Consider the following 455,536-nt stretch of genomic DNA (forward strand, 5'->3'; position numbering starts at 1 on the left):
CGGCGTCGCGCTGGCCCACCAGACGCTGGCCGATGACCTCCTCCATGTGCAGCAGCTTCTCGGTCTCCCCCTCCAGCAGCTTGCCGGTGGGGATCCCGGTCCAGGCCGCGACCACCTCGGCGATCTCCTGGGGACCCACCCGCTCGGCGATCATCGGGGCCTGCTCGGTGGTGCCGGCCTCTTCGGCCTCGGCCTCGGCGATCTCGCGTTCCACGCCCGGGATCTCCCCGTAACGCAGCCGGGAGGCGGTCTCCAGGTCTCCCTCGCGCTCGGCGCGGGCCGCCTCGGTGCGCAGCGTGTCCAGCCGCTCGCGCAGATCACCGGCCCGGTTACGGCCGGCCTTCTCCGCCTCCCACCGGGTGGTCAGGGCCACCAGTTCCTCCCGCCGGTCGGCCAGATCGGCGCGCAACTGCGCGAGTCGCTCGGCGGAGGCCTCGTCGTTGTCGGCGTCGGAGAGGTAGGACTCCTCCATCTCCAGGCGGGTCACGGCCCGCTGGAGTTCATCGATCTCCATCGGGGAGGAGTCCAGTTCCATCCGGAGTTGGGAGGCGGCCTCATCGACCAGGTCGATGGCCTTGTCCGGCAGCTGCCGTCCGGTGATGTACCGGTGCGAGAGCGACGCCGCAGCCACCAGGGCACCATCGGCGATCTCCACCTTGTGGTGGGCTTCGTACTTGGGCGCGATGCCGCGCAGGATCGCCACCGTGTCCGGCACCGAGGGCTCATCGACGAACACCTGCTGGAACCGGCGCTCCAGGGCGGCGTCCTTCTCGATGGACTCGCGGTACTCATCCAGCGTGGTGGCCCCGACCATGCGCAACTCTCCGCGGGCGAGCATCGGCTTGAGCATGTTGCCCGCGTCCAGGGTGGAGTCTCCACCCGTGGCGCCGGCACCGACCACGGTGTGCAGTTCGTCGATGAACGTGATGATCTCGCCGTCGGAGTCCTTGATCTCATCGAGCACCGCCTTGAGGCGCTCCTCGAACTCCCCGCGGTACTTCGCCCCGGCCACCATCGCTCCCAGGTCCAGGGAGATCAGTCGCTTGCCCTGCAGGGAGGCGGGCACGTCGCCGTCGACCATCCGCTGGGCCAGGCCCTCCACCACGGCGGTCTTCCCGACGCCGGCCTCCCCGATGAGGACGGGGTTGTTCTTCGTGCGCCGGCTGAGCACCTGCACCACCCGGCGGATCTCGGTGTCGCGCCCGATGATCGGGTCAATCCGCCCCTCCTGAGCGGCGGCGGTCAGGTCGGTGCCGTACTTCTCCAGGGCTTGGAAGGTGCCCTCGGGGTCCGCTGTGGTGACCCGTGCCGAACCCCGCACGTTCGGCAGCGTGGCCGCCAGCGCGTCGCGGTTGGCACCCATGGAACGCAGCACCTCACCGGCGTTGCCGGAGTCGGTCGCCAGGGCCATGAGCAGGTGCTCGGTGGAGACGAACTCATCCCCCAGCGCCTTGGCCTCCTCGCCGGCGGTCTTCATCACCGTGGCCAGGCCGCGAGACACCTGGGGCTGGTTGACCGAAGATCCCGAGGCCGCGGGCATGCCCGTGAGCACACCTTCGGTGCGCCCGGCGACCATGGCCGGAGCGACCCCCAGGGCGTTCAACAGCGCGACGGCGATCCCGTCCTCCTGGGCGAGCAGGGCGGCCAGCACGTGGGCGGGCTCGACCTGGGCGTGACCGGCGGCCGAGGCGTTGCGGACGGCTGCCGACAGCGCCTCCTGGGACTTGGTGGTGAGTTGAGTGTCCAAAGTTCGCTTCCTCCGCGAGCAGTATCAGGGTCCATAAGGGACAACTCCAGCGAAGTTGAGTCTATTCCGCTCAGGGTGGCCGGCAGGCATCCTCCTGAAGCCGCCTGCGCAAGTGGCGCCGGCAGGTGCGGGCACCTAACGTGAAAGTCATGGATGAGGCCGCCGCGCGGGAGTACCGCACCTGGTCCGGCTCTGTCCGGTTCACCCCCGGCCGGCACCTCGAACCCGCGGACGAGGGTGAACTCGCCCGCATCATCGGCCGGGCCCGCGAACACGGTCACACCGTCCGGCCCCGCGGGAGCGGGCACTCCTCCACACCGCTGATCGCCTCCGAGGACGTCCTGGTGTCCCTGGACGGCCTATCCGGACTCATCGATCACGACACCGAGGCCGGCCTGGCCCGACTCGGCGCGGGCACCACCCTGGACCAGGCGGGTGCGGAGTTGGCGCAGGTGGGCCTGGCGATGGAGAACTTCGGCGACGTGTCCTACCAGACCCTGGCCGGGGCGATCGGCACCGGCACCCACGGCACCGGGCTCCAGTTCGGCAACCTGTCCACCCTGTTGGCCGGCGGGCGGATGGTCACCGGGACCGGGGAGGTGCTCGACTTCGGGTTCGACGACGACGCGTCCCCGGCCACCGCGCCGCCGCCGGGCAGCCGCCCGGTCGGCGGTGACGACGGCATCGCCAGGGCAGGGGCCGGCGCGGGTCGCACCGAGGATGCGCTGCTGCGGGCGATCGGGGTGTCGCTGGGCACGATCGGGGTAATGACGGCGGTGACCATCCGCGCCACCCCCGAGTACGACCTGCGCCGCCTGGAGTGGAGCGCGGGCGCGGAGTGGGCCATCGACCACTTCCTGGAGTTGTCCCTGACCAACCGCAACGCCGACATCTACTGGTACCCCCGCAGGGACGAGGTCAAGGTGCGCACGCTGAACCTGCCCGAGCACACCGCCTCCGTGATGCCGGCAGACGCCCACGTGGTGACCGAGCAGACCGGCCCCAGCCACGAGATCATCCCGACCGTGCCCCCGTTGCGCTTCGATGAGATGGAGTACCTGTTCCCGTTGGAGGTCGGCATGGACGTGTTCCAGGCGGTGCGGGAACGCATCAAGTCCCGCCACCGTCACCACGTGGCCTGGCGGGTTCTGGTACGCACCATCGCGGCCGATGACCTGATGCTGTCCAATGCCACCGGGCACGATTCGATGAGCATCGCCCTGCTGCACAACGCCGACCTGCCCGAGGACCCCTACTTCGCGGACATGGAACCGTTGCTGCTGGATTACGGCGGTCGCCCGCACTGGGGCAAGAAGCACTCCCGCACGGCCACCCACCTGGCACCGATGTACCCGCAGTGGCAACACTTCCAGCAGATCCGGCGCCGGCACGACCCGGACGGGGTGCTGATGAACGACTACCTGCGTTCGTTGCTGGAGCAGGACCAGGACGGCGCGAACGGGGGCCAGTCATGACCGAGCAGTTGGGGCATCGCATCTGGGTCTTCCCGGCCGGGTGCATCCCGGCCACCGGCACCGGGGCGGAGCCGGAGTTCACCAGCCGTGAGGAGTTGTGCCTGCTCAACCCCGGGCCGCAGGACGCCACCGCCGAGATCGAGGTGCTGCGGGCCGATGAGGACCCATTGGGGCCGTTCACCCTGGCGGTCGGTGCGCGGCGGGTGCGGCATGTGCGGATCAACGACCTGTTCGACCCGGTGCCGGTTCCGCTGGGGGTCCCCTACGGGTTGATCGTGCGCACCGAGCACCCGGTGGTAGCCCAGGTGGTGCGCACCGACACCCGTCGCGACGGCCTGACGGTGTCGGCGATGCAGGGGTACGGAACCGGCTAGGGCCAAGTGGTCGCTCCCGGCATCCCCACGGTCCGGTGTTCCTCCGCCCCCTGGCGTCGCAAGGCGCTGCAAGGGCCCCGGGTACTGCCGCCCCCTGGCGCGTCCGCGCGCCACGGTGCACGCTGGGCAGATGGGTACCACTGCTGAGACCTCGCGACCTCCTGCCGCTCCGGCCTGGCCCCGCAGCACCACGGAGGTGAACGAGGACAGTCTGAACACCCTGCACCGGTGGTGGCGGGCCGCGAACTACCTGTCGGTCGGACAGATCTACCTGATGGCCAACCCGCTCCTGGACGAGCCGTTGCAACCCGAGCACATCAAGCCGCGGCTGCTCGGCCACTGGGGCACCACCCCGGGCCTGACGTTCACCTACGCGCACATGAACCGCGCCATCATCGACCGGGCCCTGGACGCCATCTACGTCACCGGTCCCGGTCACGGCGGGCCTGCCCTGGTCTCCGCCTCCTACCTGGAGGGCACCTGGACCGAGGCCTACTCCGACGTCACCCAGGACACCGAGGGCATGCGCCGGTTGTTCAAGCAGTTCTCCTTCCCCGGCGGGGTGCCCAGTCACGTCGCTGCCGATGTTCCCGGGTCGATCAACGAGGGCGGCGAGTTGGGCTATTCGCTCTCCCATGCCTACGGCGCCGCATTCGACAATCCCGATCTGCTGGTGGTCACCGTCGTCGGCGACGGTGAGGCCGAGACCGGACCACTGGCCACCAGTTGGCACGGCAACAAGTTCCTCAACCCGCGCACCGACGGGGTGGTGCTGCCGATCCTGCATCTCAACGGTTTCAAGATCGCCAACCCGACCGTGCTGGACCGCATCGGGGAGACCGAGTTGTTGGAACTGATGCGCGGATACGGACACAACCCGCACCTGTTCACCGCCGGGTTCGATGACGAACCGGTCGCCGACACGCACCGCCGCTACGCCGAACTACTCGACGGCGTGCTGGATGAGATCGCCGACATCAAGGCCCGCGCCGCCGAGGGCGATGAGGCCCGCCCCGCGTGGCCGATGATCATCCTGCGCACGCCCAAGGGATGGACCGGACCGGTCACGGTCGACGGCAACGTGGTCGAGGGATCCTGGCGTTCCCACCAGGTGCCCCTGGCGAAGGCCCGCGACGACGACGAGCACCTGCGCCTGCTCGAAGAATGGTTGCGTTCGTACCACCCGGGCGACCTGTTCGACGACGACGGTGCTCCGTCGTCGGACATCACCGGCCTCTGCCCGCAGGGGCGACAACGGATGAGCGGCAACCCCCATGCCAACGGCGGGCTCCTGCTGCGCGACCTGCGCCTGCCCGATCACCGCGATTTCGCCGTCGACGTTCCCGCCCCCGGCGCGCGCATCGACGAGCCCACCAAGGTGCTGGGACGGTGGCTGACCGAGGTGATCCGGGCCAACCCGGACAACTTCCGCATCTTCGGCCCGGACGAGACGGCCTCGAACCGGCTATCGGGGGTCTACGACGTCACCGCGAAGCAGTGGAACGCCGAGTACCGCGACATCGATGAGGACGATGATCTGGCACCCAGCGGCCGGGTGGTGGAGATGCTGTCGGAGCACATGTGCCAGGGATGGCTGGAGGGCTACCTGCTGAGCGGCCGGCACGGGATGCTGAACTCCTACGAGGCGTTCATCCACATCGTCGACTCGATGTTCAACCAACACGCCAAGTGGCTCAAGGTCACCCAGGAGATCCCCTGGCGGGCACCGATACCGTCGCTGAACTACCTGCTGTCCTCGCACGTGTGGCGCCAGGACCACAACGGCTTCTCCCACCAGGACCCCGGCTTCATCGACCATGTGATGAACAAGAAGGCGGAGGTGGTACGGGTGTACCTGCCACCGGACGCGAACACGTTGCTGAGCGTCTACGACCAGATCCTGGGCACCCGGGACTTCGTCAACGTGGTGGTGGCCGGCAAGCAACCCGGTCCGCAGTGGCTGGACATGGAGGCCGCGATCGCCCACTGCGCCCGCGGCGTGGGGGTGTGGGACTGGGCCGGCTCCGAGGTGGAAGGGCAGGACCCGGACGTGGTGCTGGCCTGCGCCGGGGACATTCCCACCATCGAGACCCTGGCTGCGGCCGGCCTGCTGCGCGAGTACCTGCCGGACCTGAAGGTGCGGGTGGTGAACGTGGTGGACCTGATGCGCCTGCAGGATGACCGGGAGCACTCGCACGGGATGTCCGATCGCGACTTCGACACGGTGTTCACCAAGGACAAGCCGATCCTCTTCGCCTACCACGGCTACCCGTGGCTGATCCATCGACTGACCTACCGGCGCACGAACCACCCGAACCTGCACGTGCGCGGATACAAGGAGGAGGGCACCACCACCACACCGTTCGACATGGTGATGCTGAACGACTTGGACCGCTACCACCTGGTGATGGACGTGATCGACCGGGTGCCGCAGTTGGGCAGCCGGTACGCCGGATTGCGCCAGGAGATGGGCGATGCCCGCCTGAAGGCCCGGCAGTACACCCGCGACCACGGTGTGGACATCCCCGAGGTAGCCGACTGGGTGTGGCCGGACGCGGCCGACTCGGGCACCGTCTCCGGCTCGAACGCCCAAGCGGCTGCGACCGATACCGGCGCGGACCACGGCTGAGCCGTCGCCGCACGATGGCACACTCGAGGAATGACTTCGTGGATCTGGCGCCCGGTAGGCGCAGTCCTGCTCGCGCTCGTGGTGCTCACCGGCTGCGTGCGGCTGGACGGCGGGGTGACCATCAGCACCGATGACACCCTCTCCGGTGACGTTGTGGTCGCCGTCAGCCAGGCCTGGGCCGAGGCCAATGGTCAGGATCCCTACGCGCTGCAGCGCATCCTGGACGAGGAGATCGCCGCGGCCCCGGATGCCGGCATCGCCGCGGAGCCGTTCGAGGACGGCGAGTACATCGGGGCCACGTTAACGCTGACGGACGTGCCGATCGAGCGGATCGAGGAGTCCACCTCCGGCGCACTGATCGTCGCCGCCGAGGAGGACGGACACATCGTGGCCGGCCGGTTCGGTGACCTCGACCTCACCGCACCGGACGGCGCCGAGGAGGACGATCAGGTCGCCACGCCGTGGATGATCGACTTGTCGGTGACCTTCCCGGAGGCTGTCACCGACCACGACGGCACCCTGGTGGGCCGCACCGTCTCCTGGGACCTGGAGCCCGGTGATGACACCCTCTTCGCCACCACCGCAGGCAGCGGCTTCTCCCTACCGGTTCCGGTTCCGGTGCTGCTGTTCGGGCTGCTGCTGGTGGGGACCGGCCTCTGGCTCGTCATCAGCCGACGACGGCGGCAGGCAGCGGGCGAGCAGCACTGACTTGCCGTAGGTGACCGACCCGGGCGGGCAGCCGACCCGTGCAGCGAACGGTACTCGGTGTGCTGTGAGGATGGAGGAAGGCCCGGCCTCTCGGGGGACCGGGGCCTTGTGGCCCGAGTGGCTACCTCAACCCTCCTCGACTGGGTGCACGCGTCCTGTCCGGCGTCGGTGGCCGAGCCCGATGACGAGAGCCCTGAGGCGGGGGTCGGCGACCTCCCGGTCTCTCACCCGAGCGGTCAACTGCACAGTTATCCCCAGGCCGGGCGTACCCGCGTAGCTATCCACAGCGCCAAAACGATTCGAACGTTTGTCGGAGGTGGGTTGTAGGTTCGACTCATGTCCATCACCCAGGTCCCACCGATGATCCAGGCACCGGCCGCGTTGGCTCAGGTCGCCTCGGTCGTTGGCGAGATTGCTGCCGGTGGGTGGTGGCGGGTGGGTGAGTCAGACCTGGGCGAGGCGCTGGCGCAGGCGGGTCGGATTCGTCACGAGGTGGCCCGGCTGGAGGCACACGCCGCGGCCGAAGCGATCTCTCGCGGGTTGCCCGCAGGCCAGGGAATGACGGCGGTGGACTACCTGGTCAAGGTGGCCAGCCAGTACGCCCCGGCGCCACCGCGGGGGCAAGCGATCCACACCGCGCGCATCGCCGAAACGATCAACAACCCCTCCCCCGGTGTGGAGAACACCCTGACCGGGTTCGATGCCGGGCTGATCAGCACCTCCAAGGCCTCAGCGATCATTCAGTTCCACCACGAGGTGGAACCGATCTCCGAGGCCGAGGCGCTTGCCACCACGATGAAGACGATCAACGAAGGCGCGACCGACCAGGTCGAACATTCGGACCCGAAGAACGACAAGAACGACGAAAACCACGCCGGGGGCGACGACGGGGATGCCGCCGAAGGCGGGGCACCGGTGCGCCGATGCGGGTGGACCGACCGGCAGCTGGCGCTCCTGCTGCGCCGGGCACGGCGAACCATCAAACCACCCAAGGACTTGGAAGCCGAAGAGAACGGGCAACGAACTCGCCGAGCCCTCTACACCCTGCCCGCAGCCGGCGGGATGACCGAGTACCGGGTCCTCCTCGACCCCGAAGGGGCGGCCATCATCGACGCCACCTTGTCAGCGCTGTCCAAACCGCAGCCGGCCGAGGACGGCACCCCCGATCCGCGCAGCGCACCACGCCGCCGGGCCGACGCCCTGGTCACCATCATCCAACGGGGCGTAGCCGCCCCCGAGGGAACCCCCCAGACCACCAAGGCCCAAGTATTCATCACCATCCCCCTCAGTGACCTACAGTCCAAGACCAACGGCGCCGGAATCACGATGACCGGGCAGGTGCTCTCCCCGGAAACCGTGCGGCGCATGGCCTGCGATGCCTCGATCATCCCCGCAGTGCTGGGCACCGAGGGCGAAATCCTCGACCAGGGCCGTGATGAGCGCCTGTTCACCCGCGCCCAACAACGAGCCCTCTGGCATCGCGACAAGGGATGCTCATTCCCAGGCTGCACCATCCCTGCTCAGTGGTGCCAAGCCCACCACGTCCAGTTCTGGGCCCACGGCGGACACACCAACCTGGACAACGCAGCCCTGCTATGCCAACGCCACCACACCCACGTCCACAGCAATGACCTAACCGCCACCGTCACACCCACCGGAGTCACCTGGCACACCTGAACACCCCGCCCCACACCCGGCCACCACCGCCGGGCCCATGGCATGCGCAGAGACCGGAACGCGGGCCGGGTGGAACAGGGCAGGAGCAGAACAGCAGCAGAGCAACAGCAGAGCAGGAGCAGGAGCAGGAGCGATGCTCACACTCCGGCGCCCACACGGAGCGAATCACGACGCACCCTTGCGCCAGACATCAATGACCCTCCACACCGCAACGACAGGGCGCCCCAAGAGCGGCGCAAACCGGGCAGCGTCACTGGAGTACGGCTCGGCGGTGCGCCCAGGGGGCGGCGCGCTCCAGGTCCGCGGCCAGGGACAGCAGCACGTCCTCACCCCCGGGTGCCACCGAGGCCAGCGTGACGCCGAAGGGCAATGCCGGCTCGCCGTCGTCGGGTTCGGCGTGGTGCAGCGGGAGGGAGATCGCGGCCTTGCCTATGATGTTCAGGCTGGAGGTCCACGGAGTGAACTCCATCTGGGCCTGGAAGTCCGCGGCCGGGTCCTCATCGTTGCGGATCGCGCCGATCGCCGGTGGTGGGGTAGCCAGCGACGGGGTGAGGATCACGTCGAAGTCGGCCCACCGGCGTGCGGCCTGGCGGGTGAGGCGCTGCCCGCCGAACACGGCTTCGGCGTAAGTCGGCCCGGTGACATCCTTGCCGGCCTCGCGCAGCCACCGGGTGAGCGGGCGCAGGGCGCTCTCACCCCCGGGCGGCAGCGGGATGGAGGTGGCCAGGACGGCCCACATCGGACGGAACGGGGCCCACTCCTCGGCATTGAAGGGAACCGGGGCGGTATCGAGGTGGTGGCCCATGCCGGTGAGCAGGCGCGCCGCCTGGTCCACGGCGGCCAGGGCCTGGGGATGGATCCCCGCATCGGCGATGATCGGTTCGGTGAGCACCCCGATCCGGAGCGGCGCGGCGGAGCGGGCGGCGGCCTCGGCGAAACTGGTCGCGACGGGCGGGGCGCTGTAGGTATCGCCGGGCCAGGCGTGGGCCAGGACGTCCAGCGCGATCGCGGTGTCGGCAACGGTGCGGGTGAGGACGCCGTTGGTGGACAGGCCGGGGCCATCCAGGCCGTGCGGGCCGGGGCTGATGCGCCCGCGTGCGGGCTTCAAGCCCACCAAGCCACAAGCCCCGGCGGGGATGCGGATCGAACCGCCTCCGTCTGAGCCGTGGGCGATCGGGGTGATGCCTGCTGCCACTGCGGCCGCCGCGCCACCGGATGAGCCGCCTGCGGTCCGGGAGAGGTCCCATGGATTGCGGGCCGGCGGGGCGACGTCGGGCTCGGTGTAACAGGGGAACCCGAACTCGGGGGTATTGGTCTTGCCGATCATGGTGGTCCCGGCCCGGCGCAGCAGGGTCACCACGCCGTCGTCGACCTCGGGCACGTAGCCCTGCAGCGCCGCGCTACCGGCGGTCATCGGGACCCCGGCGACCTGGTTCAGGTCCTTGATCGGCAGCGGCACGCCGGCCAGCGGCGGCAGGTCAGCCTCGTCGTCGGCCGCGTCGATGGCGCGCTGGACCGCCCTGGCTTGTTCCAGGGCCAGTTCGGGGGTGACGGTGATGAACGCGCCGATCCGGTCATTGAGTTCTGCTGCACGGTCCAGCGCGTGCTGGGTTACCTCGACCGCACCGAGTTCGCCCTTGGCGATGGTGGCGGCCAGTTCAACGGCAGTGAGATCATCCAGGTCAGACATACCGCGAGCCTACTCTCGGGGAGGTCTGCACCCGGCTCACCGAGTCAACCAGCGCGGACGTCCCTGTTGACCGATGCCTGCTCCTGCGCTGCCAGTCCGTCAGACCCCACCACGATCCCGGAGCCGGGCCTCCAGGTACCCTGTACGGCGCCACCCCTCAATGGCCGCAAGCCCGCACCATCCACTCGTGAAGCACCGTCGCCCGAAACCGAAAGGCCCTCCCCGTTGCGCGCCCTCTATAAGCCCGGCCCGCGTGCTGGTCTAGAACTTGTCGAACGTCCCGAGCCTGAGCCTGGTCGGGCCGAGGTGAAGATCCGGGTGTTGACTACCGGGATCTGCGGTACCGATCTGCATATTCGTAACTGGGACTCCTGGGCGGCCTCGATGGTGAGGGCTCCCTATATTCCCGGGCATGAGTTCTATGGCGAGGTGGTGGCCGTGGGGGACTTGGTGCAGGACGTCAAGGTCGGTGACAAGGTCTCCGGTGAGGGTCATATCGTGTGCGGGACCTGCCGTAACTGCCGCGCCGGGCAACGCCAGCTGTGCATCCGCACCATCTCGGTGGGGGTGCAGCGCGATGGTGCTTTCGCGGAGTTCGTGGTGATCCCGGAGGAGAACGTGTGGGTGCACAACTTCCGGGAGGGGCAACAGCCCATCACTGCCGAACTGGGTGCGATCTTCGACCCCTTCGGCAATGCGGTGCACACCGCGTTGAAGTTCTCGGTGGTGGGTGAGGACGTGTTGATCACCGGCGCCGGGCCGATCGGGTTGATGGCCGCGGCCGTGGTGCGCCATGTGGGTGCCCGGTATATCGCGATCACCGATGTGTCCGCGCCCCGGTTGGCTCTGGCCGAGCGGATGGGGGTGGACCTGACGGTGGATGTGTCCAGGACCAGCATCGAGTGGGCTTTCGGGGAGCTGGGTCTGAAGGAGGGGTTCGATGTGGGCCTGGAGATGTCCGGTCACCCCGATGCGCTGCCGGAGATGATCCGGGATATGAACCACGGGGGCCGTATCGCGCTGCTGGGGCTGCCTACCGAGTCCATCGACATCGACTGGTCGGTGGTGGTGACCCACATGCTCACGTTGCAGGGGATCTACGGACGGGAGATGTTCGAGACCTGGAACGCCATGGCCGCGATGCTGAGTTCGTCCACCTGGCTGCACCACACCATCTCCTCGGTGATCACCGACGTGCTGCCCGCCACCCAGTGGGAGCGCGGCTTCGAGATCGCCGCCAACGGCACCAGCGGCAAGGTCGTCCTGGACTGGTCCACCCTCTCCTGAGCCTGGACTGGTCCGTCCTCTCCTGAACCTGGACTGGTCCACCCTCTCCTGAGCAGGTTCCGTAGGCTGGGCGCCGAGACCGGTCGAGTGCGGCGAGACCGGCCTCGGCAACGACCGGTCTGACGCCCGTTCGACCGGTCTCAGCGATTCCACGCCCCGCAGCCCGAAAGGACGCCCCCGATGGTCACCACGATGCGCACCGAACTACAGCATGAGTTGGAGGAGTTGCGCGAGTCCGGGCTGTACAAGGCCGAACGGGCCATCACCACCCCCCAGTCGGCGCAGATCCGGGCCGGAGCCCTGGGCGCGGAGCCGGCTTCGGTGCTGAACTTCTGCGCCAACAACTACCTCGGCCTGGCCGACGACCCGCGCATCATCGCCGCGGCCAAGAGCGCCCTGGACCAACGCGGCTTCGGGATGGCCTCGGTGCGGTTCATCTGCGGCACCCAGGACCGGCACCTGGAACTGGAGCAGCGGGTCAGCCAGTTCCTGGGCACCGAGGACACGATCCTGTTCTCGTCCTGTTTCGACGCCAACACCGGACTGTTCGAGATCCTCCTCGACGCCCGCGACGCCGTCATCTCCGACCAGTTGAACCACGCCTCGATCATCGACGGCATCCGGCTGTGCAAGGCCTCCCGGTTCCGCTACGCCAACCGCGACATGGGCGACCTGCGCGCGCAGCTTCAAGCAGCGGCCGACGGCGGGGCTCGCCGGATCCTGGTCGTCACCGACGGCGTGTTCTCGATGGATGGCTACCTGGCACCGCTACGCCAGATCTGCGATCTGGCCGAGGAGTTCGGCGCACTGGTGATGGTTGACGACTCCCACGCCACCGGTTTCATGGGAGCAACCGGCGCCGGGACTCCCGAGCACGCGGGCGTGAGCGACCGGGTGGACATCTACACCGGTACCTTCGGCAAGGCCCTTGGTGGCGCCTCGGGCGGGTACGTCTCCGGGCGGGCGGAGATCGTCGCGATCCTGCGCCAGCGGGCCCGGCCCTATCTGTTCTCCAACTCCCTGGCCCCCTCGATCGTGGCAGCCACCTTCACCGCCCTGGACCTGGTGGCGGACGCCGGGGAGTTGCGCGAGCAACTGTTCGCCAACGCCGCCCACTTCCGCCGCCGGATGTCCGAGGAAGGCTTCGACCTGCTGGAGGGGGAGCATCCGATCATCCCGGTGATGTTCGGCGATGCGGTGCTGGCCTCCAAGGTCGCCGAGCAGATGCTGGCCCGCGGGGTGTTCGTGACCGCGTTCTCCTTCCCGGTGGTGCCCCGGGGAGCGGCGCGGATCCGGGTGCAGCTCTCCGCCGCGCACACCGCCGAGCACATCGAGGAATGCGTCGCGGCGTTCGTCGCCTCCCGGGAGGCCGCCGCGGCCGAGGGCTAGGGTTCGGGCCCACCGGGCGCCTGGTGGAAGGATGGCCGGGTGCTGTACGTGCTGGTGATCCTCGCTGTGTTCATCGGCGCCCTGGCCCAACGGGCCACCGGTCTGGGCTTCGCGATGATCTCTGCGCCGGTGCTGGTGTTGCTACTCGGCGCGTTCGACGGCGTACTGCTGGTGAACCTGTGCGGCGCGGTCGCAGCGCTGCTCATCATCACCCGGGTGTGGCACCTGATCGACTGGCGGCAGTTCTGGTTGCTCACCGTCCCGGCCCTCGTCGCGGTGGTGCCCGGCACGATCATCTCGGTGCTGTTCACCGGCCCGGGCCTGCAGATCATCGTGGGGGTGATCCTCATCGTGGCGCTCACCGCCTCGCTCATCGTGCGGCGCAGTTTCCGTCCCGTGGCGATCACGCCGAGTGCGCTCCTGAGTGGAGCGGTCTCCGGATTCACCAACACCACCGCCGGAGTGGGCGGACCGGCGCTGAGCGTGCATGCGGTGCTGACCCGGTGGGACCATCGGGCATTCGCCGCCACCATCCAGCCCTACTTCGTCGTCAGCGGCATGGTCGCCTTCATCGCCAAGGTCGCCGCCGCCCCTGAAGGTCTACCGGCCTATGCCTGGTGGTTGTGGCTGATGATCGTCGGGGCGATCTTGACCGGGCTTGCAGCCGGGGAGTGGGTCAGCACCCGGATCAGCGCCAGGGCGGCGCGCATCGCCGTCATCCTGCTCGCCTACGGCGGCGGGGTCGTGGCCGTCATCGATGGCGCGCTGGCTGCCGGATGATGACGCGCGGCGATCAACGGCCTTGCTCGCCCTCGGTGCCGTCCTCGGATGTTCGGGCCGGGTCCGTTCCGTCGGCGTACTCACCCGTCTCATAGTCGTACTCGACGGGGTTACCCTCATCATCGGTGCGCTGGTACCACGCGGTGAACTCCTCATCCGAGGTGTCCATGGCCTCGCCGGTGGCGTACTCATCGGGCGGGGTCACCGGTTCGACACTGAGGACCCAGTGGTCCCCGTACTCCTCCACTCCGCGCTCGACGGCCTTCTCGAGCGCCCAGTTCTCATACGTGTAGCGGATCACCTGCGGGTCGTTGCGCAACTCCCGCACCAAGGCCACTGCCATAGCGATGATGATGAGGGAGAACGGTAAGGCCGTCACGGTGACCAGGTTCTGCAGTCCGGTGAGGGCGTCCTCGTCACCGACCAGCAGGATGACCACGGCGATACCGGCCATGCACATCGCCCAGAAGACCGTGATGGGCCGCTTGGGTTCGGGGTTTCCTTTCTGCGACATCTGCGAGTTGACCAGCGAGGCGGAGTCGGCGGTGGTGATGAAGAAGACCGCCAGGATCACGATCACCAGCGGGGCCAGGACCGCGCCGCCCGGCAGTTGGTCGATGACGACGTAGAAGATCTCCTCCGGTGCCGGCAGTGACTGCGCTGTACCGTCGGGTGCGACCTCCCCGTGCTCGCGTTGCAGCCAGATCGAGGTGCCGCCCAGGAGGGTGAACGCCCCGACGATGATGGACGAGGGAATGAGCAGGACCCCGAGGACGAATTGGCGGATCGTTCGTCCGCGGCTGATCTTGGCGACGAAAACCCCCACGAACGGGGCCCAGCTCACCCACCAGGCCCAGTAGAAGGTGGTCCACGCGGTGAGGAACTCCTGGGTCGGCTCCCCGTCGGACATGGTGGCTCCGAGCATCTCGGGCATCGAGCCGAAGTACTCCACGACGACGCCCGGGATGACGTTGAGGAGGAACGCCGTCGGGCCGACCACGAAGAAGAACACCGCGAGCCCGACCGACAGGACCAGGTTGACGTTGGACAGCCGGCGAATGCCCCGCTAGATGCCAGAGACCGCCGAGACGATCGTCCCGGCGGTCAGGGTCACGATGATGACGATCGCGATGGTGTTCCCGGTTGTGCCGATACCACTGACGATCTCCACTCCCCGAGCGATCTGCAGCGCACCGATCCCAGGCTCGCAGCCGTTCCGAACAGAGTGGCGAAGATGGCCAGGCCGTCGATGATCCGAGCGCCGGCACCGCTTGCTCTACCGTTCCACAAGGGCGTCAGCACCGAGCTCATCAACGGCACCCGACCGCGGCGGTAGGAGACGTAGGCGACGCAGAGTCCCACGATCGCGTAGATCGCCCATGCGTTGATTCCCCAGTGCAATGCGGCTTGAGCCATCGCACCCCGGACGGCCTCTGCGGTGGCGGGCTCGTAGAGTCCGGGGAGGGTCGCTCCTGCCGTTCGAGGGCGAACGTCCGGACTACCCGGACGCCTGAGGAATTTCGCCCTCAACCTAGCGAATAGGTGCCCCGAAAGCGCGTCCAGACACGAACAGACGCCGGCAGGGCTCGTCCATTCACCTCCCGCGTCGGACTCCGCTGCCGCCAGACCAGCCTGAACCACGACCAGGCCTCCGGTGCGCCGCCCGGCCTCCGGAGCGCCGGCCCCCGGTCCGCCGGCCCCCCGTTGGTCTGCTGTCCCGGCAGCCATTGCTGTGCCATGTCATATGCCGCAGCGGTTAGGCTGTCCCGGACATCGAAGTTCATACGGAGAGGACCGTCGTGACCGACACTCGCATCTGGCTCGAGGACGTCGCAGGCAGTGAGGCCCTGGACTGGGTTCGCGCCCGCAACGCGGAGAAGGCCGCGGACCTGGCCGCCACCCCGGAATTCGCCCGCGCCAAGGACCGCATCACCGCGATCCTGGACTCCGACGACAAGATCCCCGAGGTCTCCAAGATCGGTGCGCACTACTACAACTTCTGGAAGGACGCCCAGCACGAGCGCGGCATCTGGCGACGTACCACTCTGGAGTCCTACCGCACCGAGAACCCGGACTGGGAGACGGTCCTGGATGTGGACGCCCTCAACGAGGCCGAGCAAGAGAACTGGGTCTGGCACGGGGTCAGCGTGCTGCCGGGCGCCGACCAGGAGTACCGGCTCGCGATGATCCACCTGTCCCGTGGTGGCGCCGACGCCGACGTCTCCCGGGAGTTCGACCTGCACACCCGCCGGTTCGTCGAGGGCGGCTTCTATCGCCCCGAGGCCAAGGGCGGCACCTCCTGGATCGATGAGGACACCCTGTTCGTCCACACCGACACCGGTGCGGGCAGCATGACCTCCTCCGGCTACCCGCGGATCACCCGCCGTTGGCGCCGCGGCACCCCGCTCGAACAGGCTGAGGCCGTCTTCGAGGGTGAGCACGACGACATGTCGGTCGCCGCGATGCACGATTCCACTCCGGGTTTCGAGCGCGACTTCGTGGTGCGGGCGCTGGCCTTCTACAACGCCGAGATCCACCTGCTGGACGGAACGGAACTACGCCGGATCGAGGTGCCCAGCTCCGCAGAGATCATGGTGCACCGCGAGTGGCTGGCGATCGAGTTGCGGAAGGACTGGACCCCGGCCGGGACCACCTACTCCGGCGGCTCCCTGCTGGTAACCGACTTCGATGACTTCATGGCCGGCTCTCGTGAGTTCCAGGTGCTCTACTCCCCCACTCCGTCCACCTCGTTGATCGGTGCCACCTGGACCCGACACCACCTGGTACTGAACATCCTGGATGACGTCAAGCACCGGCTCGAGGTGCACACCCCGGGACCGGATGGCACCTTCACCTCCGAACCCTTCACCGGTGCCGAGGACGGCGCTGTCGGCACGGTCCGCGTCGGCGCGGTCGATCCCAAACGCAGCGACGACCTGTGGCTGGTCACCACCGACTTTCTCAGCCCGACCACGCTCTGGCTCGCCCGGGCGGACGGAGAGCCGGAGAAGCTCAAGTCGATGCCGGCGTTCTTCGACGCCGCCGGCCTGGTCGCCGAGCAGTACTTCACCACCTCCGACGACGGAACCCGGGTGCCGTACTTCCTGGTGCGCCGCGAGGACCTCACCTTCGACGGCACCGCGCCGACCCTGATGTACGGCTACGGCGGCTACGAGATCCCGATGCTGCCGAACTACAACGCCGCCCTGGGCGCCGCCTGGTTGGAGGAGGGCGGGGTGTATGTCCTGACCAACATTCGCGGCGGCGGAGAGTACGGCCCGGCCTGGCACCAGGCGGCGATGCGGGAGAACCGACACCTGGCCTACCAGGACATGGCCGCTATCGCCCGGGACGTGGTCGAGCGCGGTGTCACCTCGCACGACCGGATCGGCGTGCAGGGCGGATCCAACGGTGGTCTGCTCACCGGGAACATGCTGGTGCACTACCCCGAGCTCTTCGGTGCGATCGTCATCCAGGTGCCGCTGCTGGACATGGAGCGCTACCACCTGCTGCTTGCCGGTGCGTCCTGGATCGCGGAGTTCGGCGACCCGGACGTCCCCGGCGACCGGGAGTTCCTGCGCACGTTCTCCCCGTACCACCTGTTCGAGCCCGATGCGGAGTACCCGCCGGTGCTGTTCACCACCTCCACCCGCGATGACCGGGTGCACCCCGGGCACGCCCGCAAGATGGCGGACCTGATGATCGAGGCGGGCAAGGACGTGACCTACTACGAGAACATCGAAGGTGGTCACGGCGGGGCGGCCACGAACGCCCAGGCCGCCCACATGCAAGCGCTGGTCTACCGATTCCTGGCCGAGCGCCTCGACCGGAACTGAGTCCGGCCGCCGGCCGAGGGTCTGCGAGCGGGTCGAGTCCGGTCGCCGGTCCGAGCGGTCCGAGCGGTCCGGACGGTCCGGACGGTCCGGGCGGCTCAGCGCCGCCCGGTGCCGGCGGCCGGCCCGCTCGGCGGACCACTACGCGCCGTTGACCTCGTCGCGCCACGCGATCCACCGGTCGAAGCCGGTCATGTCGTAGTCCGGGCCGGAGGTGCCCAGGGTGAACAGGCGCACGCCCTGGGCGCGCAGCGCTTCCCCTGACTCAGCCGGTTCGGGCAGCGTGTTCCCGTCCCGGCCGCGGGGGCCGGCGCCCGCAGAGACCTCGATCTCACCCACGTCCCGGCCCACGGCGTCGCAGTGCGCCCGCAGCACCGAGAGCTTGTGGTCCAGTTCCGCACCCGTGGCGAAGGAGTGCCAGATGTCGGCGTGCTCGGCCACCATGCGCAGCGTCTTCTTCTCCCCGGCGCCACCGATCAGCAGCGGCATCGGCCCGGCAGGGGCGGGATTGAGCACGTCCAGCCGGTGCCGGATCCGGGGTAGCGCCTCGCCCAGTGCATCCAAGCGGGTGCCGGGGGTGCCGAACTCGTACCCGTAGGCCTCGTAGTCCTTCGCGAACCAACCGGCACCCAGACCCAGGATCAACCGACCACCGCTGATGTGGTCGACCGTGCGGGCCATGTCCGCAAGCAGGTCCGGGTTCCGGTAGGAGTTGCACGCGACCAGGGCACCCAGCTGGATGCTGGAGGTCTGCTCCGCCCACGCACCGAGCATGGTCCAGCACTCGAAGTGCTTGCCATCGGGGTCACCGTTGAGGGGGAAGAAGTGGTCCCAGTTGAACGCGACGTCGACTCCAATGTCCTCGGCGCGGCGTACCGCGTCGCGGATCGCGGCGTAGTCGGCGTGCTGGGGCTGGATCTGCACGGCGATGCGCACCGGACGCTGCTGTGCCGTCGTCGGGCTCTGTGCGGGCGTCGGGTTCTGGGCGGTGCCAGGGCTCTGTTCGGTCATGAAAAGCATTGTGGCAGTCAGGCCGACCGGCCTATTCTGCATCCATGCGGTCGAAAACCAGGGCGAACGGGCGACAACGGTCCTTCATCGAGCAGGCACGCCGGGCCCAGATCGTCAGGGCCGCGATCGAAACCGTGGCCGAGACCGGGTACTCCGGGGCCTCGCTGTCCCGGATCGCGCGGCGCGCCGGCATCAGCAAGAGCGTGATCTCCTATCACTTCGCCGGCAAGGACGACCTGCTCACCCAGGTGGTGACCGACTTCTTCGCTGACACCGAGGCTCACATGCGCGCCGAGCTCGCGGCGGCGAGGACTGCCACCGACCTGATCCGCACCTGGGTCAGCGCTCAGATCGACTACTTCGCCCGGCATCGCGCTCAGTTCCTGGCCATGACCGAGATCGTGATGAACCATCGCGACGCCGCGGGCGCGCGGCCGTTCCTGGAGGTGATCGCCGGGGAGGTCGAGGCGATCAGCCGCATCCTCACCGACGGTCAGCGGGCCGGGGAGTTCCGCGACTTCGTCGTCACCGACGTCGCCGTCATCATCATCCGCGCCACCGAGGGTGTGCTCGGGGCCTGGATGGCCGACGAGCACACCGACCTCGATGCCCAGACCGCAGCCCTGATCGACTTCATCGACCACGCCATCCGGAACCAGCCACCGCCGAACCCACCACCTCACCACGCCACCCAGGGGGCCTGACATGACCGGTACACCGGACCCGAACGAGCCGGACGCCAATACCAACGCCGCCGCCAGTACTCCTGGCACCACCGGCGACGACCCCGACGAACGCCCGGTCCCGCGCCAGTTGCGCCCACCGCAGCACCGGCTTGAACGCTCGGTCACCACGTTGTGGATCCTGCAGGCGCTGGTCTTCCCCGGCCTGCTGCTGGCCGGTTCGATCGTGGCTTACGTGCTGTGGGAAGCGGCCCGGCCGTGGCTGATCGCCGCGATCATCATCTCCGCACTGGGGACGTTGGTGAGCGTCGCCGTGGAGCCCTGGTGGCGCTTCGCGGTGCACCGCTGGGAGGTCACCGACGAAGCCGTCTACGCCCGCAGCGGGTGGGTCGTGAAGGAGTGGCGGGTCGCGCCGATCTCCCGCATCCAGACCGTGGACTCCGTCCGTGGACCCTTCGAGCAGCTGCTGGGGCTGGCCACGGTGCGTGTCACCACCGCATCATCCTCGGGGGCCATCGAGATCAACGGCCTGGACGCCGACGTGGCGGCCGACGTCGCCGAGCGCCTGACCCTGATCACCGAGCGTACCCCGGGGGATGCCACGTGAGCGGCGAGGAGATCCGCGCGGACGACACGACGCGGGCCGACATCTCCGGCGACGTGGCCACCAGCACCGCGCCACTGGTGCAGACCGACGCACCCTGGCAGCGTCTGCACTCCCGGATGATCTGGGTGGACGCGCTGCAAACGGTCATCTCCCTGGCGCCGGGCATCGTGGCGATCACGGTGTTCGACGTCGAGGCCGACATGAGCAGCATGTGGCCGTTCGTGGCGATCGCGGTCTTCGGCGTCCTCGGGGCCATCAGCGACGCGCTGCGCTGGGTCTTCACCCGCTACCGGGTCAGCGAGGACTACGTCGAACGGCGCACCGGTGTGCTGGTGCGCCGGTACCGTTCGGTACGCCGGGACCGGATCCGATCGGTCGACGTCGAGGCCCGGCTGCGACACCGGCTGTCCGGGCTGCGCATCGTGCGGATCGGCGCCGGGCAGCAGAGCGCCGCCGGGGAGGCCGCCTTCGACCTGGACGCCGTGCTGGCAGCAGACGCCGAGCAACTACAGCGCATCCTGCTGCGGGACCGCCGTCGGCCCTCGAGCGGCACCGTCGCGGCGGGGCGGACCCCGCAGTCACCAGACGACGGCGACCACCAGGTGGAGGCCGAGTCCACAGACGCCGGCAGCCAGGGCAGCGACGATCCCATGCCAGAGCGGGCACCGCAGATCCTCAGCCGGCTGCAGCCGCGATGGGTGCTCTACAACCTGTTCAACATCTGGGCCCTGGTGCTGGCCGCCGGAGTGCTCTGGGGCGGTTTCTGGCTCGCGGCGACGTTCAACCTCGACGTACTCAGTTACGGCCGGAACCTGGTGGCATGGGACGATCTGGATTGGGCCGGCCGGACCGCGATCGCGGTGGGCGTGGTGGCGATGGTCGGTGTGCTGGGCATGGCGATCACGTTCTTCACCTCGCACTGGAGGTTCGAACTCTCCCGGGTGTTCGGTGCCGAGACCACCATGCTGCGCACCCGCCAAGGCCTGTTCCACACCAAGGAGGTGAACCGGGACGAGGGCCGGATCCGGGGCGTGGCGATCGCCGAACCGTTGCTGTGGCGCTGGCTCGGTGTCACCGATACCACCGTGATCACCACCGGGTTGGACGCATGGTCCTCCTCCGATCCGACCACGATTCTGCCGCGGGGTCCGCGCGCGGTGGCCTGCCGGGTCGGCGGCGAGGTGCTGCAGACCGACGTCAATCCGATCACCGCCCCGTTGCAGCCGCACCCGGGTGCGGCGTTGCGGCGCCGGTTGTGGTGGGCGCTGGCGACCGCGGCGATCGTGACCGGTGTGCTGTGGTGGCTGGCGCGGACCGACGTCATCGGATTCGGATGGATCTGGACAGGAGCGGTGCTGCTGCCCTTCGCCGTCGGCGCGGCGCTGGTCGCCTACCGCGCCCTCGGACACACGATCGCGGGCGCGTATGTGGTGATGCGTTCGGGGCTGCTCAGCCGGTACACCACCGCGCTGCAGCGCGATGCGGTGAGCACCGTCGCAGTGAGCGAATCGTTGTTGCAGCGCCGCCTCGGGCTGCGCTCCGTATCCGCGATGACCGCTGCGGGCGATGGTGCCTACGACGCACCGGACGTGCCGGCGGACTCGGCTGCGGAGTTGGCGAACCTCGCCTCCGACGGTCTGCTCGAACCGTTCCTGGTGCACCCGGGCCGGCCTGCGGACTGACGGGTCAGGGCCAGCGAAGACCGCTGGTCCAGGCTCCGTCCGCCGCGGTGTAGCGCAGCCGGACCTGGCCGCGGTCAGTGGTGGCCTGCCAGAACTCCACCCACTCCGGACGAATAGCGTAGGCGGCCCAGTGCGGGGCCACCAGGTCCGGGTCGGCCTCGACCTCGGCCAGTGATTGCGCATAGGCGTCCCAGTACTCCTGCCGCGAACCCAGAGGCTGGCTCTGCGCACCGGTGCGGCATGCGGCCCGCGAACCGGGTGGCCGCGCCAGGAAGTCCGCGGCACCGGCCTCGGCGAACAGTCGCCCCACCCCACCCTGTACCCGCACCTGACGGCCCACGGCGGGCCAGAAGAAGGTCAGTGCGGCGTAGGGGTTGGCCGCCATGTCCTGACCCTTGGGGCTGGTGCACTGGGTGGCGAAGACCCAGCCGCTCGCGTGCAGGTCCTTGAGGATCAGGGTGCGTCCGCTCACCCGGCCGTGCTCATCGGCAGTGGACAGCACCGCCGCGTGCGGGATCGCCACCCCGGCCCCGGCGGCCTCGCGCAGCCACGTGGTGAACAGGGTGACCGGGTCGGTTGGGGCGCTGCCGGGGTCGAACTCCGGCAGCGGGCCGGGAAACGTCGGCAGCGCCCGCAACCATTGGCGCATCAGAGACGTTGCAGCAGTTGCTCAGTGTTCTTGGCGGCCTGCACCGCCGCCACGATCGCCTCCAGCGAGACCCGGATCAGGATCAGATAGAGCAGCGCCAGCAGCCCACCCAGGATCATTGTGGCGAATCCGGCGCCGACGCTGGCCGAGAAACTCGCGATGACCGCGAACAGGTATCCGATCCCGAAGGCGACCAGGAGCAGGATGAACAGCACCTTCACCACGGATTCGGCGATGTAGCGCTTGAAGGTGAAGTCGAAGAGATTGGCGAAGAAGTTCCCGCTCTGCTGCTGCTCATAGCCCTGGACCCACCCAGGGGCGCCCGGGCCGCCAGGTGCGCCGGGACCTGCAGGACCTCCCGGGCCGGCGCCGTATCCGGCGGCCGGGGGCTGGTAGCTCTGCCCCGGAGGCGGGCCCTGGTAGCCACCACCCTGGGGCTGCTGTGCCCCCGGCTGCGGCGGGACTGACTGGTGACCGCCGGGCGGGGGCGGCGGCATGTTCGGGTTCTGCGGCTGGCTGGCGTTGCCGTAGTTGTCAGTCACAAGGACTCCTAGTTTCTTGGTGGTCGGCGGCGCGTGCCCAACTCGCAGGTCGCACACGCCTTGTCGTTCCGAAGCGTAGTAGAGCGACCGGCCGCCTGACTGCGGATCGCGATGGGCAGGGGTGCCCATCGACCGGTCCGCGACCCACGGCGAGGATGCCCGCCAAGGTGGAGTCGCCGAAGCAGGACCGGTACCCCGGGGCCGGGATGGCACCGGAAGGACGCCGCCGGCCATCTCAGCGCAGTGGTCGCCACAGCACCAACGCGCGCCGGGAATCCTCACCGGCGCGTTGGCGGGCACGCTGTCCCAGCGGAAGGGCGACGACGTCCCCGGTGGCGCTCGCGGTGAACACCCGGCGATGACCGGTGCTGACCCCGAGCAGGCGCTGGACCTCGGCGACCAGGCGCTCGTTCCGCTCGGTCAGTTCCAGGATGCGTTTGATCCCGGCCAGGTTGACGCCCTCGTCCTGGGAGAGTCGCTGGACCTCCCGGAGCATGTCGACGTCACGTTCGGAGTAGCGCCGCCCCCGACCTGGGGTGCGGCGGGGGACCACGATCCCCAGGCGGTCATACTGGCGCAGCGTCTGCGGGTGCATGCCCGCCAGTTCCGCGGCTGCGGAGATCGCCAGCCGTGGAGTGGTGTAGTGAGCGCCTGGCATCTCATGCCCTTGCCGCATCCGCCAGGCCGGCGCGCGGGTCGGTGTCATCGCTTGCGGCGACGAACGTGTCCAACGCCGACTTGGCCTGCTTGGACAGGTTCCTCGGGACGGCGACCTGCACCGTGACGATCAGGTCACCGGTGCCCCTCGCCGTCTTCACACCCTTGCCCTTGACCCGCAACCGGGCCCCGGACTGGGTGCCGGCCGGGACCTTCAGCCGCACGCTGTCCCCGGACAGGGTCGGCACCGAGATCGTGGCACCCTCCACCGCCTCCGGGAAGGTGATCGGCACGGTGATGGTGAGATTGTTCCCACTGATCCCGAACACCGGGTGCGGGTCCACGTGCACGGTGACCACGAGGTCGCCGGGTGCGCCCCCGCCGATACCGGGCTGGCCCCTTCCGGCCAGGCGGATCTTCTGCCCGTCCCGCACCCCGGCGGGGATGCGGACGTTCATCGAGCGTCCGCCCTCCATGGTCAGAGTGACCGTGGAGCCCTCCACCGCGGTCCGGAAGGGTAGGTGCGCGGACGTGGTGATGTCGCCACCTTTCTGGCCACCGAACCCGAAACCGGATCGCCCGCCGCCGGCCTGCGGCCCCGCACCACCACCGAACAGTCCCCCGAGCAGGTCGTCCAGGTCCGGACCACCGGCACCGCCGGCGCCCCCGGGTCCACCGCTGGAGTAGCGCACCCGTGGCCCTGCGCCCCCGCCACCGGCGAACATGCCGTTGAACAGGTCCTCGAAACCAGTGGCACCGGCGCCGCCGGGGCCGGAGGCGAACCGCGGGCCGCCCCCGGCCATGGCGCGTAGCGCGTCGTACTGCTTGCGCTGCTCGGTATCGGAGAGCACCGCGTAGGCCTCGCCGATCTCCTTGAACTTCCGCTCCGCGGCCGCGTCACCCGGGTTCTGGTCGGGGTGCCACTTGCGGGCCAGTTTGCGGTAGGCCTTCTTGACCGCAGCCGCATCGGCATCCTTGGACACTCCGAGGGTGCGGTAGAAGTCCTTCTCCAGCCAGTCCTGTCCGCTCATGGCACCTCACCTCCCTGGTTCATTGTCGCGTGCAATCTCATGCGCCGTTTGGTCTCGTGCGAGCGGTCGAGTTCACTGCGGCCCGGACACCGCCACCCGCGCCGGCCGGACCACCCGATCGCCCACGCGGTACCCGGGCTGCAACACGGTGGCGATCGTATTCTCGGTCGCCTCCTCGCTGTGCTCGTGCATCAAGGCCTCGTGCACCTCCGGATCGAACGGCTCACCGACGGCACCGAAGCGTGCCACTCCGTACTTGCCGGCGAGACTGGACTCCAGCTTCTCGGCGATCGCACCGAACGGGCCGGACAGTTCCTCGTGCTCACGTGCCGCGGCGATGTCGTCCAGCACCGGGATCAGGGTCTCGACCACATCGGCCACGCCCAGGCTCTGTGCCGATTCCACCTCCGCACGGGAGCGACGCACGTAGTTGTTGAACCGCTGGTCCAGGTTGTACAGGTCCGCCTTCGCGCGTTGCAGCTGGTCGAACAGATCCGCCGCCTCCGCCTTGGCTTCGGCCACCGGGTCGGGCTCGGCTGGGGACTCGTCGTCGGACGCTTCCGGGGTGCCCCCGGCCGGGGCGCCGTCTGGGGAGACGGCGCCCGGCTCGGTGGCTTCCGGCATCTCCTCGCGGCGCTGACCGGTCTCGGGGTCGATGCGCCGCTTGTCGCGAATCACCGGCTTACCCTCGAACTCGGACTCGCTCACTTGGATTCCTCGTCCTCGTCCACGATCTCGGCGTCGACGATGTCCTCATCCTCGCCGGCGCCCGCGTCCGGAGCCTGGCCCTCCGTGGGGCCCGTGTCGCCACCGGCCCCGCCGGCCGCACCCGACTCCGACTGCTGCTGGGCGTAGAGGGCCTCACCGATCTTCTGGCTGGCGGTGGACAGTTCGGTCTGGGCGGTCTTGATCGCCTCGATGTCCTCGCCCTCCAGGGCCTTCTTCAGTTCCTCGACCTTGCCCTTGACCTCGCTGGAAACGTCCTCGGGGAGCTTCTCGGCGTTGTCGGTGAGCAGCCGCTCGGTGGAGTAGGCCAGTTGCTCGGCACTGTTGCGGGTGTCGGCCTCCTCACGGCGCTTGGCGTCCTCGGCCGCGTGGGCCTCGGCCTCCTTGACCATCCGGTCGATCTCCTCCTCCGGCAGCGCCGAGCCACCGGTGATGGTCATCGACTGCTCGGTGCCGGTACCCCGGTCCTTGGCCGAGACATGCACGATGCCGTTGGCGTCGATGTCGAAGGTGACCTCGATCTGCGGCATACCCCGGGGAGCCGGGGCGATACCGGTCAGTTCAAAGGTGCCCAGCGGCTTGTTGTCGCTGGTGAACTCACGCTCACCCTGGAACACCTGGATCGCCACCGAGGGCTGGTTGTCCTCGGCGGTGGAGAACACCTCGCTGCGCTTGGTCGGGATCGCGGTGTTGCGCTCGATCAACTTGGTCATCACCCCGCCCTTGGTCTCGATGCCCAGGGACAGTGGGGTGACGTCGATCAGCAGCACGTCGGTACGGTCCCCCTTGATGACGCCGGCCTGCAGGGCGGCGCCCACAGCCACGACCTCATCGGGGTTCACGCCCTTGTTGGGCTCGCGGCCACCGGTGAGTTGCTTGACCACCTCGGTCACGGCCGGCATCCGGGTGGAACCACCCACGAGCACCACGTGGTCGATCTCGGAGAGGTCGATCCCGGCATCCTTGATGACGTTGTGGAAGGGGGTCTTGGTCCGGTCGAGCAGGTCGGAGGTCATGTCCTCGAACTGCGCGCGGGTCAGGCGCTCGTCCAGGTGGATCGGGCCGTTCTCGCTCATCGACAGGTACTGCAGCGAGATGTTCGTCGAGGTGGCGCTGGACAGTTCCTTCTTGGCCTGTTCGGCGGCCTCACGCAGACGCTGCAGGGCGATCTTGTCCTTGGACAGGTCCACCCCGGAGGAACTCTTGACCTGGTTCACCAACCAGTCGACGATCCGCTGGTCCCAGTCGTCACCGCCGAGTCGGTTGTCGCCGTTGGTGGCGCGCACCTGGATGGTGGAGAAGTCGTCCTCGTCCTTGCCGACTTCCAGCAGGGAGACGTCGAAGGTTCCGCCACCGAGGTCGAAGACGAGGATGAGCTCGTCCTCCTTGCCCTTCTCCAGCCCGTAGGCCAGGGCGGCGGCGGTGGGCTCGTTGACGATCCGCAGCACGTTCAGGCCTGCGACCTGTCCGGCGTCCTTGGTCGCCTGCCGCTCGGCGTCGTTGAAGTAGGCGGGCACGGTGATGACCGCGTCGGTGACCGGCTCACCCAGGTAGGACTCGGCGTCCTTCTTCAACTTGCCCAGCACCCGCGCGGAGATCTCCTGCGCGGTGTAGGTCTTGTCGTCGATGTCGATCGACCAGTCGGTGCCCATGCTGCGCTTGACCGAGGTGACCGTGCGGTCGACGTTGGTGACGGCTTGGCGCTTGGCGATCTCGCCGACCAGCACCTCACCGGTCTTGGAGAACGCGACCACCGAGGGGGTGGTCCGGGCGCCCTCTGCGTTGGCGATGACGGTGGGTTCGCCACCCTCGAGAACCGACACCACCGAGTTCGTGGTGCCCAGGTCGATACCGACCGCTCGTGCCATGGTGATTGCTCCTTCCCGGCCTGTGGGCCGGCGATTGATTCGGGGATGTTCGTGGCGCTGGTGAGCCTCGAAAGGTTCACGGTTGAGTCGTGCGCACTCAAGATTCACCTGCCCGGATTCCGTTGTCAAACCCAGATCGAAGAACTTGAGTCTATTAGGCTCAACTATGCGCGCGGACGGTCTATTCCCAGGTTTCGCGGTACCGCGCCACCACGGCCCTAGCCTTGCCCTGTGCAGCCACTACACACTCACCGATACGGCCGCAGCGGGGCCAGGCCCGTGGTGCTCCTACATGGAGTCACCGACGCCGGCACCGCGTGGCCGGACCTGGTCTCACACTGGCAGGAGCGGTGGGACATCCACTCTCCGGACCTACGCGGCCACGGCCGCTCCCCTCGGTTTGCCGAGGATCAGCTCGACGCCGCCCCGGACGTCATGCTCGACGACGTGCTGGCTGTGCTCGAGCACATCGGTGAACCGGTGGCACTCATCGGGCACTCGCTCGGGGGGTTTCTCGCACTGCGTGCCGCGCTGGCACGCCCCCGGTACATCGCCGCCCTCGTCCTGGAGGACCCGGCCAGGCCGAGCGGCTCAACTCCCGATCCGCAGTTCGTGGCAGCGAACGAGGCGCTGCTGGACAGCATGGTCGATCCGGGGACCCAGATCGAACGGATGCTGCGCGAGACCCCCTGGACGCGGACCGAGGTGGAAGCCTGGGCCGCCTGCAAACCGCTCGTGGATCGCCGGTACATCGCTCGTGGCCTGTTCCTGGGTGAAGCGCTCTGGGAGGAGCGTTTCGAGGCGCTGAGCGTCCCCACCCTGCTCATCCTCCCGCCGGAGGCGCCGATGGCTCCGCGTCCGGTGCGCAACGACTCGGTCCGCACGGTCGTGATCCCCGAGTCCGGTCACTGCGTCCGACGGGACCAGCCCGGCCGTTACCACGAGGCCGTCGACGCGTTCCTCGCCGACCACCTGGACGCGTGATCAGTCGGGATTTGCGGGGCCGCCGCGCATAGGTGCACCGCGCAGCACACGCCGCTCGTTGTCGCGCAGGCGTGGCTCATAGTGGGAGAAGAAGACCTTGCCCACCAGGTCCCGCCTGCTGCGCACGCCGGTCTTGGCGAAGATGTTCCCCAGATGGTTCTGGACCGTCAGCCGGGAGATGAACAACGCCGTGGCGATCTCGCTGGTGGAGGATCCGGTGAGCACGAGTTCCACGACCTCACGCTCCCGGGCCGTCAGGCCGTAGGCCGACATCAGCAGCGGGTATATCCGTGCAGGGTGGGCCGGTTCGATGATCACCGCGACCCTGCGTCCGCCCTCACCGCTGAGCGGGGCGCCATGGAGCAGGATCCAGGTGCCATCCGGTGCCAGCACCCGGGAGAAGGCGACCGTGGCGGGCTCGTGCCGGCTGAGGCTCTGCAGACCCTGCGCAGCCACCGCGACGACCGAGGGTGGGAGCCCCTCGGCGGTGGTCTGCGCGTCGCGGAGACGGTCCAGCCAGTGGGCGGCGCCCGGAGTGGCCGATCGCACGCTCCAGGTGTCGTCGATCACCACCAGCCCGGGACCGTCGGCAGCCTCGGGGTCCTTCGCTTCTCCGATCGTCATGGCTCGTCGCACTCCGGCCGCCAGGTGTGGTCCTATTACCTGGAGGAACCTCTTGTCCTGCTCGTCGAACATCGGCGCACCCGGCTTCCGGTACAGGCCGAGCGCACCCCAGGTCTCGCCCTCCCTCGTGCGGAGCCGGGCGAGCATCTCCTGGTCCCCGCCCATCGTCATGTTGAACCGCCACCGCGCACTTGCGCTCGGGTCACCCCCCGTCGCCTCGTGGAGGGTGGAGACGCCGCTGGGCGACAGGGCGATGTCGATGAGCCTGTTGACGTCGTCGCCGTAGTACTCCTGCGCGAGCGCCTCGGCGGGGAAGGCGTCCAGCCCTTCGTGGAAGTGGCTGGTGACTAGCAGCGATGCGGGGTCGAGGGTGAAGTAGCACGGGGTCCAGTAGTGCGGGATCACAGGTGCGAGGACCTCGGTGCAGGATCTCCAGAACGAGACCAGGTCCATCGGTGTCGCGGCGAGAGCGGCGACCTTCTCGATCGCCCGCTCCGTCCGGTCGACGCTCACCGCCCCAGTCTAGGCCCGAGGTGCACTTCAGGAGAATGGCAGATTTCTGGCATACCCTCGGCGCCGCCCCCTCCCTACCGTGGCCCCACCGGAAAGGAGCAGGCCATGAGGATGACGGTATTCGGGGCTAGTGGTTTGGCCGGCAGCGCACTGGTGGAGTTGGCCGTCCGTGAAGGACACACCGTGCGAAGTTTCGTTCGGCCCTCGACCGCGGCACCACCGGCCCTTGCACGGTGCGAGGTCGTTCGTGGTGATGCGCTCGACCCGGACGCCGTGGCATGCGCGATCGCCGGGGCGGATGTCGTCGTGTCGACCTTGGGCGGCTTCCGGGGACCGGCCAGCATGGCGGTCGGAACCGCCAACATCGTGGCCGCGATGCAGCGGGACGGACCGGCCCGCCTGGTGGTCCTCCAGGGTTTCCACATCGACTTTCCCGGCGACCCAAACAACGCGGGCCGCAGCGTCATGCGGGCACTGCTCGCCCTGCGGTGTCGTCCGCTCCTGGGCCACAGCGCGGCGCTGGGTGACCTGCTCCGGGGAACCGACGATCTCGCATGGACACTGGTCCGGGTGCCGCGCATCGTCAAGGGACCCGCCTCGGGCCGGGGGCAGACCGGCCGGTTCGCCCTGGGGCCCACCAGTTCGGTGCGACTCGGAGACGTTGCGGCCACCCTCCTCGAACTCACGGACAACTCGGCGCATGTGCACGCCGCCCCCATGCTCATCACGACCCGTCGCTTCCGTCCGCAGTCACCGACCCGCTCGGCGCGCGGACCACATGCCGATGCGACCGGCGAGGTGCCGACCGCCTGAGTGAACAGGAACGAGACCATGCCCGAAGGTGACGACGTCTATGTCACGATCGCCAGTGCCATCCCCTACGTGAACTATGTGGTCACGGCCTACAAGATCGTCGAGGGGATCTACAACTTCGGCCGGGAGAGCGACACGGACGAGGCGATCCGCCTGCTCGACGAACGGGTCGGACTGCTCGAGCGGGACGTCGCCGCTCTCGACGACAGGCTCAGCGATCTGGAGGTCCGGGTCGCTCAGGGCGAGAACCGGGCCCGGATCAGGACGATCCGGGAGCACCACCTGTCCTTCGCCGGGTGGGCACGCGACCTCCGCGGCCATCCCGAGCAAACGGGGAGCATTGCCGGCAAATCCCTCGACCGGCTCCGGGCGATGTATGGCGACGAGGATCTCTGGCTCTGGAGCGACATCCAACGGAAACCGGAGGACGCCCCCGACACCTGGCGACCGGCGGAGCCGGAGTTCAAGGGCGTCCCGCTCCCGACGTTCGCCGTCGGCGCGATGCTTTGGGCTCTGTCGACCCATGTCCGCCTCGCCGCGGGAGAACCGGCGGCTTCGGCACGAGCGGGCGCCGATGAGGTCCTCGGGTGGGTCGCCACCCGCCGGGATTGGATCCCCCACCAGACCCCTGCCCGGTCACTCGCCGAACGGTTCCGCACCGCGATCAACGTCGAGGTGGTGGTCAGCACGAAGTACGTCACCGCCTCGGGCCACTGCGAGTACGCCTTCGTCGCCGTCAATCGAATCGATCGAACCCGAAGGGGCATCCGCAACGTGCGTCTTTACGTCGGGCCCGCCACGAACACGATGTGCACGGTGGACCCGCGGATCGCCGACCAGGACGAGGCGCTACTGGAGGACGGCTTCGCACAACTGAAGACCCAGCGCGTGATCGAGGAGGCAGCGACCCGCCTCCGGGACCGCGGCACGCTCGCAGATCCCTACGTCGGACGGTTCCCGGACTGGACGGCACACCGGCTCGTGCTCTACGGAATCGAGCCCAGCGGGGTTCTGCGCCGCTACCAGTTCGACACCACCACAGCGCTGGACGAGGCACCGGTCGTGACGCCGGTGGGAGAGGTGGTCGGCACCGGGTGGCAGCACTTCACGGATGTACTCGGCACGCACACCAACGTGGTCTACGCCTTCTCCGGCGACGGGGCGATCGACTGGTACCGGCACGACGACCTCGACCGCGGGCCAGCGGGCTGGACCGGGCCGCGCCGGCTACTGGAGCCCTGCGGGAGCACCCTCTTCCAGCACCATTCAACCGCCAACGCCGGCGGGGGGCGGTTCTTCATCACCACCACCTACGTCGATGACGTGCGGATCAAGCGCTCGCTGGAACTGCTCGTCCACACCGACCCGGCCAACGGCACGAAAGGCCTGCGCACCGACCGGATCGTCCGCAACTGGCGCCGCTACCCCACCACCTTCGGTGGAGGCAGTGGGGTGCTGTACGGCATCGACGACGACGGCGACCTCTACTGGCACCGCCACCAGACCGGGGCGCAGCAGGGCAGGCAATGGGAGGGCCCGGTCAAGATCGGGCATGGCTGGAACGTGTTCACGCGCGTCTTCGCCTTCGGCCACGGCTTCATCGCGGGCCTCTATCCGTCCGGTGAGATGTTGCTCTACCACTTCCGGCAGTGGCAGCACGGTCCCCGCGGAAGTCGCCCGCTCTGGAACGGCCCCATCACTGTTCCGGGCACCCACTGGCGTGGTTTCAAGACGATGGTGCCGATGGCCGGCGACGCGCCGCCGGCGGTGCAGTGAGCAGTGCGTCGAGTGCATGACACTCACCCGGCGCGGCGCAATGCCTCCTCGGCGAAGTCGACCAGCGATACCTGGTCGATCAACAGGGTCCGTGCGGACCCAACGCTGCCGGGCTGAACATCGTAGGCGCGGCAGAAGTCGGCCAGGATGGCCTCGAACGCCTCGTCGTCGTAGTCCCAGTCCTCGAAGGTGACCCACTCGCGCCTGCCGTCGCGGTTGACCGGCGCGCCCTGGCGAGTCACCGGCGAGGTGCCGGCGCGGGCCTCGGCCAGATGAAGACTGGTGCAGTTGGTGGTGCCGAGCAGCAGCGTCCGGCCACCCAGTTCGTAGACCCGCGCCAGCGGTGAGTTCTCGCCGAGGGACCAGGCAAGTTGATGCCCCGCGGTCACCCTCTCGGCCTGCGCGCCCCACGCGGCGAAGGAGACGTGCGGGTGGTTGCTGCGGTGCACCCCGGGCCAGGTTCGTAACGTCTCGGCGATGAGGCCCATGTGCTCACTGGGCGTACGGCGCCGGTCGAATGCCGGCATCTCGCCGCGGATCACCGGCCACCAATGCTCCGGTACCGCGGGTGCTGCCCAGCCTGCGGGGTCGGTCAGGCCGGAGGTATGCGTGGGCACCACCAGCGTGCCGGCATCGGTGAGCACGTCCTGCAGCGCCTGCAGCACGGCGAACGTGCCACCGGCCACCCAGCCGATCGAGCGCAGACTGCTGTGCACCAGCACGACATCACCGGGGCGAAGTCCCAGACCGCGCAGATCCGCGGCCAGGTCTGCTCTGGTCACCGGCCGACCATTCGGGTCGATCAGGTTCCTGACGTCGTTCACCGGCCTCATCCTGCCGGATCGGGCGAGGGACGCCCAGGGAAAATCGACGTGTCGGGCGGGCCGAGATCGCTCGCGTCGGCGCACTGTCGGCCTATTTCGTTGGCGTCCAGAACAAATCCGCTAGGATTACTCTCGTGCCCTGCTCCCGACGGTGAAGAGCGACCCCATGACTGACCCCCGAACTCTGCCGGACTTCGACAGCAGCCGCGCCCGCCACGCCCTGGTGGTCCGCGGCGGTTGGGACGGACACCAGCCCATCGAGGCCACCGAGGAATTCATCCCGTTCCTGCGCGAGCACGGCTTCGAGGTGCAGGTTCACGAGTCGCCCGAGCCTTATGCCGACGCCGACCTGATGGCCGGCATCGATCTGATCATGCAGTGCAACACGATGAACACCATCACCGATGGGCAGTTCACCGGCCTGCGCGCCGCGATCGAGGCCGGCACCGGCTTCGGCGGCTGGCACGGCGGCATCGCCGACTCCTACCGGAACAACTCCGACTACCTGCACCTGGTGGGCGGGCAGTTCGCTACCCACCCGGGCAAGGCCCCGGAGGAACGCCGCGGTCACATGGACGACAACTACGTCCCGCACACCATCGAGATCACCGGCGCCGGCCGAAACCACCCCATCACCGCCGGCATCTCCGACTTCGACCTGGTCACCGAGCAGTACTGGGTCCTGGCCGATGACTACAACGACGTGCTGGCCACCACCACCCAGAAGGTACGCCCCTGGGACCCCTGGCACCGGGAGGTCACCTCACCCGCGGTGTGGACCAGGCTGTGGGGTGCCGGGCGCATCTTCGTGTGCACCCCCGGTCACCGCGTGGACATCCTGCGGGACGACAACGTGGGCACCATCGTGCGCAGAGGGCTGTTGTGGGCCAGCCGCTGAACGTCGGGATCATCGGCTGCGGCAACATCTCCCGCCAGTACCTGGACAACCTGCGCCGGCTGGGCAACCTGAACCTGACCGCCGTCAGCGACGTCCACGAGCCCGCCGCCCGCGCGGTGGCCGACGCCGAAGGAGTTCCCGCGCTGCAGGTGACCGACCTGCTGCAGGCGGACACCGTCGATGTGGTGCTGAACCTGACCACGCCCACCGCGCACGCCCCGCTCGCGCTGGCCGCCTTCGAGGCGGGTAAGCACGTCTACCTGGAGAAGCCCTTCGCCACCACACCCACCGAGGCGGAGGAACTCATGAGCGCGACCACCGACACCGGCCTGCGCCTGGGCAGCGCTCCGGACACCGTGCTGGGCACCGGCATCCAGACCGCCCGGGCACTGGTCGATGAGGGCCGGATCGGAGCGCCGGTCGGCGCCACGGCGTTCATGCTGGCCCCCGGGCACGAGTTCTGGCACCCCAACCCCGCCTACTACTACGCCGCGGGCGGTGGCCCGCTGCTGGACATGGGCGTGTACTACCTGACCGCCCTGGTCACCATGCTCGGCCCGGTGCGCACCGTCGCGGCGATGGCCGGTCGCGCCCGTACCGAGCGGATCGTTCCCGAGGGCGCACCGCGCGCCGGTGAGGTACTTCCGGTGAGCGTGGACACCTTCACCTCGGCGCTGTTGCAGCACGCCGGTGGCGCCATCTCCACCCTGGTGGTCAGTTTCGACGTGGTCGCCACCGAGGTACCCCGGATCGAGGTCTACGGGGCCGAGGGCAGCATCGCCGTGCCCGACCCGAACCAGTTCGACGGCGACGTGCGGCTGGGCCGGGTCGGCTCGGAGTTCACCCCGGTGGCTCCCCTGGCCGGTTACCGGGACGCCGGGCGGGGTTACGGCCTCGCTGACATGGCCCGGGCGGTCGACGACGGCGGACCGCACCGGCAGAGCGCCGAACTCGGCTTCCACGTCCACGAGGTGATGGACCGGATCGCCCAAGCAGCCGAGCAGCAGGCGGTGTTGACGGTGCACAGCACCTGCGAGCGCCCGGCACCGGTCCCGCTCAGCGATGACCCAGCCCTGAACTGAGAACCCCGACGAAAGGAAACCGGCGATGACCGCGACGGTGCGGGTGGCAATGATCGGGCACGCCTTCATGGGTGCCGCCCACTCCCAGGCCTGGCGGGCGGTGCACCGCTTCTTCGATCTCGACGTGCATCCCCAGATGGCGGTGCTGGTGGGCCGGGACCCGGCGCGAGCCGCGGAGGCGGCCGCCACCCTGGGATGGCAGGAGTCGGCCACCGACTGGCGCGAGGTGGTGCGCCGTGACGATGTGGACCTGGTGGACATCTGCACCCCCGGTGATACCCACGCCGAGATCGCCCTGGCCGCCCTCGAGGCGGGCAAGCACGTGCTGTGCGAGAAACCGCTGGCCAACACCCTGGCCGAGGCCACCCGGATGACCACCGCCGCCCGCTCGGCGGCAGGCAACGGGGTGCGCTCGATGGTTGGGTTCACCTACCGGCGGGTGCCCGCGGTGGCGCTGATGCGCAGGATGGTCGCCGACGGCGCGATCGGCACCATCCGCCACATCCGCGGCCAGTACCTGCAGGACTGGATCGTGGACCCCGACTTCCCGCTCGTGTGGCGTCTGCAGCAGGAGCGGGCCGGCTCCGGTGCGCTCGGTGACATCGGGGCGCACATCCTGGACCTCGCCCAGTTCGTCTCCGGCCAGCGCATCACCGGGGTGGCCGCGCAGACCGAGACCTTCGTTCGTCGTCGGCCGCTCGCGCACGGGGGCGGCGCCCTGGGCGCCGCGACGGCACAGGCGGACGCACCGATGGGAGAGGTGACCGTCGACGACGCCGCGGTGCTGCTCGCCCGCACCGACGGTGGGGCGCTCGGCACCTTCGAGGCCACCCGGTTCGCCACCGGGCGCAAGAACCGGATCATGCTGGAGATCAACGGCTCTGACGGCACCCTGGCGTTCAACTTCGAGAACATGAACGCCCTGGAGTACTACGACGCTTCCCGAGGGGATCTGTCCGGTTTCACCACCATTCCGGTGACCGAACCGACCCACCCCTACGTGGAGGCTTGGTGGCCGCCCGGGCACGGGCTGGGCTATGAGCACGCGTTCATCCACCAGGCCCGGGACTTCCTGGAGGCGATCGCCACCGGAACCGACCCGGAACCCTCATTCGCCGAGGGCACCGGGGTGCAGCACCTGCTGGAGGCGGTGCTGGCCAGCGCCGCGGACCACGCCCGCTGGACCGACGTGGGCATCTGAAGCACCGCGGCCCTGCTCTCAAATCGGTAACGGTCCCCCGCCGCCGCAACAGTGGTCGCGATGGTGACACAGAGCAGTCATCACACACCGACCACGTACAAGGGGATAGCCGATGAGACACGCGGGACTGATCGCCGCCGCAACCATGGTCGCGGGACTGGGCCTCGCCGGGTGCGGGAGCACCGGTACGGACTCGGGGGGCGCACCGGAGACGGTGGAAGCCACCCGGGAGTACCGCGAGCCCGCGATGGACGCCGACGCCGGCTACGACGAGGCCGGGGGCTACGCCGACGCCGCCGATGACGGCCACGTCCCCAGCCAGCCCTCCGGTGACATCTCCGTCCGGGAGGTCATCACCACCGCCGAGGTGAGCATCGTGGTGTCCGACCCCGCTGCGAGCGCCAACGAGGTGGTACGCCTGGCCGAGACCGCCGGCGGCCGGGTGGACCAGCGTTCGGTGCACGCGGCGGACAACGACGGTGACGACGACTACCCGGCCAGCGGGTGGTTGACGGTGCGTATTCCCGCCGCCGATCTGGATGACTTCCTCGACGACCTGGACGAAGTGGGCGAGATCCGCCAGATCAGCCAGAGTTCCGACGACGTCACCCAGGTCGCCCAGGACCTCGACGCCCGGATCGAGGCGCTGGAGACATCGACCGACCGGTTGCTGGACATCATGGCCGAGGCCGAGGACAGCGCGGACCTGATCGCGGCCGAGGAGGCCCTGAGCCGGCGGCAGGGCGAACTGGAGTCGCTGCGCTCACAGCGGGCGTACCTGTCCGACCAGGTCGCCATGTCCACCGTGCACGTGGACCTCACGGCAGAGCGGGCGCCGGCGATCGAGTCCGACGGCTTCACCGGTGGGCTACAGACCGGATGGCACGCCATGATCTCCTTCGTCTCGGCCCTGCTGGTCCTCGCCGGCGTGCTGGCGCCGTGGCTGGCGATCGTCGGGGTGCCCCTGCTGGCGCTCATCCTGGTGCTGCGCCGGCGCCGCCGGTCCCGGGTGGCCGGAGCGACGTCGGGGTCCACCCCGGGAACCGAGGCGACGGTAGCGGCTTCGGCCGCTCCGGACGGGACGTCGCAGACCCCTCAGAAGTAGCCGGTGACGGCGCCGGGTGCGGGGATCCGCTGTCAGCGAATCGTGGAATTGAGCCGACCCCGCTCAAGTTGAACTGGGTGGCACGTGTTCGTGCGTGAACTGTCAATCTTCTGGAGGAATACGATGAGCACTCTTTCCCTGTGGTCCCGCCGCAACCCCGCCGCCGAGTTCGACGCCCTGGTTCGCAACGCCTTCGGCACCCACGCCCTGGCCACGACCGGGTACACCCCGGCCGCCGAGGTGGTGCGCGAGGGTGAGGACGCCCTGGTGCGGTTGGAACTGCCCGGCGTGAACATCGACTCCGACGTGACCGTGGAGGTGACCGACGGACGGCTCGTGATCCGCGGTGAGCGCCACGCGACGAAGGAGTCGGCCGAGAACGCCACCGTTCGGGAGATCCGCTATGGCTCCTTCGAGCGCACCTTCCGGCTGCCGGGTTCGGTCGGTGCCGACCAGATCAGCGCCGACTACGACGCCGGGATCCTCACCGTGCGCGTGGCCGGTGCCTACGCCGGCGCCACACCGCGCCAGATCGCCATCAACACGGGTGCCCCGGCGCGGGCCGGGGGCGAGCAGGCCGAGTAAGCCGTGATCACCCGCACTTGAGGACCCCCGGACACACCAACCGGCCGGGCCGGCCCGCACGGGTCGCGCCCGGCCGGCGTACGTCCGCCCCCGGCTACCCAGCCGGCGGGGTGCGGTCGCCGACGGCGATCCCGGCCGGGCCGACGGCGAAACTCGCCCGGTCCAGTCCGCTGGCCCCGGCGTGGGCTTGCCCGAGCAGGGACAAGCCGTGGCTGCCACCCACCCCCAGCACCGCACACCCGGCGGCCAGGCCCGCGGTGACCCCGGCCGGGGCGTCCTCGATCACCAGGCACCGACCCGGATCCACACCGAGCGCCTGAGCACCCAGGCGGAACGGATCAGGATATGGCTTGCCGCGCTCGACGTCGTCGGCCGTGATCACCACCTCGGGTGGTTCCAGCCCGGAACCGTTGATACGCGCCCACGCTTGCGCATGGGTGCAGGAGGTGACGATCGCTGCCTGATCCGGGCCCAGTGAGCCCAGTGCGAACTCGGCGCCGGGCAGCACGGGGATTCCGGTCGCATCGGCGATCTCCAGTTCCAGGATCCGGGCGACGCCGGCCTGCACCTGCGCGGCGGGCAGCAGAGTCGGGACCACCTGGGAGGCCGGGATCCCATGCTGCACCTCGAACGTCTCGGCGTCGGGCAGGCCGAACTCACGGGCCCACCGGCGCCAGCAACGCTGCGCCGAGGCAGCCGAGTCGATCAGGGTGCCGTCCATGTCGAACAGCACGGCGTCGAAGGTGCGGTCGGCGAACGCGCGGCCCGGCGTCGGCAGGCCGACGCCTCCGGCCTCCGGGGTGCGGCCGTGCACTCAGGACAGGCGGGCGGGCGGGGACTGGGTCAGCGAGGCGTCGGTCTCCACGACTTTGCCGAGGGCCTTGTCGATCCTCTTCAGCACCGACTTGTCCAGTTTCACCCCGGCCGCGCCGACGTTGTCGCGCACCTGCTCCGGCCGGGAGGCTCCGATGATCGCCGAGGCCACGTTGGGGTTCTGCAGCACCCAGGCCACCGCGAGTTGGGCCATGGTCAGGTCCAGTTCATCGGCGATCGGCTTGAGTTTGGCGACCGCCTTCAGGGTCTTGTTGTTGAGGAACTTGGCGATCATGTCAGCCCCGCCCTTGGTGTCGGTGGCGCGCGAGCCCTCCGGGAAGTCCTTGCCGGGGCTGTACTTGCCGGTCAGCACACCCTGGGCGATCGGGGAGAACACCACCTGGGAGATGCCCACCTTCTCCGAGGCCGGGACCACCTCGCTCTCGATGACCCGCCACAGCATCGAGTACTGCGGTTGGTTGGAGATCAGTTGCACGCCGAGGGCGTCGGCGAGCGCGTGGCCCTCCTTGAGCTGGTCGGCGGTCCACTCGCTCACCCCGATGTACAGGGCCTTGCCGGCCCGGACCACGTCGGCGAAGGCCTGCATGGTCTCTTCCAGGGGTGTCTCGTAATCGAACCGGTGCGCCTGGTACAGGTCCACGTAGTCGGTGCCCAGGCGCTTGAGGGAGGCGTCGATGGACTCCCGGATGTGCTTGCGGGACAGCCCGGTGTCGTTGTGGCCCATCGGACCGGTGGGGAAGTAGACCTTGGTGAAGATCTCCAGCGACTCGCGCCGCTCACCCTTCAGGGCCTTCCCTAGCACCTCCTCGGCCACCGTGTTGGCGTAGGTGTCGGCGGTGTCGAAGGTGCTGATGCCCTCATCCAGGGCCGCCTGGACACATCGCGTGGCGACCTCGTTCTCCACCTGGGAGCCGTGGGTGAGCCAGTTGCCGTAGGTGATCTCGGAGACTTTGAGACCACTGTTGCCGAGGTATCGGAATTCCATACCGCCACCCTAGAGGGCTTCCGGTGAGCGTGCTACGGGTGGCACCCTCCCTATCGTTCCACCGCCGCCCCGGGGTCGGGGCAGGGGGTGGGCAGAAGTGTGCGAGGAGTGCGCGCGAAGAAGCCGCGGGGGTCCGGACCCCCGGGGTGTCCGGACCCCCGATTGCGCCGGTCGGCACATGCGGTCCTGCGCGGTGCTGTGCGGCGGGCAGAGCCCGCGGGGTCAGGCGGTCTGACCGGCGTGCTTACCTTCGCCGATCTCCTCCACGATCTTGTCGTTGAAGGCGGGCAGATCATCCGGGGTACGGCTGGACACCAGACCCTGGTCCACCACGACCTCCTCATCCACCCAGGTCGCCCCGGCGTTGCGCAGGTCGGTCTTGAGGCTGGGGAAAGAGGTGATCGTGCGACCCTTCAGCACATCGGCATCGGCCAGGATCCAGGGGCCGTGGCAGATCACCCCGACCGGCTTGTGCTGGTTGAAGAAGTCCCGGGTGAAGTCGACCGCGTCGGTGTCCATCCGGAGGTGATCGGCGTTGGAGGTGCCGCCGGGCAGCACCAGGCCGTCGAAGTCGGCGGCCTTGGCCTGGCTCACGTGCATGTCCACGTCCTGGGTGTGGCCCTTCTTGCCCTCGACGCGCTCCCGCTCGGGCGACACGAGCACCGCCTGGGCGCCGGCGTCGGTGACCGCCTGCCAGGGGCTGGTCAACTCGCTGTCCTCGAAGTTGTCCGTGAGCAGGAACGCGATCTTCTTTCCACTCAGGTCAGCCATCATGCTCTCCCTTCGTCGCTGTCATCAGGTCCGCTCACCACGCTAACCGGGGCGGCCGTGATGTGCCCGCCGGGCGGGGTACGGCCGCCCGAACCGGCTTCCGGGCGTTGCCTAACGCCGAAGCGGTCCTACTGACCGCCCATGCCGGTGGTGGCCACCCCGCGCACGATCTGGCGCTGGAACAACATGAACACCACCAGCAGCGGCAGGGCCGCCAGCAGCGCCGCGGCCATGGTGCGGGCGTACTGCAGGCCGTAGGTCTCGGTCACCGTGGCCAGGCCCACCGGGATGGTCATCAGCGCCGAGTCCGTGGTGACGATGAAGGGCCAGAGGAAGTTGTTCCACGCACTGATGAACACGAAGATCCCCACCGCCCCGAGGATCGCGCGGGACAACGGCAGTACTACGGTCCAGAAGGTGCGCCAGGTGCCGGCGCCGTCCACACGGGCGGCGTCGATGAGTTCGCGCGGAATGCCGTCGAAGAACTTCTTCAGGATGAACACCATGATCGGTGCCACGACCTGGGGAAGGATGATTCCGGCGAAGGTGTCCACCATGCGGAAGACCAGCATCTGCTGGAACAGCGGCACGATCAGGATCTGGGCGGGCACCATGATCGAGGCGATCGTGACCGCGAACATCCAGCCACGGCCTCGGAACACCAACTGGGAGAAGGCATAGGCCGCCATTGCCGAGATGATCAGGGTGATAGCGGTGACCAGCACGGCCACCAGCAAGGAGTTGAACATCCACAGGGGAAGGGCGCCGCGCGTGATGACGCCGATGTAGGCGCCGAGGGTCCACCCGCCCTCGGGCACGAGCTCCCCGGGGTTGGCCGCGTCGACTTCGGACTTGAACGAGGTGATCACGGCCCAGGCGAACGGCAGCAGCCAGATCACGGTCATCAGGATGAGCGCCGCCACGGAGAGGACTCTGCCGCCGGTGCTGGAGCCGAGCAGCAGGTTGGTCGCGCGCCGGCTCTCCGCGCGGCGCACGATCGCCCGCCGGCGGGCCACCTCGGGTAGGACGAGGGACTGCGTCGCCATCTCAGGGCTCCCTTCGGGCTGCGAGCAACCGGGTCAGTGACACCGCGACGATCAGGGCGAAGAAGATGAAGGAGATCGCTGCCGAGTAGCCCAGCCGGTAGTTCACGAAGCCGGTGTCATAGATGTAGACCAGCACCGAACGGGTCGAGCCGGCGGGGCCACCACCGGTGAGGAGGTAGATCTGGTCGAACACCTTGAGCGAGGCCAGGATCTGCAACACCAGCACCACCCCGGTGATCCGACGTACCTGCGGCAGCGTGATCGACCACAGCCGCCGCCAGGCCCCCGCCCCGTCGATCGCCGCGGCCTCGTAATGATGCTCGGGGATGGCCTGCAACGCCGAGAGGTAGAGCAGGAAGTTGAAACCCACCGTCCACCACACGGTCACCAGCGCGATGGACCACATGGCCACGCGTTCGTCGGTGAGCCAACCCACCGGGTCGAGTCCGACGGCGGTCAGCCAGGTGTTGAGCAGACCCAGCTCGGGGTTGAACAACCATGACCACACATCGGTGACCACGACGACCGGCAACAGGAAGGAGGCGAAGAACGCGAACCGCCACAACCACTGCCCTGGCAGCCCGGTGTACACCAGCAAAGCCATCACCAGTGCCACGATCACCAGCGGAATCGTGGTGATGATCGTGAAGAAGACGGTCTGCCACAGCGTCTGCCAGACCTGCGGATCGGAGAACGCCTCGGCGTAGTTGGACAAGCCGATCACCGAGGGTTCCAGGCCGATCAGGGATCGGTCGGTCAGACTCATCCACATGCCGTAGATGATCGGCCAGACCAGGAAGAGGAGGAACGCCAGGGCAAAGGGGGCCAGGAACCAGTAACCGCTTCCCCCCGAGTGCAGGCGTTGGGCGCGGCGCTCGGCCTCACGTCGGGCCCGGCGTACGTCGCGGGGGACGGACATCGGGGCTGAAGTCGTTGTGGAAACCATCGATCCCTCCGGGTCAGGCCGGTGCCGGTGAGGACAGCAGGACGTTCATCTCATCGAGCATGCTCTGCACGCCCTCCTCCGCCGAGATCAGGCCGAGCAGCGCGCGTTGCATCTCCTGACACATTCGGTTCTGGAAGTCCGAACCCGATCCGGTGAACCAGACCGGGGGGTCCAGGAAAATCCACTCGCCGGCCTCGGCGTAGTTGGCCTGCGGGGTCATCTCCTGGTACTCCTGGGACTCCACCACCTCGGTGAGCGTGGGGATGTGCCCGGCGCCGGCCCAGGCCTTGCCCTCGCGCAGGATCGCGGCCAGGACCTCATACGTAGCCCGCCGACGCTCAGGGTCCGGGCTGATCTGGCGCGGCAGCACGTACGCGTGGGAGTCGCCGAAGGCCGCAGGCTGGTCGTAGATGATGGGCAGCGGCACCGCGGAGACATCGGGAACCGCACCGCGCAGGCTGTTCAACTCCCAGTCGCCGGAGATGATGGCGCCGGCCCGCCCGGTGTTGAAGTTGGCGATCGCGCTTCCGTAGTCGCTGTTCGGGGCGGTCACGGTGCCGTCCAACATCGACTGCATGAACTCCAGGATCTCCGTGGCTGCGTCGACATCCAGTTCGGCCGGGCGCCCGGGCGTGAGGTCGTACTCGGCGCCCTTCTGCCCGTACAGTCCCCAGAACAGCCGCCAGGCTTGCGCCCCATCGTTGAGGTAGCCATAGGCGATGCCGGTGTCCCCGGTGACCTCGGCGAGTGCGCGGCCGGCGTCGAGGAACTCCTCGGGGCTGGTGATCTCGGTCAGCAGCCCGTCGTCGCCGATCAGTCCGGCCTGCTCGGCAACCGCCGGGTCGTAGAACAGGATCACCGGGTGGGTGTCCAGGGGCAGGGCGTACAACTCCCCCTCGTACAGGGCCCGCTCCCACAGGGCCGGCGGGAAGTCGGCTTCGGTGATGCCCACCTCGGCGAGCATGTCCAGGTCGAACGGTTCCAGCAGCCCGCCGGGGGCGTAGCCGATGAGCCGGGACAAGTGCACGATGGCCGCTTCCGGCGCCCGGCCTCCGGCGGCAGCCATGGCGAGTTTGGTGTAGTAGGGAGGTCCCCAGGCAAGCGTGGTGCGGTCGATCACCGCGTCGGTGACCTCGCCGCGCACGTCATCGAGGATGTGGTCCATCAGTTCCCCGTCGGAGCCGCCGAGCAGGTCCCACACCCGCACCAGCGGGCCTCCGGCCGTGGCGGTGCGCACATTCCCCGAGCAGCCGGCCAAGGTTCCCGCGGCGGCCAGGGCACCGAAACCGAGCGCACCCTGGAGGACCCCGCGCCGCGAGAGTCCCGTGAGTCCGCGACCCGCCGCGGACGGGCGCGGTGGCAACGGTGCGCCGTTGTGCGGCATGGATCTGGTCATCGACGACCTCCTTGAGGCCCGCATCATCACGGGTCACTACAACGTTGCAAGTAGGGTGGCGAGGTTCCCCCGCCGTGTCAAGACCCCGGGGCGCCCGGTGCACCCACGGCCGGGTGCGGCACACTGTGGTGATGTCTCGTGCCGATTCCGCCACGCCCGGGCAGGGGCGCTCCCGCTCCCGTCCCGGGATCAAGGATGTGGCGGCACTGGCGAACGTCTCATGGAAGACGGTCTCCAACGTGGTCAACGAAAGCGCACCAGTGCGTCCGCAGACCCGGGCGCGGGTGGAGGCCGCGATCGCCGAACTGGGCTACCGCCCCACGCTCTCCGGGCGGTACCTGCGCCAGGGACGCAGCCGGATCCTCGGGCTGGCCGTGGCGGACCTGCGCCTGCCCTACTTCTCCGACCTCGCCCACGCCGTGATCGAAGCCGCCGGGAAGCGTGATTACACCGTCCTGATCGAGGAGACCCTCGCCGAGGTCGAACAGGAACGCCACGCTGCCGACGGCTTCGGGGTGCACCTGTTGGACGGCCTGATCTACTCCCCCCAGTCACTGGACCCCGAGGAGATCCGCCGTGCGGGCACCACGCTGCCCACTGTGGTCCTCGGCGAACACGGCCTGGCCGAACTGACCAGGGACCTGGCCCTGGACCGCGTCCTGATCGACAACGTCGCTGCGGCGCGGGAGGCGACCCAGCACCTCCTGGATACCGGTCGGCGAGCGATCGTGTTCCTGGGCGCTGACCCCCACCCCGATCCGGATCCACCCCATGACCAGCGGCGGGGCAGCGCCAGCGGCGCGGGCAGCCTGCGGCGCGATGGCTACCTGGAGGCGATCGGGAACGCCATGACGCCCACGATCCTCCCGACGACGGTCTACTCACGCGCCACCGGCTACGACGGCATCTCGACGTTCTTGGCGAAGTCCGGGACCGACCACCTGGACGCGATCTTCTGCGCCAACGACCAACTGGCGATCGGTGTGATGGCAGCACTGCGCGAGGCCGGGCTGCGCGTGCCCGAGGATGTGGCCGTGCTGGGTTGGGACGGGTCGGAGGAGGGCCGGTTCGCCAACCCGAGCCTGACCAGCGTCACTCCCGATCTCCAGGCACTGTCCGAACTCGCCGTGGACCTCCTGCTCGACCGCATCGAGGGCAGTGCCGGTCCCGGCAAAGTCCACGTGCTGCCGCATCAGATCCACGTCCGGGACAGCACCGCGCCGGCACGCTGACCGCGCACCCCGGCGGCCATGGCTGCGCGTTCCCGTGGGCACGAGTATGCTTTCCGTGCAGCCCTACAACGTTGTACTGCAGTCGTTGTACTGAAGTCGTACCGAAAGGTGCATGCGATGCCCGAGCACACGCCCGACCAGACCCACGACCACACGTCCGCCGTCCCCCGCCCCGAGTACCCCCGCCCGCAGATGGTGCGCTCGGACTGGCTGAACCTGAACGGCACCTGGCAGTTCGAGGTCGATCCCGGCGATTCCGGCCTGGAGCGCGGGCTCGTCGATGCCGAACTCTCCGGCGCGATCACCGTCCCGTTCGCGCCGGAATCCGAACTTTCCGGCGTCGCCAACACCGACTTCATGGAAGCCGTCTGGTACCGGCGCACCGTGACCATCCCGGCGGGCTGGAGCGGGCAGCGGGTGTTGCTGCACTTCGGGGCGGTGGACCACGACGCCACCGTCTGGGTGAACGGCACCCAGGTAGCCCGCCACCGCGGCGGGTTCTCCTCCTTCACCGCCGACCTGCACGGGGTCGCCGAGCCCGGGCAGGAGGCCACCATCGTGGTGCGCGCCCGGGACCGGCGCCATATCCCCCAGGCGCGCGGCAAGCAGGCCACCAAGTACGCCAACTCCGAGTGCCACTACACCCGCACCACCGGGATCTGGCAGACCGTCTGGCTCGAGCCGGTCCCCCAGGTGCACCTGCGCCGTCCGCGGATCACCCCGGATGTGGCCGCATCGGCCTTCCGCGTCGTGGCACCGCTCAGCGCCAACCGGCGCGGAATGACCGTGCGCGCCGTCGTCTCCGACGCCGACGGCGAGGTCGTCGCCACTCAGGTACGCGCCGACCTGGACCTGGCCCCCGCCCTGCACCTGCCCGTCCCGCCCGACCGCGTCCGGTTGTGGCAGGTGGGGGAGGGCTTCTGTTACGACGTGCGCCTGGAACTACTGGACGAAGCCGGCACGGTGCTCGATGCCATCGACTCCTACGCGGGCCTGCGTTCGGTCAGCATCGACGGCAACCAGGTTCGGCTCAATGGTGAGGTCGTCTTCCAGCGGCTCGTACTGGACCAGGGCTACTACCCCGACGGGCTGATGACCGCACCCAGCGATGCCGCCCTGGTCGAGGACATCGAGTTGTCCCTGGCGGCCGGCTTCAACGGGGCCCGCCTGCACCAGAAGGTCTTCGAGGAGCGGTTCCTGTACCACGCCGACCGGCGCGGCTACCTGCTCTGGGGCGAGTTCGCCGACTGGGGCTGCTCCGCCCAGGGTCACCGCAGCGACCATCAGCGCCCCGACGCCTCCTACATCACCCAGTGGACCGAGGTGCTCAAGCGCGACTACAACCACCCGGCGATCATCGGGTGGTGCCCGCTGAACGAGACCTGGCAGGTGCTGCACGACGAGATCACCGTGCTCGATGACGTCACTCGCGGGATGTTCCTGGCCACCAAGGCAACCGATCCGACCCGCCCGGTCATCGACGCTTCCGGCTACTCCCACCGGGTGGCCGAGACCGACGTCTACGACTCCCACTCCTACGAGCAGGATCCGGCGGCGTTCGCCGAACAGCAGGCCGGCCTGGCAACCGGCGATCCGTTCGTCAACACCCATGACGGACAAACCATCTCCCTGCCCTACGCCGGCCAGCCCTACTTCGTCAGCGAGTACGGCGGCATCTGGTGGAACCCCGACGAAGCGGCCGAGGCCGACGGCACCGACCGCACCGAGTCCTGGGGGTACGGACAGCGGGTCGCCGATGAGGAGGAGTTCCACGTCCGGTTCGCCGGCCTCACCGATGTGCTGCTGGATGACCCGAACATGTTCGGGTACTGCTACACCCAGCTCACCGACGTGTTCCAGGAGCAGAACGGGATCTACCGATTCGACCGCAGCGTCAAACTAGACGTGGATCGGGTTCGTCGAGTCCAGCAGCGGGTGGCCGCTGCCGAACGAGTCGACGACGACTCCGCCGGCGCGTAGGAGGGCGCCCTACCGCCGGGCCAGCGGGTCGTGGCCCACGCGCAGCCACAGATGCCTGGGGATCAGTTGGATGATGCCCAGGAGCAGATTGAGGTAGAAGTCGATCCGTTCCACCTCCTGGCGGCCACGGACGTACAACAGGATGTCCTGGCCCTCCACCGTGATGTTGTGCCCGACCGCGTCGGGTTGCATGAGGCGGTCCATCATCCGCGGGTGGATGAAGTCGAACGGGAACTGCCCCTCCGGGCCCTGCACCCGCCAGGTGTCGTTGAAGGCCTTGGACTCGAACCGGATGTCCTGCCCGCCGAAGAGCTTGCTGATGGCCGAGCCGAACCCCTCCGGGTTGAGTCGCAACCAGGGCAGGGCCGCAGGAAGGTGCAGGGCCACCACGTGGAAGTGGTGGGTGCTCCTGTTCTTGCCATTGCCGGTGACGTATCGGTAACTGAAGGAGACGGCCTGCTCACCGTGGAACGTCCCGGTGAGCACCTCGTTCGCCTGCCGGGCGCGGCCGGCGTCGAACGGAGGGCTGGTCCAACGGTTCGCCACCTCCCGCGAATGCGGCTGGTATGTCCAGCCGCGGTGCCGGGCGTAGGCCCGGATCCGCTCCTGGCGCTTACGGTTGAGGACATGGGTGACGATCGCGGCGCCGACCGCGACCACGACGACGAACAGAATCGGAGCAACCTCCACTGTCCCCACACCCTTCGCTCCAAGGACCGAGCGGCCGCGCCGCCAGCACGCCGGTAGAGCATCGATCATCCCGTTCTCGTGCCGCACAATAGCAAGGCCCGGCACCTGGACCCGGTTCTACGAATTCGCTTGGCACCCGCACCGGCTCAGGAGGATGCTGCGGTGCATGCGCAGGTTCGTGATCACTCCTGCACCGCTGCCGGCCGACGACGGCGCTTCCCCCGAGGGGGCCACCGGTGCCGAATCAGGCGCCGGCGCGGCCGGTGTCCGGGCCGAGCCGCCCTGGCAGATCCGCGGGATCGCCGAACTGGACCGGGACTATCTCGTGGCGGTGCTGGGCAATGACGATCTCGCCGAGGATGGCGAACAGGTGGCGGTGCGCCTGGGTAACCAGCGCGACACCCGCAAGGAGGTGCTGCTAGCCCTGGACCCCGACCTCGGGCAGGATCCGGCCGCGGTGCTCGGAACCGCCTGGCTCGACTATCCGATGACGGACAACACCCACCTGGCCCGTGTCTCGGTCATCGTGCGCACGACCCACCGGCGCCGCGGCATCGGCTCGGCACTGTGGGCCCGGGCGCTGCACCGCATCCGGGGGTCCGGTCGCGCCGTGGTCACCGCCGAGACCTGCCAGGGCACCGAACCTGAAGCCGACTCCCCCGATGCGCTGGTGGCGCCGACCGGGAGCGGCCGGGTGGACGCCCGGGAAGGCGGGGTGCGATTCGCCCGGGAACGGGGCTTCACCCTGGCGCAGGTGGACCGGCACTCCGTGCAGCACCTGCCGTTGCCCGATGGCCTGCTCGCCGGGTTGAACACCGCCGCGAGGGCCGGCGCGGGGGAGGACTACGAACTCGTCTCCTGGACCGGCCCGGTGCCACAGCGCTGGCTGGCGGGGATGGCGGTCCTGCTGCGGGCGATGAGCACGGACGCACCCACCGGTGAGTTGGACTACCAGGAGGAGACCTGGGACGGCGACCGGATCCGGCACGCCGAGCAGGTGCTGTCCGCCTCCGGGATGCGCTCGATCACCACCGCCGCAATGCATGCGCGCACCGGGGAGTTGGCCGGCTACACCGAGATCCATCTCGATGCGCGCAAGCCCCAGGTGGCCTACCAGGAGAACACCGTGGTGCTCACGCCGCACCGCGGACACAGGCTCGGCATGCTGTTGAAGACGGCGAACCTGGACCTGCTCGCCCGCGAAGCCCCGCGGGTGCGCCGGGTGCACACCTGGAACGCCCAGGAGAACGAGCACATGCTCGCCATCAACGTCGCCCTCGGCTACCGCGTCACCTCGATCTGGGGTGCGTGGCAACTGGGAACCAACTGAGCCCGCGCCTGCTTGAGCGGGGCGGGGCGCGGCGCAGATATCAATCTGATCAATTGTCATCTGATGCTCGTCCGGTTGTGGTTGACTTTGCGCGATGCCAAGGAAGGAGTGTGCCGTGCAGCGACGCATCGCCCCCTTGCTGGCGACCCTGTTCCTGTTCCTGGTCATGACTCCCGCGGCCGCGACCGCCGTCGCCCTTCCCGGCGGCGGTCCGGCCCCGATGAGCACCGATGACGGCGATGCCCAGGTGCTCTTCGGCACCATCAACGACCCCGACGGCGACCCGGTCGAGGGTGCGGGCCTGACCCTGGAACAGGCCGGCGAGGAACTGGGCGAGTCGGTCACCGACGGCGAGGGCGCCTGGGAACTGGAGGTGCCCGGCCCGGGCACCTTCGACGTCGTCCTGGACGTGGACACGCTGCCCGCGGACCTGCAGCCCCAGCAGGAGGCCGGTGAGCGCCGCGAGGACATCCTGGTGCGCCCGGGCCGGCTGCAGACCAGGGTGCCGTTCCCGCTGATCGGCGCCGATGAGACCCAGCAGCCGGCGCCGGGCACCGAACCCACCGAGACCGAAACCGACGACGACGCTGCCGTCGATGACGCCGCCACCCCGGAGGAGGACGAGGGCGCGATCGCCACCGAGCAGCCCCGCGGCGCCTCCTTCTCCGCCCGGTTCGCGCAACTGACCGTGGAAGGGATCAAACTCGGCGCGATCATCGCCATCACCGCTGTGGGTCTGTCCCTGGTCTTCGGCACCACGCGCCTGATCAACTTCGCCCACGGCGAGTTCGTCACGCTCGGTGCGGTCACCGCCTTCTTCCTGTCCACCTCCCCGGGGAACGTGCCACTGATCCTGGCTGCGGCGCTGGCGATGGTGGTCGGTGCGCTCCTGGCCGGGGCCCTGGAGAAGACCGTGTGGCTGCCGATGCGACGACGCGGCACCGGACTGATCCAACTCTTCATCATCTCCATCGGCCTGTCCCTACTGCTGCGCTACCTGTTGCTGGTGGTGTTCGGCTCCAGGCGCGGGCAGTACGACACCTACACCGTGCAGACCGCCCTCGAAATCGGGATGGTGCGCATCACCCCACGGGACCTGATCGTGACGTTGCTGGCGTTCGCGATCATGGTCGGGATCGGGATCATGCTGTCCAAGACCCGGATCGGCAAGGCTATGCGTGCGGTCTCGGACAACAAGGACCTGGCCGAGGCCTCCGGGATCAACGTCAGCCGGGTGATCCTGATGGTGTGGGTGCTCGGCGGTGGCCTGGCCGCCTTGGGCGGGGTCTTCTACGGCCTGACCTCGGCGGTGTACTGGGACATGGGCTTCTATCTGTTGCTGCTGATGTTCGCCGGGGTGATCCTCGGTGGCATCGGCAGCGCCTACGGGGCGATGGTCGGAAGCCTGATCATCGGGCTGGTCTCGCAGTGGTCCACGCTCTGGTTCCCGCCGGCGCTGCAGAACTTCTGGGCGCTGCTCGTGCTGATCCTGGTGCTGTTACTGCGCCCGCAGGGGATCTTCGGCAGAGCGGAGCGCGCCGGCTAGGCGCGGGAGGTCGCATATGGAGTTCATGGACATTCTTGCCAACGCACTGCGCGGGGCGATCGGGCCGGAGGCGGCGATCTACGCGCTCGCCGCGGTGGGGCTGAACCTGCACTTCGGCTACACCGGGTTGCTGAACTTCGGCCAGGTCGGGTTCATGCTGGTGGGCGCCTACGGCGTGGCGGTCAGCGTGGCTACTTGGGACCTGCCGCTGTGGGTCGGCATCCTGATCGGCATCGGGTGCGCGGTGGTCCTGGCCCTGATCCTGGGCATCCCCACCCTGCGATTACGCGGGGACTATCTGGCCATCACCACGATCGCGGCCGCGGAGGTGCTGCGCTATCTGTACCGCTCATCCTGGGCCGAACCGCTGACCGGCGGGGTGTACGGGCTGAGTCAATTCGCGGGAGACTTCTTCGCGCTGAACCCCTACACCCAGTCGCTGGTGCTGGGCCCGTTCTCCTTCTCCGCGCGCAATCTGTGGGTGATGACGGTGACCTGGGGTCTGGTCGCCTTCTTCTCCCTCCTGGTGTTCCTGCTGATGCGCAGCCCGTGGGGCCGGGTGCTGAAGTCGGTCCGTGAGGACGAGCTCGCCGCCCGCAGCCTGGGCAAGAACGTCTACGCCTACAAGATGCAGAGCCTGGTCCTCGGCGGTGTGCTCGGCGCTCTGGCCGGGGCGATGATGGCGATGCACGGCCAGACCGTGAACCCCGACATCTACATGCCGGCGGTGACCTTCTACCTGTGGGCCATCGTGATCCTGGGCGGTGCCAGCCGCATCATGGGACCGGTCGTGGGCAGCGTCATCTTCTGGTTCCTGCTGACCTTCCTCGACGCGCTGCTGCGCCAGGCAACCACCCAGGGCATCATCCCGTCCTCGATCTTGGCCTCCAGTGACGTCAGCGCGATGAGATTCGTGTTCGTCGGGCTGCTGCTGGTGCTGTTGATGGCCTTCCGGCCGGCCGGGATACTCGGCAACGCAGAGGAGATCCGTCTCAGTGTCCGATAAGCCACGCCCCGAGTCCTCCCCGGTCCCGGACCGGACCGAGGAGGACGTCACCGCGGCGCGCGATCAGATCCTGGACGAGCGGGAGGATCTGGTCGAGCACGAGGAGGCACGGGAGAAGGCCGGGCCCTCCTCCGGGGCCGTAATCGCGGCAAAGGCCCTGGCCGACGTCGCGCCCGAGCCCGGGGTGGCCAAGCCCGACCCGATCCTGGTCGCCACCGGGATGACACGTCACTTCGGCGGCCTCAGAGCCGTCGACGTGGACCACCTCGAGGTGCAGCGCGGCACCATCACCGCCCTGATCGGACCGAACGGTGCCGGTAAGTCCACCTTCTTCAACCTGGTCTCCGGCTTCGACAGACCCTCCGCCGGAAGCTGGACCTTCAACGGACAGTCGCTGCGTGGGCTGCCCGCCTACAAGATCGCCCGCCGCGGCATGGTGCGCACCTTCCAGCTCACCAAGGCCCTGATGCGCCTGACCACGCTGGAGAACGTGATGCTGGGCGCCACCGGCCAGCGTGGCGAGAACATCCTGGCCGCGCAGTTACCGTTCCTGTGGCGCAGTCAGGAGCGGCAGATCGAGGCCCGCGCCGACGAGCTGCTGGAGCGCTTCCGGCTCAGCCACATGCGCGATGAGTTCGCCGGCACCATGTCCGGCGGGCAGCGCAAACTGCTGGAGATGGCCCGGGCTCTGATGGTGGATCCGGACCTGATCATGCTCGATGAGCCGATGGCCGGGGTGAACCCGGCACTGACCCAGTCCCTGCTGGGGCACATCCAGAATCTGCGCGATGAGGGCAAGACGATCGTGCTGGTCGAGCACGACATGGACGTCATCATGAGCATCAGCGACTGGATCATCTGTTTCGCCCAGGGCGCGGTGATCGCCGAGGGACGCCCGGCCGACATCAGCACCAACCCTGCGGTGATCGAGGCCTACCTGGGCACCCGCGCCGAGCCGGCCGAGTCCGGCGGGCAGGAGGAGCGATGAGTCAGGAGCGAGACGGCGACGCCGACCCGGCGGGCACGGACCACGGGGCCACCTCGACCGAGCGGAACAGCCCGCCGGACGGCGCCATCCTGCTGGAGAGCCGCAGCCTCGTGGCGGGTTACATCCCGGAGGTGGACATCCTCAACGGCTGCAATGTCCACGTGCGCGAGGGCGAGCTGGTGGGCATCATCGGCCCGAACGGGGCCGGCAAGTCCACCCTGATCAAGGCGATGTTCGGGATCGTGCCGGTGCGCAGCGGCGAGGTCCTGCTGCGCGGCGGGAACATCGTGGGGGTCCCCACTTACCGGCTCGTCGATCGGGGCGTGGGGTACGTGCCCCAGAACAACAACGTGTTCCCCTCCCTGACCATCGAGGAGAACCTCCAGATGGGGCTGTACCTGCGGCCCCGGGAGTACGAGGAGCGGTACCAGGTGGTGACGGACCTGTTCCCGGTGCTGCACGAGCGTCGCCGCCAGCGTGGTGGCTCGCTGTCCGGGGGTGAGCGGCAGGTGGTCGCCATGGGACGGGCCCTGATGACCGACCCGCAGGTACTCCTCCTGGACGAGCCCTCGGCCGGGTTGTCCCCGATCATGCAGGACACTGTCTTCGAGGCTGTGCAGCGGATCAACGCCGCCGGTGTCTCCATCCTGATGGTGGAGCAGAATGCTCAGCGGTGCCTGCAGTTGAGCGACCGGGCCTACGTGCTGGATCAGGGCAGGGACGCCTACACCGGCACCGGACAGCAACTGATGCACGACCCCAAGGTGATCGAGCTGTATCTGGGAACCCTGGGCCGCACCGGCGACTGAGACGGCCCGGACCCACCCACGAGGTCCCTGCAGCCGTCCGGCGGCCCTCGGCGTGCCCGGCCCGGCACACCGGTGGCCCGGACCCACCGCCGTGGGCGGGTCCGGGCCACCGGTACCGGCGCCTGTTACTCCGTCGGAGCGGACTCGACCACCTCGATGGTGGACAGGGTGCCCTCGGAGTCGTAACCGTAGACCTCGATCGAGGCGATGCCGGGCTCACCGGATTCGGTGAAGTCCAGCGGACCGGAGACACCGTTGTAGTTGATCTCCTCCCCGTCTGCGAGCAGGTCGCGGCACTCGGCGAAGGACGAGCAGTCCGTACCGTCGCGGGTGACGTCGATCAGGTGGGGCTGGAAGTCAGCCGGGTTGGTCGAACCGGCGGCCTCGGCGGCCAGCGCGATCACGGTGACGCAGTCGAAGACCTGCGGTGCGAACTGGGTCTCGTCCAGGTCGGCGAATTCCTGCAGGTTGTTCAGGAAGTCGGCGTCCTCCGACGAAGCCGGAGCGGTACCCTTCATCCCGTCCAGGATGCCCGGGTCGTTGGAGTCCACCAGGTTCGGCAACTCGTTGCTGCGCATCCCGTCGGCACCGTAGAACCCGATGTCCTGCGGGGTCAGCCCGCCCTCGATGATGCCCTGGGCGATCTGGGCGCCCTGCTCGAAGGCGATGATCACCACGGCGTCCGGCTCGGCCGAGACCACCGACTGCACCACACCGGTGAACTCGGTGGCGTTGCCGTCGAAGCCCTCGCTGGAGATGACGTTGGCGCCGCCGGCCTCCAGGGCTTCCTGGGTAGCGTTGGCCAGGCCGACGCCGTAGTCATCCTCCAGGTGCACGATCACCACGTCGGTGTGGCCGTCATTGATGACCGTCTCGGCCAGCACCGGGCCCTGCAGGGCGTCGGAGGGCGCGGTCCGGATGTAGAAGCCGCCGTGGTCGTAGTCGGTGAACGTCGGTGCGGTGTTCGACCCGGAGCACTGCACCACCTCGTCGCTGGTGATCCGGTCGATGATCGCCAAGGACATACCCGAGGCCGCGGCACCGATGACCGCGTGCGCACCGTCGGCGAGGACGCGGTCCGCGGACTGGCTGGCGATGGCCTGGTCCCCGCCCTCGTCACCGGCGATCGCGTCGGGCAGTTCCGTGCCGAGGACGCCGCCGGCGTCGTTGATCTCCTGGATCGCGAACCCGGTCGCGGCGATCTGCGGTGGTCCGAGGAACGCCAACGGCCCGGTCTCGGGCAGCACGTAGCCGAACTGCAGCGGTTCGCCATCGGCCCCATCGCCGTTACCGGCGTCCCCGTTTCCGTTCCCATTCCCGTTACAGGCCGCGGCCAGCAGCAGCACGGCCGCGACCGGTGCGAGTGCCCTCTTCGTGGAGCGCTTCATAGTTTCTCCCGAACATGTCAGGGCGCGACCCTCGCACCCGAGTGCATCATGGTGACACAGTGACGTGGAGCACATGGGGCTAATCCGTGCGATGAGACCAACCTGTGACGTGATTGAGACGATTCTGATCGCTTTGCGGTCCCGGCCGGGTCGATCGGTGGCGGGGCGGGCGTGGTCTCGGCCGCGTACTCAGAACCGGATGATGCCGCCGGGGTCCACCCACACGGTGACCGGCACCCCCGGTTCGAGGGGCACGATGCCCTCGGCGACGGCCCGCTGCGGGCCCCAGTCAGGTATCTGCACCACAGCGGTGGTGCGACCGCGGGCGAAGCCCACGCTGACCACCTCGCCGCGGAGGCGGACATCGTCGGCATCGCGCAGGCTCGTCCCGGGTCCGGGCCCGGACCTGGTACCGGTGCCGCCGGTCTCCTCCGCAGTCTCCCCGTCCTCGCCCGACTCCAGGCGCAGCGCCTGGGGCGAGAGGCCGAACCTGGCGCCGTCGGCGGCGGTGACGAGCCGGTACCCCAGGAACTCCGCGACCTGCGCACCGGCCGGAGCCGCCCACAACTCCTCGGGGGTACCGACCTGCACGATCCGCCCCTCCATCATCACCGCCACCCGGTCGGCCACGGTGAACGCCTCGTCGTGGTCGTGGGTGACGTACAGGGCGGTCGTACCGGCCCGGCGGAGGATGTGGTGCAGGTCCGCGGCGAGCCGTTCCCGCAGCGCCCGGTCCAGCGCCGAGAGCGGTTCATCGAGCAGCAGCAACCGGGGCTTCGGGGCCAGGGAGCGGGCCAACGAGACCCGCTGGGCCTGCCCGCCGGACAGGCTCGCCACCGCCCGGTCCTGGTAACCCGGTAGGCCGACCAGGTCGAGCAGGTCGCGTACCCGCTGCGCCCGTTGCGTCCGCGGCATCCGCTCCATCTGCAGACCGAAGGCGATGTTGCCGGCCACGTCCCGGTGGGCGAAGAGCTGTCCGTCCTGGAACATCAACCCGAACCCGCGCCGATGCACCGGCACGTCGCTCAGGTCCGCCCCCTCCCAGCACACCCGGCCGCGATCGAGTGGCTCCAGGCCGGCCACCGCACGCAACAGCGAGGACTTGCCACAGCCGGAGGGCCCCAGCAGGGCGACCACCTCCGCCGGCGCCACCTGCAGGCTCACCCGGTCCACCGCCGTCGTCCGCGGTTCCCGGACGCCGTAGCGGACCACGGCGTCATCGATGGTCAGGGACATCTAGAACTCACCCGTCCGTTCCGACCGCAACCGTTCGGCCACTCCCATGATGGTGGCGGTCAGCAACGCCAGCAGGACCGACGCGGCCAGGGCCATCCCGTAGTTCTCCGCACCGGGGCGCCCGATCAGCCGGAAGATGACCACCGGCAGGGTGGGTGCGTCGGGGCGGGCCAGGAAGGCGGTGGCGCCGAACTCCCCGAGGGAGACGGCGAACGCGAATCCGATCGCCAGCCCGAGCGACCGCACCAGGAAGGGCCCGTCGACGTGGGCGAGCACCCGGCCCGGAGAGGCGCCCAGCACCGCGGCGCTCTCGCGCTGTCGCGGGTCGATCGCCCGCAGCACCGGCAGCACCGTGCGCACCACCAGCGGAATCGCTACCACCGCCTGGGCGATCGGAATCAGGATCATCGACGTGCGCAGGTCCAGCGGCGGCCGGTTCAAGGTAATCAGGAACCCGAACCCGACCGTCACCGCCGACACCCCCAGGGGGAGCATGAAGAGGGTGTCCAGTCCCCAGACCGCACGGCGAGCGTGCACGTTGCGCGGCCGGCGCGAGACCACCAGCGCCACCAGTGCGCCCACCACCACCGCGATCACGGTGGCATCCACAGCCACCCGCAGGGAGTTCGCGGCCGCGTCCCACACCGTCACGGTGAGCGCGTTCGGTCCGCCGGTGCTGCCCAGGGCCACGTAGTTGTCCAGCCCCCACGTACCCGACGGCGTGCGCAGCGAGCGCACCACCAGCGCAGCCAGGGGCAGCGCGAGCAGGCCCACGATCACCACGGCGGTCACCGCGGCCACCGGCAGATCCGGCCCCGGGCGGCCCCAGCGGGCGGCGAACCGGCCTCGACTTCGAGCCGTTTGGCCGAGACCGACGGTGCGGACACTCGACTTCGCCCGTAACCCTCGCTCTCGACGCCGCGGCACGGGCTGCCACAACCGCAGCCGGCGTGCCTGGTGCTGGGCGCCGTGTAGTTTCAGGGCCGCCTCCCGCCGGGCCCGGGCACGGGAGAAGGTGATGAGCGCGGCGGTCACCACCGAGAGTTGCAGCACCGAGAGCACCGCGGCGGTGCGCAGGTCGAGGAACTGGGTGGTCTGGATCCAGATCTCGGTCTCGATGGTGCCGAACCGGATCCCGCCCAGCACCAGCACCACACCGAACGCAGTGGAACAGAACAGGAACACCACCGAGGCGGCGGAGGTGATTGCCGGGGTCAGCGCCGACATTGTCACAGACCAGAAGGCGCGCGCAGGGGAGGCGCCCAGCGCCCGGGCGCTCTGCTCGGTGCGCGGGTCCAGACGCTCCCAGAACCCGCCCACGGTCCGCACCACGATCGCGTAGTTGAAGAACACCAGCGCCAGCACGATCGCGGTGAAGGTGCGATCCAGGCCCAGGAATCCCAGCGGCCCGTCAGCGGCCAGCAAGGCCCGGAACGCCACCCCCACCACCACGGTGGGTAGCACGAACGGGATCGTGATCAATGCCCGCAGGATCCGCTGGCCGCGGAACGTGCGCCGGTACAGCACATAGGCACCGGGAACGCCCAGCAGCACCGAGAAGACGGTGCCGAGCACCCCCAGCGCGATCGTGAGGAAGAGGATCCGCCAGGTGCGCGGGCGGGCGAACACCTCGGTGAAGCCGCTGAGGTCCCACGCCCCGTCCGGCACGAAACCGCGCAACACCAAGGTGGTCACCGGCCAGGCGAAGAAGATGGCCAGGAACACCAGCGGCACGGCGGCCGCGAGCACCCAGACCCAACCTCGCAGCCACCGTGCCATGCTCAGGACCCGTCCTGCCCGGCGGCCCGCGACCGACAGGTTGACGTGGTGCGCAGACCCGCCCGGGCGGCAGCGCAACGCCCGGCCACGCAGACCCGGACAGGACCGGGCCGTGCCGGGCTGGGCCGGGTCAGGCTGGGCCGTCCCGGGCTGGGCCGGGCGGTGCTGGCTCCCATCCTCAGCCGATCACGATGTCGGTCCAAGCCTGGATCCAGTCCTGACGGTTCTCATCGATCTCGGCCGGGTCCACCGTCAACGGTTCCTCGGCGAGGGGGGCCCATCGGGTCCACTCCTGCGGGAGTTCCAGGTCGTGGTTGACCGGGTACATGTACATCTGGCCGGGAATGTCGGCCTGGACGGCGTCGCTGAGCAGGAAGTCGATGAACGCCTCGGCGCCCTCGGGGTTGTCCGCCCCGGCCAGCACCCCGGCGTACTCCACCTGACGGAAGCATGAGGTGAGCATCGCCGTCGTCGTCGGGTCCTCCCCGTCCGGTCCGACCTCGAAGGCCGGCGACGTGGAGTAGGACAACGCCACCGGGCGCGGGCCCTGCCCGACCGAGCCGGAGAACTCCTCGGAGTAGGCGGTGGACCAGGAGTCGACGACGAGCAGGCCGTTGTCGGCCAGGTCCTGCCAGTACTGCGTCCAGCCGTCCCCGAACTCGGCGACCGTTGCCAACAGGAACGCCAGGCCGGGTGAGGACGTGGCCGGGTTGGTCACCACCACGTGGTCGGCGTAGTCGGGCCCGGTCAGGTCGGCCAGGTCGGACGGCTCGGCGACTCCGGCCTCGGAGTACCAGGCGGTGTCGATGTTCAGACACACATCGCCCACGTCGATCGGTGTGAGTTCGTCTCCGCCGTCGATCAGGTAGTCCTCGGCGGCCGGGGGCAGCGCAGCGGAGGTGTAGGGGCTGAAGACGTCCTCGGCGATGCCGCGGGAGGCGAAGGAGTTGTCGATGCCGTAGGCGACGTCGCCCAGGGGCGCGTCCTTGGTCAGGATCAGCTGGTTCACCAGGGCTCCCCCGTCACCGGGTGCGCTGAAGGACAGCGTGTAGCCGGAGTCGGACTCGAACTGGCTGATCAGATCCTCCGAGACGTGGAACGAGTCGTGCGTGACCACCTGGACCGTGCCTTCGCCGCCGGTGGTCTCGCCCTCCCCTACTGCGGTGGAGTCCGCGTCGTCGTCAGTGGGGGTGTCGGGGTTGTCGTTCCCGGCGCCCACCGTGCAGCCGGCCACGGCCAGTGCCAGGGCGGTGAACGCGGCAAGGTGTCCGATCCGCCCGGGGTCCGGGCCGACCCGCCCGGGCCGGCGGCGAGACATGGTGTGGTGATTCATTCTTCCTCCTCAGCGTGATGTGAGAAGGGGTCCGCGGCGCGACGCCACGGGAGAGATGCTCGACTCCCTTCGCCGGTGCTAACCGGAGCAGGTTCGAGGGTCTGCGGGTGGCCGCACTCTCAGCGCCGCACCTGACTCGGCCGACGCTCCCCTGTCGCACCCACGAGGCTACACCCCGTCGGCCGGTGCGGCCGACGGGCGCGCGAGGATCGTGGACGGCTACGCTGGGTGCAGTCGTCGTAAAGGAGATCTGCCATGGAGCGAGTCGTCACCGCCGTTGCCACCATCGTCGCCGGCCTCGTCGCGAACAAGGTCCTCGGGACCGCCTGGAAGAGCGTCACCGGTCATGAGCCACCAACCGACGACAAGGACGGAAGCATGCCCATCGCTGAGATCGTGCTCTTCGCGGCGATCTCCAGCGCGCTGGTGGCGTTGGTCCGCGCCTACGCCAGCCGCGGCGCCCACAAGTGGCTGTCCAGCGGCGACGTCGCTCGTTGACCAGCGCGAGGCCGGCACCGGCACGTTCAGGCCTGGGTGTCCTCGATCTCGGCGCGCGCGGCCTCCAGGTCCTCGGTGAGTTCATCGACTCCGAGCAGGTCTGAACGCACCTTGTCGGTGCGGTACCCTGCGCGGCCCACCATGTGCGCGGCGATCGGAGCGGTCACCAGTTGGAAGATGATCACCGGGAGCACCTTCCAACCCACTTGCCAGGATCCCAGCGTCAGGGCCAGCCCGTTCATCATCAGGATGATGCCGAGCACCTGAGGTTTGGTGGCTGCGTGCAACCGTGACAGCAGGTCCGGGAACCGGACCATCCCGATCGCTGCGACCATCACGAGCGCGCTGCCGGTGATGAAGAAGGCAGAGGCGACGATCTCGCGCAGCAGTTCCGAGTTCATCGCTCGTCCTCCTCGGCATCGTCATCCAGCGCATGCCTTGCCTCGAGCCGTTGGAGTTCCTCTTCGCTGAGGATCCGGCCCTCATCCTCCGGCTCTGCGGCCGCGAACCGCGCCAGGGTCACCGCCGCCACGAACCCGACGATTGCCATCACCGTCAGCAACGGCACCAGGTCCACCCGTCCGGTCGTGGCCGACCACAGGGCCACGGTGCCGATCAGGGCCGCGATCACCACATCAAGGCCCACGATCCGGTCCAGCATGCTCGGGCCGCGCTCCACGCGGAAGAGCGCCACCAGGACCGCTCCGACGACCAGGATCCCGCAGATCCACAACACCGGCGCACTCATCGGTCCACCTCCCCAGCGTTGCCATCGGAGGCCCCCGCAGCGCGCCCGGCAGGGCCGGGATCCAGCGCTGCCCGGTCCGGCCCACCCCACCAGCGCCGGCGCGGCAATCCGGCACGGGCCAGGTCTTCCTGGTTGGCCAGGGCGTACAACAGGCGCCGCTCCTGGAGGAGTACCTGCCGGCGGAAGGTCTCGACACCCCCGCTGGTGGGCAGATCGAGCACGTGCACGTAGAGGGTGCCGGTGAGCCGATGCGCCTCCACGATGATCGAACCGGGAACCAGTGAGGTGAAGACCCCGGTCAGGGTGAGGATCAGGTCGGACTCCGAACGCAGCCGGATGCGGATGACGCCGCCCTCGGGGCCCCGGCGCGGGTGCAGCGCCATCTTCGACACCTCCACCGAGGCGAGCAGCACATCGACGATGAAGCGGGCGATCAGCCACACCGCCCCGGGAATACTCACCCGGCCGGCGTATCCGACCGCGGGCATCGGTGTCAACAGCACCAGCAGCACCGCGACGCCGAACCCGGCCAGCACGTTGGCCAGGGTCGGGTCACCCCACAACAGCACCCACAGCGCGGTCATCCACAGCAGCATCGGCCATCGGTTCAGCCAAGCGCTCAGGCCGGTCGGAGCGGACGGGTGGGCAGGCTGGGTTCTCATTCGGGCTCCACCTGGTGGGAGATGCCCTCGCCACGTTCGCCGTCGGGCAGCACCGCCGAGACGTAGGGCGACTGGGCACGCAGGTCCCGCGCGGCCGCGTCGGTGTAGGCGTACAACGGACCGGCGACGACGGCGAGCAGCACTCCGATCGAGGCGATGACCGCTGCGGGGGCGAACATGCTGCGAGGTACGTCGGTCTCTGGCAGAGGCTGGGGGGCCGTCTGCCAGAACGCCTTGTTCCACGCCTTCACCACCGCGTACAGGGTGAGCAGTGACGTCACGAGGCTCGCGCCCACCGCGACATACGCCAGGGACGAATCGTGCTGGATGCCGGCCTGCACCAGACCCACTTTGCCCAGGAACCCTGACATGGGCGGGATTCCACCGAGGTTCATCGCTGGGATGAAGAACAAGATCGCCAGCGCCGGTGCGGCCTTGGTCAGGCTGCCGAGGCGCTCCAACGAGGTGCTGCCACCCCTGCGCTCGATCAGCCCTGCCACGAGGAACAATGCCGTCTGCACGGTGATGTGGTGGGTCACGTAGAAGATCGATGCGGACAGGCCGAGTTGATTCGCGAGGGCGATTCCGAACACCATGTAGCCGATGTGGCTGACCAGGGTGAAGGACAGCAGTCGCTTGATGTCGTCCTGGGCCACGGCGCCGAGGATGGCCACCACCATGGTGACGATCGCGGCCACGATCAGGATCGTGTCCATCCGCCCGTCGGTGAACAGCAGCGTCTGGGTACGGATGATGGCATACACGCCGACCTTGGTGAGCAGCCCGGCGAAGACCGCGGTGACCGGTGCCGGGGCTGTGGGATAGGAGTCGGGTAGCCACATCGACAGCGGGAAGACCGCCGCCTTGATGCCGAAGGCCAGTAACAACAGGATCTGCAGCACCAGGGAGACATTCGGATCGATCTCCGCCAGGCGCACGTTCAACTGCGCCAGGTTCAACGTGCCGGTGGCCGCGTAGATCATCGCGATGGCGATGAGGAACAGCATCGAGGACAGCAGCGACACGATCACGTAGATCGACCCGGCCCGCATCCGCGAGCCCGTGCCACCCAGGGTGAGCAGCACGTAACTCGCCGCGAGCAACATCTCGAACCCGACGAACAGGTTGAACAGGTCCCCGGTGAGGAAGGCGTTGGACACACCGGCGGCCAGCACCAGGTAGGTGGGGTGATAGATCGCCACCGGGGCGCCCTCATCGCCGTCGGCGAGACCCTGGGCCACGGAGTACAGCAACACCCCTAGCAGCACTACTGCGGAGACCACCAGCATCAGCGCGGAGAGCCGGTCGGCCACCAGCACGATGCCCACCGGGGCGCTCCAGTTGCCGAGGTTGACCACCTGGGGTCCCTGGGCGTGGGTGATCGCCACCAACGCGATCGCGATCCCCAGGACCACGGTCAAGGTGGTGACCGAGGCCGCCAACTGTGCTTTGGGACGGCGTGCCATGGCCAGGGCGAAGCCGGCAGCGAACAGGGGCAGGATCACCGGCATCGGTAATAGCCAGTTCATGTGGCGCCCCCCTTCGAGTCGGGGGCGCCGGGGACTGCTCCACCCGGGCCCTCGGCTGACGAGTCGTCGGCGCTCACGTTCGGGGTGGACGGGGACGGCTGTTCCTCGATCCCCGGTTCCTCGGTCTCGTCACGGGCCTCGGCGGCCTCGACAGCCAGGCTCACCCCGAGGTCGTCGTCGCGGGTGTCCAGTTCACCGCGTTCCAGGCGCTGAGCCAGTCGGCGGTCCTCCAGGTCGTCCTGCACCTCGTCGTGGCCGTGCAACTGCCACGTGCGATAGGCCATGGCCAGCACGAACGCGGTCAGCCCCAGGTTGATCACGATCGCGGTCAGCACCATCGCCTGCGGCAGCGGATCGGCCATCTCCTCCTGTGGCCCGGACCCGAGCAGCGGAGGGCTCGCGGCGGCACCGCCGGCGAGCAAGAACATCAGGTTCACTCCGTTGCCGATGAGGTAGATGCCGACCAGCACCCTGGTCAGGCTCCGCTCGAGCAGCAGGTACACCCCGGCACCGAACTGCACGCCGACCGCGATCACCAGGGCCAGGCTCGGACTCGCTTCGATCATCCGCCCGCACCCCCTACGCCGGCTCTCAGGTCGTCCAGCACGTCGGCGTCACCGACCGCAGACCGGGGGGAGTCGTGCGCGACGTCGGGGGCGGCCCGCCCTTCGGCCTCACCCTGACGGTCCACTTCGGCACCCAGGGTCCGCAGGATGTCCAGGACGAGTCCGATGACGATCAGGTAGACCCCGATATCGAACGCCAGGGTGGTGAGCAGGTGGATCTCGCCGAGGATGCCGAGGTCGAGGTCCAGCCGGAAGGACTGCAGCGCCTGACCGCCGAAGAACAGCGGGGCGATGCCGGTGCCGGTGGCCACCAATAGCCCGCCGCCGAGCAGCCCACCCGGCTGCAGCGGCAGCGCCTCACCCAGTTCGTAGCGGCCCCCGGCCAGGTACCGCACGATCAGCGCCACCCCGGCGATCATCCCGGCGATGAACCCGCCGCCCGGGGCGTTGTGTCCCGCGAACAGCAGCCACACCGACAGCACCAACATGGTGTGGAACAGCATCCGAGTGATCACTTCGAACATCACCGAGCGTCGATACGGTGCCAGGGTGACACCACCGGGCAGCCACGGCTGACCCCGCCGGCCGGCGATCGGTGTGCCGGGTTCTCCCAGTCGTTGCATCGCCGGGTCCGGGGTCAGGCCCCTGCTCCAGGTGCGGGGACGCTCGGGGTCGTAGTCGCTGACGCGCTCCACACTGCGCTGCCGGTGCCGCAGGAACACCAGGGAGGCCACCCCGGTGGCGGCGACCAGCAGCACCGCGACCTCACCCATGGTGTCCCAAGCGCGCATGTCCACCAGGGTCACGTTGACGATGTTGCTGCCCCAACCGAACTGGTAACCCTCGGTGAGGAGGTCCTGGGAGATCTGCTCGTGGATCCGGGTGCCGGGGATGGTCAGCGCGAGCATGGACATCAGCACACCGGCACCGATGGCGATAACGGCTCGCCACCATCGGCTGGCCACGAGGGGCCGGTTGGAGAAGTAGGCCGGCAGACGGCGCAGCACGAGCAGGAACACCACGATCGTGACGGTCTCCACCAGCGCCTGGGTCAGCGCCAGGTCCGGGGAGCCGTGCAGGGCGAAGAGCAGCACCACACCGTAACCGGCCACCCCCATCAGCACCACGGCCTTGATCCGGCGCCGGGCGCGGGTGACCAGCAGCGCCGAGATCACGATCACCGCAGCGATCGCGCCGGAGACCGGGGAGTCCCACAACCTGACCTCCCCCGGGGTGACCCCGCCGGTGAACATCGCCGTGGTCACCAACGCCATCCCGACCAGCAGGATCACGCCCAGGTAGACCGGCAGTGCACCGCTCTGGGTGTAGGAGGTCAGCGAGGCCGAGAACCGGTCCAGCAAGCGCATCGAGTCGCGGTAGGTACGGTCGGCATCGACCGGCGGGCTGATCGCCTCCTGGAACCGCTCCACCATCGGGCGGCCCAGGGCGAGCAGCGACCCGAACACGATGATGAGCCCCGTCAGTCCCAGTGGGATACCGAATCCGGCCCACAGGGTCAGGTGCCCGGGCTGCCCCACCGGGTAACTCAGGGCGTACGGGGCGAGCAGGTACTCCCCCAGCGCGGGCAGCAATCCGGCGATCAGTCCGCCGGCGGCCAGCAGGTTCGGGGAGATGAACAGCCCGACGTGCTCGCGATCGAGCGGGGTCTCGGGCACTCCCGCCTTGCGGGCGTAGGCGCCCCAGAGGAACCGCACACCGTAGGCGAAGGTGAGAACGGAACCGACCACCACCACGACCATCAGCACCCAGTGGCGCGCTTCTCCGCCGTCGTTGAGCGCCTCCAGGACTGCTTCCTTGCCCACGTAACCGGCCGCCGGCGGCAGCCCGACCATGGAGATCACCGCGAGCAGCCCGGGAACGAACGCGCCCTTGAGATTGCGGGCCAGACCGGACAGTTCGCGTAGGTCCCGGGTGCCGGCGGCGGCGTCGATGACGCCGACGGTGAGGAAGAGCGCCGCCTTGAACATCGCGTGCGCCCCGAGCAGGGCCAGACCGGCCAGCGCGATACCGCGGTCGGGCTGGCCCACGAGCAGGATGAGGAAGCCGAGTTGGGAGACGGTGCCGAAGGCGAGCAGGAGTTTCAGGTCGTGCTGGCGCATCGCCCGGTATCCGCCCAGCAGCATCGTGGCCGAGCCGCTGATCAGCACCATCCAGTACCACACCGGGTTCTCGGCGAAGCCGGGCGCGAGACGAGCGACCAGGTACACACCGGCCTTGACCATGGCGGCGGCGTGCAAGTAGGCACTGACCGGCGTGGGCGCGGCCATCGCACCGGGCAGCCAGAAGTGGAACGGCACCAGGGCGGACTTGCTCAGCGCACCCAACAGCACCAGTACCAGGGCGGCGGCCAGCAGCGCAGAGTGCTCCGGGGGCGCGGCCACCAGTTCGGAGAACCGATAGGACCCGCCGGGCATCTCTCCCAGGATGACGGCACCACCGAGCATCGCCAGGCCGCCGCTCACGGTCACCACCAGGGCTTCCATCGCCGAACGGCGCGAGCCCTTCCGCTCGAAGTAGTGTCCGATCAGCAGGTAGGAGGTGATCGAGGTCAGTTCCCAGAACACGAACAGCACCAGCGTGTTGTCCGTGGCGACCAGACCGAGCATGGACCCGGCGAAGGCGACGAAGGTGGCGGCGAACCGGTTCAGGTACTTGGCGCCGCTGGCGAAGTACCACGCGCAGTAGAACAGCACCATCGACCCGATTCCGCCGACCAGCAGCATCATCAGCCAGGTGAGACCGTCGACGCGGAAGTCCAGCGTGGCATCGAGCGTGGGGATCCAATTGACCTGGACATGGACAGGGCTGCCGTCCATGATCTGGCGGGTATGCGCCAGCGCCCACACCGCCACCGAGAGGGGAACCAGTGCCAGCACGATGAAGCCGCGCCGGCCGAACACACGCATCAGCGTGGGGGCAGCCAGAGCCGCTACCAGGTGTAGCGCCAGCAGCTGCAGCACGTCCGCTCCTCGGGGGTGGTGGGCGTGGTCAAGTTGTGCCCATCATGCACCGATCAACCCCGGGCATGGCCGTGTCTTCGCCCCGGGGAGATGTGGGCATGTGGGCGGTGCGATCCGTCGGTCATGTTATCAACGCGCGCCGGTACCCCGACCCGGGCCCAGGATCCGGGACCGGTTCCCGGCGCTGACCCACCCTCGCGGTGGGCAGCCTCACACCCTGTTCGCCCTCAGTCGCTCTCGCTCGGGTCCACATCCAGTCCCAGGTCCACCAGGAAACCGTCATCGTCGGCCACCACCCCACCCACGGCGGCCAGCAACGCCGCCGCGCTGTCCTCGATCAGGGCGCGTACCTGCTCCGGGACGGCCGGCTCCTCCTCGCCGGCCTCTACCGCTACCGGGTACCAACGCAGGTAGTAACTGAGCAGACCCTGCCCGGCCCACTCCACCCCCGACAGCACCGGGGGCGCCACGTCGGTGGCTTCGACCTGCACCGAGATCACGCCGTCGTCCCCGAAGTGCCACAGGGCGCCGTAACTCTCGTGCACCTGCTCGGCGGCAAGGGCCGCGGCGTCGAAGGCATCGGCGCGGGCGTGCAGTTCGGACCGCTCGGCGCGTTCGGCCTCGCTCAACTCCTCCGGCGCGGTGGGGGGCATCGGCAGAGGAGCCCAACCGGTGCTGGTGAGGATCTCCAGTCCCGGAAGCACCTCACCGAGCACCACCTGCAGTGCCTCGGGTTCCAGCCAGACGGCGCTGTGCACGATCAGGTCCACGAACGGGGCGGGATCGGGCACCAGCACCATGCCGGAGCCCCCGGTGCGCAGCGCACCACCCAGTCGGCGGGCGACGGCGAAGAGAAACTCGACCACATCGGCCTCGTCCCCCTCCGGGGTGCCCTCGGCGAAGGCGTCCAGGAGACCGCCCAGGCCGCGCAACTCCTGCGGCACCGGTCCGGCGCGGAGCACCGGGGCGCGGGCCAGGTAGGCCTCCTGGGCTTCCTCCGGCACGTCCAGCGCGGCGCGAGAGTCGTCGTCCAGCAGCCACGGGCCGGTCAGCCAGGCGCCGGGGATCAGGTCGATGGTGTGCTCGTCGCGGCGGGAGGCGCCCGGGAAGCGGCTCAGCGCCAGAGCCTCCACGTCACCCGGGTCGATCCCGGGGCCGACCAGGAGCAGGTGATGGCCCCAGGCCAGATCGGGGTCGAGGTGAGCCCGGGCGGGATCCTGCGCGGCCCGGTCGGTGCCGTGGCCGGTGGCGCCGTGCTGCTGGGGGGCGGACATGCTCACGGCTGGATCCGGGTGCGGTGGAAGTTCAGGTAGGAGCGCGAGGCCGTCGGGCCCCGCTGGTCCTGGTAGCGCGAGCCCTGGGCGCCGGAGCCGTAGGGATGCTCGGCCGGGCTGGAGAGGCGGAAGTAGCAGAGCTGGCCGATCTTCATCCCGGGCCACAGCAGGATCGGCAGGGTGGCGGTGTTGGACAGTTCCAGGGTGACGTGGCCGGAGAAACCCGGGTCGATGAAGCCGGCGGTGGAGTGGGTGAGCAGGCCCAGCCGGCCCAGACTTGACTTGCCCTCCAACCGGGCGGCGATGTCATCGGGCACGGTGATCAGTTCGTACGTGGAACCGAGCACGAACTCCCCCGGGTGCAGCACGAACGGCTCATCCGGCTCGGCCTCCAGGAGCCGGGTCAGGTCGGGCTGATCGGCGGCGGGGTCGATCACCCGGTACTTGTGGTTGTCGAACAACCGGAAGAACCGGTCCAGGCGCACGTCGACGCTGGAGGGTTGGACCATCGAGGCCTCGAACGGGTCCAGGCCGAGGCGGCCGGCGTCGAGCTCGGCGCGGATATCACGGTCGGAGAGGAGCACGGGGCCACGGTACCGCTCCGGACGGCCCGCGCGCGGCCGGGAACCGGCCGAGCCAGGACCTGGCGACCACCTGGAGCGGGTGACGGGAATCGAACCCGCGCTATCAGCTTGGGAAGCTGAAGTTCTACCATTGAACTACACCCGCGAGCGCAGCGATGAGACTGCGACCGGATCCAATATACCTGCAATCCTGCCGCGGCCGTCACAGCACGGCCGACCGCCGTCGACCCGGCGCCGTGCCCCTCGCCGGGGCATCCGGTTGTCACCAGGGACCGGCTGCTCTACGCTCGATCACCGGTGTGCCGGGAAGTCTGGTCGGCGACGATATCCCGACGTCCTGAAGGGACCGGAATGGACGGCAACGGCAGGTCCGACATCAAGCGTGCTCGGGCGATCGCCCGCCGCCGACGCCGCAAGTTCGCCGCCGCCCTGCTACTCACCGGACTGGCACTGGTGGGCGGGTCCAGCGTGCTGTTCCAGGTCCTGATGGCCACCGAGGGCCAATCCCACTCCTGGACCACCGCGATCTACTGGACCCTTACCACGATGTCCACGCTCGGCTACGGGGACGTGACCTTCACGTCCGACCTCGGCCGGATCTTCTCGATGGTGGTGCTGCTCAGCGGAGCGGTGTTCATCCTGGCACTGCTGCCGTACTTCGTGATCCAGCACGTCCTGACCCCGTGGCTGGACCGGCGTGACGCGGCACGGGCTCCGCGCCGCGCCCCGCCGCAGATCCGCAACCATCTCATCCTCGTGGGCGCGGACACCGTCGTCGAGACGCTGGTCGCGCGCGCCAAGCGCTCCCGTGTCCCCTGCGTCCTGGTGGTGGATCACCCCAAACAGGCCGGGCTGCTGCACGACCGCGGCTACATCGTGGTGCTGGGGCCGTTGGACTCGGTCGACACCTACCGCAAGGCGGGTGTGGAGCGGGCGAAGATGGTGGTCTCGATGCTGCCGGACACCACCACCACGAACGTGGTGTTCACCGTGCGCCAGATCGCCAAGGACGTGATCGTGGCGGTGACGGCGGACAAGGCCGCCTCGGTCGACGTCCTGGAACTCGCCGGCGCCGACCACGTCCTGGAGCTCGCCACACAACTGGGCCGGGCGATGGCGGGCCGCGTGCTCGGCACGACCGGGCGTGCGCACCACATCGGGGCCTTCGGCCGGACCGTCATCGCTGAGGCGGCGGCCCGGCACACCGAGTTGGTGGGCATGACGCTGGAACAGGCCCGCGCGGAAGTGAGTTGCCGGATCCTTGCGGTCATGCGTAAGGGCAGGCTGCGGCCGACGAAGCCGGACCCTGGCATCGACGCGGACACCGTGCTGGTGCTGGCGGGCACGGCCGACGAGGTGAAGGAGTACGACGCGCGGTTCCAGGTCCCGCAGAACCACGATGACCCGGTGCTGATCATCGGCGGCGGGCGGGTGGGCCGCGCGGCTGCCAAGGCCCTGACCGAGACCGGCGTTCCGTCCACGATCGTGGAGCAGGTTCCCGATCGAGCCGGGTCGGTCACCCGCGTCGTCGAGGGTGACGCCGCGGACCTGGAGGTGCTGCGCTCAGCCGGATTCGACACCGCACCGGCGGTTCTGGTCACAACGCACGACGACGACCTGAACGTCTACCTGAGCCTGTACTGCCGGCGGCTGCGCGATGAGGTCCAGGTGGTCTCGAGGGCTACCCACGAACGCAACGTGGCCACGCTCTACCGGGCCGGGGCCGACGGGGTGCTCTCCTACGCCACGATCGGTGCCACTGAACTGTGGAACCGCGCGACGCTGCCGCACCGGATGGTCATCGCCGAGGGCAACGAGTTGTTCCTCGTTCCCCGCCCGGCGGCACTGGCCCGGCTGCCGGTGCGCAACCCGGAGGTGTTTCAGCAGACCGGCTGCCAGATCGTCGCCGTGACCGACGCGGACGGGACGCTGCTGCGTGACTCCGAACGGATCCCGACCGGCGATGGGCAGCAGTTGCTGCTCCTGGGCGACCGGCACGCCGAGGAGCGGTTCCGCGCCAAGTACCCCGGCTAGCCCCCGCCGGCGTAGGGTGCTGCGCCCCGCTCAGTGCCTGGCGTCCCGGTAGTACCGGATCAGCGCCTGGGTGGAGGCGTCCTGGGCCGCGAGCGCCTCCTCATCCCCGGTGACCGCCGGGGCGATCTGGCTGGCCAGTTCCTTGCCCAGCTCCACCCCCCACTGGTCGAAGGAGTCGATGCCCCAGACGATGCCCTGAGTGAAGGTGATGTGCTCGTACAGTGCGATCAACTGACCCAGCACCGACGGGCTCAGCGCCGGAGCCATGATCGAGGTGGTGGGCCGGTTGCCGGGGAAGGTGCGGGCGGGCACCACCGCCTCGTCGGTGCCTTCGGCCCGCACCTCATCGGCGGTCTTGCCGAACGCCAGCGCGCGGGTCTGGGCGAAGAAGTTGGCCAGGAACAGGCTGTGCACGTCCACGTGCCCGTCCTTGCGGGGGTCGGCGGGGTTGGCCACGGCGATGAAGTCGGCGGGGATCAGCCGGGTGCCCTGGTGGAGGAGTTGGTAGAAGGCGTGCTGGCCGTTGGTGCCCGGCTCACCCCAGAACACCTCACCGGTGTCGGTGGGCACGGGTGAGCCGTCCCAGCGCACCCCCTTGCCGTTGGACTCCATCGTCAGTTGCTGCAGGTAGGCCGGGAAGCGGTGCAGGTCCTGGGCATAGGGCAGCACCGCGTGGGTGTGCGCGCCCAGGAAGTTGACGTACCAGATGTTCAGCAGCCCCATCAGGGCCGGCACGTTGTGCGCAATCTCGCTGGTGCGGAAGTGCTCGTCCACGGCGTGGAAGCCGCCGAGGAACTCGGTGAACCGCTGCGGTCCGATCGCGATCACCAACGACAGCCCGACGGCCGAGGGCACCGAGTAGCGCCCGCCCACCCAGTCCCAGAAGCCGAACGTGTTGTCGGTGTCGATGCCGAAGTCGGCCACCCTGTCCAGTGCGGTGGAGACCGCCACGAAGTGGCGGGCGACGGCGTTGGTGCGCTCGGCCTGCTCGGTCCCGATCACCCCCCGCCGGGCAAGTTGCTCCCACAACCAGGTGCGGGCCATCCGGGCGTTGGTGAGGGTCTCGATCGTGCCGAAGGTCTTGGAGGCCACGATGAACAGGGTGGTCTCGGGGTCTACGCCGGCCAGGGTGGCGGCGATGTCTGCGGGGTCGATGTTGGAGATGAATCGCACCTCGATGTCCTCGGCCACGTAGGACCGCAACGCCTCGTAGGCCATCACCGGGCCCAGGTCGGAACCGCCGATGCCGATGTTGACCACGGTGCGCACGCGCTTGCCGCTCAGCCCGGTCCACGCCCCCGAGCGCACCTGGTCGGCGAAGGTATACATCCGCTCCAGCACCTCGTGCACGTCGGCGTCGACGTCCTGGCCGTCCACGACCAGCGCCGGACTCCGATCCTTGGGCCGGCGCAGCGCGGTGTGCAGCACTGCCCGGTCCTCGGTGGCGTTGATGCGCTCCCCGGCGAACATCGCGGCGATCCGCCCGGGCAGGTCGACCTCTTCGGCGACCTTGGTCAGCAGCCTGAGGGTCTCGTCGGTGATGAGGTTCTTGGACAGGTCCACGTAGAGGTCCCCCACGGTGTGGCTGTACCGTTCGGCGCGGCCGGGGTCCCGGGCGAACCAGCCGCGCAGGTCCGGCTCGAACGACTCGGCGTCGGCCCGCAGGGAACGCCAGGCGTCGGTGGTGGTGACATCGATCGGGGTATTCACGGGTGAGCTCCTTCGAAACTGGTACCTACCCTCACCGTATTGCCCGGGCCGCTGCGGCGCTCCCCGCCCTGGCCTCGCATGTTCGGCACCGGACCGGGCCCGGCGCGGCCTGGGCGGCAGAACCGCCCGGCCTTCTACTGCGGGGCGATGCGCTCCGACACCGGCCACCCCGACCGACCCACGCCCCTGCACTCGGGTGATGAACCCGAGGCGCTGGTGCGACAGTTCCACCGCACCTGCGGGCTACCGATCGCCCAGGACGGACCGTCGGTGGATCGTGAGCGTGTGCACATGCGCATGGCGCTGATCGCGGAGGAATTCGCCGAGCTGGTCGGCGCGGTGTACGGTCCGCGGGCGGAGACCTTCGTGACCGAGGCGTTCACCCGCGCGGTCGACGCCGACGACGGCACCCGGGACACGGTCGGTGCCGCCGATGCGCTGGCTGACCTGGTCTACGTGATCTACGGGATGGCGCTGGAGTGCGGACTCCCGCTGGCCCGGGTCCTGACCGAGGTGCAGGCCTCGAACATGTCGAAACTGGGCTCCGACGGCCGGCCGATCTACCGCCCCGACGGCAAGGTGCTCAAGGGCCCGGACTACTTCCGGCCGGACGTGGCGGGTGCGCTCGGGCTGGGTTCACAGCAGTAGCCGCTGGGCCTCGGTCACCACCAGGGCGGTGGCCGCGGCCAGCACCAGCGCGAACGTCAGCAACCACACCACCCGGGGCAGCGGCGTCAGGCGCGCCAGCACCGCCGGATCCGAGCCGCGATCCCGGCCCCGCCAGACCGAACCCAGGTGCCGCCAAGCCCCGATCAGCAGCAGCAGGCCGGTGGCCACCAGCACCTGCATCTGCAGCACCACCGACCCCGCCCACCACAGCCACAGCGCGCCGGCGCTGACGGCCAGCATCACCAGGGCGGTCAGCACCGATCGCACCCGCACCCAGGAGATCAGCAGGATCACCAGCACCGCCGTCAGCACCGGTGGCCCCAGCCCCCGCGTGGCGGTCCACACCAGCAGCGCGCCCAGGATCGCCGGAGCCGGATAGCCGGCCCAGGTGGTCGCCACCAGGGCGGCCCCGCGCGGTTTACCCCGGGTGACGGCGTGCCCGGACATGTCCGCCCGGAGGACGAAGCCGGTGAACGTGCGCCCGGTCGCCAGGCCCACCAGAGCATGCCCGAGTTCGTGCACCAGCGTCACCGCCAACCGGACGATCCGCCACAGCGGACCCACGGCCACCAACGCCAGCGCGATACCCGCGCTGATCAGCAGGTGCTCGGGTTCGACCTGACCGGCCTGGCTCGCCGGAACCGGGACGATGCGCTCGGAGATCTGGGACCAGGACGGGACATCCACGCAGTCACCCTAACCGCGCCCGGGGGCGGAGCCGCGCAGACCTACCGCACCGGCACCCGGCCGACCGCACATCCCCGGCCGGGTGCGCCCACGCCATGCCGGCACACCCGCCACGCCGGCACCTGCCCGCGTGCCCTGGACCCACCCAAGCGCCCAAGCACCGATTGACATACGATGTGCGCTGCATCGCGCGTGCGTCCCAGGGGCGTTCGTGCACCCACCGGAGGAGAGGCGCGAGCGAGTGAGTGACCTGCTCGATTCCTATCGCGCGCCCGGACCGGGCCGGGATGAGATGGTGCACGCCACCGGCACCGCCCGGGCCGCCTGGGACCAGATGGCCGATCTTGCTGAATTGCACACCTGGCACCAGATCGAGGACGCCCGGGCGGAGATCTCCACGATGCTGTCCGACCAGTGGGTCCGCCACGGCAGCGACACCGAGGAGGCGCCCTGGGAACTCGATCCGCTCCCGGTGATCCTCGATGAGGTGGAGTGGGCCGGGGTGGAGACCGCCCTGGGCCAGCGCGCCGAACTGCTCGATGAGATCCTCACCGACCTCTACGGGCCCCGCCGGCTGATCACCGAGGGCCTGATCCCGGCCGACCTGGTCCTGCCCCACCCCGGATTCCTGCGCGCCGTGGACGGGATCGCCATCCCGGGCCCCCGCCAGTTGTTCCTGCACGCCGCCGATGTGGCCCGGGAGGACGACGGCGGCTGGCGGGTGCTGGCCGACCGCACCCAGGCCCCCTCCGGGCTGGGTTTCGCGATGGCCGACCGGCGGGCGGTGGCCCAGGTGATGGCCGGGTTGTACCGCCAGGCCCGGATCCGGCGGATCGGCCCGTTCTTCCACGCCCTGGCCACCGCGCTACGGGAGGTGGCTCCGCCGTCTGCCGGTGATGCCCCACGGATCGCGATGCTCACGCCCGGGCCCTACTCCGAGACCGCGTTCGACCAGGGGTACCTGGCCTCGATGCTGGGGCTGGCGTTGGTGCAGGGGGAGGACCTGGAGGTACACGGGGGCCGGTTGTGGATGCGTTCCCTCCACGGCGCCGAGCCGGTGGACGTCCTGCTGCGCCGGGTGGACGCGGAGTACTGCGACCCGTTGGACCTGCGCGGCGATTCCCGTCTCGGCGCTGCCGGCCTGGTCCAGACCGCACGGGAGGGCAACCTGACCGTGGTGAACACCCTGGGCAGCGGAGTGCTGGAGAATCCGGCGCTGCTGGCCTACCTGCCGCAACTGTGCCGGGTGCTGCGCGATGAGGACCTGGCGCTGCCCTCCACCGTGACCTACTGGTGCGGGGACCGGGCCATGTGCTCCCACGTGATCGCCAACCTGGGCCACCTGGTGATCCGGCACACCGCCCCGGGTGCCCCACCGATCCACGGCTGGGAGCTGGGGGCCGACGCGCGCGCGAGCCTGTCCGCGGTGATCGCCGCCCAGCCGCGCCAGTGGGTTGGCCAGGAGCCGGTTGGAGCCTCCACCACCCCCACCGCCGGGCCCGGTGCGCTGGTGGCCCGCCCCACCACGCTGCGCACCTTCGCGCTGGCCCGGCCCGGTGGCTACCAGGTGATGTCCGGCGGGCTCGCGCAGGTGAGCGGCCCGCAGATCGGGGACGCCGAGGTTCCCAGCGTCTTCGCCAACGACACCGCCGCGGGCGGTGCCGCCGCCGGTGCCACCGCCAAGGACCTGTGGGTGCTGTCCACCGAACCGCAGCCGGTCCTGGAGCCCTGGGAGCCGGGCAGGGCCGACGACGACGCACCGGCGGGTGCAACAGGTGCCGCAGCGGAGGGGGCCGGCCAGGGTGGGACCGACACCATCTCCGCTGGTGCCGCCGAGAACCTGTTCTGGTTCGGCCGCTACGCCGAACGCGCCGAGGCCACGGTCCGCCTGCTGCAGGTGGTCGCCGACCTCTGGGCCGACCACCACACCAGCCCGACCTCCCCGGGCGGACGCAGCCTGGACGTGCTGGAACGCGTCCTGGCCGGTACCACCGCCGGCGGCACCCCGCAGCAGGTCCTGATCGGGGAGGAACCGGGCACGGTGGCCTTCGCCGTGGACCGCATCCTGCGCGCCGCCACGGCGGTGCGCGACCAACTCTCCTCCGACACCTGGCAGGCGCTGGCCACGGTGAACCGCGCGCTGGATCGGGCCCGCGCCCAGCACCGAGGAGGCGGCGTGGTGGACCTGTCCCGGGCCGTCTCCCGAGTCACCGAGGGGATGCTCGCGCTGGCCGGGATCAGCGCCGAGTCGATGATGCGTGACGTGGGGTGGTCGCTGATGGAGATCGGGCGCCGGATCGAACGCGCCCAGCACCTGGTGATGACGCTGCGGGCATGCCTGCCGAACCAGCAGCCCCCCGCGGTGGAAGCCGGAGTGCTGGAGGCGCTGCTGATCGCCCACGAGTCCGCCATCACCTACCGGCGCCGCTTCCAGCGGCACGCCCGGGTGGAGACCTTCCTGGACCTGCTGCTGTTGGACCGGCGGAACCCGCGGGCACTGGCCTACCAGGTGGAGGCGATCGCCACGCTGCTCGTGCAGGTGCCCACCCCGGTACGGGACGCCGGTTCCAGGGACCAGTTACTGGCGGATCTGCGGGACCTGCTCGCCGAGGGGGAGACGACGGTGCTGTCCGACGCCGACGACGACGGTCACCGCGCCCACCTGGCGGGCTTTCTGGAGTCCCTGCACTGGCGGTTGGCCGAACTGGCCAACGAGATCGCCCGGGTGCACTTCATCCACCCGGTGCCGAGCCAGTGGCTGGACGCGGTGGGCATCCGGGTACCCGGTGCGGACGAGGCCACCGAGCCCCCGGTCTGGGCCTGGGGGAACGGGGGTGGCGTGCGATGAACACATCCGAGTCGTCCGTGCGCCACTACCGGCTCACCCACGCCACCACCTACACCTACCCGGCCGACGTCACCTCCTCCTACGGGCGGGCGATCCTGCTGCCCCGGACCGGATCCGGCCAGCAGGTGCACATCGCCGGGCTGAGCGTGGATCCCGGCGCCGACCACAGCGGACAGCACAGCGACTTCGCCGGGAACGGCTCCACCTACTTCCACGTCACCCGGCCGCACCGGCGCCTGGAGGTCACCGCCCGCTCGGTGGTCACCACCAAACGGCGCCGGGTCGAACCCGACTCCCTGCCCGCGGTGGCGTGGGAGGAGGTCAGCCGCGCCGTCGACGCGGTGTGCCGCACCGGTGAACACCCGAGCGTGGGCGGCGCCACCACCGCGCTGGCCATCGCCGAGGCGCGCGCCGCGTCCCCGATGATCGACGTGATCGAGGAGGTGCGGGCCTACGCCGCGCCCTCCTTCGTCCCGGGGCGCCCCATGGTGGATGTGGTGGCGGACCTGAGCAACCGGATCTTCACCGACTTCGACTTCGTCTCCGGGGCCACCCGGGTGGACACCCGGCTCTCGGAGGTACTCAAGCGGCGCGTCGGGGTCTGCCAGCACTTCGCCCACCTGCTCATCGGGTGCGCGCGCGCGATGGGGCTGGCGGCCCGGTACGTCTCGGGGTACATCGAGACCCAACCGCCCCCGGGCCGGCCGAAGTTGCGGGGCGTGGACGCCTCCCACGCCTGGGCCGCGCTGTGGCTTCCCGGCGGCGGGTGGTTGCACATCGACCCGACCAACGACCAGTTCATCGACAGCCGCTACGTCCAACTCGGCTGGGGCCGCGACTACGGAGACGTCTCCCCGCTGCGGGGGATCGTGTTCACCGAGGGGTCCGGCTCCACCCTGGAGGTGGCGGTGGACCTGTGGCCGATCGAGGCCGATCAGGTGGAGGCGACCGTGGCCCAGGTCCGCCAGGAGCTGGGCGAGGATGGTTGATTCAGCCGGTGGTCATCGGACGGGGCCCGCGCTCCCGGCGGGGTAGGTCTGCAGCGGAACCGTGCCGGCGGCCCAGGCGGCCAGTACCGGCTCCACCACCCGCCAGCACTGCTCCACCACGTCACCGCGTACCGACAACAGCGGGTCCCCCTCCAGTACTCCGGAGAGCACTTCCCCGTAGGCGGGCAGCTCCCCCGTGGCAAAGGCGGTGGACATCACCACCCGGTCCAGTTCCCACGGGTCACCGGAGCCGTTGACGTCCAGTTCCAGGTCGAGGCACTCCGGGCCGAGGCCGAGCCGCAACCGCGCCGGCTGGGAGGTGCCGAGCAAACCGGTGGGCAGGTGCGGGACCGGTTTGAAGGTGATCAGTGCCTCCTTGCGGGTGGCACCCAGCGCCTTGCCGGACCGGAGCCGGAACGGGACTCCCTTCCAGCGCCAGTTGTCGATGAAACAGGTGACCTCGGCCAGGGTCTCGGTGCCGGCCCCGGGATCCACGCCGGGTTCATCGGCGTAGGCGATCACGTCCCGCTCCCCGATCCGTCCGGCGCCGTAGCGTGCTCGCACGCTGTGCCTGGTGGGGTCCCCGGCCCGGGTGGCACGCAGCACCTCGGCGATGCGGTCGCGCACGTCGCGTTCGCCCATCGTGGCGGGCGGGGCCATCGCGATCAGGGCCAGCACCTGGAGCAGGTGGCTCTGGATCATGTCCCGCAGCGCACCGGCGGAGTCGTAGTAGCGGGCCCGGTCCTCCAGGGCCAGGTCCTCGTCGTAGACGATGTCCACCGAGTCGATGTGCGCCGCGCTCCAGAGCGGTTCGAAGATCCGGTTGGCGAACCGGAATCCCAGGATGTTCAGCACGGTGGACTTGCCCAGGAAGTGATCGACCCGGTGGATCTGCTCCTCCGGCACCAGGGCGCGCACGGTCCGGTTCAGCGACCGGGCCGACGCCGCGTCGGACCCGAACGGCTTCTCCATGATCAACCGGGTGCCCTCGGGCACGCCGATCTCACCCAGCGCCCGGCAGGCCTGCTCGGTCGCCGCCGGTGGGAGTGCGAAGTAGATGGCCACCGGGCCGGCGCACACCTGCAGGGCGCGGCGCAGGTCATCGGGGCTGGCGGCGTCGGTGCGCACGTAGACCGACTCGCGCTCCAACCGGCGCAGGGCTCCCGCACCGGGATCGGACAGGGTGGGCGCGGCCATCTCCTCCCAGGGCGCGACCTCGATGCTGGGCGTGGCCGCGAACGCCTCGCGCAGCCGGTTCCGCCACCGGGTGTCATCCCAGTCCTCCGCCCCCGCCCCCACCAGGTTCAGGTACGGGGCCCCGCCGCCGGCGAGGAGGCGCCCCACGCCCGGCAGCAGGAGCCGGCCGGCCAGGTCACCGCTGGCACCGAGCACCAGCAGGGTGCGCACGTGTGCCGCCGCGCCGGCCTCGACGTCGGTCATTGCGCCACCTCCATCACCGCCCGCACCTGATTCATGGTGGAGCACGTAGGAGCGATCCTACGAGGCGGTCACCTTCGGCGCGGGGGTGTACGCACGGGACTCGAAGGACCGCAGCCGCAGGCTGTTGCCCACCACGAACACGCTGGAGAAGGCCATCGCGGCGCCGGCGAGCATCGGGTTGAGCAGGCCGAAGGCGGCCAGGGGGATCGCGGCGGTGTTGTAGGCGAAGGCCCAGAACAGGTTCCCCTTGATGGTGCCCAGCGTCCTGCGGGACAGCCGGATCGCATCGGCCGCGCTGCGCAGGTCCCCACGGACCAGGGTGATGTCGGCGGCCTGGATGGCCGCGTCGGTGCCGGTGCCCATGGCCAGGCCGAGATCGGCCTGGGCCAGCGCTGCGGCGTCGTTCACGCCATCGCCGACCATCGCGACCACCTTGCCCTCGCTCTGCAAGCGGGCCACCACGTCCACCTTCTCCTTCGGCAGCACCTCGGCGATGACCGTCTCGGTACCCACCTCGGCGGCGATCTGCTCCGCGACGGCCTTGTTGTCACCGGTGAGCAGCACCGGCGTCAGACCGAGACCCCGCAACTGCCGGATCGCCTCGGCACTGGTGGGCTTGACCGTGTCGGCCACCGTCAGCACGCCCCGGGCAGCGCCGTCCCACGCAACGACGACGGCGGTCGTGCCCTGCGATTCGGCGGCGGCCTTGGCCGTGGCCAGACCCGCGGGCAGGTCCTGGGAGATCTCTTCCAGCAGGCTCTCGCGGCCGACGATGACGGTGCGGCCCTCCACCACGCCGCGCACGCCCCTTCCCTCGAGATTGGTGAAGTCGTGGGCCTGCGGCAATTCGGCCACCTCATCGGCGGCACCGGTGGCGATGGCCCGGGCGACGGGGTGCTCGGAGGAGTTCTCCAGCGCTCCGGCCAGGCGGAGCAGTTCGGAGCGGTCCACACCCTCAGCGGGGTGGACCCCGGTCAGGGTCATGGTCCCGGTGGTGACCGTGCCGGTCTTGTCCAGCACCACGGTGTCGGACTTGCGGGTGGACTCCAGCACCTCCGGGCCCTTGATCAGGATGCCCATCTGGGCGCCGCGACCGGTGCCCACCAGCAACGCGGTGGGGGTGGCCAGTCCGAGCGCGCACGGGCAGGCGATGATCAGCACCGCGACCGCGGCGGTGAAGGCGGCGCTGAGCGGGAAGCCGGCACCGATCCAGGCGCCCAGGGCCGCCACTGCGATCGCGATGGCGGTCGGGACGAAGATCCCCGAGACCCTGTCCGCCAGGCGCTGGATCTCGGCCTTGCCGGACTGGGCGTCCTCGACCATCTTGGCCATCTGCGCCAGTTGGGTGTCGCCGCCCACGCGCGTGGCGCGCACCACCAGTCGCCCGCCGGCGTTCACGGTGGCCCCGGTGACGGCATCGCCATCTGACACCTCCACCGGCACCGATTCGCCGGTGAGCATCGAGGCGTCCACCGCCGAGGTGCCGGAGACGATGACGCCGTCGGTGGCGATCTTCTCCCCCGGGCGCACGATGAACTCATCGCCCACCGCGAGTTCGGCGCTGGGGATCCTGGTCTCCACCCCGCCGCGCAGGACTGCCACGTCCTTGGCGCCCATCTCCATCAGTGCGCGCAGCGCGGCACCGGCCCGGCGCTTGGAGCGCTTCTCGAAGTAGCGGCCCAGCAGGATGAACATCGTCACCCCGGCGGCCACCTCGAGGTAGATGTTCGCGGCGCCGTCGGTGGGGGCGATGCTCAGTTCGAAGGCGTGAGTCATCCCCGGTACGCCGGCGGTGCCGAGGAACAGCGCGTACAGCGACCACACGAACGCCGCGCTGGTGCCCAGGGATACCAGGGTGTCCATCGTGGCGGCACCGTGACGCAGGTTCGTCCACGCCGCCTTGTGGAAGGGCCAGCCGCCCCACACGATCACCGGTGCGGTCAGGGCCAGGGAGGCCCACTGCCAGTACGTGAACTGCAGCGCGGGGATCATCGACATGGCGATCACCGGCACCGACAGCAGCACCGATCCGATCAGACGCTGGCGCAGGGTGACCAGCTCGGGATCGACCTCATCGTCGGTCTCGGACTCGTCCGCCGCGGTCCGTGGCGGTTCGGGGAGCGTGGCGGTGTAGCCGGTGCGGGCCACGACGTCGATCAGGGTGTCGATCCGGACGCCGTCGGCGAGGGTCACGCGGGCCTTCTCGGTGGCGTAGTTCACCGAGGCCTCGACGCCGTCGAGTTTGTTGAGTTTCTTCTCCACCCGCATGGCACACGAGGCACAGGTCATCCCGCCGATCGCCAGTTCCACGGCGCTGCCGGCGCCCTGCTGCTGGGCGGGGGATGTGGACATCGGTGCCTCTCCTTCGTACTGCTGGCTGGTGCGTCACCGGCTCAGTGGTCGGCGGGCTCCTCGGCGGGGTCCGCCTCCGTGCTCTCGTCGTCGCCGGAACCGGTGCCCGGCTGGCCGGGTTCCTCGTGACGGATCTCCTCCACGGTTCGGACCCAGTCCTGCACGGTCTCCTCCGGCACCACGACGTTGCCCATCGCGGCCGCCACCACGAAGACCACCACGAGACCGGCCCCGTAGAGGCCGAGCCGGAGGGGGACCTTCATCAGGCGCGCACCGCCTCGTATCCGGCCTCGTCCACCGCTGCCACGACGGTGGCGTCATCGACCGGCCCGTTCACGCTGAGCACGAGGGTGCCCGTCTGCGCACTGACCTCGACCGCTTCCACGCCGGAGATCTGCCCGACCTCCTCGCGTACGGCGTTCTCGCAGTGCGAGCAGGTCATGCCAGTCACTTGGTACTCGTGCCGGTCCATGCGTCCTCCTTTAATGGATGCGGTACCCGTAGGGGGTATAGGATTCGTCCGATCGTATACCCAGGGCGGGTATCGGTGTCAATCGATGCGATTGGGCCGAGGCCTCGTATATCGTGGGTCATCCTGATACCCTACGGGGGTATATCGCGAATGGGAGATCGTCGTTATGAGCATCTCAGGACCTCACCACCACAGCGACCCGGGCATCCAGCAGGCTCAGGACCCTCGCGGGCACGACCCTGACAGCGAGCACGCCCAGCACGACGAGCACAGCGAGCACGCCCAGCACAACGAGCACAGCGAGCACGCTCATCACGGTCACGGTGGCCATGGTCATCATGGCCACGGCGGCCACGACCACGGCGACCACGTGGGCCAGTTCCGCCGGTTGTTCTGGATCATGCTCCTCCTCGGCCTGCCGACGGTGCTGCTGAGCCCGATGTTCGCGCACATCATCGGCTACGACCTGCCCGAGGCCGGCTGGCTCACCTGGGTCGCGCCGGTGCTGGGCACGATCATCTACCTCTGGGGTGGCCGGCCCTTCCTCACCGGCGCCGTCAGTGAACTCAAGGCGCGCAAGCCCGGGATGATGCTGCTGATCGCGATGGCCATCACCGTCGCCTTCATCTCCTCGTGGGGCGCCAGCCTGGGCCTGCTGTCCCACGAGTTGGAGTTCTGGTGGGAACTGGCGCTGCTGGTGGTGATCATGCTGCTGGGGCACTGGATCGAGATGCGCTCCCTGGAACAGACCTCCTCGGCACTGGACTCCCTGGCCGCCTTGCTCCCCGACGAGGCCGAGCGGGTCGACGGCGACCAGGTCACCACGGTCGCGCCCTCGGACCTGGTCGTGGGCGATGTCGTCATCGTGCGCCCGGGTGGGCGCGTCCCAGCCGACGGTGACGTGGTCGAGGGCAGTGCCGATGTGAACGAGTCGATGATCACCGGGGAGTCCAGACCGGTGCCCCGTTCCGCAGGGGACCGGGTCGTGGCCGGCACCGTGGCCACCGACAATGCGCTGCGGGTGCGGATAGCCGCCGTCGGCGAGGACACCGCACTGGCCGGCATCCAGCGCCTGGTCGCCCAGGCGCAGTCCTCGGCCACCCGGGCTCAGCGGCTGGCGGACAAGGCAGCCGGCTGGCTGTTCTGGTTCGCGCTCGGCGCCGCAGCGGTCACCCTGGTGGCCTGGATGCTGCTCGGCACCCCCGACCAGGCCTTGATGCGAGTCATCACCGTGCTCGTGATCGCCTGCCCGCACGCCCTGGGTCTGGCGATCCCGCTGGTGGTCTCCATCGCCACCGAACGTGCCGCCAAGGGCGGGGTGCTGGTCAAGGACCGGATGGCGCTGGAGCAGATGCGCACCGTGGACGCGGTGCTGTTCGACAAGACCGGCACCCTGACCGCCGGCGAACCGGTGGTCACCGACCTCACCACCGCCGGCGACACGACCGAGGAGGACCTGCTGTCCCTGGCTGCCAGTGCCGAGGGTGACAGTGAGCACCCGCTCGCCCGGGCCATTCGCGAGGCGGCCGCGCAGAAGGGGCTGACCGTCCCGGTGGCCAGCGACTTCTCCTCGGCCACCGGCGTCGGTGTCCGGGCCACCGTGCAGGGCCGCACCGTCGCCGTCGGGGGTCCTGCCCTCCTGGCGACGTCGGACCGCTCTGCGCTGTCCGCCACCGAGGCGTGGTCCGGCCGCGGTGCCACCGTGCTGCACGTGCTCCTCGACGGCGAGGTCGCGGGTGCACTCGCCCTGGCCGATGAGATCCGCCCCGAGTCGCGCGAGGCGGTCCGCGCCCTGCACGACCTCGGCATCCACGTGGTGATGATCACCGGCGACGCCGAGCCGGTCGCCACCGCGGTGGCCGAGGAACTCGGAATCGATCAACTCTTCGCCGAGGTGCGGCCCGAGGACAAGAGCAGCAAGGTCGCCGAGTTGCAGGAGCAGGGGCGGGTGGTGGCGATGGTCGGCGACGGCGTCAACGACGCCCCGGCCCTGGCCCAGGCAGACGTCGGCATCGCGATCGGCGCCGGCACCGACGTCGCGATCGCCTCGGCCGGGGTGATCCTGGCCTCCGACGATCCCAGGTCGGTGCTGTCGGTGATCCAGCTCTCCCGTGCGGCGTACCGCAAGATGAAGCAGAACCTGTGGTGGGCCGCCGGCTACAACCTCGCAGCGGTGCCGTTGGCCGCTGGTGCGCTCGCCCCGATCGGATTCGTGATGCCGATGGCGGTCGGTGCGCTGCTGATGTCGCTGTCCACCGTGGTGGTGGCCATGAACGCCCAGTTCCTGCGACGCCTGGACCTGCGTCCCGAGGCCAGCGTGCGGGCCACCCGGGGCGCCGCACCGGTACGCGCGGAGCGACTGAGTCAGGAAGACCCGGTGCCCAGCCACCATTAACCACGGGCGGGCGGCCCGCCGGGCCTCAGTCGCGTGCGGTCAGCACCACCGGGCCATCGGGGGTGATCGCCACGGTGTGCTCGCTGTGCGCGCCCCGGGAACCGTCCGCGGAGCGGATGGTCCACCCGTCGGGGTCGGTGTAGATCTCATCGGTACCGGCCATGAACCACGGCTCGATGGCGATCACCAGGCCGGGGCGCAGCGGCATCCCGCGACGGGCCCGGCCGTCGTTGGGCACGTGGGGCTCTCCATGCATGCTGCGGCCCACCCCGTGCCCACCGAACTGGGTGTTCACCTGGTAGCCGTGGTCGGACGCCACGGCGCCGATAGCGGCTGAGATGTCCCCGATCCGGTTGCCCACCACGGCGACCTCGATCGCGGCCTGCAGCGCGGTCTCGGTGGCCTCGATCAGCCGCTGGTCCGCCGGATCGGGGGTGCCGACGATCATGCTGGTGGCGGCGTCCCCGACCCAGCCGTCCACGGACACCGCGAAGTCCACCGAGAGCAGGTCGCCGTCGGCCAGTGCGTAGTCGTGCGGCAGGCCGTGCAGCACCGCGTCGTTGACCGAGGTGCACAACACCTTGCCGAACGGGCTCGCCCCGAATGAGGGGTGGTAGTCGATGTAACAGGACTCCGCTCCGGCGTCGCGGATCATCTGGTGCGCCATGGCGTCCAGGTCCAGCAGGTTCACCCCCACGGCGGCGTGCTCGCGTATCGCAGCGAGCACCTTGGCCACGAGCCGGCCGGCGGGCCGCATCTGGTCAATCTCAGCGGGCGTCTTCAGTTCGATCACGCGTCCAGCCTACCCGCGGCCGCTGCGGCCGCTGCGGCCGCCGCTCGGCCGATTCGGCGGTGCGGGCGTGTCGCTGCCAGGATGGGCCGGTGTGCCCGGCAAGGATTACGGGCACAAAGCAAAGGCCCCTCGAACTAGGGATTCGAGGGGCCTTGCTTCGTCGTCGAGGGTTGCCGATGCGATGACCATCCGCCGACTCCGGCCGCCGGAGCGACCGAGTCACCTCGTCGACGATCCCATGCGGTCCGTTCAGCGGTGCGGTCCCATCGAAGACCATCCGAGCCGCGAACCCGGGGGCTCTGGCTCGGCCACTGCCGTTTTCCACATGGCGTCGTCAACAACGTCGTCCTGTGCACCTTCACCGGGTAACCCCGGCGGTTGGGTCACAGACCTGATCGATCCGGAGAACCGGACCGGTCTGGCTGACCATCGTCCGGGTCTCCCCGGCCGATGGCCCCGCAGGTTCGGTATACCAAACCCTTGGTTGACGCTTTCCCCTCCGTTGGGCGATCCGTTAGGATCTCCTTCCTTCGGGGAATCTCTATGCTGTTGTCGATAAGCAATGTCTAGTACCCGAACAAGGGATTAACAAGGGGTTTCGTCCACGACTTTTCTATCCCCAACTCGTGCACAGGTGCGTCCACAGCACGACCTGGGAGAACGCTGTTCATGCACAGCCCTGTGCACAGAATTTGTGGATGACGCCGGCCGGCGGGCCCTCAGACCTCGACCGGAACCTTATCGGCGGCTACCGCCTGCTCGGGCACACCGACCGCCCGCATCACGAACGCCTCGGTGGCGATGATGGCCCGCTCCCGCTCCGGCCCGGACTCGGGCACCGCGCGAGCGGAGAGGCAGGAGTTGATCAGCGGCACCACCGAGTCCAGGTCCTGCGCGGGCAGCCGCCCGGAGTCGATGCCGGCCGCGAGGATCTCGTGCAGCATGCCCTCCACCAGCACCACGTGGTCGCGCAGCCGGGTGAGCGTGTGCCGGGAGACCACGGCACGCAGCGCCGCGGGGGCCAGGTGGTAGGAGCGGCGCAGGCTGATCTGCTCCCGGACATAGACCCGCAACTGTTCCTGCGGGTCCTGCACCTGCACCAGAGCCTGGCGCAGATCGTCGAGGAACGTCTCGGTCTCGTGCTCGATGAATCCGATCAGCAACGATTCCTTGTCCGGGAAGTGGTTGTACACCGAGGTCCGTCCCACCCCGGCCTGCTGGGCGATCTCCGCCAGGCTGACAGCGTCGAAGCCGGACCGTTCCATCAGGTCCGACAGCGCGGCGAACAACTTGCCGCGCACCTTCTCGCGATGCTCCGCCAGGGAGGCTCCGATGATCTTGGGCACCCCGGCATCATGTCACATGCTGACGGCGTGGCCTATTCTGTCGCAAAACGGTGCAGAGTCGACCCACCCTCGCCGGCGATGCCGAGCCGCGACTGGATGGCCCGCACGATCGGCAGATCGGGTTCGAGCCATGCCACCGTGTGCAGCTCCCCCAGGGGGAGCCAGCGCAGATCGTCGTGATCGGCCAGCGGCGCCGGATCGCCGGTGGCGATCTGGGCGAACCACACCCGCATCCGGTGACCGTGCAGGATCGGCCAGTCGGTCCCCGCCGGGCCGGCGATCTGCTCACCCAGGTGGATCCGGATGCCGAGTTCCTCGTGCAGTTCCCGATGCACGGCGTCGTGGTCGGCCTCCCCGGGCTCGACCTTCCCCCCAGGGAACTCCCAGCGCCCGGCGAGGGTCTTGGGCGCGCTGCGCCGCGCCGCCAGCAATCGGGTGGGGTGGCGCAGATCGTCCAGAATCGCCGCTGCGGCGACCAGGGCTCGGGGAGCGGTCATCCAAGCGATAGTATCGATAAGACTTTATCCACAGCCCTGATCCACAGCTGTGTGCACAGGATGTGAGTTGGCACGTCATGGCTGTGGACGGCGGCCCGGGAGGCCATCGCTCCTGACCATGGCGGGCGCGGGGCCGTAGGTCACCTACGCCGAGGCGACGCCCGCCACCGCGTTGCGAGACCGTCGCTACCGCGCGGCCAGCGGTCTACCCGTGTCGGACGACGAGTCGGGGCACCGCCCGGAGTCCGCTCACCACCGTTGTGGTGGCGTGCTGCAGGTCCTGCATCCGAAACCGCACCCCGTGGCGACGCCTGGTCGCCTCGATGCGGTCGGGCAGTCCGGTATCGGCGGCCACGGCGCGCGAGCCCACCGAGTGCACGACCAACTCGATGCGGTGTTCGGTCGCCCCTGCCCCACCCCCGTCGGGCCCGGCCGGCCCGGACGCCGCACGCAGTGCCTCGGTGATGTCGATCCGGTAGGGCGGTGCCCACAGGTGCCCGACCGACGAGCCGTCGATGATCACCTCGGCGACCTCACCTACCGGGGTGTCGACCTCGGCGCGGAAGGACTGCGGCGGCAACCCCCGCTCGGCCAGCGCGTCGGGGTCGATGGGCTGCGTGGGTCCCAGGTCCAGTAACACCTGCGCCGTCGAAGCCGGCTCGCCGGTCCGGACATTCTCGGGGATGGTGACCACCGCCTCATAACGCAGGCTGTCCAGGTGGGCCGGTACCTCGTCGTCGCTCTCCCACACGTGCGGCAGCCGCACCGGCCGCAGCGGGCCCTCCGCGGGTCCGGCTGACCAGCCGCTGATCTCCAGCTCCTCCTCCCGGGGACGCACGCCCTGCTCACCGGGCGCCGGCCACGGTTCGTCGGCGACGCCGGTGATGAGCACCTGGGCGCCATAGGGCGCCAGTTCCACCTCGATCCAGGGCGGGGCCGCATCGGTTCGCTCGAGCGTCCGTGCGTCCAGCACGGTGCCGTGGGCCGGATCGGCCAGGGCCCAACGGGAGTAGCCGACGCGCGGCCGCAGTCCGGTGCGAAACTGGTCGGCGCCGGTGTTGACGACCAGGTAGACCTGTACCGGGCCGAGGTCGCGGTGCACCACGCCGACCACGTCGGCACCGGTGCGCACCGCACAGTCCGCCCCGATCCGCCCGACGAGCACCTCCGCCAACCGGTCGGCCGGGACCACCTCGCCGAGTTCGGCGCCGTCGGGCACGGCATGGTTCGGCACCGCGTCCCCGGTCACGGAATCTCCGCGCAGGTCCACACCGCGCGGGCTGACCCAGCGTTCAGGTGCCGGCTGCACCTGCCCGGGATCGTCGTCGATCGTCAGCACGGCCACCCCGGCGTCCCGGGCAGCCCGCAGGAACGCCCGTGCCCGCGATCCCAGGGGGCCGAGCCAGGGGACGACGACGGCGCGGAAGGTGTGCGGGTCCAGTCCCGCCAGGGCGTCGTCGTCGAGCAGGTCGAAGTCCAGCCCCGCGGTGCGGATCCGGGCCGGGATGTCACCCAGCGCACGCGCGGTGCCGCGCCACAGGTTGCACCCGTACGGCCCGCCGGTGCCCATCTCGGCGTAGATCGCCGCGGATGGGACCAGGACCGCGACGTCCGCCACCGCGCGGCCCTGGCGCAGCAGCCAACCCAGTCGGGTCAGGTACCGGCTCAGTTCCGGCATGACCGGCCACCAAGGGTTGCGATCATCGAGCGCCCCGGCGGCGTAGAACAGATTCCCCACACCGGGCGCATCCTCGGCGGAGTAGGGCCATCCGTGCATGAAGAACTGGTTCACCCCGGACAGGAAGTGCTCATGTGCCTCTCCCTTCAGATCCAGTGGGGTGGCGCGCAGCGACGGGGAGTGGATCCAGGTGAACGCCTCGGCCGAGACCACCGGGCGCGCGTACCGGTGCGCGGCGGCCGCGGCCCACCGGGTCTCGGGCAGGCCCAGCCAGCCCCAGCCCTCCCCTTCGAAGGCCCGGGCGTGGCGGTAGGAACTGATGGTGGCCGGCGGTTCCCCGTAGTTCTGGATCCGCAGGTCGACTCCGGCGTCCTGGGACCAGCGTCCCAGCACCGCGACGAAGTTCTCCTCGTACAGTTCCGACAGGGTGCGGTAGTAGTCGGCGCGGAAGGTCGCGTGGCCCGGGCCCTCGACCCGGAGCAAGTACAGGTGCGGCAACGGATCGTACCCACGGCGTCGGGTGAACTCCTCGGGCAGGTGCACGGTGAAGTCGGAGCCGTAGACCTCCAGTGAATCGCAGAACACCGCGCCGATCCGGTCCGGGCGTGCCGCCGCCAGGAGTGGGTCGGCTACGGCGCTCAGGTGTGCGCGGGTGGCTGCGGCGCTGTAGTGGTCCAGCACCGGGCCCTCGGCGCCGTTGGCTGCGCGCTTGACCTGCTGGCCGGTCAAGACCGACCAGACCAGCAGCACCGTCCTGGGCCCGGCTCCGGGTGGGATGGTTGCCGCGGCAGGCCCGATCGGTACCGGTTCGTAACCCCCCGGTGCCGCCTCCCCGGGGGCGCCGGGGGCGAGGAAGACGGCGAGCAGTTCATCTCCGGGCCACGAGGCGCTGCGGGCGACCTGTTGGGTCGCCGGGCCGATCTCGCGTACCTCCCAGCGCAAGCCACGGGCGGCGTGTTCGGAGCCGATGTGCCCGCCTCCGTATGACCACCCGCTGCCCAGCGTGAGGTCCAGGCGCAGCCCCAGTTCGGCGGCCGTGGCGGCGGCGTAGTCCAGGTGGTCCAGGAACGCCTGGGATCCGAACTCCTCCGACTCCTCGGTGAGGGGGTAGACGAAGGAGAGTTCGGCACCGCCCAGTCCGGCCGCACGCATGGCGTGCAGTTGGCGGGCGATCCCGGACCGGTCCACCTGCGGGCCGAACCACCACCAACGCACCATCGGGCGGGCGTCATCGCAGGGTTCGGCCATACCGTCCAGCACGGATCTCAGACTTGCCATGCCCTTCACCCTGCCAGTGCTGCCGCTCTCGGCTCGCCCAGCCGCGCCGGAGCCGGAGCCGACGCGACGGCGCGCATCGCGCGGACAGGGCAGACTTGGGCACATGAGCACTGATGTCGAGCTGTTCGAGGTCCCCACCTCCGCCGGCGCGATGCCGGCCTACCGATGGTTGCCCGCGCAGGGGCAGGGCCCGGGTGTGGTGGTGGTGCAGGAGATCTTCGGTGTGAGCACCTACATCCGGCGCCGTGCCGCGGACCTGGCCGAGGCCGGTTTCGTGGTGCTGGTGCCGCAGTTGTACTGGCGGCTGCCGCGGAACGATCTGGATGAGTCCGACCCGGCGGTCCTGGAGCAGGCGATGTCGCTGGCCGGACAGCTGGAGTGGGCCGACGCTACTTCTGACACGCGTGCGGCGCTGTCGGCGCTGCGTGCCGATCCGGCGGTGAACGGCAGGGTCGGACTGCTGGGCTTCTGCTACGGCGGCGGGGTGGCCTTCCAGGTGGCGGCCGAGGACTCACCGGACGCGCTGGTCAGTTACTACGGCTCGGCGTTGCCCGGGTTGCTCGATCTGGCCGAGTCCATCACCTGCCCCAGCCTGCACCACTTCGGCACCGCTGACGCCTACATCCCGATGGAGCAGGTGGCCCTGATCCGCCGGGTCGTTACCGCCGCCCCGGTGCCGGCGCAGTTCGAGACCTATGACGGCGCCGGGCACGCCTTCGACAACCCCGCACCGGCGTTCCACCACCCTGAGGCCAGTGCGCTGGCGTGGCCGCGCACCCTGGAGTTCCTCTCCGGGCACCTGCACGCCACCTGACCGGGTTCGCCGTGAAGGACACCTATTCACGATCCGACGCCGCCTGCGCGCCCGGTGCACCAGGCCCTGCCACCCCGCGTTGCGGGCCCACGCCGCCCCCTCGAAAGCCACACTCGTGAGCGCGAGGAAGAACCCCCATCGGCCACGTGGCCCGCGCAGCGTGGTTGCGCTGCTGCTGGCCCTGGCACTGGTCGCCGCAGTGCTGTACGGCGCCGATCACCTACTACGGGCAAGGGCGGAGTCGCACCTGGCATCAGAACTTCGCCAGGCGCTGCCGGAAGTCTCCGACGATCTGCAGGTGCAGATCGACGGTGCGCTCTTCTTACCGCAGCTGATCACCGGGAGGGTCGGGTCGGCGCAGGTGAGCGCCTCCGAAATCCAGATCGACGCGTTCTCGGCCCACGACACCCACGTGTACCTGCGTGGGATACACCTGCGTGAGCCCTACCGGGTGGAGCACCTGCAGGTTGATGCCCTCGCCCCGGCCCAGACGCTGCAGGCGCTGCTCGCGGCGGCGGGAGTGCCCGACGGGGTCCGCATCGACCTGGAGGGCACCGATCTGACCGCCCGGTCGCAGTTGCTCGGGGTACCGCTCGCCGCGGTCCTCGTTCCGGAGGCCCGCGGTCGGTCCATCGCCATCACGGTGGGCACGATCGAACTGGGTGGTACCCGCATCGAGGCCGCCGACCTGCCCGACGCCATGACGGGATGGCTCAGCGACCTGGAGGTGGAACTGAGCGACCTACCCGAACCGCTGCTGCTGGACCACCTCGAGGTTCGCCCCGGCGGGGTGGCCCTGCGGGTGACCGGCACCGATGTGGCCATCGAGGATCTGTGACCGGGGCCGCGGACTTCGCAGCGTGGTTCGGCCCGGACGCCTTCGATGCCACCTATGGCTATGATCTCGCCGCGCTTCGCGGTGTGCGCCCCTGTCCGACTCCGCCGGGGTTCGCCGAGCACTGGCGCGCACGGTACCAGCGGGCCCGTGCGGTGCACGGCACGATGCGAAGGGCCGCGCTCGGCCCTGTCGGCGCCCATGAGTTGTACCGCATCGACTTTCCCGGCGCCGATGACCGGCGGCTGGGTGGCTGGCTCGCCCTGCCGCGCGACGGGCGGGTGCACCGCGGTGTGGTGCAATCGCACGGGTACGGTGGCCGGAGCGGACCCGAGCCGGGCATTCTGAGCCCGGGCACAGCGGTGTTGTGGCCGGTGGCCCGGGGGCTGCCGACGGCGAGCCTGATGCCGGACCTGCCGGCCCTGGCTGCCGAGCATGTGCTGGTCGGCATCGACTCGGTCGACTCCTACATCCTGGGAGGGTGCGCCGAGGACATCTGGTGCGCCGCCACGGCGCTGCGCGACGCCGTCGGGCAGGTGCCGTTGCACTTCGTCGGGGAGAGTTTCGGTGGTGGGATCGGGGCGTTGGCGCTGCCCTGGGATGACCGGTTCGTCTCCGGGGTGCTCCGGGTACCCAGTTTCGGTCAGTACGACCTGCGCCTGCAGATGCCGTGTACTGGCAGTGGGGAGGCGGTGCGCTCCCATGTGGCCGCACATCCCGGGGCGCGTGCGGTGCTGGCGTTCTTCGACGCCTCCACCGCGGCAACGTTCCTGGACGTGCCGATGTTGCTCGGCTGCGCGCTGTGGGACCCGGCGGTGCCGCCCCCCGGGCAGTTCGGCGTGCGCAACGCGATCGACGGCGCTGAGGAGTTCGTCTTCGACGCCGGGCACACCGAGTACCCCGGGGAAGCCGAGCAGTTGGCAGCCTGGCAGCGGCGCGTGCACGGGTTCATCGACGAGGTCGACCGGATCGCTGCGCCCTGAGCCACCAGCTCGGACCGCACCCGGCACCGTGCCCGAGCGGAGACACTTCACCGCCGGCCGCGGTCACGTCGGGCGAGCATCCGGGCGTAGGCGCGGGCCTCGGCATCGTCGAGTTCGTCATCGGGTGCCGGCACCTCCGGGCGGACCGCAGCCGGCGGAACTGCCCGCGGGCCGGCACCTCCGTCGTCGCGCGCGACGAGGGGCGGCAGCTCCTGGGAGCCGGCCCGCTGGGCCCGGGCCGCCACGGCGATGAGTGCCAGCATCGGGATCCCGCCCAGAACCCCCAGCACCAGCGCCCCAGCGCGTTGGTCGGCCAGCGCGTCCACACCCCAGGGCAGACCGAGCGCGCCGAAGTAGTCGGCGGCCAGCAACCGGTCCATCCGCGCCAGCACCACCACCCCGACCGCGAGCAGTGCTGCCGCCACCAGTCCCAGTGCCACCACGTGCACCGGGGTGGGCCGCCCGCCGACGGCCTGCCGCAACGCCGGGTCGGTGGGGAGGAAGATGGTCACGAAGAGGTAGCCCAGCACGCTGAAGTGGACCAGCATGAGCACCAGCCCGATCCGGGTGGTCAGCGCGAGGTGGAACAGCCCGGTGGCGTGCAGGACCACCCACGACAGCGCCACGGTGGCGGTGGTCACCACCGGACGCGCCCAGAATCGGCCCGCACGTGAGCCGGTCAGCGCCAGCAGGTACTCGCGCGGGCCGCGGGAGTCATCCGGTCGTGGCGGCAGTGCCTGCAACGCCAGGCTCACCGGCGCACCCATCGCCCACAAGGCCGGGACCACGAAAGTGATCGTCACCAGTACCACCAGATGCGCCGAGAACATCACCTGGCCATACACGGCCGGACCTCCCATGATCACCCAACCCAGCACTGCCACCCCGGTCAGGAAGGCGCCGGTGCGTCGGCGCGGCCACGGCTGATCCGGTGCTTGCCGGGCCACCCGGCGCGCCCCGGCCAGGTACACCACCGCGAGCGCGACGACGCCGGTGGCGAGTAGCACGTCGGGGTCCGCCTGCGTCAGCCACGTTCCGATCTGCGGTGGCGGGGGCACGGGCCGCCCGGAGAGTTCCTCCGCCGGAACGGGGACGTAGGGCAGGATGTCGGGCACCGGGGTGGGGGTGACCGCCAGTGCCGCGGACACCCCGATCACCGTCCCCATCAGCAAGACCTCACCGCCGGCCAGGCGCCAGAACGCCCCGACCCGGGAAGCACCGTTGGACAGTGCAGTGACGGTGCGGCGCCGGTGCCACCAGCCCAGCGCCCCCAGGCCGGTGAACATCACGGCCTTGGCCACCAGCAAACCCCCGTAGCGGCCGGTCAGGTCGCCGGGATCGTTCAGCCGCAACCACCCGCTGGCCAACCCGGAGACACCCACCAGTACGAAGCACCACAGCGCCACCGTGGAGTATCGGCGCACCACGTCGGCGGTGTGCTCCCCGAGAGTCCGGGCGAGCAGGCACAGCACCACCAGGCCGCCCACCCACACCGACACCGACACCAGGTGCAACCACATCGCCGAGATCGCCGTCTCGTGGTCGGCGGCCGAACCGGCGTGCCCACGCACCGACCACGGCACCAGCACCGCGAAGGCCGGGACGGCGGCTACCGCCACCCCGCGGTAGGAGGTGATGCCCACCGAGACCACCGCCGCCAAGGCAATCAGCACGGTGGCCACCAGCGAGGCGCGGCCGGCAGACAGTTCAGTGAGGTAATAGGCCAGTTCCTGCCCGAACTCCGCTCCGCCTACCGGGCGCCCGGCAGCGCGGGCGTACCGCAGCAGCACATCGGCCAGGTTCAGCACCGCCCACACCGGGGCAGCCCACGCAAGCATCGTCATCGCCCGGCGCCACGCAGGGGCCTCGCCACCCCGGTAGGGCAGCACCCCCAACAGCAGCACCAGCGTGCCCAGCACCACCGCCGCAGCGAGGTGATGAGCCGCTCCCAGGACCGGCCCACCCCAACGCACCCAGGCCCCGGGGTCCCCGAGAAGTTCCGCCTGCGCCGACCCGGACAGCGATAGCGCCGCCAGGGCGGCCAGGGCCGCGACCGGGACCACCGCCAGCACGAGGCGGGCCCCGGACGCCAGGGGAGTGCTCACACACCGAGCCTAATCGGCGGGCACGGACGCAGGAGCGGCCCGGTCGTGGCTGCCGTGGCCGCGGTGATGCGCACGTGGGTGACCCGCATGGCGCACCACCGCTGGTGCCATGGCAACCGGCCCGAGGCGGGCCATTCCCGTCCCCTGACCTCATTGTTGCGTCGTGCCCGGGCCGGGGTCGATGGGCAGTGCTGCCCATCACGGTCCCGCGTCACTACAGGATTCGGCTGGCATAATCGCCGTGGCGGCACCGATCGTTACCCGACCGATTTTCCGAACCGAGATCCTGTCTCGCCCCGCCGATGAGCAGCCCCGATACGTGAGTGGAGACCATGTCCAGCACCGCTGCGTCGCACCTGGCGCCGAGAACCTCCCCGATCTCCTACGACGAGACGGCGAGGGCCACCGAACTGCTCGGCCGGATCACCCGCGTGTTCGATCAGCGGATCGTGGGTCAGCAGGCGCTGCGGACCGCGCTGGTCTCGTCCTTGCTGGCCGGGGGGCACGTGCTGCTGGAGTCGGTGCCGGGCCTGGCCAAGACCACCGCGGCGCACACACTGGCGCAGGCTGTCGGGGGGTCCTTCCACCGGATCCAGTGCACCCCGGACCTGATGCCCAACGACATCGTCGGGACCCAGATCTACAACTACGCCACGGGCGAGTTCTCCACCCAGCTCGGTCCGGTGCACGCCAACCTGGTGCTGCTCGATGAGATCAACCGTTCCAGCGCCAAGACACAGTCGGCGATGCTGGAGGCCATGCAGGAGAAGCAGACCTCCATCGGCGGTGAGATCTTCCCGCTGCCCAAGCCCTTCATGGTGCTGGCCACGCAGAACCCGATCGAGGAGGAGGGCACGTACGTCCTGCCCGAGGCGCAGATGGACCGGTTCCTGATGAAGGAGGTGCTGACCTACCCGGGCCCGGATGAGGAGGTGGACATCCTGGTGCGCATCAACGACGGCTCGATGGCGGCGCCGATCACCGCCGAGCCGGTGTCGTTGGCCGACGTGGAGTTCATGCAGGCCCTGGCCGCGAAGGTGTACGTGGACACCTCGATCAAGCAGTACATCGTGGCGCTGATCAACACCACTCGCGGCGGCGGCCCGCGGCCACTGCCGAACCTGAACCAGCACGTGCGGGTGGGGGCCAGCCCTCGCGGGGGGATCGCACTCATGCGCATCGCCCAGGCCCTGGCCATCCAAGCCGGCCGCGCCTACGTGGTACCCGATGACGTCAAGGCACTGCGGCACTCCATCCTGCGGCACCGGATCGTGCGCACCTACGACGCGCTGGCGAACAACGTGGCCCCGGAGTCGCTGATCGACGCGGTGTTCGCGGCGGTGCCCAGCCCGTGACCACCCCGGCGTCCCGGACCACGTCCCGGCTGGCCAAGATCCGGGCACGCCTCGACCTGCCCACCGTCCGGCGGGCCTCGGGGCTGCTGGAGGGGCGGCACCGGTCGATCTACTCCGGGCACGGCCAGGACTTCGACGAGATGGCGTTGTACCAGTTCGGTGACGACGTCGGGGACATCGACTGGAAGGCCTCGGCATCCAACGCGATCCCGGTGATCCGCCGGTTCGTGCGCGACTCGAACCTGGCGATGGTGCTGGCCCTGGACACCGGCCGGAACATGGCAGCCACCGCGCCATCGGGCGGGCCGAAGTCGGACGTGGCGATGTTCGCGGCCGAGGTGGTCTGTTTCCTGGCCCGTGCCCGCGGCGACACCGTGGCGATGGTGGCCGGGGACTCCGAACGCATCCAGCAGATCCCGGCCCGCGGCGGCAACCTGCACATGGAGATGCTGCTGCGTCGCTACGAGGCGATGCTGGACCTGGCCTCCCCGCCCTCGGACCTGCAGCGGGTGCTGGACCGGGTGCTCACCTGGTTCCCGCGCCGGTCGCTGGTGGTGGTGATCACCGATGAGGCCCGGCCCGAACCGGACCATGAACTGTCGATCAAACGACTGCGCACCCGGCACGAGGTGATGGTCTTCCGGGTGGGGGACGCGCTGCCCACCGACGAGGTGGATCAACCCGTGCAGGACGTGGACGTGCCGCTGGAGATCCCGGAGTTCCTGCGCTCGCGGAGCGACCTGGCGGCCGAGGCGGCCCAGGCCGCGGCGCAGCGGCGCCTGGACGTGGAGGCGATGCTGCGCCGGCAGGGCGTGGAAGGGGTGACCGCGAACAGCGAGGACGAGTTGGTGGACCGGATGATCGAGTTGTTGCGGAGGCAGAAGCGTGTCCGCCGCTGACGTGATCGCCGCCGAGATCACCGCGGTGTCCATCCACGACCCGGTGGACCCGTTCGCGTTCGCACCCTGGGTGCTGATCATCGGAATCGCGCTACTGGTGCTGATCGCGGCCTGGTACGTGTTCGTGTTCCGGTACACCCGCGAGCGTCCGGCCACCACGGAACGCCGTGGCCGCCGCGATCAGTGGGCCTCGCTGCGCAGCACCACGCTGGAGGAGGTCGACGCCGCCGAGGAACGCTACCGCGAGGGTGAGACGGACCTGCGCAGCCTGCACCTGGACCTGAACCACATCCTGCGCACTTTCGCCAACGGCCGGCTGCGGATGGACACCAGTTCCCTGACCGTGAGCGAACTGGCCCGGCTGGAGGGCACCGACCGGCTCACCGACCTGCTCAGTGACTACGAGGAGCCGGCCTTCGCGATCGACTCCGACGCCGAGGCGCTGTCCGCCACGAACGACGCGCGGGCGGTGATCTCCGAGTGGTGACGATGCACCCGTGGGCGATCGCAGCCGTTGTGCTCGCCGTGGTGATCCTGGGGATCCTGGGCTGGTTCGCCCGGCGTCGCCCCACCGAGCACCAGGACGTGCGCTGGGTGGCCAACGCCGGTTACCTGACCACGTTGCGCTCCTACCGGTCCCGGCTCAGCCGCTACCGCACCGCGCTGGGGTTCATGGGGGTGCTGCTGCTGGGCGCCACGGTGCTGACCGGGGTCCTGGCCGCGCGCCCGGTCGAACGGGACCTGCGCGCGGAGGAGATGGCCTACCGCGACATCGTGCTGTGCCTGGACGTGTCCGGTTCGATGATCGAGTACGACACCGAGATCGCCGAGAAGTTCCTGACCATGCTGCCGGAGTTCGATGGGGAGCGGATCGCGCTGTCGATCTGGAACTCCACCTCCCGCACCGTGTTCCCCCTCACCGATGACTACGACCTGGTCGAGGCCGAACTGACCGAGGCCGCCGAGGCGCTGGACTTCGACATCTACTCCCCCGTGGACAACCTGAACTCCGCCAAGGTGGACCGGCTGATCCGGTTCATCACCGGCACCGAGGGCGGCAGCGGAGATGCCTCCTCCCTGATCGGTGACGGCCTGGCCAGTTGCGCCCTGAACTTCGATGAGGCCGACACCGAGCGTTCCCGCACCATCATCCTCGCCGGGGACAACGAGGTGTTCGGTGAGGGCGTGTTCAGCCTGGACGAGGCCGTGGACATGGTGAACGAACGCGACATCAGCCTGCACGGGATCTACGCCCCCACCAACAATCCACGGCAGGCCGAGGAGGAGGCCGAGTACCGCGATGCGGTCGAACGCCACGGCGGGTTGTTCCACCACGTCGACGACCCGGATGCGGTGCCGCAGATCATCGATGAGATCTCCGCCCAGCAGGCGGTGGACCTGGACGCGACCCCCGAGGTGATCGTCACCGACACCCCGGAGCGCTACTTCAGCATCCTGGTGGTCCTGTTGGTGCTCTACCAACTGGGCGTGTGGAGGTTGCGCTCATGACGCTGCGGATGATGTGGCCGCTGTGGGTCACCGCGATCGTATTCGCCCCGCTGCTGGCGCTGACGATCTGGCAGTCGGTGCGTGGCCGCGGGCAGCGCCGGTTGCACTGGCTGCGCCGGTGCGGGATGGTCCTGGCCCTGATCGCGATCGCACTGACCCCTGCGGTACCCAGCAGCCAGAGCACCCAGGTGAGTTCGAACGCCGAGTTGTTCTTCGTCGTGGACCGCACCGGCTCTATGGCTGCGGAGGACTACAACGGCACCCAGCCCCGCCTGGAGGGTGTGCGCCACGACCTGGTGGCCCTGACCGAGGCGATGCCCGGTGCGCGTTACACGATCATCGGGTTCGACTCCCAGGCCACCCGGCAGTTGCCGCTGACCACCGACTCCCGGGCGGTGCGGTCCTGGGCGGACACAGTGAATCAGGAGATCACGACATACTCGGCAGGCTCGGCGATCGACCGGCCGCTGGAGGCGCTCGGGGAGTCCCTGAGTGCCGCGGCAGAACGCAACCCGGCGAACGTGCGGCTGGTGTTCTTCTTCTCCGACGGCGAGAACACCAACGAGGCCGAGGGCGGTGAGGTCGACTCCTACGCCCCACTGGCGGAGTTGGTCGACGGCGGTGCGGTGCTGGGATACGGCACTCCGCAGGGCGGAAACATGCGCTCCTACGACGGTACCGCCAACTCCGGGCCGGGCACCGATGCGCCCTACATCATGGACCCGGCCACCGGGGAGCCCGCGGTCTCGGTGATCGATGAGGGCCAGTTGCGCACCGTGGCTGCGGACCTGGGATTGGCCTACGACCACCGGATCAGCCCGGACGGTGTGGACCACCTGGTCTCGGGCATCGATGTGGACGAGATCGCCGAGGACGGGCGGCGCGACGTACGCCACTACGCCGACGTCTACTGGCCCGCGGCCGCGGTGCTGGCCCTGCTGCTGGCCTGGGAGGCGTGGGAGCTGACCCGGGAGATGCCCAGGAACCGGCGCGGTCACGACGGGGCGGAGCGGGACCGGCGTCGCTCCGGCTCGGGCTCGGGTCCGGGATCCGGCTCGGGTTCCGGTGCGGATACTGGTTCGAGTGCCGGCGACGGCGCCAGGAAGGTGGGCGCACTATGAGTACGCAGATCCTGCCACCCCCCGGTGAGTTCAAGACCACCGAGGAGATCCGGGACGCGCGCTTCGCCGAGACGTTGCGTCGCCGGCGGCGCCTGCTGCTCTGGTGGTCCGCACCGGTGGTGATGCTGGCGTTCCTGGTGGCGTTGAAGTTCCTCTCCGCGGTGGTCATCAACACCGCCGGGATCAGCGCTTACGACAACGAGAACCACAACACCGCAGCCACCCGGTTCGGCCATCTGGAGTTCTTCAACGTGGTGGAGCCGTGGAAGCCCTACTTCAACGCCGGCACCGCGGTGTACTCCGCCGGGGACTTCTTCGGCGCCACCGTGCCGCTGGGCATGGCCCTGGATCTGGTGCCCAAGGCGCCCGAGGAGGAATCACGCGGGGAACTGGAGTGCGCGGTGCGCACCAACTACTCGCTGTCCTTGGAGGGCCTGGGCGATGAGGCCCTGCTGGCTGAGGACCCCGGCACCGCGCTGGACTACTACGAGCAGGCGCAGGAGATGCTGGCCGATTGCGTCGACGGCGGCGGCGGGGGTGAGGAGGCCGAGGAGGCCGACGAGCGTCAACAGGAGAGCCAGGACCAGGCCGAGGAGCAGCAGGAGCAACAGCAGCAGGACCAGCAGGACAGCGGTCAGGGGGAGCAGGAACAGGAAACCCCCGAGGGCGGTGAGGACGAGGATCCCACCGAGACCGACGAGGGTGAGAACGGGGACCCGACGGAAACCGAGACCGACAACGGAGACAACGGGGACCCGACCGAGACCGAGGCGGAGGAGCCGGGCGACCCGCGCGAGGAGGAACTGGAGGAGCGCAACCGCCAGGCGCAGCGGGACCGTGAGGAGCAGGAGCAGCAGGAAAGCGGCGGCGACGGCTCCGGCCAGAACTGGTGAGGGAACCGGATTCGCCTACCCGGCGGTGAGCCGGCGGCGAGACAGCGTGAGGAAACCGGCCCCCGCCAGGATCGCGGTGATCAGTGACGCCACCAGCCGCACCCAGTGCCCGAGCACGAACTCCTGGGCGATCTGCTCCAGGTAGGACACCGAGTGCACCTGCGCACCTTCCTCGAACATGATGACGTTGCGCGGCCAGGCGAACAGTACCGAGAACAGGGCGTTGCCCAGGCCGAAGGCGGCCAGGCTGGAAGCGAGCAAGTACCGCACCGCCCTGGTGCGCCAGACCAGGACCAGGGCAATGAGGCCGACGAGGATGGTCGCCGCCCCGAACGGGGGGAAGAGCAGCCCGGGATCGGTGACCTGCATGAACTCCATCGTGGCCTCGAACGAACGCGGGATGTCGGCGAACACGTTCGGGTAGACAAGGAGAGTCTCGGCCACCAGGCCACCGAAGAGCATGATCTGCAGCCAGGTATAGGTCAGGACTGCGACGAAGGAGACACTCCGGCGTTTCATCGCCGCACCCCCATCCGACGCAGACCCAGCGCGATGCCCCCGGCGATCGCCCCCCAGAGGGCATTGGTGATCAGCATCGGTCCGATCGCCAGCGGATTGGCCAGCGGGCCCTGGAACTCACCGAGCAGGATCGGGGAGAGGATGGCGGACAGGATCATGCTCATCAGTGCGTAACTGAGGGCCGCGAGAATCACCGTCACGAAGGGACGCTCGACACCGGCGAGGAGTACCGCGGCGACCCACACCGCCGTAATCGCGGCCGTGACGGCCAGCACCGGTAGCGGCCCGGACGGAACAGGACCACCGATCACACCGGTGATGTGCAGCAGCGGCCGGGTCAGGGCGACCGCGCCCAGGAGCAGGATCAGGGGCCAGTGCAGCCGCTGCGCCCGGGACGGTGATGCCGTGGCTTGGTTCTCGGGGGGCGAAGGCGAGTCGATGTGTCTCATATCCGCAACGCTAGGAACCTCCTTCCCGGGGCCGCATCCGCCCAGCGTCGCGGTTCGATGTCGCAGGGCGGCGACTGCCGGCGTCGCCCGGCGGCGACTTCACCGCCGACGTCCTGCCTGCCTACACTAAAGCGATGTTCCCGACGCGCGCTGCGCAGGTGGACGCCCGCTATTCGGCGGTGCAGGGCTGGCTGCTCGATACGGTGCTGGCCATCTCCTTGTTCGCCACCCTGGCCGCCATGATCAGCGCGAACCTGGGCAGCGACCGCGGTCCCCAGGTGGTGCCCTACCTGTGGGCGCTGATGCTCGGCTCGTTGATGCTAGTGCGCCGGCGCCGGCCGCTGGTGGTCCTGGGCATCACGGTCCTCAGCCTGTTCATCTACTACGCCGCCGGCTACCCGGTCGTCGGCCTCAGTGTTCCGGCGGTCGCAGCGCTGTTCTCGGCCGCCGAGTTCGGCAGGGGGTGGTGGGCCATCGGCGCGGCCGGCCTGCTGCTCGTGGTCGGCTACGGTGTGCGGCTGGCCGAAGGGCAGGACGTGGCGTTGCTGGTCGGCTATGAACTCGCCAACGATGTGCTGCTGATGGCCGCAGCGATCGCACTGGGCACCGGTCTACGGCTGCGCAACCAGTTGCGGGAGAACTCCGCCCGGCTGCTGTGGGCCACCGAGGAGCGTGAGCGCGCCCTGGCGCAGGCCGCCATCACCACCGAGCGCGCGGATATCGCACGGGAACTGCACGACTCCCTGGGTCACCAGGGCACGGTGATCTCGATGCACACCAACATCGCGCGGGAGTCCATGGTCACGCACCCGGAGACCGCCCGCGACGCTCTGGAGGTGGTGCAGAAGACCAACGGGGCGATGATGAGCGAACTGCGCCGTACGGTGCGCACCTTGCAGCGGCGGGAACCGAGCCCCGCGCCGGCGACACTCGTCGATCTGCAGCGCTCGCTGCTGGCTCACCTGCCGATCGACGTCGACACTGAGATCACCCTGCCCGGCGAGCTCCCGCGGCACCTGGAGGCCACCGCCTACCGGATCATCCAGGAATCCCTGACGAACGTGGTCAAGCACTCGGAGGCCGATGCCGCCCGGATAGCGGTCACCACCGGAGACGGGCAGGTACGGATCGTCATCTGCGACTCCGGGCCGTCGCGTCGGGCCGACACCGGCGCGGGCGGGCCCGGCTACGGAATCCGGGGTATGCGGGAACGGGCCGTGAACGTCGGCGGGCACCTCACGGCACAGCAGGAGGACAACGGGTTCGTGGTCCGGGCTCACCTGCCGCTCGACTACCCTCCCACCCGGCCGGACCCGGACGGCCGGGTCGGAGGGACCCGATGATCTCTGTACTGCTGGCTGATGACCAGGAACTGGTCCGCACGGGTCTGCGCACCCTCCTGAGCCTCGACCCGCGGATCGAGGTGGTGGCCGAGACCGGCGACGGGCACAGCGCGATCCGGGCGGTCCATCGCCACCGACCCGACGTGGTCCTGATGGACCTGCAGATGCCGGCGATGAACGGCATCGAGGCCACCCGCACCATCTGCGCCGACCCGGAACTGAGCAGCACCCGGGTGCTCATCCTGACCACTTTCGATGACGACGAGGACATTCTCGCCGCCGTCCGCGTCGGGGCCGCCGGGTACCTGCTCAAGGACACATCCTCCGCAGACCTGCGCCGCGCGGTGCACGCGGTCGCCCAGGGGGAGAACCTGCTCTCCCCGCAGGTCACCCGCAAGGTGATGGCGCACATCGCGGCCACGCCGGGCCCCGCCGCCGACCAGGTGGACCTGTCCAGCCTGACCGAGCGGGAGGTCGAGGTACTCACCAAGATCGCCCACGGCCGGACCAACCGCGAGATCGCCGCTGACCTCTACCTCAGTCACGCCACCGCCCGGACCTACGTCAGCCGGATCCTGACCAAGTTGGATGCCCGCGACCGTACCGAACTGGCGATCCTCGCTCACCGAGCCGGGCTCTACGACGACTGAGATCGGCACCGATGAGCACGCAGCCGCTCCTCGTCGGTCCGCTCAGCCCCAGACGAGACCCTGCGTCGGGTCCGCCATCACCCGGGCAACATCGGCCAGGACGCGCGAACCCAGTTCACCGTCCACCAGGCGGTGGTCGAACGACAACGCCAACTGCGTCACCCAGCGGGCCTTGAGCTTGCCCTTGTGCACCCAGGGGCGCTGACCGATCGCGCCGAAGGCCAGGATCGCCGACTCCCCCGGGTTCAGGATCGGGGTTCCGGTGTCGATGCCGAAGACACCCACGTTGGTGATGGTCACCGTGCCGTCGCTCATCGCCTGCGGGGTGGTCTTCCCGGCCCGGGCGGTGCCGGTGAGGTCACCGATCGCCACCGCCAGCTCGTGCAGGTTCATCCGGTGGGCGTCCTTGATGTTGGGCACCACCAGCCCGCGCGGTGTGGCCGCGGCGATGCCGAGGTTGATGTAGTGCTTGTAGACGATCTCCTGGGCCTGCTCGTCCCAGGCGGCGCTGATCGCGGGGTTGCGCTGGATCGCCAGGATCAGTGCCTTGGCAGCGATGAGCAGCGGTGTTACCCGGACGCCGTCGAACTCTGCGTCGGCGCGCAGCCGTTCCACGAGTTTCATCGTCTTGGTCACGTCCACGGTGGTGAACACCGTCACGTGCGGGGCGGTGAACGCTGAGGTCACCATCGCCTCGGCGGTGCGCCGGCGCACGCTGCGTACCGGCACGCGGGACTGGCGGCCGTCCTCGGAGACAGTGCTCCCATCCAGCCAGGGCTGGTCATCGCCGGGATAGGTGGCCAGGCTCCGTGCCTCCTCCTGAGCCTGGGCGGCCACGACGTCCTCGCGCGTGATGATTCCGCCCGGGCCGGTGCCCGGGACCCGGGCCAGGTCGATCCCCAAGTCCTTGGCGAGTTTGCGCACCGGCGGTTTCGCCAGCACGTGGCCGGTCTGCTCACCGCCCGCGGCGCTCGGTCCCGGGAGACCGGCGCCGGCCCCCGTGAAGCCGGACGAACGCCCCTGAGACCGGTCCGGCGCGCGGCTGGCCTGGTCGCGCTTGACCGGTCTCGCGGGAGTGGGAGTGGAGGCGGGGGGAGTGGTGGGAGTGGAGGTGGGGGTCGCGCGGCGGCGACGGCGGGTGCGCACGCCTTTGGTGCCGTAACCCACCAGGACGTCGCCGCTGGGCTCCTCGGTGCCGCTGGCGTCCGGTCCGCCGGAGTCCGTGTCCTGGCCGGCCCCCTGGCCGGAGGCCGCGTCCTCGCCGGCCCCAGCGTTCGTGCCGGTGTCCTCGCCGGGCGCAGCGGCTGCGTCGGTAGCCTCGCCGACCCCCCGGCTCGAGCGAGCGTCGTCACCAGACGCGGCGCCTTCTTGCTGGGCACCGCCGTCGTCGGAAGCCGCCTCCCCGTCCGGGTCGGTGTCGATCACGATGATCGCGGCGCCGACCTCCACGGTCTGCCCCACCTCCACCAGCAACTCGCTGACCACGCCGGTGTAGGGGCAGGGCAGATCGACCAGCGACTTGGCGGTCTCGATCTCCACGATGTCCTGGTTGACCTGAACACGGTCACCGGCGGCGACCTTCCACTCCACGATGTCGGCCTCGGTCAGGCCTTCACCGACGTCGGGGAGGGCGAATGTCACGTACTGGGGCATCGGGGCTCCTGGTTCGGTGTGCAGGTTCAGCGTTCAGGTTCAGTGGCTCAGGGAGTCGTCGATGGCGTGCATGACGCGGTCGAGGTCGGGCAGGTAGTCCTCCTCGAGGTTGGCCACCGGGTAGGGGGTGTGGAAACCACCGACCCGCAGCACCGGCGCCTGCAGGTGGTAGAAGCACTCGGCCGAGATGCTCGCGGCCAGTTCGGCCCCTGCCCCGAAGTAGGTCGGGGCCTCGTGGACCACCACCAGGCGCCCGGTCTTGCGCACACTTGTGGCCACGGTGTCGATGTCCAGTGGGGAGACCGAGCGCAGATCGATCACCTCGGCGCTGGTGCCCTCCTCCTGCGCCGCCTGGGCGGCGGCCACGATGGTGCGCATCGTCGGCCCGTACCCGGCCAGGGTGATGTCGGTGCCCTCGCGTACCACGGTGGCGTTCTGGATGGCGCCCGGGTCGAAGACCGACGGCGGCTGCTCGTCCTGCGCGGAGTGCGCACCCGGGCCGGACTGCTCGGTGCCGAGGTCCTGGCCGCCCGGGCCGGACTGCTCGGTGCCGACGTCCTGGCCGCCCGGGCCGGTCCGGCCCGGTGGACGCACGCGCACCGGGCCCTTCTCCCAGTACCGTGCCTTGGGTTCGAAGAAGATCACCGGGTCGGGGCAGGCGATCGCGTCCTGGATCATGGCGTAGGCGTCCCCGGCCGTTGCCGGGCTGATCACCCGCAGCCCGGGAGTGTGGGCGAACAGTGCCTCCGGCGATTCGCTGTGGTGTTCCACCGCCCCGATCCCGCCGCCATAGGGGATCCGGATCACCACCGGCACCTGCACGGCGCCACGGGAGCGGTAGGACATCTTGGCCAACTGGGTGGTGATCTGGTCGAAGGCGGGGAAGACGAACCCGTCGAACTGGATCTCGACCACCGGTCGGTAGCCGGCCATCGCCATCCCGATCGCGGTCCCCACGATGCCGGACTCGGCCAACGGGGTATCGACCACCCGGCTGGCGCCGAAGTCCTTCAACAACCCGTCGGTCACCCGGAACACCCCGCCCAGGGCGCCGATGTCCTCCCCCATCAGCAGCACCTTCGGGTCGCGCTCCAAGGCATGACGCAGGCCGAGGTTGATCGCCCTGGCCAGCGGGAGCTGCTCGGTGCCCGCAGCCGGCGGGGACGTGGGTCCGGTACTCATTGACCCTCCTCGAATCCGGCCTGGTAGGTGTCGAACCACTCCCGGTCGGCGGTGACCAGGTGGTGCTCGGTCGCGTAGACGTGCTCGAACATCGCGCTGGGCGGCGGTGGAGCGAGGGATCGGCAGTAGTCCCGCAACCGCTCTCCCAGTTCCTCGGCCTCCCGGTCCAGTTCGGTGAAGAAGTCCGAACCGATGCCCTCAGCCTCCAGCAGGAGGCGGAGCCGGTCGATCGGGTCGCGGCTGCGCCACAGGTCCTCCTCGGCGCGGCTGCGGTAGCGCGTGGGATCGTCGGAGGTGGTGTGGGCGCCCATCCGGTAGGTGACCGCCTCAATCATCGTGGGCCCGCCACCTGCTCTGGCCCGGCGCAGCGCCTCGAGGGTGACGGCGTGGCATGCCAGCACATCGTTACCGTCCACGCGCACCGAGGGGATGCCCACGCCGGTGGCCCGCTGGGCCAGTGGCACCGTGGACTGGCGGGTGGCCGGCTCGGAGATCGCCCACTGGTTGTTCTGGCAGAAGAACACCACCGGGGCATCGTTGACGGCGGCGAAGACCATCGCCTCGTACACATCGCCCTGGGAGGTCGCGCCGTCGCCGAAGTAGGCGACCGCGGCCCGGTCGCGGTCCGGATCCCCGGTGCCCACGTCCCCGTCGCGCTGCATCGCCATCGCATAGCCGGTGGCGTGCAGGGTGTGCGAGCCGATCACCAGCGTGTAGAGGTGGAAGTTGTGCCGGGCCGGATCCCAGCCGCCGTGGTCCTGGCCCCGGAACAGGTGCAGCAGCTCGGTCAGATCCAGTCCGCGGGTGTAGGCCACCCCGTGCTCGCGGTAGGAGGGGAAGGCGTAATCGCGTGGGTTCATCGCCCGACCGGACCCGATCTGCGCGGCCTCCTGGCCGAGCGAGGGCGGCCACAGGCCGAGTTCGCCCTGTCGCTGCAGCGAGGTGGCCTCGGCATCGAAGCGCCGCGCCAGCACCATGTCCCGGTACAGGCCGGCGAGCGCGTCGGTGTCGAGGTGCTCCACCAGGGGGTCGTAGCGGTGGTCGGACACGCGCTCCCCGGTTGGGGTGAGCAGTTGCACGGTGTGCGCGGAGGCATCGAGGTTGCCGGCGCCGCCGAAGGCGTCCTCGGTGTGATGGGGTACCGGTGCCGGAGAGGTCTCACTGCTGGCGACCACAGGTTCTCCTTGATCGAGGACTAACTGTTGTACACACACCCCGGGGCGCCTGGGTGTGGCGCATCCGGGGTGTGAGTGGTGTACATCAGCCGGGGGTTGGTGGGTCACACCAGGCATCCGGCCTCAGCAACCTACGCAAGCGTAGGCTACGCAACCGTAGGTTGCTGCTGTGCGATCCTCCCCAATCAAGTAGCAGCGTTTTGTAGGTTTCCTCCAGCAGCCGGAGTGTCTGTGTGGCGTCAGCGCCGGACTGCCGCAGAGACCCAGCGCGATGCCACGGACAGCGCGATGTCGTTGGCCTCGGCCTCTGCCACGGTGACCCGGACCCCGTGGCCGGCGAAGGGGCGCACCATCACGCCCGACGCGGCGGCGTCCTCAGCCAGTGCCAGCGCCCGGTCCCCCACCGGCAACCAGTAGAAGTTCCCCTGGGGTTCAGGGATCTGCCAGCCCTGCTCCCGCAGCGCCGAGACGACCCGGTCCCGCTCGGAGACGATCTCGTCCACCGCGGCCGAGACGGCCTCGCGCTGGTTCAGCGCGGCCACCGCGGCGACCTGAGCCAGACTGTTCACCCCGAACGGGGTGGACGCGGTGCGCAGGGCGCGCACGAGCCGGCGCCGGGCCAGGGCGTACCCGACGCGCAAGCCGGCGAGCCCGTAGGCTTTCGAGAACGTACGGAGCACGACGAGGTTCTTGTACCTCTGCAGCAGCGGGACGGAGTCGATCGGGTCGGGACTGCGTACGAAGTCGACGTAGGCCTCATCCAGGATCACCATGATGTTCCTGGGGACCCGGTCCAGGAAGGCGACCAGGTCGGCGTGTGACATCGCCGCGGAGGTGGGGTTGTTCGGGCTGCACAGCAGCACCACCCGGGTACGCCCGGTGATGGCCTCCGCCATCGCGGCCAGGTCATGACCGCCGTCGGCCCGCAGCGGCACCTGCACCCCGTCGGCCCCGGTGACCTGCACCAGGATCGGGTAGGCCTCGAAGGATCGCCAGGGATAGACCACCTGATCGCCGTCGGCGCACATTGATCGCAGCAGGAGTTCGATCAGCGCCACCGAGCCGTTCCCCACCAGCACCTGATCGACCATCAGGTCGTGTCGGTCCGCGATCGCCTCGGTGAGCCGGTCGGCGTACATCTGCGGGTACCGGTTCGCGTCCTCGGCGGCATCGATCACCGCTGCGGTCACCGCCGGCAGCATGTGCCCCGGGAGTTCGTTGGAGGAGAGCTTGAAGACCGAGGCGTTGGATCCGCCGGCCCCGGGCACGTAGTGCGGCAGATCCTCCAGCGCGGCACGCAGCCGCACCCCGCCGATCTCCGAAGTCACGGGACTGGGTGGTTTCTCCGGCATGGGCCCAGCATGCCAGGCCGGCACGAGCTGCGGGACGGCTCGCCGTGTATTCGCCCAGGTGCTGTGCTCACGGCAACACGCAGTGCCACAATGGGCCCATGCGTTTCATCCTGCGACTGATCATCTCCGGTTTCGCCATCTGGGTGGCCTCCCTGTGGATCAACGGGATCGAGGTGGAAAGCGACGGCTCCTGGCAGCACACCCTGTTCGTGGTCGCCGTGGTCGCGCTGATCTTCACGGTGGTGAACACCCTGGTCAAGCCCTTGGTGAAGATCATCTCGCTGCCGCTGTACATCCTCACGCTGGGGTTGTTCTTCCTGGTGGTCAACGCGCTGATGCTGATGCTGACCAGCTGGCTCAGCGGACTGGTCGGGGTGGGCCTGGACGTGGACGGGTTCGGTACGGCCGTGTTGGGCGCGCTCCTGATCGCGGTGATCACCCTGATCCTGAGCCTGGTGATCCCGGGGTCGAGAAACTCCAACGGGCGTCGCTGAGGCCGGTGCGGTTCGTGGGCGCACCCGCGCAGACAGGCAGGCAGCCGGGTTGACTCAGGGCACCCGCACGGACTGGACGTAGGTCGAGGTGACCTCGGTGCGGGGATCGAGCATGCCGGAACTGGCGGCCCGCCAGTTCCGCACCGCCGGGTCGGTGCTCGCATCGACCAGGTGCGCCGTCTCGGCATAGGCCGGGATGTCGTGGCTCTGCGTGACACCCCCTACCCGGTACCACGGCGATGCGGCGGTGACGTCCCGGGTCACGGTGGTTCGCTCGGGCGTGATGGGAGCGGGCCTACCGTCCGGCCCCGTGACGAGATCGTCGGTGTGTTCCAGTTGCAGGACGGCGACACCCTCGGGGATCTCGATGTGGTTCACCGGGGCGCCGATGGTCAGGACCGAGGAGATCGCGAACTCTCCGCGCACCTCCTCGCGGGCCGCCAGGTCCGCCGCCACCAGACCACCCTGGGAGTGACCGGCGATCAGCACCTCCTCACCTGCCCCGACCCCGGCGGCGCGCATCGCGGCGATCACCGCCGCGCTCGCCGCAGAGTCCTGCCGCGCGAAGACCTGCACGTTGGAGGCCCAGTCGTTGGGAAAGGGCCCGTTCCAGAAACTGTGCCGGGACTGGGTGCCCGGAACGAGCACCTGCCAGCTCACGGTGCCATCGGGGGCAACCAGCCGGTCCACGCGCACGGTGCCCGGCTCAGCGCCGCGCTCGGGGTAGAGGGCACCGATGTTGCGGACCAAGCCGGTGACGGTAGTGGTCGGCGGTGGATGCTCCCCGGCCCGTGGTGCCGAACCCTGGTTCGGGGACGCCCCGGCCCGGATCGGCGGAGGCGCAACCTTGCGACTCGCCACCCGAGTGCTCACCCCGGCGGTGGTGACGTGGTTCACCACCGAGGCGAAGACCTGGATCGAACTTCCCCCCTGCAGTGCACCGCCGACGTCGTAGATGGAGGTCAGTTCGCGCAACAGGTACCCGGTCTGGGCGCCCGACGGCGACCAACGTCGGTTCACCGCCGACTCCACCACGGTGCCCTGGATCGCCCCCAGCACCCGACCCGGGTAGGCGAACAGGTCCCCGAAGGCGCCCCGGACGCTGAGGGGACGCGGTGACCGGCACATCGGACCCCGGTGCGGCACCTGGTAGGTGCTGATGTAGTGGCGCACCCGCTGCTCACGGTCCAGGTACTCCCGGGCAGCGGTACGCAGATCCCCGGCCAGGCTGGTCAGCGCCGAACTGAGCGCGGGGCGCCGGGCCAGCGCCGTCCACACCGCCTCCGCCGCGCGCTTCCCACTCACCGGCGCGTACGGGATCGTGGACTCCAGGGTCGCCCCCGCCCTCCGTGCGTGGTTCAGGGCCTGGTCGAGTTCGGCCTGCGCGCGGCTGATCTGGTGTGCCAGGGCGCGCAGTTCGCCCGGATCCACCTGCACCCGAACCCCGTGCACCGTCAGTTGCTCGCTGGCATGCGCGGCCGTGGAATCCCACAACGGCACATCGGCCACCGGCTCGATCCTCACGCGGCACCACCGGTGCCGACAGACACGATGGTCATCGTGCCTGCCCGTACTGCGCCTGGACGACGCGCAACTCATTCTCGTGCGCGCCGGCCGACCACCCCGCAGTGGCGAGTTCATCAGCCAGGGCCGTCACCGCTCGCGCCAGCGAGGACAACCGGTAGGCGTAGGCGGTGGCGGCATGGCCGCGCCAGTCACCGGTGCCGGCGAGCGTCAGCAACAGCCTCGCCTGCTCGGCATGGTGCCCGGCCGCGCCCAGCAACCATGTCGCCGACGGTAACGGCTGCAGACCTCCCACGGCTGCCCCCTCGGTGTTCGCTGCTCCGGTGCCGGCAGGCTAGAACGCCGGACCATCTGAACGTGCTTGCCCGCCGTGCCCTGTGGATACCGGCTCGCCCCATGCGGGCCTGCGGATGCCGGGCGCAGGACACGCAGAGCCACCCGGGGCGTCGACATCGGCGCCCCGAGGAGCACAATGGGGGTATGTCCAAGCCCTACACCGTGACCGTCGTCTGCACGGGAAACATCTGCCGCTCCCCGATCGCGGAGGTCCTCCTGCGCGAAGCCTTCTCCGAAGCCGGGTTGGATGATCGCGTCCAGGTGGGCTCCGCCGGGACCGGCGACTGGCACCTGGGGCATGACATGGATCACCGTGCCCGCGCAGTCCTGGAGGGTGCCGGGCACTCCTTCCCGGTGCACTCCGCCCGCCAGTTCCTGGCCGAGGCGTTCACCGACTCCGATCTGATCCTGGCCGCGGACGTGGGCCACTACCGGGACCTGGTCGCGATGGCCCCCGATGAGCAGGCCGCGGAGCGGGTGCACCTGTTCCGTAGCTTCGATGAGCAGGCCCGCGTCGATGCGGACCTGAACCTGGCCGACCCCTACTACGGCGACGAGCGGGACTTCACCCTGACCTACCAGGCGGTCACCGCCGCTGTGCCCGGTGTGGTGGAGTACGTGCGCGGCCAGCTACCGTGACCTGGACCAAGACCCGCTTCCCCGCCCCGCACGCGGCCTGTTTCGAGGCCGACGGGCTCCGGTGGCTGGGCCGGGCCGAGGACGGGGTACGGGTGGCGCAGGTGGTCTCGGTGGGCCCGGGCCGGCTGGAGTTGGAACGGATCGACTCCGGGCCGGCCGCGCCGGAGGCCGCGGCCGACTTCGGCGCGAACCTGGCTCGCACCCATGCCGCGGGTGCGCCGTACTTCGGGTTCATCCCCGGCGACACCCCCGGTTACATGGGTCAGGCCCCGCTACCGCCGGCGCCCGGGCCGGCCGAGGCCACCGGGTGGGGTGAGTTCTACGCCCACCACCGGGTGCTGCCCTTCCTGCGCAGAGCCGTGGAGCAGGGCAGGATCGGTTCGGACGGTGCGGCGGTGATCGAGCGGGTCGTCGAGCGGCTGGTCGCCGGTGACCTCGACCATGACCAGCCCGACCTCGTACAGGGTGCCGCCCGCCTGCACGGGGACCTGTGGAACGGCAACGTGCTCTGGGATGCCCGCGACGGGTCGGCGGTGCTGATCGATCCCACCGCCCACGGTGGGCACGCCGAGACCGACCTGGCGATGCTGGACCTGTTCGGGCTCGCTCACCTGGAGCGGGTCCTCACCGGCTACCAGGAGGTCTCGGCCCTGGCCCCGGGGTGGCAGGAGCGCGTGTCGCTGCACCAGTTGAACCCGCTGCTGGTGCACACGGTGCTGTTCGGTGGTGGGTACGCCGAAGCCGCGGTCTCCGCGGCGCAGCCCTACGCCTGAGGCGCACCGAGCACCGTTCCTCCACCCGGGGCGTGCACCCTCGACGGCACGCCCCGACCACCGGCGCCAGCCGCCCGCGCCCCCGGACATGCTCCCGGCCGGCCGACCATGTGGTCGGCCTCGCCACGCCGGTCCACCGCCGTGCACCGCCTCTGGGAAGATGTGTCCCATGGACTTCTCCGTGCGACTGGCCGACCTGGAACCCTCGATCGCCCTCGGACCCCTGGACGGACGCTACCGTGCCGCCGCCGCCCCGTTGGTGGACCACCTGTCCGAAGCCGCACTGAACCGGGCCAGGGTGCACGTGGAGGTGGAGTGGTTGATCCACCTGAGCAGCGTCGGGGCCCTACCGGGGGCACCGCGCCTGAGCACGGCCGAAGTGGACTACCTGCGTGCCATCCCGGCCGGCTTCGGCGCTGCGGAGATCGCCGAGCTGGCCGGCATCGAGGCCGAGACCCGTCACGATGTCAAGGCGGTGGAGTACTTCCTCAAGCGGCGCCTGGCCGCCTCCCCGGAGCACCTGGGACCGGAGACGGTTCTCCCGGACACCAGCGAGATCGTGCACATCTTCTGCACCAGCGAGGACATCAACAACCTCGCCTATGCCCTCACCGTGCGCAGCGCGATCAGGGCGGTGTGGCTGCCCGCCGCGCGCCAGGTGACCGACGACCTTGCGCAGATGGCCCGTGAGCACGCCGAGGTGCCGATGCTGGCCCGCACCCATGGACAGGCCGCCACCCCGGTGACCCTCGGGAAGGAGCTGGCCGTGCTGGCCCACCGGTTGCGCCGCCAACTGCGCCGCGTGGACTCCGCGCAGTACCTGGGCAAGATCAACGGCGCCACCGGCACCTACGGCGCCCACGTCATCTCGGTGCCTCAGACCGACTGGGAGCAGGTGGCTAAGACGTTCGTGGAGCACCTGGGCCTGACCTGGAACCCGCTGACGACACAGATCGAAAGCCACGACTGGCAGGCCGAACTCTATGGCGACATCGCCCGGTTCAACCGGGTCCTGCACAACCTGGCCACCGACGTCTGGACGTACATCTCGCTGGGCTACTTCACCCAGCGCCTCTCCGCCCAGGGCTCCACCGGATCCTCCACGATGCCGCACAAGGTGAACCCGATCCGGTTCGAGAACGCCGAAGCGAACCTGGAAGTCTCTTGCGCGCTGTTGGACACCCTGTCTGCGACCCTGGTCACCTCCCGGCTGCAGCGGGACCTGACCGATTCCACTACCCAGCGCAACATCGGGGTGGGGCTGGGGCACTCGGTGCTCGCGCTGGACAACGTGCGCCGCGGCCTGGCCGGGTTGGACGTATCGGCCGAGGCCATGGCGCAGGACCTGGACGGCAACTGGGAGGTGCTTGGCGAGGCGGTGCAGTCGGCGATGCGGGCCGCCTCGGTGGCCGGTGCCCAGGGCATGGCCGACCCGTACGAGCGCCTGAAGGAACTGACGCGGGGTCGGCGGGTGGACGGTGGGGCGATGCGGGCCTTCATCGCCGACCTCGGTCTGCCCGAGGAGGTCCGGTCCCGGTTGCTGGACCTCACCCCCGCCACCTACACCGGTCTGGCCGCGCAACTGGTCGCGCACCTGGAATGAGTGCGCAGTTGTCGCACACCTGGAGCGGGCGCTCAGTTGCTCCGCACGGGCCCAGCAGGGCCAGGCGGACCCAGCAGGACCGGACGGGGCCGCCGGTCAGGTCTCGACGGGGGCGGGGGTCTCGGTAGGGCAGGTCGATGCCCGCTGCGGGACGGGGCTGGCGGAGCGTCGTCGCCACCACACCAGGCCCAAGCCCCCCACAACCAGCACGAACAGCCCGGCACCGAGGGCGAGTGGCCCGGCGGGCAGCCCGGCGATGAGCAGCAGCCGCTCCTCGACCACCACCTCCCGGTGGTCGCCCCCGTTGCTGGAGCGCTCGAACACGAAGTCGGAGACCACCTGCGCGCCCGGGGAGTAGAACGACTGGTCCACCACGGTCAGGTACGGTCCGGCCTCGAGCAGTTCGGACAGGGTGCCGTTGGTCACGGCGGCCGGGTCCGGGGAGCCGGCGAAGCGCAGGTTCACGGTGGTGCTCTGGGCGCTGGCGTCGGCGCGTGTCATGCGCTGGTCGGCGAAGACGTAGGTGCGCACGTGCTGGGGGGTGGTTGCTGCGGCGGACATCCGCATCGGATAGACCACCGAGGAGGAGTCGAAGGTGATGTCCAGCGGAGGCAGTTGCCCGGAGAGGCTCTGATCCGCCGTCATCCGCACCGCCACGTAGTACCAGCCCTCACTCACGTACGGTGCCACCGCGGCGGCGAGAGCGTCGTCCATGACGTACTCGTGCTCGGCCAGCCACCGGGCCAGTTCGTCGGGATCGGAGGCACTGAGCACGCTGGCCTCCACCGGGCCCAGATCCACCTGCTCCAGCACCGCCACGTCGGAGCCGGACGTCGGACTGCCATCGCCCTCATCCGAGCGCGGCCACCAGTAGTAACTCACCTCCACCTCCGGGGCGATGACCTCCTCCAGCGCCTCGAAGAGCCCTTCCTCGGCCAGTGCCACCTGCGCGGGGGCCGGGGTTGGCACCAGCAGCGCGGCCTCACCCGAGTTCGACAGCGCCGACAGCGACATCACGATCCGTTCGGTCTGGCCGTCCCAACTGATCGCGGCGACCTCGCGCTGCACCTGCACCTCGGCGTCCTCGGCGCTCACGAACGCCCCGCACGCACATGCCCGCGCCGCACCCGGCACCAGGACCAGCAGCGCCGCCAGCAGCATCGTGACGAGGGTCGTCACGACCACTCGTCGTAGCGGCGTCAGCGGTGGGCACATGCACGGTACGTTAAGCGCATTCCGCGAGGACGGAGCGGCCTGATACCGGATTGAGACCGCCGGTGGACCGATCGTGACCTTTCCGTAGCCGGAGGCGTGGCGAGGATCACGCGTGGTACCCTGTGGGGGTATACGCATTGCGCTGACCTGGAGGGATGTGCGTTATGACTCACACTGTCGAGACCTCGAACGCAGGCGCCGCAGCCGAACCCACGGCCCCGCACGGGTATGACGCGGAGAAGGACGCCTACCTCAGGCGGTTGCGCCGGGTCGAGGGCCAGGTCCGCGGGATCGCCCGGATGGTGGAGTCCGACACGTACTGCATCGACGTGCTGACCCAGATCTCCGCGGTGACCAGGGCGCTGCAGGCGGTGGGTCTTGGCCTGCTGGAGGACCACATGGAGCACTGCGTGGTCGACGCCGCGCGCTCATCCCCCGAAGAGGGCAAGGAGAAGGTGGCTGAGGCCACCGCCGCGATCGCCCGCATGGTGCGGTCCTGAGGGACCCGTCCGTACGGTATCGCCGGAGGTTCACTCGTTGATCAGATCGCCGGCCTCCGCCAGCATCTCCGGCACGTCGGCACCATCACCCGGTTCCTCCTCGGAGTAGGCGCCCAGGTACTCATCCGGGTCCACCAGGTACACGTCCCTGTCCTGCTGGCTCATCAGGCGCCGGAGCACCTCCCGGACGATCCGGCGTGCGACGTCGTCGAACCCCCCGGCCCGGGACACGTCGATCATCACCCGGGACGTCTGCGGCGGATTGTCGATGAACTCCCGCGCGATCAGTTCCGCCCCGGCAAAGCGGATGTCGCCCTGGATCTCATACACGCTCACCTGGCCCGCCCCATCGGCGAGGTCGGCCACGTAGGCCTCCGACATCACCCCCGAGGTGGCCTTGGGTCCGGACATGATGTGCAGTCCCATGTCCGCGGAGAGTCGTTCGAAGGTGACCACGCCGCGCACGCTGTTCCCGTGCTTGTCCAGCGGCGGGGAGTACACCGCGATGCCCACCTGGCCCGGTAGCACGCCCAGGATCGCCCCCGAGACCCCGCTCTTGGCCGGGATGCCCACCGAGGTGACCCAGTCGCCGGCGGAGTCGTACATGCCGCAGGTGAGCATCACGCTCAGCGTCTGGCGCGCCGCCCCGGGCTCGACCACGTGTGCGTGCGTCACGGGGTTCACCCCTCCGTTGGCCAGGGTCGCGGCCATCACCGCCAGATCGTCCACGGTCACCGAGACCGAGCACTGGGCGCTGTAGCCGTCGACCACCTCACCGGGGTCGCCACCGATGATCTCGGCATTGCGCAGCAGGTAGGCGATGGCCCGGTTGCGGAAGGCGGTCTTCAGTTCGGAGTCCAGCACGTCCCCGTTCAGTTCCAGGTCCCGCCCGGCCACGGCGCTGTAGAAGTCCAGGACCCGCTGCCGGCGGTGCGCAGCATCGGAGCCGTGCACCAGCGCGTAGGTGGCCAGCGCTCCGGCATTGATCATCGGGTTGCGGGGGCGGCCGGAGTCCGGCTCCAGGGAGATCTCGTTGTAGGCCTCCCCGCTCGGCTCCACGTCCACCTTCTCCAGGACCCCCTCCAAGCCCTGGTCGTGCAACGCCAACGCATAGGTGAACGGCTTGGCGATCGACTGCATCGTGAACTCCGTCCCGGCATCGCCCACGTGGTAGAGATGCCCGTCCACCGTGCACACCGCCAACGCATACAGCGACGGATCCACTTCCGACAGTTGCGGGATGTAGTCGGCCACGTGCCCGACGGCGATATCGGCACACTCGTTCAGTACCTCGTCCAAGTAATCTGATACCGGCGATTTCATCCCGCCATCGTCGCACGCACCGGCACCACCGGCAGGTCCGGGCATCGAGCACCCGCACCCGAAGCCCGGGCACCCCCGCTCTGCGATCACGGCGGAGCCGCCGCTCGCGCACGGGCCCCTCTCATCGATGCGCTATAACGACCCCATGAGCACACCAGTCACCCAGCGGCGCCGGCTCGGCCTCGAGGTGTGGATCGTGATGGGACTGTCGCTGGGACGCTCGGCGGTGTACGCGGTGGTCAACATCATCGACCGGGTGAGCCGTGGGCCGCTGGGGGAGCAGACCGCCACGCTGAACCCCTCCCAGTCGGTGCGGCCTTATCTGGACCTGACCTACCAGATGCTCTCCCTGACCTTCGCCCTGGTACCCGTCGCGCTGGCGCTGTACCTCCTCAGCGCCCACGGGCGTAGCGCGGTGCGCCGCATCGGACTCGACCTGCGTGAACCGGGTAAGGACGTGGCCTGGGGCCTGGGCCTGGGCGCACTCATCGGCATCCCCGGCCTGGGCCTGTACGTTGCCGGGCGTGCGCTGGGTGTCACAGTGGCCGTACAGGCCTCGGCCCTGGCGGAGTACTGGTGGACCATCCCGGTGCTCATCCTCGCCGCGCTCAAGAACGGACTGCTGGAGGAGGTGCTGGTGGTGGGTTACCTCGTGGAACGGCTGGAGGAACTGGGCTGGCGGGTCTGGGCGGTGCTGGTCACCTCGGCGTTGATCCGGGCCGGATACCACCTGTATCAGGGCTGGGGCCCGTTCGTGGGCAACGCGATCATGGGCCTGATCTTCACCTGGTTCTACCTGCGCAGGCGGCGGGTGATGCCGCTGGTGATCGCCCACACGCTGCTGGATGTGGTGGCCTTCGTGGGGTATGCCTACCTACCCGCACAATGGCTGGACACCCTGGGTGTGGGCTGAGCAGCCACAATGCGATAGACCCACCTCCTACTATCGACACCATGAGTTCACCCCGCCGGCCCGGGCCTGTCGAAGCCCGGGAGGGCTTTCGCCCCGCGAGGGCGGCGCAGGCCGATGGCACCGACGCGCCCGGTGGCCCGGAGGATGACGACGAGTGGCACCGGTCGGCAGGGCCCTCCGCCGGCCTCGGGGCCGCAGACGCCGCGGACCACGGATCCGGTGCGGCGGACTCAGCCGCCTCGGCCGGTGTGGCGGCGAGCCTGACGGCGGAGGGTGCCTCGACGGAACCGGATGAACAGACCGAGCACCGCGAGGTCGCCGGTGAGCCCGGCGAGCAGCCACCCGGCCAGGGCCCGCGTACCGTGCAGGTACTGGACCTGCCCAGCGAGCGGGTGCGCCGACCGGCCGACCTGCTGCACCTGATCGCCTCCGCGATCGGCATCGCCGTGGTCCTCATCCTGTCGGTCTACGCCCACTCCACCACCGCCGGAGTCACCCAGGACGTCCAGTCCGCCCTGGCCCAGACGGTCCGTAGCCTGTTACTGGTCCCGGTCACGGTGATCGAGGGTTTCCTGATCCTGGTGCTGCCAGTGATGGTGATCGTCACCCAGGTGCTGCGCCGCAACCTGCGGGGCGTCGGTGAGGCCGTCGTGGCCTCGGCGGCCGCCTACCTGCTGGCGATCGCGGCGATGTGGGCGGTCAACGAGTTCGCCGCCGGCACCGATGCTGCCCGGGCGCTACTGCGCTGGCGTGGCGGGGAGTGGATCATCACCATCACGCCCACGGTGACCGCCCTGGCCGGGCTGCTCACCGCCGTCGGGCGCCGCGGGCGGTTGCCCGTGGTCGGCCTCTCGTGGAACCTGCTGTGGATCGCCCTGGGTATCTCGGTGATCACCGGTGACACCACCCTGGTCGGGGCGATCGTCACGGTTCTGCTGGGCCGGATCGCCGGCATGGCCATGCGGTACGGATCCGGGGTACGCAGCGACCGCGCCCACGGCGCCGACCTGGTGCAGGGAGTCCGGCGCACCGGGATCGAGCCGCTGGCGCTGGTACGGCTCGGGGACAACGCGCAGCATCCCGACCTGCAGCCTCAGACGGTCATGATCGACGACAGGGGCCGGTCGGTCGCCAGCCCGGTGCGCGCGCAGGCTTCCGTCCGCGCGGACCCCGCCACGCCCGGGGAGGTGCCACCGGGCCGCAGTCAGCGCGCCCGCATGCTGTCCCGGTTCCGTGCCGGACAGCCGGTTCCGGCGGCGGCGACGGTGGCCACCGAACGGGATGGGCGCAACCGGGTTTACGCCGTCATCGCGGTGGACGGCACCCGATGGGACGTGGTGGTGCTCGACGACGACCGCCAGGTGATCGGCATGCTCGCCTCGGTCTGGACCGCCCTGCGCCTGCGCGGGCTGGCGCGGCGTACCGCGGTCTCGCTGCGCCAGGCCACCGAGCGCGCCGCGTTGATGCACTACGCCGCGACCGCCGCCGGCGTGCGGAGTCCGAAACTGCGCGGTATCGCCAAGGCCGCGGAGTCCACGCTGCTGGTGGGTGAGCACATCAGTGGTGCCCGCAGCGCCCACGACCTGTCCCCCGGCTCCCTCACCCGGGAGGAGATGGCGCGCGCCTGGGAGCAGCTGGCCACCGCCCACCATGCCGGGATCGCCCACCGCAACCTCTCGGTGGAGACCGTGCTGATCGGGACCAGCGAGGATGATGCGGGTCAGGTGTGGCTGACCGAGTGGGAGCAGGGCGAGATCGCTGCCTCTGCACTGGCCCAGCGAGTGGACCGGGCCCAGTTGCTCACCGCGTTCGCCCTGCACACCGACGTCACCACCGCCATCGAGGGTGCGCGACAGGTGCTGAGCGCCGAGGAACTGGCCGAACTGGCCCCGTTGCTGCAGCCGGTGGCCTTCCCGCCGATCACCCGCACCGCTGCGCGTTCGGACAAGCCCACCATGGACGCCCTACGCGCTGCGCTGCTGTCCTACCTGCCCGAGGGGGCGGGGGCCGAACCGATCCGGCTGAACCGCTTCTCGGCCCGCACCGTGGTGACGCTCACCGTCCTGGTGGTGGCGCTGTGGATCCTGGTGACCACCCTGAACTTCGACCAGGTCCGCGAGGTGGTGGCCGGGGCCAACCCGGCGTGGATGCTCATCGCGTTCGGCCTGGGCCTGGTCAGTTACCTGGGTGGCGCGCTGGCGCTGGTGGCGTTCTGCCCGGAGCGCCTGGGCCTGTGGCGCACCATTTTGGTCCAGGTGGCCGCCTCGGTGCTGACCTTGGTCACGCCGGCCGGTCTGGGTCCGGCTGCGCTGAGCGTGAGGTTCATGCAGCGCCGCGGGGTTCGTACCTCGTTGGCCCTGGCCACGGTGGGGCTGGTGCAGCTGGCCCAGTTCGTCACCACAGTGCTGCTGCTGGTGGTCCTGGCTCTGGCCCTGGGCACCGCTGGGCCGCTGCGGCAACTGCCCTCCCTGGTGGTGGTGATCACCCTGGCCGTGGTGGCCGCAGTGGCCGGGACCGTGCTGCTGGTGCCGCGGGTCAGGGCATGGTTGGCACGCCGGGTGCTCCCCACCTGGCGGCAGATCTGGCCCCGGCTGGTGTGGGTGATCGGGCAGCCGCAGCGGCTGGTGCTGGGCTTGGCGGGCGGACTCCTGGTCACCGCAGGCTTCCTGGCTGCGTTCGTGGCCACCCTGATCGCGCTGGGCCAGTCGGTTCCGATCACCACCTTGACGATCGTGTACCTGACCGGGAACACGATCGGTTCGGCCGCCCCCACCCCGGGCGGGATGGGAACGGTGGAGTTGGCCCTGTCCGCCGGTCTGCGCACGGTGGGCCTGGCCACGGCGGCGGCCGCTTCGGCCGCGGTGCTGTTCCGGGTGCTCACCTTCTGGCTGCGGGTTCCGCTGGGCTGGGCGGCCTGGCGGTACCTGCAGCGCAAGGAGGATCTGTAAGCGTGAGTGACCTGCGCTGCACCTACCGGGCCCGCGGCAACGATAGGGTGGTCACAGAATGGCGACCCGCCGGCGAAGGCGGACCGACACGACCGGCGAGGCGGTGCACATGACGGTGAGGTTCCGTGCTGCGGCCGGCACTCACCTGGGCACCGTGCGGATGAACAACGAGGACTCCGCCGTCGTCTCCGACCAGTTGCTGATCCTCGCCGACGGCATGGGCGGGCACGCCGCCGGGGAGATCGCCTCGGTGCTGGCGGTGCGCGTGTTCAGTGAGGTGGACCACGGCCCGCGAGCGGACCTGGACACCGCGGTGCTCGAGGCCGGCCGCCGGGCTCGCCGGGCACTGGTGGCGATGTCCGACGCAGACCCGATGCTGGAGTCGCTGGGGACCACCCTGATCGCGGTGGTCACCGATGGATCCAGGGTGCTGATCGGCCACATCGGCGACTCGCGGGTGTACGTGCTCCGCGATGGCTCGATGTACCAGATCACCACCGATCACACCCACGTGCAGCGACTGGTCGAGCAGGGTCAGCTGAGCCCGGACAAGGCCCGCACCCACCCCTACCGGGCGATGCTGTTGAAGTCGCTCGACGACCACTCCCCCGGTCCGGACCTGGACCTGATCGAGGTGAGCCTGGAACCCGGGGACCGGCTGCTGCTGTGCAGCGACGGGCTCTCGGACTATCTCTCCGCCGAACAGATCGGCCGGGCCCTGGCCACCGAGGCGCGCAGCGAGGCGGTGGAGGCGCTCATCGACGCCGCGCTGCGCGCCTCCACCCGGGACAATGTCACCGTGGTGGTGGCCGACGTGGACTCCGGGGCGGAACCCGGCCGCACCGGCGATCGCGGGGACGAGGACGCCAACGCCGGCGTGGTCGCGGTGCCGCTGACCGAGCCCGGCCACTTCGGTGCGGTGGTGGACGGGATCCGCCTGTCCCAGGAGGCTGCCGACGCCCTCGCCGCGGCACTACCCGGCTTCGAACTGGACCCCCACGAGCCGTGGCGCGGATCGGCTCTGCTGCGCGAATCCGCTCCGGTGGGAACTGCTCGCGGCACCGACGGTCCGGCCGTGGGTAGCGCCGACAGCCCCGGTGCCGTCGGTACACCCGACGATGACGCTCCCGACCCGGCCGGGAGCGCGCCGGCCGCTGTCGGCGCTACCGGGGACAGCGAATCCAGTGCCGAGCAACCCGGCATCGCTGCCTCCAACAGCGCTGCGGGGCGGGGCAGCAGTGAGACCGCGAGCGACGACGACACCACCGCCGGCGACACCGCCCCCCGAGAGGCTGATTCCCCGCAGGACGCTGCGCCGGCGAAGCCGTCGGTGCTGCCCGGGGTTCTGTCCGGGATATTCAGCCTGGCGGTTCTGGTGCTGCTGGCCTACTTCCTGTTCGGTTGAGCCGGCTCGGGTGCGCCTCAGCCCCCTCAGGCACCTCTCGACATCCCGGAGCTCAGTTGCCGCTCGGACCGGCCGAAGCAGCCCGCACCCGGGCATAGGCACGGGTCAACTCCCCCAGCACGCCGTCGTCGGGCATCGCTGTTCCGTGCAGATGGGAACCGCGTAGTTCGTCCATGAAGCGCCCCCACATCGGGGGACCGCCCTCGGCGAGCAACTGCGCGCGGATGGACAACTCCGGGGTGGTGGGCAGCCAGCGCGCGCTCCAGGCCCCCATGTGGGCGATCAGCGGGACCAATTGGATCGCGGCCTCGGTGAGGCGGTAGTCCACCTTCTGCCGATGGCTCGGGTCGTCGTGCCGGGTGAGCAGGCCGGCCTCGGTGAGTTTGCTCAGGCGCGCGGCCAGGATGTTCGAGGCGATGCCCTCCACCGAGTTGGTCAGCAACTCCCGGAACCGGCGGTTGCCGCTGAAGATGATGTCGCGAAGCACCACCATCGACCACTTGTCGCCCAGCAGTTCTGTGGTCATGTTGATCGGGCAGCCGGAGCGGCCGGCGGGCACGGGAAGCACGTCGCCGGTTCCGGTCCCGATTTCCGATTGCGTCACGCAGTCAGATTACGATAGATTCTCACCGGTTGCATATCGCAATCAGAGCGCACAGGGAGGACCTCCGATGGCACAACTGATCTACTCGATGATCACCTCCCTGGACGGCTACGTCGCCGACGCCGACGGTGACTTCGGTTCGTGGGCCCAGCCCGATGAGGAGGTGCTGGCCGCCCTCAACGACGACATCGCCCGGGTCGGCACGTACCTGTACGGACGGCGCATGTACGAGTTGATGGCGGTCTGGGAGAATGACCCCTCCCTCACCGCAGACTCGCCGGCGTCGGAGGACTTCGCCCGCCTCTGGCAGCAGGCGGACAAGGTCGTCTACTCCACCTCGCTGACCCAGCCGGTCACTGAACGAACCCGGGTGCACGGCGTCTTCGACCCGGAGCAGGTCCGGACACTGAAGGAGTCCAGTTCGGCGGATCTGACCATCGACGGCCCCACCCTGGCTTCGGCCGGGCTGGAGCACGGCCTGGTTGATGAGATCAGCATGTACATCTGCCCGGTCAGCCTCGGCGGTGGCCTGGCCTTCCTGCCCCGCCAGCGACTGGATCTGCGGCTCCTGGAGCAGCGCCGGTTCGGCAACGGGGTGGTCCGGTTGCGCTACGCCGTCGGCAACGGTTCGCGCTGACGCGGGCGCTCAGGTGAGCGCGGGTTCACCTTGCTTGCGCCGCGAACCCAGGGTGTAGACCCGGGCGGTGCTGCCGGACAGAGTGATCAGCACCAGGATCTCCACGGCATTACCGAACAGGTTCAGCGCGAGCGCCTGCTCGGGCGCACCGGTCAGCCACAGCGTGGCCCACCCGATCACGCTGGCCGCGCTCATCACCAGCACCACGATGCGCGCCCAGTTGTGCCGCAGCGCCACGAGGACTCCCAGCACCAGGTAGGCCAGCAGGAAGGCTCCCACCAGCCAGAGCACGTTACGGGTCGTCCAGTCCCACGGCAGCAGCGGGGCGAGGACGTCCTGGTAGATCACCTCGGCCTCGCCGGTCCGCATCGCCTGCACCAGTGACCACACCCCGACCGCCACCCGCGCCGCGATCGTGGCCAGGACGAACGCGACCGTCAGCGGCACCGCGCGCGGAGACATCGCCTCCTTCTGCTCGGCGGCGATACGAGCCCGCATCTGCGGGCTCGGGTCCGCGCTGTCGCGCAGGTCCACGATCGGCAGGTCCCCGTCGGTGCGGATCCGGTCCCCACCCCCGTTGCGGTGGTGGTACCCGGAGGAGAAGTTGCGCAGCCAGCGCACGCCGACCCCGGCGTTCCCCGCCTCCGGGGCGGTCAGGGTGGCCAGGATGTGGTCGCGTTCGGCGTCCACCTCGGCGTCGATGCGGTGGGTGACCTGCAGGGTGAACCAATTCAGGCCGACCGCGGTGTCATAGGTGCCGGCGGCCAGCCAGTCCACCTTGCGTCCGCCGGGCAGGCGCCATCCCGGCGGGCAGGGCCAGAACCGAACGTGGTGACGCTTCTTCGGGTTGCCCTCCACCTCCTGCTGGTAGGTGAAGGCCATCCGGCGCCCGAACAGGTACAGCGGGCTCACCGGTGCGTCGGGGTAGGAGCGGCGCAGCAGCGTCGCGGTGACGATGCCCAGGCCGCTGCGCAGGTTCAACTCATCCGCGCGGTGCCAGCCGGCGTTGATCATCGCCTGGTGGATCTGCTCCTCGGTGCCGCGCAGACCGACGTTGATCGGGTCCCCCAGCAGGCCCTCCCGGGTGCGGGAGCGGCCGATGAAATAGTCCGGCACGTACAACCGGGTCAGCAGCCGGTGCACCCGGGGCAACAGGAAGTAGGTGATGAGCAGCCAGAACGGGATGAACGTCCACAGGTGGCGCCACCCGTCGGTGATGAACTGGTGCAGGAGCAGGAACGCCAGCCACGCCGCCGCGACGGCCGCCAGGAAGAAGAAGAACCCGTCCAGGGCGCGGACCGGATTCCGCTGGACCTCGGCGACCACATCGTGGGCCGCTTCGGTCAGGGTCCTGGGCATGTGGTCACGCTACCCGGCCGGGCGTGGGGCCACCCGCCCGGACGCGGCGACGGGCCGCCGGTCCGGTCACCACCGGCGGCGGAGCACCGGTGCGGCACTCCACCGCGATCCCCTGGATGGGTGCCACCCGGCTGATCTAGCCTCAACGCTGTGCCCGCAGCCTCACCCACACCCCCGATCCAGGGCCCACGCCTGCAGTTGCGGGATTGGCGGCCCGCAGATCTGCCCCGGCTGGCGGATCTGCTCGATCCCGCCCGGCCCTGGCACGCCACGAACGGCCCCTACTTCGGCACACCGACGAGGGCACAGACCCAGGAGGAGTTACGCCGGTTCTCCGCCCTGGCCGCAACCCCGCGCACCGGCCTGCCCACCCCACGCACCATGTTGGCCATCGAGGCCGGCGGGGTGCTCATCGGAGCGGTGACCTGGTACTGGGAGTCACAGGAGACCGACTGGCGCCGGATGGGCATCGTCATCCAGGACGAGGAGTTCTGGGGCCGGGGTCTGGGCACCGAGGCGATGGCGCTGTGGACCTCCTACCTGTTCGACAGCACCGACGCGCTCCGGTTGGACTTCGCCACCTACTCGGGCAACCCCGGCATGATCGCCATCGGCCTCACCCTGGGTTTCGTCGAGGAGGCACGGTTGCGCCAGGCCCGCCGGTGGGCCGGTGGCGTGCACGATTCGGTGGTCATGGGACTCCTGCGCGAGGAGTGGGAGCAGCGGCGCCGCACCTGGCCTACCGCCACCGGGACCTGACGGCGCTCGCTGTGCCAGGCTGGAGCGGTGAACCTCCTCGGCATGACTGTCCTCGGGATCGATGCCACAACTTTCGGCGTCTTCGTGATGGTCCTGGCCACTGCGTTGCTCGCGGGCTCCACCTTGTGGCTCACCAGGGCCAACCCGAACGATGAGTTGCCCTCCGGGTGGGGCAGGCCGCCGGTGTCGCCGATCGGGGCGATGGTCATGCGTGGCGCCGGGGCGGGGCTGGCGATCCTCGGAGTGGTCCTGGTGGCGCCCGGTATCGGGTGGACCGTGGTACTGGTCCTGGTGATGTTCCTGCCGTTGGGGATCATCAACGTGCGGCACAACTCCAAGGTGCGCGCCTCCGATCCGACACGATGAGTTGATTCGCGGTGAATTGGTTCGCACCGGGTACCCCTGGCGGATCTCACCCGGAGCCCACCGCGGTCGAGATGGCCAGGAGGATGATCACGGCGAGAACGAGGAGCAGGCTGAACGCCACGGTGTGGCGCCGGGACCAGGGCAGCATGGCGGCGTAACGGGGACGCAGATCCGCGACCCGCGTCGGCTCCTCGATCACCGTGCGGGCAACGCCGGCCCCCACCAACGGGGCCAGCACCGATTCCAGGTGGGCCGGTGGCCACATCGGGGTGGCCATGGTGAGCAGCCGCCGACCGTCCCGGCCGGCCAGCACGGTCCTCCACTCGGTGGCTTTGCTCCCGGGTAGGCGAAGGTTGAGTTGGACCACCTCGGCGACGTTCGCGGGGCCGAACCGTCGCATCCGGCCCAGTGCTGGGTGGTAGTGCACCTCCTGGCCGTGGACCTCGAACCGGGCCCGCCGCCAGGACAGCACCAACAGGACCAGCGCCACAGCCGCGAGGACCCCGAGCCCTCCGGTCGTCACGATGCCCCAGCCAGTCACGTGAAAGAACACGATCATCGCCACCGCACCGACCCAGGAGAGCAGGCCGGTCAGCAGGTGCCCCCGGTGCGGGCGCAGCACACCACCGAACGGAGCCGGCCGCGCCGGGTCCACGTGGCCAGGGCCGGTGTAGGCGGGGATCCCCGGTACCGGAGCCGGTGGACGGTCAGGGCCGGGCAGGCTGTACGCGTCCGGCGGGCGCCCCGTGTCGGGCAGTCGGTACGGGTCCGGTGAGCGGTGCCGGTCAGGCACGATCGGCCTGGAACACCGCCGGTAGTTCCCGGGTCACCCGCGGGCGCGCCCAGACCACCCCGTTGGCGATGATCCGGCGGATCTCGTCCTGGTAGTACACCGGGTACTCCTGATCGCCGGAGCGGAAGTAGAACACCCGGCCGTGCCCGCGACGCCAGCAGCATCCGGACCGGAACACCTCGCCGCCGGAGAAGTTGGAGATGAACACCAACTCATCCGGGGTGGGCACATCGAAGTACTCCCCGTACATCTCATCGGCGGGTACCCGCACCGGCTGGGGCAGGCCCGCGGCGATCGGGTGGGTGGGGTCGACGGTCCAGATCAGTTCCTGGTCGTCGGCACTGCGCCAGCGCAGGTTGGCGGTGGTGCCCATGAGCTTGCGGAAGATCTTGGCGTGGTGGGCCGAGTGCAGCGCCACCAGGCCCATCCCGGAGAGCACGTGCTGGTACACCCGCTCGACCACGTCATCGGCGACCTCCTCGTGGGCGGCGTGGCCCCACCAGGTGAGCACGTCGGTGGCGGCCAGTACCTCCTCGCTCAAGCCGTGCTCGGGTTCATCCAGGGTGGCGGTGCGCACCTGTGCGCCCGCACCCACGTGCTCGGTGACGGCTTGGGCCACGACGGTGTGCATGCCGTCGGGGTAGATCTTCGCCACCGAGGCGTCGGTGCGTTCGTGCCGGTTCTCCCCCCAGACGGTGACGCGAAGGGGTCGGGTGGGTGTGCTCATCAGGTCTCCTGGATAGGCGATGTCCTCGAGGCCGCGGCGGTTGCCGGCACGGCGCTACCCAGCCCCACTTCGGTGCCGGTACCGGCCGAGGCGTAGCAGGCATCGAGCACCCGGGCCCGGTGTAGTGCGTCCCGGCCGGTGTACTGCCGGTGCGCCCCGGAACGGACCTTGGCCAGGAAGCCGGTCACCGCCGCCGCGTGGCGCCCATGCGGGCCCACGTGCGGGGCGAGTTCGGCCGGCACCCCGGACACCTCGGTCCACACGTTCAACCGCTCGTAGGGATCGCGCCCAGTGCCACCCCACTCGATGCTGGCCCCGCCTTCGGAGCCGTAGAGCATCACGTAGCACTGGTCATACGGGATCCACTGCGCCCAGCTGGATTCCAGCAGTAACGTGGCCCCTCCGTCCAGGCGCAGGAACGCCGTGGCCAAGTCCTCCACCTCGAACGGGCTGCCCTCCTCCAGTTCGCTCACCCCGAAGCCGGAACCGCCCCGCCCCAGCGGCCCGAACTCGGCGTGCGTGGCCGCCGAGGCCGTGATCACCTCCGGTTCACCCATCAGGTGCAACGTCATGTCCAGCATGTGTACGCCGATGTCCATCAACGCCCCACCACCGGCCCGTTCGTTCTTGGTGAACCAGGTGCCCAGTCCCGGGATCCCGGCGCGCCGCAACCACCCCGTCTTGGCGTAGTAGATGCGCCCGAGCACCCCGGAGTCGATCACCTGTTTCAGCGCCTGCACCTCACCGCGCTGGCGGTGGTTGAACGCTACGTCCAGCACCCGCCCGGCCTGCTCGGCGGCCCGCACCATCCGCTCGGCCGCCTCGGCGTGCTCGGCCATCGGCTTCTCGCACAGCACGTGGATCCCGGACTGCAACGCGCTGATGGTCATCGGGGCGTGCAGGAAGGTGGGCGTGGCGATGCTGAGCACGTCCAGGTCGGCGTCGAGGAGTTCCCGCCAGTCGGTGGTGCGGATCGGCACCTGGTGCGCTTCACCGTACTCGGCGAGCAGGTGCTCCTCCTGCGCGGCCAGGGCCACCAGATTCACACCGGGGGTCTCGGCGTAGGCGGCCACGTGCTGCTGCCCCGCCCAGCCCAGGCCGATCACACCTGCCCGCAGCGGTGGTACCCGGGCGTCGTCGTCAGTCGTCATGATCCGATCCTGCCATCGATCAGCGATCGTACCGCGCCGGGAGACGCCGGCTCACGGCGCCACCGGTTCACCCCACCGGACCGGCGATGAGCGCCTCGTAGGCCACCTCGAACCGGGCCTTGCGCCGGGCGTAGTAGTCCGCCCGGGCCGGGTCGGGCCGGTAGTGGGAACCGGTCTGGGCGCGGCTGCGCTCCACCCCCGGGGCCAGGTGCTCCAGCGCGAGGAGCGCGGTGCCGCGCAGGGTGGACCGCTTGTGCCGCACGTGCACCACTTCGGTGCCCAGTACGTCGGCCAGGATCTGCAGCCAACCGGGCAGCCCCTTGGCCATCCCACCGCCCACAGCGATCCGGTCCGGCGGGCCGGTGACCGTGCGCAACTGCTCGGCGATCCGGCCCAGCGATAGCGCGGTGGCCTCCATCGCGCCGCGGTAGATCTGATCGGCGGTGGTGGCCGCGCCCAGGTCCAGGATGTGCGCCCGGGCCCCGGTGGCCCACCCGGTGGAGCGCTCCCCGCTGAGGAACGGCAGCATCAGTGGTGTGCCCTCACCGGGTTCGGCGGACAGCACCGCATCCAGGACGGCACCGTCAGCGCGTCCACCGGCATTCGCCGTCGGACCTCCGACCCGCAGGATGCTCTCGGCCCAGCTGGACACCCGGCCCACGTCGCTCACCGCACCGCCGAGCAGGGTGTGCTCGGTGCTGATGCGGTAGGACCACAGTCCGCTCGGTAACCGCCCGGCCGCGGTGGGCACGATGGTGCGCATCGCCCCCGAGGTCGCCGCCGATACCCCCACCACACCGGGTGTGGCCGCATCGGCTCCGAGGTTGGCGGCCAGCCCGTCCCCGATCACCGGGTACCAGTCCGCCTCCGCCAGCGCCGGCCAGCGCCGGGCCAGAGCGGTCGCGGCGGCGCTTCCCGGCAGCGGCCGGATCGGCTCGTCCGGCTCGTGCACCGGGCTGAGTTGATCGGCGGTGATCCGGGCCGCCGCCAGGATCTCCTCGTCCCAGGTGCCGGCTACGCGGTCCAGCATCCCGGACCACGACGCCGCCGCACTGCCCACCGCCGTGGTCCCCAGCAGGTGCAGGTAGACGTACTCCCCCAGCGTCAGCCACCGGGTGGCGGCGGTGAACATCTGCGGGTGGTCCTGTGCCAGCCACCGCAGCCGCGCCGGCGTGTAGGAGGTGTGCAACCGGGTGCCGGTGCGCTGGTGAACCTGTTCCTCGTCCAACTCCCGGCGCAGGTCCAGCACCTGCTCATGGCAACGGGTGTCGGCGTAGGTGAAGCACGGGGTGACCGCCGCGCCGGCAGCATCCACTCCCACCAGGGAGGAGGAGAAGGTGTCGATCGCGACCCCGGCGACGCTCTGGCCCGCGGGCAGTTCGGCGAGGATGTCATCGGTGATCCCGGCGATCTCGGCCACCACCTCATCGGCATCGATCACCGCGGTCCCGGAGGCGTCGGTGATGAAGGCGTGGCCGGACTTGCCACGCAGGCCGGCAACTTCGGTGCCGGTGGCATCGAACACACCCCCGCGGGTGCCGGAAGAGCCGACGTCGAACGCCAGGACCAGAGGCGCAACCACCTCGACGGTGTCCTCCGCCACACTCGTATCCACGATCACTCCTTATCCGGTGATGTACCTCGGCGCAAGCAACGATAGAGTCTGATGCTGTGAGTTCACACTATGACGTCGTTGTTCTGGGAGCCGGTCCCGGTGGGTACGTCGCGGCGATCCGCGCGGCGCAACTGGGCAAGAAGGTTGCCGTGGTCGAGAAGCAGTACTGGGGCGGTGTGTGCCTGAACGTGGGCTGCATCCCCTCCAAGGCACTGTTGCGCAATGCCGAACTCTCCCACGTGCTGACCAAGGAGAAGAAGAAGTTCGGCATCGAAGGCGACGCCACGATGTCCTACGAACCCACGCACAAGCGCTCCCGGCAGGTCTCCGACGGGATCGTCAAGGGCGTGCACTTCCTGATGAAGAAGAACAAGATCACCGAGGTGGACGGCTGGGGCACCCTGACGTCGGCGACCTCGATGACCGTGGAGGGTGAGGACGGCAAGACCGACCTGACCTTCGACAACCTCATCATCGCCACCGGCGCGACCAGCAAGCTGGTCCCCGGCATCGAGCTCAGCGAGAACGTGGTCACCTACGAGGAGCAGATCCTCGACGCCGAGTTGCCCGAGTCGATCGTGATCGCCGGTTCCGGCGCGATCGGCGTGGAGTTCGCCTACATCATGACCAACTTCGGGGTGGACGTGACCATCGTGGAGTTCCTGGACCGGATGGTGCCCACCGAGGACGCCGAGGTCTCCAAGGAACTGCTCAAGCACTACAAGCGACTCGGCGTGAAGGTGATGCTGTCCACCAAGGTGGAGTCGGTCACCGACACCGGCGACGGCGTGCAGGTCACCGTCTCCCCCGCCGACGGCGGAGACGCCCAGGTACTGGAGGCCGACCGATTGCTCTCGGCGACCGGGTTCGCCCCCCGCCTGGAGGGTTACGGCCTGGAGAACATCGACGTGGCCACCGAGCGTGGCGCGATCGTGGTGGACTCCCGCGGCCGCACGAACGTGGAGAACGTCTACGCCGTGGGCGACGTGACCGGCAAGCTGATGCTGGCCCACACCGCCTCGGCGATGGGAATCGTGGCCGCGGAGACGATCGCGGATGCCGAGACGATGGAGGTCGACTTCGACTTCATCCCCCGGGCCACCTACTCCCAGCCCCAGATCGCCTCCTTCGGTTACTCCGAGGAGCAGGCCAAGGAGAAGGGGTACGAGGTCAAGACCTCCAAGTTCCCGTTCTCCGCCAACGGCAAGGCCGCCGGCCTGGGTGACACCTCCGGGTTCATCAAGGTGGTCGCCGATGCCAAGTACAACGAGATCATCGGCGCGCACATGATCGGACCGGACGTGACCGAGTTGCTCCCGGCCCTGACCCTGGCGCAGCGGTGGGACCTGACTGCCGACGAGGTGGCGCGCAACGTGTTCGCCCACCCGACCCTGAGTGAGGCGATCCACGAGGTGATGCACGGCATCTCCGAGGGGAACATGATCCACCTGTAGGTATCCGCTGCGAGCCCGTCCGCGCGTACCACTAGCATGCGGGGGTGAGTTCCGAGGATTCCTCCGTGCCCGACGGCGCGACCCGGGTGGGCGGGCTGGGGCCGGCTGACCGCTGGCTCACCGTGCTGCTCCTCGGTGCCCTCGGGTTAAGCGTGGGCCTGCTGGTTCCGTTGCTGGCGAACTGGGCAGCCGAGGTGCCGTGGATGCCGTTCCAGGGTCCGCTGCAGTTGATCGGCTCCTTCGACCACGACTGGCTCACCTGGGGCCGGCCCGCTATCGGAGCCATGCTGGGCCTTCTGGTGGCGCTGTTCGTGCTCCGGGTGTCACCGGTGCTCACCCTCACCGATGAGCGCATCGAGATCCGCTCCGGTGACGAGGTGACCGTGATCGAGCGGGAGAAGGTGGACGGCGTGCGCCGCAAGGGGAGCAACATCGTGATCCTCAGCGCCACCGGCCGTGAACTCTTCCACGGCGAGGTCGAGGGCTCCAAGGACGCACTGCGCGAGGCGTTCCTGCGCCACGACTACCCCTGGGAATCGGCCTGACCCGCACCCGCTGGCCCGCCTGTCCTTGAGGTCGGGTGAGATCATGGGGGCATGGCCACCGCCGTTCCCCGGCTGCAGGACGAGCAGCGACGCCGCGTTCGAGCTTTCACGCTCTCGACGATCGGCGTGGTGATCCTGTTCGTGGTCGCGATCATCACCTACGCCCTGGTGGTCGGCTTCGCCGTGCCCGGCACGGGCACGATCGTCTCGGTGGCGCCCACACAGGAGAACGGTCGGGACCTGATGGTGCGCGCCGAGGTGACCGAATGCGACGAACTGACCGGGATCGAGGTACGTGAGTCCCGCAACACCGTGACCCTGACCGCCCGCACCACCACCCCGAACGCCACCCGGTGGGGCGGGCTGAACTGCCCCGATGTGATCACCGCCATGTTCTACACCGTGCGCCTGGACGCGCCCCTGGGTGAGCGCGTCGTGGCCGACTCATCCAGGCCCGATGCCGAGGTGCCCGTCCTCGCCGACCTCGCCGACCTCCTCGAGCCTCGGCATGGCTGAGGCACCGCACGACCGGCAACCTCACATCCACGCCTCCGGGTGCGTCTACCGGGTATGACGACTGTTCCGTTCGAGCAGGTGGTGACTCGCCACGGGGCCACCGTGCTGCGCGTGTGCACCGCGCTGCTCGGCCCCGATCACGCCCAGGACGCCTGGTCCGAGACGTTCCTGGCCGCGTTGGGTGCCTACCCCGACCTGGACGAGGGGGCCAACCTCGAGGCGTGGCTGGTCACGATCGCTCGCCGCAAGGCGATCGACCACATCCGGCGCACGTCCCGCCAGGCCCGTCCCACCGCCGTCATCCCCGAACGCCCCGGTGCCCACTACCGGCCCGGCGGGTGGGAGCGCGACCTGTGGGAGGCGCTGGGGGACCTCCCGGACAAGCAGCGCCACGCCGTCGTCTATCACCACATCGCCGGGCTGCCCCATGCCGAGGTCGCCGCGATCCTCGGCGGCAGCCCGGCCGCGGCGCGACGCGCCTGCGCCGACGGAGTCGCCGCGCTGCGCAGGCACTACCTCGAGGAGGCACGATGACCACCCACCACATCAACAGTGGTGCCCGGCCCGCCGGTCCCGACAGCCCTCCGGAGCGCACCGGCGTTCGCGCTCTGGATGAGGCGATCCGCGGAACCGTGGAACCGGCCACACTGGCACGGCTGCTCGACGACCTGGCCGAGCGCGCCGATCACGACGGATCGCTGGACGTGGGCTACGACGTGGTGGACACCCCGATCGGGGGCCTGCTGCTGGCTGCCACACCACGGGGTCTGGTGCGCGTGGCGTTCGAGACCGAGGGGTACGACGCGGTGCTGACGAACCTGGCCGAACGGATCAGCCCCCGGATCCTGCGCGCACCCGGGCGGCTGGCACCGGTGCGGGCACAGGTCGCCGAGTACTTCGAGGGCCGGCGGCGGCAGTTCAGCGTCGAGGTGGACCTGTCCCTGACCAAGGGATTCCGCCGGGAGGTGCTCGATGAACTGCGGGCGGTGGAGTTCGGGGAGCGCGTCACCTACACCACCCTGGCTGCGCGGTCCGGACGGGCACGGGCGGTGCGTGCAACCGCGAGCGCCTGCGCGACCAACCCGTTGCCGGTGGTGGTGCCCTGCCACCGGGTGGTGCGCTCCGACGGCTCCCTGGGTGGCTACCGCGGTGGATTGCCGGCGAAGGAGAGGCTGCTGGCGCTGGAGTCGGTGGCGGCCTGAGCGGAAGGAGGTGCTCAGCCGACTCAGGTCAGGAGATCGAGCGCTGCTCGTCCAGGAACTGCGCGAACGCGTCGACGAACTCGCTGATCACGTGCCGCACATCATCGTCATGGATGGTGCCGTCCTCGTCGATCGTTCCCTCGGTGTACTGGAAGTACATCTCCGGGGCTTGCAGTTGCGGGGAGTCGGAGTAGGTGAGCATCGAGCGCAGGTCCTGCTGTGCCACCGCGGTGCCGACGGCGCCCGGGGAGGCACCACAGACGGCGGTGGGCTTGCCGGTCAGGGAGTTCTCCCCGAAGGGACGGGACGCCCACTCGATCGCGTTGGTCAGCGCCGCGGGCACCGACCGGTTGTACTCCGGGGTGATGAACAGCACCGCGTCGGCGCCCTCGATCTGATCCTTCAGCCGCTTCGCGGGGCCGGGCAGGTCGTCATCGAGGTCGCGGTTGTACACGGGCAGGTCACCGATCTCGATCTCGGTCAATCTCATCCGATCACCGGCGAGGTGCCCGATGGCGGCGGCCAGCCTCCGGTTGATCGATTCCTCGGACAGGCTTCCCACGATGAATCCAACGTCATACATGGTCGCCATTGTGTGCACGGGTGCCGCCGGAGCGCATCTTCCGGCGCTCGGGCACCGGGCCCGTGACGGTGGCGTACCGTTCGGGTGTGGCCACCAGTTCAGCCCCGCGCCCGGACGCGCTGATCCGCCCGCTCGTGCCGGCCGAGGCCGGCGATCGCGGTCTCGTGCAGGCCGTCACCACCCTGACCAACCAGGTCTACACCGAGGCCGAGGCAGGGTTCTGGCGGGAGGGTGCCACCCGCACCGACGCGGGGCAGGTCACCGCCGCGATAGCCGCCGGCTCGCTCGTCGTGGCCCAGCCGGTCGACGGCGGGCGCATCGTCGCCGCCGTGCACTCCAGCAGCCAGGGTGAGGTCGCCTCATTCGGCATGCTCGCGGTGGCACCGACGGCCCGCGGCGTGGGGCTGGGCCGCCGGCTCGTGCAGACGGTGGAGGACCTGGCGCGGGAGTCGGGCGCCACCTCGATGCAGATCGAGGTGCTCACCCCCACCGACCGGCCGCACGCCGGCAAGGCCGAACTGGGCCGCTGGTACGAGCGCCTGGGCTATGCCCGTTCCGGCGAGGTCGAGGTGACCGCCCGCTATCCCGGGCTGGGCGAACTGCTCGCGATGCCCTGCCGGCTGCTCCTGTACCGCAAGGCGCTGTCGTCCAGCACGTGAGCACCGCCGCCCCCACGTTCCCGGGGCAGCGGCGTGGATGAGAGGATCGGTGCAGACCCCGTCCATTCCAGGAGGCACCCATGACTCTGCCCTTTGACGACAACCCCAAGTTCGCCGCCTACGCCCGCCCCGAGAAGCTGGTGTCGACCCAGTGGCTCGCCGACAATCTGGGCCGGCCCGGCCTGGCGGTGGTGGAGAGCGACGAGGACGTGCTCCTCTACGACACCGGTCACATTCCCGGCGCGGTCAAGATCGACTGGCACACCGACCTGAACGACCCGGTGACCCGTGACTACGTGGACGGGCGGGGCTTCGCCGACCTGCTCGGCCGCAACGGGATCAGCCGCGAGGACACCGTGGTGATCTACGGCGACAAGAACAACTGGTGGGCGGCCTACGCCCTGTGGGTGTTCACCCTGTTCGGTCATCAGGACGTGCGCCTGCTCGACGGCGGACGGGCCGCATGGGTGGCGCAGGAGCGGGAGTTCACCACCGAGGTGCCCAGTCCCGAACCCGTGGACTACCCGGTGATCGAGCGCGACGACTCGGCGATCCGGGCCTACAAGGACGACGTGCTGGACTTCCTCGGTGGGCAACTGGTCGATGTGCGCTCGCTGCCGGAGTACACCGGGGAGAAGACCCACATGCCCGACTACCCGCAGGAGGGCAGCCTGCGCGGTGGGCACATCCCGGGGGCGGAGTCGGTCCCGTGGGCACGCGCGGCCAATGAGGACGGCACCTTCCGCACCCGCTCCGAACTCGAGGAGATCTACCGGGGCGAGAAGGGCCTGAACCCACAGCAGCCGGTGATCGCCTACTGCCGCATCGGGGAGCGTTCGGCGCACACCTGGTTCGTGCTGCAGTACCTGCTCGGGTTCCCCGACGTGCGCAACTACGACGGGTCCTGGACCGAGTGGGGCAATGCCGTGCGGGTGCCGATCGCGGTCGGGTCCGAACCGGGGCAGGTCCCCGGGCGCTGAGCCGGCCCGCGAGCGCACCAGCCCGCGAGCGCCCCGGGGCGCACAGGTGAGATGATCGGACGTGGCCACCTTTCCCGTCTGATCGAAGGAACGCCCGTGTCATTGCCTCCCGCCATGGCCCAGATCGTGGACGACTTCAACGCGCTCACCGTCCCGGACCGGCTGCAACTGCTGCTGGAGTTCTCCGGCGGTTTGCCGCCGCTGCCCGAGCGCTACAGCGACCATCCGGAACTGCTCGAACCGGTTCCGGAGTGTCAGTCGCCGCTGTTCCTGGTCGCCGAGGTGGACGGAACCGGGGACGACGGCGTGGTCCGGTTGTTCTTCTCCGCGCCTCCCGAAGCACCCACCACGCGCGGCTTCGCCGGGATCTTGCAGGAAGGTCTGGACGGGCTGACTGTGGCCGAGGTCCTGGACGTGCCGGCCGACGTCTCGGACCAGTTGGGCCTGGGAGAGGCGGTCAGTCCGCTGCGCCTGCGCGGCATGGCCGGTATGTTGTGGCGGATCAAGCGGCAGGTGCAGGCCAAGGCCGCGCTCTGACCCCACCTCAGGCTTGCTGGGCGTCCCGGGCGGGCCCGGAGGGCGCATCGAGCGCACCGGCGATGCGCTGGCGGACCGCGTCGTCGGTGGCATCGGGGATCGCGATCAGACCCAGCAGCTCGTGCTGGGTGCGCCGGTAGGCCTGCTGCCGTTCGGCACTGGTGGCCGCGGAGTCCTCGGCCAGGGCCAGGAACTGCTTCGCCCGTTCCAGGGTGCGCCGTTCCTCGGGGGAGAAGTCGGTGGACCGGCGCCGTTTGGCCTCCCGCTCTGCGATCTCGAAACTGATGGCGTACTCCCGCACGGCCTCCCGGTAGTCGGCCAGGGCTTGCTCCTCGCCCAATCGGGCCGGATCCTCGGGCCGCAGGCCGTCGGCGGTGCGTTTGGCCCGGTGGAACTCCACGGTCACCGGTTCGCGCATGTCACTCATCACCGGGAAGTCGATCAGCTTGGCCAGGTCGAGCTCGTAGGACAGCCAGCGCTGGTCGATCTCCTGATGCTCGGCGATCAGCCGCTGGGCCTCGCTGCGCCGGGCGGCGGTTTGCTCCGCCCTGGCCGCGCGGTCCGGGCCACGTCCGCGGCCCTGTGCCCCGTCGGCGACGGGCGGCCGGTTCCCGTACTTGATCCTGGCGAGCTCCAGCTTGTGCTTGCGCCGGCGTTCATCCCAACGGCGCACGGCCCGGGCCCAGCCCCCCGCCACCCCGGTGAGGATCCCGCCGAGCGGGAAGACCAGCCACCAGTACGAGCCGATGAACTCCCAGACATTCACTCCCCCAGCGTAACGAGCGGGCCCCAGCCTGCGCCATGACTACTGTCATCCAGCCGATTCCGAGCATCCTCGCGCCCGGCCGTGGGACAGTAACCGAGTGAGCAACGGCAACCGCCTGACGATCGCCGATCTGGCCCGCCGTCTGGGCCTGTCGCCGGCAGCGGTCTCCTACGCCTTGAACAACCGGCCGGGAGTGAGCCAGGAGACGCGTGACCGGGTGCAGGCCCTGGCCCGGGACCTCGGGTGGTACCCGAGCTCATCGGCGCGAGCGCTGTCCAAGGCGCGCACCGGTTCGATCGGGATGGTGCTCTCCCGTGACCCGGAGATGATCGGCACCGAGCCCTACTACATGCAGATCATCGCCGGGGTCGAGCATGTGCTGATCGAGGCGGACATGTCCCTGACACTGCGGATGGTCAGCCCGCAGTCCGGTGCGGACCTGGCCATCTACTCGCGTTGGGCGGCCGAACGCCGGGTGGACGGGGTGATCCTCTTCGATGAGCACGTGGACGATCCCAGGTTGCCGCTGCTGACCCGCCTCGGCCTGCCGGCGGTGCTGCAGGGTGGTCCGGCGACCAGTTCGACAATCCGCAGCATCGAGACCGATGACCGGGCGGTCGCGGAACTCATCGTGGACGCGTTCGCCGCTCTGGGACACCGATACCTGACCTACCTCACCGGACCGTTGCGCATGATGCACGAGCGGCACCGTCTGGCCCAGGTTGGTGCGCAGGCGGAGCGGCGGGGGATGAGCATCAAGGTGATCGAGGGTGACTACACGATGGCCGGGGCGCATTCCCTGATCTCGGAACAGTTGCGCACCGGGCCGGTGCCGAGCGCGATCACCTGCTCCAACGATCTGATGTCCGTCGGCACGCTCCAGGCGGCCGAGGAGGCGCGGGTCAGCGTGCCCGGGGACCTGTCCCTGATCAGTTGGGACGACTCGCTGCTGTGCTCGGTCTCGCGTCCGGCGATTACCGCGGTGGACCGGCACCCGGTGGAGTACGGGATCCGCACGGCGCAGGCCCTGCTGCACCTGATTCGCGGTGGTACCGACACCACCGAGGAACTCACACCCAGCCAGATGGTGTTGCGCGGGACCACCGGGCCGGCACCGGGTTGGGTGCCGGCACACAACCTGGGCGGTTAGCGCCGGGACGGTCCTGCTGCGCCCCGCCCCGACGCCCTCTCCGGCTTCCCTGCCGGCCCGGCCGATCAGCGAGCCGGGGCCAGTTCCTCGATGTCGTTTGCCGCGCGCAGCACCGGGCGGGTCATCAGTGCCTCGGCGTGCTCGGGGCCGGCGCCGAGGATGCGGATTCGGGTGGCCTCTCCGGGTAGCAGCGTGATGAGCGCGCGGGAGGCCACCGCCGACGCCGGCAGCGGGTCGCCGTCGGCATCGAGCAGCCGGTCGGGAAAGACGGTCAGGTCCCGCACCAGCGTTTCGGCGGTCACCACCAGGTCGACCCCGTCCTCCGCCTGGTGCACCTGGGTGTCCCAGCCGGCGCGCGGGTAGGCCAGTTCGGTGTCACGGGCCCAGAACCACGTGGTGCGCTCCGCACCCGGGGCCTCGATCACCAGCAGTTCGGCGCGCTCGTCCCCGGGTGTGGCGACCTGGGCCGGCAGGGCCACCTGCGCCGTACCGGCGACGGGAACCTCGAGGGAAACCTCGGTGCTGGCGTGTTCGGTGCCGTCGAAGGCCACCCGGCGCACCGTCGCAGTGACGCTCCAGGCCTGCCCGGAATCGTTCACAGCAGCCAGGACCAGAGCCCCATCGCGTGGCTGCACGCTCAGGCGTTGCGGCGCGAAGGCCGAACGGAGGGCGTACCACAGCGGCTTGAGCCGCTCCTCCGAGTCCACCGCGGCCCAGGAGATCACCGGCCAGCAGTCGTTGAGCTGCCACACCAACGCCCCGGTGCACCGCGGCAACGAACGTAGGTGGTCCACGCCCAGGATCAGCGCGCGGGCCTGGTGCAGCTGGGCGATCCACAACCAGTCGTCGTCGGTAGCCACGGCAGGGAAGTGCTCACCGATGCGGCTGTTCAGCTTGTGCACCCCGTTCTCCGCGCGCAGGTGGTGGCGCACCACCGGGTTGTCCAGTGTCAGCTCCCCCTCGGGGACGGCTGCGCGCAGGGTGGCGTGGGTGGGCGGTCCGCAGAACCCGAACTCCGCGGCGAAGGGCGGTGTGCGGTCCCGGTAGGCCACCATGTCCAACTCGTTCCACACGTCCCACAGGTGCGAGGGGCCGCGTTCGTCGGCGTTCGGGGAGGTGGTCAGGTCCCCCGAGTTCGGACTGCCGGGGATGTAGGGCCGGGAGGGGTCCAGTTCGGCCACCAGCGACGGCAGCAGTTCGCCGTAGTAGTGCGCGCCCCAGGGCCGCCCGTCCAGGATCTCCTTCCAGCCCCACTCGTCGTACCCCATCAGGCACTCGTTGTTGGCGTTCCACAGGATCAGCGAGGGGTGGTGGGACAGGTCGGTGATGGCCTGGCGGGCCTCGGCCTCGATCTCCTCGCGGAACCACGGGGTCTCGGGGTAGGCGGCGCAACTGAACAGGAAGTCCTGCCACACCATCAGACCGCGCTCGTCGCACGCGTCGTAGAACTCCGCCGGCTCGAAGATCCCCCCACCCCACACCCGCAGTGTGTTCGCGTTGGCTGCGAGCGCCTGGTCCAGCCGCCGGCGGTACCGCTCGGCGCCGATGGCCGACGGGAAGGGCAGGTCCGGGATCCAGTTGAAGCCGCGCGCGTTGACGGGCCGGCCGTTGATCACGGTCTGGAAACCCACGCCGTGGGCGTCCGGCTCCTGCACCAGTTCCACGGTGCGGAAGCCCACCCGGCGTTCGACCCGGTCCAGGACCTGACCGTCGGCCGTGCACACCTCGATGGTGACCGGGTAGCGGGTCGCCTCCCCCATCCCCACCGGCCACCAGGGACGCACCTGGGGCACCCGCACCTCGGTCTCCACGCGGTCCCCCCGGACCTCCGCGGTGGTGCGATGTGCACCCGGGTGGTCACCGCCGTCGTGCCCCCCGGCCCCGTCCCCCGGAAGGTCCCCGCCCCCGCTGTGCGGGTGGGCATCGACCCGGACCCGCACCTGCAGATCTTCCTCGGCTCCGGTGCTCCGCACGGTGGCGGCCACCCGGAGCACCCCGTCGTCGCCGTCGAGGGTGGCCAGCGGCACCGGATCGTCCAGTGCGGCCACCGACCAGGTGTCCAGCAGCACCGGTCGCCAGATCCCGGCGGTGATGAACACCGGGCCCCAGTCCCAGCCGAAGTTGCAGGCCATCTTGCGCACGTACGGGTAGTGGGTGGCCTCCACCGCCGGCATGATCCCGACGTCCTCGCGGACCCGGTCCACCTCGGCCATGATCGGGTGGAAGACCACCTCCAGGCGGTGTTCGGCGTGGATGAGCAGCCCGGTCACATCGAACCGGAACCGGCGGTGCATGTTCTTGGTCTCCCCCAGGCGCACCCCGTCCAGGAACACCTCGGCGTGGGTGTCCAGGCCCTCGAACACCAGCTCGGTGCGCTCACCCGGCTCGGCCGGGGCCGCGACGGTGGTCGCGTAGGACCAGGTCGAGGCCCCGATCCAGTGCTGCTCGTCCTCTCGGGTGCCCACGTTCGGGTCCGCCAGGTGGCCGGCGGCGATGAGGTCGGTGTGCACGGTCCCCGGCACGACGGCATCGATCGCCTGGTGCTGCAGGTCCGCCGGGGCGCCCGGGGCGCCGTGGAGCAGGTGCAACTGCCAGCCGCAGTGCAACGGGGTACGACGGCGGGCGGGGTCTGGATGGGTCACGGGTATTCCTCCGATGTGCTCCGGCGACCGCACCGACGTGCAGGCCGGGACGCGCCGGCGGCGTCCACGTCGGTCCGTGCGGGGGATGGTGGGCAGTGGGTGGTGGCTCGGTGATCAGGTGTCGGCGTGGTGGGCGCGGTGGGCGGTGGTCAGATCGCGGTACCAGTGGCCGCTGTCCTTGATGGTGCGGGCCTGGGTGGCGTAGTCCACGTGCACGATGCCGAACCGTTTGTCGTAGCCGAAGGCCCACTCGTAGTTGTCCAGCAGCGACCAGGCGAAGTAACCGCGCACGTCCACCCCCGCTTCGACCGCCTCGGCCACCGCCTCGATGTGCGAGGACAGGTAGTCGCGCCGGTCGTGATCGTGCACGGCACCGTCGATGAGTTCGTCATCGAAGGCGGCCCCGTTCTCGGTGATCATGATCGGGGGCACCGGCCACTCCCGCTTCAGCCGGATCAGGAGGTCCCGCAGACCGTGGGGCTCGATACTCCAGCCCATCGCGGTACGCGGGTGCGGTGGCGGCAACTGCTCCACGTGCTCCTGGCCCGCCTGTTCCGGCTCGGTGGCCGGCACCGGTTCGGTGCCGATCACGTGGTGTTGGCTGTAGTAGTTCACCCCGAGGACGTCCAGTGGCTGTGCGATCACCTCCAGGTCGCCGTGGTGCACCGCGTCCGCGGCACCGAAGCGCTCCTGCAGGGCCGCCACCTCCTCGGGGTAGGTCCCGAGCAGGGTGGCATCGAGCCAGAGCCGGTTCTGCAGCACATCGGCGGTGTCCGCCGCGCGCCGGTCCGCCTCGGGATCCCCGGAGTCACCGGTGACCACCCCGTACAGGTTCGGCACGATCCCGTACCGGTGGGCCTGGTCCTGGGCACGCATGGTCTGCACCGCCCGGCCGTGGGCCAGCAGCAGATGGTGCGCGGCACGCAGGGCGGCCCGCGGGTCGGTCAGGCCGGGCGCGTGTACGCCGTAGCCGTAGCCGAGGAAGGCGGCGCACCACGGTTCGTTGATGGTCATCCAGGTGTCCACCAGGTCACCCAACTCGCCATGGGCCACCTCGGCGTAGCGGGTGAAGGCGGCCACGGTGTCCCGGTTCGCCCAGCCGCCGCGGTCCTGCAGCGGTTGTGGAAGGTCCCAGTGGTACAGGGTGGCCACCGGTTCGATACCGGCCTCCCGGACGGTCTGCAGCAGCCGGCGGTAGAAGTCCAGCCCGCGTTGTTCCACCGCGCCGGTGCCCTCGGGGATGATGCGGGGCCAGGCGATGGAGAAGCGGTAGGAGGTCAATCCCAGGTCCGCCATGATCGCTACGTCCTCGGCGAACCGGTGATAGTGGTCCACCGCCACGTCACCGTTCTGCTGGCCGAGCACCTTCCCGGGCACCTGGGCGAAGGTGTCCCAGATGCTGACGCCGCGGCCGTCCTCGCGGGCGGCGCCCTCGATCTGGTAGGACGCGGTGGCGGCGCCGAAGGCGAAGTCCCTGGGGAATCGTGCGGCCAGCGCCGTGGTGGTCGGCTCGGACTGGGTGGTGGTCATCGGTCGGCTCCGGTCATTGAACGTCTCGCTTCGGTCATCGGGCACACCTCGTCGGCGTCGAGGCTGAAGCAGCCCACCTGGTGACCGGGGGCCACCTCGACGGTGCCGTAGCGGGGTGCGGAGGCGGCGTCGTCGTGCTCGTGGAACAGGCAGCGGCCGGCCAGGACCGCGGAGCGCTCGGCCTCCTCGGCCTCCACCTCGTCCCAGCGCCGGTTCAGTTGCGGCACCGAGGCGAGCAGGTTGCGGGTGTAGGGGTGCAAGGGTTCGCTGAAGACCGCGCTCGTCACGCCCTGCTCCACGATCCGGCCGCGGTGCAGGATCACCACCCGGTCGCTGACGTAGTTGCCCAGGGATAGGTCGTGGGTGATGAACAGGATGCTCAGTCCGCGTTGCTTCAGGTCTCCGAGCAGATTCAGCACGTCGATCCGGGTGGAGGCGTCCAGCATCGAGATGATCTCATCGGCTACCAGGAACTCGATGTCCAGCAACAGCGCGCGGGCGATCAGCAGCCGCTGCAACTGGCCGCCGGAGAGTTGATGAGGGTACTTGCCGCGCACGGTCCCGGGTTCGAGGCCGACGGCGTTGATCGCGTCGTCGACCTTGCCCTGCCACTCCTTGTTGGACATGGAGGCGAAGTTGGTTCGCCGCAGGGCATCGAAGGTGCGATCGATGGGGAAGATCGGGTTGTAGGAACTGAAGGGGTCCTGGAACACCCCCTGTGCGCGGCGGTAGTAGCCGCGGAGGTCGCGGCGGTTCAGGCCCAGCACGTCGGTTCCGGCGAAGGTGATCTGACCGGAGGTGGTCGAGGTCAGGCGTAGCGCCATCTTGCCCAGGGTGGACTTGCCGGACCCGGACTCCCCGATCAGCGAGACCACTTCACCCTGACCGACGTCGAAACTGACGTTCTTCACCGCGTGCAGACTGCCGGTGCCGAAGGTGCCGACGCTGTAGACCTTGTTCACATCGCGCATGCTCAACATCAGTGCGTCACCGCCCAGCAGGCCACCTGGTGGCCCGGTTCGATCTCCACGAAGGGAGGGGTCTCCACGCATCGGTCGTGCGCGAGTGGGCACCTGTCCCGGAACCGGCAACCGGCCGGTGGGTCCAGCAGCGCCGGCGGGCGTCCGGGAATGCCCTCGAGCTGGGTGCCGTCGTACCGCTCGCCCACCTCCGGCAGCGCCCCGATGAGCAACTTGGTGTAGGGGTGCTTGGGGTTGTGGATGATCGTCTCGGCCGAGGCCTTCTCCGCCAGTTGCCCGGCGTACATCACCATGATGGTGTCGGCGATCTGGTAGAGCACCGAGATGTCGTGGGTGATGACGATCATCGAGCGCACGAAGCCGCGGTCGCGGAACTCCACCAGTGCCCGGGCCACCGCCTTCTGGCTGGACACATCCAGCGCGGAGGTCACCTCGTCACCGATCAGCAGGGACGGGTCCAGCAGGGTGGACAGCACCAGCACCATGCGCTGCTTCATCCCGCCGGACAGTTCGATCGGGTAGCGCGCCAGCACCTCGGTGTCCAGCCCCACCAGTTCGAGCCGGCGGTGCAGTTCGGGTAGGAGCTGCTCGTAGGAGATCCCGCGGGAGCGGACCAGTTCCCGGATCATCCGGCCGATCTTGCGGGTGGGATTCATCGCGCTCATCGCGTACTGCGGGATGAGCGAGATCTCGTGGAACCGGTAGGGGCGCATCGCCTTGTCGTCGCCGACCGGCAGCTTCTCCCCGTCCAGTTGCACGCTGCCGCCGATGTGGCGCATCCGGGTGTCGAACCGGATCAGGGATTTGCCGAGGGTGGACTTGCCGCAGCCGGATTCCCCGGCGATCCCCATGATCTCGCCGTCGGCGATGGAGAACGTGACTCCGTCGAGGGCTTTGACGTCCCCGGACAGGGTGCGGTAGTAGACCCTCAGGTCTTCGACGTCCAGACTCATCTCAGGTCTCCCTCAACTTGGGGTTGAAGACCTCATCCAGGCCCACATTCATGATGTACAGCGATCCGACGATCGCGGTGATACCGATCCCCGGCGGCACGAACCACCACCACATGCCCAGGTGCAGCGCACTCCACTGCACGGCCTGGTTCATCATCAGGCCCAGTGACATCGCATTCGTGGGGCCCAGCCCGATGAAGTCCAGCGACGCGGCGGTCAGGATCGATCCGCCGAACAGCAGCACGAAGGTCATGAACAGGTAGGAGTACATGTTCGGGGCGATCTCGCGGCGGATGATCGCACCGGTGGACAGGCCGGAGAGCTTGGCCAGGTCCACGAACTCCCGGGCGCGTAGCGAGAACGTCTGGGCGCGTACCGCCCGGGCCACCCAAGGCCAGGAGAACAATCCGATGTACAGCGCCTGCAGCGGCACGCTGCGCACGCCCAGGTAGGCGTTGATGACGATGAGCACCACGAAGCCGGGGATCACCAGCACCACGTTGGTGAGCATGTTGAGGATTTCGTCGATCCAGCCCCCGCGGTAACCGGCTACGAACCCGATCGTCATCCCCACCACTGCGGCCAGGCTGGCCGCCAGGACACCCACCATGTAGGTGGACCGCAGACCGGCCACGAACTGGGTGAACACGTCCTGGCCGAACATCGTGGTGCCGAACCAGTGTTCGGCCGAGGGGGGTTCGATGGCTGCGCCGACGTAGTCCATCGGGCCGTGATCGAAGGTGAGCGGGGCGATCATGCCCAGGCCGAAGAGCCCGAGCACGACGACGAGGGCGCCGACCACCTTGGGGTTGCGCAGAGCGAAGTACAGCGTCTCGTTGCGCTTGCCCTTGCGCGCTCGCCCCGTCCCGGGGGTGGCCGCAGCGGTGTCGGTTGCCTCGAGGGCATCGCCGGGAAGTTCCTTGGTGGGTTCCCGTGCGGCGCCGGCAACGGGTGGAGGTGTGGTGCTCATGCGTTCGCCTCCTGCATTCCGGTTCGGGTTCGTGGGTCGACCACGACGTAGGCCAGGTCGATGATGAAGTTCGCGACGAGCACGCCGACCACCACGAACAACAGGGCACCTTGAAGCAGGAAGAAGTCCTGGTTCTGGATCGCCTGCAGGATCAGGTAGCCCAACCCGGGATAGGCGAAGACCACTTCGGTGACCAGCGCGCCACCCAGGACCGTGCCCAGTTGCAACGCCAACCCGGTGATCTGCGGCAGCAGGGCGTTGCGGTAGGCGTAGCGGCGCACCAGGCGGTGCGGGGCGCCGAGGGCTTCGAGGTAGTTGGCGTAGTCCGCTTCGAGTTCGTAGATGATGACGTTGCGCATCCCGATCGCCCAGCCGCCCAGGGCGACGAGGAACAGGGACAGGAATGGCAGGAACCAGTGCGTGAGCAGGTTCAGCACGAATCCGACCGACCAGGTCGGCCGGAGGGAGAAGTCATAACCGCCGGCCACCGGGAACCAGTCCAGATTGATGCCCAGCACCCACACCAGCAGGATCGCGACCCACATGTACGGGGTGGCGCTGAGCAGGTAGCCCAGCGGCAGGATGGTGTTGTCCAGGATCTTGCGGCGTGCGGTCAGCGCACCCACCTTGTTGCCGATCAGCCAACTGAGCAGGATCGCCGGGATCATCAAGCTCAACGTGTATGGGACTGCCTGCCACAGCACGTCGCTGACCTGGGCGGGAAAGAGCCAGACGCTGACGCCCAGGTTTCCCTGCAGTAGTTCGGCCCAGTAGTTGATGTACTGGCGCCAGGCGGGCAGGTCGAGCCCGAAGATCCCCTCGTAGTACGCCCGCATCGGCCCGATGGCCTCCGGGTGGGCCACCGAGGCCCGCGCGATCATGCGATCCACCGGGTTACCGGGCATCAGTCGTGGAATGGCCCAGTTGACGCTGACCGCCACGACGAACGTGGCGAGGTAGATCGCGAGCTTCCGTACGAGATAGCGTCCCACGTTCCCTCGTCTCAGGTGGATTGGACTGGCGACGTTCCGGCGGCAGCGCCGGTAGATGCGCCGGCACCAACTGGTGCCGGCGCCGCCTACGCTTCAGCGCGCCACAGCCATGGCGGTGCCCCACCGCTCGTGGTGGGGCACCGCCGACGGATCAGCCTGCCGGCTCGATCTCAGCCAGGGTGTGCAGTCCGCCCTGGTGGAAGCCGCCGCCCCAGGTGTTGGGGAAGTAGTCCGGACCGGACTCGGAGTTGGGCCAGTTGGTCCACACCTCCGTGTTGTACTGCGCCCACATCCCGTTGTACCAGAGCGGGATCATCGGCAACTCGGTCATGGTGATCTCCTGCAGATCGGCCATGATGTCCATGTAGGCGGGGTCATCCTGCGCGGTACGGGCCAGTTCCTGTACCAGATCCCAGGCCTCGTCGTTCTCGTACCGGCCGAAGTTACCGGGGAACATCTGCTCCTGGATGGGCTGGTGGAACACGTAGTTGAACCAGGTCCAGGGGGTGTTGGACACACCCGAGAAGTTGTTCAGCAGGAGGTCGAACTCACCCGTGGCACGGGCATCGTCCAGCGCTCCGGCGTCCGGGAAGTCCGCGACGACGTTGATGCCGGCTTCCTGGGCACCTTCAGCAATGACCCGGGCCGCCTCCATCCAGTCGGTCCACCCGGCCGGCACGATCAGGGACAGCTCGATCGGCTCACCATCAGGTGTTTCGACGTACCCGTCACCGTCACTGTCCTCATAGCCGGCGTCGGACAAGATGCTCCGGGCGGTGTCGGGGTCGTAACTGAAACCGTGCTCGGAGGTGACGTCCTCGGCGTAGAACTCCTCGTATGCCGGCAACATCCCGGAGGGGTGTGCGGCTTCGACGATGTTGCCGTAGGCACCGGTGACGATCTGGTCCACGTTGATAGCGTGCGCCAGCGCCTGCCGGAACGCGGCGTCGTCCATCGGCTCACGCAGGGTGTTCGGGAACAGGGCTGCCGTGTTCTCCGAGAGCATGTAGGGCGCTTCGGGGAAGTAGGTTTCCACCTGGCCGCTGTCGGCCAGGGTGTTGATCCCGGGCAGGAAGTTGTTGCTCAGGTCCAGGTTGCCCTGCAGCAGCAGACCGAGGGCGACCTCGTTGGAGGGGTTGACGATGTCGACGATGTACTGGGCCGGCATCTCCATCCCCAGCGCGTCGATGCCCCACCAGTCGTCGTTGCGTTCCCACACCATGCGGTCCGGGCCGTGGGTGGAGTACAGGTAGGCACCAGAACCCACCGGGTCCTCGTTCTGGCTGGAGATGTAGTCGTCCTCGCTCCAGTCCCCGAAGATGTGCTCGGGCACGATGTTGTTGGTGTAGAGGAAGTTGTCCCACTCCTCATACCGGGGGTCGGAGAAGGTATACCGCACCGTGGTGTCGTCCACGGCCTCGGCCTCATCGAGCCAGTTCCACAGGTTCGACCAGGGAACCTGGGGGTACTCGCCGAGCTCGATGGTGAAGACCACGTCGTCAGCGGTGAGCGCCTCGCCGTCGGACCAGGTCAGGCCCTCGCGCAGGTTGATCTCGAAGACGTCGTCGGAGACCCACTCCCCACTTTCGGCCAACCATGGCTCGAGTTCCAGGGAATTGGGGTGGAACATGAACAGCGGCTCGTACAGCAAGCCGCGCACTCCGGTGGCCTCACCGGACTGGGTAATCGGGTTCCAGCTGGACGGCGGCCCCCATTGCTGCCCACTGGTGAACACGGTCTCATCCCGCGGGTATTCGCTGACCAGTTCCTCAACCTCGGCCAGGCCTTCGGTTTCCTCGTCGGTGTCCTCATCGACCTCGGCGCCCGCGCCGCCATCCCCTTCGGGGGTCGGATCGACGTCGTCGGCCTCCCCCGCGCAGGCTGCCAGCACCAAGGCCGAGGCAGCAACCAGGGCAATTGCCCCGTGTCCACGTCTTCTCATCGTTCTGGATCCTCACTTCCTCGTAAGTCACGGCCACATCGCTACCGCCGACGGGGGTGACCCGTCACAACCTATGCTTAACCGCTTAAGTTCATAAGTCAAGGGACGGGGCATCACGAAGTGGTAACGTTCCGGACGTTTCGGCTGGATACGTCAGAAACTCGTGGGGTGAGGTGCTTGCGGCAAAGCCACGTGACGATCAGGCTGGACCCGTGCCGCACGAGGAGACCTTCTACGCCTGGTTGTTCCAGCGGCACGCTCATCCGATCAGCGCCTGGTCAAGGCTCCTGAGCACCCCACTGCTGTTGGTTCCCCTGTGGACGAGGCGCTGGTGGTTGTACCTGCCCATCGGCGCGTGGATGGCGGTCAACCCGGTGATAACCCCGCCGGCTCACGAAACGTCCTCGTTCGCGACGCGGGCCATCCTGGGTGAAGAGTCCTGGACCCGGGACCCTCAATCGGAGCCGATGATCCTGGCCCTGACAGCCGTGGTCAGCGGTTCGCTCGTCGGCGCAATGACGGCCGCCTACCGACGCAACAAGGTCGGCGCGATCGCTGGCACCGGGATGTCGATGGCACTCACGTTGTGGCAGTGGAAGTTGTGGGCGGACCGATTCACGCGAACAAGCCGGACGGCAGCCTGACTTCAGCCCTCCCTAGGAGGACGGCCTCGCATTACCGGCACGCACACCCCTTGCGGCATGAGCGCAGAGCGCGTTTCGAATCCTGCTGTCACAATCGCCACCCCCGGCACATAGGGGATGCAGGGAGGGTGGAGCAATGCATCGAATCAGATCCGCGGCAGCGCTTGCTGTCGTGCTGGGCGTGGCCACCGGCTGTGGCGCGGCGGGGGCGGACCACCAGGAGGCCGGTGAACTGATCGCGACCTACTCCGAGGGTGGCCATGGCCGGGAGTGGGTCGGGCAGGTGAACCTGGCCGAGGCGGTGGTGCTGGGTTCCGCCGTCGATGTCGACAACTGGGTGAGCACGTTGCCCGGTGCCGATCCGGCCGAGTTCGTGGAACTGGATCAGGTTGACCTGACCGAGCACTTCCTCGTCATCGGCGGCTACCACCAGTGCACCGAGACCAGTGCGATCATCGTGATCACCGAGGACGACGACGTCCGCGTCGTTTTCGAGGTCGCCTCGCCTGATCCCGACACTGTGTGTGACTGGTCGCCCTACACCCTCGATGTGTGGGCCGTGCCCCTCAGCCTCACCGGCGGCGAAGTCCCCGGCTCGGTTCCGATCACCTCCGGCACCGGTTCCAGCACGACGGCCCCGGAACCGGCGCGACCGACGGCGGTCGGTGACCTCCTAGCTACCTGGGATGAGAACACCGTCGACCGTGACGCGATGGAGGCGGTGGTGTCGCACTTCTCCGGGCCGGTGCGGCACCAGAACTCCTTTGACGGCCTGGCTGCGGCGCTGGCCGACTTCGACGAGTCCGGCCCCGGACTCCTGGCGGTCCAGGACGCGGATCCGAGCACGGCCTTTCTGCTGGTCACCGGCTACCACAGCTGTACCGAGCGCAGCATCGTCCAGGCTGACCTGGACGCCGACCCCACCAGGGTGTGGATCGAGATCGAGTGGGAGGCCGACGTGGACTGCGCCTGGGCGCCCTACACCCTGGATGTGTGGCAGGTCGGGCTCGGGGAGGTCGGCGACTTCGTCTACATCGACGACCCTGCATAGCACCAATCGGCAGCGTCCCGGCGCCGCGCCTCAGCCGCCTCGCCAGGGTCCAGCACGTGCACCGACAACCCGGTCTCACCCGGCCGGATGTGGTCGCTCAACTCCCACTCGGGGGTGTAGTGACCGGTGAACTGCGGCCGGTAGGCGATGGGCTCGTCGGTGAAGAAAGCGTCCAACCGGGTGCGCAGGTGCGCCCTGACCTGGCTGTACCCGTGGCTGTCGAGGACGTCGGCACTCGGGACGGCCAGCGGCTCCAGTACCTGCATCCCGGTGTAGGCGAGGGTCCCGTGCAGCAGGCCGAAGAGCATCTCCTGCAGTTCCCCGCTCTTGCCCCGTGGCCCGATCGATCGGGGCCGATCGCCCAGCGTGACGACGACGAAGGCGCGTTTGCCGGCGAAGGGCCCCTGTTCGAAACGCAGCCGGCGGCCCGTGGCCGGGTCCTTCCCGAACGCGAAGCCGGAGTGGAACACCTTGTCGAACCATCCCTTGAGGATGGCGGGCATCCCGTACCACCACAGGGGGAACTGAAGCACGACGGCGTCCGCCGCGAGCAGTTTCTCCTGCTCGGCCACGATGTCCGGGGCGAGGCCCCCGGTGAGGTAGGCCCGCCGTACGTCGTCGGAGGGGTTGAACCGGCTTGGGCGTGGGAGCACGGCATCCGGTCCGAGGACAGGGTTCCAGCCCATGGCGTACAGGTCGGACTGCAGCACCTGGTGGCCGCGTCCCTGCAGGTGCGTCGCGGCATCGCGCCTCAGGTGCCCGTTCAGCGAAGCCGGCTCCGGGTGGGCGCTGACCCAGAGAAACGTGTGGGGAGGCGTCGTCGTCATGCTGCTACTGTCACAGCCCGACGTCGACGGCGGAAGTACCGAAATTCTGTGCCGGTACGGCCATTCGTGGCCGAGAGGAGGAAGCGTGCGAGCATCGGTTGAGCGAGCCGCGCAGGTGTGTCCGGTGGAGATCGCGGTCGCCGTCCTCGGGGGAGCCTGGAAACTCACCATCGTCAAACACCTGCTGGAGCACGGCGTGCACCGCACCCACGAGTTGCACCGACGCCTGCCCACCGCCAGCGAACGCACGCTGACGCGTCAACTGCGGGAACTGGAAGAGGACGGCATCATTCAACGCACGGTCCACCCGCAGGTGCCCCCGAAGGTGGAGTACGCACTCACCGAACTGGGCACCACGCTGCGTGCGGTGGTGCAGCAAATGGACCATTGGGGCGCCACCTATGGCACCACCCAGGCGCCGGCCGCCGCGCGGACGACCTGAACGATGGATCCCACCACACTGGACGTGATCGTCACCGTCGTGGCTGCGCTGCTGCTCGCGGTGGCGGTGCTGGGCACGATCTTCCCGATCCTGCCCGGATCAGCGTTGACTCTCATCACCGTCGTCGGCTGGGCCTGGATCCTGGGGTCGGGTGCCTCGTGGACGGCCGGCATCATCGGCGCGGTGCTCGCCCTGGCGGGAATGAGCGCTTCATTGATCCTGACCGGCCGGAAGATGCGTCGAGAACGCATCCCGAACACGCCGGTCCTGGTCGGTGTGGCCGGCGCCATCGTGGGCATGTTCGTCATTCCGGTCGTCGGGCTGTTCCTCGGCTTCGCCATCGGGCTCCTGGCCGCGGAATGGTACCGCCGGCGCGACCTCCGGGCAGCGCTGCGTTCGTCCGTGGAGGCGATGAAGTCGATGGGGCTGGGGATGATCATCGAGTTCGTCTGCGCGTCGTTGGCGGCTTCGGTGTTCGCGATCGGTGCGTTGGTGCACTTCTGAGTTGGGTTCTCGCCGTCCGAGCGGACCGCCGGAAGTCAACTGCCGCCTACCCGGACCAGGCCGCTCTCGTAGGCGAAGATCGCCAGTTGTACCCGGTCCCGCAGGCCCAGCTTGGACAGTAGGTGGCCGGTGTGGGTCTTGATGGTCGTGGTGGACAGGTGCAGACGTTCGGCGACCTCGGTGTTCGACAGCCCCGAAGCCACCAACCGCAGGACGTCGGCCTCACGCGGCGTGAGGCCGGACAGGCGTGGGTCTCGCCTGTCGACGTCGCGCTCAGCCGGGGTAGTGGGGAGCCGGGCGGAGAACATCGCCAGCAGCAGTTCGGTGACCCGCGGGGCCACCACGGCCTCCCCGGCTGCCACGGCCCGGACGGCGGCGACCAGCTCGGCCGGTTCGGCATTCTTAAGCAGGAACCCGCTCGCGCCCGCGCGCAGCGCCCCGAAGGCGTACTCGTCGAGGTCGAAGGTCGTCAGCACCAGCACCCGCGTCGCGGGGTGCGCGGCGACGATCCGCTTGGTCGCCTCGATCCCGTCGCCGCCGGGCATCCGGACGTCCATGACGACGACGTCAGGGCCGAGGGACGCCACCTGGTCGACAGCGACCCGACCGTCGGCGGCTTCTCCGACCACGCGAAGGTCCGGCTCGGACTCCAGCACCATGCGAAAGCCCTTGCGGAGCAGGGCCTGGTCATCGGCCAGCAGGATCGTCGTCATCGCGCCTCCCGTCGTCGTGGGGTCCTGCCCCGATCGGCAGGGTGACCGCGACGCGCCACCCGCCTCCCGGCCGCGGCCCGGCCTCGCAGCTCCCGCCGAGGATCGCGGCGCGTTCCCCGATCCCCACGAGGCCGCGTCCGCTCCCCTGCGTCGGCGCGTCGGACGCCCCGGCGGGCCGTCCGTCGTCGAGCACCTCGATCGCCACGGCGTCGAGGGTACGGACGATCCGGAGCGTGACCCGCTCGGCGCTGCGGGCGTGCCGCAGGACGTTGGTCAGCGCCTCACCGACGATCCGGCGCATCGCGAGTGCGACCGCACCGGGGACCTGGACATTGAGCCCGCTGGCGGTCACGGGCAGGCCGGCTGCCCGGAAGCGGTCGACCAGGACCGTGAGGTCCGCCACCTCGTCGGCGGGGTCGGGGGCGGTCTCGTGCAACGCCGTGAGCACACGCTTCATGTCCGCGAGCGCGCTCCTGCCGGTCGCCGAGACCTCCTGCATCGCCTCCCGCGCCTGCTCCGGTGACCGGGGGACGACGGCGGTGGCGCCGTCGGCGAGGGCGACCATGACCGAGATGCTGTGCGCGACGACGTCGTGGACCTCGCGGGCGATGGTGGTGCGCTCGGCGGTACGGGCCATGAGGAGGTGCTGCCGGTGCTCCCGCGCGAGCGCCTGCGCCTGTGCCCGCATCGCGATCGTCCGCTCACGCCTGCTTCGGGCGCTGAGTCCGGCCACAACGGCGGTCAACTGGAGCAAGGCGCCGAGGGTCGCCTCGAGGAAACGGGATGCGTCGCTCGCGACGATCGCCCTGCCAGAACCGCTCCACTCGGACGGGGTCAGGGGGCCGGGCGGGTGGTCCGGCGCGCCGGCGGTCAGGTTGCTGAGCCCGATGATCACACCCCCCAGATCGAGGCTGAGCCCGGCAAACATCGCGAAGCTCACCGCGACGAGCGCGCCGAGGACGGCCGGCCAGGTCCGTACGGGTGGCCATGCCGCGGCGAGCGCGTGGATGGCCAGCGCCGTGCCGAGCACCGTCGCGCCCGGCGCCCCGGTGACCGCGACGTTGAGCACCGCCAGCGCCGTCGTGAGCACGACGGTCCGGACCGGTCGACTGCGGCGCTGCCGTAGGGCGAAGGCACCGAGGAGCCCAGTGACGGCCGTGACCCCCGCGATGGTGAGAGCCCCCTGCGACCCCGGGGGGTGGGCGAACCAGATGACGCCGGGGACCAGATAGGTCGCGGTCGCCAGCAGCGCCGCCACGAGGTAGCCCTGCCAGACGAGCCTGTCCGCGAGGTCCGGCCGCTCGGCGAGGGTCTGCCGGGCCCGCTCGATCCAGGTCCGGACCCACCCGGGAGCGCCCGTCGCCGCGGCGGACGTCCTGGACAGATCGAGGGGCACACCTGGAGTGTGCCAGGCCACCGTCTCGCGACTCACGTGCGGGCCTCAGATACTGCTGCGCCGTAGCCGCACCGCGGCGACCAGGAAGAGCACGACGACCCACACCGCCATGACGCCCAGGCCGAGCCACGGGGTGATGCCCACTCCCGCCTGGGCGGCGTTCTGTGCGGCGCCGGCGTCGGAGGCCACCGCAAGCCGTCCCGCCCACCCCGGCAGGGCTGCCACCAGCCACGAAGCACCAAGGAGCACGACGATCTGTTCGAGGAGGAACACCAGCACCACCCCGGCGACCAGACCCGCAGCAGGCCCTCTCGCGAGGGTGCCGAGGGCGGTGCCCAGCAGCGCCGAGCCCACGAGGTAGAGGACGAAGCCGCCCAGCATGCGGGTGGCCTCCGGGTCGGAGGGGTCCAGTGCGAGTACGAGTTCGCCACGGAGCGGCAGGATGGCGAGGAAGGTGACCCCCAGCGCCGCAACCGCCGTCAGTGCCGCGGCTGCGGCGACGGTGAGCCCTTGAGCAGCGAGCACGGGCACCCGGCGGGGGACTGCGAGGAATGTCGAACGGGACGCGCCGGCGGGGTACTCCGTGGCGCCGATGAGGACACCGAGAGCCAGAACCGTCACGAGCGCCTTGGCGAGCAGCACTGGCGTCCGGGACGGGACGGCGACGAACGTCGGCCCGGCGCTCCGGCTGGAGAACTCCCCGCTGCCCAGCAGTACCCCGAGGAGCAAGATCGGGAACTGCGTGATCACGAGTGTGCTCGTGACGAAGTAGGCGAGGCTGCCGTACCCCTCGGGGCCGACCTGGGAGCCGATGCCGCTGAGGTAGACGAGTCCGGTGGTGAGCAGCACCATGACCGCGGCCGCCCACCGCGTGGAACGCAGGCCCCAGGCCTTGGACCACTCGGAGGCCAGGACGCGGCCGAAGGTAGCGCGTGGTCGCGTTGGCAGGCCGACGGGAGCGGGCAGGTCGGCGACGGTGCTCATCGGGTCTCTTCCGTCCGGGCCGGTGCCGTGGTCCGGTACTGCACGGCGTCGGCCGTCAGGACCAGGTATGCGTCTTCGAGGGTGCCCGACACGGTGGACAACTCGAGCAGGGTGACCCCGAGGTCCGCTGCGAGGGCGCCGACCGCCCCGGCGTCGGCGCCGGTGACCTCCAGCACGCCCGCCTGCGACATGACGACGGTGGCCCCGCGGTCCTCCAGCGCGCGGGCCAAAGGGCCGGGGTCCACCCCCCGGACCCGCACCACACCGGCGCCGGCCGTCGCGGCCACGAGCGTCTGCAGGTCCTCGTCGGCCAGCAGCCGCCCCTGTCCGATGACGATGACTCGGCCGGCGGTCTCGGTCAGTTCACTCATGAGGTGGGAGGACAGGAACACGGTCCGCCCTTCGGCGGCCAGGGCCCGCAGCAGATGACGGATCCACCGCACGCCGTCGGGGTCCAAGCCGTTGACCGGCTCGTCGAGGATGAGGGTGGCGGGGTCTCCCAGCAGGGCCGCGGCGACGCCCAGTCGCTGGCCCATGCCCAGTGAGAAGGTCCGGACCCGGTGACGGGCGACGGACTCCAGGCCGGCGAGACCGATCACCTGCTCGACGCGCGCCCGACCGATGCCGTGCGTGCGCGCCAGTCCCATCAGGTGGCCGAGCGCCGTGCGTCCGGGATGAGCGTTCCGGCCGTCGAGCATCGTGCCGACCTCCTGCAGCGGGGCGGGCAGGTCGGCGTACCGCTGCCCACCCACGGTGGCGGAACCGGACGTCGGCCTCTCCAGCCCGACGACCGCCCGGATCGTCGTCGACTTCCCGGCCCCGTTCGGTCCCAGGAAGCCGGTGACCGTGCCGGGCCGCACGGTGAAGGACAGGTCGTCCACCGCCGTCGCGGCGCCGTAGCGCTTGGTCAGGTGCGTCACCTCGATCATGTGCTCTGCTCCAGTTCCCACCGGCACTGCTGCCGGCGACACTGACGACGCTACGAGCGGCCGAGAGGGAGTAGAACGTCCCTGGCGACGAGATCGGGCGTGCCCCACCTCCTCCCCGGGGAGGAGGCGCACCCCTGGACCGATACCTGGGGTGGAGTCCCTCGTCGCGGCACTACGCGGATGCGGCATGACACGCCCTCGTGGCCCTGGAACCACGCTGGCCCGCCCCAGCCGATGCTGGACAGCGCCTGCCACGCCCGCTTGTTGCGGGGTCACCGAGAGCGCGTTCAGATAACGCCCCCTCACCGGTCACATCACCGGACTGGTCTAACGGGACGGCCCGGAATGAGCACGGACGTTGGCGCAGGTCAGCGGAGCGCTTCTGCGTTGAACGTTCGGCTTGCGAGACAGTCCGAAGCCGCAAACCCGAGACCCGGTGCCTTCCGCCACTATGCCGCCCGTGCGGTCCTGGTTCCGGTCGAGTGTCGGTGCTGTGCGGCACAATTTCGGCATGGTGCAAGACGTGATCCCGTGGCTGCTCGGTCCGGCAGGCATCGTCCTCGGATGGTGGCTGAATCAGCGCACGCTTCGCGGCGACGCGGAACGCCAGGCGCGAGAAGCAGAAGAAACCGCAGAGCGGCAACGGGTGCTCCAAGCGGTAGGACTTGCGCGCGACACCGCCGGGCTTATTCGATCGCTGCTTCACGGCATCTACGTGAAGGCGCAGTACCGACGAGCCCCCGAGGGCCTTTCAGAGATGATGGACGAGTTCAACCGCACGAAGGACAGGTTTCGTGGTGCCGTGCTCGCGCTCCGCGTGCTCGGTCCCTCGTGGGCTGTCGAGAAAGCGGAGCGCCTGGACGTGGAAATCAACAAGTTGTCCGAACTCGGGTTCGTTATGCAAAAGGGCATCAAGTCCGAGCACATGACAACTGTAAACGAGCAACTACCCGAGTTGGATCGCATGCTGCGCGACTACGTGAGCACCGTGAGCACCCACTACAACGACACGGCGTCCGACCTTCCTCCGCCTCCGGACATGGAGAAGGAGGGCCGCTGGCAGTCGATCGAGGAATGACGCCGCTTCGATGGTCAGAGTCAGTCCTCGCGATTAGTCTCCCTGAGTAAGTGTCGCAGCAGCGCGCAGGGGGTCGCGATAATGTCTTGGGTCATTCGCGGGTTGGAAGCGTTCGTCTGATTGCAGACAGCATCGCGGGGGCTCTCTGGTTCACCCGGAACTCGTCCGAGAGCGACGATCTCAAGCCGACATCGATGAGGGCCTGGCAAGAGGACCTGGCAGTGACCGGCTATGAGCCCGCCGACCCTGAGGACGCGTGCAGCAGTCCGTCCCGACCCTGGCCGTCGCTAGGCGCTGGCGCTGACTGACGTCCCGTAGGCCGATCATGCTGCTCGCGCCGAGGTTGTTCGGCACCTCGCGCATGGCCCGCCGGCCGCGCCGTATTCGTGCCGCGCCTTGCCTAGGGTTGAGGCATGGCCAACGACGATGACTCGACGACCCCGCCAGCATCCAGCACTTCCTGCCAGGCCGAGGAGGCGGCAGATGAGGTGCCCGATGCTTCCTGGTGGGAGGCTGTGAGCCAGAGCGAGGATGTCGCCGTCTTCGAGGCTGCGGAGGTGCTGCACTGTCTGCTCGCAGATCTGGCGCAACGCGCCCACGAGAGCGAGGGCAGCTCCTCGGTACGATCACGCACGCTGACTGCCATGGCGCGTGCCACCTCGGCGATGCTCAACCCGGATTCTTGGGACGAGCCGTTCTCTCCGGCCATGGAGTCAGGCGGATCGCGCACGGTTGTTCCCAGCGACCTCGACGCAGCCGAACTGACGCTCCTCGCACAGGCACTCCCTATCATCGAGCCGGTGGTGCTGCGCGCCAGGATCGCCGACGTTGTGTGGACCTACCGGTTCCCTCGCGATCCGACGGTGGCGCTCATGGCCGCCGATGCATACCTGGCGGTGCCGCTGACCTGGGATGCGTGGGTACGCTCTGGACATGACAGCTACCGCCGGGTCGTGGAACTGGCACGACGGCAAGGCAAGCCAGGCGCGGCCGTGTTGGAGAAACTCACGTCCACGTTGGTGGCCTTCCTCGCTGGCGACGGGGGCAACGGTTACCTCCAGGCACAAGTGTCCGAGGTCCTTCGGGGTGCTGGCAAGACCACCCCCGAACAGGCGCGTGCCCTGGGAGAGCGGTTGGAGGAGTTCGCGACACACACAACACGAGGAAGCCGGGCCGAGCGTGCGCTCCTGCGCGAAGCGTCCGCATGGTGGAACCGCGGCCAGCGTGATGAGGGCGCCTGCCGGTGCCAGGCCCTGGTTGCCGACTCGTACGCGACGGAAGCCGAGATGCGGATGGCGAGGGAGCGCTCCGCGCTCGGTGCAAGCGGGCCGCTGGAGAAGTCACTCGAAGCGCTGCGGTTGTTGCCGCGCAAGTACCGCACTGCCCATGGGCTTGAAGAGGTGATCAGCCAGCGACAACAATGGCTGCGGGAACTGCGCGAACTCTCGCTCGAGGAGATGAGCCCGCTCGAGCGAGAACCGATCGAGATCTATGAGTTCGTGAAGAAGGCTCAGAACCGAGTATCGGGCTTGGAGCGTCCCGCGGCCCTGCTCGCCCTTTCCCGAATTGCGACGCTGTTCGACCTCGATGAGCAGACGGAGTCTGCACGCAAACACCTTGCGAACGGCATCCTCCGGCTGCTGACTAGGTCCACGATGAGCGGGGACGGACGCAAGGTCAGCGTTGGGGCGGGTGACCCCGCATCTGAGCCGTCTGAACAGGAAATCATCGACGAGTTGGTGAGCCGCAACCATCATCGGATCGGGCTCGTCGTCCAAACTCTCATTGCACCGGCGCTCGAGGTCATCAGCACCGAGCACCGATTTGACCTGGCGTTCGTGGAATCAGTGTGCCGGGAGTCCCCGACGGTTCCCATTCGCCATGCCGGCCTGTGGGCGCGAGGCATCTGGCACGGACTCAACGGCGATATGCCCTCGGCGCTGTCGCTCCTGGTGCCGCAGATCGAGCAGATGGTGCGACTGCGGCTCAAGGCTCAAGGTCTCCATACGCTCAACATCGGCGACAACGGAGTTGAGACCGAAAAGGCGCTCGGCTCGCTTCTCGAGATGCCTGAGTCGAAGGTGTTCTTGGGTGAAAACCTCGCCTTCGAGTTGCAGTCGGTGCTGCTCGAACAGGTCGGGCCGAACTTGCGCAACGAGATCGCCCACGGACTCGTGACCGATGCAGCCCTGTGGGGAGCAGCCAGCGTCTACACCTGGTGGTTGTGCCTCCACATGGTGCTCGCGCCGTACGAGCTCAAGGACATCGGAGAGGAGTCCGGCGACCGATCTTCACGCGGAGCGTGACCGTGCGGGGATGCCCTTGTGCTCCCCGAACCACCGTGTTCGGGAACAGCCCCGAGGTGTCGCCAAGGCTGAGTTGCTCTCCCGGATGAGCGCGGCCACGATCGACCGGCGGTTGGCGCCCGAGCGGGCCAGGATGCTCCCGGGGGGCCGCTCGCACACCACGCCCGGGACACTGCTGAAGTCCCAGATCCCGATCCTCATGCGGGTGCTCAACCGGGTCGATGGAGTGCTCATCGCGACTCGGGTTGTGATCCTTACACTCCTACTTATGGACCTTCTAGACCTGGGGCGGATCATTGTCGGGTTGGTGCTGCTGGTGCTGGGCGGGGAGGTACTGGTGCGAGGGGCCTCCGCCTTGGCTCGTCGAGCGGGGGTTTCCTCCCTGGTGGTCGGGCTCACCGTGGTCTCGGCGGCCACGTCGGCGCCCGAGCTTTCGGTGAGTATCGGTGCGGTCCTGCGCGACGAACCCGGACTGGCGGTGGGCAATGTGGTCGGCAGCAACATTGCTAACGTCTTGCTCATTCTCGGCCTCTCCGCTCTAGTTCTACCGCTGGCCGCGACACAACGGTTGGTGCGCTTTGATCTCCCCCTGATGCTTTCTCTGTCCGCGGCGCTGGTGCTGGTCTGCCTCGACGGGGTGATCAGCGCGGTAGACGGGCTAATCCTGTTCGGTGCCGTGGTCGCTCACACCGTGCTGACCGTCACCATCGGCCGCAGAAGGACACAGTCCAAGGCCCCTGTTATGCAGCTGGCTGAGGGTTCCCCGGGTATCGGCACCTCCGCCCAGGCCCAGAAACTGCCTGTGGCCTCGAGCGGAAAGTCGATTCTGCTCGTGGTGTTCGGAGTTGCTCTCCTGGTAACCGGGGCCACGCTCCTCGTCGAGGGCGCGGTGAACACCGCCACCACGCTCGGGGTGAGCAGCCTAGTGGTCGGTTTAACCGTCGTGGCCATCGGCACATCTCTGCCTGAGCTGGCGACTTCCCTCATCGCCGTGCGCCGTGGCGAACGTGACTTGGCGATTGGCAACGTGGTCGGCAGCAACCTCTTCAACATCGGAGTCGTGCTCGGGTTGCCAGCCATGATCTCCCTCGAGGGCATTCCCGTATCCAGCGCCGCCCTGGCCTTCGATATCCCGGTAATGTTGGCGGCCGCGATCGCCTTGCTGCCCGTAGCCTTCACCGGCTTCACGGTGGCGCGATGGGAAGGCGCCCTGTTCGTAGCCCTGTATCTGGTTTACCTCGGGTATCTCATCCTGGCTGCCACCGCACACGACGCACTGGAAGGACTTACCGCCGTGATGGCATGGTTTGTCCTCCCATTGATCACGGTGACGCTGATCGCCTTCACCGCATACGAAATCGGGCTGCGTAAGGGCCGACAAGGCAGCGGCACAACCCCCCGTCCGTCCTGACCACGAGCCGCTGACTAGATCAACCCGGGCCTGTCAATACCGCGCGGCCCCCAGGCACCAGATAGTCGCCCCCCCGATCAGCGCCAGACCCAGTGTCTAGTGGCCACCTGCATGGACACCCGGCCTGTAATCCAGATGACGTCACGAGGTGGCCTGAGTATTGGATCAGAGGAATCAACTCTGCAAGCCTCCCCAGCACACTGGCCGGCCATCACCTGCACCCCAACACCGTCATAGAGCGGCTGCGCGACCTGGGCGTCAACCCCTCAGCGCCCGCAACCGAGCCATCGGTGAGCTCGTCCTCGAATGCCCGTCCTCGCTCGTTGCCGAGGTCCTCGGCTACAGCACGCAGGTGGCTTTCCTCCACGCGAGCAAGGCTGCTGAGCCATGGGCCCGATGTGCCGGCCGATCCGTCAGGTCGCCCTGAGCGTCCCGAAAGACGATCGGTGAATGGGACGATGTGCTCATGAGCCAGTGGCCAACGTGGGCGACGAAGCAGATACATGTACACCCACCCGATGAGCAGTGGCAGCGACGCGGAGCGCAACTGTGTCGGGAGCTGGAGATCGTGCTGGCCTGCTGGCTGGTTGCCCCGACGCAACACGTCGGCTCGACGGCCGTGCCCGGCCTGGCAGCCAAGCCGGTGATCGACGTGCAGGCAGCGGTAGTCGACCTCGGTTGTGCGGACGCTGTAGCACAAGCCCTGTCCCCTGATGGTTGGCACCTCGTCCCCGCCGAACTCGACGCCAGGCCGTGGCGTCGCTTCCTGGTCCAGGTGATCGACGACCACCGTGCAGCGCACCTACACCTTCTGCCGGCCAACAGCCCGCGCTGGGCCGAGCAGCTGGCGTTCCGCGATGCGCTGCGCGCTGATCCGGTGCTCATGCATCGCTACGCGGAGCTGAAACGGACATTGGCCACGGAACACACCACGGACCGTGAGGCGTACACGGCGGGGAAGGCGAAATTCGTCCGTAGTGTCCTCGATGAGCAGTCGAGCCCAGACCAGAGGTGAGAGCCGTCCCGTAGCCGATCTCCAGCGGGACGCCACCATCATGCTTGCCGATCTGCTCGTGCTGCGGGGCGGCGTGTCCGGCCCTCGTGACGCGTTGATCGAGATCCGTCGGCACGTTGCTCCCCGGCAGAACGTCAGGCGTTGCTCAGACGGATGCGTAGCCGCTCGGTGAGCTCGACGTCATGGGGCAGATGCTCGAGCTCTCCGGCAGCAATCTGGACGCCCTGCTGGTCAAGAATGCCCGCGAGGTACTCCCAATGGTCGGTCGCCGAGGCCTCCTCGGAGTGGCCCTCGGGCGGCTCGTCCGGACCGACTACCGTACGAGCCTGCGCCGTGATCGATTCGACGGACGTATGGCGCCAAATGTTGGGTGGTCCGCTTTCGGTCCAACCCCGATCATCGAGCACGGTGAGGCGGCGACCGTCGTCGAGGACGGCCATGAACAAGGCCGAGAGTGACATCACTCGCGGATCTTCAGGATGAACTTCTTGCCTAACCGGTGCCCACCCCGGCTCGGAGCCATCCAATATCGGCCCGTCGGCGAGCGAGACAGGGGGAACGGCTCTGTCGTCGATGTCTACGACGGTCAAGAGACGAGTCACGGCAGCCATACGTCCCATCTTCCACGAAGGCGCCCACCGATCGCGCTGTCTCGATGGAGGATCCACTAGCGGGATGGGCCCCAGGTCGCGCTCAGCCCGGCACCAGGCCGCACGCTGTCCGCCGCGGCGCAACGTACCCTTGCGGGCGATCGACCACTAGTTGCCTCCTGCCCACCAACTGCCTCCTGCCCACCATGTCGGGGCGAGGCATGCCTCCGTAGCCGCCCTCTCAGCACGGATAGCAGTAGCTGAGTTTCTCTACTCGCCGCGCGGGAAATTCCGGCAGGACCACCAGCACGCGCGGGTGGTCCTGTTAGAGGACCTTGAACCGCGTCCTCTTCTTCATAAGCTTGACCCTGTCTGTCGCGGCGAGCCGGTTGAACAACGTCGCGGCGGCGTCCCCCGCCGGCACGTCGCCCTCCTCGTCCGCTGTCTGGAGTTTGTCGTATGGCGCTCCCAACTTGGTCAAGATCTCGACCAGTCGGGCCCCGTCGAGTCCCTGATGGGCAGTAAGCAGGGGAATGACGGTGTCCTGATCAGGGGCAACATTGGCGATCCGGCTGATGCGGGCAATGCTCAACTTCTCCCCACGCTTCACGGCTCTACGTGCTGCAGCGCGGTGGAGCCCGACCTCCTGCGAGGACGGGGCGATGAAGTTGTCGAAGTCGGCAAAGACCCGGTCGTGGAGCCCCGAAGCCGCCTTGTCGTCCTCGAGCAACCCTTGAGTAAGTGCCTCACTCATCCGCGATGCGCTCACGAACTGTCGGAGCTCGATGTGGCGGGCAAGCGCCTGGGAAAGGGACATCCACCCCGCGGTGGCGAACCGGTCGAATGCCTCCTCGCCGATATTCAATAGGCCGCGGTCGAGCATCTCGGCGAACAGGTCGTCTGGGGCTGGCTCGAGTTCACCGAGCGGTAGGTCGGACGGCCCGACGCCCAACTGAATGGCCAAGTCGGCCCGATGTGCCGCCTCGAGCTCTTCGTGGGCATTGAGCAGTCTCAGCGCCAGCGATGCCCGCAGCGGCCCAGACGCCTCGTCGACGTCGTCGGAGGGCCCACCATGGGTCTGGATTGCGGCTCCCTGGGCGGTCAGGTGGCCTGCCAGTTCCGCGTCGACGGCGAAGTGCTCAATATACTCGGTCAAGTTGGGGACAGTGAGGGCGAACCGGTGGCGCGCAGCCAGCGGTTTCCAGGTGGCCTGCGGGACCTTCGAGAGGTCCTTGAGGGCGCTGCCGGGGCTGCTGCGGTCCAGGGTAGAGTTCAGCAGGCTGGTGGACCATTCATGGTCTCCGGTGAGCAACGCCAGCAAGGTCTCGGGTTCCTCGACGGCGAACGGGGTGGCGGGGTCCTCGTCGACGGCTTGCAGGTAGGCGCTGACGTCGGTGAGGCAGCGTATGTTGACGCCCTCGTTCTTTCCGACTACGTCGAGCGACACTGGTCCTGTAACTCCAAGGGCGGCCCGGAGGTTCTTGGCTGTCAGGACGTACATCTGCGCGGCGACCAGAAGGCCTCGTAGCGGCTGCGCGACACCGGTCAGGTCCTCGACCTGCACGTCGCACTCGCGGGCGAAGTCCTTGACGACCTCCGCGCGCTGCTGGCTCTGCTTCTCGGTGAAAGCCCCGATCTCGGCGTAGTGGTTCGCGATGTAGCCGCGGATACCGTCGCCCAGAGCAAAGTCGACCACGCCGGTGGCGGTCGTCAGGGCGGTGCTGACCAGCCCCAGCCGAAGCGTGTCGGGGACGGCGTCGGAGGCCAGATAGTCGAAGAGGCTAGGCCAGGGATGCGCGGCGAGCAGACCGACGAGCGTGGCGTGGGGGGCGCGGTCTTCGGCGAGGTACGTGGCCAGAAACTCGCGGGCGTTGTCGTCGAAGTGCGACGCCAGGAAGCCGGCGATCTTGCAGGCCCTATCTGAGCGGTGCTCGAGGAGGTACGTGACGATCTGCGGGTTGAGGGCGCTGACGGTGCGGTAGAAGTCGGGTTCGGTGTCGTCGAGCTGCTCGAGCAGGTTGCGCAGGGAGTGCTCGCTCGCGAAACGGTGGTCGAGCAGCATCTCGTTGGGTTGGACGCCGCGGTAGTAGAAGGTCTCGGCGTCGATGCCTGCGAAGGTGCCGTAGAAGGCGGCCGAGTAGGTCGCGAAGTTCCGGTTGATGTATCCCTTGCGCACGAGTTCCCTGGCGATGTCGGAAGTCAGGAGCGTCTCCAGGAGAACGGAAAACGTCAAGCCTTGCTTGTCAGTGAACTCGGGGCGTTCCAACAGGTCGGTGTACCCGGCCCCGCGAAGGAAGTCGATCTCTTGGGTGAGGAGCTCGATTCGGCGATGGGCGGCGGTGTTCCGTTCGGTCGGCCAGACCCCCTCTGTGAAGGCGTCGGGGAACCAACTCTGCAGTGCTGTCTCGTTGATTTCCTTGGCGCCGCCCGGGTGGGGCCGCCTCCCGTTGAACGGTTCGACGGTGATGCTATGATTCTGCGCCACCGCTTCCCAGAACGCGATGGTGCCCACCTTAGACACATCGAAGTGCTCGGTGCCGACTCGGTAGCGAACTGGCTCTCTGAGATTAGATTGGTTTGCAAGCAGGACACCTCGGGACACGAGCACCAGTTCGCGGCCCAAGCGATCGGCGAGCGCGCTCTGCCCGGCCTCGGTGACCGACTCGCGGGCCTGCAGGCGCTCAACCTGACGGGTAGAGACGGCGTGACGGACCAGCGTCCGATGGGCACGGTCCAGGTCGTCGAGCGCGCTCTTGCGTGTAGGGACGGCCTCGAAGTCGGCCAGGCGAAAGTTTTTGTACACCACCAGGGCGAAGAGCCGGTCCCCAGTCAGTTCGGGGGCCGGATGATTGACCCACAACAGCCGCTGGGCGTACACGGTGAACTCGTTGAGGATGTTCAGCAGCAAACGCATGTCGGTGACGTATCGAGCCACCAGCGATAGCAGAGCCCGCGACACGGTGCCGGTGGGGATGCTGCGCTTGGCCAGCTCCCCTTCTAGGACGTCGCGGGCGTTGCGGTGCGACAGGAACGGAACCATCGGGATGACGACGTCGAAGAACTTGGTTCTGTTCGCTCTCTCGGCTAGGACTTCACGCTGCACCTTGGTCCGGTCCTCGGCGTTCTCGCAAGGCCTGGCTGTCTTCTCGTCGTCTGCTCGGCTCTCTGCTTCTGCCTTCCCGCGGTCGTCCTTCTCCTCGGGCTCAGGCTCGACGAGCCGCTCGAACAGGCTGTCCTTGATGGCGTAGATGAAGCACAGTTGCCGATCGGGCGCGGCCGCACCTCGGCCCGGCGAGGCGTTGAGGATAGTGTTCAGCTCGCGCAGCGAATCGAAGATAGCCGGGTCGTCAAACCGGTCGAGGTCTTCGAGGATGACGTAGTCCTCGTTGCCCCGGTCGAAATACGTGACGAGTTCGTCGAGGTAAGTGTCGAAGTAGGTGTCGTCGCGCTCCCCGAGCGTGATCGAGGCCCCGGCCGTCGACAGGCTGGTGATGATGCGGCTGTCCGCTGCCATCCGAAGCCACCAAGCGATAGTGGTCGCCGCGCCGTAGAACAGCAGCCAGGCTAGGACGAACAGCAGGATGGCGCCGACCGACCTCCAGGTCCACGACAGGTCGTCAGGGAAGGCGGCGACATCGGGCAACCATCCGCCGAGGCCGAGGAAGAGCCCGAGCACGGCTGTGGCAACGGCGGTCTGTAGCCAAGCGTACTTGGAAGCGATGGGATCGGTGCGGGCAAAGCGTGAAGAGCGCAGTTCGCCGGGTTCGGTCCGGTAGATCAACTGCTTGACCAGTTCTTTTTGGATCCGGTTGGTCAGTCCCTCGCCATCGCGGTCCGGTCCAAGTGTTGTGATGGTAACCCGTAGCACCCTGCTTTGGTGCCTATCCTCGAACTCGTCCAGGACGCTGGACTTGCCGGTGCCGTACCGGCCCGTCAATGCCACGTTCCTATTCTTGACGTCCTCGACAACCCTCTCGAGGTGCTCCACGTAGGTGCCGTGGCGCTCGACCTGAAACAACGACGCAAGAGATCGAAGTTCGTGCCGAAACCCGTCCGGGGTAAGACTCTCAGCAGTCAATGAAGCACCACTTTCTAACACCGTTGAGGCTGGGGCATCCTGGTCGGGGTTCTGGGGGTCGGTCACGCGCTGGGTTCCGTCTCTCGCTGTTGCCCTGCACTATGCCGCATACCCCCGACATAGCAGCAACGCCGGGCTGCCGGGAAGATTGACAAGGTTCCATTTGTCCATCCGCCTGCGGAACGTTGACCTATCAGCAGGCTCGTTGAAACTGGACGCGCGTCACTGCGCCGGAACAAGATCTCGGCTGGGCGCGCATATCAGTCTGCGTGTCCCGCAGTATGAATCTGCTCCTGATCGAGGTCGACGGAGGAGCCGTCAGCCAGGTGCAGCCGTAGGGTGATGTCCCGCGCGTCAGATATCCATGAAGGCACCCAGGCTGCCAGAATTCCATCGTCGATGCTGGCATGCACGGGTTCAGGTGTGCCGGGCACGTGCAACTCAGCACCTTGGACCAGATGGCCGGATCGGGCACTGATGAAGACCAAGTGCTCCCCGTCGTGTTCGCTGTTCGTCAGGACTGCTGCACTGATCCCATCTGGCTCCGGCTCGTCGTAGTTGCCGACGTGCATGAGCGAGCCGGAGTACGCGGTTGGGTCCTCAAGGTCACCCTCAAATAGGCAGCCCGCGCGAGCAGAGGCAGAGTGCAGCACCACGTAGGTGAACACCCCGCGTTGTTCGACGATTTCCGCATCGCTGCTGCCGGGCACCGCAGTGGGACTGCCAGAGGCACTTTCAGCCGCTGCATTGACCTCGCCCATCAACATACTGCAGGCTTCGGCGGCGGCGGAACTAACATCAGCGCTAGCTGGCGTGGGCACTGCGGTCCACGTGGCATAGGCATCGTCACCGGTCAGCCCGGGGACGAAGACCAGCGCGCCAACTACCGCCGCGGCGGCTGCACCTGCCAGCAGCAGGATGCGCCTGGAGCCTTGGCGCCGGATGGTGGCAGGCTCAACCGGGTGCGCCATGATCTGCTCGGCAAGTCGTTGCGCTTCGGGTCGCTTGTGCGCAGCCGAATCGGCAGGTCCGGCCGGATCAATGCGCCTGAGTTCATCGAGGTACGTCATAACTGCTCCTCAGAATGGGTGTGGGGGCTGAGTGGGGTCGATGCATCCCAACTCGTAGTCGGCGACGGGCCCGATGCAGTCGGACACGGAAGGCACGTGCCGTGATGGACAGGACCGAGGCGGCTTGGGCCGAGGTCAAGCCTTCCCACACGACCAGTGCCAGGACCTCCTGGTCCTCTGGGCTCAGTCGGGAGAATGCGCGGGAGAGGTCGATGCGGGTGTCTGCTGCTTCGAACTCGTCCTCGGACGGAACATCTGAGGGCTCCCACGCCACCAAGCGGGCATCCTTGCGGCGTTGGTTGGCCATGAGGTTATGCGCCACGGTGAACAGCCAGGCCCTGCCTTCACCCTCACCGAGCGGGACCTGCTCCAGCGACCGCCAGGCAACCAGGTAGGTCTCGGCAACAACGTCATCACCCTCACGGATTCGCCGCCGGACGAACCGCGTGAGGTCGTCAAAACTGGCATCGAACAAGGCTTGAAAGCGTTGCTCGCGCGAGCCATCGGGCACGTCAACTCCTCCCTCGGACGGACTTACCCTGTACATGTCCCCAGGACCGTAAGTGTTACCCACCATCGCCCAACGGCACGGTGGCTCCCTCCGTTGTTCAGTGTTCGTGCGGGAGCCCGGTTACCAACCGCTGCAAGCAAGATAGATATCTATCGACTTTCGATCGAACGCTAGTTACGCTCGAGGGCATGAGTAATCGCTTCGTCGTCGTTGCCCTGCAAGCCATGCTGGTGGCTGCCCTGGTCGTCATCGCTGCGGTCCAACTAGTTGGCCTGCCTTGGCTGTCTGGGGTGGTGGCGCGCGATCTGCCAGATGAGGCCCATATGCGCTGGCCCATCCTGACGCTGGCGATCTTGGGTCTGATCTGTGTCCAGGTCGGCATCATCTGCACCTTGCGGCTACTGGGGTTTGTCCGAAGCGGTGAGGTATTCTCAACCCGCGCCTTCGGCTGGGTCGACGGAATCATTGGAGCCTTCCTCGGCAGCAGCCTCGTCTGCATGGCGACGATCGCCTACCAGTCAGCGACTGTAGCGGGCCCGCCGCTGTGGGGCCTGATGTTGATCGGTGGTGCCCTGACAGGCTTGGGGCTTGCTCTGCTGATGACAGTTATGCGCACACTTTTAGTCCGTGCCACCACGCTCAGAAGCGAAATGGATGTAGTCATCTGATGGCCATCGTCGTTCGCATCGATGTTGAACTGGCCAAGAAGAAGATGCCGGTGGCTGAGTTCGCCGAACGAGTAGGGATCACCCCGGCGAACGTCGCAGTCCTGAAAAACGGTCGGGCGAAGGCGATCCGGTTCAGCACCCTAGCGGCGATGTGCGAAGTACTCGACTGCCAACCGGGTGACCTCCTGGAATGGGTAGCCGACGGCGACCCTGAGTGACAACCCTCGCGCCAAACAATGCACGCGAGCGGAGTTGTGTCGTAGGGCCCAGTGGCAGATGCGCCCCGGGGACTGCTCGCTGTGTTCGCGAGCGGCAAAGGATGCCCCTCGTAGGTCTCATCGAATTCGTCTCGTAAGCGGAACGTCAACCGGGATGTCAGTTTGTGAAGTCCGCGATCGGTGCGAAGTCGGAACGGACGGACGCCGACCTGCAGCGGCGACAGGACCTCGCCACATAACCGCCAAGCAACATTTCGTCCGTTCGAATGGAGGATGCAGCGGGGTGCACCCTAATGGGACGGGCCTCGTTCTGAGCCGGTGGACAACGGCGAGCGTGATGAGATCTCCAGGAGGTCGAGTGGGGCGAGTTCGTTCGCCTGGACCTCCGGAAGGGTCTGCAGGAGCGGATAGAAGTGTGGATCGCTGAGATGGCCATCGAACATCACCGGAACTCCGGCTGCCTCCTCGAGGACTTTGGCCATGCACGCAGCGACAGCCCGTCGAGCACCTGGGTGCTTCGGTACCAGGGCCTCGGTGATGGCCTCGAGTTCGGTGTCGTTTGACGTGCCGAAGACGAAGCACGCGGCGACCAGGCCCCCTTCGATGAGGCTCAGGGTCGAGCGCTCGGTATTGAGTTCCTCGGCGATCATGGGTCCAAACTCGGCGAGAAGCGCCGATCGTTCGGCGGTTGGAGACCATGAGGCATGCACGACCTCATAGAGGCGCGTCCACGCGTCGTTGAGGTTCTCGTTCGTCCACCCAGAGGCAGATTCAACCGGTGCATTATGGTTGGCCTCACACCAGGCCTGGAGTGATTCCGATCCAGTGGACACGAGTTCGGCTGGGCAGTGCTGGTACCGGATTCCTCCCACCGAGAGCACCGCGGCCTGCTCTCGACTGCACGGCCGCGTTTTGATGGACATCGGTAGGCCACCAACGTCCACGAGCGCATCGAGAAGGCCGCTCGGCCCTGTCCTGGGTAGCTGAAGCCACGCGATTTCTCGTGTCGGGTGCACGCGGTTCGGACATCGCATTGCCGCACCCACGATCTGATCGCCCGCCAACTCCACGAACGAGTGACCGTTCGGCCGCCAGCCGTCCGGCTTCAGCCACGGTACGTGGGCCTGGGCCAGGTCCTCAAGGGTCGTCCGTCGGATCACTGAAGCAACGATCCCAGACTCACCCCAATGCGTACAGTTCGCTTGGCCCTGGGGCGTTTTAACTCCGACCGCCCGCCACAGGTCTGTGGCGCAGGGTGTACCCCAACGCGAGGCCGGCTCCTCAACCTGCTGCCGCGCTCCCTACCGGTGAAGGATCGGTATAAGGCGACGCGGTTACGCTTGCGGACGTCCGCTCGGCACACCCCTGCAGCACGATGGTTAACCCCATCAACGATGAGCCGCCGGTGTCGTCGTATGTCGTCCAGCCACGGGACAGGGCGGCCGCTCGGGAGTCGACGATCCCGTGGGTGAGCCGCAGGTTCGTGGCGTCCGTTGGCCGGCGATCAGCGCTCCGCGAGCAGGACGCGGTCGGACAGCATCTGCCAGTGCGTGCTTCGCCAACTTGCCGGTAGTTGCGCGGATCGGCTCGAACACAAGACGGTCTGGTGGTTGACGCCGCGAGCGGCCGGAGCACTTGGTTTCAGGCGTTCGTCCGCTGGTGTCACCAAACCCGCCGAGACATTCGGCGGGCAGGAGACGAACCGCGGCAGCGAGGTCGATTGCATCCGAAGCTGGCTGTGGTCAGGACTTCGAGCGACGCCAGGGCGCATCGGGATCGGCGAGCGTCTCGAGCATGAACTGGCACCAGACTTGAGCCGCGCCGACGACCAGGCGGGCGTGTCGTGGACGCACCCATCTCGGCACATCCTCGGCTCCGTGATCGATGCCGACGCTGTTCCTGAGTTCGGCCACGCTCTGGGTGAGGGTGACCAGCGACTGCAGGGCTTGGCGAAGCGCGCGGTCCTCGTCGCTGACTGACTTGGGGGCGAGGCCGAGCGATTCCTGGGCGGCGTTAACCAGGGCAGGCACTTTCGCTGCTCGGGTGTAGCTCTGCCCGCGTGCGGTGAGAACGCACTTGGCGGTCGACTCGATCAGGGCCTTGGCGGTGCTCACGGCGAGCCGTGGATCCGTGTCGACGCTGTCGCCGAGCCTGCGTCCTCGCGCAGAATCCGGATCCATTTGTCCCGTAGCCCGTCGTTGCTGGCCCAGCCTGTCGGGTTGTCCTCGATGATCTTCTGCAGCACGTCGCCGAACACCTCGGTCAGGCGCTGAACTCCGACGGCATCGTCCAGGTCGAGGCTCGTGAGGTATCGGCGCATCCGCTCGCGCCGGACGCTCTCGTCGTTCTCGCGCGGCTGCGGCGATCCGAGGGCGACTCCCCGGTCCTCGAACAGCGCGTCGATCTCGCGCACCGGCGTACCGGTCAGCCTGTCCGAGAGCAGGCGCATCACCCGCGGGGTGAAGCTTCCCATGCCCTGCTACTTGGTCTCGTTGGGATGTGCGGTGTGGACCTGTTCCAGGTAGACGGTGCTGCCGTCGACGTAGAACCACACCCGCGCAGTCCCCTTCAGGGTGGGCTTGTGCTGCCAGCGCTGGAAGGTCTGGCCGCCCCGGGTGATCAGGGCCAGGGGTCCCTTGAGCTCGTAGTTGGTCGGGGTCGTCATCAGGGGTGTACGGGTCAGGAAGTCCCAGGTCTCACTCATGGGGTTCCTGATCGTCGCCACAAGGTCGCGCCAGCCCTTCTCGGACTGCTTTGTGGCGTACTTCAGCACGTACTCCGACTTCTTCGGCGGTCGCGGGACGACTGTCTCCTTGGGCATGCTCAGGGGCGCTCGACGACCGTGACGACGACGGCGTCGTCGTTCTCGTCGAGCCATTCGACCGGCTGCGAGCCCAGGCCTGCGGCGATCGCCGTGGCCGTCTCACGCCAGCTGGCGAGCTGGGCGATTGCCAGGTGCGGCTGCTGCGTCGAGAAGGACGCCCTCGCGGCGTCGATAAGGTCCCGGGCGCACTGCTCCCGGTCCTGGGAGCTCAGCGCGTACATCCACGGGTACCGGCTCGCCATGCGCTCGCTCAGCGGCCCTTCCTCGAGCGTCACCGTGATTAGAGTGGCGGCAATGTGCAGGAGCTCGGCTCGGGCGTTGGCTTCGCGCTGGGACATGAGCACCAGGGACTCGCCGTCGCGGCGGGTCACCGTGACAGGGTGGTCCTCGGCTTCCGCGAAGACCTCGGCCGAGTGCTTGCTCAGGTCCGAGGAGCGCCGGGTGTACGCGGGGTGGTCGGCTGCGAGAGTCATGCCACCCATCGTATTCGGAACGTATTCGGAAGTCTAGTTTGGGGTGGGCTCGTCGCCCCGTACAGGTCTGGGTGCGCATACAGAGAAGTCAACTCGATGCTGTTGTCCCATGCCGGAATCGCGGCCAGGGCGGACCAGACATGATTATGCAGCACGCCCTGCGTCCTCTCGCTCCCCGGCCTACGCGGGGACGAACCACCCACCGGCACCGGTACTGGCTCGCGCTCTCACCCTCCGAAGTTCAACGCGCGGTCTGACTTGACTACGTGGCCAAGTGCGTCACTCGCCAATCGAGGATCGACCATCGAGACGAGCAGTCAGGTGATCAGCTGAAACGAGCAGCGCGGTCCGCTTGCCCCGGCAAACTTCCTGTCACAGGTAATGAGATTGCCGTCCAGCCGCTCGGCTAGGGCAACGTACGCCGCGTCGTAAGCGGTGAGGTTTTCGCGCAACTCCCAGATCCGCTGTAGCAGCGGTGCGAGCGGCATCCGCCGGATGGGGAAACCCGCCAGGTGCCGCAACGCCGCCGGGACGGACGCCCGCAGCGTGGTATTCGGCCGGCTCAGGCCGCGCAGTGCTGACACGATCTCGGCGTCTAAGTGAGCCGGTGCGAACAGCGCGTCACCAGCCGCCAGCCGAGCCGCAACTGCCTCCCGTCGCGGATCGTCGGCCGCATAGAAGGCGACCAGGGCGGAAGCGTCGACAACGGCAAGGGTCATGACGCCTCGCGCACCTCCCGCACCGCGGCGGCCGCGTCCTCGATGGTCACACCGCTACCCTCAGGGGGCTGGTACGACGCGACGTAGTCGTCGAGGCGCGTCACCCTCGCGACCTCGGTAAGCCGCTCGACGACGAACGCCGACAGCGACTGTCGGTTGGCCTCGGCCGCCTGAGCTAGCGCCGCATACACATCCTCAGGCACGTCTCGCAAGTTCATTCGTCTCATGGTGCCAGTTTGGCACCAAACGGTGCCAGTTGTCGATCCCCCGTGGGCGGTTCGTCTTACGGAAACGCCGGCTAGCACGATCTCGGGCAGCCCTCGGCACGTATCCTTCACCGGGGCGGAGTACGACATTCGCCCTCAGTACCCGTCGAGCGTCGCGTTGGGGCAGACCGTGCGCAACGGATGTGTCGCAAATGGACAACACCCCCGTGCGAGGCTTTCGTCACGTCAGGTTTCTTGAGCGAGCACTGCCAGCGCGTCGAGGTGGCCTCGGAATGCACGACGCCCCGCTGGAGTCAGGCGCACCCGTACTCGACTGCGGCCGCCGCGCGACGTGCGTCGTTGCTCGACGTAGCCAGCCTCCGTTAGCACGGACAGTTGCTTGCTCAGTGCGGAGTCGCTGGTTTCAAGTAGATCGCGTAGCTCGCCGAACTCTTCTTCCTCGACTGGATCGAGAAACGCGCAGATCTTGATTCGTTGCAGGGGGTGGATCAGAGGGTCGAGGCCGGCGAAGCCGCCTGGGGCTGCGGCGCCATCCTGTTCGGGTCTACTCACCGCGGCTCGCCGCCCGCGCCCACGAGCGATCCAGCCGACGGCCTCCCACTGCCCCGACGGCGAATGCCAGGACCGCAGCGCACACCGGTACCCACCACAACTCGAACGCCCGGTACAGCCCTGAGTTGATGCTAACGAACACTCCACACGCAACGACGAGCACGACGAGCTGGGAGACCTTGGCGTCCTTGAGCCGATAGCGGGGCTTCGCCGATGGTGCCCCCCACATGCTCACTGCCGCGATGAGCGGGATCAGCGCCGGCGGCAGGAGGTAGCCGTACGGGTCCGGCACCCGGTCGATGATGAGGGGTGCGATCGCGAACACCGCGAGAAAGCCGCCGAGCATCGTCCAGTACCGGCCGGGACGACGCAGCCGCTCGTCGTTGACCGAGCGAACCCTCTCTACCTCGTCGAGCGTGGCTTGTGCCTCACTGCGTTTCGGCGCCCCTTCCGGCAGTCCCACGGCCTTCTCCCCACTCTCTCTTTCCCTCAAGGAAAGCCTAGCCTCGAGTTTCCCTTGAGGCAAGACAGTGGCTTCTCCTGAGGATGCCGCGAGCCGCTGCATTGGGATGCACCTCAGGTGCAACTCTCCGGACTTCGGCAACACTCGTCGCGTTGGGGTCTAGGGCATGTCTGCTATTTCTTGGCCCGGTAGGTCCCGATGATCATCGCCAGAGTGATGCCGCCAAGGTAGGTGATGGCGTACTTGTCGTATCGAGTAGCAAGGCCCCGCCACTGTTTGAGCCGGTTCATGGCTCGCTCGACGGTATTGCGTAACTTGTAGACCTCGGCGTCGAAGCCCGGTGGACGTCCACCTTTGGAGCCCTTGGCCTTGCGGCGAGCGATCTGGTCGGATCGTTCGGGAATGGTGTGCTTGATGCCCTTGGCGCGCAGATATATCCGGGTACTGGGGTGGGAGTAGGCCTTGTCTGCCAGCAGACGAAAGTCGCCCCTGGCCCCGGTGGTCAGCAGGGCCTGCACCAGCGGGGCGAGCATCGGGTTGTCTCCACCTTGGCCCGCACCGGCCAGGGCCAGCACCGGAGTGCAGGAGGCATCGGCCAATACGTGGACCTTGGCGGTCAGCCCGCCGCGGGAGCGACCCAGGGCATGATCCGGCGGCTCACCGGGCACGAGGCGAGAATTCTTGTCATTCGATTCTGCCCCCTGTGTCCTGCTCTGGGTCCGTGACAACCGAGTCCCGGCGGGCACCGGCCGCGTGCTGATGGGCACGCACACTGGTGGAGTCGATCGACAAAATCGCCTCCGCCTCCTTGGGGTCCAGGCCCACTTCCTGCTGCACAGCGGCCAGCATCTGGGTGTAGGTGCCGTCTTGTGACCACCGCTTGTGCCGTTCCCACACGCTCTGGAACGGCCCGAACTTCACCGGCAGATCCCGCCAGGGCGAACCGGTGCGAAACCGCCAGATGATCCCCTCCAGCATCACCCGGTGGTCGTTCCACGGACGACCACGCCGGCCCGAATCCTGTGGCAACGCCGGCGTCAGGGCCGCCCACAACTCATCACTAATCACTCCATCACGAACCATGAGCTCCACGATCGCTGACCAGCCTCGAAATCTTTAGCAGACACGCCCTAGACATCGCGCAACACCTCGGATGAGTTTTGACTCTCCGGCTGCACTTTCGCCTCTCGGTGGCCGGCCGGCCCCGTAGGGGGATCGACGTGCGGGGAAGAGCAATGGGACCGGCGAGTCCTGGGTAGTTCCTGCTATTCGCGCCTCAGCTGCGTGGTCGGCAATGCTGTACGCATGGAGTACGTGTCCAGGGCGCCGCGGCCGCCGCTCGACGGCCTGGTCCACGACATCTACTACCTGGCGGGCGAGCCGCCGTACCGCCGGTTGACGCTGCCGGCGGCGCCGGCGCCGCTGCTCATCGTGAATCTCGGGGCGCCGTTTCACATCCGTGCGGGCAACGCCGTCGAGGCGGCAGAGTACGCCGACGGCTGTGTGGTCAGCACGCCCACCCGTGCGTGGGACTTCAGCTACCCGATTTCCAGCCGGTCGGTCGGCGTGCACTTCAAGGCGTGGGGGCTGGCACCGTTCCTGCCGATGGCCGCAGACGAGTTGCGCGACCGGCCGGCGACCATCGAGCAGGTGTGGGGCCGGCCCACCATCACCGAGTTGCGAGACCAGCTGGCTGCAGTGGCCGAACCCGACCAGATGCTGACCCTGCTCGAGGCGGCGCTGACGCGTCAGTTGCGGGATATCCCCGGGCTGGATCTGGTTCGCCATGCGAGCGCCGCCATCGCGGCGACCGGTGGGACGGTGCCGATCGGCGATCTCATCGTGGCGAGAGGTGTCAGCAGCACCCTTCTGGCACGACGTTTCCAGCAGGTCATCGGCGTCACGCCGAAGCGGCTGGCCCGAGCCCACCGCTTCTCCACCACCGTGCTCGCCCTCGATCCCGCCGACCCGATCGACTGGGCAGACTTCGCCGCTCGCGCCGGCTATTTCGACCAGGCGCACTTCGCTCACGAGTTCCGAGAGTTCACCGGCTTCACGCCGACCCGGTACGTCGAGGTCCGGAGGCGTTTCCTGCGCGAGCATCCCGGCCACGTGCTCGACGGCTGGCCGTTGCCGGCCGATTGAATTCTTACAAGAGCGAGCAACTCGACGCGCGCAGACTGCAGGGACAGATCCCCCCATCGAAGGAGTCCCCATGAGCAAGGTAGTCATGTACGCGTCGGTGTCGGTCGACGGCTTCATCGCAGCCGAGAACGACGACCCCGGGCCGTTGTTCGAGTGGCTGGTCAGCGGTGAGGTGGCGCTGGATGAGAGCGGCGTGTTGAAGGTGTCGCAGGCGTCTTACGACTACGTTCGCCCCTACTGGGACGAGCTTGCGGTGACGATCGCCGGGCGCCACGTCTTCGACATCACCGACGGCTGGGACGGGGCGCCGCCGGCTGGGGTTGACCACGTCGTCGTCGTCAGCCACCGCCCGCCCCCCGAGGGTTGGGACCCAAGGCCGCCGTTCCACTTCGTCGACGGTATCGAGGCAGCGGTGGCCAAGGCGCGGGACCTCGCGGGTGACCGCACCGTCGAGGTCGCGGCCGGAGACGTCGGCGGCCAGTTCCTCGCCGCGGGCTTTGTTGACGAGGTGCGCATGGACGTGGTCCCCGTCGTGCTCGGCTCGGGCAAGCGCTTCTTCGGGTCGGTCGATGTTCAGCACCTGTTGGACGATCCCGACCTGATCATTCAGGGCAACCGAGTGCTCCACCTGCGCTATGGCGTACGCCGGCTGCCGAACTGAGTACGTCACGTGCATTCGTAGAGGCCGAGAACCCCAGCCTGCCATGTCCGGATGTCCCGCGGCCGGATCCTTCATCAGGATGCCGCTCTCGTGGCTGGCTTCGAGGGAAACTCGCTTGACGGCGTCCCGCGAGGGTGTCCGGAGCGGGACGCCGCCAAGGTGGACGTTCAGCCTCGTGCCGACGCGTCCGCGAGCTCGGCCTTGGCTGCCAGCCGTTGGCGTTGGATGGCGCGATAGACGGTAGAGCGGCCGACACCGAAAAGTTCGGCGACCTCGAGAGTGCTGTACTCGCCGCTGTGCACCAGCGACACCAGATGCGCTTCCTGCTTTCGGCTGAGTTTGGGCTGCTTGCCCTTCAGCCGACCCTTGGCCTTGGCGACCTTCATGCCCTCGACCGTGCGCAGCCGGATCAGGTCGGACTCGAACTCCGCGACCATGGCGAGCACGTTGAACAGGAGACGACCGACTGCGTCGGTCGGGTCGTAGACCGAGCCGCCGAGCGAGAGGCTGATCTGTCGGGCGGTCAACTCGTCCGCGATCGCCCGCGCATCGGGCAGGGACCGGGCCAGGCGGTCGAGTTTCGTGACCACCAGGGTGTCCCCAGCCCGGCACGCGGCAAGGGCCTCGCGCAGGCCAGGGCGTTCTCGGTTGGTGCCGGTCAGGCCGTGATCGACGTAGATGCGTTCGATCTCGACGCCTAGGCTGAGCAGGGCATCGCGTTGCGCGGTGAGGTCTTGCTGATCGGTGGAGCATCGGGCGTACCCGACAAGTAGTGCGCTCATGGCGCACCTCCCCAAGGGATCGGCCCGGCCGCGCCACCGAATGTGGTCGGCTCGGGCGTCGGGAAGAGCCCGACACCACCAGCGACTACCTTTCCTACTCGGTGTGCAAGTGCCTCGTTAGTCGGGTGCGTCCGACACGGCCCGCACCAAGGGGACTCATAGCCAGTGGTGCCTCTTGAACACGGCGTACAGGACCGCACCGAGAGCGACCATCCCGAGCAGGGCGAGGGGGTAGCCGTAGGCCCAATCGAGCTCTGGCATGTGGTGGAAGTTCATGCCGTAGATGGTGCCGACCAGGGTGGGGGCGAGGAGGATCGCCCCCCATGAGGAGATCCGTTTGACCTGCTCGCTTTGTTGGTAGGTGGCCTCGGTGACTCGACGCGTCTCTTCGCTCTGCTGCTGGGCCACCAGGGTGGCGTTGACTGCCAGGGCGTTCTGCAGCAGGCTCCGAAACGCGTCGGCACGTTCAACCACATGCAACGTGTGGTCATGGACGTCACGAAGCCGGTGACGCAACTCCACGTCCACGTCGTCATTGACGAAACTCTGCTCGAGCCCTTCGAGCATGCCCACCAAGGGGTGGGTGGCGCGCTGGAAAGCCATGACCTCACGGGAGAGTTCGTAGATTCGGCGTGAGACCGCCGGGTCGCTGTCGAAGAGCTCGTCCTCGATCTCGTCGATGTCGTTCTCCAGGCCGACCACCACCGGGCCGTACTGGTCCACGACCTCGTCCAGGATCGCGTAGAGCACCGCCCCGGGACCGAGACGGAGAATGTCCGGGTCGGTCTCGAGCCGGTGCCTGACCCGTCCGAGGTCAGGTGCCGCCTGTTGCCTGACGGTGACGACGAGACCAGGACGGGTGAATACGTGCAGTTCACTGAACTCGACCTGTTCGACATCCTCGAGGTATCGAGCAGGGTGCAGCACCGTGAACAGGGTGTGGCCGTATCTTTCCAGTTTGGGCCGTTGGTGCGCCTTGTCGGTGTCCTCCGCGACCAACCCATGCAGGCCGAACTCGTCCGCGATGACGCTGACCTCCTGGGAGGTGGGCCGGTAGAGCTCCACCCAGGCCATGCCACCATGTTGATGAAGCAGTTCGAGGGTCTGCTCCAGGCTGTCCGGTGTGGCGACCGGTAGGCCGTCGACGTAGATGGCGCTGGCGATCACGCTCATGAGTGCCCTCGTCCCAGGTGGCGTCGGCTGTTCAGCCCCATGGCGACCGCGTACTGCTCGGCGATGTGGCCGAGCCCTCCGATGCCGGAGATCAGCAGCCATCCTCCGGGCTTGGTGTTTGTCACCTTTAAGCCCTTGTTGCCGGTCATCGTCGCTCCTCTCGGGTCCCGGGGCCCGATCGGGTCCCGGAGCACCGATGTCGGCACGACGCCAGTGAACCACGGTCGACGGCCCTGCGAGCGGGACCGTGGCCCATACCTGCGCTCTACGCCGATGGCGGCGCGCCCGCGCGCCGGGATTACCGGCGACGTCTGCATGCCAAGGACTTTAGTCGGTTGCGTCCGCGCGGCCGCGGAGGAGAGTGGGAGTGACCGAGGAGTCCAGTGAACACTCTGACCGAGCCAACGGCCTACCGGCACCACACAACGCTCGACCTCAAGGAGGACCGGGGTGGCTGTGGTGCTCGTGCAGGTCGGCCTTCTGTACGAGAGGAGCACACCGACCATGGATGTCACCATCGTCTACGAATCTGCCTGGGGGAACACCAAGGCAGTCGCTGAGGCGGTTGCCGTCGGCGTGACTACTCAAGCCGGCGTCAACGTCACAGTGCTCGACGTCGGTGCGGCACCGCCCGCCGACACCCTGGACACCCACCTTCTCGTCGTCGGCGCCCCTACACACGCTTTCGGCCTGAGCCGCCCGCAGACCCGCGAGGACGCCGCCCGACGCGGAGGCCACCCAGGTGACGCCGGGCTGCGGGAATGGATCGAGGCGGCCGGCCAGATCCGGCCTCCTGTGGCGGCCTTCGACACCCACGTCCGCCACCCCAACCTGCCGGGCGCCGCGAGCAAGAAGGCCGCCAAGCTGCTCCGTCGGCACGGCGCCACGCTCCTCGTCGAACCCGAGAGCTTCTACGTCCACGGGTACGAGGGGCCGCTCCTTGCCGATGAGATCGACCGGGCCCGGTCCTGGGGCACCGACCTCGCCGACCGGCTAGCGGAGGGGGCGTCCCAGGTGCACTGACGCAGCCGCCCACGCCCATACATCCAGCATTGAACTACCCGCCGGTTCAGTTGGAGCAGGTGGGCCACGATGGCCTGGGCACGTGGCCGTGGTCGTGGGTGACATGCCGCTCGGCGGCGCCGCACTCAACACCGCAACTTCGATGACAGGTACAGACCTATGACGACGGACTAGGGCCAAAGGAACCGACGACATACCAAAGGCCATGGGCTGGGGCTGGCTGCAGTTGTGACACCAGGTTCGAGACACACGGGACTTGCGCGAAGTGTCGGCTCAGGGGCCCAGCGCCGATATCGGAATGACATGGACTCCGTCAGGGCGCCTTCCGGCGTACCCGGTGCTAGTGATGACACCCAGTGCTCCTGGTGCGCCGTGTTTGCTGACGTCAATCTTCGACGCGAAGTGGAGCAGGCTCGCGGCTGCTTCGTCGACAGCAGTAGGGCTCATCTTGACCTCGAACGCCGCCCACCTGTCATCAGGGAGACTGACGACCGCGTCGACCTCGTTGCCGTCAGAGTCCCGCCATGCACCGATCGTGCCAGCCAGTGGCTGGGTGTAGATGCGCAGATCCCTCATAACGAGGGACTCGAAGTGGAAACCAGTGGCCCTGAGATCTGCGAGAAGTTCAGCACTTCCGATCCCCAATGCAGCCAGCCCTACCGAAGGGTCGTCGAAATATCGAATAGGCGCTGCGCGAAGCCGGGTCCGAGAGCGCATATGCGGGCGCCAACTCTCAGCATTCTCGGTCAAATGGAGCCGCTCCAAGGCATCCAGATATGCATACAGACTGTCTCGTGCGATTGGCCCCTCAGGGCCTCCAACGTCCTTCGCCAACTCGGTGACTTTGACGGCCTGCCCGGCGGAACGAGCAAGTGCGGCCATGAGGCGGTTGATGTTGCGGGGGTCACGGCGGGCACCGAGCGCGTGGATGTCGACCTCTGCGATCTGGGTGAGGTAGTTGCGCAGCCACGAGCGGGCCTCGTGCTCATCGGCATCCATCAGGCTCGGCCAGCCGCCTATCACGATTCGCCGAATCAGATCCTCGAAGTTGAGGGCCGCGCCCGACCCCGTCTGGGTGTGGCCGTTGAGCAAGTCGCGCATGGAGACATCGCCGCTGGAGTGCCCCGACTCGAACAGGCTCATCGGGCGCATTCGGAGTGTGCCTATGCGGCCGGCGCCGGAGTGGCGCTTGGCGTCGTCCTTCGGAGTGGCCGATCCAGTGAGGATGTAGAGCCCTCGCTGGCCGCGGTCGTCGATGTTCCGGCGGACACGGTTCCAGATTGCCGGCTCAACTTGCCACTCATCGAAGAGGATTGGGGTGGGCTGGTCGAACAGTTGGTCGGGTGCCAGCGTCAGGGCCATCCGGGCTGACTCATCCTCATCTAATCGCACTGTGGACTTGGCGATGCGCAACGCCGTGGCCGTCTTACCGCACGCCTTCGGCCCCTCGATCAGAACTGCGCCGATGCCGTTCATACGGTGGGCAAGTTCGCAGAGCCTCTAGTCGACATTATGCAGATGGCGCAGACGACAGATTGCAGACGACGGGTTCGACACTTTGCGGAAGTTGGTCGACCTCGATGTATCCCGCGATGGCAAACCGGGCCCGAGCCCGGGTGGCGAACCGGTATTGTCCCAGCACACTCCGGTCCTGCCCATGAACCGGCGCGCGTCAACTGGACCTGCTCGGCCAGTAACGACGTCAGGGCAGCACTATCTGCACGGCCTCGGCCTTGAACTGCGGGCTGACCTTCCGTCGTTTCGGGGACATGTACTGATCCTCTCCTCAGGAGAGAACCTGTCCAACATCCTTGATGCTCCCCAGGATCGGCTTGCGGAACGAACTTCAAGAGTTCCGTCCAGACTCGTTCTTGTCGAGTACTGGTAGTGACGGGCGGCCTTCCGGGCGTCGTGCTGGCTCCAGCGGAGCAGGTGGTCGCGGTCGCCTGCGACCGGGTAGGGGACGCTCCAAGCGCGCGTAGTCAGGCTCCTTGCCGATTTGTCAACGGGAAAGTTGCGCCTGAGGTGACGTGATGTCCTAACGTGGTGAGCGTGACCAACACCGAGCCCCGACGGCGGGGTATCGACGACGGCGTCCGGGTGGTGCACGGGGCGGTCCACGCCGGCGACCAACAGGAAACCTTATGACCGAGCTGACTCCATATCTCTGCGTCGCCGACGCCCGAGCCGCCATCGAGTGGTACGTCGCCGCGCTGGGCGCAGAGGTCACCTACGAGCCGATCGTCATGGAGGACGGCCGGGTCGGCCACTGCGAACTCGCGATCGGCAAGGCGCGCTGGATGATCTCCGACCAGTTCGACTCCGCTGGGGTAGCCGCCCCCGACCCGACCCGCGGGTCGGCGGTGTCGCTGCATCTCACGGTCACCGACGTCGACGCGGCCGCCGCCCGCGTCGTCGCGACCGGGACATCGATGACGCGCGGCCCCGAGGACAGTCCGCCCGCCGGGCGGGTAGCGGTCTTCATCGACCCGTTCGGTCATCGCTGGTTCCTGAACCAACCGGGCGAGAGCTGACTCAGACCCGCTCGGCCAGGGGAGTCAACCCGAGCCCTGAGTGCGTAGGGCCTCACCCGTCCCCCAGCGGCGATGCGCATACGAGATGATGGAGGCTATGCAGCGAAGCTACGCCGAGTCGATCACCGTCGCCGCTTCACCGGAGTCCATCTATGCCCTGGTCAGCGACGTCACCCGCACGGGTGAATGGAGCCCGATCTGCCGTCGCTGTGAGTGGGAAGACCCCGACAACACCGGCGTCGGCGCGCAGTTCACCGGTTTCAATGAGACACCGCAGCGCTCCTGGCAGACACGGTCAACGGTGGTCGCGGCGGAGCCAGGCCGGGCGTTCGCCTGGGAGGTAGGCGACGGCTACGTTCGGTGGGGCTACGCGCTGCGACCCGTCGACGGCGGGACCGAGGTCACCGAGCACTGGGAATTCCTGCCAGCCGGGCTGGAGATGTTCGCCAGGCGGTATGGCGCGGAGGCGCCGTCCCAGATCGAGGAACGCACCCGCGCCGCACACCAAGGCATCCCGCGCACCCTCGCGGCGATCAAGCACATCGCCGAGGCGGAACGACACACCACCGATCCACCCGCTGCGCCTCGCTGACCACACAAGCGCGCACGTCTTGTGTGACCGGGGTGCGCTGGTGGTCCTACCAGTGAAGTGGCAGGCCGTTGCCTAGCCCCAGCGCAAGCCGAGTCGATGGGTCACTGCACCGTGCCCGCCACTGCCTGGATCATGGCGCCGGCGGCGAGCCCTCACGCGACTATGGTTCGTTCCGATTAGGGCTCGGCCTCAGAGCGGTCAGCACCGCCGAGGCCGCGATCACCAGTGCGAGCACCAGGCCCGACACGGCCCAGTCTCCGACGGCAAGGGCGAGGCCGGACAGCGCAGCACCCAGCAGGTAGCCCGCCTGAATGGCACCGGCGAGAGCTGTCATCATCAGTTCCGGCCGCTCCGGGTGCTGAGCCATACCCAGCACGTTCGTCGTGGCGATCCGGGCGCCCGCGATGGCGTTGGCCACCGCGTAGGCCACCGCACCGACCAGCCACCGCGGGCGCGCGTCGCCATCGAGGAGAGCGCTGCCGAAAACCCCGGCGACGGCAACGGCCAGCAGTCCGGACAGGACGTACACCGTGACCCGCAGGTCTCCGGCCGCGGCGAGTCGGCCACCCAGGACCGAGGCGATGACGAAGCTCACTGCCCCGGCGGACAGCACCCATCCGGTCAGCCCTTCGGTGGTCCCCAGTCCCACCACGAACAGCGCCCCCACGTACGTCAGGACACCCGCCCATCCCATGTACGCCAAGGTCTCCGCCACGGCCCAGCGGTAGGCGGGCCGTGGCATGTTGGCCAACCCACCGCGACTCACGGTGCCCGCCGGGCCGGCGAAGCGCCCGGCGAGCGTGAGGACACCGAGGGCCAGGATCGCGGGAAACACGTGGGTGGACCGCCAGGAGATGTGCTCGGTCAAGGCACCGCTGATCGGGCTCCCGATCACCCAGGCAAACCCGTGGGCTGCGGTCACCCAACCGGCGGCCCACGCCCGACTGCCTCCGGTGAAGCCGCCGAGTCCGGCGAATCCCGCGGTAAGCAGGGTGGCGATCGCCAGTCCCACCGGCACGTGGGCGACCAGGTAGTGGATCGGGCCGGTCGCCGTGGCCACCGACGCGCTGGCGGCAAGAACGAGAAACGCACCGGCCACGGCTAGACGTCGCACCCCGAAGGACGAGACCGAGACCGAGACCAGCAGGGCTAGGGCTCCTGCAAGAGCGACTGCGCCGGTGAGGGACCTGGCCTGTCCGGCCGCCGCGACCTCGACACCGAGGTCGGTCGCGACAGCCACGAGCGAGGGAGTCAGCACCGCTAACAATGACTGCGAGGTCATCGCGGCGGCCACGAGCGGAACCAATCGCGCCACATCCCGCTCAGCAGTGCGAGGGGCGGTGTCCACGTCCCGGGTCACGGCCACCACCTTCAGGGCCGGGCTTCCAGGACCATGAACATCGGGGTCTGGGCCGCCCGCCGGAACCGGGTGAACCCGGCTTGACCGGCCACCTGCTCAAGTTTCGCCTGCCCCGCTTGGGCGCCCAGGGCCGCCTCGGCGCCCTGGGCGAGCGCGCTCGGAGTGCACACCATGGTGGAGACGGAGTAGAAGGTGCGCGCCCGCACGCTCTCGGCCGGGTCGTCGTCGGCTCGCGGTTCGGTGAACATCCACGTCCCAGACGGTGCGAGGGCGCGACGGATGTGCCGCGCCGCACCGACTGGATCGCCCCACTCGTGCAAGGCATTGAAGACGCAGACCAGGTCGTAGTCGCGGCCGGGGAAGTCCTCCGCGGTGGCCACCTCGAAGGTGACGCGGTCGCTGACCCCGGCCTCGGCTGCCGCGGTGCGTGCCGCCTCGATCGAGGCGACGTGATTGTCGAATCCGGCGAACCGAGAGGCCGGGTAGGCCTCGGCCAGCCGGATCAGGGCCTCGCCATGACCGCATCCGACGTCGACCACTCGCGCCCCGGACTCGAGCCGGGCCTGCATGCCCTCCAGTGCGGGGATCCAATGGGGCACCAGGTTGGCGCGATAGACCGGCCCGAAGAGACGCTGTGTGCCCACGTACAGGTCGGGGTGGTGCCCGCCCCACCCGAGGCCGCCGCCGGAGGTGAAGGCGCGGGCGAGGGTGTCGACGTCCTTGTGGTTGGAACTGGCCGCGAGCATTCCACCGATCAGGTAGGTCGGGCTGGCCGGATCCGCCAGGCACGCCGCCTGTTCAGGGGTCAGCCAGTAGGTACCGCCGGCGGGGTCATGCTCGGTGTACCCGCTGGCCACCTGGGCGTTGAGCCACTCCCGCAGCAGCCGCGGGTGGCAGCCGGTCACCTCCGCAAGGTCTTCGGGTGGGCAGGGACCATGGGCAGCGAGTGCGGCATAGAGCCCGAGCCGGTCGCCCAGCACCACGGTGGCGGCGTGCATCGTGGCGGCCTGGTCGGCGCCGTAGCGTTCGATGAACGCTTGCAGCCGGTCGGAGTCCGGGGTCGACGCCGTTGCAACTCCCGACGGTGCGGCACGCGCGGAGGCCGGGCCTTCTGGAGTGGCTTCGATCGAGTCGATTCTGCTCGGCATGACCCTCACCCCTGGATGTTCTGGTTGACATGGAACAGGTTGCTCGGGTCGTAGGCGGACTTGACCTGCAGGAGCCGGCCGTAGTTGTCGCCGTAGGTGGCGCGCACCCGATCCGGACCCTCATCCATCATGAAGTTCACGTACGCCCCGCCGACGGTGAACGGGTGGATCGCCTCCCAGTACGCGCGGGCCCAGCGGGTCAGTGGCTCCGCGAGCCGGGGATCCGGGTCGATGGCAGCGATGACCATGGACCAGGTGGCGTCCCGGAATTGCCACGCGGTGTCGGCGGGATCGACGTCGTGCACCGCCCCGTCGATGGGGTACAGGTGCATCAGGGACTTCTCACCCGGTGCCCGGGCGGAGTGCTCCAAGTGGGCATCGATCGCGGCGTCGGGCAATTCCTTGACCACATCGCCCTTCCAGTACCACTGAAGTCCGGGCGGGAGCAGCGGGTCGAACATGGACTGCAGCGCCGGGTAGGGCATCTGGGTGCAGCCGTCCAGCAACGGCGTGGGCAGTTCGTCACGGATCGGGCGCATCGCCTCACGAGCCTCGTCCTCCGGCCCGTCGTAGCAGCACACCAGGACGCATGACTGCCTTCCCCGGATCTCCGTCGGGAACGGCGGCACCGACGGCACCCGCTTGAGTCCCAGGAAGGGGGAGAACCGGGGTGCGGCCCTGGGCAGGAAGTCGCGGTACCAGGCCATCACCTCCCGGGCGTGGGCGACGTCGAAGAAGATCGGCCCTGCGAACACGGTGTCCACCGGGTGTGCGCGGAAGAGGAACCTGGTCACCACCCCGAAGTTCCCGCCACCACCGCGAACCGCCCAGAACAGATCCGGGTGCTCCTCGGGCTTGGCGGTCACCAATCGGCCGTCGGCGAGGACGACGTTGCTGGCGGGTGAGGTACCCGTGCCCACCGCCGAGGGTCAGACCCCCGACCCCGGTCGAGGAGACGATGCCGGCGGGCACGGCCAGCCCGGACGGGTGGGTGGCCTGGTCGACGTCGCCCTGCGTGCACCCGGGTCCGGCCGTCACGGTGCGGGTCGCCGAGTCGACCCGCACCCCTTTCATCGGCGAGAGGTCGATCATCAGGCCGTCGTCGCAACTGGCGAAGCCGGCACCGTTGTGCCCGCCGCCACGGATGGCGATCGGCAGCCCGGTCTCGCGCCCGTAGGCAACGGCGTTGATCACGTCCGCGGCACTGGTGCAGCGGATGATCATCCGGGGTTTCTTGTCAATCATGCCGTTGTAGAGGGCGCGGGTGATGTCATAGCGAGCGTCATCGGCGTCGATGACCTCGCCCCGGAGTCGTTGCCGCAGATCCAACATGAGGAGTCCCTTCTCGTGACCGATTGCCTCACGCTAGGAGTCGACGTCGACGACGCGCATCGGGCCGATTGCCCAACCTCGCACCTGTCATGGGTCATCTGACCCACAGCACCGGCGAGGTCACCCGGTCAGCGCACGGACGGCGCCGGGTAGGCGCGCGCAGTCAGTGCCGTCAGGACACGGTCGGGCGGTCAGCGCGGTGAGCGCGGCACGAGGCCCTGCTCGAAGGCGTAGGCGGTGGCCGCTGTGCGGGAGGAGCAGCCAAGTTTGGCGAAGATGCTGGACAGGTGCCGGGCCACGGTCTTCCTGCTGATGAACAGCTCCGCCGCGACCTCCCGGTTGGTGCCCCCCAGGGCGACCACGGCCAGTACCTCCACCTCGCGCGGCGTGAGTTTGCCGGCGCCTCGGCTCGTCCCATCGAGGGCCGTCACCTGCTCGAGGTCACCGACTGCGCCGAGTTCGGCGAACACCCGCTGCGCCGCCGCACGTTCCCGGCGGGCGCCGTCGAGGTCTCCCAGGGCCTGACAGGCACGCCCGAGCAGGGCCTGCACCCGGGCCAACTCATACGGCACACCGAGTTCGCTCCACAGCCGGTGCGCTTCGCGCAACTCGCCCACCGCCTCCTCCAGGCGGTCCTGGGCCAGGTACACCGCGCCACGGGTGGCGTGTGCGGTGGCAGTGAACCCCGAGGTGGCGTAACGAGCCGCGATGCCGGCCACATCCGTGGCTGCCTGCTCCGCGACCTGCACCTCACCGGCGGCCAGCGCGACCTCGACCTGGGCGACCCGCAGCGGCAGACGCCGCAGCGCGTCCACGGCGGACCCGACGGCGATGGTGAGGCCGGCCAGGGCTGCATCGTGCTGGCCGCGCGCGCACTGGAGCAGAGCCAGGCCGGGCTGGGGATCGCGACCCCGGGCACGGGCCTGCTCATAGGCAACGTCTGCGTCGTCGTACTCCCCGCGCAGCCGCCGCAGTTCGGCGACCTGGTAGTGCGCTTCGGCGGCGCTCGCGACGTGCAGGTGCTCCAGATCCGCGCACACCTTGGCGGCCTCCGTTTCGGCCTCAGACCATCCGCCACTGGCCTGCAGGACTTGGGAGCGGTGCACCCGGCAGATCCCGGTGAACAGCACGGCCGCGGGCAGGCTGTCGAGCCACTGCGTGGTGGCGCCGGTCCAGGAAACCAGCCGGCGCACGTCTCCCAGTTCGTGGCAGGCAGCCATCAGGTGGCAATAGATGTTTCCCGCCCACGTCGGATGGAGATCCTCGGTGAGCACCGCGACCATTGCCTCGTCCAGAAGCGAGAGCCCCTCGGTGGTGCGGCCCTGCTTGACCAGCGCTCGTCCGTGCCCAACGATGCTCAGGGCCACCAGGTTGGCGTCGTTGTGTCGCCGGCCGAGATCCGCTACGCCGGCCGCGCTCGCCACCACGTCATCGCCGACCGGCCCGCCCAGACCTGCCTCCACCTCGAGGATGTACATCAGGTAGCCACGCTCGGCGCAGTCGGGGTGATCGTCGAGCAGCCGCTGGGCGCGACTCAGCCATCCGGAGCCCAGCACCGTGTCGCCGCGGAGCAACAGGTCGACCGCGATGTGAATCGCGGCCATCGCAGCCCGCGCGGGTAGGTCGCCCTCGAGGTAGCGGCGATAGGCGCGTTCTGCGGCCGCCAAGGACTCCTCGACCTCACCGAGCCACCAGGCTGCGTCCGCGAGTAGGAACGTGTCTTCGGCGGCCAGGTCCTCCTGAGCCTCTGCCTTGGTGAAGCCTTCGCGGGCAGCATGCCAGTCACGGCGCTGGTACGCCGTCCGCGCTGCCGTCACCAGAGTTGCGCTCAAGTCCTCCACCGAGCCTCTCACCCTCGATGGTAGTACGTGCCGCCGGCGGACCTCAGTGGATCCTGCAGGGTGGTCAAGCAGACCTCGTCGGTGATCGGTGTGGTCCAACTGCACTCAGACGCCCTACTTGGGCCCTACGCACTCGTCGCCGCCTACCACCACATGCCTCAGATCGAGGAGGGCCCCAAGGGCTTCGAGACCAGAACTGCGGCATCTCCCTGTGCGGGTCGGGGTAGATGTGCCGGCGTCGCGGCATCTCTCGACAATCGCGACGGCACGGTCACTGCGCCATGTCGACGAAGCGCGTGTAGTGGCCCTGGAAGGCCACCACGATGGTGTCGGTGGGGCCGTTACGGTGCTTGGCCACGATCATGTCCGCCTCACCGGCGCGGGGCGACTCCTTCTCGTACATGTCATCGCGGTGCAGCAGAATCACGACGTCGGCGTCCTGTTCGATACTGCCCGATTCGCGAAGGTCGCTCATCTGGGGACGCTTGTCGGTGCGCTGCTCCGAGCCACGGTTGAGCTGGGAGATCGCGATCACCGGCACCTCCAGTTCCTTGGCCAGCAACTTCAGCGCCCGCGAGAACTCCGAGACCTCCTGCTGGCGCGACTCCACCCGCTTACCCGAACTCATCAACTGCAGGTAGTCGATCACCACGAGCTTGAGGTCGTGTCGCTGCTTGAGCCGGCGACACTTCGCGCGGATCTCCATCAGTGACATGTTCGGAGAGTCGTCGATGAACAGCGGGGCATCGGAGACCCGGCTCATCGTGCGGGCCAGTCGAGTCCAGTCCTCGTCGCGCATCGTGCCCTTGCGCATGTTGTTCAGCGGCACCTGCGACTCCGCCGAGAGCATCCGCATGGAGATCTCGTTGCGGCTCATCTCCAGAGAGAAGATCACCGACGTCATCCCGTGCTTGATCGAGGCCGCGCGCGCGAAGTCCAGTCCCAGGGTTGATTTTCCCACAGCCGGCCTGGCCGCGACCACGACCATCTGCCCGGCGTGCAGGCCGTTGGTCAGGGCGTCGAAGTCGACGAAGCCGGTGGGCACCCCCACCATGCCGTCCCCGTGGTGGGAGGCGGCGTCGATCTCCTCCATGGTGGCGTTGATGATGTCCTTCAGCGGGACGTAGTCCTCGCTGGTGCGACGCTCGGTGACCGCGTAGACCTCGGCCTGGGCGGTGTTCACCAGATCGTCGACGTCCCCGCCATCGGTGGCATAGCCCAACTGCACGATCCGGGTGCCCGCGTCCACCAGTCGGCGCAGCACCGCGCGCTCCCGCACGATCCGGGCGTAGTACCCGGCATTCGCTGCGGTGGGCACCGACGACAGCAACGTGTGCAGATAGGGCGCCCCGCCGATCCGGCCGAGTTCACCGCGTTTGGTCAACTCCGCCGAGACCGTCACCGCATCCGCCGGCTCACCCCGGCCGTACAGGTCCAGGATCGCCTCGTAGATCGCCTCGTGCGCCGGGCGGTAGAAGTCGGTGCCCCGCACCACCTCCAGCACGTCCGCGATGGCGTCCTTGGACATCAGCATGCCGCCCAGCACGCTCTGTTCGGCCGCCACGTCCTGCGGTGGGGTCTTGTCGAAGGACTCCCCCGGGGGAGCCATCTCTGCCAGGCTCATCGGCCCACCCCCTGGTTCCGTCTCACTGTGCCCCTCGCCGTCCTCGCTGAAATTCCGTACTCATGTTCTACAGCCGACCACTGACACGGGTCGGGCCGCACCGGTGCGGTGCCCATGTGACCCGGCCTGGCGTCGTCGGCCTTTCCGGGTGCACTCCCGGTCTTCCCGGGCGACCACCCCGGCGCCGTCTTCCCTGCGACGCCTGGATACCCACCCAGCGCGAGGCTAGGGCCCCACCGGCCGAACGCCAAACCCCGGTGTTCCCGCCCTGTGCACGAAGACCATCTAGGCTGTGGACACCGTGTGGACAGTGCGGCCCCTCGTTGTGCACAGGGCGGGGACACAGGTGTGGATAACACCTCAGAAGCGTGCCGTCACAACGAAAAGTCCCTGTGGATGCTGTGTATGGAAAGAAGTCGGAGGATCCGTGGACGACACGCCCGCCCAACACGCCGACCGGGGCCGGGCACTGGATCGTCGCATCCTGTCCCTGGCTTGGCCGGCGCTGGGCGCACTGGTCGCCGAGCCACTCTTCGTCCTGATCGACTCCGCCGTGGTCGGCCGCCTGGGCGTGAACGAACTCGCCGGCCTCACCCTGGCCTCGACGCTGCTGGTCACCGCGGTGGCGATCTTCGTCTTCCTCGCCTACGCCACCACGGGTGCGGTGGCCCGCCAACTGGGCGCCGGGAACACCCCCAAGGCACTGGCCATGGGGATGGACGGGATGTGGCTGGCGCTCGCACTCGGCCTGATCACCATGACCATCGGGTTCGTCACCGCACCCTGGGTGGTGACCCTGATGGGTGCCCCGGCCCCGGTGGCCCCGCACGCCATCGACTACCTGCGCTACTCCCTGCCCGGCGTCCCCGGCATGCTCGTGGTGCTGGCCGCCACCGGCGCCCTGCGAGGGTTGCAGGACACCCGCACCCCCTTCGTCGTCGCCGTCGCCGGGGCCATCGTGAACACCATCGGCTCCATCGGCCTGGTACACGGGGCGGGGCTTGGCATCGCGGGATCGGGCCTGGCCACCGCCCTGACCCAGATCGGGATGGGCGTGGTGCTGGCCGTGGTGGTGGTGCGCGGAGCCCGCGCGCACGGGGTCTCGGTCAAACCCGCTTTCGGCGGGATACGGGCCAACGCCCGCGCAGGGATGCCGCTGCTGGTCCGTACCCTGACGCTGCGCATCGCGGTGCTGCTGACCGTCGCCGCGGCCACTCACCTCGGGGCGGTCACGATGGCCGCCCACCAGATCGTCAACGCCATGTGGGGCCTGGCCGCGTTCGGCCTGGACGCCCTCGCGATCGCCGCGCAGGCGCTGATCGGGCACGGCCTGGGCCGGCGCGACGTGGAGTCGGTCCGGCGCATCATGCGCAGGTCGCTGCAGTGGGGCACTGCCGCCGGGGCGGTGCTCGGCCTGGTCTTCGCCGGGACCGGCTGGTTGATCACGCCCCTCTTCAACGCCGACCCCCAGGTGCAGCAGGCCGGCGCCTGGGGACTGGTGGTGATCGGGGTGCTGATGCCGATCGCCGGATGGGTGTTCGTGCTCGACGGCGTGCTCATCGGCGCCGGCGACGGACGCTTCCTGGCCTGGGCCGGTGTGATCACGCTGGTGGCCTACCTGCCGTTGCTCGGGCTGGTGTGGTACTTCGCACCCCCGGGCGTGCCCGGCCTGATCTGGCTGTGGAGCGCCTTCGCCGGCGCGTTCATGCTGGCCAGGGCGATCACCACCGGGATCCGCGCACGCGGCACCGCCTGGATGGTGCTGGGCGCGACGTAACAACCCGACGACGGCGGCACGCGGGTAGGTCCCGCACCGGCCCGCCCCGTAGTCGTCGAGTGCCGGCCCGGCACCGACCGTGAGTGCTGCGAGCGCCTGCAGGCGCCGCTCGGCCCGCGCGCCGTTGCGAGGGCAACCCTGGCCTCTTCCGGAGTGGCGACGGGCGGGTCTACGCTGGTCCGTGAACGTTCACGGAAATGCACGACGCAGTAGGAAACGGAGCACAGATGCCCACCACAGTCCGTTGGGCGGTCCTGGGACCGGGCCGGATCGCGAGGCGGTTCGCCTCCCAACTCCCGCACAGCCGGCACGGGCGGCTGACCGCCGTCGGCAGTACCGACGCCGGCCGGGCGCAGACCTTCGCCGAGGAGTTCGGGGCAAGCAGCGCTGGAACCTACGAGCAGGTCCTCACCGACCCGGAGGTGGACGCCGTCTATGTCTCCACCGTGCACACCACACACGCGGAACTGACCCTGATGGCGTTGGCGGCGGGCAAGCACGTGCTGTGCGAGAAGCCGCTGGCACCCAACCACGGCACCGCGATGGCGGTGGTTGAAGCGGCACGCAGTAGCGGAAAGGTGCTGCTGGAGGCGTACATGTACCGCTTCCACCCGCTGATCACCCACGTGCTGGACCTGGTGCGCCACGGCACGCTGGGGGAGGTCCACCACGTGGACGCAGCCTTCTCCTTCCGGGCCGGCGGTACCGGGCGGCTGTTCGATCCGGCCGTCGCCGGTGGCGGCATCCTGGACGTGGGCGGGTACCCCTTCTCCTTCGCCCAGGCGGTCGCCCGCGCGAGCGGGGTCTGCGGTGCCCCCGAACGTTTGGACGCCCGCGGGCAGGTGAGCGGTGGCGTCGATGAGTGGGCACTGGCCACGCTCGGCTTCACCGGCGGCCTGACCGCCACCATCCGCACCGGCATCCGGATGCACACCCCCTCCACCATCGCGGTGCACGGCACCGCCGGCACCGTGACCATCACCGACCCATGGTTGCTGCAGCCCGGTGACGCCGCGGCCACCATCGCCCTGCTCGGGAGCGAACCGGAGGTGGTGACCGCCGGTGAGGCACACACCTACGCCCTGGAGGCCGACGCGCTGGCCCGGGCCGCCGCGGCCGGTGCCGGCGAGGTGCCCGAACTCCCCCTTGACCACTCCCTGGAACTATCCCAGGGCCTGGACCGCTGGCGGGCCGCACTCGGGCTGCGCTACCCCTTCGAGACCGACACCGCCGACATCCCGCCTCTACGGGAGGTCAGCGCCCCCACCACCGGGGGCATCCCGAGCGCACCGATCGAGGGTGCCGGCGAGTTCTCCCGCCTGGTGCTGGGTTGTGACAACCAGCCCGACCTTGCGCACGCCTCGGCCCTGTTCGATGCGTTCTTCGCCAGCGGCGGCACCACCTTTGACACCGCCTACATCTATGGTGGCGGGCTGCAGGAACGCCTGGTCGGGCAGTGGCTGCGCAACCGGGGACTGCGCGATCAGGTCCGCCTCATCGTCAAGGGCGCCCACACCCCGCATTGCGACCCGGAGTCGATCGGGCGCCAGCTCACCGAGTCCCTGGAGCGTCTGGGCACCGACCACGCCGACCTGTACCTGATGCACCGGGACAACCCCCAGGTACCGGTCGGTGAGTTCGTCCAGGCCCTGGACGAACAGATCAGCGCCGGGCGGATCCGCTCCTTCGGTGGTTCGAACTGGTCACTGGCGCGCCTGCAGGGGGCCAACACCTGGGCGCAGGAGCACCAGATGCAGGGCTTCGCCGCCCTGAGCAACCACTTCTCCCTGGCCCGTGCCCTCGATGTGCCCTGGACCGGATGCGAGCACGTGTCCGACCCGCAGAGCCGGCGCTGGCTCGAGGAACAACGGTTCCCGCTGTTGCCGTGGTCGGCGCAGGCGCGCGGCTTCTTCACCGGCCGGGCGCATCCCCAGGATCGTTCCGATGCCGAGCTGGTGCGCTGCTACTACTCCGAGGACAACTTCAAGCGGCTGCACCGCGCGTCGCAGATGGCCGCCGAACGGGACGTCCCGACGACGGCGATCGCCCTGGCCTACGTGCTCGCCCAGTCCTTCCCCACCTTCGCCCTGATCGGCCCACGCTCGCTGGCCGAACTCCGCTCCTCGATGCTGGCGCTGCAGGTGGAACTGAGCGCCGAGGACGTGGCCTGGCTGGACCTGCGTGACCAGGAGGAGGCAGGCTCCGGCCCCACACCGGGACCGGGAGCGGGGGCCGGGGAGTCGCGCGGAAGCGCTCCGCGCGCGGGTGCCTGAGCCGATGGCCGCGCGCGGCAGGGTCACGATCGTCGATGTGGCGGCTGCGGCCGGGGTGTCCCGCCAGACGGTGACCCGGGCGATGAACGACATGGCCGAGATCGCCCCGGCCACCCGGGAGCGGGTGCTGCAGGTGGCCCGGGAGTTGCGGTACCGGCCCTCGCGGTTCGGCCGGGACCTGGTCAGCGGGCAGCGCCGCACCATCGCCCTGGTGGTGCACAGCCTGATCAACCCCTATTACCCAGAACTGGCCTCGGCCGTGGTGGGGGCGGCGGCCCGGCGCGGCTGGAACGTGGTGCTGGCCGACTCCCGGCACGCCAGCAGCCCGAAGCAACTGCTCGCCGATCTCGGTGAGCAGGCGGACGCCGTCGTCGGCTATCTGGGTGCCATCCCGCACGACCACCGGGGTGACCTGCTTCCACTGGTGGTGATCGACGGCGATGCGGGGTCCGGCCATGCGGTGGTGCGTTTCGATGCCGCCGCGGCGATGGCAGATCTGGCCGACCACCTGGCTGGGGCAGGGGTGCGCCACCCGGTGATGGCGGTGCCCGGGTCCGGGAACGCGCGGGCCCGGGAGTTCACCGCCGCGATGGCCCGGCACCAGGTGCCGGTGCGGGTGCTGACCTACCCGGAGCCCGGGGCCGGTGGGGACCCCACCCGCTCCGGCGGTGATGACCTGGCCGGAGGGATCAGCGTGGCAGCCGCACTGGTGCCCGAGATCCAGTCCGGCGCCGCCGCGGCCGATGCGGTGCTGGGTTTCAACGACCTCACCGCGTGCGGGTTGCTCAAGGGCTTCCGCCGGGCCGGGATCGCGGTGCCTGACCAGGTGCGGGTCGCCGGAATCGACGGGCTGAGCCTGGGCACGGTGGTCTCGCCGGAACTGACCACCCTGGCACTGGACCTCGACGAGGTGGCCGAGCACGCGGTGGACCTGGCGATCGAGATCTTCGACGGCAGGACCGTCCCCGGTGAAACCGAAGGCACCGCGCGGAAGGTGTCGCACCGCCTCCTGGTACGCGAATCGGCCTGAGCCGGCGGCGGCGCCGGGCTCAGGCCGATGGGTCGCGCTCAGCCGGTGGGGAACTCAGCCGATCGGCTGTTCGGCCACCTCGATGTCGAAGTAGGCGGTGCCGTCGTCCACCTCGCTGACCACCAGGTAGACCTCGTACTCATCAGGCTCCCCCTCCATCGAGGCCACGCACGTCATCTCGGTACCGATCTCGGCATCCAGGTCACCTGGGCACTCCACATGGGGGCGCTCTCCGATCAGCCCCTCCAGGCTGTTGCCCGTGGTCTCCTCGACCTCGGACTGCCCCACGGCATTGCTGCACGCGGCCAGGAGGAGGAGGCCGGCCAGGAGGACGGCGCTGAACTTCTTGAGCATGATGACCTTTCGTCGGGAGTTCGTGTCGGACCCACTCTGGCGGGCGCGCCCCGCCCGGACCATGGGCAGAACTGCCCCGAGGAGGCGGGCCCGGGCGCACCGCATCGGTGCGGAGGAGGTGCTGGGCGTCCGGGAGGCAGCCTGCAGGATTGGCGGTGCGCCAACGCAGCCCGCACAGCACGCGGCCCGGCACCCGCAAGGGGCACCGGGCCGCGTGGTTGCGCGCTGCACGCGCGATCAAGCGTGGGTCAGGACGCCGGAACGACGTGGACCTCAACGGTCGCGGACACATCGGTGTGCAGGCGAACCTGGACGGTGTGCTCGCCCAAGGACTTGATCGGCTGATCGACCTCCACCTTGCGCTTGTCCACGCTCGGACCACCGGCGGCCGAGATGGCCTCGGCGATCTCGGAGGTGGTCACCGCGCCGTACAGGCGCCCGCCGGCGCCGGCGTTGACGGGGACCACCACGGTCTTGGCCTGCAGTGCGTCTCGCACCGCGCGGGCGTCCTCCACGGTCGCGATCTCTCGCTTGGTGCGGGCCCGGCGGATCTGTTCGATCTGGCGCTCGGCGCCCTTGGTCCAGCCGGTGGCCAGTCCACGGGGCAGCAGGTAGTTGCGTGCGTACCCGTCCTTGACCTCGATCACGTCGCCTGGTGCGCCCAGGCCGGTCACCTCATGGGTGAGGATCAGTTTGGTCGCCATAGTCTTCTTCTCCTCAGCCTCAGCGAGCCGAGCTCGAGTACGGCAGCAGGGCCATCTCGCGCGCGTTCTTGACGGCCCGAGCGATCTGGCGCTGCTCCTGGGTGGTGACACCGGTGACCCGGCGGGCCCGGATCTTGCCGCGGTCGGAGATGAACTTGCGCAGCAGCGCAGTGTCCTTGTAGTCGATCCCGTTCTCGAGCTTGGCTGCCTTGAGCGGGTTGGCCTTCTTCTTCACCACCGGTTTGGTGCGGGGCGGCTGCTTAGCCATGGGGGTACTCCTTGATGTGCGGGTGCCGGGCACGGGCCCGGCAAGAATGAATGGTTCGTATCAGAACGGGGGCTCGTCACCGAAGGTGGAGCCGCCGGATGCCCAGGGATCGTCGGGCTGGTTGCCACCGCCGGAACTCTGCTGGCCTCCGCCGCCGCCGCCGTAGCCACCGCCGCCTCCGCCGCCGTAACCGCCACCTCCGCCGCCACGCTGGGCGCGGGTGACCTTCGCGGTGGCGTACCGCATGGACGGGCCGACCTCGTCGACCTGTAGTTCCACCACGGTGCGCTTCTCGCCCTCACGGGTCTCGAAGGAGCGCTGCACGAGGCGGCCCTGGGCGATGACGCGCATCCCCTTGGTCAGGGACTCGGCCACGTTCTCGGCGGCTTCGCGCCAGATCGAGCAGCGCAGGAACAGCGTCTCGCCGTCCTTCCACTCGTTCGACTGGCGGTCGAACTGCCGCGGGGTCGAGGCGACCGTGAAGTTGGCAACGGCTGCACCCGAGGGGGTGAACCGGAGTTCAGGGTCCGCGGTCAGGTTGCCGACCACGGTGATGACGGTTTCTCCAGCCATGCGGCGCTCCTTAGTCCTCGGCGCGCTTGCTGCGCGTCTCCGGGCGGATGAGCTTGGTGCGCAGCACGGACTCGTTCAGGCCGAGCTGGCGGTCGAGCTCCTGAGCGAGCTCGGGGGTGGCGATCATGTCGATGACGGCGTAGATGCCCTCGGAACGACGGTCGATCTCGAAGGCCAGGCGACGCCGGCCCCAGACATCCACCTTCTCGATGGTGCCACCACCGCTGGTGATGACGTTGAGGAACTTCTCCAACGACGGAGCCACGGTGCGTTCATCGACCTCGGGGTCGAGGATCACCATCATTTCGTAATTGCGCATGCTTTCAACCCACCTCCTCTGGACTTGGCGGTCACGGTCTCTCCGTGACAGGAGGGTGATGCGAAGGCCCGGGCGTGCGCAGGGCGCACGGAGGCCACCCCCGAGGATAGCCGACGACGGCGGCCCTGCGGGCGTGGCATTCCTCACCTAAGTGTTGAACGCCGACTACGCGGCAAGTGTCTCGAGTTCGCGAGCGGTATCCGCCGAGGTCAGGGCAGGTGCCGCGACGTCAGAGGGCTTTCGCCACGGCGTCAGTCGTTGTCCCGGCCGAACAACGGGGGCACCGAGAGGCCCTCCGCGTCGGTGTCGCCATCGCCGTCGCCGTCGCCCCCGCCGTTGCCGCCGCCACTGCCGCCGTTGCCGCCGTTGCCGTTGCCGGGGTCGTCGGTGGGCTCCTCGGTCGGCTCCTCCGTGGGTTCCTCGGTGGGCTCCTCGGTGGGCTCCTCGGTGGGCTCGTCCGTGGGCTCCTCCGTCTCCTCCTCCTCGGGCTCCTCAGGCTCCTCCTCCTCGGGCTCCTCGGTCTCCTCCTCCTCGGGCTCCTGCGTCTCCTCCTGGGTGGGCTGCCGGGTGGGCTGCGGAGCGGGCGGGGCGACCGGCTGGGAGCGCTCGGGGAATTGCTCCACGTCCAGGTCCGCCACCGCCACGGTCATGAAGTCGGTCCAGATCTGGGTGGGGAAACTGCCGCCGGAGATCACGTTCTGGCCGCCCCAGCCGCCCATCGCCTCCTCCGAGCCGTCCTCGCCCACCTGGTACATCGAGACCGCGGTGGTGATCTGCGGGACGAAGCCCACGAACCACGCGGACCGGTAGTCGTTGGACGATCCGGTCTTGCCTGCGGCGGGACGGCCCAACTGGTTGGCGGTGGAACCGGTACCGCGCTCGACCACCTGGCTCATCGCGTAGGTGGCATCTGCGGTGACCTGGGTGTCGACGACCTGTTCAGCGGAACCTTCACCGGTGTAGATCACATTGCCCTGCGGGCCGGTGGCTTCGGCCACGATGTAGTTCTGGTGACGCTCACCGCCTGAGGCGATGGTGGCGAAGGCCCTGGCCATGTCGATATTGCGCGGGGAGGCGCTCCCGAGCACGTTCGAGATCACCGGCTCCAGGCCCGCGGTGTCTTCGGGAAGCCCGAGGCGGTGGGCCATATCCACCGTCTGTTCCGGTCCCACCTCCTGGTTGAGCTGCACGTAATAGGTGTTCACCGAGTCGTAGGTGGCGTGGACCAGGTCGATGTTGCCGCGGTTGCGTGGTGAGTCGAAGTTCCGCACCGGGGCGTCATACCCGTCGATCTCCATGGGGGAGTAACTGGGGTAGCGCTGTTCCAGCGTGATGTCGTTCTCCAGGGCAGCCAACAGGGTGAAGACCTTGAACGTGGACCCGCCCTGGGCGGTGTCCTGGGTGGCGGCGTTGCGCTGGACCTCCAGATAGTCCCGGCCCCCGTACAACGCCAGGATCGCACCGGTTTCGTTGTCCACCGAACTCAGGGCCACCCGCAACTCCTCCGGGGCGTCCTCGGGCAGGTCCTGGGCCGACTCGACCGCAGCGTCCTGCATGGTCTGATCGATGGTGGTGGTGATCTGCATCCCGCCGCCGTCGATCTCCGCCTCGGTGAACTCGGCCGCGACCAGTTCGTCGCGCACCATGGCCAGCAGGTGTCCGTTCGGGCCGGCGTAGACGTTGGTGCGTACGGCTTCGGCCACCTCGGGGAACTCGGCCGCATCCGCCTCGTCCTGGGTGATGAAGCCCGTCTCCACCATGTACCGCAGGGTGCGGCCGAACCGTTCCTGGGCCTGATCGGGATTGATGTCCGGGTCCCAGCGCGAGGGTGCCGGGATGATGCCGGCCAGCACGGCGGACTCCTCCACGGTCAATTCCTCGGCGGGCTTGTCGAAGTACTCCTGGGCGGCCCGCTCGATCCCATAGGCACCCCGGCCGAAATAGATCGTGTTGAGGTAGTTGCCCAGAATCTCGTCCTTGGACTGCTCCCGGTCGATCTTCAGGGCCAGGATCGCCTCCTGGAACTTGCCCGCATAACTGGTGGTCTGGCCCACGTAGTACCGCTCCACGTACTGCTGGGTAATGGTGGAGCCACCCTGGGTGGGGTTACCGCGCACATTGTTCCACAGCGCGCGCAGGATCCCCATGGGGTCCACGCCCACGTTGGAGTAGAACCGTCGATCCTCCGAGGCCACCACCGCCTGACCGACGTGCTCGGGCAGCGTGGCAGGATCGATGATCTGGCGGTCCACCTCGGCGAAGGAGCCCATCGGGGTCTCTCCGTCGGCGTAGAAGACGGTGGAGGTCTCCGACATCGCGAACTCTTCGGGTTCGGGGATGTCGATGGTCAGGTAAGCGGCCACGAAGACGCCCACGCCCAGGGCGACCAGGGTCAGGAAGGCACCCACCAGGAACCGCCAGCCCGGCAACCAGCGCAGCACCGGCCCTTTTCCGCGGCGGGGATAGTTCCAGAACCCGCCCTTTCCGTCACCACCGCTGCTGCCCCGACCGTTGCCGGACTTGCCGCTGCCGGAACCGCCGCCGCCGCGACCACCGCCCGGGCCGCCACCGGATCCGCCGCTGCCCCGGCCCCCGGAGCCAGCCGAACTCTTGCTCGTCGTCGCCGCCCTGGTCCGTGCCTTGGTGGTGGTGCTCGCGCCACTCTTGACGGAACTACCACGCCGCGCGGTACCGCCCCCGGCCGCGCCGACGATCGCCGTCGTCCCTGCGCCCGCAGAGCCTGCGGTGGATCGCCACGCGGGCTTTCCGGCCGGCTGCTGACCTTCAGGGCGCTGACCAGCCAGTCGCTGGTTCACCGGCGGGGCGCTCTGCGGGTACGTCGCCGGGCGTGCGCCTCGTTCGTGCACGCTGCGGCGTGCGGGCCCTGCGTCCCTGCCGTGCTCCTGCGGCACCGGCGACTCCTCGTCCTCAACTCCTGCGCCCGCGCACGGGCGAGCCCTCGCTGCCGAGGGCCTTCACCCAGTATGCGCTGATCGGGCGTGGCTGGACAGCGGAGCGTGACGGTCTTCACCGCCAGTTCACACGATCTGCCCGCCCATCGTGACCGGGCCCACATCTGGCATTAACCTGCAAGGCGAGCCGACCGCCGGCCCTCGGGCCCGGCACGACCATAGGGAGCAACAGTGAGTTCAGTTCGGGTAGCGATCGCCGGTGTGGGCAACTGTGCCGCCTCACTGGTCCAGGGCGTGCACTTCTACGCCGATGCCGATCCGGACCAGACGGTGCCGGGCCTGATGCACGTCCAGTTCGGCGACTACCACGTGCGGGACGTGGAGTTCGTGGCCGCCTTCGACGTCGACGCCAAGAAGGTCGGGATGGATCTGGCCGAGGCGATCGGCACCAGTGAGAACAACACCATCTCGCTCTGCGATGTGCCGCCGCTGAACGTGCCGGTGCAACGCGGGGATACCCTGGACGGGCTTGGCCGGTACTACCGCGAGACGATCGTGGAGTCCGACGCCGAACCGGTGGACGTGGTGGCCGCCTTACGGCAGGCACGCGCCGATGTGCTGGTGTGCTACCTGCCGGTTGGGTCGGAGGACGCGGCCCGCTACTACGCCCGGGCGGCGCTGGCGGCCGGAGTGGCGTTCGTGAACGCGTTGCCGGTGTTCATCGCCTCCGACCCGCACTGGGCGAGCAAGTTCGCCGACGCCGGCCTGCCGATCGTCGGTGATGACATCAAGTCCCAGGTCGGCGCCACGATCACGCACCGGGTGCTGGCCAAACTGCTCGAGGACCGCGGGGTGGTGCTGGACCGCACCTACCAGCTCAACATCGGCGGCAACATGGACTTCAAGAACATGCTGGAGCGGGACCGGCTGGAGTCGAAGAAGACCTCCAAGACGCAGGCAGTGACCTCCAACGTGGGTCACGATCTGGGTGAGCGGAACGTGCACATCGGCCCATCGGACTACGTGCAGTGGCTCGATGACCGCAAGTGGGCCTATGTGCGCCTGGAGGGTCGCGCCTTCGGTGAGGTGCCGGTGAACTTGGAATACAAACTCGAGGTGTGGGACTCCCCGAACTCGGCGGGCATCATCATCGATGCGATCCGGGCGGCCAAGATCGCCCTGGACCGGGGTATCGGGGGGCCGATCACCTCGGCGTCGGCGTACTTCATGAAGTCCCCGCCGCAGCAGTACGACGACGAGACCGGCCGGGCGATGGTGGAGGCGTTCATCGCCGGCGACGCCGAGCGCTGAGCCGCGGTCGACGCGGCGCACACGGCCCCGGGCGGAAAAATACGTGGCGCTGCGGCACGCTTCGTTCCTACCGTGATGCCCATGAATATGTTCTTGATGGTGCGTCGTGTCCGGGAACGGGCGCCGCGGCGCGTGGGGATGGCATCCGCTACGTCCTGACTGGGCCCGGCGGATCGTGGCCGAGTCCGGGGTCGGCGCCGGGGACCTGGTGTTCGACCTGGGCGCCGGCAACGGTGCGCTGACGCTACCGCTGATCGCCTCCGGCGCCGAGGTTGTCGCGATCGAACTGCACCCGGAGCGGGTGGAGGACCTGCGTGCCCGGGTCGCGGGCCGAGCTCGGGTGGTCCAAGCCGACCTGCGCGAGTTCTACGTGCCCGGCCGTCCCTTCCGGGTCGTGGCGAATCCCCCGTTCGCCCTGACAACCCACCTTGTGCGCACCCTGCTCGCCGCTCGCGGTCTGCGTTCGGCGGACCTGGTCCTGCAGCGCGGTGCGGCCCGCGGGCTGAGCCGGCGACCGCCGGTGCCGGCGCGCTCGAGGTGTCACGCCAGGCAAGGACGCGGTCGGCAGTGGAAGGTCGGGGTGGGTCGACATCTTCCCGGGGCGGCGTTCGTGGTGCCGGCGTCGGTGGACGCAGCAGTGTTGCAGATCCGCCGTTGACAGCGGCCGTCGTCGAGCGTGCGGTCCGCTGGGGTGTGGTGCCGTCGCGTGCCCTGCGGTACCGCCGGGTGCTCTTTGCGGCGCCGGGGGGCGGGCGCGAATCTACCTCGCAGCGCCGGCGAACCGGCTGATCGAGCGGGTCAGGGTCGTGTCGTCCACGCCATGCCACTCACCCGGCAGTATCTCCACCTGCGCGTGCGGCATCGCCTCCTCCAACCCGTTGGCGTACTCATACATCTCGGGTGCGGTGGCGCTCGAGGCCACGATCAACGTGGGCTGGGCCACGGACGCGAACCGCCGTGCCGGCGTCCCGGGGAGGAAGGTCAGCTCGTGCAGCAGCGACGGCGCGTCCTTCAGGTTCGCCTCCGACGGCGGCCCCAGTTCGGCCAGGACCTCCTCGGGAACGCCGACGACCTCGGTCTGGAACCACTGGTGCAGCACCTCGGGTCCCTGAGCGAGACGGCGCTCGCCCTCGGACCTGAAGTCATGGTCGGGATCAGGTTCGTCGAGCAGCGGTGGCTCCAGCAGGGCGAGCCGCTCGATCGGCGCACCGGCTTCGGCGGCAATGAGGGCGAGCGTGGCGCCGGAGGAGAATCCGTAGACGGTGGCCGGACCGCCGGCCAGGTCGATCACGGCGGTCAGGTCCTCCACCTCGCGCTGGACGTCGTACCGCAGGCTGTTGCCGCTCTCACCCGTGCCGCGCCGGTCATAGGTCCACACGGTGAAGTGTGCGGCCAGGGCGTCCGGCAAGGTCGGTTGCGGCGTCGTCATCCGTGACACGCCCACGCAGTGGACCATGACCAGATCGGGACCGGCGCCGGTACGGCTCCATGCGATCGGAGTTCCGTCGGCGGAGTCCACCACGCCGTGGCTGCTTGGACCGGACTGCTCGATGGCACTGGTCATGGAAGTCTCCCTGCTGCGGGGCTGTTCGTCCGTACGTCGCGCTATGTTTAACATAGGTCACACGTCGTTGTCGATAGCCCGGAAGGAACGACATGCCGATCAAGCGCACCTATGCCGCCCACGGCGACGCCTGTGCCACCTCCCATGCCATGGAGTTGATCGGCGACCGGTGGACTTACCCGGCACTGCGCGAACTCATGCTCGGCCCCAAGCGCTTCTCCGAACTACAAGCCACCCTTCGGGGCATTACACCCGCAGTCCTGACCGCCAGGCTGCGTGAACTCGAACGCTCCGGCCTGGTGCAGCGGGTCACCCTTCCGGCCCCCGCGGGCGTCACCGCCTACGCCATCACCGACTGGGCGGCCGAACTACGCCCCGTCTTCGAGTCCCTGGCGTGGTGGGCGCTGAAATCACCGGTACGGGATGTCGCCGGGTGCGGGCTGACACCCGATGCCACCGTCCAGTCGATGCTGACGATGGCGCCCCGGATGCGCATGGATCCGCCCCTGGACCTGGCCCTGCACCTCAACGACACCCGCGTCGACGGCAACGCCGAGCCGTACGCCTATCGACTCCGATGGGCGCAGGAACTGTCCATCGAACGCGGCCCGGCCCCGAACCCGCAGGCCACTGTGACCGGGGATTCCTCAACCTGGACCGGTGTGCTCTATCAGAGCGTCGCTCTCGAATCCGTGGCGGTCGCCGGTGACACCGCGGCCGTCGAGCGGCTGGTGGCGGCCTTCGAGGGTGTCCTGGACGCCGCCACCGCTCCGGTGGCAGCGTCCTGACCCGCACTCCGGCTGGAGGCAGGGTCCTGCGTCCGCCCCGCCTGAGGCTCATAGCCGGGCGAGCTCGGCCTCCAGATCGTCCAGGCCGAGGGCGCCCAGGGACAGCGCCTTCATGTGCCAGGACTTCAGATCGAACTCCTCGCCGCGCTCGGCGTGGGCGGTCCGAGCGGCCTCCCGCCCGGCCAGCCAGGCCCGTTCGCCAAGTTTGTAACTGATCGCCTGACCGGGCCAGCCCAGGTACCGCACGACCTCCGAGGAGATGAAGTCCCTAGAGCGTCCGGAGTGCGCGGCGAAGAATCGCTCGGCGAGTTCGGGCGTCCAGGTCTGTCCCGGGGCGATCGGGGAGTCGGCCGGGATCGTCAGTTCCAGGTGCATCCCCAGGTCGATGACCACCCGGATCGCTCGCATCATCTGGCCATCCAGATACCCCATCCGCGCCTCGTCATCGAGATAGCCCAACTCGTCCATCAACCGTTCGGAGTACAACGCCCATCCCTCGGTGACGCCGGATGAGGAGCCCACCGAGGTCTGGAATGTGGACAACTGCGGCGCCATATAGGCCCACTGCGCCAACTGCAGATGGTGGCCCGGTACGCCCTCGTGGTACCAGGTGCTGACCAGGTCATACATCGGGAAGGACTCCCGGCCGAGCGTCGGTAGCCAGGTGCGGCCCGGGCGGGCGAAGTCCTGGGACGGGCGGGTGTAGTAGGGAGCCGCGGCCGAACCGGCCGGAGCGATCATCGCCTCCACGCGTCTGATCGGCTCGGCGATGTCGAAGTGCGTGCCGTCGAGTTCGGTGATCGCCTCGTCCATCATCTGCTGCAAGCGCCGGCGGACCTCGTCCTCGCCGTGGATCACCGTGCCGTGTTCATCGAGGTGCCGCATGCACTCCACCGGGGTGGAGCCGGGCAGGATCCTCTCGGCCAGCTCGCGCATCTGGGCGTCGATCTGCTGGTACTCCGCCCAGCCCCAGGCGTAGGCCTCGGCCGGGTCGACGTCGGCGCCCATCACACGGCGCGCGTTCAGCCGGTAGCGCTCCTCGCCGACGGCGTCGGGCGTGCCCTCGGCTTCCGGCGCGTACGTGGTGCGCAGGTACCGAGCCAGGTGGGCGGCGGCCTCGCCGGCGGCCCGGGCGGCATCATCCAGATCCGCACGCAGGTGCTCGGGACCGGCGGAGACGAAGTCCGCGAACCACCCGGTCTGCACCCACTGGTCGATCAGGTCCGCCAGGGCCAGCGCCTGGCGGGGTGCGGCCAGCAGACCGCGGGATCGGCCCTCATCCAGGCTCGCCTGCCAGGAGGTGTAGGCCCGGGGAACCCTGGCCATCCGGCGGGCGATCACCGCCCAGTCCTCATCGGTGCCGGTGGGCATCAGGGAGAATACCTGCCGTACCGCTTGCGGCGGACCGAAGATGTTCCGGATCTCCCGCAGGTGCTCCCCGGCGTCGTGGGACTCGATGATCACACCCAGACGCTCCCGCAGGAGCGTGGTGCAGCGCCGTTCCAGGTCGTCCCAGCCGGTGGAATCCATCCGGTCCAGTTCAGCGAGGGTCTCACTGGCCAGGGTCGTGCGCTCGTCGTGGCCGGCCGGGGAGAAGTCCGGGAGAGCGTCGTCGTGCGGGAACAGGCCCAGGCCGGTGTTGACGATCGGGTTCAATTCAGCGAGGCGGTGCACGTAGCGGTCTGCCAGTTGCCGCGGGGTGAGTGAGTCCATCTGCCCATGGTGGCGTATCCGGGCCGCCTCCGCGTGCTGCGGGGTCGGCGGCCGGGGCCGTGGGTGGGCACTATCGTGGGGCCCCGTGGCTGGCCTCCAGGTGGTGCAGGATCTGCGCACGCTGCTGCGATACGCCGACTTCCGCAGACTCTTCACCGTCCGGCTGGTCTCCCAGTGCGGCGACGGGTTGTTCCAGGCCGGGCTCGCCACCTTGTTCTTCTTCAACCCCGAGAACCTGGCCACGGCGGGAGCGGTTGCGGCAGCGTTCACGGTGCTGCTGCTGCCGTTCACGGTGGTCGGGCCGTTCGTGGGCCCGTTGCTGGACCGGTGGCGTCGCCGTCAGGTGCTGTTGGTGGGAAACGCGGTTCGGGTGCTGCTCGCGGGAGCGCTCGCGATCCTGATGGCCACCCTCGGGGTGGGGCCGGCTGTCTATGTGCTCGCGCTGGTGACCCTGGGGGTGAACAGGTTCCTGCTCGCTGCACTCTCGGCCGGGCTGCCGCGGGTGGTTCCCCGGGAACAACTCCTGATCGCCAACTCCCTGACCCCCACCCTGGGCGCGGTCTCCGCCGTCGTCGGCGCCGCCGTGGGCTTCGCTCTCGGTCTGGTGATGCGGCAGGGCCCAGCGTTGGACGCCGCTGCCCTGACCGGTGCGGCGCTGTTCTTCGTCGCCGCCGCCCTGCTCGCGCTTCGGCTGGGCCGGGACCGGTTGGGGCCGGAACGGTCCCGGATGAGGTCCACCACGTGGGCGCAGGTCGGGCGGGATGTGGGCGCCACCCTCACCGAGATGGTCGACGGCGCGCGGTACCTGATCGCCCGGGGCACCACGGGTGCGGGGCTGGGCGTGATGGCCGGGCACCGTTTCCTGTACGGGCTGAACTTCATCGCCCTGATCCTGATCTCCCGGAACCTGCTGGTGGATCCGGCGAACGCCTCGGCAGGGCTGGCGATGTTCGGGCTGCTGGTCGGGATCTCCTTCGCCGGTAATGGTCTGGCGATCATTCTCACTCCGGCGGCGCGCAGATTGGTCAGTCCCGCCCGGTGGGTGCTGGTGTGCCTGGGTATCGGGGCGCTCAGTCAGGGGGTGCTGGCCACCGCCCCGGTGCAGTGGGTGATCGCCGCAGCGGCGCTGCTCCTGGGATTCAGCGTGCAGGGGGCCAAGATCGCGGTCGATACGATCGTGCACCGCGATACCCACGACAATGTGCGCGGGCGGGCGTTCGCCCTCTACGACGTCCTCTACAACGCCGCGTTCGTGGGGGCCGCGGCCCTCGCTGCCGCTGTGCTGCCGGACACCGGGTACTCCCGGGCAACCTTCGCCGCACTGGGCGCGGTCTATCTGTTGCTGGTGCTGGCCTACCGGCGCGTGCCTACCGCGCCGCAGCCCGCGGGAGAGGGTTAGCGACCCGCGGCGGCCAGGGCCCGCACCGCGTCGGCGGCAACCTCCGGAGCCGGCAGGGAGTCGGGGTCGGTCAGGGCCTGCACGCCCAGGCCGATCACGAGCGCGTACACCAGCGTGCCCAAGCCCTGCTCGGCGGCCGATCCCTCCTCGACCTGTGGCGTGCCCAGTACCACCGAGGCGAGCGTCCGGCGGGTGTGGCCATAGGTTGAGGTGAGTTCATCCCGCAGTTCCTGGTCGAAGGGGGCCTGAGCAATCGCGGCCAGGGCGGCCGAGTGCAGGTCCCGGGAGCCCGGGAGGGCCCTGACCAGTTCGGAGACCAGCATTGCCAGCCGCTCCCCGGCGCTCTCGCCGCCGATCGAACGGACCGCGCGCTCGATCCGGTCGCCCCACTCGCTGGACATCTCCATCGCGGCCAGGTTCATCAACCGGTCCTTGGAGCCGAAGTGGTACCCGATCGAGGCCAGGTGAGCGCCCGAAGCAGCCGTGATGTCCCGGGCAGTGGTTCGGCTGTAGCCCTTGTCCACCAGACACTTCTTCGCGCCCTGAAGGAGCGCTTCGCGTTGACTCATCGTCCTCCGGTCTTCACGTCGCTTCGGGCTGGTCGGATCGGCCGGCCGGCAGGTACGAGGCTACCGCGAATGTTCTTGTACGTACGTCTTGACACGCATCTGTACGTCCGTACACTCGGCTATATGAACGTACGTACACGCTACTCCCGCCGCACGGTCTCCCCTGGTCCCGCCACGAGGCGCACCTGGCTCGGCTTGGCCGTCCTCCTCGTTCCGGCGCTTCTGGTGTCGATGGACATCTCGATCCTGTTCGTCGCAAGCCCAGCGGTGACAGCCCACCTCGAGCCCACGGCCGGGCAATGGCTGTGGATGATGGACATCTACAGTTTCGTGCTGGCCGGCTTGCTGGTGACGATGGGCGGCCTGGCCGACCGGATCGGACGGCGCCGGCTGCTCCTGATCGGTGCGGCCGCCTTCGGGCTCGCATCACTCGGGCTCGCCTACGCCCCCACACCGGAGACGTTCATCACCGCACGGGCCCTGCTGGGTGTAGGTGCGGCGACACTGGCGCCCTCCACGCTGGCTCTCGTGCGAGCGATGTTCACCGACCCCACCCAGCGCAGCACTGCGGTAGCGGTCTGGACGGTCGCCTTCACGGGTGGCGCGGTTGCCGGGCCCGTGCTGGGGGGCTTCCTGTTGGAGCATTTCTGGTGGGGCTCGGTCTTCCTGGTCAACCTGCCCGTCATGGCCCTGCTGCTGGTGCTCGCACCGTTGCTGGTGCCGGAGTCACGCAATCCGGAGGCTGCCGGGTTCGACCTTCCGGGCGCCGGCCTGTCCCTGGTCGGCATCGTCGCGGTGGTCCTGGCTGCGAAACGCTTCGCCGATGAGCGTCCCGACGTCACCACCGGCGTGACGCTGGTCCTGGGGTTCGTGCTGCTGACGCTCTTCGTGCGGCGGCAACGGCGCTCCGAGGATCCGCTCCTGGATGTCACCCTGTTCCGGAACGCGGCCTTCACCTCATCCGTGCTGGCAAACGCGCTGGCCGCCCTGGTGATGGTGGGCCTGGGACTGCTGGCCTTCACCTACCTGCAGACGGTGCTGGGGTTGAGCCCTTTCCGCGCCGCACTCGCGGTGCTGCCGACGCTGGCCGGCTCCTTCGCCGGGGCCGCGTTCGCCAACGGGATGGCCCGGCATCTACGCCCGTCCTGGCTCGTCCCGGGTGGCCTGTCGATCGCCGCCGCCGGGATGAGTGCCATCGCCGCGATCGACCACACCGATTCGGTGGTGGCCTTCATCAGCGGCTACACGGTGCTCACCTTCGGGGTGGGGATCGTGGGCACGATAGCCAACAGCCTGATCCTGGCGACTGCGCCGCTCGAGCGGGCCGGTGGCGCGGCGAGCGTCTCCGAGACCGGCATGGTGCTGGGTGAGGCATTCGGGATCGCGATCTTCGGAACCATCGCCACCGTCATCTTCCGCTCCCGGCTGGGGGACTCCGCCGTCGGGCAGGCCCACCCGGCGGACACGGTCAGCGAGGCGGCCGCGGTCGCCGAGCGCCTGCCGGCTGCCGAGGCCGACCACCTCGTCCGGGTGGCCTTCGACGCTTTCGGGGCCGGCCTGACGACGATCGCTGCGATCAGCGCCGGTGTGCTCACGCTGGCGGCCCTGGCCATCGGGCTGGGGCTGCGCGGCGTCCCATCTCCGTCGGCACCGGTCGGCGCCCCCGGCAAGGCTGACTGACCCGGGTAGACCGGTACAGCCCGCGAAGTTTCTCGCGGGCCCCTGGGCGGCGGCGCGCGGCCACCTCGTCGATGGAGCACACGGTCGCCGGTGCGCTCCCAGCGGGACAGGCCGCGGGTGCTAGCCGCCCTCGGCCTCGCCCTGCTCGGCCCACCAGGCACGCAGTTCGGACTCGGCGCGCTCCGGTCCGAGGGGACCGTGCTCCATCCGCAGCCCCAGCAGGTACTGGTAGGCCCTGCCCACCGCGGGGCCCGGTGCGATCCCGAGGAGTGCCATGATCTCCCGGCCGTCCAGGTCCGGGCGGATCGCCTTGAGTTCCTCCTCCTCGGCCAACTGTGCGATCCGTTCCTCCAGATCGTCATACGCCGCGGCCAGCCGTGCGGCCTTGCGCTTGTTCCGGGTGGTGCAGTCGGCCCGGGTCAGGCGGTGCAACCGTTCGAGCTGGTCGCCGGCGTCCGTGACGTAGCGCCGCACCGCCGAGTTGGACCACTTCGCCTCCCCGTACCCGTGGAAACGCAGGTGCAGCGCTACCAGCTTCGCCACCGCCGAGATCGTGGCCTTGTCGAAGCGCAGCGAACGCAGGCGCTTGGTGGTCATCTTCGCGCCGACGATCTCGTGATGGTGGAAGCTCACCCCGCCGCCCGGTTCCATCCGGCGGGTCGCGGGTTTGCCGATGTCGTGCAGCAACGCGGCCAGGCGTAGCACCAGGTCCGGACCGGGTACGGGCCCATCCGGCCCGGTCTCCAGATCGATCGCCTGGTCCAGCACCGTCAGGGAGTGCTCGTAGACGTCCTTGTGCCGGTGATGCTCATCGATGGTCATCTGCAGGGCCGGCAGCTCCGGGAGCACCACGTCGGCGATGCCGGTGTAGGCCATCAGTTCCAGCCCGCGCCGGGGCGCCGGGGCCATCAGCAACTTCACGAGTTCGGCCTGGATCCGCTCGATCGAGACGATGCTGAGGCGGTCCGCCATCGCCGAGATCGCTGCCAGCACGTCCGGCTCGACGTCGAAGGAGAGCTGGGCGGCGAACCGGGCCGCGCGCATCATCCGCAGCGGGTCGTCGTCGAAGGACTGCTCCGGGCCCACCGGGGTGCGCAGTTCGCGGTCGGCCATGGCACTCAGGCCGTCGAAGGGGTCGACGAACACCAGATCCGGCAACCGCAGCGCCATCGCGTTGACGGTGAAGTCACGCCGGGACAGATCCCCGTCGAGGGAGTCGCCGTAGGCCACCGCGGGCTTGCGCGACCCGGGGTCATAACTCTCAGTTCGATAGGTGGTCACCTCCACCACGGTGTCCCCCCGACGCGCGCCGAGGGTACCGAAGTCCCGTCCCATGTCCCACAGCCCGGTGCCCCAGGCGCGCAGGATCTCCTCGGTCTGTTCCGGGCGGGCGGAGGTGGCGAAGTCCAGGTCCGAGGAGGCCTTGCCCAGGAAGGCGTCCCGGACCGGCCCACCGACCAGAGCAAGTTCGTGCCCGGCGTCGGCGAAGGCGCGGCCCAGTTCGATCGCCTCCGGAGCCATCTCGGTGATCGTGCTCAACGCCGTGTGCAACAACTGTGCCGGAGCCTGGGGGGTTGCCATGGAGGAATCCTGCGGGTTCGGTGACACGAGCACCAAGGGTGCCACGCCGCGGCCCGTTCGCGCTCGGTCCGGGGTATGTTCTGGCTCACCACCGCGCCGTTCCGGACACTGGGAACGGTGCAGAGCGGGGCCACGCCAGGCAGCGCGACGTGGCCGCAGACCCCGGCAGCGCCCCGGGCGCGGGCACTCTCGTTAGAGTATTGATATGTCAGCCGCCGTTCCCACTCCCGGGCGACGGGTCCCGAAACCGGGCCCGGTGCGGCGCCGTGCGCCGGTCCGGCACCGGTTGCCGGTGGTCGACGAGACCTCGGCCGGTGGGGTGGTGGTCGACGTGATCGACGGGCTGGCGGTCACCGCGATCATCGCGCGCCGCAATCGGGCCGGACGGCTGGAGTGGTGCCTGCCCAAGGGCCACCTGGAAGGCCGGGAGACCGCCGCCGAGGCCGCAGTCCGGGAGATCGCTGAGGAGACCGGGATCTACGGTCAGGTCCTGCGGCACCTGGACACCATCGACTACTGGTTCGCCGGAACCGACCGGCGCGTGCACAAGGTGGTCCACCACTACCTGCTGTGCGCCGTGAGCGGGGAACTCACGATCGAGAACGACCCGGACCAGGAGGCCGAGGACGTCGCCTGGGTGCTCCTGGACGAAGTAGGCTCACGCCTTGCCTACCCCAACGAGCGCAGGATCGTGGCCACCGCCCGGGACGTGCTGGCCGGGCGGTCGTGAACACCCACGGCGCACCGGCCGGAGCCGGATGAACGTCCCGTCCCGCGCCCGATCCATGGCCGGGTGTGTGCTGGTGACGGTGTTGTGGCTCGGCCTGGCACTCACCGCACCACCCGCTGCCGCGAACCCGCAGGAGGGAACCGAACCCCTGCGGGTGGAACTGACCTCGATGTCCCCCGCTGTGCTGCGACCAGAGGGTGAACTGACGATCCGGGCCACGGTGCACAACGACTCCTCCGACACGGTGACCGATCCCTCGGTGAAACTGATCATGCAGCGCCATGTCCTCACCACCCGGGCAGCCGTCGACGCCTGGCAGGACGGCACCACCTCCGCCCTGATCGCCACGGCGACCCCGTTCACCGCGGAACTGGAGGAGGACCTCGAGCCACACTCGACCACCGCGTTCACGATCACGATGCCCTCGTCACCGACCTTCGCAGAAACCTCGGCCTGGGGCCCGCGCGGGATCGAGGTGGACGTGACCGGCATCCAGGAGGCGGCGCCCACCACCGGATCGGCCCGCAGCCTGCTGCTGTGGTTCCCGAGTGAGTCACCGTTGCGGTCCCCGGCGGAACTGAGCGTGCTCACCCCGCTGACGCCCACCGGCGCAGAGTGGCACCAGGCAGCCAGCGAGGGCCGCCCGGTCGGCGACGTGGCAGCGACACGGCTGCTGCCGGTGCTCCGCGCGACCTCGGGGGCGGAGATGTCCTGGGCACTGGATCCAGCACTGCTGGAATCGGCACCCCCGGTGCCGGCCACCCCCTTGGAACTGGGCGCGGAGGAGGCCGGCGTCCCCGATCCGGACCAGGCCACGCCGGCCGACGAGAGCGACACCGGCCCCGGATCCGATGACAACGACCCACCATCGAACCCCACCGACCAGGATGCGCCGGAGGCTTCCGAGGGCACCGACGACGACGCCCCGGGCGGGGGCGGCACCGACGGCGAAGGTCAGGACGATGCGGCCGGTGGCGACCAGAACGACGACGGCGCCGCCGGCGAGGACACCACCGACGTGACCCCCGGCGCCGGCGCGGGTGGTCCCGGCGCCGACCCGAACGAGTTGGCCACCCACTTGGTCGAACACACCGCCAGGCGCGACGTGGTGGGGCTGGACTACGCCGACACCGACCTGCCGGCACTGGCCCACGCCGGCGACCTCACCCTGTGGCGCCTGGGGCAGCAGCGCGGTGCAGCGTTGCTGAACCAAGCCCGGATCGCGCCACTGACGGACGTGCACTGGCCGGGCGGCCGGATCGATGGCACCACCCTGGCCGCCCTGGCCGGGGAGGACGCCCAGGTCGTGGTGACCCCCGAGGACACCCTGGCCCCCGACGCCCCGGCAGGCCTGCCCGGCAGTCCCACGCAGGTGAGCACCACCGCCGGGGAGGTGCGCGCCGTCGTTCCTGATGAACGCATCTCGGCCCTGCTGACCGGCCACGACGCCTCCGGCGCCGAACTGGACTCCCTCACCGCCCGCCAGCTGCTCCTGGCCGACACCGCTGCGGCGATGCGCGAGTCCGGCGAGGACGGGCCCGGTTTCCTCGCCACCCTCCCCCGGGACGTGTCCGAAGCGGACCTTGACGGTCACCTCCGGGAACTGGCCGACGCGCCCTGGATGGACCTGGCCAACCTGCGCGAGTTGCTCGGACGCACTCCCGGGAGCGGGAGCGAGCCGCGCACGGCCGCCACGGCCACCTTGCCCGACCCGCACCGGCTGGCACCGGAGGAGGTGCTGGACCTGGAGCAGATGCACGACGACATGGCGAACCTCGCCGCCACCCTGCCCGATCGGCAGGGGTTGCTCGACCAGGTGCAACCGGGGCTGCTGACCTCCCTGAGCGCGTCATGGGCGAACGAGGCCGGGGCGCGGGATGAGTTGCTGGAACGGGTCGCGGACCTCGGTGCCGAACTGACCGGGGCGGTCCGGGTGGAACCGGGCAGTTCGGTGCTGCTGATCAACCACAGCGGAGAACTGCCGGTCGCGGTGGCCAACGACCTACCGGTGCCCGCACAGGTCACGGTGGCGCTGCAACCCCAGGATCCTAGGCTGCGGGCCTCCGAACCCATTACGGCGGTGCTGGACCCGGAGACGATCACCACCGTCAGGGTACCGATCCAGGCGGTGGCCAACGGCAACGTGGAACTGGATGTGCAGTTGCTCACCGAACCCGAGGGCGAGGTCGTGGGGCAGGGCGCCTCCTTCGTGGTCCGGGTGCGCGCGGACTGGGAGGACATCGGCACCGCCGTGGTGGCGGTGCTGCTCGCCGTGGCGTTCCTGATCGGGTTGGTGCGCACCATCCGCTCCGGTAAGCGCCGGTTCGACCCGGCTGGACCGGCCGGGGCGTCTGCGGCGTCCGGGACATCTCCGGCCGGCCCGGCAGCATCTGCTCCCAGGAAGATGGACTCGGGTGCTGAGAACCCCGGTGCCCACGGGGTTTCCGGCGCCGGGAGCACATCATCATCCGTGCCCGGAGGGGCCAGTAGCGAAGAGAAGAGGCGATGAGCAGACGAGGCGGGCTGGCCGGATCAGCCGCGGTGATGTTCGCCGGCACCCTGACCTCCCGGGTGCTGGGGCTGGTGCGTTCGGCGCTGCTGATCGCCGCGATCTACACCCTCGGTGGCGCCGCGGACTCCTTCGCGGTGGCGAACAAGATCCCGAACATCATCTACATGCTCATCGCAGGCGGTGTGCTGAACGCAGTCCTGGTGCCTCAGATCGTGCGGGCGATGCGCCAGCACGATGGTGGGCAGGACTACGTCAACCGCTTGCTCACCCTGGCCGGCACCGTGCTGGCCGTGGTGACGGTGCTCCTCACCCTGGCCGCACCCGTTCTGGTGACCCTGTACGCCGCGGAGTTCCGCTCCGGTCCGTGGGCCTCGGTAGCGGTCGCGTTCGCGATGTGGTGCCTACCGCAACTGTTCTTCTACGGCATGTACACCCTGCTGGGGCAGGTGCTGAACGCCCGGTCGGTGTTCGGCCCGTACATGTGGGCACCGGCGGTGAACAACTTGTTCGCCATCATCGGGCTGATCATCTACCTGGTGGTCTTCGGCTCCTTCGACCCGGCCGACCCCGACCCGGCGGCGGCCTTCACCGCCGGAAGGATCGCCCTGTTGGCCGGTTCGGCCACCCTGGGCGTGGTGGCCCAGGCGGCGATCCTGGTGATCCCACTGACGCGTTCGGGCTTCAAGTTCCGGTTCCGCTGGGGCATCCGCGGTTCCGGTCTCGGCAGCGCCGGACGGGTGGCCTGGTGGGCATTCCTGGCGCTGCTGGCCGGACAGGTCGGATTCCTGGCCATCTCCAACCTGGCCGCCGCAGCCTCCACCGCCGCGGAGCAAGCCGGTACCTACGCCGCCGGTAACGCCGCCCACGACGCCGCGTTCCTGGTCTTCATGCTGCCGCAGTCGTTGATCACGGTTTCCCTGGTCACCGCGATCTTCACGCGCCTGTCCGCCAACGCCGCCGCTGGGGACGCCACACAGGTGCGCGAGGACCTGTCGATGGGGCTGCGCACGCTCGGAGTGTTCACCGTGTTCGCCGCCGGCGCGCTGGCGGTCCTGGCGATCCCGGTGATCCAGGTGGTCCAGTTCGACGTGGCAACCTTCGAGGCCTACCAGGCTGTCGGGGCGGTCCTGGTGGCCATGGTGATCGGGTTGCCGGCGATCGCAATCTGGACCATGACCCAGCGGGTCTACTTCGCCTACGAGGACACCAAGGCACTGTTCTTCTTCCAGATCCCGATGGCCCTGATCCAGATCGTGGGCTGCGTCCTCGCCTATCTGCTGCTGCCCGTTCACTGGTGGGTGGTGGGATCGGCCGTGGCCAACTCCGTCTCGCTGATGTTCGGTGCGCTGGTCTCCTACCTGGCGTTGCGCCGCAAGCTGCGCACCCTGGACGGGGCGCGGATCCTGCGCACCTACGTACGGCTGACCCTGGCGCTGATCATTCCCACCGGGGTGGGCTGGGGGCTGGTGCACCTGTGGGGGGTGCAGACCAACTTCGCCGGGGCGCTGCTACGGGTCCTCGTCCTCGGGACCCTGATGGCGCTGCTGTACTTCATCGCGCTGCGCCGGTTGCGGGTCAGCGAACTGGATGACCTCATGGTCCGGATCGGGACCCTGGCCGCGCCGTTGACCACCCGGGTGGCGCCGCTGATGGCGCGCATCCCGGGGTCCTCGGGGATGCGTACGATATGGGGCAGGATCACCGGAGTCGACAACGGGAGGGCAACGCAGATGACTGTGCCCGCGGCTGCCTCCCTGAAGGCTGGTGATGTCCTGGCCGGGCGGTACCGGTTGATCTCACCGCAGGAGGGCGCCGAGGGCTGGCTGGGCGCCGACACGATCCTGGACAAGCAGGTGTACATCTCCACCGTTGCGGGCACGCACCGTGAGGCAGCCCTGGATGGAGCGCGCCGGGCGGCGCTGGTTGCTGACGACCGGCTGTTGCGGATCCTGCGTGTGGGGACCCATGAGGGCACCGGCTTCATCGTCACCGAGATACTCCAGGGACGTAGCCTGGCCGAACTGGTCGGCGCCGGCCGGGTGGACCCGGACCAGGCGCGCACCCTGATCGGGGAGGCGGCCGCCGCCCTGGAGGTGGCCCGCCGACGCGGCGTGCGACACCTGCGGCTCGGGCCAGAGTCGCTGTATCGGACACCCTCGGGGCAGGTGCTCGTCACCGGCCTGGCGATCGATGCGGCCGCAGCGGGGGTCTCGGCCGAGTCCGCGCGTGAGGCTGCCCGAACCGACACCGTGGACCTGGTGGCGTTGCTCTACACCGCCCTGACCGGACACTGGCCCGGCGCGGCGGACCTGGCGGGCACGGTACCGCTGGCCCAGCGGTACAACGACCAACCCGTGCCCCCGGCCGAATTGCTGCAGGGCATCCCGGACGATCTGGACACCTTGTGCGCGGTGACCTTCGGACCGCACCGGGACGGTCCCTTCACACCTGGGGAGCTCGTGCGCGACTTGGCGCCCTGGACGGAGCCGGGTGAGGGCCGTGTGCATCTACCCGGCCCTGCGGCCGGTCCGCACGACACCGGGGCAGCAGGTGCCGCTGACGAGGCTGGTGGGACCGTCCTCGCGGGCGTCGGTGTGGCCGGCGTGGCCGGATCGGCGGCCGCAGCCGCCGGTGCGGGACAGCACGACGACGACGGCGGCACGGGTCCCGGCGCCGATCGGCCCGACCCCACCTCGGCCGCGGGCGATGGCGGGCCTGCCGAACCCAGGACGTTCGACACGTCCCGATGGGCGCCGCAGCCGCCGCCCCCGGTCGGCGACCTGCCCGAGTTCGAGGCCCTGATCGCCCCGGAGGAGGCGCCACCGGCCCATGTGCTCGACACCTACGTGGCGCGCCACGAACGGGCCGCGTTCGAACCGCACCTGCAGGCCGCGCACCCCGGCGGCTCACCGGCGGGAGACACCGCCGACCCCGAGGCCCTCGACTCTTCTGGGGAAGCGTCGACGAGCACCTGGACCGGCGCAACGGCGCTGCCACGGCCCGATGAGCCCTTGACCGACCTTCCTCCCACCGCTGATCTGCCCCCGGGTGTGTACCCACCGGGCTCGCCGGCAGCCGGAACACCGGGAGCGGCGGCCGTCACCAGGGGCGCAGCGGCGAGCGCCGGCGGAACCGGTGTGAGCGCTGCCGGCGCCGCGGCCGGTGGTGCCGGCACGGGCGCTTCCGGCGCCAAGGGGGCGCTCTCGGCAGCAGCGGCCGGAATCGGCGCCGGCGCGGCATCGGCGGGTTCGGCGATCGGCGCGGCCTCGGCGGCCACCGGTAAGGCCCTACGGTCCTTCGCCGACAAGACCGCGGAGATGTCCCGTCGGTTCGCCGACTCGGCCCGGGAACTCACCGGCACCTGGACCTCCGGTTCCGACGCCGAGACGGACCGGGAAGGACCCTGGGCCGCACGTTCCGAAGAATCCTGGGGCGACTCCGCCGGCGCCGCTGGTGCCACCGCGCGACTGAGCGGGCAGGGCAGCAGTGGAGTGCAGACGCAGGATCAGGCCGCCATCTACCCCGTGGCGCACCCCACCGCCCCCACCGGGATGGAACCACCCGCGGACTTCGACGACGACTATCTCTGGGAGTCGCAGGACGAGACGGAGCGGTTCAACCCCACCCCGGTGGTGATCCTGACCATGATCGCCGCCGTCGTCGTCGCGGGCACCCTCGCGCTGGGCACCTTGCGTGAGGCCAGGACCTCCTTCGATCCCGATGATGCCGCCCGCCCTGCGCCGGTCGCCACGCCCACCGAGGAAGAGGAGACCACCGAGCCCGTCGAGGAGGAAACCGAGGAGGAAACCGAACCGGAGGAGGAGACCCCCGAGGGCCCCGACCCCGCGGTGGCGGACGTCCGGTCCCTGGATGACAACCCGGACCTGGCCTACCTGGCCGCGGACGGTAATCCCGACACGATCTGGCGGTCGTTGCGCTACAACGATCCCAACTACGGGATGAAGCCCGGGCTCGGATTCGTCATCGAGTTGGAGGAGACCGCCGTCGTCAGCAGGGTCACCCTGGACGTCCAGGGTGAGGGTGGAATCGTGCAGATCCGGGCCGGCGACGCCGACAACCCTGACGAGGGCCCGGTGCTCGCGGAGGGCGCGATGGGTCCCGAGGTCACCTATGAACTATCCGAACCCACCGAGACCGACGTTGTGGTGCTGTGGTTCCCCGAACTGCCCGTAGCGGACTCCGACGGGCGCAACCGGATCGAGTTGGCCGAAGTCAGCGTGCGCTGAGGCGGGAACAATCCGGCGCATATCGGGCGTTGCAGCAGGCAGACCCAGATCGCCAGTGAAGGAAGAACATGTCACAGAACATCCACCAGGTCGTCATCATCGGATCCGGCCCCGCCGGCTACACCGCGGCGGTCTATGCCGCGCGGGCGGGACTGGCGCCCATCGTGTTCGCCGGGGCCCTGACCGCCGGTGGCGCGCTGATGAACACCACCGACGTGGAGAACTACCCCGGATTCCCCGACGGCGTGCTCGGTCCCGAGCTGATGGAGAAGATGCAGGCCCAGGCCGAGCGGTTCGGCGCCGACATCCGCTGGGAGGACGTCACGGACGTGGACCTGACCGGTCCCGTCAAGACCGTCACTACCGACGATGAGACCATCTCGGCCCACGCCGTGATCCTGGCGACCGGCTCGGCCTACAAGGAGCTGGGCCTTCCGGCGGAGAAGGAACTGTCCGGCCGCGGTGTGTCCTGGTGCGCCACCTGCGACGGCTTCTTCTTCAGGGACCAGGACATCCTCGTGATCGGCGGCGGGGACTCGGCGATGGAGGAGGCGCTGTTCCTGACCCGGTTCGGCAAGACCGTGACCGTTGTGCACCGCCGGGACGAGTTGCGTGCCTCCAAGATCATGGCCGACCGGGCAATGGCCTCGGACAAGATCACCTTCGCGTGGAACAGCGAGGTCGCCGCCATCCACGGCGCCGACAAGGTCACCGGCGCAACCCTGCGCGACACCGTCACCGGTGAGACCCGTGAGGTGGGAGCCACCGGCATCTTCGTGGCGATCGGACATCTGCCTCGCACCGAACTGGTCAGTGGACAGGTGGACCTGAACTCCGAGGGCTATATCGACGTGGAGCACCCCTCCACCCGGACCAACCTGCCCGGAGTCTTCGCCTGCGGCGACGTGGTGGACCACCACTACCGCCAGGCCATCACCGCAGCCGGAACCGGATGCGCCGCCGCGCTGGACGCCGAACGCTACCTGGCCGACCTCGAGGCGGCCGGCACCCCGGACCGGACCGCCACGCAGACTCCCGAGGCCGACCCGGTCGCCGTCGCCGCGACCTGAGCCTCGGCGCCGCGAACGCGCCACCCAGTCCGCCGCAACGAACCAGGGGCTGCCCGCCGGAAGCCGGCGATCGCCTACCCGGCAACGCCCCAGGCGTCCACCACCCCGCCCCACTGGCGCCCAGCGCCGGTGCCAACCGCACACGCCTCACCAGGAGTATCGATGAGCACTATCACCCACGTCACCGACGAGACGTTCAAGGACGAGGTCCTGCAGGCCCAGGGGCCGGTGGTCGTCGACTTCTGGGCCGCGTGGTGCGGACCGTGCGTCCAGTTCGCACCGATCCTGCAGGAGGTTGCCACGGAGTTGGAGGGCCGGCTCAAGGTGACCAAGGTGGATGTCGAGGAGAACCAGGCCGTTGCTGCCGCCTACGGCGTAGTGTCGATCCCGACCATCAACGTGTACGAGAATGGCGAGTTGAAGAAGTCGATCGTGGGCTCGCGCCCCAAACAGGCCTTCCTCTCGGAGTTGCAGGAGTTCCTGCACTGACGTCCGCACCGATCGGAGAGCAGATGAGCGAGTCGGGACAGGCCGACCCTCCAGGCGTCACCCCGGCGGCCGGACCGGCCGGTGGCGCGGGTGGGGGGACCCGGCTCGACCCGTGGCTGTCCAGTTACGCGCAGCGTACGCACGGTATGCGTGCCTCGGAGATCCGGGCTCTGTTCGCCGTCGCCAACCGTCCCGAGGTGGTCTCGCTGGCCGGGGGGATGCCGAACCTGGCCTCACTTCCCTTGGAGGAGATCGCACGCGGCACCGAGCGGCTGCTCGCCGAACGGGGTGCGGTGGCGCTGCAGTACGGTTCGGGTCAGGGCGAGGAGGGCCTGCGGGAGCAGATTCTGGACGTGATGGCCCTTGAGGGCATCAGCGCCCACCCGGACGACGTGGTGGTCACCACCGGCTCCCAGCACGCCCTCGATCTGGTCACGCGGGTGTTCATCGATCCTGGTGACGTGGTGGTCGCCGAGGCTCCCAGTTACGTCGGTGCCCTGGGGGTGTTCCGGGCCTATCAGGCTGACGTGGTACACGTGCCGATGGACGACGACGGGCTGATTCCCGAGGCTCTGGAGGAGACCCTGGCCGGACTGCGGCGGGCGGGCCGGCGGGTCAAGATGCTCTACACCGTCCCGAACTTCCACAATCCGGCTGGGGTGAGTCTGTCGGCTGCCCGACGCCCCCAGATCCTGCAGATCGCTCGCCGCTACGACGTCCTGGTGCTGGAGGACAATCCCTACGGTCTGCTCGGGTTCGACGCCGAGCCCGAGCCCGCCCTGCAGACCCTGGACCCCGAGAGTGTGATCTACCTGGGTTCGTTCTCCAAGACCTTCGCCCCCGGGTACCGCGTGGGCTGGGCACTCGCGCCGCACGCGGTGCGGGAGCGGCTGGTGCTGGCCAGCGAGTCGGCGATCCTGTGCCCGTCGATGATGAGCCAGTTGTCCATCGCCAACTACCTTGCCACGTCCGACTGGCGCGGCCAGATCAAGGCCTATCAGCAGATCTACCGGGAACGGCGCGACGCCACCCTGGCCGCCCTGGCCGAGTACCTGCCCGGGGCGCGGTGGACGGTTCCCGCTGGGGGCTTCTACACCTGGGTCACCCTCCCCACGGGGCTCGACGCCCAGGCGATGCTCCCGCGCGCGGTGACCGCACGGGTGGCCTACGTGCCCGGTACCGCCTTCTACGCCGACGGGCAGGGCGGGGCACACCTGCGCCTTTCCTACTGCTACCCGACGCCGGAACGCATCACCGAGGGCGTTCGCCGGCTCGCCGGTGTGATCAGTTCCGAGGCCGAACTGGTCGACATGTTCGGCACCGGCGTTCCGCAGCACCGTGATGTCCCCGGCCAGCACTTCCCGGCCCCGGACCAGGCCTGAGCGGCACCCCCGCAGAGAGAGGCACTATGACCCAGTCAACGACGACCACACCACTGGACGTACTCATCCTGGCCGGCGGGCTGTCCCATGAGCGTGACATCTCCATCCGGTCCGGGCGGCGGGTGGCCGAGGCGCTGCGCAGCGCCGGCCTGACGGCCAACGTCTCGGATGTGGATCCGGGCCTGCTGGCCTCCCTGCGCAGCACCCGACCGGATGTGGTCTGGCCATTGCTGCACGGTTCCACCGGAGAGGACGGGTCGATCCGGGACCTGCTGGAACTGGTCGGGGTGCGTTACGTCGGGACGGATCCGGCCGGATCCCGGATCGCCTGGAACAAGCCGGTGGCCAAGACCCTGATGGCCCGGGCCGGTGCGGCGACCCCGGAGTTCGCGACCCTGCCCCAGAGCCTGTTCCGCGAGGCCGGGGCGCACACGGTGCTCGGCGCCGTGCTGGACCGCCTCGGCCTTCCGTTGGTGGTCAAGCCGGCCCAGGGCGGGTCTGCACTCGGGGTCAGCCTGGTCACCGAGGCCGATCAGTTGCCGCAGGCTATGGTCTCCTGCTTCTCCTACGGGGATGTTGCACTGATCGAGCGTGCGATCAGCGGCACCGAGGTGGCGGTCTCGGTGGTGGATCTCGGTGCGGGGCCGCAGGTCCTGCCGGTGGTGGAGATCGCTACCGACGGTGCCTACGACTATGACGCCCGGTACAACGCAGGTCGCACGGAGTACTTCGTTCCGGCGCGGCTCGGCCCGGAGACGACGCGCGCGGCGGGCGGTCTCGCCTTGCTGGCGCACGAGCAACTGGGCCTGGCCCACATCTCCCGCACCGACATGATCGTCGATTCGGCCGGCACCCCCTGGTTTCTGGAGGTCAATGTGGCTCCGGGGATGACCGAGACCTCCCTGCTTCCCCAGGCTGCCGACGCCTCGGCCCACCCCCCGGCGGAGTTGTATGCCTCGATCGCAACCGAGGCCGCGCGCTCCCAGCGTTCCTGATTCGGTTCCGGGCGAGCGGCGCCGTCGCTGCGCCGCCATCCGCACGGTCTCGGCCCAGGCGGGGCCCGGGTCAGCCCTGGGTGCCGGTTCCCTCGGTTTGCGGCTCCTCCACCCGGAACAGACCCGGATCGGCCGGAGACAGCATTTCCAGGATCCGGTTCAAGTCTTGGACGGACGCGAACTCAATATTGATTCGACCTTTACGTTGTCCGAGTGCGACCTTGACCTTGGTGTCGAACTGATCGGACAGACGGGTGCTGAGGTCGTCCAGGGCTGCGCTGTGCGCGCCCGCCCGTGGCCGACGACGCATCTCCGGTCGCATCGGCTCCTCACCAAGGGTGACGAGTTCCTCGGTGGCCCGCACGCTCAAGCCCTCGGCCACGATTCGCTGGGCCATCCGCTCCATGGCCGCACCATCGCTGAGGCCAAGGAGCGCACGGGCGTGTCCCGCCGAGAGCACCCCAGCCGCCACCCGCCGCTGGACCAGCGGTGGGAGCTTGAGCAACCTCAGGGTGTTGGAGATCTGCGGCCGGGACCGGGCAATACGGCTCGCCAACTCCTCGTGGGTGCAGTCGAAGTCGTCCAGGAGTTGCTGGTAAGCGGCAGCTTCCTCCAGCGGGTTGAGTTGGGCGCGGTGCAGGTTCTCCAGCAACGCATCCCGAAGCATGTCCTCGGAGTCGGTGTCCCGGATGATCGCCGGCACGGTCGCCGCACCGGCCAACCGGCTGGCCCGCCACCGCCGCTCACCCATGATCAGTTCATATCGAGCCTGTCCGTCCGCGCCTGTTCCGTTCGGGCGCACCACGACCGGCTGGAGCACACCGACCTCGCGGATCGAGGCAGCGAGCTCGTCCAGATCGTCCTCGTCGAAAACCTGGCGAGGTTGCCGTGCATTGGGCTCGACGGACTCCACGGGGACTTCGGCGAACCGCGCACCGGGAACCTCGAGCAGCCCTGATTCATCTTGTACATTTGCACTGCCATAATCTGTACCGTTTGTGTCGTTGCTGGTCACAGCGGGATCAGACGCGTCATCCTGTGCGCTCGGTGCTTTGAGAGCAGTGGCAACCGGCCGGCCCAGGCCCCCGTTGCCGGCTGCCGGCGATGCCTCGTCGGAACCCTGGTGCGGTACATCATTGCGGCCATCGCGATCTGGCAGCGCTGTCGATGCCGGCTCGGGGCCCTCGGCGTCCCGGTCGGTTCCGGGCTGTTCCGGGAAGAACACATCCACGGGCCGCTGGGCTCCCCCGGCGGAAGGGGCGGACGGGATCAGGGCGCCGAGCCCGCGGCCCAGCGCTCGCCGACGCTCACTCATGACTTGACTCCTTCGGACGAGACGGGCGCGACCTCGCCGGCCGCGGCAGTCTGGGATGGTGCACTACTGATCGCCGCTCCGGCGGCACCCCGTCGCGCTAGCTCACGGGCGGCCTCTCGATAGGCCAGCGCGCCGGAGGAGTTCTGATCGTAGGTGATGACGGTTTGTCCGTAACTCGGCGCCTCCGAGATCCGCACAGACCGCGGAATCGCTGTACGCAGGGTCTGCTCGGGGAAGTGCTCCCGAACCTCCTCGGCAACCTGGTGAGCCAGATTCGTGCGCCCGTCGAACATGGTGAGCAGGATGGTCGAGACGTGCAGATCGGGGTTGAGGTGACCCCGAATCAGGTTGATATTGTTGAGCAGTTGGCTCAGGCCCTCCAACGCGTAGTACTCACATTGAATCGGAATGAGTACTTCGCGTGCGGTGACGAAGGCGTTCACCGTGAGCAGTCCGAGGCTAGGGGGGCAATCAACGAGGACGTAGTCGAGGCGTCGCTCACCGCGACGCTGCCGCTCGGCGAGGTAGGCGTCGAGCGCGTTACGCAGCCGGTTCTCTCGAGCCACGAGCGAGACCAGTTCGATCTCGGCACCGGAGAGGTCGATCGTGGCCGGGACGCAGAGAAGGCCCGGAATATCAGGGGAGACCTGGACCACGTCGATCATCGGCACATCGTTGATCAAGACGTCATACGTCGAGGGGGTGCCGCTGTGATGCTCGACGCCGAGGGCGGTCGAGGCGTTGCCCTGGGGGTCGTTGTCGATCACGAGGACCTCCAGGCCCCCCTTGGCCAGCGCTGCGGCGAGGTTGACCGTCGTCGTGGTCTTGCCCACCCCACCCTTCTGGTTGGCGACGGTGAAGATCCTGGTTTCACGTGGAACAGGGAACGTCTGCCCCGCCAACGCCGCGCGCCGCCGAGCGTTGTTCGCGAGTTCAGCGGCCAGCGGTGTCGACTCGTCCATCAGGGGGATTGCGTCCAAGATCGCTCGGCGATGCGCCTCGTCGCGGCCGATCACCTCATTGTCACCGTTGCGCGCAACTGCGGGCTGCGGCGTCTCGGTCTGCCGGTCAAGAGCGTGGCCATGGTCCTGCGACATCGCCTTCCTCACGTGGTCGGGGCGGTTCTCCCAGGGTAGACGGAGCAACCGACGATCCTGGCCATCGGCGCACTGGTTTCACGTGAAACAGCGCACGCTGGAACCGCCTCCGGCAACGCGACGGCCTTGCAGAGTTTCCACTCAGCCCCGCGGGTCGGCGTCCGTAACCCTCCAGGCGTCTGGATTCGTCTGGGTACGCTCCGAGATTCCTTCCAGCCTTCGGTCCGTCCCGTAGATAATGACCGGCCATCCTCGAACCGACCTTGTTTCATGTGTGGAACACCGATGTTTCACGTGGATCGTCGAACTGGTCGGCAACCCGGGTGCAGAGGCCTGCATCGCGGCTGCTGCAGCGTAACCGCAGTGTGCGGCGCCGTGTGCAGGTTTCACGTGAAACCTTGCGTCACAGGCGGACCCACCCGGGTTCCACCGGAAACGTCGCATCACAGGCGGACCCACCCGGGTTCCACGTCAAACATCGCGTCACGGCCGGACCCACGCGGTTCTCCGTGACCCCACCATGCCCCAGCCGGACCCGCTCAGATCCGCGTGAAGCACCGCGCCGCACCGCGGCACTCCAGATGCGCCTGTTCCCACGTGAAGCGCTGCGCGGGGCGATCCGGCGCTGCTGTTCCACGTGAAACGTCAACGTCACCGCGAGGCGCTCCGCATCCTCTGATCGAGCAGAGTCAGGTCAGGCACACCTGGTTCCGGTTGCACATCACGCCCCACCCAGGTCTAACCGGTTCCACGTGAAACATCCGTGACACCCGCGTCCCCATGGCTCCGGCACCCGGCAGCGAAGCGCGCCCAGTCGGGCACCAACGACACGCCAAACGTCGCGACGTGTCCACGCTCCATCGCAGGATGGAGGCTCCCCGGATCGACGGCGAGCGGCCCTTCGTCGCTCGCCCACCGCGCACGTTCCGACACACCGGTCCACGGACCTCCTGCGTCTCCCGGCGCATGGACGCCACCGATACTCGAACGCACCACGCCGTCAGCAGCGCGCGGCAAAGAACCCGGAAGCTACCTACGAAAGCCGCTGAGTGCACACCTACTGGCCGCGGCGCGATCAATCCTGAAGCAGCCCATGTCCACGAGGCCGAACTCGCGCGGTCGGCGGAGGTGCTTCGTCCAACGATCCCTCCGGGACAGTTCATGCGCACAGCCTGATCGAGTTCCGGGCATCCTTCTGCCCCCGGACGACGTGGCCCTCCTGTGATCGCTGACGGCGTTCCCGCCTACTTCGGTAACACCGGATCCTCTCGCTCCGAGTTCCTATGCCGGGCCCCGATCCACGTGTGCAGATCAGGCATCACCGTCGATTCCTGCCAGTCCGGCCAAAGGACGGCTGAACTTTCCTCGGGTCAAGCCGATTCTTGAGCCGCGACCGCGGCCGCAGCAGGCACTTCGGGCATACCTAGCAGGAGGAGCTTCGGCTCTGCGTTGCGTCTGTTCCAACCAGTTCGGCCGTTTGCGGCGGGTGCGGCGCGTACCAGATCACGAGCAAGCTCCTCTGCGGTGCCGAGTCCACGCCAGGTTCCCCACGCAACCTGCGCCATCCGGAAGCGATTCATACGTACGTACTACGCTGATGAACCGACGCTTCGTGGCGATGCTCCACGCACAGAGCACATCGGGCCCGTGAGCCTCAGGCCTTCTCCGCACGCACCTGCACGATTCGGGTGACCTCACCATCGCCGAGCAAGTCCACCTCGTGCACCTGCGTCTGCCCGCCGCCGTGTGACCGCAAGACCTTGCGCGCATCGGCGACCTCGGCCGCGGCACGCCCGCCCTTCTGGGCGATCAGGGACCCACCGGGGGCCACCAGTGGCATCGTGATCGGCACCAACTTCTTCATTACCGCCACCGCCCGCGCGGTGACAGCCTCGAACGAGACCCGGCCGTGCAGTTCTTCAGCGCGCACCTGGTGCAGCGTCACGTTGTCCAGGTCCAACTCGTCGACCACTTCCGTCAGCCACGCGACCCGCCGCTCCATCGGCTCGATCAGATGGAACTCCAGATCCGGGCGGATCAACGCGAGAACCATCCCCGGCAGGCCCGCGCCGGAACCAACATCGGCCACGCTGCCCGACTGCGGTAGGAACGGGGCTACGGCGGCGCTGTTCAGAACGTGACGAGGCCACAGTCGCTCGAGTTCCCGGGGTCCGATCAGGCCGCGTTCCTCCCCGTGCTCGGCGAGCAGTTCACCGAACCGGACCGCACCGGCGTAGCCCAGTCCCAGGATCTCGCGGCTGCGCTCCGGGTTGGTGGCCTCCCAGGACATCACCAACTCCGGTCCAGCGGTCGCCGGACCGGACGACGCAGCGGCTTCACGAGGACTCGGCCCTGATCACCACTCGCCGGTGGGGTTCCACACCTTCGGAGTCGCTCACCAACTCGGCCGCCGCGACCGCGTCGTGGACCACCTTGCGCTCGAACGGATTCATCGACGGCAACGAGACCTCCTCACCGGTGCTCCTGACCTGCGCGATCGCCTGTTCGGCCAACTCCGTCAACTCCCGGCGCCGACCTGCCCGGTGCCCGGCGATGTCGAGCATCAGCCGGCTGCGCTCACCGGTGCGGGTCTGCACCGCCAGGCGCGTCAGTTCCTGCAGAGCGTCCAGCACCTCACCATCGGAGCCCACCAGTCGGGACAGCCGCGCCTGGGAGTCGGACTCCGCCACGATCTCGACGGCGGCTCGGCCGTGGTCGATATCCAACTCGATGTCACCGTCGAGGTCGACGATGTCGAGGAACTCCTCCAGATAGTCCGCGGCGATCTCACCCTCCTCCTCCAGGCGGGAGGTGGTGCGATCGGCGGTGTCGGCGCCGACGGCGTCAGCCGGTTCAGGGCGCGCAGCGGTCTGTTCAGTCATGGAGTGACGGGTCCTTTGGCTCAGCGACGGGACTTCTTCTGCTTGCGCTTCTTGCGCTTCTTGCTATTTCCGGGCTTGCCACCCGGGTGATTCTTCCGGCCGCTCGCGGCGGCGGCAGAGGCATGGTGGGCACTGCCGGGCTGGTCCGAATCCTGGCCGGTTGACGAACCATCCTGATTGGACGGCGCGGAACCCTTGGCATCGGCCTCCGGGGCTTGGGCGTCCTTCCCGGCAGCGTCCTTCCCGGCCACGTCCTTCCCGGCAGCGTCCTTCCCGGCAGGGGAGACCGCGTCGTCGGGATCCTCCTCACCCGCGAGCACCTCCCCGGGGCGCACCCCGAGCTTCTTCGCCCGAGCCTTACCCACTGGCTGCTGTCGTTGGCCGCGCGGCTTCTCGGGCTCCGGCTCCTCCTCGCTGTCCTCCAGGGGCTGGCCCTTCTTCTCCGCCTTGCGGGCCTTGCGCTCCTCCCACTTGCGGTAGGCCTCCGAGCCCGGCGTCGGGTTGTTCCGGATCACGTACCACTGCTGGCCCAGGGACCACACGTTGGTGGTGGTCCAGTAGATCAGCACACCGATCGGGAAATTGACCCCGGTCACGGCGAACACCACCGGCAGGATGTACATCAGCATCCGCTGCTGACGCGCCATCGGATTGTCCTGTGCCGACGCCGGCATGTTCTTCATGGTCAACTGACGCTGCGTGAACAGCATCGTCAACGACATCATGATGATGAGGATGACCGAGACGATCTTCGGCTCGAGGCCTTCGGAGTGCAGGAAGGTCGAGGAAAGCGTGGCGCCGAAGAAGTCCGCCGCCTCGAACTCGACCGCCAGTTCCTGGGTGAGTCCCCCGATGCTGGTGCCATCGCCGCGGGGGTAGTTGCCCTCGGCCAGCACCGGCATCGACCACAGCACCCGGAACAGGGCGAAGAAGATCGGCATCTGCGCCAGGATCGGCAGGCACGACGCGAACGGGGTGGTGCCGTGCTCGCGGTACAGCGCCATCATTTCCTGCTGCATCGCCTGGCGTGAGGCCGGGTCGGTCTTACCCTTGTACTTCTTCTGGATCTTCTGCATGTCCGGCTGCAGGATCTGCATTCCTCGCGAGGCCTTGATCTGCTTCACGAAGAGCGGGATCAGCAGGATCCGGATCGCGATCACCAGCGCCACGATCGACAGCGCCCACGTCAACCCGCCGGCTGAATCGAGCCCGAGCCAGGTCAGGAAGTCGTGCGCGCCGACCATGATCCAGGCCACGACCCATTTGATCGGCCACAGCAGGTTGTCGAAGAAACTCATGGAGAAGCGCTCTTTCGCTACGTCAGGTCGCGGTCCGCGCCGTCATGGTGCGTCCGCTTCGAATGGCCCGGAAGGCTGTCTATGAGGGTACGTGCTGATCGAGGGTGCTCCGGTACGTGGTCCACCCCGCCCAGCGACCAAGGGTTGCACCGCAGCACCCGCCACACCGCCAGCCCGAACCCCCGGATCAGGCCCTGCTTGCGCAACGCGTCGACGGCATAGTTGGAACACGAGGGGTAGTACCGGCACCGCGGTGCGAACCAGGGAGAGACAACCGCCTGGTAGGCCCGCACCAGTCCGATCAGCACTCGCGGGGCCAGACCGGGCCTACCGGCGGTCATGCCGCCACCGTCCTGGAACCTCGCCGCACGGCCCGGCTCACCTGGGCGTTGGCATCGGCCCGCAACTGCCCGAACGTGGCCGACGCTGCCGGCGGCCGGGCGCGCATCACCAGGCCGGCGCCCGCGGGCACGTCCCGCAGGATCTCAGCCATGATCGCTCGCAGCCGACGGCGCACCCTGTTGCGTTGCACCGCCCCACCTACCGCCTTGGAAACCACGAAACCCACCCGGGCCGGTCCGGCCGGGGTGGGGTCGTCGTCGAGCAGGGCGTGCACCACCAGATAGCGACCGGCGCTGCGGCCGCCACCACCGATGGTGTCGGCGAACTCAGCGCTGCGCCGCATCCGGTGCGATGCCGGCAACACCGCGACTCAGGCGGAGATCTCCTGGCGTCCCTTACGACGGCGGGAGGCCAGGATCGCGCGGCCGGCACGGGTGCGCATACGGTGCCGGAAGCCGTGCTTGCGGGCTCGGCGCCGGTTGTTCGGCTGGAAGGTGCGCTTGCTCACGGGTGTACTCCAAGACGTTCGACGATTCGCACCGCCGGGGGAAGTGGGAGTGCGTCAAGATTCTCACGGCACTCGGCGGCGTCCTCGGTGGCATCGACGTTGTGGACGCGAACCCCCTGAAGGACACGGCACTGGGCCGCACAGACTGGCCCACGATACGTGAGTGCCGAACCAGCGGTCAAACCTCGTGACCAGCATCACCGGCTATCGCAGGCCTCCGGCCTCCTGTGCTGCTGCCACCGTACTCCAGGCCCGTTCCACCGCCTCGGCGCCGCGGACACGATCCCCCTCCGGGGCCAGGTCGGTGCGGACCGAAGCCGGTCTCACAGCCGATACCGATAGCGCGGCCCCCGCACCCGCGGAGGGGTTAGGCTGCCACAACGTACTGTCCACAGTCCTGGTCCGATGGTCACCCCTATGGCGGGGCACCATGCACAGCCTGTGGATAGGCTTGTGGATCGTCCGTGTCTATCCGTGTCCCTGGGGGAGCCGTGTCTGAACCATCACTGGATCCCGGTGCCCTCGGAGCCGGATGGGACCGCGCGATCGAGATCCTCACCGACCGTGGTGAGCTCAGCGGCGCCCAGTTGGCGTTCATCCGACTGACCAAACCGCTCGGAATCATCGACGACACCGTGCTGCTGGCCGTGCCGAGCGACTTCGCCAAGGACTTCATCGAAACCCGGGCCCGCGACTCGATCACCAACTCTCTGTCCGCGGCACTGTCCCAGAACGTCAAGATGGCCGTCACCGTGGACCCTTCCCTGGAGGAGGTCGCGCCGGCAGAGGTCGCCACCGCTGAACCCGAGACGCCCACCGTGGCCAGCCCGGTGCGGCCCGCGCCGGCGCCCCCGGCCACCAACGACACCTACTCCAACGACACCTACTCCACCGGGGTGGACCCGCATGCGCGGCTGAACCCGAACTACACCTTCGAAACGTTCGTGATCGGCTCGTCCAACCGGTTCGCCCACGCCGCCGCGACCGCCGTGGCCGAAGCCCCGGCCAAGGCGTACAACCCGCTGTTCATCTACGGTGACTCGGGGCTGGGCAAGACCCACCTGTTGCACGCGATCGGGCACTACGCCAAGAACCTGTACCCGGGCATCCGAGTTCGGTACGTCAACTCCGAGGAGTTCACCAACGACTTCATCAACTCCATCCGCGATGACAAGGCCGAGGCTTTCCAGCGCCGGTACCGCGAGGTCGAGGTGCTGCTCATCGACGACATCCAGTTCCTGCAGGGCAAGGAACAGACGATGGAGGAGTTCTTCCACACCTTCAACACCCTGCACAACGCGAACAAGCAGGTGGTGATCACCTCCGACCTGCCGCCGAAGCAACTCACCGGGTTCGAGGGCAGGCTGCGGTCCCGGTTCGAGTGGGGTCTGCTCACCGACGTCCAGCCGCCCGACCTGGAGACCCGCATCGCCATCCTGCGCAAGAAGGCGGGCAGTGAGTCGCTGCAGGCCTCCAGTGACGTGCTGGAGTACATCGCCTCGAAGATCTCCTCCAACATCCGTGAGCTCGAGGGCGCCCTGATCCGGGTGACCGCCTTCGCCAACCTCAACCGCCAGACGGTGGACATGTCCCTGGCCGAGATGGTTCTGAAGGACCTGATCACCGACGACGACGGAGCCGAGATCACCCCCTCGGCGATCATGGCCCAGACCGCCACCTACTTCGGGGTCACCATCGAGGCACTGTGCAGCGCGGACCGGTCCCGGGTACTGGTGAACGCCCGCCAGATCGCGATGTACCTGTGTCGCGAACTCACCGAACTCTCCCTGCCCAAGATCGGTCAGTTGTTCGGAGGACGTGACCACACCACCGTGATGCACGCCAACAAGAAGATCCGTCAACAGATGGCCGAACGGCGCTCCACCTTCAACCAGGTCACGGAACTGACCAACCGGATCAAGCAGCAGCACCGCAACTAACTCCCCGTCCGGTGCTCAGCGCACCACACGGTTGCTGCGTTCCCACACGGCTGTCTCCTCGCGGGGCCGACCGCATCCGCCGCGATCACCGGTCCCACGACAGCCTCCGCGTGACTCGAATGCACAGTTGTGGATAGGGGTGTGGATAGACGTGGACAGACGCTCCGGAACGGTGGACCGACCCCCCGATGTCGTGGGTGAGCGCTGTGCACCGGCGCCTCCATCCACACCCGGCCCGTGGCCCTGTGCATATCCCCACGCGCTGGCTACCCAGCCCGCCACCCATGCTGACCTGCGGCGATGGCAGTTATCCCCATGATCCCCAGGACCGAAGACGATGATGATCCTTCTCTCCATCATCCGGCTGTGAACCACCAACATCAGGGTCTCGTGCCAAAACCTCGTTGGCTCCGGCCTCGCGAACAGGGTGAACAAGGACCGAACAACCGCTGAATGAGGGGCAACAATCCACAGCCGGTTCCACCCCGCCGCACAGCGGTGCCCACCACGGCCCCGAATCCTCACTATGATCACAGGACGCACGCTCGTCGAGGCGCTGGTCCTGCGAGCCGTGAACGACAGGGGCCCCACCCGGCCCGAACCCAATTCCCGCTCAGGAGGGCCGACATCGTGAAGTTCAGGGTCGAGCGAGATGTCCTGGCCGAAGCCGTCACCTGGACCGCACGAACCTTGCCCACCCGGCCCCCGGTCCCGGTGCTGGCCGGGGTGATGCTCGAGGCCGATGCCCAGGGCTCGCTGCGGCTGTCCACCTTCGATTACGAGGTCTCGGCCCGGGCCGAGGTGCCCGCCGAGGTGAGTGAACCCGGATCTGTGCTGGTGCTGGGCCGTCTCCTCGCGGAGATCTCCCGGTCGCTTCCGAACAAGCCGATCGACGTGCAGGTGGATGAGTCCAAGGTGGAACTGCGCTGCGGATCCGCCCGGTTCACGTTGCTGACGATGCCCACCGGCGAGTACCCGGAACTGCCACAGATGCCCGAACGACTCGGAAGCATCGATGGCGCCGCGTTCGCCCAGGCGATCAACCAGGTCACCATCGCCGCGGGTCGTGATGAGACGCTGCCACTACTCACCGGGGTGCGGATGGAGATCGAGGGCGAGAAACTCACGCTGCTGGCCACCGACCGGTACCGGCTGGCGATGCGGCAGCTGACCTGGTCCCCCTCCAGCCCCTCGGCCGAGCAGGTCGCCCTGGTGCGGGCCCGGACCCTGTCCGACGTGGCACGGAACATGGCCGGCGGCGGCTCGGTCGACGTCTCCCTGGGCGAGGGTTCCGACATCGTGGGATTCGAGGCCGGCGGCCGGCGCACCACAAGCCTGCTGGTGGACGGGGAGTACCCGCCGGTGCGCAGGCTGTTCCCGGAGTCCACCAGCACCACCACGGTCACCAACACCGCCGAGCTGATCGAGGCGACCAAGCGCGTGGCCCTCGTCGCCGAGCGGAATACCCCGATCCGGCTGTCCTTCTCCGAGGGCCAGGTGGTGCTCGAGGCCGGGCAGGGCGACGACGCGCAAGCCTCCGAGGCGCTCGAGTCGGTGCTGGAGGGTGAGGACATCACCACCGCGTTCAACCCGCAGTACCTGCTGGACGGGTTGGGCGCGCTGGGGACCGAGTACGTGCGGTTGTCGTTGAACCATCCCACCAAGCCGGTCCTGATGACTGGTCAGGACGAGCAGCACGGCGAGGACCACGCAGAGGAGTTCCGCTATCTGCTGGTGCCGATCCGCTTCGCAGGCTGATTCCGGGCGTGCAGGTCCCGACCGCGACCGCGGGCGCGGAGTGAGGCACCGGCGGCGGCGATCTACAGTGGCTGGGTAATGTACGTCTCCGATCTGGCCCTGACCGACTTCCGCTCCTACTCCCAGGTGGTGCTGTCCCTGGAGGAGGGCATCACGGCGCTGGTCGGGAGCAACGGGCAGGGCAAGACCAACGTGATCGAGTCCCTGGGGTACCTGGCCACGTTCTCCTCCCACCGGGTGGCCGGGGACCAGGCCCTGGTGCGTGCCGGCGCCGAGCGAGCCGTCGTGGCGGCCAAGATCGTCCGCGACACCAGGCCACGGGTGCTGGAACTGGAGATCGTGTCGGGCAAGGCCAACCGCGGTCGGATCAACCGCTCGCCCGTGCAGCGGGTGCGCGAGTTGCTCGGCCACCTACGGACCGTGCTGTTCGCCCCGGAGGACCTGGCCCTGGTGAAGGGCGATCCGGACGGACGGCGCCGCTTTCTCGATGACCTTCTGATCCAGCGTGATCCCAAAATCGCCGCCGTGCGCAGCGATTACGACCGGGTGATTCGCCAGCGCAACGCACTGCTGAAGTCCGCCGGTGCGGCGCGTCGCTCCGGAGGGGGCGGGGACCTGCGCACCCTGGATGTGTGGGACGAGAAGGCCGCCGCCGGTGGCGCGGCGCTGGTGTCGGCCAGGGTGCGTGCCATCCGTGACCTGCGCGAGCACGTGGCCAGTGCCTATGACAACGTCTCCGGTGGGGCCGGCCCGGCTGTGATCGGGTACCGCTCCAGTATGGTCGAGCACAGTCCCGACCAGGCGCAGCCCGCCACCGATGACAGCGATACCGAGGCCGAACTCACCGACACGACGCTGGTCCAGGCGCGGCTGGTGGAGGCGATGTCCCGGTTGCGCACGCGGGAGATCGAGCGCGGCGTGAGCCTGGTGGGCCCGCACCGGGACGACCTGACGCTGGCCATCGGCGGTCTGCCCGCCAAGGGCTACGCCAGCCACGGCGAGTCCTGGTCCCTGGCTCTGGCGCTGCGCCTGGCCTGCTACGAACTGCTGCGCACCGAGGACACCTTCGAGGCGGATGGCGAGCCGGTACTCATCCTCGACGACGTGTTCGCCGAACTCGATACCGGCCGACGTTCCCGGTTGGCCGGAATGGTGGCCGGGGCCCAGCAGGTGCTGATCACCGCTGCCGTGGCCGGCGACATACCCGAGGAACTGGCCGGTGCCCGGGTGGACGTGGCCGATGGGACACTGACCCGTGTCCGCTGAGGATCCAGACGCCGAGGGCCGGCCCGCCCAGGATCGACGCGTCGCGGACCAGGCAGCCACCGGTGCCGGCCCCGCCCCGGACGTGGACGACGCTCCGCGGATCGCGCTGGCGCAGGCGCGCGAAGCAGCCCGTGCCAAGGGACTGCGACCGGGCAGCCCGGGACGCCGTCGTCGTCCGCTGGACGCGGGCCGCAACGCCGCTGCGGGTTCCCCGGGTGCGGCACGCGACCCGCAGCTCCTGGGTGAGACCACCGCAGACCTGAGCCGCACGCTGGGATGGAGCCAACCGCTCTCCATCGGTGGGGTGATCGGACGGTGGCCGGACGTGGTCGGTGAACAGATCGCGCAGCGGTGCACTCCGGAGACCTTCATCGACGGCGATCTGGTGGTGCGCGCCGACTCCACCGCCTGGGCCACCCAGATCCGGTTGCTGCTGCCCCAACTCGAGCGCCGCCTCGCCGAGGAGGTCGGGGAAGGCGTCGTGACCTCCATCCAGGTGCTCGGTCCCGGAGGCCCTACGTGGCGCAAGGGACCGCGGAACGTGCGCGGTCGTGGGCCGCGGGACACCTACGGCTGAACCCGCCTCCCGGGCGTGTGGAGCGCGCTTTCCGGGCTCGGTCGTGCGCCCGGGGGGTGAAGACCACCACATCCCGGCAACTCCCTGTGGATAAGGTCTGTGGATAGTCGAGTTCGACGCCGATCCGCGATAGAATCGAGCGACCTGTCCCAGGGGTGGAAATGCCCTCATTCACGGCGCGATGCCGTGGCTGACCTACGACGTGCAGTCGTATGGTGCGGACGCCAGATGTGACGAGGAGCGCCAGGACGAGTGGCTGATCAGACGAGCGTGCCGGAACCCGAGAACGTTGTTCCCCCGCAGGACACCTCCAACCCGGCAGGCTCCGATTACGGCGCAGCCAACATCACCGTCCTGGAGGGCCTGGAAGCGGTCCGCAAGCGCCCCGGGATGTACGTCGGTTCCACCGGCGAGCGCGGGTTGCACCACCTGGTGTATGAGGTGGTGGACAACTCCGTCGACGAGGCGATGGCGGGGTACTGCGACCAGATCGACATCACCATCCTGGCCGACGGCGGGATCCGGGTGCGCGACAACGGCCGTGGCATCCCCGTGGACGTCATGTCGGGGGAGGGACGGCCGGCCGTGGAGGTGGTGCTGACCGTCCTGCACGCCGGAGGCAAGTTCGGCGGCGGCGGGTACGCGGTCTCCGGTGGTTTGCACGGCGTGGGTGTCTCGGTGGTCAACGCCCTGTCCGCCCGGCTGGAGGTGGAGGTGCGCCGCCAGGGGCACGTCTGGCGGCAGCGCTACCACCAGGGTGTGCCCGAGGGCGACCTGGCCAAGGGTGAGGCCACCGACGAGCACGGCACCACCGTGACGTTCTGGGCGGACGGGGAGATCTTCGAGACCACCGAGTTCGACTTCGAGACACTGAGGTCCCGGTTCCAGCAGACGGCCTTCCTGAACAAGGGCCTGGGGCTGACGCTGCGCGATGACCGGGAGACGGACGTCGAGGATGAGGTCGCCGGCGATGCGCACCAGCCGGCCGAGGGGGAGGAACGCACCCGTTCGGTGGCCTACAAGTACGACGGTGGCCTGGTGGACTACGTCAAGCACCTCACCAGTGCCAAGCGCGCCGACATGATCCACCCCGAGGTGATCTCCTTCGAGTCCGAGGATCCCGACCGGGTGATCTCCCTGGACATCGCGATGCAGTGGACCGGTGCGTACTCCGAGAGCGTGCACACCTACGCCAACATGATCAACACCTCCGAGGGCGGGACCCACGAGGAAGGGTTCCGGTCGGCCCTGACCACACTGGTGAACCGGTACGCACGGGAGAAGAACCTGCTCAAGGAGAAGGACGAGAACCTCACCGGCGAGGACATCCGTGAGGGACTGACCGCGGTCATCTCGATCAAGCTCGGAGAGCCACAGTTCGAGGGGCAGACCAAGACCAAGCTCGGCAACACCGAGGCCCGCACCTTCACCCAGAAGGTGGTTTTCGACGAACTGGGCAACTGGCTGGAGTCCCATCCGAACGAGTCCCGGGACGTGATCCGCAAGGCGATTCAGGCCGCCGCCGCCCGGATGGCCGCCCGCAAGGCCCGCGAGGCCACCCGGCGCAAGGGCCTGCTCGAGGGCGGGGGCCTGCCGGGCAAGCTCAAGGACTGTTCCAGCCGCGATGCCTCGATCTCGGAGATCTTCATCGTCGAGGGTGACTCCGCCGGTGGCTCGGCGGTGCAGGGACGTAACCCCGAGACCCAGGCGATCCTGCCGATCCGCGGCAAGATCCTGAACGTGGAGAAGGCCCGCATCGACAAGGCCCTGGCGAACCAGGAGGTGCAGGCGCTGATCACCGCGTTCGGTACCGGCATCGGTGAGGACTTCGACCTGGCCAAGCTGCGCTATCACAAGATCGTGCTGATGGCCGACGCCGATGTGGACGGCCAGCACATCGCCACCCTGCTGCTGACCTTGTTGTTCCGGTACATGCGGCCGCTGCTGGAGCACGGGTACGTGTACCTGGCACAGCCACCGCTGTACCGGCTGAAGTGGACCAACGCCGAGCACCAGTACGTCTACTCCGACAAGGAACGCGACGTCCTGCTGGTTGAGGGCCAAGCGAAGAACTGGCGCCTGCCCAAGGACGCCGGCATCCAGCGGTACAAGGGCCTTGGTGAGATGAACTACCGGGAACTGTGGGAGACCACGATGAACCCCGACAGCCGCACCCTGCGGCAGGTGACCATCGGGGAGGCCGCGGCGGCCGATGAGATCTTCTCCATCCTGATGGGTGAGGACGTGGAGTCGCGCCGCTCGTTCATCCAGCGCAACGCCCGCGACGTGCGCTTCCTGGACATCTGAGCGGCGCGCGCAGCCCCTGCCTTCTTCTGACCTGCCGAGTTAAGGACCCGAGTGAGCGAACACATCCCGACCACTGACCGCATCGACCAGGTGGACCTGCAACTGGAGATGCAGCGCTCCTACCTCGACTACGCGATGAGCGTGATCGTGGGCCGGGCGCTACCCAGCGTGCGGGACGGCCTCAAGCCGGTGCACCGCCGGGTGCTGTACGCCATGTACGACGGCGGCTACCGCCCCGACTCGGGCTACTCCAAGTGCTCGCGGGTGGTCGGGGACGTGATGGGCCAGTTCCACCCCCACGGTGACTCGGCGATCTACGACGCCCTGGTGCGCTTGGTGCAGCCCTGGTCGATGCGCTACCCGCTGGTGGCCGGGCAGGGGAACTTCGGCTCCCCCGGTGACGACGGAGCTGCCGCACCCCGGTACACCGAGTGCCGGATGGCCCCGCTGGCCATGGAGATGGTGCGCGACATCGACAAGGGCACGGTGGACTTCGGGGACAACTACGACGGCCGCACCCAGGAACCGCTGGTATTGCCGGCCCGGTTCCCGAACCTGCTGGTGAACGGGTCGGCCGGGATCGCGGTGGGGATGGCCACCAACATTCCCCCGCACAACCTGCGCGAGGTCGCCTCCGGGGTGCAGTGGCTGCTGGAGAATCCCGAGGCCAGCGCCGAGGAACTCCTGGATGCTCTGTTGGCGCGGATCAAGGGCCCGGACTTTCCCACCGGCGCGCAGATCCTGGGTCTGCGCGGCATCGAGGACGCCTACCGCACCGGTCGCGGCTCGATCATCATGCGCGCGGTGGTCGAGGTGGAGGAGCTCCAGGGGCGCACCTGCCTGGTGGTCAGCGAGTTGCCCTACCAGGTCAACCCCGACACGCTGGCCGCCAAGATCGCCGACCTGATCCGCGACGGCCGGATCCAGGGCGTGGCCGACATCCGCGATGAGACCTCCGGGCGCGCCGGGCAGCGCCTGGTGATCGTGCTCAAGCGGGACGCTGTAGCCAAGGTGGTGCTGAACAACCTCTACAAGCACACCCAGTTGCAGACCACGTTCGGGGCGAACATGCTCGCCCTCGTCGACGATGTGCCGCGCACCCTGAGCCTGGACGCGTTCGTGCGGCACTGGGTGGACCACCAGCTCGACGTGATCGTGCGGCGTACCCGGTGGCTGCTGCGGCGCGCGGAGGAGCGCATCCACATCCTGCGCGGGTTGATCAAGGCGCTGGACGCACTCGATGAGGTGATCGCGCTGATCCGTGCCTCGCGCACGGTGGACGCCGCACGCACCGGGCTGATGGAGATGCTCGACATCGATCAGGTGCAGTCCAACGCCATCCTGGAGATGCAGTTGCGCCGCCTGGCGGCCCTGGAGCGTCAGAAGATCCTGGATGAGCACGCCGCCCTGGAGCGCGAGATCGCCGACTACCAGGACATCCTGGCCTCACCGCAGCGCCAGCGCAGCATCGTGGGCGATGAGCTCGCCGAAGTGGTGGACAAGTACGGCGACGAACGCCGCTCCCACATCCTGCCCTTCGACGGCGATCTGTCCATCGAGGACCTCATCCCGGAGGAAGAGGTGGTCGTGACGATCACCCGCGGCGGGTACGCCAAGCGGACCCGCACCGATGCCTACCGCACCCAGCACCGGGGTGGGAAGGGTGTGCGCGGGGCGCAGTTGCGTGGTGATGATGTGGTGGAGCACTTCTTCGTCACCACCACCCACCACTGGTTGCTGTTCTTCACCACGCTGGGGCGGGTGTACCGGGTCAAGGGCTATGAGGTGCCCGAGGGTGGCCGCGACGCCAAGGGCCAACACGTGGCGAACATGCTGGCGCTGCAGCCCGATGAGACCATCGCCCAGGTGCTCGACATGACCGACTACGACCAGGCCGACTACCTGGTGCTGGCCACCAAGCGTGGTCTGGTGAAGAAGACCCGCCTGGGTGATTACGACTCCTCCCGCACCGGCGGCGTCATCGCGATCAATCTGCGCGACAACGGCGACGGGCCCGATGAGGTGGTCTCGGCGCGCCTGGTCGACGCCGATGAGGACCTGATGCTGGTCTCCCGCAAGGGTCAGTCGCTGCGGTTCGCCGCGACCGATGCGGCACTGCGCCCGACCGGGCGGGCCACGTCCGGGGTGACCGGGATGAAGTTCCGCGAGGACGACTCGTTGCTGTCCATGGTGGTGGTGCGCGATGAGGACGATGACCTGTTCGTGGTCACCGAGGGCGGATTCGCCAAGCGCACGGCGCTGCGCGAGTACCGGGTGCAGGGCCGTGGGGGCCTGGGCATCAAGGTCGCCAACCTGGTCGAGGCCCGTGGTGACCTGGTCGGGGCGCTGATCACCGCGGCCGACGACGAGGTGCTGCTGATCATGGAGCGCGGCAAGATCGTGCGTTCGGCCGTGGGTGAGGTCTCCCGCACCGGCCGCACCACCCAGGGTGTCACCTTCGCCAAGCCCGACGCCGGCGACCGGATCATCGGCATGGCCCTGAACCTCGAACTGGCTGCCGAGGTGGCCGGGGAGGTCGTACCGGAGGACGCCGACGACGCGGACGCGGGGCCCGGGCCCGCCGATTCAGAATCCGGCGCGGCGCAAACCGACGCTGCACAGAGCGGCGCTGATGGCGTACCGTCTTCGGGTAGCACCGCGGACGGGGACGCGACCTCGGCCGGTGAGAACGCGGAAGAAGGACACTGATGAGCGACAGTAGCGGGACCACGACCGGTCCGGTTCGCACCACCGCCTTCCCGCACACCGCGACGGCGAAGGTGCAGGGTGGCTCCAGCAGCCGACCCAACACGGCGACGTCGGCTGGTTCGACGAGTCGGCCCCAGGGTTCACGGCCACGCGATCCCGGTGCTCGTACCGCCCGTCCCGCCGGGCGGGGAGGCGGACCGCGCCGGGTGCGCCTGGCGGTGTCCCGGGTGGATCCGTGGTCGGTGATGAAACTGGCCTTCCTGATGTCGATCGCGATCGGCATCGGGATCGTCATCGCCACTGCCGTGATCTGGTGGGTGCTGAACCAGATGGAGGTCTTCGCCCAGATGCGCGGACTTCTGGAGGAGGCCGAGGCGATGGCCCAGTTCGGGCCGCTGCTGGAGTATCTGGAGTTCTCCCGGGTGATGTCGGTGGCCACCGTGATCGCCATCGTGGACATCGCCCTGCTCACCGCGCTGGCCACCCTGGGCGCATTCATCTACAACATCGTCGCCGCTATGGTCGGGGGCCTGCACCTCACCCTCACCGACGACTGATCCTGGCCGTCACCGCGACACCTACCGCCCCACACATCCGCCCTCGGGCGGACAGTGTGATCAGGCTCGCACCGGTTCCGTTTTGGTCCGGCAGGTGCCCCTGGGGTAGTCTCGGTCGGCGTCCACACCTGTAGTTCGTGGACGTTGCCACGGGCCTATAGCTCAGACGGTTAGAGCGCTTCCCTGATAAGGAAGAGGTCGCTGGTTCGAGTCCAGCTAGGCCCACCATCGAACCGAACGGAAGGTGAGGACGATGAGGAAGACGCTTCTGTTCCTCGTGACGGCCATCGGCGGCGTCCTCGTCTGGCGTCGGCTCGAGGAGCAGCGCTCCGGCCGGGAGATGTGGCACGAGGTCACCGATCCGGTGCCGACGCGGAACAACTGACGCTCCACCACTGCACACGGGGCCATGGCGCAATTGGTAGCGCACCTGCTTTGCAAGCAGGGGGTTGCGGGTTCGAGTCCCGCTGGCTCCACCATTTACCGCATGATTGCAACGATTGTAGTGCGCGGGCGGGTGGCGAGAACCGGCCGGGTAACGCCTAGTGTGCAGCCATGGCAAGGCCGGATCATCCGGCATTGTCACAGAGCCGTGACGTATGACGGTGTCACGGTGCCGATACACAGATACCGCGCAGGGGCGGAATACACCGGAACATGCGCCCGCTATTCCCACTTACGGGGCGCAACCAGGGGGCTTCAGCGCCCGCGCTCTTCGCTGACGGAGTTCGCTCCGTCAACCGTGAGGAGTTGACCTGTGATGTATGACGCGCCTTCACCGGCGAGGAACGCGATTGCGTACGCTACCTCGTCTGCGGTGCCGGACCTGCCGACGGGGGTGGCCGCGCCCATCTCCCGCTCGTAATCGGAGGCGGATGCAGTGTCGATCCACCCCGGGGCGACCGCGTTCACCGTGATGCCCGCCGCGGCCGCGTCGATCGCCGTCGCGCGCGTCAGTCCGACGACGCCGGCCTTCGCTGCGTGGTAGGCAACGTCGCCGGCGTAGGCAGCGACAGGCCCCGATACCGATGACACGTTGACGATGCGGCCGTAGCCGGCGGCCTGCATCAGGCCCGCCACCGCCCGGGTCATCAGGAACGACGTGGTCAGGTTTCGATCGAGTGAAGCATGCCAGTGGTCGCGAGACAGTCCGTCGATCGAGCCGGAAGCGTACGAGTCGGACACGGAAGTCATCCCGGCGTTGTTGACGAGGATGTCCACGCCCCCGAACGAGTCCCATGCGCACGCGACAACGGCGTCCACACCGGCCTGATCAGTGAGGTCGGCGACCACCCCTTCCGCTCGAATTCCGGCGGCGCGCAACTCTGCGACGCGTTCGAAGATGCGATCCGTTGTTGATGTGATCACCACGCGACATCCGCCGGCGCCGAGAAGGCGGGCTGCCGCGAACCCGATCCCCTGGGCGCTTCCCGCACCGGTGATGATGGCGCCTCGTGATCTTTGCGTGATCATGGTGAACCTTCCGTCTACTTGTTGCCCGGAGACCATTCACCGCGGCCAACATGGTGAACTCCTCGGGATGGTGGGCACACGCTCAGTTCCTCCGGTGGTCGCCGGTCTTGCCGTCTCGTCAGGCTCGCGCAGGTGGTGGCACCTTCGCATCGGTGGAAGCCACCTACGTCTCAGCCGGGCCGTCACTGTGCCGCGGGAGGTGCTCTCCGCACGAGCGGGCCGCGCATGAGCGGAAGGACTGCGGCCGGGTTGGCGAACGTGTTCGAGACTAACGGCGGCGGGAGGCGCAGGTGATGCACGTGCGCACCGCCGGGCGAGCCTGCAGTCGTTCCCTGGCGATGGGTTCATCGCAGTTCTCGCAGCGTCCATAGGTGCCCTCGGCCAGTTTCGCCAACGCGGCATCCACCTCGGCCAGGTGACGGTTGGCGGAGTCGAGCAACGCCGTGGTCTGGGACCGCTCGAACGCGATCGTGGATCCCTCGGGGTCGTGCTCGTCGTCGGTGGCACTGAGCCGGGCACTGTCGACGATCGAGGTGAAATCCCGGGTCAGCGCCGCGATCCGGCGTACCGTCTGCTCCCGGTCGGCGGCCAGGAGATCACCGAAGCCGGCGCGGTCGTCTGGCAGGGCGGCATCGTCCATCAGAAGATTCACTATCCCAGGTCAATGCGGCAACGAGAATCTGGCCGGGTTGATCGTGGCCAGATCCCGCAGGTAGGCGCCCTGGCGCGGATCCGCCCAGGCGTCGTCGTCGTTGTCCTCCAGCACCCAGGTGCCCTCTTCCCAGAACATGTGGTCCAGCGCGGCCGGCCACAGGTCCCGCTCCGCAGGGGTCAGCGTGACGTGCTCGGCGTAGCCGGCGTAGAAGGCCTGCCACTCGGTCTCGGTGAACAGGCGGCCGGGGGCACTCGGGGACTCGTGGTGGAACAACACCACCGCCATCGCCAGATCGAACAGCCGGGGTTCGAGCCCGCCATTGTCCGGATCCACCAGCACCGGCGGGGCATAGATCAGGTTCGCCGCCTTGAAGTCGCTGCTCACACCCGCCCGCGGGAGCGTAGCGTCCGCGCTGCGCAACATCGGGAAGGACTCCTGCCACCACCGGTCAGCGAGTGCGGTGACGGCGCCCAGCGCGTGCTCGCCGGCCCGCGGCCCGAGCATCGCCGGCAGCCGTGTGCCCAGGGTGGCCAGGTCCGCCTCCACCTCCGCCCGCGTGGTCCCGGGCCAGGCGTAGGGTCGGAGCGCCTGGAGGACCGAGGTGTCGAGGGGCGTGGCGTGGATCCGTCCGAGCAGGGAGCCGGCGGCGCGCACATCGCCCAAATCCTGCGCGGCATAGGCGCGGCCCGCGACGAACGGATAGACCACGCACCAGTCGTCCTGTACCTGCGCCGGGTTGGCCAGCGCGAGTTCGACCGGGGTCACCACCGGCACCCCCTCGTGCACCAAGGCACGGGTCCAGCCGGCCATCGCCTCGGCCCGCCGGGCTGAGGGGGCGGTGCGCTTGACGACGACGTCGCGACCATCGGCAGTGCGGGCGCGGTGCACGCATGCCCATGGCGACAGGGAATCGGCGTGAACCTCGACCAGGCCGAAGGTGCGGGCCAGCACGGTGGGTTCAACGGTGCACATCGGCAATCCTCTCGTCGCGCGTGTTCAGCACGACCTAACACTGCCGTGCAGCCGGTTGTCATCTCCGGCGGTCCCGGTGATGATCGGAGAAGGCGGCAACGAGTGCCGGCACCAGCGTCGTGATCGGCCCGGGCCGTTCGTGTCAGTGGTGAGACACCGGTAACCCGGCCGGGGTCTGCGACCTACACGGAGGATCCGATGACAGAGTACAAGCCCTACCTGATCAGCCTGATGCAACCGGACGGCCCCCCGCCCGAGCAGGGAGTCCTCGATGAGGTGATGGCCCGCCTCGGGCAGATCCAGGCCGAGATCACTGACGCGGGAGGCTGGGTGATGACGGCGGCACTGCATCCTGCCGATGTGGCCACGGTGGTGCGCTCCGGCGCCAACGGAGTCGACCTGACCGACGGCCCCTATGTGGAGTCCAAGGAACACGTGGGCGGGTTCTGGGTAGTGCGTGCCCCCGACCTTGACACGGCACTGGGGTGGGCCGAGAAGATCTCGACGGCCACCACCCTGCCCACCGAGGTTCGACCGATCGCGGCCATCTCCGACCTCTGAGGTCGCGATGTCCGTGCCCGGAACCCACGCCGTCGAGCAGACCTTTCGCGAGGAGCACGCTCGCGCGGTCTCGATTCTGACCCGCGTCCTCGGCGATCTCACCCTCGCCGAGGACGCGGTGGCCGAGGCGTTCACCGTCGCGTGCCGGCGGTGGCCCCGTGAAGGTGTGCCGCCCAGCCCGGCGGGCTGGATCATCACCACCGCCCGGCGCAAGGCGGTGGACCAGATGCGTCGGGAGGCCAACCGCGTGCGGAAACACCTCGAGGCCGCCCTGTTGAACGAACCCGAGCCGGCACCATCGCCCGGCGCGGTCAGCGATGACCTGCTCCGGCTGATCTTCACCTGCTGCCACCCCGCGCTGTCCCGGCCCGCCCAGGTTGCGCTCACACTGCGCCTACTGGGCGGCATGCGAACCGCGGAGATAGCCCGGGCGTTCCTGGTCAGCGAATCGGCGATGGCTCGGCGCCTGGTCCGGGCCAAGGCCAAGATCCGTGACGCCGGGATCCCGTATGAGGTGCCGCAGGCAGCCGACCTGGAGCAGCGCTGGGTGGTGGTGCTGGACGTGCTCTACCTGATCTACAACGAGGGTTATGTCGCCACCGAGGGCCCCGGGCTGGGGCGTGACGAGTTGTGTGCGCAGGCGCTGCGCCTGACCCGCATGGTGGTGGACCTGACCCCTGGCGGGCACGAACCGGTGGGACTGCTCGCGCTGTTGTTGTTGCTGCAGTCCCGGCGCACGGCGCGGATCGGTCCCGAGGGAGAGGCGGTGCTGCTGGCTGACCAGGACCGGGCCCGGTGGGACCAGCAGATGGTGTTGGAGGCGCTGGAACTGCTGCGGGCGATTCCCCAGCACGCGCCGGCGGGGCCCTACCGCCTGCAGGCGGCGATCAACGCGGTACACGCCGGCGCCACCAGCATCGCCGACACCGACTGGGCCCAGCTGGTCCTGCTCTACGACGCGCTGCTGCAGGTTCGGCCCTCCCACGTCGTGAGGCTGAACCGGGCGGTAGCGGTCGCGGAGGCCGGCGACCCGGCGGCTGCCTGGCGCGCCCTCCAGGAACTCGACCTGGATGGCTACTCCCCCTACTACGCCGTCTGCGGGTACGTCCTGGCCATGCTCGGCCGGCCGGCGAAGGCGCGGGATTACTACGACGCCGCGATCGTGCGGATCCGCAACGGTGCGGAACGGGCGGCACTGCGCCGCCGCCGTGATGCGCTCGGGCGCTGAGCCGGCAGCGCTCTCACCGCCGCGTGCGCTGGCGTCCTGCCGGCGGTCCCGGCGTCACCAGCGATGGTGCACGTGCGGGCGGACCAGGTCGTCGTAGATGCGCCGCACCCCGGCGAAGTGCTCGTCGGTGAGTGAGGGCATCTGCGCAACCGCCGCGTTCGCCCGGGCCTGGTCGGGGGTGCTGGCCCCCGGGATCACGGTGGAGACCCCGGGCTGGTCCATCACCCAGCGCAGGGCGAACTGGGACAGGGTCATGCCCTCCGGCACCAGTTCGCGTAGGTGGGCCACTGCGGAGAGGCCGACGTCGTAGGGCACCCCGGCGAAGGTCTCACCGATGTCGAAGGCTTCTCCGCGGCGGTTGAAGTTGCGGTGGTCGTCGGCGGCGAAGGTGGTCCGGGCGTCGAAGCGGCCCGAGAGCAACCCGGATGCCAGCGGCACCCGGGCGATGATCCCGACCCCGCGCGTGCGCGCGGTGGGCAGCACCCGTTCCAGGGGCTTGAGGCGCAGGCAGTTCAGGATGATCTGCACCGTCGCCACATTCGGCCGGGCGATCGCGATCAGTGCCTGCTCGGTGGTCTCCACCGACACGCCGTAGGACGCGATCAGCCCTTCCTCGACCAACCCGTCCAGGGCCGAGAAGACGTCGTCATCCTCCAGCACCGCGGTGGGCGGGCAGTGCAGTTGGACCAGGTCGATCCGGTCCACGCCCAGGTTCGAGCGGGAGTCGTTCAACCAGGCGCGGAAGTTCTCCTCGGTGTAGTTCTCCGGGAGTTGATCCACCCGGCGTCCCATCTTGGTGGCCACGAACACCGGAGGATGGTCCCCGGCGAGGTACTCCCCGATGAAGCGCTCGCTACGTCCGGAGCCGTACACGTCGGCGGTGTCGATGAAGGTGACACCTGCATCGGTGGCCGCCCGGACCACCTGGCGGGCGTCGTCGTCGGCCACCGTGCCCCAGGCATCGCCGATCTGCCAGGCGCCGAGCCCGATCATGCTCACGTCGTGTCCGGTACGTCCCAAGGTGGCCGTCTGCATACCTATGACCGTAGCGGCTCGGGCCCACCACGGCGAAACACCGCACACCCCGGTAGGGCAGGAGATCCCCGAGTTCACCCTTCCGCTCGGGCGCCGGGCGGTGGCACCATGGGGGCATGTGCCGCAACATCCGGCCCCTGCACAACTTCGAGCCGCACGCCACCGACGACGAGGTCCGCGCCGCCGCACTGCAGTACGTGCGTAAGGTCGCCGGGATGACCAAGCCCTCCCAGGCCAACGCCGAGGTGTTCGAGCGTGCCGTGGACGAGATCGCCCACGTCACCGAGCATCTGCTCGCTGACCTGGTCACCTCCGCCCCGCCGAAGAACCGCGAGGTGGAGGCCGCCAAGGCCAGGGCGCGCAGCGCGAAGCGGTTCGGCGTCGCCGCCTCCTGACCCACCGAGGTCAGCCGGACGCCGGACCCGCGCCCGGGGCTACATCCGGTCCGGGGCGCTGATGCCCAGCAGGTCCAGCCCGGTGGCGAGGGTGCGGCGGGTCAGGTCCACCAGTACCAGGCGGCGCTGGCGCACCGCACCCTCCGAGGCCAGCACCGGGCAGGCCTCGTAGAAGTCGGTGAACACCCGGGCCAGGTCATACAGATACCCGGCCAGCCGGTGCGGCTCCAGATCGGCGGCGACCTCGGTGAGGGCCTGGCCGAAGGTGTCCAGGCGCAGCACCAGTGCCCGTTCCGCTGGTTCCAGCGCACCGTCCAGCGCCACCTGCGCGGCGTCGGGCACAGCCAGATCGCGCCCGGCGGCCCGCCGCAGGATGGAGGCCAGGCGAGTGTGGGCGTACTGCAGGTAGACCCCGGTGTTGCCGTTGAACGCCGTCATCCGTTCGGCGTCGAACACGTAGTCCTTCACCCGGGAGTTGGACAGGTCGGCGTACTTCACCGCACCGATGCCGGCCTGCTCGGCGATGGTGGCCAGCGCGGCCTCATCGACCTGCTCTCCCTTGGCCTCGGCGCCCTCGCGCACCACCTTGAGGGCGGCTGCGGAGGCGTCATCGAGCAGGTCCACCAGGCGCACCGTCTTGCCCTCCCGGGTACGGAACCGTTTGCCGTCGGGACCCAGCACCGAACCGAACGGGACATGCTCGGCCACCACATCCTGGGTGAGCCAGCCGGCGCGGCGCGCGGCCTCGAAGATGAGCCGGAAGTGCAGGCCCTGCTCGGCGCCGACCACGTACAGGATCCGGTCGGCTCCCAGGTTACGGATCCGGTGCCGGATCGTGGCCAGGTCGGTGGTGTCGTAGCCGTACCCACCGTCGGACTTGCGCACCATGAGCACCGCGGGCCTGTCGTCGGCGCCGGTGACCTCCTCGGACTGCACCACCAGGGCGCCGTCGGATATCTCGGCGATCCCGGCGTCGGCCAGTTCCTGGGCCACGTCGCCGAGCACACCGTTGTAAGAGGATTCGCCGGCCGAATCGGCCGGGGTCAGGCGTACCCCGAGGCGCTCGTAGATCGCGTCGAAGGAGTGCTGGGACTCCTTGACGATCTCCTCCCACACCGTCACGGTGCCCGGGTCCCCGCCCTGCAGGGCGACCACCCTTGCGCGGGAGCGGTCGGCGAAGTCGGGGTCGGCGTCGAAGACGGCCCGGGCCTTCTTGTACAACTGCTCCAGGGCCGATACCGGGGAGGCCTGCGGACCGTCCTGGCCGGGGTCCAGGTCGCTGAGCCGCCAGTTGGCCTCGGGGTGTTCATCGATGTACTGGATCAGCATCCCGAACTGGGTGCCCCAGTCGCCGAGGTGATTCTGCGGCACCACATCGGAGCCCAGGAAGCCCAGCACCCGGGCAAGGGCGTCACCGATGATGGTGGACCGCAGGTGGTGGACCTGCATCTCCTTGGCGATGTTGGGTGCGGAGTAGTCGATCACGGTGCGCCGGCCGGTCTCGGTTGCCGGTACGCCGAGCCGGTCGTCGCCCGCTCGGGCGCGCACCTGCTCCCACAGCGCCTCATCGGAAAGGCGCAGGTTCAGGAAACCCGGGCCGGAGATCTCCACCTGCTCGATCAGTTCCGGCGCCGACAGCGCCTCGACCACCGCGGCGGCCACATCCCGAGGCCGGGCGCCCACCTTCTTCGCCAGCGCGAGCGCGGCATTGGCCTGCAGGTCGGCGTGGTCGCTGGGCCGGACCACCGGGTCGGCGCCGGCCTGATCGGGGTAGGCGGCCGTGATCGCGGCGCCGAGTGCATCGGTCAGGCGGGTGGTCAGGGCCGGAACTCCGGCGGGGCTGGCGGTGCTGGGAGCAGTCTGTGAGATGGGCACCGCCCCATTGTTCCATCACGGGCCGCTACCGGATCGATGCGGGTGATCACCGGCACACAAGAAGGCCCCGCCGCCACCCAGGGGGTGGCGGCGGGGCCCGGGACGGCCCGGCTTACGCCGTCGTCAGTCCTTCTTCTCGTCCGCGCTGTCCTTGATGTCCTTGGTGACGTCCTCGACCTTCTGGGAGGCCTCCTTGGCAGCATCGGCCGCAGTGTCACGCAGGTCCTCGGTCTTCTCGGCGGCTGCGGCGGCCACGTTCGGCTTCTCGGCGACCGGCGCGACGGCGTCGTCCCAGTACTCCTCGGCCCACGGGTCGTCGACCGGCTGGGTGCGGCGCCAGATGAGCACCCCGGCACCGGCCACGGCGCTACCCACCAGAACCCAGCCCAGCGTCTTGCCCCACTTGGACCCGCCCTTGGCGGCCTTCTCCTGTTCCTTCAGCGCCTTCTCGGCCTTCCCCACGGCCTTGTGCACCCGGGACTGCGCGCCGTCGGCCCCGGCCTTGGCCGCGGCTGCCGCGTCCTCCAGGGCAGCGATCACCTTGGGCAGGACGTCGTCGACGAGTTTGTCGTGCGCCACGTCCACCGCGCCCTGGGTCCGGCCGGCTGCACTGGCGAGCTTGGGGGCGGTGGCGGTGACGCCGGCCTTCCAGGCCTTCTCCACCCGTGGACCGGCCCAGTCGATCGCAGCCTCGACCTTCGGTGTGGCCCAGTCCTTGCCCTGATCAGCGAACTCGCGCGCGGCCTTTCCGGCATCCTCGGACCGGCTGCGAAGTTCCTTCTCGAGCTTCTTCGTCTTTCGCGACATGTGCTCCCCAGTTCCTTTCCCGCGCGGCGCGCGAGTTTCTGGTCGTGTCGTACCTGTGCTACTGGTCCTAGTGTGGCACTCGCGGCGGAGTTGTGCACACGAGCCTGAATTCTCTCTTCGGCGATCAATGCGAAGATAAGGGCATGGAAGCCATTCTGCACACCACGGCCGGCGACATCACCGTCGAACTACTGCCGAACCACGCCCCCAAGACCGTCAAGAACTTCACCGGACTGGCTACCGGTGAGCGCACCTGGCGCCACCCCGCCACCGGCGCGGAGAGCAACGAGCCGTTGTACAACGACACCATCTTTCACCGGGTGATTCCTGATTTCATGATTCAGGCAGGCGACCCCCTGGGTGATGGCACCGGCGGTCCCGGTTACCAGTTCGATGACGAGATCCACCCCGAACTCAGTTTCAACGAGCCCTACGTGCTGGCGATGGCCAATGCCGGAGTCCAGATGGGCAGGGGCACCAACGGCTCGCAGTTCTTCATCACCACCGTGCCCACCCCGTGGCTGCAGGGCAAGCACTCGATCTTCGGTCGCGTGACCGATGCCGGCTCCCGCGTCGTGGTGGACGCCATCGGGAAGGTCTCCACCGACCCCCGCAACGACCGCCCGGTCCAGGACGTGGTGCTCAACAGCATCGAGATCATCGACTGACGTATGACCGCTTATCCACCCGCGCCACCGCCAGGGTCAGGCCCGGGTTCCCCGGGTTCCCCGGGCGTTCCGGGTTCGGGCGGTGGCCGTGGGGGGTTCGATGGGCCCGGCTCGGGGTCTTCGGGTGAACCCGGGGTAGCCCCGGTCTGCCCGCGCCACCCCGACCGCGTCAGTTACGTCACCTGCCAGCGGTGCGGGCGCCCGGCCTGCCCCGAGTGCCAGCGGCCCGCTCCGGTGGGCGTGCACTGCGTGGACTGTGCCGCGGCCGCCGAGCGATCCGCGCCGGCCGAACGGACCCGGCTCGGGGGGCGGATGCGCACCCGCCCGTACGTGACGCTGACCATGATCGGGCTGTGCGTCGCGCTGTTCCTGCTGGACTTCGCCGACGGCGGGGCCGCCCGCCGGGAGCTGATCTTCTCCCCGCTGGCGGGTTCGGTCGAGCCGTGGCGGATGCTGACCACCGCGTTCCTGCACGCCGGGGTGCTGCACCTGGCGGTGAACATGTACGCGCTATGGATCACCGGGCCGTTCCTGGAGAGGTTCCTGGGGACCTGGCGGTTCCTGGCGCTGTATCTGCTCGCCGCGTTCGGGGGCAGCGTGGCGGTACTGGTGCTGACCCCCTACGACCTCTGGCGGGTGGGAACCGTCGGCGCCTCCGGGGCGGTGTTCGGCCTGTTCGCCGCCGCTGCCCTGTTGCTGCGCCGGGTTGGTGGTGACTACCGCCAGATCCTGCTGGTGATCGGGATCAACGTGGTGATCTCCTTCACCATTCCGAACATCTCCTGGCAGGCGCACATGGGCGGGATGATCGTGGGCGGGCTGATCACCGTGCTGTACCTGTACCTGCCGAAGAAGTGGCGCACCACCGGTGCGGTCCTCGGTGCCGCCGCGATTGCGGCGGCGCTCATCGGGATCACCGTGCTCGCCTACGCTCTCGCGGGCCTGTGGCTCTGACCTGCGAAGTCACATGGATGTTATTTATCCACACCTGTGTGCACACCTGTGAATAACACGAGTGTGATTATCCCCAGGTGTGTGCACACCTGGGGATGTGCGCCGCCGGTGCACGAGCGTTACGCCGGCTCAGGAGCGTTGGGGCCGCGCACGACCGGGGCAGCGAGCGAGCCCGCCCTCAGCGCCACCGCATGGTCATCAGGAATCCGACCATCATCACCGCGAAACCCGCGGCCAGGTTCCACGAGCCGATGCCGGGGACGGGGAACCTGGAGTCGCTCAGGTAGGTGACCACCACCCAGATCAGGCCGATCACCATCAGGGCCACCATCGTCGGGGCCCACCAGGACGCACTCTTCTTCGGCCCTGCCGGTGGTGGTGGCGGGGTGTAGGCCGGCTTCTTCCGGGGTTTGGACTCGGGCATGCCCACGGCTCCTGTCGGTGGTCGGGTCTAGGGCAATCCTAAAGGCTGGGCCACCTAGACTGATCCCATGGCGAAGAACAGGCGCAAGGCGCGACTGCGCTCGGTGCGCGCCTCGTTGGCCCTGGGGGCCGTCGGGGTGCTGGCCGGCATGCTGTTCGCCACCAACGCAGGCCTGTTCGCCCAGGCCGCCGGCCGCCAGCCCCAGGATCTGCGCGACCTGGTCCGCGATGAGAGCATCCGCATGCAGGAGGTGGCCGAGGAGGTCAGCGATCTGCGCAGCGAGGTCGAGGAACTGATCAGCCTGCAGGAGGCCAGCAACCCCGACGCCACCCGCCGCCCCGAGGTGGAGATGGCCGCCGGCCGGATCGATCTGCAGGGCCCGGGCGTCCAGGTGGAACTGTGGGACGCGCCCTACAACGAGGTGCCCGAGGGCTTCGCACCCGATGATCTGGTGGTGCACCAGCAGGACATCGAGGGGGTTCTGAACGGTTTGCGAGCCGGTGGTGCCGAGGCGATCGCGGTCCAGGGCCACCGGGTCACGGCCACCACCTCGATCCGGTGCGTGGGCAATGTGATGCTGCTGGACGGTAACACCTACTCCCCGCCATACGTGATCACCGCAATCGGCGACGGCGAGGAACTGCGCGACTCGGTGCTGGCCCAGCACTCGGTGCAGGTCTACCTGGAGTATGTCGACGCGATCCGGCTGGGTTGGTCGCTGGAACTGGAAGAGACCGTGGAGATCCCCGGCTTCGAGGGGAACCTGACCCTGGAGTACGCCCAGGTGCCCGGTCATGAGCCCTATGTCCCCGAGGACTCGAAGCCGTTGTTCCCGGTTCCGGAGCCGGAGTGAGCAAGTCGGGTCAGATGTCCGCGCAGCGGTGGGCGATCAACGAACAAACTGTGGGAGATCTCGGATGAGCCGGATCCTGGTGGTAGACAACTATGACTCCTTCGTCTACACGATCGTGGGGTACATGCAGGAACTCGGTGCGCAGACCACCGTGTTGCGCAACGACGTTCCCGAGTTCACTGATCCACGCACGGTGCGCGGCTACGACGGCGTGCTGGTCTCTCCGGGCCCCGGTGCCCCGGCCGGTGCGGGTGCCTCGCTGGCGGTGATCGAGGCGTGTGCCCAGGCCGGTGTGCCGATGCTCGGGGTGTGCCTGGGCCACCAGGCACTGGCCGAGCTCTATGGCGGAACGGTGGCCCACTCTCCGGAACTGATGCACGGCAAGACCTCCTCGGTGGTGCACGCAGGCACCGACGTGTACGCCGGCCTGGCCAGCCCCTTCACCGCCACCCGCTACCACTCCCTGGCCGTGCTCACCGGCACGGTCCCGGAGGAGCTGACGGTCACCGCCACCACCGAGAACGGCATCATCATGGGCCTGGCGCACCGGGAGCTGCCGCTGCACGGGGTGCAGTTCCACCCCGAGTCGGTTCTGACCGAGGGCGGGCACCGGTTGCTGGCGAACTGGCTCGCGATCACCGGCGACGAGGGCGCGGTGGGGCGTAGTCATGGCCTGGCACCGCTGGTCCTGGATGCGCCGGAGCCGGCGACGGCCTAGCCCGGCTGCTCGGGAGTCCGCGGCCAGCGGGGTACGGACCGGCCGGGTCGTTCATCTGCTCGGTTGAGGGTCCGAGTCAGCCGCCCTCGCCGCCGCCCTCGCCGTTGCCCTCGTTGCCGTTGCCCTCGTTGCCGTTGCCCTCGTTGCCGTTGCCGTCGTTGCCGTTGCCGTCCTCCGGTCCGGAGGAGATCTGCACGACCACCGTCTCACCACGCCCGATCTGGGTTCCGGTGTCCGGATCCCAGGAGATGACGCTCCCCTCGGGGATGTCGTCGTGCGGTTGGCTTTCGAACTCCGCTTCCAAGCCGGCCTCGTCGAGCGCCTCCTCCGCCTCCTCCTCGGTCATCCCGTCCAGATCCGGGACCGCCACGGTCGGGTCCGGTGGCGCCTCCACCGAGACGTAGACCACCACGGTGGTGTTCTGCGGGACGGTGCCCGAGCGGTCCTGGCTGAGGATGATCCCGGGCGGGCCGTCGTCCTCCTGCTCGTGCTCCCGGTAACTGAGGTTCAGTTCCTCGATGTGTTCCCGGAATGCCTCGATGGACTCGCCGGTCATGTCCTCCAGGTCCACGTTGCCGGTACCCAGGATCAGGGTGATCTCGGTGTCGAGGCCCACGGTGTCCCCGGAGGGCGGGTCGGTCCCGATCGCGATGTCCTCGGCCACCCGCGGTTCGTTGCGGGTCTCGGTGCGGATGTTCTCGAAACCTTCCCCCTCCAACATGTCGCGGGCCCTGGACTGGGTCAGCCCGGAGACGTCCGGGATCTCCCCGCTGTCCGGGCCGGAGGACATCAGCACCTCGACGACCGTCTCGCCCTCGGGCATCTCCTCGCCGGTGTCGGGGCTCCAGGAGATCGTGATCCCTTCGGGGATCTCATCGTGGGACTCGTACTCGAAGTTCGGCTGCAGTGGCGGCTCGACCTCGGCCAGCGCGGCCCGCACCTCCTGCTCATCCATCCCTTCCAGGTCCGGGACGACGGCGGCCGGTGGCGCTGGTTCCTCCTGGTTGGCCCGATCCCAGATCAGGTACCCGATCCCGGCAGCGGCCAGGAGTGCCACGATCACCAGGATCCAGACCAGCGCCTTGTTGGAGCGGGGTTCGTCCTCCTCGGCACCATCCATCTGGTCCAGGGGACCTGCTTCCTCCTGGACGGCGCCGGCTCCCGCGGCACCTGGGCCGGTGAGCACCTGGGTCGGCACTGCGGCCGGGGCAGCCATCGCCCCGATCGCCGGGGCGGTGACCGCCTCGTCGCGGGCGGCGGCCTCCAGGTCGGACCGGAACTCCGCGGCGGTGGAGTAGCGGGTATCCCGATCCTTGGCCAGGGCCTTGATCACGATCCGGTCCAGTGCCTCCGGTACGTCCGGGGCCACGACCGAGGGTGGCTGGGGGGCTTCGCTGACGTGCTGGTAGGCCACCGCGACCGCCGAGTCGCCCTCGAACGGTGGTTTGCCGGTGAGCAGTTCGTACAACAGGCACCCGGTGGAGTACAGGTCCGAGCGGGTATCGACCACCTCGCCACGGGCCTGTTCGGGGGAGAGGTACTGGGCGGTACCGATCACCGCCTGGGTCTGGGTCATGCTCGAGGAGGAATCGGCCATCGCGCGGGCGATCCCGAAGTCCATCACCTTCACCGCCCCGGTTGGGGTGAGCATCACGTTCGCCGGCTTGATGTCCCGGTGCACGATGGAGGCGTGGTGGGAGTACTCCAGGGCGGTCAGCACCCCCATGGTGATCTCGATCGCCTCCTCGATCGGCAACGCCGAGCCGTCCCGCAGCAGGTCCCGCACGGTGTGACCCTCGACGTACTCCATCACGATGAACGGCACTTGCACCTCGGCGTCGTCGCCGCTGCGCACGGCTTGCTCGCCGGTGTCGTACACCGACACGATCGCCGGGTGGTTCAGCGACGCCGCGGACTGTGCCTCGCGGCGGAACCGGGCCTGGAAGGAGGGGTCGCGGGCCAGGTCCGCACGCAGGATCTTGACCGCCACAGTGCGCCCGAGGCGGTTGTCACGCCCGATATGCACCTCGGCCATGCCGCCACGCCCGATGAGCTCACCCACCTCATAGCGGCCGGCGAGCACGCGCGGTACGTCGTCTACCACTGACTATTCCTTCGCTCTGGGGACTCTGGTGGCTATCACAAGGGCACTCACGAGCGGCGCAGCCACAACCGCTACCGCGCTCGACCCGCCCAGCCTACCCAGCGGCAGGCCCAGGGCCGTGACGGTTACCGTGGCGATCGACAGGCCCAGCGCCAGCATCAGTGGCTGGGCGTGACCAGCCGATCCCGGACGGCGACGCCGCGGGGGCGTGGTGCGCTCACCGCGTTCGGCGGCCCGGCGCAGCGCCCGGCGGGTCTTCGCCAGCCGGGCCGAACGGGGCTGCGGGGCGCGTGCGGCCTTCGGGGTCGGGGAGGTGGCCGGCGGCGGCCCGGCCGGCGCGGCGGCGACCGGGTCAGCGTCCGGCCCACCGGCATCCAGCGGGAGCCAGCGGGGCGAGGGGCCGTGGTCGTGCTGCTCGCTGTGGCCGTCGGGGTGCAGGTCCTCGGGGCCGAACTCCGCGTGCGCCGGGCTGCCCAGATGCCGGGGCCGTCGGGCCGAGACCCGTTCCGGTGACCTCGTGGCCGCCGCGGCGGCGGAGTCGGACGGAACAGCGGTTCCGGCCCTCCCGGGCGCCGTGTCGGAGGCTCCGGCCGCGCCGGCGGTCCGGATTGCCTCCCCCAGGGAGGGGGTATCGGGAGGTTCGACGTCCACGTGCAGCAAGCGGGCCAGTTCTTCCAGGGACCGCGCCAGCGAGGCGGCACTGCGGGGCCGCTGCTCTGGATCCTTGGCCAGCATCTGCTCCACCACCGCGCGGACCCGGGCATCGATGCTCTCCGGCAACGCCGGCACCGGCTTGTTCACGTGCGCGAAGGCGATGTCCACCTGGGTCCTGCCGGTGAAGGGCCGCCTACCCACGAGTACCTCGTAGGCGACCACACCGAGGCCGTAGATGTCCCCGGCAGCGGTGGCCGGACGACCCATCGCCTGCTCGGGGGGCAGGTATTGCGCGGTGCCCATCACCATCCCGGCGGCGGTCATCGGAGCCTGGTTGGATCCCAGGGAGATCCCGAAGTCGGTGAGTTTGACGTAACCGTCCGGCGTGAGCAGCAGGTTCGCCGGTTTGATATCACGGTGCACCACGCCGGCGCGGTGGGCGGCGTGCAGACCCCGGGCGGTCTGGGCCAGGATCGGCAGGACCTGATCCGGGGTCAGGGTGCCCTCCCGGGCCAGCAACTCCGACAACGGCTCACCGGGCACGTACTCCATGATCAGGTAGCCCGAGCCGTCGGCCTCGCCGTAGTCGTACATCGCGGCGATGTTCTGGTGGCTCAACCCCGCCGCGTTGCGGGCCTCGGCGCGCAACCGGTCCAGGAACAGTGACTCCCCGACGAACTCACCGCGCAGCACCTTCGCCGCCACGTTGCGGTGCAGGTGGTCGTCCCAGGCGATCCACACCTCGCCCATGCCGCCGATGGCGATCCGCTCGCGCAGGTCGTACCGGTCGCCCAGACGCAGCCCCTTGGCCGGGATCATTGCTCCACCACCGCCTGGATCACGGCACGGGCGATCGGGCCGGCCGAGCGCCCGCCGTAGGCCTCATCACCGTCCGCGCCACCGTGCTCGATCACGACGGCTACCGCCACCTGCGGATCCTGCGCCGGGGCGAACGCGGTGAACCAGGCGTGCTGGGGCGCGTCCGTACCGGACTCGGCGGTGCCGGTCTTACCGGCCACCGCCACATTCGGGATCTGCGCGGGGGTACCGGTGCCGGACTCGACGACGGCGAGCATCATCTGCCGTAGGTCGGCGGCGGTGGAGGCCGAGATGGGCCGGGAGAACTCCTCCGGTTCGGTGCTCGAGGTCACCTGCAGGTTCGGGCCCCGTTCGGTGCCGATCAGGTGCGGGGTCATCAGCACGCCGTCGTTCGCGATCGCCGCGGAGACCATCGCCATCTGCAGCGGACTGACCCGCACGTCGTACTGGCCGATCGCGCTCATCGCGAGCTGGGCCTGGTCCATTCCACCGGGGAACCGCGACGGTGTCACGCCCATGGGGATATCCAGGTCCCGGCCGAACCCGAACGCCTCGGCCTGCTCGGCCAGCGCGTCCTCACCGAACTCCATCGCCAGCGCCGAGAACGGGGTGTTGCAACTCTGCTGCAGGGCGTAGGTGAGGGTGACGGTGTCCTCGGCGGTGCACGGCCCACCGCCGGGGTTGCGGATCACGTGGGAGGTCTGCGGCAGTTCCAGTTCCGCCGGGGCCGGGACCTGGCTGTCCGGGTCGTACTCCCCCGACTCCAGCAACATCGCGGCATCGACCAGTTTGAACACCGACCCGGGGGCGTACAGGCCACCGCCGATGGCCCGGTTGATCAGTGGGTTCGCCTCATCGGCGACCAGTTCGTTGTAGGTCTCGTTCACCTGCGCAGAGGAGTGCACGGCCAGGTCGTTCGGGTCGAAACTGGGCGTGGAGACCATCGCCAGGATCGCCCCGGTTCGCGGGTCCAGGGCCACCACCGCGCCCTGCTGGTCGCCCAGGGCGTCGCGCGCGGCCTCCTGCGCGGCGGGATCCAGGGTGAGCTCCACCGAACCGCCCTGCTGCTGGCTCCCGGTGAACAGGGACCTGATCCGGGACCAGAGCAGGGAGTCGTCGGTGCCCGACAGCACCGAGGAGGACGCCCGTTCGATCCCGGTCATCTGGAACATCGAGAAGTAGCCGGTGGCGTGGGCGTACAGCGGCCCGTCGGAGTAGACGCGTTGGAACCCGAAGGGGGTGTCCACCGGGGTGGAGTGGGCCACCTCGTTGCCGGCCACCACGATCGGGCCGCGGTCGCGCCCGTAGTCCCGGTACACGGTGCGCACGTTGCGCGGGTCGTCGTTGAGGTCACCGGCCTGGCCGTACTGCACCCAGGTGGCCCCGCCCATCAGGGCCAGGAACATCACCAGGACCACCACCGAGAGGCGTCGCAGCGGGGTGTTCATGGTCGCTGCACCACCTCGGTGGGGTGATCATCGCCGTCGTCGGCGCCATCGCCGGGGCCGCGTGCGCCCGTTCCGCGGGGCGCACCCGCTGTGCGATCAGGGCCCGCGGCCCCGGCGCTGTCCGGCATCATCGACAGCACCGTCTCGTCGGAGACCTCACGGTCCACCGCGGCCGGGCGGCGTGCGCCGTCGGAGATACGCAGCAGCAGGCCCAGCACGATCCAGTTGGCGATCATCGCCGACCCCCCGGCGGCCAGGAACGGCATGGTCAGGCCGGTCAGCGGGATCAGCCGGGTCACCCCGCCCACCACCACGAAGCACTGGAAGGCGATCGCGAACCCGAGACCGGAGGCGAGCAGTTTGCCGAACCCGTCGCGCACCCCGATCGAGGTGCGCAACGCCCGCTGCACCAGGACCAGGTAGCACAGCAGGATCGCCAGCAATCCGGTCAGACCCAGCTCCTCACCGAGGCTGGCGATGATGAAGTCGGAGTTGGAGTAGGGCACCAGATCCGGGTAGCCCTCTCCCCAGCCGGTGCCCATCAGCCCGCCCGAGGCGAGCCCGAACAGGCCCTGCACCACCTGCCCCGAGCCACCCGGATGCCGGTTGTACACCGCCGGGTCCAGGGCGTTCAGCCACACATCGAACCGGGCCGCCACGTGCCCGAAGGTATTGACCGCCACGAGAACCCCGACCGCGAACATGCCCAGGCCGATCACGATCCAGCTGAACCGGTCGGTGGCCACGTACAGCATCGCCACGAACAGCCCGAAGAACAGCAACGAGGTGCCCAGGTCCCGCTGGAACACCAGGACCGCCACGCTGGCCACCCAGGCCAGCAGGATCGGTCCCATGTCCCCCACCCGGGGCAGTTGCAGGCCCAGGATCTTCGGGCCGGCGAGGGTCAGTACGTCCCGGTGGGCCACCAGGTAGCCGGCGAAGAAGATCGCCAGGGTGATCTTGGCGATCTCGGCGGGCTGGAAGGAGAAGCCGGCGATGCGGATCCACAGCTGGGCCCCGTTGATCTCCTGGCCCAGCCCCGGGATCATCGGCAGCAGCAGGAGCAGCAGGCTGACCACCAGCGAGGTGTAGGTGAACCGGCGAAGTTGCCGGTGGTCGCGCAGGGCGATGACGATGGTGACCGCCAACGCGGCCCCCAGCGCGGTCCAGATGAGTTGACGCGGGCCGGCGGCGTCCCCGGTGGCGTAGTCGATCCGGTAGATCATCGCCAGGCCCACCCCGTTCAGGCCCAGGGCCAGGGGCAGCAGCACCGGGTCGGCGTAGGGGGCCCGCCAGCGCAGCACCAGGTGGGCCACCAACGCGATACCGGCCAGGGTGGCCGCCATCGGGAGCAGTTCCGAGGGCACCGTGCCCTCGATGTTCACACCGACCAGCAGGTAGCCGCTCACGCCCAGGGCGACGGCCAGCAGCAACAGCCCGGCCTCGGACCAGCGGCCGGTGCTGATCGGCTGGGGTGTGACGGTAGCCATCAGGGACCGCTCGCTTCGAGTTCCTCGGGAGCGGCGTCCTCATCGTCCTCGGGGTCCTCGGTGGTGTCGTCGGAACCGCCCTCGTCACCGGGGCCGGTCTCCCCGTTGCCGGGATCTGCGCCGTCCTCGTCGTCCTCATCGGGATCGGCCGGTCTGGCCTGGGTACGCAGGTCGGCCACGATCGCCTCGGCCGCGGGCAGTGAGTTGGTGGCCATGGTCCGCTCCACCCGGTTGCGCACGAAACCGGGCAGATCGGCCAGGGCGATGTCGGTGTTCTCATGCACCGAGGACAACTGCAGCGGCCCGATGCGCTGGGGAATGCCCTGGTAGATGGCCACGTGGTGGTTGTTCGGTCCCACGTAGTACTGGGTCTGGGTCCAGCGGTACCCCAGGGTGCCGAGCCCGGCCAGCAGCCCGAGGACGACGACGGCGGCGATCGCCCAGGTGAGGACGCGCCGACGGCGACGCACGGGCCGGGCGGAGGCGTCGTCGTCGGTCCCGACCGGCCGGGTCAGTGCGGCGGCCCGGCTGGAAGCGCCGCCCCCGCCCCGGGTGGGCCGGGCCCGGTCGGTGGCCGCGGCCCCGACCACCTGGGGGGAGGTGTCGGGCAGGTCCTTGGTCTCGACCACATCCGCGATCACCACGGTGATGTTGTCCGAGCCGCCGGCGCGCAGGGCCAGGTTCACCAGCTCGTCGGCGCAGGCGTCCAGGTCCGCGGTCTCGATCAGGATGTGCTCGATGGTCTCGGCCGAGACCATCCCGGACAGCCCGTCGGAGCACAGCAACCAGCGGTCCCCGGCGCGGGCCTCCCGGATCGACTCATCCACCACCGGCGCGGCCTCACCATCGCCCAGCACCCGCAGCAGCGCCGAACGCTGGGGGTGCGCCTCGGCCTCGGCCTCGGTCAACTCGCCGGTGTCGATCAGGTGCTGCACGTAGGTGTGGTCGGTGGTGACCTGGGTCAGGTGCTCATCACGCAACAGGTAGGCGCGTGAGTCCCCGATGTGCACCATCCCCAGACGGGTCCCGGAGCGCAGCAACGCAATCACCGTGGTGCCCAGGCCCTGCAGGTCGGCCTGCTCGGCAGAGTAGGCGACCAGGTCCCGGTGCGCGTTGCCCAGGGCGGTGCGCAACCGGTCCAGCAGGTCCTCGCTGCGGTGGGACTCCCCGTCCAGGGGGGCCAGATGGGCGACCGCCACCGAGGAGGCGATGTCACCGCCCGCGGCCCCACCCATCCCATCGGCGAGGACCAACAGGTCCGGGCCGGCATAGCCGGAGTCCTGATTGACGTCGCGCACCAGGCCCACATCGGAGCGGGCCACGTAGCGAAGCGAAACCGTCATTGCGCGCCTACCGGTGCAACTCGATGACGGTCTGCCCGATCCGGATCGGCTGCCCGATCCCCACCGGTACCGGTTCGGCGATGGGCTGGGCGCCCAGGTAGGTGCCGTTGGTCGACCCCAGGTCCTCCACGTACCAGCGGCCCTCGGAGGGGAAGATCCGGGCGTGCCGGTTGGAGGAGTAGTCGTCGTCGAGCACCAGGGTGCACCCTGGTGAGCGTCCGATCAGCACCGCCGACTCCCCCAGGGTCAGGGTGGTGCCGTTCAGGGGCCCGCCGGTGACCCGTAACCGCGTGGGCGTGCCGCGCCCGCGCCGCCCCGGTGCCGCCGGCCGAGCCGGACTCGGGCCACCCCGGGGATGCACCGAGTCCCGGGCCAACACGCGCGTGCCGAAGATGTCGCGACGCAGCACTCCGATAGCGGAGAGCACCAGCAACCAGAGCAGCACGAGGAAGCCCAGGCGCAGCACCGTGACGACGAGTTCGCTCATCCAGCCGGGCTCACTGGTCGGAGTCGGTGCCGGACCAGAACAGGATCCGGGTGCGGCCGATCGTCAGGGTGTTGCCGTCCACCAGGGTGGCCGCATCCACCCGGTGCCCCTCGACGTAACTACCGTTGGTCGAACCCAGGTCGCTCGCGATCACGCCGTCGGAGGTGATCCGGATCTCCAGGTGGCGGCGCGAGACGCCGGCGTCGTCGACGATGATGTCGGCCTCGCTGCCCCGCCCGATCACGGTGACCGGTCCGGTGAGCAGGTAGCGCTGGCCGTCGAGGTCCAGGATCGGGTGGCGGCTGGCGGCGTTCGGGGTGGTGGCCGGGGCGACGGCGCCGCGGCGGGAGGAGGAATGCACCCGGAACCGGCCGGCTTCGAGGTCCTCGGCCGGGGCGAAGGTGACATCCACCGGGCCCACGAACACGTAGTTCTGGCTCCGGGCGTGCTCGGTTGCGGACTCGACCATCTCCTGGGCCATCGCCTCCTCGCCCCAGTCCTGGACCTGCCCGAAGTCCTTCTCGGACAGTTCGACGGTGAAGGTGTTGGGCACCACGGTGCGGCCCCGGGAGAGGGCGGCGGTGCGGTCGTCCATGTCCCGTCGGATGGCGCTGGCGATCTCCACCGGCTTGAGGTCGGATCGGAAGGCCTTGGAGAAGACGCTGTTCACAGCGCGTTCCACGCCCTTCTCGAAACGGTCCAGAACACCCATAGCGGCACCTCCTCCCTGCGCTCGGACGCGGCGGGTGCCCCTCACGGACGGGGGCGCGCGACGTCATCGGATACACCTAGTCTCCTCGATCGTAAACGTCTCGGGCCCCCGGTGGGGCGATGCCGCGCCCGAAACGGGCCGCGGGCAGGGTGATCCCGCTGCCCGGGGCGGCAGTGGCGTGTATCACGCGGGCGCCTGGGATGCGGTTCGAACCGGGCCTGCGTGCTAACCTAACCGGGCTGAACATCGCCCACCACGGTGGGGATGTTCAGCAGTCAAGCGCGAGTGGCGGAATAGGCAGACGCGCACGGTTCAGGTCCGTGTGTCCGAGAGGACGTGGGGGTTCAACTCCCCCCTCGCGCACAGGTGGCAGGCCCCGGGTCGTCGATCCGGGGCTCGCGTTTCCGGAGTTGGCCTGGACGACCAAGGGTGCACGTGGGGTGCTGTCGCTGCGCTGGTTGCCATCTCGGGCGAGATCAGGTCCCGGTGCTCGTAGGACGCGCCGCCGACGCGGTCGCCGCCCCGGCACGCGCCGCCAATTCGTCGATGGTGACCGGCGCCGTCGACGCACCCTGGCGTCAGTCGACGGGGCGTCTCGTGGCCTGCTGCGTGGGATCAACCCGCCAGGCCTCATCGGCAGTCCTCCCTAGCAGAACTACGCCCACCATTGCCGCGGCGAGGATGGCCGTTCCGACGAGGCCGGCGCGTGCGTAGCCTGCTACTACGGCATCCAGTGGCTGTGAGCCTGAGGTGAGCTGCTCGCGCGTGGCCGCGGTCATTACCGCGGTGAGCAGGGCGGTGCCGAGGGCTGCGCCGACCTGTTGCGCCGAGTTGACCATGGCTCCAGCGACACCGCTGTCCCCGCCTGCCCCTGCTGTGGCTACGTCCCCGGCCGTGATCATGACGACGGTGCCGCCCGAGCCGAGCAGCAACATCGCCGGCACGACGCCGGTGAGGTAGCCGGACTCGGGTCGGAGGGCGACGAACGTGACGATCGCAACCGCGGTGAGCGTGAGTCCCAGAGCGAGGACCCTGGCGGGGGAGACGCGTGACCGCAGTGCCGGGAGTGTCGAGGTCGCGGTCACCGCTCCGATCCCGAACGGGACGAAGGCGAGCCCGATCCAGACGGGCGAGAGCTCCTTGGCCTCCTGGAGGAATGCGGTGAGGATGAACATGCCAGCAAACATGCCCAACCCCCCGACGGCGGCTGAGGCGTAGGCGATGGCCCGGCTCCGGTCTCGCAGCAGCCACAGCGGCACCAGCGGATGCTGTTTGCTCCTGAGGGTGGCGGCGAAGGTCGCGACACCCAGGGCGCCGGCGACGAGGAGACCCACCGTGCCGGGGTGCGTCCAGGCCCACGCCGCCGTTCGGTCCAGCCCCAGGACGAGGGCGCCGAGGGACGCGGTGATGAGCGCCGCGCCGACGACGTCCACCCTGCGGGCGCGCTCCGGACGGGGGCCGGGTGGAGCCGTGGACGTGACCCCGGCGGCGAGGACGAGGGCCAGCGGGACGTTGACGAGGAGGCACCAGCGCCATGAGAGCAGGTCGACCAGCGCACCGCCCAGCAGGAACGATCCAGCCGTCCCGATCCCCATGACGACCCCGAGGGTCCCGAACGCGATCTGGCGGCTGCGGCCTCGGGGGAACGTGACCGACATCAGGGACACGGCGGTGGCAGCGACGAAGGCGCCGGCCGCGCCCTGGAGTGCACGCATGGTGAGCAGGACGGCGGCGTCGTCGGCGAGTCCTCCCGCCAGAGATGCAGCGGCAAAGCCGGTGAGGCCCGCAGTGAGGCACCGTCGCAGCCCCACGACGTCGGCAAGGCGACCGGCCAGGAGGATCAGCGTCCCAAAGGTGAGTGAGTAGAGCGTGACGATTCCCTGGGTGGCGCTCGCCGACAGCCCCAGGTCGGCACGCACGTCGGGCAGGGCCACGTTCATGATGGTCACGGACGCGAAGACCAGGAGGTTCGCGCCGGTCAGGGTCGCCAGTGCCACCCTCCGGCGGCCAGCCAGCCGTCGCTCCTTCCCGGGGCGGCCGTCGGTGATGCTCATGCTGCGGCTGCCTGTCGAGCGGCGATCAGGCCGGCAATGGCCGTGAGGCGTCGGCCCTGGAAGCGGGCCAGTTCGAGCACGTCCGGATCGGGCGGCCCGTCGGCCGCGATGTTGCTGACGCCGTAAGGGTTGCCCCCGGCCCGGTGGGCCAGGTCCGCGTCGATGTACGCCGTCGGGACGACGATCGAGCCCCAGTGACAGTACGTGTGGTACAGCGCCAGGAGGGTCGATTCCTGCCCGCCGTGTCGCTCGTAGGCACTCGTGAACCCGGTCGCCGGCTTGTCGGCGAGGGCACCTTGCTGCCAGGCCGCGCTGGTCGAGTCGAGGAACTGCTTGACCTGCGCGGCCGGCTGGCCGAACCGCGCGGGTGTGCCGAGCGCGAAGCCATCGGCCCACGCCAGGTCCGCGACGGTGGCGGTAGGGATGTGGGCGGTTGCGTCGAGGTGGTCGCGCCATTCCGGGTGGCGATCGATGACGTCCTGCGGAACGAGTTCGGCCACGCGACGCAGGCGTACGTCTCCGCCGGCCTGCCGGGCGCCGTCGGCCATGGCGTCCGCCAGGGCGTGAACCGATCCGGTCGAGGAGTAGTAGGCGATCGTGATGCGAGTCATAGTAGTTTCTCCAACGAAATAGTGGAATGTAATTCCAGAATATACACTGGGACCCGATCGGGACAACGAGGGAGGTGTGGTGTGACGCATCGACGAGGCAGGCCGCGCAACGATGAGGCGCGGGCGCAGGTGGTGCGTATTGCAACGGAGCTGTTCATCCGCCAGGGCTACGTGGCGACGACACTCGGTGAGATCGCCCAGGAGGCTGGCGTGGCGGTGCAGACCATCTACTCCGCCCACGGCTCGAAGGTCGGCCTCATCGCGGCCGCACATGATGTCGCGCTCGCGGGCGACGGCGAACCGGTGCCGCTAGTCGACCGTGCCTGGTTCCGTGCACTGTCCCGGTGCGAGTCGGCGACCGAGGCCTGGCGCGCGGCGTTGGACGAGATGCACGTCCGCACGGCCCGGGTGGCCCCCATCTACCGGGCCATGCTCGCGGCGGAGGCCGACCCCGAGGTCATGGAGTTGATGCGGACGATGCGGCGACAGCGAGCCGAGTTCAGCCGGCTGCTGGCCGACCAGATCTGTGGCCGACCGGGCGGCGCGCTCGTCGACCGCGGCCGACTCGCAACAGTGATCTATGCGACCGAGTCGGTGGAGTGCTACCTGCTCTTCGTGCTCGAGTCCGGCTGGACGCTGACCGAGTGGCGCCACTGGGTCTTCTCCTCAGTGGCGCGCGAACTCGAGGGGCAGGGCGGACAGAAGCCGGCGTGATGGTCTCACGGTTCAGTTCCCCCTCGCGCACAGAACGGAACGGCGGAGTCCCCGGGTTCCGCCGTTTGTCGTCGGTGGGCCTGGGTTCATCGCCGCCCGGCGTGCAGGAGGTCGCGCAACTCGGCTCGACTGCCCACCGCCAACTTGCGGAACGCGGACGCCAGCTGGTTCGTCACGGTGTTGACCGAGACGTTGTTGATCTCCGCGATCTCCTTCGTGGTGTACCGGTCGGCGGCGAGTCGTACGACGTCGTGCTCCCTCTCGGTCAGCAGTGTGGAGCGAACCGGAGCCGCGTTCCACAACGCCATGGTCGGCATTCGCACACGCATCTCGTCTGCGGCGAGAAGGTGCCGGCGCGCCCCCGCTTCGGAGATGATCCGACGATCGGTGATGTGTGACAACCAGAGCCGCGTATCAGCGGCGGTCGTGCGGAGACCCAACTCGGTTGCGTCTGAGGCGACGTCCTCGAGCGCGGGGACATCATGGTTGGCGACGGCGTGAGCGTGGCTCGCGAACAGCCTCAGGAGGCCACCACCTGCGAGTTCGGACGCGGACCGGAGCAGAGCAGCGGTCTCGGCAGTTCGCCGGCCCATCCTCGCGACGCAGTGGGCGATCATGCCGGCGAAGTACGTGTGCTGGACCGTCATGAGCCATCGAGCCGTCTCGAGCAGCATGTCAGCGCCCTGGTCGGCGCGGCGCTCAGCGCTCGCCTGCCAGGCGTCGGCCCAGGTTCGCAGCATGACGACCTTGGGGTCCTGTGCGGCAGCCTCAGGGACCGCGTCGAGTGCCATGCGTGCCTCGATGTCTCGCCCGGTCGCGATCGCGGCTGCGGCAGTGAGGGCCTGTGCGGCAGGCATGAGGCCGGTGCTGTCGCGCCACGAGAGGTGAGCGACGGCGGCACGACCAAGGAGGTAGGCCTGCTCGGCATCTGCGGAGAGGAACTCCAGGAACCCCAGCGCGTACTCCCAGACGCCTACGGACTCTGGCTCCTCCACTCCGGCCGCAGTGATCGCCTGGCTCAACCGGCGCCTGGTGGCAAGAACGTCGCCGCTGTAGGACAACACCATGCTTTCGGTGAGTTCGACGAGGGAACCGCCACCGGGAACCAGGGCCAGGAGTTCGGCGGGGACCTCCCGCATTCTGGGCAGCAATGCGGTGGTGTGGTGCAAGGGTCCGGTGATCACACCGGCGACCCCGGCGGTGATCAGGCTGACCACCCCCTCGAGACTGCCGGCTTCCTCTGGCGCCGCGATCGCCTCGTGTGACTGCCCGGCGACGGCTGCCCAGCGCTGGATCGCGGCCTGCAGATGGGCGCTGCTCGTCGGGTCGGTGACAACCTCCAGGGCCTCTCGGACGACCTCTCGTGCTGCCGTCGCATCGTACTGACGCACGCCGAGGTGTTGTGCGCGGGCGAGCGCCACCGACGTCCGTTCGTCATCTGTTCGAGCGAGCGACGTCGCCATCCTGAAGTGCACATCGGCGGTCTCGGTGTGGCCGAGCAGTGAGGCGGCAAGACCAGCGGTACGTCGGGCGTGCAGTGCGTCCGGATCGCGCTCGAGAACAGCGGTGGCAGCACGCAGTGCGAGTTGCGCATCGAAGGATCCGAGCGCGTACTCACCCAGCGCGATCATGGATGAGATCTCGAAGTCGCAACCGTGCTCGAGGGACAGAACGTCTGCCTGGCGCTTCGCGTGCGGGCGTGATGCCGCGGAGGGGCCCCGCAGCACGTCTATTGCACGGTGCGTGATCTCGTGCCGCAGCGCAGACGGGCAGGTCGACAGGAGATGCTGTGCATCGAGCGGGTGCGACAGTCGCAACCAACCGCAGTCGGTGAGTTCGATGACGTCCGCACGAGCCAACGCACTGCGGTCGTCGTCACTGATCGCGTCGTACGGGCACTCCCCGGCCATGGCGATGAAGGTCGCGGCCTCCACATTGGTCGCGGACAGTCGTTCGAAACGCTCGGCGGTGAGGCTGGTCAGCCGCGACGTGAGCGCAGGCGACCCGATGAGCTCCCAGCCATGGGGGGTCTGGGTGAGACGACCATCGGCCAGCGATCCGCGGACGATCTCCCGCAGGTGTAGCGGGTTCCCGTCGCCCGCCGCGAGGATCTCCGACAGGGCGCGGGGTGTGAGCGCGCCGCCGACGAGGTCGGAGACGAGAGCCCGGGCCTCGGCCTCGGCCAACGGGGAGCGCACCGTCTCGATGAGGTGCCCGCCGTCATAGAGGTCCTGGATGCACTGCGGTGCGGTGTTCAGGCAACGGGTGGTGAGGACCGCCGGCAGCCGTGTCGTGGAGATCAGTTGAGTCACGACGTAGAGAGACGCATCGTCGAGGTGGTCCACATCGTCGACCAACAAGACGGTCTCCGAGCGGCGGCGCGCAAAGACATCGACAACAGCCGCCGGGGACTCCAGCACCGTCGCGGAGAGTTTTTTCACGCCCGCGAAGACGCCCAGTGGCACCGACGAGCCCGAGACGTGGCCGGCGATGAGGGGCGCACTCTTGCCGGCAGCCAACAGTGCATCCTGCGTCAACTGCAGCGTGTACGACTTGCCGCCACCACCGGGTCCGGTGAGGATCAAGGCCCGACCGGCGGCCACGGCTTCCAGGAGGCGACGTACGCCGTCCTGATGTGGCGCTCCGGTCACGCGCGTCGTGTCCTCTCCGGGCTTCGAGAGGGCGCGGAAACCGCGGACCCTCGGCATAGTCAACTTTTCACTATCGCTTTGGTGCGACGTCGAGCCTAGCGTTGCCCCCCGCTACGCCAATGCCGTTCAGGAAAGTTGAATATGTCGAGACGTCGCTCTGCTCAGTTCCCGCTGCCCGCACTTGTCGCGGGCAGTACGCTGCTGGTGCTCCTTACCGTCGGGATGGTCCCCGCGCACGCTGCCGACAAGGCGGTCGCGATGGTCAGTGCGTGGACTGGAGCCGTGAGCATTCTCGCTCTTGGCCTCGGCGCGTGCTTGCTCGCGATCGGGCGTCGTCTGGGTAACCGAGAGGGAGTCGCGCTGTGAGGCTGGGAACCACCATGACCAGGGCGGCCGCCGTGCTAGCGGCCTTCGGACTGCTCGCCGGATGCGCCTCGAGCACTGCACGGGATGACGGTGAGGTGCTGGATCCGGTGGAGACGGAGGCGGCCGGAGAACCGCAGGACGCCGCTCCCGCGTCGTCCACGGAGCAGGCAGAGGAACAGGATGAGGACGCCGCCGCACCGGCGCCGTCCACCGACTATCTGGACGAACTCTATGCCGATGGGCTGCACGAAGGCGTCGCTCCGGCAGCCCCGGGCACCGCCTACATCGAGATCGGAGGGGAGCGCTTCGAGTTCACGACTCTCTCTTGTACCGTCAACGACGAGCCAGGTCGCGGCCAGTTCATCGTCAGTGCGAGTGAGGAGAGCACCGGCAGCGGCCACCGTCTCTACCTCAGTCGTGAGATCGGCGCCGATCTCGGCTTCAACTTCGAGAACGAGCACGTTCAGTTCGCGCACCTGATCGACTCCGGTGACGACGAGGCCATGGCGCAGTACAGCAACTCGATGGCGCAGCACGGGCGTGACGAAGGTGAAGAACCTGACTGGCTGGAGGGCGCCGGCGAGTCCCCACTGGTGCGTGCTGTCGGCGATGAAGCAACGGCGATCGGCACGCTGGCCGGGGTCATGTTCGCCGAAGAACCACTGGAAGGCGACTTCGTCGCCGCCGCGACCTGCCCCTGACAGTTCCTCACACCACTTCACCGACCAGGAGAGACATGAAGAAGAGTACTGCCGCCGCGTTCGCGCTCACCAGCGCGCTGCTGCTCGCGGGATGCGGCTCGGGCGACGACGACGGCGCAGCGAGTGACGACACACAGAGCGGGGCCGGCGACTCCGTGCACGTCTCCGCCGAGGAGGCCGATGCCGACGGCACCGGGGAGGGGGGCGGTGACACCGTCGCCACCCCAGAGGATGACGCCGACGGCACCGAGGAGGGGAATGGTGCGAGTTCGACGACAGCTGCCGAAGGTGTGGTGTCTGTCGACGGCTACGAGGTCACCTTCACACCGGAGACCTGCCTGACCGGGGATCACATCATCGTCAGCGGGCCGGGCACTGACGACACCGGGGCACCGGCCTTCGTGGACTCCGGCGACAACAACCAGTTGAACGTGTACATCGGGACGGACGACCCCTTTGGCGAGGCCGAGCGAGAGTATGAGCACGCTGACGTCCTGGGGGACCTGGCCGGACTCCACGTCGAGGGGTCACGCATCACCGCCAGTCCCGAGATGGTCCGCACCGACGACGGCTCCTATGCCGCCGTCGGCAACGCGGAACTCCAGGTGACCTGCGACTAGCGAAAGGGAGGACGCCGGCGACGAGCCTGGTCAGGGGGAAACTCCGTGGACGCCTCAAAGAATGCTCGGGTGGATCGGCGCTCGCACCGGCCTACCCCGCTTAGCGAGGTTCACCGGGGAGGCGCGGGCGAGGGCGTTGATATCGATAATCCCGGTCGGACGCGTGCGCAGGTGGAAGGCGAAGATGGCCGCTCGTGCCTCGCGATCGGGAGGGAGCACGAGCACGGTGCGGTCGAACCTGCCCGGACGGCGTAACGCCGGATCAACCTCCCAGGGTTGGTTCGTGGCAGCAAGGACGAACACGCCGTCATTGTCGGTGCCGACACCGTCCAACTCGCTCAGCAGCTGGTTCACCGCGGTGCGCATCATGGAGGTGGAGGTGTGACTGCGGCGGCCACCGAGTGCGTCCACCTCGTCGAAGAACAGCACGCACGGTGCCTCCCGGCGGGCGAGTTGGAACGCGTCGTGCAGATTGCGTTCGGATTGGCCGAAGTGCGGGTCGAGGACGTCGGTGATGCCGATGGAGAGGAACTTCGCCCCCAATTCACCCGCCAACGCCCGGGCGATGAAGGTCTTTCCGCATCCCGGAGGACCGTAGAGCAACAGCCCGCCACGCAGGGTCTTGGCGAAGCGTTGGCGCAACTCGGGATTGCGCAGCGGCGCGAGGAATGCCGCGTTGAGTCGGTCTTTGGCCGTCTTCATCCCCCCGACCTCGGCCAGCGTGATGGCCGGGGTGTCGATCGAGTACCGGTCGTTCCCGACGTGCTGCCCTTCGGCACTGCTGGTGTGCGGGCCCTCGGAGTCTGAGAAGAGGGGATCGTCGGGGTCGTGGTCGAACTGGGACTGGGCCGCGGCCCAGTCGAAGCCATCCGGTTCCCCGCCTGCCGGTGCCGCGCCGGGGCCCGGCGCTTCCGTGCCCGCCCCGGAGCCCGGCGGACCGGGCTGCAACGCCCGGGCCATGATGGCCCGAGCCTCTTCATTGGAGGGATCGACCCCCAGGGCCGCGGCGGCCTCGGCTACCGCACCGGCGCCGTCGCCGGTCTGTAGCAACTGTTCGGCCAGGTGCACCCGTAGTGTCACGTCCTGCGGCGCTGCCGCGACCGCGCGGCGCAGTGCGGCGATGAGGTCGGGCTCCAGAGCCAGAACTTACCGTGAGGCCTCGCGTAGGTTGGGGGAGTATGAAGTACGCGTTGAGCATCCCCCCGTTCACCGACGTGGCCACTGTGATGGCCCTGGGCCGGGAGGCCGAGGACGCCGGATGGGACGGGGTGTTCCTGTGGGACCACGTGCAGTGGACCCAGGGCATGGAGGTGCACGACCCGTGGGTGCTGCTCGGCGCTCTGGCCCAGGCCACCGAGCGGGTGGTGCTCGGACCGTTGGTCACCCCATTGTCGAGGCGGCGCCCGTGGGTGGTGGCCAAGCAGATCACCACCCTGGACCACCTCAGCAACGGTCGTGCGGTGCTGGGCGTCGGACTGGGGGAGCCGCCGGACCTGGACTTCGCCGATCTGGGTGATGAGGCCGACGGCAAGGTGCGGGCTGCGATGCTCGACGAGGGGCTGGACCTCATCGACCAGTTGTGGCGGGGCCCGACCGACTTCGACGGAGAGCATTACCGGGTCAGGGCGAACTTCCTGCCCAGGCCCATCCAGCAGCGCCCGCCGATCTGGGTTGCAGGTGGGCTGCCGAATGTTCGGCCCCTGCGCCGCGCGCGCCGCTGGGACGGCATCGCGCCGATGGCCGAGTCGTTGCCCACACCCCGGGAGCTGGTCGCCTACCTCGACCAGGTGCCACCTGCGGCGGAGCAGGACGGCGAGTGGGACGTGGTCGCCCCCTGGGCCGAAGGCGTGCCGGCACAGGAGTACGCCGATGCCGGCGTGACCTGGCTGGTGGTATCGGCCTGGCCCACCGCGTTGGGCTGGGTGGATGAGATGCGCCGAACGATCAATACGGCGCTGCCCCGATAGGAACGCAGTTGCCTGGCGGCCGAAGTGGCCGGCCATGAATCATGGCGGCATTTCCGGACCGTTCGGGCCCGGATTCTTCCTATGCCCGGTGGAATCGGACACGACGATCCTCCCGGCGCGAATTCGCGGCGTCGACGTCGCCGCCGCCACGGCGGTGACGTGCAGCTTCGGCACTTGCCCCCGCGGCGTCCGGTACTTCCGGATGAACCGCCTCCTACCCACCGGCATTACCATCTGGCACCCCGCGATCGGGAACTAATCCGGTCCGCGCCGCCGAATAGTGATCAAGTCGTCAGGAAAATCGACACATTTCATGAGAGAATAGAAAGGCTGGCTCGCAGCGGTCGCGTACGTTCCTCCATAGGGGTGTAAGTTCCGCTGTGTCATCACCCACCGATGGTGGGTCTCGAGACGACCGCCGGTGGGCCTCAAGAGCCGACCCAAGCGGTCGAGTGTGGCGCTCGTTCGTCGAAGGGTCACGCATTGAATTTCACCAAGGGTCAGGTCATCGTCCACCCCCACCACGGACCGGCGACCATCACGAAGACCACCACGCGCACCCTACGGGGCACGCGCATCCGCTACCTGAAGTTGCAGGTGTCCGGAACCGACCTCGTCGTCGAGGTTCCCGAGGAGCGGGCTGAGGAGACCGGCCTTCGTCCGGTGCTCGGCATCGAGGATCTGCGGGAGATCTTCGACGTGCTGGCGGCTCCGAGCGAGGAAGAGCCCTCAAACTGGTCCCGGCGCATCAAGGCCAACACCGACCGGTTCCGTAGCGGTGACATCCGCACGATCGCCGGACTGGTCCGCGACCTCAGTCGTCGCCTCGACGGCAAGGGTCTGTCGTTCGGTGAGAAGAACCTCCTGCGCGACGCCCTGATCCCGCTGGTGGCGGAGATCTCCATCGTGCTGTCGATGGACGAGGCCGAGACCGAGGCCACGATCGATGCGGCCATCCTGCAGGGCACGATCCCGCCGATGCCCGCGCTGGCCGCCGCCAGCTGAGCGGGGGCACCTCACGGGCTGGCCGCGAGACCATCTTTCGTGGCCGCCCGTGTTCGGCTGCCCGGATGGCAGGGCGGCAGGACCATGGCTGAGATCGCTCCGCCTGCGGCCGTCGGTGGTCTTCAGAACGGGGGCCAGGGGATTGGGGGCATCTCACCCGCGGGAGCGGGGAACCGCGCGTGGCGCAGCAGGTGGTCGCACCGCCCGACCAGTGCCGCGATCTCGGAACCGGAGATCAGTTCGCCGAGGGGGTCGCCCAAGTCGGTGTCCAGAGCGCCCTGGAGGCGCTCCAGGCCCGCCCGCTCCTCGGCGTGCAGATCATGGCCCAGCCACCCCCACAGGACCGTGCGCAACTTGTTGTCACTGTGGAAGGTGAGCCCGTGGTCCACGCCATAGCGGTGCCCATCGGTCATCTCCAGCACGTGCCCGCCCTTGCGGTCGGCGTTGTTCACCACGACGTCGAACACGGCCATCCGCCGCAGCACCGGCGAGTCCTCGTGGATCAGTGAGACCGGACGGTCCTGTGCGTCCAGGCCGTCGAAGACGTGACACCAGCCTTCGACGGGAACGTCGTCGGTGGGGACCAGGTCGACAGCCTGCTGGGCCGGATCGGGTTGTTGCCACACCTGAACCATCCCCGGGCCGAAGGGGCCATCGCGCAGCCAGGTCCGTGGAACCAGGTCCCAGCCGAAGGACTCCGAGACGAGATAGGCCGCTACCTCCCGGCGGGCCAGGGTGGAGCCGGGGAAGTCCCAGAGGGGACGTTCGCCGGCCACCGGCTTGTAGACAACCTTCACCGTGCCGATCCGGCCGAGGAAGGTGGCGTTGGAAGCCTGGATGATCCGACCCTCCAGGACGAGTTCGCCGTCTCGAAGGTCGGCGGGAATCACGGGAATCCGTCGGTCAGATCGCAGACATGGCCGTGCGGATCCACCGGCTCGCGGCAGAGCGGACACAGTGGCCGGCCTGCGCCCACCACGGCCCGGGTGCGTTCGGCGAATGCCCGCGCGGCGCCGACCGGGATCCGGACCACGAGGGACTCCTCCGGTTCCGGGGCGAGCGGCTCGAGCGTCTCAGGATCGACCTCGGGGGCCGCGAGGGCCTCGATGACGATCTGGGAGGTCGAGGCGTCCCAGCCCAGCGTCAGCGCACCCACCCGGAACTGCTCCTCCACGGGCTGATCCAGCGGGTCGTCGTCGAGAAGTCGTTCCGGTGGCGACTCCGGAACGCTGAAGGGGTTGTCCGGGTGGGACATCAGTTGATCGAGGAGCTTGTCGATCTGCTCGGCGAGCGCGGCCGACTGCTCCTTCTCCAAGGCGACGCTGACGATCTCGGCCTTGGTGCGGGCCTGCAGGTAGAAGGTACGTGAGCCGGGCTGACCGAGCGTGCCGACGACGAACCGATCGGGCCAGTCGAAACTATGGACGATGCGGGACACCTCTCCATGTTAGGAGTCGCCGGAGGCACGTGCGTGCCCGGGCCCCGCTCCGCCACCGACCTGGGCTTCGCTTGCCTGCTCGCGCAGCCACGATAGGTCTCCCGCGTCGGTGTTCATGGCGACCACCTCGGGGCTGGCGGTCGTGTACCGCACGATCGACACCGATGCCGGATGGACGTGGATGCGTTGGAACAGGTCGAGGTGCAGACCGAGGGCGTCTGCCAGGATCGACTTGATGAGGTCACCATGACTGACCACCGCCCATACCGCCGCGGATCCGTGCGTGGCCTGGAACGCAGCGAGATGACGTCGCACCGCCGCAACCGCCCGTGCCTGCATCGCGGCCAGGGACTCCCCGCCGGGGAACACCGCGGCCGCAGGGTGTCGTTGGACGACCGTCCACAGGTCCTCGTTCGCCAGGTCGGCGATCTTGCGGCCCTGCCAATCGCCGTAGTCACACTCGGTCAGAGCGGTCTCGGTTGGTGCCGTCGGGGAGCCGGTTTGGTGCGCCAGGATCGCGTTCGCGGTCTGTCGGCAGCGCTCCAGCGGGCTTGAGACGACGCCCACCAAGGGCACGGCGCCGAGGCGCCGTCCGGTGCGCTCGGCCTGTTCCCGCCCGGTCTCATCGAGTTCGATACCGGGCGTGCGGCCGGCCAACACGCCGTCGGCGTTCGCGGTGCTACGACCGTGCCGGACCAGGATCACCGTGGACATGTGTCCCGATCCTAAGGGCCCGGCTCTCCGAAGGGGGTTGTTCCCGACCCCCGTGTGACACGCTGGGAGGACCCGTTCACCCTACGGACCTGACGGACGACGCCGTCTGCAAGGAGGAAACCATGTCGCGCCCGAACACCCTTGGACCCGACACCAACGCTGTGCACGCCGGCCGGGAGAACCTCGGCCAGGCGCACGTTCCGCCGATCGACCTGTCCAGCACCTACCAGATCACCGATGTGGAATCGGGTGGGGAGTCCTATGAGGTGCTCGCCGGTGGCGGGCGTCCACAGCCGGGCGGCTCGATGGTCTACTCCCGGCTCTGGAATCCCACCGTGGCCCGGTTCGAGGACGCCCTGGCCACGATGGAACGTGCCGAGGAGTCCGTCGCCTACGCCTCCGGCATGGCGGCTTTGTCCGCAGCCCTGTTGGCCGCCGTGCAGGCCGGCACCCCGCACGTGGTCGGGGTACGTCCGCTCTACGGGGGAAGTGACCACGTGCTGGCCACCGGTCTGTTGGGTACGGAGGTGACCTGGGCGCGGGCGGACGGCATTGCGGCTGCGCTGCGGCCCGACACCGGCCTGGTGATCATCGAGACTCCGGCCAACCCCACCCTGGAACTGCTGGACATCGCCGCCGTGGTTGCCCAGGCCGGGCAGGTGCCGGTACTGGTCGACAACACGTTCGCCAGCCCGGTCTTGCAGACTCCGGTCGCGCAGGGGGCGCGACTGGTGCTGCACTCGGCCACCAAGTACCTCGGTGGCCACGGCGACATCGTGGGCGGTGTGATCGCCACCGATGCCCACTGGGCCCGCCGGCTCCGGGCGGTGCGGGCCCTGACCGGTGGCCTGTTGCACCCGCTGGCCGGGTATCAGCTGCACCGCGGTCTGCAGACGCTTCCGGTGCGGGTCCGGGCCCAGCAGGAGGGTGCCCGCCAGGTGGCCAGAGTCGTGGCTGAACATCCCGCCGTCGCCCGGGTGTATTACCCCGGGCTGCCCGGTCAGGATCCGAAGGGACTGGTCGGCACGCAGATGTCGGGGCCCGGGGCGATGCTGGCGGTGCAGGTGCACGGCGGCTTCGAGGCAGCGGTGCGGGTGGCCGGGCGGTGCCGGCTGATCGGGCACGCGGTCTCCCTTGGTGGCGTGGACTCCCTCATCCAGCACCCGGCCGCCCTGACCCACCGCCCGGTGGCACCGGAGGCGCGTCCCCATCCGGACGTGCTGCGGATCTCCGTCGGGTTGGAGGACCCGGTCGATCTCATCGCGGACCTGCAGCAGGCCCTGGGCGACCCGGCGCCGAGGCACCGCCCCTGCGCCCAGGCATCGCCGTCGACCCCGGTGCGGACCACACCCTCGACCCACCACGCCTCGACGTGAGTGCGTCGAGGCGGTGTGGTGCCTGAGACGTGGCTCGCATCCGGCGGCTCGCCGTGGCTTCCGCCGTAATCGGGGCGGCATCGGTCAGGATGGCGCCATGGTCACTGACGTGGATCGCGCGCACCTGCGCCGATGCGTGGAACTGGCACGCGCGGCCTTGGACGGCGGAAACTCGCCCTTCGGCTCGCTGCTGGTGGGATCGCAGGGCACCGTGTTGTTCGAGGACCACAACCGGGACGCAGAGGGTGATCGCACCCGGCACCCGGAGTTCTCGATCGCCCGGTGGGCCGTGGCGCATCTGGGACCCAAGCAGCGATCGGCGGCGACCGTGTACACCTCCGGCGAGCACTGCCCGATGTGTGCGGCCGCGCACGCCTGGGCAGGTCTGGGCCGGATCGTCTACGCCACCTCCTCCGATCAGTTGCGGGGCTGGTGGGGTGAACTCGGGGCGGCGCCCGCGCCGGTGGCACCGTTGCCTATCGCTCAGGTGGCCCCCGGAATACGTACGGAGGGCCCGGTCGAGGAGTTCGCCGAGGAGGTTCGTGATCTGCAGCGCCGCTACCACCAGGACTGAGCGAGCAGGCGGCGCGGCGTGACCACGAACCGTGGCGAGCGGCCGGTGGGCCCGGCCCCGGCTGCGGACCTTGACGAGTCGACCCGGGTCCGGGTCCAGAAGCGCACCCTGACCGTGGTGGTGGTCAGCCAGGTCCTGGGCGGGGCGGGTCTGGCCGCCGGTATCACCGTGGGCGCGCTGCTGGCCCAGGAGATGCTCAGCCGCGACGGGCTGGAAGGGCTCCCCGTGGGTCTGTTCACCCTCGGGTCGGCGCTCGCGGCCTACCTGGTGGGGCGGTTCACCCACCGGTGGGGAAGGCGGGTGGGTCTCGGGATCGGGTTCGGGGCCGGGGGCATCGGTTCGCTCGGTGTGGTCCTGGCGGCGGTCACCGGCAACGTGCCCTTGCTGTTCGTGTCCTTGTTCGTCTACGGCGCCGGCACCGCGACCAACCTGCAGGCCCGGTACGCCGGGACGGACCTGGCCCTCCCGGCGCGGCGGGGCGCGGCGATCAGTATCGCGATGGTGGCCACCACCCTGGGTGCGGTGGCCGGGCCGAACCTGGTGGAACCGTTGGGTGTCCTGGCCACGACCCTGGGGATTCCGCCGCTGGCCGGTCCGTTCCTGCTCGCCGGCGTGGCCTACCTGGCGGCCGGGGCAACCTTGATGATGTTCCTGCGGCCGGACCCGTACCTGCTGGCGCGTCGCCGCGACGCGCGGGCGGCGGAGGGTGCCGGGACGGCGGAAGGTCCCCTGACGACGGAAGCACCCGGACGAGCGCCCGGTCCTGCGGGTCCGGACACGGCCGAACCGGTACCCAGGGCGGGTACGGGTCCGGACACGGCCGAACCGGTACCCAGGGCGGGTGCGGGGGCGTACGTGGGTGCCACCGTGATGGTGCTCAGCCAGATCGCGATGGTGGCGATCATGACGATGACGCCGGTGCACATGCGGGCCCACCACCACGACCTGGCTGCGGTGGGGCTGGTGATCGGCGTCCATGTCGGTGCCATGTACCTGCCGTCCCTGATCACCGGGGTGCTGGTGGACAAGGTCGGTCGCACCCCGATGGCGATCGCTTCGGGAGTCACGCTGCTGTTGGCCGGGCTCACCGCCGCGCTGGCGCCCGGGGACTCCCTGTTCTGGCTCATCCTGGCCCTTGCCCTGCTCGGCCTGGGCTGGAACTTCGGGGTGATCGCCGGAACGGCTCTGGTGGTCGATGCCACCGTTCTACAGAACCGCCCGCGTACCCAGGGCACTATCGACGTCCTGATCGCTCTGGCCGGCGCCGGTGGTGGTGCCATGTCCGGTGTGGTGGTGGCGGCGACAGACTTCGCCACGCTGTCCCTGGCCGGTGGGGTGCTGTCCCTGATGTTGATTCCGGTGCTGGTGTGGGCCCGGCGGCGCGGCCGCCGCACCCCTGACGCGTGAGACGACGACCTCCGGACAGATCCCGTGGTCCGTTGTCATCGAACCCGGGCCGCACGGCCCGTGGCCCCGGACACCGGATCGGTGCCCGGGGCCACGCCCCCCGGTTCTCCCGTGCGGCGGCTACTGCAGGTTCACCGTCACCCCCCGGGAGAACATCGAGCCGTGGAGTTCCACCGCGGCCGGCTCGGCGTCTGCTGGGATATCGAAAACCAGGGCGGTCCGGGCGGTGTTCCCCGGGTTGATCTCGGTCAGCAGGAACTCGCCGTCGTCGAGGAGAAGGGCGGCGGAATCGTCGGCGGAATGGGTGCGTCCCTCGGTGTCGACCAGGCCCTGCTCGGACGTCCAGAAGGTCTCGGCGGCACTGCCGGTGTTGGTTACCTCGAGGTAGACCAGCACGAACTGACCCTGGGGCTGCTCGTTCAGGAACTCCGACCCGATCCGGTCCACGCCGGTCTCGACCTCGGTGACCACGAACTCGAAGTCCCCATCGGATACGTTCTCACCGATCCCGGGCGCCTCGGCCGGCTCATCATCCTGCTGCGCGGCATCCGCGTTCGTCTCCGCGGACTGACCGGGTGCGGCGCCGGTGCCCTCGTCCCCATCCCCGGAGGTGGCGATGCCAATGACCGCGACGAACGCGAGGACAGCGAGAAACCCGGTGAGGATCTTGTGCCGGGCGAACCAGTTCCGCTTGCGAGGTGCGGGGGGCTCCGGCTGTTCCGGGCCGGGGTAAGGGGCGTGTGGTGCCGCGGCACCGTGCGGTGGACCGGTAGGTGTTCCCGGCGGCGGACCCTGTGGATGCTGACTCATGATGCTCCTGTTCCTCGATGGCGAACCTGCAGTACGTCATCGAGCCTGTCCGCCCGGACCCGTTCAGCGCTTCGTCCGATCCGGTGCACCCGGCCAGCCGAAAGTCGTAGCCGGGCGGTGGTAATCATGGCCAACCGGATGACGTCCGTTGTGGGTGGTGATGCCTACGATGCGTGACATGACCAGCCCCGGCCCGGATCGCCCGCTGCCCGAGCGTGCCCCGCCGGCGTGGGTGGCGCCGGTGGCTATGTCGCCCTGGTGGTGCTGGGCGTGGGGTTGACGGTAGCGGTCGGGATGGCCCGCCGCTATCGCGCGAGCGCCCGTGCCGCCCGGCGGGCCGAGCGGGCGCACGAGCGCGCCGCGCATCAGTTGCGCACGGAACTGTCCCGTCAGGAGGAGCGCGACCTGATCGCCCGGGAGATGCACGACACCGTCGCCCATCACCTGTCCCTGGTGTCCCTGCACGCCTCGGCGCTGGAAGTCACCGCCGCCGATCCCGGCACCGACGTGCCCGGGGCGGCCCGTTCGATGCGTTCGGCCGCGCACAGAGCGCTGGAGGAGATGCGCTCGTTGATCAGCACGTTGCGCGACTCCGCGGCCTCGGACCGCCTCGGCGCAGGCGCCCCCACGCTCGCTGACCTGCCCGGGCTGGTGGACGATGCCCGCAGCGCCGGAGCGGACATCACCCCGATGATCATGGTCTCCGGAGCGGAATCGGCCCCGCCGGCGCTGACCCGAGCGGTCTACCGGATCGTGCAGGAGGGCCTGACGAACGCGGTCAAGCACGCCCCGACCGCACCGGTGCACCTGGACCTGCGTGCCGCTCCCGGGCGGGGCGTGCAGGTCACGGTGACCAACCGCCTGCTCCCACAGGGGATCGGCGGGTCCGGGTCATGGAGCGGCGCGCCGGGGCGGTTCGGATCGGCAGACGCCGTCGTCGGGCCTACCGGCAGTGAGCCGGGGCCGGCGCCGGGCTCAAGCGGATCCGGGTTGCGCGGCATTGCCGAACGGGTGCACATGCTCGGGGGAACCTTTCAGGCAGGAGTCGACGGCGACACGTACCTCCTGCACGCAGAGTTGCCCTGGGTGGCGACCACCTCGGGGTAGCGCCCCCACCCGACGTGTGCGCAGGCAGCCGGGGCGGGCGAAAGAGAGTGCCGGCGCGCCGAGTGTTGCCGGGGGCGGCTGCCGCGTCGTTGCCGCTGGGCGGTGTCGGAGGTCGGTTCTAGACTCGGCGGAATGATCCGGGTACTCGTGGTGGACGATGACGCGATGGTGCGTCAGCTACTGCGCACCATCATCGAGCAGGCCGATCTTTCCGTGGTCGCCGATGTCGGCGACGGCGATGAGGTCATCCCCGCGGTGCACAAGCATCATCCCGACGTTGTCGTGATGGACCTGCGGATGCATCGCGTCAGCGGAGTGGAAGCGACCCGGTCGGTGATGGCCCTACCGGACCCGCCGGGGGTGATCGCCCTGACCTCCTTCGACAGCGAGGACGTGATCCTGGAGGCCGTGCACGCCGGGGCCCACGGCTTCCTGGCCAAGGATGCCGACCCGGCCGAGATCATCACCGCGATCCGCTCGGTGGCCGCCGGCGACGGAGCGTTGTCCCCGCGAGCGGCTCGTACGGTGATGGCCCACGTCCAGGCCGACACCTCCGGTCAGAAGCGCCGGGAGGCCAGGGAGCGGGTGGAAGGGCTCACGGACCGGGAGCAGACGATTACCACTGCGGTTGCCGCCGGCCTGACCAACGCCCAGATCGCTCGCCAGAACTACCTCAGTGAGGCCACCGTCAAGACGCACCTGACGAACGCGATGACCAAGCTCGACGCAGCCAACCGGGTGCAGGTGGCGTTGGTGATCGACCGCGCCGCCAGTGGGCGCTCGCACGGGTAGGTTGGTCGGGTGCGACGAGCGGAGAAAGTGGAGCGGATCAGCGAGATCCTCGAGGACCTCTACCCGGAACCGGTGCCGGCGTTGGACCACACCGACGCCTACACCCTGCTGGTGGCGGTGGCCCTGTCCGCCCAGACCACCGACAAGAAGGTCAATGAGGTCACCCCGGTTCTGTTCGCGGAGGCTTCGACACCGGAGCAGATGTATGCCCTTGGTGCGGAACGGATCCGGGAACTGATCCGTGAGATCGGCCTAGCACCCACCAAGGCGCGCAACCTCTGGACCGCGGCCGGGCAGATCATGGACGCCGGGGGCGAGGTGGTCCCGGACTGGGAGTTCCTGGAGTCCCTGGCCGGGGTGGGGCACAAGACCGCGAGTGTGGTGATGGCTCAGGGGTTCGACATCCCGGCCTTCCCGGTCGACACCCACATCTTCCGCCTGGCCCGCCGCTGGGGGCTGTCCACCGGCACCACGGTGGAGAAGGTGGAGGGCGACCTCAAGCGCGCCTTCGCCAAGGACACCTGGAACCGCCGTCACCTGCAGATCATCTACTTCGGCCGGGAGTACTGCCCGGCGCAGCGCCACGATCTGGCCATTTGCCCGATCTGTTCCTTCGCGGCCACCAAGAAGCAGATGCAGTCCGAGGCCAAGGCCCGCGCCGGGCGCCGCAAGACCACACCCGCACCCGTCGACATCGTGCCGGCTGCGGCCAAGCGCGGCCGCTAAACTCACGCGCAGCGGCTGCCAGTCAGCGGATCACCATGGTCGTGGAGCCGGTGGAGCCGGTGGAGCCGGTGGAGCCGGTGGAGCCGGTGGAGCCGGTGGAGCCGGTGGAGCCGGTGGAGCCGGTGGTGCTGGTGTCCACTTCGATGAACAACCGGGTCAGTCGGTCCCCCCAGACCTCGGTCAGCATCGGGTCATCGAGTTCCTGCACCTCCAGGCCGGCGGGCAGGTCCGGATCCCAGGTGAGTTCGAGAGCATCCTCGCCCTGCACGGGCGTCACCGTGGCGCGCCCGGGTTCGACGAGCCGCACCGACCCGGCCAGGATCCAGTGCACCCGGGTGGGTCCGGTCTCACCGTCCGGGGCGTCCAGGTGCCAGGAATCGCTCACCCGCACCTCGCCGTCGCCCAGTTCCGCCCGGCGCACCCAGGTGCGCACATCCGCGCGCGGGTAGGCCGCGGCCAGGTCCAGTTCCATGCCCCGGGGCGCGTCGTCGTCGGGCAGCACCGAGACGCTCCGCGCCCGGTACTGCTCCCCGTCCCGTTGTCCACTGCCGCGGATCAGCGGCACGCTGTGCCACTGGCTCTGCATGGGCCACAACTGGTACCGGTCCGGTCCGAACGTCTGCCGGGTGTAGGTGGGCCGTCCGGCATCGACCACCACGGGCACCCCGTTCAGGGCCACCGTCACGGCGCCGATGTCGTTGTGGTTGTGGTTCTCCCCGTTGTGCCCGCCCTTGATCGCCAGGCTCAGGCGCGGCTCCCGCTGGGCGGGGCCATGACGCACCAGCATCTGGACCGAGGGCAGCCACACCGCGGGTTCCGGGGCAGGTTCAGCACCCCCGGCGGCGGCGGCGAAGGCGGTGTCGGTGATCGTGTGCAGGATCCGGCCCAGTGAACTGGTCGGGCGCCGGTGCACGGTGATCAGCGGCTCCCCGGGGTGGACCTGGGCGGCGGCATGGTCCCGGGCCCGCTCGTCGCTGAGGCGCACCGCCCAGCGGTAGGGCACGTTCCAGGGGACCCCGGGGTAGGCGCGGGCCGCGCTGTCGGCCACCCCGACGTACCAGCCCTTCCCTAGGTGCATCCGGTGCAGGTAGGCCAGTGCGGCTCCGACGGCCGGGATCGCGCCGGCGTCGAGCTCGCCTCCGGTGGCGTGGTGCAGCACGTCGAGCATCTCCAGCAGCCGGCCGACGCCCTCCCACCAGTACGAGGCGCCCTCATCGACGGCGCCATCGGCCGGCAGCGAGTCCACGAAGTTGTCGGCGTCGGCGATGGTCTGGGCCACGATCCGGGCGCGCAGGTCCGCCTCTTCGGGTCCGTCGAGCAACCGGAGGGCGGCCAGTGCGACGTTGCCGCAGATCCACGGGTTCCAGTTGTTCACCCGGCGCTCGGTGCCGATCCACCACCAGTCCCGCCGCTCCAGGTAGGGGTCCAGCACCCGCAGCCGGGCCTCGCGGCGCAGCCTGGTGCGCAGGCCGGGGAAGTGCTCGTCCAGGGACGCGCCGAGCAGGTGATCGGTCCAGGCGATCTGGGCGACGACCTCACCGGCGCCCAGGTCCAGCACCGGGGCGTCCGGGTCGGGTAGCAGCCAGCCGCGCTTGCTGAAGGACTCCTCATGGGCGGGCCAGCACCAGGTGGTCTGCTCGCACAGTTGGATCAGGCCGTCGGCCACATCATCGAGCCAGTGCGCCTCGCCGGTCGCGGCCGCGGCGATGACCGCACGGGACAACCGGCCCTGCCGGGTGAAGATCTGCTCCTCATAGCCCACCCGGTTGTCGGCGCGGACGTAGTCGGCCAGCAGCGTGGCCAGCGTGTGCGGCCAAGGGTGCTCGCGGTCTCGCTGCGCGGTCTCGATGAGGTCGGCCACGGTGGGGTGGTGTAGCCGGCCGGCCCCGAGGTCCCAGACGGCGCGGTCGGTGGCCGGCGCCACCGGCAATGCCTGGTCGGGGGCTCGCAGTACGTGCCGCAGCGCCGGCGCCTCGGCCCGACCCCCCCACAATGCGCGCATCGGAGTGGTGGATTCCTGCACGCCGCCTCCATCCGAAATGTTCGTTTCTGTCCGGGTTCTTGGCCGCCATGGCCGATTTGCGGATCCTCCACTCTAGGATTGCGACGACCAATTGCCGATCATTGGCGATCGAACTAAACAAAACCGGTCACGAGAACTGAGGTGCCTGTGGGAGCAATGTTGTCCGCGCCCCCCCGAGCCCTGCTGGTGATGAACCCCGAGTCCTTCGCGCTGCAGTTCGGGCAGGACCAACTCGACAGGTTGGACACGCTGGTATCGATGGAGGAACCAGCGGTGGTGCACGAGTTGACCTCCGCGGCCGCCCGAGCGCGGCTGGCGGAGGCCGAGGTGCTCCTCACCTCCTGGGGGGCGCCGGCGCTGACCCCGGAAGTCCTGGCCGCGGCACCCCGGCTGCGAGCGGTGCTGCACGCCGCCGGCAGCGTGCGATACATGGTCACCGAGGAAGTGCACGAACGCGGGATCGTGGTGAGTACTGCCGCTGACGTCAACGCGATCCCGGTGGCCGAGTACACCCTGGCCGCGATCATCATGGCCGGCAAGCGGGTGCCGTTCATCGCCCGCACCTCGGTGCAGAGCTGGCAAGCCGGGATGGGCCGTTCGGACCTGACCAACCGGGGCCGGGCGGTGGGCATCGTCGGTTTCTCCCGCATCGGCCGCCGTGTGATGGACCTGCTGTCCCTGCTCGAACTGGGTGCGCTGCGAGTCTACGACCCCTACGCCGATCCCGAGCAGGTGGCTGCTCTCGGCGGGGAATTGACCAGCCTGGACGAGACGATGGCCACCTCCGAGATCCTCAGCGTGCACGCCCCAGCACTGCCCGAGACTCGGGGCATGATCGGGGCCCGGGAACTGGCCCTGCTGCCGGACGGGGCCACGGTGATCAACACCGCCCGCGGCGTGGTGATCGACCAGGAGGCACTGACGCGGGAATGTGGCACCGGACGCCTGTACGCGATCCTGGACGTGACCGACCCCGAGCCGCTGGCGCCGGACCACCCCCTGCGCGCGATGGATAATGTGCTCATCACACCCCATATCGCCGGTTCCCTGGGCAACGAGGCGCGTCGGATGAGTGATCACGCCATCAACGAACTCCAGCGATGGCTCAGCGGAGCACCGTTGCGCAGCCAGCACCTGCCCGACGCCGCGTCGCTGACCGCTTGAGCCCGAGGATCCCGCCAGAGAAGACGAGGACCATGATCCGCCCCGCACCTGCCCGGACCGGCAGCGCGCACCGCCCCGGCCGGCCGCGCTTCGCCGGCCCGTCCCCACTCGCCGGCCGGCACCGCACCGACCGTCCCCTCGGGGGACTGCGCACCGACGTCGTCGGCTGCTTTCCCGGGGCCCGTTGATGCTGGCGCGTGCCCGCCAGGAGTACCTGCTCCGGCAGATCACCCTCTACGGAACCGTGCGGGCCAGCGAGGCCGCCGCCGAACTGGGCGTGACCCAGGTGACGATCCGGCGGGACATCAGTCAGTTGGAGGCCGACGGCCTGGTCCAGCGTGTGCACGGCGGCGCGGTGGCCGCACAACGCAAGTCCGCCAAACCACGCCCGGCGCGCACCCTGATCGGGGTGGTGGTGCCCTCATCGACGTTCTACTACCCGGACGTGATCGCGGGGATGGAGTCGGTGGCCGCCGAACTGGGTGTCCGGATCGTGCTGGGCATCTCCGACTACCGACCGGAGGCCGAACGGACCCAGGTGGAGCGGCTGCTGGCCCTGGGCGTCAAGGGCCTGGTGCTGACCCCCACCCTGCACGAGCAAGTGCCTGCCGACATCGCGGCCTGGCTGGAGTCGATCCCGGTGCCGGTGGTGGTGCTGGAACGCGACGTGGGAGCCAGCCGGGCGGTACGGGAACTGGACAGCGTGCGCACCGACCACCGCCACGGTGGTCTGCTCGCGGTGGACCACTTCGCCCGGCTGGGTCACCGCAGCGTGGTGCTCGCTGCGACCGAGGCGACTCCCACTGCGCCGGCGATCCGGGAGGGATACCACCAGGCGGTGGCCCAACTCGGGCTGGATCCGGTGGCGGCGGTGACGCTGCCGAGCGATCACGACGACCCGGACGACTTGACCGCAGCGATCGAGGAGTTCATCGAGCACCGGCACGGGCTGGGCGCCCGGGCCGTGCTCGCGCATTCGGACCGGCACGCGATCCGGATCGTGGAGGTCGCCCAACTGCGCGGCCTGAGAATCCCCGAGGACCTGGCGGTGATCTCCTACGACGACGTGGTGGCCGGGCACGGCGCGGTTCCGTTGACGGCGATCGCACCACCGCGTCGGGAACTGGGCCGGGAGGCCCTGCGGCTGATCGATCGGCGGTTGCGCACCGAGGCCGAGCAGGAGGCGCCCAGGCATTCCCAGTTGCTCCCCCGGCTGACGGTGCGCGAGTCCTGTGGGGCTGTGGTCGAGTACTGACGGGGTGGTGCGCACGGGTCGACCCGGGGAGCGGTCCGTCCTGAGTGCCCGAAGCGCCACAGATCATGATCGAATATGTCGCTTTTGTTCTGCTCCGTGCGCGGGCTTTCCTATAGTCGCTGGGCAGGTGGAGGTCTCGTACGCACACCCTCATAGCACACACGGCATCCACACACAAGGTTTTTCATCCCGCGCGCAGGTGCCGGGATACGGAGTCAAGGAGGACCCAGGAATGAACGCGAGAACCAGTTCAGCCACACCCGACCCGAGTCTGCTCTCCCGCCGCACCATGCTCTACGCCGGCGGCGGTGCACTGGCGACCGTGTCCCTGGCCGCCTGCGGCGGCGGAGGCACCGCCGACCCGGATGCCGACGGCGAGGGCGATGGCGCCGAGGCCGCCCCGGACCCGGACCGCCCGAAGGAGTCCCCGCTGCTGACCGAGCAGGTCGAGGCCGGGGAACTGCCCCCGCTGGAGGAGCGCCTGCCGATCGAGTCCGACCGACTGGTCGTGGAGACCCAGGAGTTCGGCGTCTACGGCGGCACCTACCAGGGTGCTGCGCTGGGCCAGGGCGATGACCCCTGGTTGGAGCGCATCATCGCCTATGAACCGATGATGCGCGCCGACCACTCGCTCGCCGAGGTGGGACTGCCGGGCACCTTCAAGTCCGTCGACATCAATGACGACGCCACCGAGTTCACCATGCATTTGCGCGAGGGCATGCGGTGGTCCGATGGTGAGCCGGTGACCGCGGACGACGTGATGTTCGCCATCGAGGACGTGTACTTCAACGAGGAACTGAACGCCAACCCCCCGGGCTTCCTGAGGTGAACACGATCGAACGGACCCTGTTCTACGACCGTAAGAACCCCGACGCGAACCAGTTCGACGCCGGCGTGTGGGCCGGGGACGGTGGCTACCGGGTGGAGATGAACGAAACTCGTTGGTGGTTCCCCACCAGCGACGAATCCCTCTACGGCGTGAAGTGGTCCGCCTACTTCTCCAGCCTGGGCGAGGGCGAGGACGTCGAGGAGCCGCCAGCGGAGACGCTGGAGCAGATGGAACTGTACTGGCAGATCCCGCTGGAGCCGGATCTGGAGGAACAGAAGGTGATGTTCCGGCGGATCCTGGAGATCGCCAAGGAGCAGTTCTACGCCATCGGGATCGCCCTGCCCACCGACGGTTATGGCATCAGGAAGAACAACCTGCGCAACGTCGTGGAGTCCTACCCGGACAGTTGGCTGTACCTGACGCCGGGCCCGACGGACATCCCAGCCTGGTTCTTCTCCGAGGACTGAGCCCGGGTCCGGTTCATGGCGAACTCGTTGTCACCAGATGGGGTGGTGCGCTGAATGCTGCAGTACATCATGCGGCGCGTGTTGATCCTGATCCCCACGATCTGGATCATCTCCGTGATCACCTTCGTCATCATCCAGTTGCCCCCGGGGGACTACCTGACCACCCTGCAGGCCCAGTTGGCCGCGCAGGGGGACGGGAGTCTGGGGGCGGCCCAGCTGGAGCGGCTCACCCAGCGCTACGGGCTGGACCAGCCCTGGTACGTGCAGTACTGGATGTGGTTCTCCAACATCATCTTCAACGGTGACTTCGGGGATTCCTTCGACTACGGTCGCACGGTCAGTTCCCTGCTCGGCGAGCGGTTGCCGCTGACGATCCTGTTGTCGGTGCTGACGTTGCTGTTCATCTGGGCGGTGTCCTTCCCGATCGGGGTGTACTCGGCGATCCGGCAGTACTCCGCCGGGGACTATGCCTTCACGTTCCTGGGCTACGTCGGGTTGGCGGTGCCGAACTTCCTGATCGCGCTGGTACTGATGTGGCTGAGCCTGACCTATTTCGGTCAGAGTGTGGGTGGGTTGTTCTCTCCGGAGTTCCGGGACGCGCCGTGGTCGCTGGCGCGGGTGGGTGATCTGCTGGCGCACTTGTGGATCCCGGTGGTGATCTGGGGCACCGCGGGTACTGCGGCCAATATCCGGATCCTGCGGGCGAACCTGCTCGATGAGTTGCGCAAGCCCTATGTGGTCGCGGCCCGGGCGCGGGGGGTGCCGCGCACGAAGATGCTGATCAAGTACCCCGTCCGGGTGGCGTTGAACCCGTTCTTCTCCACCATCGGGTGGATTCTGCCCGGTCTGATCGCCGCGGACGCGATCACCTCCCAGGTGCTGAACCTCAATACCACCGGTCCGCTGCTGTTGCGGGCCCTGATGGCCCAGGACATGTACCTGGCCGGATCGGTGTTGCTGATCAGCGCCGTGCTGGTGGTGATCGGGACTTTGATCTCCGACCTGGCGCTGGCGTGGCTCGATCCGCGTGTGCGGTTCAGGTACTGACAGGAGGGAGGGCTCACCATGACCGAACCGTTCATGCCGCGCACCGGCACCGAGTTGGAGACCCCGGAGACCGAGGAACCCGAAGCCCAGCGTGAGGGTGGGCGCGATCTGGCGCTGGCCTCGCAGTCCAAGTTGGTGTGGTGGGGCTTCAAGCGGCACAAGGTCGCGCTGGTGTGCGGGGTGATCACGGTGCTGATCTATGGCATCGCGATCTTCGCCCCGTTCCTGGCGCCGTACTCCCAGACCGCGCACAACTCCGAGTACCCCTATGCGCCGCCCCAGCAGATCAATCTCTTCCACGAGGGCTCCTTCCACCCCCACGTGAACGGGTACACCTTCGAGCAGGATCCGGACACCCTGGCGTTGACCTTCAGCCTGGATGAGGAGGAGATCATCCCGATCGGCTTCTTCGTGCGCGGGGAGGAGTACAACCTGTTCGGCTTCATCCCCTGGGACCGCAGCCTGATCGGGCCGGTGGATATCAACGGGCCGCCGATGTATCTCTTCGGGGCCGACGCCAACGGCCGCGACATCCTGTCCCGGATCATCCACGGGACCACCATCTCGATGTCGATCGGTCTGATCGGGGTGCTGCTGTCGTTGTTCCTGGGGGTGATCATCGGCGGCATCTCCGGGTACGTCGGGGGCCGGGTGGACAACCTCATCCAGCGCGCGATCGAACTGATCATGTCCATCCCCACGATCCCGCTGTGGATGGCCCTGTTCGCCGCCGTGCCGTCGTCGTGGTCACCGGTGCAGCGGTATCTGGCCCTGACGGTGGTGATCTCCCTGGTCGGCTGGGTGGGGATGGCCCGGGAGGTGCGGGGCAAGTTCTTCGCCGTGCGCAGTGATGAGTACGTCACCGCCGCCGTGGCCGATGGGGCCAGTCAGTCCCGGGTGATGTTCCGGCACATGCTGCCCTCCTTCACCTCCCACATCATCGCCAACCTGTCACTGTCCATCCCGACGATCATCCTGGCCGAGACGGCGTTGTCGTTCATCGGCCTCGGCCTGCAACCGCCCACGGTGAGCTGGGGTGTGTTGCTGCAGGAGGCGCAGAACATCCGGGCGGTCTCCACCGCGCCGTGGATCCTGCTGCCCGGTATCCCGGTGGTGATCACCGTGCTGGCAATGAACTTCTTCGGGGACGGGCTGCGCGATGCGGCCGACCCCTACAAGAACTGACCTTTGGGAAGATCTGCTGATCCTATGAAGCGACGAACCGGTGAGGTGACCATGGGCACGGACCACGGTGGGGCCACCACGATGGACCCCGAGGCCCGGGGTGAGGCGGTGGCCGCTGATCGGGCGCTGTTGAGCATCGAGGGTCTGCGTACGCACTTCACCACCCCCGACGGTGTGGTCAAGGCGGTGGACGGGGTCGACTTCGCGGTGCGCCCGGGTACCACGATGTGTGTGGTGGGGGAGTCGGGGTGCGGTAAGTCGATGACCGCCCGTTCGGTGCTGCAGTTGATCGAGCCACCCGGGGAGGTCGTCGACGGCAAGGTGCTGTGGAGCCCCGACGGGGGCGAACCGGTGGACCTGGCCGCGTTGGACACCGACGGGGAGGAGATCCGGCAGGTCCGCGGGGGACAGATCGGGATGGTCTTCCAGGAGCCGATGTCGTCGTTGTCCCCGATGTACACCGTGGGCGCGCAACTGATCGAGACGATCCGCCTGCACCGGGAGATCAGCAAGGAAGCAGCGCGGGAGGTGGGTGTGGAGTTGCTGCGCCGGGTGGGGATCCCGCACCCGGAGCGGCGCATGGACGTCTTCCCCTTCCAGCTCTCCGGGGGTATGTGTCAGCGGGTGATGATCGCGATCGCGCTGTCCTGTGACCCGAGACTGCTGATCGCCGATGAGCCCACGACCGCCTTGGATGTGACCACCCAGGCCAGGATCCTGGACCTGCTCAAGGACCTGCAGGCCGAGAACGGGATGGGCATGCTCTTCATCACCCACGACCTCGGCGTGGTGGCCGAGATCGCCGACGAGGTGACCGTGATGTACCTGGGCAAGGTGGCCGAGCGCGGCACGGTGGAGCAGATCTTCTCCGAGCCCAAGCACCCCTACACCCAGGCCCTGCTGCGCTCGATCCCCGATGTGCGCGACGGCGGGGAGCGCCAGCGTCTGCGCACCGTGCGCGGGATGGTGCCGCACCCGCAGAACCGGCCCAGTGGTTGCCCGTTCCGTAGCCGGTGCGATTTCGCCATGCCCGGGATCTGCGACCAGGAGATGCCCCCGGCCACCGACTTCGACCAGGACCACCGCACCTTCTGCTATCTCTACAGCCACCCCGATGCCCCCGGCTCGGTGCCCGAGGCCCCCGGAGTAGAGGAGTCCGAGCCGGCAGGTGCGTCCGAGCCGGTCGAGTCCGGTCCCCCGGCCCAGGGTGACCGCCCCACGGTGGGACCGGTCGCCGTCGTCGAGCCGCGCCGGCCGGAGGAGGCGCCGGCCGCCTCGGTCGAGCCGTTGTTGCAGGTCAAGGGCCTGACCAAGCACTACCCGATCGGCGGGGGGATGTTCCGCCGCCCCACCGGCAACGTGCGAGCCGTGGACGGGGTGGACCTGAGCATCGCGCCGGGCCAGACGATGGGCCTGGTCGGGGAGTCCGGCTGTGGCAAGACGACGATGGGCCGGGCGATCGCTCGGCTGATCGATGCCACCTCCGGGCAGATCCTGTACCGCGAGGCCGGTGGTGACCAGGTGGACCTGGCCACGCTGAGCGGTCGTGCCCTGGGCAAGTACCGCACCCAGGTGCGGGTGATCTTCCAGGACCCGTTCTCCTCCCTGAACCCGCGGATGACCGTGGAGCAGATCGTCGGCGAACCGCTGCTCGTGAACAAGATGGCCTCGGGCAGCGAACGCCAGGACCGGGTGGCGGAGATGTTGCGCCGGGTGGGTATCCGGCCCGAGTACATGCCCCGCTACCCGCACGCCTTCTCCGGCGGGGAGCGCCAGCGGCTGAACATCGCCCGGGCGCTGATCACCAACCCACGCCTGGTCATCGCCGATGAACCCGTCTCGGCGCTGGATGTGTCCATCCGGGCCCAGATCCTCAACCTGCTCGTGGACGTGCAGGAAGAGTTCGGGCTCACCTACCTGTTCATCTCCCACGACCTGTCCGTGGTCGAGCACGTCAGCGACCGGGTGGCGGTGATGTACCTGGGCAAGATCGCCGAGGAGGCGGAGACCGGCGAACTCTATCGCCGGCCCCGGCACCCCTACACCGAGACGCTGCTGCACTCGGTGCCGATCCCGGACCCCTCCCGCCGGGAGGCACGGCTCAAGCGCGCCGGGACCGACGATCTGCCCGACCCGGCCAACCAACCGGACGGCTGCCTGTTCCACACCCGCTGCCCCCACGTGCAGACCGAGTTGTGTCCCACCGACCGTCCGGCGCTGCGCACCCTGGGTGATGGTCGGGTCGCCTGCCACTACGCCGAGAAACTGGCCCTGAGCGGCGTCGCTACCCCCACCACCCGCGAGGCCGACCAGGTCTGAGCCGCTCCCCAGCGCCGGCACCCTGTCGTCGGCACCGGGAGCCACCTCTCAGTTCTCCCCGGGGCGGCGGCCCGGGCGCTACCCGTCCTGCAGCGCCTCGGTCCGGTCCACATCGTCCCGGCCCTGCCCGGCGGCCGGAGCCGCCTCGGCCCCAGCCCACCTCGTCCCGGCCCCCGCGCACTGGCCGGTCCCGCCTGCGCCCCGGGGTGGTGCACAGAGGCCTGCGATGTCACGGTGGAACATGCCTTCGATGAACTCCGCACCGGGGTGTGGCCCGCCCCGAACACCCTTGACGTGCAGCGATCCTCGAGCATAGATTCAACTATGCGATATTCGTGTTCCGTATTGTGGAATCGTATGTGATGGATGCCCTCACCGAGCTGCGCCGCGACCTGCCGGAGTCGATCGTGCAGACCGATCCGGAGGTTCTGCAGGCCCACCGCCGCGACCGCGCGCTGGACCCGGCAGCCGGCACGGCAATCGCCGTCGTCCTCGCCGAGTCCACCGAACACGTTCAGACGGCGGTGCGCTGGGCCGGGAAGCACCGGGTCCCGATCGTGCCGCGAGGGTTGGGCAGCGGACTGTCCGGAGGGGCCACAGCACTCGACGGGGGCCTGGTCGTCTCCACGATGCGGATGCGCGCCGTCCGGATCGACCCCGGCACCGCTACCGCCGTGGTCCAGCCCGGCGTGATCAACGCCGACCTCAAGGGCGCGGCCGGCGAGCACGGGCTGTGGTACCCCCCGGACCCGGCATCGTTCACCTTCTGCTCCATCGGCGGCAACATCGCCACCAACGCCGGTGGCCTGTGCTGCGTGAAGTACGGCGTCACCGGGGATTACGTGCTCGGCCTGGAAGTGGTGCTGGCCGATGGTCGTGCCATCAAGGTCGGTGGCCCCCGCATCAAGGACGTGGCGGGCCTGGATCTGGTCGGCCTGTTCGTGGGGTCCGAGGGCACGCTGGGCATCATCACCGAGGCGACCCTGCGCCTGCTGCCGCAACCTCCCCGGGCGCGCATCGTCGTCGGCTGGTTCGACGACTCCGGCGCGGCGGCCGCCGCCGTGCATGCCGCCGCGCGAAGCATCCGCCCCTCGATGCTGGAGTACATGGACCAACTGGCGGTCAACTGCGTCGAGGACGAACTCGGCCTCGGGCTGGACCGCTCCGCGGCCGCGCTGGTGATCGCCGGCACCGACGACCAGCACCCGGACGGACCCGAGGTGACCGCGCTGCTGACCGCCCTCACCGAGCACGGGGCCACCGACGCGCACGAGGCCGTCGGAGAGATGGCGGAGAACTTCGTGCACGCCCGGCGCCTCGCCATCCCCGCGGTGGAGCGCCTGGGCCACCTGCTCCTGGAAGACGTGGGTGTTGCCCTGCCCAGGCTGGGTGAGTTGATCGAGGGCGTGCAGCAGATCGCCCGGGACCGGGACGTCCCGATCGCCTTCATCGCCCACGCCGGCGACGGCAACACCCACCCGTTGGTCGTGGTCGACCCCACTGACCCCGCCCAGCGCGCCCGTGCCGAGACCGCCTACGGCGAGATCATGGACCTAGCCATCGACCTGGGTGGCACCATCACCGGTGAGCACGGCGTGGGACGCCTCAAGCAGCCCTGGCTGGCCGCCCAGGTCGGCGCCGACGTGCTGGAGGTCTCGGCGCGGATCAAGGCCGCGCTGGACCCGGAGCAGATCCTCAACCCCGGCGTCATCCTCGCCGCCGACGCGACCCCACCGACCCCCACCACCAAGGAGACTCCCCGATGACCGACCGGATCCAGCGCGCCGGCCTGCAGGTGCACCTCGAACTGGACGCCTTCACCACCGAGATCCTGGACGGAACCGGGATCGCCCCCGAGGACTTCTGGTCCGGCTTCGCCGCCATCGTGCGTGACCTGGGTCCGCGGAACGCCGACCTGCTCGCCGAGCGCACCCGGATGCAGAGCGCGATCGACGCCTGGCACCGCGAGCACCCCGCCCCCGTCGATTCCGGGGCCTACCAGCGATTCCTCACCGAGATCGGCTACCTGGTGCCCGAACCCGGACCGGTGCGCGTGAGCACCACCGACGTCGATCCGGAGATCGCTGACCTCGCCGGCCCGCAGTTGGTGGTCCCGGTGACCAACGCCCGTTACGCCCTGAACGCGGCCAATGCCAGGTGGGGGTCCCTCTATGACGCCTTCTACGGCACCGACGCGTTGCCCGGCCTGATCCCCACCGCCGGGTACGACACCGCGCGGGGCACCAAGGTCGTGGAACTGGTGCGCAGCCTGCTCGATGAGTTCGTGCCGCTCGCCCGCGGCTCGCACGCCCGGGCCCGGGCGTACCGCGTTGCCGAGGGGCACCTGCAGGTCACCACCGACGACGGCGTGACCCCCTTGGCCGATCCGGGTGCCTTCGCCGGGTACGGCGGCCCGCCCGACCAGCCCTGGTCGGTGCTGCTGCGCCATCACGGCCTGCACATCGACATCCTCTTCGATTCGGGTACCGAGGTGGGCAGGGCCGACCCCGCCGGCATCGCGGACGTGCAGATCGAATCGGCCCTGACCTCCATCATCGACTTCGAGGACTCGGTGGCCACCGTGGACGCGGCGGACAAGGTCGCCGCCTACCGCAACTGGTGGGGGATCAACCGCGGGGACCTGTCCGCGACCTTCGACAAGGGCGGGCGCAGCAAGATGCGCACCCTGGCGGAGGACCGCCAGTACTCCGCCCCGGATGGCTCGGACCTGGTGCTCAGCGGACGGGCGGTGCTGTTCGTGCGGAACGTGGGGCACCTGATGACCACCGACGCGGTGCTCGACGCATCGGGCGCCGAGATCGGTGAGGGGATCATGGACGCGGTGTTCACCACCCTGGCCGCCCTCCCCAGCCTCGATCCGGACAATCCGTGGCGCAACGGACGGCACGGGTCGGTCTACATCGTCAAACCCAAGATGCACGGCCCCCAGGAGGTGGCCCTGGCCGTGGATCTGTTCGCCCGGGTGGAGCAGTTGCTGGGCCTGCCCGAACGGACCCTGAAACTGGGGCTGATGGATGAGGAGCGCCGCACCACGGTCAACCTCAGGGCCTGCATCGCCGAAGCCAGCGACCGGCTGGTGTTCATCAACACCGGGTTCCTGGACCGCTCCGGTGATGAGATCCACACGTCCTCCGCCGCCGGGCCGATGGTGCGCAAGGCGGACATGAAGACCCAGCCCTGGATCCTCGCCTACGAGGACCACAACGTCGACGTGGGCCTGCAGGTGGGCCTGCCCGGACACGGTCAGATCGGCAAGGGCATGTGGGCGATGCCGGATCTGATGGCGGACATGCTCGACCAGAAGATCGGTCACCCCGAGGCCGGGGCGAGCACCGCGTGGGTGCCCTCACCCACCGCCGCCACCCTGCACGCACTGCACTACCACCGGGTGGATGTGCCCGCCCGGCAGCGCGACCTGGCCGGCCGGGAGCCCGCCACGCTGACGGACCTGCTCACCATCCCGCTGGGTGATGGGCAGTGGTCTGAGGACGAGCGCGCCGAGGAGGTGGACCTGAACGTGCAGTCGCTGCTGGGTTACGTGGTGCGCTGGGTAGACCAGGGCGTGGGCGTCTCCAAGGTGCCCGACATCCACGAGGTGGCCCTGATGGAGGACCGCGCCACCCTGCGCATCTCCAGCCAGCTGCTGGCCAACTGGCTGGGCCACGGCGTGGTCAGCCCCGAGCAGGTGCGGGACAGCCTGCGGCGGATGGCGCAGGTGGTCGATGCCCAGAACGACGGCGATCCGCACTACCGGCCGATGGCCCCGGACTTCGACGGGGTGGCCTTCGCGAGCGCGGAGGAACTGATCTTCGCCGGCGCCACCCAGCCCAGTGGTTACACCGAACCGATCCTGCACCGGCGCCGCCGCGAGGCCAAGGCCGCAGCCCGCTGACGGCCCACCCAACAACCGCCGAGGACGACCCTGCGCGCCGAGGACGAGTGGTAGACCGCTCGCCCTCGGCAGTAACCCTCGCCCTCGGCCTCGGGTGGCGTGGCGGTGGCCGTCGGCCTCGGGTGCGGGTGGCGGTCAGGGGCCCTCGGTGGCGTACAACTCGGCCAGCACGCCCGCGGTGCGGCGCAGTGCGGGCAGCAGTGCCTCCAGGCCGGCCAGGTCGAGCCGGGCGGCCGGGCCCGAGACCGAGACCGCGGTGGGGGTGGGCGCCTCGGGCACAGCCATGGCCACGCACCGCACCCCCACCTCCTGCTCACCGTCGTCGATGGCATAGCCACGGCTGCGGATGGTGCCCAGTTCGGTCAGGAACTCCTCGGGCCCGGTGATGGTGTGCTCGGTGGCCGGGGGCATCCCGGCACGCTCGAGGAGCCGCAGCACCGCGGCGTCGGGCAGTTCGGCCAACACGGCCTTGCCGACCCCGGTGGAGTGAGCGTGCACCCGCCGGCCCACCTCGGTGAACATCCTCATCGAGTGCCGTGAGGCGGCCTGGGCCACGTAGACCACCATGTCCTGGTCCAGCATCGCCAGGTTCACCGTCTCCCCGGCCTGCGCCGCCAGGTCGTCCAGGTGTGGACGCGCCGCGGCGCCGAGGTGCAGGCCGGCCTGCTCACCGAGACGGATCAGCGCCGGACCGAGCCCGTAGCGGCGCGAGGGGAGTTGCCGGACGTAGCCATGGGCGAGCAGGGTGCGCATCAGCCGGTGCGTGGTCGCTGCGGCCATTCCGGTGCCCCCGGCCAGTTCGGACAGCGACATGTCCGTACCGGCACCGGCCATCAGGTCCAGCAGCTCCAGCGCCCGGCTCACCGACTGCACCCCACCGGCGGTCCGGTGCGCCGGTGTGTGCGCGTCACCGGCGTCGTCGTGTGCCGCCATGTGCGCCACCTCCTGCTCCCGTCCGCCCGGACCTTCGTTACCGCGGGGCGCCGAACGTGTCGGCGCCCCCGGGCATCGAACGTACCAAGGGGGCGTGCCGGGCCCGTGGACGTGACGCGTGCCCGGCCTACGGACCCGGGATGAGCCCGGCCTACATACCAAGGGGGCGTGCCCAGCCCGGCCTACCTACCAAGGGGGCGTGCCCAGCCCGGCCTACCTACCAAGGGGGCGTGCCCGGCCTGCCGACCCGGGATGAGCCCGGTGGCCGGCTGTGCCACGATGCCACCATGCTGAACAGCGCCGAGAAGATCCAGACTAGTCACGCCGGCTCCCTGCCGCGCACCCCCGAACTCATCGAGGCCAACGCCGCCCGGGTCGGCGGCGAGGAGGTGGCGGGTTTCGACGACTTCCTGGGCGAGCAGGTCCGTGACCTGGTGCAGCGCCAGGTCGACACCGGCATCACGGTGGTGGGCGACGGCGAGTACGGCAAGGCGATGACCTCGCCGATGGACTTCGGGGCGTGGTGGTCCTACATCTTCCAGCGCACCGCGGGTCTGGAACTGGATGAGTCCGCCAAGTGGGTCACCGAGCGGCACATCTCCGAACCGGGCAGCACCAAACTCACCGGCTTCGCCTTCCGGCGGGATCAACAGGCCTTCCGGGAGGCCTACACCGACCCCACCTCCGGGGTGATGGTGGGGGAGGCGCCGGCATTCCCCAAGGTCACCGGCCCGCTGTCCTACACCGGGGCAGAAGCGATCGCCGCCGACGCCGCGCACCTGAAGGCGGCCGCGGACGCTGCCGGGGTGTCCGATGCCTTCATCACCTCCCTGGCTCCGGGTTCGGCCTCACGGATCGCGAACGAGTACTACGGAAGCGACGACGAGCTCCTGGAGGCGTGGGCCGAGGTGCTGCGGCCGGAATACCAGGCGATCATCGACGCCGGCCTGATCCTGCAGATCGATGACCCCTCCATCGCGGAGAACTTCGACCAGATCGAGCCCGAGCCCGCACTGGAGGACTACCTGGCGTTCACCCGGGTTCGGGTGGAGGCACTCAACCATGCCCTGCGCGGGCTGCCCACGGACAGGATCCGCTACCACCTGTGCTGGGGGTCCTGGCACGGCCCGCACACCACCGACCTGCCGATGCGCGACATCATCGACACCGTGCTGGGCGTCAACGCCGGCGCCTACACCTTCGAGGCCGGCAACGTGCGGCACGCGCACGAGTACACCGTGTGGGACGAGGTGAAACTGCCCGAGGGCAAACTGATCCTGCCCGGTGTGGTCTCCCACGCCACGAACGTGGTGGAGCATCCCGAACTGGTCGCCCAGCGCATCGAACGGTTCGCCACCCGGGTCGGCCGGGAGAACGTGATCGCCTCCACCGACTGCGGGCTCGGTGGGCGGGTGCACGCCCAGATCGCCTGGGCCAAGCTCGACACCCTGGCCAAGGGCGCCGAGCTGGCCACCCGTCGCCTGTGGCGCTGAGGCGGCCGCGCCGGTCAGTCGGGATCACTACGGTGGCAACCCCGCGCCACCGCTAGGGGGTTTCCGCCGCCCGGTTCGCCGAGCACCAGAACTGGAGCCGGGCGTCGTCGTCGTAGGTCGTGAGCAGGCCGGTGAAACCGTGCCCACCGGCGAACTCGGTGTGCAGCGTCTGCGCGGCGGTACCGGCCTGGTACAGGTACTCGCTGAGCGGCTCTCCGGTATCGCCGGTGACCACCACGCGCACCCCGTTCCCGTCCGGCTGCCCCGCGGTGTAGGTGACCTGCAGGGCCATCGCATCGAACTCGGCTTCGGCGCTCTCGCCCTGCTCGATGACCAGTGTGTCATGGGTGGCGCCGGCGTCCCGGTCGGCGTCGGGCCGGAACTGGTGGGTGCACTCGATCTGCGCGGGCAGCGGCTCGGGCGGCTGTGCACAACCGCCGACGACGACGACGGCAGCCCCCGCCCAGGCCAGCACCCTGCGTAGGTGGGCGCCTCGTGCGCGCCGGAGTTCGCCGTCGTCCATGGACGCACAGGCTCGTCCACCGGGACGGTGCGGTCAAGCGAGGAGGCCGGATGGTCGCGGCGGTCGAACCCGTCCTCGGGGCGGCGCAGGCAGCGTGGAGGGCGGTGGGGGAGGCCTGCGTGAGAGGCGTGGGGCGGCGGCGGGGCGCCCCGAAGCGTCCTGCAATGCCGGTGCCGGCCCGACGTGTGGTGGTCATCACCAGGCACGGAACGAAATCCCCCTCGGCAACCGGGCCCGGGGTGTTCTACGGTGCTAAGCGTGAACGATTCCGGCTCGGCAGACCAGGGCAACCGGCGCGGCCCGGGGCGCCGCCTCCCCGGCGTGCCGGTCGGTCGCCGTGCGGTCACGCCCGGTTCCGGTGCGGAACCGGCCGGGGCCGCACCCTCCGAGACGACGTCGCCGCCTCCGCCCTCCTTCACGCCCTCGGCCAACACCCCGGTGATGCCCACCCCACCGGCCACCAGCCCGCCACCCACGTTCCTGCCATCGGCCGGAGAGTCCCCGTCCGCACCGGCTCCGCTGCGTCGTCCGCTACGGCACCGGGCCCGGGCAGCCATGGCCGCGACCTCCCCGCCCACCGAGCAGTTCAGTGCCCCCCGCCGTACCTCCAGCCTGCCGTTGCCGGTGGAGCGGGACGTGCTGGACCTGGTGGTGCGGATGGGCGAGGCGCTGATCGGCACCGGAGCGGCGGTTGCCGACACCACCGTGGATCTGCTGCGGATGGCCGCCGGGTTCGGCGTGACCAACTGCCACATCGACATCACCTTCATCTCCATCACCGCCACCATCGACCGCAGCGACGACCCGCTCACCAAGGTGCGGATCATCTCGGTGCGCACCGCCGACTACTCACGCCTGACCGACCTGCACCGGATGATCGACGACGTCGCCACCGGCAAACTCACGCTGCTCGATGCCCAGTCCCGATTCGACCAGATCGTCACCTCCCCGCACTCCTACCGGCGCTGGATCGTCACCGTGGCGCTGGGTGTGATGGGCGCCTCGATCGCGGGCCTGCTCGGCGGCGGGATCCTGGTGGCACTCGTGGCCGGGCTGACCTCGGCCGCGATCGACCGGGTGCTGCGGTTCTTCCGACGCCGGAACCTGCCCTACCTGTTCCAGCAGGTGATCGGCGCGGGAATGGCCACGCTGGTGGCGATGCTGTTGATGGTGGGCCGGGACATGCTGGGCTGGCCGGCGCACCTGCTCCCGCCCTCGGTGGTGGTCGGTGCCGGCATGGTGGTGCTGTTGGCCGGGCTCTCCCTCGTGGGTGCGGCCGGCGATGCGATCCAGGGATATCCGCTCACCGCAGCGGCCCGGAGTTTCGAGGTGGTGCTCAACACCATCGGGCTCGTGGCCGGCATCGGTGTGATGCTCAACCTCGCGCGGGCGATCGGGATCCCCCTGGTACTCAACGAGTCGATGGCCTTTCAGACGTCGGTGTGGGTGCAGGCCGCGTGCGGCGGGGTGGCCGCGGCCGCGTGGGGGGTGGCCTCCTACGGGCGCTTGCGCACGGTGATGTTGATGCTGGCCATCGGCGCCGGCTCCACCGCGGTGCGCTGGGGCGCGATCGACCTGGGCATGGGCTTCGAGGCCTCGGCCTTCGTCGCCGCGATGGTCGTGGGGCTGGCCGCCGTGGCGGTGGGGGAGCGCACCCGCACACCCTCCCTCGTGCTGTCCATCGCGGGCCTGACACCACTGCTGCCCGGGCTGGCGATCTACCGGGGCATGTTCGCGCTGGTGGAGGGTGACCACGTGCTGGCGGGCAGTTCCGAACTGATCGGGGCGTTCATGATCGGGTTGGCGCTGGCCGCCGGAGTGACCCTCGGTGGCTACCTGGCGACACCGCTGCGGCGCCGGATCGACCGGTTCAACGAGATGGTCGGCGTGCGTGCCCGCGGCGCTCGCAACTGAACCTGCGGGTGGGACCCCGCGCCGGGGTCCGCACGGCCGCAGGTGATGCTCATCACCTGCCCCCGCCGAACCCCCCGCGCGGTGGGACCAGCCCGTTAGGATGAGACTTCCATCCGTGATCAGTGAAAGGCGAGCTCATGGCCGAGCGCACCGTCACGGTCAAGTCCGCCGTGGGGTTGCATGCGCGACCCGCGGCGATCTTCACCCGTGCGGCTGAGGATTCCGGGATCCCGGTGCGGATCACCAAGAGTGGAGCGGCCCCCCAGGACGCGTCCTCGATCCTGGGTGTGATGACACTGGGGGTCAAGGGTGGCGACACCGTCACGCTCTACGCCGACGGGCCGCGCGCGGACAAGGTCCTGGACGACCTGGCCGCCCTGCTCAGCAGGGACCTCGAGGCGACCGCCGAGTAGCGAGGGGACGACGGTGGTCTTCGATGTCGACAGGTTCACTCGCTCATCCGATCGAGTGCGGTGGCAGGATCTGGACTTCGACTCCTTCGTCGACGAGCCGCTCGGCGCGGAGTCGCTGCGAACCCTGCGGTACATGTGCGAGGTGGAGTACCACACCGTCTGCTACCTGCGGGACCAACTGGTCACCCCCTCCCGGCGATCGGCCGACGTGGGTGCATTCATGACCATGTGGAACCGCGAGGAGTTCTGGCACGGGGAGGCGCTCGCGCACGTGCTCGGGCTCCACGGGGTGAGCGTCACGTATGACTACCTCAAGGCCAAGCGCATCAAACTCGGCTGGCGCGAGCGCCTGGTGCCGGTGAAGCAGTCGATGCTGGGCAATGTGCTCGGCCGGGACTTCATCGCGGTGCACATGATCTGGGGCGCGGTCAACGAGTGGTCCGCCGGCGCCGCCTACAAACGTCTCGCGGCGATGGAACCCCACCCGGGCCTGGCGGTGCTGCTCAAGCGGATCGCCGCCCAGGAGGCACGTCACGTCGCGTTCTACGCCACGCAGGCGCGCACCCGCCTGACCGGCTCCGAGCGTGCCCGCACCTTCGCCCGGCTCGCCCTGCGCAAGGCCTGGGAGCCGGTCGGCTCCTCGATCATGGACGATGGCGAGGTGCAGCACGTGATGTCGCACCTGTTCTCCGGCCCAGAAGGACGCAGGGAGATCGACGCGATCGACACCCACATCGCGAAACTGCCCGGCATGGAGGGTCTGACCATCGTGGGTGATGCGATGGACGCCCGGGGGATCACCGGATGAGCCCGCGGCCCCGTGCGAGCCGGGCTTTCGTCGTCGTCGGTCCCGCCGGAGACTTCGATATGGCCGACTTCATCAACAACCCGCGCCCGATCACCCTGGCCGCCGGTGGGCAGGCCGCGCTCGCACAGGCCGACCTGCCCGCGGGCGTGCTGCAGGCACTGGAACTCATCCGGGACGTCGAGCAGGCGGCCCTGGACTGGTTGCGGGACCTGCTGATCACCCCCACCCACGCCGACGCCGAGGTGACCGCGTTCCTGACTACCTGGGCGTATGAGAAGTACTGGCTCGCCGACCTGCTGGGCCGGGTCCTCGCCGACCACCCGCCGCCGGAGGCACCTGGGCCCGGCCTGCGGGCGCGGCTCGCCGAGCAGGCACACGAACGGTTCTTCCCGACTCTGGCCGCGATCGGGACGAACCTCCTGGGACCACGGGTGATCGCCGGCCAGCTGGCCACCGGGCTGGCGGACACCTTCGCGCTGCGGGTGATGACGATCCGGCTGGCCGAACTGGTGCCGGCGTTGGATGACCTCACCCGCTCGGTGCTGCACAGCACCGAGCGGCACGTGGCCTTCTACACCGAACAGATCCACCGGCGGGCCGGCACGAACGCCCCCGCCCGCCGGTCGCTGCACCGGGCCCTGCGCGGCTGGCGCTGGCCGGGTTCGCGGTACGCCGAACCCCGCAGGATCGGGGCGATCCTGCGGTACGTGCTCGGCCACCCGGAGGCACGTTGGCTCCTGGCACAGGCCGATACCGCCCTGTCCGCACTGCCCGGCGCACCCCGGCGCGCGGTGTTGCGCACAGAGTTCGCCAGATTCGTTGTACATGGAACCAACCGCTGGCAACTGCGCGTACAGTAGCCGAGGTGTCCGTCTCTGAACCTTCACGTGCTGCCGCCCGGCCCCTCGAGGGTGCCCATGTGCTGCTGACCGGTGCCACCGGCTTCGTCGGTCAGGCGGTCCTGGAGAAACTGCTCAGCGCCTATCCCTCCACCCGCATCACCGTGCTGGTGCGCCCACGGGGCACCCTCACCGGGCGGATGCGCGTCAACAAGTTGCTCCGCAAGGCGGTGTTCAAGCCGTGGCGTGAGGAGATCGGGGCCGAGCAGGCCGACGCCGAGGCACAGCGCCGGGTCACCGTGCTGGAGGGTGACCTGGATTCGGTGCCGGAGTTACCCGGAGATCTGGACGTAGTGATCCACTCGGCGTCCTCGGTCTCCTTCGATCTGCCCATCGATGAGGCCTTCGCCGCCAACGTCGGCGGTCCGGAGGCTCTGTACACCGCCCTGACCGCCTCCGGCTCGAACCCGCACGTGGTGCACGTCTCCACCTGCTACGTGGCCGGTCTGCGCAAGGGCGTGGCCGAAGAACGGAGCCTGGAGCACAACATCGACCGGGCCACCGAGACGCGGATGGCCCTGGCCTTCCGGGAGAAGGCCGAGTCGGCCTCGCGGGCCCCGGCTGTGCTCGGCTCGCTGACCAAGCAGGCCCGGAGCGAGCACCGGCGCGCCGGCGCGCAGGCGGTGGCCGAGGCCGCCGAGGCAGCCCGGCTGGAGTGGGTCAACGACCAGCTGGTGCGCGCGGCCCGCACGCGCGCGCAGTCGCTGGGCTGGCCCGATGTGTACACCCTCACCAAGGCGCTGGGGGAGCGTGCGGCCGAGGACCTGTGGGGAGCGCGCCGGTTGTCGGTGGTGCGGCCCACGATCATCGAGTCCTCCCTGAAGCACCCCTACCCGGGCTGGATCGACGGGTTCAAGGTGGCCGATCCCCTCATCGCGGCCTACGGGCGGGGCCTGCTTCCGGAGTTCCCGGCCCTGGCCGACGCCATCCTGGACGTCATCCCGGTGGACCACGTCGTCAACGCCACCCTGGCCGCTGCCGCCGAGCCGCCCCCGGAAGGGGAGCCGCAGTACTTCCAGGTTTCCTCCGGGATCCGCAACCCGGTGCGCTTCGGGCAGATCCTGCGCCTGATCCGGGAGTACTTCCGGGCCAACCCGCTGCTGGACGAGGAGGGTTCGGTGGTGCATGTGCCGAACTGGTCCTTCCCCAACGCCCCGGTGGTGGAGCGCGGGCTGCGGCGCCGGGAGTGGGCGGTGCGCACCGCGGACAACGCGGTGGGCCGGCTGCCCGGCAACGACACCACCCGCAAGTGGATCTCCACCCTGTACAAGGCCAAGCGGGACCTCGGCACACTGCGCAAGTTCACCGACCTGTACCAGCCCTACACCCAGACCGAGGTGATCTTCGACGACGCCAACACCCGTGCGCTGCACGAGGCGTTGCCGCCGGAGCGCCGCGCCGAGCACGGCTTCGACGTCACCGAGATCGACTGGGCGCACTACCTGCAGGAAGTGCACATCCCCACCGTCCCGGGTCTGATGCGTTCCCGGGACAAGCGCGGGCCTGCCCGGTCGGCCACGGGTGCCACCCTGCCCGAGCGCACCGATGTGCTGGCCGTGTTCGACCTGCACGGCACCGTGGCCGCGGCGAACCTGCTGGAGCACTACATCTGGGTGGAGCTGGCCGCCAAGGGGGCGCGCAAGTCGCTGCAGCACCTGGGCGGGATGGTGGCCACCTCACCGTCCTACCTGCAGGCCGAACGGCGCGATCGTGGTGACTTCATCCGTTCCTTCATGCGCCGCTACGCCGGCGTGCACGAGGAGAAACTGCGCAAGGTGATCGCCGAACGCGTCGCCACCTCGTTGCGCTCGCGGCTGCACGCCGAGGCCGTGGAGCGCATCGCCGAACACCGCGCCGCCGGGCACCGCACCGTGCTGGTGACCGGGCAGATCGACGTGTTCGTGGAGCCGCTGGCGGACATGTTCGATGAGATCGTGGCCGGGAAGATGGAGACCGACCCGGCCGGACGTTGGACCGGGCACCTGCTCACCTCCCCGCTGGTGGATGAGGCCCGCGCCACCTGGCTGCTGCGTTACGCCCGCGAGCAGAACCTGAACCTGGAGGAGTCCTACGCCTACGGCGACACCTACGCCGACCGGCCCTGGCTGGACGTGGTGGGCAACCCCAGCGCGGTGAACCCCGACGCGGCCCTGTACCGGTACGCGCGCGCCAAACGCTGGCCGGTACGGGCCTGGACGACGACGGCGGAGGGACGGTTCTCCCCGGTGTTGCGCTCGATCCGGGCTGGAGGCCGGTAATGGTGGACATCCAGACCTCACCGATCGGTGGGATCGCGCTGGTGACCGGGGGAACCTCCGGAATCGGGCTGTCCTTCGCCCGTGCCCTGGCCGGGCGCGGCTGCGACCTGATCCTGGTGGCCCGCAACGCCGAGCGACTGAGCGTCACCGCGCAGGAACTGCACCGCGACTACGGCGTGGCGGTGGACACCATCACCGCCGACCTGGCCACCGAGGCCGGCATGGAAGCGGTGGCCGAGCGGCTGGAGGACGATGAGAACCCCGTGCAGGTGCTCATCTCCAACGCCGGGCACGGCATCCACACCCCGCTGACCACCGCGGAGATCGGCGAGCACACCTCCGCCGTGGAACTCATGGTCAACTCGGTGCTGGTGCTCGGGGGCCGGGCCGGGCGGGCGATGCGGCGGCGCGCCTCGGGCGTGATCGTCAACGTCGGGTCGGTGGCCGGGTTGATCCCGCTGGGGGGCTACTCGGCGATCAAGGCCTGGGTGAACACCTATTCCGAGGCCCTCGCGCTGGAACTGGCCGGCACCGGCGTGCAGGTGACCACGCTGGTGCCCGGGTGGGTACGCACCGAGTTCCACGACCGGGCCGGCATCGGCACCGGATCGATCCCGAACGCGTTGTGGCTGGATTCGACCCGGCTGGTCAACGACTGCCTGGCCGACGTGGACAAGGGCAAGGTCGAGTCCATCCCCTCCAAGCGGTTCTGGCTGATCTGCTTCTTCCTGCGCCGCCTGCCCCGCCCGCTGGTGCGCGCCGTCGCCGGCAAACTCATGTCGAAACGCGGTCGTGGATGAGGGCTGCGCGCCGCACCGACCGCTACCACTGGGCCTGGCACCGATGGGCCCGGTATGTGGCACAGCGCCTCATCCTGCGCCCGATCGTGTTCTCCACCACCCGGGTCACCGTGACCGGTGAGGGCAACCTGGAGGGCCTGCGTCCCCCGTTCGTGGTAGTGGCCAACCACTCCTCCCACCTGGACGCCCCGCTCGTCATCACCGCCCTGCCGTGGCGCGTCACCCGTCACCTGGCCACCGCGGTGGCGGCCGACTACTTCTACCGGCAGGCCTGGCGCCGTACCCTCACCTCGTTCTTCTTCAACTCCTATCCCGTGGAACGCGGCCGCGGCAAGAAGCGTGAGGCCGGCCTGTCGGTGACGCTGTTGCGCGAGAACATCCCGCTGGCGATCTTCCCCGAGGGCACCCGCTCCCGCACCGGTGAGATGGCCCCGTTCACCCCCGGCGCGGCGGCGCTGGCGCGGGCGCTGCGGGTGCCGCTGGTGCCGCTGGCCCTGGTCGGTGCCCACGACGCGATGCCCCCGGGTGCCAGCTGGCCCAAGCCGGGCCGGCTGCCGGTGAAGGTGATCATCGGCAAACCGATCGAGGCCCGCCGCGGGGAGAACCTGCCGGACCTGAACGAACGCCTCACCACCCAGGTGCGGCACATGCTCACCAACCAGACCCCGTACGTGGTGGTGCCCGAGAGCGCTCCCAGCGCCAGCAGCGGTCATGGCGAGGACCAGGCCGACGACGACGCAGCCCCGGGCGGCGACGAACCCACCGCGGGCCCGGGGGACCCGGGCGGCACGGCCGACGACGACGCGGCCCGGTCCGGCAAGACGGGGGAGGCACCCGGGGATGACCCGGCTGAGGCGCCCGGGACCGACGGGGGCGGCACCAAGGACGGCTCCGGCGGCCGCTGGCGTCGTTGGCGCCGGAAGAACCGAACCAAGGATCACACGACTTCCGAGGCGGCCACTGGCGGCCCCGACGACGGCGGAGAAGAAGCAGGAGGACACCGATGAACGAAGTGCAGCACCAGAAGTGGTGGGGCTGGGGCGTGGAAGGGATCGCCTTCAACCACACGGACAAGCCCGGTTTCGCCCCGTTCGTCAAGGACAAGATCGGTTTGGATCTGTCCGAACCTGCAGCGGAGGTGCCCAGGTTCGAGGACCTGGACGTCCCCGCCAGCCGGTTGCCGGAGGACGTGGGTCAGGCCCTGAGCGACATCCTCGGAGATCACCATGTCAACACCACCGACTACGACAGGGTGGTGCACACCTACGGTAAGGGCCTGCGCGACCTGGTGATGATCCGGGCCGGGATCCTGCCCCGCGTGCCCGACGTCGTCGTCTATCCGGCGAACGAGGCCGAGGTGCAAGCGCTCGTCGACCTCGCCGTGACCGCGGACGCCGTGCTCATCCCGTTCGGCGGCGGTTCGAACATCTCCGGCAGCCTGACCCCGCAGGCCCAGGAGGGCCGCCCGATCATCTCCCTGGACCTGGGCAGGCTGAACCGGGTGCTGGAGATCGACGAGCAGGCCGGACTCGCACGGGTGCAGGCCGGCGCGCTCGGTCCGGACCTGGAGGAACAACTCGGCCGGACCGGCTGGACCATGGGCCACCAGCCGGACTCCTTCCGGCACTCCACCCTGGGTGGGTGGATCGCCACCCGCTCCTCGGGGATGCAGTCGGACAAGTACGGTGACATCGCCGACATCACCCGCGGGCTGCGGATGGTCCAGCCGGGCAAGGTGGTGGTGGTGCGTCCCCTCCCCTCGACATCCACCGGACCGAGCGTGCGGGAGATGATCCTGGGCTCGGAGGGGCGCCTGGGTGTGATCACCGAGGCCTGGGTGCACGTGCACCGGCTCCCGGAGAACCGGGACGTGATCGCCTACCTGTTCCCGAACTTCTCCGCCGGCCTGGCCGCCATGGAGGAGATCGCGAACTCCGACGCCGAACCCACGATCACCCGGGTCTCCGATGCCCCGGAGACGGCGTTCTCGTTGCAGACCCGCAAGGCCTCGACCTCATTGTCGTCCAAGATCGGCGAGGGGCTGTTCGAGGTGCTGCGCCGGCGCGGCTGGGACCTGGACAAGGTCTGCATCAGTTACATCGGGTATGAGGGCACCACCGCTCACATGCGCTACACCAAGGGCATCGTCGGGAAGATCGTCGGCAAGCACGGTGCGATCAAACTGGGCAAGGGCCCGGGCGCGATGTATGACGCCAAGAAGTTCGACACCCCGTACCTGCGGGACTTCCTGCTGGACCGGGGCGCCCTCGGGGACGTCTCCGACACGGCGGCACCGTGGTCGAAGCTGGGGGAGTTGTACGTCAACACGATGCGCAACGCCTACACCGCGTACGAGGAGCTGGGTGTGAAGGGGTACGTCATGTGCCACCTGTCGCACTCCTACCACTCCGGGGCATGCCTGTACTTCACGTTCGCGTTCCGGCCGAAGGAGGGCCTGGACCCGCTCATCCAGTACGACCTGGTCAAGTCGGCGATCCAGCAGTCCTTCGTGGACTACCACGGCACCTTGTCCCACCACCACGGCGTGGGTATCGACCACCAGCCGTGGCTGGAGCAGGACATCGGGGAGGCCGGCACCGACATGCTGGTTGGCCTGCTGCGCGCCAACGACCCCAGCCGTAACCTCAACCCTGGCACCCTGATCCCGCCGGAACGCGAGTGGTGACCCCCGGCCCGCGCCACACCCCCCACCCCCCACACCCGCCACATTAATCCAATTGGACGATTGCAGCGAGTTCCGGGCGCTCGGGATCGCTACAAGCATCCAATTGGACGATTCGAGCGGCCGGATGCGAGCGGATGGGGCCGGATGCGAGCGGCTGTGCGACTGTACGGCCACGTGCGGGTGAGACCGGACGTGGTGGCAGGGTAGGACTATGACGCCTGGGACGCTGATGCTGGTCCGGCACGGGGAGTCGGTGGCCAACGCACGGTCGCTGTTCACCGGTGTGTTGGATGTGGGCCTGACCCCCTCGGGGATCCGCGACTGCGGCCTGGCCGGTTCCCGGTTGCGCCACCTGGGCTTTCGCCCGGACGCGCTCATCACCTCCGAACTGGTGCGCGGGTGGCGTACCGCCGAGTTGATCTGCGAGGAGATCGGCTTCCCCGGCACGATCGAGCGGGACTGGCACCTGAACGAACGCAACTACGGGGCACTGTCCGGCCTGAGCAAGGCGCAGGTGCGCATCGAGCACGGTGCGGAACGCTTCCGCTTCTGGCGCCGCTCCTATGCCGGACGGCCACCACCCCTCCCCGAGCGCACCCTGGCGCTGTGGCGCACCCTGTCCCCGTTCGACCGGTTGCCGGCTGAGGCCCTCACCGCCACCGAGTCGCCGCAGGACGTGGTCGAGCGCATCAGGCCTTGGTGGTACCAAATGCTGACGCCCCGCCTGTTCGATGGGGAGGACGTCCTGGTCGTCGCGCACGGAAACTCGCTGCGTGCGCTCTGCGCGGTGATCGACGACCTGGACGACGAGGAACTGTCCGCGCTCAATCTGCCCAATGCGCGCCCGCTGCGCTACCGGTTCGCCGTAGGTGCAGATACGAGCACCGGAGCCACCCATCGCGCCGGCACCGAGTCCCTGGCCGACGGTGGAACCGGTGCTGACGCCGACCCGGGCCAGTCCAGCACCGCCCGCCGGTCCAATCCCCCACTGGCCGCGGAAACACGGGGCGGGGAGTACCTCGACCCGGAAGCGGCGCGGCGGGAAGCCGCACTCATCGCCGCCCAGGGCGGGACCTGACCGGACGCTGGCTCCGGGCCGCGCCGGCATCCTCAGACGGGGACATTGCACGATCGCTATCAATAGTGCTATCAATACGTGAGCCCAGAGCGGCGGGAGCCCGATCGGGCCGAGCGGACAGTTGCGTCAGCCAGATCGGCCCGCGCCACCGCGTCGCCAAACACTGCCTCATGCAGGTATGTCCGCAACGGAGGTCACATGCCGATCCAGACCGTGGAGACCTTCCTGGCCGCCCCACGCTGGTTGTTCGTCCGCCTGGAGACGACCGATGGTGTCGTCGGTTGGGGTGAGTCGAGCCTGGAGGGGCACGGGGAGACCGCTCAGGCCGCCGTGCACGCGTTCGAGGACATTCTGATCGGCGCCGACCACACCCGGATCGAACAGCTCTGGGGCACCATGACCCGATCCGGCTTCTATCGCGGTGGGCCGGTGTTCTCCTCGGCGGTGTCCGGTGTGGACCAGGCCCTGTGGGACATCCGCGGCAAGGAACTCGGCGTACCGGTCCACGACCTGCTCGGCGGGGCGGTCCGGGACAAGATCCGGGTTTACGGCTGGGTCGGAGGGGACAACCCCGGCGGTGTGCGCGAAGCCGTGCAGGCGGTCCGGGAAGCGGGCCTGACCGCGGTGAAGATGAACGCCACCGGCCCGGTGGGCCACCTCGGCACACTGGCCGACACCCGGGGCGTGATCGAACGTGCCGGCGCCGCACGGGAAGCCCTGGGCGACGACGGCGACTTCGCCCTGGACTTCCACGGCCGGGTCTCCCTGCCGTACGCCCGCCGGCTGCTCGCCGCGCTGGAGGACCTGCACCCGCTGTTCGTGGAGGAGCCGGTGCTGCCCGAGCACACCTCCGCCCTGGGCACCCTGGTGGCCGGTACCTCGATCCCGATCGCCACCGGGGAGCGGCTGTACTCCCGCGGTGAGATGCGCACCGCCCTGGAGGCCGGAGTCGGTGTGGTCCAGCCCGACCTGGCCCACGCCGGTGGGATCTCGGAGGTGCGGCGCATCGCCGCCCAGGCCGAGACCTACGACGCCGCACTGGCCCCGCACTGCCCGCTCGGTCCGCTCGCACTGGCCGCCAGCCTGCAGGTGGACTTCGCAAGCCCGAACGCGATGATCCAGGAGCAGTCCATCGGCATCCACTACAACACCGGCAGCAACGAACTGCTCGACTACGTGCTCGACACCTCCGTGTTCGAATTCTCCGACGGCTACATCCACCGCCCCACCGGGCCCGGCCTGGGCGTGCAGATCGATGAGAACGTCGTCCGCGAGCTCGGCCGGCACCCGCACCGCTGGCGCACCCCTCGCTGGCACCGCGAGGACGGCAGCATCGCCGAGTGGTGACCGGAGAACCCGACGTGACCGGAGTGCCCACGCTGCCGCTGAACAGCACGTCCGGGGTGCGCCACCGAATGAGTACCAGCGCCAGGACCGCCACGTCATCGACCTCCGACGCAGCACAGCGCATCGTCTCCGGCCGCACGGCCGGAGACACGAAGGGGTGAGCCGTGCCGGCCGATCGTCCGAACACGTTGTCCCGGCAGGTGCTGGATCAACTCGGCCAGGCCATCGTCTCCGGTGTTCATCCTCCGGGAACCACGCTGCGGATCGAGGATCTCCAGGCCGATTTCGGGGTCTCCCGCACCGTGATCCGGGACGTGCTCCGGTATCTGGAATCACTGCACCTGACCCGATCCCGCCCGCGGGTCGGGGTGCGGGTGACGCCGAGATCGCACTGGAACGTGTTCGCCCCGGACGTGGTGCACTGGCGCCTCGCCGGGCCGGACGCACCGGCACAGTTGGTGTCGCTGACCCAGTTGCGCACCGCGGTGGAACCTCAGGCGGCGGAACTGGCCGCGATGAACGCGCCGGAGCATGTGGGCGCCGAACTCGTGGCACTGGCCGAGACGATGGCGGCCCTGGCCGCCGCGGGCGACCTGGACGCGTTCCTGGCGGCGGACCTGACGTTCCATTCCCTCCTGTTGCAGCACTGCGGCAACGAGATGTTCGCCGCGCTCGACGCCCCGATCGGTGAGGCACTCAAAGCCCGCCACGCCCGGCACCTGGTGCCCGACCACCCCCGGGACATCGCCGTGCTGCTGCACCAACTCGTCGCCACCGGGATCCGCGAGCAGGATGGGCCCACCGCCGCCGCGGCGATGCGCCGACTCGTGACCGAGGCGGGGACCGTGGTCGCCGCGGCACGCGCGGGCACCACCGACCACGCCTGAACGGGTTCTCGCCCACACGCAGGGACCAAAGCCCCAGCGCGTCCCGATCCGCGACCCTAACCTGGGCAGTGTGAGCACCGTGGTGGCTCTGCGCGAGCCGGATCCGGAGACCAGGGTGGCCCTCGTTCCCGAGGTAGTCGCCCAGTTGGCTCGCCACGGCCTGTCGGTGACCATCCAGTCCGGGGCCGGGACGCTCGCCCTGCACACCGATGACGACTTCGCTGCCGCCGGCGCCACCGTCGCCACCGGAGGTGATCTGGCCCGCGCCCTGGCGACCACGCAGGTCCTGGTGCACGTGCGGCCCCTGGATCCCGAGCGGATCGCGGCCCTGCCGCCGGGGATGATCACCCTGGGCCTGACCGGAGGGGTGGATCCGGTGATCGTCGAGGCCCTGAACGCCGGATCCATCACCGCGTTGTCCTTCGAACGACTGCCCCGCACTTCCCGGGCGCAGGTGATGGACGTGCTGTCCTCCCAGGCCTTCGTCGCCGGCTACCGGGCGGTGCTGGAGGCCGCGATCCGCCTGCCCCGGTTCTTCCCGCTGGCCATGACCGCCGCCGGGACCGTGCCGCCGGCGAAGGTGATCGTGCTGGGCGTGGGGGTGGCCGGGCTCCAGGCGATCGCCACCGCGCGGCGCCTGGGTGCCAAGGTCGCGGCCAACGACATCCGGCCCGACTCCGCCGAGGAAGTGCGCTCGGTCGGTGCGGAGTTCATCGACGTCGGCATCGCCCCGCAGGCCGGGGCGGGCGGGTACGCCCGCGACCTGGATGCCGGCGCCGCGCACGCCCAACAGGACGTCCTGGCCAACCACATCATGGACGCCGACGTCCTGATCACCACCGCGTCGGTGCCCGGCCGCCCCGCCCCCCGACTGGTCGCAGCCGCCACGGTGGCCGCGATGCGCCCGGGTTCGGTCGTCGTCGATCTGGCCGCTTCGGCCGGTGGGAACGTGGAGGGGTCCCTGCCCGGGGTGGAGGCGCGCATCCCCTCCACCCGTGGGGGCGGTGAGGTGACGTTGCTCGGGCTGGCCGCGGCGGCCGCGGACCTCCCGGTGGACGCCTCTGGGCTGTTCGCCCGGAACGTGGCCCAGGTGCTCCGTGCGATGGTCGCCGAGGACGGCACCCTCACCCTCAACCTCAACGATGAGTTGATCCACGGGATGTGTTACACCCACGAGGGCAGGAGCCGGTGATGGACGCGGTACTGACGCTCACGCTGCTGGTGCTGGCGGCGTTCGTGGGGTTCGAGGTGGTCTCCAAGGTCTCGACCATCCTGCACACCCCGTTGATGTCCGGGGCGAATGCCATCCACGGCATCATCCTGGTGGGCGCGATCATCGTGACGGCCCACTCCCAGCACTGGGCGGTCACCACCGTCGGGGCCCTCGCAGTGGTCCTGGCCACGGTGAACCTGGTGGGCGGGTTCTGGGTCACCGCGCGGATGCTGCGGATGTTCTCCGCCGAACGCCGACCGGACCGGGCGGAGGGCTGAGTCGTGGATCTGCTGCCTCCCACGGTCACGGCACTGGGGTACCTGCTCGCCGCCGTGCTGTTCATCCTGGCGCTGAAGTCGATGGCCGCCCCGCGGACCGCCCGGAACGGGAACCTGATGGGCGTGGCCGGCGCAGTGGTCGCCGTCGTCGTGGTGATGCTGTCCACCGAGTTCGAGGCGATGAACCTGTACGTGGTGCTTGCCGCGATGCTGGTCGGATCGGCGATCGCGATCCCCGCGGCTGCGCGCGTGCAGATGACCCAGATGCCTCAGTTGGTGGCGATGTTCAACGGTGTCGGTGGTGGCGCCGCGGCCCTGGTGGGCATCAGCGAGCTGACCGAACTCTCCGCCGCCGGCCCGGGTGTCGGGGAACTGGCGGTCAGCACCGCCGTGGCGGGCCCGGCCACCGCCTTCGGGATCGTGGCCGGATCGGTGTCGTTGTCGGGGTCGATGGTCACGTTCGCCAAACTCCAAGGGTTGATGACCTCCCGACCGGTGGTGCTGCCCGGCGCCCCGGTGCTGATGGTGGTAGGGGTGCTGGCGGGCCTGACCGGTGCGGTGATGGTGGGGGTGACGGCCGGCGTCGGCGCCGGGATCGCGACCGCGTTGATCTCCGTGGTCGTCGGGGTGCTGCTGGTGCTGCCGGTGGGCGGAGCGGACGTGCCGATCGTGATCTCCCTGCTGAACGCTCTGACCGGTCTGGCCGTGGCGGCCTCCGGGTGGGCGATGGGTAACACCCTGCTGCTGATCTCCGGAACCTTGGTCGGCGCCGCCGGTTCGATCCTCACCCACGCCATGGCCAGGGCCATGGGCCGGTCGGTCACCGGCATCCTCTTCGGGGCGCTGCGGGGTTCGACGGCGGGATCCACCGAGACCTCCGATCGTCCGGTTCGTAGGGCTGATGCGGAGGACGTGGCCATCACCCTGGCCTATGCGCGCCGGGTGGTGGTGGTGCCCGGGTACGGCCTGGCTGTCGCCCAGGCTCAGCACACCGTCGCCGAGTTGGTGACCGGGTTGCGCGAGCGTGGTGTGGACGTCGTCTACGGCATCCACCCGGTGGCGGGACGGATGCCCGGGCACATGAACGTGCTGCTCGCGGAGGCGAACGTGCCCTATGACCTGCTGGTCGAGGCCGGCGACGTGAACCCCTCGATGCCCAACACCGATGTCGTGGTCGTGGTGGGCGCCAACGACGTGGTCAATCCCGCAGCCCGCACCGATCCCGGTGCACCCATCTACGGGATGCCGATCATCGACGCCGACCGGGCCGGGCAGGTGATCTTCCTGAAACGCTCGATGCGCCCGGGGTTCGCCGGTATCGAGAACGAACTGCTGTTCGCCGAGCGCACCCAGGTCCTGTTCGGCGACGCCAAGGAGTCCCTGGCCGCGATCGTGGGGGCCCTGACGACGGTATGACCGCGGTGAGGCCAAGCCGACGACACGAAGTTCAGGTGACGACGCCCGAACCGCCCCGACCGATGCTTCGGATCAGGTCTGCTCAGTTGGCGCGTCCTCCGGTGCCGGGACCCCGAAATCCTGCCGCGCGACCGCGCCGTTGCTGTCGCGGCGGTATTGACCGGGCGACTTCCCGGTGGCCTTCTTGAACGCCACTCCCATGTACTCGGCGTGCTTGAAATCCAGGCGCTCGGCTATCTGCGGCAACGTCCAATCGGTCGAGGTCAGCAACTCGGCCACATGCCCCATGCGGACCCGCAGGATCTCTCCGTGGACCGTACGTCCCACGGTGTCGTGGACCCGGTAGTCCAAGGCACGACGGGACAGACCGACATGGCGCAGCACCTGCTCCACCGAGATGGTCGCGTGCCCGCGGTCCCTGATGAAGCGCAGTGCCTTGGCCACGAGCGGGTCGTCGACGGCGAGGATGTCCGAGGACTGCCGCGCCACGGTCCGCACGGGGGCGATCAGTCGTAGCCCTGGCTCGAGTCGGTGCCCGTTCATGAGTTGATCGAGGAGCGAAGCCGCCAGATAGCCGGTCCGGGTGGTGTCGGGTTCGATACTGGAGAGCGGCGGTGCGGTGAGGTTCACCATGAGTTCGTCGTTGTCCACCCCCAGCACGGCCACGCTGTCCGGGACCGACAGGCCGGCGATCTTGCAGGCTTCGAGTACCTCTTGGCCGGCGATGTCGTAACAGGCCAGAATTCCCACGGGTTTGGGAAGGCGGAGCAGCCAGGTGGCGAGCCGGTCCCGATCTGTGGCGCGCATGCCGGAAGGCTGGATCTCGAAGGAGTGAGCCTGGCTCCCGCGGGCGAGGACATGCGCGCTGAACCAGTGTCCGCGTTTGGTCGACCATCGGAACCGGGCATCCCCACAGAAGGCGAAGTTGGTCAGGCCACGATCAGCGAAGTGCTGGACCGCGGAGCGGGCAATGGCACGGTCGTCGGTTTCCACACCGGGCAGTTCGGGTACCAATTGGGCAGCACTCAGATCGACCGTCGGCAGCCCGAGCCGCCCGATGAAGTCCGCTGTCTCCGTGTTCTCGATGCGGGCAAGGACCCCGTCACCCTGCCACCCCTCCAACCAGGAGAAGTCGGTCTCGTGACGTGAGTGCTCGGCAAGGTAGATCGACCACCCGGGACGGTCGGTCACGTACTTGCGGATCCCGGCGAGGAGACCGCGAGCGTAGGCGTTCGAGGTCTCGACGAGCAGTGCCACGTGCCGAGATGCCGTCATGGCGTCCATGTAAGAAATCTAAGGTTCAATGCTGGATCACGCATGGAGTTCGGGTCAGTCGGCTTCCTAATCTGAGAGCAAGGAGGTCAACGATGACAGAGAAGGTACGGGTAGCCATTGCTGGTCTCGGCTTCGGCGCCGAGTTCATACCCATCTACCAGGCGCACCCCGATGCCGAGTTGGTCGCGGTGTGTCAACGCAGCGAGGGTGCCCTGAAGCAGACGGCAGACCGGTACGGGGTCCAGGGCCGCTACACCGACTACGACGAGATGATCCAGGACCCGGACATCGACGCGGTTCACATCAACACCCCGATTCCCGACCACGCCGGGCAAACCATCGCCGCGCTCCGGGCGGGCAAGCACGTGGCGTGCACCGTGCCGATGGCGACGACCCTGGAGGAGTGCCAAGCCATCGTGACCGCGGCGGAAGAAGCCGAACGCAACTACATGATGATGGAAACGGTGGTGTACTCCCGGGAGTTCCTGCACGTGCAGGAACTCGTCCACAACGGCACCATCGGCAGGATCCAGTTCCTGCGCGGCGCGCACTACCAGGAAATGGCCGGCTGGCCGGGCTACTGGGAAGGGCTGCCGCCGATGCACTACGCCACCCACGCGGTCGGACCGGTGCTCGCATTGGCCGGCACTCTGGCGGAGAGCGTCGTCTGCCTCGGATCCGGCCGCATCTCACCGGAGTTGGCCGGCAAGTACGGGTCCCCGTTCGCCGTCGAGAGTGCGTTGTTGACCCTGAAGGACTCGGCGGTCGGCGCCGAGGTTGCACGGTCCCTGTTCGAGACGGCCCACCAGTACGTCGAGAGTTTCACGGTCTTCGGGGACCGCGCGTCCTTCGAGTGGGAGCAGATCGAGGGCGGTGGTCACATCCTGCACGTCGGGGAGGACCCCGAACCGATCGAGATCCCCGACTTCGCCGGCCGGCTACCGGAGGAGATCGCCGGGTTCACCACGCAGGGCGTCTACGACGACGACAACGAGCACCTCTCCTTCATCCAGGGCGGGGGGCACGGCGGATCGCATCCGCACCTGGCGCACGAGTTCGTGCGCAGCATCGTGGAGGCCCGCCCCTCCGCTATCGACGCCGTCACAGCGGCGAACTGGACCTCGGTGGGCATCTGCGCCCATCAGTCGGCGATGGCCGATGGCGAGCGTGTGCACATTCCTGACTTCTCGGCAGGTGCACGATGAGCACCGCGACCGTCAGCATCGCCACCATCTGTTTCGACGGATTCGGTGACGAGGACTTTCACCGGACTTTCACCCACGCCAAGCAGGTCGGTGTCCGGCAGATCGAGTTCAATGCCTGGTACGCCCGCAACCTCACGCCCGCTGGTCTGGACAGCATCGTCTCGCGATGCCGAGAGCATGACCTCACGCCGGCCAGTTTGCAGATCTCCCCGTTCGCCCCCGGGCCGGATGCACCGGACGTGGCCCGGGAGACGGCTCGATGGATGTGGCTGCTGGAAGCCGCCGAGCGCCTGGGCGTGCGCGTGATCAAGGCGACCGGATCGGGTCGCGGGCAACGAGGCGGTCTGGAGCGGTTGATCGACCTCTTGGCGTTGATCGGTCCGGTAGCAGAACAGCGGAACCTGACCATCTCCGTGGAGAACCACTTCAACAACGTCATCGAGCACCCGCAGGACTATCGGGACCTGTTCGATGCGGTGCAGACACCGGCGGTGGGGATGTGCCTGGACACCGGGCACTTCCTTGCCTCAGGCCATGATCTGGTCGCCATCGTGGAGGAGTTCGCCGGACGGATCGTCCAGGTGGACCTCAAGGACTGCGCAGCACCCGGAGCGGCCACCTTCGTTCGCTTCGGTGCCGGCGCCGTCGATTTTGATGCAGTTCTGTCGCGAATCCTGACAACCGGATTCGACGGATACGTGGTCATCGAGCTCCCCCTGATCGAGGAGGACACCATGCTCGCCGACCTTCGCGCAGGTGCTGAGATCGCTGCGCGCTATCTGCCCCTATCAGATTCTGATCTCGAGAGATAAGGATGATCATGAAGCACAATGGCAACGAGGCCATGGCACCGATCCATGGCCGTAGACGAGTCGTACCGATGGCGGCGGGACTCGCATCCGTCGCGCTCATCGCAGCATGTGGTTCGGACAGTGGTGCCGCCGGCGACGACCTGCCCAATGAGGGCCCGGTGACGATCAGCTGGTACGGCTCCGATGAACGTAACGCCGCGGTTCAGGACGTGGTCGACCTGTTCTCGGAAGAGAACCCGGACGTGACGATCGAGACCCAACCGACCACCTTCGATGGTCACTGGGACCGTCTTTCGGTGCAGTCAGCGGCGAACAACCTGCCGTGTATCCCCGCGATGCAGTCCCGGTACCAGGCGCGGTACGAGGACCGGGGCTCACTCCTCCCACTGGATGATCTGATCGAGGACGGCACCATCGACGTCTCCGGGATCCCGGAGGAGATTCTGGAGAGCCAGCGGGCGCCGGACGGGAACCTCTACTCGATACCGAAGGGCATCTGGTACGAGGGTGCGCTTCTGAATGTTCCCCTCATCGAGGAGGAAGGGGGCACGCCACCAGATCCAAGCGGGACCTGGGAGGACTATGTGGACTGGGCCATCGATACGCAGCCGAGCATCTCCGACGATCGGTTCGCCATCAGCGCCAGCGGTGGCTCGGTCACCCAGTTCCAGGTCTTCGCAATCGGACGGGGGGAGAGCCTCTTCGACGACGGTGAGGCAGGGTTCAGCGAACAGACGCTGGTGGACTGGTTCGACCTGTGGATGCGCGCCGTCGAGGAGGGCGCCGCGCCCTCCGGTGAGGTCACCGCTGAGTACCAGGGCGTGCCCACCGCGCAGAGCATGATGGCGACGGGCCGGAACCTGGTCAGTTTCACCGGTGACAACAACATGCCCGACTTCCAACGGACGCTGGATCAACTCGATCTCGGGCAGGTCTCGCTGGCCCCCGCGCCCACCGGAGGTCCCGCCCAGGTTGTCGGTGCGAACTCGTGGGCGATCTCGGACAACTGCACGAACGTGGTGGACTCGGCTGCGCTGATCGACTTCTTCATCAACTCCTCCGAGGGCGCGTTCATCCTGGAGACGCAGACCGGCCTGCCGCCGGTGACTTCGATCCTGGAGGAGATGCTGGCGAGCCCGGACGTCGATGAGTCGATCAAGGACCGGATCACGCTCTATGACGACCTGCGCGAATCCGGTGCGGTGATCGACGTGTGGCCGGACGGTACCCAACCGTTGATCACCCAGCTGTCCACAGCGTGGGAAGAGGTGGTGTTCGGCCAGTCGACGTCAGAGGACGCTGCGGCCGCGTTCATGGCCCAGGTCGAGACCGCGCTCTCCGGACTCTGAGCCGCAACATCGGGGTGGGCGCGCACCGCGCCCCCACCCCGGAAAGGCGTCTGACATGATCGACATCGAACCGCGCAACTCGGCACCGCCGCCGTCAGCCGCATCGAGCCCGCGACCGCGCCGACCCAGGCGCACATGGAGCGAGTCGGCTCGCACCACCGCAGCCGGCTATGCCTTCCTCACCCCCTGGCTGGTCGGGTTCTTCGGGGTCACGGTGCTGCCGATGCTCGCCTCGCTGGCGCTGTCCTTCACCAACTACTCCGGGTCCTTCCAGACGATGCGCTGGGTGGGCCTGGACAACTACCGGCTGATGTTCACCGTCGACCCCGCGTACTGGGGGTCGGTCAAGGTGACCTTCCTGTACGTGGGCATCTCGGTACCGGTGATGCTGGCGTTCGCCCTGACCGTGGCAACGCTGCTGAACAAGGGGATCGGCGCACTGGGGTTGTACCGCACCATCTTCTACGTCCCTTCCCTACTGGGAGGGTCCGTGGCGATCGCGGTGCTGTGGCGATTCGTCTGGGGTGAGGCGGGCCTCATCAACGCCGTGCTGTCGGTGGTTGGTATCGACGGCCGTAGCTGGATCGGACACCCCGACACCGCGCTCATCACGATCATGGTGCTGAACGTGTGGACCTTCGGGGCCCCGATGATCATTTTCCTCGCCGGACTTCGGCAGGTGCCGGCGGACCTCTATGAGGCCGCTGCGTTGGACGGCGCGAGCCGGTTCCGCAGCTTCCGGCACATCACGTTGCCCTCGATCTCCCCGATCGTCTTGTTCAACGGGGTCCTGGCCGTCATCGGCGGATTCCAGGCCTTCACCCAGGTGTATGTCATCAGTGGGGGCAGTGGCGGTCCGGCCGGCTCCACCTTGTTCTACACGCTGCTCCTGTACCAGCGGGCGTTCACCGAGTCCCGCTTCGGTTACGCCTCGGCGATGGCGTGGGTGCTGCTCGTCGTGATCGCACTGGCGACCGCGGCGGTCTTCGCCAGCGGTAGGTATTGGGTCTTCTACGGGGATGGTGAGTCATGAGTGCGGCGACCTCGGTGATGGCGCGACGACGACTGGGCACCATCCCGTTCTATACACAGCGCACACTGATCCATGTCGGTCTGGTGGCTGCCGCGTTCGTGATGGTCTACCCACTGTTGTGGATGGCGTCCTCGGCCTTCCGGCCGTCGGAGCAGGTTCTGGTCGAGGACAGTCTGTGGGTCGCCAATCCAACCCTGGAGAACTTCGCCCAGGGCTGGAACGCCGTCGCACAGACCAGTTTCGGAACGTTCTTCCTCAACTCCCTCATCATCGCCGGTCTGACCGTGACCGGGAACATCCTGTCCTGTTCGTTGGCTGCCTACGCGTTCGCGCGGCTTCCGTTCCGGGGTCGCAAGATCTGGTTCGCGCTGATGATCAGCACGATCATGCTGCCCTTCCACGTGTTGTTGATCCCGCAGTACCTGCTCTTCAACTCCCTGGGCTGGGTGGACACGTTCCTGCCGTTGATCGTGCCGAAGTTCTTGGCGACCGAAGCGTTCTTCGTCTTCCTGCTCGTTCAGTTCTTCCGGCTCATCCCCAAGGAACTGATGGAGGCGGCCCGGATCGATGGATGCGGGCACCCCCGGATCTTCCTGAAGATCATGCTGCCGCTGTCGGTGCCGGCGTTGGCCACAACGGGAGCGTTCTCCTTCATCTGGGCGTGGAACGACTTCCTCGGCCCGCTGATCTACCTCACCAGCCAGGGCAACTACACGGTGCCCATCGGTCTGGCATTGTTCGTGGATGCGTCCGGCACCTCGAACTACGGAGGACTCTTCGCGATGTCCCTGCTGTCGCTACTGCCGGTGCTGGGGTTCTTCCTGGCATTCCAGAAACTCCTCCTCGACGGCATCTCGACCACTGGAATCAAGTGATGAACGCGCATCCGCAGCGATTCGCCGGCCGTGCCATCGCAGTGACCGGCGCGGCCTCCGGGATCGGACGAGCCACCGCGCAGCGGCTCGCAGCCGAGGGTGCACACGTGATCCTGCTCGACCGGGACCTTCCCGGTGCCACCACCACCGAGGAGGCGGTGCGCAGCGCAGCGGGGAGCGCCGCCGTCATCGGCTGCGACCTCGCCGATCCGGCTTCGATCGTCGCAGCGGTCACCCAGATCGCGGACCGGTACCCACAACTGGGCGGTCTGATCGGCTGTGCCGGGGCGGTACATGTTGACGGTGTCCAGGAGAATCCGTTCCTGAGCAAGGGGCTCGCCGGCTGGGACCAACTCTTCGCCGTGAACGTACGCGGGATGGCCGACCTGGTCCACCAACTGGCCCCGGCTCTCGTGGCGGCCCGTGGGGTGGTGGTGACCGTCTCCTCCGAGGCGGCCTACCGGTCCCGAGCGGGACGCTGGATCTACGACGCCACGAAGGCGGCGCTGGTTTCAGTCACCCGGTCAATGGCTGCGGCCCTGGCACCGCAGGGTGTACGCGTGCTGGGGGTGGCTCCCGGGGGCACGATCACCGAGATGCACATCAACGATCATGCCGACCCACAGGCAGCGCGTGAGCAGATGCGCGGTGCTACGGGCGGGAATCTGTTGGGTCGGCTGGCCGAACCGGAGGAGATCGCGGCAGCGATCGCCTTCCTTGCCAGCGATGACGCAAGTTTCATGACGGGGACGACCGTCGCCGTCGACGGAGGAGGAGCAGCAAGCCGATGACCATCGAGGACAGAACCGACACCTATGGCCTCATCGGCCTCGGAAACGTCGGAGCAGATCTGGTAGCCGCAGCGGTCGAGGCAGGCCTGGTCGTGCACTGCTACGACGTGGATCCGGACGCCCGGGAGCGGGCCGGCAGCGCCGGAGCCACGGTGCAAGCGTCGGCGCGCGACGTTGCCGCCGTGGCCGACGTGTTCGTGCTGTCACTGCCGAACTCCCAGATCGTGGATCAGGTGCTCTTCGACGAGGGCGCGATCGAGGTGCTGCGCCGGGGGGCGTACCTGGTCGACATGAGCACCAATCACCCGGCACGCTCCCAGGCCCTGGCCGCCGAGGGGAATGCCCGCGGGGTGCACGTGCTCGACATCCCGGTCAGTTACGGTCCCGAGGGCCTGGTCGGGTTCGCCGGTGGGACGACCGAGGCGCTGGCGGCCGTGCGGCCGTGGGTCGATGCGGTCACGGTGCACACCGAGCACGTCGGCCCGCACGGGCATGGGCAGTACGTCAAACTCGTGCAGAACGTGCTCAGCGGTGTCGGCATGGGGGTGATCGGTGAGGTCATCGGCTTCGCCGAACACGCCGGGGTGGACCTGGAGGTCTTGCCGGAGGCACTTCGCCGTACCGGCGCGAACTCGCGGATGCTGGAACGCACACTGCCGGCCATGGTGCAGCGCCGCTACGGCACCAGCGGCACGATGGCGCTGCACTCCAAGGACATGGGATACGCCCTCACGGCTGCGGAGAGCATCGGGGCGCGGATGCCGTTCACCGCGGCGTTGCGGCGGGTGTTCGAGGATGTGTTGGCTGCCGGCGACTCCCGGTGGACCCAGACGGCGCTGGTCGAGTGGTACCGGCCATCCGCCGCCGAGACCAGCGCGGCGAACGACGCCGAATGAGTGGTGAGCGCATCGGCGTCGGCCTGATCGGCTTGGGCAACAGCGGCTGGCACTACCACGCCGAGGGCACCCTGGCGGGGTCGAACGACTTCGAGCTGGTGGCGGTGACCAGCGCCCGTGCCGAGCGCCGGGAAGCGGCGGCAGCCCGCTTCGGTGCCGTCGCCCACCAGGACTGGCAAGGCCTGATCGCCGACGACCGCGTCGAGGTGGTCGTGGTTGCGACCCCGCACCATCTGCGTGAGTCGGTCGCGGTGGCCGCCCTGGCCGCTGGGAAGCATGTCGTCGTGGAGAAGCCGATGGCTGTCACGACCGCCCAGGCCGGTGCGATGCTCGATGCGGCCCAGGCCCATGGCCGGATTCTGACCGTTTTCCAGAACCGCCGATGGGAACCCTCGTTCCAGTTGATCAGGCGGCTGGTCGGCGAGGGCGAAGTCGGGCCCGTGTGGCGCGTCGAGGAACGACGGATGCATGGCGGCAAGTACGTCGTCGCGGGTACCGACCGGCCGCACGCCGGGTCGGACCTGGCCACCTGGGCCCATCGAGGAGGTGGTGGCGGGGTGTCCTACCTGATCGCGCCGCATCTGATCGATCACCAAGTCGTCCTCCACGGTGGGCCGCCGGAGACGGTCTCGGCAGTGATGCACACCTACGCCGGCGACGAGGTCGAGCACTATCTGGATCTGCGGCTCGGCTTCGGGGGTGGGGTGCTGTCCCGGATCGAGATCTTCCGGGAGAATGTGCTCGATCTGCCCAAGTGGGCCGTCTTCGGAGAGCAGGGCACGATCATGTGTGATGACTTCACCTCGCTGCGCCTGGAGCGGGCGGACGGGACAACTCAGCATTACGGTGACTTGGCGCCGTTGCAGTCCTGTGATGAGTTCTACCACCAATTGGCCGCGGCAATACGTGGGCACGGTCCGGTGCCGGTGGATCCGAGGGAAGCGGCTCACACCGTCGCCGTCCTGGAAGCGGCCCATGCCTCCGCATGCGCAGGCGGAGACCTCGTCCCCCTCGAGACTGTTGATGGCGCGCAGTAGGGTGCCTGCGTGAACACACCAACGGGAAGGACGACGACGGTCCCGCGAACCATGCGTGCCGCGGTGCTGCACCGGGCTCGGGAACTGCACCTGGAGGAGTGGCCGGTTCCGGCTCCGGGTCCGCGCGAGGTCCTCATCCGCGTCCATACGGTGGGTTTGTGCGGCTCCGACGTGCACTTCTACGAGCACGGTCGGGTCGGTGATCTGGAGGTGCTCGAGCCGCTGGTGCTCGGCCACGAGGCCGCGGGCACGATCGTTGCCACCGGTGAGCAGGTTGGCGGGCCCGACTCACTGATCGGGCGCCGGGTGGCGATCGAGCCGCAGCGGCCGTGCCGGTACTGCTGGCACTGTCGAACCGGCCAGTACAACCTGTGCCCGCAGATGCAGTTCCTCTCCGCACCACCGGTGCACGGGTGCTTCGCCGAGTACGTCACCGTGCCGGCGGACCTCGCCCATCCGGTGCCGGAGCGATACTCCGACGACGCGGTGGCGTTGCTGGAGCCGCTGTCGGTGGGGATCGCCGCAGCGCGGAAGGCCGCCGTGGTCCCGGGATCGCGCGTTCTCGTGGCAGGCGCCGGACCGATCGGGGTGCTGTGTGCAGCCGCGGCCCGGGGCTTCGGGGCTACGCAGGTCGTGGTGGCCGATCCGGTGCAGCCGCGCCGCGAGGTCGCGCAGGACATGAGCGCCACCGAGGTCTTCGACCCGCTCACGGAGACGGCTCCCGAAGGGGCCTTCGACGCCTTCATCGACGCCTCTGGTGCGCCGGGCGTGCTCGCTGCTGGGTTGCGTGCCCTCCGCGGCGGCGGGCTTGCGGTCCTGGTGGGGATGGCAGCCGAGGAGGTGGCGCTGAATGTGTTCCTGGTGCAGAGCCGGGAACTGAAGATCGAGGGGCTGTTCCGGTACACCGATACATGGCCGGCCGCTATCGCTCTGGCAGCCGATCTCGACCTTGACCGGTTGGTCTCGGCCCGGTTCCCCCTGGAGGCGCTGGGTGAGGCGATCCGTCGTAACGGTGAGGCCGAGGTGATGAAGGTCCTCGTCGACGTCGCCCCGTCCTGACCGGCCGCTTCCGGCCCTACGCGGGCGCTCCGGGGTCGATCAGGCGATGTCGACGACCAGATGGTTGTCGCCCACTTCGGTGCAGGTGGCGCTGTAACCACCGACCTCCACGGTCTCGCCCTCGGTACACGTTGCCGCCTGCCCGTTGATGGAGAAGTCGGCGCTCTGACCGTCCGAGCCCTGCAGTTCCACGGTGTACCCGGCCGGTTCGGTGCTGGCACCCGAACCGCTCAGGGTGATGGTGCAGGCGCTGTTCTGGCAGTTGTACTGGGTGGTGGTGCAGGCGCTGACGAGAGTTCCGGCGCCGAGTGCGACGACAAGGGCGGCGATGATGCGTGGTGTCTTCATGGACACCACTGTGCTGCCACCTGGACGGTTGCGGAATGGGTAGAGGAACCCATCGAAGGTCCGGTCCTCGGGCCGGAGCCGCCCACGTCCACGGCCGATGTCAGTGGCCGGTGGGAAAATGTGCACGACGGCGCAACTCGGGTCCGGCCGGGCCCGGCCCGGTGTGGAGGTGATTGACTCTCCGGGTCTGGTGCGGACACGCCGGGCGCGGGGTGTGTCGGAGGTTGTGGACACCGCGCGTTCCTGTGCACACCGCGGTGGACCCACAGATTCCTTGGATGAGGTTCCTCCACCTGTGGATGTGGACCATAGGGGGTCGATCGTTGCCATCTCAACGTTGTGCACAAGGCGGCGCACACGCTATCCACAGGTTCGCCGTCGTCGTCCACAGGAGACCCCGCAGGGGGTGTGGAGGACACGCCGCGTGCGCGACGCGCCCGTCGGCACGACACAACACCTAGGGTCCACGTAAGTTCCGCACCACTAGGTATAGTGGTCGAGCGAACAACATCCATGTAGTTACGTGCTCGTGATTTGTGTGGCGGAACCGCCAGACCCTCAGACCAGCGGGCAGCATTCGAAGAAGGGGAAACGGCATGAGCATCACCGTTTACAGCAAGCCGGCATGTGTGCAGTGCGACGCCACGTACCGGTCGCTGAACAAGCACGGCTTGGACTACACCATCGTGGACATCAGCCTCGACGCCGAGGCGCTGGAGACGGTGAAGGCGCTGGGCTACCAGCAGGCACCCGTCGTCTTCGCCGACGGTGATCACTGGTCCGGGTTCCGGCCCGACAAGATCAAGTCCCTCGTGGCCCGGGTACCACAGGCCGCCACGGCCTGAGGCCGCCACCCACAGACCGCCCGTCGGGCTCAGCCGGCCGGGCGGTTCTGTTATCCATCACCTGAACAACGGCACCGCAACTACACAACCGGGAAGCGCCGGCACCTGAGACGGGAGCCGATTCCGGACAACTCGACTACTGGAACAACTGAGGACGCGCATGGCGTCCATGAGGGATGGGAACAACTGTGGCAGCGACACTGACGCGCGAGGAGATCGAGCTCGCCGAGCCCGCGATGGACTATCACGCGTTGAACGCGATGCTGAACCTGTACGACGCCGACGGGAACATCCAGTTCGACAAGGACCGTGAGGCGGCGCGGGCGTACTTCCTGCAGCACGTCAACCAGAACACCGTCTTCTTCCACAACCTGCGCGAGAAACTCGACTACCTGATCGAGAACGGCTACTACGAGACCGAGATACTGGACGCCTACTCCTTCGAGTTCGTCCAGGACCTGTTCGACTACGCCTACTCCAAGAAGTTCCGGTTCTCCACCTTCCTCGGGGCGTTCAAGTACTACACCTCCTACACGCTGAAGACCTTCGACGGGAAGCGCTACCTGGAGCGGTTCGAGGACCGGGTCGTCATGGTGGCCCTGACGCTGGCCGCCGGCAATGAGGACTTCGCCCGCGAGATGGTCGATGAGATCGTGGCCGGCCGATTCCAGCCGGCCACGCCCACGTTCCTGAACTCGGGCAAGAAGCAGCGCGGGGAGCCGGTCTCCTGCTTCCCTGGTGAAGCGCTGGTTGACACGCGTGTTGGTCCAGTGCGTATCGACGAGATCAGCACAGGTGATGAAGTGCTCTCGCACGATGGGAACTACCACAAGGTGACCGGCGTCATGAGCCGCCATTCGCGGGAGGGTTTGACGACCCTGGGCGTGGCCGGTATCGCGCGTGATCTGACTTCTACGCCGGAGCACCCGCTACTCGTTCACAGGCCGGCGGGCCAGCCGGAGGGGATCAGGGAACTGGCCGGACGTGACGGGGCCACCAGCAATTTGACGTGGGTCGCGGCAAAGGACATTCGGCCCGGTGACTATGTCGTCATGTCGCACCCTTCGGCGGCGCCGAGCCCGCGTCGGTCGCTGAACATGAGTGACTACCTAGGAGAGACCGATAAGTACGCGGTGCGTGAGGGCATGGTGGTGCGCCTCAACCGCGACCCGAAGACGGTTCGCAAGTTCGGCGACGTCAATCGCGGCGCGACCCCGGTCATCGATGAGATCCCACTCGATTCTGAGTTCGGCAGGTTCGTCGGGTACTACTTAGCCGAAGGATACGTCTTGCGTCATCAGACGACGGAAGGCGTCTTCGGCCCCAAGGGTATCAACTTCACCTTCGGCAGCAAGGAGGAGGCGTACATCGAGGACGTCGTGCTCCTGGGGAAGAGCCTCTTCGGCCTCGATGCTCGCACCAAGATCAACCGCGACGGCTCGACTAACGTCTACTTGAACTCGACGGTGCTCGGCGGATTCATGCTCAACCTCGTCGGCAGCGGATTCGACCAGAAGTCGCTTCCGGCGGTCCTGATGACCGCTCCTCAAGCGTTCCAGCGGGAGGTGCTCATCGGTGCGTTCCGGGGCGATGGGTGCACCACGGGTAGCGGCGTCACCATGTCGTTGAGCAACGTCGGGCTCGTTGAGCAACTGGCATTAGTGTCTCGACGGGTGGGCGTGCTGGCTCGGACGCGTTCCTACCGGAGTGCCTCGGGAACTCCTACCAGCCAGATCGATGTGACCGGATACCCGGGCTCGCACTACGACTTCGTTCTTGATGTCGCCAAGGACCTTCACAAGTTTTCAGGTGCTACACCGCACCACCCCAGCCCTGCGGAATGGATCGACGGGCAACCCGCCCACAGGGTGACAACGACCTCGACCGAGGAGACCGAAGGGGAGGTTTACAACCTCGAGGTGGCAGACACCCACACCTATTCGGTTCACGGTGTCATCGTTCACAACTGCTTCCTGCTGCGGATCGAGGACAACATGGAGTCGATCTCCCGGGCGATCAACTCCTCGCTGCAGTTGTCCAAGCGCGGCGGCGGCGTGGCGTTGCTGCTGAGCAACATTCGCGAGTACGGGGCCCCGATCAAGAAGATCGAGAACCAGTCCTCCGGGGTGATCCCGGTGATGAAGCTGTTGGAGGACTCCTTCTCCTACGCCAACCAGCTCGGGGCCCGCCAGGGCGCAGGGGCGGTGTATCTGCACGCCCACCACCCCGACATCATGCGATTCCTGGACACCAAGCGGGAGAACGCCGACGAGAAGATCCGGATCAAGACCCTCTCCCTCGGCGTGGTGATCCCGGACATCACCTTCGAGCTGGCGAAGAAGAACGAGGACATGTACCTGTTCTCGCCCTATGACGTGGAGCGGGTGTACGGCAAGCCGTTCGCCGAGATCAACGTCACCGAGGAGTACCGCAAACTCGTCGACGACGGCCGGATCCGCAAGAAGAAGATCAAGGCCCGTGAGTTCTTCCAGACCCTGGCCGAGATCCAGTTCGAGTCCGGTTACCCCTACATCATGTTCGAGGACACGGTGAACAAGGCGAACCCGATCGCCGGCAAGATCACCCACTCCAACCTGTGCAGCGAGATCCTGCAGGTCTCCACCGCGTCCACCTACCACGAGGACCTGTCCTACGCCCACGTCGGCAAAGACATCTCCTGCAACCTGGGTTCGTTGAACATCGCGATGGCGATGGACTCCCCGAACTTCGGCAAGACCGTGGGAACGGCGATCAGGGCCCTGACCGCGGTGTCGGACCAGACCCACATCAACTCGGTGCCCTCGATCGAGTTGGGCAACAACGAATCCCACGCCATCGGCCTGGGCCAGATGAACCTGCACGGCTACCTGGCACGGGAGCGGATCCACTACGGCTCGGAGGAGGGGGTGGACTTCACCAACATCTACTTCTACACCGTGGCCTTCCACGCGATCACCGAGTCCAACAAACTGGCGATCGAGCGCGGCCAGGCGTTCAAGGGCTTCCCCGACTCCACCTATGCCTCCGGGGAGTACTTCGACAAGTACACCGACCAGGCGTGGGAGCCGGCCACCGAGCGCGTGCGTCAACTCTTCACCGAGGCCGGGGTGCACATCCCGACCCAGGACGACTGGCGCGAACTCAAGGCTACGGTGATGGCCCACGGGATCTACAACCAGAACCTGCAGGCAGTGCCCCCGACCGGGTCGATCTCCTACATCAACAACGCCACCTCCTCGATCCACCCGATCGCCGCGCCGGTGGAGATCCGCAAGGAGGGCAAGATCGGGCGGGTCTACTACCCGGCCCCGCACATGACCAACGACAACGTCGAGTACTTCGCCGATGCCTACGAGGTCGGCTACGAGAAGATCATCGACACCTACGCCGCGGCCACCCAGCACGTGGACCAGGGCCTGTCCCTGACGCTGTTCTTCAAGGACTCCGTCACCACCCGGGACCTGAACCGCGCGCAGATCTACGCCTGGCGCAAGGGGATCAAGACCTTGTACTACATCCGGTTGCGTCAGATGGCGCTGACCGGCACCGAGGTGGAGGGCTGCGTCAGTTGCACGCTGTGACCACCTGACCCGTGACCAGCGGTGAGTGGCCGACGCACTCGGCCACCCGCCGTCGGGCCCCACACCCCACACGACCCACACCCGAAGGCGACGAAGGAACCCCAGATGACGATCGAGCAGCCGGCCGGACCGCCGGCAGGGACGGCCTGATCACGATGGCCGGCATCGTCTACTTCTCCTCGGTGTCCAACAACACCCACCGGTTCGTGCAACGACTGGGGGTGCCGGCGCTGCGCATTCCGCTACGCCCCACCGATGAGTTCCTGCACGTGGGGGACACCGAGTACATCCTCATCACGCCCACCTACGGGCACGGGACCCAGCGCGGGGCCGTGCCCAAGCAGGTCATCAAGTTCCTCAACGACGAGCACAACCGCTCCCTGTGCCGCGGTGTGGTCTCGGGTGGCAACACCAACTTCGGCGCCGGATTCTGCATCGCCGGCGACATCATCGCCCGCAAGTTGGGCGTGCCGCACTTGCACCGATTCGAACTGCTCGGCACCCCATCGGACATCGACGCCGTTCACCAAGCATTGGAGACAACCCTTGAGCACGCTTACGCCTGAGTCCTCCACCCTCAGCGACAATCCGCTCATCAGCCCGATCCACGCGATCAACTGGAACCGGGTCGAGGACCCCAAGGACCTGGAGGTCTGGGAGCGGCTGACGTCGAACTTCTGGCTGCCGGAGAAGGTGCCGCTGTCCAACGACATCCAGTCCTGGGCCACCCTGACCGATGACGAGAAGGCGATGACCACCCGGGTGCTGACCGGGTTGACGTTGCTGGACACCATCCAGGGCACCCAGGGTGCGGTCAGCCTGATCCCCGATGTGATCACCCCGCACGAGGAGGCGGTGCTGTCCAACATCGTGTTCATGGAGCAGGTGCACGCGAAGAGCTACTCCTCGATCTTCTCCACCCTGATCTCCACCAACGAGATCGATGCCGCGTTCCGCTGGTCGGTGGAGAACGAGCACCTGCAGCGCAAGGCCCAGACGATCGTGGCGCACTACCGGGGCGCCGACCCGTACAAGCGCAAGATCGCTTCGGTGATGCTGGAGTCGTTCCTGTTCTACTCCGGCTTCTACGCCCCGATGTACTGGTCCTCCCGGGCAAAGCTCACCAACACCGCCGATCTCATCCGGTTGATCATCCGTGATGAGGCCGTGCACGGGTACTACATCGGGTACAAGTACCAGAAGAACCTGGAGCGGCTCTCGGCCGACCATCAGGATGAACTGAAGGGCTACACCTTCGAGATGCTCCAGGACCTGTTCGAGGTCGAGGAGGCCTACACCCGGGATCTGTACGATCCGCTGGGTCTGTCCGAGGACGTCATGGCCTTCATGCGATACAACGCCAACAAGACCCTGATGAACCTGGGCTACGAGGCGCTGTTCCCGGCCGACGCCACCGCGGTGAACCCGGCGATCCTGTCCGCGCTGTCCCCGAACGCCGATGAGAACCACGACTTCTTCTCCGGCTCCGGGTCCTCCTACGTGATCGGCAAGGCCGAGGAAACCGAGGACGACGACTGGGACTTCTAGACCCGGATTGTCCGGACTGGGCGTAGGCCGGTCCGGGCAATCCGTTCCACCCGCCGCGGGCGGTGATGGCGCAAGGGGAAGTGTGCCGTCGCCGCCCGCGGTGTTTCTCATGACTGATGCAGGGCTCACCGCAGTGCGCGCTCAGCCAGCAGCGATTCGCGGTGATGCCGCGACCGTGGTGGCGTCGCGTGGCAGTACCGGTGTGGCAAGGGGCATCCACGGAACCACAGCCTTGGTCATGCTGATCGGCGCCCGGAGGTGAACCCTTAGTGGCGGTCGGCGTACCGCGCGGCAAGTTCTGCCGCTCGCCGCTGGAGGGCCTCGCGCAGTGATGGCGGGCTGAGGACATCAGCCGCGGTGTCCAGTTGCCAGATGGCCCATACCGCGTGTCGGAGATCCTCGAAGGTCACGTGAAGGCGGACCCAGCCGTCTGCTTCTGGTTCCTCGGCTCGGACGGCGCGTGCGGTGTTCAGCAGTTCCTCCCGTCGTGCGGGCTCAACCCTAACCAGCACAGGGATGTGGTCCTCGGATAAGAACTGCGCGCTACGTTCGGCCCAGATTCGGTCCAGGTCGACCTGAGCAGGACGCTGGGCGAGTTCCGGAAGTTCTTTTGCCGTCAGCATCCGGGTCAGGCGGTAGGTGCGATCTTCTCCATCCTTGGTGGCCAGCAGGTAGGTGCGGTCGCGGACGGTGACCAGGCCGATCGGGTCAACGGTGTGCCAGCGCGGCTCCTTGTTTGGCGCGGCGTAGTGGAAGCGGAGTCTGTGACCTGTCAGCACCGCGTGGCGAACCTCGGCCATCACGTCCTTGGCGACATCCTCGGTGACCAGCCGCCGGGAGAGCAGGTCGGATTCGGGTTCGACGAGGAACCGCTTCGCGGCGTCGTCGAGGTTGGCTCGGTGGCCTTCGGGCAGCGCGTCGACCACCTTGCGCATCGCGGACGCAAGCGCGGTGCTCAGGCCGAAGACCTTTTCGCCGCGGCCCGACCCGGCGGTGAGCAGCGCGAGTGCTTCATCGTGGTTCAGGCCTGTCAGTTCGGTCCGGAAACCCGGGAGCAGGGAGAAGCCTCCGTGGCGGCCGCGATCGGCGTAGACCGGAACGCCGGCTGTGGACAGCGCCTCGATGTCGCGCAGCACCGTGCGTGAGGACACTTCGAGTTCGCCGGCGAGCTCGTCTGCGGTCATCCGACCTCGCTGGCGCAGCAACAGCACCAGCGAGACCAGGCGATCGGCGCGCATAGCGTCATTCTGACCGAAAAACATGACATGAGGTGTCGTGATTCCTTGGAAGGCTGGTTTGGCGGGCGTCAAGGACGGCGGCTACCCAGCCGCCGGCGCACGCAGTCGCAACGATTGGAGTGGCAATGGAACGAACAGCAGTGAACCCGGTGACGTGGTCGCAGGAGATGGGGTTCAATCAGGGTGAGGTCGTCTCCGGGGATACCCGCACCCTGTACATTTCGGGGCAGACCGCGATGAGCAAGGATGGTCGGCCCGAGCACGACGGGGATATCGCGGCCCAACTCGCGTTGGCTGTGGACAACCTCGAAGCGGTGCTCACCGAGGCCTCCATGTCCCTGGCGAACCTCGTCCGCCTCAACGTGTACACCACCGACGTGGACGCCTTGTTCCCGCACTACGGCGTGCTCGCCGGGAAACTCGGAGCTGCAGGAGTCGCCCCCACGACCACCATGCTCGGGGTGACCCGTCTCGCTATCCCCGGCCAGATGGTCGAACTCGAAGGAACTGCGGTCGCGTAAGGCGTCCGTGCCACTCCTGCTGCTCGTGCCGATCTGGACGGCACGAGCAGCAGGCAGAGGGGGAACCACAGATGCCCTCAATCATGGGCCGCAAGCCGACTACCATCGGCCGGCCGTACCGGAAAGGACGTCGGCCAGGCGCGCCAGGTTCAGTTGCCAACCCTCCCCGTGCCCGGCTGCCTCCTCGGCATCGGCCAGGCGGGAGTGGGTCAGTACCAGCCTGGTGCCGCCGGACTCGGCGATGAGTTCGACCCGGATGTGGGAGGCGGGTAGGTCCTCGTGATCCCAGGACCAGTCCAACTCGATCAGCTCCTGTGGGCGCAGCGTCAGCCAGGTGCCGCGCACGGTGTAACTCGGGCCCATCCGGATGGCGTAGGCGCCGCCGGGCTCGGCGACTCCCTCCACCTGGACCTGGTGGGAGGGGTTCGGGCTGATCCACCGGGCGAGGAATAGGGGGTCGGTCCAGGCGGCGAAGAGCTGCTGCGGCGGGACGTTGAAGGAGCGTTCGACGACGACACTGTCGTGGGGTGCGCGGGTGTTCATGGGTTCTCCTCGGGTGGGTGGTCCGCACTCGTGGTGTGAATGGTCGCGGATCCGGCGATTTCGTCGTCCAGGCGCGCGAGCGCCTCGGTCCAGAACCGATGCTGTCGGTCGGCCCAGGACGCGACGTCCTCGAGCGCGTGTGTCTGCAGGGCGCAGTGCACGTGGCGCCCGGTGCGCTCCCGTTGGATCAGCCCGGCCGCTTCGAGCACGGCCAGATGCTTGGTGATCGCCGGCAGGGACATCTGATGAGGCACCGCCAACTCACCGACCGTCGCCGGCCCCCGGGCCAGGCGCTCCACGATGGCGCACCGGGTGGGATCACCCAGTGCGCGAAACCTGGCGTGCATCGCCACCGACTCCACCATGATAGTTAACCAAGAAGTTAACAATGTGTGCAAGGGTTGCCCGGGTGGACCATGCGAAGACCCCGTGACTCCTGCCACTTCCGAACCCGTCGGCGCCGCTGGGAACATGGGGGTCATGACCGACACCCCCCACGCCTCCGCACCTGCGAAGCCCGAGCAGCCCCTCCGTCCCCTGGTGGGACCGGCGTTGATCGGCGTGTGCGTCCTGCACACAGTGGTCGGTGTGGTGGGCGCCGGGTCTGAACTGACCGACGCCGCGCGGGAGGGGTGGGCGGGTGCCTTCACCGGCGACCGGGCGGTGGTCCAGTGGTTCCTGATGACCGGGTTGGTGGGCCTGGTAGCCGGGGTCGCGATCACGGTGATCGAGCGTGCCGGGCCCCTACCGTGGTCGGTGAGCGGCACCCTGCTGGTGGTCGCCCTGATCGGGGTGAGCATGGCGCCCACGTCCGGCTTCGTACTCGTGGGGTTGGTAGGGCTGCTCGCGGTCATCCGGTCCGCACGGACCGGGCGGCGCCGGGGCGCGTGAGGATCTCCCAACCCGACTCATGATGGCCTGACGTTCATCCAGGAACCCCCACCCCCAGCCCCCCGGCCACCCCCCGCCCTCCCGTCGAAGCCAGCATTAATCGGCTGAAGCGACGGTTGAGCCGACTGATGCTGGCTTCGGCGACCGCTTTGCGGCCGGCAACGGGATGGCAGGTCATTTCGCCGCTGACGAGGTCCCAGCGGGACCAATCCTGTTGCACCCGGCCGGCCCCGGAGGCGAGGGTGGACGGCATGAGCACCCCCACCGTCCCGCACACCCCCGAGGAGATCACCGCACTCGCCCGCCGGCACGGTCTCGCGATCGTCGCGGACTCGATCCGGCTGAACGAAGCCGGGCTGGACTACCGCGTGGCCTATGCGAACGCCGATGACGGCGAGCGCTGGATCCTACGCATACCGCGCCGGTCGGGGATGGGGAAGTCCATCAGTGCCGAGGCTGCCGTCCTGGCAGTGGTGGGGCAACATCTCGACGTGGCGGTCCCGCAGTGGCAGGTCGCGAACGAGGAGTTGGTCGCCTACCCGGAACTGCCGGGCGCACCCGCCCTGACGATCGACGACGGCGAACCGACCTTCCACGTCGACGTCGCCTCCCGCACGTATGCGGTCGAGTTCGGTCGTTTGGCCGCCGCGCTGCAAGCAATCCCACGAGGGGCTCTGACCGAGGCAGAGGTTCAGGACACCACCCCGGAACAGGTCCGCGCCAAGCATCGGGCGGACCTGGAGCAGGTCGCCACCGCGTTCCGCGTTGCCGATGACCTCCTGGCGCGCTGGCACGCCTGGCTCGACACCGACTCCTACTGGCCGGAGTGGACCGCCTTCACCCACGGAGAGTTGTATCAGGCGCACGTCCTGGTCGATCAGCAGCACCGGATCACCGGGGTGCTCGATTGGACCACTGCGGGAATCGGGGACCCGGCGTCGGATCTGATGATGCAGAAGATGACCGCACCGGCGCAGACCTTCGAGGAGACGATGCGCGCCTTCACCGAGGCCGGCGGGCACACCTGGCCCCGGCTGGAGGATCACTGTGTGGAGATGCAGTCCTTCTTCCCGGTCGGATATGGCCTGTATGCCCTCACCACCGGCGATCCGGAGCACGCTGCCGCCGCACAGGCGGGCCTGAACCCGCCGACGGAGGGCTGAAGACCGCCTCAACCGGGTGCGATGATGAACCACATGTGGCCGGTGCTGTCTGCGACCGCGGGCACGGCGCTGGCCGCGTTCGTGCTCTGGTCGCGGGCGGGTCGAACCGACCGCGCTCGCTGGTGGGCCCACCGCGGCGATGGGAGCACCCTGGATGAGCGGATGGTGCTGTTCTTCCTGCCCGGCATCGCGATGGTGCTGGTGGCGCTGGGCCCCTTGATCGAGTACAGCGAGTTCGACCGGTCCGGCCAGTGGCGCCTGGCGTTCGCCCCCGTGGTGATGCTGGGGTTGGCCGCCACGATGTGGGGCGGCCTGCAACTGTACGTGCCGCGCTGGTACCTGCCGGCCTGGCTGCGAGCGCGCCGTCCGCCCCGGCGCCCGCGCAAACCGCGCTGATCCGCATCCCTGGCTCAGGTGCTCGCGCGGACCACCAGTTCCACCGGCATCGTCACCGACTTCGGCCCCGCGCCGTCGATGATGTCCAGCAGCAGCGTGACCATCTCGGTGCTGATCTGGGCGAACGGCTGGTGCATCGTGGTCAGCGGCGGATCGAGGGTGCCCGCCATGCCGGAGTCGTCGAAGCCTCCCACCGCCACGTCGTCGGGCACCACCTTTCCGGCTTTGCGCAGCGTGGTCAGTGCCCCGGCGGCCATCAGGTCCGAGGCGGCGAAGACCGCATCCAGGTCCGGGGCCTGCTGCAGCAACCGGGCCATCGCCGCCGAACCGGACTCGGCCGAGTAGTCCCCGTGGGCCACCAGTGCCTCATCGAAGTCTTCGCCCAGTTCCTCGGTGTAGCCGGCCAGGCGGAACTTGCCGCCGGGGGTGTCCAGCGGGCCGGTGATGGTGGCGATCCGTCGTCGTCCCCGCTCGCGCAGGTGGCGCACCATGGCCCGGGCGCCGCCCGCCTCGTCGACGGCCACCGAGGGCACCCGGCCCTCCGCCCCGAGTGGCACTCCGCAGGCCACCATCGGGACGTTGAGCGCCAGCAGCGAGTCCAGCAGCGGCTCCTGCTCATGGGAGGAGATCAGCAGCACTCCGTCCACGTGTCCGGCCCCCACGTACTGTGCCACGTGCTCGCGCTCGGCATCTGTGGAGGCCACCAGCAGCACCAGCGTCATGCCGCGGCTGGACAGGGTCTCGGCGGCGCCGCGCAGCAGCACCGAGAACGTCGGGTCGGTGAACAACAATTGCTGTGGCTCGGTGAGCAGGAACGTCACCGAGTTCGACCGGCCGGTGACCAGGCTGCGAGCGTGTTGGTTCGCCCGGTAGCCGGTCACCCGGATGGCCCGCTCCACCGCCGCCCGGGCTTGCGGGGAGACCCAGTGCCCGCCGTTGATCACGCGCGACACGGTGCCTCGGGAGACGCCGGCCTCGGCGGCGACGTCGCGAATGGTAGGACGACGATGCACGGTCACAGAAGGGACTTTAGACCCGTTCCGACCTGCGGTTCAGACAAAACTCACCTAGTGAGACTGTGCACGGTCACAGTTTGATTACGGCGCCATATCCAAGGGTTACATTCCCTCCGATCGCCGGTAGGCTGTGCACGATCCCAGTTGCCGCCGGCGCCGCTGATTTCTCCATGGCCCGGTGACCCCGAGTTGATGGAGCGTGCATGATCACCAGCCCGTGGGAGGGCGTCCCGACGGTGGCTTTCGGCGGGGACTACAACCCCGAGCAGTGGCCGCGGGAGGTCTGGGAGGACGATGTCGCCCTGATGCGCCAAGCCGGGGTGAACATGGTCAGCCTGGGGATGTTCTCCTGGGTGTTCATGGAGCCGGAGGAGGGGGTCTTCGACTTCGGTTGGCTCGACGATCTGCTGGACCTGCTGCACGCCGGGGGTATCTCGGTGGATCTGGCCACACCGACCGCCTCCCCGCCGGCATGGTTCTACCACGCCTACCCCCAGGCCCGGGTGCGCACCCGTGACGGAGTGCCACTGGGTCCGGGCTCACGTGGGATGGCCTCACCCAACTCCCCGGAGTATCGCACCGCCGCGGTGCGCATCGCCACCGAGCTGGCCAAACGGTACGCCGACCACCCGGCGGTGGTGATGTGGCACGTGCACAACGAGTACGGAGCCCCGGTGGGGGAGGACTTCTCCGACAATGCCGCCCGGGAGTTCCGCCTCTGGCTGCAACGCCGCTACACCGACCTGGACGGACTGAACGAGGCCTGGGGCACCGCGTTCTGGGGCCAGGCCTACTCCGACTGGTCCCACGTCAACCCGCCCGGCCCCACGCCATCGGTGCCCAACCCCTCCCAGAGCCTGGACTTCGCCCGGTTCACCGACCACCAGTTGCGCCAGTGCTACATCGCCGAGCGCGACGCGATCCGGGCGCACGCACGCCAACCGATCACCACCAACTTCATGGCGAACGAATGCCCCACCACGGACCTGTTCGCCTGGGCCAAGGAAGTGGACATCGTCTCCAACGACCACTACCTGACCGCAGCCGACCCGCAGGGCCACATCGGTCTGGCCCTGGCCGCGGACCTGACCCGCTCGGTGGGTGGCGGCAAGCCATGGATCATGATGGAGCACTCCACCTCCGCGGTGAACTGGCAGCCCCGCAACGTGGCCAAGCGACCCGGTGAGATGGCCCGCAACTCCCTGGGCCACCTGGCCCGCGGGGCCGACGCGATCTGCTTCTTCCAGTGGCGCGCCTCCCGCTTCGGCGCGGAGAAGTTCCACTCCGCGATGCTCCCGCATGCCGGCACCGACTCCCGGACCTGGCGCGAGGTGCGCGGGCTCGGCACCACGCTGGGCGAGGTGGGCGAGATCGCCGGCTCCACCGTGCGCGCCCAGGCCGCGATCCTGTGGGACACCGAGTCGCACTGGGCCCAGTCCCTCCAGTGGCGCCCGAGCGTGGACGTGGACGCCAAGGAGCGCATCCGCGCCTACTACGAACGCCTCTGGCGCGACGGGATCACCACCGACTTCGCCCACCCGGAGTCCGATCTGAGCGCCTACAGACTCGTGGTGGCCCCGGCCTCCTACCTGCTCACCGACGCGGCAGCGGCGAATCTGACCCGTTACGTCGCCCAAGGCGGCACACTGGTCGTGTCGTTCTTCTCCGGAGTGGTCGATGAGCACGACGCGGTCCACGAGGGCGGGTTCGGTACACCGTTGCGGGAGGCATTGGGGGTCAGCGTGGAGGAGTTCCTGCCGATGCGTTCCGGTGAGCGGGCTGCGCTCAGCTGGCCCGAACCGGACGGCGGTGTGCGCGAACTGCCCGTGGACACCTGGCAGGAAGCGGTCATCACCCACGGCGCGCAGGTGCTGGCCACCTTCGCCAGCGGCCCGGCGGCCGAGCCCGGCTACTTCCAGGACCGTGACGCCGGCGCCGGTACCCCGGCCGCCGCAGCGCCCGACGGCGACTCCGCACCCGGCAGCGCCGGTGGCGCCGCCGCAGGGGACGGCCGGGCAGGCACCGAGGCGGCCAGCCACGGCATGCCGGCGATCACCCGGCACAGCCACGGCTCCGGCACCGGCTGGTACGTGGCGACCAAACTGGACGTGGAGCACCTGGCCCCGGTCCTGGGTGCCGCCTACGCGGACGCCGGACTGTCGCCGTCGACCCTTCCCGAGCAGGTGGAAGTGGTGCGCCGGCACGGTAGCGGCAGCGACTACGTCGTCATCCTCAACCACTCCCACGTCGGGGCCACCGTGCCGTTCGAGTCCGGTGCGCATGATCTGCTCACCGATGCCCCGTTGTCCGGTCCGCTGGACCTACCCGCCGGCGGTCACGCCGTCGTGCGCGTCCCCGTTCCCGACTCACCCGAGGTCGACTGACCCCCGGGTGCCCCTCCATCCCCTACCCGCCACGGCCCGTCACCGGACCGGCCCGGCTTTCACAAGTGAAGGAATGATCACATGCGCAGAACAGCAATCCCGATCGCGATGCTCGCCTCGGCGGCCCTACTGGTGGGCTGCGGCAACGGCGACACGAACGGTGAGCCGGCCGAACCCGAGGAGACCGAAGCCCCGGTCGAGGAGGAAACCGAGGAAGAAGAGGCTCCGGCCGCCGACGGTTCCCTGCTCATCTGGGTGGATGAGAACCGCCAGCCGGCCGTGGAGTCCGCTGCCGCCTCCTTCACCGATGAGACCGGCATCGAGGTGGAACTCGTGGTGAAGAACTTCGAGGACATCCGCGCCGACTTCCTGGCCCAGGTTCCCACCGGGGAGGGCCCCGACATCACCGTCGGCGCCCACGACTGGCTCGGGTCCTTCATCGTCAACGGTGTGGTGGACTCGGTCGACCTGGCCGGCAACGAGGGCCAGTTCGAGGACGTCGCGATCGAGGGCTTCAGCTATGACGGCCAGCTCTACGGCCTGCCCTACGCCCTGGAGGCCATCGCCCTGATCCGCAACACCGAACTGGCCCCGGACCCGGTCCCGGCGGACTTCGACGAGATGATCGAGCTGGGCCGTGAGATCGGCACCAACTACCCGTTCGTGATCAACACCGGCGGGGCCGACGGCGACGCCTACAACTACTACGCCATGCAGACCTCCTTCGGGGCCCCGGTGTTCGAGCAGAACCCCGACGGCTCCTACACCAATGAGGTGGGCATGGGCGGTGACGGCGGCTACGCCTTCGCCGAGTGGCTCGGTGAGCGCGCCGACGAGGGAGTCTTCTCCACCGACTGGACCTACGACATCGCGGTGCAGGAGTTCGCCGACGGCAACGCCCCGTTCACCATCAACGGCCCGTGGGCGATCGCCGACTTCACCGGCGCTGGTGTGGACGTGGCCGTGGACCCGATCCCCTCGGCCGGCGGCGAGACCGCCGCGCCGTTCGTGGGCGTGCAGGGCTTCTACGTCTCGGCACAGAGCGAGAACGCCCTGGTGGCCAACGACTTCCTGGTCAACTTCATCGCAACCCCGGAGGCGATGACGGCGCTGCACGAGGCCGACCCGCGCATCCCGGCCTTCACCGAGGTGGCCGAGCAGGTCGCCGAGGATGAGGTCGTGGCCGGCTTCCTGGCCTCCTCCCAGAACGGTGCGCCGATGCCCTCCATCCCGGAGATGGCTGAGGTGTGGGACCACTGGAACGCCGCTCAGGCCGCGATCATCTCCGGGTCCGATGACCCCGAGGTGGCCTGGGAGCGGATGCTGACCAACCTCGAGGACACCCTCGGCTGATCAGACCACCCGCCGGGCCGGCACCACCACCCGCACGCCGGCCCGGCGGGCCCTTCCCTTTAGCGCCCCGTAACGGAGACGTCGATGTCCCAGTTTTCCCAGCCCCCCACCGCGGGGGCGCCGCCCGGTGAGACCGTACCCGAGCCACCGGGGCCCGCCTCGTCGAAGGTGCGCACGGCCCACGCCAAGGAGTGGAACTCCCCGGTGGGGTACGCGGTGAAACTGGCCCTGATGGCGTTGGTGAACGCCTTCGGGGTCTACCTGCTCTGGTCCGCCTACACCGAGGGCTCCTGGGGGATCTTCACCGGTTCGCTCATCCTGGTGGTGGCGGCGAACTGGGTCTACTTCTCCCGCCGCACGCTGCCGCTGAAGTACATCGCGCCCGGCCTGGTATTCCTCATCGTGTTCCAGTTGTTCACGATGGTCTACACCGGGTACGTGGCCTTCACCAACTACGGCACCGGCCACAACGCCACCAAGGCCCAGGCCGTGGACGCCCTGCTGATCCAGGACGAGCGGCGGGCGCCGGAGTCCCCCTCCTACCCCCTGACCGTGTTGGAGGCCGACGGCGAACTCGGCTTCGCCATCTACGACGACGGCGTGGCCCGGGTGGGCACGGCCGAGGAACCCCTGGCGGAGGAGCCGGAGGCCACCGTCACCGACGAGCGGGTGACGGCGGTACCGGGCTGGGAGGTGGTGGAGCGAGCCCGGATCCTCAGTGAACTGCAGAACGAGGTGGTGGCGCTGCGGGTGCCGGTCTCACAGGAGGCCACCGACGGGTCGATCCGCACCCGGGACGGTTCCACCGGCGCGGTCTACACCTCGGTGCTGGACTGGGATCCCGATGCCGACGTCATGACCAACACCGAGACCGGTGTGGCCTACACCCCCAACGACCGGGGTCAGTTCCAGGCCGAGGACGGATCGGTGCTGCCGGTGGGCTGGCGAGTGGGGGTGGGGTTCGAGAACTTCACCACCGCCTTCACCGACACCAACTACTCCGGCCCGTTCGTGAAGATCCTGGCCTGGACCTTCTCCTTCGCGGTGCTGACCGTGCTGAGCAGCTTCCTGATGGGGCTGGTGCTGGCGGCGATCTTCGACGACACCCGGATCCGCGGCCGCAGGGTGTGGCGGACGTTGTTCATCCTGCCCTACGCCTTCCCGGCGTTCCTGTCCGCCCTGCTGTGGCGGGGAATGCTGAACTCCAACCCCGACTACGGGATCATCAACCAGATCTTCTTCTTCGGCACCCGGGTGGAGTGGCTCACCGACCCGTGGCTGGCCAAACTGGCGATCCTGGGGGTGAACCTGTGGCTGAGTTTCCCGTACTGGCTATTGGTCTGTACCGGGGCGTTGCAGTCACTGCCCAGTGACGTGACCGAAGCGGCCACGTTGGACGGGGCCGGCCGGTTGCGCACCTGGCGCTCGGTGCTGCTGCCGTTGCTGCTGATCTCCACCGCGCCACTGCTGATCGCCTCGTTCGCGTTCAGTTTCAACAACTTCACGCTGATCTACATGCTCACCGGCGGTGGTCCCAGGTTCACCGACACCACCGCCGTGCTGGGCCACACCGACATCCTGATCACGATGGTCTACCAGATCTCCGGCGTGGCCGGCGGGCGCGCTGACTTCGGTCTGGCCAGTGCGCTGTCGATCGTGATCTTCCTGATTGTGGGAGGCATCTCCGCCCTGGCCTTCCGGCAGACCCGCAAGCTCGAGGAGATCATGTGATGTCCACTCCTTCGATTTCTCGTGAAAGACCGCTCGGCTCCGGCCGGGGCAGGGGTGCGGATTCGACCCCGACCGGCCCGCGGCGCGCGCGGTGGTGGGCCGAGGTCGGCTGGAAGTACCCGCTGGGCGCGATCGTGGTGTTCTACGCCGCGTTCCCGCTGGTGTACGTGCTCTCCGCCGCGGTGGCCACCACCGGCACCCTGACCGGGTCCACCTCGTTGTTCACCACCTTCACCCTGGACAACTTCACCGCGCTGGGTGGGACCCGGTTCTGGGATTGGGCCGTCAACAGCCTGATCATCGGCGTCTCGGTGGCCCTCGGCTCGGTGCTGATGGGGGCCGCGGCGGCCTATGCCTTCTCCCGGTTCTCCTTCACCGGCCGGCGGCTCTCCCTGACTATGTTGCTGATCGCGCAGATGTTCCCGCAGATGCTGGCGTTCGTGGCGATCTTCCTGCTGCTGATCGGGCTGGGCAGGGTGGTACCGCAACTGGGGCTGAACTCGCTCGTCGCGCTGATCTGTGTGTACCTGGGCGGTGCCCTGGGCTCGAACACCTTCCTGATGTACGGGTTCTTCAACACCATCCCCAGGGACCTGGACGAGGCCGCCAAGATCGACGGCGCCACCCATTCCCAGACCTACTGGAGCATCATCCTGCGCCTGGCCACCCCGATCCTGGCGGTGGTGGCGCTGCTGAGTTTCATCGCCACGTTCGGGGAGTTCATCCTGGCCCGGATCATCCTGACCTCCGAGGGCAACTGGACCCTCGCGGTGGGGATGTACACCTGGGTCTCGGAGCAACTCAACGCCAACTGGGGCCTGTTCGCCGCCGGTGCGGTGATCGCGGCCCTGCCGGTGCTGCTGCTGTTCCTGTTCCTGCAGAAGTACATCGTGGGCGGGCTGACCGCCGGCTCCGTGAAGGGTTGATCGCCCACCCCGTCAAAGGCTGATCGCACACCCCGTGCTCCGGCCTTCCGGCTCAGAACATCGACGTTCAACAGAAGGGATCGATCGTGGCTCACCTCGATCGCGAATCATCTGACCCCACCCGACTCCGGGGCGTGGCCGTCCTGGCCGCGGCGGGCGCCCTGCTCGCAGCACCCCTGGCCGCCGGTGCCGCGGCTCCCCCGGGGACGGCCGCCGCCGCGCCCACGAGCACCTCGGTGGCCCCACCGGCCGCGACCTCCCAGGATGGACCGGTGGAGTCCACCATTCACGTCGACCCCGTCGCCGGCCTGCCCGAGGACTTCATCAACGGCGTGGACATCTCCTCGATCCTGTCCCTGGAGGAGTCCGGCGTGACCTTCCATGACGCAGCCGGGGCCGGTGCCGACATCTTCGAACTCCTCGCCGCGCACGATGTGAACTACGTGCGGATTCGGGTCTGGAACGACCCCTTCGATGCCGATGGCAACGGCTACGGCGGTGGCAACGTCGGCGTCGACCGCGCCATCACGATCGGCCAGCGGGCCACGGCCGCGGGCATGCGCGTGCTGGTGAACTTCCACTACTCCGACTTCTGGGCCGACCCGGCCAAGCAGATGGCGCCCAAGGCCTGGCAGGGCTTCGACGGTGACGTGGAGCAAACCGCCGCGGCGGTGCACGACTTCACCACCGGGGCCCTCGAGGCGTTCGAGGAAGCCGGTGTGGACGTCGGCATGGTGCAGGTCGGCAATGAGACCAACAACGGCGTCGCTGGCGTCACCGGCCTGGACAACCTCGCCCGGGTCCTTGCCGCCGGAGCCGAGGCCACCCGGCAGGTGCTGCCCGATGCCCTGATCGCGGTGCACTTCACCAACCCCGAGACCGAGGGCCGCTATGCGGCAGCGGCTGCGGCACTGCAGGCGGCGGACGTGGACTACGACGTCTTCGCCAGCTCCTACTACTCCTTCTGGCACGGCAGCCTGACCAACCTCACCAACGTGCTGAACGAGATCCGCACCGAGTACGGCAAGGACGTACTCGTCGTCGAGACCTCCTGGGCCTACACCCCCGACGACGGCGACGGTCACCCGAACTCGGTCAACTCCGACACCTACGACTACCCGCTCACCGAACAGGGTCAGGCCGATGCGATCCGCGACGTGATCGAGGCAACCGTGAACGCTCAGGGGATCGGCGTCTTCTACTGGGAACCGGCCTGGCTGCCGGTGGGCCCGCCCGATCAGTGGGAGGCCAACGCCGCACTGTGGGAGGCCCACGGTTCGGGCTGGGCCACCAGTCACGCCAGCGACTACGACCCCGCCGACGCCGGCCAGTACTACGGCGGCACCTCCTGGGACAACCAGGCCCTGTTCGACTTCGACGGCCACCCGCTGGAGACCCTGAACATCTTCACCTACGCCCGCACCGGCGCCACCGCACCCAGGGAGGTCACCGCCGTCGAGCCGGTGGAACTCATCATCGGCGTCGGTGATCCGGTCGAACTGCCCGAGACGGTGCGCGTGCGGTTCAACGACCGCAGCACCGAGGACCAGGGCGTCACCTGGGCAGACGCCTCCCACATCGCCGGCCCGGGTACCTACACGGTCGAGGGCACCACCGAGACCGGGTTGTCGGTGACCGCCACGGTGATCGTGGAACTGGTCAACTACGTGCTCAACCCCAGCTTCGAGGACCCCGACACCTCGATGTGGATCATCGAGGGCACCGGGGCGCAGATCACCGGGACGTCCAACACCAACGCCGGCGAGCGGGCGGTGGACTTCTGGCACGGCAGCGACTACACCTTCACCATCACCCAGCACCTCCGGGACCTACCGCCCGGGCGGTACGCCCTCTCGGCGGTCACCCAGGGCGATGCCGCCGCCGGCGCGGAGATGACCCTGTCCGCGACCACCTCCGCCGGGGAGTGGAGCGAGCCGCTGGAACTGGTCGGGTGGCAGAACTACCGCACCACCGCGGTGGAAGGGATCGAGGTATCCGACGACGGCGAGGCCACCATCCAGGCATCGTTCAGTCTGCCCGGGGGTGCGTGGGGAACCTTCGACGACGTGCGGCTGGTCCCTGCCGACGCCGAGGAGGGACCGGCCGATCCGCTCGAGGCGGTCATCGCGTTGCGGGATGCGCTGGCGGAGTACCGGGCCGCCGGGGCGGTCGATGGCCCGATCGCACACCGGTTGACGAACGCCACGAACCAGGCTCAGCAGCACCTGGAGAGCGGGCGGACAGAGCCCGCAGAGCAGGCGCTGACCCGGCTCATCCGGCACCTGGACAGTCCGAAGCCACCCGACACCCTGACCGAGGAGGCGAGGGTCGACCTGCGTGGGCGGGCCGTGGCGATCCTGGACCTGCTCTGAGCGCGGGCAACGCCGCTGGGCTACCTAGCCTGGCGGTGTGCCGAGCAGGGGTAGCAGGTCGGGCACGGCGCGCAGGTCGGTCTGGATGATCAATGTGGTCAGCGCGGTCTCGGACCAGGTGCGTAACTGGCTGCGCACCTGGTCCGGGGTTCCGACCAGGCCCACGTCCTGGACCAGTTCCAGCGGGATCGCCGCTGCCGCTCCGGCCTTGTCGCCGTCGGCGTAGCGGCGCTGCACCTCATCGCACTCGGCCTCATAGCCCATCCGGGCGATGGCCTGGCGGTGGAAGTTCGTGCTCTCCGAGCCCATGCCGCCGATGTACAGCGCCAGGTGCGGGCGTACCCGGTCCGCGGCGGCCTCGGCGTCACCGGCGATCGAGACCGGCACCGAGGCGCTCACCTCGAACTCCTCGGCCGGGCGCAGGTCACCGGCGCGCCGGGCGAACCCGGTGGCCAGCAACTCGGTGTACTCATCATTCAGCCGTGGGGAGAAGAACGCGGGTAACCACCCGTCGGCGATCTCGGCGGCCAGTGCGGTGTTCTTCGGTCCCTGGGCCGCCAGGTGGATCGGCAGGTCCGCGCGCAGCGGGTGCACGGTGGAGCGCAGCGCCTTGCCCTGCCCCGTTCCGCCGGGATGGGGGAGCTGGTAGTGAGCGCCGTCGAGGGTCACCGGTGCCTCGCGGCGCAGCACCTGCCGCACGATATCCACGTACTCCCGGGTGCGCTCCAGGGGGCGGGGGTACGGCTGGCCGTACCAGCCCTCCACCACCTGCGGGCCGGAAGCGCCCACCCCGAGGATGAACCGCCCGCCACTGAGGTGGTCCAGCGTCAGCGCCGCCATCGCGGTGGCCGTGGGGGTGCGCGCGGACATCTGCGCGATGGCGGTCCCCAAGCGGACCCTGGAGGTCGCCGCTCCCCACCAGGCCAGCGGCGTGAACGCATCGGAACCGTAGGCCTCCGCGGTCCACACCGAATCGAGTCCGGCGTCATCGGCAGCCCGCACCGCTTCCGCCGCACCCTCCGGTGGGCCGGCCGACCAATATCCCAGATGCACTCCGAATCGCATCTACCCATCCTGCCGCACGCGGGCGGCCGGTAGCGTTCCGATCTCCGAGCCCGAGCCCGAGCCCGACTGAGCGTGACTAAAGCGTTGACCGCCGTTCATCTACTTGAATAAGGTTCAAGTCCGGCGAGAGGTGACCCAGATGGCCCAGCAGGAGTTCTCACCGCAGGCGGCCCGCCAGCAGGCTGCCCGAATCGGTACCCGGGTTCGCTCGGCGGCCCGGTGGCACGGGTGGATGTGGTTGACGATCGCGATCCTCACGCCCACATTCCTGCTGGGAACCGGGCGGGAGGATCTTCCGCGATCGATCCAGTTCTGGATCGCCGTCGGGTTCGGACTGGTTGGTGCGGTCCTGACCGTGTGGGAAGCCAGGCGCGGGGTGGTCGGACGGCAGGCCGCCCGGGTGGATCGGCCGATGACGTGGGCTTACGTGGTGCTGATGATGGTGGCCATCGGGTTCACCTTCATCGGCGCCCAGAACTCCCCGTGGTTCATCCCGCTTGCCCTGGCTCCCAGCATCCCGTGCCTGCTCGCAGCCTGGCGGGTCCTGCGAGCATGACCGTCCAGCATCCCCGCCACGAACTCGACGACCTCATCCACGCACCCGTCCGGCTCTCGATGGTCGCCGCGCTCGCGGCTGCGGACTCGATCGACTTCCGCACCCTGCGCGACCTGGTCCAGGTCAGCGACTCGTTGCACTCCAAGCACATCACCACACTGGAGGAGGCCGGGTACCTCGCGGTGCGGAAGGGGTATGAGGGCAGGCGGGGACGTACCTGGCTGTCCCTCACCCCGGCCGGCGTGGCCGCCTACCGGCGCTACCTGGAGGTGCTGACCTCCATCACCACGGCCTGACGCGAGGCCGCATCATCGGCGGCGCCTTGCGCTACCTCGAGGTGGCGATGGCGGCAGCCACGTCCGCGACGATCCAGGCCGGCGAGGCCCCGCCGGGGATGATGCCCTGATCGGCCGCGACCCGCAGCCGCAACTGATCCGGCGCCAGGCCGAGCAGGGGAGCGGGGTACTGGGGCCCGGAACCCTCCTCGGCCGCCGGCGCCAGGTCACCGTCCGCCCAGACGATCAGGTGCAGCGCCCCGGCCAACCCCTCCGCGGCCACCAGCTCCACCCGATCGACCGCGAAGCCGGCCCGCTCGGCACTGATCCGCGCGACCGCCTGGCCGTACCAGTCCTCCTCCGCACCGACCTCGCCATGGATCAGGGTGAGCGGTGCGCGCTCGGGGGATGCGCCGTCGTCGGCCGCGCCGGTTCCGGCGGCCGTGTCTTCCAGCGCGCCGCTTCCGACGCCTGTGCCGGCCAGCGCGCCCAGCGTCCCGTCGGGCAGCACCGGCACGATGGTGAGCCGCTCGACGGTGCCGGGCTCGGGGTGAGCAGAGATCTGGCGGTAGCGCATCAGGCTTCCACGTGCGGGAGGACCTCGTCGGCGATGAGCGCGATGTGCTCGAGGTCGGACAGATCCATGATCTGCAGGTAGAAGCGCTCGGCACCGACGGCGGCGAAGGCGCGGATGCGCTCGATCACCTCCGGGACGGTCCCGGCCAGGCCGTTCTCCCGCAACTCCGCCGGTTCGCGACCGATCGCCCCGGCCCGGCGGGTGAACTCGGCCTCATCACGGCCCACCACGGTGATCAGCGCGGTGGAGTAGACCAGGTCGTCGGGGTCCCGGCCGGCGTCGGTGCAGGCGGCGCGGACCCGGCCGTACGTCTCCGGCAGGTCGGCCAGCTTCGGGAAGCCTGCGTTGTACTCGGTGCCGAAGCGGGCCGCCAGCGCCGGGGTGCGCCGGGGTCCGCCGCCACCGATGATCACCGGCATCGGGGACTGCACCGGCTTGGGCAGGGCGGGGGAGTCGGAGATCTGGTAGTGCTCGCCGTCGAAGTTGTACCGCTGACCGACCGGGGTCTGCCACAGCCCGGTGATCAGTTCGAGTTGCTCGGTGAGCAGACCGAAGCGTCTGGCTGGGAACGGGATCGCGTAGGCGCTGTGCTCCTCCGCGTACCAACCGGTGCCCAGACCCAGTTCCACCCGGCCTCCGGACATCGCGTCCACTTGTGCCACCTGGATGGCCAGCACCCCGGGGTAGCGGAACGTGGCCGAGGAGACCAGGGTGCCCAGGCGGATCGAGGAGGTCTCCCTGGCCAGGCCGGCCAGCGTGGTCCAGGCGTCGGTGGGGCCAGGCAGTCCGTCACCCTTGCCCATGGCCATGTAGTGGTCGGAGCGGAAGAACCCGTTGAAGCCCAGACGCTCGGCGGTGCGGGCCATGTCGAGTTGGTCGGCGTAGGAGGCGCCTTGCTGGGGCTCGATGAAGATGCGGAAGTCCATGGTGTACCACCCTGCCATGCCTCGGGTGGGCGCGGGGAGGGGGGAGGCTGTCTCAGGACGAGGCGTCGTAGCCGGTGCTCGAGACATCCTCCTGAACTCCGGGCAGCATCCGCGCCGGCAACTCCGCGACGACGACCACCACGACGTCCTCGAGTTTCCAGTCCAGGTCGATGATCGCCTCCCGTGCCCGGGTCATCTCCGCAAGGGTGGGCGTGTGGCCCTGGACCGGTACCACGAACGACTCCACGTGGAACACATGGCCCTGGTCGCGTACCCGGGACTGGGCGGCCTGGACCCAGGGCAGCGCGGACAGGGTCTCATCGATCTCCGGGAGCAACGGATGCGGGCCGCTGCCGTCATAGGTCTCCACGCGGGCGTCCATGAGGGCGGCGGTGGCGACCCGAACGTTACGCACCCCATCGCGCAGGATGTTGCCGGCGATGAACAGCGCCGATGCCGTGTCGGCCCACCACAGTCCCGCGCCGAGCCCGATGATCCCGGCGATGGCGCCCAGCGTGGTCATCCAGTCGGCCTTGTTCATCTCGGCATCGGCGTACAGCACGCGATCGTGCAGGTGCCGGGCCAGGGGCATCTTCGCCCGACCGAGCAGAACCGGCGGCAGGGCGGTGTAGGCGAGCACGGCGATCATCAGCCACCCCGACCACACCACCTGCCCGCCTATCTCCACCAGGCCCACCGAGGCGCGATGGCCGGAGAGCAGCCCGCCGGCGGAATCGACGAGCAGGAAGGCCCCCAGACCGAACAGGGCGGTCGCGGCCACCAGGTGCCCCACGCCGACGGCCCGGTGGTACCCGTACGGGTGGCGCGGGCTGGGACGGTGCTTGGTGGCGCGGACGGCGAAGAGGAAGGCGATCGGCGGGATGAAGGAGAGCGTGTTCTCCACCACCGCGGCCTGCATCGCCTTGGAGTCCCCCATGGTCAGCAGCAGCAGGGCCACCGCCGTGGCGAAGAATCCGATCGTGATCCACGCCAGGCGAACCGCCCGGCGCAGCGCCGCCTGCACCTGCGGGGGCAACTCGGTGTGTCCGAAACGTGCCATCAGCGTGCCGCCAGCAGGAACCGCTCGAGGGTGACCAGGAAGGCGTTCTCGCCCGCCGGTACGGCCATCACGCGGGGGATCTGCGCGCCGTCGTCTGCTGATTCGGTGTAGGGGCGGGTGAGGCCGGCCATCTCCCGCCAGGGCGAGTCCGCGGTGAGGCCCCCGATCACCAGGTGGAGATCACCACGCTCCAGTTGCCCGATCAGCGCTTCCTCCCCGCCCGGCACCCACACGACCTCGGCATCGAGTGTGGCAGCGAACTCGGTCACGAGTTCCACCTCGGTGCCCGCGGGATCCCCGTCGGTTCCCTCGGGCAGGTCGGTCCAGGGCGGGTTCGGGGAGACGCCGACCAGCAGGGTGCCCCCGGTGACGCGGTCGAGTGTGCCGTCAGGGTCGGCCGGCACGGCGCTGCAGGCACCTAGCGCCAGGATCAGGAGCATGGCCGCGACCGCGATCCTTCTCATCGGGCCCAGTCAACTCCCTGTGGGCGGTTTCGCATCTTGAGGCCGCGATGGTGGCCCGGCCCGGGCATGACGACGTCCCGTGGTCCAGCCCGAATGGGCCGGAAGTGCACTGGACGAGGGTGCCCCTTCCACGGGACGTCGCGGTGACTGCCGGGTATTCGCCAGCGCTATCGCGGGCGAACCCGCGTCGGGTCCGTTGCTACGGGCTGCTAGCGGGCAGCCACCTCACGAGTCCTATAAGAAATCACTTCTCGGACCACCTCCTTTCCCGTGTGGGGTTCTACTGTAAGCACGACGGCGGGAGTTGGGGAACGTTTTATCGCCCGGCGAACACTGGGCTCGCCCGGGCCTTGCTGTGGCTACCCCGGTCTATTCGGGCGCCGCAGCGCCCGTGGTGTCCAGCCGATGCAGGTTGCGCCGCCGGCGGATGTGCCCGGCGAGGTAGGCAGGGTGCCCTGTGGGTCCCGGGGCCTACCTGTGTGGGCACGGGCGGTTAGTCTCGGATGCATGACGCAACTGGTGGGCGCCCACGCCGGGCAGGACGATCCGATCGGGTACGCGCGCGAGGTCGGGGCAGATCTGGTGCAGATCTTCCTCGGTGACCCGCAGAAGTGGTCGGCTCCGAGTGCGCCGCACCCCGACGGGGCCGACGGGCTTCGCCGGGCCGCGCAGCAGGCCGGCATCGCCCTGGTGGTGCACGCCCCGTACGTGCTCAACGTGGCCAGCCTGAACAACCGGATCCGGATCCCCAGCCGCAAGCTCCTGGCCAAGGTGATGGACCTGGCCGGGCAGATCGAGGCGATCGGGGTGGTGGTGCACGGCGGGCACGTCCGGGCCGAGGACGATCCGGAGGTGGGATTCGACAATTGGCGCAAGGCGATCGAACAGACGCCCAAGCCGGTGCCGCTCCTGATCGAGAACACCGCGGGCGGGAACCACTCCATGGCACGGGGGGTGGAGCGGATCGCGCGGCTGTGGGAGTCGGTGACCGCGGCCGACGGGAGCGAGCAGGTGGGGTTCTGCCTGGACACCGCCCACGCGTTCGCCGGTGGTGAGGAACTCGACGGGCTCACCGACCGGATCCGGGCTATCACCGGCCGTATCGACCTGGTGCACCTGAACAACTCGCGGGGCGCCTTCAACTCCGGGCAGGACCGCCACGCAGGCATCCACGCAACGGACGGGTTGATCGAGCCCGGTGCGCTCGGCGCCCTGGCCGCGGCCGCCAAGTCCCCGGTGGTGCTGGAGACCCCCGGCGCAGGCCATGCCGAGGAACTCACCTGGGTGCGTGAGCAGGTGCGGTGAGCACCCCGGACGACGACGCCGCCTCCCGGTAGCGCGCACCACCTGCTGGGGCGCCGGCGGGGGTTGGGGGTGTGGTTCGGTATCGTCGTTCTGCTTCGCCCAGTCCCGGTACGTGCGGCTCTGATCAGTCGGCGATGGCCTCGTTCGCCGCCTGCTGGGCCTGGCGCAGGGCCTGGGGCACCTCGATGCGGCCGGCGAACATATCCTGGAACACCGGGCTGATCTCGTTCGATCCACCGCTTGCCCGGGGGCCGAGCGGTGCGGGCGTGGTCCCTTCCTCGACGGCGTCGAGGAACACCTGCACGTCGACATCCTGACCGGCCCAGTACTGCGCGTAGGCCTCCTGGGCCTCCACCACCCCGGGGATGCCCGCTCCGCTCTCGCCCAACGGCCGCTGACCCTGTGCCGAACCGAGCCAGCGAAGCACCTCGATCGTCGCCTCGGAGTCGGCTGCGTGGGCGCTACCCACCGCGGCCACCCCGTGCACCACACTGATGCGCCCGCGCGGTCCCTCGACCTTCGGCGCCAGGTCCCAGTCGAAACCGGCATCGACCAGGTGCGCCAGTGCGGAGGGCCCGGCCTGGAACAGCGCCAGTTCCTCCCGCAGGAACAACTCGCGGGAGAAGGCGGGGTCGTTGTTGGTGTCCTCGGCCGCGGGGGCCACCTGATGGGTCTGGATCAGGTCCACCACGTATCCGAACGCGGCCTCCCCCGGCGGGGTGGCAAAGGTGTACCTGCCGGACCCGTCCTGGAACCGGCCCCCGTTCTCCGCCAGGAAACTCAGCCAGATCGCCTGTGCGTCGTGCTGGGCGTTGAATCCGAACCGGACGATGTCCTCCGCGTCGAAGCCCGGCTCGTCGGCGGTGCTCCCCTCGGCGTCGACGGTGAGCGCCTGGGCCGCCCCCACCAACGTGTCCTCGGCTCCGGTGGGGTCCCAGCGCAGGCTCGCCGGCTCGACGCCGGCCTCCTCGAGCAGGTCGGTGTTGTAGTACAGCGCGGTCGACTCCCACAGTTGCGGCACCCCCCACTGGATGCCATCCCGGCGGTAGAGGTCGGCCACCGGCTCCGTCCAGGCGTCGTGGTCGCCACCGATCGCCTCGTCCAGGTTGATCATCTGGCCGGTGTCGGCGTGCGCTCCGAAGTTGGCGGTGTTGGTCCAGAACACATCGGCCATGGTGCCGGCCTCGAGGTCCTCCGGTAGCCGATCCCAGTAGTCCTCCCAGGCCACCACCTGCACGTCCACGGTGATCTCCGGGTGCTGTTCGGTGAAGGTCTCGAAGGACTCCTCGTAGGCGGCCGCGACGGTGTCGTCCCAGATGCGGAAGGTCACGGTTGCCTCGGCGTCCTCGGAGTTCGGCGCGTCCTCCGGGATGCCTGAGCAGGCCGCCAGGGCCAGGGCTGTCCCGCCCAGCAGCGCGGGCAGGGCGAGCACGGTGCGACGACGGCGCGAGGTTGTCCTCATCGAGGCTCACAGCCATCCACGGCGCTGAGCGGTGCGGGCGGCTTCCACCCGGGTGGTGGTGCCGGTCTTGCCGATCGCCGAGGACAGGTAGTTGCGCACCGTCCCGGTGGACAGGTGCACGTGCGCGGCGATGGTGGCGATCGGGGCTCCCTCCAGGGCCTCGCGCAGCACGTCCTTCTCCCGGTCCGTCAGCGGGTTCGGGCCGCCGGAGAGGGACTCGGCGGCCAGCGTCGGGTCCACCACCCGAAGGCCGGCGTGGACCCGACGGACCGCCTCGGCCAACTCGGTGGCCGGGGTGTCCTTGACGACGAATCCGCTGGCACCGTTGTCCATCGCGCGGCGCAGGTAGCCGGGCCGGTCGAAGGTGGTCACGATAAGCGAGCGCACCCCCGGGGTCTGCTGGTGCAACTGTCCGGCCACCGAGATGCCGTCCATGCCCGGCATCTCGATGTCCAACAGGCACACCTGCGCGCGGTGCCGGCGTACGGCGTCGAGCACCTCATCGCCCCGACCCACCTCGGCCACCACCTGCAGGTCCTTCTCCAGGTTCAGCAGTGCGGCCAGGGCCCCGCGTACCAGCGCCTGATCGTCGGCCAGGAGCAGCCGGATGGGTCCATCACCCATGGGTGGTCGTTCGCGGTTCGGGTTGGTCGGTGGCGGTGGCGGTCCCGGCGGACAGGTTCCCACCGGTTCCTGCCTGCTCGCCTGCCGTGCGGGCGCTCTCGGGTGGGTCGGCGTCCGGGTCCAGGGTGGCCGTCACCTCGGTGCCACGACCTCCGGCGCCGGTTCTGATGGACAGCGTGCCGCATCCGATGCGCTCGGCGACCCCGCGCAACCCGTGGCCGGTCGCACCCTCGGGAACCCCGACGCCGTCGTCGGTCACCCGGATCCAGGAACCGCCGAGCAACACCTGGCACCGGGTGGCGGCCGAGTGACGCACCACGTTGGTGACCAGTTCTCGTAGTACCCAGGCCAGCACGATCCGGTGCCGCGGGTCCACGGCGCTGGTGTCGGTGGGCAGTTCCGCGCTGATACCGGCCCCGGACAGGGCCGCACCGGCGCGTTCCAGCTCATCGTCCAACCGGGCCACGCGCAACCCGGCCACGGTGGCGCGCACCTCGGCCAGGGCCTCGCGGGTCAGGGCCTGGATCTGGGTTAGTTCGTGCTGAGCCTGCTCGGGGTTGACCTCGATCAGTCGTTCGGCCAGTTCGGCCTTGACCGTGATGACGGTCAGGGAGTGACCGAGCACGTCATGCACGTCCCGGGCCACCCGGTCGCGTTCGGCCGCGAGTTGGCGTTCGTCCTCCAGCGCCCGGTGGGCGGTCTGACGTTCCTCCAGCACCCGGACCAGGCCGTTGCCCACACCCACCCCGAGGATGATCGCCACGAAGAACCACATCGAATCGAACTCGCCGATCATCGCCGGCCAGATGATGGCCGTTGCCAGCGCGAGCACCATCACGACGCCGGCCCAGCGCAGCGGCAGGGTGAACGCGCTCAGGGCGACCAGGAACACCACCAGGCTGAGTACCCAGGGCCCGAGCACGGGCACGACTGCCAGGATCAGCAGCGTCAGCACGCTCAGGTGCGTCACGCCCACCCTGGTGGCCTGGGCGGCTGTTTCGGTACAGCCGAGGCGTACGAAGCCGGCGACGTAGACGGCGGCGTAGAGCAGCACCCCACCGATCGCGAGCACCCGCACCAGAAGTGAGTGGTCGCTCTGATAGACGGCCATGATGGGGAAGGCCAGGAAGAGCAGCCAGATGGTGGCCATCACCCACCCGAACCGGTCCCACGGGTTCGTCCCGATGTCGGCCTCGTCCGCTCCGGGCACCGACGAACCATCGCCGGTGCGCTCGGCGATGCTGGTGGCGGGCTCGGTGTGCCGGGCGGCCTGGTCGGAAGTCATCGTTGATGTCGATCCTGCCATGGATGCCCCGTCAACGGCAGGAGCCGGCGCGACGCCGACCGCCTCCGATTCCGAATCGCTCGCCGGGTTCATCACGACCCACTCACTGCCGGGCGCGGCCGCGGCGCACCAGGGTGATCGCGATCAGGCCCAGGACGAGGGTCCAAGCCATCACGTTGGTCAGCGGGACCCACAGCGGTTCGTGGACCGGGTCGCCGTTCATCGTGGCCAGCCACCCCTCGGTGAGCGGGTAGCGGGCCAAAGCGGCGTAGCCGTACAGCGGGGTGAACTTGGCGATGGCCAGCAACGCCCCGGACAGGGGGATGAACATGTTGCCCAGGAACGCCAGCACCACCGTGGATCCACTGGCCACCGCGATGGCGGACTCGGATCTGATCGCCAGGCCCCACACCAGACCCCACAGGGCGAACAGGGCGGCGCCGGGGATCACGATCATGGCGCTGAGCACCCACGCCCGGGCCGAACCCTGGGCGCCGGTCAGCGCGCCGAGACTATAGATCAGGGCTATCGGCAACGCCGCGATCACCACCGCGACGAGTGCCTTGGTGCCCACGTAGGTCGAGTCACGCAGTGGCGTCAGGCCGAGCTGGCGGCCCCAACCCTGCATCCGTTCCACCGCGGTCTGCCCACCGATCGAGGTGGTCGCCACCACCGCCCCGTAAGCGGCCATCGCGATCATGATCGACATCGCGACGTTTCCGTTGCCTGCCGGGTCGCCGCTGAACTCCATCGCGGCACCGAAGATCAGGTAGAAGAACGCCGGCAGTACCACGATGAAGAAGATGCCCATGAACTCGCGGAACTGACGCTTCAGTTCCAGTCCCAGGATGGTGACGTTCATCGGTGCTCCTCATGGTTGGTCTCGCTCTGCTCCACCGGCGCGGTGCCGGTCAGCGCCACGAAGGCGCTCTCCAGGTTGGCGCTGGCGATCTCCAGTCCGCTGGCGCCCACCTCGCTGAGCAAGGCGAGAGCGGCGGCGTCGGTATCGGTGGCGCGCATGTAGGCCCGCCGCCCGTTGCGGCGGACATCGGTGATGACGTCCAACGCGACGATGTCGTCGAGCACGTCCTGGGCGCCGTGTTCGGGTAGGTCCACCGACAGGGTGCGCCCGGAGTTGCGTTCCCGGATCTCACTGGTGGGGCCGTCGGCAACGATCTTCCCGCCGGAGATCATCACGATCCGCTCGGCGAAGTTCTCCGCCTCCTCCAGGTAGTGGGTGGCGAAGACCACCGAACGCCCCGCGCGGGCCTCGGTACGCATGGTGTCCCAGAACTCCCGCCGCGCCGTCACGTCCATTCCCGCGGTGGGCTCGTCCAGGATCAGCAGTTCCGGGTCGGGCAGCAGCGCGAGGGCGAACCGCAACCGTTGCTGTTCTCCGCCGGAGCACTTGGAAACCTTCCGGTTGGCCAACTCGTTCAGCCCTGCCCGCTCGAGCACCTCCTGGACCGGGCGGGGTGCGGTGAAGGTGGAGGCGACGTAGCGCACCGTCTCGGCCACCGTCAGGTCCCGGAGCAGGCCACCGGTCTGCAGTAGCGCGGAGACCTTTCCGGCCAGGACCGCCTCACGGGGGGCCAGCCCCATCACCGCGACACTGCCGGCGTCGGGTGGGACCAGGCCCAGCACGATGTCCAGCGTGCTGGTCTTGCCGGCCCCGTTCGGTCCGAGGAATGCCACGATCTCGCCGTGGCCGATGGTCAGGTCCACCCCGTCGACGGCGTGGATGCGCCCGTCCCTGCCGGGGAAGCTCTTGCGCAGGCCCCGGACGGCGATAGCCGGTGGTCTCGGTGCAAGGGCGGCACCGTGATCGGCGGGGGTGCCGTGATCGGCGACGACCGCGTTCTGGGTAGTTGAGGGGTGCATGGTGACAAGAGTGCTCGGCCTGGACCCTCACCGGTCAGCCCCTGCTGTCACCTGCTCCCGATGACATCGGTCATAGCCGCTGCCAGGATCGGCCAGACTAGAGGCCATGTTCACTACGCGCCCCGAGCTCCTCGGCACCTTCGGCATGGTCGGCTCCACCCACTGGCTGGCTTCCAGCACCGGCATGGCGGTGCTGGAGGACGGCGGGAACGCCTACGACGCCGCCGTGGCGGCGGGGTTCGTGCTGCACGTGGTGGAGCCGCACCTGAACGGGGTCGGCGGGGAGATGCCCCTGATCGGGCACGACGGCGCCACCGGCCGCACCTTCGTGGTCTCCGGGCAGGGGGTGTCTCCGGCTGCGGCCACCGCCGGCGCCTTCACCGACCTGGGCCTGGACGTGGTGCCCGGCACCGGCCTGCTGGCGGCCACGGTGCCCGGCAGTTTCGGTGCCTGGATGCACATCCTGGCTGCCTACGGCACCAAGTCGCTGCGCGAGGTTCTGCGTTACGCCATCGGCTACGCCGCGCACGGGCACCCGGTGCTGCCCGGCGCGGCCGCCGCGATCAAGGCCGTGGCGCCGGTGTTCACCGAGCACTGGGCCACCTCGGCCGAGGTCTACCTGCCCGGCGGCACGGCCCCGCAGGCCGGTACTCTGGTCACCAACCCCGTCCTGGCCGCCACGCTGGAACGCATCGTCACCGAGGCCGAAGCCGCCTCCCGCAACCGTGAGGAGCAGATCGAGGCTGCCCGGCGCGCCTTCTACTCCGGTTTCGTGGCGGAGGCGATCGAAGCCTTCGCCGCCACCAAGCAGTGGGACGGGAGCGGGGAACTGCACGCCGGGCTGCTCACCGGCGCGGACCTGGACTCCTGGGCGGCCACCGAGGAGGACCCGCTGCTGCTGGACGTGGCCGGTGCCACGGTTGCCAAGACCGGCCCGTGGAGCCAGGGCCCGGTGATGTTGCAGCAGTTGGCGATGCTGGACGCCCTCGACATCGGCGCGGCCGAACTGGGCTCTGCGGAGATGGTGCACACCGTGACCGAGGTGGCCAAGTTGGCCTTCGCCGACCGGGAGGCCTACTACGGCGACCCCGGCCACGTGCAGGTCCCGATCCAGGACCTGCTCAGCCCCGCCTACGCCGCGCAGCGAGCGAGGTTGGTAGGGCCCGAAGCCAGTACCGACTTCCGGCCCGGCTCACCCGGTGGCGCCACGCCGCACCTGGGGCAGGCGGTGCTTGCGGCGATGGCCGCTGATGCCGGGCACGACGCCGGGGTGCGGTTACCGGGCCAGGGTGAGCCCACCCTGGACCGTGGCGCCGCCGCCGCAGGCCCGGTCGCCGGCGCCGACATCGAGGGCGCCGAACGGGCCGGTCGGGGCGACACCTGCCATCTCGACGTGGTGGACCGGTGGGGCAACGCGGTCTCGGCAACCCCCTCGGGCGGGTGGCTGCAGTCCTCCCCGGTCGTCCCCGGGCTCGGCTTCGCCCTGGGCACCAGGGCGCAGATGTTCTGGTTGGAGCAGGGGCTCCCGGCCAGTATCGCCCCACGCCGGCGCCCGCGTACCACCCTGTCGCCGGGAATGGTGCTGCGCGAGCACGGGCCGATGGCTTTCGGCACCCCCGGCGGGGACCAGCAGGACCAGTGGACCATCCCGTTCCTGATCGCTCACCTGTTCGGCGGCCACAACCTGCAGGCCTCGATCGATGCTCCGAGTTGGCACACCACGCACCTGCCCTCCTCCTTCTACCCGCGCCAGGCCGAGGTTGCCGGGCTGCACGTGGAGTCACGTCTGGGCGAGCAGGTGCTAGCCGAACTGCGCCGACGTGGGCACCGCGTCACCGACGCCGGACCCTGGTCGCTCGGCTTCATCAGTGCCGCCGGCCGGCGCGCCGACGGTCTACTGCACGCGGGCGCGAACCCCCGGCGGATGCAGGGCTACGCCGTCGGACGCTGACCCGTGCGACACATTCGCCCTCACCATCGCTGGGAACGGCGCGGTGAATCCGGCCCGAGGCTGTGCGCCGCTACCAGAGCGTGCGGACGCCGCGGAGTGTTCCGAATGCCGGATCGCGCGTGATGAGCACGAGCGACTCGCTGATCGCCTGTGCGGCCAGCATGCGGTCGAACGGGTCGCGATGAACCCAGTCGAGGCTGCCCGCAAGCATGGCGTGCTCATCAGTGATGGGCAGGTGCTCGCAGCCCAGTCGCTGCAGGTTTCGGTCCCAGGCACTCAGGAGCCCAGTGGCCTGGGGAAGCCTGCCCAGGCGGGATTTCGTGGCGACTTCCCACGCACTGGCGGCGGAGGACAACAGGGTAGTGCCCCGATCGACGATGACCTCATGGGCGGTCGGACTCAATGTCGCCGGCTTGGTCAGGGCCCACAACAGTGCATGGGTGTCGAGGAGGTATCTCAATGTTCCCAGGCAGCCAATTCGCTTTCTGGCAACTCCTCTAAGAATTCCACCGGTACGTCATAGCCGACAAAACCCAGATCACGCGTGGCACCGGAGGACAACGGGGCCAGCCGCGCGACCGGAGTGTCTCCGCGCGCGATCACGATCTCCTCGCCGTCCTCCACCCTGGCGAGCAGAGCAGACAGATGCGTCTTCGCGTACTGCACCTTCACTGTGGTCATCCCATCAGACTAGGTTGGTCAACTACCGTGGTCAAGCAGGTGCAGCGCCGCGGAGGATCGCTGGGCCGGCCGCCGATCCTCACCCGGCAGCGAGCGCCTCGCGCACGGCGTGGTAAGCGGGTTTGGGCTGGTAGTCACCGTGCAGGAGCAGCGCGCCGCCGGTGCCGGGGAACCAGCCTGGCACCCAGGACTGCTCATCCAGCACGCCCCAGGGGGTGAGTGACTCACAACCGGGCACATCCAGGGCGATCCGGGTGATCCGGGCGTACCGGTCGGCCTGCTGATCCAGGTGTTCCTCGCTGAGGCCGCCTTCACCCGTCACCGGGCCGCGGACATCGAGTTCGGTGATCGCGGTGCGCAGGCCCAGGTCGGCGAACCGTTTCAGGTTCTGGGGCAGGTCCTCGGGGAAGGGCGCGGACATGTCCAGGTGCCCCTGCACACCGAACCCGTGCACCGGCACACCCTGTGACCGCAGGTCCCGGAGCAACGCGTACCAGGCGTCGGACTTCGCGCCGTGACGTTCGACGTCGAAGTCGTTGCCGAACAGCAACGCGTCCGGGTCCGCCTCGTGGGCCCAGGTGAACGCCTCGGCGATGATGTCCGGCCCGAGTGCGCCCAGCCACGGGTTCTGCTCGGTACGCAACCGGCCGTCGTCGTCGAGGATCTCGTTGACCACGTCCCAGTGCTGGATGCGACCGGCATAACGACCCACCACGGTCTGGATGTGCGTGCGCAGGAGCCGCCGCAACTCCTCCGGGCTGTGGTCCCCGCCGGTGATCCAACCCGGGTTCTGGTTGTGCCACAGCAGCGTGTGTCCGCGCACGTGCTGGCCGTGCTCGGCGGCGAAGTCGACGATCGCGTCGGCCGCGGCGAAGTCGAACTCGCCGGGCGCGGGTTGGAGCCACTCCCACTTCGTCTGGTTCTCCGGGGTCAGCGAGGAGAACTCGGCGGCCAGCACCTGCCGGTACCGGGCGTCGGTGAGCAGCGGCATCGTCGTGGCGGTGCGGCCGTACCCGGCCACCGCGGCGCCGATCCGGAGCCGGTCGGGCGCATGGGCGCGCAGCCCACCCTGGCTCTGCTCGTCGGCGCGCTGGTGCCCGGCGGGTGAGCCGGTGGGGATGTTCATTCGTGGTTACCTTCCGTGCGGCGTTGTTCATGCCGGTGCCCCGGGCCGCGTGCGAACCGGCTCGGGGCACTGGTGGTGGGTGGTTCAGCCGAGCATGGTGCGGCACTCGGCCAGTGCCGGGTGATTATTCCACCGGGCGTGACCACCGGGATTGGTCTGCACCAGGGTCTGCTGCACGGCGCAGAAGGCGGGCTTGCGCTCGTAATCGCCCTCCAGCAGCAGGGCGCCGCCCTGACCCTCGAACGTGGCAGGCACCCAGGAGTGCTCATCCAGTACACCCCACACGGTGAAGGAGGTGCAGCCGGTCACGTTCAGGCAGGCCTGCAAGCCCTGGCTGTACCAGTCGGCCTGTTGCTCCAGCAGTTCCGGGCTCAACCGACCCTCGTCGTCGACGTAACCGCGCACGTCCATCTCGGTGATCGCGGTCTGCAGACCCAGGGCGTCGAAGCGCTCGAGGTTCTCCTGCAGTCGGCCGTCGAAGCCGTACATCAGGCCGAGATGGCCCTGGATGCCGAAACCGTGCACCGGGACACCCTCGGCGAGCAGGTCCTGGATCAGGTCGTAATAGGCGTCCGCCTTCTCGTTGGTGCCCTCGACGTTGTAGTCGTTGAAGAACAGCAGGGCGTCCGGGTCGGCCTCGTGGGCCCAGTGGAAGACGTCAGCGATGACCTCCGGGCCCAGTTCGCGCAGCCAGATGTTGTCCTGCATGCGCAGTTCGGCGTTGTCGTCGAAGATCTCGTTCGCGACGTCCCACTGCTGGACCTGCCCGGCGTAGCGGTCCACCACGGTGTGGATGTGGGTGCGCAGGATGTCGCGCAGTTCCTCCGCGGTGAAGTCGCCCTCCTCCAACCAGGCCGGGTTCTGGCTGTGCCACATGAGGGCGTGCCCGCGCACGTGCTGGCCGTTGTCGGCGGCGAAGGCGACGACCTCATCGGCCGCGGCGAAGTCGAAGGTGTCGGCATCGGGCCGCAGGGCGTCCCATTTCATCTGGTTCTCGGGGGTGAGGGAGGAGAACTGCGCCGCCAGGAAGTCCCGGTACTCGGCGTCGTTGGGGAACGGCTCGGGATAGTCCTGGTTCCCGTGATGCCCGCCTCCGGCGGCCGCGGTGCCGATTCGCAGATCGTCCGGGGCCCACGAGCGCAGGGTGTCCTGTTCGGCGAGGCCGGGTGGGAGTTCGCCCTCCTGTCCGGGCGGCCCGGCGTGTCCGGGCGGGCTTGCCACGGCCGGTGCCGCCAGGGCGGCGGTGCACAGTCCCGCGCCGAGGATGGCGGCGGCCCGCTTGATGGATGTCATCGTCATCGATCTCTCCTTTTCTACCCGCCGGTGTAGTCAAGGCGCACTCCGCGGCGGTGGACGGAGTGGCCGGTCAGTCCCTCTGGTGGGTTACGGGCATCACCCCTTCACTGCGCCCTGCAGACCGGAGACGATCCGCTTCTCCATCGCCAGGAAGAACACCAGTGCCGGGATCATCGCCAGGGTGGTGAAGGCGAGTACACCGGCGGTGTCCTGGGCGTGCTCGGTGGAGAAGTTCGCCACCCCCAGCGGCAGGGTCTGTGCGCTGGGGGAGGACAGGATCAGCAGCGGTAGCAAGTAGGCGTTCCAGGAGGCCACGAACGCCAGCACTCCCACGGTGACCAGACCGGGGCCGGACAGCGGCAGCAGGATCCGCCAGAAGAACCCGATCCGGGAGGCACCGTCGATCAGCGCGGCCTCCTCGAGTTCCACCGGCAGGGCACGTAGGAACGGGCGCAGGATGACCACCGTCATCGGCAGCGCGAAGGCCGCTTGGGGCAGCGCCACCCCGAGGACGGAGTTGGTCAGTCCCATGTCCCGGATCATCAGGAACAGCGGGATGATCGCCACCGTCAACGGGAACAGCAGGCCGAGGGTGAAGATCAGGAAGAGGATCTCCCGGCCGGCGAAGGTGTACCGCGCCAGTGGGTAGGCGGCCATCACTCCGGCCACGCACACCACCACCGTGGTCACCAGTGCGATCACGGTGGAGTTCATCGCCAGCCGCCAGAAGGTACCGGAGGTGATCACGTCGATGTAGTTGGTGAACACCCACGGGTCCGGCATGCCCACCGGGTTCATCGCGAGTTGCGCGTTGGTGCGGAAGCCCCCGAGCGCGGCGTAGAGGACCGGGCCCACGGTCATGGCCACCACCACCAGCGCGATGGCGTACACGATCGGGTTGCCGCCGGCGAAGGCGTTGGAGCTCCGTCGACGACGACGGGTGGCCGGCTCGTCCAGGACGGCCGGCTTCTCGGACGGGACCACGGGCGCGCTCATCGCTTCTTCCTTCTCGGCTTCGGTGCGTCAGTGGTGTCGCGGCGCAGGACGAACACCTGGTACAACGCGGCCAGGGTCAGGGAGATCGCGAACAGCAGCACCGCCACCGCCGAGGCGTAGCCGTACAGGCTGCGGTTGGTGCCCTGGTCGATCAGGTACACCGCCATGGTGACGGTGGCGTTCGCCGGCCCGCCGCCGGTGAGGATCCATACCATGTCGAACAGTTGCAGGGACCCGATCATGGACAGGAAGGCCCAGGTGCGGATGGTGGGACCGAGCAGCGGGATGGTGATCTTGAACTGCACCTTCCACCAGGAGGCGCCGTCGATCTGGGCGGCCTCGTACAACTCGGGGGGCACGCCCTGCAGGCCGGCTAGCATCAGGATCACCGCCAGGCCGAGGTACTTCCAGGTGAGCACCCCCATCACGGTCCACAGCGCGATCTCGGTGTCCGCCAGCCACAACTGGGTCCACTCACCCAGGCCGACCGTCTCCAGCAGGTCGTTGACCATGCCGCGGGGCTGCAGCAGCAGGAACCAGACCACCCCGGCCACGACCTCGGCGAGCACGTAGGGGATGAAGATGATCACCCGGAGGAGCGACTGGCCCCACATCTGCCGGTTCAGCAGCAGCGCGATCCCCAGGCCCAGGGGCAACTGGATCAGCACCGACAACACCACGATGGTCAGGTTGTTGACCACCGCGTCGGTGAACACGCTGTGACTCAGCGCCCGGGCGTAGTTCTCCAGCCCGATCCAGTTCTCCAGCGGTCCCAGGCCGTTCCACCGGTAGAAGGAGTACCGCACCGCCTGGGCCACCGGGAAGGCGATGAAGACGGCCACCAGGGCCAGGGCCGGGGCGCTGAAGAAGGCGATCTCAGCGCGCTTGCGCCACGAGGACCGTGGCCTGCGCTGCGGTGCGGACCGGCCCTTCCGGGTGCGGGAGGCCCCGCCGGGCCCGCCAGGTGCAGAACCTGGGCGGGCCGGCGGGGCGGAAACCGGTTGTGCCATCGGGTATTACTCGTTGGCGGCGGCGTCGACCATCGCGTCGACCACGTCCTGCGGGGAACCCTGTCCCGCAAAGATGTCCACGACGGCTTCGTTCATCGCGCCACCGATGTTCTCACCGAAGGCGGTGTCGAAGTACAGCTGCACCAGCGAGGCCTCGTCCCGGGTGGTGAGCAACTCGGCCAGGGCCTCATCCGAGACCGAGTCACTGGCCGCTGGGTTGGTGGGCAGGCCCATGTCGTTCTCGGCGAAGCCGATCTGGATCTCGTCGCTGAGCAGGTAGGCCACGAAGTCCACTGCGGCGTCCGGGGCGTCGGCGTTCAGGCCCCAGGCGTCACCGCCGCCGAGGACTGCGCCCTGGTCTCCTTCGCCACCGTCGATGGCGGGGAAGCCGAACCAGCCCAGGTTGAACGGGATGGTGTTGTCATCCATCAGGCCCTGCATCACACCCGGCTCCCAGTGCCCGGCCAACTCCATCGCCACCTGCTCGGTGGCCAGCAGGCCGGATGCGCTGGTGGGGCCGGTCTGGGCCGGGGTGGCCAGGAAGCCCTCGTTGAACGGCTCGGTCTCGATCAACTCCTGCAGGTGCTCCCCGGCACTGACCCAGCAGGCGTCGGAGAAGTCGTGCTGCTCCACCGCGGCCACCACGGCCTCCTCGGCGCAGGCGCGCAGGGCGTAGTAGTAGTAATAGTGCGCTGCCGGCCAGCCCTCGCCCGCACCCACCGAGACCGGCTCGATGTCGGCTGCCTTGAGTGCGTCCACCGTGTCGTTGAACTCCTCCATCGTGGTGGGCGTCTCGGAGATCCCGGCCTCCTCGAACAGGTCCTGGTTGTACCAGAAGCCCACCACGCCGGAGGTGAAGGGGATGGCGTAGACACGCTCGTCCACGGTGTAGCCACCGGTGTAGGCCTCCACCACGCCGATGGTGTCCGCGGCGTCGTCGGTCAGGTCGCGCAGCAGGCCGGCCTCGGCGTGTGAGGCGGTCTCCCCACCACCGCGCTCCATGAAGATGTCCGGGTGGTCGCCGGTCTGGAAGGCCGCGTCCAACCGGGTGAGCATGTCGTCGTGGGCGATCGCGGTGATCTCGATGGTCACCCCCGGGTTGTCGGCCATGAAGTCCTCGGCGGCCTGCTCGTAGAAGGACTGGCCCGGATCATTGTTGGAGTTGTGCCACCACGTGATGGTGACCTCCTCACCGTCGGCCGCACCGTTCTGCGTGCCATTGCTGCCCGGGTCGGTGTCTCCGTTCGTACCGTTGTCGCCGCCACAGGCGGCGAGAACCAGCGCGGTCAAACTTGCTGCGGCGATCGTTGTCGCTACTCGACGTCGTGACATGTCTCCTCCAAGGTCGTCCTTGACGTGACTTGAATGTTTGCAGGTTGAACAAAGACTCGTCAATCGATTTCGATAACGATTTATAAGCAAAGCGAGATTCAGTCTGGAGCGCGCTAGGTTGTAGGAATGACGATTGCGCGGCGAGTGACGATCGCTGATGTGGCACGGGTGGCGGGTGTCTCCACCGCCACGGTGTCGAAGGTGATCAATGACCGCTACGGGGTAGCGGCCGCCACCGGCGCGCACGTGCGTGGGGTGATCGAGGATCTGGGCTACGTCTCCAGCCTGGGTGCGCGCAGCCTGCGCAGCCTGCGCACCAATGTGCTGGGCATCCTGGTGGCCGACTTCGAGCCGTTCAGCACCGAGTTGCTCAAGGGTGCCTCCCGGGCGGTACACGACACCGGCTATGAACTGCTCGCCTACTCGGTGGGCCGGGCCGGTCAGGAGACCGCGGGCTGGGAGCGGCGCTCGCTCAGCCAACTGCACGGCACCTTGATCGACGGGGCGATCCTGTGCACCCCCACGATCGTGGAGGTTCCTGCGGGAGTGGCGGTGGTCGCTGTGGACCCCCACACCGGGCCGACGGCGCTGCCCACCGTGGACTCCGACAGTTTCGGCGGGGCGAAGGCCGCCACCGAGCACCTCCTCGGGCTGGGCCACCGGCGCATTGCCTTCATCGGCGGGCGTGATGACCTGAACTCCTCCAGGGAGCGCGAGCGTGGGTACCGTGCCGCCATGCAGGGCGCCGGGTTGGAGGTCGACGACGCACTGGTGCGCTTCGGTGACTACACCGGGGAGCCGGCCGCAGGTGCGGTGGCGGAGATGCTGGCGGAGCAGAATCCGCCCACGGCGGTCTTTGCCGCGAACGACCTGTCCGCGATGGGTGTTCTGGAGGCGGCTGCCGAGGCCGGCTTGCGGGTGCCGGAGGATCTGTCGATCGTCGGCTTCGACAACATCCCGGAGTCGGCCCTGACCACCCCGGCGCTGACCACGGTGGAACAGCCCATCCAACAGATGGGTGAGCGGGCCCTGACGATGTTGATCGACCTGCTCGCGGGCCGGCAGACCGAGGCGCATGTGCGGCTGCCCACGCGACTGGTGGAACGCGGCAGCTGCGGGCCGGTGCGCTGACTACCCGACCACCTGCACTAGGTGCGCAGTTGCGGCACCGACTCCACCCGGTGCACCCCACGCGGCCGGTAGCCCAGGTCGGCGGATTGGCCGACCAGGTCGGCCAGCAGCCAGATGATGCTCAGCCACATCTCGGTGCCCTGCAGGCCGGGCCGGTTGCCCGCCGCGCCCTGGTCGGCTGCTCCGGGAGCGGCGAAGGCGAAGCCGGAGCCGTGGTGCCAGGTGCCCAGGGCGTCGCCGAGCAGCCGGTGAGCCAGCGCGGTGATCTCGCCGCGTCGGTGTGGGGTTTGCCGCCCGGCCAGCCACAATGGGTGGGCTACGTCCAGCACGTTGCAGGCGTTCTGCCGCTCCGGTGTGAAGTAGCGCTCGTCGCCGGCGTGGCGCAGCACCGTGTCGATCACGGCTTCGGGGTAGGGGACCGGCAGCCCGAACTGGGCGAAGGTGCCGCGGGTGAGCCGGTAGTAGCCGTTCACCACCAGCAGCGGTTCCTGGTCGCGCAGGCTGCCCCACATCCCGGTGCCCGGGTCGACGTGCCGGTGCAGCCAGCCGAACAGCGCATCGGCCAGGGTCTGATCGGCCCTGCCGCGCGGCAGGTCCCAGCGCAGCCCGGTCGCCAGCGCGTCGACGCCGTCGCCGGCGTTCCAGGCGTTGGTCCGCCAGGGCAGGGCGCCGACCTGTTCGCGTAGTTGCGCCGGGGTCAGTGCCGACGGCGTGGGGTGCGGCAGGTGTGCGCCGAGCAGGTCGAGGGCGTACCCCACGCTCAGGACGTGGTAGCGCGGGCCGGCGTCACCCTCCTCCTGGGTGCCGTCGGGCCGCAGTTCGGGGATCTGGCCGCCCGGGCGCTGCCAGGAGGTCAGTCGCTGGATCTGGTCCGCTTCGTCGAGTTGGTCCGGGGCGCGGCCGAGCAGCAGGTCGGCGATCTCGATCGCGTCGCACTGGGCCCGTACGGTGACTCCGGTGCCGGGGCGGTCCCGGAACAGGCCCAGGTCGGTATCGAAGGCGCGCTCCATCAACTCCCGCACCTGCGCACGGGCGCGGTCGGCGAACGCTCGCAGCTCTCCGGCAGGGTCCGGTTCGGCGCTTCCCGCGTCCGCGGGCCTGGTGTCGGCCGGTCCGGTGCGTGCCGGTTCGGCTCCGGTGCGCCCCTGCCCGGCTTCCGCCGGTGCGCCCAGCCCGGCTGCCGTCGTCGTCGGCCCCTCGGGGGGCACCCGCCACCGGATCAGGCGTGCCGGGTTCCCGCCCACCACCGCTCCGTCCGGAACGTCCTTGGTGACCACGGCGCCGGCGGCGATGACGCTCTTGTCCCCGACGTTGATGCCGTCCAGCAGCACCGCGTGTGAGCCGATCCAGACGTCGTCGCCGATGGTGATGCCGCGGGCGGTCAACGGCTGGCGGAAGATGAACTCCTCGGGGTCGTCCATGGTGTGGTTGAAGGCCAGGATCGAGGTGTGTGCGCCGATGCGCACCCCGGTTCCGGCCCGGACGCTCCCGCGCACCACGGTGAAGGCGTTGATCGAGCAGTCCGGACCGAACGCCACCTCGTCGGTGAGGTAGGCGTGGGCGGCCACGTAGGTGCGATCGCCGAGGTCGAGCCGCTCGGCCTGGACCGAGGCCAGCGGGCTCAGGTAGGCGTCGGTGCCGATCCGCCAGCCCGGATTCTGCTGGCGCAACCGGTGCTGGTGGTCGGCCTGGGCCCGGCGCTGGTCATCGGTGGCGCGGCCGGGAAACAACCAGGGCGAGTAGTCGTGATCGGCGGGGGTCGCGGATGCGGATCCGGGCGCGGCCGGCGATGCGAGTGTGGGCGTGGACTCGGCCTCGGTCTCGTCCTGGCTGGTGTCTGCGCTGTTCACCTGTGCTCCCGCTGGATCTGCCGTGGGGTACCAGCCTAGGGGAGCGGTCGGGTGGAGTCCCGGGCCACCAGGTGGGTGGCGAGTTGGATGTGGTGGGAGGCCGGTGGGTGCCCCTCCATCAGGTCCAGCAGTGTGCGCACCCCCGCGGGGACCGGGGTGTGGTCAACGCAGCGAACCCCGCGTACCGTCACCGACCAGGGGATCACCCGAACAACCGACCGGAGGAAACCGTCAATGTCTGCTGTGCTGCACGTCGCCACCACCGGCTCCGACCGGGACGACGGCTCGGCCTCCGCCCCTCTGCGCACCATCAACCACGCCGCCCAGATCGCCCAGCCGGGTGACACCGTGCTCGTCCACGGTGGGGTGTACCGGGAGTGGGTACGCCCGGCCCACGGTGGCCGCAGCGACCGGCGCCGGATCACCTACCAGGCCGCCGATGGTGAGCAGGTGGTGATCAAGGGCTCCGAGCAGATCACCGGCTGGGAGCGCGACGGGGGCACGGTGTGGCGCGCAAACATCGACAACAGCCTCTTCGGTGAGTTCAACCCGTTCGCCGAAACCGTGTCCGGGGACTGGGTCCTCTACCCCGCCGGGGCTCCGCCCAAGCACCTGGGCGAGGTGTACCTGAACGGGCGCAGTTTCTACGAGGTCCACTCCCGCGCCGAGGTGGCCGACCCACCCCTGCGCACCTCCGCCGTCGACCACTGGACCGACACCACCGACCACATCCGCGACCCGGAGCAGACCCGCTTCGTGTGGTACGCCGAGGTCGGGCGGGACAGCACCACCGTCTGGGCGAACTTCCAGGACGCGGACCCCAACCAGGCCCTGGTCGAGGTGAACGTGCGCCCGGCGGTGTTCCTGCCCGACCGACCGCACGTGGACTACATCACCGTGCGCGGTTTCGAACTGGCCCAGGCCGCCACCCCCTGGACCCCGCCGACGGCCGACCAGCCCGGCCTGATCGGCCCGAACTGGGCCAAGGGCTGGGTGATCGAGAACAACATCATCCACGACGCCAAGTGCTCGGCGATCTCCATCGGCAAGGAGGCCTCCACCGGGCACAACTTCGCCACCACCCGCCGGGACAAACCGGGCTATCAGTACCAGATCGAGTCGGTCTTCACCGCCCGCCAGTACGGCTGGGACCGCGAGCACATCGGCTCCCACGTGATCCGCGGCAACACCATCTACGACTGCGGGCAGAACGGCATCGTTGGCCACCTGGGTTGTGTCTTCTCCACCATCGAGGACAACCACATCCACAACATCGCGATCAAGCGGGAGTTCTTCGGCCACGAGATCGGCGGCATCAAACTGCACGCCCCGATCGACGTGCAGATCAGCCGGAACCGGATCCACGACTGCACCCTGGCGATCTGGCTGGACTGGCAGACCCAGGGCACCCGGGTCAACCACAACATCCTGTACGCCAACAAGCGCGACCTGTTCATCGAGGTCAGCCACGGCCCCTACCTGGTGGACCACAATGTGCTGGCCTCCCCGGTCGCGATCGAGTCGATGAGCCAGGGCGGCGCGTACGTGCACAACCTGGTGGGCGGGTCGGTGCGGATCGAGCAGGAGATGGAACGGGCCACACCCTACCACCTGCCGCACAGCACCCAGGTGGCCGGCTACGCCTTCATCCAGGCCGGCGACGACCGGTGGCTCGGCAACATCTTCCTCGGCGGCGACATCGCCGATGCCTACGGCCCCGACACGATCCTCGCCGACCCGAACGCCGGATACGGGCTGGCCGGCTACAACGGCTATCCGGGCAGTTTCGCCGAGTACATCCAGCGCGTGCACAGCCGGTTCCCGAACGGGGACCACCGCCGCTTCAACGGTGTGCCACAGGCGGTCTACGCTCGCGAGAACCTCTACCTCGCCGGGGCCCGGCCCTTTGAGGGGGAGGACTCCGCGCGGGTGCTCGCCGGGGCGGCGAGCCTGCAGGTCCACGACGACGGCGAGACCGGCTACCTGCAACTCCTCCTGCCCGAGGGATCCGGTCACGCAGGGCTGGGCCTGATCACCAGCGAGGACCTGCCGCGGGTGCGGTTCGTCGATGCCGAGTTCGACCAGCCCGACGGCGCCCCGGTGGCGCTCGGCTCGGACCTGCTCGGCCAGGACCGGGACACCGGGGCCCGCTACCCGGCGGGACCCTTCGCCGAACTCGCCGAGGGTGAGTTCCGCCGTCGTCTGTGGTGAGACCGTGGTGAAGCGATCCCCGCGCCGGTGACATAGTCGGGGCGGAGGTGATCGGCGATGACGACCAGGGGCTATCGCGTGGCCGTGCTGGTGTTCGGGCTCCTTCTCGGCCTGAGTGCCTGCGGGGCCGGCGGCAGCGACCCCGGGGATGATCCCGACGAGATCGGGACCGTGCCCGAAAGCCCCGCCGGCCCGGATGACGACGACGCGGACTCCCCGGATGACCCACGCGTGCAGGACGCGCGGGCGGACCTGGCCGAGCGCACCGGCGCCGACCCGGGGGACATCGAGGTGATCGAGCAGCGGTCGGTGACGTGGCCGGATGGGTCGATCGGGTGCCCGGAGGAGGGCATGTCCTACATCCAGGTGTTGACCGAGGGTGACCTGCTCGTCCTGGCCGCCGACGGCGTCGAGCACCGATACCACGCCGCCGCGGAGGAGGACTTCTTCCTCTGCGCCGACCCCCGGGACCCGCTGCCGACTGACTCCGGACAGTAGGAGCGGCGCGCACCCGGCTACGGGGCGACCGGGCGACTGGCACCCCTCGCATCGGCGTCACACTGCCTGAGGTAAATCAGTAACAACGATAGACTCCGGACGGTGCTGGGTAACATCTGCACCGGAGCAACGCCGACAAGGGCGGGACCCGCCCGAATCAGAGGGAGTTCACTGTGGAACGTTCGTTCAATACCGTTGCCGTGCTCGGGATCGGGAAGGTCGGCGAACTCGTTGCCGATCTGCTGATGCGTTCGGGGTTCAGCGTGGTGGGGTACGACTCTCGTCCGCGGGCGGACCTGGGCTTCGCGGTCAAGCAGCTCGACGTCACCGACTCCCACCGTTTGCGCGAGGCGCTGGGCACGGCCGACGCGGTGCTGACGTGCCTGCCCTATCAGCACAACATCGCCGTGGCAGAGGCCGCCCGGCAGGTGGGTGTGCACTACTTCGACCTCACCGAGGACATCCCGACCACCAACCGGGTGCGTGACCTCGCCCAGGACTCCACCGCCATCTTCGCCCCCCAGTGCGGCCTGGCCCCGGGGTTGATCGGCATCATCGGCGCGTCCATGGCGGCGGTTTTCGAGGAGATCCGCTCCATCGAGCTCAAGGTGGGTGCGCTGCCGCAGAACCCCACCGGCCTACTCGGCTATGCGTTCAACTGGTCCTCCCTGGGGGTGGTGAACGAGTACCTGAACGACTGTGAGGTGGTGCGCGGCGGCCGCCGCCAGATGGTCCCGGCGATGACCGCGAAGGAACGCGTGGTGATCGGGGGCGTGGAGTTCGAGGCGGCCCTGACCTCCGGCGGGCTGGGCACGATGTGCCAGACCTACGAGGGCCGGGTGCAACGGCTGGATTACAAGACGCTGCGCTACCCGGGCCACTTCAAGCAGATGCAGTTCCTCTTCGACGAGTTGCACCTGCGCGACCGGCGCGAACTGGCCGATGAGATCCTCGTCAACGCCAAGCCGCCGGTCAACGACGATGTGGTGCATCTGCACGCCGCGGTGGAGGGTGTGCGTGAGGGGACGCTGCAACGCCTCAACGACGTGCGCGCCTTCCGGCCCATCGAGATCGGCGGGCGCACCTGGCGGGCGATCTCCTGGATCACCTCCGCCTCAGCGGTGTCCATGGTGGAATTGGCCGCCACGGGACGATTGCCGAATACCGGCTTCATCCGCCAGGAGGACATCGCCCTGTCCGACCTGGTGGACACCCAGGCGGGTTCGCTGATCACCACCCACGGAACCATCTCCTGCGGAAAGGACCTGTCATGACGGATCTGGCCACACTGGCGCAGCAGACACTGGCGCGACTGGGGGCGCAGGACCCCTTCCACGACGACGGCGACCTGATCGTGCGCACCCCGATCGACGGCAGCGAACTGGGCCGGCTGCGCAGCCACACCCCAGCGGACGTCGACGACCTCATCACCACCGCTCAGGAGGCCTTCACAGCCTGGCGCACCGTCCCGGCCCCCGAGCGCGGCGCCCTGGTGCGCGAGTGGGGCAACCTGCTGCGCGAGCACAAGGACGACCTGGGCACCCTGGTCACCCTGGAGGCGGGCAAGATCCCCAGCGAGGGCGCCGGTGAGGTGCAGGAGATGATCGACATCTGTGACCTCGCCACCGGGCTGTCCCGCCAACTCTTCGGGCTGACCATCGCCTCCGAGCGCCCCGGGCACCGGATGATGGAGCAGTGGCACCCACTCGGCGTGGTCGGGGTGATCACCGCCTTCAACTTCCCCGTGGCCGTGTTCTCCTGGAACGCCGCACTGGCGCTGACCTGCGGTGACCCGGTGATCTGGAAGCCCTCGGAGAAGACGCCGCTGACGGCGTTGGGCACCCTGGCGCTGCTGGAGCAGGCAGCCCGGCGCGTGGGGGCACCGGCCGGGCTCGGCGCGGTGCTGCTGGGGGATGCATCGGTCGGGCAGGTGATGGTCGACGACGAGCGCGTGCCGCTGATCTCGGCCACCGGCTCCACCGCGATGGGCAAGAAGGTCGCCCCCCGCGTAGCCGCCCGCCTGGGCCGCACCCTGCTGGAACTGGGCGGGAACAACGCCGCGATCGTGGCCCCGAGCGCGGACCTGGACCTGACCGTGCGCGGCGTGGTGTTCTCCGCCGTCGGTACCGCCGGGCAGCGGTGCACCACCCTGCGCCGCCTGATCGTGCACGCCGACGTCAAGGACGAACTGGTCGAGCGGTTGAAGTCGGCGTATGAGACGCTCCCGATCGGCTCCCCGCTGGACGGGGGCACTCTGGTGGGCCCGCTGCTGGAGGAGGTTTCGGCGGAGCGGTTCACCGCCGCGATCGACCGGGCCACCGCGGACGGCGGCACGCTGATCACCGGCGGCGAGCGCGTGCCCGGGCCCGGGTCCGGGGTGTACGTGCAGCCGGCGATCGTGGACATGCCCGCCCAGACCGAGGTCGTGCGCACCGAGACCTTCGCGCCGCTGTTGTACGTGCTCACCTACACCGATTTCGACGAGGCCATCGCCCTGCACAACGGCGTCACCCAAGGGCTGTCCTCCTCGATCTTCACCCGCGATGTGCTGGAGGCGGAGACGTTCCTGTCCGCGACCGGCTCGGACACCGGGATCGCCAACGTCAACATCGGGCCCTCCGGGGCGGAGATCGGTGGTGCCTTCGGTGGGGAGAAGGACACCGGCGGTGGGCGCGAGTCCGGGTCCGATGCGTGGAAGATCTACATGCGCCGGACCACCAACACAGTCAACTACTCACGCGAACTCCCGTTGGCCCAGGGGGTGGAGTTCGGATGAGCACCTCCTCGCAACGCCCGGCGTCGATGACCCCGGATCAGTTGTTCGCGATCGACTCCCTCCTGTCGGAGGAGGAGAAGGAGGTCCGGGGCACCGTTCGGGCCATGATGGACAAGCACGTGCTGCCCGACGTGGCGCAGTGGTACGAGGACGGGCAACTACCGGCCCGGGAACTGGCCCGGACCCTGGGCGAGGTGGGCCTGCTGGGCATGCACCTGCAGGGCTATGGGTGCGCGGGCATGTCCGCCACCGCCTACGGGCTGGCGTGCCTGGAACTGGAGGCCGCGGACTCGGGGATCCGATCGTTGGTCAGCGTGCAGGGCTCCCTGGCCATGTTCGCCATCCACGCCTTCGGATCGGAGGAGCAGAAGGAGCACTGGCTGCCGCGGATGGCCACCGGCGAGGCGATCGGGTGCTTCGGCCTGACCGAACCCGACCACGGCTCCGACCCTGCCGGGATGCGCACCACCGCCCGCCGCGACGGCAGCGACTGGGTGCTCAACGGCACCAAGATGTGGATCACCAACGGCTCCATCGCGGACGTGGCCGTGGTGTGGGCGCGTACCGAGGAGGGCATCCGCGGATTCGCCGTCCCCACCGACACCCCCGGCTTCAGCGCCCCGGAGATCGAACGGAAGATGTCCCTGCGTGCCTCGGTCACCTCCGAACTGGTGCTGCAGGACGTGCGGTTGCCCGCCGAGGCGATGCTGCCGGAAGCCCGGGGGCTGTCCGGGCCGTTGCGCTGCCTGAACGAGGCCCGGTTCGGGATCGTGTTCGGGGCGCTGGGTTCGGCCCGCACCTGCCTGCTCACCGCCCTGGAGTACGCGGGCACGCGGGAGCAGTTCGACCGGCCGATCGCCGGGTTCCAGCTCACCCAAGCCAAGTTCGCGGACATGACCCTGGAGTACGGCAAGGGCGTGCTGCTGGCACTGCATCTGGGCCGGCGCAAGGACGCCGGGGATCTGGCGCACCAGCAGGTGAGCCTGGGCAAGTTGAACAACGTGCGCGAATCGCTGGAGATCGCCCGGACCTGTCGCACCATCCTCGGTGCGAGTGGGATCAGCGCCGAGTACCCGGTGATGCGGCACGCGAACAACCTGGAGTCGGTGCTGACCTATGAGGGCACCAGCGAGATGCACGCCCTGGTGATCGGGCAGGCCCTCACGGGTATCGCCGCGTTCCGTTGAGGTGCCCGTGATGCAGGGTCCGGATGAGCACTTCGTCGAGCGGGTCCGGCAGATGGCCGGTTCCGCCGGACCGGCCGGGGTGTCCGGTGTTGCCGCGCCGGCCGGGCTAGCCGGTGCAGCGGGGTCAGCCGCTCCAGCCGGTCTGGGGCTGCCGGCAGCCGAGGCCCTGGAACTGTTCGAGGTCCAGATCGCCTCCCGCCACCTGGATCTGGTGGCCCGCGAACTACGGGCACGGAACCAGGGGTTCTACACCATCCGGTCCGCGGGCCACGAGGGCAACGCCGCCGTGGCCGCCGCACTGCGCCCCACCGACCCGGCCATGCTGCACTACCGGTCCGGGGCGTTCTATCTCCAGCGCGCCGGCCAGGTGCCCGGCATCGACGGTGAGCGCGACATCCTGCTCGGGCTGGTCGGTGCCGCCGGTGAGCCGATAGCCGGCGGGCGGCACAAGGTGTTCGGGCGCGGGGAGTTGCACGTGGTCCCGCAGACCTCCACGATCGCCTCGCACGCCCCCCGGGCGATGGGCACCGCCTTCTCCATCTCCCTGGCCGCGAAGCTGGGCGTGCCCACGCCGTGGCCCACCGACGCGGTGGTGGTCGCCAGCTTCGGGGATGCCTCGATGAACCACTCCACCGCCGCCGGCGCGGTGAACGCCGCTCTCCAGGTGGCCCACCGCGGCCTGCCGATGCCGTTGCTGATCGTGTGCGAGGACAACGGCCTGGGGCTGAGCGTGCCGAACCCGCCCGGGTGGATCGCCGCCGCCTACGCCGGCCGCACCGGGCTGCGCTACCTCCAGGCGGACGGGGCGAACCTGCCCGAGGCGCTCGCAGCGGCACGGGACGCGGCCGAGTACGTTCGCCGTCGTCGTCGGCCCACGTTCCTCCACCTACGCACGGTGCGTCTGATGGGACACGCCGGCTCGGACGTGGAGAGTGCCTACCGCCCGCCGTCGGCCATCGCCGCGGACCTGGACCGGGATCCGCTGCTGGGCACGGCCCGGTGGCTGGTGCAGGCCGGGGTGTTGCGGCCCGATGAGGTGCTGGACCGGTACGAGGCCGCCCGGGAGCGTGTGCGGCGGATGGCCCGGGAGGTGGCCGCGCTGCCCCGGTTGGCCGGCCGGGAGCAGGTGATGGGCCCACTGGCGCCGCGCCGGCCGGCGGAGGTGGCACGGGTGGTGCCGCGAGCAGGTGATGACGCGGCGCGCTCGGCGGTGTTCGGCCGCTCGCTACCGGAGGAGGGGTCCGGGCGGACGCTGGCGCAGTCGATCAACGCCGCGCTGCACGATGTGCTGGCGGCGCATCCGGGTGCACTGGTGTTCGGCGAGGACGTGGCCCGAAAGGGCGGGGTGTACGGGGTGACCCGGGGTCTGCGCAAGGCGTTCGGGCCGGCGCGGGTGTTCGACACGATCCTGGATGAGCAGACCATCCTCGGGGTCGCTCTGGGGGCGGGGCTGAGCGGTCTGCTGCCGATCCCGGAGATCCAGTACCTGGCCTACCTGCACAACGCCGAGGACCAGTTGCGCGGTGAGGCCGCCACGCTGCAGTTCTTCTCCACCGGCGCCTACCGCAATCCGATGGTGGTGCGGATCGCCGGGTACGGGTACCAGAAGGGCTTCGGGGGCCACTTCCACAACGACAACTCGGTGGCGGTGCTGCGCGACATCCCGGGCCTGGTGGTGGCCTCGCCGGCGCGGGCCGAAGACGCGGCGGCGATGCTGCGCACCCTGGTGGCCGCCGGGTTGTCCGATGGCACGGTGAGCGCGTTCGTGGAGCCGATCGCGCTCTATCACACCCGCGATCTGCACACCGAGGGCGATGGGCTGTGGACCGACCCCTATCCGGGCCCGGACCGGTGGGCGGAGGCGCAGGTGCCGATCGGGTCGGCCCGCTGCTACGGGGACGGTGCGGACCTGACCCTGGTGTCCTGGGCGAACGGGCTGCACATGAGTCTGCGGGTGGCCCGGCAACTGGAGGCCCGCGGGGTGCGGGCCCGGGTGCTGGACCTGCGCTGGTTGGCGCCGCTGCCGGAGGAGGATCTGTTGGCGGCTGCCGAGGCCACCGGCACGGTGCTCGTGGTCGATGAGACCCGCCGCTCCGGGGGAGTCTCCGAGGCGGTCGTGGCCGCGTTGATCGACGGAGGTTTCACCGGCCGGATCGGGCGGGTGACCAGCGCGGACAGTTTCGTCCCGCTCGGCGACGCCGCCCTGGACGTGCTGCTGGACGAGGACACCATCCTGCAGCGGGCCCTGGAGTTGACCCGGCCCTGAGCCCTTCAGCCGCGAACCGGTCGGAGGGGCCCCAAACCGGCCGGCTCGGGGGCTAGGAGAGCATTCGCTGGATCCGGGGGAGGAGTTCCTCCAGGCGGGCCGCGTCGCGGATCACGATCACCGCCGGGTCGGGCTCGCTCGCTGGGACACCGTGCGTACCGCCGTCGGCATCTCCGCCGGCTGCATCCGCCGGGCCGGGGCTCGCGCTGGCCGTGCTGCCGATCTGCTGCCCGCCGCCGGCCATGTCGCCGTGCTCGCCGTACCACACGAGCATGGAGTCCAGTTCGGCGATCACCTCGCGGAACCAGGGCAACGCCTCCTCGGCGCTGATCGAGCCGCGCAGCCACGCCCGCAGCACGTGGTTGTGTGCGGTCACCACCGCGTTGGCGGTGAGTTCGGCCCGCAACAGTGACGTCAGGTCCCCGCCCCACCACTGGTGGATGAAGCGCTTGAACAGCCGCTCGTACTGGTGGATGCTGGCGCGCTCACGCTCCCGGAGCGCCTCGACCTGCCGGGTCAGGCCATAGCGCTGCCGGGCCCGCTCACCCTCACCCAGGTAATGGTTCAGCACCAGCCCGGAGGCCTCGGTCAGGGCCACCTTGCCGGTGCTCGGGGTGGCGGTGGCCAGGCGGGCCTCGATCGCGGCGAGCAGATGCTCGTGGGCGGGGAAGACCACCGACTCCTTGGTGCGGAACAACCGGAAGAAGGTGGTCCGGCCCACCCCGGCCCGGGCGGCGATGTCCTCCACCGTCGTGCCTTCGTACCCGCGTTCGGCGAAGAGCTGGAACGCCGCCTCGATGACTCGCTCACGTTGGGGGTTCGGCTCGCTCATCCATCCTCCTCATGCGCACTACCACGTGTAGTTGGAACATGGTACCGTCAATATGGAACTGCGTACCAGCGCGGGCGCGCCGGACGAGGACGACCAGGAGGAAGATCCGATGACTGACACGGCATTCGCACCGAATCCGGCATTCGTGCTGCCGGAGGAGTACGTCGAACTACGCGCGGCACTGCGCGACATCTGTGAGACCAAGATCGCCCCGCACGCCGCGAAGGCGGATGAGAACAGCGAGTTCCCCGCCGAGGCGCGGGAGGCGCTCACCGCCACCGACTTCATGGCCCCGCACATCCCGGAGGCCTACGGCGGCCAGGGCGCCGATGCGCTGGCGGCCTGCATCGTGGTGGAGGAGGTGGCCCGCGTGGATGCCTCGGCCTCGCTGATCCCGGGCGTGAACAAACTCGGCAGCCTCGCGCTCATCCTGGCCGGCTCGGAGGAGCTGAAGCAGAAGTACCTGCCGCCGGTGGCCAGCGGTGAGGCGATGTTCTCCTACTGCCTGTCCGAGCCGGACGCCGGTTCCGACGCCGCCTCGATGAAGACCACCGCGGTGAAGCAGGAGGACGGCAGTTGGGTTCTGAACGGGGTCAAGCGTTGGATCACCAACGCCGGCGTCTCGGACTACTACACCGTGCTTGCCGTCACCGACCCCACCTCCCGGCACCAGCGCCACTCGGCGTTCGTGGTGGAGAAGTCCGATGAGGGTGTCTCCTTCGGTGCCCCGGAGAAGAAGATGGGCATCAAGGGCTCGCCCACCCGCGAGGTGTACCTGGACAACGTGCACATCCCGGCGGACCGGATCATCGGGCCGGAGGGCGCCGGCTTCGTGCTGGCCATGCGGGTGCTGGACCACACCCGGGTGGGGATCGCCGCCCAGGCCGTGGGGATCGCCCAGGGCGCCCTTGACCTGGCCCTGGGTTACGTCCAGGAACGCCAGCAGTTCGGCCGCCCGATCGCGGAGTTCCAGGGTCTGCAGTTCATGCTCGCCGACATGGGCATGAAGGTCGAGGCGGCCCGCCAGCTCACCTACGCCGCCGCGGGCAAGGCCGAGATCGAGGCCCCCGACCTGCCCTTCTTCGGGGCGGCCGCCAAGGCCTTCGCCTCCGACGTGGCGATGGAGGTGACCACCGACGCGGTGCAGTTGCTCGGTGGCTACGGGTACACGCGGGACTATCCTGTGGAGCGGATGATGCGCGATGCCAAGATCACCCAGATCTACGAAGGCACCAACCAGATCCAGCGGGTGGTCATGGCCAGGGAGTTGCTGAAGAAGTCCAGGAGATGAGCGTCGCCGCGCTCCGCCCGGGAGCGCGGTGGGTTCAACCGGTACCGGACTGAACCGAGGTGGCCCGCCGCGCGCCGCACCGGCGGAGGCGCAGGAGCACGGTGACGGTCACCCAGCACATGCACGAGGTCGAGGGAATGGATGGATGGAGCCAATGAAGATTGTCGTTCTGATCAAGAACGTTCCGGACACCTGGGGCCAGCGCAGGCTCGACCCCCAGACCGGGCGGGTGGACCGCGGAGCCAGCGAGGCGGTGATCGACGAGGTCGGCGAGCGGGCCATCGAGGCCGCGCTGGTCTACAAGGACGGCGCCGACGCCGAGGTCGTGGTGATGACGATGGGGCCAGAGGCGGCCAAGGAGTCGCTGCGCAAGGGTCTGGCGATGGGCGCCGACTCCGCCGTGCACGTCAAGGACGACGGCCTGGTCGGCGCGGACATGGTCCGCACCAGCGGGGTGCTCGCGGCGGCGATCAAGCAGGTCGGCTTCGATCTGGTGATCGCCGGCGACGTGTCCACCGACGGTGGCGGTGGCGTGGTCCCGGCGATGGTGGCCGAAGCGCTGGGTGTGCCGCACCTGACCCACCTGGACTCGGTGAGCATCACCGCGCAGGGCGTCTCCGGTGAGCGCGAGGCGACCGGCGGCGTGGCCGAGGTGCGCGCGGACCTGCCGGCAGTGATCTCGGTGACCGAGCGCACCCCGGAGGGCCGGTTCCCGAACTTCCGGGGCATCATGAGGGCCCGCAAGAAGCCCACCCAGGCGCTGTCCCTGGGCGACATCGCCGGGCTGCCCGAGCAGGCGGTCACCCGCACCTCGGTGCTGTCCGCCGCCCAACGCCCGGCCCGGGAGGCCGGCGTCAAGGTGGTCGATGAGGGCGACGGCGGGCAGAAGCTGTTCGAGTACCTGTCCCAAGAGAACCTGGTCTGAGGGAGGATCCATGGCGAACGTTCTTGTATTGGTCGACCTCTCCCCGACCGGGGATGTCGCAGCATCGGCCGGGCCGTTGCTGAAGGCCGCTGCCGATCTGGGCACCCCCGTCGCGGTGGTGGCCGCGGCGCCGGGGGCCGGTGACGCGTTGGTGGCACGACTCGGGTCCCTGGGTGCCGCCCATGTGCACCTTGCCGAGTCCGACGGGGTCGGTTCGGTCCTGGTGGGCCCGATGGTGGCGGCGCTGGAGCAGGCCGCCGGCCAGTACGACCCGGCGGTGGTCCTGGTGCCCGATGCGCTGGAGCCCCGTGAGGCGGGTGCCCGGTTCGCGATGCGCACCGGTGCCGGCCTGGCGGTGGACGTGACCGGGCTGCGTACCCAGAACGAGCAACTCGTGCTCACGCACTCGGTCTTCGGTGGCGAGTGGGACGTGGAGTCCACCATCGAGGGCCCACTGGCGGTGATCGCCGTGCGTGAGGGCGCGATCTCCGGCGCCGCGCCGGCCGCCGAGCCGGCGGTGACCCGCGGGTCGGTCGAGGCCGGCCACGGGGCGCCGGTGGCGAACCTGCGTGAGGCCACCGCGGCGACCGAGCGCCCCGACCTGCGCGCCGCCGACGTGGTGGTGGCCGGTGGCCGCGGCGTCGGATCGAAGGAGAACTTCGCCCTGGTGGAGCAGTTGGCCGACGCCCTCGGCGCCGCCGTGGGTGCCTCCCGTGCGGCGGTCGATGCCGGCTACGTGGCGAACTCGGCGCAGGTCGGCCAGACCGGGACCACCGTGTCCCCGAAGCTGTATATCGCGCTGGGCATCTCCGGTGCGATCCAGCACCGTTCGGGCATGCAGACCTCCAAGACGATCGTGGCGGTCGACAGCGACCCGGAGTCGGGCATCTTCGAACTGGCCGACTTCGGTGTGGTGGGCGACCTGTTCGAGGTGGTCCCGCAGTTCCTGGAGGCGTTGGAGCGTCACCGCACGCAGTGACGGCGCCGGCGCGCGTTCGGAAGTCAGCGCGGACTGCGAAGCAGGCGGCATGATGGTGGCCGGTGGGTCAGCGAGGGCGACTCACCGGCCCGTGGCCCAGGAGGAGAACACGATGAGCACGACCGGTCGGCAACGCAGCCGGGGCAAGCAGTTGGCGATCGCGATCCCGGCTGCCCTGGTGGTGCTGGTGGTGGTGGTGCTGCTGGCCCGGTGGCTGCGGGGGATGGCGGGGGTGGAGTCCTTCATCGCCACGTACGGCGGGGATGCTCCCCAGCCGGAGGCCGCTCCGGTGGGTATCCCGGGCTGGGTGGGCTGGCAGCACTTCCTGAACATGTTCCTGATCGTGCTGATCATCCGCACCGGGTGGTTGATCCGCACCACCCAGCGTCCCAAGGCGCACTGGACGGCGAAGAAGCCCGGGTTCCTGTGGGGTAAGCGCCCGCAGCGCATCAGCATGGACAAGTGGCTGCACGTGAGCCTGGATGTGCTCTGGGTCCTCAACGGCCTGGTGTTCGCGGTGCTGATCTTCGCCACCGGGCACTGGATGCGGATCGTGCCCACCAGCCTCGAGATCTTCCCCAACGCGCTGTCGGCCGCGCTGCAGTACCTGTCCCTGGATATCCCCAGTCATAGCGGGTGGGCGGCCTATAACGGGCTGCAGGTGCTGGCCTACTTCATCACGGTGTTCATCGCTGCGCCGCTGGCGGCGATCACCGGGGCGCGGATATCTCCGGCGTGGAAGCCGGAGTGGCGCGCGAGCAGACTGGTGCCGATCGAAGCGGCTCGCAAGGTTCACTTCGCGGTGATGGTGTACTTCGTGTTCTTCATCATCGTGCACGTCACGCTGGTGCTGACCACCGGTGTGCTGCAGAACCTGAACGTGATGTACGCCGCCCGTGACGAGGTCAGCTGGGTGGGCTTGGGCGTCTTCGCCGCCTCACTGGTGGTCACCGTCATCGGTTGGGTCCTGGCCCGGCCGGTGTTCCTGTCCCCGATCGCCTCCATGAGCGGCAAGGTCACCCGCTGAGGCTGATGGCCGACGACGTGGCGGGGCGATCGCGCGCAGCCGCACCCGGCCGCGGTCTGCCGTCGGGCGGCGCCTGCCCGGGCCCTGCGGTGGCGTGCGCACCGGAAGCGGGCCGGGCGTGACGAGGGCGTGGCGCGGTGGCGCTGCCGGCACCGGGGTCCGGGCGGTCCTGGCGCCGAATCCGGGGCCGATGACGCTGGAGGGCACCAACACCTGGGTGCTCCGGGCGCCCGGTCCTGCGCCCGGGGGCGGCGTCGTCGTCGACCCCGGGCCGGCCGGGGTGGCGCAGCACCTCGCTGTGGTGCACGAGGCGGCCGGGCCGGTGGCGCTGACGCTGCTGACCCACCATCACCGGGACCACACCGGCGCGGTCGCGGAGTGGACCGCGCTGACCGGTTCGGCGGTACGCGGGGCCGACTCGGACTCGCCGCTGCGGGAGGGGGAGCGGATCCAGGCGGCCGGGTGGAACCTGGAGGTGCTGGCCACCCCGGGCCACACGGCGGACTCGGTGTGCCTGCTGATCCCGGAGGAGGGTGTGCTGCTCACCGGCGACACGGTGCTGGGCCGGGGGACGTCGGTGGTGCCCTGGCCCGAGGGTCACCTCGGTGACTACCTCGACTCCCTGACCCGGCTGATCTCGCTGGCACGGGAGGGCGTGGTGCGCACGATCGCCCCCGGTCACGGCCCGGTGGTGACCGAGCCGCTGGACTTCCTCAACGCCTTGCTCGCGCACCGGCGTGAGCGGTTGGACCAGGTGGACGCCGCGGTGCGCGCCGGTGCCCGCACCGCGAGCGAGGTGGTCACCGCCGTCTACGGCGACCTCGGGGAGACCCTGGCCCTGGCGGCGACGGCCACCGTGCGCGCCCAGTTGGTGCACCTGGGTCACGACCCCGCCTGACGCGGTCTCAGCGGAGCCGGGGGTTGTGGGTCAGCCGGCGGAGAGGTCGGTGGGCGCTGGGCCGCCAGCACGCCCAGCGCGCCGAGCAGCGTTCCGCTGGCGAGTCACCGCTCCGTGCCCGTCGTCTCGAGCCGATCATTGATAAGCGAGGCGATCGGGATCGCCGAGGTCGCCGCCGGCGAGGGTGCGTTACATAGATGGAGTTGACGCTGCGTGGAGCGAAACAGGAAGTCGTCCACGATCGACCCACTGCGTAGCAGGGCCTGGGCCCGGATCCCCGCCGGGTGTGGCTGGAGGTCGGTCAACTCTATGCTCGGGCAGTACTTGCGGACCAGTTCTAGGTACCGGCGGCGGAAGAGGGAGTTACCCATCTCAGTGATCCCTGTGCGTGCGTACTTGGCGGCGAAGCGCCACATGCCCGGGAAGAATGCGTAACTAGCCACGTCTGCCAGTTGCACCGAACCCCGCCGGTAGCCTTCGCGGGCGAAACCCAGGACGGCGTTGGGGCCCACGGTTACCCGTCCGTCGATGGTCGGGCTGAGGTGGATCCCCAGGAAGGGCAGTGCCGGGTCCGGTACGGGGTAGATCAAGTGGCGTACGACGTCGGAGCGTCGCGAGGGCAACTGGTAGTACTCACCGCGGAAGGGCACGATCCGGAAGTCCACTTCCAACCCGCCCATGCGGGCCAGCCGGTCGGCCTGCAAGCCGGCGCAGGCCACCAGGCGCTCGCCGCGGTACTCCCCGGTCTGAGTAGTGACGACGACGACGTCGGGTCGTTCAGCGATCTGCTGCACCTGGGCGCCGGTCACCACCCGGCCGCCCAATTCGATGATCTGGTCCGCCATGGCGCGTGCAACCCGAGTGAAGTCCACGACGCCGGTGGTCGGTGAGACCAGGGCAGCCAGGCCGCGGACGTTCGGCTCCATCTCGGCCAACCGGCTGCCTTCGATCTCCTCGAGTTCCAGGCCGTTGGCCTTCGCACGTTGAGCCAGACCACGCATCCGGTCCACCTCAACTGGAGTAGTGGCGACCACGAGTTTGCCGATGGAGCGATAGTCGATGCCGCGCTCGTCGCAGAACCGGATGGTGTGTTCCCTTCCGGCCCTGCACAGTCGCGCCTTGAGCGATCCCGGCGAGTAGTACAACCCGGCGTGGATCACCCCAGAGTTGTGCCCGGTCTGGGCGGTGGCGACGTCGTCGGCCTTCTCCAGCACAACGACGTCCGAGCCAGGACGACGCAGCAGCGCCTCTCGCGCCGTGGCCAGGCCAACGATCCCACCGCCGACAACGATCATGTTCGCAGTCTCGCCGTGGGTGGGAGATGACACCATGGGAAGGAGGCTACAGTCACCGGACCTCGTTCCGTGCTCTCGCGGACCATGGCCGCGGGGGTAGGGGATGTGGATGGGGTGGGTCAGCCGGCGGAGACGTCGGGTAGGCGGCGGGCCGCCAGCACGCCGAGGGCGCCGAGGCCGGCCAGGAACACCAGCGCCCAGTGCACTCCGAGGATGGACAGCGCCGAACTCAGGGCACCGGCGACCAGCAGGATGATGCCCATCGCCGAGTTCGACACGGCCACGTACTTGGTGCGCTGATCGCCCTCGGCCATGTCCACCAGGTAGGTCTTGCGCCCCACCCGCACCCCGGTATGGATGAGGGTGAGGGCGAAATAGGAGCCCACGAACAGTGCCACGCCCCACCCGCTGGCGCCGTCGAAACCCGGCAGCAGGGTGGCCACCACGATGGCGATCAGCAGTGCCGAGGCGATCCCGGCCCCGGCGGCCATCAGGTTGCGGCTGGAGCGGTCCGCCAGACGCCCGGCCACCGGCCCACCCAGGAGCGCCGACAGTCCCGAGGCGATGATGAAGCCTCCCAGGCCGCTGAGTTCCCCGGCCCCGGAGGTCATCGCCAGGGAGACCAGGAAGGGTGGGCTGAGGGCGGAGACCAGCAGCAGGCTGCGGACGATGACGAAGTGCCGGAACGGCTTGTCCTCGCGCAGCAACGTCACCGAGGCCACCAGCCAACCCGGGCTCCTGGTGGTACCCGGCTCCGTGGTGGCGCCCTGCCCGTGCGACGCAGCCGCCTGGGTCGCGTCGTCGTCGGCTTCCTTGTCCGGCTTGTCGTAGGGCTCGCGGATGCCGGCGTAGACGAGCGCGGTCAGTACCCACAGCACCGCGCCGGCACCGAGCAGCCAGGCGATCTGCCCGGCGCCCAACTCCCCGCCGCCGAGGATCCGCAGCGCCGCCCCCAGCGTGATCGCCACGATTCCGGCGGCGGTGGTGGACAGGCCGTTGATCTGCCCGCGTTGACCCTTGGGCAGGGTGCGGCCCTGGACGTCCTTGGAGGACATCGACGTCAGCGAGCGCCCGAGGGAGAAGACGGCCAGGGCGGCCAGGATCGCCACCCCCGCACCGAGGCCGGAGCCGATCGCGGCCACCAAGGCCATCGCGGCCACCGCGACCGCCTGCACCAGGGCACCGGTGACGAACACCAGCGTGCGCCTGCGCACCCGCAGCACGAGCGGGGTGAGCATCGCCTGCGGCAGCATCGAACCGGACTCGCGGATCGGGACCAGGAGACCGGTCAACGCCGGAGGCACCCCGATGGCCTGGAACAGCCACGGCAGCACGGTGGAAGCGTTGACGGTCTGGTCTCCGCTGCTCTGCAACGCGTGCGCACCGACGAGGCGGATCCCGTTGCGCGGCACGTCGGCGCGGACCTGGTCGTCCAGGTCGGCTTCGGCCTCCGGGTCGCGTGTGACCACCGCGCTGTACAGGCGATCGCTCCTGCTCATCCGGCGTAGCCTACGGCGGTTCCCCGGGCGCCGCGGCTTGGTGGGGCTCCACGCACGGTGGTGACCGAGCAGGGTCGATCGTTGTATGCATCAGGATCGATCAATCTAGGCGAGAGTGCCGATTCCATGTCTGATGTATACAAGGGCGAGTCGAATGGCTATCGTCGGAGCCATGCTCGCCAGCGAACGCGCCTACGTGCAGTTGCGCCAGGACATCATCTCCGGCCACCTGCCTCCGGGCACCGCGCTGGGTGAGGTCGACCAGGCCGGGCGGCTGGGGGTCTCACGCACACCGCTGCGCGAAGCCCTGAGACGACTGGGCGCCGAGGGGCTGTGCGTGGTCGGCAAGGGTCGCACCTACACCGTCTCGGCCATCTCGCCGGAGGACGTGCGGCACCTGTTCGAACTGCGCGAGGCGCTCGAGACCCAGGCGGCGCGGCTGGCGGCGCTGCGGGGGGAGCCCGCCGTGTTCACCGCCCTGGCCGATCGCTTCGCCGAGGCCGCCGAACTGCTCATCCCCCAGGATCCCGAGCATGCCGGCTACTACCGGCTGGTCGCGGACCTGGACGGCGCGCTCGATGCGGCGATGCACAGCCCCGCGATCCAGCGGGCCCTGGTCTCCCTGCGTTCGCAGGTGGCGCGCGCTCGCCGGCTCTCCCGCGATGACCACCAGCGGCTGGTGCAGGCGGCGCAGGAACACCGGATGATCGCCGAGGCGATCGCCGCCGGTGACGGCACGCTGGCCGCACAGGCCACCGCCATCCACCTGCGCGCGAGCCTGGCCAGCATCCTGATCGCCCTGGACAAGGAGGCCCCCGCGGCCACCAGCGCCTGACCTGCAGCACCGCTCGACCTCTAGCACCGCTCGACCACAGATGAGGAGCACCCCACATGAGTTCCGCGGACATGGTGACCCACGACGTCCGGGTCCACCCCAGCGCCGACGGGTTGGCCCGCGAGGACCAACTCGCCTGGAAGATCGCCGAGGTCGCCGCCGACCCCGTCGAGGTTCCCGATGAGGTCACCGACATGATCATCAACCGGGTCATCGACAACGCCGCCGTCGCGACCGCTTCGTTGACCCGCGCGCCGGCCGTGGCCTCCCGGGCCCAGGCCCGGGCGCACCCCTACAACCCCGGTGCCACCGTGTTCGGCCTGGACCAGTCCGAGCGCGTCAGCCCCGAGTGGGCCGCCTGGGCCAACGGTGTGGCCGTGCGCGAACTGGACTATCACGACACCTTCCTGGCCGCCGACTACTCCCACCCGGCCGACAACATCCCGGCGATCCTCGCCGTCGCCCAGCACCTGGCCGACTCCCGGGGCCTCACCGGCACAGAGCTCATCCGCGGCATCGCCACCGGCTATGAGATCCAGGTGAACCTGGTGCGGGCGATCTGCCTGCACGAGCACAAGATCGACCACGTCGCCCACCTGGGCCCCTCGGCCGCGGCCGGCATCGGGACCCTGCTCGGTCTGGATGCCACCACGATCTTCCAGGCCGTCGGCCAGGGGCTGCACACCACCACCGCCACCCGGCAGTCCCGCAAGGGCCAGATCTCCACCTGGAAGGCCCACGCCCCCGCCTTCGCCGGGAAGATGGCCGTGGAGGCCGTCGACCGGGCCATGCGCGGGCAGACCTCCCCCGAGCCGATCTACGAGGGCGAGGACGGCGTGATCGCCTGGATGCTGGACGGACCGCAGGCGCACTACCGGGTGCCGCTGCCGGCGGCCGGCGCACCGAAACGCGCCATCCTGGACACCTACACCAAGGAGCACTCCGCGGAGTACCAGTCCCAGGCGCTGATCGACCTGGCCCGCAAACTGCACAACGAGCGGCCCGAGCTCCGCGACCCTGACAGCGCTGCCAACATCGCAGGCATCGTGATTCACACCTCCCATCACACCCACTACGTGATCGGATCCGGCTCAGGCGACCCGGAGAAGTACGACCCCACCGCCTCCCGGGAGACCCTGGACCACTCCATCCCCTACATCTTCGCCGTCGCCCTGCAGGACGGCGCCTGGCACCATGCCCGTTCCTACGCCCCCGAACGCGCCGCCCGCGAGGACACCGTCGCGCTGTGGCACAAGATCACCACCGCAGAGGACCCCGAGTGGACCCGCCGCTACCACTCCAAGGACCCCGATGAGAAGGCCTTCGGTGGCCGGGTGGAGATCACCCTGACCGACGGCTCGACGATCGTGGAGGAGATCGCCGTCGCCGATGCCCACCCCTACGGCGCCCGCCCCTTCGGCCGGGAGCAGTACGTCGCCAAGTTCTCCCGCCTGGCGCAGGGTGTACTGGACGACGGCGAGATCGAGCGGTTCCTGGACGTCGCCCAGCGCTTGCCGCACCTGAGCGGAGCGGAGTTGGGCGAGTTGACCATCACCGCTCCGGCCGGTCTGCTGGCCGGCGCGAGCGCCCCGGGCGGGATCTTCTGATGTTGCACGCCTCCACACCGGCGCACGTCAAGCGCGCGCGGCTCCGCGAGCGGCTCGCCGGCGGCGACCTGCTCAGCTTCCCCGGTGCGTTCAACCCGCTGAGTGCCCAACTCATCCAGGACAAGGGCTTCGACGGCGTCTACATCTCCGGGGCGGTGCTCTCGGCCGACCTGGGCCTGCCCGACATCGGTCTGACCACCCTGACCGAGGTCGCGGGCAGGTCCCAGCAGATCGCGCGGGTCACCGACCTGCCGGCCCTGGTGGATGCCGACACCGGGTTCGGCGAGCCGATGAACGTGGCCCGCACCGTACACGCCCTGGAGGACGCCGGGGTGGCGGGCCTGCACATCGAGGACCAGGTCAACCCCAAGCGGTGCGGGCACCTGGACGGTAAACAGGTCGTGGACGCCGCCACGGCCACCAAGCGGATCCGCGCCGCCGCCGAGGCCCGCCGCGACGACAACCTGCTGATCATGGCCCGCACCGACATCCGCGCGGTCGAGGGTCTCGACGCGGCCAAGGACCGGGCCAAGGCCCTGGTGGACGCCGGGGCCGACGCCATCTTCCCCGAGGCGATGCGTGACCTGGCCGAGTTCGAGGCGGTGCGCGCCGCCGTCGACGTCCCGGTGCTGGCGAACATGACCGAGTTCGGCAAGTCCGAACTGTTCACCCGCGACCAACTCGCCGGTGCCGGGATCGCCATCGTCATCTACCCTGTGTCGCTACTGCGACTTGCCATGGGCGCGGCCGAACGGGGCCTGGAGACCCTGCAGGCGCAGGGCACCCTGGCCGGCGTCGTGGATCAGATGCAGCACCGTGCCCGCCTGTACGAACTCATCGACTACGAGGCCTACAACGCGTTCGACGCCTCGGTCTTCACCTACACACCCGCCCCGACCCCCGGTACCTCCCCCACCGGCACGGCCCCCGGCGATGCCGGGGACGAAGCCACAACGAAGGAGTGAACATGAGCAACGAAGCCCCCGAGATCAAGAAGGGCCTGGCCGGCGTCTACGTCGACGAGACCGCCATCTCCAAGGTCAACCCGGACACCAACTCCCTGCTGTACCGCGGCTACCCGGTGCAGGAACTGGCCGAGCAGTGCAGTTTCGAGCAGGTCGCCTACCTGCTCTGGCACGGCGAGATGCCCACCGAAGAGCAGTTGGCCGACTTCGAGCGCACCGAGCGCTCCCAGCGCGCCCTGGCCGACAACGTGCGGTCCGTGATCGACTCCATCCCGCACACCGCACACCCGATGGACGTGGTACGCACCGCCGTCAGCGTCGTCGGTGCCAACGATCCCGACGCCGGGGACGACTCCGAGGCCGCCGACCTCACCAAGTCGGTGCGGCTGCTCGCCCAGCTGCCCGCCGTCGTCGCCTATGACCAGCGCCGTCGGCGCGGCGAGGACCTGGTGCCCCCGCGTGAGGACCTGGGGTACGCCGAGAACTTCCTGCACATGACCTTCGGATCGGTGCCCGCCGACGTCGTCGTCGATGCCTTCCGTGTCTCCCTCATCCTGTACGCCGAGCACTCCTTCAACGCCTCCACCTTCACCGCCCGGGTGGTCACCTCCACCCTGAGCGACCTGTACTCGGCGGTGGTGGCCGCGATCGGTGCGCTCAAGGGTCCGCTGCACGGCGGGGCGAACGAGGCGGTGATGAACGTGTTCGACGAGATCGGCGAAGCGGACAACGCCGAGGTGTGGTTGGAGCAGGCGCTGGCCGAGAAGCGCAAGATCATGGGCTTCGGTCACCGCGTGTACAAGAAGGGCGATTCGCGGGTGCCGAGCATGAAGGCAGCCCTGGACAGCCTGGTGGCGCACTACGACCGTCCGGACATCGCCGCGATGTATGACAACCTCGAGAACGCGATGACCTCCCGCAAGGACATCAAGCCGAACCTGGACTACCCCTCCGGCCCGGCGTACCACCTGATGGGCTTCGACACCGAGATCTTCACCCCGTTGTTCGTGGCCTCCCGGATCACCGGCTGGACCGCCCACATCATGGAGCAGCGGGCCTCCAACGCGCTGATCCGGCCGTTGAGCGCTTACAACGGCCCGGATGAGCGGCACCTGGGTTAGTCGCGACCGAAGGACACCGACGACGTCCACGCCACAACCGCATCGGGTCAGGCACAACCGCATCCGGGTCAGGCACAACACTGCCCAACGATGCCGGATTGTCCTGGCAATGATGCCCATGTTCCCGGCGCCCGCGCGTGGCTAACGTTAGGCGGTACAGATGTTCGCCGGCGAAGGGATGCGGGGCGTGGCCAGGATCTCCCTGAACGAGGTGATCGAGACCGTCCTCGATCCGGAATCCTTCGAGCCGTGGGACGCACCGCCCACCCAGCCGGACTACGGGCCCGCCTACGTCGCCCAGCTCGCGCGGGCCACCCAGCGCAGCAGTGCCGACGAGGCGGTCGTGACCGGGCGGGCCGTCCTCGGTGGGTACCGGGTCGCCGTCATCGTCGGCGACTTCGACTTCCTCGCCCGGTTCCCTCGGTGCCGCTGCCAGCGAGCGGATCACGCTGGCGTTCGAACGGGCCACCGCCGAGGGGTTGCCGGTGCTGGCCTCGCCGACGTCCGGCGGCACCCGGATGCAGGAGGGCACCCCGGCGTTCCTGCACATGATCAAGATCAGCCAGGCGGTGCTGGCCCACCGCGCCGCCGGGTTGCCCTACCTGGTCTACCTGCGCGACCCCACCACCGGGGGCGCACTGGCGTCGTGGGGGTCCCTGGGCGACCTCACGATCGCCCAGCCCGGAGCGCTCGTGGGCCTGCTCGGTCCCCGGGTGCGGGAGATCATGCTCGGCGAACCGCTGCCCGAGGGCGTGCAGCAGTCCGAGAGCCTGGCCCGCAAGGGTGTGATCGACGGGGTGGTGCCGCTGGGAGAACTGCGGACGACGGCGGTCAAGGCCCTGCGGGTGCTGACCTCGCCCCAGGAGCCGGTCGGGGAGCGTTTCGTCGATGCGACGATCGCGACCGACCGGGCCCCGTGGGACTCGGTGCAGGCGACTCGCAATCCGGACCGGCCCCGGCTGCACCACCTGTTGCAGCACGCGGCGGAGGTGTTCATTCCGCTGCGCGGCACCGGGACCGGGGAGTCGGACGGGACCATCACGGTGGGCCTGGCCCGGTTCCCTGGGCTGTCCTGTGTGCTCATCGGCCAGGACCGCCGGCCCCGCCGGGACGCCTCGCTCAGCCCGGCGGCGCTGCGGGTGGCCCAACGCGGCTTCCACCTGGCCGAGGAGCTGGACCTGCCGCTGGTCACCGTGATCGACTCACCGGGCCCGGAGTTGACCACCGAGGCCGAGCACGGCGGGCTGGCCGGTGAGATCGCGCGCACGGTGGCGGCGCTGGCCACGGTGCGGGTGCCGGTGGTCTCCACGATCCTGGGCGAGGGCAACGGTGTGGCCGCCCTGGCCCTGCTGCCGGCCGATCGCACCGTGTGCGCCGAGAACGGCTGGGTGGCGCCGCTGCCGCCCGAGGGCGCCAGCGCGATCATCCACCGCACCGCGGACCGTGCGGCGGACATGGCGGCGGCGCACCGCATCCGGGCGGTGGACCTGCTCGAGACTGGTGCCGTCGACGAGATCGTGCCCGAGCGACCCGACGCCGCCGAGGAGCCCGCCGCGTTCTGCCGCCGACTGATCGCCTCGGCTACGGCGCACCTTGCCGAACTCATGGCGATGAGGACCGAGGAGCGCCTGGGGATTCGTCATGATCGGTACCGGTCGATGAGGTAGGCCAGGGGGTTGGTGGTGGTGCTGGCGGTGGCGCTCGCGGTGGTGCTGGGACTGCGGTGCTCGTGGTGGTCCGGGGACTGCGGTGCTGGTGGTGGCGCTCGGGTGGCGACGCTGTCGAGGTGGCGCTGCGGGGCGCGAGGACGAGCGGTGTTGGAACAGGGCGTTCGAAACCCTTGATTCGAACGGGCGTTCGTAGTAATGTTGGGTTATGGCGGTACACCCCCTCCCCACCATCTCGCCCACCCAGGGCGTGCATGCGGCGCTGGATGAGTTGGCGCAGATGGATCCGGGTGGGCTGAGCGATGTGGGTCAGGCGCAGTTGCTGGTGGACCTCAAGCGGATCGAGTCGCGGGTGTGCGCCTACCGCCTCAAGGTGTTGGCGGCGGCGGAGAAGGCCAAGGCGGCCGAGCGGGCCGGGGATGCGGACACGGCATCATGGGCGGCGAAGCGCACCAATGAAGATGGCCGCGAGACCAGCCGGCAGACGAAGTTGGCCACTCGGATCAAGGACCGCAGTTCGACGCAGAAGGCGCTGGACGGGGGAGAGATCTCCCAGGAGCACGCCGAGACGATCGTCGGTGCGGGAGAGAAACTTCCCGGCGGATCTCAGCGCCGCGGAACGCAAACGGGTCGAGGATGACCTGGTTGAGAAGGCCAAGACGATGCCGCCCTCGGTGTTGCGGCAACGGGCTCGCCGAGCGCTGGAAGCCATCGAGAGGCAGCGTGATGAGGTCGATGCTCACGAAGAGGGCCAGGTGGCCGACGAGGAGGAGCGGGCCAGGGCGCGCACCAGGGTGACACTCCGGGATAACCAGGACGGAACGGTCACGGGCCACTTCACCGTGCCGGTGTTTCATGGGCACCTGTTGCGCAAGTTGCTCCAGACCATGACCGCACCGCGCCGGGAGAACCGCAAGGACCAGGACGGCGCAGCCAGCGGAGGCGTTGAGGATTGCGGGTCCGGCAGCCCGGCCGCCGTCGGGAGTAGCCCGGGTGGTGCTGGCGCTGCTGGCGCTGCTGGCGGTGCTGGCGGTGCTGGCGCGGCTGGCGCGGCTGGCGGTGCTGGCGGTGGGAGTGGCGCGGGTGGCGCGGGTAGTGCAGGTGGCTCGGGTGTCGCCGGTAGGGCCGGAGGTGCCGGTGCGGGTGCCTCGGCGCAGGAGTCGGGCGATCTGGTCGGTCTGCCTGATCCGGGTCGGGTGGCCCAAGCCAGGCGGGCCGACTGGGCCCACGCCCACGGCCTGGCACTGTGTGAGTTGATCGAGCACCTGCCCACCGATCACCTGAGCCCCAAGACCGCCGCGACGATCGTGGTCACCCTCGATGAAGAGGTTCTGCGCGGGCGGCTGGCAGCAGCCGGGCTGGACACCGGGGAGAAGATCTCGGCCGCCCAGGCGCGCCAACTGGCCTGCAACTCCGGTCTGGTTCCGGTGGTGCTGGGTGGGAAGTCGGTGCCGCTGGACCTGGGTCATAGCGCCCGGTTCTTCAGCGAATCCCAGCGCACCGCACTGTCGGTCCAACACACCGCCTGTGCCGCCGACGGATGTCAACGACCGTATGCGTGGTGCGAGTTGCACCATCTGAAACCGTGGGCCGACGGCGGGCGCACCGACCTGGACCAGGCAGTGCCGCTATGCCACCGACATCATCGACTCATCCACGATCATCGCTACCACCACACCCGCTCGCCAGGCGGCACGGTCACCTTCGCGATGCGCGAATAGGGCGCGGGCGTTGTGCGGGTGAGGTGTGGGACGCAGCCGGCCGTGCGGGAGATGAGTGTTGCGCGCGCCCGGGCGTGCGCGCGCCCGTGCGTGCGCGCGCCCGTGCGTGCGCGCGGGCGGTGCGTGCGTTGTGGTCTAGTCGCTGTGGTGGATGCGGCCATCGGTTCGGGACAACGACTCGCCGCTGCCCTTCCACCGGTTGGCGATGATCTCCGCCGCGATGGACACCGCGGTCTCCTCCGGGGTGCGCCCGCCCAGGTCCAGGCCGATGGGGCTGTGGATCCTGGCTAGCTGGTCCTCGGTGGCCCCCGCTTCGCGGAGCCGGTCCATCCGGTCCTTGTGAGTGGTCCGTGAACCCATCGCGCCGATGTAGCACCGCTGCGGCAGATCGAGCGCTTGCGCCGGCAGTTGCGGGCCGCCCGCGGCACCGACGAGCCGTTCTTCGACCGCGGCCCGGGTTATGCCAGCCTGTCCGGTGGTGCCCACAGTTCGTCCTACGACTACCTGTGAGGTGTGCCGATGCGCGTGGTCGTCACCGGTGCCGGCGGTAAGACGGGCCGGGCCGTCATCGCGGGGCTGCGCCGGGCCGGGCACGAGCCGATCGCCCTGGTGCGGCGCGCGTCGGCGGCCCAGGAGTTCCGCGGCCAGGGTGTGGCGGCCCGCACCGCCCACTTCACCGATGCGGCGGCGTTGACCGAGGCGTTCGGTGGTGCCGACGCGGTCTATCACGTGCCCCCGAACATGCACCCGGAGGAGGACGCGATCGGGGCCCGGGTGGCCGATGCCGCGGTGGTGGCCGGGGTACGCCGCCTCATTCTGCACTCGGTGCTGGCCCCGTACGTGCCCGCGATGCCGCACCACCTGCGCAAAGCCCGCACCGAACTGGCGCTGCGCACTCGCCCGTTGCACTGGACCATCGTGCAACCGGCCACCTACGCCCAGAACCTGCTCGGCTACCTGGAACCTGCCCGCACCGAGGGCTCATTTGATCGACCTGGTCAACGCCGCGTTCGCCGACCTGGTGTTGGCGGAACTGATGGAGCGGCTCAACGCCGCCGGTGTGCCCGCCGGGGAGGTGCGCACCCTGGACCGGGTCTACGACTGGGACCAGACCCGCTCCCAGGGCCTGCTCATCGACGTGGAGCACCCCGACCTCGGCACCGTGCAACTGCCCGGCCCGCCGCTGCGCTGGTTCGACGCCGAGGGGGAGCGCTGCCGGGAGGAGCGCCTCGCGCCGCCGGCGCTGGGCGGTGATGAGGCGGCGATCCGGGCCTGGTTGGAACAGACGCCGGCGCGCTGACGCGCACTGAACCGCAAGCGCACCTTGGCCGGGGCAGGCCCTGACGAAACCTGCTCGCCCACCGGGCGCAGGGAGGCGCCCGCGTGTGGGGTCGGCTAGGGCTGCGCGGAGCGTTCGTCCAGTTGGGTGATGAACGACTCGGCGGCGGCGAGTTGGGCCGCGAGTCCGTCACGCCGTGTGGTGGCCGCCTCCCGGAGGGCGATGAGCTGGCTCGTGAGCTCCGCGCGGCGGGAGGCGGTGGGCTCGGCGTCGAGTTCGGCGATCACGTCGAGGACCTCGCGCATCTCCTCGAGGCTGTACTCCAGCGGCTTCATCTTCTTGATCAGTTCGAACTGGGAGACGTCGCTGTCGGTGTAGAGCCGGAAGCCTCCTTCGGTCCTGCTGGAGGGAGTGACCAGACCGACTTCGCCGTAGTAACGGATGGTGCGCTGGGACAGGCCGGTGCGTTCGGCCACTTCCCCGATCTGCATGTGCGCAGCCATAGCCCTCCTTCTCCGGTCGCCTGACTCTACCGGCTGGCACTCCCGCTCTACCGGGTCGAGCGATGGCGCCGATGGCCGGCACCCCGCGGGGCGAGGAACCTCACACAAACTCTACCCTCTCGTTAGGGTAGAGTTTCGGTCGGACTGCGCAGGTGCCGTCGATGATGCCCAGCACCTGGGCGCCTCGACGCTCAACGGCGCGCCGTGACCGTGACCATCGGCGAGTACCGCCGCTGAAACCCCCGGAGTCTCTTTGTCCACGCCTGCTGCTGCCCAGCCCGACCGCCGGAGCGCCCCGCGTCCGCCCCGGCGTACCCCGATGCAGCGCCGCAAGGCGCGCACCGAGGACGTCACCTCGGTGATCGGTACGCTGCGCAGCCCGCGCAGGTTGCGCACCGAGGTGCTGGCCGGGCTGGTGGTGGCCCTGGCACTGATTCCGGAGGCGATCAGTTTCTCCATCATCGCCGGGGTGGACCCGCGGGTGGGGCTGTTCGCCTCCTTCACGATGGCGGTGTCCATCGCGTTCCTGGGTGGGCGCCCGGCGATGATCTCGGCGGCCACCGGCGCGATCGCGCTGGTGATCGCCCCGGTGATGCGCGAGCACGGGATGGACTACTTCATCGCCACGGTGATCCTGGCCGGGATCATCCAGGTGCTCTTCGCCGTGCTCGGGGTGGCCCGGTTGATGCGGTTCATCCCGCGCAGCGTGATGGTCGGGTTCGTCAACGCCCTGGCGATCCTGATCTTCATGGCGCAACTGCCGTACCTGACCGGGGTGAGCTGGCTGGTCTACGTGATGGTGGCCGTGGGCATCGCGATCATGGTGTTCCTCCCGAAACTCACCGCGGTGGTGCCGGCGCCGCTGGTGGCGATCGTGGTGCTTACCACCGTCACCGTCGCCTTCGCGTTCGCGGTCCCGAACGTGGGCGATCAGGGCGAGTTGCCGGACTCGCTGCCCTCGTTGTTCCTGCCCGATGTGCCCCTGAACCTGGAGACCTTGCAGATCATCGGCCCGTTCGCGGTCGCGATGGCGCTGGTGGGGGTGATGGAGTCGCTGATGACGGCCAAGCTGGTCGACGACGTGACCGACACCCACTCCAACAAGACCCGGGAGACCTGGGGGCAGGGCGCGGCGAACATCATCACCGGCTTCTTCGGCGGCATGGGCGGGTGCGCGATGATCGGCCAGACCATGATCAACGTGAAGGCCTCCCGGGCCCGCACGCGCATCTCCACCTTCCTGGCCGGGATCTTCCTGCTCATCCTGGTGGTGGGCTTCGGCGACGTCATCGGGCAGATCCCGATGGCTGCCCTGGTGGCGGTGATGATCATGGTCTCGGTCGCGACGTTCGACTGGCACTCCATCCGGCTCAACACGCTGCGCCGGATGCCCAAGAGCGAAACCGCCGTGATGCTCACGACCGTGGTGATCACGGTGGCCACGCACAACCTGGCCTATGGGGTGCTGGCCGGGGTCGTGGTGGCCGCGGTGATGTTCGTCAACCGGGTGGCCCACTTCACCGAGGTCATCGAAGTGGACCGCCCCGATGAGGACACCCGCGTCTACGCCGTCATCGGCGAGTTGCTCTGGGCCTCCTCCAACGACCTGATCTACCAGTTCGACTACACCGGGGACCCCAAGAACGTCGTCATCGACCTGTCCCAGTCCCACATCTGGGACGCCTCCACCGTGGCCACCCTCGATGTCATCACCACCAAGTACGCCGACAAGGGCAAGACGGTCACCATCACCGGGCTCAACGAAGCCAGTTCCGAACGCCACGCCCGGTTGGCGGGGCACCTGAACAACGGCCACTAACGATGACATCGACGTGCGCCTGGTGAACGTGTTCCCCAAGTGCGAGACCTCCGGCGACGGGCAGGTCCGCGGGCGCCGCAACGCCATGATGGATGACTCCGACGTGGACTGGCACCGCCAGATCAAGGCCGCCGTGGGTGGGGTGACCGCCTCGGTGACCGGTGATCCAGCGGTGTTCGTGTCCGTCTCGGCTGCCTACCAAGGGCCCGACGGCGGCGGCCCGGTGGCCGCGATCGTGGACATGGGCGAGGAGCCGACCGGGTACCGCCCGCCGAAGCCGACCGCCTGAGCCGGCGGCTCGCCCGCCGCACCGCCACGCGCCGCACCACCCCGTCGCGCCGCGCCACCCCGTCGCGCCAGCCGCGCCGCTACATCACCCCGCCGCAACCGCCCAATGATGGTTGCGGCGGGTTGAGGCTGACCCCGATTCCCGGTCAGGTGGTTGGTTGGTCAGGCTGCCAGCGCGAGTTGGCGGCGTTCGTACTCTAGCGGGCTGATGTAGCCGATGGCGGAGTGGCGGCGGCGCGCGTTGTACCAGCCGTCGATCCAGGTGTAGGTGCCGCGGCGGGCGGCATCGATCGTGGCGAACGTGTGCCGGTAGTAGTACTCGTTCTTGAACGTGGACCAGAACGATTCCGCGGCGGCGTTGTCCCAGCACACTCCGGTGCGTCCCATCGACCTGAGCAGCCCCAGCTCGACAGCAGCGTTCGCGAGTTGCGCGCTGGTGTATTGGGTACCCCGATCGGCGTGGAAGATCACCTGGCGGGGCAGATCGCCGCGCAGTGCGACGGCCTGGCGTAGTGCGTCCTCGACGAGGTCGGCGTGCAAGCTGTCACCGACGGTGCGTCCGAGCACCCGGCGGGTGTTCCCGTCGCGGACGGCACACAGGTATGCCCATCCTTCACCGGTGTGCAGATACGTGATGTCGGAGAACCACGCGCGGTCCCGGTCACCCTGGTCGAATTGCCGTTCGACGAGATCGGGGACGGGGAACGGATCTGGTCCCTGCGCCGTGGTTGCGGGGTGCCAGGTCCGCGGGCTGATCCCGCTGATCCCGTCGACCCGCATGAGTTTCGCGACCGTCTTGCGCGACACGGCCACTCCGGCGTCCTGCAGATCAGCATGGATTCGTGGTGCCCCATAGGTGCCGTCGGAAGCGGCGTGGAACGCACGGATCTGCGCGGTCAGATCCGCCGCTCGCTGCTGTCGAGGAGTCGGTCCGGCAACTATCCGAGTCCGCCACTGGTAGAACCGGCGACGATCCACCCCCAGCAGCCGACACATCCGTGTGACAGTCATCGTGCTGTCCGGGTCGGCCTTCTCCGCTTCGATCACCGCGAACCGCTCCTCGGGTTCTGCTTCGACGCGAAGAAGGCCGCCGCTTTTCCCAGGAACTCGTTGTCCATCCGCAAATCCTGGTTCTCGCGACGCAGCCGCTCCAACTCAGCACGCTCGTCCACATCCAGTGACGCCTCGGGTCTGCCACCGCGAGCGCGCTCCTGCTGCACCCACCGGCCCAGCAGCTGCTCGCCGACACCGATCTCCCGCGCGACCGCGGCGATCGTCCGATCCGTATCGATCACCAGACGCGCGGCCTCACGCCGATACTCCGGCGTATACGACTTCCTCTTCTTGCTCGTGCTCATCACGGACATCCTCCCCGACAGGCCCGCGAACACGCGGAACCCGCCTGGTCAGTGACCGGAAACCGGGGTCAACCCCAGGTCAGGTGGTGCGGCGGATTCGCTGGAACTATCCAATTGGATGGTTGCAGCGAGTGGGGATGCGATGGGGTCGCCGGAACTATCCAATTGGACGGTTGCGGCGTGTGGTGGCGGGTGGCGGACGGCGTGTGGCGGCGCGAGGGGGTGGTGCGGGGTGGTGGCGCGGGGCGCCGCGCGGGTTACAGGTCCGCGGGGGTGTCGATGTCGCGGCCGGTGGCCAGGTCCGAGCAGTCCACGGCGAGCACGTCGCGGCCCCGGAGGTAGTCCCGGGCGCCACGGTCTCCCTGGGCGCTCGCGATCACCCCAGGCCAGTGCTCGCGGCCGATGAGCACCGGATGTGCCGGGCCGTGGCCGTAGTCCGCGCGGGCCAGCACGTCGGGCGCGGCGCGGTCGACCACCCGCGCGACGACGTCGGGCCCCACGTCGGGCAGGTCCACCAGGTGGATCCGCGCCGCGTCTGGGGTGGTCAGCGCCGGATCATCGCCATACCCATCCCGGTCGGGGCGCCCGACCCCCTCGGCCAGCGACGCCAGGCCGGTGCGCAAGGAGGCGCCCATGCCGGTCGCCCAGTCGCCGGCCTCGAGTGCCTGCACGTCCAGGCCGTTCAGCAACGCCCGCGCCTCTTCTGCAGCGGCACCGAGGACGACGACGACGGGCGAGCAGCCGCCGTCGTGCAGTGCCCGGCCGGCGGCGGTGAGCCAAGGCGTGCCATCGACCGCGCGCATCAGCGCCTTCGGCCGGCCCATCCGCCGCCCGGCCCCGGCCGCCAGCAGGATGCCCGCCACGTTCGCCATCGAGCCAGCGTATCGATGCCGGCTCACGGCTCATGGGTACGGCCGGTGCCTGCCCGCTCAGAGTGCCGCCGGTACTTCCTCGCCCCGGGAGAACTGCGTGCGGTACAACTCGGCGTACCGGCCCTCGGCGGCGAGCAGCGCGGCGTTGCCCCCGGACTCCACGATCCGCCCGTCCTCGACCACCAGGATCGTGTCCGCCGCCTGGATGGTGGACAGGCGGTGCGCGATCACGATGGCGGTGCGCCCGGCCAGGGCCTCGGTGAGCGCGGCCTGCACGGCCGCCTCGGAGGTGGAGTCCAGGTGGGCCGTGGCCTCGTCCAGGATCACCACCCGCGGCTGGGCGAGCAGCATCCGCGCGATCGTCAGCCGCTGGCGCTCCCCGCCGGAGAGGCGGTACCCGCGCTCACCGACCACGGTGTCCAGGCCGTCGGGCAGCGAGGCGACCAGCTCACCCAGCCGCGCCCGGTGCAGCACGGCCCAGACGTCGTCGTCGGACGTCTCCGGCCGGGCCAGCGCGACGTTGGCCCGCACGGTGTCGTGGAACAGGTGCCCGTCCTGGGTGACCATCCCGATGGCATCGCGCAGGGAGTCGGTGGTGGCATCGCGCACGTCCAGCCCGCCGATGCGCACGGCGCCGGAGTCGACGTCGAACAGCCGCGGGATGAGGGAGGCGATGGTGGACTTTCCCGCGCCGGTGGAGCCCACCAGCGCCACGGTCTGCCCGGGCTCGGCCCGCAGGTTCACCTGGTGCAGCACCGTGGCGCCGGCCCGCGGGTCCAGGGTGGCGACCTCCTCCAGGGAGGCGAGGGAGACCTGCTCGGCCGAGGGGTAGGCGAAGGAGACATCGTCGAACTCGACCGACAACGGCCCATCCGGCAGCGCCACGGCGTCGGGCTTCTGCCTGATGAGGGGGCGCAGGTCGAGCACCTCGAAGACCCGCTCGAAACTGACCATCGCGTTCATCACCTCCACCCGGGTGTTGGCCAGGGCCGTCAGCGGCGCGTACAGCCGGGTCAGCAACAGCGCCAGGGCCACCACTGCGCCGGCCTCCAACTCCCCGTCCAGGGCGAAGAACCCGCCCAGCCCGTAGACCAGCGCCAGCGCCAGGGCCGAGACCAGGGTCAGGGCGATGAAGAAGACCTCCTGGACCATCGCCGAGCGCACGCCGATGTCACGGACCCGGGCGGCCCGGGAGGCGAACTCGACCGACTCGCGGTCCGGGCGCCCGAACAGTTTGATCAGGGTGGCGCCGGCGGCGGAGAAACGCTCGGTCATCTGGGTGCTCATGGTCGAGTTGTGGTTGGCGGCCTCGCGGCGCAGCCGGGCCAGCCGCGCACCCATCCGCCGGGCCGGGAGCACGAACACCGGCAACAGCAGCAACGTCATCACGGTGATCTGCCAGGACAGTGAGACCATCGCGATCAGCGCCAGCACGAGGGTGACGACGTTGCTGACCACCCCGGAGAGGGTGTCGGAGAACGCGCGTTGGGCGCCGATCACGTCGTTGTTCAGCCGGCTCACCAGCGCGCCGGTGCGGGTGCGGCTGAAGAACGCCACCGGCATCGTCTGCACGTGGTCGTAGACCGTGGTGCGCAGGTCCAGGATCAGGCCTTCGCCGATGTTGGCCGACAGCCAGCGCTGTACCAGGCCGAACCCGGCCTCGGCGAGCGCGATGAGCCCGATCAGTGCGGCGAGGATGACGACGACGCGCACCTCGGCGTTGTGGGTGATCGCGTCGATGACGCGCCCCGCCAGCAGGGGTGTGGCCACGGCCATGGCGGCGGTCAGGACGCTGACCAGGGTGAACCAGACGATCCGGCGCCGGTGCGGGACGGCGAATGCGGCGATCCGGGCCAGGGTGGCGCGGGAGAATGGCCGTCGGTCGTTCTGGGCGTGCATGGCGGTGTACATCGAGTGCCACGCGGTGGACTCCATGCTCATGGGGTGCTCCCCTGGGGTCGGGATAGTGCGGAGGGATCGTGCGGGCGCAGGTGGGGTTGCGCCGCTGGGCGGTCCCCAGCGGCGCAGAAGCCACTACTGTGTACCCTCAACCATGGTTGAGGTCAACGGGATTCTGGAGCGATCATGACCACAGCGCCCGCGTGGAACCACAACGAACTCAGCATCGGGGAGTTGGCCGCCCGCAGTGGCGCGGCGGCCTCAGCGCTGCACTTCTACGAACGCAAGGGCCTGATCACCAGCACTCGGACCGCGGGCAACCAGCGCCGGTACCGGCGCGACACCCTGCGCCGGGTGGCGCTGATCCGCATCGCCCACCGGGTGGGCGTTCCGTTGGCGCAGGTGCGGGAGGCCCTCGACGAACTGCCCGCCGGGCGGACACCCACGCGAGCGGACTGGCAGCGGCTCTCGGGGCGCTGGCGAACGGAGTTGGACGAGCGCATCCACCACCTGCAGCAGTTGCGCGATGACTTCACCGACTGCGTCGGGTGCGGGTGCCTGTCCATCGACCGGTGCGGGCTAGCGAACCCCGAGGACGTCTACGGCCGTCGCGGGCCGGGGCCGAGGCGGTTGCTAGAAGAGTGAGGGGCGGGAGGCCGGGCGCCCGCACCTGTGCCCAGGCTCCTCCGGGCACCGTGTGCCTGCGGGATCGTGGTGGGTTTACTCGTCGTCGAGACGGAAGCCGACCTTCAGGCCGACCTGGAAGTGCCCGATCTGGCCGTCCTCGACGTGGCCGCGGATCTGGGTGACCTCGAACCAGTCGAGGTTGCGCAACGTCTTGCTCGCCCGGGCCAGGCCGTTACGAATCGCGGGGTCGACACCTTCGGGGGAGGAGCCGACGATCTCGGTTACTCGGTACGTGTGATCGCTCATGGTTCATTGTGGCCGTGCTCGGTCCGCACCGCATGTGGGCCCGGCGCCGACGTCGGCCTCAACCGCAGGCTTCAACCGCAGCCTTCAACCGAGCGCCGACCGGATCCGCTTGGCGTACTCGGTGGCCTCGTCGTCGTCGTAGCGCTGGCGGGGCCAGAAGAACCCGCGCAGGCCGTCCTTACGGCGGCGCGGGATCACGTGGGAGTGCAGGTGGGCCACACTCTGGCTGACGACGTTGTTCATCGCCACGAACGTCCCATGTGCCCCTAGCGCCTCGGGCAGCGCGGCGGACACGCGCTGCACCGCGGCGAAGAACGGTCCCACCTGCGCCGGGGGCAGGTCCGGCAACGTCACGTGGTGCTCGCGCGGGATCACCAGCACGTGGCCCTTGAACAGCGGGTGGATGTCCAGGAAGGCCAACGCGTCCTCGGTGTCCAGCACCAGGTTCGCCGGCTCGGTGTGGTCGGCGATGCGGCAGAAGGCGCAGGTGTTCATGAGGCCCGGGAGAGGGGATGTGGTGTGGTGCGGGGTCGATCCATGGGGGTGATGATGGCAGCGGCTCGTTGCGCGCGCCCGTTGGCTGCGGGCGGCCGAGCGGGAGGAAGACCAGGACGACGGCACGCACCTGCTCTTGCGTGGCCACGTGCGCCCGGCGGTAATCCAGCCGCTGCTTTGGCGCAGTTATATGACCTCGACCTGCACCGAGTGCCACCCGCTGGCGCCGTCGGGCACCGGTGGCATGGCGCGTTCGGTCTGGGTGGCCCCGCTGCCGTCGGTGGCGCGTACGACGATCACGTGCTCACCGGGTGTGGCCTCCCAGTCCAGGTGCCACATCCGCCAGGCATCCACGCTGGGCTCGGCGGCCAGGGTGGCCTGCTGCCAAGGCTCGTTGTCGATCCGGACCTCGACTGCGCTGATGCCGCGGTGCTGGGCCCAGGCCACCCCGGCGATCACCGTCGCCCCGGCCTGCACGCGCTCGCCGGCCGGGACGTCGATGCGCGATGCGGTCTTGATCGGCCCGCGCTCGGACCAACCTCGCGGGCTCCAGTACCCCTCGTCGTCGGCGAACCGGGTGACCTTCAGATCTGTCACCCACTTGGTTGCCGACACGTACCCGTACAGCCCGGGCACCACCAGCCGCACCGGGAATCCGTGCTGGGCCGGCAGCGGCCGCCCGTTCATCGCCACCGCCAGCAGGGCGTTGCGCTCGTCGGTGAGGACGTTCAGCGGAGTGCCGGCGCTCCACCCGTCGGCGCTGGTGGACAGCACCACGTCCGCATCCGGGTCCGGCTCGGCCCGGGCGAGGAGCTCGCGCACCGGCCACCCGGTCCATACCGCGTTACCGACCAGGTCCCCACCGACCGGGTTAGACACGCACGTCAGTGTCACGGCCGCCTCCACCATCTCCTGGGCCAGTAAGTGATCGAAGTCGATCTCCACCTCCCGTTCCACCAGGCCGTGCACCCGCAGCCGCCACGTGCCCGGGTCCACCTGCGGCACCGCTAGCGCGGTATCGATCCGGTAGAAGGCGTCGTTCGGGGTTCGCCAGGGCGAGAGTCCCTCCACACCCGGATCGACCTGTGCCGGAATCACCACCGGCTCGGCCACGGCCGGCACGGTGAACATCTCCCGTGCGGCGCGCACCACCTGACCGGCGCCCTGCAGCGCCCGGCCGGCCACGATACCCAGCGTCCCCAGTACCGTCAGCGAGGCGCCCCAGACCAGCACCGAACGCCGGTCGGTGCTCGTGGCCGGCTGCTCCACCCCGGCCTGCCGTTGCGGGCGCGGCCGGCTGAGCCCGTTCATCACGAACAGGCCGACGACGACGGCGACCGCGGTGGGTACGACGTCGCCCACCTGCGCCCCAGGACGGGTGAGCACCGCCGTCGTCCCCACCGCACCCACCACCACGAAGGTGAGCATCGCCGTCGTCATCCGGCTGGCCGCAAGACGCCCGATGCCGGCGCAGACCACGGCCAGCATCACGCCCATCCCGACCAGCAGCACGGTCTTGTCCGCGGCGCCGAAGGTGGCGATGGCGATGTCGCGCAGCCACGCCGGCGAGTAATCGACGGTCGTGTCGGCCACTGCCAGCAGCGGTGACGGGGTGGCCCCGGCGCCGCCGGTGCGGGTGAGCAGGGCAGCGCCGATCTCCGCCATGCCGAGGGTCACCGCCCCCGCGGCCACCCCGGCCAGCGCGGCTTCTGCTGCGGAGCCCCGGCTCATCACCCCATGATCGCACTAGGTGGTAACTCATCCGCATGTGCTGATCCATCGCGATCAGTCCGGAAGGTGAACTTGACCTAGACCTGTCGCGCCGCCTTGTCAATCCGCAGCTACCGGGGCACACCGGATGTGGCCGGAACCGTTGGTGCGGACTGGGCCGAGCGGCCCCGCGTCAACGCCGCCCCGGCGGGACCCCGATCGTCGAGGAACTCGAAACCACCTGCCTGCATGCGCCCGACCCGAACCTCCAGCCCGGCACCAACCCAAGGGAGACGGCGGGGCGCGGCGTCCGTAGAAACGGCATCGAAAGCAGGCGACGCGCCGAGGCAATGCCACCTCAGATCCGCATCGCTAGCGTATTGAGGCCGATTCTTAGGAGTGGCCCTGAACGCTCGTTTCGATCGCCGCCAAAAGGTGTACGACCTCGTTGGGAATTTCGGTACGCCTGTGCGCTCGCGCGAGAGCGGTCGTTGACACGGTCCTGTATCCACTGGCCTGAAGGAGAATATTGAACTGAGAGATGATCCTCTTGGGCCCCGGAACTTCGCAACGCGATGATTGATGCTGTCAGGGGTGCGCACGGCATGAGTCGTGAGGACGCGTTGCGAGAAACTGCCCGCATCTTCGGTGTGGCTCGCCTCGGTTCCAATGTCAGAGGCAGACTCGAAGGCGTTCTTCGCGGCGCGATCTCGGAGAGGCTCCTTGTCGAGCAGGGCGGAACGGTTCAAGAAGCAACGAGTGAATAGTTGGGGCGGTCCAGTTCCGCATCCATCCGCCTCGGCGCTGAGCCCGCCCATACTCACCCCCCGGTTCCGCCTCCGAGCAGCACCGCCCGCCGGTAGCGTTCAGGTTCGACGAACTGGCCGAAGGGGATCATGAGGTTCGCGCGACTTCGATACGCGGCGTTGCTGGCAGGACTGCTGGCGCTGGTGGCGGCCGGGTGCACCTCCCCGGCACCGGACGACTCCCCGGCACCGGACGCTTCCCCGGATGAGGGGGTCACCGCGGCTCCCGTCGAGGACGAGGACGGGTTGCTGCCTTCCCCAAACGCGCCGGACGACGAACCGCCAACCACCACCACGACCACCCTGGTTCAGGCCGCCGTGGCGGCCGGGCAACTGGATGAGCCCACCGGCCTGATGTACCGGGTGTGGGGTCAGTTCAACGACCCGCGCCTGCCGCGGGAGTACCGCGGGGAGTCCGCCTCCCACGATTCCGCGGCGCTGAACCAAGCGGTCCGGGAGTTGGACACCCTGCCTGCCGAGGTAGCCGAGGCCGTGGGACCGTATCTGCTGCGCCCCACCGACCCGCAGAGCGCGTTCAGCCACAGCCCGGACGGGGCAGGCGACAGCCAGAACGACGGCGACAACCAGGACGGCGAGGACTCAGACGCTGAGGCCGGCGCCGAGGGCGCCGAGGCGCGGGGGTGGCAGCAGGCTGCGCTGACGTGGACCCAGGTGAACGCCCCCGAGAACAACGACCCAGCCGGCCGGCAGTGCCCGGGCGACTGGGAGACCCGGGCCAGCGACCAGGTCCCGATCCGGGTGTGGATCTGCGCCGACCGCGGTGCGGGCACGGTGGGAGCCGAGGAGGCGTTGGAGGCCGTCATCGGGATCGTCGATGGCACCGTGCCGGAAATGACCAAACCCGTTCCGGAGGGCATGGGCCCCCCGAAGCCGGACAGGCCCGCTGATGATCCGCATCCGGACTCCGATGACAAGGTCGACATCTACCTGCTCGATGCGGGCTGGCTCGGCCCGGAACGCCGAGGCGAGGTGAGCAGGATCGATAGTGGCGCCGGGGGCTTGGCCATCCCGACCCGTCCGGCTGGGCGTACCGCCTCCAGCGGCTACGTCCTGATCGACGCTGGCGTCCTGGAGGACCACGGAACCGGTCCGGATTCGGAGTTGGCCCGTGTGGTGGTGCACGAGGTCTTCCACGTGCTCCAGTTCGCCCACCACGACCACCTCGATGAACGCTGGTTGATCGAGGGCACCGCAACCTGGGCGGAGCGGTACTACCTGCCCGGAGACTTCGGGGATGAGCACCTGCGGCACCTGCACAGGATGCAGAGGGAGGACGACTCGCTGGTTGCCGAGACCCATCCGGACAAGCCCTACGCCACCGCCCTCTGGGCGATGTTCATGGAACAGACGGCCGGGGCCCAGTCCATCTTCAACACCTGGCAGGACTTGTCGGGAACCGGCGGCGCGCACGAGGACGTGCTGGCTGCGATCAACGCGTACGTGCCGGTCGAGACCAGGTTCCCCGATTTCGTGATGCGGATGGTCAACGCCAACCCGGCGGGCAACCCCATCGGTACCCGGTTCGTGCACCTGGACCCCAACTTCCCAGATGACGTGCTGCCCCCGATGCCCGACCACGACCTCGGCGACGACGCCCTGACCATCGACCACACCGGCGTCCCCGGACTGGGGTATGAGTACCACATCGTCTACCCCGAGGGCTCGCGCGAGGAAACGGCCGGGGTGCGCGTGACCGTCGAACTTCAGGACGAGGGCACGCCCAAGATGGAAGCGATCGTGCGCGACGAGCGTGGCAGATACAGCCGGCGCACGGTCAGCCTCACACCGGACGGCAGCGAGTTCTGCGTCGCCGGGATCCTCATGCTCATCGTGTCCAACTCGCACACCGACCCCGGTGCGGCCCTGTCGGGTGAGGCCACCGTGGAGCGGATCCACGATCTGCACTGCGACCCGCCCGCGGGGGAACTGCTCCTGGAGATGGAGGGTCAGTACGACGACCCACCCACCGCGACACCGGTCACCATCCACGCGGAGGTGCACTGGAACGGTGCCCTCCAGGTTCACCTCGAACAGACCGAGGACGGCGGCGCGCCCGCCCCCCTACCCCCCATACCCGGGTTCGACGAGGACGATCTGCGGCCGCCCAGCCTTGACGACGGCGTCACGCGGTACTCGGGCGCGGGGTCGTTGTGGTCGGTGCACGGGTCGTTCCGAAGCGAACGCTGCTCTCCCTACCTAGGGTGCGAAGACCATGTGGTCGAGCAGCGGTTCGAGGGCCAGGCCACCCTGGGTGGGATGTGGGGGGAGACCGAGGACGGCGGCTACCTCACCGCAGAGGTCGACGACAGCGGTATGCAGTTGCACGGGAGGCTACCGGTGACCGTCACCACCGTCATCCACCACCCCAGACGGGAGACAACCACCCACACGGAGGTCGAGCACTGGCCGCTGACCTGCCACACCGGCCGGCCGTTCCACCACGTGACCGCGGGCCATGACATCTACTTCCCCCCGGACCGCGGCACCACGCTCACCGGCCACCTGAACGATGAGGACCACGCCGTGATCGACGTCGAATGCTCCCAGACGTGGCAGCCCACGACCGCCGGCTCCTCCGGCACCACGACCTTCACCGTCAACGGCATCCTCATCGTCGACGACTGACCCCGCTGCTCGGCGGTTGGCGCTGCGCCCCCACTGGCAGCACCCGCGGTGTTCGGCGACAGTGGCATGACCACCACTGGGCGGGTGACGATCACCCCAGACGACGGGAGGCCGTCATGATGCAGATGCACACCACGCCCGAGGGCCTGATCGAGGTGACAGCCTCGGGCACAGTCACCGAGGAGGACTACGAGCACCTCTCCCCGCAGATCCACGCGGCGCTGGACCAGCATCCGCGCCTACGGATGCTCGCCGATCTGAGCCGGATGGAGGGCCTGAGCCCCAGCGGGGTGAAGGAGGACGTGAAACTCGCCCTCTCCCGCCTGGGAGATCTGTCCAGGTTCGAGCGGGTGGCGGTGCTCACCGACGGCGGGGTGGTCCGGGCGCTGTCCAAGGCCGGAGGCGCGCTCATCCCGGGCGTGACCGTGGAACTGTTCGAGCCCGGTCAGCGCCAGCAGGCGCTGGCATGGCTGCAGGAGGCCGCCGGCAGCTGGTGATGTTCGGGGGAGATACGGGGCGACTACTCGCCTGCTCGCATGATGGCGACCGCAAGGTCGACTAGCGTTCCGGCGCGGCGCACGAGCGGCTTGGCCTCTTCGGCGGTCACGAGCGATGTTCCATACTCCACGTCAATCTTTGCCGACACCAATTCGCGCAGCGCGCTCTCCGCTGAGGCTGCGCGGGGTTGCGTCGCCAGCGGCAGGAGTGTGGCGACCTGCGGCCAAGTTGGCTTCTGCGGAGCCGAGATGTTCCTGCGCTTTACGCAGACAATCCTTCGCGTGATTGCGCTGCCCAGCGGTGACCATCAGACGCTCCCTCGCACGCCGCTCGGCATTGTTCCGACAAGAGGGATGCCATCCCTGAGGATGTCAATCACCACGGGTTCGCCAGATGCGCTGAGATCGGCGAACTCGCTCGGGGTGAAGACCAGGACCTCGCAGTCGATTCCGAGGCGGGCGCGGACGGCATCCTCGAGCGCCACGCGCTGATCCCATCCTGGTGGTGCGATGACCGCAAGATCGACGTCGCTACGAGACGTAGCCTCATCGCGAGCGACCGAACCGAAGAGGAGCATTGACACCTCGGCGTCACCAACCAGGCTCTCGACGGTTTCCCGAAGCATGCCGATCGGACTGAGGATTGCGCGCAACGGCCCAACGGCGGCGTGGTCCTGATTGATCGTGTGGATGCCGGCTCGCCCCACTTGCTCGGTAGCGACCAACCCGAGTTCGGTCAGCGTCCTCAGCGCCTCCTGCACTGCCCCGAGGCTATGGTTGTCCCTGACGAGGCGATGAATCTCACGCCCGGTCAGGGGCGTCCCGGTGCGCAGTAGGGCCGCTAGGACAGCGCCCCGCGCACCGGGGATAATCCCGCCGAAGGCCTGACCGAAATCGGTACAGTCGCTTCTGTGAGCACGCTCAGCACGGCGCTGGCAGCCCAGCGCCTCAGCGCCGACGATCCAGGGTGGACGCTGCTGCGTGCCCAGCACGCCGCAGTGGCCATCGCGATCCTCGGCGAGCACCTCGGGGGGGAGGACAAGCGGCTGCCCGCCCCGGTCTTGTTCAGCAAGGTCGATGAGGATCTGGCGGTGCTGCGCGATCACGGCTTCGACCTTCCCCAGACCGCCCAGCAGTACTGCGCCTCCTGGCGGGAGTCCGGCTACCTCATCCGCCGAGCGGCCGAGACATCGCGCGAGGAGGTCTTCGAACTGTCGGAAGGGGCCCTGACAGCGATCCGTTTCGTCACCCAGCTGACTGATCGGCGTCAGACCGTTACCGAATCCCGGCTCACCACCATCTTGCAGCGGGTGCGGGAACTCGCCGTGGAAACCGACCCGGACGCCGCCTCCCGGTTGCGGGCCTTGCGCGAGGAACGCGACCGCCTCGAGACCCAGATTGAACGCGTCGGCGCCGGGGACTTCGAGGTGCTCGAGACCGACCGGGCCCTGGAACGGGCCCGCGACATCCTCGCCCTCACCGAGGAACTGCCGGCGGACTTCGCCCGAGTACGTACCGAGATGGAACAACTCAACCGTTCACTGCGCGAGCGACTCATCGAACAGGAGTCCTCCCGCGGTGCGGTACTGGAGGACATCTTCCGCGGCGTGGATCATCTGGCCGCTTCCGAGGCCGGCCGCACCTTCACCGGCTTCTACTCCCTCATCCTCGACCCCGAACGCAGCGCCGAACTGGAAGTTCACCTGACCGACCTGCTTGAGCGCCCCTTCGCCGAGGAGATCCCGCCCCGGCAAGCCCGGCGCCTGCGCAGGATGCTGCCGAGCCTGCAGGATGCCAGCGGGGAGATCCACCAGGTGATGACTGCGTTCTCCCGCAGTCTGCGCCGGTTCGTACAAAGCCAGGAGTTGGTCGAGGACCGGCGTATCCACCGGCTGCTGCGCCGGACTCTGCGCACCGCGATGGATCTGAGCGACCACGTCCGTCCCTTCCACCGCGTCGGTGTGGACCTGGACCTGACCTCGGTCCCGATGGGTTCGGTGGGGGAGTTGCGTCTGCACAACCCGGCCGATTCGGAGGTCACCGAGGACATCACCACCGTCGAGGCCGAGCCGGTGGACGTGGCCGCGCTGCGCGAACTGGCTCGGGCCTCGGAGATCGACATGAAGGAACTCACCGGGAATGTCGCGGCGGTGCTGGCCGAAGCCGGCCCGTCCACCATCGGCGAGGTTCTCACCGCCCGGCCTGCTACGCAAGGGGTGGCCTCGGTCGTCGGACTCCTCGTCCTCGCCGAGCAGCACGGCACCGACCTGGGCGGGGTCGAATTGGTGAGGTGGACCTCGTCCACCGGTGTGGAACGCACCGGAACCGTGCCGGTGTACCTGTTCACTACGGCGGTGGCGTGAAGCCGACCGAGCGCACACGACGGCAGGCTTGCACCGGAGGGCGGTGGGCCGCGGCCGCCTGTCACACCCGAGGCTTACCCTGGCAGGCGTGATGGACACCGACTCCGCCGCGGCCCCCAGCCCTCTGTGGGACGGGGACACCGGCACCCTGCGCGAGGTCTCCAGGCGCACCCTGGTGCAACTGCTCCGCGGGCCCTACCTCTCGGCGCGCCGCCACCCGCAACTGTGGACAGCGCTGCTGGGCGATGAGTACCCGATCCGCTCCCGGTTGGCCGACGCGTTCCTCGACCTGATCATCGACACCGAGGCCGAGATCGCGTTCGTGCGCAACGCTGAACCGGAGGAGGTCGATGCCCCCCGTGTGGTCCGCTCGGCCCCGATGACCTTTCTGGACACGGCCATGCTGCTGCACCTGCGTCAACAACTCCTGCAAGCCGGCAGCGGCGAGCGCGTCATCGTCGGTTCCGATGAGATCGCCGACCAACTCCAGGTGTACCGCGGCCGCGACGACGCCGACCCGGCGATGTTCGCCAAACGGATCAATTCCTCGCGTCGCAAACTGGTCGATTACGGGATCCTCGCCCGCACCAGCACCGAGGGCCGCTTCGAGATCTCACCGGTGCTGCGCCTGGTCTTCGGGGCTGAGGAGGTCGCCGCGGTCCAGGCCGAGTTCGACCGGCTTGCCACAAGGGATGACGACGCATCCCCGGCCGCGGGCACGGGTCCGCAGCGAACCCGGCCCCGGCAGGAGGGGGACGACGACGCACCAACGGAACCGGAAGACTCGCCACAGGAGGAACTCACCTGATGTCCGCGACCCTCACCCACACCGGTCAGTGGCGACTGGAACGGCTCGAGGTGGTCAACTGGGGCACATTCCATGGCCACCACCGCATCGGTATCCCGCGGAAGGGGTATCTGCTGACCGGGCATTCCGGTTCGGGCAAATCCTCCTTGGTGGACGCGATCGCCGCAGTGCTGGTCCCGCGCGGCAAGTTGCGTTTCAATGCCGCCGCGGCAGACGGGGCCACCCGCCGCGCCGATCGCACCACCCTCAGTTACATCCGGGGCGCCTGGCGCCGCCACGCCGATGAGGAGAGCGGTGAGGTAGTCAGTGACTACCTGCGGCGCGGGGCCACCTGGAGCGGGATCCTGCTGCGTTACAGCGACGGAACCGGCAACAGCGTCACGTTGGTGAAGTTGTACCACCTCCGCCGGGGTGCGAACACCCCGGCGGAGGCCACCGAGTTGCACGTGCTGAGCCAGGAACCGGTGGATCTGCCGGACTTCGAGCCGTACGTGCGGGGCGGTCTGGAAGTGCGGCGGATCAAGAGCACCTGGCCACAGGCGCTGGTCACCAACCGGCACTCGGTGTTCTCCGCCCGCTTCTGCCGGCAGCTGGGCATCGCTGGGGAGAACGCCCTGGTGCTGTTGCACAAGACCCAGGGCGCCAAGAGTCTGGACAATCTCGACGACCTGTTCCGCACGTTCATGCTCGATGAACCGCCCACCCGGGCGCTGGCCAATACGGCGGTGGAGCAGTTCGCCGATCTGTCCCAGGCGCACGCCCACGTAGTGGAGGCCCGTACCCAGGTCGAGGTGCTCACCCCGCTGACCGAGTACGTGGCCGACCACGACCAGCGTGTCGCAGCCGCTCAGCAGGCCGAGGGGTTGCGCACCGCTCTGGCGCCGTTCCGGGACACCTGGAAGCACGCCCTGGCCGAGGAGGCCCGCACCCAGGCCCGGTCCCGGATGCGTAGCGCCGAACACGACCTGCAGGCTGCCACCGCCGCCACCGCCGAGGCCCGGTCCGACCTGGACCTGGCGCGTCAGGTGGTGGCCGAGCGCGGGGGTAGCGCCCTGGAGATGCAACGACTCAAGGTTGAAGGCGACGAACTGCGCCTGGCTGCGGCCCGCACCGCCCGCGACCAACTCGCCGGTGACCTGGCCCAGGTCGGCGTGGCCATGCCCACCAGTTTCGATGAGTTCACCGAACTGCAGTCCACCGCGCGGCGGGAGGCCGACCGCGCAAAAGAGGCCGAGGCGGTCAGGCGGGAGCAGGCCGAGAAACTCCACGACGAGGCCGCGACCCTGCGCGGGCGGAAGCGTGCCATCGACACCGAACTGAAAGCGCTGCGCGGGGTGCGGTCCAACCTGGACGCCCGGCTGCTGGCCGCCCGGGACCTGCTGTGCCGGGCGACGGGCCTGTCGCCGTCGTTCCTGCCCTTCGCCGGTGAGTTGCTGCAGGTGCGCGGTGAGCACGCCGAGTGGACCGGAGCGATCGAGCGGGTGCTGCGGCCGTTGGCCACGGTGCTGCTGGTACCGGCGACTCACCGCGAGCGCGTCACGGCCGCGGTCGACGCCCACCACCTGGGTACACGGCTGTCGTTGGAGAGTGTGCCGGCGCAAACCGAGAGCCCGCGGCCGGTGCGTACCGAGTTGTCACTGGTCCACCGGGTGGAGGTGGCCGAGGGCCCGATGGCGCCCTGGCTGCATGCCACCCTGAGCAGAAGTTACGATTACGCCTGCGTCGACTCCGCCGGTGAACTGCATGAGCATGACCGGGCGGTCACTCGCGCCGGGCAGGTCAAGCGCGGCCGCACCAGGTATGAGAAGGATGACCGGTCCCGAATCGATGACCGCTCCCGGTGGGTGCTGGGTTTCGACAACGCCGCCAAGGTCGAACTGTTCCTGGAGGGATTGCGCCAGGTCCACACCGAACTCGATCAGATCAACGGTCGCCTCGGGCGGCTGGCGAAGGAGCAGCAGGTCGTCCAGGCCCGCGCTTGGGTGCTGGAGCGTCTGGAACGCCGCGAGTGGTCGGCCATGGATGTGCCCGGCGCCGAGGACGCGCTGGCGCGCAGCAGTGCCAGGCTGGAGGAACTGCGTGCCGGCAACACCGACCTCCACGCCGCAGAATTGGAGGCTGAGCGCGCCAAGGAGTCCGTGCGGCAGGCCGAGCAGGCCGAGCAGGTCCAGCGCGACGCCCTCGCCCACGTGAAGGCCGAATTGGAGGCGGTGCAGAAGGTCCTTGCCGAGATCGAGCCAACCCCTGGCGCGGTCCCGGTGGCACATCAGGAGGAACTCGAACATCGCTTCCACGCGGCCCGCACCCGCCGCACGGTCACGTACGACACCATCGACCGGGTTGCCACCACCGTCAGCGCCGAACTCGTGGAGGAGCGTGATGCGGCTGTGGGCGCCGCACGTCGGGCGGAGGGTGCCATCACGGCAATCGCCCGGGACTTTCGCGGGCGCTGGCCGGCACTGGCTGCCGACTTGACCGGCGATGTGGCAGACCGCGGCGGCTACCTGCAGATACTGCACCGGTTACAGGCCGATCGGCTGCCGGAGTTCGAGGATCGGTTCTTCGACCTGCTGGAGCAGCAGTCCCAGCGCAACGTGGTGCAACTGGCCAACCAGATCCGCCGGGCACCGCAGGAGATCCGGGACCGGATCGCTCCGGTGAACGCCTCGCTGCGCCGTTCGCCGTTCGACGTGGACCGGTTCCTGGACATCAAGGTCACCGACAACCGCTCGGCCGCGGCCAAGGAGTTCCTCGCCGACCTCAAGACCATCACCACCGGTTCCTGGGGCGCGCGCGACCGCGCCGACGCCGAGGCCGCTTTCGAGGTGATGTCACGCATCATGGGTCGCCTGGCCTCCTCCGAGCATGCCGACCGCACCTGGCAGGACCTGTGCCTGGACACCCGCAAGCACGTGCGCTTCATCGCCCGGGAGATCGACGAAGAGGCTCGGGTGCTGGCCGTGCACGACTCCGGTTCGGGCTTATCGGGTGGGCAGAAGCAGAAACTGGTGGTGTTCTGCCTGGCGGCCGCGCTGCGCTACCAACTCGCCGACGAAGGGCAGGACCTGCCACGGTTCGGCACCGTCGTCCTCGATGAGGCCTTCGACAAGGCCGACACCGCCTTCACCTCCATGGCGATGGACATCTTCCGTGAGTTCGGTTTCCACATGATCCTGGCCACCCCGCTGAAGTTGCTCCAGACCCTGGAGGAGTACGTCGGCGGAATCGGCCTGGCCACGTGCACGGACCGCAAGCAGTCCACCGTGGGTGTGGTGGGCTTCGACGACGTGGCCGCGCTGGCAGGTGCGCCGTACGACCGCGGCGAAGGACCCGAGGAGAACAGCGCACCCGCCGGGGAGCACGACCGGTCAGCCGGTAACGGCCGGCCGGCGCGACCTGAGCAGGACGACGAGTACGACTACGGCACGTTACCGCTGGAGATGCCCACATGACAGCGGAGGCATCATCGGGGATTCCGTCGCCGCCGGTGCCGCGGAAGCGGCGCACGTGATCACCCTTTCGAACGCGCGGGAGCGGGCCCGGGTGCGCTACGACCGCCAGCACATCACCTGGGCGCTTGCCGCCGCCACGGCAGGGGCGGCGCAGCACGAGGTGGCACAGCAGGGCTCAGCACGGCCGGACTCCGTGCGGCAGGCGTCGGCAGAGCCAGAACCGCTACTCAGCCTGCCGCTGCATCCGCCCACTGAACTGGTTGCGTTGGGCGATCCGGCTGCGGCCGCCGCCTGGGTGGCGTCCTGGCGGGCGGCCGACCTGCCCGGAGTGGTGTGGCAAAGACGACGCTGGGCGAGCCTGGGCACACAGGAGGTGCCGGTGCGCCTGCACCTGACCGATGCTGCGCAGGTGGCCGCGATCGCCGGGCGCAGCGGGCACTGGCGCACCATCTCCGCCCGGGTGTCCGACCTGCTGGGGGAGTGGGCAGGGCGCACCGGCGACGGGGGCGAGACGCTGCGCCGGGCTGTCCGTGGCCACGCTACCGCCCTGACCGCGCTGCCCGAGGAAGATTACGTACGCCTTCGGGCGGTGCTGACCTGGCTGGTGGACCACCCGGACTCCCGGATGTACATCCGCCAGTTGCCGATTCGCGGGGTGGACACCAAGTGGACCAAGAACCACCGAGGTCTGGTCAGCGGGCTGCACCGGGCCGTCACCGCCCGCGCGGACCTGGGGCTGGCAGGTATGCCCGACCTGGTCCGGGCACGCTTTCTCGATCCGGCACTCGCGCCTGCTCCCGGGCTGCTTGACCTGAGCGCACCAGCGAGTCAACTCGATGGCCTCCAGGTGGAGCCCTCGGGCGTGCTGGTGGTGGAGAACCTGGAGACCCTGGTGGCGTTGCCGCACTTCCCGGGCGTCGTCGTCGTGCTCGGCAGCGGGCACGCGGTGGACCGGCTGCCGGCTATCGGTTGGCTGCGCCGGGCCCGGCTGTGGTACTGGGGCGATCTGGACAGCCATGGCTTCGCGATCCTGGATCGGTTCCGTGCCCACTGCCCGCAGGTGATTTCAGTGCTGATGGACACCGGCACCCTGCAGCGCCACCGGGACCTGTGGGTTCCCGATCCCAAACCCACCCGTGCCGAACTGACCAGGTTGACCGAGGCCGAGGCATCGACGCTGGCGATGTTGCGTGCCGAGGGCGATGTTCGCCTGGAGCAGGAACGCCTCGACCTGACCGGCGCCGTGACCCATCTGCGTGGCGCACTGGACCTCATTCCATCGACGCCGCCCAGGCGTCCAGCCCCTCCTGGATCTGGGCATCGGTGCGCTTCTGCACCCGGGTCATGATCGTCCAACGCACCCCGAACGGGTCCTGGATGGAGGCGAACCGGTCCCCGGTCACCTCGAAGTCGGCCGCTTCCTCCCGCACCCGCGCCCCGCGCTCGCGGGCCGCCTGCAGCACCGCATCGACGTCGGGAACGTAGATCGCCAGGCTGAAACTGACGTCGTCATCCGCGGGGTTGTTGGCCACGGTGTGGAACGACTCGTTCGGGTCCATCACGGTCATCCGGCCGTGGCCCATGGTCAGTTCACAGTGCCAGACCGACCCGTCCGGGCCGTCCATCCGGGTCGCGACCTCGGCGCCGAACACGGCCGCGTAGAAGTCGATCGCGGCGCTCGCCGGGGCGACCACGATCAGTGGGCTGAGGGTGGTGAAGCCGTCGGGCAGATAGTGCGTGCTCATGGGCTCCAGCCTCCCTACAGTGACGCATGTGGGGCTTGAAGATCCGCGACAACCTCCTGCCGCCAACGCCGGCCGCCAGGGCGCGGTGCTGTGGCCGGAGGCCGGCGCCCGGGTGTTCGACACCGGTCGCCTGAGCGTGCCCGCGCCCCTGGATCAGGTGGTGGCCTACTACTGGTGGGTCACCTGGCGCCACGAGGAACCCGCGCCCTTCCGCCAGCAGGTGCTGTCCCACCCGGTCACCCACCTGACCGTCGAGGCCGCCGAGGGCGGAATTCTGCACCACCGCACCGTCCCGGCCGCGCTCGTGCACGGCCTGGTCACCAAGGTCTTCACCGTCGACCTGCCCGTGGCCGGGCGGGTGGCCGGCATCGCCTTCCACCCCGGCGGCCTGGCCGCCCTGCTGGACCGGGACGTACGGGATTTGACCGACGCCGTCGTCGTCGCCGAGGAGGTCTTCGGGCCCGCCGTCACCGGGTTCACCGAGCAGGTCCTGGAAGCCGACGACGATGAGGCTCGCCGCGACATCGCCGTCACCTTCCTGAGCACCTACTGGGCGCACCGGGCCGAGCAGGTGCGCGCCGATTCGGGGTATGCGGTGGTGCGGGCGGCGGTGGAGTTGATGCGCGAGCGCGAGCACGTGACGCTGGCAACGATCGCCGAGCACGTGCACGTCTCGGTGCGCACCCTGCAACGGTTGTTCACCCGGTACGTGGGCGCCTCCCCGCTCTGGGTGCTGCGCCGCCACCGGCTGCAGGACGCCGTGGCCGCCCTGGACGCCGGTGCGGGCGAGGACCTCTCGGCGCTCGCGGCCTCCCTGGGGTTCGCCGACCACGCCCACTTCACCCGCGCCTTCACTCAGGTGATCGGGGTGCCACCGTCGCGTTACCGGGCGGCGCAGCGCTAGCGACTGACCCATCTGGCCGAGGCCCGGACCGCGGCGGCGGTGGCCATCTATGACTGGGTGCCGTAGGCGCGCAGGAAGGTCTGCGCCCCGGCCAGGGCCTTGCGCCGCACCCGGGCCCGTGACATCGGCGGGGCGCCCAGCATCCGGCGGTCCAGGTCCGCGCCCATCACCAGGAACGCGAAGTGCTCGGCGGCCAGGTCCGGGTCCTCGGCGGCCAACTGGCCGCGCTCGGTGAGTTCAGCGAAGGCGGCCGCGAGGGCGGTGAGGACCGCCTCGGGGGCTCTGGTGCGGTACTGCTGGGCCAGGTCGGGGAACTCCGCGGACTCGGTGGCCACCAGCCGGCGCAGGTCGGTCACCTGCCCGATCAGCACGTCCTGGGCCAGGCGCACCGCCAGGTGCGGCAGGTCCGGGGTCGCCTCGGCCACGTTCTCGATCTCGGTCACCAGATCGGCGATGAAGGTCTCGGCGATCGCGATCGAGGCCTCGAGTGCGGTGCGGAACAGGGCTTCCTTGTCCTCGTACAGGTTGTAGATGGTGCGCTTGGTGATGCCGGCCCGGGCGGCGACGTCAGCGACGCTGGTGTCCCGGTAGCCCTGCTCGGCGAAGCAGTGCCGGGCCGCGTCGATGATGCGGGCTCGTGAGCGCAGCACCCGGGGGTCTTCCATGTTCGGCTCCCATCTTTTACACTCATCAGTATAAGAGGTGAGACGATGGCCGATACCGCACCCACACTGAACCGCGACGCCGCGATCACCCGCAGCCTGCTCGGCTGGGGCGTGGTGGCCGGGCCGTTCTACCTCATCGTCGGCCTGGTGCTGGCGCTGACCCGCCCCGGCTTCGACCTGAGCGCCCACGCACTCTCGCTGCTCACCCTGGGTGAGGGCGGGTGGATGCAGCGGGCCAACCTGGTGCTGAGCGGGCTGATGGTGCTCGCGGCCGCCTACGGCATCTTCCGGGCGATCCGCAGCGGGCGCGGGCTCGCGATCTCCGCACTGGTGGCCGTCTACGGTGCCGGCCTCATCCTGAGCGCGATCTTCCGGCCGGACCCGATGGCCGGGTTCCCGCCGGACGCCGCAGAGGCCACCGCTTCCACCGGGGGGATCCTGCACCTGGTGTTCGGGGCTCTGGGGTTCCTCGCCCTGGCCGCGGCGGCGCTGGCGTATGCGGCCTGGATGCGCGCGGACTCGGTCCCCGGACCCCGGTGGCCGGCGATCGGCCTCGCGGTGCTGATCGTGGCCGGGTTCGTCGGCGGGGCGGCGCTGGCCACCACCCCGGCCGGGGTGGCGCTGCTGTGGCTGGCCGTGACCGCCGGCTGGCTCTGGCTCGCCCTGGCGTGCGCGCGGATCTACCGCTGGGTACCGCACCCGGACACCGGAGTTGTCGCGTAAGAAGCCGGCCGGCCGGTACCCGAGCCGTACCCAAACTCCGAGGCCTACCAGTGGTACCCGCCGACCGTCTTCCGGCGGGTGCGGACCGGCGGCAACGGCGTTAGCGTCGAGAACATGCGATCGTCGAACCCACTGCACGAGCCGGCCGCCCACCTCCCGGACGGCGTGAAGATGCCGATGCTGGGTTTCGGGACGTGGCAGATCAGTGGCGAGCAGTGCCGCCGCGCCGTGGCCACCGCCCTGGGTGCGGGGTACCGGCACCTGGACACCGCCGCGATGTACCGCAACGAGGCTGAGGTCGGCCAGGCGCTGGTGGACTCGGGGCTGCCCCGCGAGGACGTCTTCATCACCACGAAGCTGTTGCCCGCCGACGCCGCCCGGGCCCGCGAGGCGTTGGATGACAGTCTGGCCGTCCTGAACGTACCGAGCGTGGACCTCTACCTGATCCATTCACCACCTGAGGAGGGTGGCCCCGGCATCTGGGAGCAACTGCTCGCCGCCCGCGAGGAGGGGCTCGCCCGGGCTGTGGGCGTGAGCAACTACAGCATCGAAGAGGTCGATGAGCTGATCGAGGCCACCGGAGTCGCCCCGGCGGTGAACCAGGTGCGGTGGGCGCCGTCGGTGCACGACCCGGTGTTCCTGGCCGAGTCCGCCGAGCGCGGCGTCGTCGTGGAGGGGTACAGCCCGTTCCGCAGCAGCAACCTGGAGGACCAGACCCTGGGCGCCATCGCCGATGCCCACGATGTCACCCCCGCCCAGGTGGTGCTGCGCTGGCACCTGCACCACGACATCGTGGTGATCCCCAAGTCGGTCACGCCCAAGCGGATCCGCGCCAACGCCGACATTCTCGGTTTCTCCCTGACCGCCGACGAGGTGGCCCGCATCGACGCCCTGGCGGGCTGAGCGTCTGCAGGCGGTCCCGGGCGTGGCTGGACGGGCGGCCGTGGGCTCGGCAACCGCACCGGTTATGGTGGGAGGGGCCGTAGTCGCGCGGGAACACGGGGCACGAGCCGCCCAGTCAGTGAGAGACAGATGAAACTATTCGTGCAAGTGCCGTGTCTGAATGAAGAGCAGACGCTGCCCATGGTGCTGGCATCCATCCCCACCCGGATCCCGGGAATCGAGTCCATCGAGATCCTCATCATCGATGACGGCTCCACCGACCGGACCGTCGAAGTGGCGCGCGCCCACGGGGTCAAGCACGTGGTCAGCCACGTGGGCACCATGGGCCTGGCGCGTTCGTTCCGCGACGGTGTCGACTACGCCCTGGCTCACGGCGCGGACATCGTGGTGAACACCGACGGCGACAACCAGTACCCGCAGGAACGCATCGCCGACCTGGTGCAACCGCTCGTCAACGGCAGCGCCGACATCGTCATCGCCGACCGCCAGACCGCCACCACCCCGCACTTCTCGCCCTTCAAGAAACTCATGCAACGGGTCGGCTCCGCGGTGGTGAACAAGGCCGCAGGCACCGACCTGCCCGATGCGGCCAGCGGCTTCCGGGCCTACTCCAAAGTCGCCTTGCTGCGCCTGAACGTGGTCACCACCTTCTCCTACTGCATGGAGACCATCATCCAGGCCGGGAACAAGCGGCTGCGGATCGCCTCGATGCCGGTCCAGACCAATCCGAAAGCCCGCGAATCACGCCTGTTCAGCCACATCGGCCAGCACATGGCTCGCTCGGGCTCGGCGATCGTGCGCTCCTACCTGATGCACAAACCGCACTACATCCTGGGCGCCCTGGGCACGCTGCTGCTGATCCTCGCGGCGATACCGTTCGTGCGGTTCGCCGTGTTCTGGCTGCAGGGAAACGGCGCCGGACACGTACAGTCACTGATCTTCGGGACCGCGATGCTCATCGGGGGGCTGCTCTCCTTCGCGCTGCTGGTGATTGCCGACCTGCAGCGCACCAACCGGGTGCTGCTGGAGGAGACCCTGGAGCGCCTCAAGGTCATGCAGTACCCGCCTACGCACAAGCACGACGACGAAAGTGCGGGCAGCGTAGAGCAGGGCAGCACAGACCGGGGTGGGGCGAGCGCGAACGGGGCTGCGTCGTCGCCGGCCGTGCCGCACAGGCTCAGGGGAGCGCGATGATCACCACACTCAAGCGCGTGGCCAAGAACCTGCTCGCCGTCCCGGCGGTGCGCAAGGTCTACGAGGGCGGAACCCGGGCCACGCTCAACCTGTTCGGCTCCCACCGGCTGCCCGCGACGGCTTACTCGGTGCCCGGGCTGCTCACCTTCAACCGGGAGCAGTACGCGGTGCTGTCCGGGCGGCGCGCCTACTACCGGGCGCTGAGCACCTCCCGGCCCACCCACGTGGAACTGCGGCGCAATATCCACCGCCTGGAGAAGGGGATGTCGATGCAGCCCCGCCGCCCGGTGTTCGCCCGGGACTACATCGCCGAGACCGTGGACTACTACCGCGTCGCCGCCGCCGGGCAGGCCGGCGACCGTTCGATCGAGCGCGACGAACTGCTCTGGGCGCGCGAGGTCCTCACCGAGTACTTCGAGATCGTCCCGGACGGGGACCCGGGGGTGGATCGGGCCCGGTCGCAGTTCGCGGCGATCCCAGTGCCCGACGGCGAGACGAACGGGGTGCCGATGCGCCCCTATCCGCAGCGCGACATCAAACCCAGCGACATCACCTATGACCAGCTCCTCGCCCTGGCCAAGCAGCGCCGCTCGATCCGGTGGTTCCAGCAGCGCCCGGTGCCGCGGGACCTGATCGACAAGGCCCTGCTGGTGGGCCGGGAGTCCCCGACGGCGTGCAACCGGCTCCCGTATGAGTTCCTGGTGTTCGACGAGCCCGAGATGGTGCGCAAGGTCGCCTCGATCCCGTTCGGCACGGCCGGGTACCACCACCAGATCCCCACGGTGATCGTGGTCAAGGGCAACCTGGACAACTACTTCTCCCCGCGGGACCGGCACGCCATCTACATCGACAGTGCACTGGCCACGATGGGGTTCCTGTACGCCCTGGAGACCCTGGGCCTGAGCTCATCGGTGATCAACTGGCCCGACTTCGAGCCGCTGGAGATGAAGATGGCGAAGACCCTGGGCCTAGCCCCCCACGAACGTGTCATCTGCCTGATCGCCGTCGGGTACGCCGATCGCGACGCGCTGGTCGCCTCCTCACCGAAGAAGTCCCTCGACGTGCTTCGCCGTTTCAACGTTGCGCGGTGAGGGCCGGTGACGCCCGGGCGGCGCCGGGCGCTGCGGTGGATCCTCACCGTGGCGATCGTGACCGTGGTGGCCGCGCTGTTCACCCGCGCCCTGATCGCCAACGCCGACGCCCTGGGCAGCCTCGACCTGCGCCCCGATGCGTGGGTCGCCGGCGCGCTGGCGTTGTTCGCGCTGGCCGTGGTGCTCTCCGGGGTGCTGTGGGGCCGGATGATCGCCCACCTGGGCGGCATCACCGTCCGCGTGGCCGAGGCGATCCGGGTGCACTGCCTGTCCTGGCTGCTGAAGTACATTCCCGGCCAGGTGGGCTCGGTGGTGAACAAACTGACCTGGGCGCACTCGCGGGGCGTGCCGAAGTCCCTGGCCACGCTGTCCTTCTTCTACGAGAACGCGTTCCTGATCATCGGCTCGATCGTGCCCACCGGCCTGATCCTGCTGTTGCTGGGCGCCCTGGACCTGGCCGGCGGCGACGGCGGCATCGTGCTGCTCACCGCCGCCTCGGTGCTCCCGCTGCTGGTGCTGACCAGCCGGCCGGTGCTGCGCTGGGGCACCAACCAGGTCGCGCGCCGGGTACTCAAGCGGCAGGTGCCCGACGAGCACTTCCTCACCTCGCCGTCAGCCCTGAAGTACCAGTTGATGTACCTGATCCCCCGGATCGTCAACGGCGCCGGGCTGGTGCTGATCGCGATCTCGATGTTCGAGGTGCCCGCCTCGGCCTATATCCCGCTGGCCAGCGCCTACATCTTCGCCGGTGCCGCCGGTATCCTCGCCGTGTTCGTGCCGAGCGGGATCGGAGTGCGCGAGTCGGTGTTCGTGCTGCTCGCCGTGGCCTACCTGCCGGTGGAACAGGCCATCGTGCTCGCCCTGGCGGCGCGGCTGCTCGCCACCCTCGGGGACGCCCTGGTCGCAGCGATCTACGGCGCGCTCCGGTTCACCGCGACCAGGACGGCCCCCACGACATGAAAGTGGCCAGACTATGAAGATCGCGATCATCGGCTCGGCGTTCTCGGGCAACAAGGGCGCGGCGGCGATGCTGGAGAGTTCGGTGCAGCACTTGACCGCCGCCGACCCTCGCGCCCGGTTCGCGCTGCTGAGCATGTACCCCACCTCCGATGCCCGGTTGAACCCCTACCGGAACGTGCGCGTGCTGGACGCGAGCCCGGTGCGCCTGGGGGTGCTGCTGAACGGTGCCGCGCTGGCGCACCGGCTGCTGCCCCCGTTGCGACGGCTGATCGAGCGGGCGGTGCCGGAGATCGGGGTGCTGGCCGGAGCCGACGTGCTCCTGGACGAAGGCGGCATCACGTTCGTGGACGGGCGCGGCAAGTACCTGATCTACAACGTGGCGAGCATCCTGCCGGCGCTGTTCCTGGGCACCCCGGTGGTCAAGGTGGCGCAGGCGATGGGGCCCTTCGCCGAGCCGCTGAACCGCCTGGCCGCCCGGGCCATGCTCCCGCGGGTGGCGGCGATCATCTCCCGCGGGGCGGTGACCCACCAGCATCTCCTCGACGCCGGGCTTCGCAACGTCCATGAAGGCGCGGACCTGGCGTTCGCGCTCGACGTAGGCCAGGACGACATCGCCCAGGCACGCCGGCACGTCGACACGGCCTTCTTCGACGGTGGCGACGTCGTCGGCCTCTCCCCGAGCGCGGTGCTGCACACCGGCGCCGCCGCGCGCGGGCAGGACTACATCGGTGAGGTGGTCGCCCAGATCGACCACATCACGCAGGATCTGGGCCGGCCGGTGTTCCTGGTCGCGCACAGCGCCCGGGCGCAGACCACCAAGACGCACAACAACGACCTGCCGCTGTGCCGGGCGATCCATGGCCGCGTCGCCGAGCCGGAGAAGGTGCTGTTCGTCGACGCCGAGTTGAGTTCGCAGGCGTTGCGGTATCTGATCTCGCTCTGCGAGGTGTTCGTCGCCTCCCGGTTCCACGCGATGGTCTCGGCGTTGGCGATGGGCGTGCCCACCTTGGTGATCGGGTGGAGCCACAAGTACCGCGAGGTGCTGGAGATGTTCGGCCAGGCCGGCCTGGCCGTCGCCCATGCCGACGCCACTGAGGCGCGGTTCCGGGAGATGCTCGCCGACTTGCTGCAGCGGCGCGAGCAGGTCGCGGCGGAGATCGCGGGGGCGCTGCCCGGGGTGCGGGCCAAGGCCGTGGAGCAGATCGCGGTGATCGAGGAGGTCGCCCGGGGGTGACCGGTGGCTGCTACTGGTCGCCGTCCGTCGTGTGGTGCTCGACGGCGGAGGTCGCCTCGGGTGCGCCCGAGGCCTCGCGCAGTCGCCCCGGCCACACCTCGATGAGCGCCCAGAGCGCCGCGACCACCCCCACCAGCGCGATCAGCGCCAGCACCACATCCGGCACCGGACTCCACGCCCGCAGGGCCGCGACGCCGTCGGCCATCGTGGAGTCCCGAGTGGCCCAGTGGAAGCCGAGCACCTTGCGCATGCTCACCGCCAGGAACACCAGGGCACCCAGGGTGACCAGGATCGGCACGAACCGCTGATAACGACGGGGCAGCCACCCCGCAGCCAGGGCCAGCACGACGAACGCCCCCGCCAGGCCCACATACAGGTAGCGGCCCTGCAGCCCCGCCGCCAGGCCCGTCTCCCGGTAAAGCCCGAAGGTGCCCGCGAGCACCAACGCCAGGGAGGCGAAGAACGGCACCACCAGCACCACCGCGTCCAGAGCGCGCAGGCCCGGGAACCGGCGGGCGAGCAACGGGATGGCCACCAGTGCCGCGACGAGGACCACGAACAAGGTGATGGTCAAGGCGTAGGGAAACGGGGGCGGCAGGTCACCGCGTTTGATCGACAGGGTCGCCCAGAACCTCATCGGGATCAGCGTTGCCGCCTCGGCGGCATACCCGGGCAGCGCTTCGGCGATGCCAAGGGGACCGTCGGGGCGCGGCCGGGAGTGCCCGGCCGGCTGCACGGTGCCGTACCGCAGCAGGTTGACCACCCACCACCACCCGCCGAGCGCGGCCACCGCACCGGCCAGGGCGAGCCCGCGCAGGGCAGCGCCGAACCGCCCGAACCGCCGGCCGGCGACCAGATAGGCGAGCACCACGAACGGCACCAGCACCAGCGCGAACGCCTTGGACAGCAGCGCGACCGCGAGCGCCAGCCCGGTCAGCGCCGCGATCCGGTAGCGCAGATCCCCGGAGAGGGTGTGGGTGACCAGCACGGTGGTGGCGGCGGCCGCGGCGATGAGGAGGTTGTCGTTGTTCACCGCCCCGCCCAGGGCGCCGAGTTGCGGCACCGTCAGCGGTAGCGCCGCGGCGATGATCGTCACCGGCCGGTTGCCGCCCAGGCGCCGCGCCCCGTGGGCCAGCAGCAGGGGCAGCGGGCCGAGCAGCGCCACGCTGACCAGGCGCAGCGTCCAGACGGTCTGGGCGGCCGGCACCTGTGACGGCGCCACCTCGATCACCATCCCGAGCAATGCGTAGTACAGCGGCGGGTGCTGCCCGGCCCGGTTGGTCGCAGGCTCTGAGGTGGCCACGGTCTCATCGCGCCGCTCGGTGAACGAGGCGTCGGCCCCGGGCGGGCCCTGGGCCGGCAGCGGCTCATAGTCGCCGTGACCGGGCGGGGTGGCCTCGATCACCCACCACAACTCGGGCATCTGCTGGAAGCCGGGCCAGTCCCCGGTCTCGAGCTGGTAGTAGGCGGCCGAGACGTGCCAGCTCTCATCGGCGGAGCGGAAGGTGGGCAGCAGCACCGACCACAGCAGCAGGGACGCCACCCAGACCGCGGTGAGCACCACCACCGCGCGGGGCATCCGGCTGCGAGCACGCCGGGGCGCCTGCCCGGGCGCCACGTCAGGGTGCACGACGTCGCACTCTCCCCTCGCCGTCGTCGTCCGCCACGTGAGGCCGGGCACCCATACGAACCTGTTACGCCCTGACCGGGGCGGCGGCAGCGAGGTCGCGGCGCGCCGTCGTCACCGTCGAGGCGACGACCCACACCGCAGCCCCAGCCGCGGCGAGTGCGATGAGCCACAGCACCGCATCGGGGGCAGGGGCCCAGGCCTGCAGCGCCTCCATCGCGTCCCCGAGCGCGGAGTCACGTTCGGCCCAGTGGAAACCGGCGACCTTGCGCATGCTCAGCAGCGTGTACAGCCCGCCGCCGGCGAGGATCACCCCGGGAACCGCCCAGCGCGCCCTGCGCGGCAGCATCGCGGCGACGCCGAGCACCACCACGAGCACCAGCCCGGCGAGCCCGGTGTACAGGTACCGCCCCTGCAGTCCCACCATCAGGCCGGTCTGCAGGTGCAGCGGCCAGACCCCGGAGATCATCGCGGCGAAGGATGCCGCGAACGGCAGCAGCAGTAAGGCGGTGTCGGCGCGCCGCATCCCGAAGGAGGCGGTGCGGACGAGCACGACGACGGCGAGCAGGAGCAGCAGCGCGAACAGGCCCGTGGTCATCCAGTAGGGAAACGGGGGTGGCTGCTGTCCGATCTGGATGGCCAGGGAGGAGAAGAAGCGACCCGGCACCCGGATCGCGATCTCGAGGAGGAAGTCCGGCAGCGTCTGGAGCGGGTCGAGCGGGCCTTCGGGTCGCGGGGGGTAGTGACCGGCGGGCTGCACGGTCCCGTACCGGAACAGGTTGGCGACCCACCACCACCCGGTGGTGGCGGCGAGGGCGGCGATGAGGCCGAGCCGTCGGACCGCTTGGGTGAGGGCGCCCGCTCGCCATCCACCGAGGAGATAGGCCAGGCCGATCAGCGGCACCAGCAGGAGCGCGAAGGCCTTGGTGAACAGCGCGGCGGCGAGCACCACCCCGGCACCGACCGCGATACGGCGCCGCATGTCACCGGTCGCGGCGTGCACGGCCAGGATCGTGGCCGCGGTGGCGGTGAGGATCATGAGGTTGTCGTTGCTGACCGCGGCCCCGAGCGTGCCGAGTTGGGGGATGAGCAGGGGGAAGGCAGCGGCTGCGACCACCGCCGCCGGGGGTGCGCGCAGCCGGCGGGCACCGAGGGCGAGCAGCAAGGGCAGTGGTGCGAGCAGGGCGACGTTGCCCAGCCGCAGCCACCAGACGGTGACGTGGGCGGGAACATCGGCCGGGAGTACCGCGAGGGCGCCGGCGAGGAGTGCGTGGTAGCCCGGTGGGTGCTGCCCGGTGGTGCTGATCTCCCCGGACCAGGGGCTGCCGAGGTTCTGCTCGCGCAGGTCAGCGAAGGAGGGTGCCAGGTCGGTGGTGTCGGTGGTCAGTGCCTGGTAGCCGGCGTGCTCGGGTGGGCGGGCCTGCACCACCCAGGTGAGGAGTTCCAGTTCCTGGTATCCCGGCCACTCCCCGTTCTCCAGCAGGGCGTAGCTGTTGGAGACGTGCCCGACCTCATCGGGTGAGCGGTAGGTCGGCAGCAGCACCGACCACACCAGCATCACCGCGACCCACAGGGCGGTGATGGCAAGGATCGTGCGGCGCAGGATCCCGGTGCGGCTCACGCGCTCCTGGTCGCCGGTCGGGCTCGCGGTGGGGCCATGGTCGCGGTGGCCGGGCAGCTCGGTGGCTCCGGCCGCGGGGTGGGGCCTGGACACGCATCCTCCGAGACTGTGGCGCCGCACTGGTGGGGGAGGGCAGGGCAAGACCGAACCAGGATATCGAGGATCGCCAGACCCCGGGGCGGGCCGGTGTCAGAGGTGGCCGCCACAATGGTGGCCCCTTGAGCCGGTGTCCCGAACCGGGACTGCCGCGCCGACGCAATCGAATAAGGAGGCACCGATGCCCGGCCCCTACCGAATCCAGATCAACGTCGACTGCCGCGACGCCCACGCCCAGGCCCACTGGTGGGCGCAGACCCTGGTGGGGTGGCAGGTCGAGCCCACCGATCCCGACTTCGTGCAGTCGATGATCGACCAAGGCTTCGCCACCGACGCCGACACGCAGATGTTCCGCGGCGAACGGGTCTGGCGCGGGGCGGCCGCGATCTGCCCCGAAGCCGAAGCCGGTCAACTGGACCGGCAGCGGATCGTGTTCCAGGAGGTTCCCGAGCCCAAGGTCGGCAAACTGCGCTGGCACGTGGACGTCATCACCTCGGGCGGGGACATCGACAGCATCCGCGATGACTTGGTGGCGCGGGGAGCGCGCTACCTCGAGACCAACAGCCAGGGCCTGCACTCCTGGCACGTGATGACCGACCCGGAGGGCAACGAGTTCTGCGTCAGCCCGTGACACCCCTCTCCGCCAGTGGTCACCGCCGGCTTCCGCCGTCGCCGGCGGGGGGTGACAGCGCCCCGCCTGCAGTTCTACGGTGCTGTCATGCCCTCCGCCGTTGGCGCCGGCACCCGTGAGGCCGGGCCGGGTGCCCCTGACGTCGCCGCCCTGCTGGAGCCGATGCGCCGGGAGATCCTGGCGCACTGTTACCGGATGACCGGATCGGTGCATGACGCCGAGGACCTGGTCCAGGAGACCTACCTGCGTGCCTGGCGGTCCTACCACGGCTTCGAGAACCGCTCCTCGCTGCGCACCTGGATGTTCCGGATCGCCACCAACGCCTGCTTGACCCATCTGAAGGGGCGGCCCCGCCGCCCCCTGCCCACCGGTCTGGGGGCTCCGGCGGCCGATGCCGCGGACGAACCGCATCCGCCGACCGGTGTCTCGTGGGTGGAGCCGATGCCCGATGAGGTGCTCTGGGGCTCCGGTCACGATGACCCCGCCACCCGGGCTATCAGCGCAGACAGCGTCCGGCTGGCGTTCGTGGCCGCGCTGCAACACCTCAACGCCCGCCAGCGCGCGGTGCTGCTGTTGCGGGAGGTGCTGGCGTGGCACGCCCGGGAGGTGGCCGAGGCGCTGGACATGACGGTGGCCGGGGTGAACTCCACCCTGCAGCGAGCCCGGGCGAAACTGGCCCGGCTCGACCCCGACGAGGCTCCGCAGCTGCCCGACGGCGAGCGCCGCCGGGCGCTGCTGGAGGCTTACATGGCGGCCTTCGAGGCCTACGACATTCCCGCGATCGTGGACCTGCTCGCCGCGGACGTGGTGTGGGAGATGCCCCCGTTCCCGGGCTGGTACTCCGGCGCCCAGCAGGTCGGCACGTTGATCGGCACCTGGTGCCCGGCCGAGCGTGCCGGAGACATCCGGATGGTGCCGACATCGGCCAACGGTCAGCCCGTGCTGGCGCAGTACATACGCTCCGCCGACGGCGCGCTCCGCGCCTTCCAGCTGCAGCAACTCAGCATCACCGATGCCGGCGTGGCGCACGTGACCGTGCACTTCACCCCGGAGTTGTTCGGCAGGTTCGGCCTGCCGAACGTGCTGGAGGCGTAACCACCCCGGAACGGGCGCTCTGGGTTCAGGGAGTCAGTTGACGTGCCAGGTCTCGCGCACGTCAACGCCGGCGTCGGTGATCAGGTTCAGCACCGGGCAGCGGGCGGTGACCTGACGGCGCAGCTCGGCCACCTCATCGGCGGTGGCGGTGGTGGTCAGGTGCACCTGCACGTCCACGCTCTGGAAGTGCGGGGACACCTCGGCGGTCCCCCGGAAGCCGCGAAGGTCCAGGTCTCCGTTGGCGGTGGAATCGATGCCGCTGACGGTGATGCCCAGTTCGGCGGCCACCACCTGCACCACCACGCTCAGGCACCCCGACAGCCCGGTGAGGACGTACTCGATCGGGTTCGCCCCGACGTCGGCCCCGCCCAGCGCGGGAGGCTCGTCCACGTCGAGGGTGAAGCCGCGGGCGTCCACCCGGGTGTGGGTGCCGGCCTGCCAACTGCCGGCGACGCCGATGCTGGCGATCTCGGGCTCGGTGGCTCGGGTGGCGGTGGCGGTCATGATGGCTCTGTTCGGTAGACAATTCGGGGCGCGGGCCACAGCCGGGGATCGGCCGTGCCCTCAGGGAGGTTACGCAGCCCTCGGACGAAGGACTCGGGTGCGCCGGGGATGTCCACCGAGTGAGATCGGGCCCGGGGGAACGGTGTTGCCGGGAGAAAGGCTTGGCGCAGCCACCAGGGTGAGCGGCTACGGTGGCGCGCGTGCTACATCGCCTGGTCAATCTTCGCCCCCTGCGGGTGAGCGCACCCTTCCGGCGGTTGTGGCTCGGGACCTCGTTGTCCGCGGTGGCGGGCAACATGACCCTCGTCGCGGTGCTCTACCAGGTGTGGGTGATGACCGAGAGCCCGATCTGGACCGGCGTGGTCGGTCTGACCCGGGCGGTCCCGCAGGTGGTGTTCGGCCTGTTCGGCGGGGTGCTGGCCGATGCTGTGGACCGGCGCAACCTGGTGCGGACGGCGATGGTGGTCCAGATGCTCACCGCGCTGGGCCTGGCCGGGCAGGCGCTCGCGGACCTGGACTCCCTGCCGGTGCTGTTGCTGCTGGTGGCTGTCCAGGCCGGCGCCGGCGCTCTGGGCGCCCCTGCGATGCGGACCTTCCCGGTGCGCCTGTTGGCGCGCGACCTGGTCGCCGCGGGAATCGCGCTGCAGCACCTGAGTTTCCAGTTCGCCGCACTCATCGGCCCGGCCGCGGCCGGGGTGATCCTGGGGCAATGGGGCCTGGCCCCGCCCTACCTTGTGCTGGCGGTGGCCTATCTGGTCGCCCTGTACGCGGTCATGCGCCTGCCGGCGATGCCGCCTACCGGTGGCGGCAGCGGACGCGGCGTGCACGCCGTCGTGGACGGGATGCGTTTCATCGCACGCAGGCCGGTACTCCGAGGGCTCTACGCCACCGACCTGGTGGCCACGTTGCTCGCGATGCCGATCGCGCTGTTCCCGATGATCAACGAGGAACGCTTCGGGGGTGACCCCGAGACCCTGGGGCTGTTCCTCACCGCCATCGGGGCCGGCGGCGTCCTGGCGGGCCTGGTCTCGGGCACCTTCACCCGCTCCGACCGGCCCGGCGTGGTGCAGTTGTGGGCGGCGGGTGTCTGGGGCGCGGCAATCGCCGTATTCGGGCTGGTCGGTCCGTTGTGGCTGGCGCTGGCCGCCCTGGTGGTGGCCGGTGCCGCCGACACCATCTCGGTGGTCTCCCGCGGCGCCGCCGTGCAACTGGCCACCCCGGACAGCCACCGCGGACGGGTGACCTCCGTCGAGCACGTGATCGGGGTGGCCGGACCCGAACTGGGCAACTTCCGCGGTGGCCTGGTGGCCGGGTTCACCGGCGCCGCCTTCGCCACCGCCTCCGGGGGGCTGGCCGTGGTGGCCGGCATCGCGATCCTCGCCGCCGTCAACGGCCCGCTGCGCCGGTTCCGGATCAGCCACGAGGTGCCAACCAGCCAGGGCGCTGCCGGCGAGGTGCCGCCCAGCCCGGGCGAGGACCGCACGGTGCCGCCCGAGGGCAGCGAAGTGCCACCCAGCCAGGGTGAGGACCGCACGGAGTAGGCTGTTTCCCAGTCCAGCAAGAGCGCAGGAGGTCCCATGGCGCAGCAGGTAGCGACTTCTGTCACGGCGGCCGAGGTGATGGCCGAACTGGCCGAACTCGAGGACCCCAGGATCCGTGAGGTGAACGCCAAGCACGGCGACGAGCACGGGGTGAATCTGACCAAACTGCGTGGCGTGGCCAAACCGCTGCGCGGGCAGGTGGACCTGGCCCGGGAGTTGTGGGCGAGCGAGGACGCCGCCGCCCGGCTGGTCGCGCTGCTGATCCTGCGACCCAAGGATCTGACCCGCGATGAACTCGACACCATGCTGCGCCAGGCACGCGTACCCAAGGTGCAGGACTGGCTGGTCAACTACCTGGTCAAGAAGAGCCGGCACGCCGAGGAACTCCGTCAGATCTGGTTCGCCGACCCCGACCCCGTGGTCGCCAGCGCCGGCTGGGCGCTCACCAGCGAGAAGGTGGTGAAAGCGCCCGAGGACCTCGACCTACCCGGCCTGCTGGACCTGATCGAGGCGCAGATGAAGGACGCGCCCGAGCGGTTGCAGTGGGCGATGAACACCTGCCTGGGTCATATCGGGATCCACCACCCCGGGCACCGCGAGCGCGCGATCGAGATCGGCGAGCGGCTGGAAGTGCTCAAGGACTACCCGACCCCGCCGGGGTGCGTCTCGCCGTACGTGCCGCTGTGGGTCAACGAGATGGCCAGCCGGCAACAGTAGGCCCCCGCCGTGCCGGCACGCGACCTCCCTAGAATCGAGCCATGACGGATCAAGCCGATGCGGTTCGCGAGCAGGAACTGCTGATCGACACCGACGGCGGTCCGGCCCGTGTGCTCCTGCGCCCCACGCCGCACCAGCCCCGGGGCCTGCTCATGCTCGGCCACGGCGCCGGTGGGGGAGTCGGCGCCCCGGACCTGCTCACCGCCACCGGTGTGGCCGGCGACCTGGGCTGGCACGTGGCCCTGGTCGAACAGCCCTACCGGGTCGCGGGGCGGCGCGCCCCGGCACCGGCCCGGCAACTCGACACCGCGTGGACCCAGGTCGCCATGCACCTGCGCCACGATGCCCTCGCAGGGTTGCCCGTCGTCGTCGGCGGCCGGTCCTCCGGGGCCCGGGTGGCCTGCCGCACCGCCACCGACCTCGGCGCGATCGGGGCGTTGTGCCTGGCGTTCCCGTTGCAGCCGCCCAAGGACCGTCCCTCCCGGCTGCCCGAACTGGAGAGCGCCGGGGTGCCGGTGCTGGTGGTGCAGGGCGAGCGGGACCGGTTCGGGATGCCCCCGGCTGCGCCCGAGCGCACCGTGGTGACGGTGGCCGGGGACCACAGCCTGAAGAAGGATCAGGACGCCATCGCCGGGGCGGTGCGCGACTGGCTCACCGGCCTCCCGGCGTCGGCCTGAGGGCTGCAGTCCCGCGGATGCTGGACCGTGCGGATGCCGACCGGCCCCGGGCGGGGCACACTGCCAAGGGCAAGCAGTCGCGAGGGAAGGAACGTGTCATGACTGTCCACGTCGAGCCCGGCACGGTGGTTCTCTACACCGACGTGGCGTGCGGGTGGGCCACCGTGCAGTTGCACCGCTTCTACGCCGCCCGCGCCGAAGCGGGCCTGGATGAGCACGTCCGGGTGGACCACCGGCTGTTCCTCCTGGAGGACGTCAACTCCATGCCGCTGCCGAAGGGTCTGGTCGACGCCGAGATCCCCACCTTCACCGAGATGGTCCCCGTTTTCGGCTTCCGGGCCTGGCGGCGGGACGCATCCCAGTGGCCGATCACCACACTGCTGACCAACGAGGCGGTGCACGCCGCCAAGGCCCAGAGCCTGGCGGCGGCCGAGGAACTCGACATGGCGTTGCGCAAGGCGTTGTTCGCGCGCAGCCGCGCGGTCAGCATGCTGCACGAGATCCTCGCCGTGGCCGAAAAGTGTGAGTCGGTCGATGCCGACGCGCTGGCCGCCGCGCTCGACGACGGCCGGGCCCGCGGGCAGATGATGCGCGACTACCGCGGTCGCGACGAGGCGGTGCAGGGCAGCCCGCACTTCTTCCTCGCCGACGGTTCCGATGTGCACAACCCCGGCATCGAGTTCCACTGGGAGGGCGGCGGTGAGGGCCAGGGTGACCTGGTGCTCGACAGCGACGATCCGCAGGCCATGGCGCTCCTGGTGCGCCGGGCCGTGGTGCGCTGACCGCAGCCGTCACCCTCGCGGCCGATGACGGCGTAACCCATGCGCCCAAGCCCCTGGTCCGCCGTCGGGGTCACCCCGCCTGACCGGCGTCGCGCTCGTCCCGCTGACGGGCGATGAGCGCTTCGATGCCGTCCAGGATGGTCTGGAGTCCGAACAGGTAGGCCCGGTGCGGGTCGCCGGGTGCGTTGTACTCCTGCCCCGCGGCGTTCCCGATGCGCGCGGCGTAGGGGTAGTCGCCGGTATCCAGGAGCCCGGCGAGGACGGGACCGGCCTGGTGCCACCACTCGAGATCGGAGGCTTCCCGTGAGTCGGCGGCGCCGTCACCGGCCGTGGCCGTCGGCGGGGCCGCGGTCGCGAAGGCCAACCGGGCGCTGGATCGCACATGCTCCAGGATGAGGGTCAGCGCCTGGTCGATCTGGACGTCGGTCAACCCGGTGTCCACGAGCGGCTGCAGTTCGGCGTCGTACTTGGCGATGGTGCCCGGGCCCAGTGGGGGGCGGGCGGTGTCGACGTGGATGAGCCACCGATGGCGGCCCAGCAGTTCCCAGTTCCTCTCGGCCACCGTTTCCAGTCCACCGCGCCACCGGCCCGGGTCGGTGGTTGGGGCTGGGTAGGTGACGTCGGCGAACACCCGGTCCACCATGAGGTCGATCAGTTCCGCCTTGCCCGGCACGTGGGAGTACAGCGTCATCGCGCCGACGCCGAGCCGCTCGGCGAGTTTGCGCATGGACAACTGATCGACCCCGGTCGTGTCGGCGAGAGCCACGGCGCCGTCGACGATCGCCTCCAGGGTCAGGCCGCTGCGTCCGGTCTTGACGCCTCGGCGCCACAGCAACGGGATCACGCGCAGGGGATCTCCCGCCCCGGTGCGCTCGGCCATGCGGATACCACCTTGCCAGAGGGAATATTTCCCTCTACCTTACGTGTTCGTACGATGTACGGTACAGCGTACATGCGGTGAGAGGGAGTGGATGAACGCGACGATCGATGCCCAGCGGGTGGGCAAGGTGTTCCGGGCCAAGGCGCGAGAGCCGGCCGAGACGCAGGAGGATGCCGGCAGCGATGAGGCCGGCCTACGAGACCTGAGTCTGCAGGTGTATCCGGGCCAGGTGCTCGCGCTGCTCGGCCACAACGGCGCCGGGAAGACGACCGCGGTGCGCGGGCTGTCGACGCTGTTGCGGTTCGACCGCGGCCGGGCCCGGGTGGCCGGCTTCGACGTGCGCACCGAGGCGTCGAAGGTGCGGGAACGCATCGCCCTGGTCGGCCAGGAAGCCGCCGTCGACGAGCAGTTGAGCCCGACCCAGAACCTGATCCTGTTCGGGCGGTTGCGCGGCCTGAACAAACCCCACGCCGCCACCCGGGCGCGGGCGTTGCTGGAGGAGTTCGGGCTGCTCGAGGCCAAGGACCGGCCGGTGCGCACCTTCTCGGGCGGGATGAGGCGCCGCCTGGACGTGGCGGCGGGCATGATCGTGCGTCCGGCGGTCCTCTTCGTGGACGAGCCGACCACCGGCCTGGATCCCGCGGCCCGGCGCGATGTGTGGGACACGCTGCGCCGGCTCGTCGGTCACGGGACCACGGTGCTGCTGACCACCCAGTACCTGGAGGAGGCGGACGCGCTGGCCGACCACATCGTCCTGTTGGCTCGCGGGGCGGTGGTCGCCGAGGGAAGCGCAGACGACCTCAAGGACAGCCTGGGCCACTCGGTGCTCCGGCTCCGGTTCGCCGGCCCCGACCAGGCCGAGCGCGCCCGGCCGATCCTGGCCAGGTTCGACGCCCGCGCCGAGCCCGGGGCGGACCTCGTCACCGAACTGCACACCACGGCCCGTGACATCGTCCTCGACTGCGTCCGGCAACTCGCCGAGGAAGACGTTCATCCGGTCGAGGTGGCGCTGCGCAAGCCCACCCTGGACGAGGTGTTCCTGTCGATGACTGATGGCCGGGCCGCGACTGATGGCCGGGCCGCGACCGAAGGCCGAGCCGCGACTGACGGCGGAGCCGCGACCGGTAGCGAGGCAACCGTGAGGGAGACCGGCCGGTGACCGCCGTGTCCAAGCCATCCGAGGTGTCCCCCCTCCCGCCCTCACCACCGGGGGTGCTCCGGTCCGCGCTGATCCTGGCCCGGCGAATCATCGCTGGCTGGAAGTCCCAAGCGGCGACGGTGGCGATCACCTGGCTCTTCCCGGTGTTCGTGGCGCTGATGTTCCTCGGCCTGTTCGGCGGGGCGCTGCAGATGCCCGACGGCGTGGCGTACCTGGACTTCCTGATGCCGGGGATGCTGGCGGTGACCATGCTCTTCGGGCTGGAAACCACCACCCTGGCCGCGGCGGCGGACGCCTCCCGGGGAATCAACGATCGGTTCCGCACCTTCCCGATCAACTCCGCGGCCATCGTGCTGGGCCGGTGCCTGGCGGACATGCTCAGTTCGCTCATCGGTCTGGTGGTGATGGTCGTGTTCGGGTTGGCCATCGGGTGGCGCCCGGAGGCCACCCTCGCCGCCGTCCTAGTGGCAGCGGGGGTCCTGCTGCTGCTCCGGTTCGCGCTGTTGTGGGTGGGTTTCCACATCGGGTACCGCGCGAGGTCGGTGGAGTCGGTGGCCTATGTCCAGATTCTGGTCTGGCCGGTGGCGCTGCTGTCGAGCGTGTTCGTCGATCCGAGCACCATGCCCACGTGGTTGGGCGTCCTCGCCGAGGTCAACCCCGTCTCGGCCGCCGCCACCACGGTGCGCGACCTGGTGGGCTCGGCTACCTGGCCCGGCCAGGTCATCACCGGACGGGCCTCCTCGCTCCTGGCCATCGTGTGGCCGGTGGTGTTGACCGCCGTCTTCCTGCCCCTGGCCGCCCGCGGCTTCCGGTCCGGCACTACATGAGCCACCTCTCCGTCACCACGTCCCCCGATCACAGGAGCACCATGACCACCGGCACCATCCGCCTGGGCGGCGTCCGCCAGAACAACCTCAGGGACATCAGCCTCGAGCTGCGTAAGAAGTCCCTGATCGTCGTCGTCGGCGTCTCCGGGTCGGGCAAGTCATCCCTGGTCTTCGACACCATCGCCGCCGAGGCGCAGCGTCAGATCAACGCCACCTTCAGCGCCTACGCCCAGAACTACCTACCCTCCTACGGCCGGCCCGATGCCGACAACATCGAGAACCTCTCGGCCGCGATCGTCATCGACCAGCGGCGCCTGCACGGCGGGCCCCGCTCGACCGTGGCCACCATCACCGACATCGGGGACGGCCTGCGGCTGCTCTACGCCCGCGGTGCCACGCCGTCGATCGGTCACGCCAACGCCTTCTCCTTCAACGACCCGGCCGGAATGTGCCTGCGGTGCCACGGTCTGGGCGTGGAGAAGATCCTCGACGTCGATGCCTTCATCGACACCTCCGCGTCCCTGCGGGAGGGACCTTTCGCCCACCCCGACTACCGGCCCGGCACGCTGACCTGGCGGCGCTATGCCGACTCGGGCCTGTTCGACGTCGACGTTCCGCTCGAGCAGTACTCGATGCGCGAGATGCACCTGTTGCTGGAGGCCGCGGCCGGTGAGGTGGAACCGACCGGCGCCCACGACCTGCCCGGGGACTACGAGGGCGTGCTGGTGCGGTTCCACCGGATCCAGCTGGCCAAGGACCCCACCACCCTCAAGGGAGAGGCGAAGAAGGCCTACGAGCGACTGGTCACGCTCGGGCCCTGCACGGAGTGCGACGGGACCCGGCTCAACGAGGCGGCCCGCAGCGCCGGGATCGAGGGACTCACACTGCCCCAGGCGTACGCCATGCAGGTCGGCGACCTGGCCGGGCAACTGCGCGGGTGGGACCTGGGGCCGCTCGATGCCCTGCTGGACGACGTCGTGACCCAGTTGGAACGCCTGACCAGCCTTGGTCTGGGGTACCTGAGTCTGGACCGGGCGACGGCGACGCTGTCCGGCGGGGAGGCGCAGCGGGTCAAGATGGTGCGTCACCTGGGCAGCACCCTGAACGACATGCTCTACGTGTTCGACGAACCCACCGTCGGACTGCACACCCGCGACGTGCATCGGTTGGCGCAGATGCTGCAGGTGCTCCGGGACAAGGGGAACACCGTCGTGGTCGTCGAGCACGACCGGCAGGTGATGGAGATTGCCGATCAGGTGGTCGAGATCGGGCCGGGGGCGGGGGTGCACGGCGGCGAGTTGATCTTCCAGGGCTCCTTCGAGGACCTGCGCCGCGCCGACACCCCCACCGGGAGTGCACTGCGATCGCAGGCGGCGCGGCCCCGGGAGCCACGCGAGCCCACGGGTTTCGTCCGGATCGAGAACGCCGCGAGCCACAACCTCAAGGACGTCACGGTCGAGATCCCTCTCGGCGTCCTGACCGTGGTGACCGGAATTGCCGGGTCGGGAAAGTCGAGCCTCATCCACGGGCACCTGCCGGTCGCCGCCCCGGACGCCGTCCTCATCGACCAGGCACCGATCCACGGCTCACGCCGCTCCACCCCCGCGTCCTGGACCGGGATGCTCGATGAGATCCGCCGCATCTTCGCCAAGCGCACCGGTCAACCCGCGGCGCTGTTCTCCCCGAACTCCGACGGCGGCTGCCGGGCGTGTGAGGGCACCGGCGTGAACTTCCTGGACCTGGGCTTCACCGACCCGGTGCTGACCACGTGCGAGACCTGTCAGGGGCGGCGGTTCCGCGCCGGGGTGCTGAAGTACACCGTGGGCGGGCGTTCCATCGCCGACGTCTTCGAGATGACGGTGGAGACCGCGGCGGAGTTCTTCCACGACAGGAAACTGTCCGTTCTCCTGCGGAGAGCCGACCAGGTGGGACTGGGCTACCTCGCGCTCGGGCAGAACTTCACCACCCTGTCCGGCGGGGAGCGGCAGCGGCTCAAACTCTCCCGGGAACTGACCGAGGACGCCGGCATCATCGTGCTGGACGAACCCACCACCGGGCTGCACGCCAAGGACACCAGCCGGCTGCTGGCGCTGTTGCACGAGATGGTCGACGACGGCCGCACCGTCGTCGTGATCGAGCACGATCTGGACATCGTGGCCGGAGCCGACCACGTCATCGATCTTGGTCCCGAGGGTGGACACGACGGCGGTCGCGTCCAGTTCACCGGCCCGGTTCCTGATCTCGCCCGCACCGACACCCACACCGGCCGCTACCTCCGCGCCCGGTTGGGGCCGGGCCCTGGCATGATCCGTGCATGGAACTCATCGACCTGAGCCACACGGTGACCGAGGAGATGATCACCTACCCCGGCCTGCCGGGGCCGGTGATCACCGAGTACCTGACGTTCGCCGACTCCCACGACCGATACGAACCGGGCACCGAGTTCGCCATCGGGCGCATCGACATGGTGGCCAACACCGGCACCTACCTGGACACCCCCGCCCACCGCTACCCGGAGGGGCACGACCTGAGCGCGCTGCCACTGCACCGGTGCGCGATGGTGCCCGGCGTCGTCGTCGACGGTGGCGAAGCCATCGGACCGGAGGCCTTCGACGGGGTGGACGTGCACGACCGGGCGGTGCTGCTGCGCACCGGCTGGGACCGGCACTGGGGAACCGGAACCTACGGCGACCCCGAGCACCCGTTCCTGACCGAGGACGGCGCGCACTTCCTGGCCGGGGCCGGTGCGCGGCTGGTGGGCATCGACTCGGTCAACATCGACCACACCGGCGTCGGTACCCGCCCGGCCCACACGGTGCTGCTGGCGGCCGGGGTCCCGGTGGTGGAGCACCTCACCGGCCTGTCCGCCCTGCCCACCGAGGGCTTCACGTTCACTGCGGCACCACCGGCGGTGCGGGGCATGGCGACGTTCCCGGTGCGGGCCTTCGCCGCGGTGGGCTGAGAGGGTGGGGTGAGAGTCAGGCCGCCGGGTCACGGTGCCGGAATAGTCACTGGGAATGGTTGGTTACACCTGGTGCCGGCCCGGTGTAAGCCCCCGGGCTCCAAACTCCGCCGCTACGAGCGGCCTTCCGCCGTGAGGCGGCTGCCGGGCCGGCATCTCGAATCCTTGTAGGCCCGAGTGACCTGTCCTGGCGTCAATCGCCCGGGCCTCGGATGACCACCATGGAGAGCAAAGGAGCGGAGATGGATGAGGGGGTCGAGCAGGTGACGAACGGCCTGGAGGCGCCGGTTCGCGAGATCGTGAACCGGTTGCGCACGTTGGTGGTCAACGCGGTCCCGGACGGCATCGAGGAGGCCGACCCGGCAGCGAAACTGCTCGGCTATACCTTCAAGCCGGGCACTTACAAGTACCTGATCGCCGCCATCGCCCCGCAGACCAGGCATGTGAACCTGATGTTCGCAAGCGGTGCCGAACTCGCCGAGGAGGACACCGAGGGTCTGCTGGAAGGGACCGGGAAGAGGGCTCGCCACATCAAGTTCCACACCCCGGCCGATGTGGATCGGGCCGGCGTCGTTGACCTGCTCAGCGAGGCGGCCCGCCGCACGCCACGGCCCTGACGCCGGGCGCGGCTACCGGCTGGGAGCCGCGGTCGTCAATGGTGGGTCGTCACTGCCCGACGCGTCCGTCGATGCACTCGCGCAGCAGGTCCGCGTGTCCGCAGTGGCGTGCGTACTCCTCGATCAGGTGCACCAGGACGTCCCGGACAGCGACCTGTTGACCACCATGACGCGGCAGCGGTACCCGTTCGCCGAGATCGTCGAACCGGGCGATGGCGGCGTCGGTCCCTGCCATCTGCTCCTCCCATCGCGCGAAAGCCTCGGTCACGACCGTGCGGTCGGGGATCGCGCCGTCGAACTCGGGATCCTCGCCGTCACCGGAAAACACCGGCTGCACGGGCTCGCCACCGAGGACCCGGGAGCCCCAGGACTGCTCCACGCGGGCCATGTGTCGGACCAGGCCGAGAAGTGACAGCGTCGACGGCGGTACCGATCGCCGCGCGAGCTGGTCGGCGTCGAGGCCCTCACACTTCATGCCCAGCGTGAGGCGGTAATGGCCGAGGTAGTAGAGCAGCGTTGGTAACTCGCCGTCAGGCGCGACGTTGCCACGGGGATCCTGGTCGGGGTCGACCCACATGTCGGCATAGACCGTGGCTTGCGTCCAGCGAACGGGAGCGTTCTCACTCATGGCCCGGACGCTAACAGGGCTCAGCGGGCCGGTGGCAACGCAATAACCGCGGCCGTGCCTTCGACGGCTACCGGCAGCGCCCGGAGGTACGGGGGTGAACGCTCCCGCGGGAGCGCGGAGGGAGCGCCCGAGGGGCCGCGGGTCAGCGGCGGGCGTCGATGACCCGATCGATACCGAGTTCCAGCAGTTGGCGGTCAGAGGTCAGTAGGAGCAGGTCCTCGTGCCGGGCCTGGGACAAGAGCATGCGATCGAACGGGTCGTGCCTGGCCAGATCGGGGAACTCCTCCAAACCGGAGGCATGGTGGGAGCGGAACGGGAGCTCGACCAGACCGGCCGCTGCGGCAGCGCCTGCGACCTCACCCGGTACCTCGAGGCGGCCTAGCATCTGTTTGATGGTGATCTCCAGCACCGATGCCGAGGAGAAGCGGGGCGAAGTCGAGGTGGTGAGGTGCGCCCTCGCACCGGTGCCGAGTTGCGGATCGCCCGCGAGCACCCACAGGAGCGGATTGGTGTCCAGCAGCACACCGTTCACGGCGCGGGCTCGCCGTCGGGCGCGGGCTCGCCGTAGAAGTGATCCGCGATCTGGGCGTCGGAGCCATCGAAGACAGCAGGGTCGGCCCGGAAGCCTTCCCATCCCGCAACCCCGATGGTGACGTCTGGGCCCCGGTGTGCGATGAGGTCCACCACCGGCTTACCCGCGCGGGCGATCGTGACCGACTCGCCCGCCAGAACGGCCTCGATCAGTCGTGAAAGTTGAGACTTCGCCTCATGCACGTTGACCTGCATGCCGCGTATTCTAGGTGGCTTGGCTAAGCCTGGCTAGGCTGTCAGCCGAACCGATTCTCAACTCGTCCGAGGTGCCGGCATCCACCCACGGGGGGCTACGCGCCCCAGCCGGGCACGTCACCACGCCGAGGTCGTCCGATGCGGCGGTTCGCGACATTGGTGCGATCCCTCGGATGGATCAGGTCCCACTCCGGCGGATCCTGCGGGGCGCGGACGACGTGCACTCCCAGTGTGGCATTGAGGAACGGTTCCATGGCCACTCCTTCCGTTCTCCACCACACTAGAAATGATTCCGGACGGTCTGCTGCCGCATTGAAATCCGTCCGTCCCTAGCGGGCCCGGCCGGTCGAAGGAGAGCGCAGCAGCGAGCGCAGCCGCACCACCTCACCGGCGGCCGGGCGGCCGGGGGCGCCTACTTTCGGGTCACGCTCATCAGATGGGCACCGCGACGAGCCCGGCGAGCGTCTGCTCGATCCCGGTTGTGCCGTGCACCGTGCGGTCTCCGTGCGGGACGAGACGACCGGTGTCGCCGGCCTCGTGCAGCTCGACCAGCATCTGGGCGGCTTCGGCCGAGACGCCCGCGGCCAGGAACGCGTCCTTCCATGCAGCCCTGGGCAGTGTCATCACCTCCAACTCGCGATCGAGCAGCCTGGCAAGGATCTCGGCGATCTCCCGCTCGCGGTAGGCGGGACCGGTGAGGGCGATGGTCTCGCTGCGCCGCGGGGGCGACAGCAGCGCCTCGGCCAGGACGGCGCCGACATCTCGGGTGGCCACCATCGGCACCGGCACGTCGGCGGATCCGGCGAAGACCGGGTAGATGCCCTGCTCCCGGGCGGCATCGAGGACGTCGGTGACCTTCTCCTGGAAGTGCACCGGGCGCACCGCGGTGACGGTCGCCGTCGTCGAGCGCAGTGCGTTCTCAAGGTGATGCAACGGCGCGATCGGTCCGGTGCCCTCGGGCAGGTGAGCCCCGACCGAGGACAGCAGTGTCACATGCGGGACGCGGGCGTCGACCACCGCCTCGGTGATCGAGGAGATCAGGGCCGTCATGTCGCCACGGAAGTCCGTCGTCATCGGATTGAACGGCAGCAAGGTGAAGAACCCGGCGGCACCCTGCAGCGCCCCCGTCAGTCCGACCTGGTCGGCCAGGTCGACGACGACGGCTTCCGCGCCTCGATCCGCCCAGTGTTGGGCTGAGTCCGGGCGCCGGACGAGGACCCGCACGGGTGAGCCGTTCTCGAGCAAGCGGTCCGCGATGGCCGATCCGACCCGTCCGGTGGCTCCTGAGATCACGTACATGGTGTGCCCTTCTGTGCGCTGAGTTGATTGCATGATCACGTTATGAACTACGAGCCGGATGAGATATAGCCGAAGTGCCGGAATCCTTGACTGTTCGTCCGGAAAGGAGGACGATCGGACTCACTCGCGCGACGATCGCACCATGGTCGATTCCCCCTCCTGGGCACCCTCTGACCCCTTGGGCGATGCGCTGCACCTGCTGCGGATGCGCGGCACCTTCTACTGCCGCAACGAGTTGCGTGAGCCGTGGGCACTGGAGGTGCCCGCGTTCGCCGACACCCTGAGCTTTCACGTGCTCACAGCCGGCTCGGCGGTGCTGCAGGTTCCGGGGGAGGAGGACATCGCGTTGCGGCCCGGTGACCTCGCGGTGGTTCCGCACGCGCGCGGGCACACCATCGCCAGCAGTCCCGGGGCAGGCCCCGCCGGCCGGGTGGACCTGCTCCCGCAGCGCTACCTCAGCGAGCACTACTCGGTGCTGACCTACGGGGGCGACGGGTCGTCGTCGCTGCTGCTGTGCGGCATCGTCGGGTTCGACGAACCCGCCGCCCGGGAACTGCTGCGCCACCTGCCTGCCGTGTTGCACATCCAGGCCGGCATCGACCCACAAGCCGCGCCGGTGCACGAGATCGTGCGGATGATGGCAACCGAACTGGCCGACCTGCGCCCCGGCGGTGAGGCGGTGACCACCCGCTTGGCCGACATCGTGGTGGTGCAGGCGATCCGCACCTGGCTCGCCCGCGACCCGGCCGCGCACCGCGGGTGGCTCAACGCGCTGCAGGACGAGCACCTGGGCCGGGCCCTGGTCGCCATCCACCGCGACCCGGGACGCGCATGGACACTCGCCGCGCTGGCACGGGAGGCCAGGATGTCGCGCTCGGTGTTCTCGGCCGAATTCACCGAACGGGTGGGGGAGCCGCCGATGGGCTACCTGACCCGGTGGCGGATGAACCTCGCGCACGCGCGACTGCGCGAGGGCACGGCCAGCGTCAGCCAGGTCGCCGCGGAATCCGGGTACGGCTCGGCCGCCGCATTCACGCGCGCCTTCACCCGAAGCACCGGCCAGACACCAGGGGCGGTGCGGCGGGGCCGGGGGGCGCCGGTGCGTGCAGGGACCGGCTAGGTAGGCCGCCCGGGGTGATGAGTGCGATGCCTCCGAATGGCTGCGGTGCGGCCGCTAGCATCGAGCGATGAACACCGAACCCGCCACCGGAACCGAACCCGGCACCGATCCACGACGCGGCGGTGAGTCCGACCCGGTCCTGCGGGTACGAGCCGCCGCCGAAGGCGCCGGCGTGCGGTTCGACCTGGTCCGCCTGGACGAGCACGTGCCCACCGCTGCGGCGGCTGCTCAGGCGCTGGGGTGCACGGTTGCCCAGATCGCGAACTCCCTCATCTTCGAGGCCGACGGCGAACCGCTGCTCGTGATCGCCAGCGGCGCCCACCGCGTTGACGCCGCCAAGGTGGCAACTGACCTGGGTTATGCCAAGGTGCGCCGGGCCGGTCCCGACTTCGTGCTGGCCCACACCGGCCAGCAGGTCGGCGGGGTCGCGCCCTTCGGCCACCCGGCGCCGGTGCGGACCGTGATCGATGAGGACCTCGCCACCCACGAGCAGTTGTGGGCGGGCGGTGGTGACGACTTCACCATGCTCTCGATCACCTTCGCGGACCTGGTGCGCTCCACCGGGGGGCAGGTGCGTCGGGTGCGCTGACGCTACCGCGCACCTTCGATACGCCCCGGCGGGCCCGGGGGCGTCGTCGTCGGCTATCAGCATGCCCGGGCCGGACTTGACCGGGGTCAAGGTCGTTTGCGCGCCGTTTCCGTACGTTCTTATCAGGCCCCAGGAAATGGGCGGGGCAGCGACTGTAAAGGACACGACGATGACCATGATTCGCAAGTGGTGGAACGGGCCGTGGATGATTCCCACGGTGTCCGGTCTGCTCATTCTGATGTCGTTCTTCACCTCCCGGGCCATGGGCCTGGACGGTGTGGGCGATCTGCTCATGGTGGCCGCTGCGGTGGTCGCCGGGGTACCGATCGCCGTCAAGGCCGTGCGGGCGCTGATGGTCAAGAACATCAGCATCGACCTGCTGGTCTCCATCGCCGCCACCGGTGCGGTGATCATCGGCGAGTACTGGGAGGCCGCCGCGGTGACCTTCCTGTTCGCCATCGGGCACGCCCTGGAGGCGCGCACGATGAACAAGACCCGCTCGGCGCTGGCCGAACTGGTCGCCGTGGCCCCGGACGTGGCCGTGGTGATGCGCGACGGGCAGCAGGTGGAGGTCCCGGCCCACGAGGTGCTCGAGGGCGAGACCGTGCTGGTCAAGAACGGTGCCAAGGTGCCCGTCGACGGTGAGGTGATCGCCGGCAACGGCGCCCTGGACGAAGCCTCCATCACCGGTGAGTCCATCCCGGCCGAGAAGGCGCACGGAGACCAGGTCTTCGCCGGCACCATCTCCCGTGGCGGTTTCCTGCAGGTGCGCGCCACCGGCATCGGTGCCGACACCACCCTGGCCCGGATCATCCACCGGGTGGAGGAGGCCCAGGACGCCAAGGCCAAGACCGCGGCTTTCATGGACCGCTTCTCCACCTACTACACCCCGGCGATCATGGTGCTGGCGCTCGCGGTGGGCCTGCTGACCGGCAACGTGGTGCTGGCGCTGACCCTGCTGGTGATCGCCTGCCCCGGTGCGCTGGTCATCTCCATCCCCGTCACGATCGTGGCCGGCATCGGCCGCGGGGCCCGCGACGGCGTCCTCATCAAGGGTGGGGAGTACCTGGAGAACTCGGCCAAGATCGACGCGGTGGCGCTGGACAAGACCGGCACCCTCACCGAAGGTCGCCCCGAACTGACCGACGTGGTGGTGCTCGACCCGAGTTCCACCCGCGACGAGGTGCTGACCTGGGCCGCTCGGGCCGAGGCCGGCTCCGAGCACCCCCTGGCCCGTCCGGTCCTGGAGGCTGCCGCTGCCGAGGGACTGTCCACCCCGGGCCTGCCCGAGCACACCGAGCCAGTGCCCGGCAAGGGCATCACCGCGACCACCCACGGCCGCAGGGTGCTCATCGGTAACGCCGCCCTGCTGACCCAGTACGGCGTGGCTGACACCGTGGGTGCCGAGGACGCTGCCGAGGACCTGGCCGCCCAGGGCCGCACGCCGATGATCGTGGCCGTGGACGACGCCGTTCTCGGTGTGGTCGCGGTGGCCGACACGGTCCGTGCCGAGGCCGCGCAGATGGTGGCCGACCTGCACGCCGCCGGTGTGAAGAAGGTGGTGATGCTCACCGGGGACGCCCCGCTGGTGGCCCAGGCCATCGGTCAGGCCACCGGGATCGATGAGGTGCGCGCCGGGTTGCTGCCGGAGCAGAAGCTCCAAGCGGTGGCCGACCTGCAGAAGCAGGGCTACACCGTGGCGATGGTGGGCGACGGCGTCAACGACGCTCCCGCCCTGGCCACCGCCGACATCGGTGTGGCGATGGGGGCGGCCGGAACCGGCGTCGCCATCGAGACCGCCGACATCGCCCTGATGGGTGACCGGCTGTCCCGGCTGCCGGAGGCGATCGGCCTGGCCAAGAGCACCGTGCGGGTGATGCGTCAGAACATTGTGGTCGCCCTGGCCACGGTGGCCGCGCTGATGGTGGGTGTCTTCACCGGCGGTGTGACGATGGCGATCGGGATGCTGGTCCACGAGGCCTCGGTGCTGGTGGTGATCGTCAACGCGATGCGGCTGCTGCGCAAGAAGCGCCGCGCCGCGGCCGGCCCGACGGCTCCAGCCGCCAAGCAGCCCGTGGTCAAGACGCCCCAGGCGGCCTGACCCACCACGACCCGGGGTCGAACCTCACGGCGACGCCCCCGAGCCAGACCCCGCCAGGCCGGGCGGATGGGACCCACCAGCCCATCCGTCCGGCTCTGGTCATGCCCGGGGCTGCCGGTCCAGAACCACCCGTGCGGGGGAACGGCCTCCCCACGACGGGGGAGGCCTGCGGACCCTCCCTGCCCTCACGCTGGGTCACATGACCACAACTACGACTGCGCGGCCCCGTCTGACCACCGACCCGGTGCGACTCGCCCGGTTCCGGAAACGCATCTGCCTCGCCACGATCCTTGCCTGCCTGCCCTACATCCTGCTCAAGATCGCCTGGGTCTCGGGCTGGGGGATCGGGGCGAACAGCTCCGACTTCGCCGGAACCACGATCGCGGCCAACACCGCCACAGGCTTGCTGGACATGGTGGCCATCGCCATCGCGATCCTGCTGGTCCATCCGGTGGGCCGGCGCATCCCCGCGTTCTTGATCGCCTTCCCGCTGTGGATCGCAGCCGGCCTGCTCGCGCCGGTCGCCGGGGGCTTCGTCCTCGGCTCGGCCGTCCAACTGCTCTCAGGAGGAGGTAGCCCGTTGGTCGATGACGTCCTGCAACCTTGGGTGTTCGCCGTGGTCTACGGCGGCTTCGTCCTGCAAGCGGTCCTGCTCGGCACGGGCCTGGTGTTCTACGCGCGTGAGCGCTGGCAGATGCTGCTCTCCGGTGGCCGCGCCCACGACGGCGCCGGTCACACCCGTCCGCTACAGAACCTGCTGGGCTGGATCTTCATCCCGGCCGGGCTGGGCTATGCCATCTTGAACTGGGGGTGGGCCGTCACCGGTGGTGGCAGGTTCCCCGACCCGTCCACCGGGCAGCGCGTGATGCTCACCCTGTTGGGTGCATTCGCGATCGGTGCGTGCCTGGCCCTGGCTGAACTGAGCCGTGGAGACCGACTACGCCGCCGATGGCTGGCTCTGGGTTTCGTCGGCACCGCTGTGGTCTTCACGGATGCGCTCACCGGCCTCGTCAACGCGCTGCTGATCGCCCCGGACGACTGGGGTCACGCCGGATTCACACCGGATGAGGCGCTCGCCCTCCTGTTCATCGCGTTGAGCGCACTCGGTGGTGCGATCGGTGGGGCCCTGCGGTTCGTCGAGGAGTGCCGGACGGCGCCCGAGGCCCGCGCCGATACCAAGCGTGAGCGGGCAGATACCCCCACACCGGTTGCGTAACCGACCGGGCGCCGGGGGCCGGGGAGGGGTCAGGCTTCCTGGACGTCGCGGCGTCGGATGCCCACCAGCGACGCACCCGACAACGCCACCGCCACCAGGCTGAGCCAGCCCAGCGGCCGGCCGTCGAAGTCGAACGCGGGCTGTTCGGGCACGTGCTCGAACGGGGAGCCGTTCATCAGCCACTGCGGCAGGTCAAAGATGCCACCGAAGTAGGCCACGACCGCCGCGAGGCCGACCAGCGCCCAGGACCACGCCGCGGCGCGCGGTGCCCACCCCAGCAGCAGCGCAGCAAGACCGACGATGACGCCGACCGCCGGCAGGTAGGAGACCGCGGCGATGGTGCTGGTGCCCACCCAGGAGTAGTCGTCCATCGAATACCCCGCACCGAGGCCGATGCTGAACCCCATCACCGCCAGCAGCCACGCCCCGCCGAGCACAGCCAGCATCAGGTTCGCCCCGAGCCAGCGCCACCGGGGCAGCGGCGTGGTCAGCAACGGCCCGACCCGGCCGGCAGTCTCCTCGCCACGCAGCCGCAACACGATTTGCAGCGGCGGGACCGCGCACAGGATCGCGACCACCAGGATCACCGTGGCGGCGAACAGTTCCTCCCCCGAGGCGTCGATGTCCGGCATGAACTCGGCCATGATCGGCAGGTCCTCAAGGTAGGTCGAGGCCTCCGACAGCACCGGGCCGTACAGCAGTCCGAAGATGCCCAGGCCCACGGTCCAGCCGATCAGCGTGCCACGGTTGGACCGCCACGCCAGCCCGAACGGGCCTCTCAGCCCGGCCCCGGCGCGTGCCGGTCCGGGACGGGTCCCGAGCACGCCTGCGCCCACGTCCCGGCGGCGGCTCAGCGCCACCGCCACGACGAGAAGGACGACGGCGGCTCCCACCGGGAGTAGCAGCGGCGCCCAGTCATCGGCGTAGTAGGGCTCGGTGGCCTGGGCCCAGCCCAGTGGGGAGAACCAGGAGAGCGTCTCGTTGCTGACATCCCCCAGGGCGCGGAGCACGTAGGCGCCGGCCAGTAGCATCCCCGCGGCCGAGGAGGCGGTGCGGGCGTCCTCGCTCAGTTGCGCGGTCACGGCGGCGATTCCGGCGAAGACCAGGCCCACCGAACCGACCGCGGCGCCGAACACGAACGAGCCCTCCCAGGTCACCGTGTCGATCCCCAGCGATCCCAGGCCGAGGGCGAGCACCAGGGCCAGCACCAGGTTTGCCCCGATCACCACGGTCATCGCCGCGGCGGCGGGAGCGAAGCGGCCCACCGGGCCCGAGCGCACCAACTCGGCCCGCTCGGACTCCTCCTCGGCGCGGGTGTGGCGCACTAGGGTGAAGATCGACATCAGCGCCGCGATCGCGGAGATCAGCACCAGCAGGTTGTGGCCGGTGATGATGCCGTAGGTGTAGTCGCCGTCGCCGTACACGGCCCCGATCAGGGCGGTGGTGCCGGGGTTGTCGATGGTCAGCAATGCGCCGGCGCGGGCCTCGGCGTCGGGGTAGGAGGCCGGGAAACTCGCGGCGGTGCCCACCGTGGCCAGCAGGATGCCGATGATCCACATCGGCAGGCGCACCCGGTCGCGGCGGAGCGCGAATCGCATCAGGGTGCCCAGGCCGGTCAGCTCTCCGGTGCGCGCCGGCGGGGCGGGCCGGGCCGGGCGGGTGGCGGTTGCGGCGCTCATCGGTCCGCAGCCTTGAGGTCGCCGGTGGTGCCGGTGCCCGCGCCGGTGCGTGCGGTTGCGGCGTCGTCTGCGGCCCCCTCGACGCCGGCCTCCGCGCTGCCGTAGTGGCGCATGAACAACTGCTCCAGAGTCGGGGGGTGCGCCTGCAGGGACCGGATCCCGGCGGCGTGCAGGTGTCCGATCACCTCATCGAGGTGCTCGGTGTCGACGTCCATACGCAACGCGCCCTCGTCGTCGTCGGCCAGGTCGTGCACGCCCGCCACCCCGCTGAGGTCCACCGGGCCTGCGGTGACCACATCAACGGTGGTGCGCATCAGGTGACGCATCTGCGCCAGGGATCCGGACTCCACGATCCGCCCGGAGCGGATGATGGAGATGTGCTCGCAGAGCTTCTCCACCTGGGCCAGGGTGTGGCTGGACAGCAGCACGGTCCGGCCCCTGGCGTTCTCCTCGGCGATGACCTCGGCAAAGACGGCCTCCATCAGCGGGTCCAGACCGGAGGTGGGCTCATCCAGCACCAGCAGTTCCACGTCGGCGGCCAGGGCGGCCACGATCGCGACCTTCTGCCGGTTGCCCTTGGAGTAGGTGCGGCCCTTCTTGGTGGGGTCCAGGTCGAAACGTTCGATCAGGTCATCGCGGCGGTGCCGGTCGGCCGTGCCGCGCAGGCGGGCGAACAGGTCGATCGCCTCTCCGCCGGTCAGGTTCGGCCACAGCGAGACATCGCCGGGCACGTAGGCCAACCGGTGATGCAGGGTCACCGCGTCGGACCAGGCGTCCTCGCCCAGCACCGTGGCGGTGCCGGAATCGGGGCGCAGCAGGCCCAGCAGGACCCGGATGGTGGTGGATTTGCCGGCGCCGTTGGGGCCGAGGAAGCCGTGCACCTGCCCGGGTTGGACGGTCAGGTCCACCCCGTCCAGGGCCCGGGTCGGGCCGAACGTCTTGACCAGGTTGCGGATCTCGATGGCTGGGTTCATCGGGGGTCTCCCGGGATCGATGGACGAGGGCGGCGGTGCGCTCGGTCACCGCGATGCGACGAGAGCGCGCACGCGGGTTGATCGCACGGTCAGTAGCCTAAACGGGCGTTCAGCGCACTGTCCAGGGTAATCCCGTTCACACGGGGACGCGCCCGTGGCAGGCTGGGCATTGGCCGTCCCAGCTGAAGCGCAGGACGTTGCCAGGACGAGGAGCCGTCATGACTCAGACCACCGCCGTGCGTAGCGCCGCGTCCATCGCAGGCCCGGTGTTGCAGGCCGAGGGCCTGGTGCGCCGGTTCGGCGACCTCACCGCCGTGGACGGGGTGAGTTTCCACATCGACCCCGGGGAGACCTACGGGCTGCTCGGGCCCAACGGGGCCGGGAAGACCACTACGATCTCGATGGCCGCCGGGCTGATTCGCGCCGACGCCGGGCAGGTGCGCATCGCCGGGGAGGTGATGGGCCCGAACCGGGTGGCGCCCAAGGCCCACCTGGGCCTGGTGCCCCAGGACCTGGCCATCTACCCCGAACTCAACGCCCGGGAGAACCTGTCCTTCTTCGGCCGTCTGCAGGGCATGAGCGGCAAGGACCTGCGTGGACGGATCGATGAGGTGTTGGACCTGATCGGGCTGGCCGACCGCGCCAAGGAGGCCACCAAGAAGTTCTCCGGCGGGATGAAACGCCGCCTGAACATCGGCATCGGTCTGCTGCACCGGCCCTCGTTGTTGATCCTGGACGAACCGACGGTGGGGGTGGACCCGCAGTCGCGCAACGCGATCCTGGAATCGGTGGAGGCGCTGTCCACCGAGGGCATGGCGGTGCTCTACACCACCCACTACATGGAGGAGGCCGAGCGGCTGTGCGACCGGATCGCCATCATCGACGCCGGGAAGGTCCAGGCCGAGGGCACCCGAAGCGAACTGATCCGTCTCATCGGCGAACTCGACGAGATCCGGTTGGTCGGCACCGGCGCGGTGGCCGCCGCGGCTGAGCAGTTGCTCGCATTACCGGCCGTGGAGCAGGTGGTGGCCGACGGTCGCGACCTGGTCCTGCACGTGCGCGATGCCCCCACCGCGGTTGCTGCTGTGGTCACCGCCGCCGGTCGGGCCGGGATGGAACTGGACGATGTGGGCATCTCCCGGCCGAACCTGGAATCGGTGTTCCTGCACCTGACCGGCAAGGCGCTGCGGGACTGACATGAGCCAACTGCTCACTCTGGCGGCGGCGGATCTGCGCCAGCGCGTCCGGGACAAGTCGGTGCTCATCTTCGGCCTCGTGGTGCCGATCGCGTTGATGTTCGTGATGAACCTGGTCTTCTCCGGCGCCGAGGACATCGAGTTCGAGCAGACGACCGTGGCGATCACGGCGGCCGACGACGACGACCTGGCCCGGGCGGTGATCGCCACCCTGGGGCAGGTGGACGCCTTCGAGATCAACGTCGATGAGGTCAGCGCCGATCAGGTAGGCCCGCTGGTGCGCGACGGCAGCGCCGACCTGGGCATCGTCATCGACGGTGGCGACGCAGCCTCGGTGGCCGAGGACGCGCAGGCGAGTGTGGAGGTGATCGAGGGGGAGGCCGCCGGACTGCAGACCAGCATCGTCATCTCGGTGACCCAGGCGGTGGCCGACCGGTTCACCTCGGTCACGACGGCCACCCGGGCCGGCGCCGAACTGGGCCTGTCGGATGAGGAGTTGGCGATGGTGGCCCAGTCGGTGGCGCAGGCGCCCGAAGCGGTAACCACCATCGAAGGACGCACCGCCAGTGAACAACTCGACGGGGGCGGCACCATGGTGGCCGGGCAGGCTGGTCTGTTCCTGCTGTTCACGGTGGGCTTCGGGGTGCTGTCGCTGATCAACGAGCGCGAGCAGGGCACCCTGGTGCGGTTGCGGTCGATGCCGATGCGGCCCGGAGTGATCGTGGCGGGCAAAGCGATCTCAGCCTACGTGCTGGGCGTCGGGGCCACGGGGGTGCTCCTCGCGGTGGGCGGGTGGATGTTCGATGTCTCCTTCGGCTCGGTTCCGCTGGTGGCCTTGTTGGTACTGACAGTGGTGGCCGCGGCGACGTCACTGATGTTCGTCGTCGCCCGCCTGGCCCGCACCGCAGAGCAAGCCGGCGTCACCCAGGCGATCCTCGCCGTCGTGCTGGGCATGTTCGGTGGCGCCTTCTTCCAACTCACCTCAGGCGGTATCGCCGGGACCTTGCTGGAACTGAACCCGATCGGGGCGTTCACGCGCGGGCTGGGGATCGTCGCCGGTGGCGGGCAGTTCTCTGATCTTGGCGTGCCGTTGGCCACCATGGTGGGCTTCGCCGTGATCGCCGCGGTTGCCTCGGGACTACTGCCGGACCGGGGGGCGGAACTGTGAGGGCCGTGCTGGCCATCGCCGGAACCGAGCTGCGCCGCTTCGTGCGGGACCGGTCGAACATCTTCTTCATGCTGATCTTCCCGATGCTGCTGGTGTTCGTGCTCGGCCTGCAGTTCGGAGGCGGGGCCGACCAGGGCCGGGTGGTCATCACCGGCGCCGGCGGGGAGTTGCGCCAGGGGCTCGCCGAGGAGCTGGAGCGCACCGGCACCGAGGTCGACGGTGTCGCCGGCGCCGAGGAGATGCGCACCGAGGTGGCCCGCGAGCGAGCCGAGGTGGGCCTGTACATCGATGCGGAGGCGGAGAGCGACTACGCCTCGGGACAGCCCGGTCAGATCGAGATGATCGCTGCCTCCGGTGCCGGTGCCCCGATGGTGCAGCAACGGGTGCTCACCGCGCTGGGCACCCTGACCGGGCCGCGCGCGGAGGTGGCGGCCCTGACGCAGGCGGGCGTACCGCCGCAGGAGGCCGACGCGGCCCTGGTGGGGGCCCGGGAGGCGGTGGCGCCGGTGAGCCTGACCGTGACCGATGCCGGCGGCCAGACCAACGTCTTCGCCGGGCTGGGCCGGTTCGACCTGGAGGCGGGCAGCATGCTGCTGTTGTTCGTGTTCCTGTCCACCCTGTCCAGTGCCGTCACGCTCATCCAGTCCAGGCGCCTGGGAGTGCAGGCCCGGGTGGTGGTCTCCCCGGTCTCGGCCGGTGCGGCGATCGGTGGGCAGGTGCTGGGCCGGTGGGTGATCGCGTTCGTCCAGGGCGGCTACATCATGGTGGCGAGCATGGTGCTGTTCGACGTGGACTTCGGCAACCTCGCCGCGGCACTGGTGCTGGTGGCCGTGTTCGGGGCGGTGGCCACCGGGACGGCGATGCTGTTGGGGGCGCTGATCGACCACGAGGGCGCCGCCACCGGGGTCTCGGTCGGGTTGGGCCTGGTGCTGGCCGCGCTGGGCGGGTTGATGTTCCCCCTGGACCTGTTCCCGGACACCCTGCGCACCGTGGCCCACGCCACCCCGCACGCCTGGGGGTATGAAGCCTTCGCCGAACTCCAGCGCCATGGGGGCGGGGTGGCCGACATCGCCCCGCAGCTCGGGGTGCTGGCCGCGATGGCGGCGGTGCTGATCGCCCTCGGCGCGGTGGCGCTGCGCCGGGCCGTGTCCCGGGCGATGTAGGCGCGCCACGCGTTGCCGACCCGGGACCGTTCCGGGCCTGACGGAGCCCGCGCTCGCGCCCGTGGCACAATCGCGAAGGATGCCCACCGACACCCCCGTCCCCGCCCGAACCGCCCGCCACCTGCGCGTGACCGCTCCCCGGCCACCCCGCCGCGGCCACCCGCCGATGGGCAGCTCCCCGGAGGCGCCGGACCGCATCGAGGTCACCGGCCGCTGGCTGGAGCGCGGCGGCCGTC

General features: G+C 69.2%; 411 protein-coding genes, 4 tRNA genes, 5 pseudogenes and 1 riboswitch (2 of these 421 cut by a window edge). Of the genes and pseudogenes, 230 read left to right on the plus strand and 190 right to left on the minus strand.

Annotated elements, in window-relative coordinates:
- A protein-coding gene (gene clpB, locus ACPL7H_RS01635; RefSeq protein WP_424795422.1) for an ATP-dependent chaperone ClpB crosses the window boundary here: on the minus strand, positions 1-1,747 show its 5' portion. The gene continues 851 nt to the left of window position 1, outside the view; 1,747 of the gene's 2,598 nt are visible here — the first part of the coding sequence; its start codon is at positions 1,745-1,747; its stop codon lies off the left edge, out of view.
- Between the two features lie 149 nt (positions 1,748-1,896).
- Between clpB and ACPL7H_RS01640 the strand changes: the two genes are divergently transcribed.
- The 5 genes from ACPL7H_RS01640 (at position 1,897) to ACPL7H_RS01660 (ending at position 8,610) form a co-directional block, all read left to right on the plus strand.
- Positions 1,897-3,222 carry a D-arabinono-1,4-lactone oxidase gene (locus tag ACPL7H_RS01640; protein WP_424795423.1) on the plus strand — a complete coding sequence of 442 codons (1,326 nt, stop codon included), beginning with the start codon at positions 1,897-1,899 and terminating at the stop codon, positions 3,220-3,222.
- The gene (locus tag ACPL7H_RS01645) at positions 3,219-3,596 is read left to right on the plus strand and encodes a sensory rhodopsin transducer (protein ID WP_424795424.1); all 378 of its coding nucleotides are present in this window, start codon (positions 3,219-3,221) and stop codon (positions 3,594-3,596) included. The genes ACPL7H_RS01640 and ACPL7H_RS01645 overlap by 4 nt, the downstream gene beginning before the upstream one ends.
- 130 nt (positions 3,597-3,726) lie before the next feature.
- Positions 3,727-6,225, plus strand: coding sequence for a phosphoketolase family protein (locus ACPL7H_RS01650; protein WP_424795425.1), 2,499 nt, complete (start codon positions 3,727-3,729; stop codon positions 6,223-6,225).
- 30 nt (positions 6,226-6,255) lie between these two features.
- Positions 6,256-6,933: an LppM family (lipo)protein gene (locus ACPL7H_RS01655; protein WP_424795426.1), complete on the plus strand. Its 678-nt coding sequence runs from the start codon at positions 6,256-6,258 to the stop codon at positions 6,931-6,933.
- A gap of 336 nt (positions 6,934-7,269) precedes the next feature.
- Complete coding sequence (locus tag ACPL7H_RS01660; RefSeq protein ID WP_424795427.1) at positions 7,270-8,610, plus strand: DUF222 domain-containing protein; 1,341 nt, start codon at positions 7,270-7,272, stop codon at positions 8,608-8,610.
- Positions 8,611-8,860: 250 nt separating this feature from the next.
- Here ACPL7H_RS01660 and ACPL7H_RS01665 read toward each other — a convergent pair whose 3' ends face one another.
- A complete protein-coding gene (locus ACPL7H_RS01665) occupies positions 8,861-10,300 on the minus strand; it encodes an amidase (RefSeq protein WP_424795428.1) in 1,440 nt (479 codons plus the stop codon).
- A gap of 225 nt (positions 10,301-10,525) precedes the next feature.
- Here ACPL7H_RS01665 and tdh point away from each other — a divergent pair, with 225 nt between their 5' ends.
- The 3 genes from tdh to ACPL7H_RS01680 all read left to right on the plus strand — a co-directional run bounded on the left by tdh (position 10,526) and on the right by ACPL7H_RS01680 (position 13,756).
- Positions 10,526-11,587, plus strand: coding sequence for an L-threonine 3-dehydrogenase (tdh, locus tag ACPL7H_RS01670; RefSeq protein ID WP_424795429.1), 1,062 nt, complete (start codon positions 10,526-10,528; stop codon positions 11,585-11,587).
- Positions 11,588-11,767: 180 nt separating this feature from the next.
- Positions 11,768-12,976: a glycine C-acetyltransferase gene (locus ACPL7H_RS01675; RefSeq protein WP_424795430.1), complete on the plus strand. Its 1,209-nt coding sequence runs from the start codon at positions 11,768-11,770 to the stop codon at positions 12,974-12,976.
- A 39-nt stretch (positions 12,977-13,015) separates the two neighbouring features.
- Positions 13,016-13,756: a TSUP family transporter gene (locus ACPL7H_RS01680; RefSeq protein WP_424795431.1), complete on the plus strand. Its 741-nt coding sequence runs from the start codon at positions 13,016-13,018 to the stop codon at positions 13,754-13,756.
- A gap of 13 nt (positions 13,757-13,769) precedes the next feature.
- On the opposite strand, the gene ACPL7H_RS01685 is transcribed toward ACPL7H_RS01680, so the two are convergent.
- Both ACPL7H_RS01685 and ACPL7H_RS01690 read right to left on the minus strand, forming a co-directional pair.
- On the minus strand, positions 13,770-14,768 hold the full coding sequence (locus tag ACPL7H_RS01685; RefSeq protein ID WP_424795432.1) for a BCCT family transporter: 999 nt from the start codon (positions 14,766-14,768) through the stop codon (positions 13,770-13,772).
- Positions 14,769-15,010: 242 nt separating this feature from the next.
- Positions 15,011-15,484, minus strand: a pseudogene (locus tag ACPL7H_RS01690) (BCCT family transporter); the annotation flags it as partial.
- Between the two features lie 71 nt (positions 15,485-15,555).
- Between ACPL7H_RS01690 and ACPL7H_RS01695 the strand changes: the two are divergent.
- Complete coding sequence (locus ACPL7H_RS01695; protein ID WP_424795433.1) at positions 15,556-17,592, plus strand: prolyl oligopeptidase family serine peptidase; 2,037 nt, start codon at positions 15,556-15,558, stop codon at positions 17,590-17,592.
- Positions 17,593-17,730: 138 nt separating this feature from the next.
- On the opposite strand, the gene ACPL7H_RS01700 is transcribed toward ACPL7H_RS01695, so the two are convergent.
- Positions 17,731-18,600 (minus strand): LLM class F420-dependent oxidoreductase, encoded by an 870-nt coding sequence (locus tag ACPL7H_RS01700; RefSeq protein ID WP_424795434.1) that lies wholly within the window; start codon positions 18,598-18,600, stop codon positions 17,731-17,733.
- Between the two features lie 44 nt (positions 18,601-18,644).
- Here ACPL7H_RS01700 and ACPL7H_RS01705 point away from each other — a divergent pair, with 44 nt between their 5' ends.
- Genes ACPL7H_RS01705 through ACPL7H_RS01715 form a run of 3 tightly spaced genes read left to right on the plus strand, consistent with a single transcriptional unit; the run spans position 18,645 to position 21,572 of the window.
- Positions 18,645-19,304, plus strand: a complete 660-nt coding sequence (locus ACPL7H_RS01705) for a TetR/AcrR family transcriptional regulator (RefSeq protein ID WP_424795435.1) — start codon at positions 18,645-18,647, stop codon at positions 19,302-19,304.
- Position 19,305: 1 nt separating this feature from the next.
- On the plus strand, positions 19,306-19,890 hold the full coding sequence (locus tag ACPL7H_RS01710; RefSeq protein ID WP_424795436.1) for a PH domain-containing protein: 585 nt from the start codon (positions 19,306-19,308) through the stop codon (positions 19,888-19,890).
- Positions 19,887-21,572, plus strand: a complete 1,686-nt coding sequence (locus ACPL7H_RS01715) for a PH domain-containing protein (RefSeq protein ID WP_424795437.1) — start codon at positions 19,887-19,889, stop codon at positions 21,570-21,572. The genes ACPL7H_RS01710 and ACPL7H_RS01715 overlap by 4 nt, the downstream gene beginning before the upstream one ends.
- Before the next feature lie 4 nt (positions 21,573-21,576).
- Here the strand turns inward: ACPL7H_RS01715 and ACPL7H_RS01720 are convergent, their stop codons facing one another.
- The 6 genes from ACPL7H_RS01720 to dnaK all read right to left on the minus strand — a co-directional run bounded on the left by ACPL7H_RS01720 (position 21,577) and on the right by dnaK (position 27,045).
- Entirely contained in the window at positions 21,577-22,221 is a 645-nt protein-coding gene (locus ACPL7H_RS01720; protein ID WP_424795438.1) for a pyridoxine/pyridoxamine 5'-phosphate oxidase, read from the minus strand.
- Complete coding sequence (locus ACPL7H_RS01725; protein ID WP_424788679.1) at positions 22,221-22,763, minus strand: DUF4282 domain-containing protein; 543 nt, start codon at positions 22,761-22,763, stop codon at positions 22,221-22,223. Before ACPL7H_RS01725 ends, ACPL7H_RS01720 begins: the two co-directional genes overlap by 1 nt.
- Positions 22,764-22,998: 235 nt before the next feature.
- Complete coding sequence (locus tag ACPL7H_RS01730) at positions 22,999-23,421, minus strand: heat shock protein transcriptional repressor HspR (protein ID WP_424788680.1); 423 nt, start codon at positions 23,419-23,421, stop codon at positions 22,999-23,001.
- Between the two features lies 1 nt (position 23,422).
- On the minus strand, positions 23,423-24,451 hold the full coding sequence (locus ACPL7H_RS01735) for a DnaJ C-terminal domain-containing protein (protein WP_424795439.1): 1,029 nt from the start codon (positions 24,449-24,451) through the stop codon (positions 23,423-23,425).
- Positions 24,452-24,523: 72 nt separating this feature from the next.
- On the minus strand, positions 24,524-25,159 hold the full coding sequence (locus ACPL7H_RS01740) for a nucleotide exchange factor GrpE (RefSeq protein ID WP_424795440.1): 636 nt from the start codon (positions 25,157-25,159) through the stop codon (positions 24,524-24,526).
- Positions 25,156-27,045 carry a molecular chaperone DnaK gene (gene dnaK, locus ACPL7H_RS01745; protein ID WP_424795441.1) on the minus strand — a complete coding sequence of 630 codons (1,890 nt, stop codon included), beginning with the start codon at positions 27,043-27,045 and terminating at the stop codon, positions 25,156-25,158. The genes ACPL7H_RS01740 and dnaK overlap by 4 nt, the downstream gene beginning before the upstream one ends.
- Positions 27,046-27,276: 231 nt before the next feature.
- Between dnaK and ACPL7H_RS01750 the strand changes: the two genes are divergently transcribed.
- Positions 27,277-28,029 (plus strand): alpha/beta fold hydrolase, encoded by a 753-nt coding sequence (locus ACPL7H_RS01750; protein WP_424795442.1) that lies wholly within the window; start codon positions 27,277-27,279, stop codon positions 28,027-28,029.
- Here the strand turns inward: ACPL7H_RS01750 and ACPL7H_RS01755 are convergent, their stop codons facing one another.
- Entirely contained in the window at positions 28,030-29,166 is a 1,137-nt protein-coding gene (locus ACPL7H_RS01755) for a LuxR C-terminal-related transcriptional regulator (protein ID WP_424795443.1), read from the minus strand. It lies immediately after the preceding gene.
- A gap of 105 nt (positions 29,167-29,271) precedes the next feature.
- Between ACPL7H_RS01755 and ACPL7H_RS01760 the strand changes: the two genes are divergently transcribed.
- Both ACPL7H_RS01760 and ACPL7H_RS01765 read left to right on the plus strand, forming a co-directional pair.
- Complete coding sequence (locus tag ACPL7H_RS01760) at positions 29,272-29,979, plus strand: NAD(P)-dependent oxidoreductase (RefSeq protein WP_424795444.1); 708 nt, start codon at positions 29,272-29,274, stop codon at positions 29,977-29,979.
- Entirely contained in the window at positions 29,980-31,755 is a 1,776-nt protein-coding gene (locus tag ACPL7H_RS01765) for a tachylectin-related carbohydrate-binding protein (protein ID WP_424795445.1), read from the plus strand.
- A gap of 23 nt (positions 31,756-31,778) precedes the next feature.
- Here the strand turns inward: ACPL7H_RS01765 and ACPL7H_RS01770 are convergent, their stop codons facing one another.
- On the minus strand, positions 31,779-32,579 hold the full coding sequence (locus ACPL7H_RS01770; RefSeq protein ID WP_424795446.1) for an aminoglycoside N(3)-acetyltransferase: 801 nt from the start codon (positions 32,577-32,579) through the stop codon (positions 31,779-31,781).
- A 166-nt stretch (positions 32,580-32,745) separates the two neighbouring features.
- On the opposite strand from ACPL7H_RS01770, the gene ACPL7H_RS01775 reads away from it, so the two are divergent.
- The 5 genes from ACPL7H_RS01775 (at position 32,746) to ACPL7H_RS01795 (ending at position 37,450) form a co-directional block, all read left to right on the plus strand.
- A complete protein-coding gene (locus ACPL7H_RS01775; protein WP_424795447.1) occupies positions 32,746-33,477 on the plus strand; it encodes a ThuA domain-containing protein in 732 nt (243 codons plus the stop codon).
- Complete coding sequence (locus ACPL7H_RS01780) at positions 33,462-34,559, plus strand: Gfo/Idh/MocA family protein (protein ID WP_424795448.1); 1,098 nt, start codon at positions 33,462-33,464, stop codon at positions 34,557-34,559. Before ACPL7H_RS01775 ends, ACPL7H_RS01780 begins: the two co-directional genes overlap by 16 nt.
- A gap of 25 nt (positions 34,560-34,584) precedes the next feature.
- Positions 34,585-35,760, plus strand: coding sequence for a Gfo/Idh/MocA family protein (locus ACPL7H_RS01785; protein ID WP_424795449.1), 1,176 nt, complete (start codon positions 34,585-34,587; stop codon positions 35,758-35,760).
- 112 nt (positions 35,761-35,872) lie between these two features.
- Positions 35,873-36,865: a DUF4349 domain-containing protein gene (locus ACPL7H_RS01790; protein WP_424795450.1), complete on the plus strand. Its 993-nt coding sequence runs from the start codon at positions 35,873-35,875 to the stop codon at positions 36,863-36,865.
- 123 nt (positions 36,866-36,988) lie between these two features.
- Positions 36,989-37,450 carry an Hsp20/alpha crystallin family protein gene (locus tag ACPL7H_RS01795; RefSeq protein ID WP_424795451.1) on the plus strand — a complete coding sequence of 154 codons (462 nt, stop codon included), beginning with the start codon at positions 36,989-36,991 and terminating at the stop codon, positions 37,448-37,450.
- 94 nt (positions 37,451-37,544) lie between these two features.
- On the opposite strand, the gene ACPL7H_RS01800 is transcribed toward ACPL7H_RS01795, so the two are convergent.
- The 6 genes from ACPL7H_RS01800 to ACPL7H_RS01825 all read right to left on the minus strand — a co-directional run bounded on the left by ACPL7H_RS01800 (position 37,545) and on the right by ACPL7H_RS01825 (position 43,428).
- Complete coding sequence (locus ACPL7H_RS01800) at positions 37,545-38,264, minus strand: HAD-IA family hydrolase (RefSeq protein ID WP_424795452.1); 720 nt, start codon at positions 38,262-38,264, stop codon at positions 37,545-37,547.
- Positions 38,265-39,269, minus strand: coding sequence for an aldo/keto reductase family protein (locus ACPL7H_RS01805; protein ID WP_424795453.1), 1,005 nt, complete (start codon positions 39,267-39,269; stop codon positions 38,265-38,267).
- Positions 39,270-39,491: 222 nt separating this feature from the next.
- Complete coding sequence (locus ACPL7H_RS01810) at positions 39,492-40,040, minus strand: type 1 glutamine amidotransferase domain-containing protein (RefSeq protein ID WP_424795454.1); 549 nt, start codon at positions 40,038-40,040, stop codon at positions 39,492-39,494.
- A gap of 128 nt (positions 40,041-40,168) precedes the next feature.
- A complete protein-coding gene (locus ACPL7H_RS01815) occupies positions 40,169-41,086 on the minus strand; it encodes a carbohydrate ABC transporter permease (RefSeq protein ID WP_424788694.1) in 918 nt (305 codons plus the stop codon).
- Position 41,087: 1 nt separating this feature from the next.
- The gene (locus ACPL7H_RS01820; protein WP_424788695.1) at positions 41,088-42,005 is read right to left on the minus strand and encodes a carbohydrate ABC transporter permease; all 918 of its coding nucleotides are present in this window, start codon (positions 42,003-42,005) and stop codon (positions 41,088-41,090) included.
- A gap of 40 nt (positions 42,006-42,045) precedes the next feature.
- Positions 42,046-43,428, minus strand: coding sequence for an extracellular solute-binding protein (locus tag ACPL7H_RS01825; protein ID WP_424788696.1), 1,383 nt, complete (start codon positions 43,426-43,428; stop codon positions 42,046-42,048).
- 131 nt (positions 43,429-43,559) lie between these two features.
- Between ACPL7H_RS01825 and ACPL7H_RS01830 the strand changes: the two genes are divergently transcribed.
- Together ACPL7H_RS01830 and ACPL7H_RS01835 are read left to right on the plus strand one after the other, a co-directional pair.
- Complete coding sequence (locus tag ACPL7H_RS01830; RefSeq protein WP_424795455.1) at positions 43,560-44,660, plus strand: LacI family DNA-binding transcriptional regulator; 1,101 nt, start codon at positions 43,560-43,562, stop codon at positions 44,658-44,660.
- Between the two features lie 117 nt (positions 44,661-44,777).
- On the plus strand, positions 44,778-46,640 hold the full coding sequence (locus ACPL7H_RS01835) for a glycoside hydrolase family 2 protein (RefSeq protein WP_424795456.1): 1,863 nt from the start codon (positions 44,778-44,780) through the stop codon (positions 46,638-46,640).
- Positions 46,641-46,649: 9 nt separating this feature from the next.
- Here the strand turns inward: ACPL7H_RS01835 and ACPL7H_RS01840 are convergent, their stop codons facing one another.
- Positions 46,650-47,330 carry a hypothetical protein gene (locus ACPL7H_RS01840; RefSeq protein ID WP_424795457.1) on the minus strand — a complete coding sequence of 227 codons (681 nt, stop codon included), beginning with the start codon at positions 47,328-47,330 and terminating at the stop codon, positions 46,650-46,652.
- Positions 47,331-47,496: 166 nt separating this feature from the next.
- Between ACPL7H_RS01840 and ACPL7H_RS01845 the strand changes: the two genes are divergently transcribed.
- The 5 genes from ACPL7H_RS01845 (at position 47,497) to ACPL7H_RS01865 (ending at position 53,009) form a co-directional block, all read left to right on the plus strand.
- Entirely contained in the window at positions 47,497-48,660 is a 1,164-nt protein-coding gene (locus ACPL7H_RS01845) for an N-acetyltransferase family protein (protein WP_424795458.1), read from the plus strand.
- 115 nt (positions 48,661-48,775) lie between these two features.
- The gene (locus tag ACPL7H_RS01850) at positions 48,776-50,206 is read left to right on the plus strand and encodes a branched-chain amino acid ABC transporter permease (RefSeq protein ID WP_424795459.1); all 1,431 of its coding nucleotides are present in this window, start codon (positions 48,776-48,778) and stop codon (positions 50,204-50,206) included.
- Between the two features lie 25 nt (positions 50,207-50,231).
- Positions 50,232-51,212 (plus strand): branched-chain amino acid ABC transporter permease, encoded by a 981-nt coding sequence (locus ACPL7H_RS01855; protein ID WP_424795460.1) that lies wholly within the window; start codon positions 50,232-50,234, stop codon positions 51,210-51,212.
- Positions 51,202-52,200 carry an ABC transporter ATP-binding protein gene (locus tag ACPL7H_RS01860; RefSeq protein WP_424795461.1) on the plus strand — a complete coding sequence of 333 codons (999 nt, stop codon included), beginning with the start codon at positions 51,202-51,204 and terminating at the stop codon, positions 52,198-52,200. Before ACPL7H_RS01855 ends, ACPL7H_RS01860 begins: the two co-directional genes overlap by 11 nt.
- A complete protein-coding gene (locus ACPL7H_RS01865) occupies positions 52,197-53,009 on the plus strand; it encodes an ABC transporter ATP-binding protein (protein WP_424795462.1) in 813 nt (270 codons plus the stop codon). Before ACPL7H_RS01860 ends, ACPL7H_RS01865 begins: the two co-directional genes overlap by 4 nt.
- 125 nt (positions 53,010-53,134) lie before the next feature.
- Here the strand turns inward: ACPL7H_RS01865 and ACPL7H_RS01870 are convergent, their stop codons facing one another.
- The 4 genes from ACPL7H_RS01870 to ACPL7H_RS01885 all read right to left on the minus strand — a co-directional run bounded on the left by ACPL7H_RS01870 (position 53,135) and on the right by ACPL7H_RS01885 (position 58,745).
- Entirely contained in the window at positions 53,135-54,397 is a 1,263-nt protein-coding gene (locus ACPL7H_RS01870; RefSeq protein WP_424788705.1) for an ABC transporter substrate-binding protein, read from the minus strand.
- Between the two features lie 189 nt (positions 54,398-54,586).
- Complete coding sequence (locus ACPL7H_RS01875; RefSeq protein WP_424795463.1) at positions 54,587-55,633, minus strand: ABC transporter ATP-binding protein; 1,047 nt, start codon at positions 55,631-55,633, stop codon at positions 54,587-54,589.
- On the minus strand, positions 55,634-57,412 hold the full coding sequence (locus ACPL7H_RS01880) for an ABC transporter permease (RefSeq protein WP_424795464.1): 1,779 nt from the start codon (positions 57,410-57,412) through the stop codon (positions 55,634-55,636).
- A gap of 178 nt (positions 57,413-57,590) precedes the next feature.
- On the minus strand, positions 57,591-58,745 hold the full coding sequence (locus tag ACPL7H_RS01885) for a thiamine ABC transporter substrate-binding protein (protein WP_424788708.1): 1,155 nt from the start codon (positions 58,743-58,745) through the stop codon (positions 57,591-57,593).
- Positions 58,746-58,792: 47 nt separating this feature from the next.
- Positions 58,793-58,908: riboswitch (TPP riboswitch) on the minus strand.
- 92 nt (positions 58,909-59,000) lie between these two features.
- Between ACPL7H_RS01885 and ACPL7H_RS01890 the strand changes: the two genes are divergently transcribed.
- Positions 59,001-59,243, plus strand: coding sequence for a DUF4235 domain-containing protein (locus ACPL7H_RS01890; protein WP_424788709.1), 243 nt, complete (start codon positions 59,001-59,003; stop codon positions 59,241-59,243).
- 26 nt (positions 59,244-59,269) lie between these two features.
- Here ACPL7H_RS01890 and mnhG read toward each other — a convergent pair whose 3' ends face one another.
- The 9 genes from mnhG to ACPL7H_RS01935 form a co-directional block, all read right to left on the minus strand.
- A complete protein-coding gene (mnhG, locus tag ACPL7H_RS01895) occupies positions 59,270-59,644 on the minus strand; it encodes a monovalent cation/H(+) antiporter subunit G (protein WP_424788710.1) in 375 nt (124 codons plus the stop codon).
- The gene (locus tag ACPL7H_RS01900) at positions 59,641-59,991 is read right to left on the minus strand and encodes a monovalent cation/H+ antiporter complex subunit F (protein WP_424788711.1); all 351 of its coding nucleotides are present in this window, start codon (positions 59,989-59,991) and stop codon (positions 59,641-59,643) included. Before ACPL7H_RS01900 ends, mnhG begins: the two co-directional genes overlap by 4 nt.
- Entirely contained in the window at positions 59,988-60,653 is a 666-nt protein-coding gene (locus ACPL7H_RS01905) for a Na+/H+ antiporter subunit E (RefSeq protein ID WP_424795465.1), read from the minus strand. The genes ACPL7H_RS01900 and ACPL7H_RS01905 overlap by 4 nt, the downstream gene beginning before the upstream one ends.
- The gene (locus ACPL7H_RS01910) at positions 60,650-62,182 is read right to left on the minus strand and encodes a Na+/H+ antiporter subunit D (protein ID WP_424788713.1); all 1,533 of its coding nucleotides are present in this window, start codon (positions 62,180-62,182) and stop codon (positions 60,650-60,652) included. The genes ACPL7H_RS01905 and ACPL7H_RS01910 overlap by 4 nt, the downstream gene beginning before the upstream one ends.
- Entirely contained in the window at positions 62,179-62,748 is a 570-nt protein-coding gene (locus ACPL7H_RS01915; protein ID WP_424795466.1) for a Na(+)/H(+) antiporter subunit C, read from the minus strand. The genes ACPL7H_RS01910 and ACPL7H_RS01915 overlap by 4 nt, the downstream gene beginning before the upstream one ends.
- Positions 62,745-65,729: a Na+/H+ antiporter subunit A gene (locus ACPL7H_RS01920; protein ID WP_424788715.1), complete on the minus strand. Its 2,985-nt coding sequence runs from the start codon at positions 65,727-65,729 to the stop codon at positions 62,745-62,747. The genes ACPL7H_RS01915 and ACPL7H_RS01920 overlap by 4 nt, the downstream gene beginning before the upstream one ends.
- 227 nt (positions 65,730-65,956) lie before the next feature.
- Positions 65,957-67,003: a hypothetical protein gene (locus ACPL7H_RS01925; protein WP_424795467.1), complete on the minus strand. Its 1,047-nt coding sequence runs from the start codon at positions 67,001-67,003 to the stop codon at positions 65,957-65,959.
- A gap of 2 nt (positions 67,004-67,005) precedes the next feature.
- Positions 67,006-67,587, minus strand: a complete 582-nt coding sequence (gene dcd, locus ACPL7H_RS01930; RefSeq protein ID WP_424788717.1) for a dCTP deaminase — start codon at positions 67,585-67,587, stop codon at positions 67,006-67,008.
- 71 nt (positions 67,588-67,658) lie between these two features.
- Positions 67,659-67,732 (minus strand) — tRNA-Gly (locus ACPL7H_RS01935).
- 206 nt (positions 67,733-67,938) lie between these two features.
- Between ACPL7H_RS01935 and ACPL7H_RS01940 the strand changes: the two genes are divergently transcribed.
- Positions 67,939-69,621 carry an NAD-binding protein gene (locus ACPL7H_RS01940; protein ID WP_424795468.1) on the plus strand — a complete coding sequence of 561 codons (1,683 nt, stop codon included), beginning with the start codon at positions 67,939-67,941 and terminating at the stop codon, positions 69,619-69,621.
- A 30-nt stretch (positions 69,622-69,651) separates the two neighbouring features.
- Here the strand turns inward: ACPL7H_RS01940 and pgi are convergent, their stop codons facing one another.
- Complete coding sequence (gene pgi / locus ACPL7H_RS01945; RefSeq protein ID WP_424795469.1) at positions 69,652-71,331, minus strand: glucose-6-phosphate isomerase; 1,680 nt, start codon at positions 71,329-71,331, stop codon at positions 69,652-69,654.
- A 147-nt stretch (positions 71,332-71,478) separates the two neighbouring features.
- On the opposite strand from pgi, the gene ACPL7H_RS01950 reads away from it, so the two are divergent.
- A complete protein-coding gene (locus tag ACPL7H_RS01950) occupies positions 71,479-71,979 on the plus strand; it encodes a phosphoribosyl-ATP diphosphatase (protein ID WP_424795470.1) in 501 nt (166 codons plus the stop codon).
- Here ACPL7H_RS01950 and ACPL7H_RS01955 read toward each other — a convergent pair.
- Positions 71,968-72,687, minus strand: coding sequence for a M50 family metallopeptidase (locus ACPL7H_RS01955; RefSeq protein WP_424788721.1), 720 nt, complete (start codon positions 72,685-72,687; stop codon positions 71,968-71,970). The genes ACPL7H_RS01950 and ACPL7H_RS01955 overlap by 12 nt on opposite strands.
- A 241-nt stretch (positions 72,688-72,928) precedes the next feature.
- Here ACPL7H_RS01955 and ACPL7H_RS01960 point away from each other — a divergent pair, with 241 nt between their 5' ends.
- On the plus strand, positions 72,929-75,535 hold the full coding sequence (locus tag ACPL7H_RS01960; RefSeq protein ID WP_424795471.1) for a circularly permuted type 2 ATP-grasp protein: 2,607 nt from the start codon (positions 72,929-72,931) through the stop codon (positions 75,533-75,535).
- Positions 75,532-76,524 carry a transglutaminase family protein gene (locus ACPL7H_RS01965; RefSeq protein WP_424795472.1) on the plus strand — a complete coding sequence of 331 codons (993 nt, stop codon included), beginning with the start codon at positions 75,532-75,534 and terminating at the stop codon, positions 76,522-76,524. The genes ACPL7H_RS01960 and ACPL7H_RS01965 overlap by 4 nt, the downstream gene beginning before the upstream one ends.
- Positions 76,525-76,536: 12 nt before the next feature.
- On the opposite strand, the gene ACPL7H_RS01970 is transcribed toward ACPL7H_RS01965, so the two are convergent.
- From ACPL7H_RS01970 to ACPL7H_RS01985, 4 genes are read right to left on the minus strand one after another with little or no spacing between them, the layout of a single operon-like run.
- Entirely contained in the window at positions 76,537-77,964 is a 1,428-nt protein-coding gene (locus tag ACPL7H_RS01970; protein WP_424795473.1) for a glucose-6-phosphate dehydrogenase, read from the minus strand.
- Positions 77,965-78,021: 57 nt separating this feature from the next.
- Entirely contained in the window at positions 78,022-80,316 is a 2,295-nt protein-coding gene (locus tag ACPL7H_RS01975) for a heavy metal translocating P-type ATPase (RefSeq protein ID WP_424795474.1), read from the minus strand.
- A 41-nt stretch (positions 80,317-80,357) separates the two neighbouring features.
- The gene (locus tag ACPL7H_RS01980) at positions 80,358-80,579 is read right to left on the minus strand and encodes a hypothetical protein (RefSeq protein WP_424795475.1); all 222 of its coding nucleotides are present in this window, start codon (positions 80,577-80,579) and stop codon (positions 80,358-80,360) included.
- Entirely contained in the window at positions 80,579-80,788 is a 210-nt protein-coding gene (locus tag ACPL7H_RS01985) for a heavy-metal-associated domain-containing protein (protein ID WP_424795476.1), read from the minus strand. Before ACPL7H_RS01985 ends, ACPL7H_RS01980 begins: the two co-directional genes overlap by 1 nt.
- 166 nt (positions 80,789-80,954) lie before the next feature.
- Between ACPL7H_RS01985 and ACPL7H_RS01990 the strand changes: the two genes are divergently transcribed.
- Positions 80,955-83,183 carry a heavy metal translocating P-type ATPase gene (locus tag ACPL7H_RS01990; RefSeq protein ID WP_424795477.1) on the plus strand — a complete coding sequence of 743 codons (2,229 nt, stop codon included), beginning with the start codon at positions 80,955-80,957 and terminating at the stop codon, positions 83,181-83,183.
- A 25-nt stretch (positions 83,184-83,208) separates the two neighbouring features.
- On the opposite strand, the gene map is transcribed toward ACPL7H_RS01990, so the two are convergent.
- From map to ACPL7H_RS02010, 4 genes are all read right to left on the minus strand, one after another.
- A complete protein-coding gene (gene map, locus ACPL7H_RS01995; RefSeq protein ID WP_424795478.1) occupies positions 83,209-83,976 on the minus strand; it encodes a type I methionyl aminopeptidase in 768 nt (255 codons plus the stop codon).
- Positions 83,977-84,695: 719 nt separating this feature from the next.
- The gene (locus ACPL7H_RS02000; protein ID WP_424795479.1) at positions 84,696-85,322 is read right to left on the minus strand and encodes a TetR/AcrR family transcriptional regulator; all 627 of its coding nucleotides are present in this window, start codon (positions 85,320-85,322) and stop codon (positions 84,696-84,698) included.
- Between the two features lie 32 nt (positions 85,323-85,354).
- Positions 85,355-85,819 carry a (deoxy)nucleoside triphosphate pyrophosphohydrolase gene (locus tag ACPL7H_RS02005; RefSeq protein ID WP_424788731.1) on the minus strand — a complete coding sequence of 155 codons (465 nt, stop codon included), beginning with the start codon at positions 85,817-85,819 and terminating at the stop codon, positions 85,355-85,357.
- A gap of 205 nt (positions 85,820-86,024) precedes the next feature.
- Positions 86,025-88,775 carry a glycosyl hydrolase gene (locus tag ACPL7H_RS02010; RefSeq protein WP_424795480.1) on the minus strand — a complete coding sequence of 917 codons (2,751 nt, stop codon included), beginning with the start codon at positions 88,773-88,775 and terminating at the stop codon, positions 86,025-86,027.
- A 103-nt stretch (positions 88,776-88,878) separates the two neighbouring features.
- Here ACPL7H_RS02010 and ACPL7H_RS02015 point away from each other — a divergent pair, with 103 nt between their 5' ends.
- The 3 genes from ACPL7H_RS02015 (at position 88,879) to ACPL7H_RS02025 (ending at position 91,407) form a co-directional block, all read left to right on the plus strand.
- Positions 88,879-89,589, plus strand: a complete 711-nt coding sequence (locus tag ACPL7H_RS02015) for a dienelactone hydrolase family protein (RefSeq protein ID WP_424795481.1) — start codon at positions 88,879-88,881, stop codon at positions 89,587-89,589.
- Between the two features lie 115 nt (positions 89,590-89,704).
- On the plus strand, positions 89,705-90,427 hold the full coding sequence (locus tag ACPL7H_RS02020) for a DUF2993 domain-containing protein (protein WP_424795482.1): 723 nt from the start codon (positions 89,705-89,707) through the stop codon (positions 90,425-90,427).
- Positions 90,424-91,407, plus strand: coding sequence for an acetylxylan esterase (locus ACPL7H_RS02025; RefSeq protein WP_424795483.1), 984 nt, complete (start codon positions 90,424-90,426; stop codon positions 91,405-91,407). Before ACPL7H_RS02020 ends, ACPL7H_RS02025 begins: the two co-directional genes overlap by 4 nt.
- Before the next feature lie 47 nt (positions 91,408-91,454).
- Here the strand turns inward: ACPL7H_RS02025 and ACPL7H_RS02030 are convergent, their stop codons facing one another.
- Positions 91,455-93,512: a cytochrome c oxidase assembly protein gene (locus ACPL7H_RS02030; protein ID WP_424795484.1), complete on the minus strand. Its 2,058-nt coding sequence runs from the start codon at positions 93,510-93,512 to the stop codon at positions 91,455-91,457.
- Between the two features lie 332 nt (positions 93,513-93,844).
- On the opposite strand from ACPL7H_RS02030, the gene ACPL7H_RS02035 reads away from it, so the two are divergent.
- Genes ACPL7H_RS02035 through ACPL7H_RS02060 form a run of 6 tightly spaced genes read left to right on the plus strand, consistent with a single transcriptional unit; the run spans position 93,845 to position 99,289 of the window.
- A complete protein-coding gene (locus tag ACPL7H_RS02035; RefSeq protein WP_424788737.1) occupies positions 93,845-94,867 on the plus strand; it encodes an AAA family ATPase in 1,023 nt (340 codons plus the stop codon).
- Positions 94,864-95,766 (plus strand): DUF58 domain-containing protein, encoded by a 903-nt coding sequence (locus tag ACPL7H_RS02040; RefSeq protein ID WP_424788738.1) that lies wholly within the window; start codon positions 94,864-94,866, stop codon positions 95,764-95,766. Before ACPL7H_RS02035 ends, ACPL7H_RS02040 begins: the two co-directional genes overlap by 4 nt.
- The gene (locus tag ACPL7H_RS02045) at positions 95,753-96,253 is read left to right on the plus strand and encodes a hypothetical protein (protein WP_424788739.1); all 501 of its coding nucleotides are present in this window, start codon (positions 95,753-95,755) and stop codon (positions 96,251-96,253) included. Before ACPL7H_RS02040 ends, ACPL7H_RS02045 begins: the two co-directional genes overlap by 14 nt.
- The gene (locus ACPL7H_RS02050; RefSeq protein WP_424788740.1) at positions 96,250-97,275 is read left to right on the plus strand and encodes a vWA domain-containing protein; all 1,026 of its coding nucleotides are present in this window, start codon (positions 96,250-96,252) and stop codon (positions 97,273-97,275) included. The genes ACPL7H_RS02045 and ACPL7H_RS02050 overlap by 4 nt, the downstream gene beginning before the upstream one ends.
- The gene (locus tag ACPL7H_RS02055; protein WP_424795485.1) at positions 97,272-98,396 is read left to right on the plus strand and encodes a vWA domain-containing protein; all 1,125 of its coding nucleotides are present in this window, start codon (positions 97,272-97,274) and stop codon (positions 98,394-98,396) included. Before ACPL7H_RS02050 ends, ACPL7H_RS02055 begins: the two co-directional genes overlap by 4 nt.
- A complete protein-coding gene (locus ACPL7H_RS02060) occupies positions 98,393-99,289 on the plus strand; it encodes a hypothetical protein (protein ID WP_424795486.1) in 897 nt (298 codons plus the stop codon). Before ACPL7H_RS02055 ends, ACPL7H_RS02060 begins: the two co-directional genes overlap by 4 nt.
- A 15-nt stretch (positions 99,290-99,304) precedes the next feature.
- Here the strand turns inward: ACPL7H_RS02060 and ACPL7H_RS02065 are convergent, their stop codons facing one another.
- Together ACPL7H_RS02065 and ACPL7H_RS02070 are read right to left on the minus strand one after the other, a co-directional pair.
- On the minus strand, positions 99,305-99,808 hold the full coding sequence (locus tag ACPL7H_RS02065) for a hypothetical protein (RefSeq protein WP_424795487.1): 504 nt from the start codon (positions 99,806-99,808) through the stop codon (positions 99,305-99,307).
- Positions 99,805-100,257 (minus strand): hypothetical protein, encoded by a 453-nt coding sequence (locus ACPL7H_RS02070; protein ID WP_424795488.1) that lies wholly within the window; start codon positions 100,255-100,257, stop codon positions 99,805-99,807. Before ACPL7H_RS02070 ends, ACPL7H_RS02065 begins: the two co-directional genes overlap by 4 nt.
- Positions 100,258-100,391: 134 nt before the next feature.
- Between ACPL7H_RS02070 and ACPL7H_RS02075 the strand changes: the two genes are divergently transcribed.
- Both ACPL7H_RS02075 and ACPL7H_RS02080 read left to right on the plus strand, forming a co-directional pair.
- Positions 100,392-101,600 (plus strand): histidine kinase, encoded by a 1,209-nt coding sequence (locus ACPL7H_RS02075; RefSeq protein ID WP_424795489.1) that lies wholly within the window; start codon positions 100,392-100,394, stop codon positions 101,598-101,600.
- Positions 101,597-102,250, plus strand: coding sequence for a response regulator (locus ACPL7H_RS02080; RefSeq protein WP_424795490.1), 654 nt, complete (start codon positions 101,597-101,599; stop codon positions 102,248-102,250). The genes ACPL7H_RS02075 and ACPL7H_RS02080 overlap by 4 nt, the downstream gene beginning before the upstream one ends.
- Positions 102,251-102,292: 42 nt before the next feature.
- Here ACPL7H_RS02080 and ACPL7H_RS02085 read toward each other — a convergent pair whose 3' ends face one another.
- From ACPL7H_RS02085 to hisC, 4 genes are all read right to left on the minus strand, one after another.
- Positions 102,293-103,903, minus strand: coding sequence for a dihydrolipoamide acetyltransferase family protein (locus tag ACPL7H_RS02085; RefSeq protein WP_424795491.1), 1,611 nt, complete (start codon positions 103,901-103,903; stop codon positions 102,293-102,295).
- Between the two features lie 39 nt (positions 103,904-103,942).
- Positions 103,943-105,085: an alpha-ketoacid dehydrogenase subunit beta gene (locus ACPL7H_RS02090; protein WP_424795492.1), complete on the minus strand. Its 1,143-nt coding sequence runs from the start codon at positions 105,083-105,085 to the stop codon at positions 103,943-103,945.
- Positions 105,082-106,260 carry a pyruvate dehydrogenase (acetyl-transferring) E1 component subunit alpha gene (gene pdhA / locus ACPL7H_RS02095; protein WP_424795493.1) on the minus strand — a complete coding sequence of 393 codons (1,179 nt, stop codon included), beginning with the start codon at positions 106,258-106,260 and terminating at the stop codon, positions 105,082-105,084. The genes ACPL7H_RS02090 and pdhA overlap by 4 nt, the downstream gene beginning before the upstream one ends.
- Before the next feature lie 239 nt (positions 106,261-106,499).
- Positions 106,500-107,588, minus strand: a complete 1,089-nt coding sequence (gene hisC / locus ACPL7H_RS02100; protein WP_424788750.1) for a histidinol-phosphate transaminase — start codon at positions 107,586-107,588, stop codon at positions 106,500-106,502.
- 122 nt (positions 107,589-107,710) lie between these two features.
- Between hisC and ACPL7H_RS02105 the strand changes: the two genes are divergently transcribed.
- On the plus strand, positions 107,711-108,106 hold the full coding sequence (locus ACPL7H_RS02105; RefSeq protein ID WP_424795494.1) for a phage holin family protein: 396 nt from the start codon (positions 107,711-107,713) through the stop codon (positions 108,104-108,106).
- 54 nt (positions 108,107-108,160) lie between these two features.
- On the opposite strand, the gene ACPL7H_RS02110 is transcribed toward ACPL7H_RS02105, so the two are convergent.
- Entirely contained in the window at positions 108,161-109,630 is a 1,470-nt protein-coding gene (locus ACPL7H_RS02110; RefSeq protein ID WP_424795495.1) for a WXG100 family type VII secretion target, read from the minus strand.
- Positions 109,631-109,661: 31 nt separating this feature from the next.
- Positions 109,662-109,925, minus strand: coding sequence for a hypothetical protein (locus tag ACPL7H_RS02115; RefSeq protein ID WP_424795496.1), 264 nt, complete (start codon positions 109,923-109,925; stop codon positions 109,662-109,664).
- 185 nt (positions 109,926-110,110) lie between these two features.
- On the opposite strand from ACPL7H_RS02115, the gene ACPL7H_RS02120 reads away from it, so the two are divergent.
- From ACPL7H_RS02120 to purB, 3 genes are all read left to right on the plus strand, one after another.
- Complete coding sequence (locus ACPL7H_RS02120; RefSeq protein WP_424788754.1) at positions 110,111-110,605, plus strand: low molecular weight protein-tyrosine-phosphatase; 495 nt, start codon at positions 110,111-110,113, stop codon at positions 110,603-110,605.
- Positions 110,602-111,378, plus strand: a complete 777-nt coding sequence (locus ACPL7H_RS02125; RefSeq protein ID WP_424795497.1) for a fructosamine kinase family protein — start codon at positions 110,602-110,604, stop codon at positions 111,376-111,378. Before ACPL7H_RS02120 ends, ACPL7H_RS02125 begins: the two co-directional genes overlap by 4 nt.
- 160 nt (positions 111,379-111,538) lie before the next feature.
- A complete protein-coding gene (gene purB, locus ACPL7H_RS02130) occupies positions 111,539-112,981 on the plus strand; it encodes an adenylosuccinate lyase (protein WP_424795498.1) in 1,443 nt (480 codons plus the stop codon).
- 96 nt (positions 112,982-113,077) lie between these two features.
- On the opposite strand, the gene ACPL7H_RS02135 is transcribed toward purB, so the two are convergent.
- Positions 113,078-114,160, minus strand: coding sequence for a DUF2330 domain-containing protein (locus ACPL7H_RS02135; RefSeq protein WP_424795499.1), 1,083 nt, complete (start codon positions 114,158-114,160; stop codon positions 113,078-113,080).
- 200 nt (positions 114,161-114,360) lie between these two features.
- Here ACPL7H_RS02135 and ACPL7H_RS02140 point away from each other — a divergent pair, with 200 nt between their 5' ends.
- A complete protein-coding gene (locus tag ACPL7H_RS02140) occupies positions 114,361-114,696 on the plus strand; it encodes a metal-sensitive transcriptional regulator (RefSeq protein WP_424788758.1) in 336 nt (111 codons plus the stop codon).
- 30 nt (positions 114,697-114,726) lie between these two features.
- Here the strand turns inward: ACPL7H_RS02140 and glsA are convergent, their stop codons facing one another.
- A complete protein-coding gene (glsA, locus tag ACPL7H_RS02145; RefSeq protein WP_424795500.1) occupies positions 114,727-116,019 on the minus strand; it encodes a glutaminase A in 1,293 nt (430 codons plus the stop codon).
- A 145-nt stretch (positions 116,020-116,164) separates the two neighbouring features.
- Between glsA and ACPL7H_RS02150 the strand changes: the two genes are divergently transcribed.
- From ACPL7H_RS02150 to ACPL7H_RS02160, 3 genes are all read left to right on the plus strand, one after another.
- A complete protein-coding gene (locus ACPL7H_RS02150) occupies positions 116,165-116,932 on the plus strand; it encodes a CPBP family intramembrane glutamic endopeptidase (protein ID WP_424788760.1) in 768 nt (255 codons plus the stop codon).
- Between the two features lie 41 nt (positions 116,933-116,973).
- The gene (locus ACPL7H_RS02155) at positions 116,974-119,880 is read left to right on the plus strand and encodes a lysylphosphatidylglycerol synthase domain-containing protein (protein WP_424795501.1); all 2,907 of its coding nucleotides are present in this window, start codon (positions 116,974-116,976) and stop codon (positions 119,878-119,880) included.
- Positions 119,881-119,989: 109 nt separating this feature from the next.
- Entirely contained in the window at positions 119,990-121,285 is a 1,296-nt protein-coding gene (locus ACPL7H_RS02160) for a protein phosphatase 2C domain-containing protein (RefSeq protein WP_424795502.1), read from the plus strand.
- A 52-nt stretch (positions 121,286-121,337) separates the two neighbouring features.
- Here ACPL7H_RS02160 and ACPL7H_RS02165 read toward each other — a convergent pair whose 3' ends face one another.
- Entirely contained in the window at positions 121,338-121,889 is a 552-nt protein-coding gene (locus ACPL7H_RS02165; protein ID WP_424795503.1) for a winged helix-turn-helix transcriptional regulator, read from the minus strand.
- A 67-nt stretch (positions 121,890-121,956) separates the two neighbouring features.
- On the opposite strand from ACPL7H_RS02165, the gene ACPL7H_RS02170 reads away from it, so the two are divergent.
- Positions 121,957-122,526, plus strand: coding sequence for a dihydrofolate reductase family protein (locus ACPL7H_RS02170; RefSeq protein WP_424795504.1), 570 nt, complete (start codon positions 121,957-121,959; stop codon positions 122,524-122,526).
- A 9-nt stretch (positions 122,527-122,535) separates the two neighbouring features.
- Here ACPL7H_RS02170 and ACPL7H_RS02175 read toward each other — a convergent pair whose 3' ends face one another.
- On the minus strand, positions 122,536-123,885 hold the full coding sequence (locus ACPL7H_RS02175; protein ID WP_424795505.1) for an LssY C-terminal domain-containing protein: 1,350 nt from the start codon (positions 123,883-123,885) through the stop codon (positions 122,536-122,538).
- Positions 123,886-124,035: 150 nt separating this feature from the next.
- Here ACPL7H_RS02175 and ACPL7H_RS02180 point away from each other — a divergent pair, with 150 nt between their 5' ends.
- Positions 124,036-124,644: a GNAT family N-acetyltransferase gene (locus ACPL7H_RS02180; protein WP_424795506.1), complete on the plus strand. Its 609-nt coding sequence runs from the start codon at positions 124,036-124,038 to the stop codon at positions 124,642-124,644.
- A 42-nt stretch (positions 124,645-124,686) separates the two neighbouring features.
- The gene (locus ACPL7H_RS02185; protein WP_424795507.1) at positions 124,687-125,010 is read left to right on the plus strand and encodes a hypothetical protein; all 324 of its coding nucleotides are present in this window, start codon (positions 124,687-124,689) and stop codon (positions 125,008-125,010) included.
- 46 nt (positions 125,011-125,056) lie between these two features.
- On the opposite strand, the gene ACPL7H_RS02190 is transcribed toward ACPL7H_RS02185, so the two are convergent.
- From ACPL7H_RS02190 to ACPL7H_RS02205, 4 genes are all read right to left on the minus strand, one after another.
- Positions 125,057-125,665: a hypothetical protein gene (locus tag ACPL7H_RS02190; protein ID WP_424788768.1), complete on the minus strand. Its 609-nt coding sequence runs from the start codon at positions 125,663-125,665 to the stop codon at positions 125,057-125,059.
- Positions 125,666-125,795: 130 nt separating this feature from the next.
- Complete coding sequence (locus ACPL7H_RS02195) at positions 125,796-126,530, minus strand: ThuA domain-containing protein (RefSeq protein ID WP_424795508.1); 735 nt, start codon at positions 126,528-126,530, stop codon at positions 125,796-125,798.
- On the minus strand, positions 126,530-127,681 hold the full coding sequence (locus ACPL7H_RS02200) for a Gfo/Idh/MocA family protein (RefSeq protein WP_424795509.1): 1,152 nt from the start codon (positions 127,679-127,681) through the stop codon (positions 126,530-126,532). Before ACPL7H_RS02200 ends, ACPL7H_RS02195 begins: the two co-directional genes overlap by 1 nt.
- Before the next feature lie 67 nt (positions 127,682-127,748).
- On the minus strand, positions 127,749-129,296 hold the full coding sequence (locus tag ACPL7H_RS02205) for a gluconokinase (protein ID WP_424795510.1): 1,548 nt from the start codon (positions 129,294-129,296) through the stop codon (positions 127,749-127,751).
- Positions 129,297-129,352: 56 nt separating this feature from the next.
- Between ACPL7H_RS02205 and lpdA the strand changes: the two genes are divergently transcribed.
- Genes lpdA through ACPL7H_RS02230 form a run of 5 tightly spaced genes read left to right on the plus strand, consistent with a single transcriptional unit; the run spans position 129,353 to position 133,013 of the window.
- Entirely contained in the window at positions 129,353-130,750 is a 1,398-nt protein-coding gene (lpdA, locus tag ACPL7H_RS02210; RefSeq protein WP_424795511.1) for a dihydrolipoyl dehydrogenase, read from the plus strand.
- Positions 130,751-130,794: 44 nt separating this feature from the next.
- Entirely contained in the window at positions 130,795-131,295 is a 501-nt protein-coding gene (locus ACPL7H_RS02215) for a YqeB family protein (RefSeq protein ID WP_424795512.1), read from the plus strand.
- Between the two features lie 51 nt (positions 131,296-131,346).
- The gene (locus ACPL7H_RS02220; RefSeq protein ID WP_424795513.1) at positions 131,347-131,811 is read left to right on the plus strand and encodes a hypothetical protein; all 465 of its coding nucleotides are present in this window, start codon (positions 131,347-131,349) and stop codon (positions 131,809-131,811) included.
- Between the two features lie 54 nt (positions 131,812-131,865).
- Positions 131,866-132,345: an RNA polymerase sigma factor gene (locus ACPL7H_RS02225; RefSeq protein ID WP_424795514.1), complete on the plus strand. Its 480-nt coding sequence runs from the start codon at positions 131,866-131,868 to the stop codon at positions 132,343-132,345.
- Positions 132,342-133,013, plus strand: coding sequence for a methylated-DNA--[protein]-cysteine S-methyltransferase (locus tag ACPL7H_RS02230; protein ID WP_424795515.1), 672 nt, complete (start codon positions 132,342-132,344; stop codon positions 133,011-133,013). The genes ACPL7H_RS02225 and ACPL7H_RS02230 overlap by 4 nt, the downstream gene beginning before the upstream one ends.
- Before the next feature lie 28 nt (positions 133,014-133,041).
- On the opposite strand, the gene ACPL7H_RS02235 is transcribed toward ACPL7H_RS02230, so the two are convergent.
- On the minus strand, positions 133,042-133,596 hold the full coding sequence (locus tag ACPL7H_RS02235; protein WP_424795516.1) for an NADPH-dependent FMN reductase: 555 nt from the start codon (positions 133,594-133,596) through the stop codon (positions 133,042-133,044).
- A gap of 86 nt (positions 133,597-133,682) precedes the next feature.
- On the opposite strand from ACPL7H_RS02235, the gene ACPL7H_RS02240 reads away from it, so the two are divergent.
- The 3 genes from ACPL7H_RS02240 (at position 133,683) to ACPL7H_RS02250 (ending at position 135,772) form a co-directional block, all read left to right on the plus strand.
- Positions 133,683-134,255 carry a GNAT family N-acetyltransferase gene (locus ACPL7H_RS02240; RefSeq protein WP_424795517.1) on the plus strand — a complete coding sequence of 191 codons (573 nt, stop codon included), beginning with the start codon at positions 133,683-133,685 and terminating at the stop codon, positions 134,253-134,255.
- 80 nt (positions 134,256-134,335) lie between these two features.
- The gene (locus ACPL7H_RS02245; protein WP_424795518.1) at positions 134,336-135,235 is read left to right on the plus strand and encodes a sulfurtransferase; all 900 of its coding nucleotides are present in this window, start codon (positions 134,336-134,338) and stop codon (positions 135,233-135,235) included.
- A gap of 51 nt (positions 135,236-135,286) precedes the next feature.
- The gene (locus ACPL7H_RS02250; protein WP_424788781.1) at positions 135,287-135,772 is read left to right on the plus strand and encodes a SufE family protein; all 486 of its coding nucleotides are present in this window, start codon (positions 135,287-135,289) and stop codon (positions 135,770-135,772) included.
- 7 nt (positions 135,773-135,779) lie between these two features.
- Here ACPL7H_RS02250 and ACPL7H_RS02255 read toward each other — a convergent pair whose 3' ends face one another.
- Positions 135,780-136,538 (minus strand): hypothetical protein, encoded by a 759-nt coding sequence (locus tag ACPL7H_RS02255; RefSeq protein ID WP_424795519.1) that lies wholly within the window; start codon positions 136,536-136,538, stop codon positions 135,780-135,782.
- Positions 136,539-136,635: 97 nt separating this feature from the next.
- On the opposite strand from ACPL7H_RS02255, the gene ACPL7H_RS02260 reads away from it, so the two are divergent.
- Entirely contained in the window at positions 136,636-137,688 is a 1,053-nt protein-coding gene (locus ACPL7H_RS02260; protein WP_424795520.1) for a LacI family DNA-binding transcriptional regulator, read from the plus strand.
- A 65-nt stretch (positions 137,689-137,753) separates the two neighbouring features.
- On the opposite strand, the gene ACPL7H_RS02265 is transcribed toward ACPL7H_RS02260, so the two are convergent.
- The 7 genes from ACPL7H_RS02265 to ACPL7H_RS02295 form a co-directional block, all read right to left on the minus strand.
- Positions 137,754-140,330 (minus strand): glycosyl hydrolase 2 galactose-binding domain-containing protein, encoded by a 2,577-nt coding sequence (locus ACPL7H_RS02265; RefSeq protein ID WP_424795521.1) that lies wholly within the window; start codon positions 140,328-140,330, stop codon positions 137,754-137,756.
- Between the two features lie 114 nt (positions 140,331-140,444).
- Positions 140,445-141,860, minus strand: coding sequence for a GH1 family beta-glucosidase (locus tag ACPL7H_RS02270; protein ID WP_424795522.1), 1,416 nt, complete (start codon positions 141,858-141,860; stop codon positions 140,445-140,447).
- A complete protein-coding gene (locus tag ACPL7H_RS02275; RefSeq protein ID WP_424795523.1) occupies positions 141,857-142,831 on the minus strand; it encodes an ABC transporter ATP-binding protein in 975 nt (324 codons plus the stop codon). The genes ACPL7H_RS02270 and ACPL7H_RS02275 overlap by 4 nt, the downstream gene beginning before the upstream one ends.
- 8 nt (positions 142,832-142,839) lie before the next feature.
- Positions 142,840-143,793, minus strand: a complete 954-nt coding sequence (locus ACPL7H_RS02280) for an ABC transporter ATP-binding protein (protein WP_424788787.1) — start codon at positions 143,791-143,793, stop codon at positions 142,840-142,842.
- Position 143,794: 1 nt separating this feature from the next.
- The gene (locus ACPL7H_RS02285; protein ID WP_424795524.1) at positions 143,795-144,763 is read right to left on the minus strand and encodes an ABC transporter permease; all 969 of its coding nucleotides are present in this window, start codon (positions 144,761-144,763) and stop codon (positions 143,795-143,797) included.
- A complete protein-coding gene (locus ACPL7H_RS02290) occupies positions 144,760-145,755 on the minus strand; it encodes an ABC transporter permease (RefSeq protein ID WP_424792228.1) in 996 nt (331 codons plus the stop codon). Before ACPL7H_RS02290 ends, ACPL7H_RS02285 begins: the two co-directional genes overlap by 4 nt.
- A gap of 151 nt (positions 145,756-145,906) precedes the next feature.
- Positions 145,907-147,697 (minus strand): ABC transporter substrate-binding protein, encoded by a 1,791-nt coding sequence (locus tag ACPL7H_RS02295; protein ID WP_424795525.1) that lies wholly within the window; start codon positions 147,695-147,697, stop codon positions 145,907-145,909.
- Between the two features lie 212 nt (positions 147,698-147,909).
- Here ACPL7H_RS02295 and ACPL7H_RS02300 point away from each other — a divergent pair, with 212 nt between their 5' ends.
- Together ACPL7H_RS02300 and ACPL7H_RS02305 are read left to right on the plus strand one after the other, a co-directional pair.
- Positions 147,910-148,341: a DUF6653 family protein gene (locus ACPL7H_RS02300; protein ID WP_424795526.1), complete on the plus strand. Its 432-nt coding sequence runs from the start codon at positions 147,910-147,912 to the stop codon at positions 148,339-148,341.
- Positions 148,342-148,477: 136 nt separating this feature from the next.
- Positions 148,478-149,392, plus strand: a complete 915-nt coding sequence (locus ACPL7H_RS02305; protein WP_424795527.1) for a hypothetical protein — start codon at positions 148,478-148,480, stop codon at positions 149,390-149,392.
- On the opposite strand, the gene ACPL7H_RS02310 is transcribed toward ACPL7H_RS02305, so the two are convergent.
- Positions 149,371-150,219, minus strand: a complete 849-nt coding sequence (locus ACPL7H_RS02310) for an NAD(P)H-dependent oxidoreductase (RefSeq protein WP_424795528.1) — start codon at positions 150,217-150,219, stop codon at positions 149,371-149,373. The two genes, ACPL7H_RS02305 and ACPL7H_RS02310, sit on opposite strands and share 22 nt — an antisense overlap.
- Positions 150,220-150,304: 85 nt before the next feature.
- On the opposite strand from ACPL7H_RS02310, the gene ACPL7H_RS02315 reads away from it, so the two are divergent.
- Together ACPL7H_RS02315 and ACPL7H_RS02320 are read left to right on the plus strand one after the other, a co-directional pair.
- The gene (locus ACPL7H_RS02315) at positions 150,305-150,661 is read left to right on the plus strand and encodes a winged helix-turn-helix transcriptional regulator (protein ID WP_424795529.1); all 357 of its coding nucleotides are present in this window, start codon (positions 150,305-150,307) and stop codon (positions 150,659-150,661) included.
- A gap of 3 nt (positions 150,662-150,664) precedes the next feature.
- The gene (locus tag ACPL7H_RS02320; protein WP_424795530.1) at positions 150,665-151,165 is read left to right on the plus strand and encodes a DUF456 domain-containing protein; all 501 of its coding nucleotides are present in this window, start codon (positions 150,665-150,667) and stop codon (positions 151,163-151,165) included.
- Positions 151,166-151,200: 35 nt separating this feature from the next.
- Here ACPL7H_RS02320 and ACPL7H_RS02325 read toward each other — a convergent pair whose 3' ends face one another.
- Genes ACPL7H_RS02325 through ACPL7H_RS02340 form a run of 4 tightly spaced genes read right to left on the minus strand, consistent with a single transcriptional unit; the run spans position 151,201 to position 155,187 of the window.
- Entirely contained in the window at positions 151,201-151,878 is a 678-nt protein-coding gene (locus tag ACPL7H_RS02325) for a response regulator (protein WP_424795531.1), read from the minus strand.
- A complete protein-coding gene (locus ACPL7H_RS02330; RefSeq protein WP_424795532.1) occupies positions 151,853-153,274 on the minus strand; it encodes a sensor histidine kinase in 1,422 nt (473 codons plus the stop codon). The genes ACPL7H_RS02325 and ACPL7H_RS02330 overlap by 26 nt, the downstream gene beginning before the upstream one ends.
- Before the next feature lie 45 nt (positions 153,275-153,319).
- Positions 153,320-154,258 carry a hypothetical protein gene (locus tag ACPL7H_RS02335; RefSeq protein ID WP_424795533.1) on the minus strand — a complete coding sequence of 313 codons (939 nt, stop codon included), beginning with the start codon at positions 154,256-154,258 and terminating at the stop codon, positions 153,320-153,322.
- A complete protein-coding gene (locus tag ACPL7H_RS02340; protein WP_424795534.1) occupies positions 154,255-155,187 on the minus strand; it encodes an ABC transporter ATP-binding protein in 933 nt (310 codons plus the stop codon). The genes ACPL7H_RS02335 and ACPL7H_RS02340 overlap by 4 nt, the downstream gene beginning before the upstream one ends.
- A gap of 511 nt (positions 155,188-155,698) precedes the next feature.
- Between ACPL7H_RS02340 and ACPL7H_RS02345 the strand changes: the two genes are divergently transcribed.
- From ACPL7H_RS02345 to ACPL7H_RS02360, 4 genes are all read left to right on the plus strand, one after another.
- Positions 155,699-156,265: a hypothetical protein gene (locus tag ACPL7H_RS02345; protein ID WP_424795535.1), complete on the plus strand. Its 567-nt coding sequence runs from the start codon at positions 155,699-155,701 to the stop codon at positions 156,263-156,265.
- A 413-nt stretch (positions 156,266-156,678) separates the two neighbouring features.
- Positions 156,679-158,571 carry a DUF4209 domain-containing protein gene (locus ACPL7H_RS02350; RefSeq protein ID WP_424795536.1) on the plus strand — a complete coding sequence of 631 codons (1,893 nt, stop codon included), beginning with the start codon at positions 156,679-156,681 and terminating at the stop codon, positions 158,569-158,571.
- A gap of 268 nt (positions 158,572-158,839) precedes the next feature.
- A complete protein-coding gene (locus tag ACPL7H_RS02355; protein WP_424795537.1) occupies positions 158,840-159,982 on the plus strand; it encodes a calcium/sodium antiporter in 1,143 nt (380 codons plus the stop codon).
- Positions 159,983-160,448: 466 nt separating this feature from the next.
- On the plus strand, positions 160,449-160,997 hold the full coding sequence (locus ACPL7H_RS02360; RefSeq protein WP_424792915.1) for a GrpB family protein: 549 nt from the start codon (positions 160,449-160,451) through the stop codon (positions 160,995-160,997).
- Between the two features lie 134 nt (positions 160,998-161,131).
- On the opposite strand, the gene ACPL7H_RS02365 is transcribed toward ACPL7H_RS02360, so the two are convergent.
- The 4 genes from ACPL7H_RS02365 to ACPL7H_RS02380 form a co-directional block, all read right to left on the minus strand.
- Positions 161,132-161,608 (minus strand): hypothetical protein, encoded by a 477-nt coding sequence (locus tag ACPL7H_RS02365; protein WP_424792914.1) that lies wholly within the window; start codon positions 161,606-161,608, stop codon positions 161,132-161,134.
- Positions 161,609-161,912: 304 nt separating this feature from the next.
- On the minus strand, positions 161,913-165,731 hold the full coding sequence (locus tag ACPL7H_RS02370) for a hypothetical protein (RefSeq protein WP_424795538.1): 3,819 nt from the start codon (positions 165,729-165,731) through the stop codon (positions 161,913-161,915).
- 194 nt (positions 165,732-165,925) lie between these two features.
- Entirely contained in the window at positions 165,926-166,735 is an 810-nt protein-coding gene (locus ACPL7H_RS02375) for a hypothetical protein (protein ID WP_424795539.1), read from the minus strand.
- Entirely contained in the window at positions 166,719-167,246 is a 528-nt protein-coding gene (locus ACPL7H_RS02380; RefSeq protein WP_424790763.1) for an RNA polymerase sigma factor, read from the minus strand. The genes ACPL7H_RS02375 and ACPL7H_RS02380 overlap by 17 nt, the downstream gene beginning before the upstream one ends.
- Positions 167,247-167,434: 188 nt before the next feature.
- On the opposite strand from ACPL7H_RS02380, the gene ACPL7H_RS02385 reads away from it, so the two are divergent.
- Positions 167,435-167,914, plus strand: coding sequence for a DUF2975 domain-containing protein (locus ACPL7H_RS02385; protein WP_424795540.1), 480 nt, complete (start codon positions 167,435-167,437; stop codon positions 167,912-167,914).
- Entirely contained in the window at positions 167,914-168,132 is a 219-nt protein-coding gene (locus ACPL7H_RS02390) for a helix-turn-helix domain-containing protein (protein ID WP_424790761.1), read from the plus strand. Before ACPL7H_RS02385 ends, ACPL7H_RS02390 begins: the two co-directional genes overlap by 1 nt.
- Positions 168,133-168,422: 290 nt before the next feature.
- On the opposite strand, the gene ACPL7H_RS02395 is transcribed toward ACPL7H_RS02390, so the two are convergent.
- The 10 genes and pseudogenes from ACPL7H_RS02395 to ACPL7H_RS02440 all read right to left on the minus strand — a co-directional run bounded on the left by ACPL7H_RS02395 (position 168,423) and on the right by ACPL7H_RS02440 (position 174,473).
- Complete coding sequence (locus ACPL7H_RS02395; protein WP_424790760.1) at positions 168,423-168,782, minus strand: hypothetical protein; 360 nt, start codon at positions 168,780-168,782, stop codon at positions 168,423-168,425.
- A 1,092-nt stretch (positions 168,783-169,874) separates the two neighbouring features.
- Positions 169,875-170,246: an abortive infection family protein gene (locus tag ACPL7H_RS02400; RefSeq protein WP_424795541.1), complete on the minus strand. Its 372-nt coding sequence runs from the start codon at positions 170,244-170,246 to the stop codon at positions 169,875-169,877.
- Entirely contained in the window at positions 170,243-170,605 is a 363-nt protein-coding gene (locus tag ACPL7H_RS02405) for a hypothetical protein (RefSeq protein ID WP_424795542.1), read from the minus strand. Before ACPL7H_RS02405 ends, ACPL7H_RS02400 begins: the two co-directional genes overlap by 4 nt.
- 6 nt (positions 170,606-170,611) lie before the next feature.
- Positions 170,612-170,953: a hypothetical protein gene (locus ACPL7H_RS02410; RefSeq protein ID WP_424795543.1), complete on the minus strand. Its 342-nt coding sequence runs from the start codon at positions 170,951-170,953 to the stop codon at positions 170,612-170,614.
- A 2-nt stretch (positions 170,954-170,955) separates the two neighbouring features.
- Complete coding sequence (locus ACPL7H_RS02415) at positions 170,956-171,429, minus strand: prevent-host-death protein (RefSeq protein ID WP_424795544.1); 474 nt, start codon at positions 171,427-171,429, stop codon at positions 170,956-170,958.
- 317 nt (positions 171,430-171,746) lie between these two features.
- A complete protein-coding gene (locus ACPL7H_RS02420) occupies positions 171,747-172,148 on the minus strand; it encodes a type II toxin-antitoxin system VapC family toxin (RefSeq protein ID WP_424789355.1) in 402 nt (133 codons plus the stop codon).
- Positions 172,145-172,366: a hypothetical protein gene (locus ACPL7H_RS02425; protein ID WP_424795545.1), complete on the minus strand. Its 222-nt coding sequence runs from the start codon at positions 172,364-172,366 to the stop codon at positions 172,145-172,147. The genes ACPL7H_RS02420 and ACPL7H_RS02425 overlap by 4 nt, the downstream gene beginning before the upstream one ends.
- A gap of 234 nt (positions 172,367-172,600) precedes the next feature.
- A complete protein-coding gene (locus ACPL7H_RS02430) occupies positions 172,601-172,927 on the minus strand; it encodes a transcriptional regulator (RefSeq protein WP_424795546.1) in 327 nt (108 codons plus the stop codon).
- Positions 172,920-173,492, minus strand: coding sequence for a hypothetical protein (locus ACPL7H_RS02435; protein ID WP_424795547.1), 573 nt, complete (start codon positions 173,490-173,492; stop codon positions 172,920-172,922). Before ACPL7H_RS02435 ends, ACPL7H_RS02430 begins: the two co-directional genes overlap by 8 nt.
- A 71-nt stretch (positions 173,493-173,563) precedes the next feature.
- Positions 173,564-174,473: pseudogene (locus ACPL7H_RS02440) on the minus strand (IS5 family transposase).
- Positions 174,474-174,695: 222 nt separating this feature from the next.
- On the opposite strand from ACPL7H_RS02440, the gene ACPL7H_RS02445 reads away from it, so the two are divergent.
- Both ACPL7H_RS02445 and ACPL7H_RS02450 read left to right on the plus strand, forming a co-directional pair.
- Positions 174,696-175,535, plus strand: a complete 840-nt coding sequence (locus tag ACPL7H_RS02445; RefSeq protein ID WP_424795548.1) for a helix-turn-helix domain-containing protein — start codon at positions 174,696-174,698, stop codon at positions 175,533-175,535.
- 70 nt (positions 175,536-175,605) lie between these two features.
- Positions 175,606-176,196: a dihydrofolate reductase family protein gene (locus tag ACPL7H_RS02450; RefSeq protein WP_424795549.1), complete on the plus strand. Its 591-nt coding sequence runs from the start codon at positions 175,606-175,608 to the stop codon at positions 176,194-176,196.
- A gap of 167 nt (positions 176,197-176,363) precedes the next feature.
- Here the strand turns inward: ACPL7H_RS02450 and ACPL7H_RS02455 are convergent, their stop codons facing one another.
- From ACPL7H_RS02455 to ACPL7H_RS02465, 3 genes and pseudogenes are all read right to left on the minus strand, one after another.
- Entirely contained in the window at positions 176,364-176,978 is a 615-nt protein-coding gene (locus tag ACPL7H_RS02455; protein WP_424795550.1) for a recombinase family protein, read from the minus strand.
- A 156-nt stretch (positions 176,979-177,134) separates the two neighbouring features.
- A complete protein-coding gene (locus ACPL7H_RS02460; RefSeq protein WP_424795551.1) occupies positions 177,135-178,151 on the minus strand; it encodes a magnesium and cobalt transport protein CorA in 1,017 nt (338 codons plus the stop codon).
- Positions 178,152-178,183: 32 nt separating this feature from the next.
- Positions 178,184-178,297 (minus strand): annotated as a pseudogene (locus ACPL7H_RS02465) (zinc-dependent alcohol dehydrogenase); the annotation flags it as partial.
- Positions 178,298-178,601: 304 nt separating this feature from the next.
- Between ACPL7H_RS02465 and ACPL7H_RS02470 the strand changes: the two are divergent.
- Complete coding sequence (locus tag ACPL7H_RS02470) at positions 178,602-179,174, plus strand: flavodoxin/nitric oxide synthase (protein WP_424795552.1); 573 nt, start codon at positions 178,602-178,604, stop codon at positions 179,172-179,174.
- A gap of 273 nt (positions 179,175-179,447) precedes the next feature.
- Here the strand turns inward: ACPL7H_RS02470 and ACPL7H_RS02475 are convergent, their stop codons facing one another.
- A complete protein-coding gene (locus ACPL7H_RS02475) occupies positions 179,448-180,650 on the minus strand; it encodes an ATP-binding protein (protein ID WP_424795553.1) in 1,203 nt (400 codons plus the stop codon).
- 668 nt (positions 180,651-181,318) lie between these two features.
- Between ACPL7H_RS02475 and ACPL7H_RS02480 the strand changes: the two genes are divergently transcribed.
- Positions 181,319-181,708 carry a VOC family protein gene (locus ACPL7H_RS02480; RefSeq protein ID WP_424795554.1) on the plus strand — a complete coding sequence of 130 codons (390 nt, stop codon included), beginning with the start codon at positions 181,319-181,321 and terminating at the stop codon, positions 181,706-181,708.
- A gap of 97 nt (positions 181,709-181,805) precedes the next feature.
- Positions 181,806-182,300, plus strand: a complete 495-nt coding sequence (locus ACPL7H_RS02485; protein WP_424795555.1) for an SRPBCC family protein — start codon at positions 181,806-181,808, stop codon at positions 182,298-182,300.
- Positions 182,301-182,460: 160 nt separating this feature from the next.
- Here ACPL7H_RS02485 and ACPL7H_RS02490 read toward each other — a convergent pair whose 3' ends face one another.
- The 6 genes and pseudogenes from ACPL7H_RS02490 to dnaB form a co-directional block, all read right to left on the minus strand.
- The gene (locus ACPL7H_RS02490) at positions 182,461-183,660 is read right to left on the minus strand and encodes an MFS transporter (protein WP_424795556.1); all 1,200 of its coding nucleotides are present in this window, start codon (positions 183,658-183,660) and stop codon (positions 182,461-182,463) included.
- A gap of 11 nt (positions 183,661-183,671) precedes the next feature.
- The gene (locus ACPL7H_RS02495) at positions 183,672-184,808 is read right to left on the minus strand and encodes a methyltransferase domain-containing protein (RefSeq protein ID WP_424795557.1); all 1,137 of its coding nucleotides are present in this window, start codon (positions 184,806-184,808) and stop codon (positions 183,672-183,674) included.
- Between the two features lie 5 nt (positions 184,809-184,813).
- The gene (locus ACPL7H_RS02500; protein ID WP_424795558.1) at positions 184,814-185,728 is read right to left on the minus strand and encodes an FAD-binding oxidoreductase; all 915 of its coding nucleotides are present in this window, start codon (positions 185,726-185,728) and stop codon (positions 184,814-184,816) included.
- Between the two features lie 34 nt (positions 185,729-185,762).
- A pseudogene (locus tag ACPL7H_RS02505) lies at positions 185,763-186,140 on the minus strand (FAD-binding oxidoreductase); the annotation flags it as partial.
- 191 nt (positions 186,141-186,331) lie between these two features.
- The gene (locus ACPL7H_RS02510) at positions 186,332-187,972 is read right to left on the minus strand and encodes a LuxR C-terminal-related transcriptional regulator (protein WP_424795559.1); all 1,641 of its coding nucleotides are present in this window, start codon (positions 187,970-187,972) and stop codon (positions 186,332-186,334) included.
- 280 nt (positions 187,973-188,252) lie between these two features.
- Positions 188,253-189,605: a replicative DNA helicase gene (gene dnaB / locus ACPL7H_RS02515; protein WP_424795560.1), complete on the minus strand. Its 1,353-nt coding sequence runs from the start codon at positions 189,603-189,605 to the stop codon at positions 188,253-188,255.
- A 427-nt stretch (positions 189,606-190,032) separates the two neighbouring features.
- Between dnaB and ACPL7H_RS02520 the strand changes: the two genes are divergently transcribed.
- The 3 genes from ACPL7H_RS02520 to ACPL7H_RS02530 all read left to right on the plus strand — a co-directional run bounded on the left by ACPL7H_RS02520 (position 190,033) and on the right by ACPL7H_RS02530 (position 194,685).
- Positions 190,033-191,382, plus strand: a complete 1,350-nt coding sequence (locus ACPL7H_RS02520; protein WP_424795561.1) for an MATE family efflux transporter — start codon at positions 190,033-190,035, stop codon at positions 191,380-191,382.
- A gap of 227 nt (positions 191,383-191,609) precedes the next feature.
- Positions 191,610-193,655 (plus strand): aldo/keto reductase, encoded by a 2,046-nt coding sequence (locus ACPL7H_RS02525; protein WP_424795562.1) that lies wholly within the window; start codon positions 191,610-191,612, stop codon positions 193,653-193,655.
- A 4-nt stretch (positions 193,656-193,659) separates the two neighbouring features.
- Entirely contained in the window at positions 193,660-194,685 is a 1,026-nt protein-coding gene (locus ACPL7H_RS02530; RefSeq protein ID WP_424795563.1) for a LacI family DNA-binding transcriptional regulator, read from the plus strand.
- Between the two features lie 54 nt (positions 194,686-194,739).
- On the opposite strand, the gene ACPL7H_RS02535 is transcribed toward ACPL7H_RS02530, so the two are convergent.
- From ACPL7H_RS02535 to ACPL7H_RS02560, 6 genes are all read right to left on the minus strand, one after another.
- On the minus strand, positions 194,740-195,039 hold the full coding sequence (locus ACPL7H_RS02535) for a DUF4333 domain-containing protein (protein ID WP_424795564.1): 300 nt from the start codon (positions 195,037-195,039) through the stop codon (positions 194,740-194,742).
- A gap of 248 nt (positions 195,040-195,287) precedes the next feature.
- Positions 195,288-195,743 carry a 50S ribosomal protein L9 gene (rplI, locus tag ACPL7H_RS02540; RefSeq protein ID WP_424795565.1) on the minus strand — a complete coding sequence of 152 codons (456 nt, stop codon included), beginning with the start codon at positions 195,741-195,743 and terminating at the stop codon, positions 195,288-195,290.
- Positions 195,744-195,762: 19 nt separating this feature from the next.
- A complete protein-coding gene (gene rpsR / locus ACPL7H_RS02545; protein ID WP_424787293.1) occupies positions 195,763-196,011 on the minus strand; it encodes a 30S ribosomal protein S18 in 249 nt (82 codons plus the stop codon).
- Between the two features lie 60 nt (positions 196,012-196,071).
- On the minus strand, positions 196,072-196,584 hold the full coding sequence (locus tag ACPL7H_RS02550) for a single-stranded DNA-binding protein (protein ID WP_424787292.1): 513 nt from the start codon (positions 196,582-196,584) through the stop codon (positions 196,072-196,074).
- A gap of 10 nt (positions 196,585-196,594) precedes the next feature.
- Positions 196,595-196,903 (minus strand): 30S ribosomal protein S6, encoded by a 309-nt coding sequence (gene rpsF / locus ACPL7H_RS02555; RefSeq protein ID WP_424795566.1) that lies wholly within the window; start codon positions 196,901-196,903, stop codon positions 196,595-196,597.
- Between the two features lie 251 nt (positions 196,904-197,154).
- Positions 197,155-199,815, minus strand: coding sequence for a transglycosylase domain-containing protein (locus ACPL7H_RS02560; protein WP_424795567.1), 2,661 nt, complete (start codon positions 199,813-199,815; stop codon positions 197,155-197,157).
- A gap of 231 nt (positions 199,816-200,046) precedes the next feature.
- On the opposite strand from ACPL7H_RS02560, the gene ACPL7H_RS02565 reads away from it, so the two are divergent.
- Together ACPL7H_RS02565 and ACPL7H_RS02570 are read left to right on the plus strand one after the other, a co-directional pair.
- Positions 200,047-201,126 (plus strand): inositol-3-phosphate synthase, encoded by a 1,080-nt coding sequence (locus ACPL7H_RS02565; RefSeq protein ID WP_424795568.1) that lies wholly within the window; start codon positions 200,047-200,049, stop codon positions 201,124-201,126.
- Between the two features lie 106 nt (positions 201,127-201,232).
- Entirely contained in the window at positions 201,233-201,784 is a 552-nt protein-coding gene (locus tag ACPL7H_RS02570) for an rRNA adenine N-6-methyltransferase family protein (protein WP_424795569.1), read from the plus strand.
- 102 nt (positions 201,785-201,886) lie between these two features.
- Here ACPL7H_RS02570 and ACPL7H_RS02575 read toward each other — a convergent pair whose 3' ends face one another.
- Positions 201,887-202,690 (minus strand): alpha/beta fold hydrolase, encoded by an 804-nt coding sequence (locus ACPL7H_RS02575; RefSeq protein WP_424795570.1) that lies wholly within the window; start codon positions 202,688-202,690, stop codon positions 201,887-201,889.
- Between the two features lie 92 nt (positions 202,691-202,782).
- Between ACPL7H_RS02575 and ACPL7H_RS02580 the strand changes: the two genes are divergently transcribed.
- Positions 202,783-203,478 carry a winged helix-turn-helix transcriptional regulator gene (locus tag ACPL7H_RS02580; RefSeq protein ID WP_424795571.1) on the plus strand — a complete coding sequence of 232 codons (696 nt, stop codon included), beginning with the start codon at positions 202,783-202,785 and terminating at the stop codon, positions 203,476-203,478.
- 48 nt (positions 203,479-203,526) lie between these two features.
- Here the strand turns inward: ACPL7H_RS02580 and ACPL7H_RS02585 are convergent, their stop codons facing one another.
- Entirely contained in the window at positions 203,527-205,191 is a 1,665-nt protein-coding gene (locus ACPL7H_RS02585) for a DUF885 domain-containing protein (RefSeq protein ID WP_424795572.1), read from the minus strand.
- An 85-nt stretch (positions 205,192-205,276) separates the two neighbouring features.
- Between ACPL7H_RS02585 and ACPL7H_RS02590 the strand changes: the two genes are divergently transcribed.
- Positions 205,277-206,590: an MFS transporter gene (locus ACPL7H_RS02590; protein WP_424795573.1), complete on the plus strand. Its 1,314-nt coding sequence runs from the start codon at positions 205,277-205,279 to the stop codon at positions 206,588-206,590.
- Here ACPL7H_RS02590 and ACPL7H_RS02595 read toward each other — a convergent pair.
- On the minus strand, positions 206,587-207,159 hold the full coding sequence (locus ACPL7H_RS02595; RefSeq protein ID WP_424795574.1) for a TetR/AcrR family transcriptional regulator: 573 nt from the start codon (positions 207,157-207,159) through the stop codon (positions 206,587-206,589). The two genes, ACPL7H_RS02590 and ACPL7H_RS02595, sit on opposite strands and share 4 nt — an antisense overlap.
- A gap of 123 nt (positions 207,160-207,282) precedes the next feature.
- Here ACPL7H_RS02595 and ACPL7H_RS02600 point away from each other — a divergent pair, with 123 nt between their 5' ends.
- Positions 207,283-208,839 (plus strand): MFS transporter, encoded by a 1,557-nt coding sequence (locus ACPL7H_RS02600; RefSeq protein WP_424795575.1) that lies wholly within the window; start codon positions 207,283-207,285, stop codon positions 208,837-208,839.
- Positions 208,840-208,959: 120 nt separating this feature from the next.
- Here the strand turns inward: ACPL7H_RS02600 and ACPL7H_RS02605 are convergent, their stop codons facing one another.
- On the minus strand, positions 208,960-210,420 hold the full coding sequence (locus ACPL7H_RS02605) for a CCA tRNA nucleotidyltransferase (protein WP_424795576.1): 1,461 nt from the start codon (positions 210,418-210,420) through the stop codon (positions 208,960-208,962).
- 205 nt (positions 210,421-210,625) lie between these two features.
- On the opposite strand from ACPL7H_RS02605, the gene ACPL7H_RS02610 reads away from it, so the two are divergent.
- The 7 genes from ACPL7H_RS02610 (at position 210,626) to ACPL7H_RS02640 (ending at position 221,845) form a co-directional block, all read left to right on the plus strand.
- Entirely contained in the window at positions 210,626-211,150 is a 525-nt protein-coding gene (locus tag ACPL7H_RS02610; protein WP_424787280.1) for an NUDIX hydrolase, read from the plus strand.
- A gap of 28 nt (positions 211,151-211,178) precedes the next feature.
- A complete protein-coding gene (locus ACPL7H_RS02615) occupies positions 211,179-213,659 on the plus strand; it encodes a DUF6049 family protein (RefSeq protein WP_424795577.1) in 2,481 nt (826 codons plus the stop codon).
- Positions 213,656-217,909 (plus strand): murein biosynthesis integral membrane protein MurJ, encoded by a 4,254-nt coding sequence (gene murJ, locus ACPL7H_RS02620; RefSeq protein ID WP_424795578.1) that lies wholly within the window; start codon positions 213,656-213,658, stop codon positions 217,907-217,909. Before ACPL7H_RS02615 ends, murJ begins: the two co-directional genes overlap by 4 nt.
- 68 nt (positions 217,910-217,977) lie before the next feature.
- Complete coding sequence (gene trxB, locus ACPL7H_RS02625) at positions 217,978-218,979, plus strand: thioredoxin-disulfide reductase (RefSeq protein WP_424795579.1); 1,002 nt, start codon at positions 217,978-217,980, stop codon at positions 218,977-218,979.
- A gap of 162 nt (positions 218,980-219,141) precedes the next feature.
- Complete coding sequence (trxA, locus tag ACPL7H_RS02630; RefSeq protein ID WP_424795580.1) at positions 219,142-219,468, plus strand: thioredoxin; 327 nt, start codon at positions 219,142-219,144, stop codon at positions 219,466-219,468.
- A 23-nt stretch (positions 219,469-219,491) separates the two neighbouring features.
- A complete protein-coding gene (locus ACPL7H_RS02635) occupies positions 219,492-220,850 on the plus strand; it encodes a PLP-dependent aminotransferase family protein (RefSeq protein WP_424795581.1) in 1,359 nt (452 codons plus the stop codon).
- 26 nt (positions 220,851-220,876) lie between these two features.
- Complete coding sequence (locus ACPL7H_RS02640; RefSeq protein WP_424795582.1) at positions 220,877-221,845, plus strand: D-alanine--D-alanine ligase family protein; 969 nt, start codon at positions 220,877-220,879, stop codon at positions 221,843-221,845.
- Between the two features lie 70 nt (positions 221,846-221,915).
- Here the strand turns inward: ACPL7H_RS02640 and ACPL7H_RS02645 are convergent, their stop codons facing one another.
- From ACPL7H_RS02645 to rpmH, 8 genes are all read right to left on the minus strand, one after another.
- Positions 221,916-223,160, minus strand: coding sequence for a ParB/RepB/Spo0J family partition protein (locus tag ACPL7H_RS02645; RefSeq protein WP_424795583.1), 1,245 nt, complete (start codon positions 223,158-223,160; stop codon positions 221,916-221,918).
- Positions 223,157-224,122, minus strand: a complete 966-nt coding sequence (locus ACPL7H_RS02650; protein WP_424795788.1) for a ParA family protein — start codon at positions 224,120-224,122, stop codon at positions 223,157-223,159. The genes ACPL7H_RS02645 and ACPL7H_RS02650 overlap by 4 nt, the downstream gene beginning before the upstream one ends.
- Positions 224,123-225,911: 1,789 nt before the next feature.
- Positions 225,912-226,547 carry a 16S rRNA (guanine(527)-N(7))-methyltransferase RsmG gene (rsmG, locus tag ACPL7H_RS02655; RefSeq protein ID WP_424795584.1) on the minus strand — a complete coding sequence of 212 codons (636 nt, stop codon included), beginning with the start codon at positions 226,545-226,547 and terminating at the stop codon, positions 225,912-225,914.
- Positions 226,548-226,593: 46 nt separating this feature from the next.
- Positions 226,594-227,139 (minus strand): protein jag, encoded by a 546-nt coding sequence (locus tag ACPL7H_RS02660; protein WP_424795585.1) that lies wholly within the window; start codon positions 227,137-227,139, stop codon positions 226,594-226,596.
- A 20-nt stretch (positions 227,140-227,159) separates the two neighbouring features.
- Positions 227,160-228,437 carry a membrane protein insertase YidC gene (gene yidC / locus ACPL7H_RS02665; RefSeq protein WP_424795586.1) on the minus strand — a complete coding sequence of 426 codons (1,278 nt, stop codon included), beginning with the start codon at positions 228,435-228,437 and terminating at the stop codon, positions 227,160-227,162.
- A 17-nt stretch (positions 228,438-228,454) separates the two neighbouring features.
- Positions 228,455-228,778, minus strand: a complete 324-nt coding sequence (gene yidD / locus ACPL7H_RS02670) for a membrane protein insertion efficiency factor YidD (protein ID WP_424795587.1) — start codon at positions 228,776-228,778, stop codon at positions 228,455-228,457.
- A complete protein-coding gene (gene rnpA, locus ACPL7H_RS02675; protein WP_424795588.1) occupies positions 228,775-229,143 on the minus strand; it encodes a ribonuclease P protein component in 369 nt (122 codons plus the stop codon). The genes yidD and rnpA overlap by 4 nt, the downstream gene beginning before the upstream one ends.
- A gap of 6 nt (positions 229,144-229,149) precedes the next feature.
- A complete protein-coding gene (gene rpmH, locus ACPL7H_RS02680) occupies positions 229,150-229,287 on the minus strand; it encodes a 50S ribosomal protein L34 (protein ID WP_424787266.1) in 138 nt (45 codons plus the stop codon).
- Between the two features lie 491 nt (positions 229,288-229,778).
- Here rpmH and dnaA point away from each other — a divergent pair, with 491 nt between their 5' ends.
- The 10 genes from dnaA (at position 229,779) to ACPL7H_RS02730 (ending at position 240,880) form a co-directional block, all read left to right on the plus strand.
- On the plus strand, positions 229,779-231,227 hold the full coding sequence (gene dnaA / locus ACPL7H_RS02685) for a chromosomal replication initiator protein DnaA (protein WP_424787265.1): 1,449 nt from the start codon (positions 229,779-229,781) through the stop codon (positions 231,225-231,227).
- A gap of 630 nt (positions 231,228-231,857) precedes the next feature.
- Positions 231,858-232,985 (plus strand): DNA polymerase III subunit beta, encoded by a 1,128-nt coding sequence (gene dnaN, locus ACPL7H_RS02690; protein WP_424787264.1) that lies wholly within the window; start codon positions 231,858-231,860, stop codon positions 232,983-232,985.
- Positions 232,986-233,063: 78 nt separating this feature from the next.
- Positions 233,064-234,251 carry a DNA replication/repair protein RecF gene (gene recF, locus ACPL7H_RS02695; RefSeq protein ID WP_424795589.1) on the plus strand — a complete coding sequence of 396 codons (1,188 nt, stop codon included), beginning with the start codon at positions 233,064-233,066 and terminating at the stop codon, positions 234,249-234,251.
- Positions 234,241-234,828, plus strand: a complete 588-nt coding sequence (locus ACPL7H_RS02700) for a DUF721 domain-containing protein (protein WP_424787262.1) — start codon at positions 234,241-234,243, stop codon at positions 234,826-234,828. The genes recF and ACPL7H_RS02700 overlap by 11 nt, the downstream gene beginning before the upstream one ends.
- 270 nt (positions 234,829-235,098) lie before the next feature.
- Complete coding sequence (gene gyrB / locus ACPL7H_RS02705) at positions 235,099-237,135, plus strand: DNA topoisomerase (ATP-hydrolyzing) subunit B (protein ID WP_424795789.1); 2,037 nt, start codon at positions 235,099-235,101, stop codon at positions 237,133-237,135.
- 108 nt (positions 237,136-237,243) lie between these two features.
- Entirely contained in the window at positions 237,244-239,844 is a 2,601-nt protein-coding gene (gene gyrA, locus ACPL7H_RS02710; RefSeq protein WP_424795790.1) for a DNA gyrase subunit A, read from the plus strand.
- A complete protein-coding gene (locus tag ACPL7H_RS02715) occupies positions 239,844-240,401 on the plus strand; it encodes a DUF3566 domain-containing protein (RefSeq protein WP_424795590.1) in 558 nt (185 codons plus the stop codon). The genes gyrA and ACPL7H_RS02715 overlap by 1 nt, the downstream gene beginning before the upstream one ends.
- A gap of 151 nt (positions 240,402-240,552) precedes the next feature.
- Positions 240,553-240,629: transfer RNA gene (locus ACPL7H_RS02720), tRNA-Ile, on the plus strand.
- 25 nt (positions 240,630-240,654) lie between these two features.
- Positions 240,655-240,786, plus strand: a complete 132-nt coding sequence (locus tag ACPL7H_RS02725; protein WP_424787260.1) for a DLW-39 family protein — start codon at positions 240,655-240,657, stop codon at positions 240,784-240,786.
- A gap of 18 nt (positions 240,787-240,804) precedes the next feature.
- Positions 240,805-240,880, plus strand: a tRNA-Ala gene (locus tag ACPL7H_RS02730).
- Between the two features lie 220 nt (positions 240,881-241,100).
- Here ACPL7H_RS02730 and ACPL7H_RS02735 read toward each other — a convergent pair.
- The 3 genes from ACPL7H_RS02735 to ACPL7H_RS02745 form a co-directional block, all read right to left on the minus strand.
- Positions 241,101-241,910, minus strand: coding sequence for an SDR family NAD(P)-dependent oxidoreductase (locus ACPL7H_RS02735; protein ID WP_424795591.1), 810 nt, complete (start codon positions 241,908-241,910; stop codon positions 241,101-241,103).
- 232 nt (positions 241,911-242,142) lie between these two features.
- Positions 242,143-242,514: a TraR/DksA family transcriptional regulator gene (locus ACPL7H_RS02740; protein ID WP_424795592.1), complete on the minus strand. Its 372-nt coding sequence runs from the start codon at positions 242,512-242,514 to the stop codon at positions 242,143-242,145.
- 21 nt (positions 242,515-242,535) lie between these two features.
- Entirely contained in the window at positions 242,536-243,501 is a 966-nt protein-coding gene (locus ACPL7H_RS02745; protein WP_424795593.1) for a phosphotransferase enzyme family protein, read from the minus strand.
- Between the two features lie 198 nt (positions 243,502-243,699).
- Between ACPL7H_RS02745 and ACPL7H_RS02750 the strand changes: the two genes are divergently transcribed.
- Positions 243,700-244,062: a YciI family protein gene (locus ACPL7H_RS02750; RefSeq protein ID WP_424795594.1), complete on the plus strand. Its 363-nt coding sequence runs from the start codon at positions 243,700-243,702 to the stop codon at positions 244,060-244,062.
- A 7-nt stretch (positions 244,063-244,069) separates the two neighbouring features.
- The gene (locus ACPL7H_RS02755; RefSeq protein WP_424795595.1) at positions 244,070-245,290 is read left to right on the plus strand and encodes an RNA polymerase sigma factor; all 1,221 of its coding nucleotides are present in this window, start codon (positions 244,070-244,072) and stop codon (positions 245,288-245,290) included.
- A gap of 54 nt (positions 245,291-245,344) precedes the next feature.
- Here ACPL7H_RS02755 and ACPL7H_RS02760 read toward each other — a convergent pair whose 3' ends face one another.
- Positions 245,345-246,325 carry an aldo/keto reductase gene (locus ACPL7H_RS02760; protein ID WP_424795596.1) on the minus strand — a complete coding sequence of 327 codons (981 nt, stop codon included), beginning with the start codon at positions 246,323-246,325 and terminating at the stop codon, positions 245,345-245,347.
- Between the two features lie 116 nt (positions 246,326-246,441).
- On the opposite strand from ACPL7H_RS02760, the gene ACPL7H_RS02765 reads away from it, so the two are divergent.
- Positions 246,442-246,720, plus strand: coding sequence for a DUF2277 domain-containing protein (locus ACPL7H_RS02765; protein WP_424795597.1), 279 nt, complete (start codon positions 246,442-246,444; stop codon positions 246,718-246,720).
- A 39-nt stretch (positions 246,721-246,759) separates the two neighbouring features.
- On the opposite strand, the gene argS is transcribed toward ACPL7H_RS02765, so the two are convergent.
- Positions 246,760-248,595, minus strand: coding sequence for an arginine--tRNA ligase (gene argS / locus ACPL7H_RS02770; RefSeq protein ID WP_424787252.1), 1,836 nt, complete (start codon positions 248,593-248,595; stop codon positions 246,760-246,762).
- A gap of 123 nt (positions 248,596-248,718) precedes the next feature.
- Entirely contained in the window at positions 248,719-249,402 is a 684-nt protein-coding gene (locus ACPL7H_RS02775; RefSeq protein ID WP_424787251.1) for a hypothetical protein, read from the minus strand.
- 143 nt (positions 249,403-249,545) lie between these two features.
- On the opposite strand from ACPL7H_RS02775, the gene ACPL7H_RS02780 reads away from it, so the two are divergent.
- Together ACPL7H_RS02780 and ACPL7H_RS02785 are read left to right on the plus strand one after the other, a co-directional pair.
- The gene (locus tag ACPL7H_RS02780) at positions 249,546-250,070 is read left to right on the plus strand and encodes a peptidylprolyl isomerase (RefSeq protein WP_424787250.1); all 525 of its coding nucleotides are present in this window, start codon (positions 249,546-249,548) and stop codon (positions 250,068-250,070) included.
- A 312-nt stretch (positions 250,071-250,382) separates the two neighbouring features.
- Entirely contained in the window at positions 250,383-251,024 is a 642-nt protein-coding gene (locus ACPL7H_RS02785; protein ID WP_424787249.1) for a rhomboid family intramembrane serine protease, read from the plus strand.
- A gap of 178 nt (positions 251,025-251,202) precedes the next feature.
- On the opposite strand, the gene ACPL7H_RS02790 is transcribed toward ACPL7H_RS02785, so the two are convergent.
- Positions 251,203-251,448, minus strand: coding sequence for a cell division protein CrgA (locus tag ACPL7H_RS02790; protein WP_424787248.1), 246 nt, complete (start codon positions 251,446-251,448; stop codon positions 251,203-251,205).
- 67 nt (positions 251,449-251,515) lie between these two features.
- Here ACPL7H_RS02790 and ACPL7H_RS02795 point away from each other — a divergent pair, with 67 nt between their 5' ends.
- Both ACPL7H_RS02795 and ACPL7H_RS02800 read left to right on the plus strand, forming a co-directional pair.
- Entirely contained in the window at positions 251,516-252,301 is a 786-nt protein-coding gene (locus ACPL7H_RS02795; RefSeq protein WP_424787247.1) for a DUF881 domain-containing protein, read from the plus strand.
- A 64-nt stretch (positions 252,302-252,365) separates the two neighbouring features.
- Entirely contained in the window at positions 252,366-253,019 is a 654-nt protein-coding gene (locus ACPL7H_RS02800; RefSeq protein WP_424787246.1) for a glutamine amidotransferase-related protein, read from the plus strand.
- Between the two features lie 76 nt (positions 253,020-253,095).
- On the opposite strand, the gene pknB is transcribed toward ACPL7H_RS02800, so the two are convergent.
- From pknB to ACPL7H_RS02835, 7 genes are read right to left on the minus strand one after another with little or no spacing between them, the layout of a single operon-like run.
- The gene (gene pknB, locus ACPL7H_RS02805) at positions 253,096-255,123 is read right to left on the minus strand and encodes a Stk1 family PASTA domain-containing Ser/Thr kinase (RefSeq protein WP_424795598.1); all 2,028 of its coding nucleotides are present in this window, start codon (positions 255,121-255,123) and stop codon (positions 253,096-253,098) included.
- 3 nt (positions 255,124-255,126) lie between these two features.
- Complete coding sequence (locus ACPL7H_RS02810) at positions 255,127-256,596, minus strand: serine/threonine-protein kinase (RefSeq protein ID WP_424795599.1); 1,470 nt, start codon at positions 256,594-256,596, stop codon at positions 255,127-255,129.
- Positions 256,593-258,044: a peptidoglycan D,D-transpeptidase FtsI family protein gene (locus tag ACPL7H_RS02815; RefSeq protein WP_424795600.1), complete on the minus strand. Its 1,452-nt coding sequence runs from the start codon at positions 258,042-258,044 to the stop codon at positions 256,593-256,595. Before ACPL7H_RS02815 ends, ACPL7H_RS02810 begins: the two co-directional genes overlap by 4 nt.
- Complete coding sequence (locus ACPL7H_RS02820; RefSeq protein ID WP_424795601.1) at positions 258,041-259,534, minus strand: FtsW/RodA/SpoVE family cell cycle protein; 1,494 nt, start codon at positions 259,532-259,534, stop codon at positions 258,041-258,043. Before ACPL7H_RS02820 ends, ACPL7H_RS02815 begins: the two co-directional genes overlap by 4 nt.
- Positions 259,534-260,877: a PP2C family protein-serine/threonine phosphatase gene (locus ACPL7H_RS02825; RefSeq protein WP_424795602.1), complete on the minus strand. Its 1,344-nt coding sequence runs from the start codon at positions 260,875-260,877 to the stop codon at positions 259,534-259,536. The genes ACPL7H_RS02820 and ACPL7H_RS02825 overlap by 1 nt, the downstream gene beginning before the upstream one ends.
- A gap of 7 nt (positions 260,878-260,884) precedes the next feature.
- On the minus strand, positions 260,885-261,364 hold the full coding sequence (locus tag ACPL7H_RS02830) for an FHA domain-containing protein FhaB/FipA (protein ID WP_424787240.1): 480 nt from the start codon (positions 261,362-261,364) through the stop codon (positions 260,885-260,887).
- A 10-nt stretch (positions 261,365-261,374) separates the two neighbouring features.
- Positions 261,375-262,076, minus strand: a complete 702-nt coding sequence (locus tag ACPL7H_RS02835) for an FhaA domain-containing protein (protein WP_424792793.1) — start codon at positions 262,074-262,076, stop codon at positions 261,375-261,377.
- Positions 262,077-262,355: 279 nt separating this feature from the next.
- Between ACPL7H_RS02835 and ACPL7H_RS02840 the strand changes: the two genes are divergently transcribed.
- Positions 262,356-262,439, plus strand: a tRNA-Leu gene (locus ACPL7H_RS02840).
- Between the two features lie 215 nt (positions 262,440-262,654).
- Here ACPL7H_RS02840 and ACPL7H_RS02845 read toward each other — a convergent pair.
- Positions 262,655-264,130 carry an MFS transporter gene (locus ACPL7H_RS02845; RefSeq protein WP_424795603.1) on the minus strand — a complete coding sequence of 492 codons (1,476 nt, stop codon included), beginning with the start codon at positions 264,128-264,130 and terminating at the stop codon, positions 262,655-262,657.
- Positions 264,127-264,741 (minus strand): NAD(P)H:quinone oxidoreductase, encoded by a 615-nt coding sequence (gene wrbA, locus ACPL7H_RS02850; RefSeq protein ID WP_424795604.1) that lies wholly within the window; start codon positions 264,739-264,741, stop codon positions 264,127-264,129. The genes ACPL7H_RS02845 and wrbA overlap by 4 nt, the downstream gene beginning before the upstream one ends.
- Positions 264,742-264,822: 81 nt before the next feature.
- Here wrbA and ACPL7H_RS02855 point away from each other — a divergent pair, with 81 nt between their 5' ends.
- Positions 264,823-265,455, plus strand: coding sequence for a TetR/AcrR family transcriptional regulator (locus ACPL7H_RS02855; RefSeq protein WP_424787236.1), 633 nt, complete (start codon positions 264,823-264,825; stop codon positions 265,453-265,455).
- A gap of 86 nt (positions 265,456-265,541) precedes the next feature.
- On the opposite strand, the gene ACPL7H_RS02860 is transcribed toward ACPL7H_RS02855, so the two are convergent.
- Positions 265,542-268,106: a LuxR C-terminal-related transcriptional regulator gene (locus ACPL7H_RS02860; protein ID WP_424795605.1), complete on the minus strand. Its 2,565-nt coding sequence runs from the start codon at positions 268,104-268,106 to the stop codon at positions 265,542-265,544.
- Positions 268,107-268,567: 461 nt separating this feature from the next.
- Between ACPL7H_RS02860 and ACPL7H_RS02865 the strand changes: the two genes are divergently transcribed.
- Positions 268,568-269,173, plus strand: coding sequence for a hypothetical protein (locus ACPL7H_RS02865; protein WP_424795606.1), 606 nt, complete (start codon positions 268,568-268,570; stop codon positions 269,171-269,173).
- Positions 269,174-269,208: 35 nt separating this feature from the next.
- The gene (locus ACPL7H_RS02870) at positions 269,209-269,793 is read left to right on the plus strand and encodes a hypothetical protein (RefSeq protein ID WP_424795607.1); all 585 of its coding nucleotides are present in this window, start codon (positions 269,209-269,211) and stop codon (positions 269,791-269,793) included.
- A gap of 54 nt (positions 269,794-269,847) precedes the next feature.
- Here the strand turns inward: ACPL7H_RS02870 and ACPL7H_RS02875 are convergent, their stop codons facing one another.
- Positions 269,848-270,873 (minus strand): ATP-binding protein, encoded by a 1,026-nt coding sequence (locus ACPL7H_RS02875; protein WP_424795608.1) that lies wholly within the window; start codon positions 270,871-270,873, stop codon positions 269,848-269,850.
- 98 nt (positions 270,874-270,971) lie between these two features.
- Between ACPL7H_RS02875 and ACPL7H_RS02880 the strand changes: the two genes are divergently transcribed.
- Positions 270,972-271,760: an LLM class flavin-dependent oxidoreductase gene (locus ACPL7H_RS02880; RefSeq protein WP_424795609.1), complete on the plus strand. Its 789-nt coding sequence runs from the start codon at positions 270,972-270,974 to the stop codon at positions 271,758-271,760.
- 483 nt (positions 271,761-272,243) lie between these two features.
- The gene (locus ACPL7H_RS02885) at positions 272,244-272,765 is read left to right on the plus strand and encodes a CarD family transcriptional regulator (RefSeq protein ID WP_424787230.1); all 522 of its coding nucleotides are present in this window, start codon (positions 272,244-272,246) and stop codon (positions 272,763-272,765) included.
- A 122-nt stretch (positions 272,766-272,887) separates the two neighbouring features.
- Here ACPL7H_RS02885 and ACPL7H_RS02890 read toward each other — a convergent pair whose 3' ends face one another.
- The 3 genes from ACPL7H_RS02890 to ACPL7H_RS02900 are packed head-to-tail and all read right to left on the minus strand — an operon-like array spanning position 272,888 to position 274,917.
- Complete coding sequence (locus ACPL7H_RS02890) at positions 272,888-273,652, minus strand: SCO1664 family protein (RefSeq protein WP_424795791.1); 765 nt, start codon at positions 273,650-273,652, stop codon at positions 272,888-272,890.
- Positions 273,652-274,203, minus strand: a complete 552-nt coding sequence (locus tag ACPL7H_RS02895; RefSeq protein WP_424787228.1) for a DUF3090 domain-containing protein — start codon at positions 274,201-274,203, stop codon at positions 273,652-273,654. The genes ACPL7H_RS02890 and ACPL7H_RS02895 overlap by 1 nt, the downstream gene beginning before the upstream one ends.
- Before the next feature lie 9 nt (positions 274,204-274,212).
- Complete coding sequence (locus tag ACPL7H_RS02900; protein WP_424795610.1) at positions 274,213-274,917, minus strand: MSMEG_4193 family putative phosphomutase; 705 nt, start codon at positions 274,915-274,917, stop codon at positions 274,213-274,215.
- A gap of 122 nt (positions 274,918-275,039) precedes the next feature.
- Here ACPL7H_RS02900 and ACPL7H_RS02905 point away from each other — a divergent pair, with 122 nt between their 5' ends.
- From ACPL7H_RS02905 to ACPL7H_RS02915, 3 genes are all read left to right on the plus strand, one after another.
- A complete protein-coding gene (locus ACPL7H_RS02905; protein ID WP_424795611.1) occupies positions 275,040-276,293 on the plus strand; it encodes a trans-sulfuration enzyme family protein in 1,254 nt (417 codons plus the stop codon).
- 97 nt (positions 276,294-276,390) lie between these two features.
- A complete protein-coding gene (locus ACPL7H_RS02910) occupies positions 276,391-276,867 on the plus strand; it encodes a nucleoside deaminase (RefSeq protein ID WP_424795612.1) in 477 nt (158 codons plus the stop codon).
- 18 nt (positions 276,868-276,885) lie between these two features.
- Positions 276,886-278,274 (plus strand): MFS transporter, encoded by a 1,389-nt coding sequence (locus ACPL7H_RS02915; RefSeq protein WP_424795613.1) that lies wholly within the window; start codon positions 276,886-276,888, stop codon positions 278,272-278,274.
- 120 nt (positions 278,275-278,394) lie between these two features.
- On the opposite strand, the gene ACPL7H_RS02920 is transcribed toward ACPL7H_RS02915, so the two are convergent.
- Positions 278,395-279,084 carry a DUF4352 domain-containing protein gene (locus ACPL7H_RS02920; protein ID WP_424795614.1) on the minus strand — a complete coding sequence of 230 codons (690 nt, stop codon included), beginning with the start codon at positions 279,082-279,084 and terminating at the stop codon, positions 278,395-278,397.
- Between the two features lie 228 nt (positions 279,085-279,312).
- On the opposite strand from ACPL7H_RS02920, the gene ACPL7H_RS02925 reads away from it, so the two are divergent.
- The 3 genes from ACPL7H_RS02925 (at position 279,313) to ACPL7H_RS02935 (ending at position 281,709) form a co-directional block, all read left to right on the plus strand.
- Positions 279,313-280,191: a sensor histidine kinase gene (locus ACPL7H_RS02925; protein WP_424795615.1), complete on the plus strand. Its 879-nt coding sequence runs from the start codon at positions 279,313-279,315 to the stop codon at positions 280,189-280,191.
- Between the two features lie 132 nt (positions 280,192-280,323).
- Positions 280,324-280,983 (plus strand): response regulator, encoded by a 660-nt coding sequence (locus tag ACPL7H_RS02930; protein WP_424795616.1) that lies wholly within the window; start codon positions 280,324-280,326, stop codon positions 280,981-280,983.
- 9 nt (positions 280,984-280,992) lie between these two features.
- Positions 280,993-281,709: an endonuclease III domain-containing protein gene (locus ACPL7H_RS02935; RefSeq protein ID WP_424795617.1), complete on the plus strand. Its 717-nt coding sequence runs from the start codon at positions 280,993-280,995 to the stop codon at positions 281,707-281,709.
- Between the two features lie 22 nt (positions 281,710-281,731).
- On the opposite strand, the gene ACPL7H_RS02940 is transcribed toward ACPL7H_RS02935, so the two are convergent.
- Positions 281,732-283,732: a heparinase II/III domain-containing protein gene (locus tag ACPL7H_RS02940; RefSeq protein WP_424795618.1), complete on the minus strand. Its 2,001-nt coding sequence runs from the start codon at positions 283,730-283,732 to the stop codon at positions 281,732-281,734.
- A 156-nt stretch (positions 283,733-283,888) separates the two neighbouring features.
- Here ACPL7H_RS02940 and ACPL7H_RS02945 point away from each other — a divergent pair, with 156 nt between their 5' ends.
- The 9 genes from ACPL7H_RS02945 to ACPL7H_RS02985 all read left to right on the plus strand — a co-directional run bounded on the left by ACPL7H_RS02945 (position 283,889) and on the right by ACPL7H_RS02985 (position 295,911).
- Positions 283,889-284,896, plus strand: a complete 1,008-nt coding sequence (locus ACPL7H_RS02945; RefSeq protein ID WP_424795619.1) for a hydroxyacid dehydrogenase — start codon at positions 283,889-283,891, stop codon at positions 284,894-284,896.
- Positions 284,897-285,083: 187 nt separating this feature from the next.
- The gene (locus ACPL7H_RS02950; RefSeq protein ID WP_424795620.1) at positions 285,084-286,151 is read left to right on the plus strand and encodes a substrate-binding domain-containing protein; all 1,068 of its coding nucleotides are present in this window, start codon (positions 285,084-285,086) and stop codon (positions 286,149-286,151) included.
- Between the two features lie 232 nt (positions 286,152-286,383).
- Entirely contained in the window at positions 286,384-286,980 is a 597-nt protein-coding gene (locus tag ACPL7H_RS02955; RefSeq protein ID WP_424795621.1) for an ABC transporter substrate-binding protein, read from the plus strand.
- The gene (locus tag ACPL7H_RS02960; protein ID WP_424795622.1) at positions 286,977-287,447 is read left to right on the plus strand and encodes a hypothetical protein; all 471 of its coding nucleotides are present in this window, start codon (positions 286,977-286,979) and stop codon (positions 287,445-287,447) included. The genes ACPL7H_RS02955 and ACPL7H_RS02960 overlap by 4 nt, the downstream gene beginning before the upstream one ends.
- Positions 287,448-287,501: 54 nt before the next feature.
- Complete coding sequence (locus ACPL7H_RS02965) at positions 287,502-288,494, plus strand: ABC transporter permease (RefSeq protein ID WP_424795623.1); 993 nt, start codon at positions 287,502-287,504, stop codon at positions 288,492-288,494.
- Positions 288,495-288,512: 18 nt separating this feature from the next.
- Positions 288,513-289,679: an ABC transporter permease gene (locus ACPL7H_RS02970; RefSeq protein ID WP_424795624.1), complete on the plus strand. Its 1,167-nt coding sequence runs from the start codon at positions 288,513-288,515 to the stop codon at positions 289,677-289,679.
- 24 nt (positions 289,680-289,703) lie between these two features.
- Positions 289,704-291,998: a dipeptide ABC transporter ATP-binding protein gene (locus ACPL7H_RS02975; RefSeq protein ID WP_424795625.1), complete on the plus strand. Its 2,295-nt coding sequence runs from the start codon at positions 289,704-289,706 to the stop codon at positions 291,996-291,998.
- 362 nt (positions 291,999-292,360) lie between these two features.
- On the plus strand, positions 292,361-293,764 hold the full coding sequence (locus ACPL7H_RS02980) for an FAD-binding oxidoreductase (protein WP_424795626.1): 1,404 nt from the start codon (positions 292,361-292,363) through the stop codon (positions 293,762-293,764).
- On the plus strand, positions 293,761-295,911 hold the full coding sequence (locus tag ACPL7H_RS02985; RefSeq protein ID WP_424795627.1) for a malate synthase G: 2,151 nt from the start codon (positions 293,761-293,763) through the stop codon (positions 295,909-295,911). Before ACPL7H_RS02980 ends, ACPL7H_RS02985 begins: the two co-directional genes overlap by 4 nt.
- A 135-nt stretch (positions 295,912-296,046) precedes the next feature.
- Here ACPL7H_RS02985 and ACPL7H_RS02990 read toward each other — a convergent pair whose 3' ends face one another.
- Positions 296,047-296,844 carry an IclR family transcriptional regulator gene (locus ACPL7H_RS02990; protein WP_424795628.1) on the minus strand — a complete coding sequence of 266 codons (798 nt, stop codon included), beginning with the start codon at positions 296,842-296,844 and terminating at the stop codon, positions 296,047-296,049.
- 287 nt (positions 296,845-297,131) lie between these two features.
- On the opposite strand from ACPL7H_RS02990, the gene ACPL7H_RS02995 reads away from it, so the two are divergent.
- Positions 297,132-298,337, plus strand: a complete 1,206-nt coding sequence (locus ACPL7H_RS02995) for a cobalamin-independent methionine synthase II family protein (RefSeq protein WP_424795792.1) — start codon at positions 297,132-297,134, stop codon at positions 298,335-298,337.
- A 52-nt stretch (positions 298,338-298,389) separates the two neighbouring features.
- On the opposite strand, the gene ACPL7H_RS03000 is transcribed toward ACPL7H_RS02995, so the two are convergent.
- Positions 298,390-298,860 carry a hypothetical protein gene (locus ACPL7H_RS03000; protein ID WP_424795629.1) on the minus strand — a complete coding sequence of 157 codons (471 nt, stop codon included), beginning with the start codon at positions 298,858-298,860 and terminating at the stop codon, positions 298,390-298,392.
- A gap of 258 nt (positions 298,861-299,118) precedes the next feature.
- On the opposite strand from ACPL7H_RS03000, the gene ACPL7H_RS03005 reads away from it, so the two are divergent.
- From ACPL7H_RS03005 to ACPL7H_RS03075, 15 genes are all read left to right on the plus strand, one after another.
- The gene (locus ACPL7H_RS03005) at positions 299,119-300,774 is read left to right on the plus strand and encodes a threonine/serine ThrE exporter family protein (protein ID WP_424795630.1); all 1,656 of its coding nucleotides are present in this window, start codon (positions 299,119-299,121) and stop codon (positions 300,772-300,774) included.
- Positions 300,775-300,911: 137 nt separating this feature from the next.
- Positions 300,912-301,187, plus strand: a complete 276-nt coding sequence (locus ACPL7H_RS03010) for an HPr family phosphocarrier protein (protein ID WP_424787207.1) — start codon at positions 300,912-300,914, stop codon at positions 301,185-301,187.
- 13 nt (positions 301,188-301,200) lie between these two features.
- A complete protein-coding gene (locus ACPL7H_RS03015; protein ID WP_424787206.1) occupies positions 301,201-301,995 on the plus strand; it encodes a ferritin-like domain-containing protein in 795 nt (264 codons plus the stop codon).
- Positions 301,992-302,855 (plus strand): hypothetical protein, encoded by an 864-nt coding sequence (locus ACPL7H_RS03020; RefSeq protein WP_424795631.1) that lies wholly within the window; start codon positions 301,992-301,994, stop codon positions 302,853-302,855. The genes ACPL7H_RS03015 and ACPL7H_RS03020 overlap by 4 nt, the downstream gene beginning before the upstream one ends.
- Before the next feature lie 5 nt (positions 302,856-302,860).
- Positions 302,861-305,152: an HAD-IB family hydrolase gene (locus tag ACPL7H_RS03025; protein WP_424795632.1), complete on the plus strand. Its 2,292-nt coding sequence runs from the start codon at positions 302,861-302,863 to the stop codon at positions 305,150-305,152.
- On the plus strand, positions 305,152-305,952 hold the full coding sequence (locus tag ACPL7H_RS03030) for an SDR family NAD(P)-dependent oxidoreductase (protein WP_424795633.1): 801 nt from the start codon (positions 305,152-305,154) through the stop codon (positions 305,950-305,952). The genes ACPL7H_RS03025 and ACPL7H_RS03030 overlap by 1 nt, the downstream gene beginning before the upstream one ends.
- Positions 305,949-306,959, plus strand: a complete 1,011-nt coding sequence (locus ACPL7H_RS03035; protein ID WP_424795634.1) for a lysophospholipid acyltransferase family protein — start codon at positions 305,949-305,951, stop codon at positions 306,957-306,959. Before ACPL7H_RS03030 ends, ACPL7H_RS03035 begins: the two co-directional genes overlap by 4 nt.
- Positions 306,956-308,638, plus strand: coding sequence for an FAD-binding oxidoreductase (locus tag ACPL7H_RS03040; RefSeq protein WP_424795635.1), 1,683 nt, complete (start codon positions 306,956-306,958; stop codon positions 308,636-308,638). Before ACPL7H_RS03035 ends, ACPL7H_RS03040 begins: the two co-directional genes overlap by 4 nt.
- Positions 308,639-308,849: 211 nt before the next feature.
- Positions 308,850-309,716, plus strand: a complete 867-nt coding sequence (locus tag ACPL7H_RS03045; protein WP_424795636.1) for a 2,3-bisphosphoglycerate-dependent phosphoglycerate mutase — start codon at positions 308,850-308,852, stop codon at positions 309,714-309,716.
- A gap of 198 nt (positions 309,717-309,914) precedes the next feature.
- Positions 309,915-311,063: a galactonate dehydratase gene (gene dgoD, locus ACPL7H_RS03050; protein WP_424795637.1), complete on the plus strand. Its 1,149-nt coding sequence runs from the start codon at positions 309,915-309,917 to the stop codon at positions 311,061-311,063.
- On the plus strand, positions 311,057-311,224 hold the full coding sequence (locus ACPL7H_RS03055) for a hypothetical protein (protein WP_424795638.1): 168 nt from the start codon (positions 311,057-311,059) through the stop codon (positions 311,222-311,224). The genes dgoD and ACPL7H_RS03055 overlap by 7 nt, the downstream gene beginning before the upstream one ends.
- A 3-nt stretch (positions 311,225-311,227) precedes the next feature.
- Entirely contained in the window at positions 311,228-311,950 is a 723-nt protein-coding gene (locus ACPL7H_RS03060) for a FadR/GntR family transcriptional regulator (RefSeq protein ID WP_424795639.1), read from the plus strand.
- 70 nt (positions 311,951-312,020) lie between these two features.
- The gene (locus tag ACPL7H_RS03065) at positions 312,021-313,142 is read left to right on the plus strand and encodes an NAD(P)(+) transhydrogenase (Re/Si-specific) subunit alpha (protein WP_424795640.1); all 1,122 of its coding nucleotides are present in this window, start codon (positions 312,021-312,023) and stop codon (positions 313,140-313,142) included.
- On the plus strand, positions 313,142-313,441 hold the full coding sequence (locus tag ACPL7H_RS03070) for an NAD(P) transhydrogenase subunit alpha (RefSeq protein WP_424787195.1): 300 nt from the start codon (positions 313,142-313,144) through the stop codon (positions 313,439-313,441). The genes ACPL7H_RS03065 and ACPL7H_RS03070 overlap by 1 nt, the downstream gene beginning before the upstream one ends.
- Positions 313,442-313,444: 3 nt before the next feature.
- Positions 313,445-314,857 carry an NAD(P)(+) transhydrogenase (Re/Si-specific) subunit beta gene (locus ACPL7H_RS03075; RefSeq protein ID WP_424795641.1) on the plus strand — a complete coding sequence of 471 codons (1,413 nt, stop codon included), beginning with the start codon at positions 313,445-313,447 and terminating at the stop codon, positions 314,855-314,857.
- Between the two features lie 72 nt (positions 314,858-314,929).
- Here the strand turns inward: ACPL7H_RS03075 and ACPL7H_RS03080 are convergent, their stop codons facing one another.
- Entirely contained in the window at positions 314,930-316,141 is a 1,212-nt protein-coding gene (locus tag ACPL7H_RS03080; RefSeq protein ID WP_424795642.1) for a substrate-binding domain-containing protein, read from the minus strand.
- A gap of 83 nt (positions 316,142-316,224) precedes the next feature.
- Here ACPL7H_RS03080 and ACPL7H_RS03085 point away from each other — a divergent pair, with 83 nt between their 5' ends.
- The 9 genes from ACPL7H_RS03085 (at position 316,225) to ACPL7H_RS03125 (ending at position 325,189) form a co-directional block, all read left to right on the plus strand.
- Positions 316,225-317,337, plus strand: coding sequence for a Gfo/Idh/MocA family protein (locus tag ACPL7H_RS03085; protein ID WP_424795643.1), 1,113 nt, complete (start codon positions 316,225-316,227; stop codon positions 317,335-317,337).
- Positions 317,334-318,149 (plus strand): sugar phosphate isomerase/epimerase family protein, encoded by an 816-nt coding sequence (locus tag ACPL7H_RS03090; RefSeq protein WP_424795644.1) that lies wholly within the window; start codon positions 317,334-317,336, stop codon positions 318,147-318,149. The genes ACPL7H_RS03085 and ACPL7H_RS03090 overlap by 4 nt, the downstream gene beginning before the upstream one ends.
- Positions 318,150-318,307: 158 nt before the next feature.
- Positions 318,308-319,498 (plus strand): ABC transporter substrate-binding protein, encoded by a 1,191-nt coding sequence (locus ACPL7H_RS03095; protein WP_424795645.1) that lies wholly within the window; start codon positions 318,308-318,310, stop codon positions 319,496-319,498.
- Between the two features lie 55 nt (positions 319,499-319,553).
- A complete protein-coding gene (locus ACPL7H_RS03100) occupies positions 319,554-320,531 on the plus strand; it encodes a carbohydrate ABC transporter permease (RefSeq protein ID WP_424795646.1) in 978 nt (325 codons plus the stop codon).
- Positions 320,528-321,406 (plus strand): carbohydrate ABC transporter permease, encoded by an 879-nt coding sequence (locus tag ACPL7H_RS03105; RefSeq protein ID WP_424795647.1) that lies wholly within the window; start codon positions 320,528-320,530, stop codon positions 321,404-321,406. Before ACPL7H_RS03100 ends, ACPL7H_RS03105 begins: the two co-directional genes overlap by 4 nt.
- Complete coding sequence (locus ACPL7H_RS03110; RefSeq protein ID WP_424795648.1) at positions 321,406-322,197, plus strand: SDR family NAD(P)-dependent oxidoreductase; 792 nt, start codon at positions 321,406-321,408, stop codon at positions 322,195-322,197. Before ACPL7H_RS03105 ends, ACPL7H_RS03110 begins: the two co-directional genes overlap by 1 nt.
- Positions 322,194-323,093, plus strand: coding sequence for an NAD(P)-dependent oxidoreductase (locus ACPL7H_RS03115; protein ID WP_424795649.1), 900 nt, complete (start codon positions 322,194-322,196; stop codon positions 323,091-323,093). The genes ACPL7H_RS03110 and ACPL7H_RS03115 overlap by 4 nt, the downstream gene beginning before the upstream one ends.
- Complete coding sequence (locus tag ACPL7H_RS03120; protein ID WP_424795650.1) at positions 323,090-324,130, plus strand: Gfo/Idh/MocA family protein; 1,041 nt, start codon at positions 323,090-323,092, stop codon at positions 324,128-324,130. The genes ACPL7H_RS03115 and ACPL7H_RS03120 overlap by 4 nt, the downstream gene beginning before the upstream one ends.
- 9 nt (positions 324,131-324,139) lie before the next feature.
- Positions 324,140-325,189 carry an NAD(P)-dependent alcohol dehydrogenase gene (locus ACPL7H_RS03125; RefSeq protein WP_424795651.1) on the plus strand — a complete coding sequence of 350 codons (1,050 nt, stop codon included), beginning with the start codon at positions 324,140-324,142 and terminating at the stop codon, positions 325,187-325,189.
- Positions 325,190-325,228: 39 nt separating this feature from the next.
- On the opposite strand, the gene ACPL7H_RS03130 is transcribed toward ACPL7H_RS03125, so the two are convergent.
- On the minus strand, positions 325,229-325,537 hold the full coding sequence (locus ACPL7H_RS03130; protein ID WP_424795652.1) for a hypothetical protein: 309 nt from the start codon (positions 325,535-325,537) through the stop codon (positions 325,229-325,231).
- Positions 325,538-326,133: 596 nt separating this feature from the next.
- Between ACPL7H_RS03130 and nrdH the strand changes: the two genes are divergently transcribed.
- From nrdH to nrdF, 4 genes are all read left to right on the plus strand, one after another.
- On the plus strand, positions 326,134-326,382 hold the full coding sequence (nrdH, locus tag ACPL7H_RS03135; RefSeq protein WP_424787182.1) for a glutaredoxin-like protein NrdH: 249 nt from the start codon (positions 326,134-326,136) through the stop codon (positions 326,380-326,382).
- 236 nt (positions 326,383-326,618) lie between these two features.
- The gene (gene nrdE / locus ACPL7H_RS03140; RefSeq protein WP_424795793.1) at positions 326,619-329,963 is read left to right on the plus strand and encodes a class 1b ribonucleoside-diphosphate reductase subunit alpha; all 3,345 of its coding nucleotides are present in this window, start codon (positions 326,619-326,621) and stop codon (positions 329,961-329,963) included.
- Positions 329,964-330,118: 155 nt separating this feature from the next.
- The gene (nrdI, locus tag ACPL7H_RS03145) at positions 330,119-330,529 is read left to right on the plus strand and encodes a class Ib ribonucleoside-diphosphate reductase assembly flavoprotein NrdI (RefSeq protein ID WP_424787181.1); all 411 of its coding nucleotides are present in this window, start codon (positions 330,119-330,121) and stop codon (positions 330,527-330,529) included.
- On the plus strand, positions 330,510-331,511 hold the full coding sequence (nrdF, locus tag ACPL7H_RS03150) for a class 1b ribonucleoside-diphosphate reductase subunit beta (protein WP_424795653.1): 1,002 nt from the start codon (positions 330,510-330,512) through the stop codon (positions 331,509-331,511). The genes nrdI and nrdF overlap by 20 nt, the downstream gene beginning before the upstream one ends.
- A 266-nt stretch (positions 331,512-331,777) precedes the next feature.
- Here nrdF and ACPL7H_RS03155 read toward each other — a convergent pair whose 3' ends face one another.
- Positions 331,778-332,749 (minus strand): helix-turn-helix transcriptional regulator, encoded by a 972-nt coding sequence (locus tag ACPL7H_RS03155; RefSeq protein ID WP_424795654.1) that lies wholly within the window; start codon positions 332,747-332,749, stop codon positions 331,778-331,780.
- Positions 332,750-332,874: 125 nt separating this feature from the next.
- Between ACPL7H_RS03155 and ACPL7H_RS03160 the strand changes: the two genes are divergently transcribed.
- Positions 332,875-333,270: a RidA family protein gene (locus ACPL7H_RS03160; RefSeq protein ID WP_424795655.1), complete on the plus strand. Its 396-nt coding sequence runs from the start codon at positions 332,875-332,877 to the stop codon at positions 333,268-333,270.
- A gap of 99 nt (positions 333,271-333,369) precedes the next feature.
- Here the strand turns inward: ACPL7H_RS03160 and ACPL7H_RS03165 are convergent, their stop codons facing one another.
- Both ACPL7H_RS03165 and ACPL7H_RS03170 read right to left on the minus strand, forming a co-directional pair.
- Positions 333,370-333,813, minus strand: a complete 444-nt coding sequence (locus tag ACPL7H_RS03165; protein ID WP_424795656.1) for an SRPBCC family protein — start codon at positions 333,811-333,813, stop codon at positions 333,370-333,372.
- Complete coding sequence (locus tag ACPL7H_RS03170) at positions 333,810-334,178, minus strand: ArsR/SmtB family transcription factor (RefSeq protein ID WP_424795657.1); 369 nt, start codon at positions 334,176-334,178, stop codon at positions 333,810-333,812. Before ACPL7H_RS03170 ends, ACPL7H_RS03165 begins: the two co-directional genes overlap by 4 nt.
- A gap of 115 nt (positions 334,179-334,293) precedes the next feature.
- On the opposite strand from ACPL7H_RS03170, the gene ACPL7H_RS03175 reads away from it, so the two are divergent.
- The 3 genes from ACPL7H_RS03175 (at position 334,294) to ACPL7H_RS03185 (ending at position 336,263) form a co-directional block, all read left to right on the plus strand.
- Complete coding sequence (locus ACPL7H_RS03175; RefSeq protein ID WP_424795658.1) at positions 334,294-334,704, plus strand: DUF6463 family protein; 411 nt, start codon at positions 334,294-334,296, stop codon at positions 334,702-334,704.
- A 251-nt stretch (positions 334,705-334,955) separates the two neighbouring features.
- The gene (locus tag ACPL7H_RS03180) at positions 334,956-335,867 is read left to right on the plus strand and encodes a macrolide 2'-phosphotransferase (protein ID WP_424795659.1); all 912 of its coding nucleotides are present in this window, start codon (positions 334,956-334,958) and stop codon (positions 335,865-335,867) included.
- Between the two features lie 24 nt (positions 335,868-335,891).
- Positions 335,892-336,263: a hypothetical protein gene (locus tag ACPL7H_RS03185; protein ID WP_424795660.1), complete on the plus strand. Its 372-nt coding sequence runs from the start codon at positions 335,892-335,894 to the stop codon at positions 336,261-336,263.
- A 14-nt stretch (positions 336,264-336,277) separates the two neighbouring features.
- Here the strand turns inward: ACPL7H_RS03185 and ACPL7H_RS03190 are convergent, their stop codons facing one another.
- The gene (locus ACPL7H_RS03190) at positions 336,278-337,282 is read right to left on the minus strand and encodes a LacI family DNA-binding transcriptional regulator (RefSeq protein ID WP_424795661.1); all 1,005 of its coding nucleotides are present in this window, start codon (positions 337,280-337,282) and stop codon (positions 336,278-336,280) included.
- Between the two features lie 200 nt (positions 337,283-337,482).
- On the opposite strand from ACPL7H_RS03190, the gene ACPL7H_RS03195 reads away from it, so the two are divergent.
- From ACPL7H_RS03195 to ACPL7H_RS03215, 5 genes are all read left to right on the plus strand, one after another.
- The gene (locus tag ACPL7H_RS03195; protein ID WP_424795662.1) at positions 337,483-339,663 is read left to right on the plus strand and encodes a beta-galactosidase; all 2,181 of its coding nucleotides are present in this window, start codon (positions 337,483-337,485) and stop codon (positions 339,661-339,663) included.
- A gap of 81 nt (positions 339,664-339,744) precedes the next feature.
- Positions 339,745-341,016, plus strand: a complete 1,272-nt coding sequence (locus ACPL7H_RS03200) for a sugar ABC transporter substrate-binding protein (RefSeq protein ID WP_424787165.1) — start codon at positions 339,745-339,747, stop codon at positions 341,014-341,016.
- A gap of 84 nt (positions 341,017-341,100) precedes the next feature.
- Positions 341,101-342,747, plus strand: a complete 1,647-nt coding sequence (locus tag ACPL7H_RS03205; RefSeq protein WP_424787164.1) for an ABC transporter permease subunit — start codon at positions 341,101-341,103, stop codon at positions 342,745-342,747.
- Positions 342,747-343,673, plus strand: coding sequence for a sugar ABC transporter permease (locus ACPL7H_RS03210; RefSeq protein WP_424787163.1), 927 nt, complete (start codon positions 342,747-342,749; stop codon positions 343,671-343,673). The genes ACPL7H_RS03205 and ACPL7H_RS03210 overlap by 1 nt, the downstream gene beginning before the upstream one ends.
- Positions 343,674-343,759: 86 nt before the next feature.
- A complete protein-coding gene (locus ACPL7H_RS03215; protein ID WP_424795663.1) occupies positions 343,760-346,045 on the plus strand; it encodes a glycosyl hydrolase 53 family protein in 2,286 nt (761 codons plus the stop codon).
- 24 nt (positions 346,046-346,069) lie between these two features.
- On the opposite strand, the gene ACPL7H_RS03220 is transcribed toward ACPL7H_RS03215, so the two are convergent.
- The gene (locus tag ACPL7H_RS03220; RefSeq protein WP_424795664.1) at positions 346,070-347,110 is read right to left on the minus strand and encodes an LLM class F420-dependent oxidoreductase; all 1,041 of its coding nucleotides are present in this window, start codon (positions 347,108-347,110) and stop codon (positions 346,070-346,072) included.
- Between the two features lie 139 nt (positions 347,111-347,249).
- Between ACPL7H_RS03220 and ACPL7H_RS03225 the strand changes: the two genes are divergently transcribed.
- Together ACPL7H_RS03225 and ACPL7H_RS03230 are read left to right on the plus strand one after the other, a co-directional pair.
- Positions 347,250-347,666: a hypothetical protein gene (locus ACPL7H_RS03225; RefSeq protein ID WP_424795665.1), complete on the plus strand. Its 417-nt coding sequence runs from the start codon at positions 347,250-347,252 to the stop codon at positions 347,664-347,666.
- Complete coding sequence (locus tag ACPL7H_RS03230) at positions 347,663-347,962, plus strand: winged helix-turn-helix domain-containing protein (RefSeq protein WP_424795666.1); 300 nt, start codon at positions 347,663-347,665, stop codon at positions 347,960-347,962. Before ACPL7H_RS03225 ends, ACPL7H_RS03230 begins: the two co-directional genes overlap by 4 nt.
- A gap of 31 nt (positions 347,963-347,993) precedes the next feature.
- Here ACPL7H_RS03230 and ACPL7H_RS03235 read toward each other — a convergent pair whose 3' ends face one another.
- From ACPL7H_RS03235 to ACPL7H_RS03250, 4 genes are read right to left on the minus strand one after another with little or no spacing between them, the layout of a single operon-like run.
- Positions 347,994-348,518 (minus strand): hypothetical protein, encoded by a 525-nt coding sequence (locus tag ACPL7H_RS03235; protein ID WP_424795667.1) that lies wholly within the window; start codon positions 348,516-348,518, stop codon positions 347,994-347,996.
- The gene (locus ACPL7H_RS03240; RefSeq protein WP_424795668.1) at positions 348,518-349,444 is read right to left on the minus strand and encodes an LLM class F420-dependent oxidoreductase; all 927 of its coding nucleotides are present in this window, start codon (positions 349,442-349,444) and stop codon (positions 348,518-348,520) included. The genes ACPL7H_RS03235 and ACPL7H_RS03240 overlap by 1 nt, the downstream gene beginning before the upstream one ends.
- A 52-nt stretch (positions 349,445-349,496) precedes the next feature.
- Positions 349,497-350,504, minus strand: a complete 1,008-nt coding sequence (locus ACPL7H_RS03245; protein WP_424795669.1) for a cation diffusion facilitator family transporter — start codon at positions 350,502-350,504, stop codon at positions 349,497-349,499.
- The gene (locus ACPL7H_RS03250) at positions 350,504-350,968 is read right to left on the minus strand and encodes a transporter substrate-binding domain-containing protein (RefSeq protein ID WP_424795670.1); all 465 of its coding nucleotides are present in this window, start codon (positions 350,966-350,968) and stop codon (positions 350,504-350,506) included. The genes ACPL7H_RS03245 and ACPL7H_RS03250 overlap by 1 nt, the downstream gene beginning before the upstream one ends.
- Before the next feature lie 507 nt (positions 350,969-351,475).
- On the opposite strand from ACPL7H_RS03250, the gene ACPL7H_RS03255 reads away from it, so the two are divergent.
- A complete protein-coding gene (locus ACPL7H_RS03255; RefSeq protein WP_424795671.1) occupies positions 351,476-352,273 on the plus strand; it encodes a deoxyribonuclease IV in 798 nt (265 codons plus the stop codon).
- Between the two features lie 124 nt (positions 352,274-352,397).
- Here the strand turns inward: ACPL7H_RS03255 and ACPL7H_RS03260 are convergent, their stop codons facing one another.
- From ACPL7H_RS03260 to ACPL7H_RS03280, 5 genes are all read right to left on the minus strand, one after another.
- Positions 352,398-353,735: an ABC transporter substrate-binding protein gene (locus tag ACPL7H_RS03260; RefSeq protein ID WP_424795672.1), complete on the minus strand. Its 1,338-nt coding sequence runs from the start codon at positions 353,733-353,735 to the stop codon at positions 352,398-352,400.
- A gap of 6 nt (positions 353,736-353,741) precedes the next feature.
- Positions 353,742-354,359, minus strand: a complete 618-nt coding sequence (locus tag ACPL7H_RS03265; RefSeq protein ID WP_424795673.1) for a response regulator — start codon at positions 354,357-354,359, stop codon at positions 353,742-353,744.
- Entirely contained in the window at positions 354,352-355,644 is a 1,293-nt protein-coding gene (locus tag ACPL7H_RS03270; protein WP_424795674.1) for a sensor histidine kinase, read from the minus strand. The genes ACPL7H_RS03265 and ACPL7H_RS03270 overlap by 8 nt, the downstream gene beginning before the upstream one ends.
- 103 nt (positions 355,645-355,747) lie before the next feature.
- Positions 355,748-356,506, minus strand: a complete 759-nt coding sequence (locus ACPL7H_RS03275) for an ABC transporter permease (RefSeq protein ID WP_424795675.1) — start codon at positions 356,504-356,506, stop codon at positions 355,748-355,750.
- Complete coding sequence (locus ACPL7H_RS03280) at positions 356,503-357,525, minus strand: ABC transporter ATP-binding protein (RefSeq protein WP_424795676.1); 1,023 nt, start codon at positions 357,523-357,525, stop codon at positions 356,503-356,505. The genes ACPL7H_RS03275 and ACPL7H_RS03280 overlap by 4 nt, the downstream gene beginning before the upstream one ends.
- A 106-nt stretch (positions 357,526-357,631) precedes the next feature.
- On the opposite strand from ACPL7H_RS03280, the gene ACPL7H_RS03285 reads away from it, so the two are divergent.
- Positions 357,632-359,476 carry a gamma-glutamyltransferase family protein gene (locus ACPL7H_RS03285; protein WP_424795677.1) on the plus strand — a complete coding sequence of 615 codons (1,845 nt, stop codon included), beginning with the start codon at positions 357,632-357,634 and terminating at the stop codon, positions 359,474-359,476.
- A 70-nt stretch (positions 359,477-359,546) separates the two neighbouring features.
- Here the strand turns inward: ACPL7H_RS03285 and ACPL7H_RS03290 are convergent, their stop codons facing one another.
- The 7 genes from ACPL7H_RS03290 to ACPL7H_RS03320 form a co-directional block, all read right to left on the minus strand.
- Positions 359,547-359,936, minus strand: coding sequence for a type II toxin-antitoxin system VapC family toxin (locus tag ACPL7H_RS03290; RefSeq protein ID WP_424795678.1), 390 nt, complete (start codon positions 359,934-359,936; stop codon positions 359,547-359,549).
- Positions 359,933-360,157 carry a type II toxin-antitoxin system Phd/YefM family antitoxin gene (locus ACPL7H_RS03295; RefSeq protein WP_424795679.1) on the minus strand — a complete coding sequence of 75 codons (225 nt, stop codon included), beginning with the start codon at positions 360,155-360,157 and terminating at the stop codon, positions 359,933-359,935. The genes ACPL7H_RS03290 and ACPL7H_RS03295 overlap by 4 nt, the downstream gene beginning before the upstream one ends.
- Positions 360,158-360,236: 79 nt before the next feature.
- Positions 360,237-361,283: an endo-1,4-beta-xylanase gene (locus tag ACPL7H_RS03300; protein WP_424795680.1), complete on the minus strand. Its 1,047-nt coding sequence runs from the start codon at positions 361,281-361,283 to the stop codon at positions 360,237-360,239.
- An 84-nt stretch (positions 361,284-361,367) separates the two neighbouring features.
- Complete coding sequence (locus tag ACPL7H_RS03305; protein ID WP_424787147.1) at positions 361,368-362,582, minus strand: endo-1,4-beta-xylanase; 1,215 nt, start codon at positions 362,580-362,582, stop codon at positions 361,368-361,370.
- 93 nt (positions 362,583-362,675) lie between these two features.
- Complete coding sequence (locus ACPL7H_RS03310) at positions 362,676-363,575, minus strand: carbohydrate ABC transporter permease (RefSeq protein WP_424787146.1); 900 nt, start codon at positions 363,573-363,575, stop codon at positions 362,676-362,678.
- Positions 363,572-364,585, minus strand: a complete 1,014-nt coding sequence (locus tag ACPL7H_RS03315; protein WP_424795681.1) for a carbohydrate ABC transporter permease — start codon at positions 364,583-364,585, stop codon at positions 363,572-363,574. The genes ACPL7H_RS03310 and ACPL7H_RS03315 overlap by 4 nt, the downstream gene beginning before the upstream one ends.
- Positions 364,586-364,591: 6 nt before the next feature.
- Positions 364,592-365,917, minus strand: a complete 1,326-nt coding sequence (locus ACPL7H_RS03320) for an ABC transporter substrate-binding protein (protein WP_424795682.1) — start codon at positions 365,915-365,917, stop codon at positions 364,592-364,594.
- Between the two features lie 126 nt (positions 365,918-366,043).
- On the opposite strand from ACPL7H_RS03320, the gene ACPL7H_RS03325 reads away from it, so the two are divergent.
- Positions 366,044-367,048 carry a LacI family DNA-binding transcriptional regulator gene (locus tag ACPL7H_RS03325; RefSeq protein WP_424787143.1) on the plus strand — a complete coding sequence of 335 codons (1,005 nt, stop codon included), beginning with the start codon at positions 366,044-366,046 and terminating at the stop codon, positions 367,046-367,048.
- A gap of 17 nt (positions 367,049-367,065) precedes the next feature.
- Here the strand turns inward: ACPL7H_RS03325 and ACPL7H_RS03330 are convergent, their stop codons facing one another.
- Entirely contained in the window at positions 367,066-368,898 is a 1,833-nt protein-coding gene (locus tag ACPL7H_RS03330; RefSeq protein WP_424795683.1) for an acyltransferase, read from the minus strand.
- 234 nt (positions 368,899-369,132) lie between these two features.
- Between ACPL7H_RS03330 and ACPL7H_RS03335 the strand changes: the two genes are divergently transcribed.
- The 6 genes from ACPL7H_RS03335 to ACPL7H_RS03360 all read left to right on the plus strand — a co-directional run bounded on the left by ACPL7H_RS03335 (position 369,133) and on the right by ACPL7H_RS03360 (position 377,836).
- The gene (locus ACPL7H_RS03335) at positions 369,133-371,109 is read left to right on the plus strand and encodes a right-handed parallel beta-helix repeat-containing protein (protein WP_424795684.1); all 1,977 of its coding nucleotides are present in this window, start codon (positions 369,133-369,135) and stop codon (positions 371,107-371,109) included.
- Positions 371,110-371,166: 57 nt separating this feature from the next.
- Positions 371,167-371,607, plus strand: a complete 441-nt coding sequence (locus ACPL7H_RS03340) for a hypothetical protein (RefSeq protein ID WP_424795685.1) — start codon at positions 371,167-371,169, stop codon at positions 371,605-371,607.
- Between the two features lie 116 nt (positions 371,608-371,723).
- Complete coding sequence (locus ACPL7H_RS03345; RefSeq protein ID WP_424795794.1) at positions 371,724-372,881, plus strand: saccharopine dehydrogenase C-terminal domain-containing protein; 1,158 nt, start codon at positions 371,724-371,726, stop codon at positions 372,879-372,881.
- On the plus strand, positions 372,878-374,383 hold the full coding sequence (locus ACPL7H_RS03350; protein ID WP_424795686.1) for an aldehyde dehydrogenase family protein: 1,506 nt from the start codon (positions 372,878-372,880) through the stop codon (positions 374,381-374,383). Before ACPL7H_RS03345 ends, ACPL7H_RS03350 begins: the two co-directional genes overlap by 4 nt.
- Complete coding sequence (locus ACPL7H_RS03355; RefSeq protein WP_424795687.1) at positions 374,380-375,570, plus strand: acyl-CoA dehydrogenase family protein; 1,191 nt, start codon at positions 374,380-374,382, stop codon at positions 375,568-375,570. The genes ACPL7H_RS03350 and ACPL7H_RS03355 overlap by 4 nt, the downstream gene beginning before the upstream one ends.
- Before the next feature lie 10 nt (positions 375,571-375,580).
- The gene (locus ACPL7H_RS03360) at positions 375,581-377,836 is read left to right on the plus strand and encodes a thiamine pyrophosphate-dependent enzyme (protein ID WP_424795688.1); all 2,256 of its coding nucleotides are present in this window, start codon (positions 375,581-375,583) and stop codon (positions 377,834-377,836) included.
- Positions 377,837-377,888: 52 nt separating this feature from the next.
- Here ACPL7H_RS03360 and ACPL7H_RS03365 read toward each other — a convergent pair whose 3' ends face one another.
- Positions 377,889-378,668 carry a TetR/AcrR family transcriptional regulator gene (locus ACPL7H_RS03365; protein ID WP_424795689.1) on the minus strand — a complete coding sequence of 260 codons (780 nt, stop codon included), beginning with the start codon at positions 378,666-378,668 and terminating at the stop codon, positions 377,889-377,891.
- Between the two features lie 109 nt (positions 378,669-378,777).
- Between ACPL7H_RS03365 and ACPL7H_RS03370 the strand changes: the two genes are divergently transcribed.
- The 5 genes from ACPL7H_RS03370 (at position 378,778) to ACPL7H_RS03390 (ending at position 383,788) form a co-directional block, all read left to right on the plus strand.
- Positions 378,778-379,959 (plus strand): acyl-CoA dehydrogenase family protein, encoded by a 1,182-nt coding sequence (locus ACPL7H_RS03370; protein ID WP_424795690.1) that lies wholly within the window; start codon positions 378,778-378,780, stop codon positions 379,957-379,959.
- 154 nt (positions 379,960-380,113) lie between these two features.
- The gene (locus ACPL7H_RS03375; protein ID WP_424795691.1) at positions 380,114-380,884 is read left to right on the plus strand and encodes an electron transfer flavoprotein subunit beta/FixA family protein; all 771 of its coding nucleotides are present in this window, start codon (positions 380,114-380,116) and stop codon (positions 380,882-380,884) included.
- A 10-nt stretch (positions 380,885-380,894) separates the two neighbouring features.
- Positions 380,895-381,863, plus strand: a complete 969-nt coding sequence (locus ACPL7H_RS03380) for an electron transfer flavoprotein subunit alpha/FixB family protein (protein WP_424787133.1) — start codon at positions 380,895-380,897, stop codon at positions 381,861-381,863.
- Positions 381,864-381,975: 112 nt separating this feature from the next.
- Positions 381,976-382,890 carry a cytochrome b/b6 domain-containing protein gene (locus ACPL7H_RS03385; protein ID WP_424795692.1) on the plus strand — a complete coding sequence of 305 codons (915 nt, stop codon included), beginning with the start codon at positions 381,976-381,978 and terminating at the stop codon, positions 382,888-382,890.
- A 94-nt stretch (positions 382,891-382,984) separates the two neighbouring features.
- Positions 382,985-383,788 carry an MBL fold metallo-hydrolase gene (locus tag ACPL7H_RS03390; protein ID WP_424795693.1) on the plus strand — a complete coding sequence of 268 codons (804 nt, stop codon included), beginning with the start codon at positions 382,985-382,987 and terminating at the stop codon, positions 383,786-383,788.
- A 104-nt stretch (positions 383,789-383,892) separates the two neighbouring features.
- On the opposite strand, the gene lhgO is transcribed toward ACPL7H_RS03390, so the two are convergent.
- Together lhgO and ACPL7H_RS03400 are read right to left on the minus strand one after the other, a co-directional pair.
- A complete protein-coding gene (lhgO, locus tag ACPL7H_RS03395; RefSeq protein WP_424795694.1) occupies positions 383,893-385,119 on the minus strand; it encodes an L-2-hydroxyglutarate oxidase in 1,227 nt (408 codons plus the stop codon).
- An 83-nt stretch (positions 385,120-385,202) separates the two neighbouring features.
- Positions 385,203-386,582, minus strand: coding sequence for an MFS transporter (locus ACPL7H_RS03400; protein ID WP_424795695.1), 1,380 nt, complete (start codon positions 386,580-386,582; stop codon positions 385,203-385,205).
- 154 nt (positions 386,583-386,736) lie between these two features.
- On the opposite strand from ACPL7H_RS03400, the gene ACPL7H_RS03405 reads away from it, so the two are divergent.
- The 7 genes from ACPL7H_RS03405 to ACPL7H_RS03435 all read left to right on the plus strand — a co-directional run bounded on the left by ACPL7H_RS03405 (position 386,737) and on the right by ACPL7H_RS03435 (position 394,498).
- The gene (locus tag ACPL7H_RS03405) at positions 386,737-387,417 is read left to right on the plus strand and encodes a GntR family transcriptional regulator (RefSeq protein WP_424795696.1); all 681 of its coding nucleotides are present in this window, start codon (positions 386,737-386,739) and stop codon (positions 387,415-387,417) included.
- A 71-nt stretch (positions 387,418-387,488) separates the two neighbouring features.
- Complete coding sequence (locus ACPL7H_RS03410) at positions 387,489-389,024, plus strand: MmgE/PrpD family protein (protein ID WP_424795795.1); 1,536 nt, start codon at positions 387,489-387,491, stop codon at positions 389,022-389,024.
- Positions 389,024-389,989 (plus strand): methylisocitrate lyase, encoded by a 966-nt coding sequence (gene prpB, locus ACPL7H_RS03415; RefSeq protein ID WP_424795697.1) that lies wholly within the window; start codon positions 389,024-389,026, stop codon positions 389,987-389,989. Before ACPL7H_RS03410 ends, prpB begins: the two co-directional genes overlap by 1 nt.
- Positions 389,990-389,991: 2 nt before the next feature.
- A complete protein-coding gene (locus ACPL7H_RS03420) occupies positions 389,992-391,110 on the plus strand; it encodes a bifunctional 2-methylcitrate synthase/citrate synthase (protein WP_424787126.1) in 1,119 nt (372 codons plus the stop codon).
- A gap of 365 nt (positions 391,111-391,475) precedes the next feature.
- Positions 391,476-392,777: a carboxyl transferase domain-containing protein gene (locus ACPL7H_RS03425; RefSeq protein WP_424795698.1), complete on the plus strand. Its 1,302-nt coding sequence runs from the start codon at positions 391,476-391,478 to the stop codon at positions 392,775-392,777.
- Positions 392,778-392,985: 208 nt separating this feature from the next.
- On the plus strand, positions 392,986-393,417 hold the full coding sequence (locus tag ACPL7H_RS03430; RefSeq protein ID WP_424795699.1) for a hypothetical protein: 432 nt from the start codon (positions 392,986-392,988) through the stop codon (positions 393,415-393,417).
- Complete coding sequence (locus ACPL7H_RS03435) at positions 393,356-394,498, plus strand: HNH endonuclease signature motif containing protein (protein ID WP_424795700.1); 1,143 nt, start codon at positions 393,356-393,358, stop codon at positions 394,496-394,498. The genes ACPL7H_RS03430 and ACPL7H_RS03435 overlap by 62 nt, the downstream gene beginning before the upstream one ends.
- Before the next feature lie 135 nt (positions 394,499-394,633).
- On the opposite strand, the gene ACPL7H_RS03440 is transcribed toward ACPL7H_RS03435, so the two are convergent.
- A complete protein-coding gene (locus tag ACPL7H_RS03440; RefSeq protein WP_424795796.1) occupies positions 394,634-394,858 on the minus strand; it encodes an XdhC family protein in 225 nt (74 codons plus the stop codon).
- Between the two features lie 159 nt (positions 394,859-395,017).
- Here ACPL7H_RS03440 and ACPL7H_RS03445 point away from each other — a divergent pair.
- Both ACPL7H_RS03445 and ACPL7H_RS03450 read left to right on the plus strand, forming a co-directional pair.
- Positions 395,018-395,410: pseudogene (locus tag ACPL7H_RS03445) on the plus strand (SDR family oxidoreductase); the annotation flags it as partial.
- A 73-nt stretch (positions 395,411-395,483) separates the two neighbouring features.
- Positions 395,484-395,798: a CoA transferase gene (locus ACPL7H_RS03450; RefSeq protein WP_424795701.1), complete on the plus strand. Its 315-nt coding sequence runs from the start codon at positions 395,484-395,486 to the stop codon at positions 395,796-395,798.
- A 95-nt stretch (positions 395,799-395,893) separates the two neighbouring features.
- Here ACPL7H_RS03450 and ACPL7H_RS03455 read toward each other — a convergent pair whose 3' ends face one another.
- Positions 395,894-396,280 (minus strand): MerR family transcriptional regulator, encoded by a 387-nt coding sequence (locus ACPL7H_RS03455; protein WP_424795702.1) that lies wholly within the window; start codon positions 396,278-396,280, stop codon positions 395,894-395,896.
- A 319-nt stretch (positions 396,281-396,599) separates the two neighbouring features.
- On the opposite strand from ACPL7H_RS03455, the gene ACPL7H_RS03460 reads away from it, so the two are divergent.
- Both ACPL7H_RS03460 and ACPL7H_RS03465 read left to right on the plus strand, forming a co-directional pair.
- Positions 396,600-398,099: a SulP family inorganic anion transporter gene (locus tag ACPL7H_RS03460; RefSeq protein ID WP_424795797.1), complete on the plus strand. Its 1,500-nt coding sequence runs from the start codon at positions 396,600-396,602 to the stop codon at positions 398,097-398,099.
- A 13-nt stretch (positions 398,100-398,112) separates the two neighbouring features.
- A complete protein-coding gene (locus tag ACPL7H_RS03465; protein WP_424795703.1) occupies positions 398,113-398,388 on the plus strand; it encodes a ring-opening amidohydrolase in 276 nt (91 codons plus the stop codon).
- A gap of 161 nt (positions 398,389-398,549) precedes the next feature.
- On the opposite strand, the gene ACPL7H_RS03470 is transcribed toward ACPL7H_RS03465, so the two are convergent.
- The 3 genes from ACPL7H_RS03470 to ACPL7H_RS03480 all read right to left on the minus strand — a co-directional run bounded on the left by ACPL7H_RS03470 (position 398,550) and on the right by ACPL7H_RS03480 (position 402,558).
- A protein-coding gene (locus ACPL7H_RS03470) for an IS3 family transposase (protein ID WP_424795704.1) occupies positions 398,550-399,745 on the minus strand; the annotation gives its coding sequence in 2 pieces (ribosomal slippage) (positions 398,550-399,475 and positions 399,475-399,745; 1,197 coding nt in all).
- Positions 399,746-400,002: 257 nt separating this feature from the next.
- A complete protein-coding gene (locus ACPL7H_RS03475) occupies positions 400,003-400,617 on the minus strand; it encodes a nucleotidyltransferase family protein (protein ID WP_424795705.1) in 615 nt (204 codons plus the stop codon).
- A 57-nt stretch (positions 400,618-400,674) separates the two neighbouring features.
- Complete coding sequence (locus ACPL7H_RS03480) at positions 400,675-402,558, minus strand: ABC transporter ATP-binding protein (RefSeq protein ID WP_424795706.1); 1,884 nt, start codon at positions 402,556-402,558, stop codon at positions 400,675-400,677.
- A 144-nt stretch (positions 402,559-402,702) separates the two neighbouring features.
- Between ACPL7H_RS03480 and soxR the strand changes: the two genes are divergently transcribed.
- Complete coding sequence (gene soxR / locus ACPL7H_RS03485) at positions 402,703-403,161, plus strand: redox-sensitive transcriptional activator SoxR (RefSeq protein WP_424795707.1); 459 nt, start codon at positions 402,703-402,705, stop codon at positions 403,159-403,161.
- Between the two features lie 75 nt (positions 403,162-403,236).
- Here the strand turns inward: soxR and ACPL7H_RS03490 are convergent, their stop codons facing one another.
- The 3 genes from ACPL7H_RS03490 to ACPL7H_RS03500 all read right to left on the minus strand — a co-directional run bounded on the left by ACPL7H_RS03490 (position 403,237) and on the right by ACPL7H_RS03500 (position 405,675).
- Positions 403,237-403,449 carry a dodecin gene (locus ACPL7H_RS03490; protein ID WP_424787097.1) on the minus strand — a complete coding sequence of 71 codons (213 nt, stop codon included), beginning with the start codon at positions 403,447-403,449 and terminating at the stop codon, positions 403,237-403,239.
- An 84-nt stretch (positions 403,450-403,533) separates the two neighbouring features.
- Positions 403,534-403,944: an HIT family protein gene (locus ACPL7H_RS03495; protein ID WP_424795708.1), complete on the minus strand. Its 411-nt coding sequence runs from the start codon at positions 403,942-403,944 to the stop codon at positions 403,534-403,536.
- 186 nt (positions 403,945-404,130) lie between these two features.
- On the minus strand, positions 404,131-405,675 hold the full coding sequence (locus ACPL7H_RS03500) for a molybdopterin-dependent oxidoreductase (RefSeq protein ID WP_424795709.1): 1,545 nt from the start codon (positions 405,673-405,675) through the stop codon (positions 404,131-404,133).
- A gap of 875 nt (positions 405,676-406,550) precedes the next feature.
- Between ACPL7H_RS03500 and ACPL7H_RS03505 the strand changes: the two genes are divergently transcribed.
- Both ACPL7H_RS03505 and ACPL7H_RS03510 read left to right on the plus strand, forming a co-directional pair.
- Positions 406,551-409,106, plus strand: a complete 2,556-nt coding sequence (locus ACPL7H_RS03505) for a hypothetical protein (RefSeq protein WP_424795710.1) — start codon at positions 406,551-406,553, stop codon at positions 409,104-409,106.
- Positions 409,107-409,222: 116 nt separating this feature from the next.
- Positions 409,223-409,603, plus strand: a complete 381-nt coding sequence (locus tag ACPL7H_RS03510; protein ID WP_424795711.1) for an STAS/SEC14 domain-containing protein — start codon at positions 409,223-409,225, stop codon at positions 409,601-409,603.
- Between the two features lie 308 nt (positions 409,604-409,911).
- On the opposite strand, the gene ACPL7H_RS03515 is transcribed toward ACPL7H_RS03510, so the two are convergent.
- Positions 409,912-410,364: a nucleotidyltransferase domain-containing protein gene (locus tag ACPL7H_RS03515; protein ID WP_424795712.1), complete on the minus strand. Its 453-nt coding sequence runs from the start codon at positions 410,362-410,364 to the stop codon at positions 409,912-409,914.
- Between the two features lie 150 nt (positions 410,365-410,514).
- Here ACPL7H_RS03515 and ACPL7H_RS03520 point away from each other — a divergent pair, with 150 nt between their 5' ends.
- From ACPL7H_RS03520 to ACPL7H_RS03535, 4 genes are all read left to right on the plus strand, one after another.
- Positions 410,515-411,966, plus strand: coding sequence for a DUF3375 domain-containing protein (locus tag ACPL7H_RS03520; protein WP_424795713.1), 1,452 nt, complete (start codon positions 410,515-410,517; stop codon positions 411,964-411,966).
- A 91-nt stretch (positions 411,967-412,057) separates the two neighbouring features.
- Positions 412,058-412,774, plus strand: a complete 717-nt coding sequence (locus ACPL7H_RS03525) for a DUF4194 domain-containing protein (RefSeq protein WP_424795714.1) — start codon at positions 412,058-412,060, stop codon at positions 412,772-412,774.
- Positions 412,774-416,226 (plus strand): ATP-binding protein, encoded by a 3,453-nt coding sequence (locus ACPL7H_RS03530; RefSeq protein ID WP_424795715.1) that lies wholly within the window; start codon positions 412,774-412,776, stop codon positions 416,224-416,226. Before ACPL7H_RS03525 ends, ACPL7H_RS03530 begins: the two co-directional genes overlap by 1 nt.
- Positions 416,227-416,281: 55 nt before the next feature.
- Entirely contained in the window at positions 416,282-417,574 is a 1,293-nt protein-coding gene (locus ACPL7H_RS03535) for a Wadjet anti-phage system protein JetD domain-containing protein (RefSeq protein WP_424795716.1), read from the plus strand.
- On the opposite strand, the gene ACPL7H_RS03540 is transcribed toward ACPL7H_RS03535, so the two are convergent.
- Entirely contained in the window at positions 417,498-417,971 is a 474-nt protein-coding gene (locus ACPL7H_RS03540; protein WP_424795717.1) for a VOC family protein, read from the minus strand. The two genes, ACPL7H_RS03535 and ACPL7H_RS03540, sit on opposite strands and share 77 nt — an antisense overlap.
- Positions 417,972-417,999: 28 nt before the next feature.
- Between ACPL7H_RS03540 and ACPL7H_RS03545 the strand changes: the two genes are divergently transcribed.
- Positions 418,000-418,875, plus strand: coding sequence for an AraC family transcriptional regulator (locus tag ACPL7H_RS03545; RefSeq protein WP_424795718.1), 876 nt, complete (start codon positions 418,000-418,002; stop codon positions 418,873-418,875).
- Between the two features lie 47 nt (positions 418,876-418,922).
- Here the strand turns inward: ACPL7H_RS03545 and ACPL7H_RS03550 are convergent, their stop codons facing one another.
- Complete coding sequence (locus ACPL7H_RS03550; protein ID WP_424787088.1) at positions 418,923-419,540, minus strand: TetR/AcrR family transcriptional regulator; 618 nt, start codon at positions 419,538-419,540, stop codon at positions 418,923-418,925.
- A gap of 45 nt (positions 419,541-419,585) precedes the next feature.
- Here ACPL7H_RS03550 and ACPL7H_RS03555 point away from each other — a divergent pair, with 45 nt between their 5' ends.
- From ACPL7H_RS03555 to ACPL7H_RS03580, 6 genes are all read left to right on the plus strand, one after another.
- Positions 419,586-420,263, plus strand: coding sequence for a DUF998 domain-containing protein (locus ACPL7H_RS03555; protein ID WP_424795719.1), 678 nt, complete (start codon positions 419,586-419,588; stop codon positions 420,261-420,263).
- Between the two features lie 114 nt (positions 420,264-420,377).
- A complete protein-coding gene (locus tag ACPL7H_RS03560) occupies positions 420,378-421,166 on the plus strand; it encodes an aldo/keto reductase (protein WP_424795720.1) in 789 nt (262 codons plus the stop codon).
- A gap of 129 nt (positions 421,167-421,295) precedes the next feature.
- The gene (locus tag ACPL7H_RS03565) at positions 421,296-422,360 is read left to right on the plus strand and encodes a glycosyltransferase family 2 protein (RefSeq protein ID WP_424795721.1); all 1,065 of its coding nucleotides are present in this window, start codon (positions 421,296-421,298) and stop codon (positions 422,358-422,360) included.
- On the plus strand, positions 422,357-423,451 hold the full coding sequence (locus ACPL7H_RS03570) for a nitroreductase family protein (protein ID WP_424795722.1): 1,095 nt from the start codon (positions 422,357-422,359) through the stop codon (positions 423,449-423,451). Before ACPL7H_RS03565 ends, ACPL7H_RS03570 begins: the two co-directional genes overlap by 4 nt.
- A 6-nt stretch (positions 423,452-423,457) precedes the next feature.
- Positions 423,458-424,411, plus strand: coding sequence for a lysylphosphatidylglycerol synthase domain-containing protein (locus ACPL7H_RS03575; RefSeq protein WP_424795723.1), 954 nt, complete (start codon positions 423,458-423,460; stop codon positions 424,409-424,411).
- Positions 424,412-424,424: 13 nt separating this feature from the next.
- Positions 424,425-425,645, plus strand: coding sequence for a polysaccharide pyruvyl transferase family protein (locus tag ACPL7H_RS03580; protein WP_424795724.1), 1,221 nt, complete (start codon positions 424,425-424,427; stop codon positions 425,643-425,645).
- A gap of 10 nt (positions 425,646-425,655) precedes the next feature.
- On the opposite strand, the gene ACPL7H_RS03585 is transcribed toward ACPL7H_RS03580, so the two are convergent.
- Positions 425,656-427,275, minus strand: a complete 1,620-nt coding sequence (locus tag ACPL7H_RS03585) for a DUF2142 domain-containing protein (RefSeq protein WP_424795725.1) — start codon at positions 427,273-427,275, stop codon at positions 425,656-425,658.
- Between the two features lie 64 nt (positions 427,276-427,339).
- On the minus strand, positions 427,340-428,986 hold the full coding sequence (locus tag ACPL7H_RS03590; protein ID WP_424795726.1) for a glycosyltransferase family 39 protein: 1,647 nt from the start codon (positions 428,984-428,986) through the stop codon (positions 427,340-427,342).
- Between the two features lie 184 nt (positions 428,987-429,170).
- On the opposite strand from ACPL7H_RS03590, the gene ACPL7H_RS03595 reads away from it, so the two are divergent.
- Together ACPL7H_RS03595 and ACPL7H_RS03600 are read left to right on the plus strand one after the other, a co-directional pair.
- Complete coding sequence (locus ACPL7H_RS03595; protein WP_424795727.1) at positions 429,171-429,620, plus strand: VOC family protein; 450 nt, start codon at positions 429,171-429,173, stop codon at positions 429,618-429,620.
- An 87-nt stretch (positions 429,621-429,707) separates the two neighbouring features.
- Positions 429,708-430,715 (plus strand): sigma-70 family RNA polymerase sigma factor, encoded by a 1,008-nt coding sequence (locus ACPL7H_RS03600; RefSeq protein WP_424795728.1) that lies wholly within the window; start codon positions 429,708-429,710, stop codon positions 430,713-430,715.
- A 33-nt stretch (positions 430,716-430,748) separates the two neighbouring features.
- On the opposite strand, the gene ACPL7H_RS03605 is transcribed toward ACPL7H_RS03600, so the two are convergent.
- Positions 430,749-431,219 (minus strand): OsmC family protein, encoded by a 471-nt coding sequence (locus ACPL7H_RS03605; RefSeq protein ID WP_424795729.1) that lies wholly within the window; start codon positions 431,217-431,219, stop codon positions 430,749-430,751.
- 200 nt (positions 431,220-431,419) lie between these two features.
- On the opposite strand from ACPL7H_RS03605, the gene ACPL7H_RS03610 reads away from it, so the two are divergent.
- The 4 genes from ACPL7H_RS03610 to ACPL7H_RS03625 all read left to right on the plus strand — a co-directional run bounded on the left by ACPL7H_RS03610 (position 431,420) and on the right by ACPL7H_RS03625 (position 434,936).
- Positions 431,420-432,760 carry an MFS transporter gene (locus ACPL7H_RS03610; protein ID WP_424795730.1) on the plus strand — a complete coding sequence of 447 codons (1,341 nt, stop codon included), beginning with the start codon at positions 431,420-431,422 and terminating at the stop codon, positions 432,758-432,760.
- A 36-nt stretch (positions 432,761-432,796) separates the two neighbouring features.
- Positions 432,797-433,477, plus strand: coding sequence for a DNA alkylation repair protein (locus tag ACPL7H_RS03615; RefSeq protein WP_424795731.1), 681 nt, complete (start codon positions 432,797-432,799; stop codon positions 433,475-433,477).
- 41 nt (positions 433,478-433,518) lie between these two features.
- On the plus strand, positions 433,519-434,154 hold the full coding sequence (locus ACPL7H_RS03620; RefSeq protein WP_424795732.1) for an alpha/beta family hydrolase: 636 nt from the start codon (positions 433,519-433,521) through the stop codon (positions 434,152-434,154).
- 98 nt (positions 434,155-434,252) lie between these two features.
- Positions 434,253-434,936 (plus strand): DsbA family protein, encoded by a 684-nt coding sequence (locus ACPL7H_RS03625; protein WP_424795733.1) that lies wholly within the window; start codon positions 434,253-434,255, stop codon positions 434,934-434,936.
- Between the two features lie 70 nt (positions 434,937-435,006).
- Here ACPL7H_RS03625 and ACPL7H_RS03630 read toward each other — a convergent pair whose 3' ends face one another.
- Positions 435,007-435,816 carry a TetR/AcrR family transcriptional regulator gene (locus ACPL7H_RS03630; protein WP_424795734.1) on the minus strand — a complete coding sequence of 270 codons (810 nt, stop codon included), beginning with the start codon at positions 435,814-435,816 and terminating at the stop codon, positions 435,007-435,009.
- 91 nt (positions 435,817-435,907) lie between these two features.
- Here ACPL7H_RS03630 and ACPL7H_RS03635 point away from each other — a divergent pair, with 91 nt between their 5' ends.
- From ACPL7H_RS03635 to ACPL7H_RS03655, 5 genes are all read left to right on the plus strand, one after another.
- Entirely contained in the window at positions 435,908-436,975 is a 1,068-nt protein-coding gene (locus ACPL7H_RS03635) for an ATP-binding cassette domain-containing protein (protein ID WP_424795735.1), read from the plus strand.
- A gap of 5 nt (positions 436,976-436,980) precedes the next feature.
- Complete coding sequence (locus ACPL7H_RS03640) at positions 436,981-437,802, plus strand: ABC transporter permease (protein ID WP_424795736.1); 822 nt, start codon at positions 436,981-436,983, stop codon at positions 437,800-437,802.
- Positions 437,803-437,843: 41 nt separating this feature from the next.
- Positions 437,844-440,135: an ATP-binding cassette domain-containing protein gene (locus ACPL7H_RS03645; protein ID WP_424795737.1), complete on the plus strand. Its 2,292-nt coding sequence runs from the start codon at positions 437,844-437,846 to the stop codon at positions 440,133-440,135.
- A complete protein-coding gene (locus tag ACPL7H_RS03650) occupies positions 440,117-440,764 on the plus strand; it encodes a cyclase family protein (RefSeq protein ID WP_424795738.1) in 648 nt (215 codons plus the stop codon). Before ACPL7H_RS03645 ends, ACPL7H_RS03650 begins: the two co-directional genes overlap by 19 nt.
- Positions 440,765-441,006: 242 nt before the next feature.
- Positions 441,007-441,381, plus strand: a complete 375-nt coding sequence (locus ACPL7H_RS03655) for a DUF1801 domain-containing protein (RefSeq protein WP_424795739.1) — start codon at positions 441,007-441,009, stop codon at positions 441,379-441,381.
- Between the two features lie 49 nt (positions 441,382-441,430).
- On the opposite strand, the gene ACPL7H_RS03660 is transcribed toward ACPL7H_RS03655, so the two are convergent.
- The 5 genes from ACPL7H_RS03660 to ACPL7H_RS03680 all read right to left on the minus strand — a co-directional run bounded on the left by ACPL7H_RS03660 (position 441,431) and on the right by ACPL7H_RS03680 (position 444,127).
- A complete protein-coding gene (locus ACPL7H_RS03660) occupies positions 441,431-442,009 on the minus strand; it encodes a DinB family protein (RefSeq protein ID WP_424795740.1) in 579 nt (192 codons plus the stop codon).
- 142 nt (positions 442,010-442,151) lie between these two features.
- The gene (locus ACPL7H_RS03665; protein WP_424795741.1) at positions 442,152-442,541 is read right to left on the minus strand and encodes a type II toxin-antitoxin system VapC family toxin; all 390 of its coding nucleotides are present in this window, start codon (positions 442,539-442,541) and stop codon (positions 442,152-442,154) included.
- On the minus strand, positions 442,538-442,795 hold the full coding sequence (locus ACPL7H_RS03670) for a type II toxin-antitoxin system Phd/YefM family antitoxin (protein ID WP_424795742.1): 258 nt from the start codon (positions 442,793-442,795) through the stop codon (positions 442,538-442,540). The genes ACPL7H_RS03665 and ACPL7H_RS03670 overlap by 4 nt, the downstream gene beginning before the upstream one ends.
- Positions 442,796-442,890: 95 nt before the next feature.
- Positions 442,891-443,049, minus strand: coding sequence for a hypothetical protein (locus tag ACPL7H_RS03675; protein ID WP_424795743.1), 159 nt, complete (start codon positions 443,047-443,049; stop codon positions 442,891-442,893).
- A 178-nt stretch (positions 443,050-443,227) separates the two neighbouring features.
- Positions 443,228-444,127 (minus strand): NmrA family NAD(P)-binding protein, encoded by a 900-nt coding sequence (locus ACPL7H_RS03680; RefSeq protein ID WP_424795744.1) that lies wholly within the window; start codon positions 444,125-444,127, stop codon positions 443,228-443,230.
- Between the two features lie 109 nt (positions 444,128-444,236).
- Between ACPL7H_RS03680 and ACPL7H_RS03685 the strand changes: the two genes are divergently transcribed.
- The 4 genes from ACPL7H_RS03685 (at position 444,237) to ACPL7H_RS03700 (ending at position 449,120) form a co-directional block, all read left to right on the plus strand.
- Positions 444,237-445,214 (plus strand): AraC family transcriptional regulator, encoded by a 978-nt coding sequence (locus ACPL7H_RS03685; RefSeq protein WP_424795745.1) that lies wholly within the window; start codon positions 444,237-444,239, stop codon positions 445,212-445,214.
- Positions 445,215-445,281: 67 nt separating this feature from the next.
- Positions 445,282-445,803 (plus strand): YbaK/EbsC family protein, encoded by a 522-nt coding sequence (locus ACPL7H_RS03690; protein ID WP_424795746.1) that lies wholly within the window; start codon positions 445,282-445,284, stop codon positions 445,801-445,803.
- 169 nt (positions 445,804-445,972) lie between these two features.
- The gene (locus ACPL7H_RS03695; RefSeq protein ID WP_424795747.1) at positions 445,973-447,904 is read left to right on the plus strand and encodes a heavy metal translocating P-type ATPase; all 1,932 of its coding nucleotides are present in this window, start codon (positions 445,973-445,975) and stop codon (positions 447,902-447,904) included.
- Between the two features lie 199 nt (positions 447,905-448,103).
- The gene (locus ACPL7H_RS03700; RefSeq protein WP_424795748.1) at positions 448,104-449,120 is read left to right on the plus strand and encodes a hypothetical protein; all 1,017 of its coding nucleotides are present in this window, start codon (positions 448,104-448,106) and stop codon (positions 449,118-449,120) included.
- A 29-nt stretch (positions 449,121-449,149) separates the two neighbouring features.
- Here the strand turns inward: ACPL7H_RS03700 and ACPL7H_RS03705 are convergent, their stop codons facing one another.
- Together ACPL7H_RS03705 and ACPL7H_RS03710 are read right to left on the minus strand one after the other, a co-directional pair.
- A complete protein-coding gene (locus tag ACPL7H_RS03705; RefSeq protein WP_424795749.1) occupies positions 449,150-450,799 on the minus strand; it encodes an ABC transporter permease in 1,650 nt (549 codons plus the stop codon).
- Positions 450,796-451,773 (minus strand): ATP-binding cassette domain-containing protein, encoded by a 978-nt coding sequence (locus ACPL7H_RS03710; protein WP_424795750.1) that lies wholly within the window; start codon positions 451,771-451,773, stop codon positions 450,796-450,798. The genes ACPL7H_RS03705 and ACPL7H_RS03710 overlap by 4 nt, the downstream gene beginning before the upstream one ends.
- A 218-nt stretch (positions 451,774-451,991) precedes the next feature.
- Here ACPL7H_RS03710 and ACPL7H_RS03715 point away from each other — a divergent pair, with 218 nt between their 5' ends.
- The 4 genes from ACPL7H_RS03715 to ACPL7H_RS03730 form a co-directional block, all read left to right on the plus strand.
- Positions 451,992-452,969, plus strand: coding sequence for an ABC transporter ATP-binding protein (locus ACPL7H_RS03715; RefSeq protein ID WP_424795751.1), 978 nt, complete (start codon positions 451,992-451,994; stop codon positions 452,967-452,969).
- Between the two features lies 1 nt (position 452,970).
- Positions 452,971-454,137, plus strand: coding sequence for an ABC transporter permease (locus ACPL7H_RS03720; RefSeq protein ID WP_424795752.1), 1,167 nt, complete (start codon positions 452,971-452,973; stop codon positions 454,135-454,137).
- Positions 454,138-454,142: 5 nt separating this feature from the next.
- The gene (locus ACPL7H_RS03725; protein ID WP_424795753.1) at positions 454,143-455,300 is read left to right on the plus strand and encodes an ABC transporter permease; all 1,158 of its coding nucleotides are present in this window, start codon (positions 454,143-454,145) and stop codon (positions 455,298-455,300) included.
- A 79-nt stretch (positions 455,301-455,379) separates the two neighbouring features.
- A protein-coding gene (locus ACPL7H_RS03730) for a beta-galactosidase (protein ID WP_424795754.1) crosses the window boundary here: on the plus strand, positions 455,380-455,536 show its 5' end (the start). Its footprint extends 2,336 nt past the window's final position; only the first 157 of its 2,493 coding nucleotides appear in the window; the start codon lies at positions 455,380-455,382; the stop codon falls past the right edge of the window.

It is taken from the genome of Pseudactinotalea sp. Z1732, assembly GCF_049724975.1.
Taxonomy (GTDB): domain Bacteria; phylum Actinomycetota; class Actinomycetes; order Actinomycetales; family Beutenbergiaceae; genus CALKWS01.

What these genes read in the sequence shown, in the direction of transcription:
- ACPL7H_RS03070 (WP_424787195.1), top strand. Translation starts at nt 313,142, where the DNA reads ATGGACGCGGTACTGACGCTCACGCTGCTGGTGCTGGCGGCGTTCGTG.
- rplI (WP_424795565.1), bottom strand. Translation starts at nt 195,743, where the DNA reads ATGGCGACCAAACTGATCCTCACCCATGAGGTGACCGGCCTGGGCGCA.
- ACPL7H_RS03265 (WP_424795673.1), bottom strand. Translation starts at nt 354,359, where the DNA reads ATGGGTGATGGACCCATCCGGCTGCTCCTGGCCGACGATCAGGCGCTG.
- ACPL7H_RS03650 (WP_424795738.1), top strand. Translation starts at nt 440,117, where the DNA reads ATGGAACTCATCGACCTGAGCCACACGGTGACCGAGGAGATGATCACC.
- ACPL7H_RS03505 (WP_424795710.1), top strand. Translation starts at nt 406,551, where the DNA reads ATGAGGTTCGCGCGACTTCGATACGCGGCGTTGCTGGCAGGACTGCTG.
- ACPL7H_RS02405 (WP_424795542.1), bottom strand. Translation starts at nt 170,605, where the DNA reads ATGGGAAGCTTCACCCCGCGGGTGATGCGCCTGCTCTCGGACAGGCTG.
- gyrA (WP_424795790.1), top strand. Translation starts at nt 237,244, where the DNA reads ATGCAGCGCTCCTACCTCGACTACGCGATGAGCGTGATCGTGGGCCGG.
- ACPL7H_RS01890 (WP_424788709.1), top strand. Translation starts at nt 59,001, where the DNA reads ATGGAGCGAGTCGTCACCGCCGTTGCCACCATCGTCGCCGGCCTCGTC.
- ACPL7H_RS01885 (WP_424788708.1), bottom strand. Translation starts at nt 58,745, where the DNA reads ATGAATCACCACACCATGTCTCGCCGCCGGCCCGGGCGGGTCGGCCCG.
- ACPL7H_RS03280 (WP_424795676.1), bottom strand. Translation starts at nt 357,525, where the DNA reads ATGCACCCCTCAACTACCCAGAACGCGGTCGTCGCCGATCACGGCACC.
- ACPL7H_RS02425 (WP_424795545.1), bottom strand. Translation starts at nt 172,366, where the DNA reads ATGAACTTGCGAGACGTGCCTGAGGATGTGTATGCGGCGCTAGCTCAG.
- ACPL7H_RS03220 (WP_424795664.1), bottom strand. Translation starts at nt 347,110, where the DNA reads ATGCGATTCGGAGTGCATCTGGGATATTGGTCGGCCGGCCCACCGGAG.
- ACPL7H_RS02230 (WP_424795515.1), top strand. Translation starts at nt 132,342, where the DNA reads ATGACCACCCACCACATCAACAGTGGTGCCCGGCCCGCCGGTCCCGAC.
- ACPL7H_RS03210 (WP_424787163.1), top strand. Translation starts at nt 342,747, where the DNA reads ATGTCCACTCCTTCGATTTCTCGTGAAAGACCGCTCGGCTCCGGCCGG.
- ACPL7H_RS03460 (WP_424795797.1), top strand. Translation starts at nt 396,600, where the DNA reads ATGCAGCGCCGCAAGGCGCGCACCGAGGACGTCACCTCGGTGATCGGT.
- ACPL7H_RS01760 (WP_424795444.1), top strand. Translation starts at nt 29,272, where the DNA reads ATGAGGATGACGGTATTCGGGGCTAGTGGTTTGGCCGGCAGCGCACTG.
- ACPL7H_RS03615 (WP_424795731.1), top strand. Translation starts at nt 432,797, where the DNA reads ATGGCGCAGCAGGTAGCGACTTCTGTCACGGCGGCCGAGGTGATGGCC.
- ACPL7H_RS01640 (WP_424795423.1), top strand. Translation starts at nt 1,897, where the DNA reads ATGGATGAGGCCGCCGCGCGGGAGTACCGCACCTGGTCCGGCTCTGTC.
- dnaK (WP_424795441.1), bottom strand. Translation starts at nt 27,045, where the DNA reads ATGGCACGAGCGGTCGGTATCGACCTGGGCACCACGAACTCGGTGGTG.
- ACPL7H_RS02335 (WP_424795533.1), bottom strand. Translation starts at nt 154,258, where the DNA reads ATGAGCACCGTCGCCGACCTGCCCGCTCCCGTCGGCCTGCCAACGCGA.
- ACPL7H_RS02610 (WP_424787280.1), top strand. Translation starts at nt 210,626, where the DNA reads ATGTCAGCCGCCGTTCCCACTCCCGGGCGACGGGTCCCGAAACCGGGC.
- mnhG (WP_424788710.1), bottom strand. Translation starts at nt 59,644, where the DNA reads ATGAACTCGGAACTGCTGCGCGAGATCGTCGCCTCTGCCTTCTTCATC.
- ACPL7H_RS01790 (WP_424795450.1), top strand. Translation starts at nt 35,873, where the DNA reads ATGAGACACGCGGGACTGATCGCCGCCGCAACCATGGTCGCGGGACTG.
- ACPL7H_RS03080 (WP_424795642.1), bottom strand. Translation starts at nt 316,141, where the DNA reads ATGGACGCCATGACGGCATCTCGGCACGTGGCACTGCTCGTCGAGACC.
- ACPL7H_RS03690 (WP_424795746.1), top strand. Translation starts at nt 445,282, where the DNA reads ATGAACACCGAACCCGCCACCGGAACCGAACCCGGCACCGATCCACGA.
- ACPL7H_RS01975 (WP_424795474.1), bottom strand. Translation starts at nt 80,316, where the DNA reads ATGTCCACATCCCCCGCCCAGCAGCAGGGCGCCGGCAGCGCCGTGGAA.
- ACPL7H_RS01990 (WP_424795477.1), top strand. Translation starts at nt 80,955, where the DNA reads ATGAGCATCTCAGGACCTCACCACCACAGCGACCCGGGCATCCAGCAG.
- ACPL7H_RS01815 (WP_424788694.1), bottom strand. Translation starts at nt 41,086, where the DNA reads ATGGCGACGCAGTCCCTCGTCCTACCCGAGGTGGCCCGCCGGCGGGCG.
- ACPL7H_RS02785 (WP_424787249.1), top strand. Translation starts at nt 250,383, where the DNA reads ATGCGCACCCGCCCGTACGTGACGCTGACCATGATCGGGCTGTGCGTC.
- ACPL7H_RS03115 (WP_424795649.1), top strand. Translation starts at nt 322,194, where the DNA reads ATGACCATCGAGGACAGAACCGACACCTATGGCCTCATCGGCCTCGGA.
- trxA (WP_424795580.1), top strand. Translation starts at nt 219,142, where the DNA reads ATGAGCACTATCACCCACGTCACCGACGAGACGTTCAAGGACGAGGTC.
- ACPL7H_RS02810 (WP_424795599.1), bottom strand. Translation starts at nt 256,596, where the DNA reads ATGATCCCGGCCAAGGGGCTGCGTCTGGGCGACCGGTACGACCTGCGC.
- prpB (WP_424795697.1), top strand. Translation starts at nt 389,024, where the DNA reads ATGTTGCACGCCTCCACACCGGCGCACGTCAAGCGCGCGCGGCTCCGC.
- ACPL7H_RS03105 (WP_424795647.1), top strand. Translation starts at nt 320,528, where the DNA reads ATGAGTGCGGCGACCTCGGTGATGGCGCGACGACGACTGGGCACCATC.
- rpsF (WP_424795566.1), bottom strand. Translation starts at nt 196,903, where the DNA reads ATGCGCAATTACGAAATGATGGTGATCCTCGACCCCGAGGTCGATGAA.
- ACPL7H_RS03420 (WP_424787126.1), top strand. Translation starts at nt 389,992, where the DNA reads ATGAGCAACGAAGCCCCCGAGATCAAGAAGGGCCTGGCCGGCGTCTAC.
- ACPL7H_RS01675 (WP_424795430.1), top strand. Translation starts at nt 11,768, where the DNA reads ATGGTCACCACGATGCGCACCGAACTACAGCATGAGTTGGAGGAGTTG.
- ACPL7H_RS02445 (WP_424795548.1), top strand. Translation starts at nt 174,696, where the DNA reads ATGGAGTACGTGTCCAGGGCGCCGCGGCCGCCGCTCGACGGCCTGGTC.
- ACPL7H_RS03085 (WP_424795643.1), top strand. Translation starts at nt 316,225, where the DNA reads ATGACAGAGAAGGTACGGGTAGCCATTGCTGGTCTCGGCTTCGGCGCC.
- glsA (WP_424795500.1), bottom strand. Translation starts at nt 116,019, where the DNA reads ATGAAATCGCCGGTATCAGATTACTTGGACGAGGTACTGAACGAGTGT.
- ACPL7H_RS03340 (WP_424795685.1), top strand. Translation starts at nt 371,167, where the DNA reads ATGACGACCAGGGGCTATCGCGTGGCCGTGCTGGTGTTCGGGCTCCTT.
- ACPL7H_RS03530 (WP_424795715.1), top strand. Translation starts at nt 412,774, where the DNA reads ATGTCCGCGACCCTCACCCACACCGGTCAGTGGCGACTGGAACGGCTC.
- ACPL7H_RS01855 (WP_424795460.1), top strand. Translation starts at nt 50,232, where the DNA reads ATGGACATTCTTGCCAACGCACTGCGCGGGGCGATCGGGCCGGAGGCG.
- ACPL7H_RS02170 (WP_424795504.1), top strand. Translation starts at nt 121,957, where the DNA reads ATGGCACAACTGATCTACTCGATGATCACCTCCCTGGACGGCTACGTC.
- ACPL7H_RS03625 (WP_424795733.1), top strand. Translation starts at nt 434,253, where the DNA reads ATGACTGTCCACGTCGAGCCCGGCACGGTGGTTCTCTACACCGACGTG.
- ACPL7H_RS02530 (WP_424795563.1), top strand. Translation starts at nt 193,660, where the DNA reads ATGGCCGCGCGCGGCAGGGTCACGATCGTCGATGTGGCGGCTGCGGCC.
- ACPL7H_RS02790 (WP_424787248.1), bottom strand. Translation starts at nt 251,448, where the DNA reads ATGCCCGAGTCCAAACCCCGGAAGAAGCCGGCCTACACCCCGCCACCA.
- ACPL7H_RS02825 (WP_424795602.1), bottom strand. Translation starts at nt 260,877, where the DNA reads ATGACGGTTTCGCTTCGCTACGTGGCCCGCTCCGATGTGGGCCTGGTG.
- ACPL7H_RS03300 (WP_424795680.1), bottom strand. Translation starts at nt 361,283, where the DNA reads ATGAACATCCCCACCGGCTCACCCGCCGGGCACCAGCGCGCCGACGAG.
- ACPL7H_RS02535 (WP_424795564.1), bottom strand. Translation starts at nt 195,039, where the DNA reads ATGCTCAAGAAGTTCAGCGCCGTCCTCCTGGCCGGCCTCCTCCTCCTG.
- ACPL7H_RS03335 (WP_424795684.1), top strand. Translation starts at nt 369,133, where the DNA reads ATGTCTGCTGTGCTGCACGTCGCCACCACCGGCTCCGACCGGGACGAC.
- ACPL7H_RS02350 (WP_424795536.1), top strand. Translation starts at nt 156,679, where the DNA reads ATGGCCAACGACGATGACTCGACGACCCCGCCAGCATCCAGCACTTCC.
- ACPL7H_RS03180 (WP_424795659.1), top strand. Translation starts at nt 334,956, where the DNA reads ATGAGCACCCCCACCGTCCCGCACACCCCCGAGGAGATCACCGCACTC.
- ACPL7H_RS02725 (WP_424787260.1), top strand. Translation starts at nt 240,655, where the DNA reads ATGAGGAAGACGCTTCTGTTCCTCGTGACGGCCATCGGCGGCGTCCTC.
- ACPL7H_RS02355 (WP_424795537.1), top strand. Translation starts at nt 158,840, where the DNA reads ATGGACCTTCTAGACCTGGGGCGGATCATTGTCGGGTTGGTGCTGCTG.
- ACPL7H_RS03375 (WP_424795691.1), top strand. Translation starts at nt 380,114, where the DNA reads ATGAAGATTGTCGTTCTGATCAAGAACGTTCCGGACACCTGGGGCCAG.
- ACPL7H_RS02455 (WP_424795550.1), bottom strand. Translation starts at nt 176,978, where the DNA reads ATGAGCGCACTACTTGTCGGGTACGCCCGATGCTCCACCGATCAGCAA.
- ACPL7H_RS03245 (WP_424795669.1), bottom strand. Translation starts at nt 350,504, where the DNA reads ATGGCACGTTTCGGACACACCGAGTTGCCCCCGCAGGTGCAGGCGGCG.
- ACPL7H_RS03570 (WP_424795722.1), top strand. Translation starts at nt 422,357, where the DNA reads ATGATCACCACACTCAAGCGCGTGGCCAAGAACCTGCTCGCCGTCCCG.
- ACPL7H_RS02450 (WP_424795549.1), top strand. Translation starts at nt 175,606, where the DNA reads ATGAGCAAGGTAGTCATGTACGCGTCGGTGTCGGTCGACGGCTTCATC.
- ACPL7H_RS03555 (WP_424795719.1), top strand. Translation starts at nt 419,586, where the DNA reads ATGGCCGATACCGCACCCACACTGAACCGCGACGCCGCGATCACCCGC.
- ACPL7H_RS02760 (WP_424795596.1), bottom strand. Translation starts at nt 246,325, where the DNA reads ATGCAGACGGCCACCTTGGGACGTACCGGACACGACGTGAGCATGATC.
- nrdH (WP_424787182.1), top strand. Translation starts at nt 326,134, where the DNA reads ATGAGCATCACCGTTTACAGCAAGCCGGCATGTGTGCAGTGCGACGCC.
- ACPL7H_RS02250 (WP_424788781.1), top strand. Translation starts at nt 135,287, where the DNA reads ATGATCGGACGTGGCCACCTTTCCCGTCTGATCGAAGGAACGCCCGTG.
- ACPL7H_RS02820 (WP_424795601.1), bottom strand. Translation starts at nt 259,534, where the DNA reads ATGGCTACCGTCACACCCCAGCCGATCAGCACCGGCCGCTGGTCCGAG.
- ACPL7H_RS03360 (WP_424795688.1), top strand. Translation starts at nt 375,581, where the DNA reads ATGCAGGGTCCGGATGAGCACTTCGTCGAGCGGGTCCGGCAGATGGCC.
- purB (WP_424795498.1), top strand. Translation starts at nt 111,539, where the DNA reads ATGTGTCCCATGGACTTCTCCGTGCGACTGGCCGACCTGGAACCCTCG.
- ACPL7H_RS02475 (WP_424795553.1), bottom strand. Translation starts at nt 180,650, where the DNA reads ATGAACGGCATCGGCGCAGTTCTGATCGAGGGGCCGAAGGCGTGCGGT.
- ACPL7H_RS03685 (WP_424795745.1), top strand. Translation starts at nt 444,237, where the DNA reads ATGGTCGATTCCCCCTCCTGGGCACCCTCTGACCCCTTGGGCGATGCG.
- ACPL7H_RS01720 (WP_424795438.1), bottom strand. Translation starts at nt 22,221, where the DNA reads ATGCGCCAATGGTTGCGGGCGCTGCCGACGTTTCCCGGCCCGCTGCCG.
- ACPL7H_RS03355 (WP_424795687.1), top strand. Translation starts at nt 374,380, where the DNA reads ATGAGCACCTCCTCGCAACGCCCGGCGTCGATGACCCCGGATCAGTTG.
- ACPL7H_RS01710 (WP_424795436.1), top strand. Translation starts at nt 19,306, where the DNA reads ATGACCGGTACACCGGACCCGAACGAGCCGGACGCCAATACCAACGCC.
- ACPL7H_RS03255 (WP_424795671.1), top strand. Translation starts at nt 351,476, where the DNA reads ATGACGCAACTGGTGGGCGCCCACGCCGGGCAGGACGATCCGATCGGG.
- ACPL7H_RS02640 (WP_424795582.1), top strand. Translation starts at nt 220,877, where the DNA reads ATGACCCAGTCAACGACGACCACACCACTGGACGTACTCATCCTGGCC.
- ACPL7H_RS01650 (WP_424795425.1), top strand. Translation starts at nt 3,727, where the DNA reads ATGGGTACCACTGCTGAGACCTCGCGACCTCCTGCCGCTCCGGCCTGG.
- recF (WP_424795589.1), top strand. Translation starts at nt 233,064, where the DNA reads ATGTACGTCTCCGATCTGGCCCTGACCGACTTCCGCTCCTACTCCCAG.
- ACPL7H_RS03455 (WP_424795702.1), bottom strand. Translation starts at nt 396,280, where the DNA reads ATGGCTGCGCACATGCAGATCGGGGAAGTGGCCGAACGCACCGGCCTG.
- ACPL7H_RS03630 (WP_424795734.1), bottom strand. Translation starts at nt 435,816, where the DNA reads ATGGCCGAGCGCACCGGGGCGGGAGATCCCCTGCGCGTGATCCCGTTG.
- ACPL7H_RS03550 (WP_424787088.1), bottom strand. Translation starts at nt 419,540, where the DNA reads ATGGAAGACCCCCGGGTGCTGCGCTCACGAGCCCGCATCATCGACGCG.
- ACPL7H_RS03405 (WP_424795696.1), top strand. Translation starts at nt 386,737, where the DNA reads ATGGCTATCGTCGGAGCCATGCTCGCCAGCGAACGCGCCTACGTGCAG.
- ACPL7H_RS01970 (WP_424795473.1), bottom strand. Translation starts at nt 77,964, where the DNA reads ATGACCGACGTCGAGGCCGGCGCGGCGGCACACGTGCGCACCCTGCTG.
- ACPL7H_RS02525 (WP_424795562.1), top strand. Translation starts at nt 191,610, where the DNA reads ATGCCCACCACAGTCCGTTGGGCGGTCCTGGGACCGGGCCGGATCGCG.
- ACPL7H_RS02780 (WP_424787250.1), top strand. Translation starts at nt 249,546, where the DNA reads ATGGAAGCCATTCTGCACACCACGGCCGGCGACATCACCGTCGAACTA.
- ACPL7H_RS02235 (WP_424795516.1), bottom strand. Translation starts at nt 133,596, where the DNA reads ATGTATGACGTTGGATTCATCGTGGGAAGCCTGTCCGAGGAATCGATC.
- ACPL7H_RS02245 (WP_424795518.1), top strand. Translation starts at nt 134,336, where the DNA reads ATGACTCTGCCCTTTGACGACAACCCCAAGTTCGCCGCCTACGCCCGC.
- ACPL7H_RS02950 (WP_424795620.1), top strand. Translation starts at nt 285,084, where the DNA reads ATGCTGGCGCGTGCCCGCCAGGAGTACCTGCTCCGGCAGATCACCCTC.
- ACPL7H_RS02910 (WP_424795612.1), top strand. Translation starts at nt 276,391, where the DNA reads ATGGTCACTGACGTGGATCGCGCGCACCTGCGCCGATGCGTGGAACTG.
- dnaB (WP_424795560.1), bottom strand. Translation starts at nt 189,605, where the DNA reads ATGAGCCTGGCAGAGATGGCTCCCCCGGGGGAGTCCTTCGACAAGACC.
- ACPL7H_RS02395 (WP_424790760.1), bottom strand. Translation starts at nt 168,782, where the DNA reads ATGATCGCCGAGGAACTCAATACCGAGCGCTCGACCCTGAGCCTCATC.
- ACPL7H_RS03270 (WP_424795674.1), bottom strand. Translation starts at nt 355,644, where the DNA reads ATGACTTCCGACCAGGCCGCCCGGCACACCGAGCCCGCCACCAGCATC.
- ACPL7H_RS03185 (WP_424795660.1), top strand. Translation starts at nt 335,892, where the DNA reads ATGAACCACATGTGGCCGGTGCTGTCTGCGACCGCGGGCACGGCGCTG.
- ACPL7H_RS03260 (WP_424795672.1), bottom strand. Translation starts at nt 353,735, where the DNA reads ATGAGGACAACCTCGCGCCGTCGTCGCACCGTGCTCGCCCTGCCCGCG.
- ACPL7H_RS02340 (WP_424795534.1), bottom strand. Translation starts at nt 155,187, where the DNA reads ATGATCGAGGTGACGCACCTGACCAAGCGCTACGGCGCCGCGACGGCG.
- rpsR (WP_424787293.1), bottom strand. Translation starts at nt 196,011, where the DNA reads ATGGCTAAGCAGCCGCCCCGCACCAAACCGGTGGTGAAGAAGAAGGCC.
- ACPL7H_RS02880 (WP_424795609.1), top strand. Translation starts at nt 270,972, where the DNA reads ATGAAGTACGCGTTGAGCATCCCCCCGTTCACCGACGTGGCCACTGTG.
- ACPL7H_RS02360 (WP_424792915.1), top strand. Translation starts at nt 160,449, where the DNA reads ATGAGCCAGTGGCCAACGTGGGCGACGAAGCAGATACATGTACACCCA.
- ACPL7H_RS02375 (WP_424795539.1), bottom strand. Translation starts at nt 166,735, where the DNA reads ATGACGTACCTCGATGAACTCAGGCGCATTGATCCGGCCGGACCTGCC.
- ACPL7H_RS02120 (WP_424788754.1), top strand. Translation starts at nt 110,111, where the DNA reads ATGTCCAAGCCCTACACCGTGACCGTCGTCTGCACGGGAAACATCTGC.
- ACPL7H_RS03205 (WP_424787164.1), top strand. Translation starts at nt 341,101, where the DNA reads ATGTCCCAGTTTTCCCAGCCCCCCACCGCGGGGGCGCCGCCCGGTGAG.
- ACPL7H_RS03720 (WP_424795752.1), top strand. Translation starts at nt 452,971, where the DNA reads ATGAGCCAACTGCTCACTCTGGCGGCGGCGGATCTGCGCCAGCGCGTC.
- ACPL7H_RS03715 (WP_424795751.1), top strand. Translation starts at nt 451,992, where the DNA reads ATGACTCAGACCACCGCCGTGCGTAGCGCCGCGTCCATCGCAGGCCCG.
- ACPL7H_RS03170 (WP_424795657.1), bottom strand. Translation starts at nt 334,178, where the DNA reads ATGGTGGAGTCGGTGGCGATGCACGCCAGGTTTCGCGCACTGGGTGAT.
- ACPL7H_RS03285 (WP_424795677.1), top strand. Translation starts at nt 357,632, where the DNA reads ATGTTCACTACGCGCCCCGAGCTCCTCGGCACCTTCGGCATGGTCGGC.
- ACPL7H_RS03000 (WP_424795629.1), bottom strand. Translation starts at nt 298,860, where the DNA reads ATGGACGACGGCGAACTCCGGCGCGCACGAGGCGCCCACCTACGCAGG.
- ACPL7H_RS01965 (WP_424795472.1), top strand. Translation starts at nt 75,532, where the DNA reads ATGAACACATCCGAGTCGTCCGTGCGCCACTACCGGCTCACCCACGCC.
- ACPL7H_RS03430 (WP_424795699.1), top strand. Translation starts at nt 392,986, where the DNA reads ATGGCGGTACACCCCCTCCCCACCATCTCGCCCACCCAGGGCGTGCAT.
- ACPL7H_RS02085 (WP_424795491.1), bottom strand. Translation starts at nt 103,903, where the DNA reads ATGCCCCAGTACGTGACATTCGCCCTCCCCGACGTCGGTGAAGGCCTG.
- ACPL7H_RS02150 (WP_424788760.1), top strand. Translation starts at nt 116,165, where the DNA reads ATGAGCACACCAGTCACCCAGCGGCGCCGGCTCGGCCTCGAGGTGTGG.
- ACPL7H_RS02495 (WP_424795557.1), bottom strand. Translation starts at nt 184,808, where the DNA reads ATGCCGAGCAGAATCGACTCGATCGAAGCCACTCCAGAAGGCCCGGCC.
- ACPL7H_RS03240 (WP_424795668.1), bottom strand. Translation starts at nt 349,444, where the DNA reads ATGGACTTCCGCATCTTCATCGAGCCCCAGCAAGGCGCCTCCTACGCC.
- ACPL7H_RS03235 (WP_424795667.1), bottom strand. Translation starts at nt 348,518, where the DNA reads ATGCGCTACCGCCAGATCTCTGCTCACCCCGAGCCCGGCACCGTCGAG.
- ACPL7H_RS02105 (WP_424795494.1), top strand. Translation starts at nt 107,711, where the DNA reads ATGCGTTTCATCCTGCGACTGATCATCTCCGGTTTCGCCATCTGGGTG.
- ACPL7H_RS03040 (WP_424795635.1), top strand. Translation starts at nt 306,956, where the DNA reads ATGAACGAAGTGCAGCACCAGAAGTGGTGGGGCTGGGGCGTGGAAGGG.
- ACPL7H_RS03035 (WP_424795634.1), top strand. Translation starts at nt 305,949, where the DNA reads ATGAGGGCTGCGCGCCGCACCGACCGCTACCACTGGGCCTGGCACCGA.
- ACPL7H_RS02160 (WP_424795502.1), top strand. Translation starts at nt 119,990, where the DNA reads ATGACGGTGAGGTTCCGTGCTGCGGCCGGCACTCACCTGGGCACCGTG.
- ACPL7H_RS03295 (WP_424795679.1), bottom strand. Translation starts at nt 360,157, where the DNA reads ATGACCACAGTGAAGGTGCAGTACGCGAAGACGCATCTGTCTGCTCTG.
- ACPL7H_RS03045 (WP_424795636.1), top strand. Translation starts at nt 308,850, where the DNA reads ATGACGCCTGGGACGCTGATGCTGGTCCGGCACGGGGAGTCGGTGGCC.
- ACPL7H_RS03480 (WP_424795706.1), bottom strand. Translation starts at nt 402,558, where the DNA reads ATGAGCATGGAGTCCACCGCGTGGCACTCGATGTACACCGCCATGCAC.
- ACPL7H_RS03490 (WP_424787097.1), bottom strand. Translation starts at nt 403,449, where the DNA reads ATGAGCGATCACACGTACCGAGTAACCGAGATCGTCGGCTCCTCCCCC.
- ACPL7H_RS02745 (WP_424795593.1), bottom strand. Translation starts at nt 243,501, where the DNA reads ATGTGCACCGTTGAACCCACCGTGCTGGCCCGCACCTTCGGCCTGGTC.
- ACPL7H_RS02320 (WP_424795530.1), top strand. Translation starts at nt 150,665, where the DNA reads ATGGATCCCACCACACTGGACGTGATCGTCACCGTCGTGGCTGCGCTG.
- ACPL7H_RS03675 (WP_424795743.1), bottom strand. Translation starts at nt 443,049, where the DNA reads ATGGAACCGTTCCTCAATGCCACACTGGGAGTGCACGTCGTCCGCGCC.
- ACPL7H_RS01735 (WP_424795439.1), bottom strand. Translation starts at nt 24,451, where the DNA reads ATGAGCGGACAGGACTGGCTGGAGAAGGACTTCTACCGCACCCTCGGA.
- ACPL7H_RS02435 (WP_424795547.1), bottom strand. Translation starts at nt 173,492, where the DNA reads ATGCAGCGGCTCGCGGCATCCTCAGGAGAAGCCACTGTCTTGCCTCAA.
- ACPL7H_RS01820 (WP_424788695.1), bottom strand. Translation starts at nt 42,005, where the DNA reads ATGTCCGTCCCCCGCGACGTACGCCGGGCCCGACGTGAGGCCGAGCGC.
- ACPL7H_RS02615 (WP_424795577.1), top strand. Translation starts at nt 211,179, where the DNA reads ATGAACGTCCCGTCCCGCGCCCGATCCATGGCCGGGTGTGTGCTGGTG.
- ACPL7H_RS02325 (WP_424795531.1), bottom strand. Translation starts at nt 151,878, where the DNA reads ATGACGACGATCCTGCTGGCCGATGACCAGGCCCTGCTCCGCAAGGGC.
- yidC (WP_424795586.1), bottom strand. Translation starts at nt 228,437, where the DNA reads ATGAGTTTCTTCGACAACCTGCTGTGGCCGATCAAATGGGTCGTGGCC.
- ACPL7H_RS03250 (WP_424795670.1), bottom strand. Translation starts at nt 350,968, where the DNA reads ATGAGAAGGATCGCGGTCGCGGCCATGCTCCTGATCCTGGCGCTAGGT.
- ACPL7H_RS02080 (WP_424795490.1), top strand. Translation starts at nt 101,597, where the DNA reads ATGATCTCTGTACTGCTGGCTGATGACCAGGAACTGGTCCGCACGGGT.
- ACPL7H_RS02385 (WP_424795540.1), top strand. Translation starts at nt 167,435, where the DNA reads ATGAGTAATCGCTTCGTCGTCGTTGCCCTGCAAGCCATGCTGGTGGCT.
- ACPL7H_RS02970 (WP_424795624.1), top strand. Translation starts at nt 288,513, where the DNA reads ATGACCGAACCGTTCATGCCGCGCACCGGCACCGAGTTGGAGACCCCG.
- ACPL7H_RS03275 (WP_424795675.1), bottom strand. Translation starts at nt 356,506, where the DNA reads ATGAACGTCACCATCCTGGGACTGGAACTGAAGCGTCAGTTCCGCGAG.
- nrdI (WP_424787181.1), top strand. Translation starts at nt 330,119, where the DNA reads ATGGCCGGCATCGTCTACTTCTCCTCGGTGTCCAACAACACCCACCGG.
- ACPL7H_RS03320 (WP_424795682.1), bottom strand. Translation starts at nt 365,917, where the DNA reads ATGTCACGACGTCGAGTAGCGACAACGATCGCCGCAGCAAGTTTGACC.
- ACPL7H_RS02815 (WP_424795600.1), bottom strand. Translation starts at nt 258,044, where the DNA reads ATGAACACCCCGCTGCGACGCCTCTCGGTGGTGGTCCTGGTGATGTTC.
- ACPL7H_RS03380 (WP_424787133.1), top strand. Translation starts at nt 380,895, where the DNA reads ATGGCGAACGTTCTTGTATTGGTCGACCTCTCCCCGACCGGGGATGTC.
- ACPL7H_RS02990 (WP_424795628.1), bottom strand. Translation starts at nt 296,844, where the DNA reads ATGGCGGCACACGACGACGCCGGTGACGCGCACACACCGGCGCACCGG.
- ACPL7H_RS02800 (WP_424787246.1), top strand. Translation starts at nt 252,366, where the DNA reads ATGAGCCGGATCCTGGTGGTAGACAACTATGACTCCTTCGTCTACACG.
- ACPL7H_RS03565 (WP_424795721.1), top strand. Translation starts at nt 421,296, where the DNA reads ATGAAACTATTCGTGCAAGTGCCGTGTCTGAATGAAGAGCAGACGCTG.
- trxB (WP_424795579.1), top strand. Translation starts at nt 217,978, where the DNA reads ATGTCACAGAACATCCACCAGGTCGTCATCATCGGATCCGGCCCCGCC.
- ACPL7H_RS02280 (WP_424788787.1), bottom strand. Translation starts at nt 143,793, where the DNA reads ATGAGTCTGGACGTCGAAGACCTGAGGGTCTACTACCGCACCCTGTCC.
- ACPL7H_RS03090 (WP_424795644.1), top strand. Translation starts at nt 317,334, where the DNA reads ATGAGCACCGCGACCGTCAGCATCGCCACCATCTGTTTCGACGGATTC.
- ACPL7H_RS03580 (WP_424795724.1), top strand. Translation starts at nt 424,425, where the DNA reads ATGAAGATCGCGATCATCGGCTCGGCGTTCTCGGGCAACAAGGGCGCG.
- ACPL7H_RS03230 (WP_424795666.1), top strand. Translation starts at nt 347,663, where the DNA reads ATGACCGTCCAGCATCCCCGCCACGAACTCGACGACCTCATCCACGCA.
- ACPL7H_RS02645 (WP_424795583.1), bottom strand. Translation starts at nt 223,160, where the DNA reads ATGAGTGAGCGTCGGCGAGCGCTGGGCCGCGGGCTCGGCGCCCTGATC.
- ACPL7H_RS03525 (WP_424795714.1), top strand. Translation starts at nt 412,058, where the DNA reads ATGGACACCGACTCCGCCGCGGCCCCCAGCCCTCTGTGGGACGGGGAC.
- ACPL7H_RS03155 (WP_424795654.1), bottom strand. Translation starts at nt 332,749, where the DNA reads ATGCGCGCCGATCGCCTGGTCTCGCTGGTGCTGTTGCTGCGCCAGCGA.
- ACPL7H_RS02220 (WP_424795513.1), top strand. Translation starts at nt 131,347, where the DNA reads ATGGCCACCGCCGTTCCCCGGCTGCAGGACGAGCAGCGACGCCGCGTT.
- ACPL7H_RS03165 (WP_424795656.1), bottom strand. Translation starts at nt 333,813, where the DNA reads ATGAACACCCGCGCACCCCACGACAGTGTCGTCGTCGAACGCTCCTTC.
- ACPL7H_RS01875 (WP_424795463.1), bottom strand. Translation starts at nt 55,633, where the DNA reads ATGTCCCTGACCATCGATGACGCCGTGGTCCGCTACGGCGTCCGGGAA.
- ACPL7H_RS03365 (WP_424795689.1), bottom strand. Translation starts at nt 378,668, where the DNA reads ATGAGCGAGCCGAACCCCCAACGTGAGCGAGTCATCGAGGCGGCGTTC.
- ACPL7H_RS03475 (WP_424795705.1), bottom strand. Translation starts at nt 400,617, where the DNA reads ATGGCGAACGTGGCGGGCATCCTGCTGGCGGCCGGGGCCGGGCGGCGG.
- ACPL7H_RS03560 (WP_424795720.1), top strand. Translation starts at nt 420,378, where the DNA reads ATGCGATCGTCGAACCCACTGCACGAGCCGGCCGCCCACCTCCCGGAC.
- ACPL7H_RS02835 (WP_424792793.1), bottom strand. Translation starts at nt 262,076, where the DNA reads ATGGGTGTTCTGGACCGTTTCGAGAAGGGCGTGGAACGCGCTGTGAAC.
- ACPL7H_RS01775 (WP_424795447.1), top strand. Translation starts at nt 32,746, where the DNA reads ATGACTGACCCCCGAACTCTGCCGGACTTCGACAGCAGCCGCGCCCGC.
- ACPL7H_RS01900 (WP_424788711.1), bottom strand. Translation starts at nt 59,991, where the DNA reads ATGAGTGCGCCGGTGTTGTGGATCTGCGGGATCCTGGTCGTCGGAGCG.
- ACPL7H_RS02155 (WP_424795501.1), top strand. Translation starts at nt 116,974, where the DNA reads ATGAGTTCACCCCGCCGGCCCGGGCCTGTCGAAGCCCGGGAGGGCTTT.
- ACPL7H_RS03160 (WP_424795655.1), top strand. Translation starts at nt 332,875, where the DNA reads ATGGAACGAACAGCAGTGAACCCGGTGACGTGGTCGCAGGAGATGGGG.
- ACPL7H_RS03305 (WP_424787147.1), bottom strand. Translation starts at nt 362,582, where the DNA reads ATGACGATGACATCCATCAAGCGGGCCGCCGCCATCCTCGGCGCGGGA.
- ACPL7H_RS03195 (WP_424795662.1), top strand. Translation starts at nt 337,483, where the DNA reads ATGATCACCAGCCCGTGGGAGGGCGTCCCGACGGTGGCTTTCGGCGGG.
- ACPL7H_RS03325 (WP_424787143.1), top strand. Translation starts at nt 366,044, where the DNA reads ATGACGATTGCGCGGCGAGTGACGATCGCTGATGTGGCACGGGTGGCG.
- ACPL7H_RS03710 (WP_424795750.1), bottom strand. Translation starts at nt 451,773, where the DNA reads ATGAACCCAGCCATCGAGATCCGCAACCTGGTCAAGACGTTCGGCCCG.
- ACPL7H_RS02390 (WP_424790761.1), top strand. Translation starts at nt 167,914, where the DNA reads ATGGCCATCGTCGTTCGCATCGATGTTGAACTGGCCAAGAAGAAGATG.
- ACPL7H_RS02075 (WP_424795489.1), top strand. Translation starts at nt 100,392, where the DNA reads ATGTTCCCGACGCGCGCTGCGCAGGTGGACGCCCGCTATTCGGCGGTG.
- ACPL7H_RS03350 (WP_424795686.1), top strand. Translation starts at nt 372,878, where the DNA reads ATGACGGATCTGGCCACACTGGCGCAGCAGACACTGGCGCGACTGGGG.
- ACPL7H_RS03120 (WP_424795650.1), top strand. Translation starts at nt 323,090, where the DNA reads ATGAGTGGTGAGCGCATCGGCGTCGGCCTGATCGGCTTGGGCAACAGC.
- ACPL7H_RS03440 (WP_424795796.1), bottom strand. Translation starts at nt 394,858, where the DNA reads ATGGGTTCACGGACCACTCACAAGGACCGGATGGACCGGCTCCGCGAA.
- ACPL7H_RS01785 (WP_424795449.1), top strand. Translation starts at nt 34,585, where the DNA reads ATGACCGCGACGGTGCGGGTGGCAATGATCGGGCACGCCTTCATGGGT.
- ACPL7H_RS03030 (WP_424795633.1), top strand. Translation starts at nt 305,152, where the DNA reads ATGGTGGACATCCAGACCTCACCGATCGGTGGGATCGCGCTGGTGACC.
- ACPL7H_RS02905 (WP_424795611.1), top strand. Translation starts at nt 275,040, where the DNA reads ATGTCGCGCCCGAACACCCTTGGACCCGACACCAACGCTGTGCACGCC.
- ACPL7H_RS02035 (WP_424788737.1), top strand. Translation starts at nt 93,845, where the DNA reads ATGTCCAGCACCGCTGCGTCGCACCTGGCGCCGAGAACCTCCCCGATC.
- ACPL7H_RS02795 (WP_424787247.1), top strand. Translation starts at nt 251,516, where the DNA reads ATGGCGAAGAACAGGCGCAAGGCGCGACTGCGCTCGGTGCGCGCCTCG.
- ACPL7H_RS02140 (WP_424788758.1), top strand. Translation starts at nt 114,361, where the DNA reads ATGACTCACACTGTCGAGACCTCGAACGCAGGCGCCGCAGCCGAACCC.
- ACPL7H_RS03500 (WP_424795709.1), bottom strand. Translation starts at nt 405,675, where the DNA reads ATGAGCCGGGGCTCCGCAGCAGAAGCCGCGCTGGCCGGGGTGGCCGCG.
- ACPL7H_RS01805 (WP_424795453.1), bottom strand. Translation starts at nt 39,269, where the DNA reads ATGGAATTCCGATACCTCGGCAACAGTGGTCTCAAAGTCTCCGAGATC.
- wrbA (WP_424795604.1), bottom strand. Translation starts at nt 264,741, where the DNA reads ATGACTCGCATCACGATCGCCTACTACTCCTCGACCGGATCGGTTCAC.
- ACPL7H_RS01810 (WP_424795454.1), bottom strand. Translation starts at nt 40,040, where the DNA reads ATGGCTGACCTGAGTGGAAAGAAGATCGCGTTCCTGCTCACGGACAAC.
- ACPL7H_RS01825 (WP_424788696.1), bottom strand. Translation starts at nt 43,428, where the DNA reads ATGACCAGATCCATGCCGCACAACGGCGCACCGTTGCCACCGCGCCCG.
- ACPL7H_RS02090 (WP_424795492.1), bottom strand. Translation starts at nt 105,085, where the DNA reads ATGAGTACCGGACCCACGTCCCCGCCGGCTGCGGGCACCGAGCAGCTC.
- ACPL7H_RS02975 (WP_424795625.1), top strand. Translation starts at nt 289,704, where the DNA reads ATGAAGCGACGAACCGGTGAGGTGACCATGGGCACGGACCACGGTGGG.
- ACPL7H_RS03495 (WP_424795708.1), bottom strand. Translation starts at nt 403,944, where the DNA reads ATGAACACCTGCGCCTTCTGCCGCATCGCCGACCACACCGAGCCGGCG.
- ACPL7H_RS01730 (WP_424788680.1), bottom strand. Translation starts at nt 23,421, where the DNA reads ATGCCAGGCGCTCACTACACCACTCCACGGCTGGCGATCTCCGCAGCC.
- ACPL7H_RS02920 (WP_424795614.1), bottom strand. Translation starts at nt 279,084, where the DNA reads ATGAGTCAGCATCCACAGGGTCCGCCGCCGGGAACACCTACCGGTCCA.
- ACPL7H_RS02195 (WP_424795508.1), bottom strand. Translation starts at nt 126,530, where the DNA reads ATGAGCACACCCACCCGACCCCTTCGCGTCACCGTCTGGGGGGAGAAC.
- ACPL7H_RS01830 (WP_424795455.1), top strand. Translation starts at nt 43,560, where the DNA reads ATGTCTCGTGCCGATTCCGCCACGCCCGGGCAGGGGCGCTCCCGCTCC.
- ACPL7H_RS01940 (WP_424795468.1), top strand. Translation starts at nt 67,939, where the DNA reads ATGGACGGCAACGGCAGGTCCGACATCAAGCGTGCTCGGGCGATCGCC.
- ACPL7H_RS03700 (WP_424795748.1), top strand. Translation starts at nt 448,104, where the DNA reads ATGACCACAACTACGACTGCGCGGCCCCGTCTGACCACCGACCCGGTG.
- ACPL7H_RS02765 (WP_424795597.1), top strand. Translation starts at nt 246,442, where the DNA reads ATGTGCCGCAACATCCGGCCCCTGCACAACTTCGAGCCGCACGCCACC.
- ACPL7H_RS02845 (WP_424795603.1), bottom strand. Translation starts at nt 264,130, where the DNA reads ATGAGCATCACCGACGGCCGCCCCGGGAAGGAGCGACGGCTGGCTGGC.
- ACPL7H_RS01925 (WP_424795467.1), bottom strand. Translation starts at nt 67,003, where the DNA reads ATGTCCGCCCCCCAGCAGCACGGCGCCACCGGCCACGGCACCGACCGG.
- ACPL7H_RS01705 (WP_424795435.1), top strand. Translation starts at nt 18,645, where the DNA reads ATGCGGTCGAAAACCAGGGCGAACGGGCGACAACGGTCCTTCATCGAG.
- ACPL7H_RS02485 (WP_424795555.1), top strand. Translation starts at nt 181,806, where the DNA reads ATGCAGCGAAGCTACGCCGAGTCGATCACCGTCGCCGCTTCACCGGAG.
- ACPL7H_RS02070 (WP_424795488.1), bottom strand. Translation starts at nt 100,257, where the DNA reads ATGAGACACATCGACTCGCCTTCGCCCCCCGAGAACCAAGCCACGGCA.
- ACPL7H_RS02305 (WP_424795527.1), top strand. Translation starts at nt 148,478, where the DNA reads ATGCATCGAATCAGATCCGCGGCAGCGCTTGCTGTCGTGCTGGGCGTG.
- rsmG (WP_424795584.1), bottom strand. Translation starts at nt 226,547, where the DNA reads ATGTCCTGGGAGGCCACCAACCCGGAGCGCAGCCGCGAGATCCTGGGA.
- ACPL7H_RS03110 (WP_424795648.1), top strand. Translation starts at nt 321,406, where the DNA reads ATGAACGCGCATCCGCAGCGATTCGCCGGCCGTGCCATCGCAGTGACC.
- ACPL7H_RS02870 (WP_424795607.1), top strand. Translation starts at nt 269,209, where the DNA reads ATGAAGAAGAGTACTGCCGCCGCGTTCGCGCTCACCAGCGCGCTGCTG.
- ACPL7H_RS02345 (WP_424795535.1), top strand. Translation starts at nt 155,699, where the DNA reads ATGGTGCAAGACGTGATCCCGTGGCTGCTCGGTCCGGCAGGCATCGTC.
- ACPL7H_RS03175 (WP_424795658.1), top strand. Translation starts at nt 334,294, where the DNA reads ATGACCGACACCCCCCACGCCTCCGCACCTGCGAAGCCCGAGCAGCCC.
- ACPL7H_RS03310 (WP_424787146.1), bottom strand. Translation starts at nt 363,575, where the DNA reads ATGAGCGCGCCCGTGGTCCCGTCCGAGAAGCCGGCCGTCCTGGACGAG.
- ACPL7H_RS03410 (WP_424795795.1), top strand. Translation starts at nt 387,489, where the DNA reads ATGGTGACCCACGACGTCCGGGTCCACCCCAGCGCCGACGGGTTGGCC.
- ACPL7H_RS03400 (WP_424795695.1), bottom strand. Translation starts at nt 386,582, where the DNA reads ATGAGCAGGAGCGATCGCCTGTACAGCGCGGTGGTCACACGCGACCCG.
- ACPL7H_RS01985 (WP_424795476.1), bottom strand. Translation starts at nt 80,788, where the DNA reads ATGGACCGGCACGAGTACCAAGTGACTGGCATGACCTGCTCGCACTGC.
- ACPL7H_RS02605 (WP_424795576.1), bottom strand. Translation starts at nt 210,420, where the DNA reads ATGGCAACCCCCCAGGCTCCGGCACAGTTGTTGCACACGGCGTTGAGC.
- ACPL7H_RS02415 (WP_424795544.1), bottom strand. Translation starts at nt 171,429, where the DNA reads ATGACTCTCGCAGCCGACCACCCCGCGTACACCCGGCGCTCCTCGGAC.
- ACPL7H_RS02200 (WP_424795509.1), bottom strand. Translation starts at nt 127,681, where the DNA reads ATGACGACTGACGACGACGCCCGGGTACCACCGCTGCGGGCAGGTGTG.
- ACPL7H_RS02310 (WP_424795528.1), bottom strand. Translation starts at nt 150,219, where the DNA reads ATGACGACGACGCCTCCCCACACGTTTCTCTGGGTCAGCGCCCACCCG.
- nrdE (WP_424795793.1), top strand. Translation starts at nt 326,619, where the DNA reads ATGGACTATCACGCGTTGAACGCGATGCTGAACCTGTACGACGCCGAC.
- ACPL7H_RS02460 (WP_424795551.1), bottom strand. Translation starts at nt 178,151, where the DNA reads ATGAGCGTGATCGCCAGCGCCATCTACGTCGACGGCCTACCGGTCGCC.
- ACPL7H_RS02185 (WP_424795507.1), top strand. Translation starts at nt 124,687, where the DNA reads ATGACTGTCCTCGGGATCGATGCCACAACTTTCGGCGTCTTCGTGATG.
- ACPL7H_RS02900 (WP_424795610.1), bottom strand. Translation starts at nt 274,917, where the DNA reads ATGTCCACGGTGATCCTGGTCCGGCACGGTCGTAGCACCGCGAACGCC.
- ACPL7H_RS02660 (WP_424795585.1), bottom strand. Translation starts at nt 227,139, where the DNA reads ATGACTGAACAGACCGCTGCGCGCCCTGAACCGGCTGACGCCGTCGGC.
- ACPL7H_RS02060 (WP_424795486.1), top strand. Translation starts at nt 98,393, where the DNA reads ATGAGTACGCAGATCCTGCCACCCCCCGGTGAGTTCAAGACCACCGAG.
- ACPL7H_RS01880 (WP_424795464.1), bottom strand. Translation starts at nt 57,412, where the DNA reads ATGGCACGGTGGCTGCGAGGTTGGGTCTGGGTGCTCGCGGCCGCCGTG.
- ACPL7H_RS03705 (WP_424795749.1), bottom strand. Translation starts at nt 450,799, where the DNA reads ATGAGCGCCGCAACCGCCACCCGCCCGGCCCGGCCCGCCCCGCCGGCG.
- ACPL7H_RS01835 (WP_424795456.1), top strand. Translation starts at nt 44,778, where the DNA reads ATGCCCGAGCACACGCCCGACCAGACCCACGACCACACGTCCGCCGTC.
- ACPL7H_RS02270 (WP_424795522.1), bottom strand. Translation starts at nt 141,860, where the DNA reads ATGACCACCACCCAGTCCGAGCCGACCACCACGGCGCTGGCCGCACGA.
- ACPL7H_RS02285 (WP_424795524.1), bottom strand. Translation starts at nt 144,763, where the DNA reads ATGAGCACCACACCTCCACCCGTTGCCGGCGCCGCACGGGAACCCACC.
- ACPL7H_RS03315 (WP_424795681.1), bottom strand. Translation starts at nt 364,585, where the DNA reads ATGGCACAACCGGTTTCCGCCCCGCCGGCCCGCCCAGGTTCTGCACCT.
- ACPL7H_RS03010 (WP_424787207.1), top strand. Translation starts at nt 300,912, where the DNA reads ATGGCCGAGCGCACCGTCACGGTCAAGTCCGCCGTGGGGTTGCATGCG.
- ACPL7H_RS01905 (WP_424795465.1), bottom strand. Translation starts at nt 60,653, where the DNA reads ATGAGAACCCAGCCTGCCCACCCGTCCGCTCCGACCGGCCTGAGCGCT.
- ACPL7H_RS02735 (WP_424795591.1), bottom strand. Translation starts at nt 241,910, where the DNA reads ATGGTCTCCGGGCAACAAGTAGACGGAAGGTTCACCATGATCACGCAA.
- ACPL7H_RS01870 (WP_424788705.1), bottom strand. Translation starts at nt 54,397, where the DNA reads ATGAAGCGCTCCACGAAGAGGGCACTCGCACCGGTCGCGGCCGTGCTG.
- ACPL7H_RS03100 (WP_424795646.1), top strand. Translation starts at nt 319,554, where the DNA reads ATGATCGACATCGAACCGCGCAACTCGGCACCGCCGCCGTCAGCCGCA.
- ACPL7H_RS01865 (WP_424795462.1), top strand. Translation starts at nt 52,197, where the DNA reads ATGAGTCAGGAGCGAGACGGCGACGCCGACCCGGCGGGCACGGACCAC.
- ACPL7H_RS03655 (WP_424795739.1), top strand. Translation starts at nt 441,007, where the DNA reads ATGGATGAGGGGGTCGAGCAGGTGACGAACGGCCTGGAGGCGCCGGTT.
- ACPL7H_RS03600 (WP_424795728.1), top strand. Translation starts at nt 429,708, where the DNA reads ATGCCCTCCGCCGTTGGCGCCGGCACCCGTGAGGCCGGGCCGGGTGCC.
- ACPL7H_RS03660 (WP_424795740.1), bottom strand. Translation starts at nt 442,009, where the DNA reads ATGAGTGAGAACGCTCCCGTTCGCTGGACGCAAGCCACGGTCTATGCC.
- ACPL7H_RS02965 (WP_424795623.1), top strand. Translation starts at nt 287,502, where the DNA reads ATGCTGCAGTACATCATGCGGCGCGTGTTGATCCTGATCCCCACGATC.
- ACPL7H_RS02585 (WP_424795572.1), bottom strand. Translation starts at nt 205,191, where the DNA reads ATGGACTCACTCACCCCGCGGCAACTGGCAGACCGCTACGTGCACCGC.
- ACPL7H_RS02595 (WP_424795574.1), bottom strand. Translation starts at nt 207,159, where the DNA reads ATGAGTCAACGCGAAGCGCTCCTTCAGGGCGCGAAGAAGTGTCTGGTG.
- ACPL7H_RS02930 (WP_424795616.1), top strand. Translation starts at nt 280,324, where the DNA reads ATGATCCGGGTACTCGTGGTGGACGATGACGCGATGGTGCGTCAGCTA.
- ACPL7H_RS03225 (WP_424795665.1), top strand. Translation starts at nt 347,250, where the DNA reads ATGGCCCAGCAGGAGTTCTCACCGCAGGCGGCCCGCCAGCAGGCTGCC.
- murJ (WP_424795578.1), top strand. Translation starts at nt 213,656, where the DNA reads ATGAGCAGACGAGGCGGGCTGGCCGGATCAGCCGCGGTGATGTTCGCC.
- ACPL7H_RS01845 (WP_424795458.1), top strand. Translation starts at nt 47,497, where the DNA reads ATGCGCAGGTTCGTGATCACTCCTGCACCGCTGCCGGCCGACGACGGC.
- ACPL7H_RS02830 (WP_424787240.1), bottom strand. Translation starts at nt 261,364, where the DNA reads ATGAGCGAACTCGTCGTCACGGTGCTGCGCCTGGGCTTCCTCGTGCTG.
- ACPL7H_RS01910 (WP_424788713.1), bottom strand. Translation starts at nt 62,182, where the DNA reads ATGAACTGGCTATTACCGATGCCGGTGATCCTGCCCCTGTTCGCTGCC.
- ACPL7H_RS03510 (WP_424795711.1), top strand. Translation starts at nt 409,223, where the DNA reads ATGATGCAGATGCACACCACGCCCGAGGGCCTGATCGAGGTGACAGCC.
- ACPL7H_RS02005 (WP_424788731.1), bottom strand. Translation starts at nt 85,819, where the DNA reads ATGACCGCTCCCCGAGCCCTGGTCGCCGCAGCGGCGATTCTGGACGAT.
- ACPL7H_RS02480 (WP_424795554.1), top strand. Translation starts at nt 181,319, where the DNA reads ATGACCGAGCTGACTCCATATCTCTGCGTCGCCGACGCCCGAGCCGCC.
- ACPL7H_RS01655 (WP_424795426.1), top strand. Translation starts at nt 6,256, where the DNA reads ATGACTTCGTGGATCTGGCGCCCGGTAGGCGCAGTCCTGCTCGCGCTC.
- ACPL7H_RS03635 (WP_424795735.1), top strand. Translation starts at nt 435,908, where the DNA reads ATGAACGCGACGATCGATGCCCAGCGGGTGGGCAAGGTGTTCCGGGCC.
- ACPL7H_RS02580 (WP_424795571.1), top strand. Translation starts at nt 202,783, where the DNA reads ATGCCGATCAAGCGCACCTATGCCGCCCACGGCGACGCCTGTGCCACC.
- ACPL7H_RS02635 (WP_424795581.1), top strand. Translation starts at nt 219,492, where the DNA reads ATGAGCGAGTCGGGACAGGCCGACCCTCCAGGCGTCACCCCGGCGGCC.
- ACPL7H_RS02550 (WP_424787292.1), bottom strand. Translation starts at nt 196,584, where the DNA reads ATGGCTGGAGAAACCGTCATCACCGTGGTCGGCAACCTGACCGCGGAC.
- lhgO (WP_424795694.1), bottom strand. Translation starts at nt 385,119, where the DNA reads ATGGTGTCATCTCCCACCCACGGCGAGACTGCGAACATGATCGTTGTC.
- ACPL7H_RS03130 (WP_424795652.1), bottom strand. Translation starts at nt 325,537, where the DNA reads ATGAAGACACCACGCATCATCGCCGCCCTTGTCGTCGCACTCGGCGCC.
- ACPL7H_RS02420 (WP_424789355.1), bottom strand. Translation starts at nt 172,148, where the DNA reads ATGACCCTTGCCGTTGTCGACGCTTCCGCCCTGGTCGCCTTCTATGCG.
- ACPL7H_RS02600 (WP_424795575.1), top strand. Translation starts at nt 207,283, where the DNA reads ATGAACGTACGTACACGCTACTCCCGCCGCACGGTCTCCCCTGGTCCC.
- ACPL7H_RS02980 (WP_424795626.1), top strand. Translation starts at nt 292,361, where the DNA reads ATGGATGCCCTCACCGAGCTGCGCCGCGACCTGCCGGAGTCGATCGTG.
- ACPL7H_RS03540 (WP_424795717.1), bottom strand. Translation starts at nt 417,971, where the DNA reads ATGAGCACGCACTATCTGCCCGACGGCTTCACCACCCTCAGCCCACTG.
- ACPL7H_RS02715 (WP_424795590.1), top strand. Translation starts at nt 239,844, where the DNA reads ATGAGCGACAGTAGCGGGACCACGACCGGTCCGGTTCGCACCACCGCC.
- ACPL7H_RS02995 (WP_424795792.1), top strand. Translation starts at nt 297,132, where the DNA reads ATGCTGAACAGCGCCGAGAAGATCCAGACTAGTCACGCCGGCTCCCTG.
- yidD (WP_424795587.1), bottom strand. Translation starts at nt 228,778, where the DNA reads ATGACCGCCGGTAGGCCCGGTCTGGCCCCGCGAGTGCTGATCGGACTG.
- ACPL7H_RS02740 (WP_424795592.1), bottom strand. Translation starts at nt 242,514, where the DNA reads ATGGACGATGCCGCCCTGCCAGACGACCGCGCCGGCTTCGGTGATCTC.
- ACPL7H_RS02575 (WP_424795570.1), bottom strand. Translation starts at nt 202,690, where the DNA reads ATGACCAGTGCCATCGAGCAGTCCGGTCCAAGCAGCCACGGCGTGGTG.
- ACPL7H_RS02410 (WP_424795543.1), bottom strand. Translation starts at nt 170,953, where the DNA reads ATGCCCAAGGAGACAGTCGTCCCGCGACCGCCGAAGAAGTCGGAGTAC.
- ACPL7H_RS02750 (WP_424795594.1), top strand. Translation starts at nt 243,700, where the DNA reads ATGACAGAGTACAAGCCCTACCTGATCAGCCTGATGCAACCGGACGGC.
- ACPL7H_RS01915 (WP_424795466.1), bottom strand. Translation starts at nt 62,748, where the DNA reads ATGATCGAAGCGAGTCCGAGCCTGGCCCTGGTGATCGCGGTCGGCGTG.
- ACPL7H_RS02015 (WP_424795481.1), top strand. Translation starts at nt 88,879, where the DNA reads ATGAGCACTGATGTCGAGCTGTTCGAGGTCCCCACCTCCGCCGGCGCG.
- ACPL7H_RS02295 (WP_424795525.1), bottom strand. Translation starts at nt 147,697, where the DNA reads ATGAGAAGACGTGGACACGGGGCAATTGCCCTGGTTGCTGCCTCGGCC.
- ACPL7H_RS03670 (WP_424795742.1), bottom strand. Translation starts at nt 442,795, where the DNA reads ATGCAGGTCAACGTGCATGAGGCGAAGTCTCAACTTTCACGACTGATC.
- ACPL7H_RS01700 (WP_424795434.1), bottom strand. Translation starts at nt 18,600, where the DNA reads ATGACCGAACAGAGCCCTGGCACCGCCCAGAACCCGACGCCCGCACAG.
- ACPL7H_RS02775 (WP_424787251.1), bottom strand. Translation starts at nt 249,402, where the DNA reads ATGTCGCGAAAGACGAAGAAGCTCGAGAAGGAACTTCGCAGCCGGTCC.
- ACPL7H_RS02275 (WP_424795523.1), bottom strand. Translation starts at nt 142,831, where the DNA reads ATGCGCGATGTGAACAAGGTCTACAGCGTCGGCACCTTCGGCACCGGC.
- ACPL7H_RS02010 (WP_424795480.1), bottom strand. Translation starts at nt 88,775, where the DNA reads ATGGCAAGTCTGAGATCCGTGCTGGACGGTATGGCCGAACCCTGCGAT.
- ACPL7H_RS03370 (WP_424795690.1), top strand. Translation starts at nt 378,778, where the DNA reads ATGACTGACACGGCATTCGCACCGAATCCGGCATTCGTGCTGCCGGAG.
- ACPL7H_RS01660 (WP_424795427.1), top strand. Translation starts at nt 7,270, where the DNA reads ATGTCCATCACCCAGGTCCCACCGATGATCCAGGCACCGGCCGCGTTG.
- ACPL7H_RS03020 (WP_424795631.1), top strand. Translation starts at nt 301,992, where the DNA reads ATGAGCCCGCGGCCCCGTGCGAGCCGGGCTTTCGTCGTCGTCGGTCCC.
- ACPL7H_RS03385 (WP_424795692.1), top strand. Translation starts at nt 381,976, where the DNA reads ATGAGCACGACCGGTCGGCAACGCAGCCGGGGCAAGCAGTTGGCGATC.
- ACPL7H_RS02225 (WP_424795514.1), top strand. Translation starts at nt 131,866, where the DNA reads ATGACGACTGTTCCGTTCGAGCAGGTGGTGACTCGCCACGGGGCCACC.
- ACPL7H_RS01665 (WP_424795428.1), bottom strand. Translation starts at nt 10,300, where the DNA reads ATGTCTGACCTGGATGATCTCACTGCCGTTGAACTGGCCGCCACCATC.
- ACPL7H_RS03695 (WP_424795747.1), top strand. Translation starts at nt 445,973, where the DNA reads ATGACCATGATTCGCAAGTGGTGGAACGGGCCGTGGATGATTCCCACG.
- ACPL7H_RS02755 (WP_424795595.1), top strand. Translation starts at nt 244,070, where the DNA reads ATGTCCGTGCCCGGAACCCACGCCGTCGAGCAGACCTTTCGCGAGGAG.
- ACPL7H_RS01950 (WP_424795470.1), top strand. Translation starts at nt 71,479, where the DNA reads ATGCGCTCCGACACCGGCCACCCCGACCGACCCACGCCCCTGCACTCG.
- ACPL7H_RS02985 (WP_424795627.1), top strand. Translation starts at nt 293,761, where the DNA reads ATGACCGACCGGATCCAGCGCGCCGGCCTGCAGGTGCACCTCGAACTG.
- soxR (WP_424795707.1), top strand. Translation starts at nt 402,703, where the DNA reads ATGACCACAGCGCCCGCGTGGAACCACAACGAACTCAGCATCGGGGAG.
- ACPL7H_RS02945 (WP_424795619.1), top strand. Translation starts at nt 283,889, where the DNA reads ATGTTGTCCGCGCCCCCCCGAGCCCTGCTGGTGATGAACCCCGAGTCC.
- ACPL7H_RS01795 (WP_424795451.1), top strand. Translation starts at nt 36,989, where the DNA reads ATGAGCACTCTTTCCCTGTGGTCCCGCCGCAACCCCGCCGCCGAGTTC.
- ACPL7H_RS02055 (WP_424795485.1), top strand. Translation starts at nt 97,272, where the DNA reads ATGACGCTGCGGATGATGTGGCCGCTGTGGGTCACCGCGATCGTATTC.
- ACPL7H_RS03620 (WP_424795732.1), top strand. Translation starts at nt 433,519, where the DNA reads ATGACGGATCAAGCCGATGCGGTTCGCGAGCAGGAACTGCTGATCGAC.
- ACPL7H_RS02175 (WP_424795505.1), bottom strand. Translation starts at nt 123,885, where the DNA reads ATGCCCAGGACCCTGACCGAAGCGGCCCACGATGTGGTCGCCGAGGTC.
- ACPL7H_RS03595 (WP_424795727.1), top strand. Translation starts at nt 429,171, where the DNA reads ATGCCCGGCCCCTACCGAATCCAGATCAACGTCGACTGCCGCGACGCC.
- ACPL7H_RS03605 (WP_424795729.1), bottom strand. Translation starts at nt 431,219, where the DNA reads ATGACCGCCACCGCCACCCGAGCCACCGAGCCCGAGATCGCCAGCATC.
- ACPL7H_RS01645 (WP_424795424.1), top strand. Translation starts at nt 3,219, where the DNA reads ATGACCGAGCAGTTGGGGCATCGCATCTGGGTCTTCCCGGCCGGGTGC.
- ACPL7H_RS03645 (WP_424795737.1), top strand. Translation starts at nt 437,844, where the DNA reads ATGACCACCGGCACCATCCGCCTGGGCGGCGTCCGCCAGAACAACCTC.
- ACPL7H_RS02065 (WP_424795487.1), bottom strand. Translation starts at nt 99,808, where the DNA reads ATGAAACGCCGGAGTGTCTCCTTCGTCGCAGTCCTGACCTATACCTGG.
- dgoD (WP_424795637.1), top strand. Translation starts at nt 309,915, where the DNA reads ATGCCGATCCAGACCGTGGAGACCTTCCTGGCCGCCCCACGCTGGTTG.
- ACPL7H_RS03200 (WP_424787165.1), top strand. Translation starts at nt 339,745, where the DNA reads ATGCGCAGAACAGCAATCCCGATCGCGATGCTCGCCTCGGCGGCCCTA.
- ACPL7H_RS02955 (WP_424795621.1), top strand. Translation starts at nt 286,384, where the DNA reads ATGAACGCGAGAACCAGTTCAGCCACACCCGACCCGAGTCTGCTCTCC.
- ACPL7H_RS01980 (WP_424795475.1), bottom strand. Translation starts at nt 80,579, where the DNA reads ATGAAGGTCCCCCTCCGGCTCGGCCTCTACGGGGCCGGTCTCGTGGTG.
- ACPL7H_RS03680 (WP_424795744.1), bottom strand. Translation starts at nt 444,127, where the DNA reads ATGCAATCAACTCAGCGCACAGAAGGGCACACCATGTACGTGATCTCA.
- ACPL7H_RS02650 (WP_424795788.1), bottom strand. Translation starts at nt 224,122, where the DNA reads ATGGACGAGTCGACACCGCTGGCCGCTGAACTCGCGAACAACGCTCGG.
- ACPL7H_RS02365 (WP_424792914.1), bottom strand. Translation starts at nt 161,608, where the DNA reads ATGGCTGCCGTGACTCGTCTCTTGACCGTCGTAGACATCGACGACAGA.